The organism is Variovorax sp. GrIS 2.14 (genome assembly GCF_046115955.1).
Lineage (GTDB): Bacteria > Pseudomonadota > Gammaproteobacteria > Burkholderiales > Burkholderiaceae_C > Variovorax.
In genome coordinates this window covers 1-336,896 of record NZ_JBJXIA010000005.1, presented here as the reverse complement: position 1 = coordinate 336,896, position 336,896 = coordinate 1, and the positions used below count along the sequence as shown (strand labels likewise).

Genomic DNA, 336,896 nt, shown 5'->3' with positions numbered 1-336,896 from the left:
ATCAAGTACGAGGAGGTGTACCTGCACGCCTACGAGAGCGTCGGCCAGGCCCGCACCGGGATCGGCCGGTACATTGAGTTCTACAACACCCGCCGGCCGCACTCGAGCTTGCAAGCCCGCACACCCGATGTGGTGTACTTCGACTCGCTGCCATGGCCTTTGGTTGGCGACAATTTGTTTGTCCGGCGCATTGACTCGGTAGTTTTGCTACCCATGCTGACCTGTTGCCTCACGTAATTTGCTACCCACCGGATGGTGCGGCGGGAGCAAGCAACGTGAAGAGGCAAGTCAGCATGACCACACGCAAGGAGCTCACTGAGGCGGTCCGTGAGCGATACTACGGGCATCCGGCGTCGACCGGCGCCGCATCCTCGATGAGTTCGTGGCCGTCACCGGCTATCACCGCAAGCACGCGATCCGCGTGCTTGCAGATGCATCACCGAAGCCGGCGCGACCGCCGATGAACCGCGTGTACGACGAAGCGGTACGGCAAGCATTGATCGTGTTGTGGGAGGCAGGCGACCGCGTCTGCGGCAAGCGCCTGAAGACGCTCATCCCGATCCTCGTCGTTGCCATGGAGCGGCACGGTCATCTGCAGCTTCACGCGGATGTCCGCGCCCGGCTCATGCAGATCAGTGCCGCCACCATCGACCGCCCCCTGGCCGCCACGCGTGTCAGCACCGACGGCCAGCGCAAGCGCAGAACAGGCGTGGATGCAGCCATCCGGCGCAGCGTTCCGGTTCGCACCTTTGCCGACTGGAGAGACCCGCCGCCGGGCTTCTTCGAAGTCGACATGGTCGAACACTGCGGTGGCTCCAAGATGGGCGGTGACTTCGTCCATACCCTGACGCTCACCGACATCGCCAGCGGCTGGACCGAATGCGTCGCAATGCCGGTACGCAATCAGGCGCTCATCGTGGAAGCGCTGTCCATCGTAGACGTATCCCGAGCGGCTGCAAGAGGCCAAGATGAGCTGGATCGTCTACCAGAACATGCCGGGTGCCGTACTTCCCTTCGGCATGCTCGGCGTGGACACCGACAACGACAGCGCCTTCATGAACCAGACCGTCTTCGACTACTGCCGGGCGTATGGCCTGGAGCAGACGCGCTCGCGTGCATACCGCAAGAATGACCAGGCTTGGGTCGAGCAGAAGAACTGCTCGGTCGTGCGACGTCTCGTCGGTTACGCAAGACTGTCGGGCCTGCCAGCAACGCGCTCGCCGGTCAGATAAGAGCCGCGGTAAGGCTCCATCTTGGCCCAGCGGAGAATACATCGGCTTGGTCTCTTGACGTGGCCATGACCCGTACTGGCTCCCCAGCGGGCCTGTTCGTCGTGGGCTTCTTTGAACCCGGCAGCCACTGCCGCAATTCTTTGCGCACCAAGCCCAGATAGACCGGCTTGCGCCTCTGCAAAAAGTCCACGATAGATCCGCAATCGCTGCCGTCGCCGGTGCTGAAGTACACGTCGTGACCGTCCTGCTTCCGGATCACAATGATTTTGTCGCCACCCAGCTTCAACACCTTCGAAGCGGCGCTGCTCTCCCCTTCCACCAGCTCGTAGCCGAACTCGGCTTGAGCGTAGTCAGTCAACGAAATGTCCGACTTAAAACGGCTAAGTTCTGCGTCCATGTTGGCCTTTACGACTAATTCGGTCATTGCTCACTTGCTGTCCCCTTGACTGTCCCCTCGCTATCGAGGGCGGTCGATCTCTCGATCGATCTGCGGATCTCGCTGCCGTGGCTGCGGCGGGGGTGGCGCCAGATTCCGCGGCGGCTGCACGAGCTGGCCCTGCGTCTTGTCGTACGTCACGACGATCTTGTCCCGCGTCGTGATCTTTTGGTTGTTGATGAGTTTGTTGATCCAGACGGCGTTATCGAGCTTGCTGATGTCGTGCAGCACGACTGACAGATCGCCAGTGCGCTGTCCGATGTGCGTGTCTGTGATGTAGACGATCGGGCCTTCGTAGACCTGCTCGCTTCGAGCGATGCTCACGATCCACTCCACTTTCCCCGGTCGTAAGCCATCGAGGCGCACAAGAAGATCGTCGTAGTATTTTTTCGTGACCTTCGCACCGATCACCACGCCGTCAGCCCGGGCCGTAGCTGGTGCTACGGGCTGCGCTGGCGCAGCGGGTGGGAAATTCATAGCCTTTGGCGGAATAGCGCGCTCAGTGGCTGCCCGAACCTTTGCTTCTCTGGCTTTGGCCTTGGCTTTCCTGTCCTCGGCTCTCTTGATCGCGGCTTCTTTGGCTTGGGCGGCGAGCTTCGCTTCCGCCTCTTTCACCTCTGTTGCGAGCTTTGCCTGTGTGGCCAGGTTCGCCGCCTGGCCGAATCGGCTCATCCTCGATGCCGCTGCCGGCGCCGGTTGCTCGACCTGGTGGTTTACGCCGGCGTCGTCTCTTTCACTTCGAGCTCCGCCAGCTTCCCCGAATAAATCTGTTGGCGTCTTCGTCATCAGCGCCTTAAGCGCAGCAGCACCCCGAGCCATCCGAAGGCTCACGAGTCGATGCAGTCGACGCTCTCCAATGCGGATGCTTTGCTCAAGCAAGACCGACAAGGTGCGGTCCTGACGTGCAGCCAGGACGCGCGCGACCTCGGGCGTCTTAGCTGCTATCCGCTTGGGCCCGAGGTGCTCCTCAGGAGCGCGCTCGATTCCTTGGGCCTTCAGGCTCAGGTGCGTCACGCGGTCGGGCAGATCGAGCTGCTCTAAATGCTTGTTTTGCAGCGCGGCGAATCGCTCGCGCAATGCAACGAGCTCGGCCTTTCGTTCGGCCACCATCTTCGGCTCGCCGCGGGCCTTCTTGCAGCCGCCGCGCTCGGGCTCTTTCAGATTCGCGCGCTTGAAATAATGCTCCGGCGTCTTTCGCTCTACCGCGTCATGCGTGCGCTCCGAAAACATGATGTGAGCGTGCGGCTGCTCGCCGCCTTCGAGTGCTGCGCGGGGACAGTGAATCGCGTAGGTGCAGACATGCAGGATACCGATCTCGGTCGCGATGAAATCGCGCACGAGGTCGAGGCGCTGCTCGGAAGTCATTTCGCGGGGTAGCGCGATTTCGTATTCTCGATAGCCCGCCGCGTTCGCGCGTTCGAGACGGTCGCTTTGCTCCCAGAATTCGTGCGCGTTGGTTGCCCACTCGGGCAGGTTCAGCGTCTCGGAAAAAGCGAGATCGTCACGATCTCTGGTTTTGTATTTCCCCGCCCGCTCGATGTAGTCCGCGTGCGCACCTCCCTGCCCTCCGGCTCCGGCTTTGGCGGCGATATGAAATGAGACCATTTTCCCCGAGTTTAAAGCCAGCGGCAGGCGAGCGAAGTTTCTTGCATAAAACTACTAAGTGCGCTTATGTGAATCTAAACCCTTCCCGCGTGCGTCTCGAAGGCTGTGTTGTCTTTGATTCCCGTTTTAATCCTAAAAGCCCGACTACATCGCGCTACCTTAAACTTTGTGTACTACAAAAAACAGGCAACAACATGAGAACGAACTTGGAACGCTCCGAGAAACTGAGAACGGACATTGAAGCACGGGAGAAAAGACTGGTCACTCAGAAAAGCACGATCGCCAACTTGAAAAAGGCAAAGCTCAAAATCGATCACCTCGACGTGGCTTCAAAAAGAAAGGCGGACACCCGCAAGAAAGTCCTCATCGGCTCTTACATCCTGGGTGAAATGGCAGTCAGGGAGGAAATCAAAGCGGACGTGCTTGCTGGCCTGGACCGCTTTCTGACCCGTCCGGACGAGCGCGCCCTGTTTAGACTCGACCCGCTGCCGGTCGTTTCCGCCGATCCCGTCCGGACCGACCCGCTGCCCGTAGTCGTTTCCTCCACTGGCGTCAGGACGGGTCAGGGATTCGATCAGTTAGCAACGAACGCCCAGATTTCACCTTCCTGAAATGCGTCGTAGAAGGCTTCATCGGAACTAGGGACCTGAGGGAAGTGGCCGCCGCCGGCTTCCTCCCCGTCGTCGAATAACTCCCGGCCTGGCCTCGAACCCGGGCGCCTCGAGCCCGTGCGAAAAACTCCCGGCCCGTGCCTGGCGTCACCGATAGCGTGGCTGCGGGCTGGATGCAGCCGGTCACTTTGGTGAAGTCGAACTAAGTCGGACTAGCCTGAGGACCGGCCTTAGCAGCCGCCCAATTTCTAGACCTCGCATTTCCGCTAAACGCTCTTGGTGTCGGTCAATCTGCGCTTGAATCGTGCGCCGCCTGATTTCCCACTGTGCAGCTGCAAGCATGGACGCGTGCTTATCCGCTTCACGTTCATGCACCAACTTCGCCTTGACCGTAAGTCAAACCTGAAACTTGCAATCTCGGTCGAGAGCAATCTGGAGTTCACGAGCTAAAAACTGGGACAGAGCCACACCCGATGCGACCGCAACAAAAGCCTAATCACGCAACCGATATGACTCAGCGTTGGCTGCTTCTGGATCAGCGTCCTGCGTAGCTAAATAAGTTTGCAGTACCTCCCTGTGTAGGGCACGGGGTCTCCAAGTGAAAGAGAACATGGTCGGATGCGGCGACATACGCGGCTTGCCAAAGAGCATCCACCGTAGCTGGAGGCGCAACAGGCACGGAAATGGGCCCTATGAGCTGCATCATGGCCACGATCTCAGCACGGACGTCGTTCCTGTGCCGCTGATGCGTACTTCGGCGGTGCATGACCGGTGATTTCGGCATCGTGACCGAAGAGGTTTCGAGCTACATCTGACCGGTTGCACGGTCGGTGCTGACGTTGCGTATGAAGCACCCGCTGGGCATGGCCTTGCGCTTTTTGAGGGCCGCGCTCGATACCACAGTAACGCATGATCAAGGACATGCTCGGACTTAAGCACCAGAGCTGCCTGTCGCACGAGCGCATCGCCCAGAGCCTCTCGATCTCCAAGGAAGCCGTTGCCAAATACCTCAGCCTGGCCGATGCGGCCGGGCTTGACTGGCCGTCAACGGCCGAACTGGACGAGGCCTCGCTGAGACGCCGGTTGCTGAGCGGCGGCATGGCGCTTAGCCGCGTGGTCGAGCCCGACTCCACGCACGTACCCGTCGAATTGTGCCGCGAGGCTGACCGTCCGGTCCATACATCGAATGCGCGAGCACACACCTCCTCGCTCCGATTCACGGCAGCCGACAACGGAATTACAAGGCACGCACATTCGCCTTGGTTCCAAACGGCCGGGAAACCGGTCTCGATCCATATTTACCAGCCCAAATGAACAAAAGCGAGTTCGGGACGAATCCCTGCAAAAGCTCTGCAAGCTATCAGTGTGCCTCTCCGCCTCCGCTGCATCAGCGCGTGCTCGCTGGCGGTGCCGACTCGTATGTTTCGACGATGGCGGGCACCGGTGTCGCCACCGAGCCCTCGATGCGAGGTGGCGACGCCACGGCGCCTGCGGGAGACGACCGCCGAAACAGTGCATCGGGCGACAGGCTCAGGCCGACACCCAAGCCTTGTCCTGAACCGCCTGCGACGCCGACACCTGCGCAACCTGCAAGCATCGGTACACCCAGCGAAGCAGACACGCCCGCGAGCAACGCCATCAACCAGCCAATGCGATAGCGCGCCGGCATCGCGTCAGACCAGCAGCGCGTTGACGCGACGCACGTAGGCGGCAGGGTCTGCCGGCAGACCGCCTTCGGCCAGCAAGGCCTGGTCAAAAAGGATGTTCGCCAAATCGTCGAAGTGGGTCGAGGTCTCCAGCTTCTTGACCAGCGGATGGTCGGCATTCACCTCCAGCACTGGTTTGAGTTCCGGCGCCGGCTGGCCGGCTTGCTTGAGCATGCGCGCGAGTTGCGTGCTCATACCGCCGTCCTGCACCACGAGGCACGCGGGCGAGTCGACCAGGCGCGTGGTCACGCGCACGTCTTCGGCCTTGTCCTTGAGCGCCGCCTTCAACTTCTCGAGCATCGGCTTGAACGACTCGGCAGCTTCTTCAGCCGCCTTCTTCTCGCCTTCGTCTTGCAGCTTGCCCAGGTCGACCGCACCCTTGGCCACGCTTTGCAGCGGCGTGCCATCGAACTCGTTGAGGTAGTTGAGCGCCCATTCGTCGACACGGTCTGTCATCAACAAAACTTCGATGCCCTTCTTCTTGAAGACCTCGAGTTGCGGGCTGTTCTTCGCACCCGCCAGCGTGTCTGCGGTGATGTAGTAGATGGCGTCCTGGCCTTCTTTCATACGCGCCTTGTAGTCGGCGAAGCTCACGCTCACCGTGTCGTTCGTGCTCGATGCAAAGCGCAGCAGCTTGGCAATGCGATCGCGGTTGCCGTTGTCTTCACCCAGGCCTTCTTTCAGCACGACACCGAACTCGGCATAGAACTTGGCGTACTTGCCGGTGTCTTCGGACGTGGCTTCTTCGACCGCGTCGTCTTTCTTGTCGACGACATCGGTCACGCCGTCGCCGGCCGTTTCAGCAGGTGCGGCTTCGGCCGGTGCCATCGCCTTCTTCGCCAGGTCTTCCAGCATCGACAACACGCGCTTGGTGCTGCCTTCACGGATCGCCTTGACGTCGCGGCTCTCTTGCAGCAACTCGCGGCTCACGTTGAGCGGCAGGTCGGCCGAGTCGATCACGCCTTTGACGAAGCGAAGGTAGCTGGGCATCAGCGCCTCGGCGTCGTCCATGATAAAGACGCGCTTGACGTAGAGCTTGACGCCCGCGCTCTTGTCGCGGTTCCACAGATCGAAAGGCGCCTTGGCCGGAATGTAGAGCAGCTGCGTGTACTCGGTCGAACCTTCCACCCGGTTGTGGCTCCAGGTCAGCGGTGCCTCGTAGTCGTGGCTGATGGCCTTGTAGAACTCGACGTACTGCTCGGGCGTGATGTCTTTCTTGGCACGGCTCCACAAGGCATTGGCCTTGTTGATGGCTTCCCATTCGCCGGTCTTGACCATGTCGCCGGGCTGATCGTTCTCGCCCTCTTTCCACTCCTCTTTTTCCATCAGGATGGGCAGCGAGATGTGGTCGGAATACTTGCCGACAATCTGCTTGATCTTCCAGGCGTTGAGGTATTCCTCGGCGTCGTCGCGCAGATGCAGCGTGACCGTCGTGCCGCGGTCGACGCGCGTGATGGTGTCGACGTCGAAGTCGCCGGCGCCACCGCTGACCCAGCGCACGCCGTCTTCGGTCGGCAAGCCGGCACGGCGCGACTCGACCGTGATCTTTTCGGCCACGATAAAGCCGGAGTAGAAGCCGACGCCGAACTGGCCGATGAGCTGTGCGTCGGCCTTTTGGTCGCCGGAGAGCTTGCTCATGAAGTCCTTGGTGCCGCTCTTGGCGATCGTGCCGAGGTTGTCGATCGCCTCCTGCCGCGACAGGCCGATGCCCCGATCGGCGATGGTCAGCGTGCGGGCCGTCTTGTCGAAGCTGATGCGGACATCGAGCTCGAGCTGGTTCTCATAGAGGTCGGGCTGGTCGATGGCTTCGAAGCGAAGCTTGTCGCAGGCATCCGACGCGTTGGAGATCAGCTCGCGAAGAAAGATCTCCTTGTTCGAATACAAGGCGTGCGTGACCAGGTGAAGCAGTTGGGCGACTTCGGCCTGAAAGGGGAGTTTGGTGTTGAAGGGTTCGGACATGGCTCTGACGTGGGTGCGAAAGACGAAAATTCTAGACGCCCCGCGCTCGAGCGAAACTCTAGGCCCTCAGTGGCTCTTTAAGGGTCGCGCTCAGACGCCCGTTCAACGCGGCTGCGACTCGACTTCCTGAGTCCAGCGTTCGATCAGCCGCTTGCGCTCAGCTGCCTTGCCGCACTTCTCGAAGTCGTACTTGATGAGTTTGATGCCGTCCGACGACGGGATGTGCGAATCGGGTTTGAAGGTCTTGTTGGCCGGCGTCTGATAGCTGCCCGCTGCGGCGCCGATCGCCTGGCCCTCAGGGCTCATCAAAAAGTCGTATTACTTGATGGCGTTGGCCTTGTTGCGCGCGCCTTTTACCAGCGCGATGCCGCCGATTTCGTAGACGGTGCCTTCGCACGGCGCCGCCGTCTTCACCGGGAATTTGTCGAAACGCCACTTCTCGAAGCCGAACAAGAAGCTGACGCCGATGGCTACCTCGCCCTTGGCCACGTTGGGTGCCTGCGCCTGTCCGCTCCGGGTGTAGGTCGTCACATTCTTGTGCATCTTCTTGCGGTAGTCGAAGGCGGCGTCTTCGCCCATCTGCTGCACCAGGCCAGCGATGAACGTGTAGGCCGTACCGCTCGATGCGGGGTGAGAAATCTCGATCTCGCCCTTGTACTCGGGTTTGACCAAGTCAGCCCAGCACCTGGGCTCGGCCAGCTTTTTTTTCTTGAGCACGTCAGAAAGCGTAGCGGCAAACCGGCCTGCGCTCCCTTCAATATGGATGTACGACTCGTCCTACGTGTCTGCCCAGAATCCGCCTTTCACACACAACGGGGAGTTAGGGATGTGGGACACAGCACGCATAAAAAATGGGCGGCCGAATTCATCGGTACCTTCTGGCTTACTTTCGGCGGTTGCGGCAGCGCAGTTCTGGCTGCGGCGTTCCCGGCACTCGGCATCGGCTTTGCCGGCGTCTCGCCGGCTCTCGGCCTGACGGTATTGACCGGTGCCTACGCGCTGGGCGGCATCTCGGGCGGCCACTTTAACCCGGCCGTATCGGTCGGTCTGGTCGTCGGTGGCCGCTTTCGCGCCAGCAAGCTCGCGGGCTATGTGGTGTCGCAAGTGCTCGGCGCCATCGCCGGTGCCGGCGTGCTTTACCTTATCGCGACCGGCAAGACGGGCGCCGACATCGGCGGCTTTGCGACCAATGGCTACGGCGCGCATTCGCCCGGCGGCTACAACATGATGTCTGCGCTGCTGATCGAAGTGGTGCTCACGGCCATCTTCCTGATCGTCATCCTCGGCACCACCTCCAAGCGCAATCCGGCGGGCTTCGGCGGTCTTGCCATCGGCCTGTGCCTGACTTTGATCCACCTGATCTCGATCCCGGTGACCAACACGTCGGTCAACCCGGCCCGCAGCACCGGCCCGGCGCTGTTCGGCCCCGGCTATGCCGTCGACCAGCTGTGGTTGTTCTGGGTCGCGCCGATCGTCGGCGCCATCCTGGGCGCGCTGATCTACAAACTGCTGCTCACGTCGCCTGCGGATGAACCGCACCCGACGCTGGCGCGCGATGTTCCGGTGGCCTGAAGCCGTTCAGGAACCAGCGCCCATTGGCAGTGAGGTCGACTGGCCGAGCGCTTCGGTGCCGCTCGGATGGGAGGCCAGCACGGCGCCCTTGTAGACCTCGTCCGACGAAATGCCACCGGCGGGCATCGGCATCGAGGTCGATTGACCCCTTGCCTCGGTGTCGGCCGGGCGGGCAGCGGCCATCGCACCCTTGGTCACTTCGTCGCTGGACGCCGTGCCTTCGATGGACATGCCGGTGGACTGGCCGATCGCCTCGCTACCGCCGCCGTCCCATTTAGGGGTCTGCGCCGAGGCCGCGGCGGAGCCGAAAGCGGTGACAGCAGCAATGGCGCCGAGTGCCAGAAATCGAGTCGAAGCTTGCATGATGGTCTCCTTGGGGATCGTCGGTCTTGCACCGGAAGCGACATGCTCGTCGGTCGACCTGCAATCACTCTAGGCATGCAGACTGAGCGCCCAGTGAGCGTCGAATTACGCCCGGGTGAGCAAAAACCTAGTTGGCCGTGACGGACAACTGCACAGGCAGATACACGCGGGCGACGACGCCCGGTCCGCCCTCGTCCACAGAGCGGTTGCGCAGCGCGATGCGCATGCCGTGCCGGGCGGCTGCCGCCTGAGCGATCGACAGCCCCAGCCCACTGCCACCCGCTGCTGCACCCGGCGCGCGAAAGAAACGGTCGAATACCCGGCCCATCAGATCCGATGGAATGCCTGGCCCGTGGTCGATGACATCCACCACCGGACGCCCTTCGACCGCATGCAGCCGCACGTCGACCGCGGTCCCCTGCTTCGTGTAACGCAGCGCGTTGTCGATCAGGTTGTCGAAGACGCAGCGCAGCTCGCTGGCCGGCGCATCGACCAGCTGGTACAGCTGTCCTTCGAAGCCGACATCGACGCCGCGCTGATCGGCCAGCACCATGAGGCTGCCGATGCTGTCGCGCAGCAGTGCCGCGAGGTCCACCGGCGCCGCCGCGCTCGTCGATGGCGGCGCCTCTTGGCGCGACAACGACAGCAACTGATCGACCAGACGCCGAGCGCGCGTCACACCCGCTTCGAGCTGCGCAAAACGCTGTGCCGCATCGCCATCGCTCGCAACGTGCGGGCGCAGCGCTTCGATCTGCAGAGTGATCGCCGCGATCGGACTGCGCAGCTCGTGTGCAGCGTCCTGCACAAAGCGCCGCTGCGTCGCAAAGGCGGCCCGCAGTCGCGCCAGCAAGCCGTTGAAAGCATCGACCAGCGGCATGATTTCTTCAGGCACGCGCGCAACCGAAAGCTCCGACAGGCTGCGCTCGTCCTGCGCCACCACGTCGCGTGCCACGGCTCGCAACGAGCGCGATGCCGCCGTGACGATGATCCACAAAATCAGCATCGCCAGCGGCAGCAGCAGGGCGATAGGCAAGCCTTCGAACAGGGCACGTCGTATGACGCGATGCCGACGGAAGTCGTCGCTCTGCACCACCTGCACGCGCAGTTGGTCTTCGCGCACGCCGGGCGCGGTGTACACGCGCCAGTTGGTGCCGGTGCCGGTGCCGGTGTGCACGTCGCCGAAGCCGGTCTGCGTCTGCAACGGCAGCGTCAGCGCAGGCCAACTGCTGGCGAGCAGGGTGGTGCCGTCGGCGCTCCAGAGCTGCAAGACGAAAGCGCCGCGGCCGAGGTCTGCCGCTTCGGGCAGCGGCAGCAACGCGGGCGGCCGGTGGTGCGACGTGTACGACTCCGCCACCAGGCGCATCTGGTCGTCCATGAAGTTGTGGACCAGCCGGCCATAGACAACGTAGGCGGACCAGGCCGTCAGGCCGGCAGCGATCAGGTGCAGCGTCAGCAACCACCACAATAACTGGCCGCGCAACGAGTGCGGACGGCCCCAAGCACGGCTCGCGCGCAGCGCGTCGATCACGCAGGTACCACGCGCCAGCCCAGCCCGCGCACATTGCGGATGGCGTCGGGGCCGATCTTGCGGCGCATGCCGTGGATCAGCACATCGACGGCGTTGCTCGTCACCTCTTCGCCCCAGCCGTAGATGCGGTGTTCGAGCTGGTCGCGCGAAAGAATGGCGCCGGGGCGCTCCAGCAGCGCATGAAGCAATGCGAATTCGCGCGCGGTCAGCGCCTCGCGTTCGCCTTGTATCAAGACCTCGCGGGTCGTCAGATCGAGCTGCAGAGCGAGCGTGCCGACCAGCGAATGCGCGCTGCCGTCGCGCCGACGGATCACGGCGCGCATGCGTGCCAGCAGCTCGCGGAACTCGAAAGGCTTCAGCACATAGTCGTCGGCGCCGAGGTCGAGGTTCTGAATGCGGTCGTCCAGCCCGTCGCGCGCTGTCAGCACCAATACCGGCGTGAGGTCGCCGCGTTCGCGGGCGCGGCGCAGCACCTCGGTGCCGTCCTGCTTGGGCAGCCCGAGGTCGAGCAGCACGCAGGTGTAGCCGCCATCGGACATCGCACTCTGCGCGAGCAAGCCATCCCGCACCCAGTCGACCGACCAGCCAGCGCTTTCGAGCGCCTGCATCAGGCTGCGCCCGATCATGTCGTCGTCTTCCACCAGCAGCACGCGCACGTTGTCTCCTTGCTCTTTTTTCCTTGCCCTTCGGGCATACGGCGCAGGCTACGCCGCTTTTCTTAGGGTGCCCTGAGTGGGCGCTGAAGTCCGGGAGGAGTCAGGTAGCGCTGGGAACGAACGCCGAGCATGTGCGTTTCGTCACGTATCCCATCATCTGGAGTTTTCGCATGAAGTTTTCCGTCAAGTTGCTGCTCGCCGCCACCGGCCTCGTCGGCATGCTGGCCGCCCAGGCACAGACCCTCCCGAACGACGCGCCAGCCGGCAGCACGGTGCAATGCAAGGACGACAGCTACGCCTCGCCCGATACCAAGTCAGGCGCATGCCGCGGTCACAAGGGCATCAAGACCTGGTACGGCAAGGCGGGTGCAGCCGCTGCACCGGCCGCTGCAGCCACTGCGGCTGCCGCCGCACCCGCAGTGCAAACGCAGTCCGCCGCTGTCAGCAAGACCAACGTGGCGCCCTCGACCGGCAGCGCCACTAAGACCCCGGCAAAGAACGACCCGTCGACCATGACGGCGGCGCCCGGCGGCGGTGCCGGCAAGGTCTGGGCCAACGACGAAACCAAGGTCTACCACTGCATGGGCGACCGCTACTACGGCAAGACCAAGAAGGGTGAGTACCTGAGCGAAGCGGACGCCAAGGCCAAGGGCATGCACGCGTCGCACAACAAGGTCTGCGCGGCCTGACCGCAGAGCGCTAGAAGCGCTCGTCGGCGCCCAGGTAGCGCCACTGCCCGGCCGGCAAGTTGCCCAACACGACGCGGCCGATGCGGATGCGCTTCAGGCCGACGACCTTCAGGCCGACCTGCTCGCACATCCGACGGATCTGCCGCTTCTTGCCTTCGGTCAGGATGAAGCGCAGTTGCTCGGGGTTCTGCCAATCGACCCGCGCCGGCTTGAGTGGCTGACCGTCCAGGCTCAGGCCATGGCGTAGCCTGGCGAGCATGGCGGGCGGGAACACCGCCTGCACATTCGTCGAAATGGCATCGTCGTCATCGATGCGCACCAGTTGCCCCATGGGCGCCGGCCTGCCCAAGCCGTGATAGGCAACGCGCACCAGGTACTCCTTCTCCATCCCCGAGTCTTCGCCGATGAGCTGGCGCGCCACGCGGCCGTCTTGCGTCAACACCAGCAGGCCGACCGAGTCGATGTCGAGCCGCCCTGCAGGCGCCAGGCCGCGCAGTTGCGGCGGGGAGAATCGGTTGCGGCTCGGGTCCTCGCGCCAGTGCGTGCGCGGGTTGACGAGCACCACTGCGGGCTCGTGCCCGTCTTCCGCCTGGCCGCTCACGTAGCCCATCGGCTTGTGCAGGATGATCGTCACCTGCTGCTGCTGATGCTGCTCGGCCTTGCGGTCGACCTCGACGCGGTCGGCAGGCGTGACCTTGACGCCCATCTCAGCCGGCCGGCCGTTGACCTTCACCCAGCCCTGCGCGATCCATTCGTCGGCCTCGCGGCGCGAGCACAAGCCGAGTTCGGCCATGCGTTTGTTCAGGCGCACGGCGCCGGGGGCAGAAGGTGTGGACTCGGTCATGGTGCAGTGGCGTCGAGTTTACCGAGCCGAGGTCGGCGTGCATTGGCCCAACAGCTTCTGCGAGTTCTAAAGCGACGCACGCGACGCCTTCGTCAAGGCCTCCCGCATCGCGCCCACGTCCAGTTGCTCCAGATAGCGCGGAATGTTCCGCCACAGCGTGTGATACCCGTACCCGCCGCGAAACATTTCGTGCAGGGCGGCGTCCTTGGTCCAGCCTTGCACCACCATACGGTAGACCGCCGCGACCACCCCGGTGCGGTCGGCGCCGTGCCAGCAGTGAATGAGCACCGGGCCCTTCTTCTCTGCCTCGCAAATGGCGATGAGGGCGCGCTGCACTTCGTCGTCGTTGATCGACCAGGTGTCGATCGGCACGCGGACCAGGTCGATGCCGCTGCCGCCCGGACTGCCGCCCGAACTGCCACGAAAGGCGCGCTCGTCGCTGTTGAACGAGCGAAAACTGATGACGGTCTTGATGCCGAGCGCCTGCAAGGCCGGCACGTCTTCGCGGCGCGGCTGCGCGCTGCGGTAGAGCGTGGGCGTGATGCGGTACAGGTTCTCGACGGGGCGCTCCGCACCGGCCACCGCTTGGGCCCATTCGGCGGCCCGCCCGCTCGCATCTACCGGGGCGTCCTGCCGCTTGGAGCGCCGCTTCATCGCGTCGCCTTTTCGGCCCTTTCATGCTCGGCACGCGGCCGATGCCTGAAATACAGGATGAGCGCAATCACACCGAGCCCGACCCAGTAGTCGACCGGCGCGCCCATCACCCAGTGCTTGTGCCACGTCACCAGCTCGGGCCTGAACTGCGCCCAGCCCCATGCCGGGTTGATGATGAACCACAGGAAGTCTTCGACGATCCAGAAGGCAATGAGCCCGCACAGCGCCAGCCCGGCGTCGCGCCATCGGCCGCGGCCGTTGAAGGCGAGCGGCGAATAGAACACCAGCGCCATGAAGCTGAACACCCATGCGTGATAGCCCGTCATCGCGCGGCCGCCCCAGAAGATGTCGAGCAGCCAGTGGTGCTCGATGCGCCAGGTCGGGAGGCTGGTCGCCCAGCCGGCACCGCCCTCGATCTGGATCTCGGCGTTGGCGAAGAAGAACGCCATCACCAGCACCCAGGCCATGTACATGACGGTGCGGCGCCAACCGACATCGCCCGTGCCCAATTCGACCGTCAGGCCGGGTTCGTTCCAACTCATCGAGCACCCGCCGTAGTTGTTGACCGAGCCGTGCCCAGCACGCAGTCGAGCACGCGCCGCGCCGCATCGGGCTTGCCGAGCGCGCGGCTCTTGCGCGCCATCTGCGCCAGCTTGTCGGGCGCGGCCATCAGGTGGGCGACCTTGTATTCAAGGCCGATGGTGTCGTACGCCAGCCAGGCGGCGCCCTCTTCCAGCAGGAAGCCGGCGTTGTGCTCTTCCTGCCCCGGGATGGGCGAGACGAGCAGCATCGGCTTGCCGAGTGCGAGGCATTCCGAAATCGTCAGCCCGCCGGGCTTGGTCACGACCAGGTCGGCGGCAGCCATGAGCTTTTCCATTTCGTCGGTGAAGCCGATGGCGACCAGGCGACCGGGCATGCGCTGTGCCAATGCGTTGAGCGATGCATGCGCTGCTGCATTGCGCCCCGCGACCGCGATCACCTGAAAGTCACTGCCCGGCCCGCTGAGCGCCAGCACGCGCTCGACCATGCTCGGCAAATCGCCGACACCAGCACCGCCCGACGCCATCAACACCACCTTGCGCGCCGGGTCGAGCCCGAGCCGCGTCACGCATGCATCGCGCGCCAGCGCGGGTGCGTCGGGCTGCGAGAACGCCGGCATCACCGGGATGCCGGTCACATGGATGCGGTCGGTCGCAAGGCCACGCGCCCGCATCCGAAACGCGACCTCGTCGGTGGCCGCGAGGTAGCCCGCCATGCCCGGCACGATCCACATGTTGTGCAGGTCGTAATCGGTCACCTGGAGCCATACAGGGCAGCTGATGTGCCCTTTGGTCTGCTCGCGCATCAACAGCTCGGCCGGCAGGAAGTGCGTGCAGATCACTGCGTCCGGTTTGACGCGCTGCACCTCGCGCAGCAGCGCGCCGGCGCTCACCCGCTCGATGCCGCGGCGCAGCCGTTGCGAGGTCGCGCTGTGCGGCGTGCTGTCGGCCTTCTGGTGGATGTACGACCACACCTCCGGCGCGCGGTTCACGAGCTGGATGTACCAGTCGGTGTAGACCTTGCGAAAGCCGCTCGCGACGTATTGCATGGCGTCGATGTGCGTCGCCTCGACGGCCGGGTGACTTGTGGAATTCGGGGGCGGCTGCAGCGCCGCGGCGGTGGCAGCAAGCGCCTGCGCGGCGCGAACGTGGCCGTTGCCGGCGCTCACGCTGAGGATGAGTAGTTTGGTCATGAAGTGAATGGGCCCTGAAGATGGTCTCGTCGGCTCGACGACCTGCCGCGCATTACAGCATTCGTCTTTGGAATGACCACGGGTCTGGCGGGCATTGCAGTCGCGACCACACCGCGCCGTCGAGCCGTTCCTATACTCCCAGCGCATCCTCCAAGACAACACAAGGCAGACATCACCATGGCGCTTCAACTCCGCTCGATCATCCAGGCCAACGGCGAACTCGAACTTTCGCTGGCCGACGTGCCGGTGCCCGAACTCGGCGCCGACGATGTGCTGGTGCGCGTCGAAGGCTCGCCGATGAACCCGTCCGACCTCGGCCTGCTCTTCGGCGCGGCCGACATGAGCACCGCCACCGTGACGGGCACGGCGCACAAGCCCGTCGTGACCGCCACCGTGCCCGAGCGCGCCATGCCGGCGATGGCCGGGCGGCTCGGCCAGTCGATGCCGGTTGGCAACGAGGGCGCCGGCGTGGTGGTGCGAGCCGGTTCGTCGCCGGCGGCGCAAGCGCTGCTCGGCAAGATGGTCGCGGCCATCGGCGGCGCCATGTACTCGCAATACCGCGCGTTTCCAGCCGACCAGTGCCTGCTGTTGCCCGAGGGCACGACCGCGGCCGAAGGCGCGTCGTGCTTCGTCAACCCGCTGACCTCGCTCGGCATGGTCGAGACGATGCGGCGCGAAGGCCACACTGCGCTGGTACACACGGCCGCCGCATCGAACCTGGGCCAGATGCTCAACAGGATCTGCCTGAAGGACGGCATCGGCCTGGTCAACGTCGTCCGCAAGCCCGAGCAGGAAGCGCTGCTGCGATCCATCGGCGCCAAGTACGTGTGCAACGCGACGTCGCCGACCTTCATGGAAGACCTGACGCAAGCCATCATCGCGACCGGCGCCACGCTGGCCTTCGACGCCACCGGCGGCGGCAAGCTGGCCGGGCAAATATTGACGGCGATGGAGATCGCGATCAACCGCACGGCCAAGGAATACAGCCGCTACGGCTCCACCACGCACAAGCAGGTCTACATCTACGGCGGCCTCGACCGCGGGCCGACCGAATTCACCCGCGCCTTCGGCATGGCGTGGAGCATGGGCGGCTGGCTGCTGTTCCCCTTTTTACAGAAGCTCGCACCTGCCGACGTCTCGCGCCTCAAGAAGCGCGTGACCGACGAGTTGAAGACCACCTTTGCCAGCCACTACACGCGTGAAGTGTCGTTGGCGGAGATGCTGCAGCTCGACGCGATTGCGATCTACGGCAAGGCCGCGACGGGGGAGAAGTTTCTGCTGAATCCGAACAAGGGATTGGCCGACGCGCTGTAACGCGGACGATCGTCAACAAGCACGGAGAAAATTATGGACGGCAGATGGAGCCAGATCGCCCTGGCGCTTGCGATGGGCGGCGTGTCGATGCTCATGGTGGTGCTGGTGCGCGCAGGGTTGTAAGGCAGCGCGACGCACAATTTCAGGAAATACGCGGGAACGTGAAGACGAACTCGGTCCCCTGATCCCGCGAGGACGTGACGGTCACGCCACCGCGGTGCGCCGCCGCGATGGCCTTGACGATATACAGGCCCAGGCCGACGCTGCGTATTCCGCTGTCACCGGGAACACCACGCACCATCGGCTCGAAGAGCGATGCAATCTGCACGTCCGGAATGACGTCGCCAGTGTTGTGCACCCGAAGGCTCGCGGTGACTTGGTCGGTCGACGAACTGACCGTGACGGTTCCACCCGGTGTGCCGTAAGCCATCGCGTTCCCCACCAGATTGCCCACCAGTTGAGCAATGCGGTCCGGGTCTGCGACGACTCGCCCTTCGCCCAGTCGCTGGTGGACGATCTTTCGATCGGGGAAGGCCAGCGCCAGCTCCTCGACGATCGTGGCGATGCAAGCGTGCAGGTCGAAGGGCCTGGGGACGACCGCTATGCCCCGTCCTACGCGCGCCTGGGTGAAGTCGAGCAGCTCTTCGATCAGCCGCTGCGCCCGAGTGGCAGAACTTGTCACGTGCCCCAGCACGCGCACCTTGCCGGGCGCCGTCTCCTCATGCGCAAGCAGCTTGATTCCCATCAGGATGGCAGAGAGCGGATTGCGCAGATCGTGGCTCACGATGCCGACCATCTGCTCGGCAAACAATGCCCGGTCTTCGGCCAGCGCGCGCTGCCGCGTCGGCTCTGTCACGTCGCTCAATATTCCGACGAACTGGATCAAGGCGCCCTCCTGGTCAAAGAAGCCCTGGCCTGACGACACGACCGTGCGCTGGACGCCGTCGACGCCGTTCAGACGGTAGGTGCACTGGTAACCGTCGAGCGTCCTCTCGATGGCATGTGCAAACGCCTCGGCTTCCTTTTCGCGGTCGTGCGGCGCGATGGCGCTGGCGTACATGACATCGGTAACAGCGCGCGGCGCCTCGAACCCGAGCAGGCGGGCGGCTTCGTCTTCATAGCGCCTGCGCCCACTCGCCACATCGACCTCCCAAAGAAACAGGGCACCGATGCGCAGGGCCTGTCGCAATCGGGCCTGGCTGATGGTCAGGTCTTCTTGCGCGCTTCGTTCCTTCAGGACCAGTTCGTCCGCCCGCTTGCGCGCGGAGACCAGCTCGCGTTCGTACTTGTTGCGTTCTTCTGCGACCGCGACGGCTATCTCGTCGTAGCTGCCCGACGTCCCGACGCGACGGATCGCATTCATCATCATCGGTATGGTGCGGCCGTCCTTGTGGCGCACTTCGAACTTGACCTCGGACAGCGACCCCTGCATCTGCAACGTCGGTAGCCAGTGCGTCTGGTGAAAGATCCTGCCCCCCATGGTGAAAAGCTCCTGCAGGCGCTTGAGCCCGACCAGCTCTTCTGCCGGCATGCCCACCCAGGTGCAGAACGTACGGTTCACCTTCAGGATCAGGCCGGTCGTGCTGGTGACGAGCAGCCCGCTGGGGAATTCCTCAAAAAGCTGATCCGCACCCGGCAACGTGGGCAACTGCTCAGGCATTCGTCAACGTCCCAGCGTCGCGAGGAACTCGTCCATCACGTCGGCGCTGGCGCAGGGTGCGCTCAGGTGCGGGCAATGGCCCACGTTCTCGACGACGCGCAGCATGCCGTTGGGCAGTGTGCGTTTCAGATATTCGCCGACCGACAAAGGTGCGATGAGGTCGTCGCTGGACTGCACGACCAGCGTCGGCGCGATCAGCCTCCCCACGTCGGCACGGTTGTCTCCCATGAAGGTCACGCGTGCGAAATGTTTGGCGATGTCGGGGTCGGTGCGGCAAAAGCTGTTGGTCAACTCCTCTCCGAGTTCCGGCTGCGTCGGCGCGCCCATGATGGCGGGTGCCATGCTGCTGGCCCAGCCCAGATAGTTCGACTCCAGCGTGTCGAGCAGCGAGTCGATGTCTTCACGCGAGAAACCGCCCACGTAGTCGCCATCGTTGATGTAGCAAGGCGAAGGCCCGAACATGACGTGCGCAGCAAATTTTTCTGGCTCGCGGATGCCGGCCAGCATGCCCACCATCGCGCTGACCGAATGGCCGACAAAAATCACCGGGCCGGTCGCAAACTGATCGACGATTTCCAGCAGGTCGTCCGCGTAGCCCGACAGCGAGGCGTACTTTTTGGGGTCGTAGGCGGTGACATCGGACCCGCCCGCGCCGACCAGGTCGAACGTGATCGTCTTGAAGCGAGCCGAGTACTGCGGCGCCAGAAAGCGCCACATGTTCTGGTCGCAACCGAACCCATGCGAGAAAACCATGGTGGCCGGGCCATCGCCCAGAATTTTGACGTTGTTGCGGCGTGCGACGTCCATAAGGTCTCCTTCGACCGGTTGAGGCAGCGTTGCAAACGCATCGCTCGGCCGCCAGAAACTATCCCCAGAAATTATCCCCGATCGGCACCTTGCCACAGTCAGCGCGACGCCTTCGTGCAATCACCAAAGGGTGCTGAACGTGTCATCGCGCCGAGCAGCCGCGTCCAGCAGCTGGCTCAGGCTTCGACCGACGCATGAATCGGGCTAATTCCCGACAAGCCAGATTAGCCGCAAGTCGTATTTTCAAGCGTGGTCAGAAGTTTTAACTTCTCCTGAGTTTCAACTTGACCGGCCCACCACCGGAGTCCTCATGGCAATCAAAACGCTCCCCAGCGAGGATCTGAAAGCCAATTTGCTTTTGGCGAAATTGAGTGCAGCAGAGCGCGAGCGCTGGTCTTCCGACCTTGAGTTTGTCGCGTTGCCCCTGGGCCTGGTCCTGGCCGAATCCAACCAGACGATGAAGTTCGTCTACTTCCCGACGACGGCCATCGTGTCCTTGCTGTACGTGATGGACACGGGCGCCTCTGCCGAAGTGGCTGTGGTCGGTAACGAGGGAATTGTCGGAATCTCGCTTTTTATGGGCGGAGGCTCTGCCACGAGCCGGATCGTGGTGCAAAGCGGAGGCCACGGATTTCGATTGCCCGCGAGCGCACTGAAACAGGAGTTCGAGCGCGGCGGGCCGGCCATGCACCTCTTGCTGAGGTACACGCAGGCGCTCATCGCTCAGATGTCGCAAACCGCCGTGTGCAATCGCCATCACTCGCTCGACCAGCAGCTTTGCCGCTGGCTCCTGCTAAGTCTCGACCGGCTGGAAGGCGACCAATTGGTGATGACGCAAGAGCTCATCGGCAACATGCTCGGCGTGCGCCGCGAAGGCGTAACCGAAGCCGCCAACAAGCTCAAGAAAAGCAAACTCATCCGCTATGCGCGCGGCAAGATCACCGTGCTGGACCGGGAAGGACTGGAAGCGCGCACCTGCGAATGCTATGCCGTGGTGAGGCACGAGTACGACCGCCTGTTACCCGCCCTACAGGCTGCGACGTAGCAAAGCCCGGCCCGGGATCTCCACGCCGGGTGCAGCAAGCATCCTTGATCAATGCAGTGCGCCCACAGCTTCTCGCAGTGCGAGGACGGTCGAGACTTTGGCGAGCAAAGTGTCGGCATCGAACGGCTTGATCATTAGCACGACGCCCTGATTCAGTTGTGCCGTGTCGGTCGCGACGTGCGCGGCGTAGCCCGTCATCAGAATGATCTTCATCTCCGGGAAGCGGGACTGGGCGAAGTCTGCAAGCTGCCGGCCATTCGGCCCCGGCAAGCCCACGTCGGAGAGCAACAAGTCCACCGCGATCGAGCCCTCGAGCAGCGCCATGCCGGCGGCGCCGTCGCCAGCTTCCAGCACCTGATAGCCGTGGTCGCGCAGCAGTTCCACGACCATGCGACGCACCACGTTGTCGTCCTCCACCACAAGAATGCAGCGCGCGGCGGTGGACCGTGACGGGGTGGCGACCGGCCCCTCCCCCTTGCGGGTTTCGGCCGATGTGGAACGCGGCAGATAGAGTTGCACGCAGGTGCCAGAGCCCTCGATACTTTCGATGATGACGGTACCCCGAGACTGTCTCGCATAGCCGTAGATCATCGACAGGCCCAACCCGGTCCCCTGCCCCATCGGCTTGGTCGTGAAGAAAGGTTCGAACGCCCTTGCCAGGACGTCGGGCGGCATCCCGATCCCCGTGTCGCGCACGTCGACCTGGACATAGTCGCCGCTGTCCAGACCTTCCGTGAAGCGCGCTTCTGTCGTGCCGATGTGCACGTTGCGTGCGCTGAGGGTGACCTCGCCCCCGTTGGGCAAGGCGTCCCGCGCGTTGATGACGAGGTTGATGATGGCGCTTTCGAACTGGTGCGCATCGGTCATCACGTTCCATACCCCGGCCTCGATACGAATGAAGATCCCGATGTTTTCGCCCGCCGCATTGCGGATGATCTCCTCCAGCCCCAACAGCGTGCCGGCGACTTCGACGTTCTGGTTGGCCAACGGTTGACGACGAGAAAACGCGAGCAGGCGCTGCGTGATCGACGCTGCCCGCCGAGCGGATTCCAGCCCGGCCTGCACATACCGGTCGAGCCCGTCATAGCGCCCGGCCTCGATCCGTTTACGGATCAATTGCAGCGGCATGACGATGCCCTGCAACATGTTGTTGAAGTCGTGCGCGATGCCACCGGTGAGCTGGCCCAGCGCCTCCATCTTCTGCGCCTGCCGGAGCGCGTCTTCCGTACGTTCGAGCGCTTCGGCCTGCTCCATCTCGTCGGTGATGTCACGACCGCTGCAATAAACCAGGCCGTCCTCGGGCACGCCGACCCACGAAATCCATCGGTAGCCACCATCTTTGCACCGGTACCGGTTGGGGAACCGGATGGCGGGCTGCCCGTGCTGGGTCAGGTTGAATCCGCTGCGCGTGCGCTCCACATCGTCCGGATGCAAGAGTTCGAAGATCGACATGCTGGTGACTTCTTGCTCGGTCCAGCCCAGCATCGACTGCCACGCGGGATTGGATGTCTGGAAATAGCCTTCGCTGTTGAGCGCACCCAGCAGATCGGGGCTGGCCTGCCAGGTACGCCCACGCGCCTGCGAACGCTCGATCACCTTGCGCTCGAGCTCGGCATTCAGATCGCTCAGCCGGGCCTCGGCTTCGACCCGGTCTGTGATGTCATACCCGCCCACGAAGATGCCGCTGACCTGGCCCTGAGCATCGCGCATCGGCTCTAACAGGAGGTCGATATAGCGCAAGGTGCTGAGGCCGGTCAGCCGGATCGGCAGGGCTTTGGCGTGGACCGCTTCGCCGGTCGCATAGACGCCATCGAGCATTTCTTAGAAGCCCTGGCCTCCCAGGTCGGGGAGGACATCGCGCACCGTCCTGCCCAGATAGTTTCGCGCGCCGGCGACGGCGATGTACGCGTCGTTGACGTAGCCGTACACATGGGACGCTCCGTTGAGCAAGGCCACGAAGCCCGGCATTTGCTGGAGCAGGTGCTGCAGCCGCCCGCGTTCGTCGACCGCGTTTCGCGCCGCTTGCACCTGCGCCGTCGTTTCCGTGACCGTGTCCAGCAACGCCACGATGCGGCCGCGATCGTCACGCACCGGGCTGTAGCAGAAGGTGAAGTACGCATCTTCAAGATAGCCATGCCGGTCGATGGTGATCATGAAGTTTTCGATGTAGGTCGACTCGCCTCTGAGCGCCTTGTCAGCGATCGGCTCAAGTTGATCCCACGTCTCGTGCCACGTAACCCGCATGGGCTGCCCCAGCGCCTCCGGCTTTTCGCCGAGCATGGGAAGGTAGCCGTTGTTGTAGATGGCCACCAGGTCCGGGCCCCAGAACAAGCACGACGGAAAGTGCGACGACATCATGAGATCGACCGCGACACGCAGCGCGCCCGTCCAGCCTTCGATGGCGCCGAGGGGCGTGCCCGACCAGTCGAAAACGCGCAACCGGGCGCCCATGACACCGCCGCCCGAATCGAAGACAGACGTGCTGGAAGCTGCGAGTAAAGCGGGCGTGGTGAAGTCGGTAGTCATGGCTGGCGAAATTATCTCGTCAGCAGCGATTTCCTTCGTCAGCAGAAAGCCCGAGTTTCCATCCGGTGTGGCCCCTGCGCATCCGCCGCAAGTGCTGAATGAGCTCGACGGACCCTCGCCGTTACGATCGGCCGGATCAGCTGCTAGAACCGACGCCTATCGTCCTGCTGAAAAAGCCCACGACCGCCGTATTGAAGCTGGCGTGAAACGCTGCCCGGTCGAAGCCTGCGGCACTGCTGCAAATGGCGGGCGCGATCGACGCCAGGGCACTGCTGCACTGCACCAGAAAGTCGTAGTGCCCGGCATTGGGAACGACGCGGTAGTCCAGCATCTGCCGCGCGTCCGGCAGCGCGAGCCGCACCGCTTCGGCATACCGCGGGTGCGGGAGGATCAGATCGTTTTCGGCGCGCCATAGCTGCACGGGCACCTTGACGTTCGTGAGCCCGTCCGGAGAAAAAGCGAAGCCGAGCGCGGGTGCGGCTACCACCGCGGCCTTGATGCGAGGGTCGGCCGCACGGGCTGTTGCGGACGTGGGCGGCGCCGTGACATTGCCGCCGCTCTTGGCGATGAGCTGGCATGCGAAGTCGCCGGGGTACTGGCGGCACATCGGCCCGATTGTCGAGAAATCCGGAAGGCCCCCGATGCTCACCAGCGTGGTGAATCCACCCGAAGAAAAGCCGAACATGCCGATGCGCGCCGCATCGATCGTGGCGCGGCCATCCCAGGTCGACAGCATGTGGTCGATCACCCTGCTCATGTGGCGCGGCCGGTCCATCACGTCGGTGCTGCGGCTCTGGTCTGCGTAGTTGTCCCCCGTGTGGGTGACGGCCGCAACGACGAAGCCCGCGTCGGCCAGCGCAATGGCCGTGTCGTAGTGCCCGAGAAACGAGCCGCCGTTTCCATGCGACATCACCACCAGCGGCAGCGTCTTGCCTTGCACCGGGCCGTCGACCGCAACGCTCATCGTCGTGGGCCCCATCGTCACCGGCTGGGTCGTGGCCTCGCTCGGGTACCAGATGCCGATCTCCAATGGTTTGCCATCGGGGTCGGCGGCAAAGCCGCGTTGGAAGCCTGCGGCATGAACGCAGGTGCCGGCGAGCGTGAGTGCGATGGTGGTGCCAATGGCGGCGGCGGCGGAGCGCAGTTTGGAGGTGAACGTATTCATGGTGATGGCCTTCAGTGGAGACGACATCGGCGATTGTCTGGATGGCCTTGCAGACGGTCGCGTGCCTTGCGACGAAGTGCGAATTCGATTCGCCAAGCGCCGGTGGCGGGCGTGGACCGAAGCGGTAAGGCTTGACCGGTCTGTACCGGTTGAATCTTGACCCCCCTGAGGTCAATTTGCGGCCGGCGCCAACACGTCTTTATTGTTAAACAAACGTTAATCATTGCTTAACTAGCGCTCCCGTTGAAAAAGTCCCGGCGGCCCCATAGTCACTGAGTGCCGTCGACGACGGGCGCCGATCTGGCGCCTTCGATACGGCCTAGAAGCGAGTGTTACGGACACGAGCCAATAGAGAAGCCAGTACGAATATCCATCTGCAGATAGCGCGATCTGTTGAAGTCAAACGGTGATGCACAGTTTTCTCCGCGACTGCACGAAATCAATTTTCCCAGAACGAAAGACCTCGCATGAGCACCATAAAGACAATATTTTTGGCCGCTTCGATACTGGCTGCCCAGCATGCTTTTGCAGCCGACATCGCTTCACCACTACAGGTCCCTGCCAAGAGCTTGCCCGTACCGACCGCAGGCATCAGCACCGGCATGCAAGCCTTTATTGCAGCGCCGCTGAACCCAGATTGGGACAAGCTTTGGAAAACCGGTGATGAGGCAAGAAAGTATGCAGATGTCCAGGCCGCTAACGCCGTCAAAGGAATTCCGGGAATGCTTGAACGGCTGCATGTAAAGTCAACGGCGTCAACAGTCGATGGCGTCAAAGTGTTCACCATTACGCCCGATGTAATTCCACCAGAAAACCGCGACAAGGTTCTGATCCACGTGCACGGCGGCTGTTATGTTCTTTTTCCCGGCGAATCCGGTACGACAGAGGCCATCATGATGGCCGGCTTCGGGCACTATAAAGTTATCTCTGTCGACTATCGCATGCCCCCGGAGGCTTATTTCCCCGCTGCGCTAGATGACGCGGTGAACGTTTACAAGGCTGTTTTGAAAAACACGCCTTCAAAGAATGTCGCATTTTTTGGAACGTCGGCCGGTGGCGCATTGACACTCGAAATGGTGTTGAGCGCGCGGGCGCAAGGACTCCCCGTACCGGGCGCCATTGCTCCTGGGACGCCGATGTCTGACGTGACGAAGACCGGCGACAGCTTCTACACCAACGAGAAGGTCGACAATATTCTTGTGTCCCGTGACGGCTTCTGCGATGCCGGGACTCTGATTTACGCCAAAGGCCACGACCTCAAGGATCCGCTGCTCTCTCCAGTCTATGGCGATATGCACGGCTTCCCTCCCGCAATACTGACCACAGGAACGCGCGACCTTCTGTTGAGCAATACCGTTCGGGTCCACCGTGAGCTCCGCAGGGCAGGCGTACCCGCCGATCTGGTCGTCTTTGAGGGGCAATCGCATGCCCAATATCAATTCGACGATCGTGTGCCCGAGACAAAAGAAGCGTTCGACGAGATCGCCAGCTTCTTCGGAAAGCATCTTGGACACTGAACGCAGCTCACGCTAATCTACTGCTCCAGATGAATTAGGGAGACACTGGTTTATTGATTGATACCAGCGTGCAGATGCATGCATGAGAGGACCTGATTTCGAAGGCAACGAGCATGATTCAACTCAGCTTTGCTGGCGCCGAATATGCATTGAAGAAGAAGCGGACGCGCCGCGAGAAGTTTCTCTCCGAGATGGATCGCGTCGTGCCCTGGGCCCGCTTGATTGCCGTGATCGAGCCGCTGTACCCCACCAGTGGACGGGTGGGTCGTCAGCCCATTGGTGTGCTAAGGATGCTGCACACCTATTGCTTGCCGCAGTGGTAAGCGCTGGACGGCGAGGCACTGGAAGATGCCCTGTACTTCAGCCAATCAATGCACGACTTCGTGAGCACCGACCTGTAGCGCGAATCGGGGCCCGACGCCACCACGCGGCTCAAGTTCAGGCGGCGGCAGCTGTGCCAAGGTTGAGCATCCGTTCCATGTAATCAAGCGACTACGCTGCGCAGCAAATGAACTGCAAGGCTCCCCTATCCAGGTGTTTGGAGGCATCGCCATGGCGCTATTCATTCAATCGAAAGCGTCGCGTGCGTTGTGCAGACCACCCCTAAACCACGAGCCGATACCCCACAGCCGTCTCAGTCAACAAATGCCGTGGCTGCGCCGGATCGGCCTCCAGCTTCTGCCGCAGATGTCCCATGTAGATGCGCAGGTAATGGCTCTGGTCGGAATGCGACGGACCCCACACCTCGCGCAGCAATTGCCGCTGCGTGATCACGCGGCCGACGTTCGCGACCAGCACGGTCAGCAGGCGGTATTCGGTGGGCGTCAGATGCACCTCGGCACCCGCGCGTCGGACCAGCCGTGCGGCCCTGTCGACCTCGATCTCGCCGAAGCGAAACAGCGCCTCGGGCTCGTCACTGCCTGCACTCCCCGCACGCGGCCGGCGCAGGTTGGCGCGCACGCGCGCCAGCAGTTCGCCGGTGCCGAAGGGCTTGGTGAGGTAGTCGTCGGCACCGGCGTCGAGTGCGGCGATCTTGTCGGCCTCGTCGGTGCGGGCCGACAGCACGATGATCGGCACGCCCGACCAGCCGCGCACATCGCGGATCAACGTCACGCCGTCGCCGTCGGGCAGGCCGAGGTCGAGCACCAGCAGGTCGGGCTGGCGCGTGCCGGCGGCGGCGAGGCCATCGCGCAGCGTCGCGGCTTCATGCACCAGCCAGCCTTCGGATTCGAGCGCACCGCGCACGAACCGACGAATCTGCGGCTCGTCTTCGATCACGATGGCGGTGGGCTGCAGGGGACGAGGCGTGGTGCTCATGACGATGGCAGTTCGGGCAGTGCTGGCGGCGCACGGCGCGGCAGGGTGACGGTGAATTCTGCGCCGCCACCTTCGGCATCAGTGACCGCATTCATCGCAGCGATGTCACCCCCATGCGCATTCACCACCGCCTTGCAAATCGCCAGGCCCAGCCCCACGCCCGGCGTGGCCGACTCGGCCTGGCCGCGGGTGAACTTGTCGAACAGCGTTTGCTCGTTGCCGTGCAGGGCGGCGGGCAGACCGGGCCCGTGATCGCGCACCGTCAGCACCAGCGAAACGGGCGTGACGGTGGCGCTCACGACCACCGGCTGTGCGCCGTACTTGACCGCGTTCTCCAGCAGGTTGGCCAGCACGCGCTCGATCAGCACCGCATCGAATTCGACCAGCGGCAGGTCGGGCGCCAGCGCGGTTTGCACCGGCCAGTCGCCGAGTGCGGGTCGTGCCGCCCGAATGGCCGAGCCGATCACCTCTTCGACCGACTGCCAATCGCGCCGCAAATTGACGGCGCCACCACCGCTCTCCAGCCGCGCCATGTCCAGCAGGTTATTGACCAACGCATGCAGCTGGCGCGCCTGCGCGACGATGGCGCGGGCAGCCTCGGCATGCTGGTCGGGTGGCAAGGTTTGCAGCGACTCGGCCAGCGCGATCAATGCGGTCAGTGGGGTGCGGACGTCGTGCGAAATGGCGCCGAGCAAGGCGTTGCGCAGGCGCTCGGATTCCATCTCGACCACCGCCCCCTGCGCGACCTCGACATAGTGCACGCGCTCCAGCGCGATCGCGATCTGCCGCGCCAGCGTGGCGAGCTGTTGCGCCTGCTCGGGGATGAGCAGCCAGCGCGGTCGCGCGGGTTCGAGCGCGAGCACGCCGCGCACCCGCATCGGCGCCTTCAGCGGCACGTAGTGCCAGGGCTGCGCGGCCAGCGTGGCGGTCGCAAGGCCAGCCGGCTGGCCTTGCCGAAACGCCCAGTCGGCCACGCTCGCGTCGAAGCCGGGCGGCGGCGCCAGCGGGCGCACCAGCTGGTCGGTCGCGTCGGTTACCAACACGAGAGCCCGACCGCCGAAATGGCGTTGCACCGCAGCGGCGCCGAGCGCCACCACCTGCGTGCTTTCCAGCGCGGCCGACAGTTCGCGCGTGAGCTCGAACAGCGACTGCGCGCGCCGCTCGCGGCTGGTCGACACGCCCACTGCGAAGCGCAAGCCCGCGGTCAACTGGCCGATCAGCAAGCCAACGCCCAGCATCACCGCGAAGGTCACGACGTACTGCACGTCGCTGACCGCGAAGGAATGCCGTGGCGGCACGAAGAAGTAGTCGAACGCCGCCACGTTGAGCAGCGCCGCCAAGGCTGAAGGGCCGCGACCGAAGCGCATCGCGATGCCCACCACGCCCAGCAGAAAAAGCATGACGATGTTGGTCAGTTCCAGCACGCCGAGCAGCGGCGTCGCGACCAGGGTGATCGCCACACTGCTCGCCGCTGCCAGCGCATAGCCGGGCCATTGGGCGCGCGGCCGGTCGGCATCGTCGTCGTCATCGGCCGCGTGGTTGCTGTTGCTGCCATCGTCGCGGTCGCCGTTCCCAGCGCGGTGGCCGAGGCCGAGGGGGGCGCAGGCCAGTCGGCGGGTGCTGTCGGCACGCCCGACTTCGACGATGTCGAGCGCTGGCGCCTGCTCGGCCAATGAAAGCGCCAGCGCGGGCTGAAGCCACATGCGCGACACCAGGAGGCGCCATCCTGTCGCGGCCTCGGGTCGGCCAATGACCATCGTGGCGCAGTTGAGCCGCTGCGCTTCAGCCGTCAGCTGTTGCGCGATGTCGGCGCCGGTGAGCACCGCGGTTGCAGCGCCCAGTTCTTCGGCCAGCTTGAGCACCGCGAGGATGCGGTCGCGCTGCGCCGCGTCGAGCCGTTGCAGCCGCGGTGTTTCGACATACGCGGCGTGCCAGCGCACGTTGAGCTGGCCGGCCAGTCGCGCGGCGGTGCGCACGGTTTGCGCAGAGCCTTCGTGCGGACCGACGCAGGCGAGGATGGCGCCCGAGGTGTTCCACGCCTGCAGCGCGGTCGCACCGGACTGCTCCACGCGCCAGCCGCGCATGTCGTCTTCGACGTGCTCGGCGGTGCGTCGCAACGCGATCTCGCGCAGCGCGATCAGGTTGCCCTTGCGAAAGAAGTTCTTCGCCGCGCGCTCGGCCTGCTGGGGCAAATAGACCTTGCCGGCTGCCAGTCGTGCGGTGAGCTCGTCGGGCGTGACGTCGACCAGCACCACCTCGTCGGCTTCGTCGAGCACGGTGTCGGGCACGGTCTCGTGCACGCGCACGCCGGTGATGGCGCCGACCGTGCCGTTCAGGCTTTCCAGGTGCTGCACGTTGAGGGCGGACCAGACCTCGATGCCGGCGGCCAGCAGCTCCTGCACGTCTTGCCAGCGCTTGGCATGGCGCGACCCGGGCGCGTTGGTGTGGGCCAGTTCGTCGACCAGCAACACCGCGGGCTTGCGCTCCAGCGCGGCGTCGAGGTCAAACTCGGGCAGCGTGCGGTCGCGGTACGGCAACTGCCGCAACGGCAACGTGTCGAGCCCGACCAGCAGCGCCGCGGTCTCGCTGCGACCATGCGTTTCGACCACGCCGATCATCACGTCGCGGCCCGCCGTGCGCTCGCGTTGCGCGGCGCTCAGCATCGCCCAGGTCTTGCCGACACCGGCACTCGCGCCGAAGTAGATGCGCAGCTTGCCGCGCTTGGCGCGCGCCTCGTCGTTGCGCATCTGCGCGATCAATGCGTCGGGGTCGGGGCGGGTGTGGTCTTGCATGAATCCGGGGTGGGCAGGGAGCGGGCAGGTTAGCGCATCGACTCGTCCTTGCGCTTCGGATGCCTGTGCCGCCTTGCGGTGCGCGACAGCACGAACCACGCGAACAACAACGGCACCATCAACGCCGCCAGGGCCAGCAGCCCGTGCCAGAGGTCCTGCACCAAGGTGCTATCGGCCATCGCGCAACCCGCAGCGCGCGAGGTGCTCGCGCCAGCTCACCAAGCGACCGATTTCACCGGAAGGCACGCACTCGATCAACCGGTGCAGCAGCTCGGTGTAGCGGGTGATCGGCAAGCGAATCATCAAGCGCACGCGGGGCGCAACGCTCTCTTGCGTGCCGTCGTCGTGCAGCAGCGGCTCGCACCGGACCACGCCGGTGTCGTCGACCTGCGCGACGTTACGCCGTACGCAGGCGGCATCTGCGCAGGCGACGGTCACGTCGAGCACGCAGAACGCGGTCGCGTTGCGGGGCGTGGCATGCGAGATTCGCGGGACACCATTGTTCTCTCGATAAGCGGCATAGGCCATGACAGGTGCTCCTCACTTGGCGGCGTCGATCGCCATGTTAAGTGCCAGCACGTTGACGCGCGCCTCGCCCAAAAAGCCCCACAGCGCGCCTTCGGTGTGCGAGGCGACCAGTTGCTCGACTTGCGCCGGTTGCAGGCCGCGCTCACGTGCCACGCGGGCCGCCTGGTAGCTCGCGGCAGCCGGGCTGATGTGTGGGTCGAGCCCGCTGGCCGATGCGGTCACCAGATCGACCGGCACCGGCGCGGTATTGCCAGGATCGGCAGCACGCAGGGCTTCGACGCGACCCTTGACCGCGTCGACCAGCGCCGGGTTGAGCGGGCCCTGGTTGGCGCCGCCCGAAGCCGCGCCGTTGTAGGCCATCGGCGAGGTGGCCGACGGGCGTCCCCAGAAGTGCTTGGGGTCGCTGAAGTTCTGACCGATGAGCGTCGAGCCGATGACCACGCCGTCGCGTTCGACGATGCTGCCCGCCGCCTGCACCGGGAACACCGCCTTGACGGCGCCGGTCACGACCAGCGGATAGAGCAGCCCGGTGAGAGCGGTGAGCAAGACGAACAGAACCAGCGCGGGACGAAGAATGTTTTTCATGACGATGAGTCCGTTAAACGAGATGCACGGCGACGAGGATCCAGTCGATCAGCTTGATGCCGACGAAGGGCACGATGAGGCCGCCGAGGCCATAGATCGCGAGGTTGCGGCGCAGCAGCGCAGCAGCGCCGACGGGCCGGTAGCGCACGCCCTTGAGCGCCAGCGGGATCAGGAAGACGATGACCAGCGCGTTGAAGATCACCGCCGACAGGATGGCCGACGACGGGCTGGCGAGCCGCATCACGTTGAGCGCACCGAGCTGCGGATAGGTCGACACGAAGATCGCCGGGATGATGGCGAAGTACTTCGCCACGTCGTTCGCAATGGAGAACGTGGTGAGCGAGCCGCGCGTCATCAGCAAGGCCTTGCCGGTCTCCACCACTTCGAGCAGCTTGGTCGGATTGGAGTCGAGGTCGACCATGTTGGCGGCCTCTTTCGCGGCCTGCGTGCCGCTGCCCATCGCCACCGCCACGTCGGCTTGCGCCAGTGCCGGTGCATCGTTGGTGCCGTCGCCGGTCATCGCGACCAGCCGGCCGTCGGCTTGGTACTGGCGGATGAGCGCGAGCTTGTCTTCCGGCGTGGCCTCGGCCAGAAAGTCGTCGACGCCGGCTTCGGCTGCGATGGCAGCCGCGGTGAGCTTGTTGTCGCCGGTGATCATCACCGTCTTGATGCCCATGCGGCGCAGCTCGGCAAAGCGCTCCTTGATGCCGGTCTTGACGATGTCCTTCAGCTCGACGATGCCCAGCACATGGTTGCCTTCGGACACGGCCAGCGGCGTGCTGCCACGACGCGACACTTCTTCGGATGCGCGCAGCACATCGGGCGGCATCGTGCCGCCGAGCGCTTCCACGTACTTCTGCACCGCGTGCACCGCGCCCTTGCGCATGGCGATGGTGTCGACGTCGAGACTGTTGGCCGCGGCCGGCAGGTCGGCGCCGCTCATGCGCGTTTGCGCGGTAAAGGGCACGAAGGTCGCGCCTTCGACGCCGGCATCGGACACGTTCTGACGGCGTGCCAGCTCGACGATGCTGCGGCCTTCGGGCGTGTCGTCGGCCAGCGAGGCGACGACTGCGGCGCGGGCCAGCCGCTCGGGCCGGACACCGGCTGCCGGCAGGAAAGCGCTGGCCTGGCGGTTGCCGTGCGTGATGGTGCCGGTCTTGTCGAGCAACAGCACGTCGACGTCGCCGGCGGCCTCTACCGCGCGGCCCGAAGTGGCGATGACGTTGGCTTGCATCATCCGGCTCATGCCGGCCACGCCGACCGCCGACAGCAGGCCGCCGATGGTCGTCGGGATCAGGCACACCAGCAGCGCGACCAACGCGGTGAGCGACACCACCGTGCCGGTACCGGCCGCGGCCACGCTGAACACCGAGTACGGCAGCAGCGTGACGGTGACCATCAGGAACACCAGCGTGAGCGCCACCAGCAGGATGGTGAGGGCGACCTCGTTCGGCGTCTTCTGACGCTTGGCAGCCTCAACCATGCCGATCATGCGGTCGAGAAACGACTCGCCGGGGTTGACCGAGATGCGCACCACCAGCCAGTCGGACAGCACGCGTGTGCCACCGGTCACGGCCGAGAAGTCGCCGCCCGATTCGCGCACCACGGGTGCCGATTCGCCGGTGATGGCGCTTTCGTCGACCGAGGCCACTCCTTCGATGACTTCACCATCGAGCGGCACCACGTCGCCGCTCTCGATGAGCACGACGTCACCCTTGCGCAGGTTGGGCGCCTGCTCGGGCAGGAAGGCCGCGCCGTAGTGCGGCTGCTGCAGCTTCTTGGCCCAGGTGTCCTTGCGCAAACCGCGCAAGGAAGCGGCTTGCGCCTTGCTGCGGCCTTCGGCCAACGCTTCGGCGAAGTTGGCGAAGAGCACGGTGAACCAGAGCCAGATCGACACGGCCAGAACGAACGCCGGCGGCATGCCGGTGTCACCCGGAAATGTCAGCGCATGCAGCCAGAGCAGCGTCGTCAGGATGCTGCCGATGTAGACGATGAACATCACCGGGTTGCGCCATTGCACGCGCGGACTCAGCTTGGTGACGGAGGACCACAGTGCGGGCTTGAGAAGCGCACCGTCGAACAGGGAGAGGGAAGTAGAAGTCTTCATTTCAGTACGCTCATTTCGTCGCATAGAGCATGAGGTGCTCGACCATCGGCCCAAGCGCGAGCGCAGGCACGTAGTTGAGCAAGCCGACCAGCAGCACGGTACCGATCAGCAAAGTCACGAACAGCGGCCCGTGCGTGGGCATGGTTCCGGCGGTCACCGGCAGACGCTTCTTGGCAGCGAGGGCACCCGCGATGGCGAGCACCGGCACGATCACGCCGAAGCGGCCGAACCACATCGCGACCGCGAGCAGCCCGTTGTAGAAAGGCGTGTTGGCCGAAAGCCCGGCAAAGGCGCTGCCGTTGTTGTTGCCCGCCGATGTCAGCGCGTACAGGATTTCCGAGAAACCGTGCGCGCCAGGGTTGGCGATGCCGGCCTTGCCGTCCCCCGCGATGACCGCGATGGCGGTGCCTGCGAGCACCAGCATCGGCGTGACCAGAATGGCGATCGAGGTGAGCTTCATCTCGTGCGCCTCGATCTTCTTGCCGAGGTATTCAGGCGTGCGACCGATCATCAGGCCGGCGATGAACACTGCGAGGATCGCGAAGATCAGCATGCTGTACAGGCCGGTGCCGACGCCGCCGAAGACGACTTCACCGAGCTGCATCATCACCATCGGCACCATGCCGCCGAGCGGCGTAAGCGAGTCGTGCATCGCGTTGACAGCACCGCAAGATGCGGCTGTGGTGATGACGGCGAAGAGGGACGACGCATCGATGCCGAAGCGCGTTTCCTTGCCTTCCATGTTGCCGCCGACCTGCATCGCACTCGATGCCTGGTCGACACCGAGCGACGTCAGCAACGGGTTGCCCGCATGCTCGGCCGGCAGCATGACCAGCACGCCGATGACGAACAACACCGTCATCGTCGCGAGCACGGCGAAGCCCTGGCGCCGGTCGCCCACGACGCGGCCGAAGGTGAAGCACAGACCCGCCGGGATCAGGAAGATCGCCAGCATCTCCACGAGGTTGGAAAGCGCCGTCGGGTTCTCGTAGGGGTGCGCCGAGTTGGCGTTGAAGAAGCCGCCACCGTTGGTGCCGAGCATCTTGATGGCTTCTTGCGAAGCGACCGGACCCATGGCGAGCGTTTGCGTGGTGGTCTTGGCGTCTTCGAGCACCGGAGCGCCAGCGGCGTCCTTGACGGGCTGACCGCCGGCGTCGAGCTTGGGCTGTTGGTAAGCTTGTGCTTCGATCGTCGTCGCGGTCTTGTAAGCGTCGAAGTTCTGGATGACGCCTTGGCCCGCGAGCACCATTGCGATGACGAACGAGATCGGCAGCAACAGCCAAACGGTGATGCGCGTCAGGTCGACCCAGAAGTTACCGACCAGGCCCTTGCCGTCGGTGCGCCGCGCCGCGAAGCCGCGTGCCAACGCAAACGCGACGGCGATGCCGGTGGCCGCCGACAGAAAGTTCTGCACCGTGAGGCCGAGCATCTGCGTGAGATAGCTCATGGTTGACTCGCCGGCGTAGCCCTGCCAGTTGGTGTTGCTCACGAAGCTGACCGCCGTGTTGAACGACGAATCCGGTGACACCTCTGCCATGCCGGCCGGGTTCAACGGCAGCACGGCCTGCAGGCGCTGCAAGCCGTAGACGAAGATCGCGCCGAGAGTGTTGAAAGCAACCAGCGCCAGCGCATAGGTGCGCCAGTGCATCGACTGGTCAGGCGACGTACCCGCCACCGCGTACAACGGCGCTTCGACGCGCTGCATCCAGCGCGGCAAGCGGCTGTCGCACATCGCGGCCATGAAGCGGCCGAGCGGCCAAGCCAGCACGCCCAGTAAAACGAGAAAGACCACCAGCAGGGTCCATGCGGAGGTGGTCATGTCAAAACTCCTCTGCGCGGATCAGGGCGTAGACAAGATAGGCGAACAACGCGATCGCGATGAATCCGCCGAAGCCGTAAAGCACTTCGAGACTGATCATTTGCGCGCTCCCTGTTCACCCTTGGCGGATTGCAGCTTGTGCAACCCGTTCACCATGCCGACCATTCCCAGCCAGAACACGGCGAGGGCGGCAATCCATACGAAGTCCATTCAGTCACTCCTGTTTCGAGACATGGCGGTCAGTCTCGGCAGGGGCACATAAAAACGGGGAATGGAGTCGGCCAGGGGCCGTAAAAAAAGCGTAAAAACCCGGCGCTTCGAGGGCGGGCGCCGGGTCGCCCGTGCGTTACAGGAATGCCGTGGAGAACCAGGGAACGGCCGCGATGACCACGACGCCGATGACCAGCGCGACGATATACCCGACCAACGGCCGAAGTCCTTCTTGCGGATCGATCCTGCTCACGGCGCACGCAGAGTAGTAGCCCACACCGAATGGCGGAGCGAACAATCCGATGCCCATCGCCAGGATGACCACCATGGCGTAGTGCACCTCGTGAAGCCCCACTTGCTGGGCAATCGGAAACAGCAGTGGCCCGAAAAGCACGATGGCGGGAATGCCTTCGAGCACGCTGCCGAGAACGATGAAACCGACAATGGACGCGGCCAGGAACGTCCACTTGCCGCCGGGGAGCGCCATCGCCGCCTCGGCAAGACTGGTGGAGAAACCCGATTGCGTCAGCGCCCACGCCATGCCGGTGGCCGCGCCGATGATCAACAGGATCGCGCCGGAAAGCGCAGCCGTGTCGAGCAGCATGGGCTTGAGCCGATTCCAGTCGAACTCTTTGTAGATCAACAGGCCGACGGCCATCGAATAGACGATGCCGATCGTCGAAACTTCAGTGGCGGTGGCGATGCCCTCGACGACGGAAAACCGGATGACGAAGGGCAACGCGATGGCAGGCGAGGCTGCAAGGAGGTGCTTCGCGATCTGCGCCTTGGTGCTGCGGGAGATATGCCGAAGGTCTTCGTGACGGTGTCGATGCCAGACGACCACGCAAAGCAGCAGGCCGACCACCACAGCCGGCAGCATGCCACCCGCGAACAACGCGGTAATCGAGACGCCGGTGACGGAGCCGACCGTGATCAACACCAGGCTCGGCGGAATGGTCTCGGTCTGTGCGCCCGTCGCAGAAAGCAGCGCCACCAACTCACCCGGCTTCGACCCGCGTTTGCGCATCTCCGGAAAGAGCGCGGGGGCGATGGCCGCCATGTCGGCCACCTTGGATCCTGAAATTCCTGACACAAGGTACATGGCGCCGACCAGCACGTAAGAGAGTCCGCCCTTGACATGCCCGATCATCGAAGCAAGGCAACCGATGAGGCGTCGCGCCATGCCGGTCGCCTCGATCAGCAGCCCGAGAAAAACGAACATGGGCACCGCCAGCAGGATCAGATGCGACAGGCCTTCGCCCATGCGCCCCACCAGCACTGCCAGCGGTGTCGTGGTGGTCAACGCCAGATAGCTCAACGTGGCGAGTCCGAACGAGAACGCGATGGGCACGCCGGCGAACACGCATCCCGCGATCATGAAGACAAAGAAGATCACCAGGTTGACGTTACCCAGAGATCCGAACAGCGGCTTGGCCAGGATGAGGGCCGCAGCGCACACACCGATCAGCACCAGCGAAGTCAGGATCACCCTCCATTCAGCGACGACGGCAAGTCGAAGCAACCCCGCGAGCAACATCAGGAACATGCCGACCGGCAACGCCGCTGCCCGCCATGAACTCGACAACTCCAGGCCGGGCATCATCATGAATTGCTCGTCTGCCGCGTACTCGTAGGCCGGAACCAGAATGCAGCCGAGAAAGACGATGGCCGCGATGATGGCCACCGTCTCGAGCAGCGTACGGGTGCCTGGCGATGCGTTGTTGACGAAGGTCGACATTCGCATGTGCTCGCCGCGCCGCAACGCGATCACGGCGCCCAGCATCGCCAGCCAGATGAACATCATCTGAGCGAGTTCGTCCGACCAGATCAACGGCGCATGAAAAACATAGCGCGCCACGATGCCGGCAAACAGGATGCAGATCTCGCCAATGAGCAACAGCGCTGCGACGTTCTCGATGACGCTGAAAAAAGCTTGATCCAGCCGGGCCGCCAGGGGCCGCAGCGGCGGTCGCGCAACAAACTCCGGGGACAAGACCTGGGTGTTCATGTCCTGCTCCCGTCACACCAGCTTGCCGACCGCTGCCTCGAGCTTGGCCCAAGCCTCGTCGCCGAACTTTCCCTTCCACTCCGAATAGAACTTGCCCTGTTGCAGCGCCACGCGAAACGGCTCGATCGCCGGCTTGTTGAAAACAAGTCCTTTGCCGGCCAGTTCCTGTTGCAACGACACCGCCAGTTTTTCGCTGTCGGCGCGCTGGACCATGGCAGCCGCATTGAAGTTCTTGGTCACGATCTCGCGCAACGCGACCGGCATACTCTCGAATGCCCGGTTATTGGCCAGCATCCAGTAGCCGTCCCAGATATGGCCTGTCAGCGCACAGTTCTTTTGCACTTCATAAAGCTTTGCGGACTGGATGATGGGAAGCGGGTTTTCCTGCGCATCGACCAGCTTGGTCTGGAGTGCGCTGTAAAGCTCGTTGAAGTTGATGCCGGTCGGCGACGCCTTGAGCGTCTTGAACAACGACATCAGCAATGGACTGACCGGGACGCGAATCTTCAGTTCGTTGAGATCCGCCGGTGTGTTGATCGGTTTGGACGAAGTGACATGACGAAAGCCGTTGTCCCACACCTTGTCGAACACATGCAGATTCGCTTTGGTGATGTGCAGGCGAATGAAATTGCCGAGGTCGCCGTCCATCGCCTTCCAGACACTGGGATAGTCCGGGAACGCGAAGCCCACGCTGTTGAGCGACGCCATCGGCACCAGATTGGCGAGAATCACGCCCGCCAGGGTGAGGAAGTCCAGGCCACCGGAGCGCACCTGGCTCAACATGTCGGTGTCGGACCCGAGTTGCCCGTTAGGAAACACGCGCACGATCACCTTGCCATCGGTTTCGGACTTGATCTTCTCTGTCGCCTCATTCAGGCGAATGAAGATCGGATGCGTGTTCTGAACATTGGTCCCGACCTTGAAGTTGAAGGTGCCGTTTTGTGCGGTCGCGGTCTTGCTGCCAAGACCGATAAGGCCGATGGTCGTGGCGGTCTTGAGGATGGTGCGGCGTGAGGTTTGCATATCTTCTTGTCTCCTGGTTTATCGTGGTTATCGTGGTTATTTTTTTTAGTCGCTGTCATGCACATCGGGCGGTGAGTCCGCCATCCACTGTCAACTGGATGCCTGTGACGTAGCGGGCTTCATCCGATGCCAGATAGAGCGCGGCATAGGCGGTGTCCCATGCGTCCCCCATCTTTCCCGTGGGCACTTGTTTGTCGCGCTGTTCGAGCATCGAATCGATATCGCCGCCGTACATCTTGAGCAGCGGTCCCCGGATCAGCGGGGTGTTCATGAAGCCCGGCAGCACGCAATTGGCACGGATGCCTTGCGCGGCGTACTGGACTGCGATGTTCGACGTCATTGCGACGATCGCAGCCTTGGCGGCGCTGTAAGCAATGTAGGGAAAGCCGATCCAACGTACGGCGGCGACGGAGCCAATATTCACGATGGCACCGGACTGTCGTTCGATCATGTGCGGCAGCACGTGCTTGCAGGCCAGGAACACGCTGGTCTGGTTCACCGCGATCACGTGGTCCCAACTCTCTTCGGAAGTCTCGACCGGTCCGCCCACCTCGACAATGCCGACGTTGTTGTGCAGCACGTCGATTCGGCCGAAATGCGCCATGCAGGCGTCGACGGCCTGCTTCAAGTCGGCGCTGACGGACGCATCGGCCCGGAGTGCAAGGCAGGTGCCCCCTTCACTCTCGATGATCGCCCGTGTTTCTTCGGCAGCGCCCAGCCGAGAGTCGAGCGCCAGGACCTTGGCGCCCTCTCGCGCATAGAGCACCGCCGCCGCTTTCCCATTGCTCCAGCCGGGTCCCGATGAGCCGGCACCACTGACGATGACGACCTTGTCTTTCATTCGATTGCTCAACGAACATCTTTCATGCGTATTCCTTGTCGCAACGCGGCCATGATCAGGAAGACGGAGCAATGTCGCCGCGCTCGGTGAGAAGCCGCAAGACATCCTTCTTGGTCACCTTGCCGTATCCCGACTTCGGCAAGGCGTCCCAGAAGAACATCCGGCGTGGCCAGCGGTACTTTGCGCATCGGCCATCGAGGTGGGCCAGCAGGGCCTGTTCGTCGACCGGACTCGCCGAGGCCCCTCGAACGATTACCGCAACGCCGATTTCTCCCCATTTGGAATCGGGTACGCCCAGCACGGCGACCTCGGCGACGCCCGGGTGCGTGAGCAGGACCTCTTCGACTTCACGCGGGTACACGTTGGATCCGCCGGAGATGTACATGTCGGATTCGCGGCCGGTGATGTAGAGCAGCCCGCGGCTGTCCATGCGGCCCAGGTCGCCCGTATGGAACCAGCCACCTTGCAGTGCCTTGGCCGTGGCATCCGGGTTGTTGTGATACCCATTGAAAACAGCGGGGCCACGGCAGCAGATTTCGCCGACGGTGCCAGCTGCGACACGCTGAAACCCTGCGTCCAGAATCGCGACCTCCATGCCCACTCGGGCCCGACCGCACGATCCGATGTTGGCGTGAGGGTCGTTGTCGTCCGCCGAGTGCATGTCGGGAGTGAGGACGGTGATGTTGCCGGTGACCTCGCCCAGACCGAAGTACTGCACCAGCACCTTGCCCAGTTTGCCGAGCGCAAGTTTCTGGTCGATCCGATACATCGGTGCTCCGGCATAGATGACGTAGCGGAGCGAAGAGTGATCGTAACGATCGACGGCCGGATGTTCGACCAGCATCTTGACGATCGTCGGGACCGTAAAGACGTTGCTCACTGCATGCCGCTCGACGAGTTGCCAGAACGACACCGGATCCAGCCTTTCGCTCGGCATGAGCACGGTCGGCGCACCGCGCGCCACATTCAGCAGCGCATGGATCCCGGCGCCGTGCGACAGCGGCGCGACAGCGATCGAACAGTCTTTTTCAGTGGTGCCGGGAATCAGCTCCGCCAGATGATTGGTCACCACGAAAGCCATCTGCCCGTGCGTGAGGATCCCGGCCTTGGGCTTGCCGGTCGTGCCCGAGGTGTAGAAAAACCAGAGGGGGTCGTCGTACGCGACGACAGCGGCCTCGACCCGTTGACCCGACGCTGCCAAGTCCTGCGCATGCTGTTCGATGAGGCCTTCGTACGCGCTCTCACCCGGACGCGGTGTCCCGATGCAGACGACGAATTCCAATGCGTCCGATGCCGTGCGCACCGCATCCACGTGCATTGCAAAGTCCGATTCGTAGAGCATGACCCGCGCGCCGCTCGACGCGCCGAGATACGACATCTCGGGCGGCGTCAGCCGGAAGTTGGTCGGCACCCAGACGCACCCGAGACGAAAGGCGACCCAGCAACTCTCGAACAATTGCAGGTTGTTGCGGGACTGCACGAGGATCCTGTCGCCCTTCTTGAGCCCCATGTTTCTCAGCGCCGCCACCATGGCGTCGACCCGCGCATCGATCGCACTCCAAGTCCAGCGCTCATCGCCCTGGATCAGACCAGGGCGCTCTGGGAACAATCGGGCCGTTTGCGTTAGCAGTTGGCCGAGGTTCATGACTTGGGCTTGATGCATCGGTCAGACCGCTTCGAGCACGCTCAGGTAATTGGCCACTGCAGCGCCGCCCATGTTGAACACCGCGCCCCTTCGCGCGTTCGGCACCTGCATGTCCCCGGCGGTCCCGGACAACTGCATCGCAGCCATGACGTGTTGCGACACGCCGGTGGCCCCGATCGGGTGGCCGCGCGATTTGAGGCCGCCCGATGGATTCACCGGCAGTCGTCCCTCCATGCGGGTCACGCCGTCCAGGATGACCCGAGCACCCTGGCCGTGTGGCGCCAACCCCATGGCTTCGTATTCGAGCAGTTCCGCGATGGTGAAGCAGTCATGCGTCTCCACGAATTGCAGGTCGGTTAGTTGTGACTCGGCCGCGGCAAGGCCCCTGCCCCATGCCCGGGTTGCACCTTCGAAGCGCGTCGGGTCCCTGCGCGACAGGGGAAGGAAATCATTGACCTGCGTGCGTGAGCGCCAGCGCACGGGAGCGACCTGCGCGTTGCCCACCGGCTCCATCGACAGCACGAGTGCCGCGGCGCCATCCGACACCAGCGAGCAGTCCGAGCGCTTGAGGGGTCCGGCGACGAACGGATTCTTGTCGGACACGGTGCGACAAAAATCAAACCCGAGATCGCGCTTCATGTGCGCGTAGGGATTTCGAACGCCGTTGCTGTGGTTCTTTGCGGAGATCGCGGCCAGGGCATCGGACTGGTCACCGAAGCGCTCGAAATAGTTCGACGCGATCTTTCCGAAAACACCGGCAAAGCCCCCGGGCTCATCACCCTCTTCCTTGACATAGGAGCACTTCAAAAGCACGGCGCTGATTTCCTTGTTCGGCAGCGTGTTCATCTTCTCGAAGCCGACGACGAGTACCCGCTTCATGCGACCGCTTTCAAGCGCATCGAGTGCAGCCCAGATCGCAGCGGAACCCGTGGCGCACGCGTTCTCCATGCGCACCGCCGGGGTGAACCGGAATGCCGGGATGGCGACTGCCGCGATCGACGCGCTGAAGTCTTGCGGTACGAATCCGGCATTGAAGGTGCCGACGAATATGCCGTCGATGTCTTTGGGCTCGAGTCCGGCAGTCGCCATTGCGGGAAGCGCGGCGTCACGAAACATCTGCTCTACGTCGAGCTGGTCGAGTTTTCCGAAGGGCGTGTGCCCCCAGCCGATGATGTGTGGGGTTGGCATTTGCAGTGTCTTTTGGTGGCGAGAGCGTGCTCGCGGTGAAAGCATCGACCGGTTGTGGCCGGATGCCGGGCCGAACAACCGGCCTTCAAGCGACCTTCAGGCGACCTTGGCGTGTGGCAGCGCGAACATCGACTCCATCTCCGCTCGCAGCTTGTAAGCGTCGGTCGACCGGTCCATGGCGACGTCGGCCCAGCTCAGGCTCTGGCCCTTCTTGACCGGGCGCAGCACCTTGACGTTGTGGGCCAAACCCAGCGGCAGCCCGCCCATTCGCAATGAACGATCGGCCGGGAGTAATTTGCCCCAGACGGTGTAGCCGCCTTCGCCATCGAGCATCTCGCCCGGCATCAGGTCGCGCTTGGCTGTCGCCACCACGTCGGCGTTCCAGCAGGTCGCGACGCCGGTGGCCTCGCCGCGCAGCGCGACGCTGGCAACCGACACGCCGACCTCCAGCCCGATCAGGTGCCAGCGCTTGTACAGGGTGAAGTAGCGACCGCTGGGGTCGGTGTGCGCGTTGTATTCCTCGAAGCAGTTCTTGATGTAATCGGTCTCTGCTTCGACCGTCACCCACACGCCCATGCGGATGTCGTAAGGGATGCGCCGGCCATCGGCCTCAAGCGACGAGATGACTTCGACCATGCCCTTGCGCTCCAGCACGCCGCCTTCACTTTTCGGCCGCGTCACGACCGGAATGTCTTCCACGCTGGCCGGCGGATAGAGCAACCCGTCGGACGGCACGAAAAGACCGGTGGCGTTGGCCACCGAGGAGCTTTCGATCGACGGCTTGGAGCCGTCGAGAAAGCTGTTGAACATCTTCGGGTTGAGGCCGCCGCGCTCGGCCTGTTCGGGCGTCAGGCCGTAGTTGCCCCAGACCGTCTCGGGCGTCGATTCCGAGAAGTGCGGCAACCACTTGTGGCCGCGACCGGCCGCCACCACCGGAAAGCCGCAGGTACGCGCCCAGTCGACCAGATCGCAGATCAAGGCGGGCTGGTCACCGAACGCCAGTGAATAGATCACACCGGCGTCTTGCGCCTTGCGCGCCAGCAACGGGCCGCAGAAAGCGTCGGCCTCTACCGTCACGTTGACCACATGCTTGCCGTGCGCAAAGGCATCCAGGCAGTGCTGCACGGCCGCCACCGGATTGCCGGTGCACTCGACCACGATATCGATGCCGGCGTTGCGCGTGACGGCTTGCCAGTCGTCGGTGATCCAGGTGGCGCCGGTCTTCAGCGCCTCCTGGGCCGAGCGCGCCTGCGTGCGTGCCGGATCCCAGCCGACCCGCGTCAGGCTGGCACGCGCCGCGTCGGGCGAGAGGTCGGCGATGGCGACCAGATGAATGCCGGGCGTTCGCGGAATCTGCGCCAGGTACATCGAACCGAATTTGCCGGCGCCGATCAACCCGATACGGATCGGACGGCCTTCGGCTTCGCGTTGCTGTAGTTTGGAGTGGAGGCTCATCACGATTCCTGTCAGGCGGCAGTGGCTTCGTCGATGACGTCGAGCGACGTCTGCAGCGCGCTCTCGGGCAGGCCGTGCTGCCACGGCGTCTCGACCGGGTAGGGCTTCAGCAGGCAGTCGTCGGGCAGCATCTCGATCGGCGTGAAGTCGCGGTGCGCGATGAACTCGGGCCGCTTGAAGCGACGAATGTGGTTGCTGACCGCGCACAGGCTCAGGTACACCGCGACGCGATTGAAGGGCGACAGGTTGCTGCCCGACGCATGCACCAGGCAGCTATGGAACAGAATCATCGAGCCGGCCGGGCCCTTGGGCGAGACGATGCCGCCGTCCTTGCCGCCGGCGCGATCGACCAGTTGCCGGATCAGGTCGTGGTCGACCGTCCAGAGCGGGTAGCTGGTGGTGGTGAGGTCGTGCTTGGCATCGACCACGCCCTTCTTGTGACTGCCCGGGATGAACATCAACGGGCCGTTGTATTCGCTCACGTCGTCCAGGAAGATCGCCACGTTCATGGCGCGCTCTGTCGGCATCAGGTCGTCGTTGAGCCAGGTACCGTAGTCCTGGTGCCACTGCCACACGTCGCCCTCGAAGGCCATCTTTCCGTTGATCTTGAACTGGTGCATGTAGACCTCTTCCTCGAAGAGATCGGTCACCGGCCCCACCATCCGGGGATGACGCGCCAGGCGAGCGAAAGGCTCGCTGATCAGGTGCGCCGCAAAGTTGGTGCGCACGGCGTCCTTGCCTTTTTCTCGCACGTTGAAGGCCTCGCGGCGGCTGTACAGGTCCGGCACCGCCTCGGTCAGGGTACGGGTTTCTTCGGGCGTGAAATGACCGGGAAAGAACAGGTAGCCGTCGCGATCGAATTGCGCGCGTTGTTCGGGTGTGAGCTTCATCGTATGTCTCCGGAAAGTGCGGTGGTCGAGGTGGAAAGGGCCGGGCTATTCAGTCGTTCGGCAAGGCGCCGGCCGAGGTTGGCGCTGGCTTCCGCGCCGTGGTCGTTGCTCAGCCGCGCGGCGCCGTCGGCGTCGCCGGCCGCGATCGCGTCGGCGATCGATTGGTGTTCGTCCCAGAGCGATTCGCGCTGGGTGGCGGACTGCAGCACCGCGCCCATGGCGCGTCGCAGATGGCGCCAGTGGTGGTCAGCGCTTTGCCCGATCAGTGCGTTGCCGGATGCGGCGTAGATCGCCTGGTGGAACGCCATGTCGGCATCGAGCATGGCCTCCACGCTGCGGCCGCGCGCGGCACGCCGGCCGCGTTCGATCAGCTTGGGGTCGATACGAAAGCACTGTGCGGCAGCCAGTCGCGCGGCCAGCATGTCGAGGGCGCCCCGCACCTGGTAGACCTTGCGCGTCCACTCGACATCGAGCGGGGCCACCCACACGCCCCGCCCCGGCGCGTCGTGCACGAAGCCGTCTTTCTTGAGCAGCCGCAACGCCTGTAGCACAGGCTGCCGCGACACGTTCAAGCGGCGCGCGATGTCCTCCTGGGTCAGTCGTTCACCCGGCGCCAACGAGCCGCTGCTGATGGCGTCGAGCAGCGCCCGGTAGACCTGATCGACCAGGTCGGGGGCGGAGGGAATCTGAACCAGGGAGGTTGCCATGACGTACTTCGAACTCTGTATACAGAGTACCAAGGGTGTCGACGCCCACCTAACGGGTTTCTACGGAGGATGGCGCCGCGCGGCAGTCAGCTCCTTAGCGCTGCAGCTTGTCTTTGGCGTTCTGTTCTTCGATGCGCTCGCGGGCCGCGATCCAGTCGGCATCGCTCCACTGGCGCAGCTCGTAGAAGTTGCCGCCGGTGGCCGCGGCCTGGCCACCGTCCATCATGATCGACTGGCCGGTGAGCCAGTCGCATTGGCCCGGCGCCATCAGGAAGGCTGCGAGGTTTTGCAACTCGCTCATTTCGCCGACGCGCGCCATCGGGTTGCTGGCCTTGGTGCGCTCACCCGGCTCTTCGCCGGGATTGAGGCGCTTGCTCATGCCCTCGGTCGGGATCTCGCCCGGGCCGACGGCGTTGAGTCGAATGCCGTAGCGCGCCCATTCGATCGCCAGCGATTTGGTCATGACCTCGATGCCGGCCTTGCTCATGGCCGAAGGCACGACATACGGGCCGCCGTTGTCGACCCAGGTGACGATGATGCTCATCACGCTGCGGTACGGGCTGCCCTTTTTCCACTCGCCGGACTTGGCCTGTGCGACCCACCGCTTGCCGACGGCTTGCGTCACGTAGAAGCTGCCATGGAACACGATGTTGGCGACGGCGTCGAAGGCGCGTGGCGACAGGCTTTCGGTCGGTGCGACGAAGTTGCCGGCGGCGTTGTTGACCAGGCCTGTGAGGCCGCCGCTTTCGAACAGGCTTTCGACCATTTCATCGACCGCCTGCGCATTGCGGATGTCGACGCCGAAGGTGTCGATGCGCCGCTCCGGAAAATCCTTGCGCCATTGGGCCGCTGTTTCTTCGAGCACCGACTGACGCCGGCCGCAGATGGCGACGTCGGCGCCGAGCGCCAAAAACTTTTCGGACATCGACTTGCCGAGGCCGGTGCCACCCCCGGTGACGAGGATGCGCTGGCCAGTCATGAGAGCGGTCTGGAACATGGTGTTGTCTCCTTCGTTGTAAATCTTGTTGCGGTCGCCGTGAACCACTCAGTCGGGCACGAACTTGCTCTTGAACTTGACCTCGTCGGCAACGTCTTCGAGCGTGACGAGCTGGCCCATCTTGTTGTCGACCAGGCGACAGGCCGCGAAGAGGCTATAGCGGCCTTTCAGGTAGTAGCTTTCCATGTCGATCAGCATGTACGGATACGGCAGAAAAACCTGGTGCTCGAACACGACGCGATGCACGTTCCGCGGTGAAGGGAACAGCTTGTATTCGTCGGTGGCGAGGGATTTGGCGGTGGCGATGACGGCTCCAAAAGCGTAGGCGGGATCAGCGTTGTCAGGATGGGCGGAATTGTTTGCGAAGAAACGCGCGATGGCGACCGATGTGCGCCATCTGCGCTTCGGCGATGGTGCCGCCGAGGTCGACTTCGTCGCCGTTGAGCACCTCGTTGGCATAGGCCATCGCGCGGGCGACGACATCTTCTTCGGTGACGCCCTGGTCGACTGCCAGATCGAGCGCGACGCGCTTCATGGCGCGCTGCGAGAGCACCCACTGGGCGGCAAAAGCATCCCAGGCAGCAGCCGCTTCCTTGAACTTGTCGCGCTCGGCGAGGATCTGGTCGAGCGGCTTGGCGAGCAGTTCGTTCAGCGTTTGGAGCTGCTCGGACATCACCTCGATTTGCGCATTGGCGGCGAGCAAGGCATCGCCCGCGCCTTCGAGTTTGACGGCACCGGATGACGGCTTGTCGGAAGAGGACATGAAAGTAAGTGGGGGCGCAAAGACTGAAAAGTGGGCGCGACCTCGTTTTGCGGATCGCTTGAGGAGCGATTGTCGCGCGCAGCCCGACGGGCCGCAGCATCGAAAGCGACTTGGCGCTAGAGGCCCGCCATGAAAGTCGTCGGCCCGGCGATTTGCGTGTCGACGTCCTCCGGACGACCCGCCATCACGTTCTTGCTAGCGCTCGAAAACCAGATCACGCAAAACACCAGCGCCACGCAGCCGATGAGCGCGAGGAAGCCGAGCCAGTAGACGAGCGCCAGGGTCACCAGCGGCGTGATCAGGAGTGCAGCGGTTCTGAGCATGGCGCCATCATCGCGCGACTCATCGGAAACATTGCGTGACAAAGTCGACGCGACGGTGAAATTCGACGCCCAGCCGACGGCCGGTCAAGCGCCCGTCAGCCGCCGACAAGCGCCTGGTAAGCCTTGCGCGTGGCCGGCGCGACCGAATCGAGCGCCAGCGCATACGAGGTCTGGTGCCGTGCCAGCAACCGCGCCGAGGCCACCGACTTCGAGCGGCAGAACCAGTGGCAGGTGTGCTGCATCAAGAACAGTTCCGCCGACATCGTGAAGGCCTTGCGCTTGGGCGTCTGGCCGAGCGCGTTGCTGGCGGCGTCGGCAATGCCGTGCGCGTGAATGGCAAAGGCCTTGCGCGCATCGAAGGTCGCGTTGGGGAAAAGCCGGTCGGCCAATGGCAGCGCGAGCGGCAGCTTGCTCGTACGTGTTTGCGCCTCGTCGATGCGCCCGAAGCCGGCGGCAAAGCGGCCGAACTGATCGGCCAGCGCGGCCTCGGCTGTGTTCAACATGCTCCAGATCTGATCGCGACGCTCGGCATCGTCTTCAGCGAGGCATCGCATGTAGCCCTCGGTCAGGTTCTCCATCAGCTTTTCGATCTGGTACTTGCCGAGCTGGCCGCCCAGGAGGGCGATGCGGCGGGATTGCTCTTTCGATTTGAGGACCCAGGCGGTGACGGCGATCAGGATCACCAGAACAAGAATTTCCATGAGGGCAGCGGGCAAAAAGCGAAGACGCGCAAGGCGGGATTGCAGTGTAGTGAGCGTGGACTGACGACGGGTATCAGCGGGCTTTAGGCGGCATCGGGTGAATCGCATGGGTTGGACCGGCCGGCTTTGCCGTCTTCATTGGCCCGCGCGTCCCCGGCAGGCCACCCGCGCGCAACGCAATCAGATCGGTCACCCGCACACCGCCGTACTCGACCCGAATGGCGCCCTGCCCTTCCAGCGTTCGCAGCGCCTCGTTCACCCGCTGGCGCGACAGGCCGATCAGGTACGCCAGCTCTTGTTGCGTGATGCGCAGCAGCTCGCCGACACCCGGGAACAGCACCGGGTTAAACAGCGCGGCCAGGTTGCGGGCGACGCGGGCGTCGGGATTGTTCAGGCGGTCGGCCTCACGCGCGGCGATGAACTGGGCGAGCCGCTCGTTGAGCTGGTTCATCACGAAGCGGTTGAAGCCGATCGAGTGGTCGAGAAGCCAGTGGAACTCGTCGATCGGCAGGCCGGCGACCAGGCTGCGCCGCAGTGCCTGGATGTTGTAGCGATAGGGCTCGCGCTTCATCACCGTGCCTTCGCCGAACCAGCCGCCGGGCGGCAGGCCGCTGTAGGTCATCGAGGTGCCGTCGGCGTTGTCGTTGCTCATCTTGAGCAGGCCTTCGACCACGCCGAACCAGTAGGTCGGCGAGCGGCCGACGCGACAGACCAGCTCGCCGGCATCGGCATCGCCGACCACCACGGCGGCTTCGGCGCGCTTACGCTCGGCTGGCGTGAGCGTGTGGAGCCAGGGAATGTTGTCGAGCTCGTGCGGGTGTGCGGCGCGTACCGTGTCGCGAATCGAGCCGCCGCTGGCGGTGTTGCCGATCATGGGCTTGGCTTCATCGGGAAAGTCCGGGGAGTACTGTCCCTTAGATTGTCGTTGTAACGACAAGCCGGCGTCAAAGTGGCGCCTACGATCCGGCCCACTGTGCCGACCCTTTCACCCGATTCGCTGCTCGCTCCGGCGTCCATGCCGCCGACCTTCCCCCGCCTGTTGCTGGCGCATGCGCAAGCACGTCCCGACGCGCCGGCGGTGCGCGAGAAAGACCTGGGCATCTGGCAGACCTGGACCTGGCGCGAGACCGCGCAGGAGGTGCGCGAAATCGCCTGCGGACTCGCGAGCCTCGGCTTCAAGACCTTCGATAACCTCGCCATCGTCGGCGCGAATCGGCCGCACCTGTACATGGCGGTCGTCGCGGCGCAGAGCCTGCGTGGCGTGCCGGTGCCGCTCTACCAGGACGCGGTCGCGACCGAGATGGTCTTCATGCTGGAAGACGCATCGATCGAGTTCGTCATCGCCGAAGACCAGGAGCAGGTCGACAAGCTGCTCGAGTGCCGCGAGATCCAGCAAGGCAAGCTGGCCGCGCAACCCGACCTGCCGCAGATTCGCCACATCATCTACGACGACCCCAAAGGCCTGCGTCACTACGACCAGCCGGGGCTGATCGGCTACGAGCAACTGCGCGAATTGGGCCGTGCTTTCGACACGGCGCATCCGGGATTTTTCGACGCCGCGGTGGCGAGTGGCAAAGCCGACGATGTCGGCGTGATCCTCTACACCTCGGGCACCACTGGACGGCCCAAGGGCGTGTGCCAGACGCATGCGAGCTTCATCGCCGCAGGTCAGGGCGGCGTGGTAAGCGACAAACTCGGTCCCGGCGACAACATCATGAGTTACCTGCCGATGGCGTGGGTCGGCGACCATCTTTTTTCGGTGGCGCAATGGCTGGTCGGCGGCTTCACGCTGAACTGCCCCGAGTCAGCGGCCACGGTGATGAACGACATGCGCGAGATCGGGCCGAGCTATTACTTCGGCCCGCCGCGTACGTTCGAAGGCTTGCTCACCGCCGTGTCGATCCGCATGGAAGACGCGGCCGCGCCCAAGCGATGGCTGTATGCCAAGTTCATGGCGCTGGCGCAACGCGTCGGTGCTGACATCCTCAACGGCGCGCCGGTCAGTGCGACGGACCGCGCGCTGTACGCGGTCGGTAACCTGATGGTCTACGGGCCGCTGCGCAACGTGCTGGGAATGAGCCGCATCCGTGTGGCGTACACCGCGGGCGCCGCGATCGGCCCCGACCTGTTTCGTTTCTATCGCTCGATCGGCGTCAACTTGAAACAGTTCTACGGCCAGACCGAAACCTGCGCGTACGTTTGCATGCAGCAGGACGGCAAGGTCAAGCTGCAAACCGTCGGCACCGCAGCGCCGGGGATGGAGCTGCGCATTACCGACAACGGCGAAGTGCTGGTGCGCGGCGTGTCGGTACTGCAGGGCTACTACAAGCGGCCCGACGCGACAGCCGAAGTGCTCGATGCCGACGGCTACTTTCACACCGGCGATGCCGGCGTGCTCGACAGCGAAGGCCACCTGCGCATCATCGATCGCGCCACGGATGTGGGTCGCATGGCCGGTGGCGCGATGTTCGCGCCCAACTACATCGAGAACAAGCTCAAGTTCTTTCCGCAGATCAAGGAAGCGGTGTGCTTCGGCGATGCGCGCGAAACGGTCTGCGCCTTCATCAACATCGACTACGAAGCGGTCGGCAACTGGGCTGAACGACGCGGCCTGGCGTATGCCGGCTACGTGGACCTCGCCGGCAAGCCCGAGGTGCTGACGCTCATCGCAGACTGCATCGGCAAGGTGAACGCAGACCTCGCATCCGAGCCCGGCATGGCCGACACGCAGATCGCGCGCTTCCTGGTGCTGCACAAGGAACTCGACCCCGACGACGACGAGATGACTCGCACCCGCAAGGTGCGGCGCAGCTTCATCGCCGAGAAGTACGCGGTGCTGATCGAGGCGCTCTACACGGGCAAGACAGAGCAGTTCATCGATACGCAAGTGAAGTTCGAAGACGGCCGCACCGGATCGGTCAGCGCGACGCTGCAGATCGTCGATGCGAAGCGGTTTGCCGAAGTGAAGGCGGCTGCATGAGCGCCGCGCCGGGCCGCCCCAAGCAAGCTCGCGCCGCAGTGCGAAGCATGGAGGCTTTGGAATGAGCGCCAATAGAAAAATCGGCGAGGTCATCCTCGACGTGCAGAACATCTCGCTCAGCTTCGGTGGCGTGAAGGCGTTGACGGACATCAGCTTCGATGTGCGCGAGCACGAGGTGCGCGCCATCATCGGGCCGAACGGCGCGGGCAAGAGCTCGATGCTCAACTGCATCAACGGCGTGTACCAGCCGCAGCAAGGCTCCATCACCTTTCGCGGCCAGACCTTCACGCACATGAACTCGCGCCAGGTAGCCGAAATGGGCGTGGCGCGCACCTTCCAGAATCTGGCGCTGTTCAAGGGCATGAGCGCGCTCGACAACATCATGACGGGCCGCAACCTGAAGATGAAGAGCAGCCTGCTCGCACAAGCCTTTCGCAATCCGTTCGGCTGGGGATCGGCCGAACGCGAAGAGCTGGAACAGCGCGAATTCGTCGAACGCATCATCGACTTCCTGGAGATCCAGCCGTTTCGCAAAACGCCGGTGGGGCAGCTGCCCTACGGCTTGCAGAAGCGCGTCGACCTCGGCCGCGCGCTCGCGATGGGGCCGCAGGTGCTGCTGCTCGACGAGCCGATGGCCGGCATGAACGTGGAAGAGAAGCAGGACATGAGTCGCTTCATCCTCGACGTCAATGACGAGTTCGGCACCACCATCGTGCTGATCGAGCACGACATGGGCGTGGTGATGGACATCAGCGACCGCCTGGTGGTGCTCGACTACGGCAAGAAGATCGGCGACGGTACGCCGGACGAAGTGCGGAACAACGAAGACGTGATCCGGGCGTACCTGGGCGTGGAACATTGACATGGGCTTTTTTCTTGAGACCCTGTTCGGCGGCCTGATGGTCGGCATGCTCTACGCCCTGGTCGCGCTGGGCTTCGTGCTGATTTTCAAGGCATCGGGCGTCTTCAACTTCGCTCAGGGTGCGATGGTGTTGTTCGCGGCGCTGGCGATGGCGCGGTTCTCCGAATGGTTCCCGCTGTGGTTCGGCTTCAGCAGCCTGGTACTGGCCAACATCCTGGCGTTCATCGCGGCGGCCCTGTGCATGGTCGGCGTCGCCTGGCTGGTCGAGCGCTTCGCGTTGCGGCGCCTTGTCAATCAGGAAGGCATCACGTTGTTGATGGCGACGCTTGGCATCGGCAACGTGCTCGACGGCGCGGGGCAACTCATCTTCGGCAGTGCGGCCTACAAGATCGATGTCGGCATGCCGAAAGATCCGCTGCTGGTACTGGAGAACATCTTCGAAGGCGGCTTGCTGTTGAACAAGGAAGACATGTATTCGGCGGTCGCTGCGGGAACGCTGGTCATTCTGCTCACCCTGTTTTTCCAGAAGACGCGCACCGGTCGTGCGCTGCGCGCCGTGGCCGACGACCATCAGGCGGCACAGTCGATCGGCATTCCGCTCGGGCGCATCTGGGTCATCGTGTGGTCGGTCGGTGGCATCGTGGCGCTGGTGGCGGGCGTGATCTGGGGCAGCAAGCTCGGCGTGCAGTACTCGATCTCGCTGGTCGCGCTGAAGGCGTTTCCGGTGGTGATCCTCGGTGGGCTCACCTCGGTGCCGGGCGCCATCCTGGGCGGACTGATCATCGGCGTCGGCGAGAAGCTGTCCGAGATCTATCTCGGCCCTTACGTGGGCGGCGGCATCGAAAACTGGTTCGCCTATGTGCTTGCGCTCGCAGTTCTGTTGATTCGCCCGCAAGGCCTCTTCGGCGACAAGATCATCGACCGCGTCTGACGAAACCGCCACTATGTTCTACAGAGAAAACGGTCAATTCAAGAGCAGCTACCGCGCCGACCTGGCGCTGTTCCCGATCGCGCAAGACCGCTGGGCGATGCTGGCGCTGGCGGTCATCGCGTTCGTCGTAGTGCCGCTCACTGTCAGCGACTACAGCTTTCGCGCGGTGCTGATCCCTTTTCTGATCCTCGCGCTGGCGGCCATCGGACTCAACATCCTGGTCGGGTATTGCGGGCAGATCTCGCTCGGCACGGGCGCCTTCATGGCGATCGGCGCGTACGCGGCCTTCAACCTGCAAGCGCGCGTCGAGGGCATGCCGCTGCTGATCGCGATCCTCGGCGGCGGGCTGGCGGCCACGGTGCTGGGCGTGCTCTTCGGCATACCGAGCTTGCGCATCCGCGGGCTGTACCTGGCGGTCGCGACGCTCGCTGCGCAGTTCTTCATCGACTGGTTCACCAACCGGGTGAAGTGGGTCACCAACGACTCGTCTTCCGGCTCGGTCAGCGTGCGCACCTTGCAGATGCTGGGCTTCGAATTCAACACGCCGGTGCAGAAGTATTTGCTGTGCCTCGGCTTCGTCGTGGTGTTCGGCCTGCTCGCCAAGAACCTGGTGCGTGGGGCCATCGGCCGCGAGTGGATGGCGATGCGCGACATGGACGTGGCGGCCGCCGTCATCGGCATTCGACCGGTCTACGCCAAGCTCACTGCCTTTGCGGTCAGCAGCTTCATCGTCGGCGTGGCCGGTGCGCTGTGGGGCTTCGTGCACCTGGGTGCATGGGAGCCGGCCGCCTTCGGCATCGACAAGTCGTTCCAGTTGCTCTTCATGATCATCATCGGCGGACTCGGTTCGATTGCCGGCGCCTTCTTTGGCGCCGCCTTCATCGTGATACTGCCGCTGCTCCTGAACTACGTGCCGCACTGGCTCGGCCTCTCGATATCGACCGCCACGGCGTCGCATCTGGAGCACATGATTTTTGGCGCACTGATCGTTTTCTTCTTGATCGTCGAGCCGCACGGACTGGCACGGCTGTGGTCGACGGCGCGGCAGAAACTGCGGCTCTGGCCCTTCCCGCATTGACCGCGCCGGCTTCACTTCAATCGTTTTCAACGTCGTTTCAACCCTGCACTTCGATGTGCTCAGTAACAGGAGACAAGCCATGAGATTGATGAACTTCGCTCGCACCGCGGCCTTCGCCGTCGCGGGACTTTCGATGGTCGCCGCGACTTCGATCGCGCGGGCGCAGACCGCCGAACAGTTCGTGCCGCTGCTGGTGTATCGCACCGGTCAGTTCGCTCCCCTGGGCATCCCGTGGGCCGACGGCAAGCAGGACTACTTGAAGCTCGTCAATGCGCGTGATGGTGGCGTCAACGGCGTCAAGCTGACGTACGAAGAATGCGAGACGGCATACGACGCGGCCAAGGGCGTGGAGTGCTACGAGCGCCTGAAGGGCAAGGGCACCGGCGCCTCGGGCTTCGATCCGCAATCGACCGGCATCACCTTTGCCGTCACCGACAAGGCCTACGCCGACAAAGTGGCGATCGAGACCCCCGGCTACGGCCTGTCGCAGTCGGTCGATGGCACCGTGTTCGAGTGGAACTTTCCGTTGCTCGGCACCTACTGGACTGCTGCCGACGTGATGATCCAGGACATCACCAAGAAGGAAAAGGGCAACCTCAAGGGCAAGAAGATCGCGCTGGTCTATCACGACTCGCCTTACGGCAAGGAGCCGATCCCGCTGCTGCAAAAGCGCGCCGCAGCCGATGGTTTCGAGCTCTCGCTGTTCCCGGTCACGCCGCCCGGCGTCGAGCAAAAGTCGGTCTGGCTGCAGATTCGCCAACAGAAGCCCGACTACGTTTTGTTATGGTCGGCCGGCGTGATGACGCCCGCCGGCATCCGTGAAGCACAGGCCAGCGGCTTCCCGCGCGAGAAGATGTACGCGATCTGGTGGGCCGGCTCCGATCACGACGTGAAGGACATCGGCGCCGGTGCCAAGGGCTACAACGCCATCACCATCCACAACAGCGCAGCCAAGGACAAGGTGCAGGACGACCTCAGGAAGTTCGTCTACGACAAGGGTCAGGGCACCGGTGCGGCAGACGGCGTCGGCACGCTGGCGCACACGCGCGGCATGATGATCTCGATGCTGCAGGTCGAGGCCATTCGCGCCGCGCAGGAAAAGTACGGCAAGGGAAAGGCGTTGACGTCGGAGCAGGTGCGCTGGGGTTATGAAAACCTCGACCTCACGGCCGACAAGCTAAAGGCGCTGGGCTTCGGCGAAATCATGCGGCCGGTCAAGACATCCTGCAGCAACCACATGGGCACCGACTGGGCGCGCATCGTGACGTGGGACGGCAGCAAGTGGGAGAACAAGTCCGACTGGTACCAGTCGGACAAGAAGTTCATCGACCCGCTGGTCAAGGAGTTCTCCGAAAAGTACGCCAAGGACAAGAACGTCAAGGCGCGTTCTTGCAGCTAAGGCTGCAAGCTTCCAAGCGACAGCGAACTACCGCGTAAAGAACGCCCATGGAATCTTCAGCCACATCCATTGCACCGACGGCCAGGCCGCTGCTCGAAGTCAACGGCATCGAGGTGATCTACAACCACGTGATCCTCGTGCTGAAGGGTGTGTCGCTGAAGGTGCCCGAGGGCGGCATCGTGGCGCTGCTCGGCGGCAACGGTGCCGGCAAGACGACCACGTTGCGGGCGATAAGCAATCTGCTGCTGGCTGAGCGTGGTGCTGTCACCAAGGGCACGATCGAGCTGCGCGGCGAGCGCATCGAAGCGCTGACGCCCTCGGCCCTGGTCAAGCGCGGGCTGGTGCAGGTCATGGAAGGCCGGCACTGCTTCGCGCACCTGACCATCGAAGAGAACCTGATGACGGGCGCCTACACGCGTACCGACGGCAAGGCCGCCATCGCGCAGACGCTCGAGAAGGTCTACACGTATTTTCCGCGCCTGAAAACGCGCCGCTCTTCGCAAGCCGCATACACATCGGGCGGCGAACAACAGATGTGCGCCATCGGCCGCGCGCTGATGGCAGCACCCAACATGGTGCTGCTCGACGAACCGTCGATGGGCCTTGCGCCGCAGATCGTCGACGAGGTGTTCGGCATCGTCAAAGACCTGAACGAAAAAGAGCGCGTGACCTTTTTACTCGCCGAACAAAACACCAACATGGCACTGCGCTACGCCGACTACGGCTACATCCTGGAAAACGGCCGCATCGTGATGGACGGCGAGGCGAAGAGCCTGCGCGAGAACGAAGACGTCAAGGAGTTCTACCTCGGCGTCGGTGGCGCAGACCGCAAGAGCTTTCGCGACGTGAAGAGCTACAAGCGCAGAAAGCGGTGGTTGGCATGACGACAGATTTTTACGACGCGCTCGAAGTGCGCGACCCGGCCGAACGCGAGCGCGACTTGCTCGCTGCATTGCCCAAACAGATCATGCAGGCGCAGACTGCCGCGCCGGCCTTCGCGAAGATTCTCGATGGCGTGAAGCCGGCCGACATCACGTCGCGCGAAGCGCTGTCCCGGTTGCCGGTCACACGCAAATCGGAACTGCTCGCGTTGCAGAAAGAACGACGCGCGAACGACCCGTTCGGCGGCTTCGCGGCCATCGCGCGTGGCTCGCGCATGCCGCGCGTGTTCGCGAGCCCCGGCACCATCTACGAGCCCGAAGGCGAAGCGCGCGACTACTGGCGGACAGCACGCGCGTTGCATGCGGCAGGCTTTCGCAGCGGCGAGCTGGTGCATAACTGCTTTAGCTATCACATGACCCCTGCGGGCTCGATCATGGAAAGCGGCGCGCACGCGATGGGCTGCACGGTGTTTGCCGGCGGCATCGGCCAGACCGAGCAGCAGGTCGACGCAATGGTCGATCTGCAGGCCGAAGGCTACATTGGCACGCCGAGCTTCCTGAAGATCATTCTCGAGAAGGCTGCAGAGCTGAAAACGCCGCTCCCCAGACTCAAAAAAGCGCTCGTGTCGGGCGAGGCTTTTCCACCCAGCCTGCGCGACTGGATCGACGCGCACGGAGTGCACGGTACGCAGTGCTACGCAACGGCCGACTTGGGCCTGGTCGCTTACGAGACGAGCGCGCGCGAAGGCCTGGTGCTCGACGAAGGCGTGCTGGTGGAGATCGTGCGGCCCGGCACCGGCGACCCCGTGCCCGATGGCGAGGTCGGCGAGATCGTGGTGACCACCTTCAATCGAGACTACCCGTTGGTGCGCTTCGGAACCGGCGACTTGTCTTCAGTGTTGGCCGGCGATTGCCCCACCGGCCGTACCAACAAGCGCATCAAGGGATGGCTCGGCCGCGCCGACCAGACCACCAAAGTGCGCGGCATGTTCGTCCACCCATCGCAAGTGGCAGACATTGCCCGCCGATTCCCGGAAGTGCAGCGCGCACGTCTGGTGGTCGAAGGCGAGATGGGCGACGACCGCATGACGCTCAAACTGGAGTGCGACGGCGCACCCGAAGGTCTCGAAGCGCGAGTGGCGGACGCGATTCGCGAGGTCACGAAGCTGCGCGGCGCGGTAGAACGCGTAGCGCCGAACAGTCTTCCGAACGATGGCAAGGTGATCGAGGACGCCCGCAGCTACAGGTAAGCCGCGCCGCCGCCGGGCGCTTCAATGAATCTCCTGCGCAATCCGGACCCGCGCCATCACTTGCGGGATCTCCTCGACCACGATCAGTTCCGTGTCGAGGCTGGCAGCCACCGTGTCTGCCAGCTCGTCGCCGGAACGCCAGGCCGCCTCGACCGTGCCTGCGCCGAATGAGTCTCCGCAAACGCCCAGGCCGATCACCGGATCCCACCAGCATTCGGAGCGACCCGACGATGGCTGTCCAAGTGAGGCATACAGCCAGCGATGCACGCCCACATGCTGCCACTCGCGCTGCGAATCCGGAGGCATCAACGCGGTGAGTGCAGCACGCAGCATCTGAACGACGGCTTTGGGATCGTCTTCCAGATGCGCCTCGCTCCAGGCGGCGGTGGCGTGGGCTACCCAACTGGCACAGCCGACAGCGCCGTAGCGACCCGGCTTGCGGTCGTTGCGCGTCACCACTGCGAGGGGGCCGTTTTCCGGCTCGGCGGCATCCCAGTGCCAATCTACATCGTCGGTGACGGCCATCAGCGTCCAGCATGGCGTCATGGGAACGGCTGCAAGTGCATCGGCCCAATCGTCCTTGTGTCCCGCCAATAACAGCGCGGCCTGGGCTGGCGGCATGGCCAGCATCACATGGTCGAACAATCCAGCCGACTCGCCGTCCGAAAATACGAGGCGCCAACCATCGACCCCCCGCTGCAGCCTTTGCACTTGTTGGCCCATGCGCATGGGCACGCCGCCGAGCAGGTTTCGGCAGAACGACGGCATGTCGGGAACCGGCATGACCCGAAGCCGCATCCTCGGCTCGGGGAACGCCGCATACACCCGCTGCTGCCAAAACTCGGCTTGCCCAGCCGCCTCTGCGCGAGCGACGACCGCCCGGAAGCGCGGGCTCTGCGCACTGAACTGTTGCGCTCCATGGTCGAGATCAGTCGACCTCTCGACGCCTGAAGCGTCGGTCCAATGAACGCGTCGGGTGGCCATTCGACCGCCGACGTTGTTTGATTTCTCGAACAGCGTGACGTCGTGCCCAGCATGCAGGAGCGCGGCGGCGCAGGACGTTCCGGCTACTCCTGCCCCAATGACCGCGATGGCGGGACGAATTTTGCGGCTTGACATCGGTTTTTCCTTTTGGAGATGGAAGGTGAATCAGAGACGGCGAACAAGTGCGCCGAAGGCGCCCGAGCCGCTTTGAACCGGACGCGGTTCGCCCGCGTGTTCGTTGGTGGTGTCGGCCGGGGTCGCTGAGGTCGCGGGCAATTCGGACGGCGTCTTGCGCCAGAGCGGCCGGACCGCCAGAAAGACGCGGTAAGCGAAATTGAGCACGACGGGCATCGGACCGAACGAGACGATGTGCCCCAGCCACGCCGTGCGGGGCAGTGCTTGCCACAAGACGCCGAAGCCGCGGGCACCGTCCGCAAGCGTTCCATCGGGCCGGCGCACGTGGAAACGTTTCAAGGCGGCAGCGCGGGTCAGGCCTGGCCCGAGCTCCGTGTCGGCGCAGTTCGAAGCGTCGATCCATTGGCAGGTGTCCGCTCCCGGTTGACGGCGGTAATAAGCGATCTCGCTGGAGCAAACCGGACACCCGCCGTCGAAGTACACAACGACTTCATTTTGTGTGACAACGATCTCTTGAGTCATATTTGCACCTGTTTTGAACACTTCTTGACTCGAATATTAGCCACATAACCTTGTCACGTACGGTTTATGACACGCTATTTGCACGTATCTTAGAGATTAGCGATTCAAATCCACTTCATTCTTTCGCTATGATGTGTAGGCAATAGCCTCTTCAACTTCCCGACCATGCCGCTCAACACTGACCCCATCGACCCCACGCCAAACGCAAGCCTTCGAAGCGGAACGGCAGCGCGCCTGGCCGGGCTGCCGGTAGCAACACTTCGCGTTTGGGAGCGCCGCTACGACGTGGTGTCGGCATCAAAAACGTCGACCGGGCAGCGCCTTTATTCGAGCCATGACGTGTCACGTCTCAAGTTGCTTCGACAACTCACCCACAACGGGCACGCCATCGGAACGATCGCCAACCTCGAGCTCGCCGCCCTCCAGTCGCTCGGCGAAGGGGTTTCGATCGCCATCTCAGGTGCTCCGGTCGCGATCCGAAGCGTTGTCGTCGTCGGTCGCAGTGCGGCGCACAAACTCGAGTCGGTCATGGGGTACGAGTTGCGGGCGGTTTACGAAGACCTGGAACAGGCCGAGTTGCATCCGACTGCTGAAGGCAGCATCGACGTCTTGCTTGTCCGGCTCGCGTCGCTGCAACCCGCATCGGTCGATCGCGTGCTGGCGCTCGCCAAGTCCCTCAACGCCGGCACGACGGCAGTCCTTTACAACTTCACCGCCGAGGGCACTGTCGAGGCGTTGCGCAAGATGGGGGTAAGGGTCCGCCGCGAACCCGCCACCGCCCGCGATCTTTCGCAACTGATGCGAAACGAGTCCGACACCGCATTGCCCGTCAACATGGAATGGCACGCTGCACCGCGACGGTTCAGTGACGAAAAACTGACTGAATTTGCCGAACGCCCTTCGACGATCGCGTGCGAGTGCCTTCGACATGTGGCCGAGATTGCACTGCAACTCGCCGGATTCGAACGCTACAGCGTGGATTGCGCCTCGTCGAACGCCGCCGACGCTGCATTGCACAAACATCTGACGGCAGTGGCCGGCGCCGCACGCACGTCCTTCGAGCAGGCGCTGCAAAAAGTGCTGGCGCACGAAGCGCGTGGCCGAACACCAATCTAAGGGCTAGTCGGTATAGGTCAGGGTCTGGTCAGCCGATACCATCGGCATTTTTCATCCGGGAGACACCCATGAAGACCTTGTTTGCGATCGCCGCAATGGCACTGACCGTCGTTGCCACACATGCCCAGACCTACCCGAACGCAAGGACGGTGACCATCGTCGTGCCGTTTGCCGCCGGAGGCCCGACCGATCGCGTGGCGCGTGACCTGGCTGAAGCCCTTGCCAAGCCGCTCGGCACCAACATCGTGGTCGACAACGTGGCCGGCGCGGGCAGTTCCATCGGCACCGCCAAGGTGGCGCGGGCCACCCCGGACGGCTACACGCTGCTGCTCAACCACATCGGCATGTCGACGATGCCTGCGCTCTACCGCAAGCTGCCGTTCAACGTCGAGACCGACTTCGAGTACCTCGGCATGATCAACGAGGTGCCGATGACGCTCATAGGCAAGCCCCAGCTGCCGGCCAACAACTTTCAGGAATTGCAAACCTGGATCGGCCAGAACAAGGGAAAGATCAACCTCGGCAACGCCGGACTGGGTGCCGCATCGCAACTCTGTGGCCTCTTGTTCCAGAGTGCGATGAAGGTCGAGATGACGCCGGTGCCCTACAAAGGCACCGCGCCTGCCATCGCGGACCTGATGGGCGGCCAGATCGACCTGCTATGCGACCAGACCACCAACACCACCGGCCAGATCACGGCAAAGACCGTCAAGGCCTATGCCGTGACCACGCCCAAGCGCCTGACGACCCCGGCGCTCAAAGGCCTGCCGACGCTCGCCGAGTCGGGCCTCAAGGATTTCGAGGTAACCATCTGGCACGGGCTCTATGCGCCCAAGGGCACCCCGCCGGAAGTGACCAAAAAGATCAACGAGGCACTGAAAGTCGCGCTCAAGGACCCCGCTTTCATCAAGCGCGAAGAAGACCTCGGCGCCGTTGTGATGGCCGACAAGCGCGTCGAGCCGGCAGACCACAAGAAGTTCGTGGCTGCCGAGATCGCCAAGTGGGGCCCGATCATCAAGGCCGCCGGAGCTTACGCCGACTAGCGTGTTGCGCGCGCCCTCCGGGTGCGCCAACTACTTCGGCCGGATGGCATCGGCCGTGCCTTGAATGAACGCCTTGATTTTCTCGACGTCTTCCATCGTCAGCTTGCCGGTGAAGTCGGGCATGCCGCGTTCCATGGCAGCGCCATGGAAGACGAACTTGTCGAGGTTTTCGATGTAGCTCGAGTTCATATAGCCGAGGTTGGGAATGTTGCCGCCGCGGTCCACGCCCGGCACGCCGTGGCAGAACACGCAGTTGCTCACGTACAGGTAGGTGCCGGCCGTGACGTTGGCCGGGTCGTACTTGACGCCTTGCACCAGCTTGTCCATTCGGTACTGGACGAAGTCGGGCTTGGCCGCGTTGCCGCCCGCCGCGAAGGTGTAGACGGTGCCCGGCCCGTTGGTCTCGGTCGCGCGCTGCGCCAGGCCGTAGACACCGCCCCATCCCACCGCGATCGATACGTACTGCTTGCCGTCGACCATGTAGGTCGACGGTGCGGCGACGATCCCGGTGCCGGTCGGTGTTTCCCAGAGCTTATCGCCGGTCTTTGCGTTGTAGGCGACCATTCGCCCGTCGGCCGTGCCCTGAAAGACAAGGTTGCCTGCCGTCGTCAGCGTGCCGCCGTTCCATGGCGAGACGTGCTCGACGCCCCACACCTCCTTCTGCGCGACCGGGTCCCAGGCCACCAGACGCCCGCTCGGCTTGCTGGTCGGTGGCTCCACATTAGCGAACTTGGCGGTGTTCCAGCCCAGTGCCGCATGCGGACGGCCGGGGGCGTTTTCATTGAACTTCCAGTCCTTGTCGTCCATCAGGTTGAGCGGGACGTGTTGCGACGGCAGGTAGGCCAGGCCGGTCATCGGGTTGAACGACATCGGTTGCCAGTTGTGCGCACCGAAAGGGCCGGGAATCGCATCGTTGGGCTTGGTGCCGTCGCGCGCCGCGGCCACGCCGATCGGCCGGCCGTCCTTGCCGTAGCCGGTTGCCCAATTCACTTCGGTGAAATTCTTCGCTGAAATGAATTTGCCGTTGGTGCGGTCGAGCACGAAGAAGAAGCCGTTCTTGGGCGCGTGCAGGATCACCTTGCGCGGCTTGTTGTCGATCTTGATGTCGGCCAGGATCATCGGCTGCGTCGAGGTGTAGTCCCAGTTGTCGCCGGGCGTTTCCTGGTAGTGCCACACGTACTTGCCGGTGTCCGGATTGAGCGCGACGATCGACGCCAGGTACAGGTTGTCGCCGCCACCCGGACTGCGCGCCTTGTGCGACCACGGCGAGCCGTTGCCAGTGCCGACGTACATGAGGTTGAGTTCGGGGTCGTAGGTGATCGAATCCCACGCGGTGCCACCGCCACCCGCTTTCCAGTATTCGCCCGAAGGGTCCCAGGTCTTGGCCGCCTTGGCCATCGATGCGTCTTCGAACGGTTTCGACGGATCGCCCGGCACGATGAACCAGCGCCACTTCTGGTCGCCGGTGCCAGCGTCGTACGCAGTGACGTAGCCGCGCACGCCGTACTCGGCGCCGCCGTTGCCGATGACGACCTTGCCCTTGAACACGCGCGGCGCGCCGGTGATGGTGTACGACTTGCTGTGGTCGACGATAGTGTCCTTCTCCCACACGGTCTTGCCCGTTGCCGCATCGAGCGCGATGAGGCGACCGTCGTAAGACGCAACGTAGACCTTGCCCTGCCACAGCGCGACGCCGCGATTCACCACATCGCAACAGCCCTTGAAACCTTTCGCCTTATCGACCTTGGGGTCGTAAGTCCACAACGCCTTGCCGGTGCGCACGTCGATCGCGTGTACTACGCTCCAAGACGCGGTGACGTACATGACGCCATCGACCACCAGCGGCGTGGCCTCGACACCGCGCGTCGATTGCAGGTCGTACGACCAGACCAGCCCCAGGTCCTTCACGTTGCCGGCGTTGACCTGGTCGAGCTTGCTGAAGCGCGTCTCGGCGTAGTCGAGGCCGTAGCTCGGCCAGTCGGGCGTCTTGGCGGCATTGGCGCGCATGAAGGCCGCGTCGACCTTCGACGGCGGTTTGGTCGGTGGTTTGTTCTGCGCTGTGGCGGCAGCGCCGGCCAGGCACAGCAGCGCGCCGAGCATGCGCACGGCATGGGGGATCTTCATCGTGATGTCTCCTGTCGTTGTGACTCAGAGGATCGCGCGCACGGCGCCTTTGTTCATCTTCGGGAATTCCCTGAAGCACGACTGTTCCATTGCGGAACACATTCGGACATGTCCTTGACGACCACCCGCACCACGCGAGCGCCCTGGCAACTCTTCGCAAACACGGCCGCAGAGCGGACCGCATTGGCGCGCCGGCAGTTTTTCGAAGAAGGCGTGCGGCCCTCGGGCCTGGTCGGCGAGGCGGTGATCCAGTCGTGGATGCGCTGCAACCGCGCGCATGAAAACACGCGCCGCGCAGTGGTGTTCGATGCCGTCACGCCGAGCCGCCTGCACGCCACGCTCGGCCGCAACCGCGAGTTGCTGGCGGCCGCGCAGATCGACTTGCACAGCATGGAAAGCGCCCTCGCCGGCACCGATTGCCGCGTGCTGTTGGCCGACGCGCAAGGCGTGATCGTGCATGCGACACAACACGATGCGGCCGCGCAGCAACCCATCCTGCGACAGACCGCGCGCGTCGGCATCAACATCGCCGAGAGCGTGATCGGCACCAGCGCGCCGGGCATCGTGGCCGCCACCGGCCAGGCCTGCACGGTGAACGGTGCCGAGCACTACTACGACTGCCTCAGCACGATGCAATGCGCCGCCGCACCGATCCGCGATGTGCATGGCCATCTTGCCGGCGTGCTCGACGTCACCGCCGAATCGCGGCGCTTCGGTTTCGATGCGGCGTCGATGGTCGCGCTCTTCGCCACCACCATCGAGAACCGGCTGCTGCAGGCGCAGTCGCACGACCATCTGGTGCTGCGCTTTCAGGCCAGCCCCTCGCTCTTCGGCACGCCGCTCGAAGGGCTGGCCGGTATCGCGACGGATGGCACGGTGGCATGGATGAACACCGCCGGTGCGGGCCTGATTTAATCGCGGCATTGCGATGAGAGTGGTCCGGGCGATGTCGAGCGATTATTCGGACTCGACCTGCGCGCGTTGCTTCGGCTCGGGCGCAGCAAAGGGCCGCAACCGGTGCGGCTGACAAGCGGCTTGTCGGTCTGGCTGCAGGCAACGTGGCAAGGGCGCGACGGCATCGACTTCAGGCATGCGACGCCTCTGCGAGCGGCACGGATCGCCGACGCCGGACGCGCGATCCAGGTCATTGAAGTTGCAGAGACAGCCGCTTCGACAACGACGCCGGCCGACACGCCAGACATTCCTGCAACCGTATCACCTTCAGAAGCTGACACGTTGCGCGGCCATAGCCGCAAGCTGATCGAAGACGCGCTCGCCGCGCACGGCGGCAACATCGCGCAGGCTGCACGCCAGTTGAAGGTATCGCGCGGCATGCTGTATCGGCGGCTGCATCGGTGGTCGCAGACCGACGGCGTCGTCCCTACCACCAACACGTCAGCCGGGTAAGCCCGCTCACGACCACGCGTCACGGTCGATACGATCTGCCGGCTTGCGCAGGCGGTTCTGCGCTGGAGCCGATATGGATTTGCTGGTGTCAGACGACAAACGACGTGCGCTCTATCGCACGATGGTGCGCATTCGCGCTTTCGAGAACGCGGCGGAGATCGCCAGCCAGGGGGGCGTGAGCGCTTATGGTCAAGAGGCGGCGGGCCTTGTCAAGGTGCGCGGCCCGCTGCACTTGTCGACCGGCCAGGAGGCGGTGCCGGCGGGCGTCTGCGCGCACCTGAACAATGCCGACTACCTCACCTCGACGCACCGCGGCCACGGCCACACGCTGGCCAAAGGCGCCGACCTGACGCGAATGATGTGCGAGCTGTTCGGCAAGGCGACCGGCTTCAACGGCGGCAAAGGCGGCTCGATGCACATCGCCGATTTCTCGGTCGGCATGCTCGGCGCCAACGGCGTGGTGGCGGCGGGCCTGCCCATCGCTGTCGGCGCGGCGCACGCGCAAAAACTGCAGAAGCGCGATGCCATCACAGTTTGTTTTTTCGGCGATGGCGCGATCAACCGCGGACCCTTTCTGGAGTCGCTCAACTGGGCGCGCGTCTACGGCTTGCCGGTACTGTTCGTCTGCGAAGACAACCGATGGAGCGCCACCACCGCGAGCGGTCCGATGACCGCAGGTGATGGCGCATCAGCGCGTGCGCAATCGATGGACATCGCTGCCACGCAGGTCGATGGCAACGATGTGTTCGCGGTGCATGCGGCGGCCGCGAGGCTCGTCGCCGAAGTGCGAAGCGGCGGCGGGCCGCGCCTGCTGCACGCGCTCACCTACCGCGTCAAAGGCCACGTGTCGGTCGACCCTGCGGCCTATCGCGACCCTGCCGAACTGGCGGCGGCACTCGAGACCGACCCGATCTCCAATGCGCGCGCGCAATGCCTGAAGGCGGGCATCACCGCCTCTGCGCTGGACGGCATCGATGCCGAGGCGCATGCCGAAGTCGAAGCCGCTCTCGCTGCCGCCGACGCTGCGCCGTGGCCCGAGCCTAGCGCCGCCTACACCGACATCCAGACCATCGGAGCCGGCCAATGGCATTGATCGAACTCAGCTACGCCGAAGCCGCCGCGCTCGCGGTGCAGCATGAAATGGAAGCCGATGCCAACGTCGTCGTGATCGGCGAAGACGTCGGCCGCGGCGGCATCTTCGGCCAGTACCGGGGACTGCAGCAGCGCTTCGGACCCGACCGCGTGATCGACACGCCGATCAGCGAGGCCGCCATCATGGGCGCCGGCGTCGGCATGGCGCTCGCGGGCTTGCGGCCGGTGGTCGAAATGCGCGTGGTCGACTTCGCGCTGTGCGGCATGGACGAACTGGTCAACCAGGCAGCCAAGAACCGCTTCATGTTCGGCGGCCAAGGGCGCGTGCCGCTCGTGGCGCGCATGCCGGGCGGCATCTGGGATGCGTCTGCCGCACAGCACTCGCAGTCGCTCGAAGCCTGGTTCACGCACCTGCCCGGCGTGGTCGTGGTGAGCCCGTCGACACCGCAAGACAACTACAGCCTGCTGCGCGCGGCGCTGCAATGCGGCGACCCGGTGGTCTACATCGAGCACAAGGCGCTGTGGGGCGCACGTGGCCCGGTAGACGTTGCATTGGAGGTGCCGCTCGGCCAGGCCGCGCGGCGGCGCAGCGGCGACACGCTGACGATGGTCAGCTGGGGCAAGCAGCTGCTGGCTTGTGCCGCCGCGTGCGACGCGCTGTCCGATCAAGGCGTGACGGTCGATCTGCTCGACCTGCGCACGCTGTGGCCGTGGGATCGCGACACCGTGCTCGCATCGTGTGCCCGAACGAAGCGCTTGCTGGTCGTGCACGAGGCGGTACGAGCGGCCGGCTTCGGTGCCGAGATCGCAGCGTCAGCGGCAGAGGCCACCGGTTGCACGATCGCGCGGCTCGGTGCGCCACGCATTCCCGTTGGCTATGCGGCGGTGCTCGAAGCGCAGTCGCGCGTAAGCGCCGATGCGATCGTGGCCGCGGCACGCGCGCTGGCAGAGCGCGGCGCCTGAGGGGCTGAACGCATCGAGAAACGCTTCGGGGCCGCATCGCGCGAGCCCGTGAAGCAAAGCCATCTCCACGGTAGCCTGTAGCGGCTTCGCCTGTAAAAATGAGCACATGACTTCATTCACCAAGATCCCCCGTCGCACCGCGCTGGCCGTGTCTGCGCTCGCATTGGCAGCCGCTGCACTGTCCACCCACTCGGCCTTCGCCCAAAGCACCTGGCCGACCAAACCGGTTCGCATCGTCGTGCCGTTCGCCGCCGGCGGCACGACCGACATCCTGGCCCGCGCGGTCGCGCCAGAACTCTCCAAAGCATTCGGCCAGCAATTCATCGTCGACAACCGCCCCGGCGCCGGCGGCAATCTCGGCGCCGAAATCGTCGCGCGCGCACCGAACGACGGCTACACGCTGTTGATGGGCACGGTCGGAACGCACGGCATCAACCGGGCGCTCTACCCCAAGCTGCCGTTCGACCCGATCAAGGATTTCGCGCCGATCACGCTGGTCGCCGCGGTCCCTAACGTGATGGAAATGAATGCCGAAAAAGCCAAGGCCCTGAACATCAACAGCGTGGCCGACTTCATCAAATACGCCAAGGCCAATCCGGGCAAGCTCAACATGGCATCGAGCGGCAGCGGCACTTCGATCCACTTGGCCGGCGAGCTTTTCAAGAGCATGACCGGCACTTACATGATCCACATCCCTTACCGGGGTTCGGGTCCGGCGTTGATGGACATGGTGGGCGGCAGTGCCGATGTGATGTTCGATAACCTGCCCTCGTCGATGCAACAGATCAAGGGCGGCAAGTTGAAGGCGCTGGCCGTGACCAGCGCGACGCGCTCGTCCGCATTGCCCGACGTGCCGACTGTGGAAGAGGTCGGTGGCCCGCAGCTCAAGGGCTTCGAGGCCAGCTCGTGGTTCGGCCTGCTGGCCCCGGCGGGCACGTCGCCCGACATCGTCAATCGCATTCAGCAGGAAGTGGCCAAGTTGCTGGCCACGCCTGCCATGAAAGAGAAGATGCAGTTGCAAGGCGCGATCCCGAGCGGCGATACGCCGGCAGCGTTCACCACGCTGATCGCCAATGAGCACGTCAAATGGGCCAAGGTCGTGAAGACCAGCGGCGCCACGGTGGACTGATCAGACCTCCCAGGTCACGTCCTTGTTGTCAGCCAGCGAGTCCTTCAGCATGTGAAGCAACGGCGAAGCGCGTTGGCTCAGGCCGACGTGCTGTGCTTCAGCATCGGCGGCATGGCCTTCGACCGCAAAGTTGTCGTTGTTGTGCGCATTGCCGCTCTCAGTCGTCATGGCCGCCTGAAGCGCGGCGATGGCCGCCGGAATTTGCTCGACGGTCACGACGCCCTTGGGCGACGGCGTTTTGCCGATGACCTCGAACAGCTGGCGCGCGTGCACTTCGAGCATCACGAAATCGGGCGAGGCCCGGGACTTGAACCGATAAAGCATGGTCGTCTCACTCACTTGTAGATGTAATCACGGGCGAAAGGGTACACCGATTGCGCGCCGCGCAAACGTCCCGTCGCCACGTTACCGTCCGGCTTGATAGCGAGCATCTGGTGAAGCGAAATCCATCCTTGCTCGAAACTCATGGCCGAGCCGGCCAGATAGAGGCGGTAGGCGCGCAGGATGCGCTCTGCGTTGCCGGCACGATTGCTGGTGTGCTCAAGCACTTCGCGGGCCTCAACGAGCTTGGACTCCAGCGAGTCCGACCATGCCCAGAGCGTGCGCGCGTAGTGCGGCCGCAGGTTTTCGGTGTCGACCATCTCCAGCCCCGACGCTGCCATGTCGCGCAGCACGTGGGTGACATGCAGCAACTCGCCACCCGGGAAAATATACTTCTCGATGAAGTCGCCCATACCGGCGCCCAGTTGCTGGTAGTCGAGGCCGCCGGAAGTGATCCCATGGTTCATGACCAGGCCGCCCGGCTTCAGCAACGCATAGATCTTCTCGAAGTAGGTCGGCATGTTGGCCGCGCCGACATGCTCGAACATGCCGATCGACGAGATCTTGTCGAAGGGCTGCGTCTCGTCGAGCGTGCGGTAGTCGCGCAGCTCGACGCGCACACGACTCTGCAGGCCCTTTTCCTCGATGAGCTGCTGCACGTGCGCGTGCTGGTTTTTCGATAACGTGATGCCGGTGGCGTCGACGCCGTAGTGCTCGGCAGCCCAAAGCAACAAGCCACCCCAGCCCGAGCCGACGTCCAGCAAGCGCTCACCCGGCTGCAGCATCAGCTTCTTGCAGATGTGGTCGAGCTTGGCTTCTTGCGCCTGCGCCAGTGTCATGTCTGCGGTGCGGTAGTAAGCGCATGAATACACACGGCGCGGGTCGAGCCAGAGTGCGTAGAAGTCGTCGGAGACGTCGTAGTGAAATTCGATCTGCTTCGCGTCTTTGTGCAGCGAGTGCGAGCCACGCGACTTGGCGTGCCGCTGCAGGCGGCTCCACCAGCTGGTGTCGGATTTTTCGATCGGGTTGCTTGGCACCAACGCGACCGCGGCGTCGAACAGGTCTCGCATGGCGCCTTCGATCTGCACTTTACCTTCGACATAAGCCTCTCCGATCGAGCCTATCTGTCGGCCAGCGAGCTTGGCCAGGGCCGACCATTCGGAGAAAGCCAAGGTGACGCGAGAGCCTGGTGCGGAGACCCTCCGGCCATCGGGCAACTGCAAGGCGATCGGGACAGAGAGTGCCGCAAGCTGCGACTCGATTTTGGGAATCAGGCTTTGCATGGTCTAAATATCCTAGTGAATTTCAGCGTCTTCTGCTTGTGGCGCGAGCCTCAATGTTCATTGACATAGGAATGTTTATGCCTAAACTATTCATCCATGAACAGCCTAAAAAGCATCCTTTGTATCGGCGGTGGCCCCGCCGGGCTCTACTTTGCACTGCTCATGAAAGCACGCCAGCCGTCGCTGCAAATCACGGTGCTGGAGCGCAATCGGCCATTCGATACCTTTGGCTGGGGCGTGGTGCTCAGCGACCAGACGCTCGCCAATCTCGACGCCGCCGACCATGCCAGCGCAACGCTGATCGGCAACTCGTTCCACCACTGGGACGATATCCAGGTCTTCTTCAAAGGCGAAGCGGTTCGCTCTGGCGGCCATGGCTTTTGCGGCATCGGGCGCAAGCACCTGCTCAACATCCTGCAAGAGCGGTGCCTGGCTTTGGGCGTCGACCTCGTGTTCGAAACCGATGCAGCCGACGATCAGGCAGCGGCGGCGAAGTACGACGCCGACCTGGTGATCGCCTGCGACGGACTGAACAGCCGGATTCGTCAACGCTACGCCGAGACCTTCGAGCCCGACGTCGATCTGCGCAAATGCCGCTTCGTTTGGCTCGGCACGCATCAGACCTTCGACGCCTTTACCTTTGCTTTCGAGCAGACCGAGCACGGCTGGTTTCAAGCCCACGCGTACCAGTTCGACGACGACACCTCGACCTTCATAGTCGAGACGCCCGAAGAGGTCTGGAAGGCACACGGACTCGACGCAATGGAGCAACCGGAGGCGATCGCTTTCTGCGAGAAGCTCTTCGCCAAGTACCTCGGTGGCCACGCGCTCATCAGCAATGCGCAGCACCTGCGTGGCTCCGCTAACTGGATTCGCTTTCCGCGCGTGGTGTGCAAGCACTGGGTGCACCGCATCGAAGTGGCCGGCAAGACGGTGCCGGTCGTGCTGATGGGCGACGCGGCGCACACCGCGCACTTTTCCATCGGCTCGGGCACCAAGCTCGCGCTCGAAGACGCCATCGATCTGGCGAACGAATTTGCGCTCGAAGAAAACATCGACGAGGTCCTTGCCGCCTACGAAGCGCACCGCAGCGTCGAGGTACTGAAGATCCAGAATGCGGCGCGCAACTCGACGGAATGGTTCGAGAACGTTGGCCGCTACACCGGCATGAAGGTCGAGCAGTTCGCGTATTCGCTGCTGACACGCTCGCAGCGCATCAGCCACGAAAACCTGCGCCTGCGCGATGCCGCCTGGCTCGGTGGTTACGAGCAATGGCTGGCCGGTGGCAAGAAGGCGATCCCGCCGATGCTGATGCCGCTCACTGTGCGCGGCCTTACGCTGAAGAACCGCATCGTCGTCTCGCCGATGGCGATGTACAGCGCGGTCGATGGCGTGCCGATGGACTTTCATCTTGTGCACCTTGGCGCACGTGCACTTGGCGGCGCGGCGATGGTCTTCGTCGAGATGACGAGCCCGACGCCTGAAGGCCGCATCACGCCGGCTTGTACCGGTCTGTACAACGACGCGCAATCGGCTGCGTTCAAGCGCATCGTCGACTTCGTGCACGGCCAGAGCAGCGCGAAGATCGGCATGCAGCTGGGTCACAGCGGCCCGAAGGGCTCGACGCGTGTGGGCTGGGAAGGCACCGACGAGCCACTCGAAGCCGGCAACTGGCCGCTGCTGGCTGCCAGTGCGCTGGCCTATGGCGAACAGAATCAATTGCCGGCAGCGATGACACGCGCCGATATGGACCTGATGCGCGAGCAGTTCGTGGCGTCGACGCGGCGTACGGCCGAGGCTGGCTTCGACTGGCTCGAGCTGCATTGCGCACACGGCTATTTGCTCTCCGCATTCCTGAGCCCGCTGACCAATCTGCGCGATGACGAGTACGGTGGCGCGACGGATAATCGCCTTCGCTATCCGCTCGAAGTCCTCGCCGCGATGCGCGCCGCATGGCCGGCAGAGCGACCGATGAGCGTGCGCATCTCGGCGCACGACTGGGCGCCTGGCGGCAACACCGATGACGATGCCATCGCGATGGCGCGGGCCTTCAAGGCCGCGGGCTGCGATGTCATCGACGTGTCGTCGGGCCAGACCACGCGCGCCGCGGCTCCCATCTATGGCCGCATGTACCAGACACCGTTTTCCGATCGCATCCGCAACGAGGTCGGCATCGCCACCATCGCAGTGGGTGCGATCACCGATGCCGATCAGGCCAACAGCATCATCGCCGCGGGCCGTGCTGACTTGTGCGCGGTGGCGCGACCGCATCTGGCCGATCCGGCGTGGACGCTGCACGAAGCGGCCAAGTTGCAGAGCCGCGCGGTCGAATGGCCGAAGCAATACCTGAGCGGGCGCGACCAGATGTACCGCGAGATCGCCAAGCAGAAAGACATGCTGGCCGCCGCCAGTGCTGCTGCAGCCAGCGCGGCGGCCTCGAAATCGTTGCCGCCCGAGGAATAAAAAGATGGACCTCGAAGCCCGCGCCCACAGCGAACACCCCGACGAGTTGCGGCTCTGGCTGCGCATGCTGACCTGCACCCAGTTGATCGAAAAGCAGGTGCGTAACGGGCTGCGCGAACGCTTTGCCACGACGCTGCCGCGCTTCGACCTGATGTCGCAGCTCGAGCGTGCACCCGAAGGCATGAAGATGAACGAGCTGTCGCGCCGCATGATGGTGACCGGCGGCAACGTGACCGGCATCACCGACCAGCTGGTCACGGAAGGCCTGGTCGAACGCGTCGACGTGGCCGGCGACCGCCGTGCCTGGCGCGTGCGTCTTACCGTGCGCGGACGCAAGGCCTTCATCGACATGGCCGAGCAGCATGAGCACTGGATCGTCGAGGCTTTCGGCGGACTGAGCAGCAAAGAGATCACGCAACTTCACCGCCTGCTCGGCAAGGTGAAGCAACATTCCAACAGCCCGCTGGCAGAGGCCGAAAAATGAAACATTACATCGGTGAGCGCAGCCCCATGCGCGCGCAATTCGAGGCGAAGGCCGGATACATGGCCAGGCATTTTGCGTGGTCGTATGACGCCGGCGTCGGCACCATCACGCTGAACCGCCCCGAGCGCAAGAACCCGCTCACGTTCGACTCGTACGCCGAACTTCGCGACCTGTTCCGCGCACTGAACTACGCGACCGACGTGAAGGCGATCGTCGTCACAGGTGCGGGTGGCAACTTCTGCTCGGGTGGCGATGTACACGAAATCATTGGTCCGCTCACCACGATGACGATGCCGGAAATGCTCGAGTTCACGCGAATGACGGGTGACCTGGTCAAGGCGATCCGGCAATGTCCGCAGCCGATCATCGGCGCCATCGACGGCATCTGCGCCGGCGCGGGCGCGATGGTCGCGCTGGCCTGCGACCTGCGCTACGGCTCGCCCGCAACGCGCACCGCGTTCCTGTTCACTCGCGTGGGCCTGGCCGGTGCCGACATGGGCGCTTGCGCACTGTTGCCACGCATGATCGGCCAGGGTCGTGCATCGGAGCTGCTCTTCACTGGGCGCGCAATGACGGCGCAAGAAGGTTTTGCCTGGGGATTTTTCAACGCGCTGCATGACAGCGATGCACTGCTTGCAGCCGCAACAGCAGTTGCCCGCGATCTGGCTGAAGGCCCGACCTTCGCGCACGGCATGACGAAGACGATGCTCGCGCAGGAGTGGTCGATGACCATCGATCAGGCGATCGAATCCGAAGCGCAGGCGCAAGCGATCTGCATGCAGACCGAAGACTTCAAGCGTGCGTACGAGGCGTTCTCCGCCAAGCGCAAGCCCGTGTTTCAAGGGGATTGAGCGTTCATGTCAGCCTTCGCCTCGCCTCCAGCACCACCTTCGACCGCACACCTTGCGTTGCCTTTTTTTGGCAATGAGCACCGTGCTCTAGCGAACGACCTTTTGCCATGGTCTGCGGCACAGCGTGTGGACGAGCGAGATGACCGCGCAGCCTGCCGTGAGTGGGTGCGCAAGCTGGGCGATGGCGGGTGGCTGCGTTACTGCGTGCCCGCGACCTCGGGCGGTGCATTGGAGCGACTGGATTCGCGCGCGCTCGTGTTGCTGCGCGAGACACTGGCTTTCCATTCGCCGCTTGCCGACTTCGCGTTTGCGATGCAGGGCCTGGGCAGCGGCGCCATCACATTGGCTGGCACGCACGCACATCACGCCGAGTACCTGACCGCGGTCGCTAGCGGTCGCAAGATCGCCGCGTTTGCGCTGAGCGAGCCCGAAGCTGGTTCGGACGTCGGAGCAATGGCCATGCGAGCAACCGCTACTGTCGATGGCTGGCGACTCGACGGCGAAAAGACCTGGATCAGCAACGGCGGCATCGCCGACTTCTACTGCGTTTTCGCAAAGACAGAGCCGACCGCCGGCACGCGGGGCATCACGGCGTTCATCGTCGATGCGACGCTCTCTGGCCTCGACTCTTCCGAGCACATCGAAGTGATGGCGCCGCATCCGCTGGCCACACTTCGCTTCGAAGATTGCCGCGTGCCTCGCGAGGCACAGTTGGGCGACCTGAACGGCGGCTTCAAGCTGGCCATGCGTACGCTCGATATCTTTCGCGCGTCCGTCGCAGCGGCCGCACTTGGCATGGGGCGGCGCGCCCTGGCCGAAGCGGTGCACCATGCCCAGCATCGAAAAATGTTCGGCCAGACGCTGGCAGACTTTCAACTGACGCAAGCCAAGCTCGGCGAGATGGCAGCGCTGATCGACAGCGCCGCCCTGCTCACCTACCGCGCCGCGTGGATGCGCGACGACGCCGAACAACGCGGCGCATCGGCTGTCGGCGACGTTTCTGCAGCCGCCGCCATGGCCAAGATGTGCGCTACCGAAAACGCGAGCCGCGTGATCGACATGGCGTTGCAGATGCACGGCGGCCTCGGCGTGAAAGTGGGCACGAAAGTTGAGAGTCTGTACCGCGACATCCGGTCGTTGCGCATCTACGAGGGCGCGACCGAGGTACAGCAATTGATCATCGGCAAGTCTGTCCTCAAGGGATGAGCGTGGAGGCCCCTATGTCTTTGAGTGCGCAAGTGGATCGATTCGTGCACGACCGGCTACCGCCGGCTGAGCAATTGCCGATGTTTCGGTACGACTTACCCGAGTTGCAGTTGCCCGACCAGTTGAACCTGGTCGAAGAACTGCTCGACAAGGCAGCGGCCAAAGGCTTCGGCGACAAACCGATGCTGCGTTCACCCCAGCAGACGCTGACGTATGCCGAGGCTGCAGTCGAGGTCAGCCGCATCGCACAGGTGCTTGTCGAAGACTTCGGACTGGTGCCGGGCAACCGCGTGCTGCTGCGTGGTGGCAACTCGGTCGCCATGGCGCTGTCGTGGCTGGCCGTGGTCAAGGCCGGCATGATCGCCGTGGCAAGCATGCCGTTGTTGCGTGCCAAGGAGTTGGGCGAAATCATCGACAAGTCACGTCCGGTGCTGGCACTGTGCGACGGCAAGCTGATCGCTGAGCTGGAAACAGCACAGCGCGAATATTCGTCGCTGTTGACCATCGTTGCGTTCAACCTTCCGGACGATCCGGCGTCTTTGTCATCGCTCGCTGCGGCCAAGAGCGGCGTATTCGCGGCGTGTCCGACGTCGGCGGACGATGTCGCGCTGTTGGCGTTTACGTCGGGCACGACAGGTAAGCCGAAGGCGCCGGTAACGACGCACCGCGACGTGCTCGCCATGTGCGAGACCTGGCCGCGGCATATCCTCAAGGCGCGCAGCGACGACATCGTGATCGGCTCGCCGCCGCTGGCATTCACCTTCGGGCTCGGCGGGCTGCTTGTGTATCCGATGTGGGCGGGCTCTTCTGTCTACTTTCACGATGCGCCATACACGCCTGAAGGCGTGGTCAAGCTGATCAACGAGATCGGCGCGACCATCTGCTACACGGCCCCGACTTTCTACCGACAGATGGCACCGTTTGCAAAGCAGCAAGGCGTGCCGTCAATGCGCACTTGCGTAAGCGCCGGCGAAGCTTTGCCCGATGCGACGCGCCAACTCTGGAAAGACGCGACGGGCATCGAGATGCTCGACGGCATCGGTGGCACCGAGGTCTTCCACATTTATATTTCGGCGGCGAACCACGAGGTGCGGCGCGGCGCGATCGGCAAAGCCGTGCCCGGCTTCACCGCGAAGGTTGTGGACGATGAAGGCAACGAGGTGCTGCGCGGCACTGTCGGCAAGCTGGCGATCATCGGCCCGGTGGGTTGCCGCTACCTCGACGATGCGCGCCAGACCGAGTACGTGAAGAACGGCTGGAACTACCCCGGCGATGCGTTCATGCAGGACGACGACGGCTACTTTTTCTACCAGGCACGCGCCGACGACATGATCGTCACCGCCGGCTATAACGTCGGCGGCCCCGAGGTCGAAGACGCGCTGCTGAAACACCCTGCGGTTGCGGAGTGCGGCGTGGTCGGCAAGGCCGACGCCGACCGCGGAACCATCGTCAAGGCCTATTGCGTGTTGAAGCCGGGCGAGACCGGTGACGCGGCGCTCGTCAAGGCGCTGCAAGACCACGTCAAGGCGACCATCGCGCCGTATAAGTACCCGAGGGAGATCGAGTTCGTCACGGTGCTGCCTCGCACCGAAACGGGCAAGCTCCAACGATTCCGACTCAGACAAACACCATGATGAAATTCCTTCAACCGCCGGGCTGGACGGCACCCAAAGGGTATGCAAATGGCATCGCTGCGCGCGGCACGACTATTTTTGTTGGCGGCCAGATCGGCTGGAACGCGCAGCAGCAGTTCGAGAGCGACGACTTCATAGTCCAGACGGGTCAAGCACTGCGCAACGTCGCCGAGGTGCTCCGTGAAGCCGGTGCCGGGCCAGAGCACATGGTTCGGATGACCTGGTACATCAGCGATCGCGACGAATACAACGCACGGCTCAGCGAGTTGGGGCCGGTGTATCGCGATGCGATGGGCCGCAACTTTCCGGCGATGACGTGTGTGCAGGTCGCCGCGCTGGTTGAAGCGCGAGCGAAAGTGGAAATCGAAGTGACTGCGGTTCTGCCGGACTGAACTGCACGCTGGCGTCTGCGGGCAGGATGAACCGAGAGCGCCGCTAAGCTAAATCCACTGAGTCCACGGCGCAGATTGAATTCGACCGTGTTGTGCGCTCAGCGGATGACCTGACATTTCTTGCCATCATGACCCAAAGAAAAAAGGCCCTTTGATTTCTCAAAGGGCCTTTTAAACTGGTTGCGCGAGCAAGATTTGAACTTGCGACCTTTGGGTTATGAGCCCAACGAGCTACCAGGCTGCTCCATCGCGCGGCAAGATAGAATTATAGCTTATTCAGCGGCGTTCTGCTCGGCAGACGCATCTTCTTTGATCTCTGGGCGATCGACCAACTCGACCAGCGCCATCGGTGCGTTGTCGCCGACGCGGAAACCCATTTTCAGGATGCGCGTGTAACCACCGGGACGCGTGTTGTAGCGCGGGCCAAGGTCGGCGAACAGCTTGACGACGCTGTTGCGATCGCGAAGACGGTCGAATGCAAGGCGCTTGTTCGCAAGCGTCGGCTTCTTGGCCAGCGTAATCATCGGTTCGATGACGCGACGCAGTTCTTTCGCCTTCGGCAGCGTGGTCTTGATGACCTCGTGCTCGATGAGCGAGTTCATCATGTTTTGCAGCATCGCAAGACGATGCGAGCTGGTGCGATTGAGTTTGCGGAGGCCGTGACCGTGGCGCATGGTGCTTTCCTTTACTTTATTAAAAAGGCAGCCGTATCAGGTACTGCCCGTGCACTGAGCTTTTTGAAGGCTCTCTGAAAATTAACGCTTGTCGAGGCCGGCCGGCGGCCAGCTTTCGAGCTTCATACCCAAGGTCAGGCCGCGCGAAGCGAGGACTTCCTTGATCTCGTTGAGCGACTTGCGACCCAGATTTGGGGTCTTGAGCAACTCGTTTTCGGTACGCTGAATCAGGTCACCGATGTAGTAGATGTTCTCGGCCTTCAGGCAGTTCGCCGAACGCACTGTGAGCTCGAGTTCGTCGACCGGACGCAGCAGGATCGGATCGAACTGCTGTGCACTGCGCGGCGCTGGCGTGTCGAAGGCGGCAAGTTCGCCACCTTCGAGCTGTGCGAACACTGCGAGTTGTTCGACCAGGATCTTCGCCGAAGCGCGCACTGCGTCTTCAGCGGTGATCGCGCCGTTCGTTTCGATCTCGACAAGCAGCTTGTCCAGATCGGTGCGCTGTTCTACACGAGCGCTTTCGACGGTGTAGCTCACGCGCTTGACTGGCGAGAACGATGCGTCGAGCACGATGCGGCCAATCGACTTCGTCGGCTCATCCGCATAGCGGCGCATCGTTCCCGGAACGTAACCGCGGCCCTTTTCGACCTTGATCTGCATGTCGAGCTTGCCACCTTGCGACAGGTGCGCGATCACGTGATCCGGGTTGATGATTTCAACGTCGTGCGGCGTCTGAATGTCAGAAGCCAACACCGGGCCTTCGCCGTCCTTGCGCAGACTCAACGTGACTTCGTCGCGGTTGTGGAGCTTGAACACCACACCCTTGAGGTTCAACAAAATATTGACGACGTCTTCTTGCACACCGTCGATCGACGAGTACTCGTGCAGAACGCCGGCAATAGTCACTTCGGTGGCCGAATAGCCGACCATGGACGACAGCAGAACGCGGCGCAGCGCATTGCCGAGCGTGTGGCCGTAGCCCCGCTCGAAAGGTTCGAGAGTAACCTTGGCCTTGTTCGGCGCAAGTTGCTCGACCTGGATGGTCTTGGGTTTCAGCAGGGTGGTTTGCATGCAGACTTCCTCTCAATACCCCCGGTTCGTTACACCGGTAAGGCTGGTGAAGTGCCCTGTCGCGGTGCAGCGCGGAGGGAACAAAAAAATCACAAGGACGAGGCGGCGCAGCAGCCTCGTTATCGTCCGTTTAACGCGAATACAGTTCGACGATCAGCGATTCGTTGATGTCGGCTGCGAATTCGTCGCGGTCAGGAACCTTCTTGAAGGTGCCTTCGCCCTTGTCGGCGTTGACCTCGACCCAAGCTGGCATGCCGACTTGCTGAGCCAACTGAAGCGCTTCGGCAATGCGCGTTTGCTTCTTCGACTTATCGCGCACAGCGATCACGTCGCCGGTCTTAACCAGATACGACGGAATGTTGACCGACTGGCCGTTCACCGTAATCGCCTTGTGCGACACGAGTTGACGAGCTTCGGCACGCGTCGAGCCAAACCCCATGCGGTACACGACGTTGTCGAGGCGGCATTCGAGCAGAAACAGCAGGTTGGCGCCGGTGTTGCCACGACGACGATCGGCTTCTTCGAAGTAGCGGCGAAACTGCTTTTCGAGAACGCCGTACATGCGCTTGACCTTCTGCTTCTCACGCAGTTGCAGACCGAAGTCCGAGGTGCGCTGGCCCGAAGTGCGGCCGTGCTGGCCGGGCTTGGAATCGAACTTGGCCTTGTCTTGAATCGAACGGCGAGCGCTCTTCAGGAACAGGTCGGTGCCTTCACGGCGGGAGAGTTTGGCCTTGGGGCCGAGGTAGCGTGCCACGTGATTTCCTTTGTGTCATCTGCCGCAGCTTTGAACTGCGGGAGCCATCAGCGGCGTGCCGATGGCGGTGGGCTTGATAAAAACAAAATGCGCAGCCGCCGCGAGGCAGACTGCGCCGGGCGCTGAAACTGGAGAGCCTCAACGCCTGACCGCAAAGCGGTCAGATCCGGCGACGCTTTTGAGGGCGGCAGCCGTTGTGCGGCACAGGCGTGACGTCGGCAATGGAATTGATCCGGATGCCGAGCGCTGCCAATGCGCGCACCGACGATTCGCGACCAGGACCGGGGCCCTTGATCTCGACGTCGAGATTCTTAATGCCTTGTTCGACAGCAGCACGGCCCGCGACTTCGGACGCGACCTGCGCGGCGAACGGTGTCGATTTGCGCGAGCCCTTGAAGCCCTGGCCACCCGACGAAGCCCAAGACAAAGCATTGCCCTGACGGTCGGTGATCGTGATGATGGTGTTGTTGAACGAGGCATGCACGTGAGCGATGCCGTCCGCAACGTTCTTGCGAACCTTCTTGCGAACGCGCTGTGCGGCGTTGTTTGCAGGAGCTTTAGCCATGCTGGTCTGTCCTTATTTTTTCAGGGATTGCGCAGCCTTGCGCGGACCCTTGCGGGTACGGGCATTGGTGCGCGTGCGCTGACCGCGCATCGGCAGGCCGCGACGGTGGCGGAAGCCACGATAGCAACCGATGTCCATCAAGCGCTTGATGTTCATCGTGGTCTCGCGGCGCAGATCGCCTTCGATGGTGAAGAGAGCGATCTGATCGCGGATCTTTTCGAGATCACCGTCGGTCAGATCTTTGATCTTCTTCGAATATTCGATACCGCTCGCTTCGCAGATTTGACGGGCGCGCGTGCGCCCGATACCAAAAATGGCGGTCAGGCCAATTTCAGCGTGCTTGTGCGGTGGAATGTTAATGCCAGCAATACGTGCCATGTGCGTCCTCTAATACTCTTGGATCAACCCTGGCGCTGCTTGTGGCGCGGGTCGGTACAAATCACACGCACCACGCCTTTACGGCGGATGACCTTGCAATTACGGCAGATGGGTTTGACCGAAGCCGAAACTCTCATTTGATTCTCCTAAAACTTTAAACGTGGCGCTCTAACGCCCGAACTCAATACTGAAACCCAGCGCTACGACGTCTTGAAGTTCGCCTTCTTGAGCAGCGATTCATACTGCTGAGACATCATGTAGTTCTGTACCTGGGCCATGAAGTCCATCGTGACGACCACGATGATCAACAGAGAGGTCCCACCGAAATAAAACGGCACGTTGTATTTCAGAATCAGGAACTCGGGCAGCAAGCAGACGAAGGTGATGTACACCGCGCCGGCCAACGTCAGGCGAACCAGAATCTTGTCGATATAGCGGGCCGTTTGATCACCCGGGCGAATGCCAGGAATGAAGGCGCCACTTTTCTTGAGGTTGTCGGCCGTCTCGCGGCTGTTGAACACCAAGGCTGTGTAGAAGAAACAGAAGAACACGATTGCAGCGGCATACAGCAGCACGTAGATCGGCTCACCTGGACGCAGCGCGCCAGCCACGTCCTTGATCCAACGGAAGCCACCTTCACCTGTGCTCAGCCAACCGACTACTGTCGCCGGAAGCAGAATGATCGACGAAGCGAAGATCGGCGGGATCACGCCGGCCATATTCAGTTTGAGCGGCAAGTGGGACGATTGGCCACCGTAGACCTTGTTCCCAACCTGTCGGCGGGCGTAGTTCACAAGGATCTTGCGCTGACCGCGTTCCACGAACACCACGAAGTAAGTCACACCCGCCACAACGGCGACGATGAACAAAGCGACGATCACGTTCATGGCGCCGGTACGAACCAGTTCAAGCAAGCCCCCGACCGCGTTCGGCAAACCCGCCGCAATGCCAGCAAAGATCAGGATCGAAATGCCGTTGCCAAGACCACGCTCAGTGATCTGCTCGCCGAGCCACATCAGGAACATCGAACCTGCCGTGAGACTCACCATCGCAGTGATGCGGAAACCGAAGCCAGGTGCGATGACCAAGCCCGCAGAGGATTCCAGCGCGACGGCAATGCTGAACGACTGAAACATTGCAAGGCCAAGCGCACCATAACGCGTGTACTGAGTGATCTTGCGACGTCCCGATTCGCCTTCCTTCTTCATTTGCTCGAAGGTCGGCAACACATAGGTCATCAACTGCATGATGATCGACGCCGAAATGTACGGCATGATCCCCAAGGCGAACACGGTGAACCGAGACAACGCGCCGCCCGAGAACATGTTGAACAGGCTCAGGATGCCGCCCTGCTGACCTTGAAACAACTGCGCCAACTGGTCCGGGTTGATGCCCGGAACAGGGATGTGCGCACCGACGCGATAGACCACGAGGGCGAGCAGCAAAAAGACCAGCCGACGACGGAGGTCGCCGAACTTGCCTGTTTTTGCGAGCGTTGCCGCGTTAGTTGCCACGAAGAGGTTCTTTCAGTCCGAAGAGGAAATCAGACGACGCTGCCGCCGACAGCTTCAATTGCAGCCTTGGCGCCGGCAGTAGCGCCCACGCCCGTCAGCTTGACAGCCTTGGTAAGTTCGCCGGTCTTGATGATCTTGACGACCTTGATCATCTGACTGACCAGACCTGCTTGCTTGAGCGCCAGCATGTCGACTTCAGCAAGACCGAGTTGCTCGAGAGCAGTCAGCGTGACTTCAGCGTTGTACTTCAGCAGATGCGACTTGAAGCCGCGCTTAGGCAAGCGCCGTTGCAAAGGCATTTGACCGCCTTCGAAACCAACCTTGTGGAAGCCGCCTGCGCGTGACTTTTGACCTTTGTGACCGCGACCTGCGGTCTTGCCGATACCGGAGCCGATACCGCGACCGACACGACGCTTTGCGTGCTTCGCGCCGGCGGCCGGCTTGATGCCATTGAGTTCCATATCAGTCTCCCTTACAGAACTTTGACCAGATAACTGATCTTGTTGATCATTCCGCGCACTGCGGGTGTGTCTTGCAGCTCACTCACGCTGTTGACCTTGCGCAGGCCGAGGCCACGCACGGTCGCGCGATGCGATTCCTTGGTGCCGATCGGGCTCTTTACCAAGGTCACCTTGAGGGTTGTTTGTTGCGTCGTCATGGGAGTCTTCTGGTGTCTCTTCGCTTACGCGAAGATTTCTTCGACGGTCAGGCCGCGCTTGGCAGCGACTTGCGATGCCGTGGTCGAGTTCTTCAGACCGTCGAGCGTTGCGCGAACCATGTTGTAGGGGTTTGACGAACCATGGCTCTTGGCCACGATGTCGGTGATGCCCAGGACTTCGAACACAGCGCGCATCGGGCCGCCAGCGATGATGCCGGTGCCCTTTGGGGCCGGAATCATGACAACCGATGCGGCGCCATGATGACCGGTCACGCGATGATGCAGTGTGCCGTTCTTGATCGAAATCTTGAAGAGGTTGCGACGCGCTTCTTCCATAGCCTTTTGCACTGCAGCCGGCACTTCCTTCGATTTGCCCTTGCCCATGCCGACCTTGCCGTCGCCGTCACCGACCACGGTGAGTGCTGCGAAACCGAGGATCCGACCACCCTTCACCACCTTGGTGACGCGGTTGATCGCGATCATCTTCTCGCGCAGACCGTCTTCCGGTCCTTCGTTCTGGGTGCGTGCTTGAATTTTTGCCATCTTGAATTCCTTGAACTCGCTGCTTGCGCTTAGAACTGCAGGCCGGCTTCGCGTGCCGCTTCAGCCAACGCCTTGACGCGGCCGTGGTACGCAAAACCTGCACGGTCGAAAGCGACCTTGTCAACGCCGGCCGCTTTCGCCTTTTCAGCGATGCGCTTGCCAACCGCGGTAGCGGCAGCGGCGTTGCCGCCCTTGCCTGCGCCGCCTAACGACGTGCGAACTTCGGCTTCGGCCGTCGATGCAGTCGCAATCACCTTGGAGCCGTCGTCGGAAATGACCGTGGCGTAAATGTGCAGGTTGGTGCGGTTCACCGTGAGACGGGCGACGCCCTGGGTCGCGATACGAATGCGGGTCTGGCGCGAGCGGCGCAGACGCTGTGCTTTTTTGGTCAACATCATTTTGCTGCCCCTTATTTCTTCTTGGTCTCTTTGATCACGATCTTCTCGTCCGAATACCGGATGCCCTTGCCCTTGTAAGGCTCAGGCGGACGAACAGCTCGGATCTCGGCGGCGATCTGGCCGACGCGTTGGCGATCGGCACCCTTGATCACGATTTCAGTCGGGGTCGCAGTGGTTACCGTGATGCCTTGAGGCATTTCGATATTGACCGGGTGCGAGTAACCGACTTGCAGATTCAACTTGTTATTGGATGCAGCGGCCTTGTAGCCGACACCGACCAAATTGAGCTTCTTTTCGAAGCCCTTGGTGACGCCGACAACCATATTGTTGACCAGCTGGCGCAACGTGCCGCTCATCGCATTCGCTTCACGCGAATCGTTGGCGGGTTCGAAATTGAGCTTGCCGTCATTGCTGACGACTTTGACCAACAGATTGCGATGCAGGCTGAGCGTTCCGCCCGAGCCTTTGACGCTGATCTGGTCTTCCTTGATCGACACATCCACACCTGCGGGGATGGTGACCGGCATTTTTCCTACGCGGGACATTTTCAGTGACTCCTCGATGTCTCGGTTAGGCGACGTAGCACAGGACTTCGCCACCGACACCGGTAGCGCGCGCCTTGCGGTCTGTCATCACGCCCTGGGGGGTCGTGACGATGGCGACGCCGAGGCCGTTCTGGACTTGTGGAATGGCAGCGCTGCCCTTGTAGACGCGCAGGCCGGGGCGGCTCACACGCTCGATGCGCTCGATGACCGGGCGACCAGCGTAGTACTTCAAGGTGATGACCAGTTCGGACTTACCGGACTCAGTCTTGACCTCGAAACCATCGATATAGCCTTCGTCTTTCAGCACCTGTGCGATCGCGACCTTCACTTTGGAAGACGGAATCGACACATTGGGCTTCGCCACCATTTGCGCGTTACGGATACGCGTCAGCAGGTCGGCAATGGGATCACTCATGCTCATGTTGTTTGCTCCTGCCGGGCTTACCAGCTGGCCTTGGTGACACCGGGGATGTCGCCAGCGAAAGCCAGTTCACGGATCTTGGCGCGAGCCAGACCGAATTGACGGAACGTGCCGCGAGGACGACCGGTGATGGCGCAACGATTGCGTTGACGCGTAGGGTTCGCATTGCGCGGGAGCTTTTGCAAACCCAGACGGGCTGCGGCGCGCTCTTCGTCGCTCTTCTTGGCATCGTTTGCGATTGCCTTAAATTCCGCGTGCTTTGCAGCGTACTTGGCGACCAAGTTGTCGCGCTTGAGTTCGCGCTGGATCAAAGATTGTTTAGCCACGGTTCGCCTCAGTTCTTGAACGGGAAACGGAAACCAGCGAGAAGCGCCTTGGCTTCTTCGTCGGTCTTGGCCGTTGTCGTGATGCTGATGTTGAGACCGCGCAAGGCATCGACCTTGTCGTATTCGATCTCAGGAAAAATGATCTGCTCTTTGACGCCGATGTTGTAGTTGCCACGACCGTCGAAAGCACGGCCGGAAATGCCGCGGAAGTCGCGAACACGCGGCAGCGCCACGGTCACGAAACGGTCCAGGAACTCATACATCTGCACACCGCGCAGCGTGACCATGCAACCGATCGGCTGCATTTCCCGAATCTTGAATCCGGCGATGGCCTTCTTCGACTTGGTGACGACTGGCTTCTGGCCGGCGATCTTCGTCAGGTCAGCGACAGCATTGTCGAGAACCTTCTTGTCGGCAACCGCTTCACCCACACCCATGTTGAGCGTGATTTTGGTGATGCGCGGTACTTGCATCGGCGACTTGTAGCCGAACTTTTCGATCAAGTCTTTGGAGACTTTTTCGCGGAAGTGTTTTTGGAGACGTGCCATGTGAGTACCCCTTAGGCGATCTTGATTTCGTCGCCGCTGGACTTGAAGACGCGAAGGCGCTTGCCGTCCGCGATCTTGATGCCCACACGATCGGCCTTGCCGGTCGCGGCATTGAAGATCGCCACGTTGGATTGGTGGATGGGCATGGTCTTTTCGACGATGCCACCAGTAGTACCCTTGAGCGGGTTCGGTTTGGTGTGCTTCTTGACGGTGTTGATGCCGTCGACGATCAGATGCGAGTCGTCCTTGCGCAGCGAAACAACACCGCGCTTACCCTTGTCACGACCGGCCAACACGATAACCTGGTCGCCTTTGCGAATCTTGTTCATGGCGTTGTTGTCCTTACAGAACTTCGGGAGCCAGCGACACGATCTTCATGAACTTTTCGGTGCGCAACTCGCGCGTCACCGGTCCGAAGATGCGGGTGCCGATCGGCTCCAGCTTGGCATTGAGCAACACGGCTGCGTTGCTGTCGAATTTGACGAGGGAACCGTCGGCACGGCGAATGCCCTTGGCAGTACGAACCACGACTGCGCTGTAGATCTCACCTTTTTTGACGCGACCACGCGGAGCGGCTTCCTTGATGCTGACCTTGATAACGTCGCCCACGCTGGCGTAACGTCGCTTGGAGCCACCCAGCACCTTGATACACAGAACGGATTTCGCCCCTGTGTTGTCGGCTACTTCGAGCCTGGATTCAGCTTGGATCATTTCGAATAGTTCCCAACTTGTACCGATGCGAACCCGAAGGCGGATTCACTGCAGTCAGTCTTGGGCCCGTCGTCCGCACCCCGAACCACTCGGGGCACTTCCGCTGGGCAGAAGCTTCACTCGTTTAGAGCGAAGCCCGCGATTGTGCCATGCGTTCGACGGTGCGTCAACTGCGCTTGGCCGATGGAAGCCAGAAACTAGACTGGCGTCTGTGCATACCAAGCAACACAACGACCCGCACCAAGCCATCTCGACGGCGATGACGCGTCGCCGCCTGCTTGCCATGCTGCTCTCGGCAAACCCAATCGTCTTCGGGTTGACTGCCTGTAACGGTTCGTCGAGCGGCCAGTGGACCGCCGGTCCGCTTTCACCCGTCCGCTTGCGCCTGCTCGCTGAAGCCCGTTGGCCGCACCGGATCCAAATAGCGGAAACGCCCACGGGCGGCCCCTCAGGAATCGACTTCGACGCCGCGAACAGTGAGTACCTGATATTGAGTGATGACCGGTCGGATCTTGCGCCAGTTCGTTTTTATACGGCGCGGTGGCGTGACCCAGCCACCGCGCCGCCCGAACCAGTTTCCGTCGTTTTCCTGCAGCGTCCGGGCAGCGGGCCGTGGCCAGGGCGCGCCAAGGCCGTCGAGGGCACGCCCGTTCCGGATCCGGAGTCCCTGAGGTTGCGTCCTGCGACAGGCACGATTCTTTGGTCCAGCGAAGGCGACGTGGCGCGCGGCTTCGGCCCGGCGCTTTATGAATCGACACGCGATGGCCGCTTCCTGCGCGAGTTCACGTTGCCTTCGATGTTCAAAGCCGACCCCTCCAGGCGACGCGGACCACGCGACAACCTCGGGTTCGAAGGCCTTGCCCTGACGCCGGACGGCCGCCACGCCTGGCTGGCGATGGAAAACGCTCTGATAGAAGACGGGCCCGTGCCAACACTCGAAGCCCCCGGTGGGCCCTGCCGCTTCACGCAGATCGATCTCGCTTCGGGCCGCGCAACGCGACAGATCGCCTACATCCCTGACGCTATCCCGCAACGCCCCACTGTTCCGGGTGGCTTCGCGGACAACGGCGTCAGCGAGGTGCTGATGATCGATGCACACCGCATGCTGGTTCTGGAGAGGGCGTACGCGGTCGGCGTCGGCAATTCATTGCGTCTCTACGAGATCGACACGAGCACCGCCAGCGACGTGCTGGCGTTCGATACTTTGACGCCATCCAACCATCGCCCAGCGAACAAGACGCTCGTCGCCGACTTTGCGACGCTAGGCCTTTCGCGCCTCGACAACAGTGAGGGCATGTGCTGGGGCCCGCCGCTGGCCAACGGGCGCCGCACGCTGGTGGTCGTCAGCGACGACAATTTCAATCCGCTGCAAATTACCCAATTCGCCGCACTCGAATTCATCGACCGACCCATGACCACATGACCATCGCCGTCACCTTCCTGCCCCGCAACGCCGCCACACCACTCCCACCGATCGCCTTCATCGGTGGCGGCAACATGGCGAGCGCCATCATCGGTGGCTTGCTTCGCCAAGGCACGGTGGCCGGCACTTTCGAGGTGGTCGAGCCATTCGACGAGGCCCGAACGCGGCTTGCAAATGAGTTTGGCATCGCAGCTCTGACTGAAGCGAACCCTGCGCTCGCGCGCTGCGCCGTCGTCGTGTGGGCCGTCAAGCCGCAAACCTTTGCGGACGCGGCGAAACCGGTGCGCGCCTTCGCACCCGATGCGCTTCACCTCAGCGTCGCGGCGGGCATTACCTCGGACAGCATCGCGCGCTGGCTGGGCAGCGAGCGCATCGTGCGTGCCATGCCCAACACGCCAGCGCTCGTCGGCCAGGGCATGACCGGCCTTTTCGCCCGACCGGCAACGAGCAGCGAAGACCGCGCGCTCGTCGCACAACTGCTGGCACCGACCGGCGAACTGCTCTGGGTCGACGCTGAAAGCGATCTCGACGCCGTGACGGCGATGTCCGGTTCGGGCCCGGCCTACGTCTTCTATTTCATCGAAGCAATGACAGAGGCGGGCATCGAGATGGGATTGCCTGCCGACCAGGCGCAGCGCCTGGCCATCGGCACCTTCACCGGCGCATCGGCGTTGGCCAAGAGCGCAACGGAGGCTCCGTCGGTGTTGCGACAGCGGGTGACGTCGAAGGGTGGAACGACCTACGCTGCCATCAAGTCTCTCGAAGCCGCTGACGTAAAAGCCCAGTTCAAGACCGCCATTCTTGCGGCACAAAAACGCGCGGCAGAGTTGGGTGAAGAATTCGGCAAAGGCTGATTGCCGGCCGAAGCCAGCCCTTCGAGCGAAGCGCGCTCAGCGCAGGGCGTAGCTGGCAACGACCCCTGCGAACACAGTGAAGCCGAGCCAATGGTTCAGGCGAAACGCCTGGAAGCAGCCGTCGCGCGTGCGCGTGCGAACCAGGCGCCAGTGCCAGACGGCTTGCGCGGCAGCCAGGACAATAGCGATGAAGAAGACCAGGCCCAGACCGCGGCTCGCACCCGCAATGGTCCACAGCAACAGAAAAGCCGCATAGCTCGCCACGACCGCAGCAACATCGAAGCGCCCAAAGGTGATGGCAGAGGTCTTCATGCCGATCTTCAAGTCGTCGTCGCGGTCGACCATCGCGTATTCGGTGTCGTAGGCCAGCACCCAGAACAGATTGCCCACGAGCAGCAGCACGACGAAGGCCGGCACTGCCGACTGCACTGCCGCGAACGCCATCGGGATGCCGAAGCTGAAAGCTATGCCGAGAACCGCCTGCGGGATCGAGACGAAGCGCTTCGCAAAGGGATACGCGAGCGTGATGGCGAGCGCCGCGAATGACCAGAGAACGGTCAGCCGATTGGTTGTGAGCACCAGAGCAAAAGCAAGCAGCGCCAGCACTGCCCCCAGCGTCAATGCTTCTCTCACCGACACCGCTCCGCTCGTCACCGGCCGCTGTGCGGTGCGCTTCACATGGCGATCGAAATCACGATCGGCCACGTCGTTGATGCAGCAGCCCGCGCTGCGCATCAGAAACGTGCCGAGCACGAACACGATCACCAAGTGCCACCCCGGCCAACCATCGGCGGCGAACCAAAGCGCACCCAGCGTGGGCCAGAGCAGCAGCAACCAACCGGCGGGCCGATTCCAGCGAATCAGATCAAGATAGACATGCCGCCCCCTTAGCTTGCTCACTTCGTGTAGCCGCTTCCCCGCCCGAGGGGGCAACGCCAGCGGCTCGGCAAAGCCGGTTTCGCGGCGTTTCTCGAACAGGCCATCGCCTCAATCTTCAAGCAGCGAACGCAGCATCCACGCCGTCTGGTCGTGCACGGTGCAGCGCGCGGTTAGCATGTCGGCGGTCGGGTCGTCGCCGGCTTCTTCGGCCACCGGAATGAACTCGCGCGCAATGCGCGAGACGGTTTCGTGGCCCTTGACAAGAATGCGGACCATCTCCATCGCCTTCGGCGGTTGCTGCGGCACATCGGGCACGGTAGCGATCTTGCTGAATTCGGCATACGAGCCCGGCGCGTAGTGGCCGAGTGCGCGGATGCGTTCTGCAATCACGTCAGTCGAATTCCAAAGCTCGGTGTACTGACCCATGAACATCGCGTGCAGCGAGTTGAAGTGCGGGCCGGTCACGTTCCAATGGAAATTGTGCGTCGTGAGATAGAGCGTGTAGGTGTCTGCCAGCACGCGGCTCAAACCCTCGGCTATGTCCGCGCGGTCTTGCCGTTCGATCCCTATGTTGATGATCGGCGCGTTGCGACTGCCCGACTCCGTCGACACCACCGTTCCGCCCTTCTTGGGCACCTTGCCGGACGCAGCCACGGGGTTGGACGATTTCGCTTTTTTCAGATCTTTGGTCATGACGATGTGATCTCTTTTCGATGTGAGTTCAAAATCAAGATTTTCAGAGCGGAGCGCGGGTACCGCAACAGCACGTCGCTATGGCAGCGATGGTCTGTGCCTTCAAGACAGCCGCTTCACACCCGGAAGCTCGCACGCATAGATCGCATTGCGCAGCGCGGCGATCGCCTCGTAGCGTGTAAAGCTGCGGCGCCATGCCAGCACCACGCGGCGCGTCGGCGGCTCGCGGCCTTCGCCATCGACGACCGGAAGGTAGCGCACCATCTGCTCGTTGTCTTTCTTGCCCTTGCCCCTGGGCTTGAGCGCCTCTGCTGGCACCGACAGCCGCGGCACCAACGTGACACCCATGCCGGAAGCCACCATGTGCTTGATGGTTTCCAGAGACGAGCCTTCGAAGCTCTTGCGGATGCCTTCGGCATTGCTCGAAAAGCGCGCGAACTCGGGGCAGACTTCCAGCACGTGATCGCGAAAGCAATGGCCAGTTCCGAGCAGTAGCATCGTCTCGTTGCGCAGTTCGTCGGAAGTGATCGAATCCTTCCCCGCTAGCTTGTGGTTGATCGGCAGTGCGGCCATGAAGGGCTCGTCGTACAGCGCGGCCATTGCCAGGCCGTTGTCCGGAAAAGGCTCGGCCATGATGGCGCAATCGATCTCGCCAGCGCGCAGCATTTCGAGCAGCTTCACGGTGAAGTTTTCTTGCAGCATCAGCGGCATTTGCGGCGTGCGGGTGATCATCTGGCGCACCAGGTCGGGCAACAGGTAGGGGCCGATCGTGTAGATCACGCCGAGGTTCAATGCGCCGGCCAGCGGGTCTTTGCCTCGCTTGGCAATCTCCTTGATGCTGGCGGCCTGATCGAGCACGCTCTGCGCCTGCTGCACGATCTGCTCGCCCAGCGGTGTGACCGTGACCTCGCCTGCGCTGCGCTCGAACAGCTTCACTTCGAGTTCGTCCTCAAGCTTCTTTATGGCGACCGACAGCGTGGGCTGAGAGACGTAGCAGGATTCGGCGGCCTTGCCGAAGTGGCGTTCGCGCGCCACTGCGACGATGTATTTGAGTTCGGTAAGGGTCATAGCTTCCGACAATTATGCGCAGTCGCCCCGTAGGCTAGCGAGCTCATGCTTTGAGATATTCGGCTTTGGTGCCGAGCCAGCGGTCCACGTGCTTCTGCGCTAGCTCAGGGTATTGATCCAGCATACGAGGCGCGAGATCTCGCGCCCAATCGAGCAGCAACGCGTCTGTTTCGAGATCGGCAAAGCGAAGCAGGGGCGCGCCGGATTGCTTCGCCCCGAGAAACTCGCCGGGTCCGCGAATCTCGAGGTCGCGACGTGCGATCTCGAAGCCGTCGCCGGTTTCCGCCATTGCCTTCAAGCGCGCGCGCGCCGCCTCGCCGACGCGGCCGGCTTCGTTCGGCGCGTAGAGCAAAACGCAGGCCGATGCCGCTGCGCCGCGACCAACCCGCCCGCGCAACTGGTGCAACTGCGACAGCCCAAAGCGCTCCGCGTGCTCGATCACCATCAGCGACGCATTCGGCACATCGACGCCGACTTCGATCACCGTCGTACTGACGAGCACCTGGATCTGATTGGCGGTGAAGGCAGCCATCACCGCCTGCTTGTCTGGCGTCGACATGCGCGAATGCAGCAGACCTACATGGACCGGCTGACCCAGCACGTCTGCCAACTCGTCGCGCGTTTCTGTCGCATTGCGCAAATCGACTGCTTCGCTTTCTTCGATCAACGGACAGACCCAGTAGACCTGCCGCCCTTGCGAAAGCTGCGCCTGAATGCGCGCGACGACTTCGTCGCGGCGGTGGTCCGCCACCAGCTTGGTGACGATGGGCGTGCGGCCCGGCGGCAGCTCATCGAGCGTGGACACATCGAGATCGGCAAAGTAACTCATCGCAAGCGTGCGCGGAATCGGCGTGGCGCTCATCATCAGCAAGTGGGGCTCGAGGTGCCCGACGGCCTTGCCGCGCAGCGCAAGCCGTTGCGCCACGCCGAAGCGATGCTGCTCGTCGATGATGGCCAGCGCCAGTCGCCTGAAGCGCACCTTCTCCGAGATAACGGCGTGCGTACCGATGACCAATGCCGCCTCGCCGCTTTCCACCGCTGCCGACATGACGTCGCGCTCCTTCTTCTTCTGGCTGCCGGTCAGCCACGCCACACGCAAGCCGCGCTCCGCGAGCAAGGGATCGAGCCAGCCCACCAACTTGCCGAAGTGCTGCGACGCCAGGATCTCGGTCGGCGCCATCAGCGCGCATTGAAAGCCGGCGTCGATACAGCGTGCGGCCGCCAGCGCAGCGACCACTGTCTTGCCGGAGCCGACATCGCCCTGCAGCAGCCGGTGCATCGGAATCGACCGTTCCAGGTCGCGCGTGATCTCTTCGCCGACTCGCTGCTGCGCGCCGGTCAGGCCGAACGGCAGCACCGCCATCAACTGCGCGTACAACGACGTGGCGGACGTCATCGACCGCAGCGGAGGTGCCTGCTGCGCGGCGCGCTCGCGCCGTGCCTGCAACTGCGACAGCTGTTGTGCCAACAACTCTTCGGCCTTGATGCGCTGCCAGGCAGGATGACTTCGGTCTTCCAGCGTTGCCATCGCCACGTCGGGCGTCGGGTAGTGCAGAAACGACAGCGCGCGGCGCAAGTCCCACACCTCTTGCGCATCGATCGAAATCCCGACGGACTCCGGCACGGTCTCGTCTAGCGCAGCACGCGCGAGGCCCGATCTCACCTCGCGCCGCAGCACCGGTTGCGCGAGCCCGGCGATGGTCGAGTAAACCGGCGTCAGCGCATCGGGCAACGAAGTGCCTGCCGCCTTGACGGTCGGATGCATCATCGTGCGGCCGATAAACCTGCCGCGCACCTCGCCGCGCACCCGCACCCGCGCGCCGACTTCGAGCTGCTTTTGCTGTGATGGATAGAAGTTGAAGAAGCGCAGCTGGCAGGTGTCGCTGCCGTCGTCGATGTTCACGAGCAGCTGGCGGCGCGGACGAAACGCGACTTCGCTTTCGGTCACCACGCCTTCGACCTGCGCCAGGTCGCCTTCGCGCGTGTCGGCCAACCGCACGATGCGCGTTTCGTCTTCGTAGCGCATCGGCAGGTAGAGCGCGAAGTCGATGTCGCGCACGAGGCCGAGCTTGCGCAGTGCGCGCTGAACGAGGCTGAGCCCGGCGCCAGGTGGCGCGGGTGCTCCGGCTGCAGCCGCGGGGGTCGCGACCGCCATATCCGCCGTCGCCGGCGCTGACTTGTTCTTCCGGAGCGACGCCTTGGGCACGGTCAGCAAAGATCCTGCAACGCGCTCAGCGCATCCGGGAAGCGAAAGCGGAAGCCGGTTCTCCCGAGGTTCGCCGGCACCACGCGCTGCCCTTCGAGCAGCACGTCCGCCTGCTCGCCCAGCGCCAGCCGGACCGGCCAGGCTGGGGTCGGCAGCCAGCAGGGCCGATGCAGAACCTGCGCCGCGGTACGCGCGAACGCCTCCTGCGAGAGGTGACCCGGCGCAGTGAAGTTATAGGCCTGCGGTGCCAGCGGGGCATCGGGCTGCGCCGCGACGCGCCACACGTGCGCCATGCCGCGAACAATGTCATGCACGTGAATCCACGACGTGCATTGCCGCCCTGTTCCCAACCGTCCACCGGCGCCGAGCCGGATCGGCGCAAGCAGTTTGGGCAGCGCCCCGCCATGACCCAGGACCAGGCCGAACCGCAGACACGCCACGCGCACGCCATGGCGTGCCGCCGTGTGCGCTGCGGCCTCCCAGCGCTGGCACAAAAGCGACATGAAGATGTTTTGCGGCGGGCTCGACTCCGTCAGCTCGGCAGTGTCGTCTTGTGACTGCACCCCGTAATAGCCGATGGCCGATCCCGACAGCATCAGCCAAGGCTTGACCGCCCGCGTGCCGATCCAGGCGACCAGCTTTTGCGTCAGCCCTTCACGACTGGCCAGCAACTCGGCTCGACGGTGTGTGGTCCAGCGCGGGCCGATGACGGGCGCGCCCGCCAGGTTGACGATCACATCGACGGCCGGCGCGGGCGGGATTTCTTCGAGCCGCCGGACGCAGCGCACGCCCGTGCCGAAGAGCTGCGTGGCCGCCGTCGCATCGCGCGTCCAGACGCTGACCGAGTGCCCGTCGGCCTGCAGCGCCTCGATCAGCAGTCGACCGATGAACCCGGTCCCGCCGGTGACCAGCACATGGGCGGGACCTGTGCCGAAACGAACCGGCGCCGCGAAGTCGGATGAAGAGATCATGCAATCGATTCTGCCGCCTGAACAAGATTTGAGTTTGGGAACCGGTGGCGTTGAATCGGGGGTGGGACAATCCGTCCTGATTTTTTCCCGGCACACTCGCCGCCACCTTGGAACGGGCCTGTCCAGCCCTCAAGCGCATGCGCAACTTCACGCTCTCCGATTTCGACTTCGATCTGCCCCCTGAACTGGTGGCACAACACCCGGCCCTCGAACGCACGTCGTCCCGCCTGCTCGATAGCACCGCGGCTACAGCGGGCTCAGCAGGCACGGCGGTTGATCGCATCTTCAAGGACCTACCTTCGCTGCTGCGCGCGGGCGACCTGCTGGTCTTCAACGACACGCGCGTCGTCAAGGCCCGCCTCTTCGGCGAGAAACCGACCGGCGGCAAGCTCGAGCTGCTGGTCGAGCGCGTGCTCACCGGCAACGAAGTCGTGGCTCACATGAAGGTCAACAAAAAGCCGCTGGCCGGCACCACGCTGCAGATGGTCGGCGGCTTCAGCGCGACGCTGCTCGGACGCTGGCCCGATGAAAAAGGCGCGCTGTTCCGCTTCGCTTTCGGCAGTGAAGCCGACGAAGACCCGTACGCGCTCATGAGCCGTTGCGGTCACGTGCCCTTGCCGCCCTACATCACGCACACCGACTCGGCCGACGACGAGAGTCGCTACCAGACCGTGTTCGCGCGCGTGCCCGGCGCGGTCGCTGCGCCGACGGCCGCGCTGCACTTCGACGAAGCCCTGCTCGCAGAACTCGCAGCACGCGGCATCGAGCGCGCGAGCGTCACGCTGCACGTCGGCGCCGGCACCTTCCAGCCCGTCAAGACCGAGAACATCGCAGAGCACACGATGCACGCCGAGCGCTACGAAGTGCCCGAGGCCACGCAGCGCGCCATTGCCGCCTGCAAGGCACGCGGCGGCCGAGTCGTCGCCGTCGGCACGACCACGGTGCGCACGCTCGAATCGTGGGCGAGAAGCGGTGAGGCTTCGGGCGATACGCGCATCTTCATCACGCCCGGTTTCGCCTTCCAGCATGTCGATGTACTGGTCACCAACTTCCATTTGCCGAAGAGCACCTTGATGATGCTGGTCAGCGCCTTCGCCGGCTACGAACACGTGATGGGGCTGTATGCGCACGCCATCGCTCAGCACTATCGATTCTTCAGCTACGGCGACGCCATGCTTCTGGCGCGCGCACCGTCATGACCTTCACCCGCTTTGCATCCTTTGCCGCGCTGGCTTTGTGCGGGCTGGCGCCTTTCGCCGGTCAAGCACGCGGCTACACACCGCAAGGCATGTGCGGCGACTACGCACGGCTCGACATCACGAGTCCTACCGGCACCTGCGTCGCGCTGCTGGCCGATGAGGCCCAGGGCCTGCGCGCACCGCGCCGCATCCTCGAAGTAGCGCCGGGCCGCTACTGGGTAGTCGACATGGGCTCATGGGAGCCGCGCCATGGCCGACTGCTCGAGATGACGCTGCCGACCGACGGCCCGGCCCCGCGGCGGGCGCGGTTCACCGTACTGGCTGAGCAGCTCGATCGCCCTTTGGGACTCGTCATCGGACCGGACGGCAAGGCGTACATCGGCGAGTCGAGCGCGATCTGGCGCACGCCGATCCCTGCTCTCGGCGGCGCGCTGCAGCGCGAGCCGTTGATCGACGGCCTGCCCGGCAACGGCACGCATCCTCTCAAGGAACTGGCGTTCGCGCCGGACGGGCATCTCTTCGTCAACGTCGGCTCAGATTCCGACAATTGCCGTGACACGTCGAAGCGTTTTCCCTTGCCCTGCCCCGACCTGGCCGGACCGAAGCCGCGCGCGGCGGTCTACGAAGCCGTGTTGGCGACGCCGGGTTTCAAGCTGCAAAGCTTCAAGCCGTTCGCTACCGGGCTGCGCAATTCGGTCGCGCTGACCGTCCTGCCCGACGGGCCGGCCAAGGGCACGGTGCTGCAAGGCGAGAACTCCATCGACTATGAAGAAGTCGGTCAGCCGCCCGAAGAACTCAACCGCCTGCAGGCCGGCCGCGATTACGGCTGGCCTTACTGCGTCGGCAATCGCCAGCCCGCGCGTGGCTACGAGAACCGGTACGACTGCAAGACGACCGAAGCTCCGCTCATGCTTTGGCCAGCGCACGTCGCGCCACTGCAGATGATGGTCGGCCCCACTGGCAGCCGCTTCGCCGGACAGGTTCTGGTCGCATGGCGCGGCCACCAACCGCCGGGTCACCGCGTGGTCGGCTACAAGCTCAACGCGCAGGGGCTGCCTTCAGGCAAGCCGATCGACTGGCTCTCGGGCTGGGACCCCAAGCCCGGCGTGCGCCCGATGGGCAAGCCCACCGGCATTGCCGTCGACCGCCAGGGCCGCCTGCTGGTGGTCGAAGACCTCAATCGCACCATCCTCATGTTGCTGCCCTCCCCGAAAAAATGACCGACACGTCCACCCTGCCCCGCCTGAAGTTCGACCTGCTCGCGACCGATGCAACCAGCCATGCGCGCCGCGGCACGCTCACACTCAACCACGGTGTCGTGCAGACGCCGATATTCATGCCCGTCGGCACGTACGGCACCGTCAAGGGCGTGATGCCGCGCAGCCTGGAAGAGATGGGCGCACAGATCATTCTGGGCAACACCTTCCATCTGTGGATGCGTCCGGGACTCGACGTGATGGCGAGCTTCGGCGGACTGCATCAGTTCGAGAAGTGGAACAAGCCGCTTCTCACCGACTCGGGCGGTTTCCAGGTGTGGTCGCTCGGTGCCATGCGCAAGATCAGCGAAGAAGGCGTCAAGTTCGCATCGCCCGTGAACGGCGACAAGCTCTTCTTGACGCCCGAAGTCTCGATGCAGATCCAGACCATCCTGAACAGCGACATCGCGATGCAGTTCGACGAGTGCACGCCGTACGACACGGCGGGCCACATCACGACCGAGGCCGAAGCGCGCACGTCGATGGCGCTCAGCCTGCGCTGGGCAGCGCGCTGCAAGACCGAGTTCGAGCGGCTTGACAACCCCAACGCGCTGTTCGGCATCGTGCAGGGCGGCATGTTCGAGAACCTGCGCGAAGAGTCGCTGGCCGCGCTGGTCGACATGGACTTTCCCGGCTATGCCATCGGCGGGGTGAGTGTCGGCGAGCCAAAGGAAGAGATGCTGCACATCATGGGGCACACGCCGCACCGGCTGCCCACGGACAAGCCGCGCTACCTGATGGGCGTCGGCACGCCGGAAGACCTGGTGCAGGGCGTTGCCGATGGCGTCGACATGTTCGACTGCGTGATGCCCACGCGCAATGCGCGCAACGGCACCATCTTCACGCGCTATGGCGACTTGAAGCTGCGCAACGCGCGCCACAAAACCGACCCGCAGCCACTCGATCCGAGCTGCACTTGCCACGCCTGCGCAGGCACATCAGGCGTGAGTTGGGACGATGGCGGGCGCGATGGCTTCAGCCGCGCTTACATGCACCACCTCGACCGCTGTGCCGAGATGCTCGGGCCGATGCTGTGCACCATCCACAACCTGCACTATTACCTGAACCTGATGCGAGAGATCCGCCAGGCGCTCGACGTGGGTCGCTTTGCGGAGTTCCGCGCGCAGTTCAAGTCCGTCCGCGCGCGCGGCATCTGAACGGAGCAGCGCCGGCACTGTCCGCCTGCCGACCTCAGCTTTCGGGACGCAACGTCCAACGACCCGTCAACGATGCGCCCGGCGCCAGCACCGTGCCGCCCAAAGTCTCGACCGGGTAGCGGTCCGACAGGTTGATGGCGTCGGTGCATTGGCTTACCGGCTCGGCGCAAAAGTGGTCGGCGCCGCGCGGGCAATACAGCACGAAGAAATCCAGCGGCGACTCGGCCGCCATGACGATGGCGTGCCCGCTGCCGGGCCACTCGATGCGTGCGCTGTGCTGCCAGCCGGCAAAGTTGTTGTCGAGGTCGAGCGCATCGAGGCCGACGCCATCGCGCAGCATCGCCACCTCGGGTGTCGCTTCGAGCGCGACGGGCATCACCTCGGCATCGCCACGCCACATGGCGTCGGTCACGGTCTGCAGACGCGTGCCCGGGTGGTGCGGAAAGTAAGGGTGGTGGCCGATGCCGGCCGGCATCGCCACGTCATCACGGTTGGTCAGCGCAATCGTCGCAACCAGGCCAGTCGCATCGAGCTCGAAAACCTGCGATGCCTCGAAACGCCAGGGCCACGCAGCGCAGGCATCCACCTGCAATGAGAGCTTTACACGCGCCGGCGTCGCCTCGTCGACCGTCCAGGACCGCAGCCACCCGAGGCCATGCAGTGGATGGCGACCTGAAGGCGAGGCGGGATGTCCGGGTGGCACGTCAATCTCCCGGACGCCGAAGCGGGCATGGCCATCGCGGATGCGATTGCACCAAGGCAACAGCGGATAACTCGCCATGCCAGACGGGTTGCGCTGCGCCAGTGCTGCTGGCGTCGCCGGCCGGAGCCAGTCAGTGCGCGCACCGTCGCGTTCGCTCCAGAAGGCAGCGATGGCGCCGCCGACCGATGGCGCCAGCGTCATACGCAGCGCGCCGGCTTCGAGATGCACCAGAGCATCGACTGCCTGGTCCGGGACTTCGACTGGGTTCATGCAGGTCCTGCGGGCGAATCGCCTCGATCGCGGCATTCTCGTTCACACGGGTAGCGGGCGTGAACACGGTCGACGAAAATTGCAGCATGACATCGTCCATCGTGCCTTCGACTCCCCCGCCCTCGACCTCGCCTTCCGCTTCGCTTTCGGCGCGATACCCATCGCTCGAAGGCCGCGTCGTGTTTATCTCCGGGGGTGCGACCGGCATCGGCGAAGCGCTGGTCAGCGCATTCCATGCGCAGGGCGCGCGAGTCGGCTTTTGCGACTTAGACGCCGTTGCCGGCGCCGCATTGGCTGCACGACTGAAAGGGCCCAATGCACCCCTCTTCTTGACCTGCGACGTCACCGATGTGGCTGCGCTGCACGGCGCGATCGACACGGTACGCAAACACTTTGGCCCGATCGGCGTGCTGGTCAACAACGCGGCGAACGACCGGCGCCACGACATGGCCGATGTAACCAGCGAAGACTTCGACCGGCTGGTCGCGGTCAACATCAAGCACCAGTTCTTCGCGGCGCAAGGAGTGGCCGGAGACATGCGCTCGCTCGGCGGCGGATCGATCATCAACTTCGGCTCGATCAGTTGGATGATCAAGGGCGCCGGCTATCCGGTGTACCAGGCGTGCAAGGCTGCGGCACGCGGGCTCACGCGGTCGCTGGCGCGAGATCTGGGCAAGCAGAACATCCGTGTCAATTCGATCGTGCCGGGCTGGGTGATGACGGAGCGGCAATTGCGCTTGTGGGTCAAGCCCGAGTCAGCGGCCGAGATCGATGCGGCCCAGTGCCTGCCGGGCCGTGTCATGGCTGAAGACATCGCCAGCATGGCGCTCTTTCTAGCTGCTGACGACTCGAAGATGTGCACGGCCCAGGACTACGTGGTGGATGCAGGCTGGACCTGATCTTGCCGACCATGCACCAAGCAAGAAGCCCGGCAAGCCGGGCTTCTTGTCGTCCGCATCCGGCATAAGCCGGAGCGCGGATGAGCGCGCAGGTCAGTCGCGCAGCTCAGCTGGCACCGTGCCGCCGTTGGCCGCCAGCTTGGTCATGACCTGACGATGCAGCCAGATGTTCATCTTGGCGCTGTCGCTGGTGTCTTCGCCATAGCTCAGTTCAGCGGCGAGCTTCTTGCGCTCGTCCAGACTGCTGTCGAGGCCAAGCAGCTTCATCAAGTCGACGATCGAAGTGCGCCAGTTCAGGTTTTTGGCGCCCGGCATGGCGTCGAGCACAGCGGCCACGTCGCCCAGCGGAATGGCCGGTGGTGGTGCAGCCGCGGCCGGGGCACCGGCAGGCGCAGGTGCTGGCGTGGGAGCAGCAGCCGTGGCCGTAGCGTCAGCGGCATGGGCCGAAGGGAAAATCTTGGAAAGAATGCTGCCGAAAATGCTCATGTTTTTGTTCCGTCGAAGGTGAAGGATGGTGGTTGAATCGGGCCCTTCCCGAACCTGCCGTCGCCGCACCTTTCGGTGACCGCGAAGCAGCAGCGCGTTGTATCACGGGCCTGCGACGACCCTGTTACAACGCAGGCATCGGACCTGTCAGCGGACCGGCCGCCCTAGAGTCGGCCGGCGGGGTCACAGCCGAAGCCGTAGCCGACGCCGCAGCCGATGTACCGCAGGCATGGCAGAACTTCGAGAAGGCACTCTTGCGTGCGGCGCAATGCCCGCAGTGGTCGTACAAGCCGATGCCGCAATGCGGGCAAAAGTCGATGTCGGTGCTCTTCAAGTCGACCGGGCGCTCGCAACCGGGACACACGCTTTTGGCGAGCCGCGCGAGCGCCACGTCGTAGCTCAGCTCCTCGCGTCGGACTTGATCGGGCTGCTGCTCGGCCAGCTTTTGTTTAGCGAGGTAACGATTGAGTCCGACGATCGCGTAGCGCCCCACCAGCACCGTGATGACGATGCCTACGACGTAGCGCACGTAACCGCCGTAGCTCGGCAGGTAAGGCACCAGCTCGACGAAAAATGCGAATAACGCGAAGTAGATGAAGCCCCAGACAAACGGCCAGTAGGTGCTCTTGCGCTTCTTCACGAAGAGCCAGCCGGCAACCGCGAGAAGTGGCAAGGTCAGCGCCAGTCGATAGCCGAACACGCGCAATTCGATACGCCGGTATTCGGCTTCGAGCTTGATGTTGGCATCGTGCTCGAGGACCCCGAGTTGTTCCTGCGCACGCTCCTGTGCCTGCCGCGCGTCGAGCGTGATCTGCTGCTGCGCGCTCAAGCGAACCTCGGCTTTGTCTTCGGCGGCCTTCAAAGCATCGAGCGCCTTGGTGCGTGCGATCAACTCGTTGTCCTGATCCGGCTGCGCGGTGGCGCGCCGAGTCGCGATCCAGTTACCGAAAGTCTCGCGCGCATTCCGGCTGGCTTGCTGCGCGACGTTGAGCTGCAACTCGGCCTGTTCAAGCTCTTGCGATGCCTTATGTTCTGCTGCCTCCGAAGTCTTGACGGTGGCGCGCAGCGGATCGGCCGCAGCATGGTCGATGAAGTCGTCCATCTGGCGCACGCGCTCGACCTGCGGCAAATCGCCGACCAGCGTGCTGCCGAGGCCGATCAAGAACCCGGCGAACACCACCGACACCAGCCAAAGGCCGCGGCGAAACCATTTTTCGGAAAGACGTAAGGATTTGCTCATTTTTATTTACAGCGTAAGTGCGGTGATCGGGCCGAACGTGAGGGTGGTCAGCTCATGGCTTTGAACTTCAGCATGGGCCGGCTTGGTCGGGAACAGAAAGAGCGCCGCCAAGCTGACAGCCAGCGCCAGCAGCACGATGCGCAACGCCGCCCACAGCACGCGCTGCCAGCGGGGCACCTTGGCAGCCCGCTCGGCCTCGTAAGACGCGAAGTTGGTGATTCGACGAATCACGTCAGCCTCTCCTTGTGCTGCAACGCACGGTCGATGACGCCGCCGGTATCGCCACGACAACACTCGCTGTAGTGCTGACGGCGATCACGAGAATGGCAACTGGAGCGGTTCATGACGGTGAAGTGCCTCGCGGCATAGTGAAGGTGTGCGGATGATGGATCGCACACCGCATGAAGGAGGCGAATTCATGCGCCAGTGGCGGCGCAATGGGCTCGTGGTATCCGCAGGAGATACCGCGCAGCGAGCAACGGCTCAGTGCCGATGAAGATCGTCGCGCGTAAAGGGCCGCTCGAGATGTGCGACCCGGACCGCTATCCGCTCGATCAGGTCTTGCGTCGGAGCGGGCGCTCCGATGGGCACGAACACCAGCGGCAGCGCCAAGCTGACCGCCACCCAGGGCCAGCGCAGCTTCGGGTGCGGCCGGTTGTGTTGAATCGCCAGAAAGGTGACGCTCACGATGCCCCCCATCAGGTAGCCCGCCAACACCTCGGAGATGGAATGGGCCTCGAGCACCAATCGAGAGACACCGATGACGAAGGCCAGCAACCAGCCGGCGATGGCGAAGGCCACACGCGGTGCGTGGCCCCAACGCGAGGCCATCAGCCACAACGCCACGGGCCAGATACTGGTCGCCAGCATGGTGTGTCCGCTGACGCCGGTGAAGTCGAGCCGCGCATTGCCGATGCCCCAGCCGAGGAACGCCAGCTTGGACGCAAACACGATGCTGCTGCCGAGCCCGAAGATCACGACCCAGCGGATCGCGCCGTTGCGGGTGCGTGGTGAGACGCCGAGCCAGACCGCGATCAGCGCGGCACAAGGCAACAGCAGACCGCTGTCGCCCAGAAGGGTCAGTAGATGCCAGCTCAGAAAGTGCTCCGTGGGTGCTTCATGCAGTCAACAGCGCACGCACGCGCTGTTGCAATAGTTCGGGCTGGACGTCGGCCGGAGCCGCGGCGCTACCGACATTCAGGCCAACGCTGCTGAAGAGGCCACGCCGGAACGGCTTGACCATCGCCACGTTTTTATCTCCGCGCTTTTCGATGCGGCTGAAATAAGAGCCCCACAGGTTGGTCAGCGCCATCGGCACGACCGGCACCTCCATGCCCTCGCTGCGCGCCATGTCGACGATCTTCATGATGCCGCCCTTGAAAGGTTGCAACTCGCCATCGCGTGTGAGCGCACCTTCCGGAAAGATCGCCAGCAGGTCGCCTTCGCGCAGCACGCCAATGGCCTGTGCAAACGCCGACTCGTAGGCCGCAGGATTCTCTTTGTTCGGTGCAATCGGAATCGCCTTGGCAAGCTTGAAAAGCCAGCCCAGCACCGGCACCTTGAAGATCTGGTGGTCCATGATGAAACGGATCGGTCGCGGGCTCGCGGCCATCAGCAGCACCGCATCGATGAAGCTCACGTGGTTGCAAACGAGGATAGCGGCGCCCTCGGTAGGAATGTGCTCGTCGCCGCACACCTTGAACCGATAGATGAAGCGCGACAACACCCAGGAGACGAAGCGCAACAGGTATTCCGGCACCAGCATGAAGATGTAGAAAGCGACGATGGCGTTGGCGATGCCGGTGAACAAGAAGATCTGCGGAATGGTGAAGCCGGCGCCGAGCAAGGCGCCGGCAATCACCGAACTCGCAATCATGAAAAGCGCGTTGAGGATGTTGTTGGCCGCGATGATGCGCGCGCGATGTGTCGGCTGGCTCCGCAACTGAATGAGCGCGTACATCGGCACGCTGTAGAGACCCGCGAACAGCGACAGGAGGCCGAGGTCGGCCATCACTCGCCAGTGCGCCGGGCGCACTAAGAAGTCGCCGATACCCATCTCGGCCAGGGCCGGCAAGGCACGTGAAGCGAAGTACAGGTCGATCGCGAAAACGCTCATGCCGATCGCGCCCAACGGCACCAGGCCGATCTCGACCTGGCGCCGGCTCAACGTTTCACACAACAGCGAGCCGGTGCCGATGCCGATCGAAAACACCACCAACAGCAGCGACGCCACTTGCTCGTCGCCGTGCAGCACTTCCTTGGCGAAGCTCGGAAACTGGCTCAGGAACACCGCACCGAAGAACCACATCCAGGAGATGCCGAGCAGCGACCTGAAAACCACCACGTTGCCGTGCGCCAGTTTGAGGTTGCGCCAGGTTTCGCTGAACGGGTTCCAGTTGATGACGAGGTTGGGGTCGGTCGCGGGTGCGCGCGGAATCGCCTGCGCCACGCCGCGCCCGACCAATGCCAGCAACACGCAAGCGACCGCCACCGACGTGTGCCCGATCTGCGGCACCGCGACCAGCAACCCGCCCGCCACCTGGCCCAGCAAGATGGCCACGAAGGTGCCCATCTCGACCATGCCATTGCCGCCGGTGAGCTCTCGCGCATCAAGCACTTGCGGCAGGTAGGCGAACTTGACCGGGCCGAACAGCGTCGAGTGCAGCCCCATCAAAAACACGCAGCCCAGCAGCACGACCGCGTTGGCGCTCATGAAGCCCCATGCCGCAATGAGCATGATCACGATCTCGAGGTTCTTGACGAAGCGGATCATCTTCGTCTTGTCGAACTTGTCGGTAAGCTGGCCAGACGTCGCGGAAAACAAAAGGAACGGCAGGATAAAAAGGGCACCGATCACCAGGCCCGCCATGGCCGGCGGCATCCAGCTCAACTGCAGCTGGTAAGTCACCATCACGGTGAAGGCGAACTTGAAGAGGTTGTCGTTGGCCGCGCCGGCGAACTGCGTCCAGAAGAAAGGTGCGAAACGCCGCTGCTTCAGCAACGCGAACTGGTTGGCGTGCGCGTTGGCGTCGGGCGTTTGCAAAGCTGGTGAGGCCGTGACGGCAGCAGCGGGTGTGGTCATTCGATGTGTCCCTCGCGGGCTCCTCAGGCCGTGATCGCGGCCGCGCCCGAATTGTGCCGCAGGGTCCTGCGCCCGACGGTCTGCAAAGCATGCAGCACGGGCAAGCCGGCAAGCGCCGCCGTGAGGTGCTTCACGCTGTGGCCCGACACGATGTGGTGGGTGGCCTCGTAGACCGCGTGGTCCGACAGCTCGAACAGCTTGGCGAGCGCGTAGAAAAAGATGACCCAACCGAGCTTGAGCCCCACCGCGCCCCCATTTCCGGACACTTCGGGCAACGGCTTGGTCAACGCCAGCATGAGCACCAGCGCCATGCCGCCGAACTGCACCGTGGCCCACGGCGCGACGTTGCCTGTTTCGAACCAGATCGCCACCGCCAGCAACCCGCCTGCCAATGTGGCCCAGGCGGCGGCCCAACCGGCACGCTGGCTTACCCTGTCGCACACGGCCAGTCCGATCAGTCCAGCGAAGGCGATCGCCATGCCGGCGCGGTCGGCAGCGAGCCGCAACGTGTCGGGCTGCAGGTGATAGACCACCGAGGCGACTGCGCAAGCGATCAGCCCGGCGAAGAACATCCAGGCGCAGTCGAAGCTGTTGCCCAGACGTTGGCTCACGCCGAGGTCGACCGGCTCTCCAGCCGATGCGGCTGTCGGCGTGGCAGACAGCTCCGGCCGATCGAGCCAACGAAGCCACCGCAGCCCCAGCAGGCCGATCGCGAGGAACGGCAGGTTGCTCAACACGTCCATCGCGTTCGGCAAACTGTGCCAGCCACGGTCATCGGCAAAAACAGAGACCGCGTCGGGCCCGCTGAACGCAGGGCACGCAACGGCGAAAAGCGCCAGCAATGCGAATGCGGCGAACAAGATGCGCTCGCGGCGAGTTGATGCGGGCAACGACAAGTCGGGCAAGGATGGCAGGTGCATGGTGGGCTCCGTAGGCGGGTAGTGGTTCGCAGTCGGCCGGAATTTAAGTTGTCAATCGCTCCGCGGGCATCGAAAATCGATACGGCGCAGTTATCCACGCCCATCGGTACCAATTTTCAGTACCAACACCCTCTTTGCCGAGACCAGACGTACACACCATGAGCACCACAGTCGACCTCGTCCTCGCCCTCAAGAACGAACTCAAGAGCGTTCGCATGACCTACGCCGATCTGGCGCGTGCGCTGGACATGGCGGAATCGAGCGTTAAACGCATGCTGGCCAAGGGCGACATGCCGCTATCGCGCGTCGACGCGATCTGTCGTGCGCTGAAGATGGATTTCGCCGAACTGGCGCGGCGTGTTGCCGATGCCCAGCCGTTATTGAAGGAGCTGACGCAGGAGCAGGAAAAAGCCGTGGTGCGCGACAAGAAGCTGCTGCTGGTCGCCATCAGCGTGCTGAGCCAGTGGACGCTGGAGCAGATCGTCACTGCGTATCGGATCAGCGAGGCGGAGTGCATCGGCTGTTTGGCGCAGTTGGACCGCATCGGCATCATCGAACTGCGGCCGCTCAACCGGTATCGGCTGAAGCTTGCCAAGACTTTTCGCTGGCGGCCGCACGGGCCGGTGATGGAGTTCTTTCGCGAGAACGTGGTGCTGGACTACTACCGCGGCGGCTTCGACGGACCGGCGGAAGGACTGCTGCTGGTGCACGGATCGATCAGCCAATCATTGGCGCCGGCTTTTCTCGAACGACTGCAGCGCGTCGCGCAAGACTTCGCGCAGCAGCACCAGACCGACCAGAAGCTATCCCCGAAGGATCGCGAGGGCTACACGCTGCTGCTGGGCATGCGCAACTGGGAGTTCGAACTGTTCACGCGCTTGCGGCGCTAGGGAGACGCTGAACATTGCGCATCGCAGCGCGAGTTGATGACATCGCAACGCGATACGCCCTAAAGATTGCCCGACTTCACGATTTAGAGCCTTCACGGCGTGCGTTTTGACCTCTTTCGAGGTCGCTTCCACGTTCAAGACGCACCTTGGGCATGGCAGTCCAGGAGCGCCTTCTTGGCGATGACCAGATTGGCCAGACCGAACAAGCTGAACAGCTGTGCCGTGTTCCTGGCCAGCCCCTTGTAACGCGTCTTCCGATGTCGAAACAGGTTCTTGATCACATGGAACGGATGCTCGACCTTGGCGCGGATGCTGGCCTTCATCTTCTCCGCACGTTCGGCCAAGTACTGAGGCTCGATGAATTCATTGAGCTTGCGCCGCTTGCCCCGACGCATGGCCACGTGCCAAGTCGGGCCCTTCGCCTCGACTCTCTTATGAACGCCTTGGTAGCCAGCGTCTCCGAATGCTGCATGCTCCTCACCATGCAGCAACGCACCGGCGACATTGAGGTCACTCACGTTGGCCGCTGTGCCCACCAATGTATGCACCAGCCCGGACTGCGCGTCGACCCCGATGTGCGCCTTCATCCCGAAGTGCCATTGATTGCCCTTCTTGGTCTGATGCATCTCCGGGTCGCGCGTGTGGTCTGCGTTCTTGGTCGAGCTTGGAGCCGCGATGATGGTCGCGTCCACGATGGTGCCGGCACGCATCAAAAGGCCCTGCTCGGCGAGGTGCGCGTTGATCTCGTCGAACAGGGCCTTGGTGAGGTCGTTGTCCAGCAGCAGGCGCCTGAACTTGAGCAACGTGGTGGCATCAGGCACCGATTCGCGCGACAGGTCGATGCCCACGAAGTCGCGCAGTGCTTGGCTGTCGTACAAGGCATCTTCCAGCGCCTCGTCTGCCAGGCCATACCACTGCTGCAGGCAGTACATGCGCAGCATCCGGGCGACTCCGATCGGCTGACGGCCTACACGTCCACTGGTCGGATACAGCGGCTCGATCACGGCAATCAAGCGGCTCCAAGGCACGACACGCTCCATCTCGGCAAGAAACTTCTCGCGGCGCGTTCGCTTCTTCTTCAATGCGTACTCGGCGCTGGCAAAGCTGCGTTGGTTCATGTCCGTTGCCCTCGAAATTTGATGCTCTCGGTGCATGCATGAGGCGTGCCGGGATCTATCAATAAATCAGCGTCTCCCTAGCGCTTTCGGCATCGCACTGCCGACGACAAAGCAGATGCTGCCTACAGAAACACTCCGCCAAGACGGCGCACGTTCAGCCCTCCACTCGCAATCGTTCCAGCCGATATCCGAAGCCATAGACCGCCTGTAGCTGAAATCCGTTCTCGACCGTGAGACCGAGTTGGGTGCGTACGCGCGATACGTGCGTGTCGATGGTGCGTGCCATGGCTTGGCCATTCCAGATCGCCTGGTTCAGGTGCTCCCGCGACAGCGGACTACCGAAGTGCTTGAACAGCAAACGGGCGACTTCGAACTCTTTGTGCGTGAGCTTCACTGCAACACCGTCACGCGTCACGACCCGCTGCGCTGCATCGAAGTGCATGCCTTCGGTCTGCTCGACGCTTTGCGTGAGGGTCGGTACCGTCAAACGGCGCATCAGCACGTTGATGCGGGCCAGCAGTTCGAAGGGTCGGCACGGTTTGACGAGGTAGTCGTCGGCGCCGCCGTTGAGCGCTTGCACCGTTTCGAATTCGCCAGCGCGCGCAGTCAACATCAGCACCGGCACGTTGGAGCCCATGTCGCCCCTCACTCGTCGCAGTACTTCATAGCCCGAAAGACCGGGCACGTTCCAGTCGAGCATCAGCAAGTCGAAGCTGTCTCGCTGCAGCAGGTCGTAGAAGGCATCGCCATTGGCCAGGTGCACAACATCGTGCGCATTGCGCCGAAGCAGATCCGTGACCGTATCGGCTTCGTCGATCGAGTCTTCGAGCAAGGCCACGCGCAGGCGCGCTTCTGAGGGTCCGCCGAACAAAGCGTTCGATCCCACAGGCTGCACATCAGCTCCGACGGGTCATTGGCGGCACTGTTTCGTTTTGGTACCAATCTGCCGGCTTGACACCACACATGGCGTGAAGACGCGACAACCGTTGCTGAAGCTCGTCGTCGCTCGCGGGAAGCAGCAAGAAGTCGTTGCGCTCGCTGCCCATCACATGGGTCGCCAGTTCGACCTGGTTCGGCTGCATGAGCAGCGCGATCGGCGTTTGTGCCCCTGCCAGTCGACACAACAAATCAAGCTCTGTCCGAGCGCTTGCGTTCGAGCCGGCAAAGCTCACAACCAGCATCCCGAACTGTTGCCCTGAAACGTAGCAAGACAACAGATCGCTCGCACGGTCGAATGGCGCCGCAAGAAGCCGAAGCCCTTTGAGAATCTTCCAGGTGCGGGCACGTGTGCTCCCGAGCGGGTCGAGCAATGCGATCGTCTTTGCGGATGAACCGGTGTCGTACGCGTATGGCTGCGCCGTGCTGGACGACATTGCGCTGCCGCTGGTGCTGGCGCTGACCGGGGTGAGCGCGGGCATTACCGATCGCCCGTCACTTCGACATTGGCGACGCCGCTTTCATCAGTCCAGATGGAACGGTGAGACTTGTTCATTGTGAAATTCCTCCCCGGTGACCGGGATTTTTTGTGTGACAGGCTTGAAACTGAGGCGATTGTGTTCAGCCTCTACATAGGAGGAAAGGGGATGACACAGTTCTTGACACGCTTCTGTGACATACCGCCAAAACAAAAATTGAAATGTAAAAGTCCTCACATTCACATGTGAATGACATGTGACTTTTCGGGACGATCGAATGGCGAATTAGTGCAGGTGTGGTCGAAGAGAACTTGCGACACAACAGAAAAAGTGCGAAGCGAAGTCAGCGCGCGAATGGCACCGAGCGGTGAGCGTTTGGCTCTTGCAAATGCACCGTTGCCGATGCACTTGCAAGAACGCCGGCAAAGCCGGCGTCGCGCTATCTGGTCGTTAAACGATCAGCATTTCATTGCCGCTGCCTGTTGAACAAAAGCGTCGTTTACTGCTTTGCAAGCGGCACTGAGCGTTGCCTTGTCGGTGCCCATGCTGGCCCACGCAGCCTTGGTCTGTTCCATGCTGGCCTTGATCGCGTCGCCTGCGGCGCCGTGTTGTTTGCCGGCGCAAGCGCTGACCTTGTCCAGATAGTCCTGGCATTCCTTCGGAATGTCCGCAGAAGCAGTCGTGGGTGTGGTGGCAGGTGTGGCCGGTGCAGCAGAAGTTGCGGAAGACGCGGCGGATGCAGCAGGTGCCGTCGCAGCGGCCGGTTCGACAGCTGCAGCCGCAGGAGTCGTTTCAGTCTTCGAACAGGCGGTGAGCGTGACAGCAATGGCGATAAGTGCGAGAAGCTTTTTCATTTTTTGAGTTGTGATATTCGAATTGAGGAGTCGTGGATGGGCAGGATCAGTCTTCGATAGAAATGCCTTTCGAAGTGCCTTTCGTAGGGCAGTGCACCATGCTCACGACGCGAGTGCGTCCGAAGATCCCCAGCGGTTCGCGCCTGGCTGCGAAGGCTGTACATACAGATAGATCAGCACCAGCATTCCGATGATGGGGATGAGCCCGATCAAGATCATCCAGCCCGACTTACCGATGTCATGCAGACGTCGCACAGTGACCGCCATCAATGGCAACAGCACGACAAGAATGACGGCAATCGGGATGTATTGGTTGATCAATCGCCCGACGATCGCAACGATCAGATAGGCCAATAAAAACCACCAATACTCTGAGCGCGAGGCGCGACCCGAAAAATCGACGTACTTGCGAAAGCAAGTTTCGACGGCTTGTTGAATATTCATGAATAGCTCCCTTTGTGAACCACCGATTTTGTCGGCGGAAGCTATCCATTTCGAGCCACCCCGCAGCGCGGTCTGAGTCTTATTGCCCACAACCCGCCGGTGTCTTTTCGGTTAACGTTTCATTAACTTTCTAGTTCGTGACAACTCGCAGGCGATCAGTGGCAAGCTGTTCACATACGGACTCCGACTCCTCGCGTTTTTCAACTGCTCGAGATCATCAGGTCGGAGTCGCGATAGCTCTCGACCTCGAAGAAGCGAAAGCGTGTCTTGCCTATCTTCAACACATCGAGGTGTTGCAAAGCCTGCCGCTCGTCGACGAGGCGTTCGTTAACGAAGACGCCGTTCAAGCTGTGGAGATCGCGGATGGCAGCCGGCGCGTCGTCCGGCATTTCAATGCATGCGTGCTGACGACTGACGCTCGTGTCGGCGACCACGACGTCGCAAACACCGTCGCGCCCCAGCAGCGCGTGAGCGCCGGAAAATACGATCAGTCTGGACAAACCTTCGTCCAGTCGAAGCAGGCTTCGTTTCATGTCTCTTCCCTTGTGCAGTGACACGCGGAGTCTCGCGCGACCCGCAATTCAATGTGTCAGACAAGGTGAGACAGCGGCACATTTCCGTCAACGACCGCACGCTGATCGCCGATTATTCGCTGGTGAAAACTGTCAGTACGCCGGTGTAGCCATAGAGGTGGTGGCGCGCGATCTCGCCGGCTGCGAAAAAGCCGACGAGCGGAACGTCGCCGAGCGCATGGCGAACGATCTGAAGTTCGGCACTGGGGGCACCGAAGTGCTGTCCGCCGCGGCCCGAACAGCTCACGTACACCGCGCCTGCAATGCGGCGTGCCGGATGCGGTGCGGCTTCTGCTTCGCCGGCAGCGACGGCACTCGCCACCGCCAGTGTTTGTTCTTCGGGCTCGAGCTCTTCGCGAATCTCGGCGCAGATGCGCATCAGGTCGGCGCGTGCGGCCTGCGCATTGCGGCGGCAGAACGTGAGTCGCATCCCGGCTTCAGCCTGGTCGGCGATGGCAATGCCGCGACGCGTCGGATCGAGTCCGATGATGTGCCGCACCAGCACGTCGGAGCCGAGATCGCCGGTGCGCCGAATGCCGTCGCTGCCCGCCGTGGCGAGGCCGATCAACGTATTGCGCACTGCATCGATGGCTTCTTGCGGCCGTTCGAGCGATACCTGCAAGTCGGCCAGCAGCACATCGAGCGCCGGTTGACCGTCGAGCTTCAGCACCAGATTGCCGTCTGCCTCGGTGATCTCTCGTTCGCGTGCAGCGCCAGAGCGAATCGGCTGGCAGCCTTGCGTGACACGCGATACGAGTCGCACGCCTTCGCCGAAGACAACGCCCGACAAGCCACCTGAAAATACGCCGCTCGCCGCTCCGTGTCCGCGGATGTTGCCGTTGCCACCGACTGCAAATTGCAGGGCGCCGGCGCGGCCCGACGAGAGACCGCCGAACAGGTAACCGGTGCTGGTGCGACCGGCCATTTCGGTGATCAACTCGGCGAGTTCAGGCGTGGCCGGGTCGGCATGAACCAGCGCTGTGTGCGCCTCGAAGCCGCTCATCTCGGCGCTGCCCAATGGCGCCACGCCGGAGAACACGCGGTATTGATCGCTCGGCAGCGCGCACAGCATCAAGCTGATGCCAGGCTCGTTGAAATATTCGGCGTTGTTGGCTGCGACGCCAATGCCGATGGTGCCGGACCAGTCGGTCACCTCCGGCAGCTCGGCACTCAAATGCGCCAGGATGTCTTGTGCATCGGCGCCGTAGTGATCAGTGATGTAGAGCAGCCCGAGCGTCGGCGACGACGCGTAGTCGGGCAAAGTCATTTGCGCTCGCAACTGGGCGAGCACGAGGCCGGCCGCCATGCGCCATTGCGGATGGGTGGCGTGACCGGTGGGAAACAGTTTCATGGGTTCATCGTTTTGCGACCGGGCGTCTGGGCGCCGCGGCGGGTTTCTCTGGGGATTTTCTGCCTGTCGCGCTGGTCTTGCGAGAGGCGGGCGATTTCTTCTTTGCGGCGAGCGGGCTGCCGGCTTTCGGTTTGGACTTGTCTGCGGCTTCGGCCGGCGACTTCGGCATGGCAGGCATCTTGAGTTGCGCTGCGTCGTGCAGTGCCGACGCAGCGATCTCCTGAAACTGCTGGGTGAGCGAGCCCCACCACTTCAACGGATCGACCACGCCGGCAGCGCCCGTAGGTTCGCCTTCGGCCTTCGCGTCGGTTTCGGCTTCTGCCTCTGCCTCTCCCTCGGGCTCCGAAGCCGCAGCTGACGACGATGGCGTAAAAAAAGAAGAGGCCGATGGCGACGCCGAGGCCTCGGCAGCAGGCGCAGCAGCCCGCGTGAACGCACTCGCGATGTCTTCCATCCGAACATTCATGCCGCGCAGGGTCGACAGCGTCATCTTCTGCACTTCGAGCGCCTGAATCGTGGCCTTGAGGGCGTGGCCGTTTTGTTCGAGCCAGTATTGAACCGTCTTCAGCTCCTGGATGCGCTTGTCCACCTCTTCGACACTCAGCGTGGGCGCCACCCAGCTCGACAACCCCGGCAGCGCACCACCAGCGCCGATACCGCCGCCGCCGCTGCCAGCACTGCCGGTAGCGAGGTTCTTCAGGAAATCGAAGCCGGGAACGAACTGGCTGAAGGCAAAGGGCTTGCTTGCATCGGTCATGGCAGGTGTCTCCTGGAGGTTTTTTGTGCCGTCAGCTTACTCCAGGGGGCCGCGTTTTCAGCGTCAGTGCATGTGCTGCATCGGGGTGGCCGGAGCGCCTTCTGGCGCACCGACGGGCAGCTTCAGTTCCAGAGAAGTCTTCGCGCCCTTGGCGTCTTCGAAACGCAGCGTCACAGGCACAGATATGCCCTTGGGCAAGGCCGCTTTCAAGTCCATCAACATGACGTGATAGCCGCCTGGCTTGAGCTCTACCGTTTGACCGGCCGGCAGGTCGACGCCGCCCGGCACGGCGCGCATCTTCATGGTGTCGCCCTCCATCTTCATCTCGTGCACTTCTGCGACACCGGCTGCGGGCGTCGAGATGCCGACCAGCCGTGAGCCCGATGGCGAGGTCAGCTTCATGAAAGCGCCGGTGCCACTCTGCCCTGCCACCGACTGACGCACATAGGCATCCCGCACGTCGACAGTGGCAACGCCCGCCGCGACCACCATCAATCGCGCCGCCGGTGCCGCCATGCCGTCGGTCGACGTGCCGCTGGCCGGGACCTGAGCCCAATCCGTGCTGCCGACATCGCAGGTTTGCAGCACCTTGAACCAGAGTGGCCCCGGCGCGGCTGGCACCTTGCCGTTGAGCACGAATTCGGCGCGCTCTTTGCCCGGCAACGCGTTTTGCGGCGACTCGGCCGTCCAGCGCACCTCGGCCTCCCCTGCCGCATTGGCGGCAGCCCGCTGCACGTCGAGCTTCCAGCCGGCCCGTGGCTCGGCATTCGCCAGCATGAAGCCGACAGGCAGGCGCACGCCGATGCCAGTTGTCGCCCCAGCATCCTTGCAGGCATGGCCGACACGGAAGACCGCGCGGTAGTCGCTGCCTGCCGTCGCACCGCCGAGGGGCAGCGTGACATGGGCCAGGGCGGCAGCGGTGCCGGTGAGCAATACGCAAGCGGCAATGGTTTTGAGGGCGGTCGAAGTGGTCATTGAGGAAGTCCTTTGATGCGTGTGAGTCACAGGTCGAAGCGAAGTTCGGCCGTGTAGGTGCGCTGCGGGTACGGGTGGAAGTTCCAGTACTGGTAGTTGTTGGCGTTGTCGATGCCGAAGGCGGCCGACCATTGCTTGTCGATCTGGTAGCGCACGCGCAAATCGACGGTGAAGTACTTGCTGGCGCCGAAGTAGGCGAAGGCGTTTACGTCGCTGTTATCAAGGGCGGAATACTGCTTGCCGCTGTAGCGCGCTGCCACGGTAAAGGCCCATCGATCGTCCGGCTTGTACGTGGCGTACGCGGTGGAGCGCACGCGCGGCACGCGCGGCTGCCACTTGCCGACCGCTGCAGGAAACGCCGCATCGGCCACCGTCCTAGAGTTCGCGTAGGTCAGGCTGCCGCCGACATCGAGCCCTTTCATCAGCACGTCTTGCCCGGTGTACGCCAGCTCGACGCCGGTGGTGCGCACCTTGTCCACGTTCTGCACGCGAGAGACGGTCGATCCGGGGATCAGCTGGTTGAACAGCGCGTTCTTCGTCGTCTCGTGGAACAACGTAGCGCGCGCGGTGCCGTTGCCCAGGTCTTTCTCTAGAGACAGTTCACCGGTCCACGACTTCTCCGGCTTCAGGGTTGGGTCGTTGATGAACGACAGCGCACCACCCGATGTCGCGCCATACAGCTCACCCACGGTCGGATAGCGCACCGCGCGCCCGACCGATGCCTTGAGCACCGTATCGTCGGTCAACTGATAGGCCAGCGCCGCCTTGGGCGACACGTCGGACTCGCTGCGTTTGGCATAAGGCAGCGTGCTGGCCACAGTGGTGGCCGTGAAGCCATCGGTCGCCTGCCAGTCCTCGTAACGCAGGCCCAGTACCGTCTTCCACTTCGGCGCGAAACGCCAGCTGTCCTGCACCCATGCGTTGAGTGTCTCGGTGCGGCCGCCGACATTGCTGACTTGCGACAGCGACCCAAGCGCCGGGCCGTCGACCCAACTGCCCCCCACATTGGACTTCTGGATGCCCAGCTTGTACGCATCGCGCCCGACACCGAAGTCGACGATGTGCGCACCGCCGACGCCTTGCGGGCGCCACGTGCCCTTGGCCGCCAGCGTGTTCCAGCCGGTGCGCCCGTCGCCCTGGTCTTGCAGCGTGCCGGCACCCCCGAAAGCGGCGAGCGGCAATGCGACGGTCGGTGCGCGCTGCTGGTCTTTCGAGTAGTCGTACAGGCTGGCCGACACCTCCCAGTCGAACACGCCCTGCGTGTGGCTCTTCAAGGACAGGCCGTGCATGGTGTGGGTCTGGCTGTCGTTGGTCAGCGGAAAGGCCGTCGGCGCCAACGTGAAACTGCGGCCGTTGATGTTGACCGGGCCGCTGTAAACCGGCAAGCCAGCCGCATTGTTCAGATAGCTAGCCGAGCGGCCCTCCGATGTGTTCTGCCAATAGCCCAATGTGTAGCTGGCGGTGATGGTCGGCGTCAAGTCATAGGCCAACTTGATCTTGGCGTGGTCCTGGATCGTGTGATACGCCGTGCCGGTACCCAGGATGTACCACGGCGTGTTGGTGGTGTTCAGGCCGGCCACCGCGCCAGCGACAGGCGTGCCGCGCGTACCAGCCACGCCAGAGGCCAGCGTGGCTGTGGTGAAGGTCAGCGGCTGGCCATGGCTGTCGGTGCGGTTGATGTCGACCCACCACGACCACGGACCCTCGTTGTTCTCGCCGCTGCGACTCCCGAGCGATGCGCTGGTCTGCCAGCTGTTGAAGGTCTTGCTGGTGCTGTAGAGGTCGTTGGGCTGCGACGAGTAGCCGGCCTTGACGTGCGCTTCGAGCCTGGTCGGCATGCGTGTGACGAAGTCGACCACCGCACCCGCCGAGTTGCCCGGATAGGCGGCCGAAAAAGGCCCGTACATCACGTCGACCCGCTCGATCTCCTCGGGTGTGACGAGCCCCCAGCGCGGCGCGTAATTGGTGCCGTTGGCGATGCCATTGCCCAGGTAGTTCGACAGCAGGATGCCATCGGCATAGACGGCAGAGCGCGCACTGTTGCCGGTGCCGGAGGCGCGCGTCGACAGGATCGCGTGGTTGTAGTCGCCGATGTAGCGCTTGCGCACCAACAGGCTCGGCAGATACTTGAGCGCGTCTTCACTGTCGGTCGCGTTGATGCGGGTCTCGATCTCTTCTCGCGTCACGCCCTCGATGGTGGTCGGGATCTGCGTGGGCAGCGAGGTTGGGAGGCCACCGGTGACGGTGACGACGCCGAGCGACTTCACGCGCTCGGGGGTTTCGTCCGCGGATGCTGCCGGTGGGGCGGAAGGTTTCGAGACAGGCACCGCGTTTTGCGCCAAAGCCGGCAACGCCAGCCACGGGAACGCTGCGCCGAGCGCGAGCGAAAGAAGGGTCTTGTTCAAGTGAAATTCTCCACGTCGCCACGAGGCGACGCTCCATTGCAAGGAAGGCGGCGGCGCGGCACCCTCTCCGGGCGCAGCGCGCTACGACATCGACAAGAGGATCAGGAGAAAGCGGGCGGCGCGCGCGCCGGTGGCGGCGCGGCAGTGGCCGCGGCGATGCGCGCGGCCGGAATCGATTGCACCGCCCGGCCGAGCGGCAACGCAAGCGCGATGGCCGCGACCACCGGCAAAGGCGGCGGCGCACCAGCGATCATGCACAGCGGGCAATCCATATGCATGCTGCCCAGGTCTTGCGCGCCATCGTCGGTTTGCACAACGACCTTGAACGCGCCGGCGCTCGAACACACCAGTTCCATCGCCTGCGGGTTGACGATGGGTGACGCGATGGCCACGCCGAGCGACAGCGCAAACCACGCCAGCACCAGGCGCGCAAGAAACTGCACGTGGAAGCGAGGGCGGCGCGGGGTGAACATCGGTTGCGATTATGGCTTGAGGCACACTCCGCTTTCCAGCGATCGAGACCTCTCATGCACACCATTTTTCATCTGGCCTTTCATGTGCGCGACCTCGATGTCGCCCGTCGCTTCTATGGCGGCGTGCTCGGCTGCACCGAAGGCCGCAGCACCGACACCTGGGTCGATTTCGACTTCTTCGGCCACCAGATTTCATTGCATCTGGGTGAGCCTTTCGCCACCACCAACACCGGCCGCGTCGGCGACGTGATGGTGCCGATGCCCCACTTCGGCCTGGCGCTCGAACTGCCCGACTGGAAGGCGATGGCAGCGCGGCTCGAAGCGGCGCAGACCGACTTCGTGCTGAAACCGCAGGTTCGCTTCGAAGGCCAGCCAGGCGAGCAATGGACCATGTTCTTTTGCGATCCGTTCGGCAATCCGATCGAGGTCAAGGGCTTTCGCTCGCTTGCCACTGTCTACGACAAGTGAAGCGCCGAACGATCGGACAAAGGCCGTGTTCGTTGCGGCCGCGGGTTAGTCTTTTGCAGGATCGGTAGCGCTCGCCGCTGACGCCACAGCTTCGCTCGCCTCACCCGCATCCGCCAGCGACTTCGCCCCACGCCTGACCTTCGCCACAGCCACCTCCCCCGCCATCACGATCTCCTGATCGATCGCGCCGAACAGCGACTTGCCGTCCAGCCCCTTCATCTCGATCTTGATGGTGTCGCCAAACTTCATGAAATCGGTCGCGGGCGCGCCGTCTTGAATCGTCTCGATGCAGCGCTTTTCTGCAATGCACGAATAGCCCTTCGGCCAGTCCATGCGGCCGTCTTTTTCGACGCCCTTGTTGCTCACCGTGCCGCTGCCGACGATGCTGCCGGCGCGCACGTTGCGTGTCTTCGCGATATGCGCGATCAGTTGGCCGAAGTGAAAGGTCATCTCCGGTCCGGCGTCGCACAGGCCGACCTTGCGGCCGTTCCAGGTGCTCTCCAGCCGCAGGTGCACGCGGCCGTTTTGCCAGGCAGTGCCGATCTCGTCGAGCGTGACGGCCACAGGGCTGAATGCGGTGGCCGGCTTGCTCTGGAAAAAGCCGAAGCCCTTGGCGAGTTCGGCAGGAATCAGGTTGCGCAGGCTGACATCGTTGGCCAGCATCACGAGGCGAATGCCGTCGAGCGCCTGCTCGGGACTCGCGCCCATCTTCACGTCGCCGGTGACGACCGCGATCTCGGCTTCGAAGTCGATGCCCATCGATTCGCTGGGCACCGGCACCTCGTCCATCGGGCCCAGGAAGTCGTCGCTGCCGCCCTGGTACATCAGCGGATCGGCGTAGAAGCTTTCGGGCACCTCGGCGTTGCGGGCCTGGCGCACCAGTTCGACGTGGTTGAGGTAAGCCGAGCCGTCGGCCCATTGGTAGGCCCGCGGCAACGGCGCCATGCACTGCGCGGCGTCGAACGGAAACGCATGGCGTGCGCGGCCTTGGTTGAGCGCGTCGTACAGGTCCTGCAGCTGCGGGCTCATGAAGCCCCAGTCGTCGAGCACCTGCTGCAGCCGGCTGGCGATGCCGGTGGCGTAGTGGGCGAGCGTGAGGTCACGGGAGACGACGACCAACTGCCCGTCGCGGGAGCCGTCCTTCAGGGTGGCGAGTTTCATGATGGTGGCGGCTTGCTAATCTGGGAAACTGAAGAAACTGTCTTGGCGGCGGCAGTTTACCGAGTGAGCTCATGACACAAGGTGAACCTGCTGCCTTGCGCCCTACTCCATTCGTCATGTCGTCGTTGACCGCTCCTCCCTTGCCCGACCTGCCGCGGCCGCCCTGGCGCGCGCTGGTGGTGGTGACGCTGGCGGTCGCCCTCGTCCACCTCGCGCTGCTCGGACTGACGCCGATGGCCGTCGGCTCACAGCCGGCACCGCTGGCGGGCAAGTTCAGCACGCGGACCATCGTGATCGCGCCGCCGCCGAGTGCGGAGCCTGCTGCTGGTTCTGCTGCCACGCCCGCACAAGCAGCCACGCCCGCAGCAGCGTCCGCGCCAAAACCGGTACACCCACGCGCCGCGCGCACGATCACGCCGCCCAAGCCACGCGCGCCTGTCGAAACGCCGCGGCCACCACCACCGCCAGTAGAGATCGTGCCGCAGCCTGCCGTCGAACCCGTGATCGAGCCAGCGGCCAAGGCGCCGGCCGTCGAACCGACGCCCGCCGACACCACGGCTGCAACAGCACCGGAAGCCGCCGCCAGCGCTCCCGGCGGCTCCGGGGGCGCAGCCTCCGCAGGCAACGCCGGCAGCGGCACGAGCCCGCAAGGCGCCATGACCGGCCCGACGGCCTTGCGCGTGCCGGGTTCCGTGCAACTCGCCTTCGCCGTGACCGGCCAGCAAGGCGCGTCGCCGATGCAGGGGGTTTTTGGGCGGCTCGACTGGCTGCAGGACGGCAACGCCTACGACGCGCGCCTGGCGCTCACTTTTTTGTTCCGCACGCTGCGCACCCAGCACAGCAGCGGCGTGATCGGACCGACCGGCATCGAGCCGCAGCGCTTTTCAGACAACCGAAAGACCGAGATCGCCTCGCATTTCGTGCGCGACCAAGGCAAGGTGGTCTTCAGCAACAACGCACCCAGCGTGCCTTTGCTGGCCGGCGCGCAAGACCGACTGAGCGTGGTGCTGCAGCTCGGTGCGATGCTGGCCGGCGATCCGGCGCGCTATCCGGCCGGCAGCGCCATTTCGGTCCAGACGGTCAGCTCGCGCGATGCCGAGATCTGGACCTTCAATGTCGAGGGCGAAGAGAAGTTGAGCCTGCCGGCCGGCGATTTCACGGTGCGCAAATTGACGCGCAGCCCGCGTCGCGAGTTCGACGACCGGATCGAGCTGTGGCTGGCGCCGGACCTCGGCTACCTGCCAGTCCGCATCAAGCAAACCCAGCCCAACGGCGACTTCGCCGACATGCAGCTGCGCGAACAACTTGCGATGAAGCCGCCAGGTTGAGCGCAGATTGAAGACCAGTCGGTGTAAGTCTGCGCGCCGGAAAATCGCCCGGAAATCCTGTTTGTGCGATCCATTCTTGAAACTGGCGCGTTGATTGCTATCTAACCCTCATGAACGCTCTCGACATCCTCTCCAGTTCCGCCACGCACATGCTGTACGACTCCGACGCGTACGCGGTCGTGCACGTGCAGCCCACAGAGGGCGACAAGCCGCTGGCGCCGCACCTTCCGGTGCTGGCGCGCCACGGTTTCGAGATCGTCGACAAGCGCTCGGGCAAAGAGGTCTACCTCGACGGCTCGTGGGCCGAACTGTTCCAGCAACAGATCACTGCCTGGCAGATCAACACACCAACGCAGGAAGAAGTCGAAGACACGCTCGAGGGTTATGCGGAGCTGGCGCAGAACCCGGTGCTCGTTCATTGAGAGCATTCGTCGAGTCGGCGCCTGAGCCAGGATGGATTGAGCCGCGCGCTCCTTTCCTCGCTCCTCGCTAGTATTCGCAGATGCTTTCGCTCAATTCTTCGGCTCGTTTGTCCGCACTGCGGTTTAGATGGCTGGCCTCGTTGCGGACTTCATCTCGTCTTTTGGTTGTCTCGTTCGGCGCCGCCTTGTGGCTTGCCGGCTGCTCGATGCTCCCCGGCGCTCCCAGTACCGTCGCTGCCGACGTCCCCGTCGCACGCCGCATCGACGCTTTGATGCCCGCCGACGTCATCCTGCTGGGGGAGCAGCACGACGCGGCCGACCATCACCGCATCGAACGCGAGGCGGTGGAAGCGCTGGTGACGCAGGGCAAGCTGGCCGCGCTCGCTATCGAGATGGCGGAAGAAGGTGCCGGCACGGCCAAGCTCCCGGCCGGCGCGACCGAAGCCCAGGTTCAGGACGCCTTGAAATGGAACGACAAGGCCTGGGGCTGGGACGACTACGGCCCGGCCATCATGGTGGCAGTGCGCGCCGGCGTGCCGGTGGTCGGCGCCAACCTGCCGCTGGCTCGCATCAAGGACGCGATGGCCGATGTGTCACTCGACGCGCAGCTCTCGGACAGCGGCCGCGAGACGCAGCAAGCGGCCGTCCGCGCCGGCCACTGCGACCTGTTGCCGGAATCGCAAATCGGCCCGATGACCCGCGTGCAGATCGCACGCGACCGTGCCATGGCGCAGGCCATCGTCAAGGTGCGACAACCCGGCAAGACCGTGCTGCTCATCAGCGGCGCCGGCCATGCGACCAAGACGATCGGCGTGGCGCAGCATCTGCCGACCGATCTGTCGATCAGATCGATCCAGTTGCAGGCCGGCGGCGCAGGAAAAGCCAAGGGCTACGACGCGATCTGGATGACCCCGGCGCTGCCCGACAAGGACTACTGCGCCTCCTTGCGCAAGGGCTGACGGAAGCCGTGCCGGGGCATTGGCCGCGCCAGCTTCCCCTCAGGCGAACTTCTTGATCGAATCCGCCAGCGTGTTGACCAGCGTGTCGATGTGCGATTTCTCGACGATGTAAGGCGGCGCGATCACCAGCACATCGCCCGCGGCCCGGACCAGCGATCCCTTGTGGAAGCAATCGAGAAAGACGTCGTAGGCGCGCTTGCCCGGCAGGCCGGTGATGGGCGCCAGCTCGACGGCGGCGGCCAAGCCCAGGCTGCGAATGCCGATGACGTTCGGCAGGCCTCTGAAGGCGCTGTGGAACGCGTCGCCCAGCACCGGGCCCATTTCGGCGGCGCGCGAAAAGAGCTGCTCTTTCTGGAACAGCTCGAGCGTGGCGATGGCTGCCGCGCACGACACCGGGTGCCCGGAGTACGTGTAGCCATGGAAAAACTCGACCACGTGCTCCGGCGCGTCGGTCTTCATCAAAGCGTCGTAGAGCTTGTCGCGGCAGATCACGCCGCCAAGGGGAATGACGCCGTTGGTCACGCACTTGGCGAAGTTGAGCATGTCGGGCACCACGCCGTAGTAGTCCGCTGCGAAGTTGGTGCCCATGCGGCCGAAACCGGTGATGACCTCGTCGAAGATCAGCAGGATGCCGTGCTTGTCGCAAATGGCGCGCAGCTTTTGCAGGTAGCCCTTGGGTGGCAGGTACCAGCCCGCCGAACCCGCCACCGGCTCCACGATGATCGCGGCCACGTTGCTCGGATCGTGCAGCGGCAGGATGCGCGACTCGAGCTCGACCAGCGGATCTTCGTTCCACACCGGTTCCTCGTTATGGATGTAGGCGTGATTCACCGGATCATGGATAAAGCGCATGTGGTCGACGCGTGGCAAAAACGCCGAGCCGAACACCTTCCGATTGCCCGGAATGCCGCCCACCGACATGCCGCCGAAACCAACGCCGTGGTAGCCCTTCTCGCGGCCGATGAATACGTTGCGATGGCCTTCGCCGCGCGCCCGGTGATAGGCCAGCGCAACCTTCATCGAGGTGTCTGCCGCTTCGCTGCCCGAGTTGCAGAACAGCACGCGGTTCAGGTCGCCGGGCGCCATTGCAGCGATCATTTCTGCGGCCTTGAACGCCTTGTCGTTGCTCACTTGAAAAGCCGTGGCGTAGTCGAGCGTGTCGAGTTGCTTCTTGATGGCTTCGTTGATCGGTTTGCGGTTGTGGCCCGCGCCGACGCACCAAAGCGACGAGATGCCGTCGATGACTTTCTTGCCGTCGTGCGTGGTGAACTCCATGCCGTCGGCCGCGACGAACACGCGCGGGTCTTTCTTGAAGTGACGGTTGGGCGTGAAGGGCAACCACTGGTTGTCCATGTTGAAGTCGCTGTAGGCCATGAAACGCTCCCGATGTTGACGCGTGGTGAATAAGGCCGACGGGCAGACCCGTGGCGCAGGGAAATCATTTTGCGACAATCACGCCCCTGATGACCATGCCCGCCTACATCCTCACCCTCTCCTGTCCCGACCGCACCGGCATCGTGCATGCCGTTTCAGGCTTTTTGCTCGAGCGCGGCGGCAACATCGAGGAGGCGGCGCAATTCAACGACCCGACCACCGGCCTCTTTTTCATGCGGGTTCGATTCGCCTGCAGCGATCACTCTGAAGCGGCGCTGCGCGAGCAACTCATGACCTTTGCCGGAGGGTTCGGCATGCACTGGCAATTGCACGCCGCCGCCGAACCGATGAAGACGGTCATTTTGGTGAGCAAGGACGGCCACTGCCTTAACGATTTGCTGTTTCGCTGGAAGAGCGGCCTGCTCGCCATCGACGTCCGCGCCATCGTCTCGAACCACCGCGATTTCTATCAACTGGCGGCCAGCTACAACGTGCCCTTTCATCACATCCCGATGACGGCGACGACCAAGGCGCAGGCCGAGGCCAGGCAGATGGAAATCATCGAGGCCGAGGGCTCCGAACTGGTCGTGCTGGCGCGTTACATGCAGATTCTGAGCAACGACCTGTGCAAGAAACTGTCGGGCCGCGCCATCAACATCCACCATTCGTTCCTGCCGAGCTTTAAGGGCGCCAAGCCGTACTACCAGGCGCACGACCGCGGCGTGAAGCTCATCGGTGCGACCGCCCACTACGTGACCGCCGACCTCGACGAAGGCCCCATCATCGAGCAGGACGTGACCCGCGCCGACCATACCGACACGGTCGAAGCGTTGACGGCACGCGGCCGGGATACCGAAAGCCAGGTGCTGGCGCGCGCCGTCAAATGGCACAGCGAACATCGCGTGCTGCTCAACGGACACCGGACAGTAGTCTTCAAGTAGCAGAGCTCGGCATCGTGACGTAGAGTGGCTGTATGAACGCTCCCGTCACGCCCACGCAGTACGATCTGCTTCAGAAATCCGAGCGCCAATCGCAGGTGGTGCGCGCGCTGCAGGCGCACCTGCCATCGCATGCGCTGATCTGGCACGACGAAGACACCACGCCGTATGAATGCGACGGCCTCACGGCATACCGGGCGCGGCCGCTGGTGGTCGCATTGCCGGAAACCGAGGCGCAGGTGGCGGCATTGCTCAAGACCTGCCATGGGCTCGGCGTGCCGGTGGTCGCACGCGGTGCCGGTACCGGCCTTTCGGGTGGCGCCATGCCCGACACCATGGGCGTCACCCTGTCGCTCGCCAAGTTCAACCGCATCGTGAAAATCGATCCGGTGAGCCGCACCGCCGTCGTGCAATGCGGCGTTCGAAACCTGGCCATCAGCGAGGCGGCGGCGCCATTCAACCTCTACTACGCACCGGATCCGTCCAGCCAGATCGCCTGCACCATCGGCGGCAACGTGGCCGAAAACTCGGGCGGCGTGCACTGCCTGAAGTACGGGCTGACACTGCACAACGTAATGCGCGTGCGTGGCTTCACCTGCGAGGGCGAGGCCATCGAGTTCGGCGGCGAGGCGCTCGACAGCCCGGGGCTCGACCTGCTGGCACTCGTGATCGGCAGCGAAGGCATGCTGGCCGTCACCACTGAAGTCACCGTCAAGCTGGTGCCCAAGCCGCAACTGGCGCGCTGCATCATGGCAAGCTTCGCTGAGTTGCGCAAAGCAGGTGATGCGGTGGCCTCCGTCATTGCAGCCGGCATCATCCCGGCCGGGCTGGAGATGATGGACAAGCCCATGACCGCCGCGGTCGAAGGCTTCGTGCACGCCGGCTACGACCTCGACGCCGCCGCCATCCTGCTGTGCGAATCCGACGGTACGCCCGAAGAAGTCGAAGAAGAAATCGGCCGAATGACGGCGGTGCTGCGCAGTTGCGGCGCCACCGCCATTTCAGTCAGCGCCAACGAAGACGAGCGCCTTAAATTTTGGAGCGGCCGCAAGAACGCTTTTCCGGCATCGGGCCGCATCAGCCCCGACTACATGTGCCTGGACTCGACCATTCCACGCAAGCGGCTGGCCGACATCCTGCTGGCCATTCAGCAGATGGAAATCAAGTACAACCTGCGCTGCTGCAACGTGTTCCATGCGGGTGACGGCAACCTGCACCCGCTGGTGCTGTTCGATGCCAACGACCCGGACGAGTTGCACCGCTGCGAACTGTTCGGTGCCGACATCCTGGAGACGAGCGTCGCGATGGGCGGCACCGTGTCGGGCGAGCACGGCGTGGGCGTCGAAAAGCTCAACAGCATGTGCGTGCAGTTCACCGCGGCTGAAAACGAGATGATGTTCGGTGTCAAGCGTGCGTTCGATCCGGCCGGCTTACTCAACCCCGGCAAGGTGATTCCAACGCTGCAGCGCTGCGCGGAGTACGGCAAACAGGTGTTCCGCGCTGGCAAGACACTGCCTTTCGCCGACCTTCCGCGCTTCTGAGAGCGGTCGGATGCAAGGCTTGCGCGGACTGGCGTGGTTGCTGGTGTTCCAGTCGATCGGCGAGGCGGTGTCGCGCGGCTTGTCGTTGCCGCTGCCGGGGCCGGTCCTTGGCCTCATCCTGCTGTTGATCGCGTTGCGGTTTCCGCTGGTGCGCGAATCGGTCGGCGAGTGCGCCAACTTCTTGCTGTCGCATCTTTCGCTGCTGTTCGTGCCGGTGGGTGTCGGCGTGATGACGCACCTGTCGTTGTTGAGCCAGTACGGCGGCCGCATGCTGGTGGTCATCGCAGTGTCGACCTGGATCGGCCTTGCGGTGACGGCGCTGGTCTTGTACTGGCCCGACCGGCGTCAGACTGTCGACGACGGCGCGCTCAAAGTCACGGAGAGCTGACATGTCGCGCTTCGTCGAACTCTGGATCTATCTCTCCGCCACGCCGCTGTTTGGGCTCACGGCCACGCTCGTGGTCTATCTGCTGGCACAAGCCGCGTACAGCCGACTGGACAACGTGCCGTGGGCCAACCCGGTGCTGTGGTCGGTGGTGGTGATCGCCTGCGGGTTGCTTGCGACCGGCATCGACTACCCGACCTACTTCGCAGGTGCGCAGTTCATTCACTTCCTGCTCGGACCTGCCGTCGTCGCGCTCGCCTGGCCGTTGTGGTTGCGTCGCGCCGAATTGCGCGAGCGCTATGGGCGACTGTTGCTGGCTGCCTTGCTCGGTGGCGCCGCGGCCAGCGGGTCCGCGCTGCTGATGGGCTGGGCGGTGGGGCTGCCGCACGACGTGGTGCTATCGCTTGCACCCAAGTCGGTCACTGCGCCGGTCGCGATGGGAATAGCGGAAAAGATCGGCGGCATCCCGGCGTTGTCGGCGGTGTTCGCGGTGCTGACCGGGATGTTCGGCGCGCTTTCGGGCAAGTACCTCTTCGATGCGTTGCGTATCGCGACCACGTCACGCGGCTGGGCCGCGCGTGGCTTCGCGCTCGGCACTGCGGCGCATGGCATCGGTGCCGCGCGGGCACTGCATGTCAACGCAGATGCGGGTGCCTATGCGGGCTTGGCGCTAGGCCTGCAAGTGGTGCTCGCGGCGCTGCTGATGCCATTGGTCTTCAAACTGCTCTGAACATAAAAACGCCCGCCTCGCAGTGCGGTAAAGCTTGCGGTCAAGGTTGCAGTTCGCGCACGTCGACCGCCTCGGCCATCGCTGCATAGCCGGCATCGCTGGGGTGCAAGTGGTCGCCGCTGTCGTACTTCGGATTCATTGCCAGCGCGTCCGTGCGATCACGCAGCGCGACGTCGAAATCGACCACGCCAGCGATGTTTTGGCGACCTCGAATCCATCGATTCAACGCCTGCCGGGTCGCTTCGTTTTCAATCGACCAGTAACCCGATCCCTTGAACGGCGTGACGGTGCCCAGCAGCACCTTGACGCCCTGCGTGCGCGCGGCGTCCATCAGCCGTTGCAGGCCCGCAGTGAGCTGGTCGAAGCTGACCGGCGCGGCACCCGGCAAACTGCTCAGGCCGATGTCGTTGGTGCCTATCAGGATGATCGTGTGCGTCACGCCGCTCTGCGACAGCACGTCGCGATCGAAGCGGTCGAGCGCCTTCTGCCCGATACCGTCGGTGAGCAGTCGGTTGCCGCCGATGCCGACGTTGATGACGCTCGCGACGCTGGCGGTTCTTGCCGTAGCCCCGCTCTCTATGACGCCTCCCGGCTGCGCGCGCAGCCGTTGGCCGAGGCGCGTCGGGTAGCTGCCGTCGGTGCCGCTGACAGCGCCCACGCCGTACGTGATCGAGTCACCAATCGCAACGATCACGGGCGGTGTCGACGCCGACGCTCCGGTCGGCTCCCGCGCCACATCGATGCCGGTCACGAAGTGACCCCAGGGCGACACGACCGCACCCTGCAGTTTCGCGGTGCCGGTCGCGTCGCCGGGCACCAGCCAGCTCAGCGGCGCGGGGCCCGTGTACGCCGTTGCGGCACGCGTCTCTGCATCGATGTATGCACTGACCGCAAGCGGCTGTCGCGGCGTGACGGTGAGGCGCACTGCATCGCTCCATACCTGGTCACCGGGTGCGACGGTGGCGTCGCGCTGCCCCATGAAACGCAGCGGCCGAATGGACCCGGGCGACAGCGCGTCACCGCCCGTGCCGCGGGCCACACTCGCAGCCGCGATGTGCAGCGGCGCGGTGCCGAACGCATTCGAAAAACGCACGCGCACCGAGGTGCCGCCGGCTGCAGGGTCGACACGCACACGGACCGTTTGATCGTGCAGCGTCAGTGCGGGCGGCGTCGCGATGCCGGGCACTGGAGACGGCTCGTTGTAGTCGCGGGCGGCGACTGCCCAACTGGTCGTCCAGCGAGGGGCATTGTCTGCAGCATGCGCAGCGGCGAACGGCAAGACAGCCGTTGCGGCGAGGAGGGACGCGAGGAGGGACGCGAAGACGGCCGCCTGCCATGGCCGTCGTCGCGACGGCAAAAGGAACGAAATCGAACTCATGCGGGCAAAGTGGCTCAGTGTAGAGAGCCATCATGACCGCATGACGGGTCGGGAGATCGGCCGCCATGCGAAGGTGTTACCAGGTGTCGACGTAAGGCGTGGCCTCGCGCACGCCTCGCGATCCCGATTCGAGCCCGCGCACCAGCCAGCTGCGCGTGTCGGCCGGGTCGATCACCGCATCGATCTCCAGCGTCTGCGCCATGTTGATGGCTTCACCGTTGGCATATTGCTGCGCCACCAACTGCTTGAACAACGCGTCGCGCTCCGCGCCTTCGGCCACCGCGCCGAGTTCCTTTCTGAAGCCGAGCCGCACGGCGCCTTCGAGCCCCATCGCGCCGAACTCGCCGGTCGGCCACGCCACGGTGAACACCGGCGCATCGAAACCGCCAGCCGTCATCGCCTGCGCACCGAGCCCATAGCCCTTGCGCAGCACGACCGCGAAGTACGGCACGCGCAGGTGCGCCGCCACCATGAACATGCGGCACACATGGCGCACTTGCGCTTGCGCTTCGATCTCGGGTCCGACCATGAAGCCAGGGGTGTCGCAGAGCGCGACGATCGGCAATCCGTGCGCGTTGCACAGTTGCATGAAGCGCGCCGATTTGTCGGCAGCCTCCACATCGATGGCGCCACCGAGATGCTGCGGGTTGTTCGCCATCAGCCCGATGGGCCGACCTTCGATGCGCGCCAGCCCCGTGACGATGCCGGCACCAAAGCCGGCGCGCAATTCGAGCAACGAACCGGTGTCGGCCACGCCGCGCATCGCCGCGCGCACGTCGTACACGCGCAGGCGGTTCTCGGGCACGACGTGGCGCAAGGTGCGCGGGTCGGCGCAGTGCCACTCTTGGGTCGTGCCCTGAAAGTACGCGAGGTACTGCTTTGCCGCCGCGACGGCTGCGGCCTCGTCGTCGACCAGGATGTCGATCACGCCGTTCTTCGACTGCACGCCACTCGGCCCGATCTGCTCAGGCGAGAAGGTGCCGAGCCCACCGCCTTCGATCATGGCCGGCCCGCTCATGCCGATGTTGCTGGCCTTCGTTGCGATGATGACGTCGGCACAACCGAGCAAGGCAGCGTTGCCGGCAAAGCAGCGCCCATGCACGATGCCGACGACAGGCACCTTGCCCGACAGGCCCGCGAACTGGCTGAAGGTGTGATTGTTGAGGCCGGCCACGATGGGCATGTCGGTGTCGCCTGGCCGGCCACCGCCGCCTTCGGCGAACAGCACTACCGGCAGCTTGAGCTGGTGCGCGATCGACAGCATGCGATCGGTCTTCTGGTGGTTGCGCATGCCCTGCGTGCCGGCCAGAACGGTGTAGTCGTAGGCCAGCACGGCGCAGCGCGACTTCTCCGCGCCGAACTGCTTTGCGTTGACGCTGCCGATGCCGGTGACCATGCCGTCGGCCGGTGTGTTGGCGACCAGGTCTTCGAGCGTGCGGCGGCGTGTTTGCGCTGCGATGGCGAGCGCACCGTATTCGATGAAATTGCCCGGATTCTCGACGGTCTCGCAGAGGTCCGCGATGTTGGCGCGAGCGGTGCGACCGCCCTGCGCTCGCCGCTTTGCGACCGCCGGGCCGCGATTGGCATCGAGCGTAGGCGCGTGACGGTCGATCACCTTTTGCAGATCGGGGCGGAGGGTGTCGAGGTCTTGCGCGGCGCCTGCAACGGTCTGCACTGCCTCGGAGTCCATCGCTTCGAGCTGCACCAGCGACTGGCCTTCGACAAGATAGTCGCCCGGCGCCGCACGCAGTGCAACGACACGGCCCGCGAAGGGCGCGTGCAGCAGATGCTCCATCTTCATCGCTTCGAGCACGCCGAGCTGCGCACCCAAAGGCACCACGTCGCCCACGGCCACGTCGAACTGCACGAGCTTGGCGGGCATTGGTGCGCGCACCATCGATGTGTCTCGTTTTTCGTGCTGTGCCGCAGTGGCCATGCCCTCTATTGGCGGCTCGACTGGAGCAACTGCTTGATCGATGTGCGACGCGTCGGCCAGCAGTTTCACCAGATGTTCTTCGACGAAACGCGTGTGCACTGCTTGCGTCGCGAACTCTGGCCGTGCGGCCAGAGCGCGCAACAGCGAAAGATTCGTGGCAAGCCCATCGATGCGGCATTCGTCCAGCGCGCCGAGCGAACGCCGCAACAGGTCTGCGAATTTTGGCGATGACGAATGCACGATCAGCTTGGCGAGCAGCGTGTCGTAGTGCGGCGATGGCGCGAGGCCGACATAGCCGTGCGTATCCACGCGTACGCCCGGTCCTGACGGAAGATCGAAGCGCGTCAGCGTGCCGCCCGACGGCCGTGCATTGCCCTGCGCGTCCAGCGTCTCGGCATTGATGCGCCACTGCACTGCAAAGCCACGCTGCGGCACGGTCCGATCGGGCGCAATGCCGAGGTCGTGCAACGATGCGCCGCTCGCGATATCCAGTTGCAGCTGAACCAGATCGAGCCCGGTCACCGCCTCGGTCACCGTGTGCTCGACCTGCAGCCGTGGATTGGCCTCGATGAAAACGAAGGGCAAGGTCGTCGATTCGGTATCGACCAGGAATTCGAAAGTGCCGAGGCTGCGATAGCCCACTGCCTTCGCCATCCGAAGTGCCGCCAGCGTGATCTGCTCGCGCAGTGCTTCGGGCAAAGAAGGACTCGGCGCGATCTCGACCAGCTTCTGGAAGCGCCGCTGCAAAGTGCACTCGCGCTCCCCCAGGCTCGCGACCGATGTAACGTCGCCGAGCACCTGCACTTCGATGTGGCGCGCGTTGCGCATCAGGCGCTCGGCGTACACACCCTCGACACCGAAAGCCGCTCTGGCTTCCGACGTACAGCGAGCGTAGGCCTCGGGCAGATCGTCCGCGTTCAACACCGTGCGCATGCCGCGGCCACCGCCGCCGCCAATGGCTTTGAGCATGATCGCGGCACCCAGCGCCTGCTGCTCCGCGAAGAAGCTCCGCGCCTCCGCCAAAGTGACGGCACCCGCGCTGCCCGGCATCACCGGCACATCGCACTGCCGGGCCAGCGCCCTCGCGCGCGACTTGTCGCCGAACAGCGCGAGCTGCTCGGGCGTCGGGCCGATGAAGGTCAGGCCGGCTTTCGCGCAGGCCTCTGCGAAGTCCGCCCGCTCGCTCAGGAAGCCGTAGCCCGGATGCACCGCGTCGCAGCCATGCGCACGCGCGACGGCGATGAAACAGGCGATGTCGAGATACGCGGCCGGCCCCGTCGCATCGAGCGCCACCGCCGTGTCGGCCAGCCTCGCGTGCAAAGCCCCTGCATCGTCCTGCGCATGGACCGCGACACTGGTAATGCCCGAATCGCGCATGGCGCGCACCAGCCGAACCGCGATCTCGCCGCGGTTGGCAATCAATACCTTCTTGAACACTTCGATCCTTGTCTTTGGGCAGGCACCGTCGTTCGCGTGTCTTCTGCAGTCCCCATGGCGTCTTTGTCAGGGTTATCGATAGAGGCGAGTGCTTGCCTTGCCCGCACGGTGCTTCAACAATCCTACTGATGGGTATAACTTCGGGAACAGGGTCGGCAACACAGAGCAAACCCTTTGCCGCCACAGGCCGACAGCGCGCCGCCACGCAACGCACCGACCAGCAACGCGAGCGCATCCTTCAGGTCGCGGCGCTGCTCTTCGCAGACCAGGGCTACGCCAACACGACGATGGCGCAGATCGTGCGCGCGCTCGGCGTCACCAAGCCCTTCGTCTACTACTACTTTCGCGACAAGCAGGAGATCTTCGAGACGCTGTCATGGCGCCCGGCCGTCGATTGCCTGACGGCGATGGACTTCCCCGCGGACGATCGCCGACGTGCCGTGGTCAAGGTGATGGAAGGCATCGAGCGGTTGATCCGCCTGACCATCGCGCATCACCCCTGCGCGTTCTTCGCCTACCGCGAGCCACAGGTCTATCGGCCTGAATACCGGGCCGCAGCGCTGAAGCTGGCGCACCATTTCTACGACCGCATGTGTCCGCTGCTCGAAGAGGCGCGCAATGACGGCGACCTCGATTTCGGCGATGCCAAGATCACCGCGCTCGCAGCTTGCAGCCTGCCCGGCTTTTGCTACACCTGGTACCGGCCCGACGGGCGCCTGTCGACCGACGAAATGGTGCGCACGCTGTGCACCTACGCGTGGCGCGTGATCGGCCTGCGCTAAGGGAATACCCCGCCACGTCGCCCCTCGTGGTGGTCCCAATACTCCGGGAGTCATTTCGACCCGAAAAGCAAGTCTCTGCAAGACTCCAACAAGGCTCCCCATGGCAGGCAACAACGCGCTCTATCCGATTCCCCATCCGGCCAAGAAGCCCTTCGTCGGCAATCTGTTGTCGATCGATTCCGCGTCCCCCGTGATGGACATGTGGCGCATCGCCCAGGAGCTGGGCGGTATCTACTGGCTCGACATGCCGGGCATGCCGGTGATCGTGGTGTCGTCACCTGCACTGGTCGACGAGCTGTGCGAAGAAGCGCGCTTCGACAAGAGCACCAAGGGCGCGTTGCGCCGGCTGCGTGCCGCGTCGCACGGACTCTTCACCTCCGACACGCACGAGGCGACCTGGACCAAGCCGCACAACATCCTGCTGGCCAACTTCAGCCAGCGCGCGATGCAGGCCTACCACCCGATGATGCTGGACATCGCCGAGCAACTCGTCACCAAGTGGGAGCGCCTCAACTTCGACGACGAGGTCGACGTCACGCGGGACATGACCGCGCTGACGCTCGACACCATCGGCCTGTGCGGCTTCGGCTATCGCTTCAACTCGTTCTATCGGGAGGGGTTTCATCCTTTCGTCGATGCGATGGTTCGCACGCTCGAAACGGTGCAAGACCGGCGCGGCCTGCCGCTCGAAGAGTTCATGATGAAGAAGCAGCTTGCGCAGCAGCGCAAGGACATCCGCTACATGCACACGATGGTCGAGGACATCATCAAGGAGCGGCGCGAGAGCGGGGCCGACATCGCCAGCAAGCCCGATCTGCTGAGCTACATGATCGCCGGCGTCGACAAGAAGAGCGGCGAGAAACTCGACGACAAGATGATCCGCGACGAGTGCATCGAGTTCCTGATCGCGGGCCACGAGACGACCAGCGGATTGCTGTCTTTCGCGACTTACTTTCTCATCAAGAATCCCGACGTGCTGGCGCGGGCGCAGGCCGAAGTCGACAGCGTGTTCGGCACCGATCTCACGGTGCGGCCGACCTATGCGCAGGTGAATCGGCTGCAGTACGTGCTGCAGATATTGAAGGAGTCACTGCGGCTGTACCCGACCGCACCGGCCATCTCGATGCGTGCCAAAGAGAACACCACCATCGGCGGCAAGTACACGATCCACAAGAAGAACATGGTCATCATGCATGCGCTGGCGCTGCATCGCGACAAGGGCATCTGGGGCGAGGACGCAGACAAATTCAACCCCGAACACTTCACGCGCGAGGCCGAGCGCACGCGGCCGGCCAATGCGTTCAAGCCTTTCGGCAACGGGCAGCGCGCTTGCATCGGTAGGCAGTTCGCCTTGCAGGAAGCGGTGCTCACCCTCGGCATGGTGATCCAGCGATTCAAGCTGATCGACCACACCGGCTACCAGTTGAAGGTCAAGGAGGCGCTGACGATCAAGCCTGAGGGCTTCAAGATCAAGGTCGAGCCGCGCGATCCTATGGCGTTGCGCAGCCGGCCCGCTGCGGCGCTGGCGGATGCTGCTGCATCGGAAGTCGCGGGTGCGCTGGCAGTGCCGATGACGCCGCGCGGCGCAAGGCACGGCACATCGTTGCTGGTGCTGCATGGCTCCAATCTCGGCTCTGCAGAAGACCTCGCGAGGCAGCTCGCGCAGGCCGGAGAAATGCGCGGCTTCTCCACCACCATCGCATCGCTCGACGACTATGCAGAGCGCTTGCCGGCCAACGGTGCGGTGGCGATCGTCAGCGCGTCGTACAACGGCACCGCGCCAGACAACGCCGTCGAGTTCTGGCGCTGGCTCGATGCAGCCGACGACTCGTTGAACGGCGTGAGTTACAGCGTTTTCGGCTGCGGCAACACCGACTGGGCATCGACGTACCAGGCGGTGCCGCGGCGCATCGACGAGAAGCTGGCGCAGCTCGGCGCCGAGCGCATCCATGCGCGTGGCGAAGGCGATGCGCGCGAAGACATGGACGGCGCCTTCCAGGATTGGGCCGACGCGCTGTGGCCGGTACTCAATAGCCGCTTCCACATCGAGGCCGACGCGAACGCAGCGAAGGCCGAAGCGCTCTACACGCTCGAAGAGTTGCCGCCGCCGCAGACCAGTGGGCTGGTCGAATCGCTCGGTGCGGTGGCGCTGCGCGTCATGGTCAACGATGAGTTGCAGACCACGACCGGCGCCACGCCGTCCGACCGCTCGACCCGCCACATCGAACTCGCACTGCCGGAAGGCGTCGGCTATCGCGCCGGCGACCATTTGAGCGTGGTGCCGCGCAACAGCCCGACCCAGGTCGAGCGGGCGATGAAGCGCTTCGGCCTGCCGCGCGACGCGCACGTTCGGCTCAAAGCCGCCACCGGGCGCAAGGCGTTCTTGCCAGTCGATGAAGTGATCGCGGTCGAGCGGCTGCTCGGCGACTATGTCGAACTGCAGGACGTCGCCACGCGCAAGCAGATCGGCACCATGGCAGAGCACACGCGTTGCCCGGTCACGCAGAACGCGTTGGGCGCGAGCATCGGCGGGGACGAAGCGGCAGCGGCTCACTACAAGAGCGAAGTGCTGATGCCGCGCAAATCGGTACTCGATCTGCTGGAGGAGTTTCCGGCATGCGAGCTGCCGTTGGCTGTGTATCTCGAAATGCTGTCGCCGCTGTCGCCGCGCTACTACTCCATCTCGTCGTCGCCCAAAGTCGACGCGTCGCGCTGCAGCGTGACGGTCGGTGTGGTGAGTGCGCCGGCGCGATCGGGGCGAGGCACCTTCGAGGGTGTGTGCTCCAACTTTCTCGCGCGCGCCGAACCCGGCGACACGGTGCATGGCTTCGTCCGTGCGACCACCGCGGACGGCTTCGGCCTGCCTGACGACGCGAGCAAGCCGGTGATCATGATCGGCCCCGGCACTGGGCTGGCGCCGTTTCGCGGCTTCTTGCAGGAGCGTGCTGCGCAGAAGGCCAAGGGCACGGTGATTGGTGACGCGATGCTGTTCTTCGGCTGCCGGCATCCCGAGCAGGACTTCATCTACGCGGATGAATTAAAGGCGTGGGCAGAGGATGGCCTGGTCGACTTGCACACCGCATTTTCGCGGGCCGGAGGGCGCAAGGCTTATGTGCAGGACTTGATTCGCGAGCAAGCCGGCTCAGTCTGGAAACTGATCGAGGCTGGCGCCACGGTGTACGTATGTGGCGACGGCTCGCGCATGGAGCCCGATGTGCGCCGTACCTTGAGCGACATCGCACGCGAGCATGGGGAGGACAGTGCGACGTGGATGGCCGTGATGCTCGCCAAGCAGCGCTACGTGCTGGATGTCTGGGCAAGTAACTAACTCGTCCAGGCAAAAGGAACGCGTTAAGTTCTATCGGGATTGGGGTAGACCAGGGGCCCAAGCAGCGTGCGGTTGAATGGCTTCCACTGTCCTTCAGGCTGCGACAGGCGATCTGCCAGGGCGTACATCACCGCAGGGTGCGCACCGAGGCCGATGTGGCTGGCGATCACCTCGATATTTTCCGACTGCGGGCCGGTCTTCTCAAGACTGCATTGCCATGCCACCACGCCATCGGTGCGGCTGAAAATCGAAGTGGTCGGTACTGGAGGCGTCGGGCTGACGTACTTCATGCGCTTGGGGTCGTGCGAGCTTTGGCCGCTCACGCCTTCGTACACGCGCCATGCATTGGTCGCACGCGGGCTGCCAGAAAACGGGCTGCCCAACGTGATGACATTGCGCACGAGTTCAGGATGTGCCGATGCCAGCAAGCGGGCATACACGCCGCCGAGGCTCCAGCCGACGACGCTGACCTTCTGGCCGTCCTTGTCGTGCAGTTCTCGCAGCAACTTGACCATGCCGGCCTCGACACCTGCGCGCGGTCCCATGTTGCGTCCGAGACCCCAGCCATGCGCGTCATAGCCGCGGCTTTCAAGATAGCGGCGCAGGATACCGGTCGACGTGTCACTGGCGACCAGGCCCGGGAGCACCAGCACCGGGTGGCCATCGCCGCGCGGCGTGAGTTGCAGCAGAGGCCACATGGCGATGCCGGCACCCGTCTCCCACAGCGCTCGGACTTCCGCCAGCAGCAGCAGGCGCGACGGCGGCTTGATTGCTTCCTGGCGGCTTGGGTCGATTGCAGCTTGTGCGGCAACGGTCATGTGATCTCTCCTTGTCTGAATTGTTGTCGAAACTGATCTTGGCGGGTGTCTCGGGCCGTGGGACAGCAAGCCCATTTATCCGAGGTATTTGCCGCGCAGGTAATCAAGGTAAGCCCTCGATTCGCTTGAAACGTAAGGCGAAACCAGCGTCAGCGTGTAGAAAGCCGCAAGCCCGGGGTCGGCCTTCGCCAAGGCATTGCGCCCCGGCACCAGTCGCTCGAACGACAGCCAGCAAGTCGTGGTGAAAACCATCTGCAGCGCGAGGATTCGGGCCTGCTCGGCGCTGGTCTCGATCACGCCTGACGCCACCAGCCCCTCGCACAGCGCCTGCGCTGCGACCAGGTTGTGGGCGGTGAGGTCTTGCGCCCGCTGGCCGAGCAACGGGTACTCGCTCGACAGAAAAGCCATGTCGCGATAGATGAACCGGTACTCGTTGATGGCCTCGAAACGCAGGTGCAGCGCGAGCCAGAGATCATCGATGGCGGCGATCGAGGTCGACGACGTGTTCAACGCTTCGAGCCGTTGCTCGAAACGCCGGAACAGCCATTCGACGATGAGCGCCTTGGCCTTGAAGTGATAGTGCAGGTTGCCTGGACTGATCCCAAGTTCGGCCGCGATTTTGTGCGTCGACACGGCAGCCAGACCGTCTGCGTTGAACAGCACGAGGCTGGTCAGCAGAATGCGGTCGCGTGTGTTGGGACTTGCCACAGGTAATGAGACAGCCGCCGCGATACTGACGAGTTCAGCGCCTGCGCCGGGATGGCGAGGCGGGCGTCTTTGCCGCGGTGCGAACCGAACGATCAGCCCCGCCGATTCGATCGAGTTGCTCGCGAAGTTCGCGCACCTCGTCTCGCAGCGCCTGAACTTCTTGCGGCGTTGGCATGCCGAGCCGCTGCAACGCCGTTGCCACGCGTTGGTCGAAAACGTCTTCGAACTTGCGGATGCCGAAGCTGTCGAGGCTCGGGAAGCCGCGGCCCGGTACGGCATCGCTTTTGGGCTGGATGCCCAGCAGACCTTCGATGACGTTGGTCTGGCGCTTGACGACATCGTCGCGAACGTTGCCGAGCGCCTTCAGGCCCGCACGCAGCAAGACTTCCGCCTTGCCGGGTTTCGCCTTGGGTGCAGGTGCAGCTATGGATGCAGCGGCTATTGCGGCGGGGCCAGCAAGTTTGCCGGCAGCGGCCCGCTTTTTGACAACGGGTGCCTTGGGCGCAGCAGCCTTTTTAGCAGGCGCCAGTTTTGGAGTCGGCGCCCTGGTCGCCACCTCAGGCTGCCTTGCGAACAGCGCGGCGAACCGGCTTTGCAGCGACGCGGACCTTGGCCTTGACGGTGCGAACGGCCTTCGGCAGATCGACACCGCTCACGCGCACTTCGATCTGCTTGGCGCCCTCGACGATCTTGTCGGCGATTTGGGCGGAGACATTGGCGATCGGCAGGTTGATGGCGTTCAGCGTCTTGAACATCGACGTGGCGACCGGCGATTCGATCTGCGCAGCGCGGCCGGCTACCGATTCGATGCCGTTGGTGCTGGCAGCAGCGACACGGTCCATCAGCGCGACGACGCGGCTGGTGTCGATGTCGAGCCGGTTGGCCAGGAAGCCAGTGACCTTTTGGGCTGCAGCAAAGCGCGCAGACAAGCGCGAAGCTGCGCCGCCAAGCAGACGATGTGCGCCCGTGCGGTAGGCGCTCACGAGCGTCTTGCCGGCTTCGTTGTACTGCCCGACGACATGGACGGCAACGGAAGAGAAGGTTTGCGTAGACATGAAGTTTCCTTGAAGTTGATCGGGTCGCTGGTTTGCGATGAACCGATCTTCTTCGGCAATGCCTAGGCCGCGATAACTAGAAGCGGGAGAAAGTTAGTCCAACTGCCCCAATTTTTTGCTGACTTCACGAGCTTGCGGTCGCGCCGGCGCGCGCCCGCTTGGCCGGCGCCGGCGCCTTGCGCGTTGACTTGGCAGCGGGCTTGGTCACTGCCTTGACGATCGGTTTCGGGATCGGCTTGGCCGCGGCTTTCGCAATGCTCTTGCCGACAGGTTTGCCGGCAGGCTTGCCGACGATCTTCAGGTTCGGCTTGCGCACCGCTCTCGCAACGACTTCGAGCGCTGGGGCTGCAGCAGCGGTTGCGGCTGCAGCCGCCGGCTGCGCCGCCGCCGCCATCGGTCCGGCCAGATCCATCAGCGTCTTGTGCTCGGCCAGCATGTAGTCGCCGATTTCGGTGATGTCGGGTACCGCACGGCGGCAGGCGATCAGGCCGTAGTCCATGCGGCCGTTGTAGCTCTGCACTGTGACGTTGAGCGCCATGCCGTGGCTGGCGATCGACACCGGGTAGTAGCAGGTCACCAATGCGCCGGCGAAGTACATCGGAAACGGCGCGCCGGCCACGTTGGAAATGGCGATGTTGGCGACCGGCGGAATCACGTTGACCAGACCTGAGCGCCCGAACATCGAAGCCACGCCGGAGATCAGCCAGGGCGCGCCGAACATGGGAAAGTCGTCGAGGATGATCGCCTTGAACTTGTTCATGGTCGACTTCGACGCGTTCGACGACGCGTTGATCTGCTTCAGTCGCGCGACCGGATCTTTGATGTTGGTCGCCAAGCTCACCAGGATCATGCTGGCCTGGTTGTTGGCGGTTTCGTCACCGGACTCGCGCAGGCTGACCGGGATCGCGCCGACCATCGTCTTGTCGGGCAGCTCGTTGCTGTCCTTCAGGTATTTGCGAATCGCGCCCGCCACCGTGCCCATGACGACATCGTTCAGCGTCACGCCGAAGTGCTTGGCGATGTGCTTGGTCTCGGCCAGCGAAATGGTACGGCCCGCGAAGGTGCGCTGGTTGGTGATCGACACGTTGAACGGGGTGCGTGGTGCCAGCAGGTTGAACTTTTTCGGTGCCTTGGTCAGCGATTTCTCGGCCGCCTTTTCGTCCGGCTTGGCGAGGCCACCGATGGCACGGGCGAAGGCCGGCGCCATCTTGAACAGCTTCACGTACTGCTGCGCCGTATTGCGCAGCGCGGCGCCCGCGAGTTCGGCCATGCCGAGCGAATAGTTATTGCTGCGCGCACGGGCCCGCGGCGGTTTGACGACACGGCCGACCGCGTCGAGATCGAAGATCGCCTTGCCGAGCGCGACGCCGGCCTGCCCGTCGATGCCAGCGTGATGCACCTTGGTGTAGAGCGCGGCCTGGCCGCTCTGCAAGCCGTCGATGATGAAGAACTCCCACAGCGGGCGGCTGCGGTCGAGCAGCGTCGAATGCAGGCGCGCCACGTACTGCTGCAACTGGCGGTTGGTGCCCGGCTTGGGCAGCGTGATGTGCCGCACGTGGTAGTCGATGTCCATGTCTTCTTCGTCGACCCAGACCGGGTTCGACAGGTCGAACGGCATCAACGCGAGCTTGCGGGTGAACACATCGGCCAGATGAATCCGGCTGGCCATGAAAGCCTTGGCGTCCTCGTAGAAATCGCCCTCGTAGCCTGGAGGCAAGTCCAGCACGTTGAGCGAACCCACGTGCATAGGCATCTCAGGGGTTTCAAGGTGCAGGAAGGTGGCGTCGAGGCCGCTCAGGTGTTTCATGTTGTCTCCTTGATTACGCTCTCAAAGGCGCTTGTCAGGATACCGTGCGGTCACTGAAAAAAGGGCCCCGAGGCTTCAGTGTTTCCACCCGGTTGCTTGCAGCTTTTGCACGCGCAAGGGTAGGCTCGAGCCATGACTTGCACCACGCCATGACCGCCACGCTCGAACTCATCGGCGCCCCGACCGACGTAGGCGCTAGCGTGCGCGGCGCGGGTATGGGTCCGGACGCCCTGCGCGTCGCTGGCCTCGCCGAGACGCTCACGCGCCAGGGCTTTTCCGTCGTCGATCGCGGCAACCTCGCTGGCCCGGCGACGCCTTGGGCCGCACCGACCCATGGCCTGCGGCATCTGGACGAAGTGATCGCCTGGAACCGTGCGGTCTACAACGCGGTCGACACTGCGTTGGGCGCCGGACGCGTGCCGCTGATGCTGGGCGGCGACCACTGCCTGGCCATCGGCTCCATCAGCGCGATCGCATGGCATGTGCGCAAGCGCGGGCAGAAACTGCGGGTGCTGTGGCTCGACGCGCACACCGACGTCAACACCGACACCACCAGCCCGAGCGGCAACATCCACGGCATGCCGGTGTCGTGCCTGCTCGGCCACGGCCCGGCCGCGCTGACCGGTTGGAGCGGCGAACGTGCGGCGCTCGTTCCCGAAGCGGTGCGCTTCATCGGCATTCGGAGCGTCGACGATGACGAGAAGGAAGCGATCCGCACCATGGGCCTGCGCGTGTTCGACATGCGCCACATCGACGAGCACGGCATGCGCCACACCATGACCGAGGCGCTGCAAGACGTCGACGAAGACACGCACCTGCACGTGAGCTTCGACCTCGATTGCCTCGATCCGGCGGATGCGCCCGGTGTGGGAACGGGAGTGCGTGGCGGGCCGACCTATCGCGAGATGCAGCTGTGCATGGAAATGGCGGCGGACACCGGGCGCCTGGGGTCGCTCGATGTGGTCGAACTGAATCCGGCACTGGATGTGCGGAACCAGACCGCGGAAGTGGCGGTGGCGTTGATCGAGAGTCTGTTCGGGAAGTCGACGCTGACGCGGTGACGCGTAATTGGGCGGCCTGCTTGAAAAAAGCGCGCCTCCTACGCCAGCTTGTGCCGGAGGAGACGGCGATGTCGCAGGCGCTGGCCCTAAAGTTGAGCCATGACCGGATCTCCCCGATGACGACCGACGCGCCCCACTCCAGCGACGCCCGAGACAATCCGCCGAATCCCGAGAAGACGTCCGCAGCGCTCGGCAAACTGCGGGTACTGGTGGTGGAGGACGACGCTGCGGCGCTGTCGGCCACCGTCGAACTGCTGCAGGTGCTCGGCCACTGGGCCACGGGCGTCAAGAGTGCAGAAGTGGCCAAGTCGCGCTTCATGGACGGCGCGTTCGACGTGCTGCTCACCGACATCGGCCTGCCTGCCTTGTCGGGTTACGACCTGGTGCAAAGCCTGCCGTCGGGCCATCGCATTCAGGTGATTTTTGCGAGCGGGCAAATACAGCCCGACGATCCGATGCCCGGAACCATCTGGCTTGCCAAACCGTTTACCGTCGAGCAGCTCGAAGCCGCGCTGGCGACGGCCCGCGCGGCCTGAACCTGCGATCAGTCGATTATTTGGGTGGCGCTGTTGCCGGACTAGCGGGCGCGGCCGGCATGGCCTCTGGCGAGCCCAGCGCCGCCGGCGACACCGAGGGCTCGTTGCCCTGCTGAGCCTTCAAGAACCGTTCGAGCAACGCAAAAAAGCGATCGTAAAAGCCTTCGTCGGTCAGTGTTTCGCTCGCTATCTTCACCATGGCATCGTCGCTCGACGAATACGGCAGAGAAAGTGAGCCGATGGCGCCGACACCCACACTTGCCGAGTTGTTGACTTTCTTCAGCGCATAACGGTCTTGCAGCGCCGTCACGAAGGTCACGGTGCGACGACCCTTGGCGACCTCTGATGCGCAGACCACGCGCAACTCGACTTCGACGTGTACTTCACCGGTCGGCTGGAAGCTCTTGCGGCCCGTCACCAGGTCGGTGCTCGACGCCGTGAGCATGTAGCCCTGACTCAGCAGAGCGCGACGCGCCGCTTCACAGGTTTGTCCCTCGCTGGCCGAATAGCTGCGGGTGTGGGTGGTGGTCGAATCGAACTCTTCCGGCTCGTAGGAGACAGGCTTTGGCGCGCTGCCGCAACCGGACAAAAGCAGCGCAGCGGCGAAAGCCAGCGCGGCAGAAAAAGGGACGAAAGCGCGAGAAGAAAAGACTGTGGACATAGCGTGTCGATGCTAGCGGCGAAATCACCGGCGACTTACCGGCACCCGGCTTCGACACACCTCGAACGCAAGCGTTCCCCGCGCCCAGAAACGAGCGCCTCTACCTCACGCTCGAAAGTGAACTCAAGGGTACAGACCGCGTTCCTGCCGCGCCATCAAAATACGCTCGCAGGCCACCGCATAGGTGGCAGTGCGCAAGCTGATCTTGTGCTTGTCGGCCGTGTCCCAGATCTGGTTCAACGCATTCATCATGATGCGGTCGAGCCGCACGTTGATCTCGTCTTCGTCCCAGAAGAACGACGAGAAATCCTGCACCCATTCGAAGTAGCTCACCGTCACGCCGCCGGCGTTACAGATCACGTCGGGCACCACCAGCACGCCGCGCTCGGCCAGGATGTCGTCAGCCTCGGGCACCGTCGGGCCGTTGGCGCCTTCGAGCACCAGCTTGGCGGTGGTCTTTTTGGCGCGCGCGGCGGTGATCTGGCCTTCGAGCGCGGCTGGAATCAGGATGTCGCAGGGCACGTCCCAGAAGGCTTCGTTGGGTACGACGTCGCCACCCTTGAAGCTCACCGCGCCGGCGGGCGTGCGCGACACCGGAATCAGCTCGGCCAGGTCGAGCCCTTTCTCGTTGACGATGGTGCCGGTGTGATCCTGCACCGCGACGATCTTTGCGCCGGCCTCCACAAAAAGCTCTGCTGCGACAGAACCCACGTTGCCGAAGCCCTGTACCGCAATACGCGCACCGCGCAGGTCGAGGCCCAGGCGGCGAGCGGCTTCCCGGCCGGTGACGAACACGCCGCGGCCGGTCGCCTTGACGCGGCCCAGCGAACCACCGAGGTGCAGTGGCTTGCCGGTGACAACACCGGTGGCGGTGCCGCCGGTGTTCATCGAATAGGTGTCCATCATCCACGCCATGATCTGGCCGTTGGTATTGACGTCGGGCGCCGGGATGTCGGTGTGCGGGCCGATGATGATGCCGATCTCGCTGGTGTAGCGGCGCGTGACCTTCTCCAACTCTTTGAGCGACAGCTTCTTGGGGTCGACGCGAATGCCGCCCTTGGCACCGCCGTACGGCAGGTTGACCGCAGCCGTCTTGACCGTCATCCAGGCCGACAGCGCCATCACTTCTTCCAGCGTGACATCGGGGTGGAAACGCACACCGCCCTTGCCCGGCCCGCGGCTCATGTTGTGCTGCACGCGATAGCCTTCGTAATGCGCGATGCGGCCGTCGTCCATTTCGATCGGTACGTCGACGATCAGCGCGCGCTTCGGTCGCTTGAGCGTTTCAGCCCACTTGGCCAGATCGCCCAGGTAAGGCATCACACGGTCGACCTGCTGCAAATATGTCCCCCACGGACTGGTGGGTGTGGGATTGACGAAGGAAAGTTTTTCGCTCATTCGAGGCTTCCGTGTGTTGGGTGGATGCCGTCGACGATAGACCTTGCCCTGTGACTGCGCCATGACTTATGCGCGCAGCGCAGGGCGTTATGCCGACGCGGTCAGCGCCCGCCGAAGATGGCAGTGCCGACGCGCACCATCGTGCTGCCGGCAGAGATGGCTGCTTCCAGATCGGCGCTCATGCCAAGTGACAGGGTGTCTAGTTCGATGCCCGCCGCGTTTATCCGGTCGAAAACCGCAGCCGCCTTCAGGAAAAGCGCCCGCTGCGCGTCGAAGCCGACCGCCGGTTCCGGGATCGCCATGAGCCCCCGCAGCCGCAACCGTGGCAACGCCGCAACAGCCTGCGCAAGCGCCACCGCCTCTTCCGGCGACACACCCGACTTGTTGGCGCCGCCATCGACATTGACCTGCAAACAGACCTGAAGCGGAGGCAAATCAGCCGGCCGCTGCTCGCTCAGGCGCTGGGCGATCTTCAGTCGGTCGACGCTGTGCACCCAGTCGAAATGCTCTGCCACGAGACGGGTCTTGTTGCTCTGGAGCGGGCCGATGCAGTGCCACTCGAGTTCGGCACGAATGTTCGCCAGGGCCTGGATCTTGCCCACACCCTCCTGAATGTAGTTTTCCCCAAAAGCGCGTTGACCTGCTCCATACGCATCGCGGACCGCCTCTGCGGGGAAGGTTTTCGACACTGCAAGCAAGCGCACGCTCGCCGGATCCCGTCCGGCGGCTGTGCAAGCCGTCACGATCCGGGAGGTAACTTGCTGGAGGTTGTCACGAATCATCGTCATAATCGTCAAAAGCGTATCAAAACGTCACCGACCCATTCGAGGACCCCGTGGACATTACCCAACTGCTGGCGTTCAGCGTCAAAAACAAGGCTTCGGACTTGCATCTCTCGTCCGGCTTGCCGCCGATGATCCGGGTGCATGGCGACGTGAGGCGCATCAATGTCGACGCGCTCGATCACAAGGCGGTGCACGCCATGGTGTACGACATCATGAGCGACACGCACCGCAAACACTACGAAGAATTTCTGGAAGTCGACTTCTCTTTCGAGATCGATGGCCTGGCCCGCTTTCGGGTGAATGCCTTCAACCAGTCGCGCGGCGCTGCGGCGGTATTCCGGACCATTCCTTCGAAGATCCTGTCGCTGGAGCAACTCAACGCGCCCAAAATCTTCGGCGAACTCGCATTGAAGCCGCGCGGCCTGGTGCTGGTGACAGGCCCGACCGGCTCGGGCAAATCGACCACGCTCGCCGCGATGGTCAATTACCTGAACGAAACCGAGTACGGCCACATCCTGACGGTAGAAGACCCGATCGAATTCGTCCACGAATCGAAAAAGTGCCTGATCAATCAGCGCGAAGTCGGGCCAATGACGCTGTCTTTCGCGGCCGCTCTGCGCTCTGCCCTGCGCGAAGATCCTGATGCGATTCTGGTCGGCGAAATGCGCGACCTGGAAACGATTCGCCTCGCCATGACGGCGGCTGAAACGGGCCATCTGGTGTTCGGCACCCTGCACACCTCGTCGGCGGCCAAGACCATCGACCGGATCATCGACGTGTTCCCGGGCGAAGAAAAAGACATGATCCGCGCCATGCTGTCGGAGTCGCTTCAAGCGGTGATTTCTCAGACGCTGTGCAAGACCAAGGATGGCCAGGGCCGTGTTGCGGCGCACGAGATCATGCTGGGCACGCCGGCCATTCGCAATCTGATCCGCGAAGGCAAGGTTGCGCAAATGTACTCGTCGATTCAAACTGGCAGCGGTCAGGGCATGCAGACGCTCGACCAGAACCTGACCGACCTGGTGCGCCGCAGCGTGATTTCATCCGCCGAGGCACGCGGCAAAGCCAAGATCCCGGAGAACTTCCCGGGCTGATTTTTTTTCTGGATCTTTCCGGAGCAGACACATGGAACGCGATCAGGCCAGCCAGTTCATCAACGAACTGCTCAAGCTCATGGTGAGCCGCAACGGCAGCGACTTGTTCATCACCGCCGACTTCCCGCCGGCCATCAAGGTCGACGGCAAAGTGACCAAGGTGTCGGGCCAGGCGCTCGGTTCGCAGCACACGCTGGCGCTCACCCGATCGGTCATGAACGACCGCCAGACGGCCGAGTTCGAGCGGACCAAGGAATGCAACTTCGCAATCTCGCCGACCGGTGTCGGGCGCTTTCGGGTGAACGCATTCGTGCAGCAGGGAAAGGTCGGCATGGTGATGCGGACCATTCCCGCCAAGCTGCCGACCATCGACGGCCTCGGCATGCCGCAGGTGCTCAAGGACGTGGCGATGACCAAGCGCGGCCTGACCATCCTGGTTGGCGCCACGGGCTCGGGCAAGTCGACCACGCTGGCCGCCATGATCGACTGGCGCAACGAAAATTCGTACGGCCACATCGTGACCGTCGAGGACCCGGTCGAGTTCGTGCACCCGCACAAAAACTGCGTAGTAACGCAGCGTGAAGTGGGCATCGATACCGACAGCTGGGAAGCCGCTCTCAAGAACACGCTGCGCCAGGCGCCCGACGTCATTTTGATGGGCGAAATCCGCGATCGCGAGACGATGGAGCATGCCGTCGCATTCGCCGAAACCGGTCACCTTTGCATGGCGACGCTGCATGCCAACAGCGCCAACCAGGCGCTCGACCGCATCATCAATTTCTTTCCGGAAGAGCGCCGCAACCAGTTGTTGATGGACTTGTCCCTGAATCTGCGCTCCCTGGTGTCGCAGCGCCTGATTCCGACCGAAGACGGCCAGGGGCGCATCGCAGCGGTCGAGATTTTGCTCAACACGCCCCTGATCTCCGACATGATCTTCAAGGGCGAGGTCGGCGAGATCAAGGAGATCATGAAGAAGAGTCGCAACCTGGGCATGCAGACTTTCGACCAGGCGCTGTTCGATTTGTTCGAAAACAACGCGATCACTTTCGACGACGCCATTCGGAATGCCGATTCGGCGAACGACCTGCGTCTGCAGATCAAGCTGAACAGCCGGCGCGCCAAGTCGCAAGATCTGTCTGCCGGCACCGAGCATTTCGCCATAGTCTGAGCTCGCGGCGCTAAGCTCGGGGCATGAGCAGCCTCAATACCAAAATCTATTCCCTCGTCCCTTCGCACAAGGTCGCTTTTCTCGGCCTGGGCGTGATGGGTTACCCAATGGCCGGGCACCTTGCTTTGGCGGGGCACAGTGTGACGGTTTACAACCGCACCGCCGCCAAGTCCGCTGCCTGGCAAAAGGAGATTGCTGCAGCGGGCGCGGTGGCCAAGCTCGGTCATGCGGCCACGCCGCGCGAAACCGTGGCCGATGCGGACATCGTTTTTTGCTGCGTAGGCAACGATGACGATCTGCGCTCGGTGGTACTGGGTGCCGATGGCGCTTTTGCGGGCATGAAGAAGGGCTCGGTGTTCGTCGACCACACCACGGCCTCGGCCGATGTCGCGCGCGAGTTGTCCAAAGCTGGCCTGGCTCTAGGCCTGCAGTTCATCGATGCGCCGGTGTCGGGCGGGCAGGCGGGCGCTCAAAACGGCGCGCTGACCGTGATGTGCGGTGGCAACGCCGCCACGTTCGCACAGGTCAAGCCGGTGATCGACGCCTTCGCACGCGCGGTGACCCTGCTGGGTGAAAGCGGTGCGGGCCAGTTGGCGAAGATGGTCAATCAGATCTGCATCGCGGGACTCGTGCAGGGATTGTCGGAAGCCATCGCCTTCGGCCAGCGCGCCGGTCTCGACATGGAAGCGGTGCTCGGTGTCATCAGCAAGGGCGCAGCGCAAAGCTGGCAAATGGAAAACCGCGGCAAAACGATGATCGAGGGCAAGTTCGATTTCGGCTTCGCGGTCGACTGGATGCGCAAGGACCTGGGCCTGGTGTTCGACGAAGCCAAACGCAACGGCGCGCAGCTGCCGGTGACGCAACTGGTCGACAAGTTCTACGCCGAAGTGCAACAGGCCGGCGGCAAGCGCTGGGATACTTCCAGCCTTATCACCAGGCTGAAATAGGAACAGCGCTCGCTCCGCTAGCGAACCGGCGTGGTGCTGGCGCCGCCGCTCGGCGCAGGCATCGGCTCCATCGGGGGCAGCGGGACGTTGGAGCGCGAGGTCGAGGCCGGCGCGACGCTTGAGGACGGCGAGGACACCGGCGCCGGTGCGGTGTTTGCGCGGGTCTGGTTCGCCAACTCCGCGTCGCTGACGATTTCGACCACACGCACCACGCGGTCCACGCCCGACACACCGCGCGTGATTTCGGTTGCGCGATCGGTCTCGCGACGGGTCGCGATGCCCATGATGTAGACAGTGCTGCGCTCGGTCACGATCTTGAACGAGTTGGCGAAGATGTCCTTGGCATCGAGCAGCGATGCCTTCACCTTGCCGGTGATGTAGGTGTCGTTGGAACGCTGCGGGAACGAACTCGACGGGCCGACCACGAGTTCATTCACCACCGACCGCACGTTGTCCACGCGGCGCAAGACCTCTTCGGCGCGACGCTTGTCGGCCTCGCTGCCGACGGTACCGACCATCAGCACCTGCCGGTTGAAACTCACCAGCGTGACGTTCATGTCGTCGTTCGCGATCTCCCGGATGCGTGCGGCGCCGCGCAGTTCGATGCCCTGGTCGTCCAGCTGGGCGCCGGAACTGCGGCGATCGGTCGCGACCAGGCCGGCACCGGCCGCCGCGGCTCCGCCGATGACCAGCGGCACGCAGCCGGAAAGGCCGGCCACCAAGGCGGCGCCCAGCGTGAGTGCGGCCATCGCCGTGGCGATGCTGCGGGTCGATGTCGTTGGAATCGTCATGTGGAACCTTCCTGTTCTCCGAGTAATTGGGCGTCCACTCCGTCGCACAGGCAATGCAGCGCAAGGAGGTGGACTTCGTGGATGCGTGCCGCGCGTTCGTGCGGCACCGTGACCTGTACGTCTGTTTCGCGCAATGCGCGGCCGATGGCGCCGCCACTGCCGGCCGCATGGCCCAACAGCGCAACGACGGTCATGTCGCGCGCATGCGCCGCCGTGACCGCCGCCAGCACCGCGGACGACTGGCCGCTGGCGCTCAGCACCAGCAACACGTCGCCGGCGTGGCCTAGCGCCCGCAGCTGGCGCGCAAAGCGGTCGCTGTCGATGGCGCCAGGCGTGTCGGCCGCCGGATCGGTGGCGTCACCGGGCAAGGCGATGGCGGCGAGCTCGGGTCGCTCGCGCTCGAACCGGCCGACGAAGTGCGCAGCGAACTGCGCTGCCAGCAGCCCCGACACGCCGGAGCCACAGGCCAGCACCTTGCCGCCGCTGGTCACGCAGGCCAGCAGCGCCTGCATCGCTTGCGAAATCGGTTTGCTGAGCGCCGGGCCCGCCTGGTATTTGAGGTCGGCGCTGTCGATGAAGTGCTGCTGTATCCGTTGCTCAAGCATTTGGGGTCGGATGATAGCGACAGGCGCTGCAACAAATCGTTCGAGCCATTAGTGACCCGCGTCGAAGGCGCCTTGCAGCCACTCGATTTTTTCCTCGACCAGCACCACATCGAACCGGCACGGCGGCAGTGTGCGCAGCCGGCTGAGGTAGTGGCGCGCGGCGAAGATGATGCGGCGCTGCTTGACGCCGGTGATGCTGCCGCCAGCGCCGCCATGCGTACCGCTCGCTCGCTGCCGCACCTCCACGAACACGAGTGTGCCGTCGCGTGGATCGCGCATGATCAAATCGATCTCGCCGCCGCCGCGACCCGGCGTTCGATAATTGCGGGCGACCGGTACCAGTCCGGCGTCCTGCAGGTGTTCGAGCGCGGCGTCTTCGGCTGCATCGCCACGCTGCTTGGTGGTTTTAGTTGTCGCCATCCCTGCGATCCTGTTGTTGTCCCGGAGAAACCATTGGCTTCAATCACCGCCGCCTCGTTCGGCGCAGCCCTCTCGGCCGCGGGCGATGCCGCGGGCAGGCAGGATTATCCCCAGAGCACGCTCTACGTCGTCGCTACGCCGATCGGCAACCTGGCCGACATCACGTTGCGCGCGCTGCATGTTTTGCAGATGGTCGACGCTGTCGCCTGCGAAGACACTCGGCATACGCAAAGCTTGTTGCGGGCCTATGGCATCGACCGACCTGGCGGCCAGCTGCTCGCGCTGCACCAGCACAACGAAGCCGAAGCGGCGCAGGGCGTCATCGCACGCCTGTCTCAAGGCGAACGCATCGCGTACGTGAGCGACGCCGGCACGCCGGGCGTGAGCGATCCCGGCGCGCGGTTGGTGGCTGCCGTGCGCGCAGCCGGGCTTCGCGTGCTTCCCTTGCCGGGCGCGAGCGCCGTTACCACGCTGATCAGCGCTGCGGGCCTCGTCGCGGGTGGTGACGACAGCAGCGCTTTCGTCTTCGCGGGCTTTCTGCCAAGCAAGGCTGGCGAACGCGACACGGCCGTGCAAGCGCTCGCGCTGGAACCGCGCGCTGTCGTCTTGCTCGAAGCACCGCACCGCATCGAAGCCGTGGCCAGAGCGCTGACCGTGCTGGGCGACCGGCGGATCACTATCGGTCGTGAACTGACCAAGCAATTCGAAGAGATCGTTACCCTGGCTGCCAGCGAGCTACCGGCGTGGTTCACCGCGGGACGAGACCGCACGCGCGGGGAATTCGCACTCGCTTTGCATCCGATGGCAATCGCTGTCGATGATGGCGCGGAAGGCGAACGTGTGCTGCGACTGCTGCTCGAAGAGCTGCCGGTGAAGACCGCCGTGCGCCTCGCCGCGGAGATCAGCGGCGCGCCGCGCAATGCGCTCTACGACACTGCGCTGCGCATCCGCAAGGACGGGAGCAGGCGTGATGGCGACCACCACACGAACAGCGATCTCGACGACGAGCCGAGCGATTAGCCGTCAAGTTCCGCGTAGTGCCTGAAGATGCCCTCTTCGTTGAAGGCGATGCGGCGCGGACTCTGCAGATAGGCGTGCACCCGCTCGCGGCGACTCACATTGCCGTGAAGCTTGGAAACGAGAGGCGTGTCGGCCAGAACGCGTGCAGTGGCTTTGGGAAACGCATAGCGCAGACCGGCGACCAACTGGAACAGCGACAGGTCCGCGTAGGTGAGCGCACTGCCAACCAAATGCAGATCGCCAGCCGGATTGCGTTGCAAGATCTGCTCGAACCATCCCAGGAACTTCGGCATGCGCTCTTCCCGAAAGGCCTTGGCACGCTCCAAGGCGGCAGCACGCTGGTCTTCGTAATAGGCATCGACCGAGATCGGATGGTGCGTGTCGTGCGCCTCGGCCACCGCGTCGGCGATGGTCAATTGCAACTGATGCGTCCACAGCCCATCGACCTCGCCCGCGCCCGCGAGGCCGAGCCGCGACCCGAGGTATAGAAGGATGGCGGCGGTTTGCCCGACCACAACTTCGCCATCGACAAGGAACGGCGGCGCGAACGATGCGCGCGGATTCTTCGGATCTTGCAGGCTGCGCCCCAGCGCCGCTTCACCACCACCCTTCGCAGGCGATTGACGCGCGACGTCGACGTACTCGGCGCCGGCAGCTTCGAGCGCCAGTCGCACGAATTCACCGCGGCCCTGAATGGTCGGCCAGTAATGCAATCGATAAGCCATAGGCAATCTTCTCAGAACTTGCCTGCATGCAGGCAGGCCGAAGGGACCGACGTTGTCAAAGGGGTGTGCAGTTCATCGGCGCAAGGCAACTTCCCGGCCAAAGAAAAACCCGCTCCCAAATAGATCGTGCGGGCTGAAACTTGGGCCTTGTCGGCCTCTGAAGTTCGACGCGGCCATCCGACAGCCTGGTTTATTGATCCACATCACATGCCAGTCCAGCTCGCTGCGCCATGGTGTTGATTGTGCAAAGGAACAATAAATGAAGCCTAACGTCGGCACCGCTGACCGCATCATGCGAATCGCAATTGGCCCGGGCTTGATCGCGGCAAGCGTACTCGGCACCATCGGCAAGGCTAATCATGGGCGGTGGCCCTTCGCTGACGCAGGCAGCCCATGCCATCGCCGGGTTTGAAGAGTTCTCGCAGGTACCGCCCAACTGAGCGGCTGTCGATCAGCTGGAACGGGTTCCCAAATACGCCGTGGAGTTGGGCGATCCGCTGGCGGCTACCTTGTCGAATCGGACCAGGACGAGGACTACAACGGTCGCCGCGACCGGCCCTGCGAAGGGGTGGAGCAGGCAAGCAAGGATCGGGGCTACCAATATAAGGTGACGCAGACCCCAGCTATACAACAAGCCGGCGCGACGCACGTAGGCGATGCCGGCCTGATTCCAGCGCTTGCGCAATGCGGACTCCACCGGCATGCCGCTGATGAAACCCACATGGTTGTAGTAGCGAACAGCCATTGCCGAGCACACCAGTGAGGCGAACAGCAACGCAAGCAACAGGAGCTCGAGCACCAGCTTCGGAGTCAGGCTCGGCAGCATCGCCGCTTCATCCAGACTCGCATGCAGTGAGGGTGCAGCAAGAGTGACAGTGCCGATCAATCCAAGCATCGCTGTCGATGCCGTCATGGTCGCCGACATCAGCGAGTTTCGCAGCGTCTGCACCGCGAGAATCTCCGAGCCAGGGTTCTGCGACACGGCAATGAACCAGTCTTCCCGCAGCGCCGCATGCGCGCTGCGTGCCATGCGCTCGGGGCGGCGTCGCTGCGCGACCATGAGCACCGTCTCGTACGCCATCAACACTGCGATGGTCACCAGAGTACTCAGCCAGGCGAGGACGGCGGACATCGCTTTGACTCAGGTGGGTCGAACGCCGGCAGGCTGCTTGCGACGCTCGAGCAGTTCGAAGGCGCCCATGCCCACGAGCATCGCCGCTACGAAGACAAGCGCCTTGACCTCGCCCATTCCCAGTGCGACCAGACCGGGCCCGGGGCAGAAACCGGCGACACCCCATCCGATACCGAATACGACGCTGCCGATCAGCAGACGACTGTCGATGTCCCGCGACGTGGGCAACTTCATCGGCGCACCGAGGAATGACACGGTGCGCTTCCTGGCCAGCGCGAACGCCAGCGCTCCGACGGCAATCGCGCCCGCCATCACAAAGGCCAGCGAAGGGTCCCAGGCGCCACCCAGGTCCAGGAAGCCCAGCACCTTGGCCGGATTAGCCATGCCAGACACGATGAGGCCAAGTCCGAAGACGAGGCCGGCCAGCAACGATGTAAAAACGGTCATTCAATGTCTCCTCAGTTGCCAAGCCAATGACGAATGATGAACACGGTCGCGAAGCCAGCGACCATGAAGGCCCCAGTGGCGACCATCGATCTCGGGGACAAACGCGCCAACCCGCACACGCCATGTCCACTGGTGCAACCCGACCCGTACCGAGTGCCCACACCCACCAGCAGGCCGGCGATCACCAAAGCACCAAAAGACGCATCGATTCGGGGTTGGGGAAGCGCCGCGAGCAACTCATAGACCCAGGGCGCACCCACGAGGCCCAGCACGAATGCGGCACGCCAGGCCAGGTCGCCCTTGTTCGGCTTGAACAGCCCGCCGATGACGCCACTGATACCGGCGATGCGGCCGTTCAGCAGCACGAACATCGCCGCGGCCAGACCTATGAGCATCCCACCGGCCAAGGCGGACCAGGGGGTGAATTCATTCCAGGCGATGGACATCATTGTTCCTTGGGACAGTAGAGCCGGTAGAGCACGGCCAGGATCTCGAGCAGGTTTGGATCGGCGACGCTGTAGAAAATGTTCTTGCCCTGACGGCGCGTGCTGACGACCCCCTCTGTGCGCAGAACACCGAGCTGCTGTGAAAGCGTTGGTTGACGGATCTCCAGATGTTCTTCGAGTTCACTGACGCACATCTCGCCTTGCGCAAGCTGGCACAGCAGCAGCATGCGCTCGACGTTGGCCAGCAGCTTGAGGGCGCTGACAGCCTCGTCCGCTGCATGGCGGAGGACTTCGGGATCGATGACGGTTTTCGGGCGTTTCATGGAGCGTCAGTGCAGCAGTATGTTGAGCGGACAGCAGGTCAATCGGTTCTCTTCATTATATTAATGTATATACTATACTTCAATAGATCGAAAACCAAAATCGGAGTTCACTATGAACGCTCGAATCACGACACAAGCCTTCTTCGACCCGAAGACCTGGACAGTGAGCTATGTTGTGTGGGACCCCGCCACGCAGCGCGCCGCGGTCATCGACCCGGTGCTCGACTACGACTTCAAATCGGGCCACACCAGCACCACCTCGGCGGATCAGGTGCTGGCCTATGTCGTCGAACACGCGCTCCATGTCGACTGGATTCTCGAGACCCACGCGCACGCCGACCATTTGTCCGGTGCGCGCTACCTGCAGCAGCGCGTCGGTGGCCGCATCGCCATCGGCGAAAACATTCGGACGGTGCAGGCCACCTTCAAGAAGCTCTACAACCTGGAGCGCAGCTTCCTTTCCGACGGTAGCCAGTTCGACCACCTGTTCAAAGACGGTGAAACGTTTCGGATCGGCGAGGTCGAGGCCACGGCGATGCTGGTGCCCGGTCATACCCCGGCCGACATGGCCTACCTCATCGACGATTCAGTCTTCGTCGGCGACACGCTTTTCATGCCTGACATCGGCAGCGCTCGCGCCGACTTCCCCGGCGGGGAAGCACACCAGCTGTACCGCTCGATGCACCGCCTTCTGGCCCTGCCTCCCGAGACGACGATGTATGTCTGTCATGACTACCCGCCGGCTTCGCGGCCTGCCCGCTGGCAAACGACGGTGGCCGAGCAGAAAGCCCTGAACATCCATGTGCGCGACGGCATCACCGAAGACGAGTTCGTCGCGATGCGGCAGGCACGCGACGCCACGCTAGAAGTGCCGACGCTAATCTTGCCGTCGATTCAGGTGAATGTTCGCGCTGGGCAACTGCCTCCGGCGGACGAAAACGGCGTGTCTTACCTGCGCATCCCGCTGAACACGTTGCCCATCCACGGCCGATAAGTGTCTCAAGCGGCAGGTGGGCCTATCCGGGCATCTGGGTGCATCGTGACGATGGATGCACTTTTCATGAACTCGCAGCCGCCCGAGACGGACCAGACTCTTCGAGTTGCCAAGCAGCGACGTCAGCCGCTGAATCAACGGGTTCCCTGCAGTCATTGGGATCCAGTTGAGCAACAGCGCGCGGCGCAATCAACGCTCTTGGTCGAGGAGTCCGTATTTCAGCGCACCTAAAGTGCGCCGCCCACGTCGCGCTCACCCTACTCTCGATGAAATACCCACCCTGCTGACACGTCGCGCCAAACCGAGGTCACGCGGCAAGGGTCCGACGTCATGCCCTTCAGGTAGAAGTCGACGACCCACGCCTTCACCAAGACCTCTGAGGACGGCGTTCAGCGCGTCGTGGCCGGGAGCGATGCGGACAATCGGAAAATCGAGTTGGTGCATGCCCATCTGCGGGAGATCCGGGCCCAGTTTTTCAATGGCGACTTTTCGGGCCCGTCGCATATCCGCGGCCAACAGATGGCCCGGACCTGCCCAGATCGAAGCCGCCACGCCGGGTCAGATTGCCATCGACTAAGGGGCCGTTGACGGCGTTGCAGAGCTGACGCGCCGAGCCGCAGATCCGCAGCTTGCCTCGTCCTTGCATGCGTGGTTCGACGCCCAGCTTTCGCACCGCGGCGCCGACGCAGTGCCCGGCCATCTCCGCCATCATGAGTGCGATTTCTCTATGGTGCTGCGCAGCTGCGAAACCCCGCGAACACATCGCTGCGGTCCGCTGGAAAGAAGTTGCGGTAGCTTGGATGCTTCATGTGCTGCACAGTCGCGAACGATCCTCCGCGCAGCACCGACCGGCCATCGAACCATGGCTGCGAATAGTCGCGGTAGGGGTGCGGGACGAACCCCGAATACGGTTCAAACGGACTCGCAGTCCACTCCCAAACCTCACCCCATTCGAAGACTTCTCCCTGCTCAACAGCCAGTTTCGCAGCGGTTTCCCATTCGGCCTCGGTTGGCAAGCGGCGGCCAGCCCAACGGCACCACGCTTCGGCCTCATGGGCCGTGATTTGCACGGCCGGTGCCAACGGATCGATAGGTAACCAACGACCGAACCGAGATCGCTCCCATCCACTGTGCCCGCGCCGCAGATGCAGCGGATGCGTTGCACCGCTGTGCCGCCGCCAATCGCGACCGGCCGGCGTCCAGGCCCTGTCATCTGTGTAGCCGCCGCCGTCGACGAAGGCGAGGAAAGCGTCCCATTTCACCGTCGCCCGGTCGATGCTGAACGCAGACACTTCGATGTTTGCAGCGCACAGTTCGTTATCAAAAGCGAAGCCGGCGTTGTCCACACCGACATGTCGCAGCCCGCCCGGAATGTCCCACGAACCTGAGGCGACCGCCGGGCGCGGCGCGCGACCCGTCATGCCAGGGCCAAGATCGATGCCAAGCCGCTGCGCCATGAAGTGCCATGCTTCCCGATGCATGTCTTCATGGAACAGGACGAGCCGAAAGAAGTACAGGTCTTCTTCCTTGGTGCTGCAAGCGCGGAGCAAGGTCAGTGTGGCCTCACGCACTGCCGTTAGATAGCTGCGCGTGGCCGCGGGGTCGGGCAGCGCAAGTTGCCAGCGCAGGCCATGCGCGACGTTCGACGAGTCATAGAGCGCATCGGCGCGCGGCAGCACTGATGTGCGTCGTGGTGCGAAAGGATCGCAAGCTATCCCGAAGCCGCGCTCCGTGTTGCGCGACAACCAGAACTCTTCGAACCAGCCGATGTGCCCCAACTCCCAAAGCGGCAAATTCACAGCAGTATCCTGTGCAATTCGAAGGCCATTGGATCCGAGCCCCCTTTCGAAACCGTCGAACAAGCTCAACAACTGGGTGCGGCCTCGGGTGAGCGCCGCCTCGATCTCAGCGGGTCCGGCCTTGCGCATCGCCTCTGCGCTCGTGAATGTCATGGTGTCGCCCAGGTCGTGCACCGGTATAACCTCGTTCATGGTTCGCCCTTCGCTCTGCATCGTGACGCCCGCGCTGGCCAGTTCCAACAACGGCAACTGGCAAACAGCTTTGCGATGGTCAAAGATGTTGCGCGAACATTATCGAATTGCGCTGGTCGATCACTGGGACGGCACGCCGGCCGACGTCATGATTGCGCTGCATGCGCGACGTTCGGCGGCCTCGATCGAGCGCTGGTGCGGCACTCAACCGCACCAGCCTTTGGCAGTGGTACTGACGGGCACGGACCTGTACCGGGACATCCAGTTCGATGCGAGCGCACAGCGCTCACTGGCGCTGGCCGACCGGCTGGTGGTGCTGCACGAGCGCGCAGTCGACGACCTGCCGATGCTGTACCGCGACAAAGCCACTGCCTGCTTCCAGTCGACCCGCTCACTGACACCGCTTCGCAAGCCACATCGGCATTTGCGTGCGCTGATGGTGGGTCACTTGCGCGCGGAGAAGGCGCCACAGACGTACTTCGCCGCAGCTCGTCGACTCCTTGATCGTCCGGACATCCTGCTGGACCACATCGGCGCCGCGCTGGACCCGGCGTGGAGTGTCGAAGCGAAATCGGCGCAGCGAGCATGTCCAGCCTACCGTTGGCTTGGGCCCCTGCCGCATGCCGGCGCACGCCGCCGCATCCAGGCAGCCCATGTGCTGGTGCATCCGAGCGTGATCGAAGGCGGCGCCCACGTGGTGATGGAGGCGGTGTGCAGCGGAACGCCGGTGCTCGCCAGCCGGATCGCGGGAAACATCGGAATGTTGGGGGAGGACTACGGTGGCTATTTCGAACTGGGCGACTCCGAGGCCCTTGCCGCATTGCTGCAACGCTGTCGCGACGAGCCGGCAATGCTCGACCGTCTTGCTGCGCAGTGCGCGTTGCGCGCCCCTCTGTTTGAACCCGCCCTTGAGCAAGCGACCCTGCTCGCCTTGCTATGCGCAATGATAGGCAGCAAGACGTCCGGCAAGAATGCGGGGGCATAACGATAGCCCCAGGTGGCAATGAATCGTATTGGTCTGGCCTTGCAGAAAATGGGGTGCAGTCGACGATGAAATAATGATGTCATGACCGAACGCTCCCTTGCCAACGCCGCGCTGCCCGCCGTAAGAGGCGGGTTGCTGGCGCTGTTGGCGGCAGCGCTGTTCGGTGTCAGCACGCCGTTGGTCCAGCACTTCGGTAGGGGCTTGGGCGCATTCACGACCGCTTGCTTGCTTTACGCCGGCGCGGCAGCGGTGGGTGCGATCTCGCGTCAACGCGCTCAGAAGGAAGCGCGCTTGCTCCGCAGCGATCTTCCGCGCTTGTTCCTGATGGCGGCATTCGGCGCCGTCATCGGCCCCGTCGCTTTGGCGTGGGGTCTGCAGCACACGAGCGGCACCAGCGCGTCGTTGATGCTGACGCTGGAGGCGCTTTTTACCGCCGTCCTGGCGCGACTGATGTACCGCGAGATGATGGGCAAGAGGGTCTGGGGCGCCATGCTCTTGCTTCTGGCCGGTGGTTTGGCGCTGGTGATCGACCAGGGCCTGAGCGGCGGCGTCCAACTCTGGGGCCTGTTGGCCGTGCTGCTGGCAACTGCTGCCTGGGGGACGGATAACACGCTGTCGCGTGGCCTCGCCGAACGCGATCCGAGCCAGGTGGTTCTGGGCAAGGCAGTCGTCGGCGCGGTCGCAACGGCCTTGTTAGCCTGGGCGTTTGGTGAGCGGCTCCCCGCATTGGATGCAGCTGTCATTTTGCTGGTCGTCGGAGCCACCGGCTACGGGCTGAGCCTGCGGTTTTATCTGTTGGCCCAACGCGCTTTCGGTGCCGCGCGCACGGGCTCGGTGTTCGCTTGCGCGCCCTTTATCGGTGCCGCTTTCGCCATCGCACTCGGCGACCGCAGTGGCTCCTGGATCATGCTTGCCGGCGGTGCGCTGATGCTCACTGGGGTCGCGCTGCACCTTGAAGAGTCGCATGGCCATGAACACCGGCACGGGACGTTGGACCACGAGCATGCGCACACACACGACGACGGGCATCACAATCACGTGCACGACGATTTTGAAAGAGGCTCGCACAGCCATCGGCACGTGCATACACCGCTCCTGCACAAGCACGCGCACGTGCCGGACGCGCACCATCGGCACGAGCACTGACGCTCCGTGGCTCATGCGATCTAAGTTCGACTCAAAAATCGCTTGACCTTGTCATAGTGTCAACGTTCATACTTCACAAAATGTCGTTTGTTCGAAAACTGCTGCTTTGGGCTGTGATGCTCGCGGTGCCCTTTCAAGGCTATGCGGCTGCGACCATGCAATTCTGCGCAGCAGGCGAAGTACCGGCGATGGCAGCAACAGTTTTCGAGCCAGTCGTACCGCACGAACACGTTAAACCGCAGTCACACGCGCACGACAGCCGACATGTGGATTCGGCGTCTGACGTCGAGAGCACGCCACATCATCACGATCAGGCTTCAGGGGACGCCTATACGGCCCATAAGTGCGGAACCTGCGGGGCATGCCACTCGGTTGCACTTGTTGGCACCACGCCCGTCGTGATTGCACCTGCCTTGCCACCTGCGGCAATGGCAGAACCGTTTTCTGCGGTGGCGTCGTTGACGCCCCGCGTCCTCGACAAACCTCCTCGCGTTTAACGCGTTCGTTTGTCCGTGACGTCGCGTCACGGGATCTGCGAACGCTCATGCATCGCCTGCGTCGTGCCCTTTCCGGCAGCACTGACGCACTCCGTTCATGAATCTGCGAGGACGCCATGTTCCATTCATCGTCAGCCCGTCGGCTGGCAGCATTCCGTTTTCTCGCCGCGGCTGCCATGGCAGCTTCGGCAACTTTCACCGCCGTTGGCGCTGTGGCTCAGCCGTCGCCTGCCGGCCCCAGTGCGCCGACAACCTCGACGCCGCCTGTCCTGACCTACAAGTCCGCGCTCGAGGGTTATCAGCCCTTTGATGACGGAAAGCCTATTCCATGGAAAGAGGCCAACGAGACGGTCTACCGCCGTGGCGGCTGGCAGGCCTATGCCAAAGAAGCGTCTGGCTCGGGCAACGCCGGGGCCGAATCGCCCAAGAGCGGCGCCGCGTTACCCGCTTCGCCGCCAAGCCATTCGATGGCCATGCCAGGCATGCCCGGCATGCCCGGCATGTCGGGTGCGCCCGCGAAGAAGGACAAGCCATGAAGCGCGCCTTGCGTTTGACGGCCATCGCCCTCGCGGCCGCTTTCCTGGCCGGCTGCGCCTCGGTCGGTATCGACGACGCCCTGAACGACACGAACGCCAACGCGCACCAGTTCACCGGCGGCAAGCTCGAACTCAGCCGGACCCAGGAGCAGCGTGACCGCCGCGCGGCGCTGTCTCAGGACTTGCTCGCCAAGCCGCTGTCGCAAAGCGACGCGGTGCAGCTCGCACTGGCCAACAGTCCGTCGGTCCAGGCCCTGATTGCCCAGAGCTGGGGCGACATCGCCGCGGCCAACCAGACCAGCCGGCTGCCCAACCCGATTTTCACGTTCGAGCGCATGCGCCTGAACAGCGAACTCGAGCTCGGACGGCTGTTGTCCTTCGGCCTGGTGGACCTCATCCTGCTGCCGCAGCGCCTGTCGATTTCGAAGGGTCAGGCCAACCAGGCCAAGGTGCAGTTGACCGGGGCCGTTGTCGACCAGGTCACGCAGGTCAAGCAGGCCTGGGTCCGCGCGGTTGCTGCCCAGCAGTCGCTGCAGTACGCCGAGCAGGTCAACAAGTCGGCCCAGGCCAGCGCCGAACTCGCGCGCCGGATGCAGCGCATTGGGAACTTCAGCAAGCTCCAGCGTGCACGCCAACAGGTGTTTTACGCAGACGCGACCACCCAACTCGCCCTGGCGCAGCAGGCCACCACTGCGGCCCGCGAGGAACTGGTTCGCATCCTGGGTCTGGACGACGAACAAGCCGCCAAGTTGGCCTTGCCCGAACGTCTCCCCGATCTGCCCAAGACACCTCGCGAGGCGAAGGAAGTCGCGGCCACCGCCACCGAGCAACGCCTCGATGTCCAGCTTGCCCGTGCCCAGCTGGACGTGGCGGGACGATCGCAAGGCCTCAACCTGCTGTCGACTTTCGTCGACGTGGAAGTGGGTGGTCGCCGCGACACGGTCTTCGACAACGCGCAAGGCACCAAGAGCACACGGCGCGGCTTCGAGCTCGACATCCGACTGCCGCTCTTCGACTGGGGTTCGGCTCAACGCGACGCATTGAACGCGCAGTCGCTGGCTGCGGCCAACCGCTACGACGCCACCGTGCGCGGCGCCTCTTCGCAATTGCGCGAGGGGTACTCTGCCTACCGCACGGCTTACGACATCGCGCGGCACTACCGAGACGAAATCGTGCCCTTGCGTCAGGCGATGGCGGATGAAAACGTGCTTCGCTACAACGGCATGCTGATCGGCGTCTTCGAGCTGCTTGCCGAAGCACGCGACCAGATCTCCAGCGTGACCAACGCGATCAACGCCCAGCAGCAGTTCTGGCTGGCCGATGCCGCGCTCGCGGCTTCGGTGATGGGCAAGCCGACCTCCATGGGCGCCTCGATGGCCAGTGCGGGTGGCAGAGGCGCATCCGCTAGTGGCGCTGCTCATTGAGCGCACTGCTTCGCTCTCTAACCGAATTGAACGACATGACAAACAGACGCAATTTCTTGAGCGGTGCAGGTGCCATCACGGGCGCCTTTGCAGCGGCAGGCGTGAGCAAGGTGGCGATGGCCGCTCTGCCCGAGCCCGTGTTCCAAACCACACCCGACACCATGGCACCGCTGATGCCAACGAGCGGACGCCCTTACAACCCCGTGGTCACGCTCAACGGCTGGACCCTGCCCTGGCGCATGAACAACGGCGTCAAGGAGTTCCACCTGGTGGCCGAGCCCGTGGTGCGCGAGATGGCCCCCGGATTCAAGGCCAACCTTTGGGGGTACAACGGCCAGTCGCCTGGACCAACCATCGAAGTGGTGGAAGGCGACCGGGTGCGAATCTTCGTTACAAACAAGCTGCCCGAGCACACCAGCGTGCACTGGCATGGGCAGCGCTTGCCCAACGGCATGGACGGTGTCGCGGGGTTGACCCAACCGCCGATCCGCCCGGGCAAGACCTTCGTCTACGAATTCGTGGCGCGCCGCCCCGGCACCTTCATGTACCACCCGCATGCGGACGAAATGACGCAGATGGCGATGGGAATGATGGGCTTCTGGGTCACGCACCCCAAGGCCGAGCATCCGCTGATCGAGAAGGTCGACCGCGACTTCGTGTTCCTGCTCAATGCCTACGACGTCGAGCCGGGAAGCGCGACGCCCAAGATCATGACGATGCTGGACTTCAACCTGTGGTCCTGGAACAGCCGGATCTTCCCGGGTATTGATTCGCTCAACGTCCGGCTCAACGACAAGGTGCGCATCCGCGTCGGCAATCTGACGATGACCAACCACCCGATGCACCTGCATGGCCATGAGTTCGAAGTCACCGGCACCGATGGCGGCCCGACACCGAAGAGTGCGCGCTGGCCCGAGGTGACGACGGACGTGGCCGTCGGCCAGATGCGCCAGTTCGAGTTCCTCGCCAACGAAGAAGGCGACTGGGCCTTTCACTGCCACAAGAGCCATCACACGATGAACGCGATGGGCCACGAGGTGCCCACGATGATCGGACTGGACCACAAGGACGTGGCCAAACAGATCTCGAACCTAATCCCCGACTACATGGTCATGGGCGAGCGCGGCATGGCCGACATGGCAGAGATGGAAATGCCGATTCCTGACAACACCGCGCGAATGATGACAGGCGAAGGCCCGTTCGGCTCGGTCGAGATGGGCGGCATGTTCAGCGTGGTCAAGGTGCGCAAAAACCAAAAGACTGGCGACTACGCCAACCCCGGCTGGTTCAAACATCCCAAGGGCACCGTCGCCTACGAACTGGATGGGCCACCGCCGGAGACCCCGCGCCAGCGCGACGCTGGCGCGGCCGCGATGCCGGCTCAGAACATGCCGGCCAAGAACATCGAAGTCCAGATCCGGAAGCCCGCTGGCGGCCATTCTGGCCACTGACTTTTTTCACTTCCCTCAGACCTTCCAACCGCTCAAAGGAAAACCATGAAACACATCTTCCGCGACACCGCTTTCGCAGCAACGCTCGCTCTGGCCGCGGCCGGCGCTTCAGCTTCGGGTAACCACACCGGAGGTCACAGTCACGATGCTGACGACGCGATTGGCAAGCCCGGGGTGGCTACCAAGTCGACACGCACGATCAACGTCAACATGGCCGACAACATGCGCTTCACACCGGCCGACATCAGCGTCAAGCAAGGCGAGACCGTGCGCTTTGTCATCAAGAATTCCGGCCAGATCAAGCACGAGCTCGTGCTCGGCACGGAGAAGGAGCTCAGGGAGCATTCCGAGGTAATGAAGAAGAACCCCGAGATGGAACACGCCGACGCGAACATGATCACATTGGCACCCGGCAAGAGCGGCGAAATCGTCTGGCAGTTCACCAAGGCCGGAGAGGTGGACTTCGCGTGCCTGCAGCCGGGTCATTACGACGCTGGCATGAAGGGCACCGTGAACGTCTCACATACGCCGGGCAAGACTGTCAGCAAGTAAGCACAACGTCCGGGTCTGTTGTCCTGCTGCTGCGGACCCTTTCATCCCAACAATCAATTGATGCTCAAGGAACTCAAAATGCAAAAACTTCGTCTCGCACTCGTCACATCCGCAGCGGCGATGCTTTTCTCCGGGCTGGCTGCTGCGCAGTCGGCCCCACCCTCGCAGACCCCGGTGCAAGGAACAGCCGCTGCCGTCGCGACGCCCGAAATGTCCGATGGCGAGATCCGCAAGATCGACAAGGATGGCAAGAAGCTGACCATCAAGCACGGCCCACTCAAGAACCTCGACATGCCGGGTATGACGATGGTTTTCAGCGTCAAGGACGAAGCCGTGCTGGACCAGGTGCAGTCCGGCGAGAAGGTCCGCTTCCTCGCAGAAAAGGTCGACGGAAAAATTACCGTCACCAAGATTGAGGCGGCCCGCTGAAATCTCGCTCGCTGCCAAAGCTTGCAAAGCCGCGTCGCTGCATACCTTGCAACGGCGCACCGAAATCCAATCGACCCACCAAGGACAACGTTATGAACAATCCCTACCGCAAACTCACCTCGTCGCTCTGTTTCTCTGCGGCGCTCGTGCTGACTTCAGTCGGTGTTGCGCAGGCCCAGCCAGCACCTGCTGCAGCGCCCATGTCGAAGGACCACATGCAGCACGCAGGTGCTGGGTCGGTCGACATGAAGCAATCCATGATGTCCGGCATGGACGGGATGCAGAAGATGCAGATGTCGGGCGACACCGACAAGGACTTCGCCACGATGATGAAGATGCACCATCAGCAGGCTGTGGAGATGGCGCAGATGGAACTGGCACACGGCAAGTCGCCTGAAATGAAGGTCATGTCCAGGAAGATCATCGCCGCGCAGAAAAAGGAAATCGCCGAGTTCGACCGCTGGCTTGCGAAGCAAAAGTAATCCTGCTGCCGGCGTAGCGGCCAAGTACGGGGTGGCGATTTTGCGCATCTCGATCCATTGAGGAGAGAAGAGATGAACGATCCAGAACTTGAGCACTCCGGCGCGGTGACCGCCGTCGACACACCCCACGGATCGGGCGAACCTGCAAGCAAAGCCACCACGTCTTTGCAAGCGCCGGCGACCGTCGGGGGAGACACGATCTACACCTGCCCCATGCATCCGGAGATCCGTCAGAACCATCCGGGCAACTGCCCCAAGTGCGGCATGACGCTGGAGCCCGAAACCCCGACCCTGGACGAGGGCGAGAACCCGGAGCTGGTCGACTTCACCCGTCGATTCATCTGGACGCTCCCGCTGACCATCGTCGTGACCGTGCTGGCCATGGCGGGCCACCGCCTGCAGTGGTTCGAGATGGCGACGCAGAGCTGGATCGAATTCGCGCTCAGCGTGCCGATCGTGCTGTGGGCCGGTTGGCCGTTCTTCGTGCGAGCGGTGCAGTCCGTGGTCAATCGCAGCCCCAACATGTGGACACTCATCGGACTCGGCACTTCGGCGGCATTCATCTACAGCGTCGTGGCCACCGTGGCGCCGGGCGTGTTTCCATCGGCCTTCGTGTCGATGGGCCGCGTTGCGGTCTACTTCGAAGCGGCTGCCGTCATCATCTCGCTGACCCTGCTCGGCCAAATACTCGAACTCAAGGCGCGCTCGCAGACCTCGGCGGCCATCAAGTCCCTGCTCGGCCTCGCGCCCAAGACCGCGCGCCGCATCGATGCCGCGGGGGCTGAAGAAGACATCCCGCTGGCTCACGTCCACGTCGGCGACACGCTGCGCGTGCGGCCCGGCGAGAAGGTGCCGGTCGACGGCGTCGTGATCGAAGGGTCGAGCGCGGTGGACGAATCGATGCTGACAGGAGAACCGCTGCCGGTGACCAAGCGGCCCGGCGACAAGCTGATCGGCGCAACGCTCAACACCAACGGCGCGATCGTGATGCGCTCCGAGCGCGTCGGGTCGCAGACCGTGCTGGCCAGCATCGTGCAGATGGTGTTGCAGGCACAACGCTCCAGGGCGCCGATGCAGCGCATGGCGGATCAGGTCGCGCGCTATTTCGTCGTCACGGTCATCAGCATCGCGCTGCTGACCTTCGTCGTATGGGGCCTGGTCGGACCCGAGCCGAGCTGGGTCTACGGCCTGATCAACGCGGTCGCCGTTCTCATCATCGCCTGCCCCTGCGCGCTGGGGCTTGCCACGCCGATGTCCATCATGGTGGCGACCGGCAAGGCCGCGACGCAGGGCGTGTTGTTCCGCGATGCCGCGGCGATAGAGAACTTCCGCAAGGTCGACACGCTGATCGTCGACAAGACCGGCACGCTGACCGAAGGCAAGCCGACGTTCGAGCGAGCGGTCGCGGCACCCGGCTTCACCGAAGAAGACGTGTTGCGACTCGCTGCGAGTCTCGACCAGGGCAGCGAACACCCGCTGGCCGACGCCATCGTGCGTGCGGCGAAGGCGCAAAAGCTGGACCTGGAGAAGGCAGACAGCTTCGAATCGGCGAGCGGCATCGGCGTGAGCGGCAGCGTCGGCGGGAAGAAGCTGGCACTCGGCAACACGGCGTTGATGACGCAGTTGGGCGTGGCAGTCGATGGTTTGTCAGCGCAGGCCGAATCGTTGCGCGTCGAAGGCGCCAGCGTGATGTTCCTCGCGGTGGACGGCAAGGCCGCAGGCTTGCTGGCCGTGTCCGACCCGATCAAGGCCACGACCGTCGAAGCACTGGCGGCACTCAAGGCGTCGGGCCTGCGCGTGATCATGGCGACCGGCGACGGATTGACCACCGCCAAAGCGGTTGCGGCCCGGCTGGGCATCGACGAAGTCCATGGTGAGGTCAAACCCGCCGACAAGCTGGCGCTGGTCGACAGACTGCAGCGCGAAGGCCGCATCGTCGCGATGGCCGGCGACGGCATCAACGACGCGCCGGCACTGGCCAAGGCCGACGTCGGCGTTGCCATGGGAACCGGGACCGATGTGGCGATGAACAGTGCGCAAGTGACGCTGGTGAAGGGCGACTTGCGTGGCATCGCGCAAGCGCGCGTCATCTCCGACGAAACCATTGCCAACATGAAGCAGAACCTGGGATTCGCGTTCGTCTACAACGCGCTCGGCGTGCCGCTGGCAGCGGGTGTTCTGTTTCCGTTCACTGGATGGCTGTTGTCCCCGATGATCGCGGCGCTGGCGATGAGCCTGAGTTCGGCCTCGGTCATCTTCAATGCACTGCGGCTGAGGCGGGCGGCGCCTGCTCCAGCAAGGGCGTCCTGACGCTACACTGCGCCGGACATGCGTCGCCTCCGCCCACTTCATCGCTTCGCCATCGCGTTCTTCGTGATGGTCTCGGTGGTGTTTTCGCAAATGGCGCTTGCAAGCTATGTCTGCCCGGGCATGGACAACGCCGAAGCGATGGCACAGGCAATGGCCGATGGCGCGCCGTGTGAAGGCATGGACACTGCGCAACCGGTGCTTTGCCATCAACATGCCGCCGACGCCTCCCAGTCTTTCGAAAAGGCGAAGGCAGCCACGCCGTCTCTTCCTGCCGTGGTGCAGGTGCTGGTGGTTCCGCCGCTTCTGCTCGCTGACGTCCAGGGTCTGCCCTTGCAGAGCGCGCTCGAGCCGCGGGCTCCTCCCGATCCCGTCTTTCTCGCGACACGCAGACTCCGCGTCTGACATCTCCGCCGACTTGACCGGTGCTGGTGCGACTCGTTCGCTCGCCAGCGACTTTCTCGTTCGTCTGCGGAGTTTCCATGCCCCTTCCTTTTCTGCGTGTGGCCTTGCTGCTTGCCGCATCGCTGCCTTTCATGGCGGCAGCGGCGCCCCTGTCACTCGATACGGCCTTGCAGTTGGCCGTGGAACGCTCGGAGGCTGCGCGTGCGGCAAGTGCCGGCGTCCTCAGTGCCACCGAAGCGGCGCGAACGGCGAGCCAACTGCCCGACCCGGTGCTTCGGGTCGGCGTCGACAACCTCCCCTTCACAGGCCCGGACCGCTTCAGCACCACACGCGATTACATGACGATGAAGCGAATCGGAATCAGCCAGGAATGGCTTTCGGCCGACAAGCGTGCCGTGCGTGAGGCTGCAGCCAATGCGGCTACCGCGCGCGAGACGACGATGGCAGGCGTCTCGATCGCCGCGACACGGCTCCAGACGGCGCTGGCTTATGCGGATGCTTTCTATGCAGGCCAGATGCTGACCCTCACCACGCTGATGGAACATCACGCCCAGGAGGAACTCGAGGCGTCGCGTTCGCGGCTGTCGTCTGCCGCCGGCAGCAGCCAGGAAGTGCTTTCGCTGACCGGCGCGAGGGGCAGCTCCGAAGACGAATCCGCCGATGCGAGGCAACAGCAGAACGCCGCAAGGCTCGCACTGCAGCGCTGGGTCGGCGTGATGCCGGAGGCGCTGGCGCCGATACCCGCCGAGCCGCCATTCAGCGAAGAAGCCTACGTGGCCCGACATCCGTCGGTCGTCGCGATGCAGCGTGAAATGGAGGTTGCGACGCAAGCGGCTGCGCTGGCCGGCACCAACCGCAAACCGAACTGGACATGGGAAGTCGCCTACGGCCAGCGTACGGGGTACTCGGACATGGTGTCGTTCGGCGTGAGCATCCCGCTCCAGGTATCTCCCGGCGAACGCCAGGACCGGGAGACAGCGTCCAAGCTCGCGTTGGTGGACAAAGCGGAAGCCGAACTGGCCGAGGCCAGGCGCGCTGCAACGGCCGAATACCTGACCCTGCGCAGTGACGCCGGGCGCCTGCAGCAACGCATCGAGCGCTACCGCGTGAGCGTCGTGATTCCGGCCGGGCAACGAACGGCGGCTGCGACCGCGGCCTATCGCTCCAACCAGGCCCCGCTCGCAACGCTCTTCGAGGCACGCCATGCGGCAGTCGAAGTGCAGCGCAAGCTGCTCGCGCTGCAGCGCGAGCTCGCGCGGTCGCAGCTTCAGTTGACCTTCCGTCCGCTGACCGCCGAGGTGGCACCATGAAAAAATCAAGCCTCATCACGCTGTCGATCCTCGGTGCCTTGGTGCTCGTAGCCGTCGCCGCGGTCGCCTTCTACGCCGGCCGCAGCACGGGTCGGGGTCACGAAGACGCCATGCCTTCCACGATGGCGCCCACCGGATCAGAAGGACGCAAGGTTCTTTACTGGCACGACCCGATGGTGCCCGGCCCCCGCTTCGACAAGCCCGGCAAGTCGCCGTTCATGGACATGCAGCTCGTGCCGATGTACGGAGACAGCGACGCAGGCGCAGCAGGCGGCGGCGGAGTCGACATCAGCCCGTCGGTGCAACAGAACCTCGGCATCCGGCTCGCGAAAGTACGAAGCGCTGATGTCTCCTCGTCGTTCGACGCGATCGGCGCAGTGCAGTTCGACGAGCGCCTGAGTGCGTCGGTCCAGAGCCGTGTCGCCGGCTTCGTCGAGCGATTGTGGGTGCGTGCGCCGATGGAGCGCGTGCGCAAGGGCCAGCCTCTGGCAACGCTCTTTGCGCCTGAATGGCTGGGGCCGCAAAACGAGTTGCTCGCGCTCCAGCGCACCGGCGTTTCACCGGACCTCATCGCAGCGGCCCGGGAGCGGATGCAGGCAATGTCCATTCCCGCGGACCTGATCCGCCAGAGCGAGAAAGCCGGAACCGCGCAAGCCCGCTACGTGCTGACCGCGCCCGCCACGGGCGTCGTGGCCGAACTCGGCGTGCGCGAGGGCGTGGCCGTCACGCCGGGCATGACGCTCTTCAGGATCGCCGGTCTGGAAAAGGTTTGGGCCGTGGCAGAGATCCCGGAAACGCAGGCGGTGCGTCTGAAGCCGGGCCAGAAAGTGAAAGCCGTGCTGCAGGCCGATGCATCGCAGTCGTTCGAAGGCGAGCTGAAAGAGATCCTGCCCGAGGTCAGCACCGCCACACGCACCCTGAAGGCCCGCTTTGAAGTCGACAACGCCAAGGGCCTGTTGACACCCGGCATGCTGCTGCGTCTGCAGGTCGCAGGCGGCAGCAGCACGCGAATTGTCGTGGCGTCTGAGGCTGTCATTCGCACAGGCAAGCGCGCCGTCGTCATCGTGCGCAAGGACACGGGTGCGTTCGAGCCGAGGGACGTGTCGCTGGGCATGGATCTGGGCGACGACATCGAGGTGCTTCAAGGACTGTCGGACGGCGAGCAGGTCGTTGCCAGCGGCCAATTCCTGATCGATTCGGAAGCGCGCTTGCGCTCGGTGCTGGGCAGCATGGCGTCACCGGCTTCAGCCACTGCGGCTGCGCCAACTGCCAGTGCTTCGACGTCTTCGGCAGCTTCACCGGCGACGGTTGCCGCAACCCATCGCGGGGAAGGCAAGGTCGAGAGCGTGGACTCTGACGGCATCACCATTTCGCACGGACCGGTTGCCACGCTCAAGTGGCCGGCGATGACGATGGGCTTTGCCAAGCCGACGCCGACCGCCTTTCCGGACATCCAACCCGGCGACCGGATTCGCTTCGAGTTCAAGGAGGGCGGGCCGACGGGCTACGAGCTTCAGTCGGTAGAGCGGCTGCAGCCGGCAGCCAAACCATGATCGCAGCGCTGATTCGCTGGTCGGTCGGCAACCGCTTCCTGGTGTTGATCGCAACGCTCTTTTTGGTCGCGGCGGGTCTGTGGTCGGTCGTGCACACGCCGCTCGATGCACTGCCCGATTTGTCGGACACCCAGGTGATCATCCGCACCCCGTACCCGGGCAAGGCGCCTCAGGTCGTCGAAGACCTCGTCACTTACCCGCTGACCACGACCATGCTCAGCGTGCCCGGCGCAAAGACGGTGCGCGGCTACTCGTTCTTCGGGGACTCGTTTGTCTATGTCCTGTTCGACGACAAGACCGATCCGTATTGGGCACGCTCGCGCGTCGTCGAATACCTCAACCAGGTGCAAAGCAAATTGCCTGCAGGCGCGAATGCTTCGCTGGGGCCGGATGCCACGGGCGTGGGCTGGGTCTACGAATACGCGCTGGTCGACCGCACCGGCCAGCGAGACCTCGGCCAGCTTCGCGCGCTGAACGACTGGTTTCTCAAGTTCGAGCTGAAAACGGTACCGGACGTGGCCGAGGTCGCCAGCATCGGCGGCATGGTTCGGCAGTACCAGGTGGTGCTCGATCCCGACCGCATGCGCGCGCTCGGCATCACGCAGGCCACCGTGGTCGACGCCTTGCGCAATGCCAACCAGGCCAGCGGCGGCTCAGTGGTCGAGTTGGCCGAGGCCGAGTACATGGTGCGCTCGCGCGGCTTCCTGCAGTCGCTGGAAGATTTCAGGACCATTCCGCTTGCGCTGACGGGCGCCACACCGGTGCTGTTGCGCGACGTCGCGACGGTCCAGATCGGGCCGGAAATGCGCCGCGGCATCGCGGAACTCGATGGCGAAGGCGAAGTGGCCGGGGGCGTGGTGATCATGCGCTCCGGCAAGAACGCGCGCACCACCATCCAGGCCGTCAAGGACAAGCTCGCCGCATTGAAGTCGAGCCTGCCGGCGGGCGTCGAGATCGTGCCGACCTACGACCGCTCGCTGCTGATCGATCGTGCGGTCGACAACCTGCGCTTCAAGCTGATGGAGGAATTCATCGTGGTCGGGTTGGTCTGCGCGATCTTTTTGTTCCATCTGCGCTCGGCGCTGGTGGCGGTGGTCGCGCTGCCAGTTGGGGTGCTGGCCGCCTTCATCGTCATGCACTGGCAAGGCGTCAACGCCAACATCATGTCGCTCGGTGGCATTGCGATCGCCATCGGCGCCATGGTGGACGGCGCCATCGTGATGGTGGAGAACGTGCACAAGCACCTGGAGGCTTTCGAGACGCAGCGGGGCAGGCAGCCGACTGTTGCGGAGCGATGGCAGTTGGTCACCGCTGCCTCGGTCGAGGTCGGTCCCGCACTGTTCTTCTCGCTGCTGGTGATCACGCTGTCTTTCGTGCCGGTGTTCTCGCTCGAGGCGCAGGAGGGCCGGTTGTTCGCACCGCTTGCATTTACCAAAACCTACGCGATGGCAGCGGCTGCGGGCCTGTCTGTCACGCTGATCCCGGTGCTGATGGGCTACCTGATCCGCGGCCGCATTCCGCACGAGGCGGCCAACCCGGTCAATCGTTTTTTGATGGCGGTTTACCGGCCCGCGCTCGAGCTGGTGCTGCGGTTTCCGAAGGCGACGCTGGTCCTTGCCGCCCTGCTGCTCGCATTGACCGTCTTGCCAGTGATGCGGTTGGGTGGAGAGTTCATGCCGCCGCTGGACGAGGGCGACCTGCTCTACATGCCCTCCGCGCTTCCTGGACTGTCGGTTTCCAAGGCGGGCGAGTTGCTGCAGCAGACCGATCGCCTCATCAAAACGGTGCCCGAAGTGGCGCGCGTCTTCGGCAAGGCCGGTCGTGCCGACACCGCCACCGATCCTGCCCCTCTGGAGATGTTCGAAACCACCATTCAGTTCAAGCCGAAGGACCAGTGGCGCGCCGGCATGACGCCCGACAAGCTGGTCGAAGAGCTGGACCGAGCTGTGAAGGTGCCGGGCCTGTCGAATGTCTGGGTGCCCCCCATCCGCAACCGGATCGACATGCTGGCCACCGGCATCAAGAGCCCAGTGGGAGTCAAGGTCGCCGGGGCGGATCTCGCCACCATCGACTCACTGACGACGCAGATCGAGGCGGCCGTCAAAGGCGTACCCGGCGTGTCGTCGGCGCTGGCGGAGCGACTGACCGGCGGCCGCTACATCGACGTCGACGTGGACCGCGCGGCTGCGGCGCGCTACGGAATGTCGGTGGCGGATGTGCAGGCAGTGGTGTCCACGGCGATCGGCGGCGACAACGTCGGCGAGGTCATCCAGGGTCGCGAGCGCTACCCGATCAATGTGCGCTACCCGCGGGAGATTCGCGACTCGCTGGAGGGACTGCGCGATCTGCCCTTCGTCACGGCAAGGGGTGCCACGGTCTTTCTGCGCGATGTGGCGAAGATCAGCATCGCCGACGGGCCGCCCATGCTGCGCAGCGAGAACGCGAGGCTGTCGGGCTGGGTGTATGTCGATGTTCGCGGCCGTGACCTTCGCTCTGCTGTCACCGACATGCAGGCGGCAGTCGCCAAGTCGGTCAAAACGCCCGCGGGTTATGCGGTGTCATGGTCCGGCCAGTTCGAATACCTCGAACGCGCGACCGAGCGATTGAAGCTGGTCGTGCCGGTCACGCTGGCCGTCATCTTCGTTTTGCTCTATCTGCTCTTCAAGTCGTTCAGCGATGCGGCGCTGGTCATGGCGGCCGTGCCGTTCTCGCTCATCGGCGGCTTCTGGTTGGTGTGGGCACTGGGCCACTCGATCTCGGTAGCGACGGCGGTGGGGTTCATCGCCCTCGCAGGCGTCGCCGCAGAGTTCGGCGTCGTGATGCTCGTCTATCTGAAGAACGCCTTGCAGCGTCGCCTCGACGCAGGCGAACCTATGAACGACGAAACCCTCCTGGCCGCGATCCGTGAGGGCGCCGTACTGCGGGTGAGACCCAAGGCAATGACGGTGGCGGTCGTCATGGCGGGCCTGCTGCCGATCCTGTGGGGCACCGGCACCGGCTCCGAAGTCATGAGGCGCATAGCCGCGCCGATGGTCGGCGGCATGGTGACCGCGCCGTTGCTCAGCATGCTGGTCGTGCCGGCTGCCTGGTATCTGTTGCATCGACGAGTGCGCGTCAACACGGCGCCTCGCCCAACTCAACTGGCATCAGAAAGTCACTGAGCAGTCCTCTCCTTCCACCCCTTCCGGATACCGGAGTCATGCAATGAAAACCTATTTGCTTTTGGCCATCGCGCTGCTCGTCACTTCTTCAGCAGCCAACGCACAGAAACCGGTGGAAGGCGTGTCGACGCCAGCTGGGTCGACGAAACTCCCGACGAAGCCGGTGGGTCTGTTGACCGATGCGGTCATCCATCGCATCGACACGGCCAACGGGGAGATTGTTCTTAAACACGGGGACATTCCGAACCTCGGCATGCCGGCGATGACCATGGCGTTTGAGGCGGACGCAGCGACGCTCAAACGAGTGAAAGCAGAGGAGAAGGTGCGCTTTCAAAGGTAACCTGGACCCAAAACAAAAAGACCCCGCGGGGTTAGGCACGGGGTCAGTTACCGAACTGTCTGCGCCGGTTGAATCTAGACCCCCAGGGGGTCGTTTTCGGACGGCGACAACACCCTTGTGCTTCACCTCTCATTTGGTCCCGTCGCCTGGAATCGAACCAGGATCTCAGCCTTCGGAGGGCCGAATTCTATCCGTTGAAATACGACGAGTGAGCCGCTGATTATCGCCTATCGGGCGAGCGATTCGAGAGCGATCGGATCGGCCGACGGATCGATCCGCGCACCGGTGCGATCGAAGCCCAGCCCCGACAGGTACACGTTGAAGGTGCGTCGGCCGACGCTCATCAGCGCAAAGGCTTCGGGGTCGAGCAACCAGTTGTGAATCAAGCCGCTGATGAGCGCATGCAAGCCCTGGGCTGCTGTGCTTGCCGGCAACGTCAGTTTGATTTGGGCGCGACGCGCGGCAAGCCGCAAGGCCTTCTCGAAATCGGCCACGCAACTGTTACGAGCCTCGAGATGGCGCAATCGCACCGAAGCCATTTCGCCGACGTACTCGACTTTTTGCGTTGCCACTTCGAAGACGCGACGCGCCTGCGGATCGGTCGTTACCAGCCGCAAAGCCACGATCATTCCGGCCTCGATGACGGCCAGCGGATCGACCGAAGGCTCCGCAGAAAAGCGCGTGGCGTTTTCCATCGGAAGTTTCACGCGCTCCATCATGGCGTTGAACAGATCGGCCTTGTCCTTGAAATGCCAGTACACGGCACCGCGCGTGGCACCCGCCTGCTCGGCGATCTGCTGCAACGAGGTCTTGGATACCCCTTGTGACTGGAAGAGTATTTCGGCCGCATCGATCAGTCGATGCCGCGTCGCGAGGGCCTCTTCCTTGGTACGGCGTGCCAAAACTGTCTCCTGGAGTGTGTAGATTCGGGGCTGAAACCGGTTCCCGACTATACATCCACGAATGTATGTAAACTCCGTGGCTGCCGATCAGTTGCAGCGGCGGCATGGTTTTTGCGCGCGCCCTGCAGCCGAATCCCCATTCGGCCTCCTCTTGTTTGTCTGCCGTCCTCTGAAGGAATCGCATGCCCGTCTTGCATGTTTCTCACCGCCCATCGTCCACATGGCGCGTTGTTGCCACTGCCGCCGCCGTTGCGGCCCTTCTGTCGCTCGCTGCCTGCGGCAAGGGCGATGCCCCCGCGGCTGGCGCTGCGCCCGGTGCCGGTGGTAACAAGCCGCCGCCTGAAGTGGGTGTGGTGATCGCGACGCCCGGCAATGTCGGCCTCGTGACCGAGCTGCCGGGTCGGCTCGAAGCCTCGCGCATCGCCCAGGTACGGGCCCGCGCGGCCGGCATCCTGCAGGAGCGACTGTTCAAGGAAGGCAGCGACGTCAAGGCGGGCCAGCCCTTGTTCCGTATCGATGCCGCGCCCTACACGGCTGCAGCGCAAAGCGCCCAGGCCAGCCTGGCACGCGCTGAAGCCAACGCGGTGCAGGCCAAGGCACTGGCAGACCGCTACAAGCCGCTGGTCGAAGCCAATGCCGTCAGCAAGCAGGAATATGCCAACGCGGTTGCAGCGCAAAAAACGGCCGAGGCCGATGTGGCCGTCGGCCGCGCCACGGTCGCGACCGCGAAGATCAACCTCGGCTATGCCGCGGTGACCGCGCCGATCTCGGGCCGCATCGGCCGCTCGCTCGTCACCGAAGGCGCGTTGGTCGGCCAGGGCGATGCCACGCAGCTCGCGGTCATCCAGCAGATCAACCCGATGTATGTCAACTTCACGCAGTCGGCCACCGATGTGCTGAAGCTGCGCCGTGCCATGCAGGACGGTCAGTTCAAACATGCCGCCGGCACGGACGCGGCCAGCGTGCGCGTCGTGCTCGAAGACGGCACCGAATACGCGTTGCCCGGCAAGCTGCTGTTCACCGATCTCACGGTCGACTCGACCAGCGGACAGGTGACGTTGCGCGCCGAGGTTCCCAACCCGAAGGGCGATCTGCTGCCGGGCCTGTACGTGCGCGTGCGCATCGAACAAGCCCAGATGAGCAACGCGATCGCCATTCCCCAGCAGGCCGTGACGCGCACGCAGACGGGCGACACCGTGTCGATCGTCGATGCCGCAGGCAAGATCACCAAACGTCCCGTGAAGATCAGTGCCGCGCAAGACAACCAGTGGATCGTGCTCGATGGCCTCAAGGCCGGTGAGCAGGTGATGGTCGACGGTTTCCAGAAGCTGCAGATGTTGCCGCCCGGCACGCCCGTGAAGGCGGTGCCTTGGACGGCGCCAACGGCTGCAGCGGGCGGCAGTGCACCGGCTGCCACGCCTGCTGCGCCGGCTTCTGCGGCTTCCGCCGCGAAGTCGTAAGGAGCGAGCCCGCATGGCCAAGTTTTTTATCGAACGCCCGATCTTCGCGTGGGTGATCGCGCTGTTCGTCATCGTGATGGGCTGCGTGGCGATCACGCAGCTTCCGATCTCGCAATATCCGCCGGTCGCGCCTCCCGCGATCGTCGTGACCACCGCCTATCCGGGTGCATCGGCGCAGACGCTGGAAGACAGCGTGTTGTCGGTGATCGAACGCGAAATGAACGGTTCGCCCGGCTTGATTTACATGGAATCGGTGGCACAAGCCGACGGCACCGGCACCATCACGATCACCTTCGAGACCGGCACCAACGCCGACCTTGCACAAGTCGACGTGCAGAACCGTTTGTCGCGTGCCACGCCGCGTCTGCCTGCATCAGTGACGCAGCAAGGCGTGCGAGTCGACAAGTCGCGCAACAACTTCCTGCTGTTCACCATCCTGTCGTCTGACGATCCCAAGGTCGATCCGATCGCGCTGGGCGACTACGCCTCACGCAACGTGCTGCCTGAACTGCAGCGTGTCCCCGGCATCGGCCAAGCCCAGTTGTTCGGCACCGAGCGCGCCATGCGCGTGTGGATCGACCCGGCCAAGCTGCAGGGCTATTCGCTCTCGGCGGCCGACGTCAACGCGGCCATTCGCGCACAGAACGCGCAAGTGTCTTCGGGCTCGATCGGCGACCTGCCGAACATCGCGGGCCAGAGCATTGCAGCGACGGTGCTGGTCACCGGCCAGCTCAGCACCGTCGAGCAGTTCGGCAACATCGTGCTGCGCGCCAACACCGACGGCTCGGCCGTTCGCCTGAAAGACGTCGCCCGCATCGAGCTCGGCGGCCAGGCTTACTCGACCTCGGCACGACTGAACGGCCAGCCTGCGGTCGGTATCGGCGTCCAGCTGGCACCCAGCGGCAACGCGCTGCAATCCGCCAAGGCGATCCGCGTCAAGATGGCCGACTTGGCCAAGTACTTTCCGCCGGGCGTGAAGTGGAGCATCCCGTACGACAGCTCGCGCTTCGTCAGCATTTCGATCACGGAAGTGGTGAAGACGCTGCTCGAAGCAATCGCGCTGGTGTTCGTGGTGATGTTCCTGTTCCTGCAGAACTGGCGCTACACGATCATTCCGACGATCGTCGTGCCGATCGCGCTGCTCGGCACCTTTGCCACGCTGCTGGGTCTGGGCTACTCGATCAACGTGCTCACTATGTTCGGCATGGTGCTGGTGATCGGTATCGTGGTGGACGATGCCATCGTGGTGGTGGAGAACGTCGAACGCATCATGACCGAGGAGGGGCTGCCGCCGCTTGAAGCGACGCGCAAGGCCATGGGGCAGATCTCGGGCGCCATCATCGGCGTGACCGTGGTGCTGATCTCGGTCTTCGTGCCGCTGGCATTTTTTGCCGGCTCGACCGGCAACATCTATCGCCAGTTCGCTGCGGTGATGGTCGCGTCGATCGGCTTCTCCGCCTTCATGGCGTTGTCGCTGACGCCGGCGCTCTGCGCCACGCTGCTCAAGCCCGTCGACGAAGGGCATCATGAAAAGCGCGGCTTCTTCGGCTGGTTCAACCGCAGCTTCAACCGCACGGCAAAGGGCTACGAGAGCGTGGTCGCGCGCATGCTGAAACGCGCTGCGCGCTACCTCGTCATCTACGTGGCAATCGTCGCTGCGGTGATCGTGGTGTTCCGCGATTTGCCGACTTCGTTCTTGCCGCAGGAAGACCAGGGCAACATCATCGTGAACGTGCAGTTGCCGCCTGGCGCGACGCAAGATCGCACGCTGGACGTCATGAAGCAGGTCGAGGGCTATATCCTGAAGCAGCCTGAAGTGCAGAGCATGGTCGGCGTGCTGGGCTTCAGCTTCTCGGGCCAGGGCCAAAACGCCGGCCTCGCCTTCGTCACGCTGAAAGACTGGGACCAGCGCAAGGAAGCCGGCCAGTCGGCGGATGCGCTCGCCGGTCGCGCCTTCGGTGCGCTGTCGAAGATTCGCGACGCATTCATCTACCCGTTGAGCCCGCCGCCCATTCCCGAGTTGGGCAATGCCAGCGGCTTCACCTTCCGGCTGCAAGACCGCAGTGGCGCAGGTCACGAAGCGCTCATCAACGCGCGCAACCAGATGCTCGGCATGGCGTCGCAGAACAAGCTGCTGTCGCAGGTACGGCCCGACGGCCTCGAAGACGCGCCGCAGTTGCAGATCGACATCGACCGCGACAAGGCGAGCGCGCTGGGCGTGAGCTTCGACGCGATCAACACGACCTTGTCGACCGCGCTCGGTTCAAGCTACATCAACGACTTCCCGAACCGGGGTCGCCTGCAGCGCGTGGTGGTGCAAGCCGACGCGCCGGCACGGATGCAGCCGCAAGACCTGCTCAAGCTCAACGCGAGCAACGCTCAGGGCAATCCGGTACCGCTGTCGACCTTCGCGACGACGCGCTGGGTCAACGGTGCGCAGCAAACGGTGCGCTACAACGGCTATCCGGCGGTGCGCATTTCGGGCTCGGCTGCCCCGGGCAGCAGTTCGGGTGCGGCGATGGAAGAGATGGAAAAGATGGCCGCGAAATTGCCGCCAGGCTTCGGCTACGAATGGACCGGCCAGTCGCGTGAAGAAAAACTCGCCGGTTCGCAAGCCATCGTCCTGTACGGCTTCGCGATCCTGGCGGTGTTCCTGTGCCTGGCCGCGCTGTACGAGAGCTGGTCGATTCCGCTGGCGGTGATTCTGGTGGTGCCGTGCGGCGTGCTGGGCGTGCTGCTGGCCACCATGTTCCGCTCGTACTCGAACGACGTGTACTTCCAGGTCGGCTTGATCACCATCATCGGCCTATCGGCCAAGAACGCGATTCTGATCATCGAGTTCGCCAAGGATCTGCAGGCCCAGGGCAAGGGCGTCGTCGAGTCAGCACTGGCTGCAGCGCACCTGCGGTTCCGGCCGATCATCATGACCTCGCTGGCCTTCGGCCTCGGCGTGCTGCCGCTGTTTCTGGCGACCGGCGCGGGCTCGGCGAGCCAGCGCGCCATCGGCACCGGCGTGCTCGGCGGCATGATCACCGGCACCGGCTTGGCGGTGTTCTTCGTACCCCTCTTCTTCGTGCTCGTGCGCGGCTTCTTCAAGGGCAGCAAGCGACAGCACGAACTCCAGGCGCGCACGGCGACGCCCGTCGGCGGAGCAGAAACCCATGAATAAAAAATTGCTTCTGACAGGCATCGCGACGGCGGCGGTGCTGCTGGCGGGCTGCTCGCTGGCACCCAAGTACGAACGCCCGGCAGCGCCGGTGGCAACCGTTTTCCCCGGCGATCCGGCGCAACCCTCAGGGTTATCGGCCGCCTCAGTGCCGTGGCAGGAGTTCTTCACCGATCCGCGGCTGACGAAGCTCATCGATCTGGCGCTGGCCAACAACCGTGATCTGCGCGTGTCGGCGTTGAACATCGAGCAGGCCCGTGCGCAGTTCCGCATCCAGCGCGCGGCGTTGTTCCCTGCGGTGGGCGTGGCTGCCAGCGGCTCGCGATCGCGGCCCAATCCATTTGGCGCGATCAGTGCGAGCGCCCCGAGCGTCTCGTCCAGCTATGCGGTCAATCTCGGCATCACCGCCTGGGAGATCGACTTCTTCGGCCGCATCACCAGCCTGAAAGATGCGGCGCTGGCGCAATACCTCGCCACCGAAGAATCGCGCAAGGCCGCGCAGATCAGCCTGATCGGCGCGGTTGCGCAGGGCTGGCTCACGCTGCTCGCGGATGACGAACTGCTGGAGCTGACCCGCCAAACGCTGGGCACGCGCAACGAATCGGTGCGGCTGACCAAGCTGCGCTTCGACAACGGCGTGTCGTCTGAAATCGACTTCCAGCTGGCCAACTCGCTGGCAGAAACCGCCAAGGCTTCTTACGCACAGCAGCAGCGCATGCGCATGCAGGACGAGAACGCGCTGGTGCTGTTGCTCGGCGCGCCCATGCCACCCGAAGCGATGACCGGTGCCGACGCCAACAAGCTCGACAGCGTGAAGTCGATTCCGGATGTGCCGGCAGGCCTGCCATCCGACCTCCTTGCGGAGCGGCCCGACATCCGCGCGGCCGAGCAACAACTGCTCGCAGCCAACGCCAACATCGGTGCGGCACGCGCGGCGTTCTTTCCGCGGATCTCTCTGACCACGTCGATCGGCACGGTCAGCAGCCAGTTCTCGGGGTTGTTCGACAGCGGCTCGAAGGCATGGTCGTTCGCACCGCAGCTCTCGTTGCCGATCTTCAATGCCGGCGCCAACATCGCGGGCCTCGATTCGGCCAAGGCCGGCCGTGACATCGCCGTGGCGCAGTACGAGAAGAGCATCCAGTCGGCCTTTCGCGACGTGGCGGATGCACTTGCCGGACGCGCTACGCTCACCGAGCAATTGCGGGCACAGCGCGCGCAAGCCGACGCCGAAGGGATCCGCTTCAAGCTGTCGGACCTGCGCTACCGCAACGGCATTGCCAGCGCGCTCGACCTGCTCGATGCGCAGCGCTCGCAATTCGCGGCGCAGCAGGCGACGGTGCAGGCACATTTGCTCCAGTTGCAAAACCAGGTGGTGCTCTACAAAGCGCTCGGCGGGGGCTGGAAGGAATAAGGGCTCCTTATAATCGCCGGTTGATTTGAAAAGCCCCCCGACGAGCCCCCGATATTGAGGACGCAATGAGCGCAGACCCGCATCCCCAGGCCACAGAAGACGCCCACACCGGACCGATCAAGAACCCGAAGCAGTTGCTGCTGGCGGTCTTTTTCTCGTTCATTGCGCCCATCCTGATCATCGTGGGACTCGTCTCATACGTCGTGTCAGGTACGCATCCTTCAGGCACGGCAGAAGGCGACAGCATGGCGCTTTACGGCGTGTCGAAAGACAACCGTGATCGCGATCTGGCAGACCGACTGAAGCGGGTCGGCTCCATCGAAATCCGCGATGCCAACCGCGAGCTCGCCACCGGCGAGGCGGTGTTCAAGGCGCAATGCGTCACCTGCCACGGTGCACCCGGCATTGCCGGCGCACCGCACTTCAGCGACGCCGCTGCCTGGGGCCCGCGCATCGGCCAGGGTTACGCCACGTTGCTCGACCACGCGCTGCATGGCAAAGGCGTGATGCCAGCGCAAGGAGGCGGAGACTACGAGGATGTTGAAGTGGGCCGCGCGGTGGTCTACATGGCGAATGCCGGTGGTGCCACGTTCCCGATCCCGGACCGGCCAGCAGCAACACAAGCCGATGGCGCCGCGCCGGCTGCCGATGCGGCTGCACCTGCAGCCGCCGCGCCCGTAATGCCTGCTGCACCTGCAGCCGTCAAGTAATTCGAAGCGAGCCACCGTGCGGCGCGCGAGGCTGCACTCCCTGCTCTTGCAAACCAGCCGGCGTCAAGCCGGCTTTTTTGTGGCCGGGCTCATCACGTATCCGAACCGCGTCGGCAGTTCGGCAGCGACCACCGTCTCAGGCTGCCAGCGCCCGGCTTCGATGGCGTCGGCCGCCAGTCCGACGTCTTGCGTGTGCACCAGCCCCAGCCCGATCGGCGCGACGAGATAGAGCTTGCCGCTTTCATCGACAAGGCACGCGCTGGGCTCGACCGACGTGCCGGTGTGCGCCGTCACCGAGAAATCGTCCATGACGCGCCAGATAAAAGGGGTGGCTTCGAGTTCGACATAGACGCGCTGCGGCCCGTTCTGAAAGAACCATTGGCCGCTGTCGTCGTGGTCGTAGTTGCGCTGAATGAAGTCGATCAGCTTGTCGTGCCGCAACAGCGACCCTTTAGCTTCTGGAAAGGCGCCGGCGGCCTGCGTGCGGTCGTCTCGCATGTACCAGTTGCCGCGTGCGTCGAGCCCGAGCCAGCCGTAGCAATGCGGTACGTTCGGCCACTTGGCCAGAGCCTGCTTGACGATGTCATCCATGATTTGATTCTGCGCGAACAGGACAGGATGCGGCGGCTCGTCGGCTAAAGCCCCGAACGCTTGGAGAGCCAGCCGCCAACGCGCTCGGGCATGCCGCGTACATGGCCGGGCGGCAGCCCGAGCGGAAAGCCGACGTGGCCACCGTGCGGCGGCTGCCACAGCGTGACGTGGCTGCCGACGTCTTCTTGCCGCGGCAGACTGGCCGCGGGCACGAACGGGTCGTTGGTCGCATTGACGACCAGCGCCGGGATGCGGATCGCGCTCAGGTGCGGCTTGGCCGAGCCTCTCTCCCAGTAGTCGTCGGCATCGCGAAAGCCGTGCAGCGGCGCGGTAAAGACGTTGTCGAATTCGTACAGGTCACGCGCCGCGACAAGCCGATTGCGATCGAACAGGCCAGGGTGCTGTTTCAGTTTGGCCAGCGCCTTCGGTTTCATGCTCGACAAAAACATGCGCGTGTACACCACGCGGTTGAAGCCGCGGCCGATCGCGTGGCCTCCGGCGGCCAGATCGAGTGGTGCTGAGATCGACGCAATGGCGCTGGCGACCTTCGAGGCCTCGTCGCCCGCCTCTTCGGCCCAGCGCAGCAACGCATTGCCGCCGAGGGAAACGCCTGCCGCCAACATCGGGCCGCCGCCGCTCGCATCGTGCTGCGCGCGCAGCCGCGACAAGACCCAGCCGATCTCTTCGTAGTCGCCCGAGTGGTAGGCCCGTGGCGCAAGGTTGATCTCGCCGCTGCAACCGCGAAAGTGCGGCACGGCAAAGGCCATGCCGTGCGTCGCGGCAAAGGCGGCGAAGGCCTCGGAGTAATGGCTGTGCGAAGAGCCCTCGAGACCGTGGAACAGCACCAGCAACGGACGCGGCGCCAAGCCCAGCGAATCGACGAAATCGACATCGATGAAATCACCGTCCGGAGCGTTCCAGCGCTCGCGGCGATAGGGCGGCAACGGCCCGTCGCTGCGCCGGCCGAACAGCGCGGGCCAGATGGTTTGCAGGTTGCCGCCGGGCAGCCAGCGCGGCGCAATGTAATCGAGTGGCATCGGAGCGGACTCAGTGCACATCAGTACGGCATCAGTGCAGCGTTTGCGGAAACTCGTTGGCGTCGTCGGGCGCGTGCGCACTGCCAGGGCTCGCGTGGTGCGCGACCATGCGCCAGCCGTGCGGCGTCTTGTGATAAACGTTGGTGGCCAACACGAAAGCATGGCGTGGCCCTTCGCTCGTGAGCACTTCAATGCGCTCGAGCACGTTGTGAACGGCGCTGGCAATCGATTCGACCTTGCGAACACGCGCCGGCGTTGCGTGGATCGCACCGTTGCCGAACATCTGCTCGAAGGCAGCGCGGATAGCGACCTGGCCGACCAGACGCGGGCCGCCCGGATGCACGCAGAACACCTCGTCGTCGTCCGACCAGCACCCCATCAGCGCCTCGATGTCACCGCGCTGCAGCGCTTCGTAGAACGCAGCCTCGATGTCGTCGGCGGAACCGGTGACGCTTGCGGCAGGGGATGAAGTCTTGGGCATGTACAGGTGATTTTGCCTCGATGGGGCAGAGGCTGCAGGCGGTCTGCCGTTGCCCTCTATCGCTGCGGTCGGCCGCCCGATCCGTCAGGCACCCAGCCAACTCCGCGCCACGCTACGCAGATCACCTTGCGATGCCCGCCACACCAGCTCGGGCGCGGCGATGTGCACGCCAAGTGGCGCAAGCACCAAGGCTACATCGACCAGCTCGGCCACCTTCGACGCACGCACCGGTTGCTCGCTGCTCGGCACCATGAGGCGCGTGATCGACAGCATCCACGCTGCCAGCTTCTCGCCTGTGTTCGCGTGCTTCAGCACGGTCGGCTTCTGCGCCGAGCGCAAGAGGATGACGCGAGCGAACCCCAGCGCGACAACCGCCTGCTCGTCCAGGCTCGCGAGACCGCGCTTGAGCGCCTCGGGCATGCCGCCTTGCGCGTGCGGCTGCACGATGACCAGCGTGGTCACGCCGCACGCACGCAGCCAACGCGCGAGATCGGGCAACTGCGCCGGATCGGGCAACCAAAGCGCCCGCTCGCGGTCGTGATACAGCCGCGGGGGATCGAACGCCACGATGGCGGTGTCGGCCGACACGCGCGGCCACTCGGCGATCGGCATGGCTTTGGAAGACGACTCAAGCGCGCTCGACGTCGTCGGCACAAGCACCGTCTCGACACCGCGCAGCCCGTCACGCATCGGCTCGCGCGCCAGCACCCGTGTGTGTGCGTAGCGGTGGCTGCCGGCCAGCCGGCGCACCAGCTCGTTGCCGAGCGCGCCCGTCGCCCCCGCGATCAACAGCGTGCCCAGCGCTGCAGCGGACGGTACGGCAGGCATCGGGCGCTGCGCTGCGCGGAGCACTTGCAAAGGGTCGACGGGCATGCATCTATGCTACCTTTCCGAACTTCTCTTCAAGGGCGAACCCCATGACCCAAACGATGCAACGCTGGCTTTTGATTTTGGTCGCGACACTGTCGCTGTCATCCCTCACCGGCTGCGGCTACAACGACTTCCAGAAACTCGACGAGTCGAGCAAGTCGGCCTGGAGCGAAGTGCTCAACCAGTACCAACGGCGCGCCGACCTGGTGCCGAATATCGTTGCATCGGTCAAGGGCCAGGCCAATTTCGAGCAAGACACGCTGACCAAGGTGATCGAGGCGCGCGCCAAGGCGACGTCGATCCAGGTCACGCCCGAAACATTGAACAACCCCGAGGCTTTCGACAAGTTCCAGAAGGCGCAAGGCGAACTGTCGGGCGCGCTGTCGCGGCTGATGGTCGTGTCGGAGCAGTACCCGCAATTGCAGGCGAACCAGGCTTTCCGCGATTTGCGTGTGACGCTCGAAGGCACCGAGAACCGCATCACCGTAGCGCGCAACAGCTATATCAAGACGGTCCAGGAATACAACGTGCTGGCGCGCAGCTTCCCGACCAACATCACGGCCAAGGTGTTCAGCTATCCGCCCAAACCCACCTTCAGCGTGCAGAACGAATCGCAGATTTCCGCACCCCCTACCGTCGACTTTGGCGCTCCGAAGAAGTAACGACCGTTGAAGCTGCACATGGCTGTCGCCGCGGTTCTGCGTTGTGTCGAGCGCTTGCTGGCGGCGATCTTTTTCGTCCTGATGGCCGGTGCCGCGATGGCGCAAGGCGTGCTGCCGGTGCCCGCGCTCGACGCCCGCGTGATCGACCAGACCGGCACGCTCGATGCCGCTGCGCGCCAGTCGCTCGACGCCAAGCTCGCCGCCTTCGAGCAAAAGAAGGGCTCGCAGATCGTCGTGCTGATGGTGCCGACCACGCAGCCCGAAGACATCGCGAGCTACGCGAACCGCGTCGCCGCCACCTGGAAAATCGGACGCAAGGAGGTCGGTGACGGCGTGCTGGTGATCGTGGCCAAAGACGATCGCAAGATGCGCATCGAGGTGGCCCGTACGCTCGAAGGCGCGGTGCCCGACCTCACCGCGGCTCGCATCATCGACGAGCAGATGAAACCGCGCTTTCGCGAGAATGACTTTGCCGGCGGCATCGGTGCCGCGGTCGATCAACTGGTGGCGGTGATCGGCGGCGAGGCATTGCCTGAAGTCCAGCGCCCTGCTTCACAACGTGGCGGGCTCGGCGGAGGTGGTTTCGACTGGCCCGAGCTCGGCATCTTTTTGTTCTTCGGCGTGTTCTTGATCGGCCGCGTTGCGCGCTCGATCTTCGGTAGCAAGCTCGGCCCGGTCGTGACCGGGCTCGGCGCCGGCGCGATCGCGATGGTCGTGACATCGAGCATCCTGCTCGCTGTCGCGGCGGGCTTTATCGCGCTGCTGTTCACCCTGTTCTCCGGCGCGATGCCGCTGCCTTCGATGGGCAGCGGTGGGCGCCGCGGGGGCGGGTGGGGCGGTGTTGCGGGTGGCGCACTCGGGGGCGGCCTCGGTGGAGGATTCGGCGGCGGTTCGTCCGGCGGCGGAGGTGGCTTCAGCTCGGGCGGTGGTGGCAGCTTCGGCGGCGGCGGCGCATCGGGCGGCTGGTAAGGATGGCCGTGGCAATGCAATCCCATTCGACTGGCCTGTTCGGCCGGCTCGGCCGCATCTGGCGCCATCGCTGGTTCGACGAGGCGGCCGTGCATCGTGTGCTGCCGCCCGAGCTGCTCGAGCGGCTCACGCAACGCGTGGCCGCCAGCGAACGCCGCCACAGCGGCGAGATCCGCATCTGCGTCGAGGCCGGGCTGCCGCTGTCGTACCTGTGGCGCAGCGCACCGGCGCGGCAACGTGCCGTCATGCTCTTCGGCAAGCTGCGCACATGGGACACCGAGCACAACAACGGCGTCCTGATCTATCTGCTGCTGGCAGAACACGCCATCGAGATCGTGGCCGATCGCGGTATCGACGCCCATGTGAGCGCCGACGATTGGGCGGCGATGGCCCAACGCATGGGCGCCGCGTTTCGCGAGGGCCGCTTCGAAGATGGGCTCACGCAAGCGCTGGGGGAAGTGTCCGCGCTGCTGGTCGAACACTTTCCGCTGGACGACGGCGTGGCCAATCGCAACGAGCTGCCGGACACACCGGTCGTGCTTTAACGCGCGACAGCTCGCCGCCTCGGACTGGTCCTGCACGAAAAGTCCGCTATGTCTGCTACGCCACATAGCGCGGCAGGCCCAATGTCCTAGCTTTCCAGGAGAAAGCCATGGCAGACAACCTCAACAACCACGGCCCGCAGGACCGCAGCCGCATCAACGTGAACGAGGCGCATGAGCTGCGCTATTGGACGCAGACCTTCAGCGTGACCGAAGCCAAGCTCAGGTCGGCGGTGGCCGCAGCCGGCGTCTCCACCGAGAAGGTGCGGCACTATTTGGGCAAGTGATCGGGGCAAGCGAGCCGCCTGGCACCCGCAGCGAATCAAGCGCCTTCGGTTGGCCTCGCCGCTGCCGCCACCGCCGCCACGGCCGCCACGGCCGGTACCAGCAACTTCATGTTGATCGAATGCGCCGCGTTCAGCTCCAGCTGAACCGCCCGCGTTACCTGCATCAGCAAACGCAAGCGGCGGTTGCTGTCACGCAGACGGTCCGAAAGCCCTTTCGAGATGGCCAGTAGCAGGCGTGCTGCCACCGTGGGATGGCCGTCGATCAATGACATCAGAGCCTCGCGCGACAACGTCGCGAGCTTGAGGTCGGTCAACGCGGTGCAGGTGGCTGAACGCGGCGCGCCGTCGAGCAAGCCCATCTCGCCGATCAGGCTGCCCGGGCCGATCACCGACACCACGATCTCTTCACCGGTCACGCCGGTCCCGCTTTCGGCACGCACCTCGCCTTCGAGCACCAGCGCCATGTAGTCGGTGTCGTCGGCCTCGTCCTGTTCCATCAGGATCAGGCCGGCACGCACGAAAGCCGGCTCCATCGCATCGATGACGATGAGCGCGTCTTCGAGTTCGAGCTGGGCCAATGGCGCCGCGAGCATCAGCAGGCGTGCGGCGCGCTCGCGAAGATCGGGCCTCACCACGGAATTGTTCATTTGGCGAAACCTGGAGAAGTGATCGAAGCGTGGGCACCCTGCCCCGCCATGTTGGACAGGGTGGCTACGGGTAAGGCCCACACCGCCGCACCGCCGACACCGTGAAAGCGTCGACCCGCTGCCGCCTCCACCAGCCAGCCGCCAGTGAATTCGCCGAACGCCGGCAGGATGGCCTGGCGCGCCTCGCTGACGAAGCACGGCATGCGCAAGCTGTCCCTGCCACGCCCGTACAGCTTGCACGCCGGATGCAGATGGCCCGCCAGAACGAAGTGCGTCGGGTGCGTTTGCGGATGGTGGCAGCAGGCGAACGGGCCGATGAGCCAGGGCTCGTCGACCACGTCGATGCGCAGCGACGCCGGCGGATCGCCCGCGCGGCGGTCGTGGTTGCCGCGCACCAGCGTCATGTCGATATCTGCATGACCGTCGCGCCAGACCTGCAGCGTGGTGAGCACGCTGCGCGCCTGCGCGGCATGCAGGAAGTCGCCGAGAAAAACGATGCGCCTAGGCGCGTGACGTTCGATCAGCGCGTCGAGTCTCCCGAGGTTTTCGAGCGTGGTGCCGCCCGGCACCGGCTGACCGAGCGCGCGGTACGTTGCGGCCTTGCCGAGATGCAAGTCGGCGACAAAGAGAACTTGCCCGGTGGGCCACCAGATGGCGCGCTCAGGAAGCAACTGCAGGGTTTCATCGGCCCATTGGACCTGGCAAGGAAGAGAAGGAGACACGAGCGGCGGGGTGATGACAGAGGCGATGGCAGCGGCGATGGCAGCGGTGGAGGAAAGGCAGGAATCGGCGGAACGTCAAAAGGGAGTGCAGTGTCTCAAATTGTCAGCAATTTGTGACCACGCATGGTTAAACTCGTTGCACTGCAGGAGAGCGGGCGTTCGTCAGAACGGCCCACCGAAGGCGCAAACTCCCATGAACGCTCAGGTAAACCGCACGCCGGTTGTGTACTGCACCTTTTGAAAAGCCGTCTGGAGAGCCGTCACGCCATGTGACGCACCGAAGGAGCAACTGCCGCAAGCCTCTCTTGCAGCACGAATCTCTCAGGTACCAAGGACAGGGGGAGCGGCCATTGAAATACTTTCAAAAGGTCTTCCCATGCGCGTGATCGTTCTCGGCGCCGGCTTGCTCGGCGTCACCTCTGCCTACTACCTCCAACAGCTCGGCCACGAAGTGACCGTGATCGACCGGCAAGCCACACCGGCCGCCGAAACCAGCTTCGCCAACGGCGGCCAGATCTCGGTCAGCCATGCCGAACCCTGGGCCAACCCGAGCGCACCGCTCAAGGTGCTGCAGTGGCTAGGCAAGGAAGATGCGCCACTGCTCTTTCGCATTCGCGCCGACATGCGCCAATGGCTATGGGGCCTGGAGTTCCTGCGCGAATGCACGCCGGCGCGCACCCGGCACAACATCGAGCAGATCGTTCGGCTCGGAACCTACAGCCGCAGCATGCTGCAGGCGCTCCGGCGCGACGCCGGCATCGCCTACGACGAGCGCACACAGGGCATCCTACATTTCTACACCGACGAAAAAGAGTTCGACGGCGCGTTGAAGCCGAGCGAACAGATGCGCGCCCTCGGTTGCGAGCGTCTGGTGATCTCGGCCGACGAGGCCATCAGGATCGAGCCTGCGCTGGCGCATGTGCGGTCACGCCTGGCCGGCGCCACGTACACGGCCGAAGACGAATCGGGCGATGCGAATCGCTTCGCGCGCGAACTGGTCAAGCTGTGCGAAGTGGCCGGCGTCAAGTTTCTGATGAGCCACACGGTGACCGCGATCCGCCAAGCCGGCGGCAAGATCGAACATGTCGAAGCGACTGATATCGAAGGCCGGTTCCAGAAACTGCAAGCCGATTCGTATGTACTGGCGATGGGTTCGCTCAGCCCGATCTACGCCAAGCCGCTCGGCATCCGCCTGCCAATCTACCCGGCCAAAGGCTACTCGGTGACGATGCCGGTCAAGGACGCGTCCAAGGCGCACCAGGTCTCGCTGACCGACGACGAATTCAAGCTCGTGTTCTCGCGCTACACCGCCGAAGACGGCCGCGGCGACCGCCTTCGCATCGCCGGGACCGCCGAACTCAACGGCTACGACCGCGACCTGAACCGCGTACGTTGCGAAGCCATCGTGAAGCGCGTCGAAGACCTGTTCCCTGGCGCCGGCGATGCGACGCAAGCGCAGTTCTGGACCGGCTTGCGCCCGGCTACGCCGAGCAACGTGCCGCTGATCGGCAAGACCAAGCTGCCGAACTTTTTCCTGAATACCGGACACGGCACCCTTGGCTGGACGCATGCCTGCGGCTCCGGCAAATCGATCGCTCGCATCGTCAGCGGCCTGACGCCCGAAGTGGACTTCGCCTTTACGAAGGCTTGATGAGCTCCACCACGCGGCCGTCGCCGATGAACGACTGACCGACCAGCATCCGGAAGCGGGTGTCTGCGGTGAACAGTGGCAGTGCCACGGCTGGCGCCAGGAACTCGACCTGCACTGCGCGCGGCTGCCCGCGTCGCAGCACCGCCGCTCCTTGCGGCAGCAGCCAGCGCGCCGAGAAAGCCTGGTTGTCGACGACGAATGCGCAGTGATGCTCGCCCTCGGCGATGGCCTTGTCTTCCGCCGGCACGCTGGCCGGACGCAAGGTGATGTCGACCAGCGCCTGCGGCTTGAACGCACTGCCGGCAACGAAAGTCGGCGGCAGCGTACCGGCGACCGTGGTCTGCGGCTTGCGCTTGATCCTGCCGATGAGCCAGCCGACGATGTTGCCGACGATCGGCACCCAGATCAACATCATCAGAGTGCCGACGTTGCGCAGCGCACCCGGCTCGGCGTAATGTCGGATGAAGGCACCGACGACCGCGGCGCCGAGCAGGATGGCGACGATGAGCTGGCGGCGGAACTGGATGGAGGTGGTCATGCGTGCGGCATTTTGTACCTCGACCGACGGGATCATCGAGGCTAGAGCGGCGGCAATGGTCGCGACGGCTTGCGCTCGCGACGGGGTCGCTTCCGTGCGCCCTGGCCGTCGGCACTTTCGCCGCCGCTGTCGTTGCCGATCTCGCTGCCTTTGACCCTGGCCGGACGACGCTCGCTGCCGAACGCCAGCGTGCTCCTGACGCCCTCCACGCCGCCCACCGGCACCGCGCCACCCGCTGCCTTCTCCAGTTGCTCGACCATGCGCGCGATGCGGTCGGCCACGCTTTCGTTCGTGAGCTTTTCGCGGAAGCGCTCGATCATCAAAGGGAATGCGAACGGCGTCGGGCGCGCCAGCGTTTGCACGACCAGCTGCTGCGTGTTCAAGCGCGCGAGGCTCACGCGCAAGCGGCCGATCTCCAGTTCCTGCGCGAGCAGTTCCTGCTCGGCCTGCAGCAGCAGCCGGTTCTGCGGATCGTATTTACGGAACACCTCCCAGAACAACGACGACGATGCCTGTAGTTGCTTGTTGCTGCGCTTCTCGCCCGGATAGCCCTGGAAGATCAGTCCGGACACGCGCGCGATTTCGCGAAATCGACGCTGTGCCAGCTCGCCCGCATTCAGGCTTTCGAGCACCTCGTGCAACAGCGTCGCCTCGTCCACCGGCGCAAGCACCTGTGGCAGCAGCGCCGGCCAGTCGACATCGGTGGCGCTGAGCAGCTCGAAGCCATAGTCGTTGACCGCGATCGAGAAGGTCCGCGGCGCCTGTTGCGCGACGCGCCAGGCGATCAGGTTCGCGAGCCCGAGATGCACATGCCGCCCCGCGAACGGGTAGAGAAAAAGGTGCGAGCCTTCGCGCGTCTTCAGCACTTCGGCCAGCAGGGTTTGCGGCGTCGGCAGTGCCGACCACTGCTGCTGGATTTCTAGCAGCGGGCGCACGCATTGCAGTTCGGGCGAGTCGTACTTTCCCTCGCCGGCCAGCGCGAGTTGCTGCACGACGGCATCGGCCAGCGTGGTCGACAGCGGCATGCGGCCCCCGTTCCAGCGCGGCACCGCCGGGCGCTTGCCCGAGGCGCGACGCACCCATGCGGTCATTTCGTGGATGCGCACGAGTTCGAGCATGCGACCGCCGAAAAGAAAGCAGTCGCCCGGCTTCATGCGCGCCGCAAAACTCTCCTCGACACTGCCGAGCTTGGCACCGCCGACGAACTGCACCGTCATGCTGGCGTCGCTCACGATGGTGCCGATGTTCATGCGATGGCGGCGCGCCAGCCGCGCATCGGGCACGCGCCACACCCCTTCGGCATCGGGCACGGCGCGTTGGTAGTCCGGGTAAGCAGCGAGCGACGGGCCACCCTGCCGCACGAACGCCAGGCACCAGTCCCAGCTCTCGCGCGACAGCTGGGCGTAGGCAGCGGTGCTGCGCACTTCGTCGTACAGGTCGTCGGGCATGAAGCCACCGCCCAACGCGACGGTGACCAGGTGCTGCACCAGCACGTCGAGCGGTTGCTCCGGCGTGCTGCGCGCCTCGATGTGCCCGGCCGCAATCGCATCGCGCGCCGCAGCGCCCTCCACCATCTCGATGCTGTGCGTCGGCACCAGCGTGATGCGCGACGGCCGCCCGGGCGCATGGCCCGAGCGCCCGGCGCGCTGCAGCAAGCGCGCGACGCCCTTGGGCGAGCCGATCTGCAGCACACGCTCGACCGGCAAAAAATCGACGCCCAGGTCGAGACTTGAGGTGCACACCACTGCGCGCAGCTCGCCGCTCTTGAGCCCCGCCTCGACCCACTCGCGCACCGCGCGGTCGAGCGAGCCGTGGTGCAGCGCGATCAAACCCGCCCACTCCGGCTTGGCTTCGAGCATCGCCTGGTACCAGATTTCCGACTGCGAGCGGGTGTTGGTGAACACCAGCGTCGTCTTGCTCGACGCGATCTCCTCGATCACCTGCGGCAGCATCGTGAGCCCCAGATGCCCGCCCCACGGAAAGCGCTCGGCGCGGCCCGGCAACAGCGAATCGATGACCAGCTTCTTCGGGACCTCTCCTTGCACCATCGTGCCTTGCGCGGCGCCGCTGCCGAGCAGCGTGCGCATCGCCTCGTCCAGATTGCCCAAGGTCGCCGACATGCCCCACACGATGAGTGCCGGATTCCAGCGCTTGAGCCGCGCCAGCGCAAGCTGCACCTGCACCCCGCGCTTGTTGCCGAGCAGCTCGTGCCACTCGTCGACCACCACCATCTTCACGCTGCCCAGCACCTCGCTCGCGTCCGCGCGGGAGAGCAGCACCGACAGGCTCTCGGGCGTGGTGACGAGCACCGTGGGCAAGCGGGCGTTTTGCGCTGCGCGCTCGGCCGAGGCCGTGTCGCCGCTGCGTGCGCCGGCGGACCAGTCGGGCGCGAGTGCCTCGAGCGGCTGCTGAAGCGCGCGCAGCGTGTCGGCCGCGAGTGCTCGCATCGGGGTGATCCAGAGAACGGTGAGGGGGGGCGCTGTCTTTCGCTTCGATGCCCGTTCGGGGGAGTCCGGCGTCACGGACTTCTTCGGCTTGGCGGCCTTCGGCGGAACTGCGAACGCGAGCAGTGCGCCGAGCCAGACCGCATACGTCTTGCCCGCGCCCGTGGTCGCGTGAAGCAGACCGGATTCGCCGGCGGCGATGGCCTTCCAGACTTCGCGCTGGAACTTGAAGGGTTTCCAGCCGCGGGCCTGGAACCAGTCGCCCAGCATGCGCGGGCTCGCCACGGGCAGCTTACGGCTTGCGAGCCCTGCACCCTCGACGTTGGCCAAAACCATTTGGCTAGTCAGGGTTCGACCGGAACGTGAGTTCGCAGTTCGGCGGTTGGATACCAAGGGGCGCGTAAAACCCAATGATCAAGAGGACGGGTACGCCGCGAAACGCGATCTCAAGATGTCGAGCCTCTGCGCTGTGAGGCGTGAAGGCGCTGGTCATATGAGCCAAACCTTTATTTGCAGATTGAAAGATCAGGCACAACGCAGCCTCCGCTTCCGTCTCTGGGCCAGGGTAGGCGGCCACGGCCTGCTCCCTGGTCAGCATTGATAACGCCGAAAACTGCTCCACGCCCAGATCGCCATCCCTACGATTGGGACGGTTCGAGATTCCGGGGCTTGACGAGTTCGTCCCCTGCAAGCCGAGGAACTCCAAGATGGCGCGACAGTGGATGACTGCCGCTTCTATCGCCGCATTCGTAAACCCGGTAGCCTTGCCGTCAACGACCTGCCTCCCATCGAAAAAAATCTCCATGGAAGGGACTTCTTCCCAAGACATGTGATGACGCAAGGCGAGACGGCCGATCGCAATCGCCTCCATGCGGTATGCCAACGATGCCAAAACCTTGGAATCCGGAGCGGTCATTCGAATTGCCTTACCCGTTCGTTACTGATACAAAAAAACAGCGCTGAATCGCGATGCCAGCCACGGGTACCCGTGCGCTCGGCCATCAGGCCGACCCCGGCAGCAACGCCCCCAACGTCTCCAACGTATCTGCCTCCTCCACCGGCTTGTCCTCCCGCCAGCGCAGCATCCGCGGGAAGCGCACGGCGATGCCGCTCTTGTGCCGCGTGCTCTTCGCGATGCCTTCGAAGCCGAGCTCGAAGACCAGCGTGGGCTTCACGCTGCGCACCGGGCCGAAGCTTTCGATGGTGGTCTTGCGGATGACGGCGTCGACGCGATTCATCTCCGCATCGGTAAGGCCTGAATAGGCCTTGGCGAAGGGCACGAGCTTGCGGTCTTCCTGCTCCGGCGGACCATCCCACACGGCGAAGGTGTAGTCGCTGTACAGGCTGGCGCGTCGCCCGTGGCCGCGCTGCGCGTAGATCAGCACGGCATCGATGCTGAGCGGGTCGATCTTCCACTTCCACCAAGTGCCGACGTCCTTGGTGCGGCCCACGCCATACGCGGCGTGGCGCTGCTTGAGCATCATCCCTTCCACGCCCATCGACCTGGCGGCTTCGCGCTGGCGCGACAGGTCGGTCCAGTCGTCGCCGGTGAGCGTCGGGCTCGCGATGAGTTGCGGGTGCTGTACCTCGGTCAGGAGCGCGTCCATCGCCATGCGGCGTTGTTCCTGCGGCAGCGCGCGCAGGTCCTTGCCTTGCCATTCGAGCAGGTCGTAGGCGAGCAGTACGACCGGGATTTCGCGCAGCAGCTTGGGGCCTAGCGTCTTGCGGCCGATGCGGCGTTGCAGTTCGGCGAAGGGCTGCACTTTGTCGTCTCGCCACACCACGATCTCGCCATCGAGCACGGTGCCATCGGGCAGCGCCTCGCCCATGGTCGCGAGCTCGGGGAAGCGGTCGGTCACGAGTTCTTCGCCGCGGGACCACAGCCAGACTTGGCCGGCGCGCTTGACCAGCTGCGCACGGATGCCGTCCCACTTCCACTCGACCAGCCAGTTCACGGGCGCGCCGAGCAGCGCGTCGAAGCGCTCGACCGGTTCGTTGAAGGGATGCGCGAGAAAGAACGGGTACGGCTGGCCGCTGGTCTGCTGGTTCTGCTCGCCATCGCTTTCGGGCGCGATGAGCGTGGCGTAGTCGCGCGCCGTGGGTTGTCCTGTGATGTGGGTGTAGCCCATCAGCCGCTGTGCCACGCGCTTGGCATCGATGGCGCCGACCGCCGCCAGCGCCTGCGTGACCTGCAGCCTCGACACCCCGACGCGGAAGCTGCCGGTCATGAGCTTGAAGTAGACCAAGCGCTCGTCGGTCGCGAGCTGCCGCCACTGCGCGCGCAGCGTATCGGCGAGTTCGTCGGCCGGCGTTTTTCTGAGCGGCAGCAAGCGCTGCTCGATCCACACGGCCAAGCCCAGGTCGTGCGCCTCGGTCGGTGGCGGTAACAGCAGCGAGATGGTTTCCGCCAGGTCGCCGACCGCTTCGTAGCTTTCATCGAAAAGCCATTCGGGCAGGCCGGCCGCCTCCTGCGCGAGCAGGCGCAGCAGCTTGGTCGGCACCAGTTGCCGCGGCTTGCCGCCGGCCAAAAAATAGACGGCCCAGGCAGCGTCTTCAGGCGCCGCACCATGCAAGTAGCGCTGCAGCGCGGCCTGCTTGGCTAGGCTCGATGTGGTGGCGTCGAGTTCCCGGTAGAGGGCGGCGAAGGCTTTCAAGCGATGGTCACGCCGCTGGCCCCCACCCCTGCCCTCCGTCGGAAGGGGCGGGAGTCTCGGCTGTTACTCCTTCCCCTTCCGCGGCAAGGTTGGGATGGGGGCTCCCGGCCTTGTCCGCCACGTCTTCATCGCCGTACTCGGTCTTGAACCCCTGCGCTTCCAGGCCGTTCTCGGTGAGCCAGCGCACCAGCACCGCGACACTGCCGTGCGTCACGAACACGCGCTCGGCGCCGGTGCCGGCAATGGCCTTCTGCAATCCCGGCCAGTCGGCGTGATCGCTCATGACGAAGCCGCGGTCGACACCGCGACGGCGGCGCGTGCCGCGCAACTGCATCCAGCCGCTCGCGAACGCATCCGAATAGTTGCCGAAGCGGCGCATCCAAGGCGTGCCCTGCGCCGACGGCGGCGCCAGCACCAGCGCGCGCTTGAGCATCTGCGGGTTCACTTCGGGGTCGCTCACGCGCAGCGTCGGCGGCAGCGCGACGCCTGCGGCGCGATACACCGCATTCAGCGGCTCGACCGCGCCATGCACCACGATCGGCCCGATTGACGGGTCCGCACCGTGCAGGATGCGCTGCGCCTTGCCGAAGGCATAGCAGAGCAGCACCGAGGCGCGGCCGTCGTCGGCATTCCGACGCCACCAGTCGTTGATGTCGGCACTCAGTTGCGCCTGCGTCGGCCAGCGGTAGATCGGCAGGCCGAAGGTCGACTCGGTGATGAAGGTGTCGCACGGCACCGGTTCGAAGGGCGCACAGGTGCCGTCGGGCTCGGTCTTGTAGTCCCCCGACGCGACCCACACGCGGCCGCCATGCTCGAGGCGGACCTGCGCGGAGCCGAGCACGTGGCCGGCAGGGTGGAGCGAGATGCGCACGCCGTTGTGCTCTATCGCTGCGCCGTAAGGCAGGGTCTGCAAGTTGATGTCGGCACCCAGCCGAGTTCGCAACGTGCCCTCGCTGTCGGTCTGCGCAAGGTAGTGGCCGTGGCCGATGCGCGCGTGGTCGGAGTGCGCATGCGTGATGACGGCACGATCGACCGCGCGCCACGGGTCGATGTAGAAATCGCCCGCCGGGCAGTAGAGGCCCTCAGGACGGGCCACGACCAGATCGTCGGGGCGCGAGGCAAAACTGACGGAGGTCGGCGGCACGTGCATGTGCAGTGGATCGTAGGCGCAGGCAGCGCGACCTTGGCCGTTGGGGCGCCGCGAAGCGCTGTGGGCAGCCGCCTACGCCCGCGACGCGACATGCCGCGCAACACAGCTAAAGGGGTGATCAGGCGGCCGGCGCCGCCCTCGCAAGCAGCGCCACGTAGCCACTTTCCATTTCCATCAGCGACGTCACGCCGTCGCGCTTCAGGATGCGATGCGCGCGGGGCAGGTTCCAGCAAGGAATGTTGGTGAACATGTGATGCTCGGCGTGGTAGTTGACCCAGTAAGGTGCGATGACCGCCCGCGCCAACCAACTCGCGTGCGTGGTGCGCGCCTGGCGCAATGGGTCGGGCTCGTTTTGCGCGACCAGCGCGTGCTCGGCGATGTTGCGGATGCGGCTCACCAGCGGCAGCCAGGTCATCATGGGCAGCAGCCACATCAAGAGCCAGACCCACCAGAAACCCGCCGCGCTGAAGAGCGCGAAGCCGATGGCGTTGCCAACGAGGAAACGGCGATCTTTGGCGACTTCCTGGCCCAACAGCCGCCAGGCCGACTCGCCCTCTGTGCGCGCCCGGATGCGCTGGACGGTGTGGGCGAAGCGCTGCTTATAGAACGTCTGCCCGCTCAGGTCGCGCCAGACCTTGCGCGCCAGCGACGAGCGCTTGATGGGGAATGGCGCCGACAGCACCAGGTCCGGGTCTTCGGTCTGCTGCACATAGCGGTGGTGCTGCAGGTGGTACGGCCGGTAGGCGCGCAGCGTGGGCGTGCAGAGCCAGTGCGCCACCCAGTCGTTGATCTTGCGGTTGCGGTGCAGCCCCGCGTGTGCCGCGTCGTGCATGAGCACAAACAGTCCCAGTTGCCGGGTGCCGATGACGACTACCGCGAGTGGAATGGCGACGGGCCAAAGCGACCCGACGACCATCGCTGCGCCTATGACGGCCCAGCAGTGCGCCACCGACCAGAGGCCGCGCCATGCCGAGCGCTGCGTGAGTGCGCTCCATTCCTCGGGTGTGAAAAAGGCGTCGGGTTGGACGCGGGGCGCAGCTGCCACGGCTCGTTTCCTGCAGGCCCGCTCGGGGGCGAAGTGCCCACTTTAGCGACGTGCGCTTGCCGCAGCTACCGGGAAACCGCTACTTCGCGCCACCCATCATGTCCATGATGTTCATCTTCATCCCGTTCGACATGATCATGTCGCCAGGCTTCTGGTCGGCCTTGCATGGGCCGACCCACTTGGCATCCATCGCCGCCTTTCCCTCGGTTTTTCCCATGAAGGGCGGCTGGTACGTCGACGTGCTTTCCATGCGGTAGCCGGTGCTCAGGTCGCCCGTGACAACGGCGTGCGTGGTTGCAATGCTCGCACCGACCTTGCACACCGAATCGATGACCGTCGTGCTGCCCGCTTTGCGCATGTCCTGCTTCGAGCAAGCGTCCTTGCCCGTGCCCATGCCTTGCGCCATGTCGCGCATCGCCTGGTCGCTGCTCGCGTCGATGCACTGCTGGATGGTCTGGTCCGCGGCAGCGGCAGTGCCGTCGCCGATCTTCATTTCCCAAAGGCCGGGCTTGCGCGCGGGGTAGTCGATGGCAAACGCAGCTGTCGCGGTGATGCACGACAACAGGCACAGTGCCGCGACGGGCAAACGAATCTTCATGGAGGACTCCGAACGATGGAAGCAATCCGAGCTTGTACCGCGCTGCTCGATGCCGCGAAATAGTGCGATCGGCCTAGCTCGGCGCGACAGCCATTGTCACCAAGCCGTCCACTTGGCGTCGCTGGCGGCCGATGCAACAGTGCGCTCGATGAAACGCACGCCGCGTGCGCCGTCTTCCACGCGCGGATAGTCGGCCGTCATCGCGTCGGCGGTCGTGCCCGCGAGTCTGGCGCGTATGTCTGCTGAGATGCCCGCATAGACATTGGCGAAGGCTTCGATGAACCCTTCCGGATGGCCGCTCGGCAGCCGGCTCGCGCGCCGTGCCGATTCGCACAACCACGGCGAGCCGCGCGTCAGGATCTGCTTGGGTCCGTCGTGCTGCAGATGCACGAGCTGGCTCGGCTGCTCTTGCCGCCACTCGATCGTGCCGAGCGTCCCCGACACGCGCAGCCGCAAGTCGTTTTCGACGCCCGTACTGACCTGCGACGCGATCAGCACGCCGCGCGCGCCACCGGCAAACCGCAGCAGCAGGCTGCCGTCGTCGTCGAGCGCGCGGCCCGGCACCAGTGCCGAGAGATCGGCACAAAGGGCTTCGATGTCGAGACCGGTGACCGTCGCGATCAGGTTCTCCGCATGGGAGCCGATGTCGCCGATGGCGCCCGCTGCGCCGCTCCGCGCCGGGTCAGTGCGCCAGTCGGCCTGTTTGTTGGTTCCGCCGGCTTCGAGCTGCGTCGCAAGCCAGCCTTGGTTGTATTCGACAACCACCTTGCGCACTGTGCCGAGCTGACCCGATCGCACCATCTCGCGTGCCTGGCGGACCATCGGATAGCCCGTGTAGTTGTAGGTCACGCCGAACATCGTGCCCTGCCGCTGCACCGCTGCAATCAACGCGTCGGCCTGCACCCGTGTGTGCACCAGCGGCTTGTCGCACACCACGTGAAAGCCGGCGTCGACGAAGGCCTGCGCCACCGGAAAGTGCACATGGTTGGGCGTGACGATCGAGACGAAATCGATGCGCTCATCGATCGGTCGCTTCAGTTCATCGGCGAGCAATGTCCGCCAGTCGCCATGATTTCGATCGTCGGCCAGGAACAGGTCGCGACCCGATGCGTGGGCCTTCTCGGGGCTGGACGACAACGCACCCGCCACGAGGTCCACTTGCCCGTCGAGCGCGATGGCCTTGCGGTGCACCGCGCCGATGAAGGCATCGCGGCCACCGCCGACCATCGCGTAGCGCAGCTTGCGAAAATTTTCAGAGATCATGTTCGCGAAGTGCGCAAAGTCTGCACCGGACCAAGATCAGAACGGCGAATCAGGATGGTAGAAATCCTTGGCGTTGTCCTTGGTGATGAGCACCGAAGGAATGATCGTCGTCGCCGGCAGCTTCTCGCCCTTGAGACGCGCTTCGGCCGTGAGCTTGATCGCGTCGTAGATGAACTTGGGCGAGTAGCTCACGTCGGCCTTGATGCGCGGGTCGCTGCCGTCCATGATGGTCTTGACTGCGCCCTTGGCGCCGGCGCCACCGAAGATGATCTTGATATCCGTGCGCTTGGCCTGCGCAATGGCTTTTTCGACGCCCACCGCCATGTCGTCGTCGGCAGCCCAAATGGCGTCGATTTCCTTGAAACGCGTGAGGTAGTCCTGCGTCACCTTGAAGGCATCGTCGCGGTTCCAGTTAGCGTACTTGGCGTCGAGCAGCTTCACGTCCGGACTGCCCTTGAGCACCGCGTTGAAGGCGTCCATGCGTTCGTTGTCGAGCGTGGTCGCGATGCCGCGCAGTGCGACCACGTTGCCCTTGCCGCCGAGCGTCTTCACGATGTACTCAGCCGGGATCTTGCCGAAGGCCGTGTTGTCGCCCGCCACGTAGGCGTCTTGCGCGCTGGTGTCGGTCAGGCCGCGGTCGACCACGGTCACGTAGGCGCCCTTGGCCTTGACCTGCGCGACCGGCTTGGTGAGGGCCGCAGACTCGAACGGGAACACGACCAGCGCGTTGATCTTGGTGACCGTCGACAAGTCCTGCAACTGGTTGGCCTGCTCCGGCGCGTTGGCCGCCGTCTTGATCGTGATCTTCAAGTCCTTGTGTGCCTTTTCCAGATCCTTCTTCGCCTGGTTGGCCCAGTAGTTGATGCCGCCCATGAAGCTGTGCGTCGCTGCCGGAATGGATACGCCGAGGTTGACCTTTTCGTCGGCGAACGCGGGTGTGCTGGCCAGCCCGATGGCGGCTGCGGCCACGGCCGTGAGCGCAATGCGTCGACTGAAATTTTGGCTCATGTGTTGGGTGATGTTTGTCATGCTGGATGTCTCCTTTTGGTTGATGAAACGGGAACGGAAAACGGAAGCGAAAATCGAACTAGCGACGACCGCGCTGCAGGAACGCGACGCTGATGATCACGAAACCCTGCACCGCCGCGTTGAGGTACACGCTGATGACGCTGGTGAGGTTCAGGATGTTGCTGATGACCGAGAGCAGGATGGCGCCGATGACCGTACCGGTGATGCTGCCCGCGCCGCCTTTCAACGCCGTGCCGCCGACGATCACGGCTGCGATGGCTTCGAGCTCCCACAGCAGGCCGGTGGTCGGCGAAGCGGAGCCGAGACGAGGCACGTACAACAGCGTCGCGATGCCGACGCACACGCCGAGCAGCGCGTAAGTCAGGATCTTCACGCGGTCGACATCGACAGCGGCGTAGCGCGCCACTTGTTCGTTCGATCCGATCGCCTGCACGTAGCGGCCATACGCCGTGCGGTTGAGGATGATGCCGCCGATGATGGCGACGATCACGAAGACCCACACCGGGATCGGAATGCTGAAAATACTGGCGTAGTACACCGGTGCATAGAGGTCCGACAGGTTGTTGTCGAGCGTGAGTGCACCGCCGTCGGCGAAGTAGGTGAGATAGGCGCGAAAGATGCCGAGGGTGCCGAGCGTCACGATGAAAGGTTCGATGCGCCCCTTGGTGATGAGCAGGCCGTGCGCCAGTCCGAACACGGCGCCCAGCACGACCGCCAGCACCGCGCCCATGACCACCGCGAGCAGGGGCGAGCCGAATGCCGGTCCGGCCCAGTTGATGAACATGATCACGCTGCCCGCGATCAGCGCCGCCATCGAGCCAACCGACAAATCGATGCCTCCGGAAATGATGACGAAGCACATGCCGACCGCGATGATGCCGATGAAGGCAGTGCGCGTGAGCACGTTCATCGCGTTGTCGACGGTCGCGAAATCGCTGTTGAGCGCCGTACCGACGATGCAAAGGAGCACGAGTCCGAGCACCGGGCCGACGGCGCGCAGTCGCTCCGTCCAGCGCGGCCGGGCCTCGGCGCGATGGGTCGACTCGGTCGATTCAGTCAGCTTGGGCGGTGGCATTTGCGGTTCCGGTGGCATGAGCGATCAGCTCCTCTTCTGTCAGATGCTCTGCGTCCAGCGTGGCGACGATGCGGCCTGCGCGCATCACCGCCACGCGGTGGCACAGGCCGATCAGTTCCATCAGTTCGGACGAGATGACGATCACTGCGAGCCCTTCACGGGCGAGTCGCTGGATCAGGAAATAGATGTCGCGCTTGGCGCCCACGTCGACGCCGCGCGTCGGCTCGTCGAGCACTACGACCTTCGGGTGCGGCTGCAGCACTTTGGCGAGTGCCAGCTTCTGCTGGTTGCCCCCCGACAGAGAGGACGCCTTGACGTCGGGTGATCCGGTGCGAATGCCAAAGTCCTTTATCGCCTCGGCCAGCGCCGCGCGCTCCACATCAGGCTTTAGCCAAGGCTGGGCGTAGCGCTCGAGCGCCATCAGCGTGAGGTTCTGGCGCAGTCCGAAATCGACGTGGAGGCCCTTCCCCTTGCGGTCTTCGCTGAGGTAGGTCAGCCCATGCTTGGCAGCATCTCGCGGGTTGCGCCATCCGGCGGCGCCGGGCACCGGCTTGCCTAGCATCTCCACGCTGCCGCTCGCGGGCCGCAAGCCGAGCAGACCTTCGAAGAGTTCGGTTCGACCAGCGCCGACAAGGCCGGCGAAGCCGAGGATTTCGCCGGGGCGCACTTCGAAGCTCGCGCCCTGCGCCCAACCGGGCACGCTGAAATTGCGCACCGTCATCGCGGGCGCATCGGCCGTCACGACCACGTCGCGCGGAGGGTACAGGTCCGACAGTTCGCGGCCGACCATGAGGTTCGCCATCTGATGGCGTGTGATGTCGGCCGTCAGCGAGCGCGCGACGAATCGGCCGTCGCGCATCACGATCACTTCGTCGGTCACGCGCTCGACTTCATCGAGCTTGTGCGAGATGTAGACGATGGTCACGCCATCGGCGCGGAGCTGCGCGATGAGCTTGAAGAGGCGCTCGGTTTCGCCGGGCGTGAGCGTGGCGGTTGGCTCGTCCATGATGAGCAGGCGGGCGCGACGCGCAACGGCCTTGGCGATCTCGACCAGTTGCTTCTCGGCGACGATGAGGCGGCGCACCTTGGTCGTCGGATCGACTTGCAGCCCGACCTGCGCGAGTGCAGCGGCAGCGTCGCGTTCCATCGAGGCGTCGTCGAGCAGCCAGCCTCTTTTTTTCTCGTGCCCCAGGAAGATGTTTTGCGCGACGCTCAAATCTTCAGCGAGGTTGAACTCCTGGTGGATCAGCACGATGCCGAGCGCCTCGGCGTCTCTCGAGCTCGCGAATACCTGCTGCGTGCCGTTGACGCGCAATGCGCCGCCGGTCAACGGCTCGTAGCCGGCCAGGATCTTCATCAATGTCGACTTGCCGGCGCCGTTTTCGCCGAGCAAGCCGTAGACGCGGCCGGGCGCCAACGCGAAGCTCACGCCGTGCAGCACCTGCACCGCGCCGAACGCCTTGACAACGTTGTCGAACTCGACGGACACGCCAGAGCCACTGATCATGGCGCCACTCCACGCACCCTGAGCGTCTCTTGCATGGCCAGCACGCCCGCGCCGATCAAACCGCCCTGGGTGCCCAGCGGCGTGTACTGAATTTCGAGGTGCCGCGTCGAGAGCGCCAGCGACCGCTGGTAAACGCTCTGACGGACCGACGCCAGAAAAAGCGGGCCGATTCGCGTGATGCCGCCGCCGATGAACACGTGCGATGGATTGAAGAAGTTGACGACCGACGCCAGCATCTGGCCTATCAGACTGCCGGCGCGCTGGATGATGGCGTTGGCCGCAGCGTCGCCTTCGCGGCTGGCGTGGCCGACGTCGAGCGCTTCGATCGTTCCGTGGGCACGCAGGCATTCGGCCAGCGCGGCGCTCTGGCCCGCTTCTGCCGCCGCCACGGCCATGCGCGTGATCGCCGGGCCCGCCGCCATCACTTCGACACACCCGAGGTTGCCGCAATGACAGCGCGGCCCTTCCTGGTCGACGCAGATGTGGCCGACGTCGCCCGCTGCACCGGCAGCACCGCGGTACACCTCGCCGTGGCACACGATGCCGCAGCCGATGCCGGTGCCGACCTTGATTACCAGAAAGTTGGAGAGCGAGCGTTGCAGGCGCCAGAGTTCGCCGAGCGCCATCAGGTTGACGTCGTTGTCGACGAAGACGGGTGCGGCATAGTCTTCGCGCAGGTAGTCGCGGATCGAGAAGCTGTCCCATGCCGGCATCAATGGCGGGTTGACCAGTTGACCGTTCTCGAAGTTGACCGGACCAGGCACACCGATGCCGATGCCAATCACCTCTTTGGCGCTGCTGCCGCAACGCGTGAGCAGCTCGCGCATCAATGTGCGCACGCGGGCCAGCAAGACGCCGGGGCCGTCGCGCACATCGGCCGGCTCAGAGTGGTGCGCCAGCACAGTGAGGTCGGGTCCCAGCACGGCGACGTCGATGCTGGTCGCGCCGATGTCGATGCCGATGAGCACGCCGAGCGCGACGTTCAGTTGAAGGTTCTCTGCGCGGCGGCCGCCGGAGGATTTTTGCAGTCCCGACTCGGCGAGCAGCCCTTGATCGACCAGCCCGGCGATCAGCGCATTGGCTTTGCTTTTGGAAAAACCAAGGCGCTCCGCCATGCCGTGACGCGAACCGCCGGTCGACCAAAAGGTCGTCTCCAGCAGTTGCATCTCGTCGGCGGTGAGTGCGCTCCAACGTGCCAAGCGTTGTGTCTCCATGTCTCGTTGCGCCGGTCTTGATGCCGGGCGAACGCGAATATTAGAGGCGTGGCTTCAGCCAGACAAGGCTGAACTTCGGATATGTTTAGTTCGAAGTGTTGCGGTAGGACCCGCTTTGGTGCGGCCACGAAAAAGCCGCCCGCAGGCGGCCTGATCTCAAGTAAGCGTGACGATCACTTCTTGTCGCGGTATTTGCGCAGTGCCGCGAGTTGTGCCGCCATGACCGCAAGCTCCGACTGCGCCATCGCGATGTCGATGTCGGTCTTGGCGTTCTTGAGCGCTTCTTCGGCAGCTGCCTTGGCGACGTTGGCCTTCTCGTCATCCAGGTCCTTGCCGCGGATGGCGGTGTCGGAAAGCACGGTAACCGAGTGCGGCTGCACTTCGAGAATGCCGCCCGCCACGAAGACGAACTCTTCGCCGCCGTCGGCCATCTCGATTCGCACGGCCCCAGGGCGGATGCGCGTGATCAGCGGCGTGTGGCGCGGAAAGATGCCGAGCTCGCCGGCTTCACCGGGCAGCGCGACGAACTTGGCTTCGCCCGAGAAGATCGATTCTTCCGCGCTGACCACGTCCACATGAATAGTGCCTGCCATGGTGATTCCTTGTTAAGCGACCTTCTTGGCCTTTTCGAACGCCTCGTCGATACCGCCCACCATGTAGAACGCTTGTTCCGGCAGGTGGTCGGCTTCGCCGTTGACGATCATCTTGAAACCACGGATGGTCTCGGCCAGTGGCACGTATTTGCCCGGTGTTCCGGTGAACACTTCTGCCACGTGGAACGGTTGCGAGAAAAAGCGCTGGATCTTGCGGGCGCGGGCCACGGCGAGCTTGTCGTCCGGCGCGAGTTCGTCCATGCCCAGAATCGCGATGATGTCGCGCAGTTCCTTGTAGCGCTGCAGCATGCCCTGCACGGCGCGGGCCGTGTTGTAGTGCTCTTCGCCGACCACGTTGGGGTCGAGCTGGCGTGAGGTCGAATCGAGCGGGTCCACAGCGGGGTAGATGCCGAGCGAAGCGATGTCACGCGACAGCGCGACGGTCGAATCCAGGTGGGCGAAGGTAGTGGCAGGCGACGGATCGGTGTAATCGTCGGCTGGCACGTAGACGGCCTGGATCGAAGTGATCGAGCCGACCTTGGTCGACGTGATCCGCTCTTGCAGGCGGCCCATTTCTTCAGCCAGCGTGGGCTGGTAGCCCACGGCGGAAGGCATACGGCCCAGCAGTGCCGACACTTCGGTACCGGCCAGCGTGTAGCGGTAGATGTTGTCGACGAAGAAGAGCACGTCACGGCCTTCGTCGCGGAACGATTCTGCGATGGTCAGACCGGTCAGCGCCACGCGCAGACGGTTGCCCGGAGGCTCGTTCATCTGGCCGTAGACCATGGCCACTTTCGACTCCTCGAGGTTCTCGAGGTTCACGACGCCGGAGTCGGCCATCTCATGATAGAAGTCGTTGCCCTCACGGGTCCGCTCGCCCACACCTGCGAACACAGACACGCCCGAGTGGGCCTTGGCGATGTTGTTGATGAGTTCCATCATGTTCACGGTCTTGCCCACTCCGGCGCCACCGAACAGGCCCACCTTGCCGCCCTTGGCGAAAGGGCAGATCAGGTCGATCACCTTGATGCCGGTTTCCAGCAGGTCCTGCGACGGCGAAAGCTCGTCGTAGGCAGGCGCCTTGCGGTGGATCGATGCGGTAAGTTCCTGGCTGACCGGGCCGCGTTCGTCGATGGGCGCGCCAAGCACGTCCATGATGCGACCGAGCGTAGCCTTGCCGACCGGCACCGTGATGGGCGCGTTCGTGTTGGTCACGATCAGGCCGCGGCGCAGGCCGTCGGACGAACCGAGCGCAATGGTGCGCACGATGCCGTCGCCGAGCTGCTGCTGGACTTCGAGCGTCAGCGCGCTGCCGGCGAACTTGAGCGCGTCGTAAATCTTCGGCATCTGGTCACGCGGGAATTCCACGTCGACCACGGCGCCGATGCATTGAACGATCTTGCCTTCTGCGATTGCTTGAGCCATGTGTGCTCCGATAAAAGTTGTTTGTTTGAGAACGTCGACTGAAGCGCTGAGACTTAAACGCCGGCGGCGGCTGCCGCACCTGCGACGATCTCGGACAGTTCTTTGGTGATGCCGGCCTGACGCGTCTTGTTGTAGATCAGCTTCAGCTCGCCGATCACATTGCCCGCGTTGTCGGTTGCTGCCTTCATCGCGACCATGCGCGCCGAATGCTCCGACGCCATGTTCTCGGCAACCGCCTGATAGACCAGCGATTCGACATAGCGCACCAGCAACTCGTCGATGACGCTCTGCGCATCGGGCTCGTAGATGTAGTCCCACGAATGTGCGCCCGGCTCGGTTTGAAGCGAATCGACGGCCAACGGCAGCAACTGTTCCACCAGCGGTTCTTGCTTGATGGTGTTGATGAACTTCGTGTAGCAGAGGTACACCGCCGAGATCTTGCCTTCGGCGTAAGCGTCGAGCAGCGTCTTGACCGGGCCGATCAGCTTGTCGAGGTGCGGCACGTCACCCAAATGGGTCACGTGCGCCACGACGCGCGCGCCGATGCGATTCAAGAAGCCGAGCCCCTTGCTGCCGATCGCGACTGATTCGATGGCGATGCCGGCGTTTTGCGCCTCGCGCAGCTTCACGGTCACTGCACGCAGCAGGTTGGTGTTCAACCCGCCACACAGGCCCTTGTCGCTCGTCACGATGATGAAACCGACCGCCTTGGCCTCGTTCGTCTTCATGAACGCGTGCGTGTATTCCGGGTTCGCCTTGCCGAGATTGGCCGCGATGTTGCGGATTTTTTCGCTGTAGGGGCGAGCGGCACGCATGCGTTCCTGCGCCTTGCGCATCTTGGAAACCGAGACCATTTCCATGGCCTTGGTGATCTTCTTGGTGTTCTCCACCGATTTGATCTTGCCGCGGATTTCCTTACCTGCTGCCATGTCAGTTCCTTGTCGTCAGGTCGATCGGGGCGATCAGGCGAACGACTTCTTGAAAGCGGTGACGGCGGCCGTCAATTCGGCTTCCGCATCCTTGTCGAGCGCCTTGGCTTTTTCGATCTTGTCGAGGAGCGGTGCGTAACTCGACTTCAGGAATTGATGCAGACCGTGTTCGAACGGCAGCACCTTCTTGATCTCGAGATCGTCCATGAAGCCCTTGTTCACCGCGAACAGCGTCGCACCCATCAACGAGACAGGCAGCGGGCTGTATTGCGCCTGCTTGAGCAGTTCGGTCACGCGGGCCCCACGGTCGAGTTGCTTGCGGGTGGCTTCGTCGAGGTCGGACGCGAACTGCGCGAACGCGGCCAGTTCACGGTACTGCGCCAAGTCGGTACGAATGCCGCCTGACAGACTTTTGATGATCTTTGTCTGCGCAGCCGAACCGACGCGCGACACCGAGATGCCCGCATTGATGGCAGGACGTATACCGGCGTTGAAAAGATTGGTCTCCAGAAAAATCTGGCCATCGGTAATCGAGATCACGTTGGTCGGCACGAACGCGGACACGTCGCCGGCTTGTGTCTCGATGATTGGCAGCGCCGTCAGTGAACCGGTCTTACCCTTGACTGCACCCTTGGTGAAGTCTTCGACGTATTTTTCGTTCACGCGGGCGGCGCGCTCGAGCAGGCGGCTGTGGAGATAGAACACGTCGCCTGGGTAGGCTTCGCGACCTGGTGGCCGACGCAGCAGCAGCGACACCTGGCGGTAGGCCACGGCCTGCTTGGAAAGGTCGTCGTACACGATCAGCGCGTCTTCTCCGCGGTCGCGGAAATACTCGCCCATGGTGCAGCCCGAGTAGGCCGACACGTACTGCATGGCGGCCGATTCCGATGCGGAAGCAGCGACCACGATGGTGTAGTCCATAGCACCCGCTTGCTCGAGCGCACGCACCACGTTCTTGATCGAGGAAGCCTTCTGGCCAATCGCGACGTAGACGCAAGTGACGTTCTGGCCCTTCTGGTTGATGATCGCGTCGATCGCGACGGCGGTCTTACCGGTCTGGCGGTCACCGATGATCAGCTCGCGCTGACCGCGGCCGATCGGCACCATTGAATCGATCGACTTGAGACCGGTTTGCAGCGGCTGGTCGACAGACTTGCGGGCGATCACGCCCGGAGCGACCTTTTCGATCACGTCGGTCATCTTGGCGTTGATCGGGCCCTTGCCGTCGATCGGCTGACCCAGTGCATTCACCACGCGGCCGATCAGTTCCGGGCCCACGGGCACCTCGAGAATGCGGCCCGTGCACTTCACGGTATCGCCTTCGGAGATGTGCTCGTACTCGCCCAGAATCACAGAACCGACGGAGTCACGCTCGAGATTCAGTGCCAGCCCGTAAGTCGGAGTGCCGTCGGCTGTCGGCGGGAACTCGAGCATTTCGCCCTGCATCGCATCGGACAGACCATGCACGCGCACGATGCCGTCGGTAACGGACACCACGGTGCCTTCATTGCGAATGTTCGCGCTGACGCCGAGGCCTTCGATACGGCTCTTGATCAGCTCGGAAATTTCTGCGGAATTGAGTTGCATGACTCTTTCCTTCTTTCTTTGTAAAGGGCTGGAGGCTGGGGGCCGTCAGGCCGCCAGCGCAACTTTCATTTGTTCGAGGCGCGCTTTGACGGAGGTGTCGAGCACCTCGTCGCCGACCACCACACGAATGCCGCCGATGAGCGCCGGCTCTTGCTGAACCGTCACCTGCAGCTTGCGGCCGAAGCGCTTTTCGAGCGCGGCCGACACGCCGACCAGGGCTGCGTCGTCGATTGGGAAAGCGCTGTACACGATGGCGTCCGAAGAACCGCTTCGGGCATTCGCGAGTGCCCGGAACTGCTTCGCAATTTCCGGCAGCACCGCAAAACGGCCGTTGTCGAGCAACGCGCCCAGAAAGTTCTGCGCAGGTGCCGTCAGCGGCGCACCGTTGGCACTCGTTACGATCCCGAGCATTTGCTCGGTGGTCGTACGCGGGCCGCTGGCGAACTGCAGCAAGGCAGGGTCGGTCGAGATCACGGCCAGCTTGTCGAGCCAGGCGCTGGTGGCACCGAGGTTCGACGAAGACGCTTTGAACAGCGCCTCGGCGTAAGGACGTGCGATGGTGGCGAGTTCAGCCATGGTGCCTCAAAGCTCGGTCTGCAGGCGGGCCAGCAAATCGGCGTGCACGGCCGGATTCACTTCCTTGCGCAGGATCTGCTCTGCGCCCTTAACGGCGAGTGCTGCAACTTGCTCGCGCAATGCTTCGCGTGCCTTCAGCGCTTGCTGATCGGCTTCGACGCGCGCGGCTGCAACGATCTTGCTGCCCTCTTCGGTCGCACGCGACTTGGCTTCTTCGATGATGGCCTGTGCGCGACGCTCAGCATCGGCCACGCGTTGCGCGGACTCGTTGCGCGCCTGGCCGAGTTCGACTTCCACGCGCTTGTTGGCGGCGGACAACTCGGACTTGGCCTTGTCGGCAGCAGCGAGGCCTTCGGCGATCTTCGCGGCGCGCTCGTCGAGCGCCTTCGTGATCGGCGGCCACACGAACTTCATCGTGAAACCAACCAGGATCAGGAACACGATCATCTGAACGATCAGGGTACCGGTAATGCTCACTTTTTACCCTCTCTATGGGATTGAAACCGAGGCCATCTCACCAGTGAAAAACAGGGAAACGACATCGAAGGTCCGACGAGAAGCACTTACTTGGGCAGGTTGGCGATTTGCGCCAGGAAAGGGTTGGCCGTAGCAAACCACAACGCAATACCGGTACCAATAATGAAAGCGGCGTCGATCAGACCAGCCAGCAGGAACATCTTGGTTTGCAGTTCGCCCATGAGTTCGGGTTGGCGTGCAGCCGATTCGAGGTACTTGCTGCCCATGATGCCGATGCCGATGCATGCGCCGACAGCGCCCAGACCGATGATGAGGCCGGCGGCCAGTGCAACAAAGCTAATAACTTCCATGATGACTCCTAGAGGACTTTGGTTGACGAGAAACAGAAAACAGAAAACGAAACTGGGTCGATCCGAAGATCAATGTTGATCGTGGGCCTGACCCACGTAGACCAGCGCCAGCATCATGAACACGAACGCTTGCAGCGTGATGATCAGGATGTGGAAGATGGCCCATGCCGTACCAGCCACTATGTGGCCCAGCGCGAGCAGGATACCGGTCGCCGACAACGACCAGGCGCCGCCCATCAGGGCGATCAGCAAAAAGATCAGCTCCCCGGCGTACATGTTGCCGAACAGCCGCATGCCATGCGAAACCGTCTTGGCGACGAACTCGATGATCTGCATCGCGAAGTTGAACGGGTACAACGCCCAATGATTGCCGAAGGGCGCAGTGAAAAGCTCGTGAACCCAACCGCCAAGGCCCTTGATCTTGATGTTGTAGTACAGGCAGATGAGCAGCACCGCAACCGACATACCCATGCTGATCGACAGATCGGCGGTCGGCACTACGCGAAGGTAGGCGTGATGCGGATCGCCACCGGCCGCGCCATAGACCTTTTCCCAGATGAACGGGAACAGATCCACCGGGAACAGGTCCATCGCGTTAAGCATGAAAATCCACACGAAGATCGTCAGCGCGAGCGGCGCGACGAACTTGCGGCTCTGGGCGTTGTGCACGATGCCCTTGGCCTGCTGATCAACCATTTCGACGAGCAGTTCGACAAAGGCCTGGAACCGTCCAGGCACGCCCGACGTCGCCTTGCGCGCAGCCAGCCACAAGAAAAAGCAACCGAGCGCGCCGAGCGCGATCGAGAAAAACAATGAATCGAAATTGAAGACCGAAAAATCGGCTACGCCACCCGGCTTGGAGCTTTGCAGATGCGTCAAGTGGTGAACGATGTATTCACCAGCTGTTGGACCGTGTTCCGCAGCGTTTTCAGCAGCCATTCCGTTACTTGTCTCGTTATTGCCGGCGCCGGGGCGTTAACGCCACCGCCAACCAGGCCGCCTTCATTGTGACCACCAAACCGACCAGCATTGCAGGCCAGCTCAGCGCCGTAATCAGCCTTGGCGCCGCGATCAACATCGCGAGCGACAAGGCCATCTTGACCATTTCCCACAAAAAGAATCCAAACACCGCGGTGCCCGGATTCAGGGAAGAAAACTTGCCGGTCAGCCCCCGCGCGAACACCGCAGCGGGAATGACCACTGCCAGCGCGCCGTACCCAGCCGACCAACCTAGATTTTGCCTCCCGGTCAGGCCCCAGGCGGCCAAAGCCACCAGCACCCCGACCACCAACTGGCCCGCGATCACCCGCCAAAGGGAAACCGACGGGCTCTTAGCCCTCAACGCCTGCGCCTCTTCGGCCGTGAGCGGCTTGAAGTCAGCTTCCTGGTCGTTTACTTGCGTATCAAAAGTATCCACGTGGTCCCGGGCAATTTTTTTCATTGGAGTGAAGCCCGGGGACAGCGCAGAGCGATCAGGAATTTCTACAAAGCCATTGATTATAAGTAAATCCAATGCCTTTCCAGGCATGACCGCACACCAATGCGCAAAACGTGCAGCGAGAGCGAAACCTTTGCCTTGACCAAGAGCACACCAAGGCCGGCCGACCATAATTCCTCATGCACCCGATCGCCAACGCCTTGCCCGAGACGCTCTGCTACCTCGATGGGGAGTACACCCCGCTGCGTGACGCCAAAGTGAGCGTGCTCGACCGGGGTTTTATTTTCGGGGATGGTGTCTACGAAGTCGTCCCGGTCTATGAAGGGCGACCTTTTTGCTTCGACGAACACATGGCGCGGCTGGGTCGGTCTCTGGCCGAGTTGCAGATCGATAACCCGCTCACTCTAGACCAGTGGCGCAATATCACGATGCGGCTCGCCGCACCGGGCGACGCCTTGCCGCAAACCGTCTACTACCAGGTGACGCGTGGGGTGGCGCTTCGAGACCACGCGATGCCGAAAGGCCTAATGCCGACCGTGTTCGCGATGGTCAACCCTATGAAGCCGGTGCCCGATGCGGTGCGCGCTGCGGGTGTTAGTTGCGTCACCGCCGCCGACTTTCGCTGGCAAAAAGCGCACATCAAGGCCACGAGCCTGCTGGGCGCGGTGCTGGCGCGGCAGATCAGCGTGGACGCTGGCGCCACCGAGACCGTGATGTTCCGCGGCGAGTTCCTGAGCGAAGCGTCGTCCAGCAACGTATGGGTCGTCAAAGACGGCCGCATGAGCGGATCACCCAAAGACGAACTCGTGCTGGCCGGCATTCGTTACGGATTGTTCGAACGACTGTGCGGTGACAGCGGCACCCCCTTCGAATTGCGGCGCATCAAGCGGGACGAAGTGTTCGGCGCCGACGAATTGCTGCTGTCGTCCGCGACCAAGGAAGTGTTGCCAGTGGTGACGCTCGATGGCCAACCCATTGGCAAAGGCCGACCCGGCCCCATCTATCGAAAACTGTACGCGGCTTACCAGGACGCGAAGCAGCGCAATCGCTAACCGAAACACCCTACGGAGCCCGTCATGAGCACGCCTGATCCCATTAAACAGGAATCGCTGATCGCATACCCGTCCCAGTTCCCGATCAAGGTGATGGGCGTCAAGGCCGACGGTTTCGTGCATGTCATCACGCAGATCGCCGAACGGTTCGATCCGGGCTTCGACGCGAACACGGTCGAACTGCGCGACAGCAAGGCCGGCAACTACCTGGGCGTGACGATCACCGTCACCGCTACCAGTCGTGAACAGCTCGATGAGCTGTATCGGGCGCTGTCGTCGCACCCTTCAGTCAAGGTCGTTCTTTGAGGCTTTCGCGTTCACTGGAGCGCCGAAGACAACTTCGCTGCGCGACGCCCGCGCTGCACGCAGGGCCGGAGGCGAAATGACCGCTCCGGCGACTTCGCAACATATCGACGCACCGCAAGAGCCGATGCCGATCGAAGTGCAGCGGCTTGGCCCTGCCGACTACGCAGCGACCTTCGCCGAGATGAAAAATTTCACGCAGGAACGCACCGCAGAAACACCCGACATGCTCTGGCTGTGCGAACACGACGCGGTTTTCACGCAGGGTCTCGCGGGCAAGCGGGGCCATATCATCGACGCCGGCGACATCCCGATCGTGCAATCCGACCGCGGCGGTCAGGTGACTTATCACGGGCCGGGCCAGGTCGTCGCCTACCCGTTGCTCGATCTGCGCCGCGCTGGCTACTACGTCAAAGAGTACGTCTATCGCATTGAAGAATCGGTGCTCCGCACGTTGGCGCATTTCGGCGTGACAGGGCATCGCATCGTTGGCGCGCCGGGTATTTACGTCCGGCTGGACGATCCGTTTTCGCATGCGCGGCTGGCCTCATCGGCAATGCCTGCATCGATGGGAACGTTAGCCAGCACATCCGCGGGTGCACTGCCGATCGACACCTTCGCCGGCCTCGGCAAGATCGCCGCGCTCGGCATCAAAGTCAGCCGCCATTGCACGTACCACGGTGTTGCGCTCAATGTCGCGATGGATCTCGAACCCTTCTCGCGCATCAACCCTTGCGGCTACGCGGGGCTGAAAACAGTCGACCTTTCTACAATTGGCGTCCAAACCACTTGGGACGACGCTGCCCGGGTTTTGAGCCAGAAGCTCATCACCGCCCTCGCACCCTGATCCCGCCCTAGCAGTCCGATATGAGCACCACCGAAGTCGTCCGCGACATCCAGAGCCAGGAAACCTACAACCCGCTTGCCAAGCAGAAGGCCGCAGCCAAGCTGTCGCGCATTCCGGTGAAGGTAATCCAGGGCGAGGTGCTGAAAAAGCCGGAGTGGATTCGGGTGCGCGCCGGTTCGCCGACAACGCGCTTCTACGAGATCAAGCAGATCCTGCGGGAAAGCAACCTGCACACGGTGTGCGAAGAAGCGTCGTGCCCGAACATCGGCGAATGCTTCGGCAACGGCACCGCGACCTTCATGATCATGGGCGACAAGTGCACGCGGCGCTGCCCGTTCTGCGATGTCGGCCACGGCCGACCCGACCCCCTCGACAAGGACGAGCCGCTGAATTTGGCGAAGACCATCGCCAGGCTGAAGTTGAAGTACGTGGTGATCACCAGCGTCGACAGGGACGATTTGCGCGATGGTGGCAGCCAGCACTTCGTCGACTGCATCCGCAACATCCGCGAACTCTCGCCGATGACGCAGATCGAAATTCTGGTGCCCGACTTCCGCGGCCGCGACGACCGCGCGCTGGAGATTTTGAAGCTCGCGCCGCCAGATGTGATGAACCACAACCTGGAAACCGCGCCGCGCCTGTACAAAGAAGCGCGTCCCGGCAGCGACTACCAGTTCAGCTTGAACCTGCTGAAGAAGTTCAAGGCGTTGCATCCGAAAGTACCGACCAAGAGCGGCATCATGGTGGGCCTGGGCGAGACCGACGAAGAAATTTTGCAAGTGATGCGCGACATGCGCGAAAACGAGATCGACATGCTGACCATTGGCCAGTACCTGTCGCCATCGACCTCACACCTGCCGGTGCGCCGCTATGTGCACCCGGACACCTTCAAGATGTTCGAGGAAGAGGCCTACAAGATGGGTTTTAGCCATGCCGCAGTGGGTGCGATGGTGCGCAGCAGTTACCACGCCGACCAGCAGGCGCACGCAGCGGGCGTTTAACGCCGTTGACGGGCTGAAAAGCCTGCAGCCGGACTTCTCAGCGCCAGCCGCGATGCCAGCCGTATTGCGGGTGGTGCCAGCCGTAACCGTAGCGAGGGTGCTGCATCCAGATGAAGCCGACGCCCGGGCTCACATAGGTCGGCGTTACCGAAATGATCGGCGGCTCGACATACACCGGCCCCGGCGCGCCGTATGGGCCAGGGGCCACGACGCAACCTGCAGTCGCGAGCAAAAGTCCGAGTACCACCGCGGCGCTTGCGCATCGGGCGATCTTGTTTTCAGTCATGAATGCTCAGCTAGAGCTGGACCGACGGGGCTGCGGCTGTCGCGTTGGCGGGCCTGAACGCTTGTCGTCTGCGCGAACCACATTGATCATAAGGATCGTATTGAAAGTATTCGTCATGTGCAGACAACGCCCTGCCCGTGGACCGGGTTGACGGCTCCCGCCTCCCGGTAATCCCTGATACATAGCTTTGACTGAGCTTTACTCTCGCCCCACCACCTCTTTTCAGCCAGATCAAACCCTGATGGACACCTTCCAGACCGCCATCGATCGCGTTTTCGGCGCGATTTCCGACCTCATCGCGCTCCACGCACGGCAAAACCCCGAGCGCCCCGCTCTGCGCGATGCCGGCACCACGCTGAACTACGCCGAACTCGACGCGCTGATGGACCGCATCGCGGCGAGCCTGCAGCGCGACGGTCTGGGCGCCGGTGACGCTATCGCAATTTGCGCAGCGGCTTCGGTGCCGTACGCAGCCGTGTTTCTGGGCGCGTTGCGTGCCGGAGTCGCCGTGGCACCGCTGGCGCCCGGATCGACGTCCGCCAGCCTGGCCCGAATGATGGAAGACGCCGAAGCGCGCCTGCTGTTCATCGATGCATCGACTGCCGCCGGCACCGGCAACGCACCCACGCCGACCCGCATCACGCTTGACGGCTCGAACGCCGGCCGCACATTCGATGACTGGTTGTTGCCCGTCGGCGCCCAGCCCGCCGCGGTCGAGGTGCAGCCGTCGTGGCCTTTCAACATCATCTATTCATCGGGCACCACCGGCGAGCCCAAAGGCATCGTGCAAGGTCACGGCATGCGCTGGGCGCACGTTCAGCGTGGCGCCAAATACGGCTACGGCCGCGACACCGTCACGCTGCTCTCGACACCGCTGTACTCCAACACCACGCTGGTCGTCTTTTTTCCGACGCTGGCGTTCGGCGGCTGCGTGATCCTGATGCCGAAGTTCGATGCGGTCGGCTACCTGACACTCGCCGAGCAACATCGCGTCACGCACACGATGCTCGTGCCGGTTCAGTACCAGCGCCTGATGGCGAATTTGGCCTTCGGCGACCACGACCTGTCATCGTTTCGTGCCAAGTTCAGCACCAGCGCACCGTTCGGTGCCGCTCTCAAGGCCGACGTGCTCGCGCGCTGGCCCGGCGGGCTGATCGAGTTCTATGGCATGACCGAAGGCGGTGGCACCTGCATCCTCGAGGCACACCTGCACCCGACCAAACTGCACACTGTCGGGCGGGCGGCCGAAGGCAGCGACATTCGGCTTATCGATGAAGACGGTCGCGAGGTCGCACCGGGCGCCGATGGCGAGGTCGTCGGCAGTTCGGCCGGCATGATGACCGGCTACCACCGCCAGCCCGAAAAAACGCGCGAGGCCGAATGGTTCGATGCAACAGGCAAACGGTTCATCCGCACCGGCGATGTCGGTCGCTTCGATGCCGACGGCTTTCTCACGCTGTTCGACCGAAAGAAGGACTTGGTCATCAGCGGCGGCTTCAACATCTACCCGAGTGATCTCGAGGCCGTGGTGCGCGCGCATCCGGCCGTCGCGGATGTTGCCGTGGTCGGTGTTCCGTCCGAACAATGGGGCGAAACGCCGGTGGCGTTCGTGGTGCGCCGCGCAGGCGACGACACGCCTGAGGACACGCTCTTGCAATGGACCAATGCGCAGCTCGGCAAGACGCAGCGACTGTCGGCCTTGCATTGGATCGACGAGCTGCCGCGCAGTGCGATCGGCAAGGTGTTGAAGCGCGAGTTGCGCGAGCGGGTGCGTTAAGTCTTCCGCGCATATCGATGCGCGACTGAGGCCCGCGCATCGACGCCCGCGACACGTGCTCTAAGCTCGCGCGCCATGTCTTCGACTCTCTACGCTCTCACCGCCATCGCCATCTGGGCCACGCTCGCTTCGCTCGGCAGCGCGCTGTCGCACGTTCCGCCTTTTCTCCTGACGGGACTCGCGCTCATCATCGGAAGCATGCCGAGCTGGCCACTGGTGCTGCGCGACCGCGCGGCCTGGAAGGTGCCGAAGACGACGCTCGCGCTCGGCATCTACGGCCTCTTCGGCTTTCACTTTCTGCTGTTCATCGCACTGCGTCACGCGCCACCGATCGAGGCCAATCTGGTGAACTACCTGTGGCCGTTGTTCATGGTGGTGTTGGCACCGTTGCTGCTGCCGGGCGTGTCGTTGCGGCCGTTGCACATCGTCGCTGCACTGCTCGGCTTCGTGGGTGCCGCCGTTGCCATCCTCGGCGCACGCAGCGGCACGGCATCGTCTGCAGTGACCGAGTACTGGGGCTTCGTTCCGGCGCTCGGTTCGGCCTTTATCTGGGCCAGCTATTCGCTGTGGACCAAGCGGGTCGCGGCCTTTCCGACGTCGGCCATCGGCCTGTTCGGCCTCGTGTCGGGCGCGCTTGCTCTGGTGTGCCATGCGCTGCTGGAACCATCGGCAACGCTCGTCGGCAAGGACTGGATGCTGATCGTGCTGTGCGGCCTAGGCCCACTCGGCGCGGCTTTCTTCGTCTGGGACATGGCGCTCAAGCGTGGCGACGCGCGGCAGATCGGCATCCTGAGTTACCTCACACCGCTGGCCTCGACGGCTCTGCTCCTGCTGGTGACGGGTCGCCCGCTCACATGGTCGATCGCGTTGGCGGCCGCGCTGATCATCGCCGCCGCACTCATGGGCTCGCGCGCAAGCGGTCGCGCGGGTCGCGCGCCAGCCGCATAGGCTCTGCTCGCTATCGATTCAATGGCATTCGGCTCGCCAAGGCAGTATCTTCATCCAAGGCACAGCCCCAATTGACCCCAAGGAGATCCTCATGCCCCTCGTTCGCATCGACCTCGCACGCGGCAAATCGGTCGCGCAGCGCCAGACCATCGGCGACGTCATCTACAACGCGATGATCGCGACCATCAACGTGCCGAAGGACGATCGATTCCAGATCATCACCGAGCACGCGCCGGACGACCTCATCGTCGACAAGACCTACATGGGCATCCAGCGCACCGCCGACTGCGTGCTGATCCAGATCACGCTGAACGAAGGGCGCACGGTCGAGCAGAAGCAAACCTTCTACAAGGCCATCGTCGATGGGCTGCACGAACGACTGGGCATGCGACGCGAGGACGTCTTCATCAATCTTGTCGAGGTGCGCAAGGAGAACTGGTCGTTCGGCAATGGCGAGGCGCAGTATGTGACCTGACTTGATTCGAGGTGCTCAGCGGTGAGCAAGCGTCAAAGTTCGAGTACCAGTCGATCGCCGCACGCACGCGAGCAGCAGGTCATCATCTTCACACCGGCCTCGCGCTCGGCGCGCGTGAGCACCACGTCGCGATGATCCACCTTGCCTGACAGCACGCGCACTTCGCACGAGCCGCACAGGCCTTCTTCGCAATCGCTCTGCACGTCGATGTTGGCGGCGCGCAGGGCCGACAGCACGGTCTGGTCCGCGGCCACATGCACGACGATGCCGGAGTCTTTCAACTCGACATCGAAGTCACGCTCGCGTGACGGGTCGAGCGTGCGCAAGGTCGATACGAAATGCTCGATGTGCAGCGTGTCTTCGGGCCACGCGGCGCAATGCGCTTCGAGCGCTTGCAGCATCCGCAGCGGACCGCACGCGTAGACCTGCGTGCCCATTTCGGGTGTGGCGAGCAGCGCCGCCAAGTCGTTGCGCCCGCCTTCGTCCTGCGCATAGACCTTCAACCGGTCTCCATGCAACGTGCGCAACGCATCCAGAAATGCCATCGTGGCGCGGCGTCGACCGCTGTAGTGCAGCTCGTAGTCGATGCCGAGTTCCTTGGCGCGTCGCGCCATCGCACTGATAGGCGTGATACCGATGCCGCCCGCGATGAAGATGAGCTTGCGCACGGACTCGTCGAGATGAAAGTGATTGCGCGGCCCGCGGATCTTGAGCTTGTCGCCGACCTGAATCGACGTATGGACCCAGCTCGATCCACCGCGGCTCTCCGGGTCGCGCAGCACCGCGATCTCGAACGCGCTCGTATCTGCAGGATTACCGCACAGCGAGTACTGGCGCGACACATCGGGATGTCCGCATTCGATGTCGATGTGCGAGCCCGGCGCCCAACGCGGCATCGGTCGTCCATCGGGTGCGACCACGCGCAGCTTGACGATGCCTTCGGCCACCGGCGTGACGCTCTCGACCACCACCGGCCGAGTGATCGCACTCTTCGACGGTTCACCTAGCCGTAATGGCTCGACGCCTTGCGGACGACGCAACGCGGGATGTGCGCGCTCGGGGTTGTGCACCGGGTCCCACTCGACCCACAAATGCTCGGGTCCGCGAAACGACGTGTTGGGCACATAGCTGAACTGTTGCGACGCGAGACGCATGTGCGGCAGGCGCCGACTGAACTCCTCCAGAAAAATCTGCATCTCCATGCGCGCCAGGTTCTTGCCCATGCACTGGTGCGAGCCATAGCCGAAGGTGAGATGGTCGCTCGCGTTGTCGCGCCGGATGTCGAACAGATCGCCATCGGGAAAGTGCGCCTCGTCGTGGTTGGCCGACGAGGTCACGATGAGCAGCTTGGAGCCCGCCGGCAGATCGACACCGTCGATGCGCGAATCTTTCGTGACCATGCGGCGCCAGGCCGCGACCGAGCCGTTATGGCGCAGGCACTCTTCGACCGCGTTAGGAATCAGGCTCGCGTCTTCACACATTTCGCGCCACGCGTCCGGATGCTGCAGCAGCAGCTTCATCGCATTGGCAGACGCATTGGCTGTGGTTTCGTGCGCGGCCACGATGCCGGCCATCATCATCGAGTGCAGGTACGAATCGGTGACGACATCGGGCAGCTCGCGTTGCTTGCGCAAACCATATTGCATCCATCCGCCACTTTCCGCGCCACCGGGGCCATCGAGATCCTGGCGCATCTTGTCGAGCACCTTGCCAGCGAACTGCCAGAAGTTGCCGACCGCGTGGGCCACCGCCACCTGCTCTTCGGGCTTGGGCCGGCCCCAAGTGTTGACGGTGTGCGCGATCGAGTACTTGCGCAGCGTGTCCATGTCTTCTTCGGGTACGCCGAGGAAGTGCAGCGCTACCGTCAGCGGGATCTCCCACAGCATCTGGTCGACCAGATCGGCCTTGCCGTCGTCGATGAAACGGTCGACGTACTCACGCGCAAGTTGCCGCACCATCGGCTCGTGGTGCTTCAGTTCTTCAGGTGTGAACGAGTGCATCAGCGCGCGGCGCCGTGGCATGTGCGCGGGCTCGTCTTCGTTGACCAGCGTGCGGTTCAGCGCGAAGCCGTAAGACGCCAGCACCGCATTGGCTTCGTCGCCGGTCGGGGTGATCTTTTCGAGCGCGATCGACGGGCTGAAAGTGATGTTGTCCCGAAAGATCGCCTTGATGTCGTCGTAGCGCGTGACGACCCAGTAGCCGAGCTTGGGGCTCCAGAAGATCGGCTCTTGCTCACGCGCCCAGCGCACGTACTCCGGCGGGTCTTGCTGGTAGCCGTCTTCGAACGGATCAAAGTCGGCCGCGCGCCGACTCACCGGGCAACCGGTGGGCGTGCGCTCCGCGGACAACGGCCCGTGCGCCACCGGGCAGCCCGCACCGCGGACCGGGGGTTCGAGCGTGCTCATCAATCCAGCGTTATTTTCAGGTCGCGGATCAGCTTTTGCCAGCGCACGGCTTCCGTTCTGAGCAGCTCGGCGAACTGTGCCGGCGTGTTGCCGACCGGCTCCACGCCGAAGTCTTCGAGCCGCTTGTGCACTGCGGGGTCGTTGATGGCCGCGACCACCTGCTTGTTGAGCGCAGCGATCACCTCGGGCGGTGTCGCGGCGGGCACCACCATCCCGACCAGCGCAGCGGCCTCGACGTTCTTGTAGCCCAGCTCGGCGAAGGTCGGCACGTCAGGCAACTGCGGCAGGCGCGTTGCGTTGGCCACCGCCAACGCCTTGACCTTGCCGCCCTTGATGAAGCCGGCACCGGCCGCCAAGTCGACCATCATCGCCGGCACCTGTCCACCGGCCACATCGGCAAGCGCTGGCGCGGCACCGCGGTACGGCGCGTGGACCATGAAAAGGCCGGCTTCCGACTTGAGCAATTCCATCGCCAGATGGTGCGGACTGCCGGCGCCGGCCGATGCGTAGTTGAGCCCGCCGGGCTTGGCCTTGGCCTGCGCGATGAAGTCCTTGGCGTCTTTGACCGAGATGCCCGGACCGACCACCAGGATCATCGGGAAGCGACCCATCAACGTGACCGGCGCCAGGTCTTTGGTCGGGCTGTAGCTCAGCGTCTTGTAGAGCACCGGGTTGTAGACCAGCGTGCCGTTGTCGGCCGACAGCACCGTGTAGCCGTCGGGCGCCGCGCGTGCCACTTCCGAAGCGCCGATCGCTGTGTTGCCACCCGGCTTGTTGTCGACCAGGATCGACTGACCGATCTGCGTCGACATCACCTGGCTGATGGAGCGCGCCAGAAAGTCGGAGCCGCCGCCTGCCGCGTAAGGCACGACCCAGCGGATCGGCTTGGAGGGAAAGGTTTGCGCCTGCGCCATGGCGCCCGACGCGGCGAGCAAAGGCAGTGCCAGCAGGCAGATCGCCAAAATTTTCTTCATGCATGTCTCCAAACAGTGATCGATAAAAAGCCCGGCTTAGTGTCCTCTGCCGGGCCCGATTCTTCATGGGTGTTTACCGTGACGACACGGCACAAATTGCCTCGATCGGACAGCCTCAGTCGGTCGCGACTTCGAGCACCAGCTTGCCGAAGTTCTCGCCGGCAAAAAGCTTGTTGAGCGACTCGGGAAAAGTCTCGATGCCCTTGACCACGTCTTCCTTGCTCTTCATGCGACCGTCTTTCAGGTAGCCGGCCAATTCCTTGATCGCGATCGGGTAACGGTCGGCGTAGTCGAACACCACGATGCCTTCCATGCGCGCGCGATTCACCAGCAGGCTCAGGTAGTTGCGCGGGCCAGCAGCGGGCATGCTGTTGGCGTTGTTGTACTGGCTGATGGCGCCGCAAATGATGACGCGCGCTTTGCGTGCGAGCTTGGCCAATACCGCGTCGAGGATGTCACCACCGACGTTGTCGAAGTAGATGTCCACACCCTTGGGGCAATGCTCTTTCAGGCCCGCGCGCACCGCGCCCTCGCCAGCTTTGTAGTCGATGCAGGCGTCGAAGCCCAGCTCTTGGACCACCCACTTGCACTTGGCCTCGCCGCCGGCGATACCGACCACGCGGCAACCCTTGATCTTCGCGAGCTGGCCGACGGTCTGTCCGACCGCGCCTGCTGCGCCCGACACCACGACGGTCTCGCCCTCCTTCGGCTGGCCGACATCCATCAGGCCGAAGTAGCCGGTCATGCCCGGCATGCCGAGCACGTTGAGCCACTGGCCGATGCTGCCGGCGCGGAGGTCGATCTTGACCAAGCCATTGCGCTTCAACTCGTCTTGCGCAATCACGATGTACTCCTGCACGCCGAGCGTGCCGTACACCGTATCGCCGACCGCGAAGGCCGGATTTTTCGAAGCGATGATCCTGCCGATACCGCCGGCCCGCATCACCTCGCCGATGGCGACCGGTGGGATGTAGCTCCTGGCGTCGTTGAGCCAGCCGCGCATGGCGGGGTCGAGCGACAGCGACAAGGTCTTGACCAGCACGCCGCCGTCGGCCGGCTCGCCGACCGCCTCGTCGGTAAAGCTCCAATGCTCGCGCGTGGCAGCGGCGTCGGGGCGTTTGGCAAGGCGAACCTGGTGGTTGACGAGAGCGGTCATGGTGTTGTCTCCTTCGTTGTGATGAGCCGGAATGCTAGTCGCGCGTCGGGGCCGCGCCGGTAGCGCAGGCGACAAAGCCGTCAACGCAAACGCTCCACAACGCGGTTGGCACTGAATTCGCTTGCTCCTCGGGACTACAACAGTAAGAGGTAACCGCATGGCGAAGATCCCACCGGGCGTCGGCCCGCGCTTTCCACAGGTGGTGGTACTGGTCGGCGCCACCGGCGACCTGGCGCGACGCAAGTTGCTGCCCGGCCTCTTTCATCTCTGCACCTCGGGCTTCATTCCGTCGTGCCGGATCATCGGCTGCTCGCTGGACGAGATGGACATCGAGGCCTTCCGGGCCAGCGCGCGATCGGCGCTCGACGAGTTCGGCAGCCGCAAGTTCACGACCGCCGAGTGGGACGCCTTCTCAGCCACGCTCGACTACGTGCCGTTGTCGGCCGGCGCGCCCGCGCTGAAGGCGGCGGTCGAGAAGGCCGAGGCTTCCTTCGGCGGTGCGGAATGCCGAAGGTTGCACTACCTGAGCGTGCCACCCAGCGCGGCGCTGACGGTGGTGCGCACGCTCGGCGAAGCCGGCCTGGTCGAGCGCGCCCGGATCGTGATGGAAAAGCCCTTCGGCACCAACCTTGCGAGCGCCGTCACACTGAACTCCAAGCTGCACGAAGTCTTCGCGGAAGAGCAGATCTTTCGCATCGATCACTTTCTGGGCAAGGAGCCGGCGCAGAACATCCTGGCCTTCCGCTTCGCCAACGGCTTGTTCGAGCCGATCTGGAACCGAAATTTCATCGACCACGTACAGATCGACGTGCCCGAGACGCTGGGCCTCGGCAAGCGCGCCGGCTTCTACGAGCAGACCGGCGCCTACCGCGACATGGTGGTCACGCACCTGTTCCAGATCCTGGCCTTCATGGCGATGGAGCCTCCGACCGCGCTGGAACCAGCACCCATCGGCGAGGAAAAGAACAAGGTGTTTCGCAGCATGCTGCCGATCGTCCCGGCGGACGTGGTGCGCGGACAGTACGCTGGCTATCGCGCCGAAGAGGGCGTCGATCCGGACTCGGACACCGAAACCTTCATCGCGCTCAAGTGCCACATCGACAACTGGCGATGGGCCGGCGTGCCTTTTTATCTGCGCACAGGAAAGCGGTTGGCCGAAGGGCAGCGCATCATCTCCATCGCCTTTCGCGAGCCGCCCAAGAGCATGTTTCCGCCCGGCTCGGGCGTCGGGGCACAAGGGCCCGATCACCTGACCTTCGACCTGGCCGACGCCTCGAAGATGTCGCTGTCGTTCTACGGCAAGCGCCCCGGCCCCGGCATGCGGCTCGACAAACTGAGCCTGCAGTTCGCCATGCACGACACCGGCCTGGCCGGTGACGTGCTCGAAGCCTATGAGCGGCTGATCCTCGACGCCATGCGCGGCGACCGCACGCTGTTCACCACGGCCGAAGGCATCGAGCGACTCTGGCAGGTGTCGACCGGCCTGCTGGAATCACCGCCGCCGGTACGCTTGTATGCGCAGGGATCGTGGGGACCGAAGGCGGTGCACCAGTTGATCGCGCCGCACGCGTGGCGGCTCCCTTTCGAGCGGGCCTGGCGCGACCCGAACAAGGTCGGCAGCTGAGCGTGCGCACGCGCTGCCGCTGATGGCAATCGATCAATCGAGCAGCACGTCGACTTGCAAGCCCGGCGAAGCGTTGCGCACGCTCAGGCTGCCGCCATGCGCTTCAGCCACGAGCCGGCACAAGTACATGCCGAGCCCGACGCCGCCAGTCGTTCGCTGGCGAGCGCTGTCAGTGCGATAGAACGGTTCCGTCAGATGCGCCAGTTGCGCATCGTCCACACCGGGGCCGAAGTCGCGCACCTGCAACGCGACCCCGCCACCTTCGCCGGATGACTGCAACGACACGCGCGGAGGCTCTGCAGCGTCAGCGCCGTGGCGCAGCGCGTTGTCGAGCAGGTTGCGCAGCAGCAAGCGGACGCGGGTGCGGTCGAGCTGGCATGGCGCGAGGCCCGTCGCCAGGTCGAGTTCGACCGCGGCGGCGTGCGGCATCTCTGCCACGGTTTCGCGCACCAGCGCCGCAAGGTCGACCGGCTCGCGTTGCAATGCGGCATGAGGACTTGCGAGCCGTTCGCTTTCGAGCAGATCGCTGATGAGGTCACGCATCTCGTTCAGGTCGCGCAGCAGCGCATCGCGCTCGGGCAGCCCTTCGATCGTCGCCGGCAGCAACTCGGCGTTCAGCCGCGCACGGGTCAACGGCGAGCGCAGCTCGTGGCTCAGCGCCAGCAGCAGCGCACGCTTGGCATCGAGCATGCCGCGGATATCGTGCGCCATCGTGTTGATGCGCCGCGCCAGCTCGCCCAGCTCGTCCTTGCGACGCAGCGGAATCGGCTTGTCGAAGTCGCCGGCACCGAAGCGTTCGGCGCCGGCACGGATGTCGTCGAGCGGGCGCAGCAGTCGGCGCACGTAGGCGTAGGCAAAGACGATCAGCGCCAGCAGCAGGGCCAGCGTGACCCAACCGAAACGATGCGGCCCGCGTTGCCACGGCAAGGTGCCTATGCCGAAGCTGATGCGGTGACCGTCGGCGGTGGTGCGGGCGAGCATCTCGCCGGCGCGTGAATCGAAGCCGCGGCGCTCGGTGCGATCGGGATGCGATTCCCAGTTGACCGTCGGCCCCTGAATGCGGATCGCGAGCGGCAGCCGTGCGGCCAATGCCTCGGCCCGCGACACATCGGGCGGCGAGCCGATCTCGGCCGCCAGCCGGTTCGCGTAGTCGGATACCAGGGGCACGCCAGCTTCGCGCCAGCCGCTGGCGAAGGTGCTCTGCATGCCGACGATGAAGACGGCCGTCATCGCGAAGGCGAGCAACAAAAAGACGGTGAGCAGACGGGCACGCAACGAATGGCGCCAGCGATGTCGCCAGCGTCGGCGCTCGATATGCCTCGTGCGATTCATCGCCCGACGGCCAGCGCGTAGCCGGCATTGCGCAGGGTCTTGATGCAGTCGAGCGGCTCCAGCTTCTTGCGCAGGCGACTCACCACGATGTCGACCGCGCGCGTGAAGAGCTCGGCCTCGTGGCCTCGCAGCCTGTTGAGGATGTCGTCGCGGCTGAAGACCTTGCCGGGCTCGGAAGCCAGCAACGCGAGCAGATCGAATTCGGTGCCCGTCAGTTCGACGGCGTGGCCTTGTCGCAGCACTTCGCGCTTGTCGAGATCGATGGCGAGGCCTTCAAAGACGAGGCGCGGTACATGCGTTGTCGGCATGGGCGCTGCTGCGCGTTGACGCCGCAGGATGGTTTGCACGCGCGCGACCAGCTCACGCGGCTCGAACGGTTTGGGCACGTAGTCGTCGGCGCCGAGCTCGAGGCCGACCACGCGGTCCATCACCTCGCCACGCGCCGTCAGCATGACGATCGGGATGTCGCTTTCCTTGCGGATTTCGCGACACAGCGCGAAGCCGTCCATCTCGGGCAGCATGACATCGAGGATGGCGGCGTCGTAGTGCGTCGCGCGCAGCTTGGCTAGGCCTTCGCTCGGCCGCGTGGCGCTGTCGAGCGTGAAGTCGAAGCGCGCGAAGTAACTCGCGAGCGGCGCGCCCAGGTGCTCGTCGTCGTCGATCAGAAGGATGCGCGGCATGGTCGGATTGTGGATGAGTGCCCCGGCGCCAAGCGAAGCCGGGGCGCAGGTCTCAGCTTCTCCAGCGGCGGCCGCCGCGTTGCATGAACTCACGCACCTTGGCTTGCTGGGCGGGGTTCAGGTTGTCGAAGAAATCGGCAGCGGCCAAGATGATGTCCGGGCTGCCAGTGCGTACCGCCGCCGTCTTTTCGTCGACCATCTTTGATGCAGCGGACTGGTCGAGCTTGTTGCCCGCGAAGAGCGACTGGAACTGGGTACGCATGCCACCGGCTCCGCCCGCGTCGCGCATGGCGGCGCGTTGTGCGCCCAGCTTGTCGGCGAGCGTGGCGAGCTTCTGCTTTTGCACGGTATCGAGGTCGAGCTTGCCGCCGATGCGCTCGACCATCTTGGCGCGGAACTCCGCAGGGTCGCCACCGCCCCAGCGATGCGCGGCACAGCCGCCGAGACTTCCCGCCACGATGGCGGCACCGGCAAAGCCGAAGAGTGAACGTTTGATCCAGGGTTTCATGAGACTTCCTTGTGTGTGAAAAAGGGGAAGTCCGATGGTGCTTTTGGCGCGCCCCGAAGTCCTTTCGCGGCGGTATCGGCGTGTTTCGTTTTATGTCGACCGATGCCTCAGGCGCTGCTCAGCAAAGCTGCGGCACCATGACCATCGACATGTCCACACACCAACAACACCTCATCGCCGTCGCGCTTGCCGACCTTCACCCCACCCAGATCACCGTCGGCGCTGCGGAGGTCGCCGTCAAGCGGGAGCAGTGGGCCGGCCTCAAGCGGAAGGCGCGCAAGCACACGCTCGCCGCGCACTGGTTCCCGGCGGTGAAGGGTCCCGAAGGGCGCTATTACATCGTCGACCACCACCATCTGGGCATGGCGCTGCACCAGGAAGATGTCGGCACCGTGTGGGTCATGCAACTGGACGACCTGTCGGCCATCCGTGGCGAGGCTTTTTGGCGTCTCATGGAATTCCACCGCTGGGCGCATCCGTACGACGAAAAAGGCAAGCGACAGGACTACGAGGCCATTCCGTCTGAAATCTCGAAGCTGCATGACGACCCCTATCGCAGCCTTGCAGGCTTCGTTCGATCCGCCGGTGGCTATGCCAAGGATGCGGCGCCGTTTGCCGAATTTCTCTGGGCTGACTTCTTTCGGCCACTGATTCCCCGCCGGGCGCTGGAAAAGTCCCGCACCCAGGCGCTGCCGGTCGAGGCACTGCAGCAGGCGGTCGCGCTGGCGCGGGGCCCGGGCGCGCGCTACCTGCCAGGCTGGACCGGCGTCAGCGCGAGCTTGTCGGCGGTCAGCAGCGGTCTGGGTGGCACCGCCCCGGTGTCGGCGGAGTGATCGCCCGGCGCGGCCTGCCGGCTGTCGCCGACCTGGTGGCAGGGCTTTCGATCGCAGGTTTGCTGCTGCCCGAGGCCGTGGCCTATTCCAGCATCGCGGGGCTGCCGCCCCAGAGCGGCGTACTCGCGCTGTTCGCCGGACTGCTGGTGTACGGCCTCCTCGGCAACAGCCGCTTTGCCATTGTTTCGGCAACCTCCTCGTCGGCGGCGGTGCTGCTGGCCGCGACCGGATCGCTCGCCGGCACGGATGCGGCGCTGCGCGTGGCGCTGGGCGCCGGCATCGTGCTGCTGACAGGCGTGTTCTTCATCATCGCGGGGCTGGCGCGGCTGGGGGCGGTGTCCAGCCTGATCGCCAAGCCGGTTCTGCGTGGCTTTGCCCTGGGGCTCGCGATCACCATCGTGGTCAAGCAGATGCCCAAGGTGCTCGGTGTGCATCCGATGCACACCGACTTTCTGCGCTTCGGCTGGGAGCTCCTCGCGGGCTGGTCGCACTGGAACTGGGCGGGCGGCGCCATGGCACTGGTGGCGCTGGCCCTGCTGCGCGGGCTTGGGCGCTGGCGTGCGGTACCCGCGGCACTGCTGGTGATCGCCATCGGCATTGCGCTCGATGTCGGCGGCTATTGCAAGGCTTGGAACGTGGCACCGGTCGGGACGTTCACGCTGGACTTTTCCAGCCCCGGGATGCCGCAGCTCGCGCGCGCCGACTGGCTGCGGCTGGGCGAGCTGGCCTTCGCGATGGCCCTGATCCTCTATGCCGAGTCGTACGGGTCGATTCGCACGTTCGCGCTGCGTCACGGCGACAACGTCTCGGCCAATCGAGATCTGTTCGCGCTCGGCCTCGCCAACATCGCTTCCGCGCTGTTCCACGGCATGCCGGTAGGCGCGGGCTACTCGGCCACCTCGGCCAACGAAGCGGCCGGCGCACAGAGCCGGGCCGCCGGGCTGGTGGCCGGCGCCGTGGTGCTGATCGTGGTCCTGACCCTGCTGCCATGGATTGCCCACACGCCCGAACCCCTGCTGGCTGCGATCGTGATCAATGCTGTCAGTCACTCGCTCAACCCGGCGGCGCTGCGACCCCTGTTCGTCTGGCGACGCGACCGGTTGATCGCGCTGGTGGCGGTGGCCGCGGTGCTGCTGCTGGGCGTGCTGGACGGCCTGCTGGCCGCGATCGGGCTCAGTCTGCTGATGCTCTTGCGCGGCATGTCGCGCGCCGGCGTCAGCTGGCTCGGCCGGCTGGACGGCGGACACGACTATGTCGATACGGCGCGCCACCCCGAAGCCGTGGTGCCGCCCGGCGTGCTCATCGCCCGACCCGAGGTGCCGCTGTTTTTCGGCAACGCCGACGGCGTGTTCGCCACTCTTCGCACGCGCGCGGAAGCCACGCCGATGCTCCAGCGCATGGTGCTCAGCCTGGAAGAGTCGCCCGATCTCGATGCCACCAGCATCGAGGCACTTTGCGACTTCGCGCAATGGACCCGGCAGCGCGGTTCGCAGCTCGTGCTGGCGCGGGTCAAGGACACGGTGCGGGACTTGCTGGGACAAGTGAGGTCGGCCGATTTGCCTGCGGCAGCCTATGCGCCGTGGAGCGTGGACGACGCGATGCAGCTTCCGTTGCTGCCGCCGAAGAAATCCGACAGGTCCTAGATCGGCAACGTCATCGCCAGGGCCGGGTCGTCGGCCTCCAGCACGCGCTGCGCCCACGGCTCGAGCTTGCCGGCGTCGGCGCGCAACACCTCCTGCTTGACGGCGAGGATCTGCGATGGATGCATCGAGAAGCTGCGCAGACCGAGGCCGATCAGCAGCCGGGTGAACGTGACGTCGCCGGCCATTTCGCCGCACACGCTGACGCCCTTGCCCTGGCGGCGGCATTCCGCGATGGTGTCTGCGACGAGCTTGAGCACGGCCGGGTGCGCGGGGTCGTACAGATGGGCTACGGCCTCGTCGGCGCGGTCGATGGCGAGCGTGTACTGGATCAGGTCGTTGGTGCCGATCGATAGGAAGTCGAAGTGCTTCAGGAACAGCTTCAACGTGAGCGCTGCTGCCGGGATTTCGATCATCGCGCCGAGCTTCACCGCGCCGTACACCATGCCCTTGTTGTCGAGTTCGGCCCGCGCGAAATCGATCAACGACAAGGTCTGGCGAATCTCGCTCGCGTGCGCCAGCATCGGAATCAGCAGGTGGATTGCGCCATGCGCCGCCGCCCGCAGGATGGCGCGCAGTTGGGTCAGGAACATGGCGGGGTCGGCCAGGCTCCAGCGGATCGCGCGCAGGCCGAGCGCCGGATTCAAGTGCTCCTGCTTGCTGGCCTTGCTGTCGAGCGGCTTGTCGGCGCCGATGTCGATGGTGCGGATCGTCACTGGCATGCCCTGCATGCCCTCGACTGCACGTTTGTAGGCCTGGTATTGCTCTTCTTCGTTGGGCAGTCGCGTCTGGCGTTGCGACTCCCGGCCCATGAAGAGGAATTCGCTGCGAAACAGCCCGACGCCGACGGCGCCGGCCTTGACCGCGCCGGCCGTGTCTTCGGGCATCTCGATGTTGGCGAGCAGATCGACACGCTGGCCGTCGAGCGTGACCGCCGGCTTGTGCCGCAGCCGTGCCAGCCGGCCGCGCTCCAGGTCACCCTGACGCTGCTTGAAACCGTACTCGGCCAGGATGATCGGCGACGGGTCGACGATGACCACACCGGCGTCGCCATCGATGATGACCCAGTCGTCCTGCCGCACCAGTTGGCTGGCGGTGCGTGCGCCGACGACCGCCGGAATGTCCATGCTGCGCGCCACGATCGCTGTGTGCGAAGTGCGGCCGCCGACATCGGTGACGAAGCCCGCGAACACGCTCTTCTTGAACTGCAGCATGTCGGCCGGCGACAGGTCGTGCGCGATGAGCACCAGTGGCACATCGATGGTGTCGTTGACGGTGAGATCGTCGTCTTCGGCTTCGGCAGGGCGCTTGCGGCGCGGCGGTGTCGGTGCGAGCACCGCGGCGGTTCCCTTCATGCGATGCAGCATGCGTTCGACCACCTGCTCGAGGTCGGCCTTGCGCTCTCGCAGGTACTCGTCCTCCATCTCGTCGAACTGCCGCGCGATGACTTCGAGCTGCGTGGTCAGTGCCCACTCGGCGTTATAGAGCCGCTCGGTGATCCAGTGCTTGACGCCGTTGGTGAGGGCCTCGTCCTGCAACAGCATCTGGTGCACTTCGAGCAACGCCACCAGTTCGTGCGGCGCGTCGTTGGGTCCCATCAGGGCGACGCTGGCCTGCAGCTTGGTGAGCTCTTCGGACACCGCGTTGCGCGCCGTGCGCACCCGCTCGATCTCGGCCTCGATCTCAGCCGGCTTGACGAAGTAGTGGGCCACGTCGATGCGGCTCGACACCACCAGCACCGCGCGCCCGATGGCGATGCCACGGGCAACCGGCAGACCGTGAACCGTGAAGGTCATGGCAAGGGTCTCACTCGCCTTCGCCGAACTTGTCGTTCATCAACGCCACCAGAGCGTCCATGGCCTCCTGCTCGCGCTCGCCGTCGGTTTCGAGATCAATTGACACGCCGATTCCGGCCGCCAGCATCATCACGCCCATGATGCTTTTGGCATTGACGCGGCGGTCGCCACGCGCGAGCCACACCTCGCACGGATAGCTGCCGGCGAGCTTGGTGAGCTTGGCCGACGCGCGTGCGTGCAAGCCCAGCTTATTGCTGATGGTCACGGATGTCTTGATCACTTGGTTTTCTTCTCGCCTGGTTTTGGGGGGCCGATACAGCGACTTGCATGACGCCGGCGGTGCCGCCTGTGATTGCGCGCTGAACCAGCGCATCGAGCGTTTCGTGCCGGTAGGTGACGGCGCGCAACAGCATCGGCAAATTGACGCCGGCCACGAGCCGCGATCGCACGCCGTCGACAAGCTTTTGCGCCACGTTGCACGGCGTCGCGCCGAAAACATCTGCCAGCACGAGCACCTGGGAGCGCGGCGGATTCAACATCTGGGCCAGCGTGATGCGCCCAGCGGCAAGTGTTTCTTCCGGTGATACGTTGGGCAACACGTCGAGTGCGACGATGACGTTCTCGCAATCGGGGAACACATGCAGCGCGCACTGCCGCAGCGCCTGTGCGAGCGGGGAGTGGGCGATGATGAAAATACTGTTCATGGATGGATGCGAAGCAGGTCGACGATTATGCGGGGCTGCGACGTGCCGAGAGGCGCACGCCCTCGAAGAACGTGGAAGTCGCATCGGCGGCCGACGGCTTACCGAGAACCATGGCTTGATAGACCGTCACATGAGTGGCATCGACCGCATTTGTGAACCAGACGATTTCGGCACTCCCGGATTGCACTGCGGCCTTTCGGGCGGCTTTTCCCGCCGCCCGTGTGATGGTGAAGCGGGATGCCGATGCCTCGTCGGCGCCAGCGACCGTGACGACTGTTTCCGTGAGCTGCGCATCCGGCCACTGTGCGCGCGTCGAGGCCTTCCAGGCGGCGAGCCACATTGCCGCCTGGGCGGCGCTGCCGGCTTCGGCTTGCGCAATGGCAAAAGTCGCATCGCCCGCCGGGCAGCCGGTCATAGTGATCGAAATGCGTTCGATGCCCGGGACTTCGAGGTTTCGCGTCGCACGGTCGGGCTTGCACGGGAGGAGCGCGAGGAGGTTGTCGGTCACGGTCACGTCGCGCCAGTTGAAAACGGGGCTACAGCCGGGTAGGAGCAACAAAAACAGCAGGCCGGGGAACCATCGCCGAGCCAAACCAACAACATACACAGTCATTGGACCGAGCTTATCGCGCCAAATCGAACAGACGGCCGCCGTCGATGTGCCGCGGGAGCTTCTGGCGACCCGGCTGCGCGGGCATCGTGAGCAGGTTTTCACGTCTCGGAACTAAAATCTCACCGTCCTTCTTCCTCGGGTTGCCCATGAAAAAAGTCGTCTATGCCGCCGTGGTGGCTATTGCCTTGGCCGTCGGCGCGGGTGCTTACCTGAACACTGGGAGCGAAGCAGCGCCTGCATCTACGTTTGTTCTGCTCGACGGCAGCAAGCAAAGCGCGGCTGATTTCAAAGGCAAGGTCACTCTGGTCAATTTTTGGGCGACGAGCTGCGTGACGTGCGTCGCCGAAATGCCAAAGGTGATCGCGACCTACGAGAAATACAAGGCGCAGGGATATGACACCGTGGCGGTGGCCATGAGCTACGACCCGCCGGCCTATGTCGTGAACTATGCCGAGACGCGTAAGTTGCCGTTTAAGGTGGCCATCGACAACACCGGCGCTGTCGCCAGAGCATGGGGCGACATCGCGCTCACGCCGACGACTTTCGTCGTGAACAAACGTGGTGAGATCGTCAAGCGCTACGTCGGCGAGCCTGACTTCGCAGCGCTGCATAAGCTGATCGAGAAGTTGCTTGCCGACGCGTGAGTTGCTAATCTGTCAGTCTTGCCAACCGGCATATTTTTTCGCCCGATGACCGCGCCCCTCCGGCTCAGCGTATGAGCTTTTCGGTATCTCGCCCGTTGCCGCTGACCGACACGCCATCGGTAGTGCTGGCCACGCCCGACGAGGCGCTGGAATTCGATGCTGCACGGTCCCTGTTTCGCGAATATGCAGCGGCACTCGGTATCGATCTTCGCTTCCAGAATTTTGATGAAGAGCTGGTCGCGCTTCCGGGGGACTATGCGGAGCCCCGGGGTGCGTTGTTGCTGGCTCTGGTCGACGTCAACCCATCACACCCGAGGCCGCAAACGCCGACTCTGCAGCGTGCGAATGGCATGCGCGCGCATGTGGCGGGGTGCTGCGCGCTGCGGCCGCTTGATTCGACCGATTACGCCAACGCGGCGGAGATGAAACGATTGTTCGTACGGCCAGGCTTTCGCGGACTGGGGCTAGGCCGACAGTTGGCCGAAGCGATGCTCGACGCCGCACGCAGTGCCGGCTACGGATGCGTGCTGCTCGACACGATAGACGACATGGAGTCAGCGCGCGCGCTCTACGAAGAGCTCGGATTTGTCGAGGTGCCGCCCTATTATCACAATCCGATTTCGGGGGCTCACTACCTCAAAGCCGATCTTTATTGATCGAATTTGAGGTTTGGATCGGATGTCGAGCCGGCTGCCATGGCAGCGAAAGTGGCGGCTCGGCTTGATTTTGGGTCAGCCGCGGGCTTGCGCCAACAGCGTGCCGGCATCACTCACCTCGAACTTGCCGGGCGCTTCGACGTTGAGCGTTGCGACTTTCCCGTCTTTGATGAGCGCCGAATAGCGATTGCTGCGCACGCCCATGCCACGGCCTGTGAGGTCGAGCGTCAGTCCTGTGGCCTTGGCAAAGTCACCACTTCCGTCTGCCAGCATACGCACCTTCGTCCCCGTGTTCTGGTCACGCGCCCACGCACCCATCACGAATGCGTCGTTGACGCTCACGCACCAGATCTCATCGACACCGGCGGCCTTGAAGTCGGCGGCATGTGCGACGTAGCCCGGCACGTGCTTTGCCGAGCAGGTTGGGGTGAAGGCACCCGGCAGCGCGAACAGCGCAATGGTCTTGCCAGCGGTGGCCTTGGCAACCTCGACCGGATTCGGTCCAATGCTGCAACCCTCGCCCTCCACTTCGGAGAATTCCATCAGGGTGGTCGCGGGAAGGATGTCACCGACTTTGATCATGCAAGCTACTCCAGAAAATGAAAACGGCCCACATTGTGGGCCGTTTCTGATTGCGCCGTAGCGCGTGCCATCGAAGTCGGGGTCAGATTGCCGCGGCCTTCTCGACCAAGCGGGTCACGACCCAGTTCTTGGTCTTCGAAATCGGCCGGCTTTCGGTGATTTCGATGGTATCGCCCAGCTTGTACTGGCCCGTTTCGTCGTGCGCGTGGTACTTGCTGGTCTTGGCAACGATCTTGCCGTAGAGCTCGTGCTTCACGCGGCGCTCGACCAGCACCGTCACTGTCTTCTCACGCTTGTCGCTGACCACCTTGCCGATCAAGGTGCGCTTGAGGGATTTTTTAACTTCCGTCATGTTCACTCCTTACTTCGCGGCTGATGTTTCTTGCTGCTTTTGCGCAAGGATGGTTTTGGCACGCGCAATATCGCGACGTGTTACGCGCAGCGTCGACAAGTTCGTCAGCTGCTGTGTGGCTTTTTGCATGCGCAGACCGAAATGGGCCTTTTGCAAATCCTTGACTTCGGTCTTCAGGCCGGCGACATCCTTGTCGCGCAGCGTAGCGGCCTTCGACACCTTGACCGGCTTGGCCGCGGCGTCTTTCTTTTTACGTGTTGCCATCAGTTTTCTCCTCAGGCGCCGAGTTGGCGAGCGACGAAGGTCGTGCGCAGCGGCAGCTTGGCGGCGGCCAGGCGGAACGCTTCACGTGCGAGTTCTTCGGGAACACCGACGATCTCGTAGATCACCTTGCCGGGCTGAATTTCAGCGACGTAGTACTCGGGGTTGCCCTTACCGTTACCCATCCGCACTTCTGCGGGCTTGTGGGAGATCGGCTTGTCAGGGAACACACGAATCCAGATACGGCCGCCGCGCTTCACATGACGTGAAATAGCGCGACGGGCGGCTTCGATCTGGCGGGCCGTCAGGCGGCCGCGGTCGATCGACTTCAGACCGAAATCACCGAACGAGACAGCGTTGCCGCGTGTCGCGATGCCGGTGTTGCGGCCCTTTTGTTCCTTGCGGAACTTTCTGCGTGCGGGTTGCAGCATGTTTTCTTACTCCGTGAGGACTGCCCCAGACGCCTTCGCGTCCAGGAAAGACCGATTACTCGGTCTTGGTACCGTCAGCTGCTGCAGCTGGCGCGGCTTTGCGGACGCGCTTAACGGCGGGTTTCGAGTCTGCACCCGGTGCTGCAGGAGCACCACCGGTCGCTTCTGCGGGCTTGTCGCTGCCATCGGCCGGTGCGGTGTTACCACCGATCGGGCCGCGGGCACCGGCGCGTGGACCAGAGCTCGGCCCACGACGATCCGAACCTGGACGATCACCACCCGGGCGGCCATCGCGACGCGGACCACGCGGACGACGTTCGTCGTCCGGGCGCGGAGTCTCAACGGCCGGCAGGTCGTTGCGACCCAGCGTGTCGCCCTTATAAACCCAGACCTTGACGCCAATGACGCCGTACGTGGTCTTGGCTTCCGAGGTGCCGTAGTCGATGTCGGCGCGCAAGGTATGAAGCGGCACGCGGCCTTCGCGGTACCACTCGCAACGTGCGATTTCGATGCCGTTGAGGCGTCCCGACGACATGATCTTGATGCCCTGGGCACCGAGACGCATCGCGTTTTGCATTGCACGCTTCATGGCGCGGCGGAACATGATCCGCTTTTCCAGCTGTTGCGTGATGCTGTCGGCGATCAGCTTGGCATCGATTTCAGGCTTGCGCACTTCTTCGATGTTCACTGCTACTGGCACGCCGAGTTGACGGCTTAGCTCGCGCTTCAAGTTCTCGATGTCTTCGCCCTTCTTGCCGATCACCACGCCCGGACGAGCCGAGTAGATGGTGATGCGTGCATTCTTGGCGGGACGCTCGATCATCACGCGCGAGACGGATGCGTTCTTGAGCTTCTTCTTCAGGTACTCGCGCACCTTGATGTCTTCGGCCAGCATGCCGGCGAAATCTTTGTTGCTGGCGTACCAGCGGCTGGACCAGTTCCGGGTGACCGCAAGGCGGAAACCGGTGGGGTGAATCTTCTGTCCCATAGTTCTTCCAGGCCTTCTTAATTGCCAACCGTCACGTACACATGGCACGTGGGCTTGCTGATGCGGTTACCGCGACCCTTGGCCCGCGCAGTGAAGCGCTTGAGCGTGGCGCCCTGTTCAACGTAGATGGTCGTGATTCGCAACTCGTCGATGTCGGCACCGTCGTTGTGCTCGGCGTTGGCAATTGCCGACTCGAGCACTTTCTTGATGATCACAGCGGCCTTTTTCTGCGTGAATTGCAGAACGTTGAGCGCTTGATCAACCTTCTTGCCGCGGATCAGGTCAGCGACCAGACGGCCCTTGTCGACCGAGAGGCGGACGCCGCGGAGGACTGCACGTGTTTCAGACATGGTCGTTCCTTATTTCTTCTGGACTTTTTTGTCCGCGGGGTGCCCCTTGAACGTGCGGGTAAGCGCAAATTCGCCAAGCTTGTGACCGACCATCTGGTCAGTGATGTACACGGGTACGTGCTGCTTGCCGTTGTGCACGGCAATGGTCAGACCGATGAACTCGGGCAGAACCATCGAACGACGCGACCAGGTCTTGATCGGCTTTTTGTCCTTGGTCGTCACCGCCTTGTCGGCCTTGGCCACCAGGTGATGGTCAACGAACGGACCTTTTTTGAGTGAGCGAGTCATTTGCTAACCCTTACTTCTTGCGACGCGACACGATGAAGACTTGCGTGCGCTTGTTGTTACGGGTGCGATAGCCCTTGGTCAGATTGCCCCATGGGTCGACTGGATGACGGCCTTCGCCGGTCTTACCTTCGCCACCACCGTGCGGATGGTCGACCGGGTTCATGACCACACCGCGAACGGTCGGACGGATACCCATGTGACGCTTCGCACCGGCCTTGCCGAGACGGCGCAGGCTGTGTTCTTCGTTGGCGACTTCACCGATGGTTGCGCGGCACTCGACGTGCACGCGGCGGACTTCGCCGGAGCGCATGCGCACCTGGGCGTAGACACCTTCACGTGCCAGCAGCGTTGCCGACGTACCAGCCGAACGCGCGATTTGCGCACCCTTGCCTGGCTGCAATTCGATGCAGTGGATTGTCGATCCGACCGGGATGTTACGAATCGGCAGCGTGTTACCAGCGCGGATCGGCGCTTCGGCACCGCTCAGCAAGGTTGCACCGGCTTCAAGACCGCGCGGGGCGATGATGTAACGGCGCTCGCCATCGGCGTAGCACACCAGCGCGATGTGGGCGGTGCGGTTCGGGTCGTACTCGATGCGTTCGACCTTGGCCGGGATGCCGTCCTTGTTGCGCACGAAGTCCACCACACGGTAGTGATGCTTGTGGCCACCACCCTTGTGACGGGTGGTGATGTGACCGTTGTTGTTCCGGCCGGCCTTCTGGAATTGCGGCTCCAGCAGCGCAGCGTGGGGGGCACCCTTGAACAGGTGATCCCGCGAAATCTTCACCGCGCCGCGTTGGCCCGGCGAAGTGGGTTTCATCTTGATGACGGCCATGATTAAGCGCCTTCCCCGACTAGGTTGAGCTCTTGCCCAGCCTTCAGTGTCACGTAAGCCTTGCGAATGTTGTCGCGACGACCCATCGACTTACCGAAGCGCTTGGCCTTGCCCTTGGTGTTGAGCACCGACACACCCTGAACTTCGACCTTGAACATGAGTTCAACAGCGGCCTTGATTTCGGGCTTGGTGGCGTCCTGCAACACCTTGAAAGTGACTGCATTCGACTTCTCGCCGACCATCGTTGCCTTTTCAGACACGATCGGTGCGACCAGCACTGCCATCAGACGGCCTTCGGCGAACTGGCCCCGAAAGGCCGGCGTAGGATTCATGCGGCTCATGCGAACATCTCCTTGAGCTTTTCGACGGCGCCCTTGGTGACGAGCACCTTCTTGTAGTGCACCAACGACACCGGATCGGCGTAACGTGGCTCGACGACGAGCACGTTGACCAAGTTGCGCGATGCGAGGTACAAGTTTTCATCGACTTCTTCAGCGATCACCAGCACCGACTGAAGGTTCATCGCCTTGAAGCGCGCAGCCAGCGGCTGGGTCTTGGGCGAATCGACAGTGATCGAATCGATCACAGCCAGACGACCTTCACGCGCAAGCTGCGAGAAGATGGACGCCATCCCGGCGCGGTACATCTTCTTATTGATCTTTTGCGAGAAGTTTTCGTCGGGCATGTTCGGGAAGATCCGGCCGCCGCCGCGCCACAACGGCGAGGAGGTCATACCGGCGCGGGCGCGGCCCGTTCCCTTTTGCTTGAATGGCTTCTTGGTCGAATGCTTGACCTGCTCGCGGTCCTTCTGGGCGCGCGTGCCTTGGCGGGCATTGGCCTGGAATGCGACGACGATCTGGTGAACCAGGTCTTCGTTGTAGTCACGACCGAAAACGGTCTCAGGCGCGTCGAATTTCGAGGATGCCTGGCCTTGTTCGTTCAGGAGTTCGAGTTGCATTACTTCGCTCCTTCGGCTTGCGGCTTGGTCTTGATGGCGTGACGAACGGTGACGAAGCCACCCTTCGAACCCGGGATCGCACCCCTGATAAGAAGCAACTGGCGCGCTTCGTCGATGCGATAGACATCGAGATTTTGCGTCGTGCAGGTGACGTCGCCGAGGTGGCCCGTCATGCGCTTGCCCGGAAAAACTCGACCCGGATCTTGCGCCATGCCGATGGAGCCCGGAACGTTGTGCGAACGGCTGTTGCCGTGCGACGCACGTTGCGACTTCATGTTGTGACGCTTGATGGTGCCAGCGAAGCCCTTACCGATCGAGGTGCCCTGCACATCCACCTTTTGACCCACAGCGAACACGCTGCTGGCGGCAATGACGCCGCCAGCCTTGTGCTGACCGGCCGTATCGGCAGTTACACGGAATTCCTGGATGATTTCACCCGCTTCGACACCGGCCTTAGCCAGATGCCCAGCCAGGGGCTTGGTCACGCGAGATGCCTTGCGGGAACCGAAAGTCACCTGAAGCGCGACGTATCCGTCGGTCTCTTCGGACTTGATCTGGGTCACACGGTTGTTGGACACATCCACCACCGTGACGGGAACTGCATCCCCATCATCGGTGAAGAGACGCATCATCCCCACCTTGCGGCCCAGCAACCCGAGGGAGTTACTTAGACTCATTTTGTTTTCTCCAAAAATGGAAATCCTCTTTCGCCTCTGCCACTTCAATTGGCGACAGCGTTTGGCCTAATCTGAAAACCCAGACTCGACCCACGAAAGAAGGTTGATAAATCTCTGCAACGACGATGCATGCCGGAGACGGCGCGCAAAAATGCGGCAGAGCCCGTGATTATAGCCCGCCGATGCTGTTAGTGCAATGTCGCGGGACGCAACCGGCTACTTAGCGCACAGGCATCGAGATGATTTTTTCGCCGGCCGCTGACGGCTTGGCTTCACCCATGGCGTCGAGCTTTGGCTTTCCGCTGCCTGCTGCGATGGGGATCGATATTGCGCTGGTAGCGCCGTTTTGGGTTGTGAAGACGTTCAGGTAGAACAACCCGTCTGCCTCGGGCACGACCTGGATGTCGAGTTCACTGGAACCCATCGGCAAAGGCACCAATGCTTGCGACGCGAGCATTTTTAAGCCTGCATCGGACGTAAAGCGCACGTTCGCGGCGGCGTCAGTCACTGCACTGAAAGTCAGGCTCACCGTGGCCGAAAGTCCTGCGCTTGAAAGCGGAACGACCTTGTATCGAACAACCACCTTGGAACTGTTCGACTTCTGTATGGCTGTGACATACCCAGCGGAGGAACTCGGCTGCGCTGGAATTGCGACCAACCCGGTGAGCGCCGCAGCGCACGAAATTGAGGCTGAAGCCGCCACGCAAGCGCCAAAGACTCGCGCAGCAAGGTGGTCAAGTCTGAAAAGATTTGTCATGACGCGATCCTCAATTGGCCGAAACCGTGAAGCATGTCGACGACGCCTTGTTTTGATAGTCAGTGACTGCCAGCACGTACTCGCCGGGTGTGAGCGCAACGCGTGCACTTTCGGAGCCGGGTGCGACGGCTTCGGCCTTCGCGACGACGCCGCTCGCGTTATAGACACGAAAGTCGGGATCGGTTGCGGGTCCGCCACCCGCCACGGAGATCTGGTACGCCTTAGCCACCAGCACGCTCAGACGCACATATGCGTAGTTACCGAGTTTGTTGTCGCCGACCTCCGAACCCAACGCGTTCGACACACAGACGCTCGGCAATGCCGCACCGGAAGTCAGCGTGCGATACATCGGGAGGGCTACGGCAGAACCGCCGCTGTTACTCTCAGTCGAGCCCCAGGCGTCGGAGTTCGGATCGATGGATTCGGACGTCAGCAGAGAAGCAATGCTGGCACTTGCCGAATTTGAAGCCGTCTTGAGTGCTGCGTTGAATGAATGAATGGAGGTCACCGCCGCGCTTGCTTTGAGCGGCCCGGTCATCGCCGCATGAATGGGCCTGAAACCCGCAACCTGATTGAGCGTCCAGAGCACGTACTGGATCGAGTCTTCGTTGAACCATCCCTTCGCCACGACAGCGCCGACTGCCAAATTAGCATTCAAACCGATGCTCTGTCCTGGGCCGGCAGAGTCGGTGTAGTTCGCGCGATTCAACGCAATGCCTGACCAGGCATTGCCCCAGCCTTCAGAGAAGGCGACTCGCCGGTCGAGCAAGTCATTCGACCCATGCTCGCCGCCCGGCGAATCATCTCTGCTGAAAACCGACTGATAGTAATGACCCCATTCATGTGCAATCACCGACGCGTCGTACTCGTCTGTGTCGACGTCCGCCTTGCCGAGCACATAGATAGCCGCACCGGTGGTTGCCGCTGTAAAGAATGTGGTGCCGATTTGCCCCAGCGCAGGGTTACCCGAGGCAGGCAGATTGTTAACGCTCCAGAGAACCTTCAGAGGTGGAAATGCTGTCGATGGTGCGACCGACAGCACCTTTTGCTGCGTCATATATATCGTGTCCAAAATCGCAAACGGAGCCGCCGCGCGCAACGTTCCGTACGAGGTGCCACTCCAGCCCGATGGTGCGTTGACGTCTTTTTGCATGGCCGCGCCCGCGGCAACCACCAAGCCCGACTCCAGCGCATACACGCCCTCGCCTTGGGTGTTGTCTCGCACCGTGACATCCCAAGACGACGCCCCGGTGTTCAGCAAGGCCGCGCGCACGCGCACGAAGAACGTCGAGCCTTGCGCGACGGACGCGGAGTAGTTGCCCGAAGCGTCTGTCGTGGTCGTAGCCAATACGGCCTGTGTTGTGCTCACCAATTGGACCGTCGCGCCTCGAACGGGCTTTTGGATCGTGGCGGCGTAGGCCAGCGATCCGGTGGTGTTGGGCACGGAGTCGAAAGTGACAAGGCCGTTGACCATCACGGCCGCTGTAGCAGGCGACGGGGCGGGCGGAGCCGCAGGGGTTTCCGGCGTCGGTGCAACGGGAAGAAAGGCAAATCCGCCACCTCCGCCCCCGCCTCCTCCACCGCACGCGGCAACCAATAGCGCAGCGGCAAACCACCCCGAGAGCAATAGACGTTTGACGTTGTTCATGGCCTTAACGAGAACGGCATCGCACGCCGGATCGGCGCCGTGCGAAGCATGCCACGGCGGATATCGAGAATGCAAAAAACCCGCCGATATCGCTGCCGGCGGGTTTTTATTTCAGCGTTGCCGTGATTTTATTGCAACTTGATTTCGACGTCGACGCCAGCCGGCAGGTCGAGCTTCATGAGCGCGTCAACCGTCTTGTCGGTCGGGTCGACGATGTCCATCAGACGCTGATGCGTGCGAATCTCGAACTGGTCGCGCGACGTCTTGTTGACGTGCGGCGAGCGCAGGATGTCGAAACGCTTCATGCGCGTCGGCAAAGGCACAGGGCCCTTGACGATCGCGCCTGTACGCTTCGCGGTATCGACAATCTCAGCGGCCGACTGGTCGATGAGTTTGTAATCGAACGCCTTCAGGCGAATGCGGATCTTTTGCTTGGTTGCCATGATGTGTGTCCTTAGCCGTATGAATTAAGCGAGGACCTTGGCCACGACGCCAGAGCCGACGGTCTTGCCACCTTCGCGGATGGCGAAGCGCAGGCCTTCTTCCATGGCGATCGGGTTGATCAACTTCACCGTGATGCTGACGTTGTCGCCGGGCATGACCATTTCCTTGCCTTCGGGCAACTCGATCGCACCGGTCACGTCCGTCGTGCGGAAGTAGAACTGCGGGCGGTAGTTGTTGAAGAACGGCGTGTGGCGGCCGCCTTCGTCCTTGGACAGGACATAGACTTCGGCGGTGAAGTGGGTGTGCGGCTTGATGGAGCCGGGCTTGCAGAGCACCTGGCCGCGCTGGACGTCTTCGCGCTTGGTGCCGCGCAAGAGCACGCCGACGTTGTCGCCAGCCTGGCCTTGGTCGAGCAGTTTCCTGAACATTTCCACGCCGGTGCAGGTGGTCTTCTGGGTTGGCGAGATGCCGACGATCTCGATTTCTTCGCCAACCTTGATGACACCGCGCTCGACAGCGCCGGTGACGACGGTGCCGCGACCAGAGATGGAGAACACGTCTTCCACAGGCATCAGGAAGGCACCGTCGATGGCGCGTTCCGGCTGGGGGATGTAGGTGTCCAGAGCGTCGGCCAGTTTCATGATGGCTTCTTCACCCAGCGGACCCTTGTCGCCTTCGAGGGCGAGCTTGGCGGAGCCGTGAATGATGGGGGTGGCGTCGCCTGGGAAATCGTATTTGTCCAGGAGTTCGCGTACTTCCATTTCGACGAGTTCGAGCAGCTCGGCGTCGTCGACCATGTCGCACTTGTTCAGGAAGACGATGATGTAGCCGACACCGACCTGGCGGGCCAGGAGGATGTGCTCTCGGGTCTGGGGCATGGGGCCGTCAGCAGCGGAGCAGACCAGGATGGCGCCGTCCATCTGGGCAGCACCGGTGATCATGTTCTTCACATAGTCAGCGTGGCCGGGGCAGTCGACGTGGGCGTAGTGGCGGTTGGCCGTTTCGTACTCGACGTGGGCGGTGTTGATGGTGATGCCGCGGGCCTTTTCTTCAGGCGCCGCGTCGATCTGGTCGTATGCCTTGGCTTCGCCGCCAAATTTAGCGGACAGCACGGTGGCCAGGGCCGCCGTCAACGTGGTCTTGCCGTGGTCGACGTGACCGATGGTGCCCACGTTCACGTGGGGCTTGGTACGGGCGAATTTTCCTTTTGCCATTTTTCAATCCTTGAAAGAGCAGGCCCGTGTGAGGTTTAACGTCTGCACCATGTTGCTGAATCTCTCGCCACGGGCAACGAGAGGCACACAGTCGCAGACAAATCGATGAATTACCTGGAGATCACTTGGCGCGGGCAGCGACGATTGCTTCGGCCACATTGCGCGGAGCTTCAGCGTAGTGCTTGAACTCCATCGTGTACGTGGCGCGGCCTTGCGACATCGAACGCAGCGTCGTCGAGTAGCCGAACATTTCCGACAAAGGCACTTCAGCCTTGATCGTCTTCCCGCCACCCATCATGTCTTCCATGCCTTGAACCATACCGCGACGCGATGACAAATCACCCATCACGTTGCCGGCGTAGTCTTCAGGCGTTTCGACTTCCACGGCCATCATCGGCTCGAGGATGACCGGCTGGGCCTTGCGGGCGCCCTCCTTGAAACCGAAGATCGCAGCCATCTTGAATGCCATTTCGTTCGAGTCCACATCATGGTAGGAGCCGAAGTGCAGCGTGACCTTGACGTCGACGACCGGATAGCCGGCCAGCACGCCTTGGGTCAGCGCTTCGACAACACCCTTTTCCACTGCTGGAATGTATTCGCGCGGCACGACACCGCCCTTGATCGCATCGACGAATTCGAAGCCCTTGCCCGCTTCTTGCGGCTCGATTTTGAGCACGACATGGCCGTATTGGCCCTTGCCGCCGGACTGGCGCACGAACTTGCCTTCGGCATCTTCGACGGTCTTGCGGATCGTCTCGCGGTAAGCAACTTGCGGCTTGCCGACGTTAGCTTCCACGCCGAACTCGCGGCGCATGCGGTCAACGATGATTTCCAGGTGCAACTCGCCCATGCCGGCAATGATCGTCTGACCCGATTCTTCGTCCGTCTTCACACGGAACGAAGGGTCTTCCTGGGCCAGGCGTTGCAAGGCGATACCCATCTTTTCCTGGTCCACCTTGGTCTTCGGCTCGACGGCCTGCGAGATCACGGATTCCGGAAAAATCATGCGCTCGAGCGTCAGGATCGCATTCGGATCGCACAGGGTTTCGCCCGTGGTCACTTCCTTCAGGCCGATGCACGCGGCAATGTCGCCGGCGCGAATTTCGCTCACTTCGACGCGGTTGTTGGCGTGCATCTGCACGATCCGGCCAATGCGCTCCTTCTTGCCCCGAATCGGGTTGTAAACGCTGTCACCCTTGGTCAGTACGCCCGAATAAACGCGCACGAAGGTCAGCTGGCCCACGAATGGATCCGTCATCAGCTTGAATGCGAGCGCCGAGAACTTTTCGCTGTCGTCGGCTTTGCGCGTTGTCGGCACTTCGTCTTCGTCCATGCCCTTGACCGGGGGAATGTCGGTCGGCGCAGGCATGTATTCGACGACGGCGTCGAGCATGGCTTGGACGCCCTTGTTCTTGAACGCGGAGCCGCACAGCATCGGCTGGATCTCGCCCGCGATCGTGCGCTGGCGAATGCCGGCCTTGATTTCGACTTCGGTCAATTCCTCGCCTTCGAGGTACTTGTTCATCAGCTCTTCGCTCGACTCGGCGGCCGCTTCGACGAGCTTTTCGCGGTATTCCTTACAGACTTCAGCGAGGTTTTCAGGAATCTCGCTGTACGTGAACGTCACGCCCTTGTCGTCATCCCAGATGATGGCCTTCATTTTGACGAGGTCGACGATGCCCTGAAAGCGCTCTTCGGCACCGATGGGGATCTGGATCACGACCGGGTTGGCCTTCAGTCGGTCGACCATCATCTGGCGCACGCGGAGAAAGTCGGCGCCGGTGCGGTCCATCTTGTTGACGAACGCAAGGCGCGGAACCTTGTACTTGTTGGCTTGACGCCAGACAGTTTCCGACTGGGGTTGCACGCCGCCGACCGCGTCGTACACCATGACAGCACCGTCTAGCACGCGCATCGAGCGCTCGACTTCAATCGTGAAGTCGACGTGACCGGGGGTGTCGATGATGTTGATGCGGTGTTCTTCAAAAGTACCCGCCATGCCCTTCCAGAAGCAGGTGGTGGCAGCCGAGGTGATCGTGATGCCGCGCTCTTGCTCCTGCTCCATCCAGTCCATCGTCGCAGCGCCGTCGTGCACTTCGCCGATTTTGTGATTGACGCCCGTGTAGAACAGGATGCGCTCGGTCGTGGTGGTTTTGCCAGCGTCGATGTGCGCAGAGATACCGATATTGCGGTAGCGCTCGATGGGGGTCTTGCGTGCCATGAAAAATTACTCCGTTAACGGATGAAAGCCCGCCCACCAAGCGGTGGGTCGGGCTTCCAGCCAGTCTGATTTGAGGGGACCGTTTAGAAGCGGAAGTGGCTGAAAGCCTTGTTGGCTTCGGCCATGCGGTGCACTTCGTCGCGCTTCTTCATCGCGCCGCCACGGCCTTCCGTGGCTTCCATGAGTTCGTTGGCCAAACGAAGGGCCATCGACTTTTCGCCGCGCTTGCGTGCGGCTTCCTTGATCCAGCGCATCGACAGCGCCAGACGACGGACCGGGCGAACTTCGACCGGCACCTGATAGTTCGCACCGCCCACGCGGCGCGATTTCACTTCAACCATCGGCTTCACGTTGTTGATGGCCATGGTGAAAGCTTCGACCGGATCTTTGCCCGGGTTCTTCTTTTCAATTTGCTCGAGGGCACCATAAATGATGCGCTCGGCGATCGCTTTTTTGCCGCCTTCCATGATCACGTTCATGAATTTGGACAGCTCGACATTGCCGAACTTTGGATCCGGCAGGATTTCACGTTTAGGGACTTCGCGACGACGTGGCATGTTACTAACCTCTTTGCTTCAGTTGGCACCGTTTCCAGCGCCGCGAGAGCCAACAATAACTCTCACTTACTCGGCCCAGAATCGGGCCACTTCGTTCGATGCACCCGCCAAGGCACGCCGAACACCGTTTTTTAACGCAGAAGGCTTAAGCCTTCTTGGGGCGCTTAGCGCCGTACTTGGAACGCGACTGCTTGCGGTCTTTCACCCCTTGCAAGTCGAGCGAACCGCGCACGATGTGGTAACGCACGCCCGGCAAGTCTTTGACACGACCGCCGCGAACCAGCACGACGCTGTGTTCCTGCAAGTTGTGGCCTTCGCCGCCGATGTACGAGATGACCTCGAAGCCATTCGTCAGGCGCACTTTGGCAACCTTACGCAATGCCGAGTTCGGCTTTTTGGGGGTCGTGGTGTAGACCCGGGTGCAGACACCGCGACGTTGCGGCGAGTTCTGCATGGCAGGGCTTTTCGAATTGATCTTTTCGACCGTTCGACCCTGACGCACCAGTTGATTGATGGTTGGCATGAATGAGTTAGTCCCAAAACGGCATCCCCGGCGAATTCCTCGTCGTGACGCGAGGGACCTGAGATGCAAAAACGTGAAACCCTTCGAAATAGCGCCGAGCGCCGTCGAAGGCACCTCGGGAATTTCCGAAAAGCCCACGAGTATAGCAGCCCAGCCGCCGCCAACCAACTCTCTTGCTTACTTGATCCAGAGCCGTACAGCGTCCCAGGCGCGGCCGAGGATGCCGGCCTGCTCCACCGGCTCCAGTGCAACCAGTGGAATGTCGGCCACCGACTGGTCGCCGAGCGTGACCTTCAGCGATCCGACCGCCTGGAACTTGGTGATCGGCGCCACCAGCGGGTCAGGCCGGGCGAGTTGCGTCTTAATTTTACTGGCCGTGCCCGATGGCACAGCCACCACGATGGCTTCAGGCCGGCCAAGCTTGAGGGTGTTGACCCTGCCCTTCCAGATGGCGGGCGTGGCAACCGGCTGATCCGCATCGAAAAGCCGCACGTCGTCATAGGCGGTGTAGCCCCAGTTCAGCAGCTTTTGCGATTCGTTGGCGCGCACGGTTTCGCTGGACGCACCGAGGATGATCGACAGCAGCCTGCGGCCGCCCGGCAGGTTCGGAAAGTCGCGGTTGGCGGTGGCGATCATGCAAAACCCCGCGGTGTCGGTATGCCCGGTTTTCAGGCCGTCGATCGTCGGATCGCGAAACAACAGCACGTTGCGATTGGTGTCGTTGGTCGATGGAGTGCCAGGGTAGCGGTACTTCTTGATCGCGTAGTACTTGGTTTCTTCGGGAAAGTCGTGGATCAATCGCGTGGCCAGAATGCTCAAGTCGCGCGCCGTCGTGATGTGACCCGGTGCCGGCAATCCTTCGGGATTCTTGTACGTCGTGTTTTTCATGCCGAGCACCTTGGCCTGCTCGTTCATCAATTCAACGAAATGCTCGAGCGTGCCGCCGACGCCTTCAGCAAGCACGTTGGTCGCGTCATTGGCCGACTGAACAATCATTCCTTTGATCAGGTCGTCGACCGGCACCTGCATTTTCGGGTCGATAAACATCCTCGAACCCGGCATTTTCGCGGCACGGAGCGACACCGGCATGGTCTGCGCCAGCGTGATCTTCTTTGCGCGCAGCGCGTCGAACACCAGATACGCCGACATCAACTTGGTAAGCGAAGCGGGCTCGACCGGCATGTCGATGTCTTTTTGGGCTAGCAACTGATTTGCCGTGACATCGAGCAGCAAATAACTGCGCGCGGCGACTTCCGGCGGCGCCGGAACCTGCGCAGTCGCGATCAGGCTGAACGATGCGGCAGCCGCCAGCATCAGCGAACGAAACGCGATGAAGAAACGATTCATTGGGGGGTTGGAGAAAGACGAGAAACTAATCCACGCGAAGGTGGCGGGCGACGAGTTGCTTGAGCAACGGCAATTGCCCGTGAAAGAAATGACCGCCCCCGGGAACTACCGTGACAGGAAGTGACTGCGGGCGCGCCCAGTCCAGCACGGCTGCCAGCGGAACGGTGTCGTCCTGTTCTCCGTGCACGACCAGCGTGCGTTCGTGCGCCGCCTCCGGCAACGGTCCCGGCGGCACCCGTGCAACGCTGGCACCAACCAGTGCCACGCGCTGAACATCGCGCACCGCCCACAGCGCGCTCAGCGTGTTCATCGCCACGAAGGCGCCGAACGAAAAGCCCGCGATGGCCAGCGCCCCATGCGGCGCGACTTGCTCGATCACGGCACGCATATCGTCTGCCTCGCCACGTCCTTCGTCATGCACGCCCTCGCTGGCGCCGACGCCGCGAAAATTGAATCGGACTGCCGTCCAGCCTGACGCGATGAAGGCGCGGGCCAATGTCTGGACGACCTTGTTGTCCATAGTGCCGCCGAAGAGCGGATGCGGATGCGCAATGACCACCACACCGCGCGCCTGCGTGCCCGCCGCGGCAGCGTCGCGCTCAGCCTCAATCGCGCCCGCGCCGCCGTGCAAGCTCAGCTTTTCGGTTTGCGAGTTCACGGCTCAACGGCCCACGTCAGGCGGGAGCAACAGGCGATCGACGACCCGGCCATTCTTGAGGTGCGAATCGACGATCTCGTCGATGTCTTCGTTGTCGACAAATGTGTACCAGACCGCCTCGGGATACACGACCGCCACCGGGCCGCCGGCACAACGGTCGAGGCAGCCCGACTTGTTCACGCGCACTTTGCCAACACCGGACAACCCGGCCTCTTTGACCTTCGACTTGCAGCGATCAAAGCCTTGTTGCGCATCGTGCATGGCGCATGAATCCTCTCCGTTCTTGCGTTCGTTGAGGCAGAAGAAGATGTGGCGTTCGTAGTAGCCGCCAACAGCGGGTGGCGTAGATGAAAAACTGGACATCTGCAGATTCTAGGATTGCCGCGGCCGTCGAGACAGCACCAGCAGCACGTAACCCAGCGTCACGAAAGGCCAGAGCCAACCGAGCCACTGCGACAGTCCGTGAAAGCGGATGAAGCGCCCCTGCTCCCACGTTGCCAGCGTCTGCGCGAAGTACGCGCTCTCCGGCGCCTGGTTCAGCAAGCTCAAGTGCAGCACCAGCGCAGTCAGGAGCAGCGCGGCCAGAAAGCGACGCGGCGCCGCGAGCAGCAGGGCACCGGCGAAAACCGCGGCGGCAATGCCGATTTGCACCGGCAAACTCAACCAGGCCCACGCGTGCTCAGGGCCATAGCTCAGCGCCGCCGACAGCGCAGTGGTCGCGATCCCCATGCCGAGAGTCAATGGCAGCAACATGGCGCGTCGCACCACCGAGCGCGTCACGACGAAGGCCAGCAGGCACGGCACCAATGCGCCGAGCATCACGCACAGCAGCTCGACGCCGGGCACCAGCGGTTCGAGTTCGAACTGGCGAACCGGCATCCAGTCGATGAACGGCGTGTCTTGCAGCCAATCGGCAATGCCCGTCTCCATGCGCTCGAACACCTGGCCCAACCCGAACGTCACAGCTGCCGGGAACAGCAGCGCAGCCGGCCACAACGCAAGCAACACAAGTGCGCCACGCGAGTCTTCGACAAACCAAGCGGAGCGGGCACGGCTCCAGTGCGCCACCGCGCCGAAGCGCTCCAGCCCTGCGGCCAAGGTTGCGCCCACGAGCGCGCCTACGGTGTTGAGTCCGAAGTCGACGTTCGAAGGGATGCGCGCAGGCAGGTAGCTCTGCAATGTTTCCATGGCGAAAGAGATCGCGCCACCCGCCAGCGTGGCGCGCAGCACGGCGTTGAAACCGCCGGTGTCGGAACGCGCACGCATCACGGCCACCGCCATCAGGAAGCCAAGCGGCGCGTAGCCAATCACGTTGATGCTTAAATCGAAACCGGTCCAGTACTTCGGCCACGGCGCCGTCAGGTACGCCCACGGCGCGATGCCCTGGTCTCGCCAATCTGCGAACGGATAAAGACTGGCGTAGACGATCAGCGCCGCGTAGGCCAGGGAAAGCGGTAGCGCGGCGGTCTTGTGCGAAGCCGCCACGTTCAAAAGGGTTTGACGACGACGAGGATCACGATGGCCGTCAGCAGCAAAACCGGTGCTTCGTTGAACCAGCGGTACCACTTGTGGGTATGCCGCGCTGTGCCCGCATCGATGCGACGCAACAGCACGCCGCAAGCATAGTGATAGCCGATGGTGGCGAGCACCAGCACCAGCTTGGCATGCATCCATCCGTTGCCTGGCCCGAGACCGATACCGTAGCCCAGCCAAAGCCAGAGTCCGAAGGCGAGCGCCGGAACAGCGAGAAGCGTTGTGAAACGCAATAACCTGCGGGCCATCAGCAACAACCGGGCTCGTTCTGCGACCGATTCCGGCGGAACCATCGCCAGGTTCACGAAGATCCGCGGTAAATAGAACAAGCCGGCGAACCAACTGGCGATGAACACGATGTGCAGCGATTTGACCCAGAGCATCGCAGCAGTTTAGTGGCGCAAGCCGGGCAACCGACTGACCGAGGATTTGCCCGGCACAGCAGGCAAAAAAAAGCCCGGCGTCAAAACGCCGGGCTGGGAAGCCTTTTTGCTGTCACACATCGAGGCACCCGCTCAGGGAGGAAAAGCGGGGAGCGGCAAGCCGCCCGACACGGAATTTAACAAAGCGCAAACAACCTATCAAGCTTTGAGTTAACTATTTTTTGACGTTTTGTGCGGGAAAGCCAATACGAAAGCCTTCAAATCTGCGGTTTTACAGGCTGAATAGTCGCCCAAACGACAATCGTTGCAATCTTTCAGATCGGGCAAAATTTCCCGCATGACTTCTCACGCTTCTTCATTTGCCGCATTTCCGGCCGGTCGGCCACGCAGGTTGCGCCGCGACGCCTTCTCGAGGAATCTAGTTCGTGAGCATGCGCTCACATCCCACGATCTGATCTATCCCGTCTTTGTGCAGGAAGGAACGCAGCGCCGGGATGCAGTGGCTTCGATGCCGGGCGTCGAACGCCTGAGCCTCGATCTGTTGCTGCCGGTGGCCGAGCAGTGCGTCGCCCTAGGCATTCCGGTGATGGCGCTGTTCCCGGTCATCGACGCCAAGCTCAAAACGCCCACCGGTGACGAAGCTTTCAATCCAGACGGACTTATCCCGCGCGTGGTGTCGGCGCTGAAAGCACGCTTTCCGGAACTGGGTGTAATGACCGATGTGGCGCTCGACCCCTACACCAGCCACGGCCAGGATGGCTTGCTCGACGATACCGGCTACATCCTCAACGATTCCACCGTCGCAGTGCTGGTCAAGCAGGCCCTCACGCAATCGCAAGCCGGCGTCGATATCGTTGCACCTAGCGACATGATGGACGGTCGCATCGGTGCCATCCGCTCCGCACTGGAAGCGCGAGGCGATATTCACACGCGAATCATGGCCTACAGCGCCAAGTACGCCAGCGCCTTCTACGGGCCGTTCCGCGACGCCGTCGGCTCCGCGGCAAACTTGGGCAAGAGCAACAAGAAGGTCTATCAGATGGACCCCGGCAACAGTGACGAAGCGCTGCGCGAAGTGGCCATCGACATCGCCGAAGGCGCCGACATGGTGATGGTCAAGCCAGGCATGCCGTATCTGGACATCGTGCGCCGCGTGAAGGAAGAGTTCCGCGTGCCGACCTTCGCCTACCAAGTGAGTGGCGAATACGCGATGCTGAAGGCAGCGGCGCAAAACGGCTGGCTCGACCACGACGCTGTCGTGCTCGAAAGCTTGCTCGCGTTCAAACGCGCCGGCGCCGATGGCGTGCTGACGTATTTCGCGCTAGACGCTGCCCGCTTACTGCAAAAACAATAGCGCGGTGCGCATCTTCAAGATCACCGGCTCGCGGGTCGACGAGCACGACGCACTGGCGCCACTGGCCGCGCCTGGCGCCTGTGGGGACGACAGCTATTTGTGGCTATCGCTTACGCGCGATGAATTCCGTGCGGCGCTCGTCGCGGTACAGGGCATCCTGCAGACGGTATGCGGCACTCAGCTGGTCGATCTGCATGTCGCGGATCTGCTGAACGATCAGTTGCCCTCGCACTACGATTACACCTCGCTGTACGACGTGCTCGTGTTTCGTCGGCTGGCCGCACGCGACGGCGCGATGCCCGGCGCAGCGAACGAGGCTGACGTAGAACGCGCGCGCGCATCCGCGCCCGCAACGCGCGGCGGACCTCCGGTGCTGCGGCGCATCGACACGCGACCAGTCGGGTTCGCGGTGTTCGACCGCGTCCTGCTGTCGGTGCATCCGTTCGATGCAGCCATGCGCGACGCCTACGCGGCCAAGCTGCTGGCCGCTGCATCCGACGGCATCAACGGGTCGACCCCATCGCACAACGCCGACCCCGCGCTCGATGCCCGCGCCGTCAGTGCACGCATGCCGACCAGCCCCGCTGACCTGATGCTGCGCGTCGTCAACCAGATCGTCGACGGCTATCTCGATCTGCGGCGCGACCTGACCACGCAGCTCGACCATTGGCAAGCCGAACTGATCGAGCCGAAGAGTCGCTTCACCAACTGGGGCGCACTGATGGAGGCGCGTCAGTCGCTGCGTCACCTCGGCAATATTTGCGAAGACCAGCGCTCGGCAGTTCAAGACTGGATCGACTCGCAAGAGACGCTGCCTGAGCCGGAAACAAAGCCGGCACAACGCGAGCGAGACCTGCTGATGGTGCGCAGCCGGGATGCGCTGGAACACATCGAGCGCGTGGTCAACCATGTTCGGCGGCTCGAGCAGAACATAGAGACGGCGGTCCAGATGCACTTCAGCATCCAGAGCCATCGCACCAACGACATCATGCGAGTGCTGACGGTGCTGACCGCGATATTCCTGCCGCTCAACCTGATCGCCGGCATCTTCGGCATGAACTTCGAATTCATCCCGCTGGTGCACAAGTCAGATGGCTTCTGGCTCGCGATGGGCTCGATGCTGGTCGTGGCGGTGGTGCTGGTGCTGGTGTTCTGGCGCAAACGCTATCTGACGCGCAGCGCCCGCTGATCGTTCGACGCGCGTCTTCTCAGCCCATAAAAAAACGGACCCGAAGGTCCGCTTTTTCAGTCGGTCATGCTGCCGAACCGTCTTGATTACAGCCCGGCTTGACGGGTGAAAGACACCGCAGGCTTGCGGTATTGGGCCGGCACCTGATCGCGATAGAACGCACGGCGGTCGAGGCTCTGCAGCGGGTTATGCGCAGTGGCGACTGCTTCCGAACGAACGACCGAGCGCTCGGCAGTCGAAGCGATCACTTGCACGCCGGAGTTGGCACCTTCCGCATACGGGTTGTCGCTGTGCGCAGCAACGACAGCTTGCGATTGCACTTCGGCGCGGCTGGCGATCGACGTCGGCGCATGCACACCTTCATAAGTTTCAGCTTGAGCGGCAGCAGCAGCGAACAAAGTGAGCGCGGCAGCGGCGATGATTTTCGAGGTCTTCATTTCAATTTCCTTCAACTGTTTGGATGATTTCGAACCGGTCTTGGGTGGGTGCCGCTTCCTCGTTCGGATGCGACCTCCTCGCTCGGGGCCCTGTTCACCCAGATCAACTTGTGGGCTGGTCTGTGAGATGAAGTTTGAACCGAGAATGGCAGGGAAAACCCGCAGAAAAAGAACCTCGGCGTTCGCGCCCTGGAAACAATCACCTCTTTATCGGACCGCCTCGATGGACAGCTTCGACCTCATCAAAACCTTCCATGAAGTCGCTGCGCGCGGCAGCTTTTCCCGCGCCGCAACAGCGCTCGACATGTCGAAAGCGACGGTGAGCAAATACGTGGCCGAGCTCGAAACGCGCTTCGGCGTGCGCTTGCTCAATCGCTCGACGCGATCCGTCAGTCTCACCGATGCCGGCCAGCTGCTGCTCGAACGCAGCAAGCCGGTGATGGAGATGGTTGCGCTGACGACTGCCGAGCTGCAGGAGCACGCCAGCAAGCCGCGCGGCCGGCTGCGCGTGTCGGCCCCGCACGGCATGGGCCAGGGCGACCTGCCCAAGCTCATCGGGCAGTTCATGGGCTACTACCCCGATGTGAGCATCAGCCTGCACCTGAGCAATCGGATGGTCGACATGGCGGAGGAAGCCATCGACGTGGCGCTGCGCTTCGGCCCCATCGAAGACGACAACCTGATCGTGCGGCGACTCATGCTGATGAAGCTCGTGCTGTGCGCCTCGCCGCGCTACTGGAAAAAGCACGGCAAGCCGACGCATCCGTCGGAGTTGACGCAGCACGACGCGCTGACGCACTCACGCCTTGGGCTGCATCCGCACTGGCGTTTTCAGGTCGACGGCAAGCCGCTCGATGTGCCGCTCAAGACGCGCATGGACGCGACCGAGGCTGGCCCGCTCATCGAGGTGGCGATGCAGGGCTTCGGCGTGACCTATCTGCCGGCGCTGATCATCCAGCCGCACCTCGACCATGGCGAGCTGGTGCCGGCACTCGAAGAATTCGTTCGGGACGACATGTGGCTGTCAGCCGCCTACCTGCAGCGGCGCCACAACAGCGCGGCGCTGCGGGCGTTTCTGGACTTTCTGGAGACGCGCATCGGCACGCGCAGCACGACCAGAAAGCATTGAGTGCGGCCTTCGCCTCGACTCAGGCCAGGTGCTTGGCAAAGAACGCCAGCGTGCGGTCCTTCGCAAGCTCGGCGGCTTCGGCGTTGTACGACCCGCGCTGCTCGCAGTTGAAGCCATGGCCGCACGCGTAAACGTGCACTTCGACATCGGGATGCGCCTTCTTGAAGGCGTCGACGGTGTCCAGCGGAATCCAATGGTCGTTGTCGCCGAAGTGCGCGAGTACCGGCACCTGCGGCTCCAGCGCACTTTCTTCTGGCGTCGTCATGCCGCCGCCGTAGTAAGGCGCAGCAGCCGAAAGGCCCGACACTTCGGCGGCAGCACGCCAGGTCAGCAAGCCGCCCCAGCAATAACCGACGATGCCGACCTTTCCGGCACGCGCTGCGTAGTCGACCGCCGCTTGAATGTCCTGCAACACGCCCGGCTTGGGGAGTGCTTCGGCCGCGGCCTTCAAGGCTGAGCCCGCCTTCATGTCTTCATCCGAGTAGCCCAGCTCGACGCCCGGCTTCGTGCGCTGAAAGGTCGATGGAGCCACGGCCAGATAGCCCTCGGCCGCATAGCCGTCGGCCACCGAACGAATGTGCGAGTTGACGCCGAAAATTTCCTGCAACACCACGACTGCGCCCTTCGGCGTGCCCTTGGGTTCTGCCACGTAGGCCGGAAAGGTAAAACCGTCTTTGGCGGTGAGATCGATGAATTGACCCATGGTCATGCTCCTTGGTTGGATGGATTTTTCAGGCTCAGTGCCCGCTCGACGAAGTCGAGCCGGTCCTGGCCCCAGAAGATTTCGCCGTCGACTACGTAGCTCGGCGCACCGAAGATCCCGATGTCGATCGCTTCCTGCGTGTAGGCCTCGTAGCGTTCCTGCACGGCTTGGCTTTGCGATTGGTCGTTGCGTTGTTCCGGCAGGTCGCATTCAGCGACCAGCTCGGCAAGCACCTTGGGGTCGGCGATGTTGCGCTCTTGCGCCCACACCGCGCCGAACACGGCAGCGCACAGACGCATGGCCGCCTCGGTGCCGTCCTTGATATCGACCGCGATGATGACTTTGGCCGCGTCGTCGCTGGCCACTGGAAAGAACTTGGGCTTGGGATGCAGCGGCACATCGAGATGGCTCGAGTACCGCGCGAGTTCGACCAGTCGATAAGTCTGGCGTTGCGGTGCCCGTTTGCCGAGCGGCAAGCCGCCCGACACGGGGTAGACGCTGCCCAGGTCGACCGGCCGCACACGCACCGTGGCGCCGGCTGATTTGGCGATAGCGGCGAAGCGCGCGTGACCGAGATAGGTCCACGGGCTCTGCGGCGCAAAGTAGTAATCGATCGTGCGTGTCAAGGGTGTCTCCTCGTGATGTCGCGGTGATGTAATCAGTTTTTAACTGACGCGCAACTTTTGTGCAGGAGGCAGGATTTGGAACAAGTGCTCTTGATCACCGGTGGCAGTCGCGGCATCGGCGCCGCCACCGCACTGCTCGCGGCGCGCCGCGGCTATGCCGTCGCCGTCAACTACGCCAGCCAGCCGCTCGCTGCCGACGAGGTGGTGCGCGCCATTCGCGCCGAGGGCGGCACGGCGATCACCGTGCAGGCCGATGTCGGCGACGAAGCGCAGGTCCTGGCGATGTTCGCGAAGGTCGATGCCGAGCTCGGTCGGCTCACCGCGCTGGTCAACAACGCAGGCGTGGTCGACGTGCAGGCGCGCGTCGACCAGATGTCGGTCGCGCGGCTCGAACGCATGCTGCGCATCAACGTGATCGGCAGCTTTGTCTGCGCGCGCGAGGCGGTGCGACGCATGAGCACCCGTCACGGCGGCGCAGGCGGCGTGATCGTCAATTTGTCGAGCGCTGCAGCGCGCCTCGGTGGCCCGGGCCAGTACGTCGACTACGCCGCGAGCAAAGGCGCCATCGACACCTTCACCCTCGGCCTGGCCAAAGAGGTGGCCGACGAAGGCATTCGCGTCAACGCAGTGCGGCCGGGCTTGATCGACACAGACATCCACGCCTCCGGTGGGCAGCCCGGTCGCGCCGCAGAACTGGCGCCCGGCGTGCCGATGAAGCGCGTCGGCAGCGCGCAGGAAGTTGCCGAAGCGATCGTGTGGTTACTGTCGCCCGAATCGAGCTACACCACCGCGACGGTACTGGACGTCGCGGGAGGACGCTGATGGCCAGCCCGACGATGGATCTCATCAAGCCGATGATCACGCTGCTGGCCATCGTCAACCCGCTCGCCATCGTTCCGTTCTTCATTCACTACACGCAGGAGTTCAACGAGGCGCAAAAGCGACGCACGGTCATCGTGGCTTCGTTCAGCGCGTTCGTGGTGATCGCGGTCAGCGCACTGCTCGGGTTGCAACTGCTCGGGTTCTTCGGCATTTCGATCGCCAGCTTTCAAGTCGGCGGCGGTCTGCTGCTGATGATGAGTTCGCTGTCGATGCTCAACGCCAAACCGGCGGAAGACAAGACGACCAACGAGGAAATCCGGGCGACAGAGGTGAAGGCGTCGCTCGGTGCATCGATCGCGGTCGTGCCCTTGACGATCCCGCTGCTGACCGGCCCGGCGACCATGTCGACGGTGGTGATCTATGCCGAGAAGGCGAAGCACCTCTGGGAGCTTTTCGTGCTGGTGGGTTATGGCGCGGTCATCGCACTGGCGACCGCTGCTGCGTTCTCATTGGCGGAGCCGATTGCCAAGGTGCTGGGCCGCACCGGCATCAACATCATGACGCGGCTGATGGGACTGATCCTCGCGGCTTTGGCTGTCGAAGTGATGGCCGACGGCCTGGGCAAGTTGTTCCCCGTGCTGTTGTCGCGCGGCGCCTAAGGCCGTCATTCGGCTCTCGGCGGCGGGCTTAACGCGGCAGCTGATCGACCCACGCGACCATCTCTGCAATCGCCGCATCGCTCGCTGCCGCCAGCGCCTTCACGCCGCCTGCAGCATCGCCGGTCGGTGCCGGGCGCTGCGCGTTGAAGCTGCGCTGCCCAAGCACCCTGTCGCCGCCCGCCGTGCTTTGAACCAGCGTCGCGCGCAGCCGCACCAACCCCACGCTCGAGCCTTGCGATTCGAAGTACTGGCTGAACTCGTCGAGCGAGATCCGCAGCGTGTCCGGCACCTTGCCGTCGCGACGCGCGATGGTCGCGCTCTCTTCCGGCCCAAGCACAGTGCGACGTGCCGACAGCGCTTCACGCAAACGCTGCCGCAGCAACTGCGTCGGCGCGACGCTCCAGCGCGACTGACCGTACGGCTTGAGTTCGTTGGCATCGGCATAGCCCAATCGATAGTTCAGCTGGGTGCCATCGAGCCTCGTGTTGGCATCGATCTCCGGCAAAGAGATGGGCGGCATCACGGTGCTCGTCGTGGCAGATGGCGTACCGAGCCCCGGCCCGAAGTCGTAGAGCGCCGCGCGCGGTGGCTTGTCGGGCAATGCGCCGCAACCTGCGATCAAGAGCGCGAGCAGAGCCGGCCCGAAGGCAGACGGCAGTACAAGCCGAGCGACTGAATCGATTGGTTTCATGTGTTCCCCTTCAAGGGCGCGCTGCGCTGTTGGCGGCCGGCAGTGCGGAAGCCGGAGGCAGTGCGAAGCCGGGCTCACCCGGTCCGGCTGCGGCACCGCCGTTGCCGAACAAGAGCGATTGCGGGTTGTCGTTGATGCCGTCGGCCGCGCGGCCGAGCCGGCGTACCGCGCGCGAGGTGTCGTCGGCCACGCGATTGACGCGCGGCAGCGTCGCGGTATTGAAAGAATCCACTGCCTGACCCAGCGCCTGCGTGCCGCTCGCCAATCGGTCGAGCGCACCGTCTTTCTCGTTGACGCGGCTCACCGTCGAATTGAGGTTGTTCGCCACCCGCGACACATCGGTGGCGGCGGCCTTCACGCGCGTCAACGCATCGGGCATGGCCTTGAGCGCCGGATCGAGCGACGTCTTGACGGTGTTGTCGAGTCGCTTGGTCAGATCGTTCGCGCTGCCAGCCGCTTGCGCGATGTTTTCGAGCGCGTCGGCGAAGCGCTTTTGGTTGGTATCGCCGAGCAAGGTGTTGGCGCGCTTCGTCACTTCCTCGACCTGGTTGATGATGGCTTCGCCGCGGTCCTGCAACTGCGCGAGGGCCGATCGCTTGAGCGGAAGGCGCGGCGGATCGTCGTTGTTGGGTACCAGCGCCACGGTCGATCCGCCCTTGTCGTCCAGCGCTATAAACGCCAGGCCGGTCACGCCTTGGTAGCTCAGCGTCGCGTAGCTCGATTGCGTGAGCGGCACGCGCTCGTCGACACTGATGCGCACCCGCACGTTGCCCTTGCGCTTGGGGTCGAAGTCGATGAGCGTGACCTTGCCGACCGCGATGCCGCGGTAGCGCACCATGGCCTGCGGCTGGAGACCGCTCACCGCATCGCTGGTCGACAGTTCGTAGATATTGCGCACGGTGTTGTCGCGCGTGAACCAGACCACCAGCCCTACGAGCAAGGCGATAAGTCCGAGCACGAAAGCACCGGCGGCAATGGCATGGGCCTTGTTTTCCATGGGCAGTGTTCTCTTTCTTTCTAGCCCGCGTTGGCGGGCCGTGCAATCGGCGGGGTCGCACGTTTTTCGTGCAACGCCTCCATGGCGCGCTGGCCGCGTCCGCCGAGAAAATATTGGTGGATGAAGGGGTGCGGATAGGCGATCACATCGCGCGCTTCGCCGGTCACGATCACCTTATGGTCGGCCAGCACCGCGATGCGCGTGCTGAGGTCGAACAGCGTGTCCAGATCGTGCGTGACCATGACCACCGTGAGGCCGAGTTCACGGTGCAGGCCCCGCAGAAGATCACAAAGCTCATCGGCGCTCTCCGGGTCCAGGCCGGCCGTCGGTTCGTCCAGCAACAGCAGCGGCGGATCCATGATGAGCGCACGCGCGAGCGCCACCCGCTTGATCATGCCGCCCGACAACTCCGACGGGCTGCGGCCTGCGTTCTCGGGCCCCAGGCCGACCATCTGCAACTTGACCATTGCGGCGTCGCGGATGAGTTCGTCGGGCAGCAACTTCAATTCGCGCAACGGAAACGCGATGTTCTCCAGGACGCTGAATGCAGAGAACAGCGCGCCGTGCTGAAACAGCATGCCGACGTTGGCTGCACCCGTCGCGCTGAGCTTGCCGGGCGCCTCGCCCAGCACCTTGACATCGCCCTTCGTCGGTTGCTCGAGCCCGAGCATTTGCCGGAGCAGCACGGTCTTGCCGGTGCCCGACCCGCCGACCAGCGACAGGACCTCGCCCCGCTGGATGACGAGGTCGAGGTCGCGGTGCACCACCTGGTCGCCTTCCGGGCTCTTGAACACCGTCCAGAGCTTGCGGATTTCGACCACGGGCACGCTCGGATCGACGAAGCCTGTCACGACGAAAACCCCACGCCGCGGAACAGGACCGCGAACAATGCATCGACCAGAATCACGATGGTGATGGAGGTCACCACCGACGACGTCGTGCCCTTTCCCAGACTTTCGGTGTTGGGCTTGACCTTCATACCGAAGTAGCAGCCGACCAGCGCGATCAGGATGCCGAACACCGCCGACTTGGCGAGCGCGAGGTACAGGTTACCGATGGGCACCGCCCGCGGCAGCGCCGACAAAAAGAAGGCGGGCGAAATATCGAGCGCAGCCTCGGCGGCCAGCATGCCACCCGCCAATGCTGCCATCGACGTCCAGAGGCTGATGAGCGGCATGGCAATGGCCAGTGCCAGCACGCGCGGCATGACAAGCCTGAAGCCATGCGGGATGCCCATCACGCGCATTGCGTCGAGTTCTTCGGTCACCCGCATCACGCCGATCTGCGCGGTGATCGCCGAACCGGAACGCCCCGCGATCAGCACCGCGGCAAGAACAGGCCCGAGTTCACGCACCAGAGAGAGTCCGAGGATGTTGACGATGAAAGTTTCAGCGCCGTACTGCCGAAGTTGCTGCGACGTGAGGTAAGCCAGCACCACGCCGATGAGCAAGCCGACCAGCGCGGTGATCGGCAAAGCAGTAGCGCCGAACTGGTACAGATGCCCGGAAAAGTCGCGCCACGGCCCCCGGTGCGGCGCACGAATGAGCTTGCCGATATCGAGCGCAAGCTGTCCGATCATCCGGGTGAACTCGCCCGCTACGATCATCAGGCGCGGGCCGTTGAGCGCGAAAGCCTTGAGGCGATCGGCTAGCGTCTTGGGCGGCTCGTCGGGTGTGCTGCAGGTGTACCGCGCCACCTGATCGAGCACGGCCTTCTGCTGATCTGACATTTCCAGCGATGCGGGCCACGCGTTGTGCCAATGGCCCCACAGGAGCTGCGCGCCGATGTGGTCGAGTTGCTCGATCGGGCGCAGATCCCAAGCGGTTTCGTCGCTCGCCGGCGCAGCTCCGAGGCTCTTCGACAGCGCCTCCCAAGTCGACGTTCGCGACATGGCCAGCGCAGTCCAGCGTCCACTCGCGACGTTCAGCCGGTGCCCTTGCTCATCGTGCCGCACGACACGCGGCAAAACGCTTTCGGCGTCGGGCGCAGGGATCGGTGCAGCGGCTGGCGGCATGGGTTCGGTCGGTTCCTGAGGCGGCTCGTTTGAAGGCGGGATTCATCCTAACCGCAGGGTGCGTCAGGGCTGCACGGAAAAGCCCGGCGCAAGCGCACCACGCAGCCATTCGACGAATGCCGCAACTGCCCGGGGCACATGCGTCGCGTAGGGCCGGATCGCGTAGAGCTGCTCGCCGAACGCACCCACTGGCCGCCACTGCGCCAGCACCTCGACCAGCTTGCCCGCCTGCAGGGCCGACTGCGCACTGAAGTCCGGCATGAGCGCGATGCCCAATCCCGAGAGTGCGGCATCGCGCAACGCCTCGCTGTTGTTTGCCGCAAACGGGCCCGACACGGGCACGGTCAGGCGCTGGCCGGCGAGCTTCCCCATCGTCGACATCGCGGCCTTCGCCTCGAAGTGCCACGCCGGCGTGTCCTTCACACGGGGATAGTGCAGGCAGTCGTGCGAGGCGAGGTCATACGGTTCTCGGGGCACGCCACGACGCCGCAGATAGGCGCGGCTCGCCACCAGCACCGATCGTGTGGCGCAGAGCGTCCAGGCCACGTGTGTGTCGGGTGGCGCAGCGGTGTGGCGGATCGCCAGATCGAAGCCTTCCATCGCCAGCGAACTGAGCCGATCCGACAGGTCGAGCTCGATGCGCACGTCAGGATGCGCCCGCAGAAACTCAGCGATGCGCGGTACCAGTTGCTGCCGCGCAAAGGCGACCGGCGCGGTTACGCGCAGCAGCCCGGTCGGTACGCCGGCCAGGTCGCGCACGCTGGCGAAGCTGTGCGCGATCTGTTCGAACGGCGTGCGCATGTCGTCGACCAGCCGCTGCCCCGCTTCGGTCAGTCGCACGCTGCGGGTGGTGCGCTGGACCAGTTGCACATTGGCAGCGCGCTCCAGCTCGGCGATGCGCTGGCTCATCGCGGCCTTGCTCACACCGAGCCGTTGCGCCGCCGCGGTGTAGCTGCCCTGCTGCGCCAGCACGGTGAGCCAGTGCAAATGCATCCAGAGCGCTTCGATCTTTTGGGGTTCCATGGATGCATTGTTCACCATAGCGAACAATGCGTTCAGTGTTTGCGCCTTGGCGGCCGAGCTTGCGCTGCCTAAACTCCATCATCCCTGGCGGCTCCGCGCACGCTGTCCATCAACCTTTTCCGCCCCAAGCGAGACACCCGATGCAAATCACCAAGACACCGATCGATCACTTCATCAACGGCCGCATGGTCGCCAACGCGTCCGGCCGCAGCCAGGATGTGACCAACCCGGCCACCGGCATGGTGACGGGCGCCACCGGCCTGGCCAGCGCGGTAGAAGTGAATGCCGCCGTGGCCGCGGCGCAAGCCGCGTTCCCCGCCTGGGCCGACACGCCGCCGATTCGCCGCGCTCGCGTGCTCTTCAAGTTCCTGGACCTGCTCAATCAGAACAAGGACGAGCTCGCCCACCTCATCACCGCCGAGCACGGCAAGGTATTCACCGATGCGCAGGGCGAGGTCTCGCGCGGCATCGACGTCGTCGAGTTCGCCTGCGGCATCCCGCAATTGCTCAAAGGCGACTTCACCGACCAGGTTTCGACCGGCATCGACAACTGGACGCTGCGCCAGCCGCTCGGCGTGGTCGCCGGCATCACGCCTTTCAACTTCCCGGTGATGGTGCCGATGTGGATGTTCCCGGTCGCCATCGCCGCTGGCAACACCTTCATCTTGAAGCCGAGCCCGACCGACCCGAGCGCCTCGCTTCGCATGGCCGAGTTGCTGAAACAAGCCGGCCTGCCCGACGGTGTCTTCAACGTGGTGCAGGGCGACAAGGTCGCGGTCGATGCGCTGCTGGAACATCCGGACGTCAAGGCGATCAGCTTCGTCGGCTCGACCCCCATCGCCAACTACATCTACGAAACCGGCGCCCATCACGGCAAGCGCGTGCAGGCATTGGGCGGTGCCAAGAACCACATGGTCGTAATGCCTGATGCTGACATCGACCAGGCGGTCGACGCGCTCATCGGCGCCGGCTTCGGCTCGGCCGGCGAGCGCTGCATGGCGATCAGCGTGGCGGTGCTGGTGGGCGACGTGGCCGACAAGCTGATGCCCAAGCTGATCGAACGGACCAAGACGCTCAAGGTGCTCGACGGCGAGAACCTCGCAGCCGAGATGGGCCCGATCGTCACGCGCGCCGCGCACGAACGCATCACCGGCTACATCGACCTGGGCGAGAAAGAAGGCGCCAAGCTCGTGATTGACGGCCGCCAATTCGACGGCGCCAAGGCCGGCAAGGGTTGCGACGACGGCTTCTGGATGGGCGGCACGTTGTTCGACCACGTCACGCCCAAGATGCGCATCTACAAGGAAGAGATCTTCGGTCCGGTGCTCTCATGCGTCCGTGTTGGCGATTTGAAAGAAGCGGTAGACCTCATCAACGCGCATGAGTTCGGCAACGGCGTGAGCTGCTTCACCCGCGACGGCAACGTGGCGCGCGAGTTCAGTCGCCGGATTCAGGTCGGCATGGTCGGCATCAACGTGCCGATTCCGGTGCCGATGGCATGGCACGGTTTCGGCGGCTGGAAGAAGAGCCTGTTCGGCGACATGCACGCCTATGGCGAAGAAGGCGTGCGCTTCTATACGAAGCAGAAGAGCATCATGCAGCGCTGGCCTGAGAGCATCGGCAAGGGTGCAGAGTTCGTCATGCCCACGGCAAAGTAAGCTCCGAATACAGCCCGAGGCACGGCACACCGTCCCGGGCTTTTTTGTTTGATCTGGAGACAACGGCTTGAGCAACGACACCACTTTCGACTACATCGTCATCGGCGGCGGCACGGCCGGCGCGCTGATGTGCAACCGGCTCACGCAGCACTCGCAAAAGCGCACGCTGCTGATCGAGGCGGGGCGCAAGGACGATTACCACTGGATTCATATCCCGGTGGGCTATCTGTATTGCATCGGCAATCCGCGCACCGACTGGCTCTACAACACAGAGCCGGATGCCGGCCTCAACGGGCGCACGCTGCGCTATCCGCGCGGCAAGACGCTCGGTGGTTCGTCGTCCATCAACGGGATGATCTACATGCGCGGGCAATCACGCGACTACGACCAGTGGGCCACGCTCACCGGCGACGACGCCTGGCGCTGGGAGAACGTGCTGCCCGCTTTCAAGCAGCACGAGGACTACTACCTCGGTGCCGACGAGATGCATGGCGCCGGCGGCGAGTGGCGCATCGAAAAGCAGCGGCTGCGGTGGGACATCCTCGATGCTTTTGCACTGGCGGCGCAAGAGGCCGGCATTCCGCACAGCAGCGACTTCAATCGCGGCAGCAACGAAGGCGTCGGCTACTTCCAGGTCAACCAGAAGGACGGCTGGCGCTGGAATACGGCCAAGGCCTTCTTGCGGCCGGTTTGCTACGGGCGGCCCAATTTCGAGATGTGGGTCAGCGCGCAGGTGACCAAGCTCATCGTCGAGAAGCAGGCCGACGGAAGCCAGCGCTGCACCGGCGTGCAGGTGTGGGACGGGCACGAGATGGTGATCGCGCATGCGACGCAAGAAGTGGTGCTGTGCGGCGGCGCCATCGGCTCGCCGCAGATCCTGCAGCTCTCGGGCATTGGACCCGCGGCGCTATCGCAGGAACATGGGATTCCGGTCGTGGCCGACCTGCCCGGCGTCGGCGGCAACTTGCAAGACCACTTGCAGATTCGCGCGGTGTTCAAGATCGAAGGCGCACCGACACTCAACGTGTTGGCCTCGTCGCTCTTCGGCAAAGCGAAGATCGGCCTCGAATACGTGATGAAGCGCAGCGGCCCGATGAGCATGGCGCCGTCGCAGCTCGGCGCCTTCACGCGCAGTTCACCCGAGCACGAATGGCCGAATCTCGAGTACCACGTGCAGCCACTGTCGCTCGATGCTTTCGGCGAGCCGCTGCACAGCTTCCCGGCCTTTACCGCGAGCGTGTGCAACCTGAACCCGACCAGTCGGGGCACCGTGCGCATCAAGAGCCCGCGCTACCAGGACGCGCCGGCGATTTCGCCCAACTACCTGAGCACCGACGAAGACCGCAAGGTCGCGGCCGATTCGCTGCGCGTCACGCGTCGCATCGCGGCCCAACCGGCGCTGGCAAAGTACAAGCCCGAAGAGTGGAAGCCCGGCGTGCAGTACCAGACCGACGACGAGCTCGCACGGCTGGCGGGCGACATCGCAACCACCATCTTCCATCCGGTCGGCACCGCCAAGATGGGCGCCGACAGCGATTCGATGGCCGTACTCGACTCCCGCATGCGCGTGCGCGATGGGCGCGGCAATTTGATCCATGGCCTGCGGGTGGTCGACGCCAGTGCCATGCCCACGATCACCAGCGGCAACACCAACAGCCCGACGCTGATGATGGCGGAGAAGGCCGCAGGCTGGATGCACGAAGAGGCCGTGGCCGGCGCCAAGTCGAGGAGCGCCGCAATTTAGCTGGGGCTCACCGCAATCCACCCACATAGCGCGGGGCGCCTTTCGAGATCACCGGCGCCAGCCCGGCCTTCGCAGCCGCCGCCTTCACCCGTGCTTCGAGCGCCAGCGGCGCCATCGCAAATTCGAGCCCCGTGGCGATGGCCGCCAGATCGAGATCGCTCGTCGCCGTGGCGTGCGCCCGCGCAATGCGCACTATCGCTGTCGCGTACTCGACGTTGACGGACATCCACTCTGTGTCGGTCACGCGGCCGGTCTTCCGGCGCAGCGCCACGTGCAGTCGGGCCGCTGCGGCTATGCGATCCTCTTCGGTCATGTCGTTGTGATCCTTCAGGTGCCGATGCGCTCGCGCTGCTGGCCGAGGTCGAGGCCCACCGCTTCGGTCTCGTCGCTGACGCGCAGGCCGACCACGATGTGGACCACCAGCAGCACCAGCCCCGTGCCGATGGCGCTGTAAAGCGCGACCGCGCCGATGGCAAGCGCCTGTACGCCCACGTGGCCGGTTCCGCCGGAGATGCGGCTGTCTGCGAAGACCCCCGTCAACAGCGCGCCGACGATGCCACCGATGCCATGCACGCCGAAGACGTCGAGCGAATCGTCGGCCCGGAGCACGCGCTTGAGCGCGGTTGCACCCCAGTAGCAGGCCAGCCCGGCGATCAGACCGATGGCCACTGCTGCGGGCGGCGTCACGAAGCCCGCAGCCGGCGTGATCGCCACCAGGCCTGCCACCAGGCCAGAACACAAGCCTAGTAACGACGGGCTGCGCCGTGTCGTCCACTCGCCGATCATCCAGCTCAGCGCGCCCGCCGCTGCGGCAAGGTGCGTCACCAGCATCGCAAGCCCGGCTCGGCCATCGGCCGCCACGGCAGAACCAGCGTTGAATCCGAACCAGCCCACCCACAACAGGCCGGCACCGACCATCGTCAACGCCAGGCTGTAGGGCTCGAAAGACTCGCGCCCGTAGCCGCGGCGCGGGCCGACCGCATAGGCACACACCAGGCCCGCCACGCCCGCGTTCACGTGCACCACCGAGCCGCCGGCGAAGTCGAGCACCCCCATTTGGGCGAGCCAGCCACCCGGCTCCCAGACCCAGTGCGCGATCGGCGCATAGACGAGGACGCTCCAGAGCAGGGCGAACCAGAGCACCGCCGACAGCCGCATGCGCTCCACGAACGAGCCAACGACGAGCGCACAGGTGATGATGGCGAAGGTCAGCTGGAACATCGCATACACCGACTCGGGGACATTCGGCGCGACATGGCTCACCGCAACGGTGCCCGCTTCTTTCAGATAGTCGAAGCCGGCAAACCAGAAGCGGCTCGTGCCGCCGAGCCATGACGAGCACGCAGTAAACGCCAGCGAGTAGCCCATCGCAAACCAGGTGATCGACACGGCGGCGGCGACGACCAGCACACTGGCCATCGTGTTCAGCACGCTCTTGCGCCGCACCATGCCCGCATAGAAAAGCGCGATGCCGGGCAGCGTCATGAGCAGGACCAGCGCGGTCGATGTCATAAGCCAGGCGGTGTCGGCGCCATTGAGGGACGCTTGGGGAACCAGTGCCATCGGAAAGAGCCAATCGGGAATTTGGGACGCTCTTTGCCTGCACGAGTCGTGCCATTTGTTAACTTCCAGAAACAAACTCACGTCGCCAACGTGACGCCGCGCACGCTTTAGAGCGGGTTACTCCTAATGCACTACCTCGGTGCGACAACCTAAAGTCTCGCCACTCGCAAGCGGGCACGTCCCGGCTGTCGAGGGTCTGAGGAGACAAAGCTTCCGACTGTTAAACAATAAATATTCAAGGCACCCATTCGAGATGCCTGAATACCTTTTCGAAGCGCCGCTGGTCGGCGCTTTTTTTTGCGCGCTTCACAGACGCTTGCATGGCGGCATATAGCTACCGCAGGTCCTGGCCAGATGGTCAGCACTCACCAACAAACGGCCTTCTAACTTTCCGACGGTGCTAGACCATCTGCCGCCGAGGCCGCGGCGATGATTCCACCATCCGGCGGATGTGGACGGCAAGACGGCTTCCTAGACTGAAATCCCCCACTCACAGGAGATTTCGTCATGCCGATTCATCTGACCAAACCGCTCGCCTGGAAAAAGGCCGACTCGGACGAGCTCAAGTTGCTGCAGGCCCTGCAGGGCAACATCCTCAAGGGCCACGGGCGAGAGTCGACTGCCGATATCTTCTTCAAGTTCGGCCCGGCAGCAAAAGACTCGAAACGCATGTTGCGCGACCTCGCGAACTTTCATGTCGTCAGCGCCCATCGGCAATTGCTCGACGCGGAAAAATTCAAGGCGAGCAAGAAGTGCGACGGCGGCGGTCCGTTCGTGCACCTGGCGCTGAGCTTTACCGGCTACCAGGCACTTGGCCTTGCCGCGAGCGCCCCGACCGACACAGATTTCCGCGGCGGCATGAAGGCTGCCAACAGCATTTCAGCGCTTGCCGACCCGGCCGTCACCGCTTGGGAAACGCCGTTCCAGAGCGATATCCATGGCATGGTGCTCGCAGCCGACGAAACGGAGGGCAAGACGGCCGCACTGGCCGCAAAGGTCAAAGAGCTCATCGAAGACGCGGGCGGCACCATCGTCCACGTCCAGCATGGTCGGGCCTTGAAAAACGCGCGCGGCGACGGCATCGAGAACTTCGGCTATGTCGACGGCCGCAGCCAGCCCCTGATGCTGCAGGAAGACATCGACGCCGAGACCTCCGCCACAGGCTCGTCGCGCTGGGACCCGGGCTTTCCGCTCAAGCTGGCGCTGGTCGACGACCCCGGCGTGACCGACACGTTCTCCTTCGGCAGCTTCTTCGTGTTCCGCAAACTCGAACAGGACGTGCGCGGATTCAAGACGCGAGAGCAGGAGATTGCGGACGTGCTCGAGCTCGAAGGCGAGGACCGCGAACTCGCCGGCGCGATGATCGTCGGCCGCTTCGAAGACGGCACGCCAGTGACGCTCTCCAAAGACGCACGGGACGACGATCCACCGAATAACTTCAACTACGACGGCGATGCCGGCACGCGTTGCCCGTTTCATGGCCACATCCGCAAGACCAACCCGCGCGGCAGCGGCAACGCCGAGACGCCGGCGCTCGAACGCATGCACCTGATGGCGCGACGCGGCATTCCGTACGAAGACGTCAGACGCGATGTGCATCCGTCGGAGCTGCCCGACTCCGGCAGCCTGGCCGAGTTCACCGCCGACGTGGCGCCCTCGTTGCCGACAGGTGGCGTGGGCCTCCTTTTCATGGCCTACAACCACAAGATTGGCGACCAGTTCAAATTCACCCAGCAAACCTGGGTCAACCTCACGCAGTTTCCGCTGCAGCCCGGCAGCCCGCACGGCATCGATCCGGTCATCGGCCAAGGGCCCAACAATCCGGGCGACCAAAAGCTGCCCAAGACCTGGGACGACACAGCGGAAGGCTTTGCCAACAATGCGCCGTTCGCAGGTTTCGTGAAGATGAAAGGCGGCGAGTACTTCTTTTCGCCCAGCCTGACCTTCCTGAAAAATCTCTAGGCGGTCGTCTGGGTGCGTGTCAGGGAGCCGTGGATCAGGGCGCAGTCGCCGGCGTCGCGGCCACAGTCGGCCAGGCGACTTCGCTGGCGACGCGTGGCTTGCCCATAGGCGCCGCTGCCTTGCCGGTCTTGATGGCTTCCATGTCGGCTTCGCTCGGGTACTGGTCCATCAACCAGTAGTCGAACACCCGGCGCGCGATGGGGGCTGCGGCACCGGCGCCCCAACCTGCGTTTTCGACCACCACCGCCACCGCGATTTTCGGGTCATTGGCCGGCGCGAACGCCATGAACAAAGCGTGGTCGCGCTGGTGCTCTTCGAGGGACTTGGCGTTGTACTTCGTGTTTTGTGCCTGCGTCACGGCCTGCGCGGTGCCGGTCTTGCCTGCTGCAACGTAGCCTGCGCCGGCGAACACACTGCGCGCCGTACCGGCCGAGATCACTGCCATCAATCCGTCGCGCACCACCGACACGTTGGCAGCGCTGAAGCCGAGGTTGATGGCCGGCGGCTGCACTACCGACGTCATCTGGCCGGTGACCGTGTCACGCGTACCCAGCACGAGATGCGGCTGGTGCTTGATACCGCCTTCGGCAACGATCGAGGTGGCCTGCGCCAGCTGCAGCATCGTGAAGCTGTTGTAGCCCTGGCCGATACCGAGCGAAATCGTTTCACCGGCGTACCACTTCTTGGCCTCGGGCCGCTTGTAGGCGTTGCGCTTCCACTCCTGACTCGGCAGCACGCCGCGCAATTCGCCACTCAGATCGATGCCGGTGATCTGCCCGAAGCCGAGCGGCTTCATGAAGTCGTGAATCAGGTCGACGCCCATCTCGTTGGCGAGCGAATAGAAATAGATGTTGCTCGACAGCTGGATGGCGCGCCGCATGTCGACGCCGCCCAGGTTGCCCTCGGGGCTGCCGAAGCGGTGCCCGGCAAAGTTGTAGTAGCCGGGGTCGTTCACGATCACATTCGGCCCGCGCTTGCCGGTCTGCAGGGCGGCCAGTGCCATGAAGGGCTTGTAGGTCGAGCCGGGCGGGTAGGTGCCGCGCAGCGCACGGTTCAGCAGCGGCTTGTCGAGCGACTCGCTCAGTTCTTTCCAGCTCTCGGTGTCGATGCCTTCGACGAACAGGTTGGGGTCGAAGGTCGGCTTGCTGACGAAGGCCAGAACTTCGCCGGTCTTGGGGTCGATCGCCACCAGCGCGCCGCGCCGGTCACCGAACATGTCTTCGACCATCTTCTGCAGCTTGATGTCGAGCGCCAGCATGACGGTGTTGCCTGGCGTCGCCGGATGGCCCGCCAGTCGCCGCACGGCGCGACCACCAGCCGAGGTTTCCATTTGCTCGACGCCCGTCAGGCCGTGCAGCTCTTTCTCGTAGCTTTGCTCGACGCCGAGCTTGCCGATGTATTCGGTGCCTTTGTAGTTGGCGAAGTCCTCGTCTTCCCAATCTTCCATCGCCGCTTTTTCGGTCTGGTTGATGCGGCCGATATAGCCGAGCACATGGCTCGCGATCTCGCCGTTGGGGTAGTTGCGAAAGAGCCGTGCCTTGATCTCGACACCCGGAAAGCGATAGCGCTGTGCCGCGAATCGCGCCACTTCTTCGTCGCTAAGGCGTGTGCGAATAGGCACCGAATCGAAGCTGCGCGAGTCTTCGCGCAGGCGCTTGAAGCGGCGTCGGTCGCGCGGCGTGACATCGACCACCTCGGCCAGGCCATCGATGGTCGCATCGACATCGACAGCCTTCGACGGCGTGATCTCCAGGGTGTAGGCCGAGTAGTTCGACGCCAGGATGATGCCGTTGCGGTCGAGGATGAGGCCCCGGTTGGGCACCACCGGCACAACGGCCGTGCGGTTATTTTCAGCCTGTTCGGCCAGGTCTTCGTGCCGCACGACTTGCAGGTACACGAGCCGCATGCACAGCAGGCCGAAGGCCACCAGCACCGCGAGCCCGGTGACGATGACGCGGCGCTTGAAGCGCGCGACCTCGGCAGCGACGTTGAGTATTTCAGTCATGGGGCAAACGAGCTTAGGCGGGATGCCGCGTCAGGGCAAATCGAAGGCAGATCGAACAGGCCCGAGCGTTGCTCACAGCGGACGGTTGGCGTCGGGCTCGGGCGTGCGACGCTGGGGTGCCAGCAACAGCAGGCTCGCCAACGGCCAGAGGATGGTTTCGATGACCGGCGACACCAGCAGGTTCCACCCGGGGAACACGCCGCCACCGATCATGCGAATGGCCAGTTCGATGACGTGCGACAGCGCGAAGAGCGGCAGCACTTGCAGCGCCTGCGAGGCCACCGGATACCAGAGCAGCCGCCGATGAATCGCGATCGCGAAGTAGCCCAGCGTGGTGTACGACAACGCATGCTGGCCGAGCATCGCCGATTGATGCACGTCCATCACCAGGCCGAAAGCGAACGCGACGCCGATGCCGATGCGGGTCGGCTGGTGCACGCTCCAGAAGACGATGGCCAGCGCCAGCAGGTCGGGCGTCCACGCCGCGCGTCCGATCGGGATCATGTTGAGCAGCAGCGCCACGAACAGGCTGGTCCACATGAAAAGCGGACTGAGGGGGAGCAGCAACTGCTGCTGGCCGGGTCGCATGATCATGGTTGGCGCTCCTTGGGTTTCGGCTTGGCGGCGGGCTTCTTCTCAGCTGCTTTTTCCGCTGCCTTGTCGGCCTTTTTCTTTGCGGCCGCCGCAGCCGCTGGCGCGGCGGACGGTGCCGGCTTTGGCGGCGTGTTGGCACCGGTCGGCGCCAGCACCAGCACATAGCGCGGCGAGCTCACATGGGCCAGTGGCAGGCAATGGATGCGCGCGAAAGCGGAGTCGGCGCGGCGCTCGATACGGTCGATCTTCGCGACCGGCAAGCCCGCCGGATAGACGCCGTCGACGCCGCTGGTCGACAGCAGATCGCCCTCTTGCAAGTCCGAGTTCGCGGCCATGAAGCGCAGCTCGAGCCCGCCGCCGTGCGCATTGGCATCGCCAAACGCCACGCTGCGCGCGCCGGTGCGGGTGTTTTGTACCGGAATCGCCAGGTCGCGATCGATCACCAGCGTGATCTCGCTGGTGAAGGGCTGCACCTGCGTGACCTGACCCAGCACCCCGTGCTCGTCGATGACCGGCGAGCCCGCGGCAATGCCGTGCGTCATGCCCTGGTCGATCACGACTTTGCGGGTGTAAGGGTCGGCTGCGTCATAGAGAACCTCGGCCGCACGCGATGGCGTCGGCGTGCTCGCGCGCAGTTCGAGCAACGACCGCAGCCGCGAGTTTTCTTGCAACAGGGTGTCGGACTGGCTGGCGCGCTCGGACTGCACCGCCAGCGCCTTGCGCGCATCGGATTCGCCGCTCTGCGCCGTTTGCAGATCTTCGAGGTAACGACCGCCGCCGACCATCGCCTGCACCGGTTTCAGTGCCAGCCACTGCACCGGATACAGCACGGCACCGATGGCCGCGCGCAGCGGTTGCACGATGTGGAACCGGGCATCGGCCACCATCAGGAACAGCGCTAGCGCGCTGAAAAAGACCAGCTTGCTGAGTGCCGACGGCCCCTGGTTGAAGAGGGGCGGGGCGGTGCGGTCAAGGGTACCGAGCGGCATGGCGCTTTATGCCACACGAGTGGCTTGTTTCAGGGCTGCCGTGGAGCCGGCTTTGCCGGGACGCTGGCAGCGTCCCCGGCCGGGGGTGGGAGCGCGACACGAACTGCGCGCGACCTGGGCGCGAGCAACCTCACTCCGACGTGAAGATGCTTCCAAGACGGTCCATGCGTTCCAGGGCGATGCCGCAACCGCGCACCACGCAAGTCAACGGGTCTTCGGCGACGAGCACAGGCAGACCGGTTTCCTCGGCGAGCAGGCGATCAAGATCGCGCAGCAGCGCACCACCACCGGTCAACATCATGCCGCGCTCGGCGATGTCAGCGCCCAGTTCGGGCGGGGTCTGTTCCAACGCGTTCTTAACGGCCGAAACGATGTTGTTGAGCGGATCGGTCAGCGCTTCCAGCACTTCGTTGCTGCTGATGGTGAAGCTGCGCGGCACGCCTTCGGACAGGTTGCGGCCCTTGACTTCCATCTCCTTGACTTCGGAGCCCGGGAAGGCCGACCCGATGGTCTTCTTGATGACTTCGGCCGTCGGCTCGCCGATCAGCATGCCGTAGTTGCGGCGGATGTAATTGATGATGGCCTCGTCGAAGCGGTCGCCACCGACGCGGACGCTGCCTTTGTAGACCATGCCGCCGAGCGAAATCACACCGACTTCGGTGGTGCCGCCGCCGATGTCGACGACCATCGAGCCCGACGCTTCCGACACCGGAAGGCCGGCACCGATCGCCGCGGCCATCGGCTCTTCGATCAGGTAGACCGACGTGGCGCCGGCCGCTTCAGCCGCGTCCTTGATGGCGCGGCGCTCGACCTGGGTCGAACCGCAGGGCACGCAGATGATGATGCGCGGACTCGGCGTGAACAGCGTGCGCGGGTGCACCATCTTGATGAACTGCTTGATCATCTGTTCGGTGATCACGAAGTCCGCGATGACGCCGTCTTTCATCGGGCGGATCGCCTCGATGTTGCCCGGCACCTTGCCAAGCATGGCCTTGGCCTCTCGCCCGACCGCTTGAATGACCTTCTTGCCATGCGGGCCGCCTTCGTGGCGGATGGCGACTACCGATGGCTCGTCGAGCACGATGCCCTTGCCGCGCGCGAAGATCAGGGTGTTGGCCGTACCGAGGTCAATTGCGAGATCGGTAGAAAAATACCGACGGAAAGTACCGAACATGAAGGGGTCCTCTGCGGGCACGGCATGCGCTTCGGCATGGCATCGCCCTTGGTTTGACAGGTGAAATTGAGGGCTTTTGCGGCAAATGCCGGCGCGTTCGCGGGGGTTGCGGCAAAGGCGGGATAATAACCGAATCCCCTGTCTTTTTCACGTTTGCACGCCCCTCAAGGGTGCAATGCCACCGGTGCTTTCACCGGACCAAGCCACTCTCCCGATGTCACTTTCCGCTTCCGATATTGCGCGCATCGCTTCGCTGGCGCGCCTGCAACTCGTCCCCGACGAGAGCGAGCGCCTGCAAGGCCAGATCAACGGCTTTTTCGAACTGGTCGAGCGGATGCGCGCCGTCGACACCGCCGGAATCGAGCCCTTGGCGCATCCGGTGGCCGCCATCGAAGACATCACGCTGCGCCTGCGCGACGACGTGGTGAGCGAGCCGAACAACCGCGAAGCCAATCAAAGAAGTGCCCCCGCCGTCGAGGCAGGCCTGTTCCTGGTGCCGAAGGTGATCGAATGAGAGGCAAGCAGATTCACGAAAAAGGCGTGGCCGAGCTGGCGCGTGCACTCGCCGCACGCGAAGTCTCGGCCGTCGAAGCCGCGCAACACTTTCTCGGTCGCATGAAGTTGCATGAAGCGCTCGGCGCCTTCGTCGCGGTCGACCCGGAGGTCACGTTGACCCAGGCCCGTGCAGCCGATGCATCGATTGCGGCCGGCAACGCACCCGCGCTCGCCGGCGTGCCGATCGCGCACAAAGACATCTTCGTGACGCTCGACTTCCCGACCACCGCGGGCTCACGCATCCTGGCCGGCTACCGCTCGCCCTTCGATGCGACCGTGGTGCGCAAGCTGGCCGAGGCCGGAGCCGTGACGCTCGGCAAGCTCAGCTGCGACGAGTTCGCCATGGGCTCGGCCAACGAGAACGTTGCCGTGCCTGCGGTCGGCCACGACAAGGCCGTGCCGGTGCAAAACCCGTGGGATCGGGCGCGCATTCCGGGTGGCTCGTCCGGCGGCAGTGCAGCAGCAGTGGCCGCGCGACTGGCACCGGCCGCCACAGGCACCGACACCGGCGGCTCGATCCGCCAGCCCGCATCTTTCTGCGGCGTGACCGGCATCAAGCCGACCTACGGCCGCGCCTCGCGCTACGGCATGGTGGCCTTTGCGTCGAGCCTGGATCAGGCCGGCCCGATGGCCCGCTCGGCTGAAGACTGCGCCTTGCTTCTGTCGGCCCTGTGCGGACCCGATCTGGATCGCGATTCGACTTCGATCGACCGGTCCGTCGAGAACTACGCACTGACGCTCGGCGCATCGCTCGAAGGTTTGCGCATCGGCGTTCCGAAAGAATTTTTAGGAGACGGTGTCGCGCCCGGCGTGCGCGCTGCGGTCGATGCAGCACTTGCCGAATACGAGAAGCTAGGTGCCCGCCGCGTCGAGGTGAGCTTGCCTCGCACCGAACTGTCGATCCCGGTCTACTACATCATTGCCGCGGCCGAAGCCTCGAGCAACCTGAGCCGCTTCGACGGCGTCAAGTTCGGCCATCGCGCCAAGCAGTACAGAGACCTGGCCGACATGTATGGCAAGACGCGCGAAGAAGGCTTCGGCGACGAGGTCAAGCGCCGCATCATGATCGGCACCTACGTGCTGAGCCACGGTTACTACGATGCTTACTACCTGCAGGCGCAAAAAGTGCGCCGCATGATCGCCGACGACTTCCAGCAGGCCTTTGCGCAATGCGACGTCATCGCCGGCCCGGTGGCACCCACGGTCGCGTGGAAGTTCGGCGAGCATGGCAACGACCCTGTCGCCGACTACCTGGCCGACATCTTCACCCTCCCCGCCTCGCTCGCCGGCCTGCCGGGCATGAGCCTGCCGGCCGGTTTCGATGGGCACATGCCCGTTGGCCTGCAATTGATCGGCAACTATTTCGGCGAAGCGAAGTTGCTGAATGCAGCGCATCGTTTTCAACAAGCGACCGATTGGCACACACGTACGCCGGAGGGCTTTTGAGATGAGCCAACCCGTGATGAACTCTTTTGAACAGATGCAGGAAGGCCGACCGACCGGCCCGTTGGTGCGTGGCTACGAAGTCATCATCGGCTTCGAGACGCATGCGCAGCTGTCGACTGCCAGCAAGATTTTCAGCCGTGCCTCGACCGCCTTCGGTGCCGAGCCCAACACGCAGGCCTGCGCGGTCGATCTGGCGCTGCCGGGCACGCTGCCGGTCATGAACCGGGGCGCAGTCGAACGCGCCATCAAGCTCGGCTTGGCGCTCGGCGCGACCATCGCGCCGCGCAGCGTGTTCGCGCGCAAGAACTACTTCTATCCCGACCTGCCCAAGGGCTACCAGATCAGCCAGTTCGAGATTCCGGTAGTGCAGGGCGGCGAGGTGACTTTCTTCGTGGGCGACGAATCGAAAACCGTGCGCCTGGTGCGCGCGCACCTCGAGGAAGACGCGGGCAAGTCGCTGCACGAGAACTTCATCGGCCAATCGGGCATCGATTTGAACCGTGCGGGTACCCCGCTGCTCGAAATCGTGAGCGAGCCCGACATGCGCTCGACCGCCGAGGCCGTGGCGTATGCGAAAGAGCTGCACAAGATCGTGACGTGGATCGGCATTTGCGACGGCAACATGCAGGAAGGCAGCTTCCGTTGCGACGCCAACGTGTCGGTGCGCAAGCCCGGCCAGCCGTTGGGCACGCGACGCGAGATCAAGAACCTGAATAGCTTCAAGTTCATGCAGCAGGCGATCGACTACGAGATCCGCTGGCAGATCGAAGAGATCGAAGATGGCCGCAAGGTACAGCAGGCAACCATTCTTTTCGACCCGGACTCGGGCGAGACGCGCGCTATGCGGACCAAGGAAGACGCGGCCGACTACCGCTACTTTCCCGATCCGGACTTGCCGCCACTGGCAATTGCGCAAGACTGGATCGACCGCGTCAAGGCTGAGATGCCGGAACTGCCACGTGCGATGGCGGCGCGGTATGTGACGGAACACGGACTTTCCGATTACGACGCGGCGCAACTTACGCAGAGCACGGCACTGGCGCGCTACTTCGACGACACGGTCGCGGCAGGTGCTGCGCCAAAGCTCGCAAGCAACTGGATCACCGGCGAGATGGCAAAGCTGCTGAATGCGCAGGAAATCGGAATTCAAGAATCTTGGGTGAGCGCGACTTTGTTGGCGTCGCTCATTGGCCGCATTGCTGATGGAACGATCTCAAACAATGCAGCCAAAGAAATACTCAGCCTTCTGTGGGGCGCAGGAGAGATGAGTGGCGCTCCTGTGGCGGAGGCATATGTCGGCAGAGCAGCCGATTATTTAGCACGCGTCGATGCGCTGATCGAGGCCAAGGGCCTGAAGCAGATGAGCGATACAGGCGCCCTCGAAGCCATCGTCGACGGCGTGTTGGCGACCAACCAGAAGAACATCGACGAGTACCGCGCCGGCAAAGAGAAAGCCTTCAACGCGCTCGTCGGTCAGGTGATGAAGGCCAGCCAGGGCAAGGCCAACCCGGCACAGGTCAACGCGCTCTTAAAGTCGAAGTTGAGCTAGCTCAGCAGAGCCGGCGCCCGCGGGAGCGTCGGCTATTTCGCCGTGCCGCCAGCGTCTGATGTCCAGAGCTGGCGCAGCTTGATTCGCTCATCATCGAAGCGCGAATTCACTCGCTTCTTCTCATCTTCCTGGTCGCTGACAAAGCGGTTTTGCACCGCCATGCTCTGCACGTTGTCGTCGAGCTTGCGGCGAACGGCACCCGGGGCACGGCCGATGTCGCTTTTGTAGAACTCGAGCTCTTCGTCGATTTTCTTGCGCTCGTCGGACAGCTCGGCCAGGCGCTTCTTTGCTGCCTGGGTCACAGCGTCGATCTGCACGAGTGCCTCGGCTCGCTCCCGGTTGTGCGCCGCGGCGTTGGGGTATCGGACCAGCAGCGCGCGTTCCCGTCGCCGCTCTTCGAGCTGGCGCGCCTGAAGCAGCGACTGCTGCCTCGCGCGTTCCTCGCGCTCGGCCGATTCTCGTGCGGTGTAAGTCGGCTCGACCGTGCGGCGCGTGGTGCCGCTCGGGTTGAGTTCGCGCTGCTCGCGGTCGATGCAATCGGCGATGGGGCGATCGGCGGTGATGATGCGGCCGCGCGAATCGGTGCAGCTGTAGATGCCGCCGCTCGGACCGCCCGAGTTGGCTGTCGTCTGCGCTGTCGCTGCGCCTCCAACGAGCAAAAGTACTGCCGACAAGATCGCGAGAAAATTATGTGTGCGCACCAGAAATCCTGTCTTTCAGCCGACCAAAAATGCTCAAGCGCCGTAGCGTTTTCGGTAAGCCATAACTCCCTCGCGATGAACGCCCAGCGAGGAGTCTGTGCGTTCCGAGAGGTACTGTAGCAAGTCGTCCAGCGTGGCGATCGCCACCACCTGCATACCGAGCCGATTACGCACATATTGCACAGCGCTGTGGTCGACATCGATGCCGTTCTCCGTCGCTTTTTCTTGTCGGTCGAGGGCGATCACCACGGCCTGCGGCGTAGCCCCGGCGGCGCGGATCGCTTCGATCGATTCGCGCACAGCGGTGCCGGCCGACATCACGTCGTCGACGATCAGCACACGGCCCTGCAGCGGCGCACCGACCAGTACACCTCCTTCGCCGTGGTCCTTGGCTTCCTTGCGGTTGTAAGCAAACGGCACGTTGCGGCCACGCCGGGCCAGCTCCGCCGCCACCGTCGCCCCCAATGGAATGCCCTTGTAGGCCGGGCCGAAGATCATGTCGAACTCGATGCCGCTTTCAATCAATCGGTCTGCATAGAATTCAGCCAGCCGCATCAGCTTGGCGCCATCGTCGAACAGGCCCGCGTTGAAAAAGTAGGGACTCATGCGACCGGCCTTGGTCTTGAACTCGCCGAAGCGCAGCACCCCGGAATCGATCGCGAACTGCACGAAGTCCAGCGCGACCGAACGGCCAGCCTCATTCAATTCAGTCAACTCAGCCATCGGGAATTCCTTTGTTCAAACTTACAAGCCTCAACCTCAACGGCCTTCGTTCGGCAACGACCAAGGGCGTGGCCAACTGGGTGGCCGAACTGGCGCCGGATTGTATTTGCATGCAGGAAATCCGCGTCCAGGCAAGCGATGTCGAAGGCCGATTCGAAGAAATGGCCAACCTGAAAGGCCACTTCCATTTCGCCGAGAAAAAGGGTTACGCCGGCACCGCCATCTACACGCGCCATGCGCCGAGCGACGTCGTCATCGGCTGGGGCGACGCCGAGTTCGATGCCGAAGGCCGTTACCTCGAGCTGCGCTTCGACACCCCTGCGCGCAAGCTGTCGATCATCAGCTGCTACTTCCCCAGCGGCAGCTCGGGCGAGGAACGGCAGGCGGCCAAGTTCCGTTTCCTCAAGGGCTTCTTTCCGCATCTGACCGCGTTGAAGAAAGAACGCGAGTTCATCCTGTGCGGCGACATCAACATCGCGCACCAGCAGATCGATTTAAAGAACTGGCGCGGCAACCAGAAGAACAGCGGCTTCTTGCCTGAAGAGCGCGCCTGGATGACGCGACTGCTCGATGCCGGCACCGAGGGCGCCGGACTGGTCGACGTCTATCGCATGCTGCAGCCCGAGACCACTGACGCGGCCTACACGTGGTGGAGCAACCGTGGTCAGGCCTATGCCAACAACGTGGGTTGGCGTCTCGACTACCACTTGGCGACGCCAGCGCTCGCTCACTTGGCACAGCACGAGTCGATCTTCAAGACCGTCAAGTTCAGCGACCACGCGCCGATCACCGTCGACTACGATTTTTCGCTTTGAAGATGTAAAAAGCCCCGAATTCAGGGGAAAGGTAAGCCGTTTGCATTAACTGCTGGCCGCAATTTTTCTCCCGAAATATTCCGTTGCATTTAGAGTTGGTTGCATGGCCCACCGCTATCACGCCGTTCAGGATCCAGCGCATTTTTGGCGCCAGTTTGGCGTTCAGCCGCCGGCCGTGGCGCCTGAAGTTCGCGTCCACGATCAAGGCGTGTTCGTCTGCCGACCGCGCACCGACGCGGCCCGCGGCGGCAAGCTACCTCGCTTTGAAGCCGCGGCCGGCCGCTGGGGTTTGATCCCGCTGTCTTCACCGGACGGTCGTGACCGCCTTACGCATGAAGCAGCCAGCGAAACCGCCGCGACCGAACGCAACTTCTATCAGCCATGGAAACGCTCGCACCGCTGCGTGGTGGTTGCCGATGCGTTGTTCGAAACGACCGACACCGGCAGCGAAATTCGCATCGAGCGATTCGATGGCGCACCGTTTTGCATCGCCGGACTGTGGAATGGCTGGCGCTCGCCACAAGGCGCGTGTGTCGAGAGCTTTGCGCTGCTGACGATCGACGCCACCGAAGACGCGCTCATGCAGCAACTCAGGGGCGAACGTCCGCGGCGGCGCCCTGTGATCCTGCCCGACGGCTGGGTCGACGAGTGGCTCTATGCGCCCATCGAAGAAACATCGGCATTCCTTCGGCCGTATCCGCTGCAGATGTGGGTGACCGAAGTACCGATCGCACTGCCGAAGCAGACAACGTCGGTCGAGGCCGCCAGCTTCGGTTGAGCTTGGGCTCAGGCCAGTTCGAACAGAACGTCCTGGGCACCTTCCCACAGCACTTTGCGGCCGAGCGCCTGAAGTTGATCCCGCCCTTCGACGATCGTCAGGAAGTGATTGCCCGCCAGCGGCCCCATGCGGCTCGCGAAGCTGCACGGTCCATACGCCCAGATGATCTCGGTCTCGCTGTAGCCGCCCGGGTAGAACAGGATGTCGCCGCGTGATGGATGGGCGGTGTGATTCTCGAAGCCGACGCCCAACTGAAAGTCGCCGAGCGGAACCCAGCAGCCCTCGCCGCTCCATCGCACATGAATCAGCTTCTGCCGATACGGCAGCAGCTTGGCAAAAGCAGCCACGGTGAGCGGTGCGTCCGGATGGGTTTCGGCGACGAAGTGAAGGCCGCCGGCGGTGATGTCGAGTCGTGTCATGCGAGATTCAAAGATTGAGATATTGAAAGTGGGTCAGTCGCAGCAGCCACCGAAGTGGCCGCTGCGATAGAACGGCGCGAGGTCCTCGGACAGCGCCTGTACCGTGCCGCGCCATGAAGCGCTGGCCGCATCGCTGGACAGAGCCGCGCGCATTCGCGCCAACAACTCGGCACGCAAGGCCGTCTCGTCGATGCCGGTCACACGGCCGCCTTCGACCACGCTGCGGCCGGCGATCAACACCTGCGCGATGTGGCGGCCATTGCCGCGCGCCAACAACAGATCGAGCGGATCGATGTCGGAGAACAGCGCATCGTCGTCGAGCGCATCCCAGTCGAGCAGCACGATGTCGGCCGGCGCGCCGGGCTCGATGCGTCCACCACTACGCAAGGCGCCCCCCACGCTGCGCGGACCGTGTCGCGCCGCAAAGCCCCACAGCTGATCGCGCGTCATCGTCGTGTCGAAGCCCCAGCCACGGTGCAGCGAATAGGCGAGCCGCATCTCGCGCAGCGCATCGTCGTCTTCATCGAACGCCATACCGTCGAGGCCCATCGCCACGCGACAGCCTCGCTTCAGCATCTCGGGCAGTGGCGCGATGCCCGACTTGAGGCCGAGGTTGGAGCTGGTGTTGACTGCGATGGTCACCCCGCGCTCGGCCAGCAGCGCCAGCTCGTCGCCGCGCGCCCAGGTGCAATGCGCCAGCGTGAGACGCGGACTCAAGAAGCCGATGCTGTCGAGAAATTGAACGATGCCGCCGGGATGCGCCGCATCGGCCCATGCGCGCTGGTACTTGGTTTCCAGCAGGTGCATGTGCACGGGCCGGCCGGTGTCAGCGGATGCTTGTGCAATCGCTTCGAGCAACGGCGTGCTGCACCACTGCACGGCGGCCGGGCCGTACTGCACGGTGACGTGATCGCTATAACCACCTTCGCTCACCATCGCAGCGACCTCGTCCACCAACGCGAGTTGCTGGGCCGGCGCCATCGGCTTGACCGACAGCCGCTGCGCGACCGCGTTGCGAATGCCCGGCCGCAGTGCCTTCAACACCGTCGCGTCGTCGCAATAGGCGATGCCGTTGCGGTCGCGCATCGCGATCGCGAAGCCGATGCGCACACCGACATCACTCGCCGCCCGTGCCACCGCGCGGGCCTCGTCGACATACGGCATGCCGCCCTGCACCCGCGTGTAGTGAACCATCAAATTGGCGACGCCGTGACGCACCGAGCGCGCAAAGGATGTGGCGGCGCACAGGTAAGGGTCGACGCCGGGCGCGAGGCCGAGGTAGGGGAGCCAGCTTTCGAGCGGCTGGTTGAAGGCGCCGAGAGTGGCGCTGCGGACGGTGCGGGCGTGGTCGTGGGCGTTGGACAGCGCCGGCAAGGCCAGCAGGCGACGCGCCGTGACTGCGGCGCCCAGTGCCTCCAGCGCATCGATCGATGCCACGCGACCGCCCGAAACTGCCACTCGCACATCGGCCTGCGCAGGCGCAGCGCCGGGGTCGGTCAACAGCCAGGCGCAATCAAAGCTTTGTCGGGTCGGCGTAGCGTCAGGCATCTGGGGTGTCGTCATTTCAGTGCGAATTGTGCGGGTCGAAGCGCAGGCCCCGCCCGGGTTGGCGTTGCGCATCATGGCTTTCAGCCAGCGACCGCGAAGATCGCGGCGACCGGACCACCGCCCGCTGGCCCCTGGTGCTCGGCACCGCCCGAGACGTAGAGGGCAGTCTGGCCGACCACCGAGGCCAGCACGGCGCCGACCGCCGCGCGGGCATGCCGCGTGGCGTTGATGTCGGAGTCGTTCAGCATGGTGTGACGGGCGCCGCGCACCAGCCCACTTGGGCTGGCCTCGGCCTTGGCCAGCAGGTTGACCAGACGTGCCGCGATGGCATCGGCATCGCGCTCGGGGTCGAGCCCGAAGGCTTCGCGCAGCAGGCGGCGCACGCTGCTGGCATCGACCGCGTCCTGCATCACCGTGTGCGCGATGCGGTAAGCCGATGCGCTGCCGATGGCCTCGCCCAGCACGATGACGACGTTGCCTTCGAGCTCGATGCCGGCCGAACACGAGGCCCGTGCCGAATACAGCGCGCTGTCTTGCAGGATCGCCGCCTCATCGACTGCGGGCAATTCGCCGAGTGCCAGCCCGACGCCGAGCGCCGAGGCGCCACGCGACCATCCCATCGACTCATAGCTGTCACGCGTGACGGTCACTTCGCCGCGCAGTTGTGCCGCCAGCACCTTGGCGGATGTGAGCAACGGGCACTTGACCTGCACGAAGTGCACGTCGGCCGCATCGTCGATGCCCGCATCGTGCATCGCGGCCTGCACCGCTTCTGCCGTGGCCGCTACCTGCGCTATGCGGCCGATCTCTTCGGGTGCGAAGGCGCGCGTGTGCGCCGTGCCGATCACCAGGCGCTTCTCGCCCGACACGCTCGCGGCATCGCTGACATCGATGAAGCCACGCGTGAACACCGTGAAGTGCGGCGACAGCACGCCCTCGGTGCCGCCCGACATCACGAGCGCCACGCGGTCGTGCACCTGCGCCACCGTGCAGCGGAGATGCGGCGCGAGGAAGTGGCACCAGGCCGTGGCGGCGAAGTCGCGTGTGTGGTCGTTGACGCAGCCGTTGCCTTCGGTCTTGCCCATCACCGCGACGATGTGTGCCGGGTCGAGCCGCCCCGCGTCGATCAGCGCCTGTACGCCCGAAAGGTCCGCCGGACCACTGCATGACACGCGAAATACATCGACCTTCTGCGCCTTGCCAGATGATGTTGACGTGCTCACAACGTGTACTCCAGCGCGGCCACCAGCGGCAGAGGGCTGAGCGGAATGCCGGGCGGCGTGGCGCCGATGGTGCTGACGAAACTGACATGGTCGGCATGGAGTTGCCATGCGTTGTGCGCGACGGGGCCGAACGACGCCGCTTCGAGCAGCGTCGGCGCCAAATTGGGGCGTGGGGAGCGCGCGGAGGCTTTCATGCTCATCGCCTTGCAGCCGCCGTGCCAATCAGCGCTTCGCCTTGTCGCTTTATCTCGATCTCCGAATCACGCCGTCCCGCAGTTGCCCAGCCATGCGTCGTTCAAGCCGTCCTCAGTGCGTGTCGTGGCCGACGCGATCCAACTAAAAAGCCCGCACTTCGCCGCGCGGCACGAAGCGGCCCATACTGGCGCGCCCCAGCCACTGCGGCCCATCGACGATCAGCTGGCCGCGGAGAAATACCTTTTCGACGCGACCGCGCAGCGTGCGTCCCTCCAGCAAGGTGTAGTCGCAATGGCTGTGCAAGTGCTCCGCGTGGATGGTCTGGCTGGCGTTGGGGTCGAACAGCACCACGTCGGCATCGCTGCCGACGGCGATCGTGCCTTTCTTCGGAAACAGGCCGAACAGCTTGGCCGGCGTGGTCGCGGTCAACTCGACGAAGCGATTCAGCGACAGCTTGCCCTGCATCACGCCGATGTCGAACAGGCTGACCAGGCGCGTTTCAATGCCGGGGGCACCGTTCGGAATTTGCGAGAAATCATCCTTGCCGCGCATCTTCTGCAGGCGGTAGCCGAGGTGGCCCTCTTTCATGCAGAAAGGGCAATGGTCGGTGGCGATCACCTGCAAGTCGTCGTAGCGCAACGCCCGCCACAAATGCTTCTGGTTGTCGGCGCTGCGCAGCGGCGGCGTCATCACGTACTTGGCGATTTCCAGGTCGTCGCTTTGGTACACCGAATCATCGAACAACAGGTAGTGCGGACAGGTTTCGGCAAACACCGGGATGCCCTCGGCGCGCGCGGTGACGATGTGCTTGAGCGCCTCGTTGCTCGACACATGGACAAAGTAAATCGGCGCCTGGGCCAGCTCGGCCAGCCGGATGCCGCGGTGCGTCGCCTCGCCTTCCAGAATGGCCGGACGGGTCAGTGCGTGATAGCGCGGCGAGGTGTGGCCCGCCTCCAGCGCCTCCTGGATCAGCAGGTCGATCACCGTGCCGTTTTCCGCGTGCAACGCCACCATGCCGCCGTCCGCACCGACCTGGCGCAGCATCCGAAAGATGGACGCATCGTCAGCCATCATCACGCCGGGGTAGGCCATGAACATCTTGAAGCTGGTCACCCCCTCGTGGTGCATGGCGTGCCGCACGTCTTGCAGCACCTGGGCGTCGACCCGCGTGACGATCACATGCAAGCTGTAGTCAACCGCGACTTGCGACTCGGCACTGCGCTGGGTGCGGGCGATCGCCCCGAGCGGCGAATCGGTCGCGGTTTGCAGCGCGAAGTCGACCACGGTGGTGGTGCCGCCAAAAGCAGCGGCCTTGGTGCCACTTGCAAAGGTGTCGCAGGTCACCGTCGGGCCGATCACGTTTTCCAGATGCACATGGGTGTCGACGCCGCCGGGCAGCACATACAGGCCGGTGGCGTCGATCACCAGCACATCGCCGCCGACTTCCAGCGCGTGACCGATGGTGTGGATCACGCCGTCTCGCATCAGCACGTCGGCCACGTAGTCGTCGCTGGCGGTGATGACGCGACCATTGCGAATCAGGGTGGCGGAGCGGGTGCTGGGCATGGTGAAGGTGGGTGGTTAAGGGCTCGCTTCAGTTTGCAAAATCCGTACCCGACCTGGTGGCGCCGCAGCACTGGCGTCACCGACAACGCAGAGCGCGATCTAGCAACAATCGCTCAGGTACCGGGTCAGCGACTCCTGCACGCGTTGCGGTTCCAGGCCGCGCACGATCACCACCAGCCGCGACTGGTGGTCGTCGCTCGGCCAGCGCGCCAGGTGCGTCGGTGGGTGCACCAACTGCTGGACGCCGTGCACCACCACCGGCGCCTCGGCCCCTTCCACGTTGAGCAGGCCTTTGACGCGCAGCACCTGCGCGCCATGGGCATGCAACAGCAGCGACAGCCAGACGCTGAAGACGGTCCAGTCGACGGCCTCGGGCAAGTCCAAGGCAAAGGCCACGATGTCGCGATGCACGTTGGCGTCCGCGGCGGCAGGCCCTCCGGGCGCAGCCAGCGCCAGGTAGTTGCGTTGGCGGCCGGCTTGCAACCAGCTGGCGACTTCTTCGGTCTTGCCCGCAACATCGAAGACGTCAGCGCCCAGGATGGCGCGCGCGTCCAGCTGCGTGGGGTCGAGCGCCAGACACGGCGCGCTCGGGTTGACATGGGCCAACTGCAGCTGCAACGCCGGTAGCAACGCGGGGTCAACGATGTCGAGCTTGGTGAGCACCAGGCGGTCGGCCAGCGCCACCTGCTTTTGGCACTCGGGGTACTGCGCCAGATTGCCCGCGCCGTGGACCGCGTCCACCGTGGTGATCACATTGCCGACACGGAAGTGGTGCTGCAGCACCCGGTCGTACATCACGGTGGCGAGCACCGGCACCGGATCGGCCAGGCCGGTGGTTTCGATGATGAGCCGTACAAAAGCCGGTATCTCGCCGCGCTCGCGGCGCTCGTACAGGTCCCGCATGGCGCTCGCCAGGTCGCCGCGGATGGTGCAGCAAATGCAGCCCGACTGCAGCAAGACGATGTCGCCCTCGATGCGGTCGACCAAGTGGTGGTCGATGCCGATGTCACCAAACTCGTTGATCAATACGGCGCAGTTATTGAACAACGCATCGCGCAGCAGCCGGTTCAGCAGGCTGGTCTTGCCCGAGCCCAGAAACCCGGTCAGCACATTGACGGGAATCCGTTCGCTCATCGGCCGAAGCCCATCGTGTCGGGCTGCGCCAGCGGGTCCACGCTGCGCCCGGTGATCTCCTGCACGGCCTGCCAGACATGGGGCAGGCTATCGACCACCTGTTGCTTGCCAGTCAGGCCAGCCACCAGATAGAAGCGCCCTTGCCAGTCGCTGACCGTGACGCGGGCAGCGGCCAGCACCCGGTTGATGACCCGGATGCGTTTGGCCCGCTCGGCCCGGCGCGTCGGCGCCGACGCGCCTTGAATGCGGCCCGCGCCGCTGCTCCAGTGTTCCTCGCCGCCGAGCGAGCCGCAGACGCCGCACATGCTGTCAGGGGCTCAGGCTTTGACGCGAGGATGGCGCGCCGCAAAGTCGTTGGCCATCTCGTCCATCGTGACAAAGCGCACCCCGGGATGCGACTTGATGTACGCAAACAAACGCTCGAGCATCAGCAGCACCTGGGGCCGCCCGGCCACATCGGGGTGGATGGTGATGGGGAACACCGCGTAGTCCATTCGCGGTAGACCCAGTCGAACTGGTCGCGCCACATTTGCTCGATGTCGCGCGGGTTGACGAAGCCATGGCTGTTCGGCGACTTCTTGATGAACATCATGGGCGGCAGGTCGTCGAGGTACCAGTTGGCCGGAATTTCAATCAGGTCGCTTTCGACGCCGCGCTGCAGCGGCACCATCCACTCGTCTGGCTTTTTGCCGTAGTCGATCGGCGTCCAGCTGTCGCCCACCCGCACGTAGTAGGGGGAAAAGTCGTTGTGCATCAGCGAGTGGTCGTACTTGATGCCCTTTTTCACCAGCAACTCGTTGGTGACTTTGGAGAACTCCCACCACGGCGCCACATAGCCGGTCGGACGCCGGCCCGACAGTTGCTCGACCAGCGCGATGCACTTGTCCAGCACGGCTTCTTCCTGCCCTGGCGTCATGGCGATCGGATTTTCGTGCGAATAGCCGTGGATCCCGATCTCGTGGCCAGCCTCGGCCACCGCCTTCATTTGCGATGGGAAGGTTTCGATCGAGTGCCCCGGAATGAACCAGGTGGTCTTGATGTCCATGCGCTCAAACAGCTTGAGCAAGCGCGGCGCCCCGACCTCGCCGGCAAACAGGCCGCGTGAAATATCGTCCGGCGAATCTTCCCCACCGTACGACCCCAGCCAACCGGCCACGGCGTCCACGTCGACCCCGAAGCCACACAAAATCTCTTTCGCCATCGTCTTTGCTCCTGAAAAAATCAATCTGAAAGCAGCGCTTGCATCGCGGGACGCCATGCGCCTGTATGGGAGTTCAACCGGCTGCGTGCCGCGCCATGTGCACCTGGTGCAGCGTGATCTTTCGCACCTCCGCCTGGCTCGTCTCGATGTGCGCGCGCAACAGCATCGCTGCCTGATCGCCGCGGTTCGCACGCACGGCTTTCAGGATCTTCGCGTGCTCGTCGTACGTCGCGTCGATGCGCGGCTGCTTGGTGAAGTCGAGGCGCCGGATGATGCGGATGCGGTCGGTCACATCGCGGTGCACGCGGGCCATCTCAGTATTGCCTGCGGCGGCGACCAGCGCGCAATGAAACTCCTCGTCCCACTGCGCGACCTGCGTCGCATCCGTGCTGCGTTGCGCGGCGGGTACCAGCCAGATGGCGACCAGCGTGTCGAGCATGGCGCGGTCGATGTGGCGGTCGGTTTCGCAAAGGCGATGTGCGGCCGTGGTCTCCAGCACCATGCGCAGGTCGTAGAGCTGTTCGAACTGGTCGAAGTCGAAAGGCAGCACGCGCCAGCCGCTCCTGAACAGCACCTCGACATAGCCTTCCTGCTGCATGCGAAACAGCGCCTGGCGCACAGGCGTCCGCGAGACGCCAAGCCGCTCGCTGATCTCGTTTTCAGTGAAGCGGTCGCCGGGCACCAAACGGAACTCGGCGACGTCGCGCTTCAGCTGCGCGTAGACCTCGTCGGCGCGAGTGCGAAACGGCACCGGAACAGGAACGACGATGGGGTCCGGCGTCGATGCAGCGGCAGCCGCAGCGACCGCAGCAGCGGAGCCGATAGGACGAGCGGCGCGCGTGGCAGGAGTACGGACGGTAGACACCTCGGAATGTTAGTCGCTGGCCGTGCCGCTTAAGGCGGTCAACACCGCGTCGCTCGGTGCGGTCCAGCCCACGATCGCGCCCTGCGCGCGAATCATGTCGATGGCCGCCGCCTTGAATGCGGGGAAGTAGCTCTCGGTGCAGTCTTCGAGCAGCAGCCCGTCGTAGCCGCGGTCGTTGGCTTCGCGCATGCTGGTCTGCACGCACACCTCGGTCGTCACGCCACCGAAGAGCAGGTGCGTGATGCCGCGCGCCTGCAGCGTTTCATGCAGCCCGGTCGCATAGAACATGCCCTTGCCCGGCTTGTCGATGACCAGCTCGCCTTCGACCGGCGCCAGCGCGTCGATGATCTGGTTGCCGGGCTCGCCCTTGACGAGGATGCGGCCCATAGGCCCTGGGTCGCCGATGCGCAGAGTCGGGTTGCCACGGCTCAACTTGGCGGGGGGGCAGTCCGACAGGTCGGCCTCGTGCGCCTCACGCGTGTGCACCACCAGGCCGCCGGCATCGCGCCAGGCTTTCAACATCGTCTGCGTCGCGGGCACGATGGCTTCGAGCAGCGTAACGTCGTTGCCGAGCGTCTCGCCGAAGCCGCCGGGCTCGATGAAGTCGCGCTGCATGTCGATCAGCACCAGGGCCGTGGTGTCGATGTCGAAGTCGTAGGCAAAGGGGTTGGCTTCCACGCGCATGGTGTGCTTCTCGGTTGGTTAGTGGTGCCCGCCGCCCATGTGCGCGCCGAGCACGTGCCGCTCGGCCGTGGCCGCAGGCGTCTCGAACACGACGCGGCCTTCACTCATGACCACGATGCGATCGGCCAGCTCCAGCAACTCGTCGAGGTCTTCGCTGATGAGCAGCACCGCGCCGCCCTTCTCGCGCACCTGCACGATGCGCGCGTGGATCTCGGCCACGGCAGCGAAGTCGAGCCCGAACACCGGGTTGGCCGCGATGAGCACGTTGATGTCGCCGGCCAGCTCACGGGCCAGCACGGCGCGTTGCACGTTGCCGCCGGACAGGCTGCGAATAGGAGCGTCCTCGCCTTGCGTCTTGACGCCGTACTCGCCGATCCACTCACGCGCGCGGCTGCGCCACACGGGAAAGTTCAGGATGCCGCCGCGTGCCAAAGGCGCTTGATCGAAGTCGCGCAGTGCCATATTCTCGGCCACGCTCAAGTCGGCGACGCAGGCATTGCGCAACGGTTCTTCGGGCAGGCTGCGCACTTTGAGTTCGCGGTTCTCGTCACGCTTGGCGCTGTAGGGCTGGCCCATCACCGTGACCTTGCCCGACAGCCGTGCACGCTGGCCGACCAATGCCTCGACCAGCTCGCGCTGACCGTTGCCCGACACACCCGCCACGCCGAGAATTTCACCCGAGCGCACCGACAAACTCAGGTCGTGCAAGGCCAGTGTGCCGCGGTCGCCCATGGCCTTCAGGTGCTCGACCTTCAATGCAATCGGCGCGTTGCTCGTCAGCGCCTTCATGCGGTGCCGCGCGCGGCCGGTTGGCGCCACGGCCTCCAGCGCGGCGGGGGCCTCGCCTTCGGGGGGCGGCGCCACGCCTTCGCCCATCATGGCGGCGGCCAGTTGCGCCGGGCTGGTCTGATCGACGCGGCAGTGCTGCACCGCCTGGCCGCGGCGCAACACCGTCACGCTGTCGGCATAGGCCATCACTTCGCGAAACTTGTGCGTGATGAGCAGCACGGTGCAGCGGCCGCTGCGGGCAAAGTCGCGCACATGGCCCAGCACCTCGTCGGCCTCTTGCGGCGTCAGTACCGAGGTCGGTTCGTCCAGGATCAACAGGCGCGGCCGCAGGTACAGCTGCTTCAACAGCTCTAGCTTCTGCTTTTCTCCGGCCGCCAACGACGAAGGCGTGACGTCGAGGTCGAGGCTGAAGGGCGTGGTCGCGAGAAATGCCTTCAGGTCGGCGCGCTTGGCTTTCCAGTCGATCAGCGCCGGCGTCTTGCCGCCGGCCAGCAACAGGTTCTCCGCCACCGTCATGCCCGGTGCCAGCGTGAAGTGCTGATACACCATGCCGATGCCCAAAGCGCGCGCGACGATCGGGTTGGCGATGTCTTGTTCCCGGCCGTCGATGAGGATGCCGCCTTCTTCAGCCCGCTGGAAGCCCGCCACGCACTTCACCAGCGTGCTCTTGCCCGCGCCGTTTTCTCCGAGCAGCGCGTGCACCGTGCCGGGCTCCACGTGCATCGTCACCGAGTCCATGGCGGTGAAGGCGCCGAAGCGCTTGGTGAGCCGGTAGGTGTCGAGCATCAGCGCGCCGGTGCCTGCGGGCAATGCGCCGATAGGGTGCGAGCGCGCTGCGATATCGGCGGGTGCACTGAGCTTTGCGGCCATGCGGTCTTTCAGTTGTCGAGCGCGTCGACCGCGTGGATCAACGCCGTCGACGTGGCATGCGCACCGAACACGCCGCCCTGCATCGTGATCATCTTCAACGCCGCCAGGTGGTTGCCGTGGTCCGTGGCGGCCGTGCAGTCGGACAGCAGCAGGCACTCGAAGGGGCGGTCGTTGGCATCGCGCAGGGTCGTGTGCACGCACACGTCGGTCGTGATGCCGGCGAGGATCAGGTTCTCGATGCCGCGCGTGCGCAGGATCAGTTCCAGGTCGGTCGCATAGAACGAGCCCTTGCCCGGCTTGTCGATGACCACTTCGCCCGGCAGCGGCGCCAGCTCGGGGATCAGCTGCCAACCCGGCTCGCCGCGAATCAATATGCGGCCGCACGGTCCGTCGTCGCCGATGCCGACGCCGTTGGCGCCGATCTGCCGCGAGCGCCAGCGCTTGTTGGCAGGCAGGTCGGCGAGGTCGGGCCGATGCCCTTCGCGCGTGTGAATGATGTGAAAGCCGAGCGGCCGCAACACGGCCAGCAAGCGTGCGATCGGCGCGATGGGTGCCTGCACAAGCGCGAGGTCATAGCCCATCACATCGACATAGCCGCCCTTGCCGCAGAAGTCGGTCTGCATGTCGATGACGATGAGCGCCGTGTTGGCCGGCCGCAGGTCGCCGTTGTAGGGCCATGCGTAAGGCTCGGCCGCAATGTGCAGCGCTGGCAAAGTGGCGCTGTCGGTCATGAATCGAGAGCCCTCCGGTGTGCCGAGTCGGGGTCTTGCGGAATGTCGGGCAGCGAGGCGGGGAGTTGCGGCACGAGCGGATGCGTCTCGTGGCCCTTGTAGGCACGCAGCGGCGCCGCAAAGCCGCACGAGGTGCCGTCGACCACCTGCACCTGATCGCTCCACGGCAGCTTGTAGCTGCCGGCCGCCATGTCCTGCATGTAGGTGTAGGGGCAGTCTTGCGCCCCGCCCTTCACCGCCACGTAGCCACGGTGGTAGAGCTGGTAGATGTTGTTCTCGACGCCCCATCCGGTGCGGGCTTCGCGCACGAGATCGGGCCGCAGTTCGCAAGTGATGATTTCGTCGACGCGGCTGCCGCCTTCGACCATCACCGTGCCGTCGAAGCTGCAGAACATGCCCTCGCCCATCGAGTCGAAGGAGCCGTCGCTACCGCACAGGCACACGCTCGCGGTGTAGGCCAGGTTGCAGAAGGCGTTGGCCTGGTTCGTGATCTTCCAGGCATGGCGGATCGGTGCGGTGTAGCCCGCAGTGCGCAGGATGATTTCAGCGCCCTTGTACGTGGCCTCGCGCGCCATCTCGGGGAACATGCCGTCGTGGCAGATGATGAGCGCGAGCTTGCTGCCGTTGGGGCCGTCGCACACCGGCACGCCGACGTTGCCGGGCTCCCACGGTTCGACCGGCACCCACGGATGGAGCTTGCGGTAGTAGAGCCGTATCGCACCCATGTCGTCGACGATGAGCCCCGTGTTGTACGGGTTACCGCCGGGGTTGGCTTCCATGATGGAGAAGCAGGCCCAGATGGTGTTGTCGACGCACGCTTGCCGCAGCGCCTTCACCTCGGGGCCATCGAGCTCGCACATGATCTCGGGCGAGGTGTCCATCGACAGCCCGTGCAGCGAATACTCCGGGAATACGACGAGATCCATCGTGCCCTGGTTGCGCCGCGCCTTGCCGACCATGTCGCAGACACGCTGCGTCTGCGCCGTGAGGTCGGCCTTGGTTTTGACGACCGGCAACTGCAGTTGCACCAGACCGATGACGACGCCGTTCGCCGACTTGTTGAGACCACCGAAGCCGCTCATTTCAATGATTCCTATAAGGGTTGGCGCGCCGAACGATCAGCGCGTCGAAGACAACTGGCCCGGGCTGCCGATCGCGACACTGCCAGGCTTGCAGGTAAACACCAGTATCACCAGCGTGAGTACGTAGGGCACCGTGTTGAAGAGGTGGTAGCCCCAGCCCACGCCGACCGATTGCAGCGCCGGCCCGATGGCGCCCGCACCGCCGAAGAGGAAGGCCGCGCCGACACACCGCAGCGGGCTCCAGCGCGCGAAGATGACCAGTGCCACCGCGATCAAGCCCTGCCCGCTGGAGATGCCTTCGTTCCAGCTGCCCGGATAGAACAGCGTGAGCGACGCACCGCCGAGCCCCGCGATGAAGCCCCCTGCCGTGGTGGCCGCGATGCGAATGCCCGCCACCGAGTAGCCGAGCGCCCGCGTGGCGTTGGCCGAATCGCCCGCCATGCGCACCAGCAGACCGGCGCGCGTACGTGCGAAGCCCCACCACAGAAAGACCGCGAGCAAGAGGCCGATCGGCACCAGCGCGTTCAGCTGCAGCGCCGAGCGAACGACCGGGTTGTCGCTCCAGTCGCCGAGCGGGATCGCCGGGATCTGCGGCGCTTGCGGCTGGATCAGCGGCTTGCCGAGATAGAACGCGAGGCCGGTGCCAAAGAGCATCAACGCGATGCCGGTCGCGACGTCGTTGACGCCGTCAAGCGAGCACAACAAGCCGTGCAGCAAGGCGAGCGCCGCGCCGGCGCAGGCGCCGATCAACACGCCGAGCCAGGGCGAGCCGGTGAGATACGCACCGCCGAAAGCCGCCATCGCCGACAGCACCAGCACGCCCTCGAGGCCCAGGTTGATACGGCCCGATTTCTCGGTCAGGCATTCACCCAGGCTGACGAAAAGGAACGGTGCGCCAACGCGCAAAGCACCGCCGACGATGCCTGCGACAAGCGCCACCCACTGGTCGGCGGTCATGTTGAACGGGCAGCGGTCATGCAGCCTCCACGGTGTTGGTCTTCTTCGCCGAGGCCGCACCGAGCGTCTTCGCGCTCAGCTTCTTCCAGTCGATCATCCGGAGCCCTTCGCTCGCCAGGATCAGGACGAAAGCGATGCCCTGCAGTACCAGCACCGACGCATCGGGCAAGCCGAGCCGCCGTTGCAGCAAGCTGCCGGCCGCGCCGAAGCCGCCGAACAGGATGGCGACCGGAATGACCGCGATCGGGTTGTGCCGCGCGATGAACGACACCAGGATGCCGGCATAGCCATAGCCCGCGATGAGCGACGCGTTGGCGTTGGTGTGCACCGCAGCGACTTCGACCGCACCGGCCACGCCGGCACACGCACCGCCGACCCCGCACGCAGCGAGGATCAGCTTCGTCGCAGGCAGCCCGACCAGCTGCGCGGTGCGCGGGTTGCCGCCGACCACGCGAATCGCAAAACCCGACGCGGTGATGCGCAGCCAGAGCCCGAGCCCGATGCAGGCCACGATGCCGATGACCAGACCCCAGTGAATGTCCGAGCCGCCGATGCCGCCGATGCGCAAGGCTTCGGGCAGTGGATAGGTCGACGGCTTGTTCAGGCTAGCCGGGTCGCGCAGCACGCCTTCGACCAGGTGCTTGAAGATGCCGATGGCGATGTAGGCCAGCAGCAGGCTGCTGATGGTTTCGTTGATGCCGCGGTACTGTCGCAACCAGCCCGCCAGCATGATCCACAGCCCCCCGGCGATGGCGCCGGCGATGCACACCAGCACGGTGCCGATGACGTTGGCAGGCAACGGGACGGCATGGGCCAATGCCGCGCAGGCGAGTCCGCCCAGCACCAACGCCCCTTCGCCGCCGATGATGACCAGCCCGGCCCGCGCCGGGATGGCCACGCACAGCGCGGTGAGCATGAGCGGCGCCGCCCGCTGCAACGTGTTCTGCCATGAGAACCAGTCGCCGAACGCGCCCTTGAAGAGCACGACCCACACCTCCACCGGATCGACCCCGGCAAAGGCGACCAACAGGCCGAAGAGCAGCAGCGCCGCCACGATGGCGAACACCGGCAGGGCGATCTCGCGGAGGGCGTTGCGCATCGTCGAGCCTTTAGAAGCTGCCGTTCACGCCCTCGACCAGGTAGTTCATCTTTTCGAGTTCGATGTCGGTCTGCTTTTGCGTCTTGCCAGCCGCCAGCACTTCCTTGCCCTTGTTGTCCTTGAGCGGGCCTTTGAAGATGTCGAAGGTACCGGCGATCATCTTGGCCTTGACGTCGTCGGCCTGCTTCTTGGCGGCGTCGGTCACGGCCGGGCCGTAAGCCGACATCTTCACGTAGCCGTCCTTCAGGCCGCCACGCAAAAAGTTGGGGTGCGGCTTGCCGGTTTGCGCGGCTTCGATGATGGTCTTGTAGGCGGTGAGCCAGTTCCATTCGGCGCCGGTGAGGTAGGCCTGCGGTGCCAGCTTGGCCTGGCTTGCGTGGTAGCCGCAAACCATCTTGCCGCGCTTGGCGGCGGTCTCGACCACCACCTTGGGGCCGTCGACGTGCATCGTGAACACGTCGCAGCCCTGGTCGGCCAGGCTGTTGGTGGCTTCGGCTTCTTTCACCGGCATCGACCATTCACCCGTGAAGATGACACTGCAGGTGATGCCGGGCTTGACCGAGCGCGCACCCAGCGTGAAGGCGTTGATGTTGCGCAACACCTGCGGGATCGGCTTGGCCGCCACGAAGCCGATCTTGCCGCTCTTGCTCATGTGGCCGGCAATCACGCCGTTCAGGAACTGGCACTCGTCGATGTAGCCGAAGAAACTGCCGACATTCTTGGGCATGCTCTCGGTCCACAGGCCGCCGCAATGCGAAAAGCGTACATCGGGGTCCTTGGGGGCGAGCGCCAGGATGTGCGGGTCGAAGTAGCCGTAAGAAGTCGGGAACAGCAGCTTGGCGCCGTCCTGCGAAATCATGCCGGTCATGGTCTTTTGCACCGCTGCGGTCTCAGGCACGTTCTCTTCTTCGACCACCTTGATGCCAGGCATTTTCTTGATCTCGGCCGCGGCCTGGGCGTGTGCCTGGTTGTAGCCGTAGTCGTCGCGCGGGCCGACGTAGATGACGCCGACGGTGAGTGGCTTTTGTGCGCTGGCGAATGCGCTGAATCCTCCGAGGGTGCCCGCTGCGCCCAGCGCGGCGAGTGACTTAAGGGAATCGCGACGGTTGAATTGACTCTTCATGGCTCTCTCCGGTTTTGGGACGGCTTGCGGGTTGATCCTCCAATGCATCCTGGACTGGCGCATCTTGGATACAAGAAGGTATGCACGAAGTGTGCCGAGATGAAGCGCGCCGAAACCGGCGTCGATTTCAGAGCAGGCTCACATGCGCCGACACCACGCGCCAGCCCTCTGGTGTGCGCATCCAGGTCTGGCTCTGGCGGCCGGTGCGCTCGCTGCCGGCACGGCGAAATTCGCAGTTGGCGGTCGCGAAGTCGTGCCCATAAGTGGTGATGACGGTGCGCAGCAATTCGCGCGCGAGCCCCACGGCGGGGCGCCCGGCCCGGAACGCCTGGATCGCTTCATGGCCGTAGAGGTTTTCGCCGGCGCCGTAGCGCAGCGTGAGCGGGCTGTCCCAGAACAGTTCGTCGAGCACCCCGACGTTGTTGGTGACAAGCGCGTCTTCGTAGCGCCGGAACGCAGCAACGACTTCGGCGACGACGTCGGGCAGGTTGATAGCAGGTTGCAGGGACATGAGGATGCTTCTTCAGTTCAGTTCAGTTCAGTTCAGTTCGGTTCAACTCAAAGAGGCCACCGGCGCGTGCACCACGTCGGCGGCTTCGAGTGCCGCGGCCACACGCAGCACCAGGTCTTCGCGCCAGGGTGCGCCGATCACCTGCACGCCGATCGGCAAGGTCGCGTGGGCGCCCCACACCGGCACCGCGCACACCGGCAGCCCCACGCATGAAATGGGTTGCGTGAGCAGCCCCATGTTCGGCCGCACCGGCAGGCGTTGTCCGTTGATCTCGAACCACTCCGCGCCGATGGGCGTGGCAGCCGAAGGCGTTGCCGCGGCCAGCAGGATGTCGTAGCGCTCGAACACGCGCGCCACCGCCTCGGCGTAGGCGCGGCGCACGCGCTCGGCGCGCGCAACCCACGCGGCCGGCAGCAACGCACCGGCTAAAAATCGGTCGCGCGACAGCGGCTCGAAGTCATGCGGCCGCTTGCGCAAATCGTTCAGGTGCAACGCCGCACCTTCGGAGTTGGTGATGAGAAACGCCGCCGCGCGGCCGGCATCGACCATCGGCAACATCACCGTGCTGACCGCGCCCAGCGCGTCGGCCACGCGATCGACCGCGACCAGCGCTTCCGGCCCTGCGTGCTCTCGAAAGTAGCCGCCGAGCACGCCGATGCGCAGCCCTTGCGCGCCGAGGTCGAGATCTTTGACGACGGCCTCGACATCGCGCTGCGCACAACCGGGGTCGCGATGGCCGAAGCCCTCCGGCCCCTGCATGGCGTCGTAGGCCAGCGCCAGGTCACGGGTCGACCGCGCGAACGGGCCGAGGTGGTCCAGGCTCGAAATGAAGGGATAGCTGCCGGTGCGTGGCAGACGGCCGAAGGTCGGCTTGAGCCCGAACACACCGCACAGCGATGCCGGCACGCGGATCGATCCGTTGGTGTCCGAGCCGAGCGTCAGCGGCACCTGCCCCGCCGCCACCGCAGCACCCGAACCGCCCGACGAGCCGCCCGCGATGCGGGTGCGATCGTGCGGGTTGCGCACCGGGCCGACGTGGCTGTTCTCGGTGGTGAAGCCGTAGGCGTACTCGTCCATGTTGAGCGCACCGACCAGCACCGCGCCAGCGCTCTCGAGGCGCCGCACCAGTGCCGCATCGCTGCGGGCTGGCGCACTCTCGCGCTCGATCTTCGAGCCGGCCAACGTGGCGATGCCGGCGATATCGAACAGGTTCTTGACGGCGAACGGCACGCCCAGCAGCGGCAGCTCGCGCGTGCGATCGCCGTTGGCCGAAGCCAGCGATGCATCGACCTGCGACGCGCGCCGCAGCGCCCGCGCCTGCAGCACTTCGGTGAACGCGTTGATGCGGCTGTCGGTCGCGGCGATGCGCTCCAGGCTGGCCTGCACCAGCGCCACCGCGCTGACCTCGTTAGCCCGCACCGCATCGGCCATCGACGACGCACCGCTGGCCAGAAACGCTTCGGGGTTCATCGCTCTTGCTCCGTCGGGCTCACGGGCACGAACGTCACCGCGGGCTCGTGCGAAGGCGCCAACGGCACCGCCTCGACGATGTCGGCAAAGCCTGCTGCCAGCGTGAAGTAGCCGAGGACGCCCGCCCGGTGCTCCGGCCAAAGCCGCAGCCCCAGCGCGGCCGCTGCCGCATCCACATAGGTTTCGATCTGCACAGGCGTCATGGCAACCTCATCGTCTGACTTCGCGCTGGAAGATTTCGAGGCTTAGCTTTTTCATGGCCACGAAGCTCGGCTCGCTCAGCGTCTCGAGGGTGCGGGGCCGTGCATCGCCGTAACGCAAGATTTCGGCCACCCTGGTCGGGCGCTTGGTCAGGAGCAGCACCTGGTCGGCCAGGTACACCGCTTCTTCGAGGTCGTGCGACACCAGCAACATGGTGGTGCCGGTCTTCATGAAGACCTCTTGCAGCTTCTCGCGGATGAACAGTGTCATCTCGAAATCGAGCGCCGAGAACGGCTCGTCGAGGAACAGCACCTCCGGGTTGGGCGCCAGCGCCCGCATGATCGACGCCGTTTGTTGCTGCCCGCCAGAGAGCTCGTACGGGTAGCGCTTCAGGTCGAACTTGACGTCGAACGACGCCACCAGCTCGGCCATGCGGCGGTCGACTTCCGCTTTGCTCTTGCCTTCCAGCTTGAGCGGATAGGCGATGTTGTCGATGGTGCGCATCCACGGAAACATCGCCTCGCGGTAGTTCTGGAACACGTAGCCGATCTTGGTGTCCTTGCGCTGCTTGCCGTCGAACAGGATCTCGCCGGCATCGATCGGGACCAACCCGGCGATCATGTTGATGAGGGTCGACTTGCCGCAGCCGTTGGGCCCGAACACAGAGACGATCGCGTGCTTGGGAATGTCGAGGTTGAAGTTCTCGTACAGCGGCCAGCCGGCGAAGTACTTGGTCAGGCTGCGGATCGTGATGTGCGTGCCGGCCGGGCCGGGCTGGAACTTGGGTTGCGGCACGTCGGCAAAAACAGGGCCGTTCAAGACTGCGCTCATGGTGATTTACCTCCCCGACCAATGGACGATGCGGCGCTCGGCCACCAGGAAAAGAATGTTGAGCGCATAGCCCAGCGCGCCGGCCGCCAGGATGGCCGCGTACATGCTCTTGACGTTGAGCACCTGCTGCGCATCGATGATGCGGTGGCCGAGGCCGCTGTCGGAGCCGATGAACATCTCGGCCACGATCACGATCACCAGCGCCATCGATACGGCGGAACGCAAGCCGACGAATGAGGGTTGCAGGCTCTCCCAGATCAGCACATCCTTGAACACCTGCCAGCGCGATGCGCCCATCACTTTGGCTGCCATCACGCGTTGCTTGCGCGCATTGATGACGCCGTAGGCACTGTTGAAGATCACGATGAGGAAGGCTCCGAAGGCGGCGATCGCCACCTTGTTGACGTCCGACACGCCGAAGATCAGCAGGAACAACGGGATCAGTGCGGACGAGGGCGTCGATCGAAAGAAGTCGATCAGGAACTCGACGCTGCGGTACGCCTTCTCGTTGCTGCCGAGCAGCACGCCGAGCGGCACGCCGACGACGGCCGCGATCACGAAAGCCTGCAACGTGCGCCATACCGTGACCGCGAAGTCGAGCAACAGCGGGCCGCCAGCCAGGCCGGTCGCGAGCGCATGCAGCGTGTCGATGGGGGTCGGCAGCAGGATCTGCTTGATGAAGCCGAAACGCACCACCAGGTCCCACAGGATGAACAGCGCGATCGGCCCGATGAAGGGCAGGAAGCGGTCCCAGGCGGGTGCCGTGGAAACCGAGACGGCGGCAGCGCCGGCCGGCGGCGTCCACGGTACGCCCGTGGTTGTGGTCGTGGTGGCATCGGCCATGGTCATGCCTTGTAGATGAGCGGCTCGACCGGCACCTTCTTCTCGAAAATGCCTTTGTCGCTGAACAGGTCGTAGAACTTCTGGAAGTAGGCGATGTCGCTCGGCTTGAATTCGTTGTAGAGCATGTAGGAGGCCAGTGGCACCTCGGCGGTGAGCGGTCCTTCGATGGCGGTGTAGCCCTTCATGAACTGACGGGCTTCGTCGGGTTTGGTGCGCACGAGTTCGACACCGCGTGCATAGGCCGCGATGAACTTCTTCGAGACTTCGGGGTTCTTCTTGATGAACTCGGTCGTGAGGCTGCCCGCGCCGCCGTGCCATGGCGCCATCGGATCGCCCAGGATGTACTTGGCGACGACACCCGCTTCGATGACGCGGGTGGTGCCGTTCATGCGGCCGATGGTGCCGGTCGGCTCCAGCGTGTAGCAGGCGTCGACCTGGCCCGCCACCAGCGAGGCGACGTGCTGGCCGATGGGCAGCTCCGTCACCGTGGCGCCGGTTGCGCCGGCGCGCTCCAGCATGGTCTTGCACAGCGTCGTATTCTGGATGCCGGGCCCGGAGGCGACCCGCTTGCCCTTCAGGTCGGCCATCGTCTTGATGGCGCTGTCCTTGCCCGTGATGAACTCGTCGAGCACGTACTTCACGTTGCTCGGGTTGGTGCAGAAGATCTTGAACAGGCCGGGCTGCGCGATCTCGCCGATGGCAAGGTTGGCCGTGCCGGTGCCGTTGGCACTGCCATCTCCGCGGCCCGAGAGCATGGCTTCCATCACCTGCTGCGCGCCCGCGAACTTGAGCGGTTCGACGTCGAGGCCGGCTTCTTTGAAGTAGCCTTTTTCAAGGGCGGCAAAAAACGGCAGCCCGGCCGCGACGGGCCAGAAGCCGATGCGGATTTTCGGACCGGTCTGGGCGCCCACGATGGCCGGTGCTGCCAGCACGGCGACCCCCGCGGCGCCCGCCTGCAAAAGCTGCCGGCGCGATGCGCGATGAAACTGTTCGGGGTTGCTCATGGACTCGGGCTCCTCGTTGAATGGGACGGTAGAGAAAAGGACAAGGGAAAAGGCGGGAGAAGAAGGCGAAGGCGAAGAAGGGCAGGCGTCATGAGCGCGAAGCGATGTACCTGCGCCAGCCACCGTGATGCGAGATGTCTTCGGCACCGTCGAGCGCCAGCGCTTCGCAGACGAAGCCCTGCACGCTGCTGCCATCGGCCAGTGCCAGCGTGCCGATGCCGAGGGGCGCAGGAATGAGCGCAACGAAGCTGCCGTATTGCGCCATCGGCATCTCCCACACTTCGAGTTCGAGCGCGACGCCTTCGCCCGGCGCGACGCGGACCATGCCGGGCTTGGGCGGCACGGTGCCGGGCAAGGCGTAGAGGCGGTAGCTCGGTGCGCTTTGCGTCTTGGCGACGAGCGTCGCGCCGCGGTCGGCAAGTTGGCTGTTGAGCGGCATGCCCGACAGATGAGCGCCGACGACGGCGACGCGCGCCATGGCAGGCGCTGATGTTGCCGGGGCCATCGATGCGTTCGCGAACACGTCGACGGGCGCCGGCAGCGGCTCGCCAGTCGCGCCTTGCGTGAGCCCGCTTGCGTGGTGATAGCGCTGGCCCAGTTCCGCCAGTTGCAAGTCGCTGCCGCACAGGCCGATCAACGTGATGCCGAACGGCATGCCGTCGGGCCGCAAGCTGCTCGGCACAGAGATCGCGGCGTAGTCGAGCAGGTTGACGAAGTTGGTATAGGCGCCGAGGTTGCGGTTGAGCACGACCGGGTCGGCCTGCATCGCTTCGATCGTGTAGTGCGTCGGCGCGGTCGGCACCAGCAGCAGGTCGATGTCGTTCCACATTGGGGCGACGCGCTGGGCCAGTGTGCGCAGCTTGATTTGTGCCTCGACCAGATCGGCCGCGCTGTAACCACGACCGGAAGCGAGGATGCCGCGCACCGGCTCGATCACCTCGGCCTCGTGCGCGTCGAAGAACTCGCGCACCGCGGCGTAGCGCTCGGCGACCAGTGCGCTGTCGTAGAGCAGCGCGGCGATCTCCGCGAGAGGTGCGTAGTCGATGGCGACCTGGATGCCTCCCATGTTCTCCAGCTGCGCGACGGCATCAGCGAACGCGGCCTCCGAGGCGTGGTCACCGAAGAAGGCCAGCGTCGACGGCACGCCGAATCTAAAGCGCTTCGGGTACGGTACGTTCGTCAGTTCGAGTGCTCGCGCGTACGGGTCCGCCGCGTCGAAGCCCTTTGCCGCGTGCAGCACCTTGAGCGCCAGCCCCACGGTGCGAGCGAAGATCGAAACGCAATCGACACTCTGCGCCGCCGGCACCACGCCGCGTGCGCTGATGAGCCCGCGCGACGGCTTGATGCCGACGATGTTGTTGAGCCCGGCCGGCACGCGGCCGGAGCCTGCGGTGTCGGTGCCGAGCGAGAAGTCGACTTGCCCGGTCGCGACAACGTAAGCAGAGCCTGAGCTCGAGCCGCCCGAGACATAGCGCGCATCGAAGCTGTTGGGGACCGCTCCGTAGGGCGAACGCGTGCCGTTGAGGCCGCAGGCAAACTGGTCGAGATTGGTTTTGCCGACGCAACTCGCACCGGCATCGAGCAGGCGCTGCACCACACGCGCATGCGAAGTTGGCGTTGCGCGGAAGTCAGCGAACGCGGCGCAGCCCGCGCTGCTGGCGATGCCGGCCACGTCGATGTTGTCTTTGGCGGCGAAGCGCAGGCCGGCCAGTGCGCCCGTCGTGCCCGACCCGGCGCTCGCGCTTGCAACCGGAGTGTCGAACCGCTTGATCCAGGCGGTCGCGGTCGCGTCGATTTTCGTATGCACCATCGTCAGGCATCCCGTCTTGTGTACAAGATGACATGCAAGCGACGTGCCAGCGCATTTTCACGGCGGGCGGAAGGCGGCGCGAGCGAACGATCAGTCGAGCTTGACGGAAAACAGCACCGTTCCGCTGGCGCCCGGATCGAGCGGCCCGGTCAAGCTCCAGCGCAGGGGTCCGGTGCCGCCGGTCGACTGCACGGTGGCGCACGGCACGGTCGGCTGTGGCGCAGGGTTGCCCGGCGTGCGCTTGGCGCAGGCGGTCAATGCCGCTGGCGTGGAGCCTGCGGTCGCCGCGACGAAGGTGGTGTAGCTGGGCGTCACGTCGTTGACGTCGAGCCCCGTGATGGGCGCCGGCCCATTGTTGGTGTAGGTGATGCGGTACTCCAGCGTTTCACCCGACTTGGCCAGGTTGTCGAAGCCGAAGACGCCGTTCTGCGTCAGGTTGCGAACTTCCTTTTTTAGGTCGAGCGCGCCGCCCGAAACGGTAGTGAGGTCGTTCAGCGTGTAAGTGGCCGTCAATGCGGACATCGCGCCGGTGTAGCTGAAGCTCGCCTGGACCAAAGCGTTGTCGGTGTAGCCGGCGGGCGCGGTCGCCGGCACGAAGACCTGCACCAGGATGCACACCGGCTGGCCCGCCGTGACAACCATCGATACCGAGGGCGGATAGAGCATGGCGGCGCCGGCTTGCAGCGTACCGGTGCAGCCCGGGTCGGCAATGATCTTCTCGTTCCAGCCGCTCAGCGGCGGCGACCTGACCGACGAGGCAATGGCGAACCCGACCGAGCCGCCGCTGCGTGCAGAGAAGCTGTGCGGATAGCTCACGGTGTTGCCTGCGATGCCGCTCTTGACCTCCCCCGTCGCGAAGGTGTTGGGCGGTACGTCGCCGAAGTTCAAGTCGGCGTGACCGCTGCCGTTCCATGCGAAAGCGATGACATCCAGCGGCACCGCGCGGGTGTAGGTGTAGCCGGTACCTCCTGTCGTGACGAGCGAGCCCGCGGGCAACGCGACGGAGCCGACCGACGCACCGGTCGAGAGCCATGTGCCGGGCGTCGTCTCTTGGACGCACAGGTTGTTGCCGACCGCGGTGGCGAACGGCACCGCCAGCGAGTAACGGCCCGCGCCGTCGGTGACGGCCGTGGCGATCAGGCTCGAACTGCCGCAATCGAGCAGCTTCAGCGTCACGCCCGACACGCCGGCTTCGGCGCCGTTCAGCACGCCGTCGTTGGCGATGCCTGCGCCGGCACCGCTGTCGGTGAAGACACGGCCGGTCACGCTGAAGGCGTAGGCGTTCACGAAGGTGCAGGTAAGGGCTGCGCCATTGACCATGTTGGCTGCCGGAATGGTCAGCAACGCGCCCGACAGCGTTCCGATGGCGCCGGCAGGGTTGCCGCTGACGCCGGCGTTGCCGTCGACGCAACTCGCGCTCTGCGGGTTGGCCGGCCAACCGGCGGGCGCCGTCTCGCGAAGCGTTGCCACGACGCCGCTGGTGCCGGTGAGGTTGGCAGCGCCGTTGCCCGACGTCGCGCCCACCACCGTCACGCTGTCGGTCGGCGCGGAAAGGCCGCTCAACGCAAAGCCGAACAGGTTGCTGCCCGACCCGCTGGCAACCGTCTTGACGATCTGCACTGTCGGGTTGCTGGCGACCACCGCAATCGCCGCGGTCTTTGCATCGCACGCCTCGCCTGCCGAAGCGGTGCAAGACGGGTCTCCACCGCCACTCAGGTTGACGGTGTTGGTGCCACCCCCAGCGCCAACGGCAGTGCCAGCGACGTTGATCGGTATGCGGATCGAGAACGTCCCCGGCGCCACGCCACTGGCAACGCTGCAGCCGGTGAGGTTGTTGCCGCTGGTGGGGCAGCCGCTCAGGACACCCGTGGTGGTGCCCGCGACCAAGGTGGGCGTGCCGCTGAGCGTGATGCCGTTCGGCAACGTGTCGGCTGCCGTGATGGCGGCCGTCGTGGTCAAGGCGCCGACGGTGACGTTCACCGAGTAATAGACCTGTCGCGCCGACCAGGAACGGGCTCGTACTGGCCGTCTTGGTCGCGCTGATCGACGGTGCCTTGTTGTTGCTGAAGGTGCAGACGTACGCTGCGCCCGCGAGCATGTTGCCGGGCGGGATGGTGATGGTGTTGGACGCAGCGACGAGCGCCGGCGAGTTGCCGGTGGCCGCCGCGTTGGTATCGGCGCAGCTGACCGAAGTGGTGTACCCGGCGACGGCCGTTTCCGTGACCGTGGCAGCCGTGCTGACCGACCCGCGATGCAGCGTGGCCGAAGTGACCGTCGTGCCCGATGTGGTGGTGGTGACGTTATCGGTCGTGTTCGTGACGCCACTCAGCGTGAATCCGAAAGCGCCCGTGCCGCCGGTCGATCGCTTGGCGACAGTGACGGTAGGCAGCACGGTGTTGGTGAGCGTGCAGGTCAGATTTTCGGTGCCGGAGGTGCTGCTGGCAGGCGGCGCGGTCGCAGTGAAGTTGCCACTGTAGCCACCGGTGGACGCGTAGATGGCGAAGTGATCGTCCCGGCAAGCGAACGACGACAGGTAGTTCGCGAACACCGTGCCGCTACCGACGGTCTCCGCGATGGTGAGCGCACCGCCCGCGTTGACGCCGATGTTGGCGATGGTGCCGCCGTTGCCCACGGCAAGCACTGGGTTTGCAGTGCCGTCGACGCCCGGCGCGCCACCGCCGATCGTCAGGTTGAACAGCCCGTTGTCTGGCGGCGTGCCGAGGATCTGATTGACGACGGTGATGGTCGGCCTGCGGTTGTAGAACGTGCAGGTGATGTTGGCGTTGCCTCGCATCGCGGCGGCCGGCAGCGTGATCGTGGCGCCAGCCAGCGCCGCCAGGTTGCTGGTCGGGTTGCCATCGCCCGGCGCATTGGAGTCCCTGCAGTCGACCACGTCGAACGAAGTGCGCCAGCCGGCCGGAATGGTCGACTCGCGGATCGTCGCCACGACGCCGACTGTGCCGGTGAGGTTCAGCGCGGAGCGCACCAGCGCATTGCCGGTGACCGCGATGCTGTCGGTGGTGGCGGACAGTCCGGTCAGGGTGAAGCCGAAGGTCGAAGTGCCAGCGCTGGCGGTCGCGGTGTTGCTCCACAGGTTGACCGTGGGCAGACCGGCGATCGGCGTGTTGTCTGTGGCCCGGCCGTCGTTGCGTTGGTGAAGATATTGAACGTGTACGACTGGCCGCTGGCGCCGACGATCAGCGGATTGGCGCTGGGCGTCTTGGTCGACGACAGGTTCGGCGGCGGGTAAAGCGTGTTGTAGAAAGTGCAGTTGAAGGTGGCGCCGCTCTTCATCGCGACTGCGGGAATCGTCGCCACGTTGCCTGCCAGCGTCGCGTAGTTGGCCCCGGCGGAATTGCCCGAAACCGACGCGTTGTTGTCGACGCAGAACGCGGAGGCCGGGTTGCTCGGCCAAAAGGCCGGGACCGAGCTTTCCTTGACCGTCGTCACCGTGTTGGCCAGCAACACCGTTTGCTCGGGCCCCGACGCCGCCACATTGGGACTCGTGGTCGTGATGCTGACCGCGCTGACACCGTTGGTTCCGGTAAAGCCGAAAGTGCCGACGCCGCTGCTGCCGCCGCCATTGCTGACCTTGGTAATCCGGACCGTCGGCAGCTTGTTGTTGGTGAAGGTGCAAACGTACGACGCGCTGGTCTTCACGTTTCCGGCAGGAATCGTGATGCTGTTGGTGGTCGAGACGAGCGGCGTGTTGTTGCCCGTGACCGAGTTGTTCGCATCGGCGCAACTGGCGCTGGTGGTGTAGCCGGGCGTTGCCGTCTCGGAGACCGTGATCGCTGTGCCCACGGTGCCGACATGCTGGACGCCCGACACGACCGTCACCGACGGATTCGCCGTGGTCACGCTGTCGCTCGTGTTGGTCACGCCGGTGAGCGAGAAGTTGAAAGTCCCGGTGCCGCCGACGCTCTGCTTGCCCACCAGGACTCCGGGCGCCAGCGTATTGGTGATGGTGCAGATCAGGTTCTTGGCGTTGCCGCTGGCAGAAACCGGTGGGGCAGTCACCGTGAAGTTGCCGCCCGCGCCGCCGACGCCAGTGGTGTAAAGCGTGCCGGAAAAATCGCGGCATGCGACGCTGGAGACGTAGCTCGCCATGTTGGTGCTGGTGCCCGCCGTCTCGACCAGGGTCAACGCACTGCCGACATCCACGCCCACCGACGTGGTGGTCCCGCCGCTGCCCACGTTGTATACGGGGTTGCCGCCGGATGTCAGGTTCGCACCGCCCACCGTCAGGTTGAACAGCCCCGAATCGGGTGGGATGCCGAGAATCTGCTTTTTCAGGTAAACGCTCGGGCGAGAGTTGTACATGGTGCAGGTGAATCTGGCGCCGGCCCGCATTGCCGAGCCCGGCAGCGTGACCGTGTTGCCGACATAGGTAGCGAAATTGGTAGCAGTCGAGCCGTTGCCATCGGAGGCCGCATTGCTGTCGGTACAGGTCACGTTCTCCAGGTTGGTCGGCCAGCCTGCGGGAATGCCCGACGCCACGATAGAGACCGCAGTTCCCGCGGTGCCGTAGATGCCTGCTGCGTTCTGAGACGATGCCGTGCTGCCCGAGCCCACCGTCGCGATCGCATCGCTGCTGATCGACAGGCCAGTGAAGGTGTAGCCGAAGGTCGAAGAGATCGGCGCGGCGTAGGAAGTCTGTGCGTTCAACAGCATCAGCGGCGGGTTGTAGACGGGTGTGGCCGGCGTCGTGGCGTCGCAGGCATCTGGCAGGACCGCGGTGCAGTTGGGATCGCCGCCGCCCGAAAGGTTCGCAGAGTTGGTGCCGGTGGTCGCCGTGGTTGCGACGCTCACCGGAAAACGGATGGAAAAGCTGCCGACCGCTGCGCCGGCAGCGACCGTGCAACCTCCCGTCGCGCCGCCGGATGAGGGACAACCGGACAGCACGGCAGTGCCCGCCACGATCGTCGGTGTGCCGCTCAGCACGATGTTGGCGGGCAACGTGTCGGCGATGCTGATCGGCGCCGTGGTCGGTGCGGTGCCCACGTTCACCACCAGCGTGTAGTACTGCCCCGATACGCCCCCGAGCAGCGGGTTGGCACTGGCCGTCATGCTCGATGTGACAACGGGCGGCAAGTTGTACTGGATCACCACCAAGCCGTTGCCGCCCGCGGATGCTTGTGCACCGCCCGCACCCACGCCGGCCGAGTAGACGCTGTCGCCCGTGTTGCCGGCCACGCTGCCGGCCCCTGCCGTGGTCGAAGCCCCTGTCAGGACACCCGTGTAGCTGGAGCCGCCGCCGCCCGCGGTCTGCGAGCCACAGTTGAAATTAGAGTCGCCGTTGCCGCCGCCACCGCCGTAGTAGCCGCCACCGCCACCGCCACCTCCGCTGTTTCCGGTGGAGGACGCAAAAGGTACGCCGTTGCCGCCTGCGCCGCCCTGTCTCGCGGTACCGGCCGACCCGTTTCGGGCCGTTTCGACGCTGACGCCTCCAGCCCCGCCAGAGCCCGAGCTTCCGCCCTGCCCACCGGAGCCGCCCGCAGCCCCGCAGCCGGCAGGTGCGTAGTTGCTGCCCGCCAGTCCGGTCGTCCCGCCACCCGCTCCCGCGACTGGAAACGTGTCGTACGCCTGATCGACCACAGCGCCGCCACCGCCACCCGCAGTCAGCCTCTCTGTGCCACTCAGCACCATCGCGCTGCGACCACCACCGCCGCCGCCGACGTGCGGTGTACCGCCAGTGGCGCTGCCTCCCGCGCCGCCACCGCCGTAGGCTGAATTGCCGGCAACCGCCGAAAGTGCGGCAGCCGATCCGCCGCCACCGACCACCACCGTCAGGCTGCTGCCAGCCGTAACGGCGAGGTTGCCGGTCGCATAGCCGCCGCCGGCCGAACCGTTGCCGTACGTATTGGAGATGGAGCCTCCGCGCCCGCACCCCAGGCCTTGAAGTTCAGCGTCGTGATGCCGGCAGGCACGGTGAACGTCTGATCGACACCGCTGTAGCTGAATTGGGTGCACGCGGTAAAGCCCGCTTGGGGGGTGCAAGCGGTCTGGGCACCCTGCGCGCCGAAGCTCGCCAGCACAGCCAGGCATGCAAGCACTGCGCCGCGCCACGGCACCGGCTGCCACTCGGCCTTGGCGAATGACCGCGCAAAACCGATCAGCAAGAACACATATGAATCCTGACCCCCGTGCAGAAGTTCCGGGATTGGAGCGACTCTAGTGGCGGCCGCGCCCTTCAACCGAAAAATCTCGACTACAGCCCCCTCACGACGCTTCACCGATTGCAATACTGTTTTGTCGAAAGTGCAACTCGCGCCCACGATCTGTTCCGAATGAAGACGGCCCGGACATGGCTGTGCGGCACCTTACGACTTGATTCAAAGACACGGGTTTTGCCTCTGGCACGCGTCGGCTCGACGCAGGAACCTGTCGCCGGGATCCCCCGTGCACGGAGACATCCGATGACTGACCTGTCGACTCATCCGACCCAGGCTGCCAGCGCCTGGTTCGCGGACTTTTCGTCCGCCCTGGAACGCGAAGACATCGACGCCGCGGTCGAGCTCTTCGAGCCGGACTGCTACTGGCGCGACCTCGTCTCTTTCACCTGGAATATCTGTACGCAGGAAGGCCCGGCGGCCATCCGCGCGATGCTGCAGGCGCGCCTCGCCGACACCAAGCCGAGCGGCTTTGCCGTCGAAGGCCAGGCCACCGAGGCCGATGGCGTGGTCGATGCGTGGTTCACCTTCGAGACGACAGTGGCGCGTGGCCGCGGCCACCTGCGCTTGCGCCATGGCAAGGCCTGGACGCTGCTGACCACCATGACCGAGCTGAAAAGCTTCGAGGAGAAGACCGGCGCGCGGCGCGTCAAGGGTGCGGAGCACGGTGCGCGACGCGGGCGCCAGAGCTGGCTGGAACGGCGGCAGGAAGAAGAGGCCGCACTCGGCTACGACGAGCAGCCTTATGTGCTGATCGTCGGCGGCGGCCAGGGCGGTATCGCACTGGGAGCGCGGCTGCGGCGACTCGGCGTGCCGGCCATCATCGTCGACCGCAACGCGCGGGCTGGCGACGCCTGGCGCAACCGCTACAAGTCGCTCTGTCTGCACGACCCGGTGTGGTACGACCACCTGCCGTACATGCCGTTCCCGGACGACTGGCCGGTGTTCGCGCCGAAGGACAAGATCGGCGATTGGCTCGAGATGTACACCCGCGTGATGGAGCTCAACTACTGGCACTGGACCGTCGCAAAAAAGGCGCACTTCGACGCAGCCACCCAGGCGTGGGAAGTGGTGGTCGAACGCGAAGGAAAGGAGGTCGTGCTCAGGCCGCAGCAGCTGGTGTTCGCGATGGGCGTTTCGGGCTACCCGAATACGCCGGAGATCGCCGGTGCCGCCGAATTTCAGGGTGAGCAACATCATTCGAGCAAGCATTCCGGACCGGAGGCTTACGAGGGCAAGAAATGCGTGGTGCTGGGCTCCAACAATTCAGCCCACGACATCTGCGCGGCACTGTGGGAACACGGCGCCGACGTCACCATGGTGCAGCGCAGCTCGACCCACATCGCGCCATCCGATTCACTGATGGAGCTGGCGCTGGGCGGGTTGTATTCCGATGCCGCGGTGAAGGCGGGCATGACCACCGACAAGGCCGACCTGACCTTCGCCTCGGTGCCCTACAAGATCATGGCGCCGATGCAGGTGCCGATCTACGACGCCATGAAGGTGCGCGACGCCGATCTGTATGCGCGCCTGGAGAAGGCCGGCTTCATGCTCGACTTCGGCGTCGACGGATCGGGCCTGTTCATGAAATACCTGCGCCGCGGCTCGGGCTACTACATCGACGTCGGCGCATCGGAGCTGGTGGCCAACGGCAGTGTCAAGCTCAGGAGCGGCGTCGGCATCGAGCGCATCAACCCTCGTTCGGTCACCCTGAGCGACGGCACCGAGTTGCCGGCCGATCTGTTGGTCTACGCGACCGGCTACGGTTCGATGAATGGATGGCTGGCCGACATGATTTCACCGGAGGTCGCTGATCAGGTCGGCAAGTGCTGGGGCCTGGGCTCCGCGACGCCCAAAGACCCCGGCCCGTGGGAAGGCGAGTTGCGCAACATGTGGAAGCCGACGCAGGTCGCCCAGCTGTGGATTCACGGCGGCAACCTGCACCAGTCGCGCCACTACTCGCAGTTTCTGGCGCTGCAACTCAAGGCGCGCATGGAAGGCATCCCGACGCCGGTGTACCAACTGGCGCCCACGTACCACCGACGCTGACGGCGCCCGGCGGGCAAGGCCGGGGCGGCCGCAGGCATGAGGGAATAATAGGAGAGCCCCACCCTATTGCCCTCATGTCCGCACCCTCGGCTGCCGAAGCCACCCCCGCCCTGCCCTGGCGCGACGCGCTCAAGGTCTACCTCGAACCTGCCACGCTGCGCATGCTGGCCCTCGGCTTCTCTGCGGGGTTGCCGCTGCTGCTGGTGCTGGGCACGCTGAGCTATCGGCTGCGCGAAGCCGGCATCGACCGCGCGACCATCGGCTTCCTGAGCTGGGTCGGCCTGGCCTACGGCTTCAAGTGGGTGTGGGCACCGCTGGTCGACCGGCTGCCGTTACCGCCACTCACCACGCTGCTCGGACGACGGCGCGGCTGGCTGCTGCTGGCGCAAACGGTCGTGATCGTCGGGCTGGTCGGCATGGCGGTGAACGACCCGAGCGCCGGCTTGCGTCCGATGATCTGGTGCGCGTTGCTGGTGGCCTTCGGTTCGGCCACGCAAGACATCGCGCTGGACGCCTTTCGCATCGAGTCGGCCGAAACCCGCAAGCAAGCTGCGCTCGCCGCCGCCTACCAGACGGGCTACCGCCTGGCGATGATCTGGGCCGGCGCTGGCGTGTTGTGGGTGGCCGCATGGGCCGAGGTGAGTGGTGCGTCGGGCTACCAGAACGGCGCCTGGAAAACGGCGTACCTCGTGATGGCCGGTTCGATGGCGGTCGGCGTGCTGACGGTGCTGCTGTCGCCCGAGCCCATCCGTCGCGTGTTGCCACAGCCCAAGAATGCGGCCGAGTGGCTGCAGAGCGTGCTGGTCGAACCCTTCGCCGATTTCATCCGCCGCTACAAATGGCAGGCGGCGCTCATCCTGTCGCTGATCGCGATCTATCGCATCAGCGACGTGGTAATGGGCATCATGGCGAATCCGTTCTACGTCGACATGGGCTTCACCAAGGAAGAGGTGGCCAACGTCAGCAAGGTGTTCGGCGTCATCATGACGCTGGTCGGCGCCTTCGTCGGCGGCGTGCTGTCGATGCGCGTCGGCGTCATGCGGGTGCTGATGCTGGGCGCGGTGCTGAGCGCGGCCAGCAATCTTCTCTTCGCCTGGCTGGCCGGCCGCGGCCACGACCTGCACGCGCTGATCGCGGTGGTGTCGGCCGACAACCTGGCCGGCGGCATCGCCTCGGCGGCGTTCATCGCCTACCTGTCGAGCCTGACCAACGTCAGCTATTCGGCGACGCAGTACGCGCTGTTCAGTTCGCTCATGCTCTTGCTGCCGAAGTTCATCGCCGGTTACTCGGGCGTGTTCGTCGATGCCTACGGCTACAGCACCTTCTTCATCGCCACGGCCGTGCTGGGCGTGCCGGTGCTGGTGCTGGTCGCGTTGGCGTCGCGTGCCGCCAGGGCCCAGCACGCTTCGACCGCTTCGACAGACCCGAACAGCTAGCCCCGCTACGGCTCTGGACTATCGGATTGCGCCGACGTGGCATACAGCGTGCTGCTGGTAGGCTGTAACGGTTTTCGAGCGGGCCCGCCCGAGAGCTTGCACCTCACCGTGCGCCCGACCCCTGTATTTTTTCTCTCTCCATCACCGTGCCCTCCCGAATTCCCCCTCTGAAGATCAGCGCCTACACCGCGACCTCGGCCGTCGGTACCGGCAAGGAGTCGCTTGCCACCGCGCTCGAATCGTCCCGCAGTGGCCTGCGTCCCAACGACTTCGGCGATGCACCGCTCGACACCTGGATCGGCCGCGTCGAGGGCGTCGAAGAAGTGCGTCTCCCGGAAGCCTTGGCGCACTGGGATTGCCGCAACAACCGCCTCGCCTGGCTGGGCCTGCAGGCCGATGGCTTCGAGCAGGCCGTGGCCGCAGCGCGAGAAAAGTACGGCGCGTCGCGCATCGCGCTGATCCTCGGCACTTCCACGTCGAGCATTGGCGAAACCGAGCTCGCATACACGCAGCTCGATGCCGAAGGCCAATTCCCCGCCGACCAGCGGAGGCCCGAAGTGCACACGCCGCATTCGCTCACGATGTTCGTGCAGGAAGTGCTCGGCCTCGAAGGTCCGTGCGAGACCATTTCGACGGCCTGTTCGTCGAGCGCCAAAGTATTCGCCTCCGCCGAGCGGCTGATCCGCCTCGGCCTTGTCGATGCGGCGGTGGTCGGCGGTGTCGACACGCTGTGCGGCAGCGTGCTGTTCGGCTTCAACTCGCTCGAGCTGGTGTCGAACCAGCCGTGCCGTCCGTTCGATGCGGCGCGGGGCGGCATCAGCCTGGGCGAGGCGGCCGGCTTCGCATTGCTCGAACGCGGCGCCGGTGCGCTCGAACTGCTCGGCTACGGTGAAGCCAGCGATGCGCACCACATGTCGACGCCGCACCCCGAAGGCCTCGGCGCTGAAAGGGCGCTGAACGATGCACTGGCCCGCGCGGGCCTCGGCACCGACGCCATCGACTACATCAACATGCACGGCACCGCCAGCATGAAGAACGACGAAGTCGAAGGCGCGCTGGTCGGACGCCGCTTTCCGGAGACCACGCACGCGAGCTCGACCAAGGGGTTCACCGGGCACACGCTCGGGGCAGCGGGCATCGTGGAAGCCGTCGTCAGCCTGCTCGCCATCGAGCGCGGGCTGAAGCCGGGCACTGTGAACACCACTGACATCGATCCGGACTTCGGACCGCAGATCCGGCTGAAACCGGCGCACGGCGAGGTGCGCTACGTGCTGTCCAACTCTTTTGGCTTCGGCGGTAACAACTGCTCGCTGGTGTTCGGCAAGGGAGCCGCGGCATGAGCACCAACCACATTCCGAAGCCACCGACGCTCTACATCGAAGGCCCGGCCTTCTGGGCCCCGAGCCTGCCGGGCTGGGACAACGCCCGCGCCGCGTTTCGTGGCGAAGGCAACTTGACCGAGCCGCCCGCGAAGCGCCCCGCGCCGATGGTGCTGGCCCCGGCCGAGCGCCGCCGCGCGCCCGACACCGTGGCGCTGGCACTGGAAGTTGCGGCCGCGTCCATCGCCGCTTCCGGCCGCCACGCGCCCGACCTGCCGTGCGTGTTCGTCTCGGCGCACGGCGACCTGGCGATCAACGACTACATGTGCACGGTGCTCGCCAGCGATCCATCGGTGCTGTCGCCGACCAAGTTCCACAACTCGGTGCACAACGCCGCCGTGGGCTACTGGACCATCGGCACCGGCTGCATGGCGGCCAGCAATTCGATCTCGGCTTTCGAGAGCAGCTTTGCCGCCGGCATGCTCGAAGCCGCCGCGCAGTGTGCCGCCGACCAGACGCCGGTGCTGCTGGTGGGCTACGACATTCCGTCGGTCGGTGCGTTGTCGTCGGTCACTACCAGCCGGGGCCTGCTGGCAGTCGGCATGGTGATCGCGCCGGAGCGCACCGAGCGCACGGTGGCATCGTTCGACTGGTCGCTGGTCAGCGGCGAAGCGCACGCCATTCCACCGCGCAGCGACATATTGCAAGCGCTCACCGCCAACGCCATGGCCGACGCGCTGCCGCTGTTCGAATTGCTTGCACTGGGCGAGGCGGGCACGCTGGCGCTCCCGCTGTCACCCAAACTGTCGCTTCAAATGCGGCTCGAGCAGGCCTGATGTCCATCAAAGCCGTTGCGGCGGCCGCCGCCAATACAGCATCCGATGATGCCAATGTGAGCGCGCACGATGTCGTGATCATGGGCGGCGGGCTGGCCGGGCTCACGCTGGCGCTGCAGCTGAAAAAGCGCTTCGACCCCATCGACGTGCTGGTGCTCGAGCGTCGCTCGCATCCGGTGCCGCACGCCGCGCACAAGGTCGGCGAATCCTCGGTCGAGATCGGCGCGCACTACTTTGACACGGTACTGGGCCTGAAGCCGCACCTGCAAGGTGAACAGCTGCGCAAGTTCGGCTTTCGCTTTTTCTTCAGCGAAGGGCGGCGCGATATCGATCAGGTGACCGAGATCGGCGCCAGCCGCTATCTGTCGGTGCCGAGCTACCAGATCGATCGCGGCATCTTCGAGAACTATCTGGCCGAAGAAGCTGCGCGTTGCGGCGTCCGCTTCGTCGACAACGCGCTGGTCAAGCAGATCGACCTGGCCGAAGACGCTCGCCAGCCGCATCGCCTGCGCTGGACGCAAGACGGCGAGTCGCACGAGATCCATGCGCGCTGGGTGATCGACGCCTGCGGCCGTGCGGGCATGTTGAAGCGCAAGCTCGGCCTGGCCGAGCCCAACTCGCACGAGTGCAACGCGGTGTGGTTTCGCATCGGCGACCGCATCACCATCGACCACTGGAGCGACAACGCCGAATGGCGCGAGCGCTGCGAGCCGCAAGCACGCTGGTTGTCGACCAATCACCTGGTCGGCGCGGGCTATTGGGTGTGGCTGATTCCGCTGGCATCGGGTTCGCACTCGATCGGCATCGTGGCCGACCCGCGCATTCACCCGCTCGACCGTTTCGACACTTTCGACAAGGCGATGGACTGGTTCAAGACCTGGCAGCCTGCGCTCTACGACGAGCTCGACGGCAAGCGCCATCTCTTGCAGGACTTCGCCTTCTTCAAGAATTTTTCGTACGGCTGCAAGCAGGTTTTCTCGGGCAAGCGCTGGGCGCTGACCGGTGAAGCAGGGCTCTTTCTCGACCCCTTCTATTCGCCCGGCAGCGACTTCATCGCGATGGGCAACACCTACATCACCGACCTCATCGCGCACGACCGCGCCGGGCATTCCGTGGAAGCACGCGCGCAGCTCTACGACCAGATCTATCACTCGTTCTACGAGAGCACGCTCGCGCTCTATCAGGACCAGTACGCGCTGTTCGGCGACCCCGAGGTGCTGCCGATCAAGGTGATCTGGGACTACACCTACTACTGGGGCGTGCTCTCGCAGATCTTCTTCCAGGATCGGCTCACCGACCTGGCGCTGCTGGGCAGCCTCAAGGAAGAACTGCAGCACTGCCAGAAGCTCAACGTCGCCGTGCAGCATTTTTTGCGCGCGTGGTCTGGCGTGACGACCAAGCGCAACCCGGCGGTGATGCTCGACCAGGCGGCGCTACCCTGGTTTGCCGACCTCAATCGGAGCCTGAAAGACGATCTCGACGACAGCGCGTTTCGCGATCGCATGCGCGCATCGGTCGCACAACTACGGCAGTTGGCCGCTGAGATTCTGGTGCGCGCATCGACGGAACACCCCGGTATCGAAGCGACCGAATTGCGCATGTTGCTCAAAGAAAAAATGGCGATGGTGCCAGCCCATTCCGGTCAAGGGACCATGCTGTTCGCCGCTTGAGGCACACCCCGACGTTTACCCCAACTTTACGCAGCGTTCAACGCGGGTTGCTCGCCGCCCTTCACCATGAAGCCCATGAGCACCCCCCAACTTTTGATGATCGAAGACGACACCCGCCTGGCGCAGATGGTGGGCGAGTACCTGACGCAGTCGGGCTTCGGTTTCAACCACGCGGCCGACGGTGCGAGCGGACTGGCGCAGTTGCAGGAGCACGCACCCGACCTCGTCATCCTCGACCTGATGCTGCCCGACACCGACGGGCTCGAAGTGTGCCGCCGCATCCGCGCACTGCCGGGTGGCCTTGCGAAGGTGTCGGTGCTGATGCTCACGGCCAAGGGCGACCCGATGGACCGCATCATCGGCCTTGAAATCGGGGCCGACGACTATCTGCCCAAGCCCTTCGAGCCGCGTGAATTGCTGGCCCGCATTCGCGCCGTGCTGCGCCGTCGCGGCGAGACGACGAGCGAAGCCGCAGCGTCGACCATGATGCGATTCGGCACCCTGGAGATCGACCGCAACGCCCGCACCGTGACCGTCGCGGCCGCACTGGCCGACCTCACCTCGTACCAGTTCGACCTGCTGGTCGCGATGGCAGAGCGCGCGGGTCGCGTCCTCACACGCGACCAGATCATGGAAGCGGTACGCGGCCGCGAGCTCGAAGCCTTCGACCGCTCGATCGACGTGCACATGGGCCGCATCCGTGCCGCCATCGAGATCGACGCGAAGAACCCGAAGCGCATCCTTACGGTGCGCGGCGTCGGCTACGTTTTTGCCAAGCAACAAGACTGATCGGCTCAAATCGATTGACCGATTGACCGACCGATGCTGAGCCTCTACTCGCGCCACCTCTACGTTCGCATCTGGCTGGCGGTGGTAGCGGGTGTCGTGGTGCTCACGCTGACGGCTGGCTGGCTGGTGCGCATCTCCGCCGAGAGCGAGCGCGACCGCATCAACGCACTGCCGCGCGAGGTGATCGTGCGCGACACCGAGAACAACGTCATCGGCACCGGCCAGGCGACGCGTGCGCGCGGCCAAGGCCTGGAGTTCGACTTGACGCTCAGCGACGGCCGCGCCCTGTCGCTCGAAGTGAATCGGCGCGAGCCGGGCACCATCGCCAGCGAAGGCCGGCCACCACCGCCGCCGTGGCGCACGCCGTTCGGCTTCGTCTGGATGATCGTGCTGGTCGGCGTCTCGGTCGCGCTCGGCGTGTACCCGATCGTGCGGCGGCTCACCAAGCGGCTGGAGTCGTTGCAGCGCAGCGTGCAGCGTTGGGGCGAGGGTGACTTGTCGGTGCGCGTGGCCGAAGAAGGGCAAGACGAGGTCAGCGACCTGGCGCGACGCTTCAATGCGGCGGCGGTGCGGATCGAACAACTGGTGCGCTCGCACAAGTCGCTGCTGGCCAACGCGTCGCACGAATTGCGCTCGCCGCTCACGCGCATCCGCATGGGGCTGGAGCTGATGGGCGACACGCCGAACCCGAAGTCGCGGCAGGAAATCGCCCGCAACATCGGTGAGCTCGACCAATTGATCGACGAGATTTTGTTGTCGAGCCGGCTCGACGCCAGCGAAGCCGACATGGGCACGATCGAAACCGTCGACCTGATGGGGTTGGCTGCCGAAGAGTGCTCTCAGGTCGGCGCGGAACTCGACGTGGCCGAAGGCACAGACAGCAATGCACTCACGGTGCGTGGCGTGCCGCGGCTGCTGCGACGCGCGATTCGCAATCTGCTCGAGAACGCACGGCGCTATGGCGCCGGCGAGATTTCGGTGGAGCTGGCAACCGCTTCCGGCGCCGGCGGCTTTGCCACCGTGCGCGTGAACGACCGCGGGCCGGGCGTCCCAGCCGCCTTGCGCGACCGCATTTTCGAGCCGTTCTATCGGCTGCCCGGCGCCAGCGAGCGCGAAGGCGGTGTGGGCCTGGGGCTGGCGCTGGTGAAATCGATCGTGGAACGCCACGGCGGCACGGTGCGCTGCGAAGAACGTGCCGGCGGCGGCGCCAGTTTCGTCATCGCGCTGCCTAACGGAGCTTGAGCCTCTAGGCGAGGCGGTGAAGTCAGGTGGCCACCCGGAGGCCGCACCTAGAATCGCCGCCACCATGCAGAGATCGACGATTGCCCGCCCCGCCGCCATGTTCTGGGGGCTCGCAGTCTTCGCACCGGTGGGCGTCAACTACCTTGCCGCCGTACTGATGTTCGCGACGCTCTTTATCGCGGGCAATTTGCAGGAACGCGCGGCGCGCATCCGTGCCAATCCGCTGTGGTGGCCGGTGGTCGCTTACGTTGCGTGGACGCTTGTCGTGCTCGCATTCAGGCCGCATTACCCGCAGACACCATCGAACCTCTGGCATGGTTTCCGTATCGCAGCGACCATCGTGATGGCGATGGCGCTCACCCGTGACGAAGCGCTGTGGGCGCTGCGCGGCTTCTTCGTCATCGCCTTCACCAGCGTGTTGATGGTGCTGCTCTATCGCACTGTCGGCTTTCCGATGGCCGAGTTGTGGCGCGCCACGCTGGTGCTGGTCGGCAACAAGTCGATCAACGATGCGCTGCTGTTCACGGTGCTCGGTGTGAGTGCGGTGGTATTCGGGCTCGCCCATATCCACGACAAGAAGGGGCACTGGGCGCTGCCCGCTTTCGCGCTCACCGGCTTTGTCGCGGTGATCATCACGCTGTGGTTGCCATCTCGGACTTCGCTGCTCGGGCTGCTGGTTGCGGGCGTTGCAGTATGCGTGCATCAGTGGCGCAAGCAACTGCGGGTGCTGGCGGTGGTGCTGGTGATCGCGGTTGGTGCGGCGTCGGTACTGGTGTGGCAGTCGCCGGTGGTGCAGCGCACCTTCGCGCTGGGCGCGCAGGAAATCGAAGCAGCGCAGGCCGGTGCGGTGTCGGAAGGCAGCTGGGTCGTGCGCTTCTACATGTACCGCGACACCGCACGCATGATCATCGACAAACCGCTCGCAGGCTGGGGCATCGGCGGCTGGACCGAGCAATGGCACCTGCGCGGGCCCAAGCTGCTGGCCGACTACAACATGCCCCACAACGATTTCCTGTGGATGGGCGCGCAGGCCGGGGTGCCGGGACTGCTGACGCTGCTGGTCATCATGCTGGTCGGCGTGTGGCAGGGCTGGCGCCGGAACGACATCACCGGACGCTGCGGCTTTGCAGCCATGCTGGTGATGCTGATCGCGACCAGCGTGAACTCTGCGCTGCGCGATGCGCAGATCGGACTCAGCCTGCTGTGGATCGCGATGGTCTACCTGCGGCTGGTGCAGGAGCCGGGCCAGCCGTGGCGCGAGATGCTGCCCTTGCGGCTACAGGAGCTGATGCGGCTGCAACCGCCACGTTCAGCTTCGGTTCACTCCTGATTTCGAGAATCGCGGCGTGGTGTTTTCAACAGTCCGACGTCGCCTGACGCATCCGGCATTTCGGGTGCGGTCGATCGGCGCCGCGGTCGAAGACGAGCCAGACAATCGCGCGAACCTTGCCGCCTGCAACCGTACCGCCCTTTCCGGCCTGACAAAGGCGCCTGATGAGGCATCGACCCCCTGCTGCCTAGCGGCCTCGCAACAGGCCCTTGTTGGTGATCGAGATGTTGGTCGAGAGGTTTTGGTATGCGGTATGTGAATTTTGGATTGTTCGAATGGATGGCGGGAGGTTTCCATCCCACGCCCTGGCTGTTGGTGGCGGCTTGCTGGATCGCCGTGTACGGCGCGTGGGTCGCAGGGGCGACCGTGATCTACAGCGGCCTTCGCAAGCCATCCCAGCGCCTCTATCTGCTCCTCCTGGTGCTGCTGGCGTGCCTCACGTCCGTGCTGTCTCAAGCCATCTCGAGCGCCCTGGACATGCCTCGCCCGTTCGCGATAGGCATGAGCCCGAATTACCTCCAGCACGGTGGACGAGGCGCCATGCCGAGCACGCACATGTCGGTGATGTCGTTGGTCGCGCTGGGTTGCCTGGTGCGTCCGGGCCTGCATACCGCGGGTGCCGTGTTGCTGGCGCTGGCCTTTGCCACTGCATGGGGCCGCATCTACGCAGGCGCGCATTTTCCGGCGGATGTCGGTGCCGGGCTGCTGCTGGGCGCGGTCGTTCTCGCGATCTATACCGGCCTGCGCAGTGGTGTGCAGTGGTGGATCGCCCATCGGCGCGGTGCGGCCCACGCAATCAAGGCAGCTGCCGATACGACAGCGAAGACAGAGGCGAACGCAGCGACCAGCAGCGTGGTGGATGCGCCGGCGATACACCGGCCCTGAACGCATGAGCCTGCAAGATTCGACCGGCGCGCTCAGGCCAATGCAGTGGCCGCGATGCGCGCTGCGGATGCAATGACATCGTTGCGCATCGGCGCCTCTTTGACGGTCTGGGTGAAGTAGATCGCCATGACGATCGGCGCACCCGCTGGCGGCCATGCGACGCCGATATCGTTCGCCGTTCCATAGTCGCCCGAGCCGGTCTTGTCGGCGACGCGCCAGTCGGCAGGCACCGCTGCACGGATGCGCGTGGCACCGGTAGTGTTGCCGAGCATCCATGCGACGAGTTGATCGCGCTGTCGCGTGGGCAATGCGTTGCCCGTCAGCAGCACTTGCAGATTGCGCGCCATGGCGCGAGGCGTGCACGTGTCGCGGGGATCGCCGGGCAGCGCTGTGTTCAGTTCCGTCTCGCGGCGGTCGAGTCGGAAAGCCGTGTCGCCGATCGATCGCGCAAAGGCAGTGACAACTGGCGGACCACCGAGTGCGTCGAGCAGCATGTTGGCGGCCGAGTTGTCGCTGTGTTGCAGCGCGGCGGCGCAAAGTTCGCCGATGGTCATGCCGTCGTGCACATGCCTCTCAGTGATGGGCGAATAGGTCACAAGGTCGCTGGTGGCATAGCGCACGCGACGCTGCAACAGATCGATTTCGATCGCACTGCGCTGAAGAATGGCGGAGGCGGCCAGCACCTTGAACGTACTGCACATCGGAAAGCGTTCATCGGCGCGATGCTGCACCGTAGAACGCGCGCCAACATCGCCACCGCTGCCGGCCTCGGTCCGGAAGGCCACGATGCCGAGGCGTCCGCCCGCGGATGCTTCGAGTTTGTCCAGCGCCTGCAGCGCAGCCGCCGATGCGCCGGCGTCATGCGACAAGGGAGCGCATGCACCGACGAACGGTGCGGAAAACGCGCCGAGCAACAACGCTCGACGGGGGACAGAAAGCTTGTTGATCGTCTTGTCCTTATCGCTTGGCGCAGGTCAGCGGCTCAGTGCCGATGCACTGCCGACTCACCCGCTTTCAGGCGGTACACCGTGCCGCAATACGGGCACTTGGCTTCTCCCGTGCGTGCCACGTCGAGGTAGACCTTGGGGTGCGCGCTCCAGAGCTTCATGTCGGCCAGCGGGCTCGGGCAGTGGACGCCGCCCTGGTGATTGAGTTCTTTGGCGAGCAGTTCGATGACGGCGGTGGTCGACATGGTGATGAATTCTTCAGACTTTGGTGAGCCAATGGGCGTATTTGGGATTTTTGCCGTTCACGATGTCGAAGAACGCGCTCTGGATTTTTTCGGTTATCGGGCCGCGGGAACCGCCGTCGCCACGGTTGCCGATCTCGATGCGGTCGAGTTCGCGAATCGGCGTCACTTCAGCCGCGGTGCCAGTGAAGAAGGCTTCGTCGGCGATGTAGACCTCGTCGCGCGTGATGCGTTTTTGCACGAGCTCCAGCCCCAAGTCCTTGCAGATATGCAGGATGGTGTTGCGAGTGATGCCGTTGAGCGCACCGGCCGACAGGTCGGGCGTGTAGACCACGTCGCCCTTCACCACGAAGATGTTTTCACCGGCGCCTTCGGAGACGAAGCCGCTGGCGTCGAGCAGCAGCGCCTCGTCGTAGCCGTCGTCGAGCGCTTCCATGTTGGCGAGGATCGAGTTGGTGTAGTTGCTCACCGCCTTGGCCTGCGTCATGGTGATGTTGACGTGGTGCCGCGTGTAGCTCGACGTCTTCACGCGGATGCCGCGGCGCATGCCTTCTTCACCGAGGTACGCGCCCCAGGCCCAGGCCGCAACCATCGCGTGGATCTTGTTGCCCCTGGGGCTGACACCGAGCTTCTCGGAGCCGATCCAGATCAGCGGGCGCAGGTAGCAGCTTGCGAGCTTGTTCTCGCGCACGACCTGCTTTTGCGCCGCCATCACTTCTTCCTGCGAAAAAGGGATCTTCATGCGCAGGATCTTGGCGCTGTTGAAGAGGCGCTCGGTGTGCTCGGCAAGACGAAAGATCGCAGTGCCATCGACCGTGTCGTAGGCCCGAACACCTTCGAAGGCGCCGCAGCCGTAGTGCAGCGTGTGGCTCAGGACGTGGACCGTGGCATTGCGCCAGTCGACCAGTTCACCGTCCATCCAGATCTTGCCGTCGCGGTCGTCTAGGGAAGCGGGAGGCGGTACGAGGGCGCTCATGTCTTGGTCCTTTGGGGGCGTGTGGAAATGCTGTCGCAAAAGCTTTCGATTTTACGGCGCCGGCGCGTATAGGTATTGCCACGGGCCGGCGCGACGAGAGGCCCACAATGGACGGCTCTGCCAATCACTCGGAAAAGGGTTTCAGTGTCCGTCTTCAAGAACGTCATCGTCTATCGCATCGAACCATCGTGGTCGCAAACATCGACCCAGGCCGAAGAGGCCCTGGGCGCCAACCGCTTCGTGGCCTGCGGCCCGTCGCAAGAAAAGTCCGCCGGCTGGACCGAGCCCCGCGGTGAAGAAAACGGGCCGCTGGTCGAATCCATCGGCGGCCAGTGGCTGCTCGAGTACATGATCGAGAGCAAGGCGCTGCCGGCCTCGGTGATCCGGCGCAAAGTAGAGGAACGCGCCGCGCAAATCGAGGCCACCACCGGCCGCAAGCCGGGCAAGAAAGAAAAGCGCGACCTGAAGGAAGACGTTACGCACGAGCTGCTGCCGCTGGCCTTCACCAAGCATGCACGCATCATGGTGTGGATCGACCCAGCCGAGCGCCGCCTGGTGGTGAACGCCAGCAACGTGTCGCGCGCCGACGAAGTCGTGACCAGCCTGGTGCAGTGCCTCGAAGGTTTTTCGGTGGCACTGCTGCAAACGCAAATGGAGCCGGCCGCCGCGATGTCGGAGTGGCTCTCCAGCCAGGAACCGCCGGCCGGCTTCACGATCGACCGCGAATGCGAACTGCGCGCCAGCGACGAATCGAAATCCGTCGTGCGTTACGCCAAGCACGCGCTCGACATCGAAGAGGTCCGCCAGCACATCGCCGATGGCAAGCGGCCGACGCGCCTTGCGATGACCTGGGACGACCGCGTGTCGTTCGAGCTGACCGACGCGATGGTGATCCGCAAGATCGTGTTCCTCGAGGGCACCGACAGTGCAGTCGCAAACAAGGGCGGCAAGGAAGACAACTTCGATGCGGATGCGGCGATCGCGACAGGCGAGCTGGGCCAGCTGGTGCCTGAATTGCTCGAGGCGCTTGGCGGTGAGATGCAGCTGGGTGCATCTGCGGCCGATGCTGCGAACGACACCGTCGCGAAGCTGAAGGCGCAAGGTGGCAAGTCGCCCGGAACCTCGGCCAACGGCCCCACGGCCAAAGAACTCGCGGACGAAACCGCGCCGTTCTAGCGCGCCAAGGTAGACGGGCCGGTGGGAGTGTCTTCCGCCGGCACGTCGGGCCGCGTCAACGCCCATTCCTTCAACTTGCCGCCGACGAAGGTCGCGTCGACCCACGAGTTGCCGTTGTCGGTCCAGCGGTACAGCTCGGGCTGCGTGCCTTCTTGCGACTTCGGCTCTCCGAGCGCGCGCGTCATCGCGACCACGTGCATCAGCGTCGAGCCCGGCTTGAGCTTGGCGTTGAGCATGACGGCGCTGTCGACGTAGCCCACAGGCCGCTCGGCGGCGCGTTGCAGCACCTTCATCGCGCGGTTGAAGTGCAGCAGCAAAAACATGACGATGGCGCCGCCGACGAGCGCGACGCCCTGCCAGCCGTAGCTTCGATAGGCTAGCCCTAGCAGCACGATACCGACCAGCGGCACGAGGATCTTCCGGAAATTCATGAACCGATTGTCGCCGGGGCGCGGCTGGCGTTACCTGCGGGAGCGCCCAGCGCTACTCGACCCAAATTCCCGACGCTTCGCTGACCGTGTCGACGACATTGCGTTCACGGGCATCTGCCCGGGCCACCGAAAAGTGTATGAAGCTCTTGCCTTCGCGCTTGTCTTTTTCTGTTGTTCGTCTTTCCCTCGCCGGCGCATTCGCGGCCGCCGCTTTAAGCGGCTGCTACATCGTGCCGTTGCAAACGCCACCGCCGCAGGTGCCGTCCCAGCAGTTGTTTCCGGTCGCAACGATGCCGATGGCTGCGCCGCAAACGATGGTGACGCCGCTTCCGATGGTGGCGCCGACCTTCACCGCACGCCTCTACCCGGCCAACGCCGAAGCAGTCATGTACGGAACGATCACCGGCACCGTCACGAACGACATGAACGGTCGCGGCTACTTCAACGCGACGATCGCCGGCGAGCAATTCCAGGGTGAGTCGACGCGGCAAGCGGGCAGTTCGCAGCGCAGCGGCATCGCCAATGCCAGCGGCACGCGCGGCGGCATGCTGAGTTGCCGCTACACGATGAATTCGGCAACGCTCGGCAGCGGCACCTGCGTGCTGAACAACGGTCCGGCCTTCACGATGCACATCGGCTGACCGAGGCTTGGCCTGCGCGCAGCTAATGAAGCTGCCGCACCACGTCCATCGCTTCTTCGATGCGCTCGACCGGATGAATGGTCAGCCCTTCGATTTCCTTCGCGCCCTTTCTGGGCGCGTTGGCTTTTGGGACGACCGCCACGCTGAAGCCCAGCTTGGCGGCTTCTCGCAGACGCTCCTGGCCGCGCGGCGCCGGCCGCACTTCGCCGGCCAGGCCGACTTCGCCGAACGCGATAAAGCCCTTGGGCAAGGGCTTGCCGCGCAGGCTCGAAGTGATGGCCAGCATCACGGCCAGGTCGGCCGCCGGCTCGCTGATGCGCACGCCGCCGACCGCATTGACGAACACGTCCTGGTCCATGCAGGCGATGCCCGCATGACGGTGCAGCACCGCCAGCAGCATGGCGAGGCGGTCGCGGTCCAGGCCGACCGACAACCGTCTCGGACTCGGCCCGCCGCTGTCGACCAGCGCCTGGATTTCGACCAGCATCGGCCGCGTGCCTTCGAGCGTGACCAGCACCACGCTGCCGGGCACCGGCTCCGCGTGCTGACTCAGAAAGATCGCGCTCGGGTTGGTCACGCCCTTCAGCCCGCGCTCGGTCATGGCGAATACACCGATCTCGTTGACCGCGCCGAAGCGGTTCTTGATGGCACGCACCAGCCGGAAGCTCGAGTGCGTGTCGCCCTCGAAGTACAGCACCGTGTCGACCATGTGCTCCAGCACGCGTGGGCCGGCGAGCGCGCCTTCTTTGGTGACATGCCCGACCAGCACCACGGCCGTTCCGCTGGCCTTGGCGAAGCGCGTCAGATGCGCTGCGCATTCGCGCACCTGCGCGACGGAGCCGGGCGCAGACGTGAGTTGATCCGAGTAGACGGTCTGGATCGAATCGATGACCGCGATCGCCGGCCGCGTGGCGTCGAGCGTGGCCAGGATTTTTTCGAGCTGGATCTCGGCCAGCACCTGCACCTGCGAGTGATCGAGGCCCAGGCGTTTGGAGCGCAGCGCGACCTGTGCGCCGCTTTCTTCGCCGGTGACGTAGATCGCGTTTTGCCCGGCGCGCTGGAGCGCATCGACAGCCTGCAGCAGCAGCGTCGACTTGCCGATCCCCGGATCGCCGCCAATGAGAGTGACGCCGCCCGACACGATGCCGCCGCCGAGCACGCGGTCCAGCTCGTCGAGCCCGGTCGGCGTGCGCGCCATGTCGGTGGCTTCGATGTCCGACAGGGTGGCGAGTTCGGCAGCGCCGGCCAGAGCGGTGAACACCGGAGCGCCGAAGCGGTTGTTGGCGCTGCCGGGTTGCACCGCAGCAGCCTGCTCGACCAGCGTATTCCATGCATCGCAGCTCGGGCATTTGCCGAGCCATTTCGCGCTCGTGCCTCCGCATTCGGTGCAAACGTAGATGCTTCTGTCTTTGGCCATGGGCCTGCGACTATAAAGGTGGTCGCCGCCGCTCACCCCGCACACACGGAGACATCGCACCATGCCGCACCTTCGCATCGAATACACCGCCAACCTCGAAGACGAACTTCGCATCGACGAACTTTGCGAACACCTGCGCGCGACGCTCGTCGGCACGCTCGACGACAGCGGTGCGCCGGTCTTTCCGATCACCGGAACACGGGTGCTGGCCTGGCCGGCGCAACAGTTCGCGGTGGCCGACGGCGCGCCCGATCGTGCATTCGTCTGGCTGCAACTGCGCATCACGCCAGGCCGCAGCGATGCGCTCAAGAAGAAAGTCGGCGACACGCTGATGGCCGCCATCGAAATGCATTTCGCGCCCATTGCCGCCGGCCGCGCGCTCGGGCTCACCTTGCAGATCGACGAAGGTGCCGAGGTCTACGCCGGCAAACTGAACAACCTCGCCCAGTACCTCTGAGCCATCTTCAAGACCTTTCGACACCTCTGACATCATGAAAATCTGCATCTACGGTGCCGGCGCAATCGGCGGATGGATCGGCGTCGCCCTTGCCCAAGCTGGTGAACGGATCAACGTCGTGGCACGCGGCGCCACGCTCGATGCCTTGCAACGGGACGGCCTGTCGCTCGTGCGTGGCGACGTGCGTCTGCGCGTGCCGGTCCACGCAGTCGCGAGCCCGGCCGAGCACGGGCCGCAAGACCTGGTGGTGGTCGCAGTGAAGGCGCCGGCGCTGGCGGGCGTGGCTGCGCAGATCGCACCATTGATCGGTCCCGACACCATCGTGTTGACCGCGATGAACGGCGTGCCCTGGTGGTTCCTCGAAGGCGGCTTCGGCGGCACGCTGGCCGGCTCGAGGCTGGCAGCGGTCGATCCCGACGGCGCCATCGCCGCCGCCATCCCGGCGTCACATGTGATCGGCGGCGTGGTGCATGCGAGCTGCTCGCTCGACGCGCCCGGCGTGGTGCGGCACCACTTCGGCAACCGGCTCATCATCGGCGAGCCGGCCGGTGGCGCCTCACCGCGCGTGACCGAACTGGCGGCGCTGCTTACCCGTGCCGGCATCGAATGCAGCGTGTCGCCGCAGGTCCAAAAAGACATCTGGTTCAAGCTGTGGGGCAACATGACGGTCAACCCCATCAGCGCACTGACCGGCGCCACCACCGACAAGATCATGTCCGACGATCTGGTGCTCGGCTTTATTTCAGCGGTGATGCTGGAGGCCAAGGAGATCGGCGCGCGCATCGGCATCGCGATCACCGACAGCCCGGAAGACCGGCATGCCGTCACGCGCAAGCTCGGCGCGTTCAAGACCTCGATGCTGCAGGATGTGGAGGCGCATCGCGCCATCGAGCTCGATGCGCTGGTGAGCGTGGTGCGCGAACTCGGGCAGCTGACAAAGGTGTCGACGCCGTTCACCGATGCGTTGCTCGGTCTGGCACGGCTCAAGGGCCGGGAGCTCGGGCTCTATTGAACGTTTGCAGCAGCGGAGTGGGTGCGCTCAGCGGTTGTGCTGCAGCAGCACCCGCACCGCTTCGGGCAGCGAGTGCACCTGCGGCATGAAGTGATCGATGGTCGCGCCGAGCAACACGGCGCACAACAGCGCCCCCAACAACGGCTTCCAGGTCAGTTTGACCGCCACCACCAGCCAGCCCTCGCGTGCCACGCGCACGACGGCACGTGCCGACACATAGGAGAACGCGACTTCCACGGCCACCGCCAGCAGCGTGTCCCAGCCGAAGTAGAGCAGCGTGAGCCAACCGGCGCCGAAGACGATCGCCACGACGATCAGGAAGATGGCAACGACAGGCACGACGATGATCGCGCCGTCGTCGGCCGCCGCCGCGACATCGAAGGCGCCGCTGGCCGCGTCGGACAGCAAGCTGCCGTTGGACGCGACTTCGCCCACGGCTTCGAGGCCGAAGTCCGACGGATCAGGCGCGTCAGGGTTCACCTGCGTGCGCCCTTGGACCAGCCGTTGCGCCCACCACCGCAACAAGGCCAGGTACCCCAGGTAGCCGACACCCAGCGTGAAGGCATAGCGCGCAGCGAGCGAGTGCGTGCCGAAGTGCATCAGCAAGGCGGATACCGCCCACGTCAGCAGCAGCATGGCGCTGCCGATCAGAATGCCGTGCGTGCGCAGGCTGTAGTCGCGATGCAGGTCGCGCTCCAACTCACTTTCCCAAAGCCGAACGGACCGCCAGTTCGAAAGAATTTTCATCCGCGCGTGCGCCTGATGGCTGCCAGTCCGCTCAGTCGACGGCGAACGGCACGCGCGGCGCGACCGCGCACATCAGCTCGTAGCCGACCGTGCCGGCCGCCTGGGCAACCTCGTCGATCGGCAGCAGGGCGCCTTTAGCGGCGCGGCCCCACAGCGTGACGTCGCTGTCGAAACCTGCGTCCGGCACGGGCGTGAGGTCGACCGTGATCATGTCCATGCTGACGCGCCCGACCATGCGCGTGCGCACCCCGTTCACCAGCACCGGCGTGCCGGTGGTGCAGTGCCGCGGATAGCCGTCGGCATAACCCACCGCCGCCACGCCGATGCGCAGCGGCCCTTCGGCGGTGAAGCTGGAGCCGTAGCCGACAGTGTCGCCGGCCTGCAGCGTCTGCACCGCGATCAGCCGCGTGGAGAGCGTCATGCCGGGCTGCAGTTGCCAGTGCACCGCATCGTGCGCCGGGAAGTCGGGCGCGCTCCCGTACAGCACGATGCCCGGCCGCACCCAGTCGCCGCGGGCCAGCGCCGCGTGCCGCAGCGTGGCAGCACTGTTGGCAATGGACCGCTCGCCCGGCAGGTCGCGCGCGGCGTCTTCGAACACTTCGAGCTGGTGCGCGATGCCGCGCGCGCCGTCGGCGTCGCTGAAGTGCGTCATCAGCGAAATTTCGTCGACCTGCGGCAACGCGTTGAGCCGGGTCCAGGCCGACCTGAAACGCGATGGTGCAAAACCGAGCCGGTTCATGCCGGAGTTCATTTTCAGGAACACGCGTTGCGGTGCCTGCGTCTTGTGCGCGGCGAGCATGTCGATTTGCGCGTCGCAATGCACGGTGTGCCAGAGGTCGAGGCGGGAACAAAGTTCGAGGTCGCGCGGCTCGAACACGCCTTCGAGCAGCAGCACCGGACCGCGCCAGCCGAGCGCGCGGACCCGCTCGGCTTCGGCCAGGTCGAGCAGCGCGAAACCGTCGGCGCCGCGAAAGCTGTCGAACACGCGTTCAATGCCATGGCCGTAAGCGTTGGCCTTGACCACCGCCCACACGCGCGAATCGAGCGCGGCACGACGCGCACGCTCGAGGTTGTGGCGCAGTGCGTCGGCGTGAACGGTGGCAAGAATCGGACGGGGCATCTCGGACTCGTTTTTGAATGTGCAAAAGAATGTGCGAAAAAAGGCGCAATGCCCACAGAAAACACGGGTGGTAGTGCTCATTTTGGCATCGCAACCCCATGCTATAACCGCCCATCCGCCTGTAGCGGAAGCCTTTTTTCACTATTGCCAGCAGCCCCCTCTCTGGCCATTCAGCCCCTCGATGAAGCGCGGTTTTTACACGATCATGTCGGCCCAGTTCTTTTCGTCACTGGCCGACCAAGCGCTTTTCGTGGCCGCCGTCGAACTGATGAGAAGTGCCGGCGCACCCGAATGGCAGCGCGCCGCGCTGGTGCCGATCTTCGCGGTCTTCTATGTGGTGCTGGCACCGCTGGTCGGTGCCTTCGCAGACGCTTTGCCCAAGGGCAAAGTGATGTTCATCAGCAATGCGATCAAGGTGGTCGGGTGTCTGATGATGTTGTTCGGCACGCATCCATTGCTTTCATACGCCATCGTCGGTCTCGGCGCCGCGGCGTACTCACCGGCCAAGTACGGCATCCTGACCGAGCTGTTGCCGGCATCGCAACTGGTCAAGGCCAACGGCTGGATCGAGGGCCTGACGATCGCATCGATCCTGCTGGGCATCGTGCTCGGCGGCACGCTGGTCGGGCACACGGTGTCGAGCCATCTGCTGCGGTTCGATCTGCCGTTCATCGACACCGGCGTCGACACGCCGCCGGCCGCCGCGATCAGCGTGCTGATCTTCGTCTATGTATTGGCGGCCTGGTTCAACACGCGCATCCCGCACACGGGCGTGGAGATGCGGTCGCTGCGCAGCAACAAGCAGCATGGCCTGGTGCGCAACATCGCATCGTTGTTGCCCGACTTCTGGCACTGCAATGCACGCCTCTGGCGCGACAAGCTCGGCCAGATTTCGCTCGCGACCACCACGCTTTTCTGGGGCGCTGGCGGCAACTTGAAGTACATCGTCATCGCCTGGGGTTCGGTGGCACTCGGCTACAACACGACGCAGGCGTCCTGGCTGACCGGCGTGGTCACCATCGGCATGGCGGTCGGCGCTGTGGCGGCGTCGATGCGCATGCGGCTCGACACCGCTACGCAGGTCATTCCGATGGGCATCGGAATGGGCGTGCTGGTGATCTGCATGATCTTCATCGGCAACGTGTGGCTTGCTGTGCCGTTCCTGATTTTGTTGGGCGGATGCGGCGGATTTCTGGTGGTGCCGATGAACGCGCTGCTGCAGCATCGCGGCCACAACCTGATGGGCGCTGGCCGTTCGATCGCCGTACAAAACTTCAACGAGCAAGCCTGCATTTTGTTGCTCGGTGGTTTTTACAGCGCGTGCACCGGCCTCGGCCTGTCGGCCAACGCCGCCATCACCGCTTTCGGCGGACTGGTTGCCGGTTTCATGTGGCTCATTCGCCGCTGGCATCTGAGCAACTTGCAGAAATACCCGGAAGAGGTGCAGCATCTGCTTGCCATCGCGCGCAGCGACAAACACCACTGACCCAGGAAGACACACCACATGACCACCGTCTACGATTTCGACGCAACCCAGATCGATGGCAAGAGCGTGCAGCTTTCAAGCTATCGCGGGAAGGTCTTGCTCATCGTCAACACCGCGAGCAAATGCGGGTTTACGCCGCAGTTCGAGGGGCTCGAAAAACTGCATGAAAAGTACGCTGCGCAAGGCCTGACGGTGCTTGGATTTCCGTCGAACCAGTTCGGCTCGCAAGACCCCGGCAGCAACGAAGAGATCGGCGCGTTCTGCACCAAGAACTACGGCGTCAGCTTTCCGATGATGGAGAAGATCGACGTCAACGGCAGCGGCGCTGCACCGCTGTACCAGTGGCTTAGCAAGGAGAAGCCGGGCTTGCTCGGCAGCACGGCCATCAAGTGGAACTTCACCAAGTTTTTGTTGGCGCGCGACGGCAGCCTGTTGAAGCGCTATGCGCCGCTCGACACGCCGGCATCGATGGAGCGGGACATCGAGAAGGCGCTGGCTACGGCCTGATAAACACGGCGCCCGCGCAAGGCGGCGCCAGCTCACGTCAGATCAAAAGCGGAAGTCGACCGACTTCGAGCCACCACCCACGGTGACCGACTGCTTCTTGGAAGCGCTGCCAGCGTCGGCGTTGACGACGTACTTTCCGGCAGGGAGATCGATCAGGCAAACCGGCCCGCTGGCGCGAAACGCCAACGCGGTCACGTTGTTTTCGTTCTGAATGCTGACCGCGACGTCGGCCTCGTACGCACCGTCGGCTCGCGCGAACAACAGTGCCAGCGGATGCTCCTTCATGGCGGCGCGAAAGGCTGTCGATTCGTCGGAGCCGATGCCGCCGCAGACGTAGCGCGCGGCGCCCTCGCCACGCATGGCCGGCATAGCGGATTGCGCCGCAGCGATTGTTGCGGCGCCGGGCAACACCAGGCAGGCTGCGGCGACAAAAGCGATCCGGGTTTTATTGAACATGGTCAGACATTCCTTGAATCAGGGTACTCAAGAGTCGCCACAACTGCCGGCGTTCAGGGTCGGACCGGAGCGCCAGACGAGGTCAGGGAAACAGCAGTTCCTTAGTGATGCTGACGCAACCGTTGCCCGCCGTAGGCATCAGATAGATGTGATGCGTCGGGCTGATCGGTACCACGCCGATCGACTTGCCGACGACATCAAGCGGCTTGGTGTAGCCGAGGTCCTGCACGGCAACTTGCGCGCACGGCTTGCCCCAGACGTCGATCATGTCGTAGCCCACGTCGCACCCGCCACGCCCGGTCGGTGCGAACACGGCACTGACGAAGCGCGTGCCCGTCGGCTCCGCGCGCTCGACCGATGCTGCAAACGCAGAGGCATCGGGCGCTACCGGGTTGGTCATCAGCATGGCGGCGAAAGCGCCTGCGGGCCCGGTCAGGCCCGGTGCGACGCGATGCATCGTGCTCATGCATGTACCGATGCCGGCTTGCGCGGTCAATTGCTCCAGCGTATTGCGCGGCCGCGGGGCTGGTGCAAGGGGCTGAGCCTGCTGAACCTGTGCCGACACCAGCGTGAAACAGACCAGCGAGCTGCACAGGAGCGAGGCACGAATCACCGCCGCCCCGCCACGACTCTTTTTGCCGCGCCCCCCAGCGACTTTCGACACCGCGATCCACGCGCCTTGCGCCTCACTCCAGATGCTCTTGTATGACCGGTTCATCGACTTCCCCTGATTTCGTGCCGCGGTCAAAAAGTGCCTCAGCAATGGGGCGCAAGTATCGGGTCGGAATTTGGGAGTGCGCAGGAACTAAGTCGCTGTCTTATTCGAAGCTGACACTCTCTTTAATAATGCGGGAGGCAATTAACAATTGCGACGGCCGCAAGTGTCACTTCAATGTTTCCGAAAAGAAATTAAATGTTAAGAAACGCCACGAAAGACACCTCTTTGACTGCTCTCTGAGTACCGAGTCAATGCGCAGAAATCGCAGCGTCGAGCAACTCGATCCAATGCCTCACCGGCACCCCGCTGCCGCTTTGAAGATGCGTGATGCAGCCGATATTCGCTGAGGCGATGACGCTCGGCTGAAGCTGGTTGAGGTTGCCGAGCTTGCGATCGCGCAGCGGATAAGCGAGCTCGGGCTGCAGCACCGAATACGTCCCGGCCGAGCCGCAGCAAAGATGCGCTTCGTTGAGCGAGACGCGCACATCGAAACCCAGTGCGCGCAAGTTGACTTCGACGCCCCCACGCAGTTTTTGACCGTGCTGCAACGTGCACGGCGGGTGGTAGGCGATAACGCCCTCGGGCGGCTTCACACGCGCCTTGAGCACGGGCACCAGATCGGGCAGCAGCTCGCTCAGATCTTTGGTCAGTTCGCTGATGCGTCGGGCCTTGGCCGCGTATGCCGGATCGTCTCGCAGGATGTGCCCGTATTCGCGTACCGTGACGCCGCAGCCGGATGCGTTCATCACGATGGCTTCGACTTCGGCGCGTTCTACGTGCGGCCACCACGCGTCGATGTTGGTGCGCATGTTCGCCTTACCGCCTTCTTGGTCGTTGAGGTGAAACTTCAACGCACCGCAGCAACCGGCCTCTCTGGCGATGACGGTCTGGATGCCCGCAGCATCGAGCACACGCGCGGTCGCGCTGTTGATGTTCGGCATCATCGACGGCTGAACGCAACCGGCCAGCATGAGCACCTTTCGCGCATGCTGGGTCGTCGGCCAGAGGCCGGCGTCCTGCTTGGCGGGCACCTTGGCTTTCAGCGCGGCGGGCAGCAGTCCGCGCACCGCCTGGCCGACCTTCATGGCCGGCCCAAAGAGCGGCGACGGCAGGCCTTCTTTCAACAGCCAGCGCGTGGCCGATTCCATTGCGGGGCGTGGCACTTTTTGGTCGACGATCTTCCGGCCGATGTCGACCAGGTGGCCGTACTGCACACCGCTCGGGCAGGTCGTTTCGCAGTTGCGGCAGGTCAGGCAGCGGTCCAGATGCAGTTGCGTACTGCGCGTCGGCTGCTTGCCTTCGAGCACCTGCTTGATGAGGTAGATGCGGCCACGCGGGCCGTCGAGTTCGTCGCCCAGCAATTGATAGGTCGGGCAAGTGGCGGTGCAGAAGCCGCAGTGCACGCACTTGCGCAGGATGGCTTCAGCCTCTTGTCCGTCTGCGGTGTCACGAAATTCATCGGCGAGTTCGGTTTGCATGTGGGGTAGGGGCTGGCCTTGATAGCTGGCTGTGTTGGCTAACGTGTTGGCTGAAGAAGCAAGACGAGTCAAGCTTCCGGCAACAGCCGGCCGCGGTTGAAGATCCGGTGCGGGTCGAACTCTTTCATTAGCGCGCGATGAATGCGCGCCAACGGCACGCTCAGCGCATCGAACCTTGCAGCCGGTGCGCTTGCATCGGTCGCTTCGGTACGGCCCCCCGCCCTGAACAGGGTTGCATGACCGCCGACCGCGCGGGCGGCTTCGCGCATGCGCTCAGATTGCCCTTGCCCCGCCTGGTACCAGCGCTGGCCGCCATGCCATTCGATCCACGGCGAGCCATCGAGCGAGAGCGCCGGCGCAGTCTGCGGCACCGACAGGCGCCAGAGGTCATCCGCGTTGGCCGAAGCACCGCCGTTCGCCTCACGGTCGGAGAACCACGGATGCTGCTGATCGCGCAACGATTGCCAGCCGGCTGCAGCGGGCTCTGTGGCCTGAGGCGCACCGCCCAGATGACGGCACGCCGCGTCGACCGCCGCGACCGCACCGCGCAAGCGCAACGACAACACGCCCGCACCATCGCGCCGTCGCCACAAGCTGGCGTTCAGCGGCAGTGGACGACCGCCCCATTCATTGAGCAGCCGCAATGCGTCGGCCTGCTCGCAAGCGAACTCGATCGTCGCTTCGGCCGGCACGACGGGCAGCACCTTCAGGCTCACCTCAGCGATCACGCCGAGCGTGCCGAGGGACCCGGCCAGCACGCGCGAGACGTCATAGCCTGCGACGTTCTTCATGACCGTGCCGCCGAAGTGCAGCACCTCGCCGCGACCATCGACCAGCGTGGCGCCGAGCACGTAGTCGCGCACCGCCCCCACGCTGGCGCGCGACGGCCCGCTCAAGCCGGCAGCGACCATGCCGCCGACGGTGCCACCGCGCACGCCGGGGTTGGCCGGATGCGCAAAGCGCGGTGGCTCGAAAGGCAGGCACTGGCCCTGATCGGCCAACAGCGCCTCCAGTTCGGCGAGTGGCGTGCCGGCACGGACGGTGACAACCAGCTCGCTGGGTTCATAGCTCGTGATGCCGGTGAGCTCGCTGGTCGCGAGCGGCTCGCCCGAAGCCACCTCACCATAAAAATCCTTGGTGCCGCCACCGCGAATGTCGAGCGGCGTGGCGTCGGCCGCAGCAGCGCGCACGCGCTCGACGATGCGCTGGAGTTCAACGGAGTTAGTCATCGTGTCAGTCCTCGAAGAACGCCACCGGCAACCCCGGTGTGTCGACGCGCATCGAGACGACGCAACCCGAGGCCGGTCGCTCTTCGAGTTCCTCTGCGGGACGTCCCTTGCGCACGCTCGTCACGAACAGCGTCTTCAAATCATCGCCGCCGAGGCACGGCATGGTCGGGCACTGCACGGGTGTCGCGATGGCGCCGACCTGCTTGCCATTGGGCGCGAAGCGCAGCAGTTGACCACCCTCGTACATCGCTGCCCAGTAGTGGCCCTCGGCATCGACCGTGGCGCCATCGGGGCGACCTGCATAGCGCACCGGCGACGATGGTGTCCAGCCTGCCGGCTTGGCCGCGAACTGCTCGAACACGCGCGGCCGCGTCAGCGTATTGGAATCGGCCACCCAGTCCCACGCGCGGATGGCATGCGCCGCCGTATCCGCCCAGTACAGGGTGCCGACGTCGGGAGAGAACGCGAGGCCGTTGGCGGTCATGGCATCGCCTGCCATGCGTTGCAGCACCGGTGCGCGCCCGTCGCGCATGTCGAGGCAATAGAGCTCGGCGTTGGACTTGTCCTTGGCCTCGTTCAACGTGCCGGCCCAGAAGCGGCCGAGCGGATCGCACTTGCCGTCGTTGAAACGCATGGTGCGCGTGTCGTAGTCGACACCGACCAGTTGCGTCAGCGCGCCGCCCCATGTCTTGGCCCGGTAGATGCCGTCACGCAGCGCGATGACCAGACCGCCGCGCCGCGCCGGCGCCATGCACCCCGGCTCGCTGGGCAGCGCCCATCGCTCGACGGTCGCGCCGGCGGCACCGATGTCCCCACGAGTCCGCAACACAGCACGTCCAGCGATATCCAGCCAGTAAAGAGATCGTTCGCCCGGGTGCCAGAACGGCGATTCACCCAGTTCGCAAAGGCTGTCGTCAAGCGTGGTCCACATGGAAGTAATTGTGCGTCACCGCCGCCCATAAAAAAGGCCACCGGAAGGTGGCCTTTAAATTCCAAAGACACCGCGGATCCGGCTTTGCCGATCCGCTGGTGTCGCCCCCAGCAGGGGGGAGGGCAAAGCGACACGAAGTGCGCAAAGCCCTTGGGGGGTTACCTGTTGTATGCGGTCTCGCCGTGCGAAGAGATGTCGAGGCCTTCGCGCTCTTCTTCTTCCGTCACGCGCAGACCGATCGTCAGGTCGGCGATCTTGTAGGCGATGACCGAAACCACGCCCGACCACACGATGGTCAGCACCACAGCCTTGAGCTGGATCCAGACCTGTGGGCCGATTTCGCTGGTGACGACGCTGGCCGTCACCCAGTCGCCGACGATGCCGGGGCCGCCGAGCGATTGCGTGTTGAACACGCCGGTCAGCAACGCGCCGACGATACCGCCGACACCGTGCACGCCGAAGACGTCGAGCGAGTCGTCCGCACCGAGCAGCTTCTTCAGACCGGTCACGCCCCAGAGACAAGCGAAGCCAGCGACGAAGCCGATGATGATGGCACCCATGAGGCCGACGTTGCCGGCGGCCGGCGTGATGGCGACGAGGCCGGCGACAGCACCCGAAGCGGCACCCAGCATCGAAGCCTTGCCCTTGTGCAGCGCTTCACCGATGCACCATGCGAGCACGGCGGCGGCGGTGGCCGAGAAGGTGTTCATGAAGGCCAGCACGGCGCTGGTGCCGGCTTCGAGGGCCGAACCTGCGTTGAAGCCGAACCAACCCACCCACAGCAGCGAGGCACCGACCATCGTCAGCGTCAGCGAATGCGGCGTGAAGGCTTCCTTGCCGAAGCCGATGCGCTTTCCGATCATGAAGGCACCCACGAGGCCGGCAACGGCTGCGTTGATGTGCACGACAGTACCGCCAGCGAAGTCGAGCGCGCCCCACTGCCAGATCAGGCCCGCCTTGGAGTTCATCGAGTCGACGACTTCCTTGCTTGCGTAGGCGTCAGGGCCCATCCAGAACCAGACCATGTGCGCGATGGGCGCATAGCTGAAGGTGAACCACAGCACCATGAACAGCAGGATGCCGCCGAACTTGGCGCGCTCGGCAAAGGCACCGACGATCAGGCAGCAAGTGATGCCGGCGAACGTGGCCTGGAAGGCAGCGAACAGCAGTTCAGGGATGTAGACGCCCTTGCTGAAGGTCGCGCCGGGTGCGAACACGCCGGTGGCCGGATCGAAGATCCCCTTCATGAAGAGCCGGTCGAACCCGCCGACGAAAGCATTGCCTTCCGTGAACGCCAGGCTGTAGCCGTAGATGAGCCACAGCACCACGATCAAGGAGAACGTGACCATGACCTGCATCAGCACCGACAGCATGTTCTTGCTGCGGACCAGGCCGCCGTAGAACAGCGCCAGGCCCGGCACGGTCATCATGATGACGAGCAGCGTGGACACCATCATCCAGCTGACATCGCCCTTGTCGAACTTGATGACAGGGGCGGCAGCGGCAGGCGCTGCAGCAGCGTCGGCTGCCGGAGTCGCAGCAGGGGCCGGAGCCGCTGGCGCAGCGCTGGCCGCAGGCGCAGCCGCTTCGGCGGCCGGCGCCGGGGTCTGCGCTTGCACCGAGGTGACGAACGCAGAGCCAGCGGCAAACACGCTCAGGCCGAGCGCGAGGGAGACGAGCAGTTTTTTCATTTCAGTTGTTCTTTCGTGCCTTGATCTCAGAGCGCTTCACGGCCCGTTTCGCCGGTGCGGATGCGAACAACCTGCTCGAGGTTGTAGACAAAAATCTTGCCGTCGCCGATTTTTCCGGTGCGGGCGGCGCCCTCGACCGCTTCGATCACGCGCTCGACCAGCTCGTCGGAAACGGCTGCCTCGATCTTGACCTTGGGCAGGAAGTCGACGACGTACTCAGCGCCACGGTAGAGCTCGGTGTGGCCCTTCTGGCGACCGAAGCCCTTGACCTCGGTCACGGTAATGCCCTGCACGCCAATGGCCGACAGTGCTTCGCGCACTTCGTCGAGCTTGAATGGTTTGATGATGGCTGTAACCAGCTTCATGATGTTCTCCTTGAGATAAAACCGACGGGCGCGGCGGCGGTCGCCGCGCTTTCTATTTGGAGGGTCAGAACGTCTTGGTCAGCGTGGCGATGAACTGCGCCTTGTTGATCGACTGGGTCTGCGCGCCGATCGGGCCAAAACCCGGTTCCACGACCGCCAGGTAGGCGTCTTTCTTGTTGGCACCGACCACCGCACCGGCCAGCGACAGGCCACCGCCAAAGTCCCACGACGCGCCGACGTTGTAGTCGACATAGCTCTTGTAGCCCGTGTTTTTGCGGATGTCGCTGCTCAGGCGCGTGTAGCCGACAGCAGCCTTCAACGTCAGGTGCGGGATGACTTCCTTGGCGTACGACAGGTTCAGGTAGCCGCTGTTGCGGCCCTTCAGGCCCGAGCCGTTGGCCGCGCCGGCAAAGCCGAAGTAGTCCTTGGA

342 protein-coding genes, 2 tRNA genes, 3 pseudogenes and 2 riboswitches are annotated in these 336,896 nt (G+C 64.0%); of the genes and pseudogenes, 120 read left to right on the top strand and 227 right to left on the bottom strand.

Going from position 1 to position 336,896, the window contains the following annotated elements:
• Positions 1-237 (top strand): integrase core domain-containing protein (locus RCH10_RS11680; RefSeq protein ID WP_409052474.1); only part of this gene is annotated, 237 nt, incomplete at its 5' end.
• Between the two features lie 199 nt (positions 238-436).
• Here RCH10_RS11680 and RCH10_RS11675 read toward each other — a convergent pair.
• Positions 437-841 (bottom strand): hypothetical protein, encoded by a 405-nt coding sequence (locus tag RCH10_RS11675; RefSeq protein WP_409052473.1) that lies wholly within the window; start codon positions 839-841, stop codon positions 437-439.
• A gap of 127 nt (positions 842-968) precedes the next feature.
• On the opposite strand from RCH10_RS11675, the gene RCH10_RS11670 reads away from it, so the two are divergent.
• A complete protein-coding gene (locus tag RCH10_RS11670; RefSeq protein ID WP_409052472.1) occupies positions 969-1,232 on the top strand; it encodes a hypothetical protein in 264 nt (87 codons plus the stop codon).
• Here the strand turns inward: RCH10_RS11670 and RCH10_RS11665 are convergent.
• Together RCH10_RS11665 and RCH10_RS11660 are read right to left on the bottom strand one after the other, a co-directional pair.
• Positions 1,225-1,656: a hypothetical protein gene (locus RCH10_RS11665; protein ID WP_409052471.1), complete on the bottom strand. Its 432-nt coding sequence runs from the start codon at positions 1,654-1,656 to the stop codon at positions 1,225-1,227. The two genes, RCH10_RS11670 and RCH10_RS11665, sit on opposite strands and share 8 nt — an antisense overlap.
• Positions 1,657-1,689: 33 nt before the next feature.
• A complete protein-coding gene (locus RCH10_RS11660; RefSeq protein WP_409052470.1) occupies positions 1,690-3,273 on the bottom strand; it encodes a MobA/MobL family protein in 1,584 nt (527 codons plus the stop codon).
• A 206-nt stretch (positions 3,274-3,479) separates the two neighbouring features.
• Here RCH10_RS11660 and RCH10_RS11655 point away from each other — a divergent pair, with 206 nt between their 5' ends.
• Both RCH10_RS11655 and RCH10_RS11650 read left to right on the top strand, forming a co-directional pair.
• Complete coding sequence (locus RCH10_RS11655; protein WP_323497053.1) at positions 3,480-3,884, top strand: hypothetical protein; 405 nt, start codon at positions 3,480-3,482, stop codon at positions 3,882-3,884.
• 909 nt (positions 3,885-4,793) lie between these two features.
• Complete coding sequence (locus RCH10_RS11650) at positions 4,794-5,198, top strand: hypothetical protein (RefSeq protein WP_409052469.1); 405 nt, start codon at positions 4,794-4,796, stop codon at positions 5,196-5,198.
• Positions 5,199-5,271: 73 nt separating this feature from the next.
• On the opposite strand, the gene RCH10_RS11645 is transcribed toward RCH10_RS11650, so the two are convergent.
• The 3 genes and pseudogenes from RCH10_RS11645 to RCH10_RS11635 all read right to left on the bottom strand — a co-directional run.
• Entirely contained in the window at positions 5,272-5,553 is a 282-nt protein-coding gene (locus tag RCH10_RS11645) for a hypothetical protein (RefSeq protein ID WP_323497054.1), read from the bottom strand.
• A gap of 4 nt (positions 5,554-5,557) precedes the next feature.
• Entirely contained in the window at positions 5,558-7,549 is a 1,992-nt protein-coding gene (gene htpG, locus RCH10_RS11640; protein WP_409052468.1) for a molecular chaperone HtpG, read from the bottom strand.
• 102 nt (positions 7,550-7,651) lie between these two features.
• Positions 7,652-8,272: pseudogene (locus tag RCH10_RS11635) on the bottom strand (extracellular solute-binding protein); the annotation flags it as partial.
• A 105-nt stretch (positions 8,273-8,377) separates the two neighbouring features.
• Here RCH10_RS11635 and aqpZ point away from each other — a divergent pair.
• On the top strand, positions 8,378-9,121 hold the full coding sequence (gene aqpZ / locus RCH10_RS11630; protein ID WP_409052467.1) for an aquaporin Z: 744 nt from the start codon (positions 8,378-8,380) through the stop codon (positions 9,119-9,121).
• Positions 9,122-9,127: 6 nt separating this feature from the next.
• On the opposite strand, the gene RCH10_RS11625 is transcribed toward aqpZ, so the two are convergent.
• The 3 genes from RCH10_RS11625 to RCH10_RS11615 all read right to left on the bottom strand — a co-directional run bounded on the left by RCH10_RS11625 (position 9,128) and on the right by RCH10_RS11615 (position 11,668).
• Positions 9,128-9,484 (bottom strand): hypothetical protein, encoded by a 357-nt coding sequence (locus RCH10_RS11625; protein ID WP_409052466.1) that lies wholly within the window; start codon positions 9,482-9,484, stop codon positions 9,128-9,130.
• 127 nt (positions 9,485-9,611) lie between these two features.
• Positions 9,612-11,012 (bottom strand): ATP-binding protein, encoded by a 1,401-nt coding sequence (locus RCH10_RS11620; RefSeq protein ID WP_409052465.1) that lies wholly within the window; start codon positions 11,010-11,012, stop codon positions 9,612-9,614.
• Positions 11,009-11,668 carry a response regulator transcription factor gene (locus RCH10_RS11615; protein WP_323500342.1) on the bottom strand — a complete coding sequence of 220 codons (660 nt, stop codon included), beginning with the start codon at positions 11,666-11,668 and terminating at the stop codon, positions 11,009-11,011. Before RCH10_RS11615 ends, RCH10_RS11620 begins: the two co-directional genes overlap by 4 nt.
• Positions 11,669-11,838: 170 nt before the next feature.
• Here RCH10_RS11615 and RCH10_RS11610 point away from each other — a divergent pair, with 170 nt between their 5' ends.
• On the top strand, positions 11,839-12,357 hold the full coding sequence (locus RCH10_RS11610) for a hypothetical protein (RefSeq protein ID WP_409052464.1): 519 nt from the start codon (positions 11,839-11,841) through the stop codon (positions 12,355-12,357).
• Positions 12,358-12,367: 10 nt separating this feature from the next.
• Here the strand turns inward: RCH10_RS11610 and RCH10_RS11605 are convergent, their stop codons facing one another.
• The 4 genes from RCH10_RS11605 to RCH10_RS11590 all read right to left on the bottom strand — a co-directional run bounded on the left by RCH10_RS11605 (position 12,368) and on the right by RCH10_RS11590 (position 15,587).
• Positions 12,368-13,201, bottom strand: coding sequence for a pseudouridine synthase (locus RCH10_RS11605; protein ID WP_323500341.1), 834 nt, complete (start codon positions 13,199-13,201; stop codon positions 12,368-12,370).
• Positions 13,202-13,267: 66 nt separating this feature from the next.
• On the bottom strand, positions 13,268-13,855 hold the full coding sequence (locus RCH10_RS11600) for a dual specificity protein phosphatase family protein (RefSeq protein ID WP_409052463.1): 588 nt from the start codon (positions 13,853-13,855) through the stop codon (positions 13,268-13,270).
• Positions 13,852-14,397 carry a hypothetical protein gene (locus tag RCH10_RS11595; protein WP_409052462.1) on the bottom strand — a complete coding sequence of 182 codons (546 nt, stop codon included), beginning with the start codon at positions 14,395-14,397 and terminating at the stop codon, positions 13,852-13,854. Before RCH10_RS11595 ends, RCH10_RS11600 begins: the two co-directional genes overlap by 4 nt.
• Positions 14,394-15,587 (bottom strand): MGDG synthase family glycosyltransferase, encoded by a 1,194-nt coding sequence (locus RCH10_RS11590; RefSeq protein WP_409052461.1) that lies wholly within the window; start codon positions 15,585-15,587, stop codon positions 14,394-14,396. The genes RCH10_RS11595 and RCH10_RS11590 overlap by 4 nt, the downstream gene beginning before the upstream one ends.
• A gap of 177 nt (positions 15,588-15,764) precedes the next feature.
• Here RCH10_RS11590 and RCH10_RS11585 point away from each other — a divergent pair, with 177 nt between their 5' ends.
• Positions 15,765-16,901 (top strand): zinc-binding dehydrogenase, encoded by a 1,137-nt coding sequence (locus tag RCH10_RS11585; protein WP_409052460.1) that lies wholly within the window; start codon positions 15,765-15,767, stop codon positions 16,899-16,901.
• Positions 16,902-17,043: 142 nt separating this feature from the next.
• On the opposite strand, the gene RCH10_RS11580 is transcribed toward RCH10_RS11585, so the two are convergent.
• Both RCH10_RS11580 and RCH10_RS11575 read right to left on the bottom strand, forming a co-directional pair.
• Positions 17,044-18,561 (bottom strand): ATP-binding protein, encoded by a 1,518-nt coding sequence (locus RCH10_RS11580; RefSeq protein ID WP_409052459.1) that lies wholly within the window; start codon positions 18,559-18,561, stop codon positions 17,044-17,046.
• 3 nt (positions 18,562-18,564) lie between these two features.
• Positions 18,565-19,368: an alpha/beta fold hydrolase gene (locus RCH10_RS11575; RefSeq protein WP_409052458.1), complete on the bottom strand. Its 804-nt coding sequence runs from the start codon at positions 19,366-19,368 to the stop codon at positions 18,565-18,567.
• Positions 19,369-19,678: 310 nt separating this feature from the next.
• Between RCH10_RS11575 and RCH10_RS11570 the strand changes: the two genes are divergently transcribed.
• A complete protein-coding gene (locus tag RCH10_RS11570) occupies positions 19,679-20,413 on the top strand; it encodes a Crp/Fnr family transcriptional regulator (protein WP_409052457.1) in 735 nt (244 codons plus the stop codon).
• A 48-nt stretch (positions 20,414-20,461) separates the two neighbouring features.
• Here RCH10_RS11570 and RCH10_RS11565 read toward each other — a convergent pair whose 3' ends face one another.
• The 3 genes from RCH10_RS11565 to RCH10_RS11555 all read right to left on the bottom strand — a co-directional run bounded on the left by RCH10_RS11565 (position 20,462) and on the right by RCH10_RS11555 (position 24,104).
• Positions 20,462-22,231, bottom strand: coding sequence for an ATP-binding protein (locus RCH10_RS11565; RefSeq protein WP_409052456.1), 1,770 nt, complete (start codon positions 22,229-22,231; stop codon positions 20,462-20,464).
• A 3-nt stretch (positions 22,232-22,234) separates the two neighbouring features.
• On the bottom strand, positions 22,235-22,939 hold the full coding sequence (locus RCH10_RS11560; protein WP_409052455.1) for a hypothetical protein: 705 nt from the start codon (positions 22,937-22,939) through the stop codon (positions 22,235-22,237).
• Positions 22,940-23,075: 136 nt separating this feature from the next.
• A complete protein-coding gene (locus RCH10_RS11555; RefSeq protein ID WP_409052454.1) occupies positions 23,076-24,104 on the bottom strand; it encodes an alpha/beta hydrolase family protein in 1,029 nt (342 codons plus the stop codon).
• Positions 24,105-24,571: 467 nt separating this feature from the next.
• On the opposite strand from RCH10_RS11555, the gene RCH10_RS11550 reads away from it, so the two are divergent.
• Positions 24,572-25,621 (top strand): alpha/beta hydrolase, encoded by a 1,050-nt coding sequence (locus RCH10_RS11550; RefSeq protein ID WP_409052453.1) that lies wholly within the window; start codon positions 24,572-24,574, stop codon positions 25,619-25,621.
• A gap of 113 nt (positions 25,622-25,734) precedes the next feature.
• Positions 25,735-26,019: pseudogene (locus RCH10_RS11545) on the top strand (IS5/IS1182 family transposase); the annotation flags it as partial.
• A 205-nt stretch (positions 26,020-26,224) separates the two neighbouring features.
• On the opposite strand, the gene kdpE reads toward RCH10_RS11545, so the two are convergent.
• From kdpE to RCH10_RS11435, 22 genes are all read right to left on the bottom strand, one after another.
• Positions 26,225-26,938, bottom strand: coding sequence for a two-component system response regulator KdpE (gene kdpE, locus RCH10_RS11540; protein ID WP_409052452.1), 714 nt, complete (start codon positions 26,936-26,938; stop codon positions 26,225-26,227).
• A complete protein-coding gene (locus RCH10_RS11535; RefSeq protein WP_409052451.1) occupies positions 26,935-29,730 on the bottom strand; it encodes a DUF4118 domain-containing protein in 2,796 nt (931 codons plus the stop codon). Before RCH10_RS11535 ends, kdpE begins: the two co-directional genes overlap by 4 nt.
• 29 nt (positions 29,731-29,759) lie before the next feature.
• Positions 29,760-29,909 (bottom strand): hypothetical protein, encoded by a 150-nt coding sequence (locus tag RCH10_RS11530; RefSeq protein ID WP_409052450.1) that lies wholly within the window; start codon positions 29,907-29,909, stop codon positions 29,760-29,762.
• Positions 29,899-30,258 carry a hypothetical protein gene (locus tag RCH10_RS11525; protein WP_187054152.1) on the bottom strand — a complete coding sequence of 120 codons (360 nt, stop codon included), beginning with the start codon at positions 30,256-30,258 and terminating at the stop codon, positions 29,899-29,901. The genes RCH10_RS11530 and RCH10_RS11525 overlap by 11 nt, the downstream gene beginning before the upstream one ends.
• Positions 30,259-30,270: 12 nt before the next feature.
• A complete protein-coding gene (kdpC, locus tag RCH10_RS11520; protein WP_409052449.1) occupies positions 30,271-30,843 on the bottom strand; it encodes a potassium-transporting ATPase subunit KdpC in 573 nt (190 codons plus the stop codon).
• 13 nt (positions 30,844-30,856) lie between these two features.
• Entirely contained in the window at positions 30,857-32,950 is a 2,094-nt protein-coding gene (kdpB, locus tag RCH10_RS11515) for a potassium-transporting ATPase subunit KdpB (protein WP_409052448.1), read from the bottom strand.
• Between the two features lie 10 nt (positions 32,951-32,960).
• Positions 32,961-34,769: a potassium-transporting ATPase subunit KdpA gene (gene kdpA, locus RCH10_RS11510; protein ID WP_409052447.1), complete on the bottom strand. Its 1,809-nt coding sequence runs from the start codon at positions 34,767-34,769 to the stop codon at positions 32,961-32,963.
• A 1-nt stretch (position 34,770) separates the two neighbouring features.
• On the bottom strand, positions 34,771-34,869 hold the full coding sequence (kdpF, locus tag RCH10_RS11505; protein WP_187054148.1) for a K(+)-transporting ATPase subunit F: 99 nt from the start codon (positions 34,867-34,869) through the stop codon (positions 34,771-34,773).
• A gap of 246 nt (positions 34,870-35,115) precedes the next feature.
• Positions 35,116-36,987 (bottom strand): TRAP transporter large permease subunit, encoded by a 1,872-nt coding sequence (locus tag RCH10_RS11500; RefSeq protein ID WP_409052446.1) that lies wholly within the window; start codon positions 36,985-36,987, stop codon positions 35,116-35,118.
• 12 nt (positions 36,988-36,999) lie between these two features.
• Complete coding sequence (locus RCH10_RS11495) at positions 37,000-38,010, bottom strand: TRAP transporter substrate-binding protein (protein WP_409052445.1); 1,011 nt, start codon at positions 38,008-38,010, stop codon at positions 37,000-37,002.
• Positions 38,011-38,065: 55 nt separating this feature from the next.
• A complete protein-coding gene (locus RCH10_RS11490) occupies positions 38,066-38,851 on the bottom strand; it encodes an SDR family NAD(P)-dependent oxidoreductase (protein ID WP_409052444.1) in 786 nt (261 codons plus the stop codon).
• A gap of 55 nt (positions 38,852-38,906) precedes the next feature.
• Positions 38,907-40,514, bottom strand: a complete 1,608-nt coding sequence (locus RCH10_RS11485) for an acyl-CoA synthetase (protein WP_409052443.1) — start codon at positions 40,512-40,514, stop codon at positions 38,907-38,909.
• Between the two features lie 3 nt (positions 40,515-40,517).
• Complete coding sequence (locus RCH10_RS11480) at positions 40,518-41,684, bottom strand: acetyl-CoA acetyltransferase (protein WP_409052442.1); 1,167 nt, start codon at positions 41,682-41,684, stop codon at positions 40,518-40,520.
• A gap of 96 nt (positions 41,685-41,780) precedes the next feature.
• Positions 41,781-43,139: an NAD(P)H-dependent oxidoreductase gene (locus tag RCH10_RS11475; RefSeq protein WP_409052441.1), complete on the bottom strand. Its 1,359-nt coding sequence runs from the start codon at positions 43,137-43,139 to the stop codon at positions 41,781-41,783.
• Between the two features lie 11 nt (positions 43,140-43,150).
• Positions 43,151-44,029 carry a phytanoyl-CoA dioxygenase family protein gene (locus RCH10_RS11470; RefSeq protein WP_409052440.1) on the bottom strand — a complete coding sequence of 293 codons (879 nt, stop codon included), beginning with the start codon at positions 44,027-44,029 and terminating at the stop codon, positions 43,151-43,153.
• Positions 44,026-44,736 (bottom strand): GntR family transcriptional regulator, encoded by a 711-nt coding sequence (locus RCH10_RS11465; protein WP_409052439.1) that lies wholly within the window; start codon positions 44,734-44,736, stop codon positions 44,026-44,028. Before RCH10_RS11465 ends, RCH10_RS11470 begins: the two co-directional genes overlap by 4 nt.
• 94 nt (positions 44,737-44,830) lie before the next feature.
• A complete protein-coding gene (locus RCH10_RS11460; RefSeq protein WP_409052438.1) occupies positions 44,831-45,733 on the bottom strand; it encodes an SDR family oxidoreductase in 903 nt (300 codons plus the stop codon).
• A gap of 48 nt (positions 45,734-45,781) precedes the next feature.
• Positions 45,782-46,039 carry a hypothetical protein gene (locus tag RCH10_RS11455; RefSeq protein WP_409052487.1) on the bottom strand — a complete coding sequence of 86 codons (258 nt, stop codon included), beginning with the start codon at positions 46,037-46,039 and terminating at the stop codon, positions 45,782-45,784.
• A gap of 34 nt (positions 46,040-46,073) precedes the next feature.
• A complete protein-coding gene (locus RCH10_RS11450) occupies positions 46,074-46,496 on the bottom strand; it encodes a hypothetical protein (protein ID WP_409052437.1) in 423 nt (140 codons plus the stop codon).
• Between the two features lie 116 nt (positions 46,497-46,612).
• The gene (locus RCH10_RS11445) at positions 46,613-46,819 is read right to left on the bottom strand and encodes a hypothetical protein (RefSeq protein ID WP_323497109.1); all 207 of its coding nucleotides are present in this window, start codon (positions 46,817-46,819) and stop codon (positions 46,613-46,615) included.
• 95 nt (positions 46,820-46,914) lie between these two features.
• The gene (locus RCH10_RS11440; RefSeq protein ID WP_409052436.1) at positions 46,915-47,520 is read right to left on the bottom strand and encodes a hypothetical protein; all 606 of its coding nucleotides are present in this window, start codon (positions 47,518-47,520) and stop codon (positions 46,915-46,917) included.
• 73 nt (positions 47,521-47,593) lie between these two features.
• On the bottom strand, positions 47,594-48,394 hold the full coding sequence (locus tag RCH10_RS11435) for a Crp/Fnr family transcriptional regulator (protein ID WP_409052435.1): 801 nt from the start codon (positions 48,392-48,394) through the stop codon (positions 47,594-47,596).
• A 141-nt stretch (positions 48,395-48,535) separates the two neighbouring features.
• On the opposite strand from RCH10_RS11435, the gene RCH10_RS11430 reads away from it, so the two are divergent.
• From RCH10_RS11430 to RCH10_RS11400, 7 genes are all read left to right on the top strand, one after another.
• On the top strand, positions 48,536-50,500 hold the full coding sequence (locus RCH10_RS11430) for an AMP-dependent synthetase/ligase (protein WP_409052486.1): 1,965 nt from the start codon (positions 48,536-48,538) through the stop codon (positions 50,498-50,500).
• Between the two features lie 61 nt (positions 50,501-50,561).
• Complete coding sequence (locus RCH10_RS11425) at positions 50,562-51,362, top strand: ABC transporter ATP-binding protein (protein ID WP_409052434.1); 801 nt, start codon at positions 50,562-50,564, stop codon at positions 51,360-51,362.
• Position 51,363: 1 nt separating this feature from the next.
• On the top strand, positions 51,364-52,293 hold the full coding sequence (locus RCH10_RS11420) for a branched-chain amino acid ABC transporter permease (RefSeq protein WP_409052433.1): 930 nt from the start codon (positions 51,364-51,366) through the stop codon (positions 52,291-52,293).
• A 13-nt stretch (positions 52,294-52,306) separates the two neighbouring features.
• A complete protein-coding gene (locus RCH10_RS11415; protein WP_409052432.1) occupies positions 52,307-53,371 on the top strand; it encodes a branched-chain amino acid ABC transporter permease in 1,065 nt (354 codons plus the stop codon).
• A gap of 79 nt (positions 53,372-53,450) precedes the next feature.
• On the top strand, positions 53,451-54,770 hold the full coding sequence (locus RCH10_RS11410; protein ID WP_409052431.1) for an ABC transporter substrate-binding protein: 1,320 nt from the start codon (positions 53,451-53,453) through the stop codon (positions 54,768-54,770).
• Between the two features lie 47 nt (positions 54,771-54,817).
• Positions 54,818-55,654, top strand: a complete 837-nt coding sequence (locus RCH10_RS11405; protein ID WP_409052430.1) for an ABC transporter ATP-binding protein — start codon at positions 54,818-54,820, stop codon at positions 55,652-55,654.
• Positions 55,651-56,901, top strand: a complete 1,251-nt coding sequence (locus RCH10_RS11400) for a phenylacetate--CoA ligase family protein (RefSeq protein ID WP_409052429.1) — start codon at positions 55,651-55,653, stop codon at positions 56,899-56,901. The genes RCH10_RS11405 and RCH10_RS11400 overlap by 4 nt, the downstream gene beginning before the upstream one ends.
• A gap of 21 nt (positions 56,902-56,922) precedes the next feature.
• Here RCH10_RS11400 and RCH10_RS11395 read toward each other — a convergent pair whose 3' ends face one another.
• Together RCH10_RS11395 and RCH10_RS11390 are read right to left on the bottom strand one after the other, a co-directional pair.
• Entirely contained in the window at positions 56,923-58,020 is a 1,098-nt protein-coding gene (locus tag RCH10_RS11395; RefSeq protein ID WP_409052428.1) for an NAD(P)/FAD-dependent oxidoreductase, read from the bottom strand.
• 30 nt (positions 58,021-58,050) lie between these two features.
• A complete protein-coding gene (locus tag RCH10_RS11390; protein ID WP_409052427.1) occupies positions 58,051-58,542 on the bottom strand; it encodes a thiol-disulfide oxidoreductase DCC family protein in 492 nt (163 codons plus the stop codon).
• A 165-nt stretch (positions 58,543-58,707) separates the two neighbouring features.
• Between RCH10_RS11390 and RCH10_RS11385 the strand changes: the two genes are divergently transcribed.
• Both RCH10_RS11385 and RCH10_RS11380 read left to right on the top strand, forming a co-directional pair.
• Complete coding sequence (locus tag RCH10_RS11385; RefSeq protein WP_409052426.1) at positions 58,708-59,658, top strand: MerR family transcriptional regulator; 951 nt, start codon at positions 58,708-58,710, stop codon at positions 59,656-59,658.
• Between the two features lie 68 nt (positions 59,659-59,726).
• Positions 59,727-60,701, top strand: a complete 975-nt coding sequence (locus RCH10_RS11380; protein WP_409052425.1) for a tripartite tricarboxylate transporter substrate-binding protein — start codon at positions 59,727-59,729, stop codon at positions 60,699-60,701.
• A gap of 30 nt (positions 60,702-60,731) precedes the next feature.
• Here the strand turns inward: RCH10_RS11380 and RCH10_RS11375 are convergent, their stop codons facing one another.
• On the bottom strand, positions 60,732-62,825 hold the full coding sequence (locus RCH10_RS11375; RefSeq protein WP_409052424.1) for a PQQ-dependent dehydrogenase, methanol/ethanol family: 2,094 nt from the start codon (positions 62,823-62,825) through the stop codon (positions 60,732-60,734).
• 108 nt (positions 62,826-62,933) lie between these two features.
• Here RCH10_RS11375 and RCH10_RS11370 point away from each other — a divergent pair, with 108 nt between their 5' ends.
• The 5 genes from RCH10_RS11370 to RCH10_RS11350 all read left to right on the top strand — a co-directional run bounded on the left by RCH10_RS11370 (position 62,934) and on the right by RCH10_RS11350 (position 67,416).
• Positions 62,934-63,740, top strand: coding sequence for a GAF domain-containing protein (locus RCH10_RS11370; RefSeq protein WP_409052423.1), 807 nt, complete (start codon positions 62,934-62,936; stop codon positions 63,738-63,740).
• A gap of 102 nt (positions 63,741-63,842) precedes the next feature.
• Positions 63,843-64,232: a helix-turn-helix domain-containing protein gene (locus RCH10_RS11365; protein WP_409052422.1), complete on the top strand. Its 390-nt coding sequence runs from the start codon at positions 63,843-63,845 to the stop codon at positions 64,230-64,232.
• Between the two features lie 73 nt (positions 64,233-64,305).
• Positions 64,306-65,325, top strand: coding sequence for a thiamine pyrophosphate-dependent dehydrogenase E1 component subunit alpha (locus RCH10_RS11360; RefSeq protein WP_409052421.1), 1,020 nt, complete (start codon positions 64,306-64,308; stop codon positions 65,323-65,325).
• Positions 65,316-66,287, top strand: coding sequence for an alpha-ketoacid dehydrogenase subunit beta (locus RCH10_RS11355; RefSeq protein ID WP_409052420.1), 972 nt, complete (start codon positions 65,316-65,318; stop codon positions 66,285-66,287). Before RCH10_RS11360 ends, RCH10_RS11355 begins: the two co-directional genes overlap by 10 nt.
• Positions 66,288-66,393: 106 nt before the next feature.
• Positions 66,394-67,416 (top strand): Bug family tripartite tricarboxylate transporter substrate binding protein, encoded by a 1,023-nt coding sequence (locus tag RCH10_RS11350; protein ID WP_409052419.1) that lies wholly within the window; start codon positions 66,394-66,396, stop codon positions 67,414-67,416.
• Here the strand turns inward: RCH10_RS11350 and RCH10_RS11345 are convergent, their stop codons facing one another.
• Positions 67,417-67,755 carry a DUF1840 domain-containing protein gene (locus RCH10_RS11345; protein ID WP_323497124.1) on the bottom strand — a complete coding sequence of 113 codons (339 nt, stop codon included), beginning with the start codon at positions 67,753-67,755 and terminating at the stop codon, positions 67,417-67,419. It abuts the gene before it with no gap.
• Positions 67,752-69,020 (bottom strand): class I SAM-dependent methyltransferase, encoded by a 1,269-nt coding sequence (locus RCH10_RS11340; RefSeq protein WP_409052418.1) that lies wholly within the window; start codon positions 69,018-69,020, stop codon positions 67,752-67,754. Before RCH10_RS11340 ends, RCH10_RS11345 begins: the two co-directional genes overlap by 4 nt.
• A 96-nt stretch (positions 69,021-69,116) precedes the next feature.
• Here RCH10_RS11340 and RCH10_RS11335 point away from each other — a divergent pair, with 96 nt between their 5' ends.
• The 6 genes from RCH10_RS11335 to RCH10_RS11310 are packed head-to-tail and all read left to right on the top strand — an operon-like array spanning position 69,117 to position 76,050.
• Entirely contained in the window at positions 69,117-71,483 is a 2,367-nt protein-coding gene (locus tag RCH10_RS11335; protein WP_409052417.1) for a bifunctional salicylyl-CoA 5-hydroxylase/oxidoreductase, read from the top strand.
• Between the two features lie 4 nt (positions 71,484-71,487).
• Positions 71,488-71,967: a MarR family winged helix-turn-helix transcriptional regulator gene (locus RCH10_RS11330; protein WP_409052416.1), complete on the top strand. Its 480-nt coding sequence runs from the start codon at positions 71,488-71,490 to the stop codon at positions 71,965-71,967.
• The gene (locus RCH10_RS11325; protein ID WP_409052415.1) at positions 71,964-72,818 is read left to right on the top strand and encodes an enoyl-CoA hydratase family protein; all 855 of its coding nucleotides are present in this window, start codon (positions 71,964-71,966) and stop codon (positions 72,816-72,818) included. The genes RCH10_RS11330 and RCH10_RS11325 overlap by 4 nt, the downstream gene beginning before the upstream one ends.
• 6 nt (positions 72,819-72,824) lie before the next feature.
• Complete coding sequence (locus tag RCH10_RS11320; RefSeq protein ID WP_409052414.1) at positions 72,825-74,024, top strand: acyl-CoA dehydrogenase family protein; 1,200 nt, start codon at positions 72,825-72,827, stop codon at positions 74,022-74,024.
• Positions 74,025-74,044: 20 nt separating this feature from the next.
• Positions 74,045-75,658 (top strand): AMP-binding protein, encoded by a 1,614-nt coding sequence (locus RCH10_RS11315; protein ID WP_409052485.1) that lies wholly within the window; start codon positions 74,045-74,047, stop codon positions 75,656-75,658.
• On the top strand, positions 75,655-76,050 hold the full coding sequence (locus tag RCH10_RS11310) for a RidA family protein (RefSeq protein WP_323500305.1): 396 nt from the start codon (positions 75,655-75,657) through the stop codon (positions 76,048-76,050). Before RCH10_RS11315 ends, RCH10_RS11310 begins: the two co-directional genes overlap by 4 nt.
• A gap of 177 nt (positions 76,051-76,227) precedes the next feature.
• Here the strand turns inward: RCH10_RS11310 and RCH10_RS11305 are convergent.
• The 18 genes from RCH10_RS11305 to rplN form a co-directional block, all read right to left on the bottom strand.
• A tRNA-Met gene (locus RCH10_RS11305) sits at positions 76,228-76,304 on the bottom strand.
• Between the two features lie 18 nt (positions 76,305-76,322).
• Positions 76,323-76,724 (bottom strand): 50S ribosomal protein L17, encoded by a 402-nt coding sequence (gene rplQ, locus RCH10_RS11300; protein ID WP_187054113.1) that lies wholly within the window; start codon positions 76,722-76,724, stop codon positions 76,323-76,325.
• 81 nt (positions 76,725-76,805) lie between these two features.
• Positions 76,806-77,795, bottom strand: coding sequence for a DNA-directed RNA polymerase subunit alpha (locus RCH10_RS11295; RefSeq protein WP_187054112.1), 990 nt, complete (start codon positions 77,793-77,795; stop codon positions 76,806-76,808).
• Positions 77,796-77,925: 130 nt separating this feature from the next.
• Entirely contained in the window at positions 77,926-78,549 is a 624-nt protein-coding gene (gene rpsD, locus RCH10_RS11290) for a 30S ribosomal protein S4 (RefSeq protein ID WP_187054111.1), read from the bottom strand.
• 160 nt (positions 78,550-78,709) lie between these two features.
• Positions 78,710-79,114, bottom strand: coding sequence for a 30S ribosomal protein S11 (rpsK, locus tag RCH10_RS11285; RefSeq protein WP_009124825.1), 405 nt, complete (start codon positions 79,112-79,114; stop codon positions 78,710-78,712).
• A gap of 12 nt (positions 79,115-79,126) precedes the next feature.
• The gene (gene rpsM / locus RCH10_RS11280) at positions 79,127-79,492 is read right to left on the bottom strand and encodes a 30S ribosomal protein S13 (protein ID WP_093243005.1); all 366 of its coding nucleotides are present in this window, start codon (positions 79,490-79,492) and stop codon (positions 79,127-79,129) included.
• Between the two features lie 23 nt (positions 79,493-79,515).
• A complete protein-coding gene (gene rpmJ / locus RCH10_RS11275; RefSeq protein WP_017760906.1) occupies positions 79,516-79,629 on the bottom strand; it encodes a 50S ribosomal protein L36 in 114 nt (37 codons plus the stop codon).
• 63 nt (positions 79,630-79,692) lie between these two features.
• Positions 79,693-81,006 carry a preprotein translocase subunit SecY gene (secY, locus tag RCH10_RS11270; RefSeq protein ID WP_187054110.1) on the bottom strand — a complete coding sequence of 438 codons (1,314 nt, stop codon included), beginning with the start codon at positions 81,004-81,006 and terminating at the stop codon, positions 79,693-79,695.
• A 29-nt stretch (positions 81,007-81,035) separates the two neighbouring features.
• Positions 81,036-81,467: a 50S ribosomal protein L15 gene (rplO, locus tag RCH10_RS11265; protein ID WP_409052413.1), complete on the bottom strand. Its 432-nt coding sequence runs from the start codon at positions 81,465-81,467 to the stop codon at positions 81,036-81,038.
• 11 nt (positions 81,468-81,478) lie between these two features.
• The gene (gene rpmD, locus RCH10_RS11260; RefSeq protein WP_409052412.1) at positions 81,479-81,664 is read right to left on the bottom strand and encodes a 50S ribosomal protein L30; all 186 of its coding nucleotides are present in this window, start codon (positions 81,662-81,664) and stop codon (positions 81,479-81,481) included.
• A gap of 24 nt (positions 81,665-81,688) precedes the next feature.
• Positions 81,689-82,207: a 30S ribosomal protein S5 gene (rpsE, locus tag RCH10_RS11255; RefSeq protein ID WP_187054107.1), complete on the bottom strand. Its 519-nt coding sequence runs from the start codon at positions 82,205-82,207 to the stop codon at positions 81,689-81,691.
• 29 nt (positions 82,208-82,236) lie between these two features.
• Entirely contained in the window at positions 82,237-82,602 is a 366-nt protein-coding gene (gene rplR, locus RCH10_RS11250; RefSeq protein WP_187054852.1) for a 50S ribosomal protein L18, read from the bottom strand.
• A gap of 14 nt (positions 82,603-82,616) precedes the next feature.
• Complete coding sequence (gene rplF / locus RCH10_RS11245) at positions 82,617-83,150, bottom strand: 50S ribosomal protein L6 (RefSeq protein WP_409052484.1); 534 nt, start codon at positions 83,148-83,150, stop codon at positions 82,617-82,619.
• A 25-nt stretch (positions 83,151-83,175) separates the two neighbouring features.
• Entirely contained in the window at positions 83,176-83,571 is a 396-nt protein-coding gene (rpsH, locus tag RCH10_RS11240; RefSeq protein WP_187054106.1) for a 30S ribosomal protein S8, read from the bottom strand.
• A gap of 20 nt (positions 83,572-83,591) precedes the next feature.
• Positions 83,592-83,897 (bottom strand): 30S ribosomal protein S14, encoded by a 306-nt coding sequence (rpsN, locus tag RCH10_RS11235; RefSeq protein WP_068630277.1) that lies wholly within the window; start codon positions 83,895-83,897, stop codon positions 83,592-83,594.
• An 8-nt stretch (positions 83,898-83,905) separates the two neighbouring features.
• Positions 83,906-84,445 (bottom strand): 50S ribosomal protein L5, encoded by a 540-nt coding sequence (gene rplE / locus RCH10_RS11230; RefSeq protein WP_187054105.1) that lies wholly within the window; start codon positions 84,443-84,445, stop codon positions 83,906-83,908.
• Positions 84,446-84,456: 11 nt separating this feature from the next.
• A complete protein-coding gene (gene rplX, locus RCH10_RS11225) occupies positions 84,457-84,774 on the bottom strand; it encodes a 50S ribosomal protein L24 (RefSeq protein ID WP_409052411.1) in 318 nt (105 codons plus the stop codon).
• 13 nt (positions 84,775-84,787) lie between these two features.
• Positions 84,788-85,156 carry a 50S ribosomal protein L14 gene (rplN, locus tag RCH10_RS11220; protein WP_187054103.1) on the bottom strand — a complete coding sequence of 123 codons (369 nt, stop codon included), beginning with the start codon at positions 85,154-85,156 and terminating at the stop codon, positions 84,788-84,790.
• A gap of 25 nt (positions 85,157-85,181) precedes the next feature.
• Here rplN and RCH10_RS11215 point away from each other — a divergent pair, with 25 nt between their 5' ends.
• Complete coding sequence (locus RCH10_RS11215; RefSeq protein WP_409052483.1) at positions 85,182-86,579, top strand: esterase-like activity of phytase family protein; 1,398 nt, start codon at positions 85,182-85,184, stop codon at positions 86,577-86,579.
• Positions 86,576-87,433, top strand: a complete 858-nt coding sequence (proC, locus tag RCH10_RS11210) for a pyrroline-5-carboxylate reductase (protein WP_409052410.1) — start codon at positions 86,576-86,578, stop codon at positions 87,431-87,433. The genes RCH10_RS11215 and proC overlap by 4 nt, the downstream gene beginning before the upstream one ends.
• Before the next feature lie 36 nt (positions 87,434-87,469).
• On the opposite strand, the gene ubiA is transcribed toward proC, so the two are convergent.
• The 5 genes from ubiA to RCH10_RS11185 form a co-directional block, all read right to left on the bottom strand.
• Positions 87,470-88,333 (bottom strand): 4-hydroxybenzoate octaprenyltransferase, encoded by an 864-nt coding sequence (gene ubiA, locus RCH10_RS11205; RefSeq protein WP_409052409.1) that lies wholly within the window; start codon positions 88,331-88,333, stop codon positions 87,470-87,472.
• An 87-nt stretch (positions 88,334-88,420) separates the two neighbouring features.
• On the bottom strand, positions 88,421-89,005 hold the full coding sequence (locus RCH10_RS11200) for a DNA starvation/stationary phase protection protein (RefSeq protein WP_323500301.1): 585 nt from the start codon (positions 89,003-89,005) through the stop codon (positions 88,421-88,423).
• Between the two features lie 102 nt (positions 89,006-89,107).
• On the bottom strand, positions 89,108-90,073 hold the full coding sequence (locus RCH10_RS11195) for a LysR substrate-binding domain-containing protein (RefSeq protein ID WP_409052408.1): 966 nt from the start codon (positions 90,071-90,073) through the stop codon (positions 89,108-89,110).
• A gap of 43 nt (positions 90,074-90,116) precedes the next feature.
• The gene (gene recG, locus RCH10_RS11190) at positions 90,117-92,228 is read right to left on the bottom strand and encodes an ATP-dependent DNA helicase RecG (protein ID WP_409052407.1); all 2,112 of its coding nucleotides are present in this window, start codon (positions 92,226-92,228) and stop codon (positions 90,117-90,119) included.
• A gap of 53 nt (positions 92,229-92,281) precedes the next feature.
• Positions 92,282-93,250, bottom strand: a complete 969-nt coding sequence (locus RCH10_RS11185) for a TIGR01777 family oxidoreductase (RefSeq protein ID WP_409052406.1) — start codon at positions 93,248-93,250, stop codon at positions 92,282-92,284.
• Positions 93,251-93,387: 137 nt separating this feature from the next.
• Between RCH10_RS11185 and queA the strand changes: the two genes are divergently transcribed.
• From queA to tgt, 3 genes are read left to right on the top strand one after another with little or no spacing between them, the layout of a single operon-like run.
• Positions 93,388-94,449 (top strand): tRNA preQ1(34) S-adenosylmethionine ribosyltransferase-isomerase QueA, encoded by a 1,062-nt coding sequence (gene queA / locus RCH10_RS11180; RefSeq protein ID WP_409052482.1) that lies wholly within the window; start codon positions 93,388-93,390, stop codon positions 94,447-94,449.
• Positions 94,446-95,669: a PQQ-dependent sugar dehydrogenase gene (locus tag RCH10_RS11175; protein ID WP_409052405.1), complete on the top strand. Its 1,224-nt coding sequence runs from the start codon at positions 94,446-94,448 to the stop codon at positions 95,667-95,669. The genes queA and RCH10_RS11175 overlap by 4 nt, the downstream gene beginning before the upstream one ends.
• Positions 95,666-96,862 (top strand): tRNA guanosine(34) transglycosylase Tgt, encoded by a 1,197-nt coding sequence (gene tgt / locus RCH10_RS11170; RefSeq protein WP_323500297.1) that lies wholly within the window; start codon positions 95,666-95,668, stop codon positions 96,860-96,862. The genes RCH10_RS11175 and tgt overlap by 4 nt, the downstream gene beginning before the upstream one ends.
• A 34-nt stretch (positions 96,863-96,896) precedes the next feature.
• Here the strand turns inward: tgt and RCH10_RS11165 are convergent, their stop codons facing one another.
• The gene (locus RCH10_RS11165; RefSeq protein ID WP_409052404.1) at positions 96,897-97,835 is read right to left on the bottom strand and encodes an aldose 1-epimerase; all 939 of its coding nucleotides are present in this window, start codon (positions 97,833-97,835) and stop codon (positions 96,897-96,899) included.
• An 86-nt stretch (positions 97,836-97,921) separates the two neighbouring features.
• Between RCH10_RS11165 and RCH10_RS11160 the strand changes: the two genes are divergently transcribed.
• Positions 97,922-98,734: an SDR family NAD(P)-dependent oxidoreductase gene (locus RCH10_RS11160; RefSeq protein ID WP_409052403.1), complete on the top strand. Its 813-nt coding sequence runs from the start codon at positions 97,922-97,924 to the stop codon at positions 98,732-98,734.
• A 93-nt stretch (positions 98,735-98,827) separates the two neighbouring features.
• Here the strand turns inward: RCH10_RS11160 and RCH10_RS11155 are convergent, their stop codons facing one another.
• From RCH10_RS11155 to RCH10_RS11130, 6 genes are all read right to left on the bottom strand, one after another.
• Complete coding sequence (locus tag RCH10_RS11155) at positions 98,828-99,220, bottom strand: DUF3597 domain-containing protein (protein WP_323500294.1); 393 nt, start codon at positions 99,218-99,220, stop codon at positions 98,828-98,830.
• Between the two features lie 124 nt (positions 99,221-99,344).
• Positions 99,345-100,460 carry a serine endopeptidase gene (locus RCH10_RS11150; protein WP_409052402.1) on the bottom strand — a complete coding sequence of 372 codons (1,116 nt, stop codon included), beginning with the start codon at positions 100,458-100,460 and terminating at the stop codon, positions 99,345-99,347.
• A gap of 6 nt (positions 100,461-100,466) precedes the next feature.
• Positions 100,467-100,691 carry a hypothetical protein gene (locus RCH10_RS11145; RefSeq protein WP_409052401.1) on the bottom strand — a complete coding sequence of 75 codons (225 nt, stop codon included), beginning with the start codon at positions 100,689-100,691 and terminating at the stop codon, positions 100,467-100,469.
• A gap of 252 nt (positions 100,692-100,943) precedes the next feature.
• A complete protein-coding gene (locus RCH10_RS11140; RefSeq protein ID WP_323497147.1) occupies positions 100,944-101,513 on the bottom strand; it encodes a phosphatase PAP2 family protein in 570 nt (189 codons plus the stop codon).
• A 64-nt stretch (positions 101,514-101,577) separates the two neighbouring features.
• The gene (locus RCH10_RS11135; protein ID WP_409052400.1) at positions 101,578-103,542 is read right to left on the bottom strand and encodes an MFS transporter; all 1,965 of its coding nucleotides are present in this window, start codon (positions 103,540-103,542) and stop codon (positions 101,578-101,580) included.
• A gap of 23 nt (positions 103,543-103,565) precedes the next feature.
• The gene (locus tag RCH10_RS11130) at positions 103,566-104,462 is read right to left on the bottom strand and encodes a hypothetical protein (RefSeq protein ID WP_409052399.1); all 897 of its coding nucleotides are present in this window, start codon (positions 104,460-104,462) and stop codon (positions 103,566-103,568) included.
• A 158-nt stretch (positions 104,463-104,620) separates the two neighbouring features.
• Here RCH10_RS11130 and RCH10_RS11125 point away from each other — a divergent pair, with 158 nt between their 5' ends.
• The gene (locus RCH10_RS11125) at positions 104,621-105,352 is read left to right on the top strand and encodes a helix-turn-helix transcriptional regulator (protein WP_323500288.1); all 732 of its coding nucleotides are present in this window, start codon (positions 104,621-104,623) and stop codon (positions 105,350-105,352) included.
• Between the two features lie 134 nt (positions 105,353-105,486).
• Here RCH10_RS11125 and RCH10_RS11120 read toward each other — a convergent pair whose 3' ends face one another.
• The 11 genes from RCH10_RS11120 to RCH10_RS11070 form a co-directional block, all read right to left on the bottom strand.
• On the bottom strand, positions 105,487-106,470 hold the full coding sequence (locus tag RCH10_RS11120; RefSeq protein WP_409052398.1) for an IS5 family transposase: 984 nt from the start codon (positions 106,468-106,470) through the stop codon (positions 105,487-105,489).
• A 154-nt stretch (positions 106,471-106,624) separates the two neighbouring features.
• Positions 106,625-107,356 carry a response regulator transcription factor gene (locus tag RCH10_RS11115; protein WP_409052397.1) on the bottom strand — a complete coding sequence of 244 codons (732 nt, stop codon included), beginning with the start codon at positions 107,354-107,356 and terminating at the stop codon, positions 106,625-106,627.
• A 10-nt stretch (positions 107,357-107,366) separates the two neighbouring features.
• Positions 107,367-107,888: a hypothetical protein gene (locus RCH10_RS11110; RefSeq protein ID WP_409052396.1), complete on the bottom strand. Its 522-nt coding sequence runs from the start codon at positions 107,886-107,888 to the stop codon at positions 107,367-107,369.
• Positions 107,889-108,343: 455 nt separating this feature from the next.
• Entirely contained in the window at positions 108,344-108,739 is a 396-nt protein-coding gene (locus RCH10_RS11105; protein WP_409052395.1) for a hypothetical protein, read from the bottom strand.
• Positions 108,740-108,841: 102 nt separating this feature from the next.
• On the bottom strand, positions 108,842-109,183 hold the full coding sequence (locus tag RCH10_RS11100; RefSeq protein WP_409052394.1) for a DUF805 domain-containing protein: 342 nt from the start codon (positions 109,181-109,183) through the stop codon (positions 108,842-108,844).
• A 200-nt stretch (positions 109,184-109,383) separates the two neighbouring features.
• Positions 109,384-109,716, bottom strand: coding sequence for an FHA domain-containing protein (locus RCH10_RS11095; protein ID WP_409052393.1), 333 nt, complete (start codon positions 109,714-109,716; stop codon positions 109,384-109,386).
• A 112-nt stretch (positions 109,717-109,828) separates the two neighbouring features.
• Positions 109,829-111,106, bottom strand: coding sequence for an FIST C-terminal domain-containing protein (locus RCH10_RS11090; protein ID WP_409052392.1), 1,278 nt, complete (start codon positions 111,104-111,106; stop codon positions 109,829-109,831).
• 4 nt (positions 111,107-111,110) lie between these two features.
• Positions 111,111-111,863, bottom strand: coding sequence for a PhaM family polyhydroxyalkanoate granule multifunctional regulatory protein (locus tag RCH10_RS11085; protein WP_409052391.1), 753 nt, complete (start codon positions 111,861-111,863; stop codon positions 111,111-111,113).
• Between the two features lie 63 nt (positions 111,864-111,926).
• Complete coding sequence (locus RCH10_RS11080) at positions 111,927-112,838, bottom strand: copper chaperone PCu(A)C (RefSeq protein WP_409052390.1); 912 nt, start codon at positions 112,836-112,838, stop codon at positions 111,927-111,929.
• 26 nt (positions 112,839-112,864) lie between these two features.
• Complete coding sequence (locus tag RCH10_RS11075) at positions 112,865-115,243, bottom strand: TonB-dependent receptor (RefSeq protein WP_409052389.1); 2,379 nt, start codon at positions 115,241-115,243, stop codon at positions 112,865-112,867.
• 101 nt (positions 115,244-115,344) lie between these two features.
• On the bottom strand, positions 115,345-115,716 hold the full coding sequence (locus RCH10_RS11070) for a DUF2946 family protein (RefSeq protein WP_323500279.1): 372 nt from the start codon (positions 115,714-115,716) through the stop codon (positions 115,345-115,347).
• Between the two features lie 54 nt (positions 115,717-115,770).
• Here RCH10_RS11070 and RCH10_RS11065 point away from each other — a divergent pair, with 54 nt between their 5' ends.
• Entirely contained in the window at positions 115,771-116,184 is a 414-nt protein-coding gene (locus RCH10_RS11065; protein WP_409052388.1) for a VOC family protein, read from the top strand.
• A gap of 45 nt (positions 116,185-116,229) precedes the next feature.
• Here RCH10_RS11065 and RCH10_RS11060 read toward each other — a convergent pair whose 3' ends face one another.
• Positions 116,230-117,345: a fumarylacetoacetate hydrolase family protein gene (locus RCH10_RS11060; protein WP_323500277.1), complete on the bottom strand. Its 1,116-nt coding sequence runs from the start codon at positions 117,343-117,345 to the stop codon at positions 116,230-116,232.
• Positions 117,346-117,416: 71 nt separating this feature from the next.
• Between RCH10_RS11060 and RCH10_RS11055 the strand changes: the two genes are divergently transcribed.
• From RCH10_RS11055 to RCH10_RS11045, 3 genes are all read left to right on the top strand, one after another.
• Positions 117,417-118,673 carry a DUF3108 domain-containing protein gene (locus tag RCH10_RS11055; RefSeq protein ID WP_409052387.1) on the top strand — a complete coding sequence of 419 codons (1,257 nt, stop codon included), beginning with the start codon at positions 117,417-117,419 and terminating at the stop codon, positions 118,671-118,673.
• A 110-nt stretch (positions 118,674-118,783) separates the two neighbouring features.
• A complete protein-coding gene (locus RCH10_RS11050; RefSeq protein WP_323497165.1) occupies positions 118,784-119,095 on the top strand; it encodes a DUF3567 domain-containing protein in 312 nt (103 codons plus the stop codon).
• 272 nt (positions 119,096-119,367) lie between these two features.
• Entirely contained in the window at positions 119,368-120,054 is a 687-nt protein-coding gene (locus RCH10_RS11045; protein WP_409052386.1) for a ChaN family lipoprotein, read from the top strand.
• Positions 120,055-120,093: 39 nt separating this feature from the next.
• On the opposite strand, the gene RCH10_RS11040 is transcribed toward RCH10_RS11045, so the two are convergent.
• The gene (locus RCH10_RS11040; RefSeq protein WP_409052385.1) at positions 120,094-121,428 is read right to left on the bottom strand and encodes an aminotransferase class III-fold pyridoxal phosphate-dependent enzyme; all 1,335 of its coding nucleotides are present in this window, start codon (positions 121,426-121,428) and stop codon (positions 120,094-120,096) included.
• A gap of 89 nt (positions 121,429-121,517) precedes the next feature.
• On the opposite strand from RCH10_RS11040, the gene purU reads away from it, so the two are divergent.
• The 4 genes from purU to RCH10_RS11020 are packed head-to-tail and all read left to right on the top strand — an operon-like array spanning position 121,518 to position 125,022.
• A complete protein-coding gene (gene purU, locus RCH10_RS11035) occupies positions 121,518-122,369 on the top strand; it encodes a formyltetrahydrofolate deformylase (protein WP_409052384.1) in 852 nt (283 codons plus the stop codon).
• A 32-nt stretch (positions 122,370-122,401) separates the two neighbouring features.
• The gene (locus RCH10_RS11030; RefSeq protein WP_409052383.1) at positions 122,402-123,907 is read left to right on the top strand and encodes an FAD-linked oxidase C-terminal domain-containing protein; all 1,506 of its coding nucleotides are present in this window, start codon (positions 122,402-122,404) and stop codon (positions 123,905-123,907) included.
• A 10-nt stretch (positions 123,908-123,917) separates the two neighbouring features.
• Positions 123,918-124,295 (top strand): CidA/LrgA family protein, encoded by a 378-nt coding sequence (locus RCH10_RS11025; RefSeq protein ID WP_409052382.1) that lies wholly within the window; start codon positions 123,918-123,920, stop codon positions 124,293-124,295.
• A gap of 1 nt (position 124,296) precedes the next feature.
• Positions 124,297-125,022, top strand: a complete 726-nt coding sequence (locus tag RCH10_RS11020) for an LrgB family protein (RefSeq protein ID WP_409052381.1) — start codon at positions 124,297-124,299, stop codon at positions 125,020-125,022.
• A 40-nt stretch (positions 125,023-125,062) separates the two neighbouring features.
• On the opposite strand, the gene RCH10_RS11015 is transcribed toward RCH10_RS11020, so the two are convergent.
• On the bottom strand, positions 125,063-126,400 hold the full coding sequence (locus tag RCH10_RS11015; protein WP_409052380.1) for an SGNH/GDSL hydrolase family protein: 1,338 nt from the start codon (positions 126,398-126,400) through the stop codon (positions 125,063-125,065).
• Between the two features lie 76 nt (positions 126,401-126,476).
• On the bottom strand, positions 126,477-129,773 hold the full coding sequence (locus tag RCH10_RS11010; RefSeq protein ID WP_409052379.1) for a carboxyl transferase domain-containing protein: 3,297 nt from the start codon (positions 129,771-129,773) through the stop codon (positions 126,477-126,479).
• A 128-nt stretch (positions 129,774-129,901) separates the two neighbouring features.
• Between RCH10_RS11010 and RCH10_RS11005 the strand changes: the two genes are divergently transcribed.
• A complete protein-coding gene (locus tag RCH10_RS11005) occupies positions 129,902-130,555 on the top strand; it encodes a TetR/AcrR family transcriptional regulator (protein WP_409052378.1) in 654 nt (217 codons plus the stop codon).
• A gap of 100 nt (positions 130,556-130,655) precedes the next feature.
• Positions 130,656-133,883: a bifunctional cytochrome P450/NADPH--P450 reductase gene (locus tag RCH10_RS11000; RefSeq protein WP_409052377.1), complete on the top strand. Its 3,228-nt coding sequence runs from the start codon at positions 130,656-130,658 to the stop codon at positions 133,881-133,883.
• A 23-nt stretch (positions 133,884-133,906) separates the two neighbouring features.
• On the opposite strand, the gene RCH10_RS10995 is transcribed toward RCH10_RS11000, so the two are convergent.
• The 5 genes from RCH10_RS10995 to RCH10_RS10975 form a co-directional block, all read right to left on the bottom strand.
• Complete coding sequence (locus tag RCH10_RS10995) at positions 133,907-134,701, bottom strand: esterase/lipase family protein (protein ID WP_409052376.1); 795 nt, start codon at positions 134,699-134,701, stop codon at positions 133,907-133,909.
• A gap of 75 nt (positions 134,702-134,776) precedes the next feature.
• Entirely contained in the window at positions 134,777-135,409 is a 633-nt protein-coding gene (locus tag RCH10_RS10990; RefSeq protein ID WP_409052375.1) for a TetR/AcrR family transcriptional regulator, read from the bottom strand.
• Positions 135,410-135,443: 34 nt separating this feature from the next.
• Positions 135,444-135,965, bottom strand: a complete 522-nt coding sequence (locus RCH10_RS10985) for a phasin family protein (RefSeq protein WP_409052374.1) — start codon at positions 135,963-135,965, stop codon at positions 135,444-135,446.
• Position 135,966: 1 nt separating this feature from the next.
• Positions 135,967-136,464 (bottom strand): hypothetical protein, encoded by a 498-nt coding sequence (locus tag RCH10_RS10980; RefSeq protein ID WP_409052373.1) that lies wholly within the window; start codon positions 136,462-136,464, stop codon positions 135,967-135,969.
• A gap of 124 nt (positions 136,465-136,588) precedes the next feature.
• Positions 136,589-138,271: a WS/DGAT/MGAT family O-acyltransferase gene (locus tag RCH10_RS10975; RefSeq protein ID WP_409052372.1), complete on the bottom strand. Its 1,683-nt coding sequence runs from the start codon at positions 138,269-138,271 to the stop codon at positions 136,589-136,591.
• A 149-nt stretch (positions 138,272-138,420) separates the two neighbouring features.
• On the opposite strand from RCH10_RS10975, the gene rocF reads away from it, so the two are divergent.
• Both rocF and RCH10_RS10965 read left to right on the top strand, forming a co-directional pair.
• Entirely contained in the window at positions 138,421-139,332 is a 912-nt protein-coding gene (gene rocF, locus RCH10_RS10970; RefSeq protein WP_409052371.1) for an arginase, read from the top strand.
• 68 nt (positions 139,333-139,400) lie between these two features.
• A complete protein-coding gene (locus RCH10_RS10965) occupies positions 139,401-139,868 on the top strand; it encodes a response regulator (RefSeq protein ID WP_409052370.1) in 468 nt (155 codons plus the stop codon).
• 16 nt (positions 139,869-139,884) lie between these two features.
• Here the strand turns inward: RCH10_RS10965 and RCH10_RS10960 are convergent, their stop codons facing one another.
• From RCH10_RS10960 to RCH10_RS10950, 3 genes are all read right to left on the bottom strand, one after another.
• A complete protein-coding gene (locus RCH10_RS10960; protein WP_409052369.1) occupies positions 139,885-140,529 on the bottom strand; it encodes a DUF2242 domain-containing protein in 645 nt (214 codons plus the stop codon).
• Between the two features lie 123 nt (positions 140,530-140,652).
• Entirely contained in the window at positions 140,653-141,927 is a 1,275-nt protein-coding gene (locus RCH10_RS10955) for a Glu/Leu/Phe/Val family dehydrogenase (protein WP_409052368.1), read from the bottom strand.
• 101 nt (positions 141,928-142,028) lie between these two features.
• Positions 142,029-142,715 carry a YggS family pyridoxal phosphate-dependent enzyme gene (locus RCH10_RS10950; protein ID WP_409052367.1) on the bottom strand — a complete coding sequence of 229 codons (687 nt, stop codon included), beginning with the start codon at positions 142,713-142,715 and terminating at the stop codon, positions 142,029-142,031.
• A gap of 47 nt (positions 142,716-142,762) precedes the next feature.
• Between RCH10_RS10950 and RCH10_RS10945 the strand changes: the two genes are divergently transcribed.
• The 3 genes from RCH10_RS10945 to RCH10_RS10935 are packed head-to-tail and all read left to right on the top strand — an operon-like array spanning position 142,763 to position 145,921.
• On the top strand, positions 142,763-143,806 hold the full coding sequence (locus RCH10_RS10945) for a type IV pilus twitching motility protein PilT (RefSeq protein WP_187054056.1): 1,044 nt from the start codon (positions 142,763-142,765) through the stop codon (positions 143,804-143,806).
• Between the two features lie 31 nt (positions 143,807-143,837).
• Positions 143,838-144,974 carry a PilT/PilU family type 4a pilus ATPase gene (locus tag RCH10_RS10940; protein WP_187054055.1) on the top strand — a complete coding sequence of 379 codons (1,137 nt, stop codon included), beginning with the start codon at positions 143,838-143,840 and terminating at the stop codon, positions 144,972-144,974.
• A 23-nt stretch (positions 144,975-144,997) separates the two neighbouring features.
• Entirely contained in the window at positions 144,998-145,921 is a 924-nt protein-coding gene (locus tag RCH10_RS10935) for an NAD(P)-dependent oxidoreductase (RefSeq protein ID WP_323497183.1), read from the top strand.
• Between the two features lie 17 nt (positions 145,922-145,938).
• Here RCH10_RS10935 and RCH10_RS10930 read toward each other — a convergent pair whose 3' ends face one another.
• The 3 genes from RCH10_RS10930 to RCH10_RS10920 are packed head-to-tail and all read right to left on the bottom strand — an operon-like array spanning position 145,939 to position 147,737.
• Positions 145,939-146,712, bottom strand: coding sequence for a BON domain-containing protein (locus RCH10_RS10930; protein WP_323500259.1), 774 nt, complete (start codon positions 146,710-146,712; stop codon positions 145,939-145,941).
• Positions 146,709-147,317 carry an SIS domain-containing protein gene (locus RCH10_RS10925; protein ID WP_323497185.1) on the bottom strand — a complete coding sequence of 203 codons (609 nt, stop codon included), beginning with the start codon at positions 147,315-147,317 and terminating at the stop codon, positions 146,709-146,711. Before RCH10_RS10925 ends, RCH10_RS10930 begins: the two co-directional genes overlap by 4 nt.
• A gap of 48 nt (positions 147,318-147,365) precedes the next feature.
• Positions 147,366-147,737 carry a YraN family protein gene (locus tag RCH10_RS10920; protein ID WP_323500258.1) on the bottom strand — a complete coding sequence of 124 codons (372 nt, stop codon included), beginning with the start codon at positions 147,735-147,737 and terminating at the stop codon, positions 147,366-147,368.
• Between the two features lie 33 nt (positions 147,738-147,770).
• Between RCH10_RS10920 and rsmI the strand changes: the two genes are divergently transcribed.
• The gene (rsmI, locus tag RCH10_RS10915) at positions 147,771-148,757 is read left to right on the top strand and encodes a 16S rRNA (cytidine(1402)-2'-O)-methyltransferase (protein ID WP_409052366.1); all 987 of its coding nucleotides are present in this window, start codon (positions 147,771-147,773) and stop codon (positions 148,755-148,757) included.
• On the opposite strand, the gene RCH10_RS10910 is transcribed toward rsmI, so the two are convergent.
• Positions 148,754-149,482, bottom strand: coding sequence for a glutathione S-transferase (locus RCH10_RS10910; RefSeq protein WP_409052365.1), 729 nt, complete (start codon positions 149,480-149,482; stop codon positions 148,754-148,756). The genes rsmI and RCH10_RS10910 overlap by 4 nt on opposite strands.
• 259 nt (positions 149,483-149,741) lie before the next feature.
• Here RCH10_RS10910 and RCH10_RS10905 point away from each other — a divergent pair, with 259 nt between their 5' ends.
• Positions 149,742-149,894: a DUF2892 domain-containing protein gene (locus tag RCH10_RS10905; RefSeq protein WP_409052364.1), complete on the top strand. Its 153-nt coding sequence runs from the start codon at positions 149,742-149,744 to the stop codon at positions 149,892-149,894.
• Positions 149,895-149,933: 39 nt separating this feature from the next.
• Here the strand turns inward: RCH10_RS10905 and RCH10_RS10900 are convergent, their stop codons facing one another.
• From RCH10_RS10900 to RCH10_RS10885, 4 genes are read right to left on the bottom strand one after another with little or no spacing between them, the layout of a single operon-like run.
• Entirely contained in the window at positions 149,934-150,614 is a 681-nt protein-coding gene (locus RCH10_RS10900) for a DUF599 domain-containing protein (RefSeq protein WP_409052363.1), read from the bottom strand.
• Positions 150,615-150,623: 9 nt separating this feature from the next.
• Positions 150,624-151,061, bottom strand: a complete 438-nt coding sequence (locus tag RCH10_RS10895) for a DUF6691 family protein (protein ID WP_409052362.1) — start codon at positions 151,059-151,061, stop codon at positions 150,624-150,626.
• Positions 151,062-151,072: 11 nt separating this feature from the next.
• On the bottom strand, positions 151,073-151,507 hold the full coding sequence (locus tag RCH10_RS10890) for a YeeE/YedE family protein (protein ID WP_409052361.1): 435 nt from the start codon (positions 151,505-151,507) through the stop codon (positions 151,073-151,075).
• Positions 151,507-151,830, bottom strand: coding sequence for a metalloregulator ArsR/SmtB family transcription factor (locus RCH10_RS10885; protein ID WP_323497193.1), 324 nt, complete (start codon positions 151,828-151,830; stop codon positions 151,507-151,509). Before RCH10_RS10885 ends, RCH10_RS10890 begins: the two co-directional genes overlap by 1 nt.
• 112 nt (positions 151,831-151,942) lie before the next feature.
• Here RCH10_RS10885 and RCH10_RS10880 point away from each other — a divergent pair, with 112 nt between their 5' ends.
• Positions 151,943-152,824, top strand: coding sequence for an MBL fold metallo-hydrolase (locus tag RCH10_RS10880; protein WP_409052360.1), 882 nt, complete (start codon positions 151,943-151,945; stop codon positions 152,822-152,824).
• A gap of 725 nt (positions 152,825-153,549) precedes the next feature.
• On the opposite strand, the gene senA is transcribed toward RCH10_RS10880, so the two are convergent.
• Positions 153,550-154,815, bottom strand: coding sequence for a selenoneine synthase SenA (gene senA, locus RCH10_RS10875; RefSeq protein WP_409052359.1), 1,266 nt, complete (start codon positions 154,813-154,815; stop codon positions 153,550-153,552).
• Between senA and senB the strand changes: the two genes are divergently transcribed.
• The 14 genes from senB (at position 154,814) to RCH10_RS10805 (ending at position 171,393) form a co-directional block, all read left to right on the top strand.
• Positions 154,814-155,800 (top strand): selenoneine biosynthesis selenosugar synthase SenB, encoded by a 987-nt coding sequence (gene senB / locus RCH10_RS10870; protein ID WP_409052358.1) that lies wholly within the window; start codon positions 154,814-154,816, stop codon positions 155,798-155,800. The genes senA and senB overlap by 2 nt on opposite strands.
• Before the next feature lie 81 nt (positions 155,801-155,881).
• Positions 155,882-156,946 carry an EamA family transporter gene (locus RCH10_RS10865; RefSeq protein ID WP_409052357.1) on the top strand — a complete coding sequence of 355 codons (1,065 nt, stop codon included), beginning with the start codon at positions 155,882-155,884 and terminating at the stop codon, positions 156,944-156,946.
• A gap of 613 nt (positions 156,947-157,559) precedes the next feature.
• Complete coding sequence (locus tag RCH10_RS10860; protein WP_409052356.1) at positions 157,560-157,979, top strand: hypothetical protein; 420 nt, start codon at positions 157,560-157,562, stop codon at positions 157,977-157,979.
• Positions 157,976-159,403, top strand: a complete 1,428-nt coding sequence (locus RCH10_RS10855) for a TolC family protein (RefSeq protein WP_409052355.1) — start codon at positions 157,976-157,978, stop codon at positions 159,401-159,403. Before RCH10_RS10860 ends, RCH10_RS10855 begins: the two co-directional genes overlap by 4 nt.
• A gap of 35 nt (positions 159,404-159,438) precedes the next feature.
• A complete protein-coding gene (locus RCH10_RS10850) occupies positions 159,439-160,854 on the top strand; it encodes a multicopper oxidase domain-containing protein (protein WP_409052354.1) in 1,416 nt (471 codons plus the stop codon).
• Between the two features lie 45 nt (positions 160,855-160,899).
• Complete coding sequence (locus RCH10_RS10845) at positions 160,900-161,406, top strand: plastocyanin/azurin family copper-binding protein (protein ID WP_409052353.1); 507 nt, start codon at positions 160,900-160,902, stop codon at positions 161,404-161,406.
• A gap of 78 nt (positions 161,407-161,484) precedes the next feature.
• The gene (locus RCH10_RS10840) at positions 161,485-161,835 is read left to right on the top strand and encodes a copper-binding protein (RefSeq protein WP_409052352.1); all 351 of its coding nucleotides are present in this window, start codon (positions 161,485-161,487) and stop codon (positions 161,833-161,835) included.
• Between the two features lie 92 nt (positions 161,836-161,927).
• On the top strand, positions 161,928-162,317 hold the full coding sequence (locus tag RCH10_RS10835) for a DUF305 domain-containing protein (RefSeq protein WP_409052351.1): 390 nt from the start codon (positions 161,928-161,930) through the stop codon (positions 162,315-162,317).
• A gap of 72 nt (positions 162,318-162,389) precedes the next feature.
• Complete coding sequence (locus tag RCH10_RS10830) at positions 162,390-164,627, top strand: copper-transporting P-type ATPase (RefSeq protein ID WP_409052350.1); 2,238 nt, start codon at positions 162,390-162,392, stop codon at positions 164,625-164,627.
• Between the two features lie 18 nt (positions 164,628-164,645).
• The gene (locus RCH10_RS10825) at positions 164,646-165,029 is read left to right on the top strand and encodes a hypothetical protein (RefSeq protein WP_409052349.1); all 384 of its coding nucleotides are present in this window, start codon (positions 164,646-164,648) and stop codon (positions 165,027-165,029) included.
• Positions 165,030-165,106: 77 nt separating this feature from the next.
• Complete coding sequence (locus tag RCH10_RS10820; RefSeq protein ID WP_409052348.1) at positions 165,107-166,339, top strand: TolC family protein; 1,233 nt, start codon at positions 165,107-165,109, stop codon at positions 166,337-166,339.
• Positions 166,336-167,892 (top strand): efflux RND transporter periplasmic adaptor subunit, encoded by a 1,557-nt coding sequence (locus RCH10_RS10815; protein ID WP_409052347.1) that lies wholly within the window; start codon positions 166,336-166,338, stop codon positions 167,890-167,892. Before RCH10_RS10820 ends, RCH10_RS10815 begins: the two co-directional genes overlap by 4 nt.
• Entirely contained in the window at positions 167,889-171,053 is a 3,165-nt protein-coding gene (locus RCH10_RS10810; protein WP_409052346.1) for an efflux RND transporter permease subunit, read from the top strand. The genes RCH10_RS10815 and RCH10_RS10810 overlap by 4 nt, the downstream gene beginning before the upstream one ends.
• 43 nt (positions 171,054-171,096) lie before the next feature.
• Positions 171,097-171,393 (top strand): copper-binding protein, encoded by a 297-nt coding sequence (locus RCH10_RS10805; RefSeq protein WP_409052345.1) that lies wholly within the window; start codon positions 171,097-171,099, stop codon positions 171,391-171,393.
• Between the two features lie 134 nt (positions 171,394-171,527).
• Here the strand turns inward: RCH10_RS10805 and RCH10_RS10800 are convergent.
• Together RCH10_RS10800 and RCH10_RS10795 are read right to left on the bottom strand one after the other, a co-directional pair.
• Positions 171,528-171,602 (bottom strand) — tRNA-Arg (locus tag RCH10_RS10800).
• An 18-nt stretch (positions 171,603-171,620) separates the two neighbouring features.
• A complete protein-coding gene (locus RCH10_RS10795) occupies positions 171,621-172,295 on the bottom strand; it encodes a TetR family transcriptional regulator (protein WP_409052344.1) in 675 nt (224 codons plus the stop codon).
• Positions 172,296-172,477: 182 nt separating this feature from the next.
• On the opposite strand from RCH10_RS10795, the gene RCH10_RS10790 reads away from it, so the two are divergent.
• The 4 genes from RCH10_RS10790 (at position 172,478) to RCH10_RS10775 (ending at position 179,042) form a co-directional block, all read left to right on the top strand.
• Positions 172,478-173,755, top strand: a complete 1,278-nt coding sequence (locus RCH10_RS10790) for an efflux RND transporter periplasmic adaptor subunit (protein WP_323499362.1) — start codon at positions 172,478-172,480, stop codon at positions 173,753-173,755.
• Between the two features lie 13 nt (positions 173,756-173,768).
• Positions 173,769-176,924 (top strand): efflux RND transporter permease subunit, encoded by a 3,156-nt coding sequence (locus RCH10_RS10785; RefSeq protein ID WP_409052343.1) that lies wholly within the window; start codon positions 173,769-173,771, stop codon positions 176,922-176,924.
• On the top strand, positions 176,917-178,332 hold the full coding sequence (locus tag RCH10_RS10780) for an efflux transporter outer membrane subunit (RefSeq protein WP_409052342.1): 1,416 nt from the start codon (positions 176,917-176,919) through the stop codon (positions 178,330-178,332). Before RCH10_RS10785 ends, RCH10_RS10780 begins: the two co-directional genes overlap by 8 nt.
• Before the next feature lie 65 nt (positions 178,333-178,397).
• Complete coding sequence (locus RCH10_RS10775) at positions 178,398-179,042, top strand: c-type cytochrome (protein ID WP_409052341.1); 645 nt, start codon at positions 178,398-178,400, stop codon at positions 179,040-179,042.
• 63 nt (positions 179,043-179,105) lie between these two features.
• On the opposite strand, the gene RCH10_RS10770 is transcribed toward RCH10_RS10775, so the two are convergent.
• The 4 genes from RCH10_RS10770 to RCH10_RS10755 all read right to left on the bottom strand — a co-directional run bounded on the left by RCH10_RS10770 (position 179,106) and on the right by RCH10_RS10755 (position 182,024).
• The gene (locus RCH10_RS10770) at positions 179,106-179,633 is read right to left on the bottom strand and encodes a DUF2946 family protein (RefSeq protein ID WP_323501163.1); all 528 of its coding nucleotides are present in this window, start codon (positions 179,631-179,633) and stop codon (positions 179,106-179,108) included.
• 44 nt (positions 179,634-179,677) lie between these two features.
• Positions 179,678-180,670, bottom strand: a complete 993-nt coding sequence (locus RCH10_RS10765) for a YheT family hydrolase (RefSeq protein ID WP_409052340.1) — start codon at positions 180,668-180,670, stop codon at positions 179,678-179,680.
• A 31-nt stretch (positions 180,671-180,701) separates the two neighbouring features.
• A complete protein-coding gene (locus RCH10_RS10760; RefSeq protein WP_409052339.1) occupies positions 180,702-181,151 on the bottom strand; it encodes a YybH family protein in 450 nt (149 codons plus the stop codon).
• Between the two features lie 84 nt (positions 181,152-181,235).
• Positions 181,236-182,024, bottom strand: coding sequence for a hypothetical protein (locus tag RCH10_RS10755; RefSeq protein ID WP_409052338.1), 789 nt, complete (start codon positions 182,022-182,024; stop codon positions 181,236-181,238).
• A 56-nt stretch (positions 182,025-182,080) separates the two neighbouring features.
• Between RCH10_RS10755 and RCH10_RS10750 the strand changes: the two genes are divergently transcribed.
• The 4 genes from RCH10_RS10750 to RCH10_RS10735 all read left to right on the top strand — a co-directional run bounded on the left by RCH10_RS10750 (position 182,081) and on the right by RCH10_RS10735 (position 184,481).
• On the top strand, positions 182,081-182,683 hold the full coding sequence (locus tag RCH10_RS10750) for a LemA family protein (RefSeq protein WP_409052481.1): 603 nt from the start codon (positions 182,081-182,083) through the stop codon (positions 182,681-182,683).
• A gap of 18 nt (positions 182,684-182,701) precedes the next feature.
• Positions 182,702-183,652, top strand: coding sequence for a TPM domain-containing protein (locus RCH10_RS10745; RefSeq protein ID WP_409052480.1), 951 nt, complete (start codon positions 182,702-182,704; stop codon positions 183,650-183,652).
• A gap of 14 nt (positions 183,653-183,666) precedes the next feature.
• On the top strand, positions 183,667-184,197 hold the full coding sequence (locus RCH10_RS10740) for a TPM domain-containing protein (RefSeq protein WP_409052337.1): 531 nt from the start codon (positions 183,667-183,669) through the stop codon (positions 184,195-184,197).
• 107 nt (positions 184,198-184,304) lie between these two features.
• A complete protein-coding gene (locus tag RCH10_RS10735) occupies positions 184,305-184,481 on the top strand; it encodes a DUF3606 domain-containing protein (protein WP_409052336.1) in 177 nt (58 codons plus the stop codon).
• A gap of 35 nt (positions 184,482-184,516) precedes the next feature.
• Here RCH10_RS10735 and RCH10_RS10730 read toward each other — a convergent pair whose 3' ends face one another.
• Together RCH10_RS10730 and pdeM are read right to left on the bottom strand one after the other, a co-directional pair.
• Positions 184,517-185,128: a cyclic nucleotide-binding domain-containing protein gene (locus RCH10_RS10730; protein ID WP_409052335.1), complete on the bottom strand. Its 612-nt coding sequence runs from the start codon at positions 185,126-185,128 to the stop codon at positions 184,517-184,519.
• On the bottom strand, positions 185,125-185,850 hold the full coding sequence (pdeM, locus tag RCH10_RS10725; RefSeq protein ID WP_409052334.1) for a ligase-associated DNA damage response endonuclease PdeM: 726 nt from the start codon (positions 185,848-185,850) through the stop codon (positions 185,125-185,127). The genes RCH10_RS10730 and pdeM overlap by 4 nt, the downstream gene beginning before the upstream one ends.
• Positions 185,851-185,984: 134 nt before the next feature.
• Positions 185,985-186,077: riboswitch (glycine riboswitch) on the top strand.
• Between the two features lie 12 nt (positions 186,078-186,089).
• Positions 186,090-186,198, top strand: a riboswitch (glycine riboswitch).
• A 28-nt stretch (positions 186,199-186,226) separates the two neighbouring features.
• Between pdeM and RCH10_RS10720 the strand changes: the two genes are divergently transcribed.
• Positions 186,227-187,501 (top strand): D-amino acid dehydrogenase, encoded by a 1,275-nt coding sequence (locus RCH10_RS10720; protein WP_323498750.1) that lies wholly within the window; start codon positions 186,227-186,229, stop codon positions 187,499-187,501.
• Here RCH10_RS10720 and RCH10_RS10715 read toward each other — a convergent pair.
• The 21 genes from RCH10_RS10715 to RCH10_RS10615 all read right to left on the bottom strand — a co-directional run bounded on the left by RCH10_RS10715 (position 187,488) and on the right by RCH10_RS10615 (position 209,396).
• A complete protein-coding gene (locus RCH10_RS10715; protein WP_409052333.1) occupies positions 187,488-188,039 on the bottom strand; it encodes a hypothetical protein in 552 nt (183 codons plus the stop codon). The two genes, RCH10_RS10720 and RCH10_RS10715, sit on opposite strands and share 14 nt — an antisense overlap.
• 41 nt (positions 188,040-188,080) lie before the next feature.
• On the bottom strand, positions 188,081-190,753 hold the full coding sequence (locus RCH10_RS10710) for a ligase-associated DNA damage response DEXH box helicase (RefSeq protein WP_409052479.1): 2,673 nt from the start codon (positions 190,751-190,753) through the stop codon (positions 188,081-188,083).
• Positions 190,754-190,823: 70 nt separating this feature from the next.
• Complete coding sequence (locus RCH10_RS10705; protein WP_409052332.1) at positions 190,824-191,399, bottom strand: hypothetical protein; 576 nt, start codon at positions 191,397-191,399, stop codon at positions 190,824-190,826.
• Between the two features lie 85 nt (positions 191,400-191,484).
• Positions 191,485-193,137: an ATP-dependent DNA ligase gene (locus RCH10_RS10700; protein ID WP_409052331.1), complete on the bottom strand. Its 1,653-nt coding sequence runs from the start codon at positions 193,135-193,137 to the stop codon at positions 191,485-191,487.
• 7 nt (positions 193,138-193,144) lie between these two features.
• On the bottom strand, positions 193,145-194,281 hold the full coding sequence (locus RCH10_RS10695) for a ligase-associated DNA damage response exonuclease (RefSeq protein WP_409052330.1): 1,137 nt from the start codon (positions 194,279-194,281) through the stop codon (positions 193,145-193,147).
• 124 nt (positions 194,282-194,405) lie between these two features.
• Positions 194,406-195,332, bottom strand: a complete 927-nt coding sequence (locus RCH10_RS10690) for a fatty acid desaturase family protein (protein ID WP_409052329.1) — start codon at positions 195,330-195,332, stop codon at positions 194,406-194,408.
• 79 nt (positions 195,333-195,411) lie between these two features.
• Positions 195,412-195,930 carry a DUF3617 domain-containing protein gene (locus tag RCH10_RS10685; RefSeq protein ID WP_409052328.1) on the bottom strand — a complete coding sequence of 173 codons (519 nt, stop codon included), beginning with the start codon at positions 195,928-195,930 and terminating at the stop codon, positions 195,412-195,414.
• 96 nt (positions 195,931-196,026) lie between these two features.
• Positions 196,027-197,193 (bottom strand): Gfo/Idh/MocA family protein, encoded by a 1,167-nt coding sequence (locus tag RCH10_RS10680; protein ID WP_409052327.1) that lies wholly within the window; start codon positions 197,191-197,193, stop codon positions 196,027-196,029.
• Positions 197,194-197,229: 36 nt separating this feature from the next.
• On the bottom strand, positions 197,230-198,201 hold the full coding sequence (locus RCH10_RS10675) for a substrate-binding domain-containing protein (protein ID WP_323498790.1): 972 nt from the start codon (positions 198,199-198,201) through the stop codon (positions 197,230-197,232).
• 79 nt (positions 198,202-198,280) lie between these two features.
• Positions 198,281-199,297 carry an ABC transporter permease gene (locus tag RCH10_RS10670; protein ID WP_409052326.1) on the bottom strand — a complete coding sequence of 339 codons (1,017 nt, stop codon included), beginning with the start codon at positions 199,295-199,297 and terminating at the stop codon, positions 198,281-198,283.
• Positions 199,275-200,804: a sugar ABC transporter ATP-binding protein gene (locus tag RCH10_RS10665; RefSeq protein WP_409052325.1), complete on the bottom strand. Its 1,530-nt coding sequence runs from the start codon at positions 200,802-200,804 to the stop codon at positions 199,275-199,277. The genes RCH10_RS10670 and RCH10_RS10665 overlap by 23 nt, the downstream gene beginning before the upstream one ends.
• Entirely contained in the window at positions 200,801-201,970 is a 1,170-nt protein-coding gene (locus RCH10_RS10660) for an ROK family protein (protein WP_187054840.1), read from the bottom strand. Before RCH10_RS10660 ends, RCH10_RS10665 begins: the two co-directional genes overlap by 4 nt.
• Before the next feature lie 221 nt (positions 201,971-202,191).
• A complete protein-coding gene (locus RCH10_RS10655) occupies positions 202,192-202,611 on the bottom strand; it encodes a F0F1 ATP synthase subunit epsilon (RefSeq protein ID WP_187054010.1) in 420 nt (139 codons plus the stop codon).
• A gap of 12 nt (positions 202,612-202,623) precedes the next feature.
• On the bottom strand, positions 202,624-204,036 hold the full coding sequence (gene atpD, locus RCH10_RS10650) for a F0F1 ATP synthase subunit beta (RefSeq protein WP_187054009.1): 1,413 nt from the start codon (positions 204,034-204,036) through the stop codon (positions 202,624-202,626).
• A 53-nt stretch (positions 204,037-204,089) separates the two neighbouring features.
• Positions 204,090-204,965 carry a F0F1 ATP synthase subunit gamma gene (gene atpG / locus RCH10_RS10645; RefSeq protein ID WP_187054008.1) on the bottom strand — a complete coding sequence of 292 codons (876 nt, stop codon included), beginning with the start codon at positions 204,963-204,965 and terminating at the stop codon, positions 204,090-204,092.
• A 33-nt stretch (positions 204,966-204,998) separates the two neighbouring features.
• A complete protein-coding gene (gene atpA / locus RCH10_RS10640; protein ID WP_187054007.1) occupies positions 204,999-206,552 on the bottom strand; it encodes a F0F1 ATP synthase subunit alpha in 1,554 nt (517 codons plus the stop codon).
• Positions 206,553-206,597: 45 nt separating this feature from the next.
• Positions 206,598-207,128, bottom strand: a complete 531-nt coding sequence (locus tag RCH10_RS10635; RefSeq protein WP_187054006.1) for a F0F1 ATP synthase subunit delta — start codon at positions 207,126-207,128, stop codon at positions 206,598-206,600.
• 6 nt (positions 207,129-207,134) lie between these two features.
• Positions 207,135-207,605, bottom strand: a complete 471-nt coding sequence (locus RCH10_RS10630) for a F0F1 ATP synthase subunit B (protein ID WP_187054005.1) — start codon at positions 207,603-207,605, stop codon at positions 207,135-207,137.
• A gap of 86 nt (positions 207,606-207,691) precedes the next feature.
• Positions 207,692-207,955, bottom strand: coding sequence for a F0F1 ATP synthase subunit C (atpE, locus tag RCH10_RS10625; RefSeq protein ID WP_007830191.1), 264 nt, complete (start codon positions 207,953-207,955; stop codon positions 207,692-207,694).
• 69 nt (positions 207,956-208,024) lie between these two features.
• Positions 208,025-208,894, bottom strand: a complete 870-nt coding sequence (gene atpB / locus RCH10_RS10620; RefSeq protein ID WP_323498762.1) for a F0F1 ATP synthase subunit A — start codon at positions 208,892-208,894, stop codon at positions 208,025-208,027.
• A gap of 16 nt (positions 208,895-208,910) precedes the next feature.
• Positions 208,911-209,396 (bottom strand): ATP synthase subunit I, encoded by a 486-nt coding sequence (locus RCH10_RS10615; protein ID WP_409052324.1) that lies wholly within the window; start codon positions 209,394-209,396, stop codon positions 208,911-208,913.
• Positions 209,397-209,572: 176 nt separating this feature from the next.
• Here RCH10_RS10615 and RCH10_RS10610 point away from each other — a divergent pair, with 176 nt between their 5' ends.
• From RCH10_RS10610 to lipA, 4 genes are all read left to right on the top strand, one after another.
• On the top strand, positions 209,573-210,445 hold the full coding sequence (locus tag RCH10_RS10610) for an aminotransferase class IV (protein ID WP_409052323.1): 873 nt from the start codon (positions 209,573-209,575) through the stop codon (positions 210,443-210,445).
• A 24-nt stretch (positions 210,446-210,469) separates the two neighbouring features.
• Positions 210,470-210,751 (top strand): YbeD family protein, encoded by a 282-nt coding sequence (locus tag RCH10_RS10605; protein ID WP_409052322.1) that lies wholly within the window; start codon positions 210,470-210,472, stop codon positions 210,749-210,751.
• Between the two features lie 124 nt (positions 210,752-210,875).
• Positions 210,876-211,595: a lipoyl(octanoyl) transferase LipB gene (lipB, locus tag RCH10_RS10600; protein ID WP_409052478.1), complete on the top strand. Its 720-nt coding sequence runs from the start codon at positions 210,876-210,878 to the stop codon at positions 211,593-211,595.
• A 20-nt stretch (positions 211,596-211,615) separates the two neighbouring features.
• Positions 211,616-212,596 carry a lipoyl synthase gene (lipA, locus tag RCH10_RS10595; protein ID WP_409052321.1) on the top strand — a complete coding sequence of 327 codons (981 nt, stop codon included), beginning with the start codon at positions 211,616-211,618 and terminating at the stop codon, positions 212,594-212,596.
• A gap of 37 nt (positions 212,597-212,633) precedes the next feature.
• Here the strand turns inward: lipA and RCH10_RS10590 are convergent, their stop codons facing one another.
• A complete protein-coding gene (locus tag RCH10_RS10590; protein ID WP_323501140.1) occupies positions 212,634-212,882 on the bottom strand; it encodes a hypothetical protein in 249 nt (82 codons plus the stop codon).
• Positions 212,883-213,123: 241 nt separating this feature from the next.
• On the opposite strand from RCH10_RS10590, the gene RCH10_RS10585 reads away from it, so the two are divergent.
• The 3 genes from RCH10_RS10585 (at position 213,124) to RCH10_RS10575 (ending at position 216,082) form a co-directional block, all read left to right on the top strand.
• Entirely contained in the window at positions 213,124-214,659 is a 1,536-nt protein-coding gene (locus tag RCH10_RS10585) for a class I adenylate-forming enzyme family protein (RefSeq protein WP_323501139.1), read from the top strand.
• Between the two features lie 75 nt (positions 214,660-214,734).
• Positions 214,735-215,607, top strand: coding sequence for a DMT family transporter (locus tag RCH10_RS10580; protein WP_409052320.1), 873 nt, complete (start codon positions 214,735-214,737; stop codon positions 215,605-215,607).
• 91 nt (positions 215,608-215,698) lie between these two features.
• Entirely contained in the window at positions 215,699-216,082 is a 384-nt protein-coding gene (locus RCH10_RS10575; RefSeq protein ID WP_323501137.1) for a tautomerase family protein, read from the top strand.
• A 32-nt stretch (positions 216,083-216,114) separates the two neighbouring features.
• Here the strand turns inward: RCH10_RS10575 and RCH10_RS10570 are convergent, their stop codons facing one another.
• The 3 genes from RCH10_RS10570 to RCH10_RS10560 form a co-directional block, all read right to left on the bottom strand.
• Positions 216,115-218,487, bottom strand: a complete 2,373-nt coding sequence (locus tag RCH10_RS10570) for a cytochrome P450/oxidoreductase (RefSeq protein ID WP_409052319.1) — start codon at positions 218,485-218,487, stop codon at positions 216,115-216,117.
• Positions 218,487-219,461, bottom strand: a complete 975-nt coding sequence (locus RCH10_RS10565) for a Bug family tripartite tricarboxylate transporter substrate binding protein (protein ID WP_409052318.1) — start codon at positions 219,459-219,461, stop codon at positions 218,487-218,489. The genes RCH10_RS10570 and RCH10_RS10565 overlap by 1 nt, the downstream gene beginning before the upstream one ends.
• Positions 219,462-219,576: 115 nt before the next feature.
• Positions 219,577-220,617 carry an NADP-dependent oxidoreductase gene (locus RCH10_RS10560; RefSeq protein ID WP_323501135.1) on the bottom strand — a complete coding sequence of 347 codons (1,041 nt, stop codon included), beginning with the start codon at positions 220,615-220,617 and terminating at the stop codon, positions 219,577-219,579.
• A gap of 157 nt (positions 220,618-220,774) precedes the next feature.
• Between RCH10_RS10560 and zwf the strand changes: the two genes are divergently transcribed.
• Positions 220,775-222,241 (top strand): glucose-6-phosphate dehydrogenase, encoded by a 1,467-nt coding sequence (gene zwf, locus RCH10_RS10555; RefSeq protein WP_323501134.1) that lies wholly within the window; start codon positions 220,775-220,777, stop codon positions 222,239-222,241.
• Between the two features lie 33 nt (positions 222,242-222,274).
• Here zwf and RCH10_RS10550 read toward each other — a convergent pair whose 3' ends face one another.
• From RCH10_RS10550 to RCH10_RS10540, 3 genes are read right to left on the bottom strand one after another with little or no spacing between them, the layout of a single operon-like run.
• The gene (locus RCH10_RS10550) at positions 222,275-223,573 is read right to left on the bottom strand and encodes an ATP-binding protein (protein WP_409052317.1); all 1,299 of its coding nucleotides are present in this window, start codon (positions 223,571-223,573) and stop codon (positions 222,275-222,277) included.
• Entirely contained in the window at positions 223,570-224,253 is a 684-nt protein-coding gene (locus RCH10_RS10545) for a response regulator transcription factor (protein ID WP_323498774.1), read from the bottom strand. The genes RCH10_RS10550 and RCH10_RS10545 overlap by 4 nt, the downstream gene beginning before the upstream one ends.
• 52 nt (positions 224,254-224,305) lie before the next feature.
• Positions 224,306-224,761 (bottom strand): hypothetical protein, encoded by a 456-nt coding sequence (locus RCH10_RS10540; protein ID WP_323498775.1) that lies wholly within the window; start codon positions 224,759-224,761, stop codon positions 224,306-224,308.
• Positions 224,762-224,910: 149 nt separating this feature from the next.
• Here RCH10_RS10540 and RCH10_RS10535 point away from each other — a divergent pair, with 149 nt between their 5' ends.
• Positions 224,911-225,594, top strand: a complete 684-nt coding sequence (locus RCH10_RS10535; protein WP_409052316.1) for a ParB-like protein — start codon at positions 224,911-224,913, stop codon at positions 225,592-225,594.
• Entirely contained in the window at positions 225,594-227,237 is a 1,644-nt protein-coding gene (locus RCH10_RS10530) for a SulP family inorganic anion transporter (protein WP_409052477.1), read from the top strand. Before RCH10_RS10535 ends, RCH10_RS10530 begins: the two co-directional genes overlap by 1 nt.
• Here RCH10_RS10530 and ptsP read toward each other — a convergent pair.
• Genes ptsP through RCH10_RS10510 form a run of 4 tightly spaced genes read right to left on the bottom strand, consistent with a single transcriptional unit; the run spans position 227,234 to position 230,242 of the window.
• A complete protein-coding gene (gene ptsP, locus RCH10_RS10525; RefSeq protein ID WP_409052315.1) occupies positions 227,234-229,030 on the bottom strand; it encodes a phosphoenolpyruvate--protein phosphotransferase in 1,797 nt (598 codons plus the stop codon). The genes RCH10_RS10530 and ptsP overlap by 4 nt on opposite strands.
• 10 nt (positions 229,031-229,040) lie before the next feature.
• Positions 229,041-229,310 (bottom strand): HPr family phosphocarrier protein, encoded by a 270-nt coding sequence (locus RCH10_RS10520; RefSeq protein WP_323501129.1) that lies wholly within the window; start codon positions 229,308-229,310, stop codon positions 229,041-229,043.
• Positions 229,279-229,734: a PTS sugar transporter subunit IIA gene (locus tag RCH10_RS10515; protein ID WP_187053988.1), complete on the bottom strand. Its 456-nt coding sequence runs from the start codon at positions 229,732-229,734 to the stop codon at positions 229,279-229,281. The genes RCH10_RS10520 and RCH10_RS10515 overlap by 32 nt, the downstream gene beginning before the upstream one ends.
• Before the next feature lie 25 nt (positions 229,735-229,759).
• Positions 229,760-230,242: a hypothetical protein gene (locus RCH10_RS10510; RefSeq protein WP_409052314.1), complete on the bottom strand. Its 483-nt coding sequence runs from the start codon at positions 230,240-230,242 to the stop codon at positions 229,760-229,762.
• A 251-nt stretch (positions 230,243-230,493) separates the two neighbouring features.
• Between RCH10_RS10510 and RCH10_RS10505 the strand changes: the two genes are divergently transcribed.
• Both RCH10_RS10505 and RCH10_RS10500 read left to right on the top strand, forming a co-directional pair.
• On the top strand, positions 230,494-230,991 hold the full coding sequence (locus tag RCH10_RS10505) for a TlpA disulfide reductase family protein (protein WP_409052313.1): 498 nt from the start codon (positions 230,494-230,496) through the stop codon (positions 230,989-230,991).
• 71 nt (positions 230,992-231,062) lie between these two features.
• On the top strand, positions 231,063-231,647 hold the full coding sequence (locus RCH10_RS10500) for a GNAT family N-acetyltransferase (RefSeq protein ID WP_409052312.1): 585 nt from the start codon (positions 231,063-231,065) through the stop codon (positions 231,645-231,647).
• A 75-nt stretch (positions 231,648-231,722) separates the two neighbouring features.
• On the opposite strand, the gene RCH10_RS10495 is transcribed toward RCH10_RS10500, so the two are convergent.
• The 23 genes from RCH10_RS10495 to RCH10_RS10385 all read right to left on the bottom strand — a co-directional run bounded on the left by RCH10_RS10495 (position 231,723) and on the right by RCH10_RS10385 (position 248,654).
• On the bottom strand, positions 231,723-232,229 hold the full coding sequence (locus RCH10_RS10495) for a peroxiredoxin (protein WP_409052311.1): 507 nt from the start codon (positions 232,227-232,229) through the stop codon (positions 231,723-231,725).
• Positions 232,230-232,311: 82 nt separating this feature from the next.
• On the bottom strand, positions 232,312-232,581 hold the full coding sequence (rpsQ, locus tag RCH10_RS10490; protein ID WP_187053983.1) for a 30S ribosomal protein S17: 270 nt from the start codon (positions 232,579-232,581) through the stop codon (positions 232,312-232,314).
• A 9-nt stretch (positions 232,582-232,590) separates the two neighbouring features.
• Positions 232,591-232,800 (bottom strand): 50S ribosomal protein L29, encoded by a 210-nt coding sequence (rpmC, locus tag RCH10_RS10485; protein WP_187054836.1) that lies wholly within the window; start codon positions 232,798-232,800, stop codon positions 232,591-232,593.
• Between the two features lie 56 nt (positions 232,801-232,856).
• Positions 232,857-233,273 (bottom strand): 50S ribosomal protein L16, encoded by a 417-nt coding sequence (gene rplP, locus RCH10_RS10480; protein ID WP_028250943.1) that lies wholly within the window; start codon positions 233,271-233,273, stop codon positions 232,857-232,859.
• 55 nt (positions 233,274-233,328) lie between these two features.
• A complete protein-coding gene (gene rpsC, locus RCH10_RS10475) occupies positions 233,329-234,261 on the bottom strand; it encodes a 30S ribosomal protein S3 (protein ID WP_409052310.1) in 933 nt (310 codons plus the stop codon).
• A gap of 17 nt (positions 234,262-234,278) precedes the next feature.
• The gene (gene rplV, locus RCH10_RS10470) at positions 234,279-234,611 is read right to left on the bottom strand and encodes a 50S ribosomal protein L22 (protein ID WP_187053981.1); all 333 of its coding nucleotides are present in this window, start codon (positions 234,609-234,611) and stop codon (positions 234,279-234,281) included.
• 9 nt (positions 234,612-234,620) lie between these two features.
• A complete protein-coding gene (gene rpsS, locus RCH10_RS10465; RefSeq protein WP_007838132.1) occupies positions 234,621-234,899 on the bottom strand; it encodes a 30S ribosomal protein S19 in 279 nt (92 codons plus the stop codon).
• A gap of 10 nt (positions 234,900-234,909) precedes the next feature.
• Positions 234,910-235,734 (bottom strand): 50S ribosomal protein L2, encoded by an 825-nt coding sequence (gene rplB / locus RCH10_RS10460; protein WP_187053980.1) that lies wholly within the window; start codon positions 235,732-235,734, stop codon positions 234,910-234,912.
• 2 nt (positions 235,735-235,736) lie between these two features.
• Positions 235,737-236,075 (bottom strand): 50S ribosomal protein L23, encoded by a 339-nt coding sequence (gene rplW, locus RCH10_RS10455; RefSeq protein ID WP_187053979.1) that lies wholly within the window; start codon positions 236,073-236,075, stop codon positions 235,737-235,739.
• Complete coding sequence (rplD, locus tag RCH10_RS10450) at positions 236,072-236,692, bottom strand: 50S ribosomal protein L4 (RefSeq protein WP_187053978.1); 621 nt, start codon at positions 236,690-236,692, stop codon at positions 236,072-236,074. The genes rplW and rplD overlap by 4 nt, the downstream gene beginning before the upstream one ends.
• Positions 236,692-237,369 (bottom strand): 50S ribosomal protein L3, encoded by a 678-nt coding sequence (gene rplC / locus RCH10_RS10445; protein ID WP_187054835.1) that lies wholly within the window; start codon positions 237,367-237,369, stop codon positions 236,692-236,694. Before rplC ends, rplD begins: the two co-directional genes overlap by 1 nt.
• A gap of 220 nt (positions 237,370-237,589) precedes the next feature.
• Positions 237,590-237,877 (bottom strand): hypothetical protein, encoded by a 288-nt coding sequence (locus RCH10_RS10440; protein ID WP_409052309.1) that lies wholly within the window; start codon positions 237,875-237,877, stop codon positions 237,590-237,592.
• Positions 237,878-238,136: 259 nt separating this feature from the next.
• A complete protein-coding gene (locus RCH10_RS10435) occupies positions 238,137-239,324 on the bottom strand; it encodes a hypothetical protein (RefSeq protein WP_409052308.1) in 1,188 nt (395 codons plus the stop codon).
• 578 nt (positions 239,325-239,902) lie between these two features.
• Positions 239,903-240,217 (bottom strand): 30S ribosomal protein S10, encoded by a 315-nt coding sequence (rpsJ, locus tag RCH10_RS10430; RefSeq protein ID WP_028250951.1) that lies wholly within the window; start codon positions 240,215-240,217, stop codon positions 239,903-239,905.
• 24 nt (positions 240,218-240,241) lie between these two features.
• Positions 240,242-241,432 (bottom strand): elongation factor Tu, encoded by a 1,191-nt coding sequence (tuf, locus tag RCH10_RS10425; RefSeq protein ID WP_187053275.1) that lies wholly within the window; start codon positions 241,430-241,432, stop codon positions 240,242-240,244.
• A gap of 121 nt (positions 241,433-241,553) precedes the next feature.
• On the bottom strand, positions 241,554-243,653 hold the full coding sequence (fusA, locus tag RCH10_RS10420) for an elongation factor G (RefSeq protein ID WP_187053975.1): 2,100 nt from the start codon (positions 243,651-243,653) through the stop codon (positions 241,554-241,556).
• Positions 243,654-243,736: 83 nt separating this feature from the next.
• A complete protein-coding gene (rpsG, locus tag RCH10_RS10415) occupies positions 243,737-244,210 on the bottom strand; it encodes a 30S ribosomal protein S7 (RefSeq protein ID WP_068630557.1) in 474 nt (157 codons plus the stop codon).
• A 145-nt stretch (positions 244,211-244,355) separates the two neighbouring features.
• Positions 244,356-244,733 (bottom strand): 30S ribosomal protein S12, encoded by a 378-nt coding sequence (rpsL, locus tag RCH10_RS10410; RefSeq protein WP_013543948.1) that lies wholly within the window; start codon positions 244,731-244,733, stop codon positions 244,356-244,358.
• Between the two features lie 177 nt (positions 244,734-244,910).
• Positions 244,911-246,080, bottom strand: a complete 1,170-nt coding sequence (locus RCH10_RS10405; RefSeq protein WP_409052307.1) for a D-alanyl-D-alanine carboxypeptidase family protein — start codon at positions 246,078-246,080, stop codon at positions 244,911-244,913.
• 25 nt (positions 246,081-246,105) lie between these two features.
• Entirely contained in the window at positions 246,106-246,738 is a 633-nt protein-coding gene (locus RCH10_RS10400; RefSeq protein ID WP_409052306.1) for an alpha/beta hydrolase, read from the bottom strand.
• A gap of 3 nt (positions 246,739-246,741) precedes the next feature.
• On the bottom strand, positions 246,742-247,101 hold the full coding sequence (locus tag RCH10_RS10395; RefSeq protein ID WP_187053972.1) for a ferredoxin: 360 nt from the start codon (positions 247,099-247,101) through the stop codon (positions 246,742-246,744).
• 9 nt (positions 247,102-247,110) lie between these two features.
• The gene (locus RCH10_RS10390) at positions 247,111-248,223 is read right to left on the bottom strand and encodes a VanZ family protein (RefSeq protein ID WP_409052305.1); all 1,113 of its coding nucleotides are present in this window, start codon (positions 248,221-248,223) and stop codon (positions 247,111-247,113) included.
• A gap of 2 nt (positions 248,224-248,225) precedes the next feature.
• Complete coding sequence (locus RCH10_RS10385; RefSeq protein WP_409052304.1) at positions 248,226-248,654, bottom strand: CopD family protein; 429 nt, start codon at positions 248,652-248,654, stop codon at positions 248,226-248,228.
• Between the two features lie 337 nt (positions 248,655-248,991).
• Here RCH10_RS10385 and hemB point away from each other — a divergent pair, with 337 nt between their 5' ends.
• Together hemB and RCH10_RS10375 are read left to right on the top strand one after the other, a co-directional pair.
• Positions 248,992-250,008 carry a porphobilinogen synthase gene (gene hemB, locus RCH10_RS10380; RefSeq protein WP_409052303.1) on the top strand — a complete coding sequence of 339 codons (1,017 nt, stop codon included), beginning with the start codon at positions 248,992-248,994 and terminating at the stop codon, positions 250,006-250,008.
• A gap of 4 nt (positions 250,009-250,012) precedes the next feature.
• A complete protein-coding gene (locus RCH10_RS10375) occupies positions 250,013-251,197 on the top strand; it encodes a magnesium transporter CorA family protein (protein WP_409052302.1) in 1,185 nt (394 codons plus the stop codon).
• 86 nt (positions 251,198-251,283) lie between these two features.
• Here RCH10_RS10375 and RCH10_RS10370 read toward each other — a convergent pair whose 3' ends face one another.
• Positions 251,284-251,634, bottom strand: a complete 351-nt coding sequence (locus RCH10_RS10370) for an alpha/beta hydrolase (protein ID WP_323497319.1) — start codon at positions 251,632-251,634, stop codon at positions 251,284-251,286.
• 223 nt (positions 251,635-251,857) lie between these two features.
• On the opposite strand from RCH10_RS10370, the gene RCH10_RS10365 reads away from it, so the two are divergent.
• Positions 251,858-252,763, top strand: coding sequence for a LysR family transcriptional regulator (locus tag RCH10_RS10365; RefSeq protein WP_323497217.1), 906 nt, complete (start codon positions 251,858-251,860; stop codon positions 252,761-252,763).
• Positions 252,764-252,782: 19 nt separating this feature from the next.
• On the opposite strand, the gene RCH10_RS10360 is transcribed toward RCH10_RS10365, so the two are convergent.
• Together RCH10_RS10360 and RCH10_RS10355 are read right to left on the bottom strand one after the other, a co-directional pair.
• On the bottom strand, positions 252,783-253,466 hold the full coding sequence (locus tag RCH10_RS10360; RefSeq protein ID WP_323497218.1) for a dienelactone hydrolase family protein: 684 nt from the start codon (positions 253,464-253,466) through the stop codon (positions 252,783-252,785).
• A gap of 2 nt (positions 253,467-253,468) precedes the next feature.
• Positions 253,469-254,092, bottom strand: coding sequence for a 2-hydroxychromene-2-carboxylate isomerase (locus tag RCH10_RS10355; protein ID WP_323499873.1), 624 nt, complete (start codon positions 254,090-254,092; stop codon positions 253,469-253,471).
• A 75-nt stretch (positions 254,093-254,167) separates the two neighbouring features.
• Here RCH10_RS10355 and RCH10_RS10350 point away from each other — a divergent pair, with 75 nt between their 5' ends.
• Together RCH10_RS10350 and RCH10_RS10345 are read left to right on the top strand one after the other, a co-directional pair.
• Complete coding sequence (locus tag RCH10_RS10350; protein WP_409052301.1) at positions 254,168-254,914, top strand: SDR family oxidoreductase; 747 nt, start codon at positions 254,168-254,170, stop codon at positions 254,912-254,914.
• A 14-nt stretch (positions 254,915-254,928) separates the two neighbouring features.
• Complete coding sequence (locus tag RCH10_RS10345) at positions 254,929-255,573, top strand: MarC family protein (protein ID WP_187054834.1); 645 nt, start codon at positions 254,929-254,931, stop codon at positions 255,571-255,573.
• 28 nt (positions 255,574-255,601) lie between these two features.
• Here the strand turns inward: RCH10_RS10345 and RCH10_RS10340 are convergent, their stop codons facing one another.
• The 5 genes from RCH10_RS10340 to RCH10_RS10320 all read right to left on the bottom strand — a co-directional run bounded on the left by RCH10_RS10340 (position 255,602) and on the right by RCH10_RS10320 (position 260,298).
• Complete coding sequence (locus RCH10_RS10340; RefSeq protein WP_409052300.1) at positions 255,602-256,264, bottom strand: ABC-type transport auxiliary lipoprotein family protein; 663 nt, start codon at positions 256,262-256,264, stop codon at positions 255,602-255,604.
• A 10-nt stretch (positions 256,265-256,274) separates the two neighbouring features.
• Positions 256,275-257,261 carry an MlaD family protein gene (locus RCH10_RS10335; protein ID WP_409052299.1) on the bottom strand — a complete coding sequence of 329 codons (987 nt, stop codon included), beginning with the start codon at positions 257,259-257,261 and terminating at the stop codon, positions 256,275-256,277.
• Positions 257,262-257,281: 20 nt separating this feature from the next.
• On the bottom strand, positions 257,282-258,112 hold the full coding sequence (locus RCH10_RS10330; RefSeq protein ID WP_409052298.1) for an ABC transporter ATP-binding protein: 831 nt from the start codon (positions 258,110-258,112) through the stop codon (positions 257,282-257,284).
• Positions 258,109-259,275 carry an MlaE family ABC transporter permease gene (locus tag RCH10_RS10325; RefSeq protein ID WP_409052297.1) on the bottom strand — a complete coding sequence of 389 codons (1,167 nt, stop codon included), beginning with the start codon at positions 259,273-259,275 and terminating at the stop codon, positions 258,109-258,111. Before RCH10_RS10325 ends, RCH10_RS10330 begins: the two co-directional genes overlap by 4 nt.
• Before the next feature lie 63 nt (positions 259,276-259,338).
• Entirely contained in the window at positions 259,339-260,298 is a 960-nt protein-coding gene (locus tag RCH10_RS10320; RefSeq protein ID WP_409052296.1) for a LysR family transcriptional regulator, read from the bottom strand.
• A 140-nt stretch (positions 260,299-260,438) separates the two neighbouring features.
• On the opposite strand from RCH10_RS10320, the gene RCH10_RS10315 reads away from it, so the two are divergent.
• Both RCH10_RS10315 and RCH10_RS10310 read left to right on the top strand, forming a co-directional pair.
• Positions 260,439-261,956: a CoA-acylating methylmalonate-semialdehyde dehydrogenase gene (locus RCH10_RS10315; RefSeq protein WP_409052295.1), complete on the top strand. Its 1,518-nt coding sequence runs from the start codon at positions 260,439-260,441 to the stop codon at positions 261,954-261,956.
• Positions 261,957-262,083: 127 nt separating this feature from the next.
• Complete coding sequence (locus RCH10_RS10310; protein WP_409052476.1) at positions 262,084-263,700, top strand: GMC family oxidoreductase; 1,617 nt, start codon at positions 262,084-262,086, stop codon at positions 263,698-263,700.
• 7 nt (positions 263,701-263,707) lie between these two features.
• Here RCH10_RS10310 and RCH10_RS10305 read toward each other — a convergent pair whose 3' ends face one another.
• Complete coding sequence (locus RCH10_RS10305; protein ID WP_409052294.1) at positions 263,708-264,013, bottom strand: hypothetical protein; 306 nt, start codon at positions 264,011-264,013, stop codon at positions 263,708-263,710.
• Positions 264,014-264,027: 14 nt separating this feature from the next.
• The gene (locus tag RCH10_RS10300) at positions 264,028-265,263 is read right to left on the bottom strand and encodes an ammonium transporter (RefSeq protein WP_409052293.1); all 1,236 of its coding nucleotides are present in this window, start codon (positions 265,261-265,263) and stop codon (positions 264,028-264,030) included.
• A 507-nt stretch (positions 265,264-265,770) separates the two neighbouring features.
• On the opposite strand from RCH10_RS10300, the gene RCH10_RS10295 reads away from it, so the two are divergent.
• Positions 265,771-267,225 (top strand): Dyp-type peroxidase, encoded by a 1,455-nt coding sequence (locus tag RCH10_RS10295; RefSeq protein WP_409052292.1) that lies wholly within the window; start codon positions 265,771-265,773, stop codon positions 267,223-267,225.
• A 34-nt stretch (positions 267,226-267,259) separates the two neighbouring features.
• On the opposite strand, the gene mrdA is transcribed toward RCH10_RS10295, so the two are convergent.
• The 4 genes from mrdA to RCH10_RS10275 form a co-directional block, all read right to left on the bottom strand.
• The gene (mrdA, locus tag RCH10_RS10290) at positions 267,260-269,230 is read right to left on the bottom strand and encodes a penicillin-binding protein 2 (RefSeq protein ID WP_409052291.1); all 1,971 of its coding nucleotides are present in this window, start codon (positions 269,228-269,230) and stop codon (positions 267,260-267,262) included.
• Positions 269,231-269,302: 72 nt separating this feature from the next.
• Positions 269,303-269,824 (bottom strand): rod shape-determining protein MreD, encoded by a 522-nt coding sequence (gene mreD, locus RCH10_RS10285; RefSeq protein ID WP_409052290.1) that lies wholly within the window; start codon positions 269,822-269,824, stop codon positions 269,303-269,305.
• Positions 269,821-270,813 (bottom strand): rod shape-determining protein MreC, encoded by a 993-nt coding sequence (gene mreC / locus RCH10_RS10280; protein WP_409052289.1) that lies wholly within the window; start codon positions 270,811-270,813, stop codon positions 269,821-269,823. The genes mreD and mreC overlap by 4 nt, the downstream gene beginning before the upstream one ends.
• Before the next feature lie 130 nt (positions 270,814-270,943).
• On the bottom strand, positions 270,944-271,987 hold the full coding sequence (locus RCH10_RS10275; RefSeq protein ID WP_187053950.1) for a rod shape-determining protein: 1,044 nt from the start codon (positions 271,985-271,987) through the stop codon (positions 270,944-270,946).
• Positions 271,988-272,201: 214 nt separating this feature from the next.
• Between RCH10_RS10275 and gatC the strand changes: the two genes are divergently transcribed.
• From gatC to gatB, 3 genes are read left to right on the top strand one after another with little or no spacing between them, the layout of a single operon-like run.
• Positions 272,202-272,501, top strand: coding sequence for an Asp-tRNA(Asn)/Glu-tRNA(Gln) amidotransferase subunit GatC (gatC, locus tag RCH10_RS10270; RefSeq protein WP_409052288.1), 300 nt, complete (start codon positions 272,202-272,204; stop codon positions 272,499-272,501).
• On the top strand, positions 272,498-273,988 hold the full coding sequence (gene gatA / locus RCH10_RS10265; protein WP_409052287.1) for an Asp-tRNA(Asn)/Glu-tRNA(Gln) amidotransferase subunit GatA: 1,491 nt from the start codon (positions 272,498-272,500) through the stop codon (positions 273,986-273,988). The genes gatC and gatA overlap by 4 nt, the downstream gene beginning before the upstream one ends.
• Before the next feature lies 1 nt (position 273,989).
• Positions 273,990-275,537 carry an Asp-tRNA(Asn)/Glu-tRNA(Gln) amidotransferase subunit GatB gene (gene gatB / locus RCH10_RS10260; protein ID WP_409052286.1) on the top strand — a complete coding sequence of 516 codons (1,548 nt, stop codon included), beginning with the start codon at positions 273,990-273,992 and terminating at the stop codon, positions 275,535-275,537.
• 32 nt (positions 275,538-275,569) lie between these two features.
• Here gatB and RCH10_RS10255 read toward each other — a convergent pair whose 3' ends face one another.
• Positions 275,570-276,211: a DUF4124 domain-containing protein gene (locus RCH10_RS10255; RefSeq protein WP_409052285.1), complete on the bottom strand. Its 642-nt coding sequence runs from the start codon at positions 276,209-276,211 to the stop codon at positions 275,570-275,572.
• Positions 276,212-276,271: 60 nt separating this feature from the next.
• A complete protein-coding gene (gene pyrE / locus RCH10_RS10250) occupies positions 276,272-276,961 on the bottom strand; it encodes an orotate phosphoribosyltransferase (protein ID WP_409052284.1) in 690 nt (229 codons plus the stop codon).
• Positions 276,962-276,972: 11 nt separating this feature from the next.
• On the opposite strand from pyrE, the gene RCH10_RS10245 reads away from it, so the two are divergent.
• Together RCH10_RS10245 and RCH10_RS10240 are read left to right on the top strand one after the other, a co-directional pair.
• Positions 276,973-277,776, top strand: a complete 804-nt coding sequence (locus RCH10_RS10245) for an exodeoxyribonuclease III (protein ID WP_187053944.1) — start codon at positions 276,973-276,975, stop codon at positions 277,774-277,776.
• Positions 277,777-277,879: 103 nt separating this feature from the next.
• Positions 277,880-278,554, top strand: a complete 675-nt coding sequence (locus RCH10_RS10240) for an SOS response-associated peptidase family protein (protein ID WP_409052283.1) — start codon at positions 277,880-277,882, stop codon at positions 278,552-278,554.
• Positions 278,555-278,562: 8 nt separating this feature from the next.
• Here the strand turns inward: RCH10_RS10240 and RCH10_RS10235 are convergent, their stop codons facing one another.
• The 24 genes and pseudogenes from RCH10_RS10235 to RCH10_RS10120 form a co-directional block, all read right to left on the bottom strand.
• Positions 278,563-278,973, bottom strand: coding sequence for a DUF3830 family protein (locus RCH10_RS10235; protein ID WP_323499854.1), 411 nt, complete (start codon positions 278,971-278,973; stop codon positions 278,563-278,565).
• A gap of 33 nt (positions 278,974-279,006) precedes the next feature.
• The gene (locus tag RCH10_RS10230) at positions 279,007-280,536 is read right to left on the bottom strand and encodes an amidohydrolase family protein (protein WP_409052282.1); all 1,530 of its coding nucleotides are present in this window, start codon (positions 280,534-280,536) and stop codon (positions 279,007-279,009) included.
• A 65-nt stretch (positions 280,537-280,601) separates the two neighbouring features.
• A complete protein-coding gene (locus RCH10_RS10225) occupies positions 280,602-281,744 on the bottom strand; it encodes a ring-opening amidohydrolase (protein ID WP_409052281.1) in 1,143 nt (380 codons plus the stop codon).
• A complete protein-coding gene (locus RCH10_RS10220; protein WP_409052280.1) occupies positions 281,741-281,938 on the bottom strand; it encodes a hypothetical protein in 198 nt (65 codons plus the stop codon). The genes RCH10_RS10225 and RCH10_RS10220 overlap by 4 nt, the downstream gene beginning before the upstream one ends.
• A 142-nt stretch (positions 281,939-282,080) precedes the next feature.
• Entirely contained in the window at positions 282,081-283,505 is a 1,425-nt protein-coding gene (hydA, locus tag RCH10_RS10215) for a dihydropyrimidinase (protein ID WP_409052279.1), read from the bottom strand.
• A gap of 99 nt (positions 283,506-283,604) precedes the next feature.
• The gene (locus RCH10_RS10210; RefSeq protein WP_409052278.1) at positions 283,605-284,639 is read right to left on the bottom strand and encodes a CobW family GTP-binding protein; all 1,035 of its coding nucleotides are present in this window, start codon (positions 284,637-284,639) and stop codon (positions 283,605-283,607) included.
• Entirely contained in the window at positions 284,636-284,944 is a 309-nt protein-coding gene (locus RCH10_RS10205) for a hypothetical protein (protein ID WP_409052277.1), read from the bottom strand. Before RCH10_RS10205 ends, RCH10_RS10210 begins: the two co-directional genes overlap by 4 nt.
• A gap of 12 nt (positions 284,945-284,956) precedes the next feature.
• Positions 284,957-285,840: pseudogene (locus RCH10_RS10200) on the bottom strand (polysaccharide deacetylase family protein).
• A gap of 73 nt (positions 285,841-285,913) precedes the next feature.
• On the bottom strand, positions 285,914-286,609 hold the full coding sequence (locus RCH10_RS10195; protein ID WP_323499889.1) for a GntR family transcriptional regulator: 696 nt from the start codon (positions 286,607-286,609) through the stop codon (positions 285,914-285,916).
• A gap of 105 nt (positions 286,610-286,714) precedes the next feature.
• Entirely contained in the window at positions 286,715-287,389 is a 675-nt protein-coding gene (locus tag RCH10_RS10190) for a cysteine hydrolase family protein (RefSeq protein ID WP_409052276.1), read from the bottom strand.
• 18 nt (positions 287,390-287,407) lie between these two features.
• Positions 287,408-289,048 (bottom strand): ABC transporter ATP-binding protein, encoded by a 1,641-nt coding sequence (locus tag RCH10_RS10185; protein ID WP_409052275.1) that lies wholly within the window; start codon positions 289,046-289,048, stop codon positions 287,408-287,410.
• 8 nt (positions 289,049-289,056) lie between these two features.
• Positions 289,057-289,779, bottom strand: coding sequence for a cysteine hydrolase family protein (locus RCH10_RS10180; RefSeq protein ID WP_409052274.1), 723 nt, complete (start codon positions 289,777-289,779; stop codon positions 289,057-289,059).
• Entirely contained in the window at positions 289,776-290,861 is a 1,086-nt protein-coding gene (locus RCH10_RS10175; RefSeq protein WP_409052273.1) for a formamidase, read from the bottom strand. Before RCH10_RS10175 ends, RCH10_RS10180 begins: the two co-directional genes overlap by 4 nt.
• 36 nt (positions 290,862-290,897) lie before the next feature.
• Positions 290,898-291,818, bottom strand: coding sequence for an ABC transporter permease (locus RCH10_RS10170; protein WP_409052272.1), 921 nt, complete (start codon positions 291,816-291,818; stop codon positions 290,898-290,900).
• A 16-nt stretch (positions 291,819-291,834) separates the two neighbouring features.
• Positions 291,835-292,917 (bottom strand): ABC transporter permease, encoded by a 1,083-nt coding sequence (locus RCH10_RS10165; RefSeq protein WP_323497248.1) that lies wholly within the window; start codon positions 292,915-292,917, stop codon positions 291,835-291,837.
• Positions 292,918-292,927: 10 nt separating this feature from the next.
• Entirely contained in the window at positions 292,928-294,040 is a 1,113-nt protein-coding gene (locus RCH10_RS10160) for a BMP family ABC transporter substrate-binding protein (protein WP_409052271.1), read from the bottom strand.
• 127 nt (positions 294,041-294,167) lie between these two features.
• Positions 294,168-294,551 carry an oxalurate catabolism protein HpxZ gene (hpxZ, locus tag RCH10_RS10155; RefSeq protein WP_409052270.1) on the bottom strand — a complete coding sequence of 128 codons (384 nt, stop codon included), beginning with the start codon at positions 294,549-294,551 and terminating at the stop codon, positions 294,168-294,170.
• A 42-nt stretch (positions 294,552-294,593) separates the two neighbouring features.
• Positions 294,594-296,021: an AtzE family amidohydrolase gene (locus RCH10_RS10150; protein WP_409052269.1), complete on the bottom strand. Its 1,428-nt coding sequence runs from the start codon at positions 296,019-296,021 to the stop codon at positions 294,594-294,596.
• Positions 296,018-296,224, bottom strand: coding sequence for a DUF4089 domain-containing protein (locus RCH10_RS10145; RefSeq protein WP_323497252.1), 207 nt, complete (start codon positions 296,222-296,224; stop codon positions 296,018-296,020). Before RCH10_RS10145 ends, RCH10_RS10150 begins: the two co-directional genes overlap by 4 nt.
• 7 nt (positions 296,225-296,231) lie before the next feature.
• Complete coding sequence (locus tag RCH10_RS10140; RefSeq protein WP_323499839.1) at positions 296,232-297,053, bottom strand: ABC transporter ATP-binding protein; 822 nt, start codon at positions 297,051-297,053, stop codon at positions 296,232-296,234.
• Between the two features lie 6 nt (positions 297,054-297,059).
• On the bottom strand, positions 297,060-297,896 hold the full coding sequence (locus tag RCH10_RS10135; protein ID WP_323497254.1) for an ABC transporter permease: 837 nt from the start codon (positions 297,894-297,896) through the stop codon (positions 297,060-297,062).
• Positions 297,897-297,898: 2 nt separating this feature from the next.
• Positions 297,899-298,900 carry an ABC transporter substrate-binding protein gene (locus tag RCH10_RS10130; protein WP_409052268.1) on the bottom strand — a complete coding sequence of 334 codons (1,002 nt, stop codon included), beginning with the start codon at positions 298,898-298,900 and terminating at the stop codon, positions 297,899-297,901.
• 88 nt (positions 298,901-298,988) lie between these two features.
• Positions 298,989-300,710, bottom strand: coding sequence for an allophanate hydrolase (gene atzF, locus RCH10_RS10125; protein WP_409052267.1), 1,722 nt, complete (start codon positions 300,708-300,710; stop codon positions 298,989-298,991).
• 90 nt (positions 300,711-300,800) lie between these two features.
• The gene (locus RCH10_RS10120; RefSeq protein ID WP_409052266.1) at positions 300,801-302,690 is read right to left on the bottom strand and encodes a hypothetical protein; all 1,890 of its coding nucleotides are present in this window, start codon (positions 302,688-302,690) and stop codon (positions 300,801-300,803) included.
• Positions 302,691-302,740: 50 nt separating this feature from the next.
• Between RCH10_RS10120 and RCH10_RS10115 the strand changes: the two genes are divergently transcribed.
• Complete coding sequence (locus tag RCH10_RS10115) at positions 302,741-303,187, top strand: hypothetical protein (RefSeq protein ID WP_409052265.1); 447 nt, start codon at positions 302,741-302,743, stop codon at positions 303,185-303,187.
• Positions 303,188-303,259: 72 nt separating this feature from the next.
• Positions 303,260-303,439, top strand: a complete 180-nt coding sequence (locus tag RCH10_RS10110) for a hypothetical protein (protein ID WP_409052264.1) — start codon at positions 303,260-303,262, stop codon at positions 303,437-303,439.
• A 307-nt stretch (positions 303,440-303,746) separates the two neighbouring features.
• Here the strand turns inward: RCH10_RS10110 and RCH10_RS10105 are convergent, their stop codons facing one another.
• Both RCH10_RS10105 and RCH10_RS10100 read right to left on the bottom strand, forming a co-directional pair.
• A complete protein-coding gene (locus RCH10_RS10105; protein WP_409052263.1) occupies positions 303,747-306,497 on the bottom strand; it encodes a beta strand repeat-containing protein in 2,751 nt (916 codons plus the stop codon).
• 2 nt (positions 306,498-306,499) lie between these two features.
• A complete protein-coding gene (locus RCH10_RS10100) occupies positions 306,500-306,838 on the bottom strand; it encodes a hypothetical protein (RefSeq protein ID WP_409052262.1) in 339 nt (112 codons plus the stop codon).
• A gap of 291 nt (positions 306,839-307,129) precedes the next feature.
• Between RCH10_RS10100 and RCH10_RS10095 the strand changes: the two genes are divergently transcribed.
• From RCH10_RS10095 to RCH10_RS10055, 9 genes are all read left to right on the top strand, one after another.
• Positions 307,130-308,932 carry an NAD(P)/FAD-dependent oxidoreductase gene (locus tag RCH10_RS10095; protein WP_409052261.1) on the top strand — a complete coding sequence of 601 codons (1,803 nt, stop codon included), beginning with the start codon at positions 307,130-307,132 and terminating at the stop codon, positions 308,930-308,932.
• A 74-nt stretch (positions 308,933-309,006) separates the two neighbouring features.
• Entirely contained in the window at positions 309,007-310,368 is a 1,362-nt protein-coding gene (locus RCH10_RS10090; protein WP_409052260.1) for an AmpG family muropeptide MFS transporter, read from the top strand.
• Between the two features lie 146 nt (positions 310,369-310,514).
• A complete protein-coding gene (locus RCH10_RS10085) occupies positions 310,515-311,708 on the top strand; it encodes a beta-ketoacyl-[acyl-carrier-protein] synthase family protein (protein ID WP_323497260.1) in 1,194 nt (397 codons plus the stop codon).
• Positions 311,705-312,523 carry a beta-ketoacyl synthase chain length factor gene (locus tag RCH10_RS10080; protein ID WP_409052259.1) on the top strand — a complete coding sequence of 273 codons (819 nt, stop codon included), beginning with the start codon at positions 311,705-311,707 and terminating at the stop codon, positions 312,521-312,523. The genes RCH10_RS10085 and RCH10_RS10080 overlap by 4 nt, the downstream gene beginning before the upstream one ends.
• Positions 312,523-314,193 (top strand): NAD(P)/FAD-dependent oxidoreductase, encoded by a 1,671-nt coding sequence (locus RCH10_RS10075; protein WP_409052258.1) that lies wholly within the window; start codon positions 312,523-312,525, stop codon positions 314,191-314,193. Before RCH10_RS10080 ends, RCH10_RS10075 begins: the two co-directional genes overlap by 1 nt.
• Positions 314,194-314,259: 66 nt before the next feature.
• Positions 314,260-314,982, top strand: coding sequence for a response regulator transcription factor (locus RCH10_RS10070; protein WP_187053918.1), 723 nt, complete (start codon positions 314,260-314,262; stop codon positions 314,980-314,982).
• 33 nt (positions 314,983-315,015) lie between these two features.
• On the top strand, positions 315,016-316,224 hold the full coding sequence (locus tag RCH10_RS10065) for an ATP-binding protein (protein WP_409052257.1): 1,209 nt from the start codon (positions 315,016-315,018) through the stop codon (positions 316,222-316,224).
• 64 nt (positions 316,225-316,288) lie between these two features.
• Positions 316,289-317,554: an O-antigen ligase family protein gene (locus RCH10_RS10060; protein WP_409052256.1), complete on the top strand. Its 1,266-nt coding sequence runs from the start codon at positions 316,289-316,291 to the stop codon at positions 317,552-317,554.
• Positions 317,555-317,833: 279 nt separating this feature from the next.
• Positions 317,834-318,439, top strand: a complete 606-nt coding sequence (locus RCH10_RS10055; RefSeq protein WP_409052255.1) for a phosphatase PAP2 family protein — start codon at positions 317,834-317,836, stop codon at positions 318,437-318,439.
• Between the two features lie 32 nt (positions 318,440-318,471).
• On the opposite strand, the gene bla is transcribed toward RCH10_RS10055, so the two are convergent.
• Genes bla through RCH10_RS10040 form a run of 3 tightly spaced genes read right to left on the bottom strand, consistent with a single transcriptional unit; the run spans position 318,472 to position 320,604 of the window.
• Positions 318,472-319,386 carry a class A beta-lactamase gene (gene bla / locus RCH10_RS10050; protein ID WP_409052475.1) on the bottom strand — a complete coding sequence of 305 codons (915 nt, stop codon included), beginning with the start codon at positions 319,384-319,386 and terminating at the stop codon, positions 318,472-318,474.
• A gap of 35 nt (positions 319,387-319,421) precedes the next feature.
• Positions 319,422-319,631 (bottom strand): zinc-finger domain-containing protein, encoded by a 210-nt coding sequence (locus RCH10_RS10045; protein WP_187053914.1) that lies wholly within the window; start codon positions 319,629-319,631, stop codon positions 319,422-319,424.
• A gap of 13 nt (positions 319,632-319,644) precedes the next feature.
• Entirely contained in the window at positions 319,645-320,604 is a 960-nt protein-coding gene (locus RCH10_RS10040; protein WP_187053913.1) for a branched-chain amino acid transaminase, read from the bottom strand.
• Positions 320,605-320,748: 144 nt separating this feature from the next.
• Here RCH10_RS10040 and RCH10_RS10035 point away from each other — a divergent pair, with 144 nt between their 5' ends.
• Entirely contained in the window at positions 320,749-321,780 is a 1,032-nt protein-coding gene (locus tag RCH10_RS10035; RefSeq protein WP_409052254.1) for a recombination-associated protein RdgC, read from the top strand.
• On the opposite strand, the gene RCH10_RS10030 is transcribed toward RCH10_RS10035, so the two are convergent.
• A complete protein-coding gene (locus RCH10_RS10030) occupies positions 321,777-322,211 on the bottom strand; it encodes a glycerate kinase (RefSeq protein ID WP_323497268.1) in 435 nt (144 codons plus the stop codon). The genes RCH10_RS10035 and RCH10_RS10030 overlap by 4 nt on opposite strands.
• Positions 322,212-322,348: 137 nt before the next feature.
• Between RCH10_RS10030 and RCH10_RS10025 the strand changes: the two genes are divergently transcribed.
• Complete coding sequence (locus tag RCH10_RS10025; RefSeq protein ID WP_409052253.1) at positions 322,349-322,852, top strand: hypothetical protein; 504 nt, start codon at positions 322,349-322,351, stop codon at positions 322,850-322,852.
• 22 nt (positions 322,853-322,874) lie between these two features.
• Here RCH10_RS10025 and radA read toward each other — a convergent pair whose 3' ends face one another.
• Positions 322,875-324,269, bottom strand: coding sequence for a DNA repair protein RadA (gene radA / locus RCH10_RS10020; protein WP_409052252.1), 1,395 nt, complete (start codon positions 324,267-324,269; stop codon positions 322,875-322,877).
• Between the two features lie 61 nt (positions 324,270-324,330).
• Between radA and RCH10_RS10015 the strand changes: the two genes are divergently transcribed.
• Positions 324,331-324,726 carry a 5-carboxymethyl-2-hydroxymuconate isomerase gene (locus RCH10_RS10015; RefSeq protein WP_323497270.1) on the top strand — a complete coding sequence of 132 codons (396 nt, stop codon included), beginning with the start codon at positions 324,331-324,333 and terminating at the stop codon, positions 324,724-324,726.
• A gap of 34 nt (positions 324,727-324,760) precedes the next feature.
• Positions 324,761-325,738 (top strand): 2-dehydropantoate 2-reductase, encoded by a 978-nt coding sequence (locus tag RCH10_RS10010; protein ID WP_409052251.1) that lies wholly within the window; start codon positions 324,761-324,763, stop codon positions 325,736-325,738.
• Positions 325,739-325,765: 27 nt separating this feature from the next.
• Here RCH10_RS10010 and RCH10_RS10005 read toward each other — a convergent pair whose 3' ends face one another.
• Together RCH10_RS10005 and alr are read right to left on the bottom strand one after the other, a co-directional pair.
• On the bottom strand, positions 325,766-326,485 hold the full coding sequence (locus RCH10_RS10005; protein WP_409052250.1) for a hypothetical protein: 720 nt from the start codon (positions 326,483-326,485) through the stop codon (positions 325,766-325,768).
• A 31-nt stretch (positions 326,486-326,516) separates the two neighbouring features.
• Complete coding sequence (alr, locus tag RCH10_RS10000) at positions 326,517-327,605, bottom strand: alanine racemase (protein WP_409052249.1); 1,089 nt, start codon at positions 327,603-327,605, stop codon at positions 326,517-326,519.
• A gap of 181 nt (positions 327,606-327,786) precedes the next feature.
• On the opposite strand from alr, the gene lplT reads away from it, so the two are divergent.
• Both lplT and RCH10_RS09990 read left to right on the top strand, forming a co-directional pair.
• Complete coding sequence (gene lplT / locus RCH10_RS09995) at positions 327,787-329,091, top strand: lysophospholipid transporter LplT (protein ID WP_409052248.1); 1,305 nt, start codon at positions 327,787-327,789, stop codon at positions 329,089-329,091.
• An 18-nt stretch (positions 329,092-329,109) separates the two neighbouring features.
• Entirely contained in the window at positions 329,110-329,598 is a 489-nt protein-coding gene (locus RCH10_RS09990; protein ID WP_409052247.1) for a glutathione peroxidase, read from the top strand.
• 42 nt (positions 329,599-329,640) lie between these two features.
• On the opposite strand, the gene RCH10_RS09985 is transcribed toward RCH10_RS09990, so the two are convergent.
• From RCH10_RS09985 to RCH10_RS09950, 8 genes are all read right to left on the bottom strand, one after another.
• Positions 329,641-330,054, bottom strand: coding sequence for a carboxypeptidase regulatory-like domain-containing protein (locus RCH10_RS09985; RefSeq protein WP_409052246.1), 414 nt, complete (start codon positions 330,052-330,054; stop codon positions 329,641-329,643).
• Positions 330,055-330,136: 82 nt separating this feature from the next.
• On the bottom strand, positions 330,137-330,772 hold the full coding sequence (locus RCH10_RS09980; protein ID WP_409052245.1) for an ESPR-type extended signal peptide-containing protein: 636 nt from the start codon (positions 330,770-330,772) through the stop codon (positions 330,137-330,139).
• A gap of 248 nt (positions 330,773-331,020) precedes the next feature.
• Complete coding sequence (glcF, locus tag RCH10_RS09975) at positions 331,021-332,250, bottom strand: glycolate oxidase subunit GlcF (RefSeq protein WP_409052244.1); 1,230 nt, start codon at positions 332,248-332,250, stop codon at positions 331,021-331,023.
• Positions 332,251-332,318: 68 nt separating this feature from the next.
• Entirely contained in the window at positions 332,319-333,479 is a 1,161-nt protein-coding gene (gene glcE / locus RCH10_RS09970; RefSeq protein ID WP_409052243.1) for a glycolate oxidase subunit GlcE, read from the bottom strand.
• A gap of 4 nt (positions 333,480-333,483) precedes the next feature.
• The gene (locus RCH10_RS09965) at positions 333,484-334,410 is read right to left on the bottom strand and encodes an SMP-30/gluconolactonase/LRE family protein (RefSeq protein ID WP_409052242.1); all 927 of its coding nucleotides are present in this window, start codon (positions 334,408-334,410) and stop codon (positions 333,484-333,486) included.
• A 158-nt stretch (positions 334,411-334,568) separates the two neighbouring features.
• On the bottom strand, positions 334,569-336,101 hold the full coding sequence (locus RCH10_RS09960; protein ID WP_409052241.1) for an ammonium transporter: 1,533 nt from the start codon (positions 336,099-336,101) through the stop codon (positions 334,569-334,571).
• A 26-nt stretch (positions 336,102-336,127) separates the two neighbouring features.
• Entirely contained in the window at positions 336,128-336,466 is a 339-nt protein-coding gene (glnK, locus tag RCH10_RS09955) for a P-II family nitrogen regulator (RefSeq protein ID WP_187053895.1), read from the bottom strand.
• 64 nt (positions 336,467-336,530) lie between these two features.
• Positions 336,531-336,896, bottom strand: a 366-nt coding sequence (locus RCH10_RS09950; RefSeq protein WP_409052240.1) for a TorF family putative porin, incomplete at its 5' end; no start/stop codon positions are given.

Coding starts and splice junctions, on each gene's coding strand:
- gatC (WP_409052288.1), top strand. CDS start 272,202: ATGTCACTTTCCGCTTCCGATATTGCGCGCATCGCTTCGCTGGCGCGC.
- RCH10_RS11070 (WP_323500279.1), bottom strand. CDS start 115,716: ATGTTCACCCCGCGCCGCCCTCGCTTCCACGTGCAGTTTCTTGCGCGC.
- RCH10_RS10570 (WP_409052319.1), bottom strand. CDS start 218,487: ATGAGCACGCTCGAACCCCCGGTCCGCGGTGCGGGCTGCCCGGTGGCG.
- RCH10_RS11045 (WP_409052386.1), top strand. CDS start 119,368: ATGCCCGCCGACGTCATCCTGCTGGGGGAGCAGCACGACGCGGCCGAC.
- RCH10_RS10315 (WP_409052295.1), top strand. CDS start 260,439: ATGCAAATCACCAAGACACCGATCGATCACTTCATCAACGGCCGCATG.
- RCH10_RS10920 (WP_323500258.1), bottom strand. CDS start 147,737: ATGGCGACAACTAAAACCACCAAGCAGCGTGGCGATGCAGCCGAAGAC.
- RCH10_RS10730 (WP_409052335.1), bottom strand. CDS start 185,128: ATGAACAATTCCGTGGTGAGGCCCGATCTTCGCGAGCGCGCCGCACGC.
- RCH10_RS10885 (WP_323497193.1), bottom strand. CDS start 151,830: ATGAAACGCCCGAAAACCGTCATCGATCCCGAAGTCCTCCGCCATGCA.
- RCH10_RS11415 (WP_409052432.1), top strand. CDS start 52,307: ATGTTCTACAGAGAAAACGGTCAATTCAAGAGCAGCTACCGCGCCGAC.
- rpmD (WP_409052412.1), bottom strand. CDS start 81,664: ATGACGACGCAACAAACAACCCTCAAGGTGACCTTGGTAAAGAGCCCG.
- RCH10_RS10565 (WP_409052318.1), bottom strand. CDS start 219,461: ATGAAGAAAATTTTGGCGATCTGCCTGCTGGCACTGCCTTTGCTCGCC.
- RCH10_RS10940 (WP_187054055.1), top strand. CDS start 143,838: ATGGAACGCGATCAGGCCAGCCAGTTCATCAACGAACTGCTCAAGCTC.
- RCH10_RS10045 (WP_187053914.1), bottom strand. CDS start 319,631: ATGTCGACCACCGCCGTCATCGAACTGCTCGCCAAAGAACTCAATCAC.
- RCH10_RS11665 (WP_409052471.1), bottom strand. CDS start 1,656: ATGACCGAATTAGTCGTAAAGGCCAACATGGACGCAGAACTTAGCCGT.
- RCH10_RS11550 (WP_409052453.1), top strand. CDS start 24,572: ATGAGCACCATAAAGACAATATTTTTGGCCGCTTCGATACTGGCTGCC.
- RCH10_RS10210 (WP_409052278.1), bottom strand. CDS start 284,639: ATGAGCGAACGGATTCCCGTCAATGTGCTGACCGGGTTTCTGGGCTCG.
- RCH10_RS10720 (WP_323498750.1), top strand. CDS start 186,227: ATGCGCGTGATCGTTCTCGGCGCCGGCTTGCTCGGCGTCACCTCTGCC.
- RCH10_RS11135 (WP_409052400.1), bottom strand. CDS start 103,542: ATGACCACACCCGCTGCTGCCGTCACGGCCTCACCAGCTTTGCAAACG.
- kdpE (WP_409052452.1), bottom strand. CDS start 26,938: ATGAGCACCACGCCTCGTCCCCTGCAGCCCACCGCCATCGTGATCGAA.
- RCH10_RS10925 (WP_323497185.1), bottom strand. CDS start 147,317: ATGCTTGAGCAACGGATACAGCAGCACTTCATCGACAGCGCCGACCTC.
- RCH10_RS10335 (WP_409052299.1), bottom strand. CDS start 257,261: ATGGAAAACAAGGCCCATGCCATTGCCGCCGGTGCTTTCGTGCTCGGA.
- RCH10_RS10550 (WP_409052317.1), bottom strand. CDS start 223,573: ATGAATCGCACGAGGCATATCGAGCGCCGACGCTGGCGACATCGCTGG.
- RCH10_RS10635 (WP_187054006.1), bottom strand. CDS start 207,128: ATGGCTGAACTCGCCACCATCGCACGTCCTTACGCCGAGGCGCTGTTC.
- RCH10_RS10850 (WP_409052354.1), top strand. CDS start 159,439: ATGACAAACAGACGCAATTTCTTGAGCGGTGCAGGTGCCATCACGGGC.
- RCH10_RS11020 (WP_409052381.1), top strand. CDS start 124,297: ATGTCGCGCTTCGTCGAACTCTGGATCTATCTCTCCGCCACGCCGCTG.
- RCH10_RS11355 (WP_409052420.1), top strand. CDS start 65,316: ATGGCATTGATCGAACTCAGCTACGCCGAAGCCGCCGCGCTCGCGGTG.
- mreD (WP_409052290.1), bottom strand. CDS start 269,824: ATGATCATGCGACCCGGCCAGCAGCAGTTGCTGCTCCCCCTCAGTCCG.
- kdpB (WP_409052448.1), bottom strand. CDS start 32,950: ATGAAGACTTCTACTTCCCTCTCCCTGTTCGACGGTGCGCTTCTCAAG.
- RCH10_RS11200 (WP_323500301.1), bottom strand. CDS start 89,005: ATGACCAAAGATCTGAAAAAAGCGAAATCGTCCAACCCCGTGGCTGCG.
- proC (WP_409052410.1), top strand. CDS start 86,576: ATGACCATCGCCGTCACCTTCCTGCCCCGCAACGCCGCCACACCACTC.
- RCH10_RS11570 (WP_409052457.1), top strand. CDS start 19,679: ATGGCAATCAAAACGCTCCCCAGCGAGGATCTGAAAGCCAATTTGCTT.
- rplF (WP_409052484.1), bottom strand. CDS start 83,150: ATGTCCCGCGTAGGAAAAATGCCGGTCACCATCCCCGCAGGTGTGGAT.
- atzF (WP_409052267.1), bottom strand. CDS start 300,710: ATGGTGCATACGAAAATCGACGCGACCGCGACCGCCTGGATCAAGCGG.
- kdpC (WP_409052449.1), bottom strand. CDS start 30,843: ATGAAAAACATTCTTCGTCCCGCGCTGGTTCTGTTCGTCTTGCTCACC.
- RCH10_RS10095 (WP_409052261.1), top strand. CDS start 307,130: ATGACTGACCTGTCGACTCATCCGACCCAGGCTGCCAGCGCCTGGTTC.
- RCH10_RS11490 (WP_409052444.1), bottom strand. CDS start 38,851: ATGAAAGACAAGGTCGTCATCGTCAGTGGTGCCGGCTCATCGGGACCC.
- RCH10_RS10235 (WP_323499854.1), bottom strand. CDS start 278,973: ATGACACGACTCGACATCACCGCCGGCGGCCTTCACTTCGTCGCCGAA.
- RCH10_RS11160 (WP_409052403.1), top strand. CDS start 97,922: ATGACATCGTCCATCGTGCCTTCGACTCCCCCGCCCTCGACCTCGCCT.
- RCH10_RS10585 (WP_323501139.1), top strand. CDS start 213,124: ATGGACACCTTCCAGACCGCCATCGATCGCGTTTTCGGCGCGATTTCC.
- RCH10_RS11480 (WP_409052442.1), bottom strand. CDS start 41,684: ATGCCAACCCCACACATCATCGGCTGGGGGCACACGCCCTTCGGAAAA.
- RCH10_RS11090 (WP_409052392.1), bottom strand. CDS start 111,106: ATGAAACTGTTTCCCACCGGTCACGCCACCCATCCGCAATGGCGCATG.
- RCH10_RS11405 (WP_409052430.1), top strand. CDS start 54,818: ATGGAATCTTCAGCCACATCCATTGCACCGACGGCCAGGCCGCTGCTC.
- RCH10_RS11525 (WP_187054152.1), bottom strand. CDS start 30,258: ATGGCCTATGCCGCTTATCGAGAGAACAATGGTGTCCCGCGAATCTCG.
- RCH10_RS10670 (WP_409052326.1), bottom strand. CDS start 199,297: ATGCCACCGCCCAAGCTGACTGAATCGACCGAGTCGACCCATCGCGCC.
- RCH10_RS10975 (WP_409052372.1), bottom strand. CDS start 138,271: ATGAAACACCTGAGCGGCCTCGACGCCACCTTCCTGCACCTTGAAACC.
- fusA (WP_187053975.1), bottom strand. CDS start 243,653: ATGGCACGCAAGACCCCCATCGAGCGCTACCGCAATATCGGTATCTCT.
- RCH10_RS10325 (WP_409052297.1), bottom strand. CDS start 259,275: ATGCCGCCAGCCGCTGCACCGATCCCTGCGCCCGACGCCGAAAGCGTT.
- RCH10_RS11535 (WP_409052451.1), bottom strand. CDS start 29,730: ATGCAAGACCACACCCGCCCCGACCCCGACGCATTGATCGCGCAGATG.
- RCH10_RS10615 (WP_409052324.1), bottom strand. CDS start 209,396: ATGAAAAAAATTGCCCGGGACCACGTGGATACTTTTGATACGCAAGTA.
- RCH10_RS10345 (WP_187054834.1), top strand. CDS start 254,929: ATGGATCTCATCAAGCCGATGATCACGCTGCTGGCCATCGTCAACCCG.
- RCH10_RS11325 (WP_409052415.1), top strand. CDS start 71,964: ATGAAACATTACATCGGTGAGCGCAGCCCCATGCGCGCGCAATTCGAG.
- RCH10_RS10310 (WP_409052476.1), top strand. CDS start 262,084: ATGTGCAACCGGCTCACGCAGCACTCGCAAAAGCGCACGCTGCTGATC.
- RCH10_RS10065 (WP_409052257.1), top strand. CDS start 315,016: ATGCTGAGCCTCTACTCGCGCCACCTCTACGTTCGCATCTGGCTGGCG.
- RCH10_RS11650 (WP_409052469.1), top strand. CDS start 4,794: ATGATCAAGGACATGCTCGGACTTAAGCACCAGAGCTGCCTGTCGCAC.
- RCH10_RS11390 (WP_409052427.1), bottom strand. CDS start 58,542: ATGACTCAAGAGATCGTTGTCACACAAAATGAAGTCGTTGTGTACTTC.
- RCH10_RS11330 (WP_409052416.1), top strand. CDS start 71,488: ATGGACCTCGAAGCCCGCGCCCACAGCGAACACCCCGACGAGTTGCGG.
- RCH10_RS11350 (WP_409052419.1), top strand. CDS start 66,394: ATGACTTCATTCACCAAGATCCCCCGTCGCACCGCGCTGGCCGTGTCT.
- RCH10_RS11000 (WP_409052377.1), top strand. CDS start 130,656: ATGGCAGGCAACAACGCGCTCTATCCGATTCCCCATCCGGCCAAGAAG.
- RCH10_RS10320 (WP_409052296.1), bottom strand. CDS start 260,298: ATGGAACCCCAAAAGATCGAAGCGCTCTGGATGCATTTGCACTGGCTC.
- RCH10_RS10580 (WP_409052320.1), top strand. CDS start 214,735: ATGTCTTCGACTCTCTACGCTCTCACCGCCATCGCCATCTGGGCCACG.
- rplD (WP_187053978.1), bottom strand. CDS start 236,692: ATGCAACTCGAACTCCTGAACGAACAAGGCCAGGCATCCTCGAAATTC.
- RCH10_RS11385 (WP_409052426.1), top strand. CDS start 58,708: ATGCCGCTCAACACTGACCCCATCGACCCCACGCCAAACGCAAGCCTT.
- RCH10_RS11005 (WP_409052378.1), top strand. CDS start 129,902: ATGGGTATAACTTCGGGAACAGGGTCGGCAACACAGAGCAAACCCTTT.
- RCH10_RS10660 (WP_187054840.1), bottom strand. CDS start 201,970: ATGCAACTGCTGGAGACGACCTTTTGGTCGACCGGCGGTTCGCGTCAC.
- RCH10_RS10360 (WP_323497218.1), bottom strand. CDS start 253,466: ATGGGTCAATTCATCGATCTCACCGCCAAAGACGGTTTTACCTTTCCG.
- RCH10_RS10960 (WP_409052369.1), bottom strand. CDS start 140,529: ATGTCCACAGTCTTTTCTTCTCGCGCTTTCGTCCCTTTTTCTGCCGCG.
- RCH10_RS10515 (WP_187053988.1), bottom strand. CDS start 229,734: ATGAACAGTATTTTCATCATCGCCCACTCCCCGCTCGCACAGGCGCTG.
- RCH10_RS09985 (WP_409052246.1), bottom strand. CDS start 330,054: ATGTTCAATAAAACCCGGATCGCTTTTGTCGCCGCAGCCTGCCTGGTG.
- mrdA (WP_409052291.1), bottom strand. CDS start 269,230: ATGACTGAAATACTCAACGTCGCTGCCGAGGTCGCGCGCTTCAAGCGC.
- RCH10_RS10780 (WP_409052342.1), top strand. CDS start 176,917: ATGAATAAAAAATTGCTTCTGACAGGCATCGCGACGGCGGCGGTGCTG.
- RCH10_RS11155 (WP_323500294.1), bottom strand. CDS start 99,220: ATGAGCATTTTCGGCAGCATTCTTTCCAAGATTTTCCCTTCGGCCCAT.
- RCH10_RS11370 (WP_409052423.1), top strand. CDS start 62,934: ATGTCCTTGACGACCACCCGCACCACGCGAGCGCCCTGGCAACTCTTC.
- RCH10_RS11150 (WP_409052402.1), bottom strand. CDS start 100,460: ATGAGCAAATCCTTACGTCTTTCCGAAAAATGGTTTCGCCGCGGCCTT.
- RCH10_RS10075 (WP_409052258.1), top strand. CDS start 312,523: ATGTCCATCAAAGCCGTTGCGGCGGCCGCCGCCAATACAGCATCCGAT.
- RCH10_RS10900 (WP_409052363.1), bottom strand. CDS start 150,614: ATGTCCGCCGTCCTCGCCTGGCTGAGTACTCTGGTGACCATCGCAGTG.
- recG (WP_409052407.1), bottom strand. CDS start 92,228: ATGGCGGTCGCGACCCCCGCGGCTGCAGCCGGAGCACCCGCGCCACCT.
- RCH10_RS10205 (WP_409052277.1), bottom strand. CDS start 284,944: ATGTGCGGCGTCTGCGGCTCGCTCGGCGGCGAGGAACACTGGAGCAGC.
- RCH10_RS10735 (WP_409052336.1), top strand. CDS start 184,305: ATGGCAGACAACCTCAACAACCACGGCCCGCAGGACCGCAGCCGCATC.
- RCH10_RS10790 (WP_323499362.1), top strand. CDS start 172,478: ATGCCCGTCTTGCATGTTTCTCACCGCCCATCGTCCACATGGCGCGTT.
- RCH10_RS11460 (WP_409052438.1), bottom strand. CDS start 45,733: ATGTTCCAGACCGCTCTCATGACTGGCCAGCGCATCCTCGTCACCGGG.
- RCH10_RS10685 (WP_409052328.1), bottom strand. CDS start 195,930: ATGAAGATTCGTTTGCCCGTCGCGGCACTGTGCCTGTTGTCGTGCATC.
- RCH10_RS10995 (WP_409052376.1), bottom strand. CDS start 134,701: ATGACCGTTGCCGCACAAGCTGCAATCGACCCAAGCCGCCAGGAAGCA.
- RCH10_RS11080 (WP_409052390.1), bottom strand. CDS start 112,838: ATGACCACTTCGACCGCCCTCAAAACCATTGCCGCTTGCGTATTGCTC.
- RCH10_RS11055 (WP_409052387.1), top strand. CDS start 117,417: ATGACACAAGGTGAACCTGCTGCCTTGCGCCCTACTCCATTCGTCATG.
- tuf (WP_187053275.1), bottom strand. CDS start 241,432: ATGGCAAAAGGAAAATTCGCCCGTACCAAGCCCCACGTGAACGTGGGC.
- RCH10_RS11450 (WP_409052437.1), bottom strand. CDS start 46,496: ATGTCCTCTTCCGACAAGCCGTCATCCGGTGCCGTCAAACTCGAAGGC.
- RCH10_RS11590 (WP_409052461.1), bottom strand. CDS start 15,587: ATGACCAAACTACTCATCCTCAGCGTGAGCGCCGGCAACGGCCACGTT.
- RCH10_RS10030 (WP_323497268.1), bottom strand. CDS start 322,211: ATGAATTTCCGGAAGATCCTCGTGCCGCTGGTCGGTATCGTGCTGCTA.
- pyrE (WP_409052284.1), bottom strand. CDS start 276,961: ATGGCTGAGTTGACTGAATTGAATGAGGCTGGCCGTTCGGTCGCGCTG.
- RCH10_RS10005 (WP_409052250.1), bottom strand. CDS start 326,485: ATGAAAATTCTTTCGAACTGGCGGTCCGTTCGGCTTTGGGAAAGTGAG.
- rpsK (WP_009124825.1), bottom strand. CDS start 79,114: ATGGCTAAAGCTCCTGCAAACAACGCCGCACAGCGCGTTCGCAAGAAG.
- RCH10_RS10760 (WP_409052339.1), bottom strand. CDS start 181,151: ATGCCCAAGACTTCATCCCCTGCCGCAAGCGTCACCGGTTCCGCCGAC.
- RCH10_RS11670 (WP_409052472.1), top strand. CDS start 969: ATGAGCTGGATCGTCTACCAGAACATGCCGGGTGCCGTACTTCCCTTC.
- RCH10_RS10090 (WP_409052260.1), top strand. CDS start 309,007: ATGTCCGCACCCTCGGCTGCCGAAGCCACCCCCGCCCTGCCCTGGCGC.
- ptsP (WP_409052315.1), bottom strand. CDS start 229,030: ATGACCTTCACGGTTCACGGTCTGCCGGTTGCCCGTGGCATCGCCATC.
- RCH10_RS11625 (WP_409052466.1), bottom strand. CDS start 9,484: ATGCAAGCTTCGACTCGATTTCTGGCACTCGGCGCCATTGCTGCTGTC.
- RCH10_RS10170 (WP_409052272.1), bottom strand. CDS start 291,818: ATGACCGCCGACCAGTGGGTGGCGCTTGTCGCAGGCATCGTCGGCGGT.
- RCH10_RS10140 (WP_323499839.1), bottom strand. CDS start 297,053: ATGAGCGCAGTCTTGAACGGCCCTGTTTTTGCCGACGTGCCGCAACCC.
- RCH10_RS11060 (WP_323500277.1), bottom strand. CDS start 117,345: ATGAAACTCGCCACCCTGAAGGACGGCTCCCGCGACGGGCAGTTGGTC.
- RCH10_RS10980 (WP_409052373.1), bottom strand. CDS start 136,464: ATGTCTACGCAAACCTTCTCTTCCGTTGCCGTCCATGTCGTCGGGCAG.
- alr (WP_409052249.1), bottom strand. CDS start 327,605: ATGCCCCGTCCGATTCTTGCCACCGTTCACGCCGACGCACTGCGCCAC.
- RCH10_RS10675 (WP_323498790.1), bottom strand. CDS start 198,201: ATGAGCCAAAATTTCAGTCGACGCATTGCGCTCACGGCCGTGGCCGCA.
- RCH10_RS11125 (WP_323500288.1), top strand. CDS start 104,621: ATGAGCACCACAGTCGACCTCGTCCTCGCCCTCAAGAACGAACTCAAG.
- RCH10_RS10275 (WP_187053950.1), bottom strand. CDS start 271,987: ATGTTCGGTACTTTCCGTCGGTATTTTTCTACCGATCTCGCAATTGAC.
- RCH10_RS10145 (WP_323497252.1), bottom strand. CDS start 296,224: ATGACGCCTGTGCAGATCGAAACCTATGTGGATGCGGCAGCGGCCGCG.
- rpsG (WP_068630557.1), bottom strand. CDS start 244,210: ATGCCACGTCGTCGCGAAGTCCCTAAACGTGAAATCCTGCCGGATCCA.
- RCH10_RS10750 (WP_409052481.1), top strand. CDS start 182,081: ATGCAACGCTGGCTTTTGATTTTGGTCGCGACACTGTCGCTGTCATCC.
- RCH10_RS10070 (WP_187053918.1), top strand. CDS start 314,260: ATGAAGCCCATGAGCACCCCCCAACTTTTGATGATCGAAGACGACACC.
- RCH10_RS10680 (WP_409052327.1), bottom strand. CDS start 197,193: ATGATCTCTGAAAATTTTCGCAAGCTGCGCTACGCGATGGTCGGCGGT.
- RCH10_RS10575 (WP_323501137.1), top strand. CDS start 215,699: ATGCCCCTCGTTCGCATCGACCTCGCACGCGGCAAATCGGTCGCGCAG.
- RCH10_RS11040 (WP_409052385.1), bottom strand. CDS start 121,428: ATGGCCTACAGCGACTTCAACATGGACAACCAGTGGTTGCCCTTCACG.
- queA (WP_409052482.1), top strand. CDS start 93,388: ATGCGCAACTTCACGCTCTCCGATTTCGACTTCGATCTGCCCCCTGAA.
- zwf (WP_323501134.1), top strand. CDS start 220,775: ATGGCGAAGATCCCACCGGGCGTCGGCCCGCGCTTTCCACAGGTGGTG.
- RCH10_RS11025 (WP_409052382.1), top strand. CDS start 123,918: ATGCAAGGCTTGCGCGGACTGGCGTGGTTGCTGGTGTTCCAGTCGATC.
- RCH10_RS10825 (WP_409052349.1), top strand. CDS start 164,646: ATGCGTCGCCTCCGCCCACTTCATCGCTTCGCCATCGCGTTCTTCGTG.
- RCH10_RS10910 (WP_409052365.1), bottom strand. CDS start 149,482: ATGGCTTATCGATTGCATTACTGGCCGACCATTCAGGGCCGCGGTGAA.
- rplE (WP_187054105.1), bottom strand. CDS start 84,445: ATGGCACGTCTCCAAAAACACTTCCGCGAAAAAGTCTCCAAAGACTTG.
- RCH10_RS10500 (WP_409052312.1), top strand. CDS start 231,063: ATGAGCTTTTCGGTATCTCGCCCGTTGCCGCTGACCGACACGCCATCG.
- RCH10_RS10405 (WP_409052307.1), bottom strand. CDS start 246,080: ATGAATCGTTTCTTCATCGCGTTTCGTTCGCTGATGCTGGCGGCTGCC.
- rpsL (WP_013543948.1), bottom strand. CDS start 244,733: ATGCCAACCATCAATCAACTGGTGCGTCAGGGTCGAACGGTCGAAAAG.
- rplB (WP_187053980.1), bottom strand. CDS start 235,734: ATGGCCGTCATCAAGATGAAACCCACTTCGCCGGGCCAACGCGGCGCG.
- RCH10_RS10175 (WP_409052273.1), bottom strand. CDS start 290,861: ATGAGCGGCTTCGGTGGTCTCAACAAGTCGGCGAACGGCGTCGTCATC.
- rplN (WP_187054103.1), bottom strand. CDS start 85,156: ATGATCCAAGCTGAATCCAGGCTCGAAGTAGCCGACAACACAGGGGCG.
- rplX (WP_409052411.1), bottom strand. CDS start 84,774: ATGAACAAGATTCGCAAAGGCGACCAGGTTATCGTGTTGGCCGGTCGT.
- RCH10_RS11565 (WP_409052456.1), bottom strand. CDS start 22,231: ATGCTCGATGGCGTCTATGCGACCGGCGAAGCGGTCCACGCCAAAGCC.
- RCH10_RS11215 (WP_409052483.1), top strand. CDS start 85,182: ATGCGAACCCGAAGGCGGATTCACTGCAGTCAGTCTTGGGCCCGTCGT.
- RCH10_RS11610 (WP_409052464.1), top strand. CDS start 11,839: ATGAAGTTTTCCGTCAAGTTGCTGCTCGCCGCCACCGGCCTCGTCGGC.
- RCH10_RS10880 (WP_409052360.1), top strand. CDS start 151,943: ATGAACGCTCGAATCACGACACAAGCCTTCTTCGACCCGAAGACCTGG.
- RCH10_RS11580 (WP_409052459.1), bottom strand. CDS start 18,561: ATGCCTGAGCAGTTGCCCACGTTGCCGGGTGCGGATCAGCTTTTTGAG.
- kdpF (WP_187054148.1), bottom strand. CDS start 34,869: ATGATCAGTCTCGAAGTGCTTTACGGCTTCGGCGGATTCATCGCGATC.
- senB (WP_409052358.1), top strand. CDS start 154,814: ATGGTTCGCCCTTCGCTCTGCATCGTGACGCCCGCGCTGGCCAGTTCC.
- RCH10_RS10300 (WP_409052293.1), bottom strand. CDS start 265,263: ATGGCACTGGTTCCCCAAGCGTCCCTCAATGGCGCCGACACCGCCTGG.
- RCH10_RS11030 (WP_409052383.1), top strand. CDS start 122,402: ATGAACGCTCCCGTCACGCCCACGCAGTACGATCTGCTTCAGAAATCC.
- RCH10_RS11485 (WP_409052443.1), bottom strand. CDS start 40,514: ATGCATCAAGCCCAAGTCATGAACCTCGGCCAACTGCTAACGCAAACG.
- RCH10_RS10705 (WP_409052332.1), bottom strand. CDS start 191,399: ATGACCGCTCCGGATTCCAAGGTTTTGGCATCGTTGGCATACCGCATG.
- RCH10_RS11360 (WP_409052421.1), top strand. CDS start 64,306: ATGGATTTGCTGGTGTCAGACGACAAACGACGTGCGCTCTATCGCACG.
- RCH10_RS11470 (WP_409052440.1), bottom strand. CDS start 44,029: ATGAAGCTCACACCCGAACAACGCGCGCAATTCGATCGCGACGGCTAC.
- RCH10_RS10160 (WP_409052271.1), bottom strand. CDS start 294,040: ATGAAGAGTCAATTCAACCGTCGCGATTCCCTTAAGTCACTCGCCGCG.
- RCH10_RS10535 (WP_409052316.1), top strand. CDS start 224,911: ATGTCCACACACCAACAACACCTCATCGCCGTCGCGCTTGCCGACCTT.
- RCH10_RS11295 (WP_187054112.1), bottom strand. CDS start 77,795: ATGCAAACCACCCTGCTGAAACCCAAGACCATCCAGGTCGAGCAACTT.
- RCH10_RS10385 (WP_409052304.1), bottom strand. CDS start 248,654: ATGCTCTGGGTCAAATCGCTGCACATCGTGTTCATCGCCAGTTGGTTC.
- RCH10_RS10560 (WP_323501135.1), bottom strand. CDS start 220,617: ATGACCGCTCTCGTCAACCACCAGGTTCGCCTTGCCAAACGCCCCGAC.
- RCH10_RS09990 (WP_409052247.1), top strand. CDS start 329,110: ATGACCACCGTCTACGATTTCGACGCAACCCAGATCGATGGCAAGAGC.
- RCH10_RS10905 (WP_409052364.1), top strand. CDS start 149,742: ATGAAGCCTAACGTCGGCACCGCTGACCGCATCATGCGAATCGCAATT.
- RCH10_RS11560 (WP_409052455.1), bottom strand. CDS start 22,939: ATGACTACCGACTTCACCACGCCCGCTTTACTCGCAGCTTCCAGCACG.
- glnK (WP_187053895.1), bottom strand. CDS start 336,466: ATGAAGCTGGTTACAGCCATCATCAAACCATTCAAGCTCGACGAAGTG.
- RCH10_RS11130 (WP_409052399.1), bottom strand. CDS start 104,462: ATGCACCTGCCATCCTTGCCCGACTTGTCGTTGCCCGCATCAACTCGC.
- RCH10_RS11015 (WP_409052380.1), bottom strand. CDS start 126,400: ATGAGTTCGATTTCGTTCCTTTTGCCGTCGCGACGACGGCCATGGCAG.
- RCH10_RS10135 (WP_323497254.1), bottom strand. CDS start 297,896: ATGGCCGATGCCACCACGACCACAACCACGGGCGTACCGTGGACGCCG.
- rplP (WP_028250943.1), bottom strand. CDS start 233,273: ATGCTGCAACCCGCACGCAGAAAGTTCCGCAAGGAACAAAAGGGCCGC.
- RCH10_RS11340 (WP_409052418.1), bottom strand. CDS start 69,020: ATGCAAAGCCTGATTCCCAAAATCGAGTCGCAGCTTGCGGCACTCTCT.
- RCH10_RS11380 (WP_409052425.1), top strand. CDS start 59,727: ATGAAGACCTTGTTTGCGATCGCCGCAATGGCACTGACCGTCGTTGCC.
- atpB (WP_323498762.1), bottom strand. CDS start 208,894: ATGGCTGCTGAAAACGCTGCGGAACACGGTCCAACAGCTGGTGAATAC.
- RCH10_RS10025 (WP_409052253.1), top strand. CDS start 322,349: ATGAAGCTCTTGCCTTCGCGCTTGTCTTTTTCTGTTGTTCGTCTTTCC.
- gatA (WP_409052287.1), top strand. CDS start 272,498: ATGAGAGGCAAGCAGATTCACGAAAAAGGCGTGGCCGAGCTGGCGCGT.
- RCH10_RS11420 (WP_409052433.1), top strand. CDS start 51,364: ATGGGCTTTTTTCTTGAGACCCTGTTCGGCGGCCTGATGGTCGGCATG.
- RCH10_RS10545 (WP_323498774.1), bottom strand. CDS start 224,253: ATGCCGCGCATCCTTCTGATCGACGACGACGAGCACCTGGGCGCGCCG.
- RCH10_RS10805 (WP_409052345.1), top strand. CDS start 171,097: ATGAAAACCTATTTGCTTTTGGCCATCGCGCTGCTCGTCACTTCTTCA.
- RCH10_RS11425 (WP_409052434.1), top strand. CDS start 50,562: ATGAGCGCCAATAGAAAAATCGGCGAGGTCATCCTCGACGTGCAGAAC.
- RCH10_RS10230 (WP_409052282.1), bottom strand. CDS start 280,536: ATGACGACACCCCAGATGCCTGACGCTACGCCGACCCGACAAAGCTTT.
- RCH10_RS09980 (WP_409052245.1), bottom strand. CDS start 330,772: ATGAACCGGTCATACAAGAGCATCTGGAGTGAGGCGCAAGGCGCGTGG.
- RCH10_RS11585 (WP_409052460.1), top strand. CDS start 15,765: ATGGCGCTTCAACTCCGCTCGATCATCCAGGCCAACGGCGAACTCGAA.
- RCH10_RS11395 (WP_409052428.1), bottom strand. CDS start 58,020: ATGTCAAGCCGCAAAATTCGTCCCGCCATCGCGGTCATTGGGGCAGGA.
- RCH10_RS10590 (WP_323501140.1), bottom strand. CDS start 212,882: ATGACTGAAAACAAGATCGCCCGATGCGCAAGCGCCGCGGTGGTACTC.
- lplT (WP_409052248.1), top strand. CDS start 327,787: ATGAAGCGCGGTTTTTACACGATCATGTCGGCCCAGTTCTTTTCGTCA.
- RCH10_RS11530 (WP_409052450.1), bottom strand. CDS start 29,909: ATGGCCGATAGCACCTTGGTGCAGGACCTCTGGCACGGGCTGCTGGCC.
- rpsE (WP_187054107.1), bottom strand. CDS start 82,207: ATGGCAAAAATTCAAGCACGCACCCAGAACGAAGGACCGGAAGACGGT.
- RCH10_RS10740 (WP_409052337.1), top strand. CDS start 183,667: ATGCAATCCCATTCGACTGGCCTGTTCGGCCGGCTCGGCCGCATCTGG.
- htpG (WP_409052468.1), bottom strand. CDS start 7,549: ATGTCCGAACCCTTCAACACCAAACTCCCCTTTCAGGCCGAAGTCGCC.
- RCH10_RS10540 (WP_323498775.1), bottom strand. CDS start 224,761: ATGAAACCCTGGATCAAACGTTCACTCTTCGGCTTTGCCGGTGCCGCC.
- RCH10_RS10830 (WP_409052350.1), top strand. CDS start 162,390: ATGAACGATCCAGAACTTGAGCACTCCGGCGCGGTGACCGCCGTCGAC.
- purU (WP_409052384.1), top strand. CDS start 121,518: ATGACCATGCCCGCCTACATCCTCACCCTCTCCTGTCCCGACCGCACC.
- RCH10_RS11320 (WP_409052414.1), top strand. CDS start 72,825: ATGTCAGCCTTCGCCTCGCCTCCAGCACCACCTTCGACCGCACACCTT.
- hpxZ (WP_409052270.1), bottom strand. CDS start 294,551: ATGTCCCTGCAACCTGCTATCAACCTGCCCGACGTCGTCGCCGAAGTC.
- RCH10_RS10865 (WP_409052357.1), top strand. CDS start 155,882: ATGACCGAACGCTCCCTTGCCAACGCCGCGCTGCCCGCCGTAAGAGGC.
- RCH10_RS11645 (WP_323497054.1), bottom strand. CDS start 5,553: ATGCCGGCGCGCTATCGCATTGGCTGGTTGATGGCGTTGCTCGCGGGC.
- RCH10_RS11085 (WP_409052391.1), bottom strand. CDS start 111,863: ATGACCGATGCAAGCAAGCCCTTTGCCTTCAGCCAGTTCGTTCCCGGC.
- atpE (WP_007830191.1), bottom strand. CDS start 207,955: ATGGAAGTTATTAGCTTTGTTGCACTGGCCGCCGGCCTCATCATCGGT.
- RCH10_RS10665 (WP_409052325.1), bottom strand. CDS start 200,804: ATGATCAGTGGCTCTGGCGTGTCCGTCGAGTTCGACAACGTTGTCAAG.
- RCH10_RS11050 (WP_323497165.1), top strand. CDS start 118,784: ATGAACGCTCTCGACATCCTCTCCAGTTCCGCCACGCACATGCTGTAC.
- RCH10_RS10935 (WP_323497183.1), top strand. CDS start 144,998: ATGAGCAGCCTCAATACCAAAATCTATTCCCTCGTCCCTTCGCACAAG.
- RCH10_RS10770 (WP_323501163.1), bottom strand. CDS start 179,633: ATGGATGACATCGTCAAGCAGGCTCTGGCCAAGTGGCCGAACGTACCG.
- RCH10_RS11165 (WP_409052404.1), bottom strand. CDS start 97,835: ATGAACCCAGTCGAAGTCCCGGACCAGGCAGTCGATGCTCTGGTGCAT.
- rpsH (WP_187054106.1), bottom strand. CDS start 83,571: ATGAGCATGAGTGATCCCATTGCCGACCTGCTGACGCGTATCCGTAAC.
- RCH10_RS10895 (WP_409052362.1), bottom strand. CDS start 151,061: ATGACCGTTTTTACATCGTTGCTGGCCGGCCTCGTCTTCGGACTTGGC.
- RCH10_RS10185 (WP_409052275.1), bottom strand. CDS start 289,048: ATGGCCGCAAAGCTCAGTGCACCCGCCGATATCGCAGCGCGCTCGCAC.
- tgt (WP_323500297.1), top strand. CDS start 95,666: ATGACCGACACGTCCACCCTGCCCCGCCTGAAGTTCGACCTGCTCGCG.
- RCH10_RS11335 (WP_409052417.1), top strand. CDS start 69,117: ATGAACAGCCTAAAAAGCATCCTTTGTATCGGCGGTGGCCCCGCCGGG.
- RCH10_RS11175 (WP_409052405.1), top strand. CDS start 94,446: ATGACCTTCACCCGCTTTGCATCCTTTGCCGCGCTGGCTTTGTGCGGG.
- hemB (WP_409052303.1), top strand. CDS start 248,992: ATGACTTCTCACGCTTCTTCATTTGCCGCATTTCCGGCCGGTCGGCCA.
- rpsQ (WP_187053983.1), bottom strand. CDS start 232,581: ATGACGGAAGTTAAAAAATCCCTCAAGCGCACCTTGATCGGCAAGGTG.
- rplQ (WP_187054113.1), bottom strand. CDS start 76,724: ATGCGCCACGGTCACGGCCTCCGCAAACTCAATCGCACCAGCTCGCAT.
- RCH10_RS10055 (WP_409052255.1), top strand. CDS start 317,834: ATGGCGGGAGGTTTCCATCCCACGCCCTGGCTGTTGGTGGCGGCTTGC.
- RCH10_RS11410 (WP_409052431.1), top strand. CDS start 53,451: ATGAGATTGATGAACTTCGCTCGCACCGCGGCCTTCGCCGTCGCGGGA.
- RCH10_RS10040 (WP_187053913.1), bottom strand. CDS start 320,604: ATGAGCGCCCTCGTACCGCCTCCCGCTTCCCTAGACGACCGCGACGGC.
- RCH10_RS10840 (WP_409052352.1), top strand. CDS start 161,485: ATGCAAAAACTTCGTCTCGCACTCGTCACATCCGCAGCGGCGATGCTT.
- atpA (WP_187054007.1), bottom strand. CDS start 206,552: ATGCAACTCAATTCCGCAGAAATTTCCGAGCTGATCAAGAGCCGTATC.
- RCH10_RS10835 (WP_409052351.1), top strand. CDS start 161,928: ATGAACAATCCCTACCGCAAACTCACCTCGTCGCTCTGTTTCTCTGCG.
- rpsS (WP_007838132.1), bottom strand. CDS start 234,899: ATGACTCGCTCACTCAAAAAAGGTCCGTTCGTTGACCATCACCTGGTG.
- glcE (WP_409052243.1), bottom strand. CDS start 333,479: ATGACTAACTCCGTTGAACTCCAGCGCATCGTCGAGCGCGTGCGCGCT.
- kdpA (WP_409052447.1), bottom strand. CDS start 34,769: ATGACCACCTCCGCATGGACCCTGCTGGTGGTCTTTCTCGTTTTACTG.
- RCH10_RS11555 (WP_409052454.1), bottom strand. CDS start 24,104: ATGAATACGTTCACCTCCAAACTGCGCTCCGCCGCCGCCGCCATTGGC.
- RCH10_RS10165 (WP_323497248.1), bottom strand. CDS start 292,917: ATGCGCAACGCCCTCCGCGAGATCGCCCTGCCGGTGTTCGCCATCGTG.
- RCH10_RS10775 (WP_409052341.1), top strand. CDS start 178,398: ATGAGCGCAGACCCGCATCCCCAGGCCACAGAAGACGCCCACACCGGA.
- RCH10_RS10745 (WP_409052480.1), top strand. CDS start 182,702: ATGGCTGTCGCCGCGGTTCTGCGTTGTGTCGAGCGCTTGCTGGCGGCG.
- RCH10_RS10715 (WP_409052333.1), bottom strand. CDS start 188,039: ATGACCACCTCCATCCAGTTCCGCCGCCAGCTCATCGTCGCCATCCTG.
- RCH10_RS11600 (WP_409052463.1), bottom strand. CDS start 13,855: ATGAAGCGGCGCTCCAAGCGGCAGGACGCCCCGGTAGATGCGAGCGGG.
- RCH10_RS10610 (WP_409052323.1), top strand. CDS start 209,573: ATGCACCCGATCGCCAACGCCTTGCCCGAGACGCTCTGCTACCTCGAT.
- RCH10_RS11400 (WP_409052429.1), top strand. CDS start 55,651: ATGACGACAGATTTTTACGACGCGCTCGAAGTGCGCGACCCGGCCGAA.
- RCH10_RS10370 (WP_323497319.1), bottom strand. CDS start 251,634: ATGAAGACCTCGAAAATCATCGCCGCTGCCGCGCTCACTTTGTTCGCT.
- rplW (WP_187053979.1), bottom strand. CDS start 236,075: ATGAGCCGCATGAATCCTACGCCGGCCTTTCGGGGCCAGTTCGCCGAA.
- rplC (WP_187054835.1), bottom strand. CDS start 237,369: ATGAGTCTAAGTAACTCCCTCGGGTTGCTGGGCCGCAAGGTGGGGATG.
- RCH10_RS11495 (WP_409052445.1), bottom strand. CDS start 38,010: ATGCAAACCTCACGCCGCACCATCCTCAAGACCGCCACGACCATCGGC.
- RCH10_RS10810 (WP_409052346.1), top strand. CDS start 167,889: ATGATCGCAGCGCTGATTCGCTGGTCGGTCGGCAACCGCTTCCTGGTG.
- RCH10_RS10765 (WP_409052340.1), bottom strand. CDS start 180,670: ATGCCACTCGATTACATTGCGCCGCGCTGGCTGCCCGGCGGCAACCTG.
- RCH10_RS10010 (WP_409052251.1), top strand. CDS start 324,761: ATGAAAATCTGCATCTACGGTGCCGGCGCAATCGGCGGATGGATCGGC.
- RCH10_RS11435 (WP_409052435.1), bottom strand. CDS start 48,394: ATGATCGGCAACACCGCCAGCGGCGGCTCGATTCGCGACACGGTACGC.
- RCH10_RS11575 (WP_409052458.1), bottom strand. CDS start 19,368: ATGGACGTCGCACGCCGCAACAACGTCAAAATTCTGGGCGATGGCCCG.
- senA (WP_409052359.1), bottom strand. CDS start 154,815: ATGAACGAGGTTATACCGGTGCACGACCTGGGCGACACCATGACATTC.
- RCH10_RS10845 (WP_409052353.1), top strand. CDS start 160,900: ATGAAACACATCTTCCGCGACACCGCTTTCGCAGCAACGCTCGCTCTG.
- RCH10_RS10710 (WP_409052479.1), bottom strand. CDS start 190,753: ATGCTGGGCGACTGGTTCCAGGCCCGCGGCTGGAAACCCTTCAAGTTC.
- rpsC (WP_409052310.1), bottom strand. CDS start 234,261: ATGGGACAGAAGATTCACCCCACCGGTTTCCGCCTTGCGGTCACCCGG.
- RCH10_RS10785 (WP_409052343.1), top strand. CDS start 173,769: ATGGCCAAGTTTTTTATCGAACGCCCGATCTTCGCGTGGGTGATCGCG.
- RCH10_RS10955 (WP_409052368.1), bottom strand. CDS start 141,927: ATGAGCGAAAAACTTTCCTTCGTCAATCCCACACCCACCAGTCCGTGG.
- rplO (WP_409052413.1), bottom strand. CDS start 81,467: ATGGAACTCAATGGCATCAAGCCGGCCGCCGGCGCGAAGCACGCAAAG.
- atpD (WP_187054009.1), bottom strand. CDS start 204,036: ATGGCTCAAGCAATCGCAGAAGGCAAGATCGTTCAATGCATCGGCGCC.
- atpG (WP_187054008.1), bottom strand. CDS start 204,965: ATGGCAGCAGGTAAGGAAATCCGCGGCAAGATCAAATCGGTGGAGAAC.
- RCH10_RS11595 (WP_409052462.1), bottom strand. CDS start 14,397: ATGAGTTGGAACGAACCCGGCCTGACGGTCGAATTGGGCACGGGCGAT.
- RCH10_RS10930 (WP_323500259.1), bottom strand. CDS start 146,712: ATGACGATTCCAACGACATCGACCCGCAGCATCGCCACGGCGATGGCC.
- RCH10_RS10295 (WP_409052292.1), top strand. CDS start 265,771: ATGCCGATTCATCTGACCAAACCGCTCGCCTGGAAAAAGGCCGACTCG.
- RCH10_RS11605 (WP_323500341.1), bottom strand. CDS start 13,201: ATGACCGAGTCCACACCTTCTGCCCCCGGCGCCGTGCGCCTGAACAAA.
- RCH10_RS10815 (WP_409052347.1), top strand. CDS start 166,336: ATGAAAAAATCAAGCCTCATCACGCTGTCGATCCTCGGTGCCTTGGTG.
- RCH10_RS10340 (WP_409052300.1), bottom strand. CDS start 256,264: ATGAAACCAATCGATTCAGTCGCTCGGCTTGTACTGCCGTCTGCCTTC.
- RCH10_RS11095 (WP_409052393.1), bottom strand. CDS start 109,716: ATGAAACGAAGCCTGCTTCGACTGGACGAAGGTTTGTCCAGACTGATC.
- RCH10_RS11065 (WP_409052388.1), top strand. CDS start 115,771: ATGCACACCATTTTTCATCTGGCCTTTCATGTGCGCGACCTCGATGTC.
- RCH10_RS10015 (WP_323497270.1), top strand. CDS start 324,331: ATGCCGCACCTTCGCATCGAATACACCGCCAACCTCGAAGACGAACTT.
- RCH10_RS10605 (WP_409052322.1), top strand. CDS start 210,470: ATGAGCACGCCTGATCCCATTAAACAGGAATCGCTGATCGCATACCCG.
- hydA (WP_409052279.1), bottom strand. CDS start 283,505: ATGCCCAGCACCCGCTCCGCCACCCTGATTCGCAATGGTCGCGTCATC.
- radA (WP_409052252.1), bottom strand. CDS start 324,269: ATGGCCAAAGACAGAAGCATCTACGTTTGCACCGAATGCGGAGGCACG.
- lipA (WP_409052321.1), top strand. CDS start 211,616: ATGAGCACCACCGAAGTCGTCCGCGACATCCAGAGCCAGGAAACCTAC.
- RCH10_RS11110 (WP_409052396.1), bottom strand. CDS start 107,888: ATGCCCGCGCTCACCCCGGTCAGCGCCAGCACCAGCGGCAGCGCAATG.
- RCH10_RS11100 (WP_409052394.1), bottom strand. CDS start 109,183: ATGAATATTCAACAAGCCGTCGAAACTTGCTTTCGCAAGTACGTCGAT.
- rplR (WP_187054852.1), bottom strand. CDS start 82,602: ATGTTGACCAAAAAAGCACAGCGTCTGCGCCGCTCGCGCCAGACCCGC.
- RCH10_RS11105 (WP_409052395.1), bottom strand. CDS start 108,739: ATGAAAAAGCTTCTCGCACTTATCGCCATTGCTGTCACGCTCACCGCC.
- RCH10_RS11660 (WP_409052470.1), bottom strand. CDS start 3,273: ATGGTCTCATTTCATATCGCCGCCAAAGCCGGAGCCGGAGGGCAGGGA.
- lipB (WP_409052478.1), top strand. CDS start 210,876: ATGCCGATCGAAGTGCAGCGGCTTGGCCCTGCCGACTACGCAGCGACC.
- RCH10_RS11120 (WP_409052398.1), bottom strand. CDS start 106,470: ATGAACCAACGCAGCTTTGCCAGCGCCGAGTACGCATTGAAGAAGAAG.
- RCH10_RS10505 (WP_409052313.1), top strand. CDS start 230,494: ATGAAAAAAGTCGTCTATGCCGCCGTGGTGGCTATTGCCTTGGCCGTC.
- RCH10_RS10190 (WP_409052276.1), bottom strand. CDS start 287,389: ATGCGCGTGGAAGCCAACCCCTTTGCCTACGACTTCGACATCGACACC.
- RCH10_RS10755 (WP_409052338.1), bottom strand. CDS start 182,024: ATGCCCGTCGACCCTTTGCAAGTGCTCCGCGCAGCGCAGCGCCCGATG.
- RCH10_RS11310 (WP_323500305.1), top strand. CDS start 75,655: ATGATGAAATTCCTTCAACCGCCGGGCTGGACGGCACCCAAAGGGTAT.
- RCH10_RS11475 (WP_409052441.1), bottom strand. CDS start 43,139: ATGAGCCTCCACTCCAAACTACAGCAACGCGAAGCCGAAGGCCGTCCG.
- RCH10_RS11445 (WP_323497109.1), bottom strand. CDS start 46,819: ATGCTCAGAACCGCTGCACTCCTGATCACGCCGCTGGTGACCCTGGCG.
- RCH10_RS10890 (WP_409052361.1), bottom strand. CDS start 151,507: ATGTCCATCGCCTGGAATGAATTCACCCCCTGGTCCGCCTTGGCCGGT.
- RCH10_RS10395 (WP_187053972.1), bottom strand. CDS start 247,101: ATGTCCAGTTTTTCATCTACGCCACCCGCTGTTGGCGGCTACTACGAA.
- RCH10_RS10220 (WP_409052280.1), bottom strand. CDS start 281,938: ATGAAAGCCTCCGCGCGCTCCCCACGCCCCAATTTGGCGCCGACGCTG.
- glcF (WP_409052244.1), bottom strand. CDS start 332,250: ATGCAAACCGAACTCGCCGATGAATTTCGTGACACCGCAGACGGACAA.
- RCH10_RS11465 (WP_409052439.1), bottom strand. CDS start 44,736: ATGGCAACCTCCCTGGTTCAGATTCCCTCCGCCCCCGACCTGGTCGAT.
- RCH10_RS10180 (WP_409052274.1), bottom strand. CDS start 289,779: ATGACCGACAGCGCCACTTTGCCAGCGCTGCACATTGCGGCCGAGCCT.
- RCH10_RS10855 (WP_409052355.1), top strand. CDS start 157,976: ATGAAGCGCGCCTTGCGTTTGACGGCCATCGCCCTCGCGGCCGCTTTC.
- RCH10_RS09965 (WP_409052242.1), bottom strand. CDS start 334,410: ATGTGGACCACGCTTGACGACAGCCTTTGCGAACTGGGTGAATCGCCG.
- RCH10_RS10130 (WP_409052268.1), bottom strand. CDS start 298,900: ATGAGCAACCCCGAACAGTTTCATCGCGCATCGCGCCGGCAGCTTTTG.
- RCH10_RS10240 (WP_409052283.1), top strand. CDS start 277,880: ATGGCCCACCGCTATCACGCCGTTCAGGATCCAGCGCATTTTTGGCGC.
- RCH10_RS09960 (WP_409052241.1), bottom strand. CDS start 336,101: ATGAAAAAACTGCTCGTCTCCCTCGCGCTCGGCCTGAGCGTGTTTGCC.
- rocF (WP_409052371.1), top strand. CDS start 138,421: ATGACCGCCACGCTCGAACTCATCGGCGCCCCGACCGACGTAGGCGCT.
- RCH10_RS11185 (WP_409052406.1), bottom strand. CDS start 93,250: ATGATCTCTTCATCCGACTTCGCGGCGCCGGTTCGTTTCGGCACAGGT.
- gatB (WP_409052286.1), top strand. CDS start 273,990: ATGAGCCAACCCGTGATGAACTCTTTTGAACAGATGCAGGAAGGCCGA.
- mreC (WP_409052289.1), bottom strand. CDS start 270,813: ATGCCGCTCGGTACCCTTGACCGCACCGCCCCGCCCCTCTTCAACCAG.
- RCH10_RS10655 (WP_187054010.1), bottom strand. CDS start 202,611: ATGGCAGGCACTATTCATGTGGACGTGGTCAGCGCGGAAGAATCGATC.
- rpsM (WP_093243005.1), bottom strand. CDS start 79,492: ATGGCACGTATTGCTGGCATTAACATTCCACCGCACAAGCACGCTGAA.
- rpsJ (WP_028250951.1), bottom strand. CDS start 240,217: ATGGCAACCAAGCAAAAGATCCGCATTCGCCTGAAGGCGTTCGATTAC.
- RCH10_RS11440 (WP_409052436.1), bottom strand. CDS start 47,520: ATGGAAATTCTTGTTCTGGTGATCCTGATCGCCGTCACCGCCTGGGTC.
- RCH10_RS10150 (WP_409052269.1), bottom strand. CDS start 296,021: ATGAACCCCGAAGCGTTTCTGGCCAGCGGTGCGTCGTCGATGGCCGAT.
- RCH10_RS11675 (WP_409052473.1), bottom strand. CDS start 841: ATGGACGAAGTCACCGCCCATCTTGGAGCCACCGCAGTGTTCGACCAT.
- rpmJ (WP_017760906.1), bottom strand. CDS start 79,629: ATGAGAGTTTCGGCTTCGGTCAAACCCATCTGCCGTAATTGCAAGGTC.
- RCH10_RS10305 (WP_409052294.1), bottom strand. CDS start 264,013: ATGACCGAAGAGGATCGCATAGCCGCAGCGGCCCGACTGCACGTGGCG.
- RCH10_RS10965 (WP_409052370.1), top strand. CDS start 139,401: ATGTCGCAGGCGCTGGCCCTAAAGTTGAGCCATGACCGGATCTCCCCG.
- rplV (WP_187053981.1), bottom strand. CDS start 234,611: ATGTCTGAAACACGTGCAGTCCTCCGCGGCGTCCGCCTCTCGGTCGAC.
- RCH10_RS10820 (WP_409052348.1), top strand. CDS start 165,107: ATGCCCCTTCCTTTTCTGCGTGTGGCCTTGCTGCTTGCCGCATCGCTG.
- RCH10_RS11195 (WP_409052408.1), bottom strand. CDS start 90,073: ATGACCCTTACCGAACTCAAATACATCGTCGCAGTGGCGCGCGAACGC.
- RCH10_RS10060 (WP_409052256.1), top strand. CDS start 316,289: ATGCAGAGATCGACGATTGCCCGCCCCGCCGCCATGTTCTGGGGGCTC.
- RCH10_RS10365 (WP_323497217.1), top strand. CDS start 251,858: ATGGACAGCTTCGACCTCATCAAAACCTTCCATGAAGTCGCTGCGCGC.
- RCH10_RS11500 (WP_409052446.1), bottom strand. CDS start 36,987: ATGAACACCCAGGTCTTGTCCCCGGAGTTTGTTGCGCGACCGCCGCTG.
- RCH10_RS11430 (WP_409052486.1), top strand. CDS start 48,536: ATGCCGCCGACCTTCCCCCGCCTGTTGCTGGCGCATGCGCAAGCACGT.
- RCH10_RS11375 (WP_409052424.1), bottom strand. CDS start 62,825: ATGAAGATCCCCCATGCCGTGCGCATGCTCGGCGCGCTGCTGTGCCTG.
- RCH10_RS10860 (WP_409052356.1), top strand. CDS start 157,560: ATGTTCCATTCATCGTCAGCCCGTCGGCTGGCAGCATTCCGTTTTCTC.
- RCH10_RS10080 (WP_409052259.1), top strand. CDS start 311,705: ATGAGCACCAACCACATTCCGAAGCCACCGACGCTCTACATCGAAGGC.
- RCH10_RS10950 (WP_409052367.1), bottom strand. CDS start 142,715: ATGACGATGATTCGTGACAACCTCCAGCAAGTTACCTCCCGGATCGTG.
- RCH10_RS10495 (WP_409052311.1), bottom strand. CDS start 232,229: ATGATCAAAGTCGGTGACATCCTTCCCGCGACCACCCTGATGGAATTC.